This window comes from Pseudomonas sp. SWRI22, from assembly GCF_014268395.2.
Lineage (GTDB): Bacteria > Pseudomonadota > Gammaproteobacteria > Pseudomonadales > Pseudomonadaceae > Aquipseudomonas > Aquipseudomonas paracarnis.
This window is the reverse complement of record NZ_JABWQK020000001.1, coordinates 3,552,208-3,956,602: the sequence shown is the minus strand read 5'-3', so window position 1 is coordinate 3,956,602 and position 404,395 is coordinate 3,552,208. Positions and strand designations below refer to the sequence as shown.

Below are 404,395 nucleotides of genomic sequence, written 5' to 3'. Positions count from 1 at the left end.
CGCCACAGTTACCGATTCTGTATTAACTGACTGGCATTAGGGCAAGCCAGCTCCCACAGTTTTACAGGCTCAAGCCGACGTGCGCAGGCGCGCCATGCTGAAGGTGTCGACAAACACACCATCACGCAGGGCATAGTCGCGCAACCGCCCTTCCACTTCGAAGCCGAACTTGCGGTACAGGTTGTGCGCAGGCTCGTTGTCCGCGTAAACAGTCAGCTCCACACGGCGCAGGTTCATCCAGTTGTCGGCTACCTCCAACGCGGCCGCCAACAGCCGCGAACCGACACCCTTGCCCTGCCAGGCGGGCGCCACGCCCATCCCCAATGAGCCAACGTGGCTCTGGCGTACACGCAAGTACTGCTCAAGCCCCAATTGGCCAATCACCTCAGTGCCCTGCACCGCCACCAGTTGCAGGCGCCGCTCGTTATCCATCACCAGGCGCTTGCGCCACATCTCAACAGACTGAAAAGGCATTTGCAGCACCTGACGACAAACAGCCGGTTCGTTGTAGAGCGCGGCGACGCCCTCCAGGTGGGCCTCGGTAAAACGCTGGATCACGATAGACGGTTCAGGTGGGTGCATTGCATTTCATCCTTTGAAAGACAAGTGGCGGGCCAGTGTAGAGGCTAAGCGCCTGGCTGACGAGCCGGGAGTTTTCCCACTGGCCGACCAGCACCATCCTGCATCTGAACGATGGCGATCCATATGCGCAGCGCCGATACTCTGCCCAGGCCCTGCCCCGTCAACCCGACGCTTCGGCCTTCACCCTGTGACGAGAACAACAAAAAAAGTCCCACAGAGGAACACCCATGAACCGTTTTGATCACTCGGGCCTGTTACAGGCCTTCAGCACCCTGACCCTGGACCTGCAACGGCTGGCCCAACATCAGGACATCGAACACTTCCAGCGCCATGCCCTGGCACGCGTCAGCCAATTGCTGGCCTTCGACAGTGCCTGGTGGGGACGCTCGGCTGTCATCCACGGTCTGCCGCAAGAGCACAACAGCTATCTCTATCAGTTGCCACCCGACTACCTGGCGGACTGGCAGTCGATCCGCCATCTGGACGTTACCGTTGCACGGGTGCATGCCTCGCCTGGCGAGGCAGTAATTATCGATATGCGCGACCCCGCCAACGGCAGCGCCTTGAATTGGCTGGGGCAACGCCACGGCCTGGGTGAATTGCTGTGTGTGATCCATATCGACCCGCAAACCCACCTCAGCCACCACCTGACGCTCTACCGCCAGCCCACTGCGCCCACGTTCAACGCGCAGGATTGCCAGTTACTCAATAACCTGATGCTGCATCTGGTGGCGGCGGTCTCGGCAAACCAGATCCGCACCTTGGTGGCCATGCGTGAAACCCTGGCCAGCCCGCGCAATCTGGCCCTGGCGGTGTGCGACCCACGGGGTGTGTTGCAATGCGCCGAGCGCGGTTTTGTCGACCTGCTGCTCAGCGAATGGCCGCAATGGCGTGGCCCCACCCTGCCGGTGTTGCTGGATGAGCGCGGGCATGACGGCAAGCGCATCCATATCCAGGCGTCACCGGTGGGCGACCAATAGCTGTTGGCCGCGCGCCTCAACCGCGCCCTGCCCCAGCTCAGCCCACGGGAAAACGACGTAGCCCAAGGGTTTGGCGAGGGCAAGACCTACAAGGAAGTGGCCCGCGACCTTGGCCTCTCACCCAACACCGTGCGTCACCATATCCGCGCCATCTACGCCAAGCTCGGCGTCAAGGACAAGGCGCGCATAGCGCACCTGGTGCACGCCCCGCCCGACTGACCCTGCCCGTTTCTCCCACGGTTTTGCCACGGTCGTTTTTTACGGTCTCGGGCTGCTGTTGCCCATTTTCCGGCCTTCTCTGACACGAGACGCTTCGCCATGACTTCCACACGCTTACGTAACCTGGCAGTGCTGTGCGCCAGCCTGTTCAGCCTCGACAGCCAGGCTGCCGACCTCAACGCCCGCGACTTTTTCGCCGCTCCACCAGGCACCCGCCTGGGTGTGCTGTACCTGCCCGCCACCCGTGCCGGCGATTTCCATGGCCCCGCCGACAGCACCGGCAAGGCCGACCTCAGGGTCAACGCCGTGGCTTACCGTCAGGTGTATTTCACCGACGCCTGCGGCACGTTGTGCACGCCGCAATTCATCCTGCCCTTTGCCGACATCAGCGCACGCCTGCCCGGCGCCAACCAGCGCAGCCGCGAGCGCGGCATGGGCGATCCACAGGTGGGCGGCACGCTGTTTTTCGTCAACGACCCGGCTTCGCGCACTTATAGCGGTTTGTTGAGCCTGATCACCGTGCCGGTGGGTGAGTATCACAGTCAAAACCCGGACGTCTCTCCCGGTGCCAATCGCTGGGGCGCCACCTTTGTCTACAACTACACCCACGGCATCGGCGAAAACTGGGTACTGGAAGCCAACCTGGAAGCCCAGCTCTATGGCCGCAATGACGATTACTTTGGCAGCGAACTCAAGCAAGCCCCGCTGTATCGCCTGCAGGCTTTTGCCTCGTATGACTTCAGCGCCGCCACTTACGGTGCACTGCGCCTGATCCAGGCCGACGGTGGCGCCCTGCGCCTCGACAACCGCCGCCTCGACGACACCCACAAGCGCTACACCCAAGTCGGCTTCGAACTCGGGCATTGGCTCGACCGGCAGAACCAACTGATGGTCAGCCTTTCGCAAAGCGTTGCGGCTTCCAATGGCTATGCCGGCACCGAAGCGCTGTTGCGCCTGGTGCATGTGTTCTGACCCCTTTCCCTGGAGCTTGAAAATGCCCATTTCCAACCCTGCGATAACGGCACGGCTGGCAGCGATCGTGCTGTTTGCCGCCATCACCCCGACCATCCTGATGACAGCTCCCGCCGTGGCCGCGCAGTTGGCCAGCCAGTGGCAACTGAGCCCAGCGCGTATCGGCGACTTGTTTTCCGTGGAGCTGGGCGCCATGAGCCTGGCGACCTTGCCCGCCTGGTGGTGGCTCAAGCGGGTTGACTGGCGCACCGCCGCCCGGGTCGCCGCGCTGCTGTTCATGGCCGCCAACCTGCTGTCGATGCTGGCCGACACCTACGCCGGACTGCTGGTGTTGCGCGCTGCCAGCGCCCCGGTATTGCCCGGTTCACGCTGGAAAGCCGCCCTGGGGGTTGGCGCGGTGCTGGCCTTTTACATCAGCCTGGGGGGCGTATGGACCTTTATCGGTGCCTTGGGCGCCAGTGCCGGGATTTCGGCGCAGCACGGCGGCGAAATCCTCGCCATCGCCACCGTGATGGGCATTGCCGGGGCAGCGAGCGCTTCACTGATCGGGGCCCGCTTGCCGCGTGGAGTGCTGTTGCTGCTGGGCTACCTGTTGATGGCGGCAGCGGTGCTCTTGTTGCTTGGCCAGCCCGCATTGCTGCGATTTGCCTTGGCGGCGCTGCTGTTCAAATTCACCTGGACCTTCATTCTGCCGCCGATCCTGGCCTGCCTGGCCGACCTCGATCACAGCGGCAAGCTGATGAACGCCTCCAACCTGGTCATCGGCGGCGGCCTGGCCATCGGCCCAGCGCTCGCCGGCCGCCTGATCGAGGCCAGCGGCGGGTTCAGCCTGTTGCTGCTTGGTGCAGCCGCTATGACCTTGCTGTCTCTGGTGATGATCGTCGCCAGCCGTCCCCACTCCCCCACTGAACTGGAACCGGTATGAACCCAACCACCGCATTTTTCTTCGACGAAATTAGCCTGTGGCACAGCGCCGGCGCCCATGCGCTGACCCTGCCCGTGGGCGGCTGGGTGCAGCCGCCGGCCGGCAGCGGGCATGCCGAGTCACCGGAGACCAAGCGCCGCTTGAAAAGCCTGTTGGATGTCTCCGGATTGAGCCGCCAACTACAACTGTGTAGCGCGCCGCCCGCCAGTGAAGAGGATCTGCTGCGGGTCCACAGCCGCGCTTACCTGCAGCGTTTCAAGGCCTTGAGCGATGCGGGTGGCGGTGAGCTTGGCCCCCAGGCACCGATCGGGCCGGGCAGCTACGAGATTGCGCAACTGTCCGCCGGACTGACCCTGGCCGCCGTGGACGCGGTGCTCAAGGGCCAGGCGCACAACGCCTATTCGCTGTCGCGGCCACCGGGGCATCACTGCCTGGCAGACAGCGCCATGGGCTTTTGCTTTCTCGCCAACATTGCCATTGCCATCGAGGCCGCCAAGGCCCGCAACGGATTGGGCAAAGTTGCCGTGATCGACTGGGATGTGCACCACGGCAACGGCACGCAGTCGATCTTCGAAGAACGGGCCGATGTGTTGACGATTTCGCTGCATCAGGACGGCTGCTACCCGCCTGGCTACAGCGGCGACCAGGATCGAGGCCGCGGGGCCGGCGTGGGGGCCAACATCAATATTCCGTTGCCCCCAGGCAGTGGGCACGCCACCTATCTACACGCCATGGAACGCATCGTAGTGCCCGCGCTGGAGCGCTTCGAGCCGGAGTTGATCATCGTTGCTTGCGGTTATGACGCCAACGCCGTCGACCCGCTAGCGCGCATGTTGTTGCACAGCGAATCGTTCCGTCTGCTGACCCGCGCCCTGCGCCTGGCAGCCGATCGTTTATGTCAGGGCCGCCTGGTGCTGGTGCACGAAGGCGGCTACAGCGAAGCCTATGTACCGTTCTGCGGCCTGGCGACCCTGGAGGAATTGAGCGGCGTGCGCACAGCGGTGCTAGACCCGATGCTTGAGTTTGTGCAGTTGCAGCAACCCGGTGCGGCGCTGCAGGGGTTTCAAGCGCAGTGGGTGGAGCGGTTGGCGCGCGGGGTCAGCGAGTAGCTGCCAAACGCCACACCCGCGCAATGTCCGAGGCCCGCTCACGCAACAGGCGCGGCGCCTCGTGACAAGCCTGTTCCAGTGACATCGGACCCGATGGCAAAGCAAATGCTGCGTCCACACCCTGGGCATACATCTGCTCGTAGCCCTCGCCCAATGTCCCCGCAATGACGACCACCGGCACGCCCTGTCGCTGGGCAATGCGAGCCACGCCAAACGGGGTTTTGCCACGCAGGGTCTGGGCGTCGAAGCGGCCCTCGCCGGTAATCACCAGGTCGGCACCCCGCACCGCTTCATCCAGGCCAACCAGTTCAGCAACCACCTCGACCCCTGGACGAAACTGGGCGGCGAGGAACGCCTTGGCAGCAAAGCCCAGTCCACCGGCGGCACCACTGCCGGGTTCGTCGCGCACATCCTTGGGCAGCACCTGGGCGCAATGGTCAGCGAAGTGCCCAAGGGCCGCGTCCAGTTGTGCCACCTGCTCGGGGCTCGCGCCTTTTTGCGGGCCGAAAATCGACGAGGCACCGTGGGGGCCGCACAGGGGATTGTTGACGTCGGCGGCGATTTCAAAACGCACCTGCGCCAGGCGCGGGTCGAGTTGTTCAAGGCTGATATGGGCCAGGCGCGCCAACGCCAACCCACCCGCCGACAGTGGCTGGCGTTCGCTATCCAATAGCTGCACGCCAAGGGCCTGCATCGCCCCCGCGCCGCCATCGTTGGTAGCACTGCCGCCAATCGCCAGGATGATGCGCTGCGCCCCTGCATCCAGCGCGGCGCGGATCAACTCGCCGGTGCCATAGGTGGTACTGGAACAGGCGTCGCGCTGCCCCGGCGCGACGAGTTGCAGGCCGCTGGCCTCGGCCATCTCGATCATCGCGGTATGGCTGTCGGCCAACCAGCCCCAACGCGCTTCGACGCTGTCGCCCAGCGGGCCTCGGACCGTTTGCCGGCGCAATTGCCCCTTACATGCTGCGAGCACCGCATCCACCGTGCCTTCACCGCCATCGGCCATCGGGCATTGAAGCACGTGGGCATCAGGCCAGACCTCGGCCCACCCCTCGGCAATCGCCTGGGCGACACCTGCGGCACTCAGGCTGTCTTTGAACGAGTCGGGGGCGATCACGATTTTCATGGGCTTTCTCCGGTTTTTATAACGCCCATGCTGCCAGTTGGCTGGGGCAATGACGCGGGGCCGATGCACAAGTGTGGGGCGGGTTTGTTGTTCATTTCTACAATGCCCGTTGTAGGCGCGAGCTTGCTCGCGAAAGACCGGAACGCGCCGCGTTGAATAAGGCAACCTGCGTTATCGTTGACGTTTTTCGCGAGCAAGCTCGCTCCTACAGGGGGTGGGGCAGCAGTTGTACGCCCAGGTACAAGGCAAGCATCCCATCTAGCGTCAGCGGGTCTACGCCGCTGAGTTCGGCTATGCGCTCCATGCGGTAGCGCAGGCTGTTGCGGTGAATGCCCAAGGCGTCGGCACACGCCTGGCTTTGCCCATCGTGCTCGCACCAACTGCGCAACGTGGCAAGCAGTTGCCCGTTGCTGTCCTTGGCCAACACTTTGCGCAACGGGTTGAGCAATTCGTCCAGGGCGTCGTCGTTGCGATGACGCCACAGCATCACCGGCAGGCGATAACGGTTGAGGGTCAACAGGCGTGATTGCGGCAGGATATCGCGGCCATAAGCAAGCAGATCACCCACCCGCCGATAGCAGCGGCGCAGTCCCGCCAAGCCCTCCGCTTGCCCGCCGATGGCCACGCGCAGGACGTTCCAACCCAGGCCGTCGAGCTTTTCCAGCAAGCGGGGGTTATCGACCTGCACCCCAGCAGGTCGGCACCACAGCAAGGAAAACTGCGCAGAACTGACGCACCAACTGTCGGGGTAGCGGCTGGCGAGCCAGGCGCTCAGGGCCTCCGCCGTTTGGCCCGGGCCCAGTTCAAACAGATACGGCGTGCGCGCCAGTTGTGGCTTGAGCCCCAGTTGCTGGGCTTCGTCCACCAGGCGCGGGGAGTCGCCGCTATCGGCCAACAGCAGGGCCAGCAGATCATCGCAACGCTGGCGCCGCCATTGTTGTTCGGCCTGCTGGTGGCGTTGGCTGACCAGCATTTCAGCGGTCATGCGCACCAGTTCGGCATAGGTGCGTAACCCATCCGGCTCGCCGGTGATACCCAGCACGCCAATCAGGCGCTGATCATGCAGCAGCGGCAGATTGATACCTGGTTGCACACCCTTGAGATGCTTGGCGGTCTGCCCGTCGATTTCCACCACCCGCCCATTGGCCAACACTAGCTGGGCACCTTCATGGCGGGTATTGATACGCTCCGGCTCGCCACTGCCCAGGATCAAGCCCTGGCTGTCCATGACATTGACGTTATGGGGCAGGATTGCCATGGTGCGATCGACAATCTCCTGCGCCAGGGCATGATCCAGCTCGAACATGGGGCTAATTTCCTGAAAAAGGTTGTTCACCAGCACAGCGCAAAGATGGCTTGACTGTGCGCCGGCACAAAGACAGTTGCCCATCACGTCACCGAGACTGTCAGGGCGGTCAACGTTACCCTCGCACCGCGAAAAATCATAATAAAGAGAGAATCCCATGTCACAGAGCGCCACTGCCGCACTGGCCAGCGATGACGATAAAAACGCCATCTACAAGCGCATTACCCTGCGCCTGATCCCCTTCATTTTTATATGCTATCTGTTCAATTACCTCGACCGGGTAAACGTTGGCTTTGCCAAGCTGCAGATGCTCGACGCGTTGAAATTCAGTGAAACCGTATACGGCCTGGGAGCCGGGATTTTCTTTATCGGCTACGTGCTATGCGGCGTGCCGAGCAACCTGGCGCTGACCCGTTTTGGCCCGCGGCGCTGGATCGCATTGATGATGATCGTGTGGGGTACGCTCTCCACATGCCTGCTGTTTGTGACCACGCCCACGCATTTCTACACCCTGCGCCTGCTCACCGGTGCCGCTGAAGCGGGCTTCTTCCCCGGCGTGGTGTTGTACCTTTCGCAGTGGTTTCCGACCTTCCGCCGTGGGCGAATCATGGCACTGTTCATGTCGGCGATCCCGGTGTCCGGTTTGCTCGGCAGCCCGTTTTCCGGCTGGATTCTGAATCACTTTGCCGCAGGCCAAGGTGGCTTGGCGGGCTGGCAGTGGATGTTCCTGCTGCAAGGCATCCCGACCGTGGTCCTCGGCGCCCTCGCCTACTTCCTGCTCAGTGACAGCTTCGCCAACGCCAAGTGGCTCAAGCCCCATGAGCGTGCGGTACTGGAAGCGGACCAGGCCACAGACCTGGCTAACAAGCCGAAAACCACCAGCGACTCCCTGGCCGAAGTGTTCAAGAACCCGGCGATCTGGGCATTCGGTCTGATCTACTTCTGCATCCAGAGTGGCGTGTATGCGATCAACTTCTGGCTGCCGTCGATCATCAAGAACATGGGCTTCAGCGACAACCTGGTGATTGGCTGGCTCAGCGCGATCCCGTATCTGTTGGCGGCGGTGTTCATGTTGCTGGTGGGCCGCTCTGCCGATTTGCGCAAGGAGCGCCGCTGGCATTTGGTGGTGCCGATGTTGATGGGCGCCATTGGCCTGGTGATCGCCGTTAACTTTGCCACTACGCCCGCTATCGCCATTCTCGGCCTGACCATCGCCACCATGGGCGCCCTGACCGGCCTGCCGATGTTCTGGCCGGTGCCCACCGCCATGCTCAGCGCGGGTGCGGCGGCGGGTGGCTTGGCGTTGATCAACTCCATGGGGCAGATGGCGGGTTTTCTCAGCCCGTATATCGTGGGTTTTGTGAAGGATGCCACCGGGTCTACGGATGTGGCGTTGTACCTGCTGGCGGCGGTGATTGTGGGCGGCAGTGTTCTGGCATTGCGGATGACGCGCACGCTCAAGGCCTGACGCCTTCAACATGGGAGGGATCTGCTCCCTCCCACTTGGACCATGTATTTACAACAGGCCGCCACCGTCGATATCAACCACCGCACCGGTCATAAAGCCATTTTCCATGGCCAGTACATACCCCGCCGCCACTTCTTCAGCCTGCCCCACCCGCCCAACCGGCAACCCTTGGCCCGCCTTGGCAAACATTGCCAAGCGTTGCTCTTGGCCAAGCCCTGCATAGGCCGGTGTGTCTATCACCCCTGGGCTGATCACATTGACTCGACGCGGCGCCAGTTCTTTGGCCAGTTGCTTGCCCAAGGCCTCGGTCGCAGCGTTAATGCCCGTCTTGATGAACTGCCCTGTCGCCAACTTGCGCCCCAGCTGGCCCGAGGTCAGGGTGATGCTGCCCTGTTCGTGCAAAAAGGGCAGCGCGTGTTGAATGGCGCGTAGTGCGCCCCAGAGCTTCACATCGAAGTTGTCCTGGGCTTCATCCAGGTCTGTTTCAATCAAAGGCTTGGCCCGCACCGAAGGCCCCGAGGTGTAGACCAGATGGTCAAAGCGCCCCACGGTTTCGAACAGTTGCGTTAACGAGGCGCTGTCGGTGACGTCCACCGGCTCGCTGCGCAGCCCGCTGTCGGAACCTGGCGCCAAGCGGCGCCCGGCCACGATCACATGCGCGCCTCGCGCCAAGGCTGCCTGGGCCACTGCCGCGCCGATACCGCTGCTGCCGCCGATGACGATGATGGTTTTACCGCTCAAAGAAGAGGTCATGAGAAAACTACCTGGGTCAGAAAGTGAACGTTCATCTTCCCAGCTTGGTAATCGATGAAAAATCCGGGTAAAACGACAAGATCTTTAAAGGATTTTTATCAATGAGTTCGATTCTCGACCTTGAAGTCTTCGTGCGCAGCGCTGACACCGGTAGCCTGACGGCCGCCGCCCGTGGCCTTGGCCTCACGCCGGCGGCTGCCAGCATTGCCCTCAAGCGCCTTGAAACCCGCCTCGGCATCCGCCTGCTCGCCCGCTCCACCCGCAGCATGCGCCTGACCGAAGAAGGCCGGCGTTACCTGGACAGTGTGCGGGTGGCACTGGAGGCGCTGTCGGACGGCGAGCACGCCATCAAGCAACAGGGCCAGAGCCTCAGTGGTTTATTGCAGTTGGCCGCGCCCTCGGACTTTGGTCGCAATGTGCTGCTGGGCTGGCTGGATGAGTTCAAGCTGGAGCACCCCACCATCCGTCTGCAACTGTTGCTCAACGACAGCAATGCCGACTTGTTTCGCGACACGGTCGACATCGCCTTGCGCTTTGGCGTGCCTAGAGACTCCAGCCTGGTGGCCCTGCCGGTGGTACCCGATCACCATCGCATTGCCTGCGCCAGCCCCGACTACCTGGCGCGCCACGGTACTCCGCATACGCCCGAAGATTTGGCCCACCACAGCACGCTGCGCTATATGCGCCGGGGCCAGGCCAATAGCACCTGGTATTTCCGCCAGGGGGCGTTGCTTCAAGAAGTCGAGGTGAGCGGTGACTACCTCAGCGATGATGGCGAGATTGTCCGCCGCTGGGCGTTGGCGGGGCATGGCATTGCCTATAAGGCCAACCTGGATGTGGCCCGTGATATCCAGGCTGGGCGGTTGGTACCCTTGCTACCCGACTGGCAAGGCGAACCCGCGCCGTTCAACCTGATGTGCCCGCACCGCCTGCAAGTGTCGGAACGCGTGAAAGTGCTGCACCGTTTTTTACAGGCCCGCTGCCTGACTTTGCTACGCACATGAAGAAATGCCCCCAGGGCTTGTTCCAGAGCGCTCGGGTCTGGTATTGCATCACTTACATTTGCGTGAGGAGCTTTGCATGAATTACCGCACATTGGGCCAGTCCGGGTTAAAGGTCAGCGCTCTGACCCTCGGCACCATGATGTTTGGCGAACAGACCAGCACCGAAGATTCGCTGCGCATCATCGACAAGGCCTGGGACCAGGGCATCAATTTCATCGACACGGCGGACCTGTATACAGGCGGGCGCTCCGAGGAAATCGTCGGCGAGGCGATTGCACGCAACCGCCAGGACTGGGTGGTGGCCTCCAAGGTCGGCTTCGGCACTACCGACGGCGTGCCCAACCGCAGCGGTTTGAGCCGCAAGCGTCTGTTCAACGCGCTGGACGCCAGCCTGGCACGCCTGGATACCGACTACCTGGACATCTACTACCTGCACCGCGAAGACCACGACACGCCGTTGGAGGTCACCGTGTCCGCCATGGGTGACCTGATCCGCCAGGGCAAGGTCCGCTATTGGGGCCTGTCCAACTACCGGGGTTGGCGCATCGCTGAAGTGATTCGCGTGGCCGAACGCCTGGGCGTCGATAAACCCATCATCAGCCAGCCGCTGTATAACATCGTCAATCGCCAGGCCGAGGTCGAGCAGATCACCGCTGCAGCGGCCTACGGCCTGGGAGTGGTGCCGTACAGTCCACTGGCCCGAGGGGTCCTCAGCGGCAAGTACGCACCGGATGTCACGCCCGAGGCCGGCAGCCGTGCCGCGCGCCAGGATAAACGCATCCTGGAAACCGAGTGGCGAATTGAATCACTGCGCATTGCCCAGCAGATCCAGCAATACTCCCAAGGGCGTGGCGTGGGGATCGTCGAGTTCGCAATCGCCTGGGTGCTGAACAATGCGGCGGTAAGCTCGGCGATTGTCGGGCCACGGACCGAGGCGCAGTGGGACGCCTACACCGGGGCGCTGGCGGTGAAGATCAGCGCTGAAGACGAGGCGTTCATTGATTCGCTGGTCACGCCGGGGCATTCGTCCTCGCCCGGCTTCAACGATGTCGGGCATTTTGTATCCGGTCGATTGGCACGCCTGTAGACTACCCGCGCAATAATTGGCTTTCGCGAGGACAACGTGTCTAAAGGTGTGGTGTTATCGGTCTTGGCTTCGGTGTTGTTTGCCGTGATGTATTACTTCACATCACTGCTAACGCCCTTGAGTGGCCTGGAGATTTTCGGCTGGCGCATGTTGCTCACCGTGCCCTGCATGACGGTGTTCATGCTTGTCAGCGGCGAGTGGCGCCGGGTCTGGGAACTGCTGCGCATGCTCGCGGCCAAGCCACGGCTGATCGGCGGTGTGCTGGTGTCGTCGGCCTTGCTCGGCGTGCAGCTGTGGTTGTTCATGTGGGCGCCACTGAACGGGCGCAGCCTGGATGTGTCGGTCGGTTACTTCCTGCTGCCGCTGACCATGGTGCTCACCGGGCGCCTGGTGTGGGGCGAACAGCTTTCCTACCTGCAAAAGATCGCGGTGTTTTTTGCCGGGCTCGGGGTACTCAACGAGTTATACCAGGCCGGTGGGTTCTCCTGGGCGACGCTGGTGGTGATCATCGGTTACCCGCTGTACTTTATCGTGCGTAAATACCTCAAGACCGACCACCTGGGCGGCCTGTGGCTGGACATGGCGCTGATGCTGCCGGTGGCATGGTGGTTTGTGCAAAGCGGCGAACAGGGCTTTGCAGTGATGGATGCCCACCCCAATTTGTATGCGCTGATCCCGATACTGGGTCTGATCAGCGCTTCGGCGTTGGTGAGCTATATCATCGCCAGCCGGCTGCTTGCGTTCAGCCTGTTCGGGCTGCTCAGTTATGTCGAGCCAGTGCTGTTGCTGGTGGTGGCGCTGCTGCTGGGTGAAGGGATCAAGGCAGGCCAATGGCTGACCTACATCCCGATCTGGATCGCGGTCATGGTGCTGGTGTTCGAAGGGTTCAAGCATCTGGTGCGGCAGCGTAGGGTTTGACCGACGAACAGTCGACAAACTGCAACTGTGCTTGATGATGTTGAGTAGCCCCATCATCATCCAAGGTGGTGAACTGTAATTGCGGGCCGGATAGGTCGCCGCTAGGCAACTCAGGTATCGCAACCCGTGCAGTAGCATAAGGTGCAACCATCGGCGGATCTTCGCTGTGATGCTCCACACCACCGAGTGTCAAAACCACACCAGACAAGGTCACGTGATACGCCGTGGGGTTGAGCACCTCCAACCCCACGTCGTCCCCTCGGCTTAGGCACCATTGAAGCGCATGAACCACGTCCTGCACCTTTCCCGGCAATTGGGCGGGCCGGAGGAAAAGCTTGATCCGCGTACGAAAGGCAAATTGCAGGGCGTTGGTTTCATCGGATGCCTCAACGCTCGGTCTGATTGCCAGTACGTTCAGCCAGTACACCGACTCCCGGTCGGCCACCTGTTTTGGCGTTTGATCATGCATGATCCGCAAGGCGCGCCCGGTACCCGCGTTCATACGGGCGATGGGTGGCGTAATCGTGAACGGCACATCACTGTTCTCGGGTGCCGCCATCGCATCGCCATCATCGATCCACGCTTGCACTAGGCGCGGACCGTCAGCCTCATTGTGCAGATTGACCACCACCGTGCGTGCGGTAACCGGGTAGATGACACGCGTGCGGTCAATCACGATTTCGCCCTGCACGGCGATTGCCTGCAAGCTCATCAGCACGCCCAGGCCCCCGCGCCAAAGCGCGCTGCTCATCGGTAGCTCATTGTGAATGACGCCAACCCGTTCGCGCTGCCGGGACGGATCGAGGAGGCGGTCTGGATATAACGTGCGGTCAAAGGGATCTGGACAGTCGCATTGCCAGTACTGCCAACCAGCCACTGATTCGGGTTCCCAATCGTCGTGGAGTCAGCCCCATAGCGCACCAGCGTGTTCCCCCGTAGTAATTGCAGAGCAACGCCACTGGCCATAGAGGTACGGGTCAAGGACAGTACATCGCTTCGATTAGCCGGCACGGTCTGGTCTGTCACCGTCACAAATACGTCACGCGTTGCCCCGCCGATGCCACCCGCACATGACAGTGTGATATTGCGGGTCACGCTGCCGGCGAAGCTGCCCACGCCGCGAAAATCACGAGCAGCCACGGCCGGCATAGGCATGGCGACCGAAGGTGTTGAGACCCTGCAGGTGGGTTTTCGTGGCGCATTGATGGTGACGTTGGAGAAGTTCACTGCGTAATAGCCAGCGCCGGTGATGGGCGTGCCGGTGATCGTATACCTTGCAATGTTTCTGGCGGTGATCGTGCCACCCGTTATGGCGCCTGTAGCGACAAAATAAATTCGGGTATCAAGCCCAAGGACGATGGGCCTTGCTCTGGCATCTCCAACAATGAGTGTGACACCTGCCGTGTTGATGGCCATGAACGGCCGGTTCGGGTCCCTCGCCATCAGGGCAAACCCCACCCCAGGCACATTGGTGGCATACACTGGCATTGAAAGCCCGCTAGCGAAAAATGTCCGGCCCGTCGGCGTGCTATTGACCAGTGCCAGCCTGGCCTGTGCCCCTAAAGCAATTCGTGTGGTACACCGAAGCGCGGACGATGGAGGACTGTCGAAGCGATAGCCGTTGGCGGACCCGACCACCTGCCCGATTTGCTGCCCGGCCGCAACCGTGATCGGGGGAATGGAAATATTCACCGCCGGGCCGGGGGCACAGGTGATCGCTTGAGCTTCCAGCGCCACCATCCATCCTCCCAGCACCACGCTGGCAAGTGAAAACCTAGTCATGAAAACAACACCTCTGTCATATCGAATAAGTCATGCGCCGCAACAGTCATCCATCGGCACTCACTCATAGCTGCCCCGCAACCTGGCGCCCTTGGCTTGCCACGCACACCCCCTGAAGGTAATCGGTAGTGGCCTGTCGTTGGCCCTCGGTGATCGGCGGCATGTGGTAGTAGATATCGCACTGCTCGGCGATTTTGCTGCCCCACTTGACGGTCAGACGACCTTCCTGCGGGATGTCTCGGACGAAGGCTTTACTGGCCTGCCCCACCACGCCTACCTCACGCCCTTGCGCATCAAATACCTGTGCTGCAAATGGCAGCGGGCTGCCATTCTCGTGGACGCCCTTGACCAGTACCGCCCGACCACTGAGCGTGTCGAACTTGACCAGCGATACTGCGCCCGAGGTCGGTACGACGTTGCGCGTCGACTCCTGGAGCTCTACATCCATCGACATGCCTTCCGGATCGATTTCCACCGTATTATTCTGGAACGCCGTCAGATTGGGCACGACAGCGAACCCGCTGCTGTTGACCCGTGCACCGCTGCTCCCCCCGAGCCTGGCCCCTTCTGCACCTGGCACATGCACCAGCGCCGAGGCTTCGCCTAGGCTTTGCGAGAACGCGATACCTGCGGCATGAACGACCACCCCACCATCGGCGCCAAACGAAAGCTGCGAGCTATCGCGGCTCTGGCTATATCCGGCACGCAGTTGGGTGGCATCCGTGCGATAGCCGGCATAGGTGTTGAACTGGCCGGAGTGCGTGCTTTCACTGGTTGCGCGGCTGGCTGAAACACCGTAGTTGAGTGCGGTGTCCTCGCCCAGGAACCCGTTGATGCCCACCTGCTGCTGGCTGCCCCGTGTATCACCGGTGTCCCGGGAGAACGAAGTATTGATCGTCGGCGCTCGCGATTCGCCCCCCAGCGGCATCGACAGTGTGAGCATGTAGCGGTTATCGATACGCCCGGGTTGGCCGATACGCCCGAAAAACACATCGTCGCTGAGCTCGCTTTGGGTCAGTTGTCGCGTGTCCTGGACCCTGGAACGCTGTGCCGACAGGTTCCAGTTGACCTTGTTCCAGGTCGAGCCATAGCTGGCGGTGAATGAAACCTGGCGCCCTTCCTGTCCTCCCCAATAGTCGACGGAGCTGCCGTACAAGCTCAAGGTGCCGATACCCAACTGCTGGCTGACTGTCATGTCGAGCCGGCTTTTTTGCCGGGCATAGCTGTTGATGTCACCTGCCCGGCTCGCGATTTCGCGCACATTCAGTGCATCCTGCAGGTTCAGGTAACCCTCGGTGGAGAACCGATACGCACCCAGCGCAAAATGCGTACCCGAGGCAGGCAGGCTTTTGTTGTAACCCAGCCCCAGGCTTTGCCCGGACTGGCGCCCATGATCGGGCACCTCGGTATGGGAGGTGGCAGTGTCCAGAGAGAACGCACCGAAGGACGTATTCAACGCGATACCGAGCTTTCCCTGTTCATAGCCTTTGGAAACACTACCGCCACCGTAGACCGTCAGATCATCGGTCAAACCGTGCTGCAAAGTGCCTTGAAAGACGTTGGCGCCCTTCGCATCAACGCCCTTTTGCTGCACCTTACCCAAGGTGGCGCTGTACTTTGTCGCGTCGGCGCGCAATAACTGCGGGGCCACCGAGTACGGCACGACGAAGGTGTTCCGACGCCCGTCGACTTCGGTCACGCTGACGATCAAATCACCACCGTAGCCGGTGGCATGTAGGTCACTGATAACAAAGGGGCCGGGCGGCACCGTGGTCTCATAAATGGTGTAGCCGTTCTGGCTGACCGTGACCGTTGCATTACTGTCGGCCGTCCCGCGAACCTGCGGTGCGTAACCTTGCTGCGTCTGCGGGCGCATCCGGTCGTCGGTGGCCAGAGTGACGCCCCGCACGCGCACCCCGTCGACAATCTGTCCGTTGCTGAAGGTGTCTCCGAGGGTCAGTTGTGACTGCCAGGGGATGATGCTGCGCTGTACATAGGTGGACGTGTTCTGATAAGTCTCAAAGCCAGTGCGGTTGCTCCAGGCCTGGGCGCCCTGATGTCGCAAGCGCCATGCACCCAGGTTGATACCGGCATTGAGGCCCAGGTAAGTACGACCGTCACCTTCACCTGCGGTGACCGTATTGGTACTGAAGTTGTAATTGAGCAGCCCGGCGGCAATGCCCTCATCCAACAACTCGGGGTCAATGTAGCCGCGCATGGAACGCTTCATGTAGGCCTGCGGCACGCTGGCCGCCAACTCGAGTGCACCCGGATCGAACGTGCTGGATGCCATCGGAATCCACTGCCCCAGGTCGCCGCAGTACTGGCCGGCGGCGGCAGGGTTCGAGAGTTCGCGCCCATGGGCATCAGTATCGACTTTATCCATCGCGATACCGATTTTTTCCAATACTTCACGACTCAAGCACGGCTGCGCCCCGGTCTTTGCATGGGCCGCAACAAACTCCACCTCCCTGCGCCCCAGGGTCTGGCCGTTGACTACGATATCTACGCGGTATATGCCAGGGCTCATCTGGTTGCTGGTATTGAACCGTGACGTGTCAACCGACGACGCCAGGCCACTGGAGAATGCGTTCAGATCAAAGCTCAACTCAGACGCAAGCGCGACATCGCTGGCGATCACGGCCGCACTCATCAAACCGCCCAGCATTATCGTGCGATGCTGGAATGGCAAAATCGGGGCGCAGCGATGCACCCGCACTTGGATGTGACTAGGCATAGTTATGACTTCAGTGGACGCTGAGAAATGTACGTTTGCTTGCCATCAGCAACGTTTCGGGGCCGCGTTCAGCGGCGCAATACAGCAGGCTGCGCGGATGAAAAGCCGCCGAAATCGTTGATGTAAGTGAAATCCACCCGCGCATCGGCGGGTATTACCTTCGCGGCTTTCGGCACCGGCACCTTCAACGTGCCTCCTGGCTCCACCATGCCCTCCGTCAGGGACAGTTTTTCCGCTTCGGGACCAGAGCCCATGAGCAGGACAATGTCGTTGAAGGTGACGTGATACGCCGAGGGGTTATGCACCTGTATCACGCTGCCTTGGGCGCCCCGTTCCACGGACCAGCGCAACAGCCCAGGCGCCTCCTCGGGTGTTCCAGGTAACTGCGCCGGACGAAAAAACACTTTGGTGCGGATACGAAACGCGAACTTGAAGTGATTCCGCTGGCTGTCTTCAAGCGTGGGATCAAACTCACTGGTAGCGCCAGGCACTTCAAGTACGTTCAACCAGAACAGCGACTCTCTATCCGTCGGCAGCGGTGCCTTGGTGTAGGACAGGCGCATGGACTGACTTTTGCCGGCGTCCAGGCGAAATACCGGAGGAGACAGGACGAAAGGCACATCGCTCAGTGTCGGCGCTTCCTGCGCGTCACCCGCGTCCAGCCACGCCTGGACCAGGCGGGGCGCGTGTTTGTCATCATTGGTTACTCGCACGGTGACCTCACGTCGCGGCTCGGGGTAAATCTGTCGCGTACCGTCGATAACCACTCCCGCGTGCACCGTGTGCGATGCCATCCCCAAGGCCAGGCTCAGCGCGACCCGCACCACACGACGACTCAAGATCATCAGTAAATCCTGCATCAGGTAATCCTTGAAAACGGTTGTCCTGCGCCCGACCACTGGGTCGAGCGAGGATCTCAGGCAACAAACGCAGTGGTCATCAGCCTGGCTGCATCAAGGAAAGGTGACCGAGTACTGCACGCTGCTGGTGACATTGCCCGCGCCTGCCGCTCCGCCGTTGGCGATGTAGCGTGCGTAAAACGGCAAGGTCGCCAGACCACTGGTAACGGTGGCAACGGTCGAGTTATTACCTGTGCGCAAGTCCATTGGCGTGTTGGAAGCCCCATCGAGAATTTGTACCTCCACCCGGGAGGCGGGTGTCGCCGTTGCCGTGTTACGCAGGTTGCCGGTTGCCGGGTTGATGCCAGGGCTGGTCGGTTCATAACGTACGGCGACCTTGGTACCGTCCGGGCACCCGCCCGAGCCGCCCACATACACAAAGTAGCGCTTGGCGCCTGCCGTATCGCCTGCTGCCTTGAGAGCCGAGGTTTGTACGCGGTCAAGCACTACCGGAAAGTTGGCGCCTGAGCCTGGCGAGGCCCCGGTACCGCCGCTGATGGTGCAGGTGGTGCCACTGACCGAGCCGGTGATCGTGATGGTACCGTCTGCCGCATGCGCGGAGCTGGCAGCGAAGCCGCACAAAGCGAGCACTGCAGCCGCCAGAGTTTGTTTTGTCATAATCAGTCTTTCCTCACAATTGGGGTTCGCGAAACGCAAGGTTGCGACACAGGAGAAGATCAGCTCTTGCGTCACTCCTGAGTGGAAGCCATGACGACGCCGTTCCCCTGCCCCGAGGATTTGTCTGTTACAAGATCGGTCGGACCTGTTTGGCAGGCAAAAAAAAGGCTCCGTACCTTTCGATACGGAGCCTGTGCTTGAAGCGCCGGAACAGCCTGCCCGGCCTCACATGGATCAGTCGGCGGTCAATACGCCACGACGCACCTGGTCGCGCTCGATCGACTCGAACAGTGCCTTGAAGTTGCCCTCGCCAAACCCATCGTCGCCTTTGCGCTGGATGAACTCGAAGAACACCGGGCCCATCAGGGTTTCCGAGAAGATCTGCAACAGAAGACGCTTGTCACCGGCAATCGACGAGCCGTCCAGCAGGATGCCGCGCGATTGCAACTGGTCCACTGGTTCACCGTGGTTCGGCAGGCGGCCTTCGAGCATTTCGTAATACGTGTCTGGCGGCGCCGTCATGAAGCGCATGCCGATCTTCTTCAGCGCATCCCAGGTCTTGACCAGGTCGTCGGTGAGGAACGCGACATGCTGGATACCCTCACCGTTGAACTGCATCAGGAACTCTTCGATCTGCCCGGCACCCTTGGACGACTCCTCGTTCAACGGGATACGGATCTTGCCGTCCGGCGCGCTCATGGCCTTGGAGGTCAGGCCGGTGTACTCGCCCTTGATATCGAAATAACGCGCTTCGCGGAAGTTGAACAGCTTCTCGTAGAAGTTGGCCCAATAGATCATGCGCCCGCGATAGACGTTGTGGGTCAGGTGGTCGATGACCTTCAGGCCAGCGCCTACCGGGTTGCGATCAACCCCTTCGAGGTAGACGAAGTCGATGTCGTAGATCGAGTTGCCTTCGCCGAACCTATCGATCAGGTACAACGGCGAACCGCCAATGCCTTTGATCGCCGGCAGGTTCAGCTCCATCGGGCCGGTGTCGATGTGGATCGGCTGGGCGCCCAGCTCCAGGGCACGTTTGTAGGCCTGTTGCGAGTCCTTGACGCGGAACGCCATGCCGCACACCGACGGGCCATGCTCGGCCGCGAAGTAAGAAGCGAGGCTATCGGGTTCATTGTTGAGGATCAGGTTGATCTCGCCCTGGCGATACAGGTGCACGTTCTTGGAACGGTGGGTCGCCACTTTGGTGAAACCCATGATCTCGAAGATCGGCTCCAGGGTGCCTGGGGTGGGCGATGCAAATTCGATGAATTCAAAGCCCATCAGGCCCATTGGGTTGTCGAGTTGGTCGGTCATGTTCGGTGCCTCATCATTCTTGTGGGTAGCAATTGTTTAGTTGCAAGCAAGGATGAGGCTGGAGGGTGGCGCACAAGAAAGGCCTCGCACGCTGCGGGCGAGGAAGTCACCAAAGATGAGGGGGGAGCCAAGTAGCTTCATGGTGTCATCAGTCTCTGACGGCCGAGGCTTGCGTGAGCGCAAGTCCATATTCTTGTATGCGTAAACTGATTCTACACAGCGTAACCAAGTTTGTCCGTACTCTTATCAAATCCCCATTGCCCTGCCCCGCGCAAGGGGTTTATTGCACAGGTAGATGCCCAACAGGATGACCGCGCCACCCGCCAGCATCGGCGCCGTCAAGGCTTCGTCCAGCAGCAACGCGCCACATATCACCGCTGTCAGCGGGTTGAGGGCGATGAACACACCGGAGCGGGTCGCGCCGATTCGCCGGATGCCGTCGTAGTAACCAATATAGGCCAGGGCCGAACCCAGCACGCCCAGGTACAGCAGGCTGTACCACTGCGCCAGCTGCAGCGCGCTGAAACCTTGCAGGGTCAGCCGACCGGTGGCGAGGGTGGCAAGGGTCAACATCAGCGTACCCCACAGCACCGACCAAGTGACGGTTTGCACCGGCCCCAACGTCTGGTTGAGTTCCCGGGACAGCAGCGAATAGCCCCCCCAGGCCATTACGCAGCCCAGGATCAACAGGTCACCGATCCAAGCGTTGCGGGCCCCCTGCATGAGGTTGGGATTGCGGCTCACGATCACCACAGCCGCCCCCACCAGGCACAGCCCGATACCCAGCCACTTGGCCCGGCCCAGGCGCTCCTTGAACAACAACCAGGACGCCAGGCCGATCGCTGCCGGGTTCAATGCCACGATCAAGGACGCCCGCGACGCATTGATGTAGTGAAGGCCATAGAAAAAACACAGGTTGTAGAAAAAGATGCCGCATAGGCCCAGCAGTACCAGCCGCGCCATTTGCCCTGTAGTTGGGCGCGCCAGTGGGATGCGCGCGCAGGCCAGGAACAGCAGCAACGCGAGGCTGGCCAGGATAAACCGCAGGCAGGCCGCGAGCAGCGGGTCCACGTGATCGGCCAGAAAGCGCCCGGCGACGAAGGTCCCGCCCCAGATCATGGTGACAGCGGCCAGCTTCAGGTAAGTGAGGCCTTCGCGGGCATGCATAAGAATGTGCTCAACGTGAGAAAGGATGGGACTATTCTTTTACTAATGATCTGTCATCGTAAAACAAGGCTTTACTCATGACCCTGACTCAGCTGGAAATCTTCTCCCTGGTCGCCGAACTCCGAGGCTTCACCAGTGCGGCGCATCGCCTGGGCATCAGCCAATCGGCGGTGTCCCATGCGATCAAGGCCCTGGAACAGGAACTGGGGGTAGAGTTGTTTCGCCGGCACCAGACCCTGGTGGAACTGAGCGATATCGGCGCGCAGTTACTTGGGCGCGCACGGGGCATGCTGGGCCTGGCCAACACCTTGCAGCAGGAAGCCGCCGATGCCCGCGGGATGAAGCGCGGTACATTGCGTATAGGGTCGTTCGGCCCCACCGCTTCGAACCGTTTGCTACCAACCATTCTCAGCCACTTTCGAAGGGACTATCCGGGTATCGAGGTACATATAGACGAAGGGCCGGACCGGCAGGTCATTCAATGGTTGGATCAGCGCCGGGTGGATGTGGGCTTCGTGGTACTGGAGCAGGAACGCTTCGACACCGTGGCCCTGCTCGAAGACCAACTGGTGGCGCTGATACCGGTCGGCCATGCCTTGGCGGCAAGCATGGCGGTACCTTTGAAAGCGTTGTGCGATGACCCGTTCATCCTGACCGAGGCAGGCTCAGCAGAGCTGGTCACGCGTTTGTTTGGTGACGCGCAGTTGCAACCTAAAGTGCGTTATCGCTGCACTCAGCTACTCACTACCCTGGAAGCTGTCAGCCGCGGCGACGGCCTGAGTATCGTGGCCCAGGGCTCACTGCCGGCCGATGCCGACCAGCGCTACGTTGCCCGCCCGTTGTCGCCGGGCGTACCGCGCCGCATAGGCCTGGCGGTGCTGGATCGCCGCCAGGCCTCTCCCGCAACCCTGGCGTTTATCGCACTGGCGCAAACGCTGTACCCTGATCCCGGGGCTCACCGGTAACTCAGGGTAAACGAGGCCAGGCCGTTGGCGGTCCCAGGCTTGATGGTCGACGCGGTTTGAACGTAACGGGCGGTCAAGGGAATCGTCAGGGCGCCGTTGCCCGTGTTTGCGACCTGCCATTGGTTCGGGTTGCCCACGCCGGAGGAATCGGGCCCATAGCTTACCAACCGATCGCCACTGAGCAATTGCAGGGCGACGCCGCGGGCGTGCGAGTTGCGGGTCAAGGACAACTGGTTACTGCGGTTGCCGGGTTCCGTCTGGTCAGTCACGGTGATCCATACATCCAGGATGCCGCCGGTGCCGCCGGCACAGTCCAGGGTTATGTCGCGACTAACGCTGCCGGCGCTGCTGCCGACTCCCTTGAAATCACGGCTGGGCACCTGCCCCAGCGGCATTGCAAGCGACGGCGTGGTCACCCGGCAAGTTGGCTTTTGCGGCGGCAATATCACCGTATCGGCAAAGTTGACCGAGGCAGCGCCGGGGCTTTCGATATTGACATTGGTCAGCATATACCTGGCGACTGTGTTCCCAGGGATGGTGCCCGAGGTGATCGGGCCCGTCGCCACCAGATACACGCGCCCTTGCAGGCCCCAGCCATTAGGTTTGTTGTGCTTGGTGTCCAACAGCGTGACGCCGGTGTGGGTGATGACCTTCAAATGCTGGGACGGATCCCCGGCCATCATGACGAACCCGACGCCAGGGTAGCTGGTCGCATAGACCGGCAACGTCAGCCCATTTGCGTTGAACGTCATGCCGGTCGCCGGCGAATTGACCACGCTGATGTTGGCCGACACCGGCTGCGACAATGGCCAGTCGGTGTAGCGGCACCGCATGACAAAGCCATTGCCGGCGAAGTCATAGCCACTTGGGTAGCCAATCGCCTCGCCCACCTGCAGGTTGTTAGGCAGGGTGATGGGCGGGACGAACAGCGTCACCGGGGCTTGGGGGGTACAGACGCCTGCATTGAAATGCGCCTGTGCGTCCATCGCGACTGCGCAAATACTCAAGCACACGCCAATCTGTAAAAACCTGAACATAAATTGCCGGACACCGTTCATATCGCCAAATCCTTCGTGTGCCCCAAAGACACTGTGTGCGTACGCGTCATGCCATGGTCATCCAGGGTGGTAAATCGCAGCGCGACCGTACCCTGCCCCCACGGCGCCCTGCCCTCCAGCACGATGCGGGCAACCGAGCGCGGCAACAGCATCGGCGGGGCCTCACTGTGGTACTCGACGCCATCGACGGTCAGCAACACGCTGGAAAGCGTCACATGAAAGGCACTGGGATTGCGCACCTGCAGGACCGGGCCGTCGCCTGCCAGGCGCCACTGCAACGTATCCACCGCCTGCTGCGCTTGGCCTGGCAACGCGTCCGGGCGCAGGAAGAGCTTGATCCGTGTGCGAAAGGCAAATTGCAGCTGGTTGCCGGTGTCGACAGACGGGCGGATCCCCAGCACATTCAGCCAGTACACCAACTCCTGAGGCACGGCCATGGCCTTGTCTTGGGTCGCGTGGTACATCACCCGCAATGCGCGGTGCTTGCCGGCATCCAGGCGCAGGATCGGCGGGGTCACCGTAAAGGGCACATCACTGGACTCAGGCGCGACCTGCGGGTCGCCCGCATCGATCCACACCTGGGCCAATCGCGGGCCGTCGGCCTCATTGTGCAGGTTGACCGTTACCCCAGCGGCGCTGGCCGGGTAAATGATGCGCGTGCGGTCAATGACGATTTCCCCATGGGCCAATACTGTCTGCACCGCCAGGGCCAGGCCAAGCAGCGCGCGGAGCAATCGATGAGTCATCAACTGCGCTCCTCGTCCGCATCACCATGGTCGGCACATTGACTGACCAACTGGTCCGCGTTTTCCTGGCGTTGCTCGGGCCTGCGCGGCGGCAAACGGTAATGGATGAAGCACTGGTCAGCCGCCCCTGCATTCCAGCGCACCGTCAACCGCCCCTGGTCGGCAACCCCGCGCACAAAAGCCTTGCCAGCCTGGCCGATCACGCCGATTTCGACGCCGCGCTCGTCAAACACTTGCGCGGCAAATGGCAACGGCTTGCCACCCATATGAGTGGCCTTGATCACCACGGCACGGCCACTGACGGTCTCGAACCTGACCAGTGAGACGGCTCCCAGCGTCGGCACCACGGCGTGACTCGATTCCTTGAGTTCGACATCCATGGGCATGCCCTCGGGATCGATATCTACTTCATTGCGCTGATAAGCCCTGAGGGCTGGCAGCACCGCATAACCCTGCTTATCGATACGCGCCCCGCTGCTGCCGAGCCGGGCACCTTGTGCATCCGGCGCATACACCAGTGCCGAGGCTTCACCGAGGTTTTGCGCGAAGGTCACGCCACCCTCGTGGGCTATCAGCCCGCCATCGGCACTCATGGATAGTTGCGAACTGTCGCGGGCCTGGGCGTAGCCGGCCCGCAGGCTCGCAGCTCGGCTGCGATAGCCCGCGTAGGCATTGAAGCTGGAGCCTTGCTGGTGGCCCGTGCCACGGCTGCCAGTCAGCCCGTAGCTGGCTTCACCGGTGTCACCCAGCAAACCATTGATTCCCACCTGATGCTGGCTGCCGCGTGAATCGCCAGCATCGTGCGACAGGCTGCTGCTCAGGGTTGGCGCACGCGTTCCTGCGCCCAATGGCATGGACAGTGTCAGAACCAGGTGATTATCCACGCGCCCGGCTTGCGCCGACCGGCCAAAAAAGATTTCGTCGCTGCGCTCGTGATCGTTCAATTGATGGGTTTCACTGACACGCGAGCGCTGCGCCGAAAGGTTCCAGTTGAGTGACTTCCAATTAGCCGCATAACTGAGAGTGAAGGATGTCTGGCGCCCTTGGCGGCCCGCCCAGTAGTCGATGGAGCTGCCATACAGGCTCAGCGAGCCTGCGCCCAACTGCTGGCTGATTGTCAGGTCGAGGCGGCTTTTCTGCCTGGCGTAACTGTTGATACTCCCCCCTTGGCGGGCCAGTTCCCGCACATTGAGCGCATCAGGCAGGTTCAGGTACCCAGCCGTGGAGAAACGATAGGCGCCCAGCGCAAAGTGCGTTCCCGAGAACGGCAGGTTCTTGTTATAGGCCAGGCCCCAGCTTTGCCCGCCGACGACGCCCAGCCCTCGAACCTGAGTGCGCGAGTAGGTGCTGTCGAGGGAGAACGCGCCAATCGGAGTGCTCATCGCCAGGCCGGCCTTGGCCTGGCCGTAGCCTTGGGAAAGCGTACTGCCACCATAGGCGCTAATACGATCGCCCAGGCCATGCTGCAGCGTACCCTGCAAGATCAGCGGGCTGGCATCGCTGACGCCGTATTGCTACAACTGCCCCAAGGTCACGCTGTAGTGGCTGGCACCGTCACGCAGCAGGTAAGGCACCACGGAGTAAGGCACCACGAAGCTGCTGCGCCGGCCGTCGACCTCGGTGACACTGACGTGCAGGTCGCCGCCATACCCGGTGGGGTACAGGTCATCGATGACAAACGGCCCCGGGGCCACTGTGGTTTCGTAAAGGGTGTAGCCGTTCTGGCGCACTGTCACCGTTGCATTGCTGTCGGCAATGCCTCGCACCTGAGGCGCATAGCCTTGTTGCGACTGGGCAAGCATGCGGTCATCGGTGGCCAGGGTGATGCCGCGTATACGCACACCGTCGAGGATCTGGCCACTGCTGAAGCTGTCGCCGACGGTCAGTTGTGAACGCCAGGCGGCAAGGGACCGTTGCAAGTAGGTGGCGGTGTGTTGATAACGCGCCAGGCCGCTACCGGATGCCCATGCCTGCCCACCCTGATGGCGCAGCCGCCAGTCGCCCAGGTTGAGGCCGCCGTTGAGGCCCAGGTAGCCACGATCCTCACCGGCGCCCGCTGTCGCCGTCGCGGCACTGAAGTTGTAGTTGAGCAGCGCGGCGTCAATGCCATTGTCCCATTCAGACGGGTCAATGTAGCCGCGCGCGGAACGGTTGATATAGATCTGCGGGATGCTGACATCCAGGGTCAGGGTCTCGATATCGACGCGGCTGCTGGCCATGGGTATCCACTCGGCAAAATCCCGGCAGGCATGCTCGGTGTTATCCGTCGGCGCCTGCACAGAAACCCCCAGTTGGCCAAGCTCGGCAGCGTTCAGGCAAGGCTGGGCGTCGTCCTGTCCGGCAAGGGGGGCGAAGGTGATCTCGCGGCGCCCCATCGATTGCCCGTTGAGCATCACATCTACGCGGTAAACACCTGGCGCCAACACGTTGCTGGTATTGAAGCGTGAGATATCTGCCGAAGAGGACAGGCCGCTGGCGAACGCCTCGATGTCAAACACCAGTGGCGCGGCTTCTGCCGACATCAATAAGGTACTGAGCAGGCCCAGCCACAGCAGTAAGTTGGGGTTGGCAAACAGCCAGGCCGTAAAGCGGTGAACGGGTATTTGCAATAAGGCATACATGATCAGAACTTCAGGGGAGCACGCTGCGGCACGGAGAATGCGCCGTAATCATTGATGTATTTGAAATGCACCTGGGCGTCGGCGGGTATTGCTTGTGCGACATCCTTGACGGGCAGCTTCAGGCTGCCGCCGGGGGGCACCATGCCCTCTCCCGCCGGTAACAGGCGAGCACCCGGGCCCGAGCCCATGGCCAAGGCAACCTCATTGAAGGTCACGTGATAAGCCGATGGGTTGTGCACTTCCAGTAGCGGCCCCTGGGCACTCCGGTGCAGGGTCCAGCGTAAGTGGGTGGGCGCCTCGTCCGCGGAGCCCGGCAATTGGGCCGGGCGGAAAAACACTTTGGTGCGGATACGAAAAGCGAACTGCAGGTGGTTCGAAGGGGCCTCTTGCGGGCTGCCCGGTGCCACGTTGACCTTGGGCGGTATCTCCAAGGCGTTGAGCCAGAACAACGATTCGCGGTCATCCGGCAGTGGGTCCTGGGTATACACCAGTCGCACTACCTGGCTTTTGCCCGCGTCCATGCGAAACACAGGTGGCGACAGGCTGAACGGCACGTCGCTGCCGGTGGGGTCTTGCGCCGGGTCGCCTTGGTCCAGCCACACTTGGACCAGGCGCGGCGCTCGCTGATCGTCATTGGTCAGGCGCAGCGTGATTTCTCGACGCTGCTGCGGATAGATGTGCCGCGTGCCGTCGATCACTACGCCGGCGTGAGCGGCGGACAGCAACCCGACACTGGTCAGCAGTGCGCTCAGCAGGGGGGGCACTAGCAATGTCCGGGCAAGCATTTCGTCTGTCCTTGCCTGGCGCACGGCCAGGCAACGGGGCCTCGATCAGGGGAACGTCACCGAATACAGCACTTGCGTACTGACCGGGCCTGGCGTAGCAGTGCCCGTGGCAATGTATTGGGCAGCAAAGGGCAGCGACACCTCGCCGCTTGCCGGGACTTTCGCGGGGCTGGAGTTCTGGCCCAGGCGCAAATCCATGGGCTGGTGGGTGACGCCATCCACAAGTTGCACCTCAACGAGGGTGGCAGGCGTCGGCTTGGCGGGTGCCTGGTTGACCAGGTTACCGGTCGCCGGATTGATCGCGGGGCTGCTGCTCTCATACATCACGGCGACGGTCGTATCCTTCGGGCAGGAACCGACATGGATGTAATAGGGTTTCGCCCCGGCAGTCTGGCCGGGCGCCTTGAGCGCGCTGGCCTGGACCTTGTTGAGTGGCACCGAAAAGTCCGGGCTGGTGCCGGGCGCAGAGCCCGTGCCACCGCTGATGCTGCAAGTGGTGCCGGTGATTTCACCGGTCAAGGTGATCTTGCCGTCTGCGGCGACAACAGGCAAAGCGGCAACGCCGGTGACCGCCAGAAATACAACGGCCAATGCGATAGTTTTCATTACAGATACTTCCTCGTGAATGTCAGTGAAAGAGTTGCAAGCCATGACTCATCAATCGAAGGGCGAGACGCGGCCCTCCCGCCAAAATTGGGCTGAGCGGCTATGAAAGAGGCTGTAGGGATTAAGGGCTACCGAGTCTCTTACGTTTTGCAATGAAGTTTATGTTGCCAAGTTGAAGTGCCCGCCACAACTGACCGAACGGCTAGGTCAGTAGGCGTTAAACAAGTGAGCAGCCCCGTGCAATGCCATCTATCATCGGCAGAGCCCACTCTCTTTTTCACGATTGACTGCTCCCATGCCCCTGACCGTCAAAGGCCCAAGAAGCCGAGCCGCACGCTATTTCATCAGCACCCTGTGCGGGCTGCTGCCCATGCTGTTGGGGGTGGTAATTCTTTACTGGCAAGCCGAACGCACGCTTGAGCAAAGCACAGCGCAAACCGCTCAAGAAGCGGTGCGCCAGTTCGACCTGATGCTGGACAATACCGCCATCGCTGCCCAGGCTTTGCTGCCGCTGGCCGGTAAACCTTGTGACAGCGTCGCCAAGTTGGCGCTACGTGAACAAGTCACGCGCCGGCCGTTTGTGCGGGCCACGACGCTGTCCTGGCAGAAAAACATCTATTGCAGTTCGTTGTTTGGCGGTCGCTACCAATCGCCCGTCAACCCGGACGACTATGTCGATGGGCGCCTGTGGTTGATGAATGGCAACCCCGTTACACCCGATACCGCGCTATTGGTGTATCGCCTGGTGGAAGGCGATCAAGGCGCGTTTGCCTCGGTTGACGGTTACCACCTCACCAACGCCTTGCGCCTGATCAGCCGTTACGCGCACCTGGTATTGCACGTCGGCCCGAACTGGCTGGGTGCCGACGGCAAGGTGCATCAAGGCGCGCTGCCGGTATTTGCCGTGGCGCCACAACGCCTGGCTTCCGAACGCTATCAATACAGTGTCGAGGCCGGGATGCCCGAGGGTGAAGTCTGGCGCTACATGCAGGCGCGGTATCCGGCGCTGTTCAGCCTGGTGGTGTTCTTCGGGATATTGGCGGGGCTGCTCGCTCACTGGCTGCAAAAACGCTCGTCCGCGCCGACCCACGAGTTACAACGCGCCTTGGGAGCCAATGAGTTCATCCCGTATTTCCAACCGGTGGTACGGGGTGACACACGCCAATGGGCCGGCTGTGAGGTCCTGATGCGCTGGAAGCATCCCAAAGAAGGCCTGGTACGCCCGGACTTGTTTATTCCCCTGGCCGAAGACTCTGGCCTGATCGTGCCGATGACCCGTGCCCTGCTGCGCCAGACCGCCGTGCAATTGGCGCCCCATGCCGGACGCTTCAGCCCTGGCTTTCATATCGGCGTGAACATCACAGCGCGCCATTGCCAGGACATGGCGCTGGTGCAGGACTGTCGGGAATTCCTCGCCGCGTTCCCACCCGGCCAGGTCACCCTGGTGCTGGAGTTGACCGAGCGGGAACTGATCGAACCCACCGAGACCACCCGCCGCCTGTTCGAGGCGCTGCATCAAATGGGGGTCATGATCGCCATTGATGACTTCGGCACCGGCCACTCCAGCTTGGGATATTTGCGCAATTTCAATGTCGACTACTTGAAGATCGATCAAAGCTTTGTCGCCATGATCGGTGCGGATGCGCTGTCGCGGCATATTCTAGACAGCATCATAGAGTTGTCGGTCAAGCTGGATCTAGGCATTGTTGCCGAAGGCGTGGAAACAGCCCAACAGTGTGAATACCTCGTTGCCCAGGGCGTGGATTTCCTACAGGGTTACCTGTTTGGTCGACCATTACCCTGCGATGAATTCATTAAATCGTTGGGTATCGTTGAATAGCCGCGTACCACCTACCATGAAAGATTGGTCTTTCTTTAAAAGACATGATTTACTCGAGATGAATTAACTACTACAATTTTTTCTGCCTGTGCAGAACTCGCAGAAGGGTCTTTTTCGTTGACGTGGCTTAACGTTCTTGGCTTATAGCTTTGTCTGCAGTTGATATCAGCAACTACATTATTGGAGTATATATTTTGTCCAGACTCGCCGAATTTCGCGCAGCAGAAAAAGCCCTTCAAGAGCAGCTTGCCCAGCTGGAATCCTTGAAGAACGACGCTGGCCTGAAGAAAGAAATCGAATTCGAAGAAAAGCTCAAGACGCTGATGGGCAAATACGACAAAAGCCTGCGCGATGTGATCGCCATCCTCGATCCAGCGCCACGCAAAGGCGGCGCACCGGCCGCCGCGGCGCCAAAACAGCGCCGCGCACGGGTGGTCAAGGTTTACCACAACCCGCACACCGGCGAGCTGATCGAGACCAAAGGTGGCAACCACCGCGGCCTCAAAGCCTGGAAAGAGCAGTACGGCGCCGCCACTGTAGACTCCTGGCTTCGTGGCTGAAACATGTACTAAAAAATAGCCCCGCATACGCGGGGCTTTTTTTGCTCTAACGGTTCGGAATCGAACTTAACTCAGGGTTCGTATTGTTCAAATTCGCTCAGCTTGAACCTGTCAAAGTTTCAGACTGTTGCGCACCAGACTGACTTCCTCCTTGCTCGCCTCGTACGCTAGCGCCTGGCCTGCGCATGAAAAAACATAGGCTTTGTCGACATCCAGCGCACCGACTAATGTTTGCGACAATACGTGTCGACCGTTCTCGGTAATCACGCAGGTAGTTTCCAGCGCATCAAGACGACTCAATGTCGTGGGGTGCATTTTGCTGCACACGCTTTGATAACCGCCACGGGCAAAGTCTTTCTGGATCGACTTGCGCATCTCTAGCAACACGCCGGGAAGATTAACTTTATGGCCGGCCTCAATCGGCGTTCCGGTCAACTCCATCACCATCAACGTGGCGCCATTTTCATCATTCTTGATCGCTCGCTGCCGGGACACTGCTTGGGGTTTGACAGGGAGTTCGCCGTCAGGCACGACTTCTTCGACCTGCCAACCGCTGGGCCAATGGACTTCCGGCTCGGCTGCCAACACAAACGAGCTGCCCAACAACACGCACACAGCACTCAACAGTGGCCTACGAAACTCGATCATTGCAAAAACACCCAAGGTTCCAGCTGCAAAGTGTGCGGCCCGGCACGCGCTGACTGCAAGGGTTGGGCGCGCTTTTTCATTTGGCGCAGCCGGTGCGGCTTGCGTATCATGGCCCGCCTGCATGGACGCAGGCCGCAAGCCAATGGACCGCTCATCTCACATTTTTTCTGGAGGGCCCATGAGCCTGCACGAATTGAACACCTTCCCGGGCGTCACTGCCCAACCCGACAACGCCACGGCGAACTTTGTGTTCAACCACACCATGTTGCGGGTCAAGGACATCACCAAGTCGCTGGACTTCTACACGCGCATCCTGGGTTTCTCCCTAGTCGAGAAACGTGACTTCCCGGAAGCCGAATTCAGCCTGTACTTCCTGGCCCTGGTGGACAAGGCCCAGATCCCGGCCGACGCGGCCGAGCGCACTCAGTGGATGAAGTCGATTCCGGGCATTCTCGAACTGACCCACAACCACGGCACCGAAAACGATGCCGACTTTGCCTACCACAACGGCAACACCGACCCGCGTGGTTTTGGTCATATCTGCATCTCGGTGCCGGACATTGTCGCGGCGTGCGAACGTTTCGAAGCCTTGGGTTGCGACTTCCAGAAACGCCTGACGGATGGCCGCATGAAGAGCCTCGCGTTCATCAAAGACCCGGATGCTTATTGGGTGGAGATCATCCAGCCGGCGCCGATGTAATACGCACTGCGTGACGCGAAGCGTCACCGGATGCATTCCCATGCGGAGCGTGGGAACGAGAATCCCGCGCCGAGCGTGGGAACGAGAAAAACCCCATGATCGCTCATGGGGTTTTTTATTTGCAGCCCAAGATTACGCCGGAGCAGAGGTGCGGATCAAGTGATCGAACGCGCTCAACGAAGCCTTGGCGCCCTCGCCTACTGCAATCACGATCTGCTTATACGGCACAGTCGTTACGTCTCCGGCGGCGAACACGCCAGGCAGTGAAGTCTCGCCACGGGCATCGACAATGATCTCGCCACGCGGCGACAGCTCTACGCTGCCTTTGAGCCAGTCGGTGTTGGGCAGCAAGCCAATCTGCACAAAGATGCCTTCCAGGTCGATGGTCTTGAACTCACCAGTGTCGCGGTCCTTGTAGGCAAGGCCGGTGACTTTCTGACCATCGCCTTTGACCTCACTGGTCAGCGCGCTGGTGATCACATCCACGTTCGGCAGGCTGTAGAGCTTGCGTTGCAACACGGCATCGGCGCGCAGCTTGCTGTCGAATTCAAGCAAGGTGACATGGCTGACGATACCGGCAAGGTCAATGGCCGCTTCTACGCCGGAGTTACCGCCGCCGATCACCGCCACACGCTTGCCCTTGAACAGCGGGCCATCGCAATGCGGACAGAAGCATACGCCCTTGGCCTTGTATTCCTGCTCGCCGGGCACACCCATCTCTCTCCAGCGGGCGCCTGTGGCCAGGATCACGGTCTTGGACTTGAGGGTCGCACCGCTTTCGAAGCGAACTTCGTGCAGCTCACCGGCATTTTTTGCCGGAATCAAGCTACTGGCGCGTTGCAGGTTCATGATGTCCACGTCGTACTGACGCACATGGGCTTCCAGTGCGCTGGCCAGTTTCGGCCCTTCGGTTTCCTGTACCGAGATAAAGTTCTCGATGGACATGGTGTCCAGCACCTGGCCACCAAAGCGTTCAGCCGCCACACCGGTACGAATACCTTTACGTGCCGCATAGATGGCAGCCGAAGACCCGGCCGGGCCACCGCCAACTACCAGGACGTCGAAGGCATCCTTGGCGCTGATTTTCTCCGCGGCTTTCTCGATACCGCTGGTGTCGAGCTTGGCGAGGATTTCTTCCAGGCCCATACGGCCCTGGCCAAAGTTGACCCCGTTCAAGTAGACACTCGGGACCGCCATGATCTGGCGCTCATCGACTTCAGCCTGGAACAGCGCGCCATCAATCGCAACGTGGCGGATGTTCGGGTTCAGCACGGCCATCAGGTTCAGCGCCTGGACCACGTCCGGGCAGTTCTGGCACGACAGCGAGAAGTAAGTCTCGAAGCTGAACTCGCCTTTGAGGGCGCGGATCTGTTCAATCACTTCGACACTGGCCTTCGACGGGTGGCCACCGACTTGCAGCAGGGCCAGCACCAGCGAAGTGAATTCATGGCCCATGGGGATACCGGCGAAACGCAGGCTGATCTCGGCACCCGGGCGGTTGATGGAGAACGATGGCTTGCGCGCATCATTGCCATCGGTGTTCAGAGTAATCAGCGTGGAGAGGCTGGTTACGTCCTGCAAAAGAGCAAGCATTTCCTGGGATTTCGCACCGTCGTCGAGGGAGGCGACGATCTCGATCGGCTGGGTGACCCGTTCCAGGTATGACTTCAACTGAGCTTTAAGATTGGCGTCCAACATACGGGCGATTTCCTGTTCATTCGGTTTATTGCAGACAAAAAAACGCCCGAGCGAATCTCGCCCGGGCGTTTTGAGGGCGGATGCAGCTTACTTAAGTGCGGATACCCGCCCTTGATACGCGTTCACAGACTTAGATCTTGCCGACCAGGTCCAGAGACGGCGCCAGAGTGGCCTCGCCTTCTTTCCACTTGGCTGGGCACACTTCACCCGGGTGGGCGGCAACGTACTGAGCAGCCTTGATCTTGCGCAGCAACTCGGAAGCGTCACGGCCTACACCACCGTCGTTCAGTTCAACGATCTTGATCTGACCTTCTGGGTTGATCACGAAAGTGCCGCGGTCTGCCAGGCCAGCTTCTTCGATCAGTACGTCGAAGTTGCGGGAGATGGTCAGGGTTGGGTCGCCGATCATGGTGTACTGGATTTTGCCGATGGCTGGCGAAGTGTTGTGCCAGGCAGCGTGGGCGAAGTGGGTGTCGGTGGAAACGCTGTAGATTTCGACGCCCAGCTTCTGGAATTCGGCGTAGTTGTCAGCCAGGTCTTCCAGTTCGGTCGGGCAGACGAAGGTGAAATCGGCTGGGTAGAAGAAGACAACCGACCACTTGCCTTTCAGGTCAGCGTCGGTCACATCGACGAAGCTGCCGTTTTTGAAAGCGGTGGCTTTAAACGGTTTTACTTGGCTGTTGATGATAGGCATCGTTGACTCTCCGTCAGGGGTTAAGAAGTTGATGAGGTGAATCCTACCGGCTCTTTCGGTCGATGGCTCATTGGCAAACCTGATGCTGACGATTGGGTTTCTCTATCAGGTGACGCTATTAATAGAAAAAATCTCAAATCAGCGCTTGGGTTGCCAGGGTCATGCCTAGAAACGGCGTCGCTTCAACATAGCGCATCGCAGATTTCATGTCGTTCCAGCCGACGTAACTCATCAGCGACTTCAAATCCCAACCACTTCGATGCGCCCAAGTGGCGAAACCCCGACGCAGGGAGTGGCTGGTGTATTGATCGGCGGGGATGCCTGCGCGCTCAAGGGCCTGGCGCAATAACGGGATCACACTGTTGGGGTGCAAGCCCTCCTCACCCAGGTTGCCCCAGCGGTCAATGCCGCGAAACACCGGGCCGCGCACCAGCGCCGAGGCGCTGAGCCACTCGCTATAAGCCTGCACCGGGCACAGCCGCAGCAACGCTGGGGTCTGGTAGGTTTTGCCGAGGTTGTCACGGTCACTTTTACTGCGTGGCAAGTACAGGCTGATGCCTGCGCCTGGCACGGCTTGCACGTGCTCAATGCTTAATCGGCACAGCTCATCACTGCGAAAGCCGCGCCAGAAGCCCAGCAGAATCAGCGCAGCGTCGCGCTTGGCCCGCAGCAAGCGCGGCTGGTCGTGACGCTCGCTGGCCTGTTTGGCTTCAATGTCCAGGGCAGCGATTACTTGCTCCAACTGCGTGAGCTGCAAAGGCTCGGCCTGCCGCTCCCGCGCCGGGTGCACAGCGCGGATGCCCTTGAGCACCTTGCGTACCACCGGCGCCTTCGTCGGGTCGGCAAACCCTTGGCTGGTATGCCATTGCGCCAAGGCCGAGAGCCGCAATTTCAAGGTGTTGACTGCCAATACCCCGGCATGCGCCACGAGGTAGCGCGCCACACTCTCGCTGGTGGCTGGCAGGAACCCTCCCCAACTGACTTCGAAATGCTCGATGGCCGCGCGGTAGCTGCGGCGCGTGTTGTCGCGAGTGGCGGCGTTGAGATATCGGTCGAGGTCGCTCATTGGCGTGTTTTCGTACTGCTGAAGGGGTGGATGGCTGATGAAAATGCTTATGACACGGGATAATACGCCAATATCCCATCTGTTAAATCATGAATTTCAACCAGTTTTCAATCATGATATAGTATGTATATACATACTATGTACCACAGTACTAAATCGACGGAGACCCCATGGCTCGCGGCGGCATAAACAAAGCAGTAGTGCAAACGGCACGCCAGGCGATCCTCGCCCGTGGCGAAAACCCCAGCATCGATGCGGTGCGTATCGAAATGGGCAATACCGGCTCGAAAACCACCATTCATCGCTATTTGAAAGAGCTGGACGAAAGCGAGACGCGCCAGACCATCACCCAAGCGCCAATTGATGATGAGCTGGGCGAGCTAGTCGCCCGCCTGTCCCAGCGCCTGAAAGAGAAGGCCCAAGAGCCGATCGACCTGGCCCTGGCGCAATTCGAGCAACAAAAAGCCGCCCTGCTCGCCCAGGTAGAAACCCTGGAAGAAGCGCACACCCAACTCAAACAGCAATTTGATATCCAGGCCGCTGCCCTCGCTGAAGAAAGCGCGGCGCTGCAAACCGCCAGCACCAGCCTGCAGACCGAGCAAACCCGTAACGCCGGGTTGAGCCAGGCGTGTAGCGACTACGAGCTAAGGCTCAACGACAAAGACGAGCAGATTCGCTCACTGGAAGAAAAACACCTGCACGCCCGCGATGCGCTTGAGCATTACCGCACTGCCATCAAGGAGCAGCGTGAACAGGAACAGCGTCGCCATGAGGGCCAGTTGCAACAGGTACAGGCCGAATTGCGTCAGGCCCAGCAAAGCGCTCTGGTGCGCCAGGACGAAATCACGCAACTGCATCGCGATAACGAGCGCCTGCTGAGTGAGCAGCGAGTGACAACCAAGGAATTGAATACGCTGCAGGAGCAAGCTCGCCAGGACCAGGCGCTACAGCTGAAACTCAAGGAGCAGCTCAGCCAGATCGACAGCGAGCGCACCCTGCTCCAGGAACGCCTGCGGGTTGCCGTGCTGGACAGCCAATCGCGCCAAGCCTCACTGCTGGAGTATCAGCAGCACAACAAGGCGCTTGAGCTGGACCTGGTCAAGGCCCAGGCAAGCATCGAAGCCCTGCGCCTGGCGACCGTCGTTGCAACGGCGCCAGAGGCAGCAGAGCCAACCTGATCAGTCCGCTACAGGCGTGCGCATGGTGACGAATTCTTCCGCCGCCGTAGGATGCACGCCGATAGTTTCATCGAAATGCTGCTTGGTCGCGCCCGCCTTGAGCGCGATCGCCAGCCCTTGCACGATCTCACCCGCATCCGGGCCGACCATGTGGCAACCCAGTACTTTGTCGGTGTCGGCGTCGACCACCAGCTTCATCAAGGTCTTTTCCTGGCAATCGGTCAGGGTCAGCTTCATCGGCCGGAACCGGCTTTCAAAGATCTGCACGTTGTGGCCATTTTTGCGTGCATCCTCTTCTGTCAGGCCGACTGTGCCGATATTCGGCAGGCTGAATACCGCCGTCGCGATATTGGCGTAATCCACCGGGCGGTATTGCTCGGGCTTGAACAACCGCCGCGCCACGGCCATGCCTTCAGCCAGGGCCACCGGCGTCAGCTGCACACGACCAATCACATCGCCAATCGCCAGGATCGACGGCTCGGCGGTCTGATAGAGATCATCCACCGCGACGAAACCGCGCTCGTCCAGTTTGACCCCGGTATTTTCCAGGCCCAGGTTATCCAGCATTGGACGGCGGCCAGTGGCGTAGAACACGCAATCGGCTTCCAGCACGCGGCCATCCTTCAAAGTGGCCTTGAGGCTGCCGTCGGCCTGTTTGTCGATGCGCTCAATGTCGGCATTGAACTGCAAGTCCAGGCCGCGCTTGGTCAGCTCTTCTTGCAGGTGTTTGCGCACCGCACCGTCAAAGCCGCGCAAGAACAAGTCACCGCGATACAGCAATGAGGTTTGCGCGCCCAAGCCGTGGAAGATGCCCGCGAACTCAACGGCGATATAACCACCACCCACTACCAGCACGCGCTTGGGCAGCTCTTTAAGGAAGAACGCCTCGTTCGAGCCAATGGCGTGCTCGCGCCCTGGAATCTCAGGGATCTGCGGCCAGCCGCCGGTGGCGATCAGGATGTGCCTGGCAGTGAAGCGCTCACCGTTGATCTCCACCTGATGGGCATCGACCAGTTGTGCATGCCCTTCATGCAGGGTCACGCCGCTGTTGACCAACAGGTTGCGATAGATACCGTTGAGGCGGTTGATCTCACGATCCTTGTTGGCGATCAGGGTCGCCCAATCAAAGTTCGCCTCGCCCAGGGACCAGCCAAAGCCGCTGGCCTGTTCAAAATCTTCGGCAAAATGCGCGCCGTACACCAACAGCTTCTTTGGCACGCAGCCGACGTTCACACAGGTGCCGCCCAGGTAGCGGCTCTCGGCCACAGCCACCTTGGCGCCAAAGCCCGCGGCAAAGCGCGCCGCGCGAACACCGCCGGAACCGGCGCCAATTACATACAGGTCAAAATCGTAGGCCATTTCACTCTCCTCGGCAGTACACCAGCATACCGACTTACATGGGGCTGAAAAACGAAAAAGCCACCCGAAGGTGGCTTTCGCTTAAAACGTGCCGGCAAGCGTGGATCAGTAAGCCTTGCCCGTCTTGTAGAAATGCTCGTAGCAGAAGTTGGTCGCTTCGATGTAGCCCTCAGCGCCGCCGCAGTCGAAACGCTGGCCCTTGAACTTGTAGGCAATCACGCAGCCGTCTTTGGCTTGCTTGAGCAGAGCGTCGGTGATCTGGATCTCGCCACCCTTGCCTGGCTCGGTTTCTTCGATCAGCTTGAAGATGTCCGGCGTGAGGATGTAACGACCGATGATCGCCAGGTTCGATGGCGCGTCTTCCGGCGCTGGTTTCTCGACCATGTCGCGTACGCGGATCAGGCCATCGCCAATATCGTCACCGGCGATAACACCGTACTTATTGGTTTCGGTTGGGTTGACTTCCATCACCGCAACGATGGTGCAACGGTATTTCTGGTAGAGCTTGACCATCTGGGTCAGCACACCGTCGCCTTCCAGGTTGACGCACAAGTCATCCGCCAGGACCACGGCGAAGGGTTCGTCACCAATCAGCGGGCGACCGGTAAGGATGGCGTGGCCGAGACCTTTCATCTGAGTCTGACGGGTGTAGGAGAACGAGCACTCGTCGAGCAACTTGCGGATACCGACCAGGTATTTTTCCTTGTCGGTGCCCTTGATCTGGTTTTCCAGCTCATAGCTGATGTCGAAGTGGTCTTCCAGCGCGCGCTTGCCACGACCCGTGACGATGGAGATCTCGTTCAAACCGGCATCCAGAGCCTCTTCCACACCGTACTGAATCAGTGGCTTGTTCACCACTGGCAGCATTTCTTTGGGCATGGCTTTGGTCGCTGGCAAGAAGCGAGTGCCGTAACCGGCTGCTGGGAACAAGCATTTCTTGATCATATGAGTCCTTACAAAGGGCTGTGCGTACGGAATTCGGCGCAGTCTAATCAGGCCGCAGTCACCTTACAATGGGGTCCTGCTGGCGTTGCGATGTCATCATAGAGAAAAAATGTCGGCGTAAGTTCCGCTGATCCTGCAATGGGTGTCACCAACGGTTGGTCAGAACTCGCGTCGCCCCCTTGTTTGAAAGGGCTGCAATGGTTTTAGCACGCTTTTGCCCCCCTGGCACTGACCCGCAACAACTTGCGCCCTGCCCCGGCATTTGGCGCTATCATGGGCGCCTTGAACCAAGACCACGAGATTGCCAACAGATGTCAGAACCAAAAGGTGTAAACGGCTACCTGATCACTAAGCGAGCAGACGGCTGGCACTTGATCAATTTTCACGGTGACAGCGTTGCCGGCGTATTCGAGTCCGAAAGCATGGCGATCGCCGTCGCCGAAGTGTTTGTGGATGAGGCAGGCCATGCATCGAGCAAGCGGCCGAAAACCAAGTAAGCCTCTTTGCACTGCTTTGAAAGCCCCGTTAAACGGGGCTTTTTTGTTTGTCTGTACCTAGATGGCAGTTCGCTATAATCTTCAACAACGCCACGACAGTGTCAGCGTGCCCTTCCAATACCCTCGATGACGACCCCTCTATGAAAAAAATCCTGGCACTGACCGCGGTACTGGCAATCGCCGGCTGCACCACCGCCTCCGACACCCTGCTGAAAAATGGCGAGCAAGGCCTGACCATCGACTGCTCGGGCGAGGCCAATTCATGGGCCAGTTGCTACGAGAAGGCGGACGCCTCCTGCGCGGGCACCGGTTACCGCATCGTCGGCACCAATGGCACGCCGGCACTCAAGGAAAGCGACAAGACCCTGGGCCAGGACGTGGGCAACTTCAAAGGCCGCAGCGTGGTGGTGGTCTGCAAGTAACGTTGCTACAGGTGCACTTCAGCGAACTTGATCCCCAGGCCCCGCAGGATTTCGATCAGGTCATCCAGGCGAGCAAATGATTCGACCTCATCCTGCTCGTCCACCAAGAAGTAGCTGCGCCCGCCGCTCTTCTTGAAAAATACGATCCACTCGCCCAGATCGGCGGGGTTCTGGATGACATGGGTGGCCGAGATCTGCCCTTCGGCATGGCGGGCTTTGACGTGTTCTCGTTTCATAACCGGCTTTCCAGAAAAACAAATGCCGCTCAAACCCCGGGTTTGAGCGGCATCTTTATAGTGAATGCCCGACAGTTTAACGGATGCATACCGTCCCTGCAGGGTAAGGGCTTTTTTTATCGGGTGTGAGGGATGAGTCTGGAGCTCAACCGGAAATGCATTCTTCCCCAGCCTTCTTCACGTCGCCCGGGCGGATCGGCACATTGGACATGCTTTCATAAAGCTTGATGCTGCTACCGCTGGAGCGGTCTTCGATTTCAAAGATCGCCGACGGGTCTGCCGAGAACTTCTGCGGCACGATCACCTGAATGCCGTCTTTATGGGGCTCGATCTGCGGCGGCCGACGGGTCGCCTCCAATTTGCGCACTACACACGCCGCATATTCCTGCGGCTTCTTCCCTGAGATGACCACCAATGTTGGCGGGGTCTGCTTGATATCTGCAACCGAAGCACACCCACCTATTGCCAAGGCCAGCACCAACACACTCCACTTCATACAAAAACCTCCGATAAAGACCCTACGACAGCGGGGATGGTAATTTTCTCCCGCCAACGTAGGATTTATCTGTGATAACTCGGTAAATAACTGTTTTAAATTGTCGAAGTCGTCGACGACGGCCCGATAATAAACTCGCTGGGGCTGATAAACTCCATCTTAACCTACGTATCGTTCTGATTTTTCAGATAAAGCCCTTCTGGAGACACCCCATGAAATTCATCCACCAGCGTGAGCACCTCAACGAGGGAGACATTGTCGTCATCGAATGCTCGCAGACCTGCAATATTCGCCTGATGAGCGATGCGAACTTTCGCAGCTTCAAAAATGGCGGCCGCCATACCTACCACGGCGGCGCATTTGATAAATTCCCGGCCAAGATCACCGCGCCCAGCACCGGGTTCTGGAACATCACCCTGGATGTGGTGACCCGTCGCGCCATCAGCGTGACCCGTAAACCTGCGTTGTCCCACAAGATCCGTATCGTTCGTCGTACCAGCAGCAAGCTGAGCTGACCTGAACACCTGACAGGAAAAAAGCTGTGACCACCACAACCAAATACGTCATCAAGTACAAGCTCAACGGCGAACGCCGCTTTGAATTTGCCCAGTTGCACAACAACAGCATCGAAGAAGCCAAGCAAGCCTTGGCAAAAATTCATGATCCCAGCGACGAAATCACCGACATCAACGTGAGCAAGGCGCTGTAAGCCATGCCTGGCCCTACCGCCGATTTGTTTGCCGACGAGGCCCTGCAACAGCCTGCCGGGCGCGAGCAAATTGGCGAAGAGTCCTATGTACTAAGGGGCTATGCCCTGCCCTGGATCGAGCGGTTATTGCCTGAACTGCGGCGTGTCCTGGCTCAATCACCGTTTCGGCAGATGGTCACTCCCGGCGGCTTTACCATGTCTGCGGCGCTGAGCAGTTGCGGCGAGCTGGGCTGGACCACCGACGCCCATGGCTATCGCTACAGCCCACTCGACCCGCGCAGCCAGCAACCTTGGCCCGTCATGCCCGACACATTGCGCCAACTGGCGGTGGCTGCGGCTATCGAGGCCGGCTTTGGCGGTTTTCAACCCGATGCCTGCTTGATCAACCGTTACGTACCGGGGGCGAAGATGTCCCTGCATCAGGATAAGAACGAGCGCAGCTACAGCGCGCCCGTGGTGTCGGTGTCCCTTGGGCTGCCGGCGATTTTCCTGTTCGGTGGCCATGCGCGCAGCGACAAAACCCAAAAGGTCTCGCTGTTTCATGGTGATGTGGTGGTGTGGGGCGGCGTTGATCGCCTGCGCTTTCATGGCGTGATGCCGATCAAGGACGGCGTGCATCCGGTCATGGGCCCGCAGCGCATCAACCTGACCTTTCGCACCGCCGGTTAATTTGACCGCAAGCTTCGGAGTGTCGATTGCGAGCGGCAGGCTTAATCTGCTCCTGAACCGTCAAGAGTGCAGGCCATGAACAACGAACACGATCCGCGCTGGGCTGCCATTATTGCCCGTGATGCCAAGGCCGACGCCTTGTTTGTCTACGGCGTGAAAACCACCGGCGTGTATTGCCGCCCCAGCAGCGCTTCGCGTTTGCCGCGCCCGGAGAATGTCGAGTTTTTCGACACGCCGGCGCAGGCCGAAGCCGCCGGTTATCGTCCCAGTAAACGCGCTGCCGGCGACCAGACCCAGTTGGCCGCTCACCATGGGCAACTGGTGGCCGAGGCCTGCCGGCAAATCGAGCAGGCCGAAACTCCGCCTAGCCTGGATGTGCTGGCCCGATGCGCCGGGCTGAGTCCCTTTCACTTCCACCGCGTATTCAAAGCCAATACCGGGTTGACCCCCAAGGGTTACGCCAGCGCCCTGCGTTCGCGCAGAGTGCGCGACGGCCTCAAGGGCCAGCATTCGGTGACGGACACCCTGTATGACGCGGGCTTTAATTCCAATAGCCGCTTTTATGAAGCCGCCGACCAAGTGCTCGGCATGAGACCTGGAGACTACAAAGGCGGCGGCGCCAATAACACCATCCGCTTTGCCGTTGGCCAGTGCTCGCTGGGGGCGATTCTGGTGGCGCAAAGCCAACGTGGCGTGTGTGCGATTTTATTGGGTGATGATCCGGACAAACTGGTGCGCGACCTGCAAGACCAGTTTCCCAAAGCTGAGTTGATCGGCGCGGATCAGGGTTTCGAACAACTGGTGGCCCACGTCGTCGGCTTTGTCGAGGCCCCTGCCTTGGGCCTGGATTTGCCCTTGGACCTGCGCGGCACAGCCTTTCAGGAGCGGGTGTGGCAGGCGTTGCGCGAAATCCCTGCGGGCAGCACCGCCAGCTATGCGCAGATTGCCGAGCGTATCGGTGCACCTTCCTCCTTTCGCGCCGTGGCCCAGGCTTGCGGTGCCAACCACCTCGCGGTGGCGATTCCCTGTCATCGCGTGGTGCGCAGCAATGGCGAGCTGTCGGGCTACCGCTGGGGCGTGGAGCGCAAGCGCCAGTTACTTGAGCGCGAAACCCAGCCCCACAAAACGCCGCTTCCGTCCAGTGAATAAAACAGACTGGCCGGGTGCTGATTGCCCTGCTAAAACAGCGAAAAGCCCTACTAACGCTGGAGAAGCACCCCATGAGCACCTGGCCAGACACCCGCATTCTTGACCTGTTGGGCATTGAGGTGCCGATTATCCAGGCGCCGATGGCTGGCGCGACGACCACCGCCATGGTCATCGCCGCCCAGCAGGCCGGCGCCCTGGGCTCGATGCCTGCGGCGGCGCTGAGCCTGGAGCAACTGCGCGATGCCTTGGCTCTCATTCGCCAGGCCAGTCATGCGCCGCTGAACATCAACTTCTTCTGCCATCAACCCCCCGATGCCGATGACGCACGGGACCAGGCTTGGAAGGCCTTGCTGCAACCTTACTACCATGAGCTGGGCGCCGACTTCGATGCGCCAACCCCGGTGTCCAACCGCGCGCCGTTCAATGACGCAGCCTGCCAGGTAGTGGAAGCGTTTCGGCCAGAAGTGGTGAGCTTTCATTTTGGCCTGCCAGAGAAGTCTTTGCTGGACCGGGTAAAAGCCACCGGTGCCAAGGTGCTGTCATCGGCCACCACTGTCGAGGAAGCCGTGTGGCTGGAGCAGCACGGCTGCGACGCGATTATCGCCATGGGCATCGAAGCTGGTGGGCATCGTGGCCTGTTTCTCAGCGATGACCTCAACAGCCAGATCGGCTTGATGGCGCTGCTGCCGCAGATTGTCGACGCGGTCAGCGTGCCGGTGATTGCTGCGGGCGGAATCGGCGATGCGCGCGGCATCGTCGCCGCCTTTGCGCTGGGCGCTTCGGCAGTGCAGGTCGGCACGGCCTACCTGTTCACTCCCGAAGCCACTGTAAGCGCTTCCCATCACCACGCGCTGCGCCATGCCCAGGCTAGCGAAACCGCGCTGACTAACCTGTTTACCGGCCGCCCGGCGCGGGGCATCGTCAACCGCGTGATGCGTGAACTCGGCGCAATCAACCCGGCGGCGCCGGCATTCCCCAAAGCCGGAGGCGCATTAATGCCGCTCAAGGCCAAGGATGAAGCCGGTTTCAGTAACCTGTGGGCAGGCCAGGCCCTGAGGCTGGGCAAAGACCTGCCCACCTATGACCTGACCCGCGAATTGGCCGAGCACGCGCTAGCCAGATTCACCCGCGACTGACCTGCGCAGCAACTTGGTGCTGTACCGGCAATAGCCTACCGCTATATATTCCCATACATAGCGGTAAGCCTCTTTACCTACAACCTGCCGTACACCTTCAAGGAGTTGCTTCATGATGACCCGCGTTTCGCACCTGGCCCCCCTGCTTACCGCCTTTGCCTTGGGTACGGCCCATGCCGATGAAGTGCAGGTGGCCGTGGCCGCCAACTTCACCGCCCCGATCCAGGCGATTGCCGCCGACTTCGAGAAAGACACCGGCCATAAACTGGTCGCGGCTTACGGTGCCACCGGGCAGTTCTACACCCAGATCAAGAACGGCGCGCCATTTGAGGTGTTCCTCAGCGCCGATGACACCACCCCGCAAAAACTCGAAAGCGAAGGCGCTACGGTCAAGGGTTCACGCTTCACCTACGCGGTCGGCACCCTGGCGCTGTGGTCGGCCAAAGAAGGCTATGTGGATGCCAAGGGTGATGTGCTGAAGAAAAACCAATTCAAGCACTTGTCCATCGCCAACCCCAAAACAGCGCCCTACGGCCTGGCCGCCACCCAATTGCTGGCCAGAGAAGGCTTGAGCGACAAGGTCAAGGACAAGCTCGTCGAGGGCCAGAACATCACCCAGGCTTATCAGTTTGTGTCCACCGGCAACGCCGAGCTGGGTTTTGTGGCCTTGTCGCAGATCTACAAAGACGGCAAAGTCACCGGCGGTTCGGCGTGGATTGTTCCGGCCTCCCTGCATGACCCGATCAAACAGGACGCCGTAATCCTCAATAAGGGTAAGGACAGCGCCGCCGCCAAGGCCCTGGTTGACTACCTCAAAGGCCCGAAAGCGGCTGCCGTTATCAAATCCTACGGTTACGAGCTGTAAATGCCCCTGACGAGTGCTGATTTTTCTGCGATCTGGTTGACCCTCAAACTGGCCTCACTGACCACCCTGATCCTGTTGATCATCGGCACACCGATCGCCCTGTGGCTGTCGCGCACCCGTTCCAAGTGGCGTGGCCCCATCGGCGCAGTGGTCGCACTGCCGTTGGTGTTGCCGCCAACGGTCATCGGCTTTTACTTGCTGTTGGCCATGGGGCCCAACGGGTACGTCGGCCAGTTCACCCAGTGGCTGGGCCTGGGCACCCTCACCTTCAGTTTCGCCGGGCTGGTGATTGGCTCGGTGATGTACTCCATGCCCTTCGTGGTGCAGCCGTTGCAGAATGCGTTTTCTAGCATCGGCACGCGCCCGCTGGAAGTGGCCGCGACCTTGCGCGCCAACCCGTGGGACACGTTTTTCACGGTGATCCTGCCGCTGGCACGCCCTGGGTTTATCACCGCCTCGATCCTGGGCTTTGCCCATACCGTCGGTGAGTTCGGCGTGGTGCTGATGATCGGCGGCAATATCCCGGACAAGACCCGTGTCGTCTCAGTGCAGATCTACGACCACGTCGAAGCCATGGAATATGCTCAGGCCCATTGGCTGGCCGGCGCCATGGTGGTGTTCGCCTTCCTCGTGTTGCTGGCGCTCTATTCCAGCCGTAAAACCAAAATGGGCTGGAGCTGATCGCGATGATGGATATACGCCTGCACCTGAAGTATTGCGCCTTCACACTGGATGTTGACCTGCAATTGCCCGGCCGTGGCGTGAGCGCGCTGTACGGGCATTCTGGCTCCGGCAAGACCACGTGCCTGCGCTGCATCGCCGGATTGGAACGCGCCGAACACGGTTTTGTACAGATCAACGACGAGGTCTGGCAAGACAGCCGCAAAGGGCTGTTTGTACCGCCGCATAAACGCGCCCTGGGCTATGTGTTCCAGGAAGCGAGCCTGTTTGCGCACCTGTCGGTGCGCGCCAATCTGGAGTTCGGCCTCAAACGTATTCCGCGCCCGCAACGGCGCGTGGACTTGGCCCAGGCCACCGAACTGTTGGGCATCGGACACTTGCTTGAGCGTCACCCGCAACACTTGTCCGGCGGCGAGCGCCAGCGCATCGGCATCGCCCGCGCCTTGCTCACCAGCCCCAAGTTGTTGTTGATGGATGAACCGCTGGCGGCCCTGGACAGCCAGCGCAAAAACGAGATATTGCCTTACCTGGAACGCCTGCACGACGAGCTGGATATCCCGGTGCTGTACGTCAGCCATGCCCAGGACGAAGTGGCGCGACTGGCCGACCATATTGTCTTGCTCAGCGACGGCAAGGCCCTGGCCAGCGGCCCGATCGGCGAGACCCTGGCGCGCCTCGATCTGCCCCTGGCGCTGGGCGACGATGCCGGCGTGGTGATCGCCGGCAGCGTCGTTGCCTACGACGCGCACTATCAGTTGCTCACTCTGCAGTTGCCCGATTGCCCGTTGCAGATGCGCGTGGCCCATGTCCCGCTGGCGGTGGGCAACCCGCTGCGGGTCAAGGTCCAGGCACGAGATGTAAGCCTGAGCCTGCAGGCCCAGGAACACAGCAGCATCCTCAACCGCTTACCGGTGACCGTCACCCAGACTATTGGCGCGGACAACAGCGCCCACGTGCTGGTGCGCCTCGACGCCGGCGGCACGCCCTTGCTGGCACGCATCACGCGCTTCTCACACGACCAGTTGCAACTGCATCCGGGCCAGACACTGTGGGCGCAAATCAAGGCGGTGGCGGTGCTGGCTTAACCATTTGGCACGACCGCGGGGTGCTGCGGTCAATCAGACATACCGGCCTGATTTGTTGCCAAGGAACCCGCCCCATGCCTGACTCTTCGCTACCCGCCGACCTGCCCCGCGACCTGCATTATGTGGATGACACCCAGCCCGGCATCCGCCGTAAAAAAGTGCGAGGCAAGTTCCAGTATCTGAACGCCAAGGGCGAGCGCATTACCGACGCGGACGAAATAAAACGCCTGAACGCCTTGGCGGTGCCGCCCGCCTACACCGACGTGTGGATCTGTGCCGACCCTCGCGGCCACCTGCAAGCCACCGGCCGCGACGCCCGTGGCCGCAAGCAATACCGTTACCACCCACGCTGGCGCGAGGTGCGCGACAGCGACAAGTACTCGCGCTTGCAGGCTTTTGGCGCCGCGTTGCCCAAATTGCGCAAACAGCTCGAAGCGCAAATCGCCGAGCCGGGGTTTACCCGCGAAAAGGTGTTGGCCACGGTGGTGATGTTGCTGGACGCCACACTGATCCGCGTCGGCAATACCCAATATGCCCGTGAAAACAAATCCTACGGGCTGACCACCTTGCGCAACCGCCATGTGGACATCAAGGGCAGTGAGATCCAGTTCCAGTTTCGTGGCAAGAGTGGCGTGGAGCACCAAGTCAGCGTCAAGGATCGGCGCCTGGCCCGGGTGGTCAAGCGTTGCATGGAATTGCCGGGGCAAAACCTGTTCCAGTACCTCGACGAAGACGGTGAGCGGCATACCGTCAGCTCACAGGACGTCAACGACTACCTGCACAGCCTGACCGGCGAAGACTTTACCGCCAAGGACTACCGCACCTGGGCTGGTACAGCAATGGCGCTGGCAGTGTTGCGCGAGTTGGCGTGGCAGCCCGAATCCGACGCCAAGCGGCATGTGGTGGCGATGGTCAAGGATGTCTCCCGGCAGTTGGGCAACACGCCGGCGGTGTGCCGCAAGTGCTATATCCACCCGGCGGTGCTCGAGCATTTCAGCCTCGGCGAATTGTCGAAGTTGCCCAAGCCGCGGGTGCGCAAAGGCTTGAAAGCCGAAGAAGTCGCGCTGGCGATGTTCCTGGAAAAACTGGCCGAAGACTTGCCGCACAAAGTTAAGGTGGGTTAGGCTCTGCCTCCCTTCTGACTCACGGGATGACCGCCGACGTGAACATCTAAGCCTTCCAAAATGTATCTGCAACGAGCCGCCTGGCGCGCTTGTTGGCCTGTTCGACATTTTTTTGGAGGTGCTGATGACTGACGTCAAACGGCTGCCCGCTCTTGTTTCCCTGCAACACCTGTCTTTCCAGTTCGCCAATGGCGAAACCTTGCTGGCCGACGTGAACCTGTCCATTGATCAAACGCCTACCGGTATCGTCGGGCGCAATGGACGGGGCAAAAGTATCCTGGCCAAGTTGATGGCCGGCGTGCTGCTGCCCTCCTCCGGCACGTTGAAAAAACCGGCCCATGTTGCCTATGTGCCCCAGGCCATCACGGCTCAACCAGGGCAAACCATCGCCGATATCACCGCAACTGCCGCAGCCTTGGCTGCCCTTGCACGTATGGCCCAGGGCGATGCACGCCTCGGTGACCTGGAACTGATCGACGATCGCTGGGACCTCGCCGAGCGCCTGCGCCAGGCACTGGATGCAGCGGGTTTGCAGACCCTCAGTGCCAGTACCCCGGCCGATCAACTCAGCGGTGGTCAACTCGCGAGGGTCGCGCTGATCGGGGCGTTGTTGGCTGCGTCGCAGTTGCTGATTCTGGATGAGCCCAGTAACCACCTTGATGCTGCCGGGCGCGATTGGCTGTTGCGTGTGTTGCGCGATTGGCGAGGTGGCCTGGTGGTGGTCAGCCATGATCGACAGTTGCTCAACGTCATGGGTCGCATCATTGAGCTTTCGCCCCTTGGCATTCAGGTTTACGGCGGCAACTACGACGCCTATCGCCAGCAACGCGATACTCACCAGCAGGCCGCGATTGCTGCGTGGGAACAGGCGCGTCTGGCCCGCAGCCGTGAGCGTCGGCGTCTGCAAAAAGACCACGACGACCTGCAGCGCCATGCCGCACGCGCACGTAAACAGGCCGAGACCGCCAACGTCGACCGTTTTACCAAGGCGCGCTGGAAAAGCGCCGCAAAGGAGATCGTCAGCAGCGTGCGTAGCGCCCATCATGCGTGCAAAAACCAACTCGACGCCCAGGTGCGCCAGGCTTACGAGCGCGTGGCGGATGAGACGCCCACACTGCTCGCATTATCAGGCTCGACCGTCGCCAATGGCCGCCAGGTACTGGTGCTGGAGCAGGCGCAATTGCCCTGGCTCGATCCCCTGGCGCCCGTCAGCTACCTGACGCTCAACCTGACGGGCCCGGCTCGCGTTGCCGTGCGTGGGCCGAACGGTTGCGGCAAATCGACCTTGCTCAAACTGCTGGCCGGCCACTGGCAGGCGGTCAGTGGCAAGTGCAGCGTAGCGGTGCCCAGTGCGTACATTGATCAGCACCTGGCGCTGCTGGACGACCGGCGCAGCCTTGTCGAGCAACTCAACCTGCTCGACACGCCGCTGGCCGAAGCCGAACTGCGCACACGCCTGGCGTTTTTGCAGCTGGACGCGCTGCGGGTTACGCAGCCGGCAGGGCAACTCAGCGGCGGCGAGCGCTTGAAAGCCGCGATGGCCCTGGCCTTGTGGCGTGATACACCGGCGCAATTACTGTTGTTGGATGAACCCACCAATCACCTGGACCTGGAGTCAGTGCTAGCGTTTGAGCAGGCTTTGAAGGGGTTTACCGGCGCGCTGCTGGCCGTATCACACGACGGGGCATTCTTGCAGGCGATCGAGCCGACTCACCATCTGACGTGGCACGCCACCGGCTGGCAACTGGAGCGTGTCTGAGGTCATTGCGCGGACAGGCAAAGCGCCCTACGGTAGTGGCCGGATAATCTCACCGAGGAAACCAGCCCCATGCTGCCTTCGTCCCGCAAGCCTTACACCAATGCCACGCTCGCCCGTCGTCAGCGCTGGCGCGGGCGCGTGGGCTTGATGCTGGTGGCCTGCCTGTCGGTGCTGGCGGGCATGACCGATGCGATCGGTTTTATGGCCAGCGGCGATTTCGTCTCGTTCATGAGTGGTAACACCACGCGCCTGGCGGTGGCCATCAGTGCGGGCGACCTGGGGCTCACCGGGCGCCTGGTATTGCTGGTCACCACCTTCGTGGTCGGCAATGCCTTGGGCGTGCTGGTCAGCCGTTTCAGCAAGCGCCATGCGTTGCCCTTATTACTGTGCATCGGCGCCTTGCTCTGCGCTGCGGCGTTGTGGCCATCGACCGACACCTTGCCCGCGTTGCTCGCAGCTATCATTGCCATGGGCATGCTCAACGCGGCCGTCGAGGAAGTGAACGGGCTGCCGGTGGGGCTGACCTACGTCACCGGAGCGCTGTCACGCTTTGGTCGCGGGCTCGGCCGTTGGTTATTGGGGGAGCGCCGCAATGGCTGGCGCGTGCAATTGATTCCGTGGGGCGGGATGTTCATTGGCGCTGTGATCGGTGCACTGCTGGAACAGCAGATGGGCCTGCGTGCATTGTGGGTCAGTGGTGCGTTGGCTGCGGCCCTGGGGGTGGCGACACTGTTGATTCCGCGACGCTGGCACTTGGGTTTCATGCCCCGGTGAGGTTGGGGTGGAGGAGCTCGTTCGACGTTTAAGCCTCGACATCCGTGTACCGGTAAAGAGCCATCACGTCGAACGAGCACGTGAATCATAAGCCAATGCCCGGCGGCTGTCCCGCCAGGCATTTCGGAATATGGCTAAGGCAACCGACTTACAGACAAGTGGCCAGTGCTGCCAGGCGACGTTTGGCCGGCATATTGTCCTGTGCTGCATAGTAGTTGACCGTAGAACCCGCGCCGGTGCTGAGTACATCGACAAAGTAATCGCCACCGGTGGTATACACCGTAAAACCACCCGCCTCGGTCGCTTCCTTGAAGCCGCCAGCATCGACGCCGAACACGCTTTCATCCTGCCAGCCGAACTGGATGCACTGGGCAACGACCAGAGTGGCCTTGTCTGATGCCAGGGTCTTGTAGGGGCTGCCTGCGCGCGCTTCCTTCATCTTCGAACCGGCGCAACCGGTCAGTGCCGCCAGTATCAATGCGCCCATTACCACTTTGTGCATGCCATTGCTTCCTTGGAAAAACCGTGACTCTACCACTGTGCGTCTGCCAACTGACGCGCCCATGAACTTTGTTTCACTGTGAAGGGCAAACACGCCGCCTATAGTGGCCAGGCTCATTTTTTAGAAGTCTCCCTTCTGCCCGCCACCCCGCGGGCTTTTTTTTGCCTGGGTATCAAAACCACCAACGGAACAGATAGAACAGCGCCATGCTCAATAGCACGGTGGTCAACACGCTGCGCGTCCAGTACATCAACGCCACGGCGCAGATGCCGGCCAGCAGGTAAGGGTTGCTCGGGCTCAGGTTAAGCCGATGGTCAGCCAGGAAAATAATCGGCCCGCAGATCGCGGTGAGCATGCCCGGCACGGCGAAGCCCAGAAATTCACGCGCACCGCGATTGAGCCGTACCGGCAAGCGTGGCTCGATAAACAGGTAACGGTTGAAGAACACCACCAGGCCCATGGCCACAATCATCAGGTAAATCATCGTTGCCCCACTCCCAGCCGTTTACAGGCAAACCCCGCGCTCATCCCCAGCACGCCCGAGACCACCACCGCAGATTCCCAGTGCAGATAACTCAACCAGACCGAGCTCAGCAGTGCCACGGCAACGCATACCACCGTGGGCACGTCGCGCACCACGGGGGTGATCAAGGCAATAAAGGTCGCGGCAATCGAGAACTCCAGCCCCAATTGATCAAGGCCGGGAATGCTTTTGCCCAGCACAATGCCGGCGAGGGTGAAGAGGTTCCAGATCAGGTAAAACGTCAGGCCGACGCCCAAGGCGTACCAGCGATTGAAGGTCTCGCGGTCGTAGTGGTTGACCAGGGCAAAGAATTCATCGGTCAACAAGAACCCCAGGCTCATGCGCCAACGGGTGTTGAGCGAAGACAGCGTAGGACGCATGTGCATGCCATAGAGCAGATGCTGGGATGTGAGCAGCAAGGTGGTCAGCACGATGGAAATCAGGCTGGCACCGCTCTTGACCATGCCGATGGCCACCAGTTGTGCGGCACCGGCAAACACAATGGCAGACAAGCCTTGGGCTTGCAGCGGGGTAAATTGCGCGTCGATGGCCATGGAGCCGGCCAGCAACCCCCAGGGCGCACAGGCCAGGGATAAGGGAATGACGGCGATGGCGCCGCGGGTGAAGGCGTAATGAGGTAATGCAGTGGGCATGGAAGCGGCTCATCGACAGACAGTCGACAATCATGCCAGCACGAACGAAAGCTTGTCTTGAACGATCTTGCTCAGGCGAGCTTTACCGAAACCTGCTCCACCGAATCCCGGGCTTCGCGCAATTCATACGCATCCTGGTTCAGCCGGTGGATGGTATTGAGCAGGCGCTGGCGCAGCACTTCATCGCCGAGTTTTTCCACGGCGCGCATCAGGTCAAAGGCCGCGGTTTCGTTATTTTCCGCGACGGAATCCAGGGTCTTGCGCAGGTTGCGGGTGGCTCGGGTCACGCGGGGTCTTCCTTCATCAGCAATGGGCAGGCACGTTAGGACATTTGTGTTTCATTTTAATTTCAAACAGTTGTGGCGCTTTCAAAGGGATTTGATCCATATCAATTGAAACAAGATTTGACCTGTATATATGGAAATACGTATATTCGAATATATCCACTTGAAAAGTCCTTGACCATGTCAGACCTCTTCTCTCCTCCCACCCTGTTCAAGTGCCTGGCCGATGCCACCCGTGCACGGGTGACCTTATTGATCCTGCGCGAGGGCGAACTTTGCGTGTGTGAGTTGATCCATGCCTTGGACGACAGCCAGCCAAAAATCTCCCGCCATCTCGCGCAATTGCGCAGTTGCGGGCTACTGGTGGACCGACGTCAAGGGCAATGGATCTATTACCGCATCAATCCGGCACTGCCCGCCTGGGTCACCCAGGTGCTCGACACTACCCTACAAGCCAACCAGCCATGGTTGCAGGATGACGCACTGCGTCTGAATGCAATGGGCGACAGACCACAACGGGCCAGCACCTGCTGCTGAGCCATCGGAGCGTTTATTCATGCTTGTCGCAATTGCGATTTTCCTCGTCACCATCGTGCTGGTCATCTGGCAACCCAAGGGGCTGGGCGTCGGCTGGAGTGCCACACTGGGCGCGATCCTGGCGCTGGCCTGCGGAGTGATCAGCCTGGCGGACATCCCGGCGGTGTGGCACATCATCTGGAACGCCACCGGCACCTTCGTCGCGCTGATCATCATCAGCCTGTTGCTGGACGAAGCCGGTTTCTTCGCCTGGACGGCGCTGCATGTGGCGCGCTGGGGCCGTGGCCGCGGCCGGCGGTTGTTTGCCTATATAGTGTTGCTGGGTGCGCTGGTATCGGCGCTGTTTGCCAACGACGGTGCGGCGTTGATCCTGACGCCTATCGTGATGTCGATGCTGCTGGCCTTGCGCTTTTCCCCGGCGGCGACCCTGGCCTTCGTCATGGGCGCAGGGTTTATCGCCGACACGGCGAGCCTGCCGCTGGTGGTGTCGAACCTGGTGAATATCGTCTCGGCGGACTATTTCAAGATTGGCTTCAACGAATACGCCGCGGTGATGGTGCCGGTGAACCTGGTCAGTGTCGCCGCCACGCTCGCGGTGCTGCTGTGGTTTTTCCGCCGGGATATTCCGCAGACCTACAACCCGTCCGACCTGGAAGATCCCGCCAGTGCCATCCATGACCGTGCGACCTTTCGTGCCGGCTGGTGGGTACTCGGTATTCTGCTGGTCGGCTGTTTCGCTCTGGAACCATTGGGCATTCCCATCAGTGCGATCTCCGCGTTCTGTGCGGTACTGCTGCTGGTGATTGCAGCCAAAGGTCATCAGATTTCCACGCGTAAAGTCCTCAAAGAAGCCCCGTGGCAAATCGTGATTTTTTCCCTGGGCATGTACCTGGTGGTCTATGGCCTGCGTAACGCCGGCCTGACCGACTACCTGGCCACCTGGCTTGACACCTTCGCCACCTATGGTGTGTGGGGCGCGGCCATGGGCACCGGGGTGCTGACAGCGCTGCTCTCATCAGCCATGAATAACCTGCCGACCGTGCTGATTGGCGCGTTGTCCATCGAGTCCAGCCATGCCGTGGGCGTGGTCAAGGACGCGATGATCTACGCCAATGTGATCGGCAGCGACCTGGGCCCGAAAATCACCCCCATCGGCAGCCTGGCCACCTTGTTGTGGTTGCATATCCTGGCACGCAAAGGCATCACCATCACCTGGGGTTACTACTTCAAGGTCGGGATCGTGCTGACCCTGCCCGTCCTGCTGGTCACCCTCGCCGCCCTCGCCTTGCGCCTGAGCATCTAAAGGAGACTGCAATGAAAGTGCTGTTCATGTGTACCGCCAACAGTTGCCGCAGCATCTTGTCCGAAGCGATGTTCAACCACCTGGCGCCGCCGGGCTTTGAAGCGATCAGCGCCGGCAGTTTTCCCAAGGGCCAGGTCTTGCCCCGTAGCCTGAGCACGCTGCAGGCGGCGGGCATCAGCATCGAAGGTTTGTACAGCAAGGGCAATGAGGCCTTTCAAGACAGCCCGCCTGATGTGGTCATCACCGTGTGCGATAAAGCAGCCGGTGAAGCGTGCCCCGTATATTTCGGCCCAGCGGTGAAGACGCATTGGGGCCTGGAGGACCCTTCCGAAATGCAGGGTGACGAGGCGCAAGTAGAGGCTGCATTCAAGGCCACCCTCGACATTATCACCGCACGCTGCGAGGCGTTTTTTGCGCTGCCCTTTGCACGTCTATCGCCGGATGAATTGAAGGCTGAACTCCACCGCATTGCCTCAACGCCGCAGACTTTGTAGGAGCAAGCTTGCTCGCGAAAAACTCATAGGCACCGCGGTCATTCAGGAAACGCGCGTTATCGTTGACGCTTTTCGCGAGCAAGCTCGCTCCTACAGGGGGCGCTGATCCTGTGGGCAATACACGGCCAGTGTGGGAGCTGGCTTGCCTGCGATAGCGGTGGTTGAGTTGAAGATTCAGTCGCTGACGCGCCGCCATCGCGGGCGTTCCTACAGAGGGCGTGGTATCCCTCTCCCGGACTGACGTATGCTCTGGCACTTTCTCGAAAGGAACTGAGCATGCTGTCGATCTTTGTCTATGCGCTGGTATTCGGTTTTGTATTTTGCCTTTCCCCCGGCGCCGTGCTGGCAGAGACTCTGCGCCGCGGCTTGCTCCATGGCTTCACGCCGGCGTTGCTGGTGCAGTTCGGCTCACTGGTGGGCGACGCCGTCTGGGCCGTGATTGGCCTCACCGGTATCGCACTGCTGATCCAGCATGATGCAGTGCGGGTTCCACTTACAATCGTCTGCGCGCTGTACCTGGCCTGGCTGGGCATTCGCAGCCTGATTGATGCCTGGCAGTTACCGGCAATGGACAATGCCCCTGCCACCTCAGGCAAAAATGCGTTGGCGGTGGGCGCGGCGATTTCCTTGGCTAATCCGAAAAACATCGTCTACTGGGGCGCCTTGGGCAGCGCACTGTCGGGGATTGTCGGCACCACCCCCAGTCACGGGCAGACCCTGATGTTTTTTGCCGGCTTCATGCTGGCGTCGGTACTCTCGTGTTTTCTTACCGCCGCCTTGGTGAACCTGCTACGCAAGAACGCATCACCGACTTGGCAGCGTGCGAGTTATGCGGCCTGCGGTTTAGTATTGATCTATCTGGCACTCCTCGCCGCGCAAGGTGTATGAAGTTATTCAACCCACAACTTACGCGCGCCTCTTGTCTGAACAAACTCTGAACACTGGTTAATTTAATTAATCATACGTTGACATTCACTGACGCCCTGAGTAGATTGCCCGTGCCCGCAACTGGGGCCTTTTTTAAACCTCACAAAAGAAGCCAATGGACACAGTATCTAGTCGCTGTCCGAGCACCGCCTTTGCGGGCATCGGGCGCCAAACCCAGAATATGACAGGACTCGCGTTCCAGGTCCGGTAAGCTGCGCTAGAGCTTGATGCTCCACCGTAACTGCCTCACCGGTCGCCCGTCCGGTCCCGAGGTGTGTTATGACCTTCCAACTCCTTGTTTTGCCTGATACGCGCACACTGGTCGCAGCCCTGCGCGCCAAGCTGTGCCGAGCGCCGGCGGGCTTTTCGCCAAGCCGCTCGACCTTTGTCACACCCTCCCCTCAAGTGCGCCCAGCCCCGCCGCTGGCGCACTGGCGTATCTGCCCTGAAAGCGGCCACCTGGTGCAGCACTGGGATCATGCCGACCCTCAAGACCCGCAGAGACCCCAGGTTTCCTGCCTGGCGCAAGCGCGCTTGATGCTCGGTTTCTACCTGAGTACTCACGCCGCCTGACCTCGCTGGAAACAGCAACTTTCTTATTGATGACCCTGGAGTTCTTTATGAACACGTCCAGTAGTAGCCTGCTGCACGCTAGTTAACTAACTTGCTGTTAGCGGGCCCTTCAGAAGTTATGTGAATACTTTATTTGAACCGATCGCGAAGTCCGCGGCTCGGCATGCTTTCGCTCGCCTGTCTGCAGGTAAGTAGAGGGTATGTTTTGTCGAGAATTGGCGACAGGAGTACAGACAATGAGCGCCGTAAAAAACACGCCTCTGCACAAAAAAAATGGCACCGCTGCCGACACCAGGCTGTCGATGCGTGCCGCCCGTGAAGCCCACAATGGCCTGGCGGCCACCCTCGCCAATGTACGGGCCACCCAGGACGGCCTGACCGAACTGGACGCTTCGGCGCGTCTGCAACGAGAAGGCTATAACGAAGTCGCCCACGACAAGCCGCCACACGCTATCGTCCAGTTCCTGCAGGCTCTGAACAACCCGTTCATCTACGTGCTGCTGACCCTGGGTGGCATCAGCTTTGTGACTGACTGCTGGCTGCCGATGCAGGAAGGCGAAGAAGCCGACCCGACCAAGGTCGTCATCATCATGACCATGGTGTTGCTCAGCAGCCTGCTGCGTTTCTGGCAGGAGCACCGTTCGGCCAAATCCGCCGAGGCCCTCAAGGCCATGGTACGCACCACCGCCACCGTGCTGCGCCGCGAGCAGGTTGGTGCTCAGCCCACCTTGCGCGAAGTGCCGATGCGTGACCTGGTGGCCGGCGATATCGTGCAATTGTCCGCTGGCGACATGATCCCCGCCGATATCCGCCTGATCGAGTCCCGCGACCTGTTTATCAGCCAGGCCGTGCTGACCGGCGAAGCCTTGCCGGTGGAGAAGTACGACACCCTGGGCGATGTCACGCAAAAATCCGCCTCTACCCTGGCCGCCGACCAGGGCAACTTGCTGGACTTGCCGAACATCTGCTTCATGGGCACCAACGTGGTCAGCGGCCGCGCTAAAGCAGTGGTGGTGGCAACGGGGCCGCGCACCTACTTTGGCTCCCTGGCCAAGGCGATTGTCGGCTCGCGGGTGCAAACCGCCTTCGACCGGGGCGTGAACAGTGTCAGCTGGCTGCTGATCCGCTTCATGCTGGTGATGGTACCCATCGTGTTTTTCCTCAATGGCTTCTCCAAGGGCGATTGGGGCGATGCCTTCCTGTTTGCCCTGGCGGTAGCCGTCGGCCTTACCCCGGAAATGCTGCCGATGATCGTCAGCGCCAACCTGGCCAAGGGGGCTACGGCCATGGCCAAGCGCAAAGTGGTGGTCAAGCGCCTCAATGCGATCCAGAACTTCGGCTCGATGGATGTGCTGTGCACTGACAAGACCGGCACCCTCACCCAGGACAAGATCATCCTCGAGCATCACGTCAATGCCTTTGGTCAGCGCGATGACGCCGTGCTGTCCCTGGCGTGGCTCAACAGCTTTCACCAGAGCGGCATGAAAAACCTGATGGACCAGGCGGTCGTGCAGTTCTCGGAACAAAACCCCAAGTTCCAGGTGCCGTTTGCCTACAGCAAGGTCGATGAATTGCCGTTCGACTTTGTCCGTCGTCGCCTGTCGATCGTGGTCAAGGATGCCGCCGGTGACCAGTTGCTGGTATGCAAGGGCGCGGTGGAAGAGATGCTGAGCATTTCTACCCATGTCATGGAGGCTGGCGAAGCCTTGCCCCTGGATGACCGCCGTCGTGAGGCGCTACTGGCGCTCGCCAATGATTACAACGAAGACGGTTTCCGCGTGCTGGTGGTAGCGACCCGCAATATCCCTAAAGCGCTGGCACGCCAGCAGTACACCACCAGCGACGAACGCAACATGGTGATCCAGGGTTTCCTGACGTTCCTGGACCCACCGAAGGAAACCGCAGGCCCGGCCATTGCGGCGCTGCAACAGATTGGCGTGGCGATCAAGGTGTTGACCGGCGACAACGCCGTGGTCACCAGCAAGATCTGCCGCCAGGTTGGCCTGGAACCCGGCCAGCCGCTGCTGGGCGTGGAAATCGAAGCCATGGACGACGCCACCCTGCTGCGCCGCGTAGAAGAGCGCACCGTATTCGCCAAGCTCACGCCGCTGCAAAAATCCCGCGTGCTCAAGGCGCTGCAAGCTAACGGGCACACCGTCGGCTTCCTCGGTGACGGTATCAACGATGCACCGGCGCTGCGGGATGCCGATGTGGGTATTTCGGTGGACAGCGGCACCGACATCGCCAAGGAATCGGCCGACATCATCCTGCTGGAGAAGAGCCTGATGGTGCTCGAAGAAGGCGTGCTCAAGGGCCGCGAAACCTTCGGCAATATCATGAAGTACCTGAACATGACTGCCAGCTCCAACTTCGGCAATGTGTTCTCGGTGCTGGTGGCCAGTGCGTTCATCCCGTTCATGCCGATGCTGGCGATCCATCTGCTGCTGCAGAACCTGATGTACGACATCTCCCAACTGGCCCTGCCGTGGGACAAGATGGACAAGGAATACCTGGCCAAGCCACGCAAGTGGGATGCGAAAAACATCGGCCGCTTCATGATTTGGATCGGACCGACCTCGTCGATCTTCGACATCACCACCTTTGCGCTGATGTGGTACGTGTTCTCGGCCAACAGTGTGGAAATGCAGACGCTGTTCCAGTCCGGCTGGTTTATCGAAGGGCTGCTCTCGCAAACCCTGGTGGTGCATATGCTGCGCACCCGCAAGATCCCGTTCTTCCAGAGCACGGCCGCCTGGCCGGTGTTGATGATGACCTGCATCGTGATCGCCCTGGGCATCTACGTGCCGTTCTCACCGCTGGGCACCCTGGTGGGCCTGCAACCGCTGCCGCTGGCGTACTTCCCATGGCTGGTGGGCACCTTGCTGGCTTACTGCTGCGTCGCCCAACTGATGAAGACGATCTACATCCGCCGCTTCAAACAGTGGTACTGACCCTCCCCGCCGTTCAAACGCAGGCGGCCGCCCGGTCGCCTGCGTGCAATACAAGGATTTGCTCATGCGCGTGTTGATCTGTGCAGGTCGTCATTACGCCGACACCAAAAAGTCCCGCCATGTGCTGGACGCTTACCACCGCCTGCGCCCGGTGCAGGTACTGATCCACGGCGGCAACCAGTTCCTGGGCAGTGAGATCGAGGAATGGGCCCGGGAAATCGGTATCGACGTAGTGCGTTATCCACCCAATTGGCAGCGCCATGGCAAACAGGCGGAACGCCAGCGCAATCACTTCATGCTGGCCGACAGCCGCCCCGATCTGATCATTGCCCTGCCGGGCGGTGACGATACCTCGGAGCTGGTTTGCCAGGCCAAAGCCAGCGGCATTTCGGTGCTGACCGTAGAAAGCTGAACTCAAGCGAGGTGCATCATGCACAAAAAACACACGCCGGCACGCCGCGACGGGTTTGCCAAATATCGCGCACGCCACTCTCGCCACACCCTGCTGTTACTGCCGCCAGCAAAGCGCCGCGCATTGCAGCGCAACCTGATCTTTATCGGCGTGATCCTGGGCCTTGTCCTGGTGGCCGCGTTGATTTCAAAAGCGCAAGCCGCAGGCGGCGCTTATGTGGTTGACGACGGCGCGATCAACACGCCGGGTGAATGCAATGTCGACGCCTGGTACAGCGCCCAGCGGCACGCGGGCAGTACCCATAACGGCACCTTGTCGCCCGCCTGCACGTTCAGCGCCATGCCCGCCGTGCAATGGGGCGCCGCGTTGTCACGGGCCGTGGATGCAGGCAAAGGCGAGACGCAGATCAGCCCGCAAGCCAAGGTGCAGGTGCTGTCACGGCAAGACTTGGGCTTGGAACTGGCGATTGCTGTCGGGGCGCATGTCGCGCTGGACCGCCATCACGGGCTTGACGGCGCAGACCTGAACATCCCCCTGACATGGCAACCCCTGGATGCCTTGCGCCTGAACCTGAACGCCGGCTGGAGCCACGCCTACAACGACGGTGATCAACAACATCGCCTGACCTGGGGCACGGGGTTCGAATATCAGTTGGCAGAGAAGCTCACGTTGATTGGCGAGCGTTATGGCCAGGAAGGCGGCGAACAGGCCTGGCAGGCTGGGCCGCGTTTGCACATTGGTGAATGTGTCGACGTGGACCTGCTGGTCGGGCGCAGCCTGATTGGCGATCGCGCCCAGTGGCTGACCACTGGGGCGACGCTGAGGTTCTAGGCTTTGGCCTGCTGCTCCAGATGCAGCTGCAATTGCGGATCGATTTGCAACTGACCGGCCAGGTCGTCGAGGTAATTGCGCTCGGCGTCCTGCTGATCATTGACCAGCATCACGCTCGCCAGGTAAATCTCCGCAGCGAGTGCGGGGTCATTGGCATACTCGGCAAAATCGGCGGCATCCAAGGGCTTGGCGACTTCGGCGTCGAGCCACTGCTGCAGTTGTGGGTCGTCGGTATGACGGCCGATCTCGGCAGAAATCATCTGCTGCTCTTGCGCATCGATTTTGCCATCGGCCTTGGCCGCCGCGATCAACGCACGCAGTACGCCGTGGCTATGGGCTTCGGCTTCAGGCCCTTCAAGCTGGTCAACGGTCTGGATAGCTTGCTGCGGTGCCGAAGCCTGTTGGCGTTGCCAGGCTTGATACGCCTGGAAGGCCGCCATCCCCAGGGACGCCAGCGCCGCGTAGTTCATCCCACCGCCGCTGCGCGTCTGGGTAGTACCACCTGCCGGAGCGCCGCCCAACAAGCCGCCCAGGCCACCTAATAAACCACCCAAACCGCCACCCGCCGCAGACGCATTGCCGGTGCCGGCGCCCTTCAACAACCCTCCAAGCAACCCGCCCAGGCCGCCGCCCGAAGCCCCGCCGCCTTGCTGCCCTGCACGCAACAGTTGTTCCAGTAGATCGCTGGTATTCATGGTGTCGCCCTCCGGGGCGCAATAGTGGCATTGATCAAACATAGTCCTCCCCTGATGGAACACCATGACCGTCGGGCGGGCAAGCTTTATGATGACGCCATCACGCCGACAAGGGAGAACCGCGGTGAATCGCATCGAGCACATTGCGTTGATGGCCACCTACAACCAATGGATGAACCGCAAGGTCTACGACGCCGCCGCCGCCCTGACGCACGCGCAGCTGACCCTGGACCGCCAAGCGTTTTTCGGTTCGATCTTCGGCACCTTGAACCACCTGATGCTGGGTGACACCGTCTGGCTCAAGCGCTTCGCCGAACACCCGGCCAACTTTGCGGCCTTGGCGCCGCTGAACGGGGTTGCCACGCCCGGCGACCTCAAGCAACTGGCCTTCGCCAGTCTTGCCGAACTAGCGGCCCATCGCGCCTGGCTGGATCAACTCATCATCGATTGGGCCCACAGCCTGCAAGAGCCCCACCTCGACCAACGCCTGCGTTATCACAACATGCGCGGCGTGGCCGCCGAGAAACCCTTCTTCGGTTTGCTGGTGCACTTTTTCAACCACCAGACTCACCACCGCGGCCAGGTGACGACACTGCTGAGCCAGGCGGGTGTGGACGTAGGGGTCACCGACTTGCTGGCACTGATTGACTGAAGGCCGACACTGTCAATGTGGGAGCTGGCTTGCCTGCGATGGCGGTGTAACAGATTCAAATCTGTGACTGACACATCGCTATCGCAGGCAAGCCAGCTCCCACAGTTGCCCTATATTGCCCACAGCATCAGTGCTGTCACTTCACCTTGCTGCTCAAGGTCTCCACGCTGCGCTTCAAATCATCCAGGCTGCGCTTGAGACCGTCGAGCTCGCTTTTCTGACGCTCTATCGTGCTCTTCTGCTCATCCACCGTACGCTTGAGACTCGACAGCTGACTGTCACTGCTACTGGCACTCGAACCGTCCTTGCGCTTGAACTCATCAAACGCACGCTCCTGCCCCTCTACTTTGCTTTTCAAGCTTTGCAGTTCGCTTTGACTCTGTTTTTGCCCAGCTTGCAGCGCCTCGACATCCCCCACGGAAACACCCGACGGCTTCAACACATAGGCACCGCCCACGTCCATCGAGCCGGCCGTCAACTTGTCTGAAGACGACGCACTAAATTCGCCCCACTGCACCGCACTCCCCGCCTGCGCCGAGCTGAACGCGCCAGTGCCCAACAACCCCGCTACACCTGCGGCCATGATCCAAGCCTGCTTACGGATACTGAGCATCAAACGACTCCCTGCGAAATGCCGAAATGGCATATCGCTATGACTGTCATTTATGGGGCTTGTTCCTGGGTTGTGAGCGTTCATCAGGACTTGGCACAAAGGCCATGTAGATCACTGATCTGCCACGTTTTTTTCTGCGCATCTTTATGCGGGAAAACCGGCTGGGAGGTTGCGCTGAAGCGGCTGGATCTATATATTCCCAACCCTGTTACACCGCGCTACCGCCCGAATGGCGAAACTGGTAGACGCATGGGACTTAAAATCCCCCGCTCGTAAGGGCGTCCCGGTTCGATTCCGGGTTCGGGCACCATAGATATCAAGGGCTTGCCAGGGAAACCTGGGCAGGCCCTTATCTTTTCTGTTCCGCAACTCTCATCAGCAGCGTCCTGCCGACCGAACACAATCCGTTCGGCGCATGAAGCGCCACCCCACTACTGCCGCAATGTGGGGCGGCTGCACGGTCTCCCTAGTTGATTTCAGTGACGAAGTTTTCGCGAGACCGCCGTACTTTTTTCAGGTTTACCAGCCAGTCAGACTCTGCTGCCCGATACCCCAACGGCAGGAGCACCACACTGCGCAGATGCCTGGCCCCCAGTCCCAGAATCTCATCGACAGCCGAGGGATCGAAGCCTTCCATGGGCGTTGCGTCGACTTGCTCGGACGCCGCGGCGATTAAAGCCGAGCCCAGTCCAATATAGGCTTGGCGCGCAGCCGCTTGATAATTGGCCTCCTGCCCACGCTCGGCGACTATGCCGAGGAGCATTTGACGGTAATCTTCCCACCCCTGGTTGACAGTGGCTCTTACAGTATTGGTCAGGTCGAACATCATGTTGACGCGCTCAGGCGTTATGTCATCCCAGGCGGCGAACACCAGTAAATGAGAGCAGTCGGTCACCTGGGACTGATTCCAGCTGACCGCCTTGATCTTTTCGCGAATGTGCGGATTAGTCACCACCAGCAATTCAAATGGCTGGAGGCCGCTCGAGGTCGCCGTCAGTCGTACCGCTTCCAGAATTCGCTCCAGCTTTTCAGCCGGCACGGTCTTGGACGGGTCATAACTTTTCGTCGCATAACGCCAATTCAGTAACTCGGTTATTTTGCTCATTCTTCATATTCCACGCAGGTCAACGGTCTTTATCCAGCCCAATCCGAATACCTTCAGGATTGCGCTCCGGCTTATACTGCGGATTAAAGTCAACTTGAAGGTCAAGCAAAAAATGAAGATCGGCGAGATTTCGCGACGCACAGGCCTTGCTGCTTCAGCAATACGCTACTACGAGGAGCAAGGCCTGCTGGACGCTCCCACGCGTGACGTGAACAACTATCGCTATTACAGCGAAACCACCATTAAACGCTTGGAAGTCGTGATCCACGCGCAAAGGCTGGGGTTTTCCCTCGACACCGTTCGTGGCCTCTTCCTTCATGACGGTAGCTGCTCCAAATCCCTCACTCTGGAACAGATCAATGTACGCCTGGAGGAGATACAGCACATCGAAGCCACGCTAAAAGTGCAGCGTGAGGAGTTGTTGATGCTGCAAGAAGTCCTCGAAGAAAGCCTTCGTACGGGCATCGCACCTGGATTGAATTGCCCAAGCAGCGTGGAGCGATTACGACCTGATCGAGCCGTAGTCATGCGAAGCAAACACATGATGGCTACCAGCAAGTAAAGAAAGCGCAATACTGCGAGATCTGGTTCTCAACCAAATACAAACCTGATGCTGCCTCTCGCACTGACAGATTGCTATAAAGCGATAAGCAAGAAAAAACCCCACAGCATCAACGATCCTGTGAGGTTTTATCACCAGCTTTACCGATCCGGCATCAAACCACGCTGATCATCTCTGCACTCAACTGCGCCGCATTGAACCCCACCAGGGTGACACTGCTGGCCCCCGCCAGAATCACGCTGTCACTGCCGTGCTGGGTAGTCGCACCGAGCACAGCATCGGCGCTGGCAAACAGCGACTTGGCGAACACCAGCAGGTCTTTCCCATTCTGATGAATGTTGAAGTCACTGATCACGTCGTGGCCGAACCCGCGCTGGTCGAAAACAAACAGGTCGCTGCCCACGCCACCGCTGAGTTGGTCATTACCCTGCCCGCCGATCAAGACGTCATTGCCGTTGGCGCCATACAGCGCGTCGTTACCGGTGCCGCCCAGCAGTGTGTCGTTGCCCTCACCGCCGTGCAGCAGGTCATTGCCGGCGCCACCGTCGAGCCGGTCATTGCCGTTCTGGCCGAATATCAGGTCGCGAGCGGCGGTGCCTTTGAGGGTGTCGGCCAGCTGGCTGCCTTCGATGGATTTGGCATACGCCTTATCGGCGCCGAACAGGCCTTCGAAGTCGAGTTTGCCACTGGTCACCGTATAGGCCGGCGTGAGGACCTCGCCAATACCACCGAAGAGCCCGCCGAGCACGGGCACATGGCCGAGGCTGTTGGCCAGGCCGGTTTCGAACTCTACATGCTCTACGCCGTGCAATTCCTTCAGGCCATATTGGCCGCTGCTATCGTTCAGAAACAACGTGCCATCGCTGAGTTTCACCGCCTCGTAGGAAGACGCGGTGCCTTTGAGGAAGACTTTATCGTTGCCTTCGCCGCCAGCGACGATATCGGTACCGGTACTCACCCGGAAACTGTCGTCACCCTTGAACCCGTCGAGGAAGTCATCGCTGCGGCCGTCCTGCAGCTTGTCCGAACTGTCGGTGCCCAGCAGGAAGGCCGGTGTGCCGTAGTGGTTGGAGGTGGCGGTCTGTTTGTCGCTGACCCAGGTAAAGCTGCGGCTGATGGCGTCAAGGTTACTGATGATGATGGTGCTGTCGCGCTCGATGTAATCGTAGAAGGTCGATTGGGCGATACGCTGGATAGGGTTGATGAAAATGCCTTCCAGGTGCGCGGCCCATCCTGACAGGTTGGCAATCGAGAACGGACCATTGGGCCAGGTTGGCAGCGCGTAGATTGTGTCGAACAGCACGATGTTGTCAGTCGTCGAGGTGTAACTGGCATCACTGCCTTGAAGCGCATCGATAATGGCGCTGCCCACGTTGGTCTCTTGACCCGTGAGACGGTGGACCACATCGTTTTCAAAACCGAAGTTGAAGATGCCGTCGCTGTTGCTGGACTTGGGCGACTCCATGCCAAAGTAGTCCGAATCCTTGAAAAAACCGTCGGCCAAAGTGTCCTTGCCGATATACATGCTGTTGGTAACGGAGCCACCCTGGCTATAGCCGGTGACCAGAACATCCTTGCCGCTCAGGTTATGGCCGGTGGCGTAATCCTTGATTGAGTTGAGCAGGTAGTCGTAGCCGTTGATATAAGAGTTATCGATCATCGCCGGCCAACCCAGCAGATCAATTGGCGAGTTAGTGCCGGCAATGGAAAAACCCATTTTGACTAATTGGCCGCTATCATCGTATTGACCAAACACCCTGGCTTGAGAACCAAAGACGCCGTCGCCGGTAAAACTTCCAGTGATGTCGGTGTGGCTGCTATCAACCTGCAGTTCGCTCGCGCCGATCTCACGCCAGCCCTTGGGCAGCGCGAAGGTGTTGCCCTCGCCCAGCACAAGCCCCGGAATGTTGTAGAGCGCGCCGACGGTCGCTACACCACTGGTGTAAGTGGCGAGGGTCCAGGCATCTGAAATCAGGACGCGGGCGTCTTGCCCCTTGTAATCGAATATAGCCATGTCAGTACTCCTTGAGCCCAGCGATCAACACCGAAAGTCAACGGTAATACCTGATGCGTCGGGCTAAACAATATGCATTGAAGTTGTTGTTGTGCATTCTGTTCAGGCTGCTTCGTTGCTTAATATCGAGGTTGACCATTAAGGAAGCTCGTCAACACTAGCCTAGAAGTGCCGCGTTAAAGTGACCGACTATCGGATGACAAAGGTATGTACTTGGGGAGATAGACGACAAAAGCGCCATAAGCGCTGTTTGTCGAACAAGAGGTGAAGTTCTGTGTTATTCGTGACTGGCGAGTCAAAGAAAATCAAACCCTTATAGCAAGTTGTGAACTGCAATAAGGGCTCAAGAAGTTCAGGTTTCTCTGGAACTCAGGAAGAATAAACCTCAGCACCTTGGCAGACAGGCTGCTTGAACCTGGGTAATTGCTGCCGGGCCAGTTGCGCCTGCACGCCCGCGACGGCTTCAAGCACTCGTTGCGCCCAGTGCTCATCCTGCGGATCGACCACCACCACGCGAAAGCCGTGGTCGTTACCTTCAAGGCGCACACCCTCGGAATCATCCACGTGCAAATCAATGTCGAAGGCCGGCGGAAATTTCGAGGGGGTGTTCGACAGCCCATGCACCGTGAGGGCGTGGTTATGCCGCACGCTGTTGACTACGCCATCGACACGAATGCCGTACAGCATCAGCCAACGCCTGATGTAGGAAGGCGCCCTGCCCGATGAGGTGTAGACCCAGATACTGCAACCCTGGCGCCGCAGCTCTCGCGTCAACGAACGGGTGCCAATACGCAGCGGTTCTCCCCACCAACGATGAGCGCAGGCCGGTAGCCAGCTGCTTTCGACATCAGCGTGGTGGAGCTGGCAAGCCAATGTGTCGTCGATATCAAAGGAGATGCGTACACGCGGTCGCTTGGCGGCACGCGTGAGAAGCGCCTGCTGGATAGCTTGCACGGCTCGGCTGGCGAGTGTTGGATACCGGCGCATTAATGGCCTCCCTGATAAATAGGCTGTGGTGCGTCGCTCAAGAAAAACGCCTTGGGATCCGGGGCCTGTTCCTCCAGAAAGGCGGCGTACTTTTTCTTGATTTTGGGCAATTCATACAACGCCTTGACCCCATGTTTGGCCGAGTTGCGGATTACCGAGGAAGGATTGAAATAGCCCTCGGCATTTTCCAGCGTTAGCACGAACGGTGGCAACCCGGCCCGCATCAGCAGATAACTGACGATCAGCGAACCACTGCGGTTGTTGCCTTCGATGAACAACTGCGGCTTGCTGAGGATGCGCACATACACACCGGCCGCACGCTTCCACACCGATTCACTGCGATACGCGCAATACCAATTGAACAAGTCCTTGATACCGCCTTCAACGTTGTTGAAGAAGTGCTCTTCGGTGGCGGCCAGGTGCTGCGCGTATTCCACGCGGCGCGCCGGGTCGCTACCGCAGAGCACCGTGGCGTTGATCTCCAGCATCAGGTCCAGATGATGAAGGTCAAACAGGTCAACGCCCCGTGCGACATAGTCGTCAACCAACGCATAGCCTTCAAGCACGTTGTGCAGCACTTCGTCGGTCAAGGGGTCGCGCGGCTCGGTAAATTGCGTGCTGAGCTCGGCAAAGCGGCTCTGCACTTTGCGGAGCGCGCGTTCAATCGCTGACAAATCAAGACGATGCGTTGCAGACATTGGCGTTCCTGGGCTGACGGTGGCGCACGTGTGGTTTCTATCGAACATGGAGTTACTCAGCTGAACTTGCCGCTGATGTAATCCTCGGTCATCTGTTCACGCGGGCTGCCAAAAATCTGCGCGGTCGGGCCCATTTCCACCAGGTAGCCGGTACGCGTGCCCTGGGAAATATCCACCGAGAAAAACGCCGTGGTGTCCGCCACGCGGATCGCCTGCTGCATGTTGTGGGTGACCAGGGCGATGGTGTAATCCTTCTTCAGTTCCACCATCAGTTCCTCTACCCGGCGAGTCGCAATCGGGTCGAGTGCCGAGCAAGGCTCATCGAGCAACAGCACTTCCGGCTCGGTGGCAATCGCACGGGCAATACACAGCCGTTGCTGCTGGCCACCGGAGAGCGACAGGCCACTGACCTTGAGCTTGTCCTTGACTTCATCCCACAGCGCAGCGCCTTGCAGGGCGTGCTTGACGCGGTCGCCCAGGTCGCCTTTGTAGCGGTTCAAGCGCAGGCCGAAGGCGACGTTGTCGAAGATGCTCATGGAAAACGGGTTCGGCTGCTGGAACACCATGCCGATGTAACGGCGCACCACCACCGGGTCTACACCCTTGCCATACACGTCCTGCCCCAGGAAATGCACGTGGCCTTCGAAACGAAAGCCCTTCACCAGGTCGTTCATGCGGTTGAGGCTGCGCAGTACCGTACTTTTGCCGCAGCCGGACGGGCCGATGAAACCGGTGATCTTGTTTTTCTCGATCGGCACATGGCTGTCACGTACTGCCATGAAGTTGCCGTAGAAAATCCTGTCCAGCTTGCAGTCCATGACCACAGGCGATTGGGTAACAAACGGAGCGGCTATTTGCGCAGTTGAGACGTTCAAGATTCAGATGCTCCCGTTCTTAATACTTAGGCTTGCCGAAGATACGGCTCACAATATTCACGACCAGCACGATCATCACCAACACCAACGAGGCCGCCCAGGCGAGCTCCAGCTGGTTGTCGAAGGGCATGCCGGAAAAGTTGTAGATCAGCACGGCAAGGGAGGCCGTGGGGTTCATCACCGCCAGGTCGCCGTCGTGGTAGATCCAGTAGTTGCTGAACAGCGCGGTGAACAACAACGGCGCGGTTTCGCCTGCGGCACGTGCCACTGCAAGCATTACGCCGGTGAGGATCGCTGGCAGGCCGGTCGGCAAGATGATCTTCCAGATCACTTGGGAGCGGGTGCAGCCCATGCCATAGGCGGCGTCCTTCATGATCTTGGGCACCATGCGCATCGACTCTTCAGCCGTCAGCACCACGATGGGCAGCATCAGTACCGCCAGGGCCACGCCGCCGGCCGGTGCCGAGTAGGTGCCGGTGGTCATGACCACCAAGGCATAGGCAAACACCCCGGCCAGGATCGAAGGCAAGCCGGTGAGCATCTTGGCGGCAAAGCGTGCAGCGTTGGCCAATTTGCTGTCCGGCCCCAGTTCAGCCAGGAAAATCGCGGCCATGATGCCGACCGGCACCGCAATCGCCGCAGCGATACCGACCATCACAAATGTGCCGGCCATGGCGTTGCCGAAACCGCCGCCTGTTTCGAAGCCGGTGGGCGGCAGTTCGGTGAACACCTCCAGGCTCAGGCGGGCGCCGCCACGGGTGATCAGCATGTAGAGCACGGAAATCAGCGGCACGCTGGCCAGCAGCGCACCCAGCCATACCAATGTGGTCAACACCAGACTGCGCAAGGCGCGGCCTTCGAACTTGCGCTGCAGGCTCGGCACAGCGGTGATAGGGGATGTGAGATTCGTCATCATCGGTTACCCCGTTGGGCGTAGAGCATGATCATGGAACCGATGACATTCACCAGCAGCGTGATGAACATCAAGACGAGAGCGGCGTACATCAATACCTCCACCTCGTTGGGCCCGGCTTCGGGGAAGTTCAGCGCCAACAAGGCTGCCAAGGTATTGGCCGGCGCGAACAGCGAGAGGGAAATGTTGTTGGCGTTGCCCACCAGCATCGCCAGCGCCATGGTTTCGCCCAGCGCACGGCCGAGGCCGAGTACCAGGGAGCCGAAAATACCGGTGGCGGCGGATGGCACCATCACCTTGAGAATCGCCTCCCAATGGGTGGTGCCCATGCCGTAGGCGGCCTGCTTGGTCTTCATCGGCACGCTGGTGAGCGCGTCCTGGGATACGGCGGCAATCGTCGGCAGAATCATGATGGCCAACACCAGCGCCGCAGGCAGCAACCCCGGCCCGCTCAGGGACGTGCCGAAAAACGGTATCCAACCCAGTTCGCTGTTCAACCAGGTGGTCAGTGGCCGAATGGCCGGGATCACCACGTAGATGCCCCACAGGCCGTACACCACGCTGGGGATAGCCGCGAGCAGCTCAACGATGGTGCGAAACACAGCGGCCAGCTTGGCCGGCAGAAAATCCTGAGTCAGGAAAATCGCCATGCTGACACCGAAAAAGCCTGCAATCAGCAGCGCGATGAAAGCGCTGTAGAGCGTGCCCCAAATGGCCGGCAAGATCCCGTACTTGCCCTGGTTAACGTCCCAGACACTGCCAAAAAGCACATCGAACCCGTGCTTTTCCATGCCCGGCAAGGCCTTGCGTCCCACCTCGAATACCAAGGCTGCGACCAACGCCAGAATCAGTACCACCCCGATTCGCGCGAGCCCACGGAAGGTGCGATCGACCAGGAAGTCTTTGGCCGAGGGAGGTTGGCAGGCAGAATCCCGGTTAACCGGTACGACGAAAGGTTTGTTCATTGGCTAATTCCGGAACAGGGGGGAAACGCCCCCGGCGCGGCAAACAGCCCACACCGAGAGCGGCCTCACGGGTGTTACTGAATGTTGGCGGAGGCTTTGCGAACCTGCTCCACCACCGATGGCGGCAGCGGGATGTAGCCCATGGAGTCGGCGATTTTCTGCCCCTCGGTCAGGCTGTACTCAACCATTTCGCGCATGGCCTTGGCCTTGGCAGGGTTGCCGTTGTCCTTGCGGAAAATCATCCAGGTGTAAGAGGTGATCGGGTAAGACTTGGCACCGTCCGGGTCAGGCAACCAGGCCACCAGGCTTTCCGGCATCTTAACTGCGGCCAGGGCCTCGGCGCCGCTTTCGGCGTTCGGCACCACGTACTGGCCGGCCTTGTTCTGCAACTGGGCGAAGTCAACCTTGGCCAGTTTGGCGAAACCGTACTCGATGTAGCCAATCGCGCCTGGGGTCTGGCGTACGGTGGCGGTCACACCATCGTTCTTGGGCGACTTGATGAATTTGTCGCTGGCCGGCCAGTTGACGGTGTTGCCCTCCCCCAGTGCCGTTTTGAATTCAGGGTTGATGGTCGCCAGGTGCTTGGTGAATACCGCCGTGGTGCCGCTGGAGTCTGCGCGCACCACCACGGTGATCGGCGTGTCGGTGAGTTTCAGGTCCGGGTTGGCGGCGACGATCTGTGGGTCGTTCCACTTGGTGATCTTGCCCAGGAAGATGTTGGAGTAAACATCGCGTGGCAGCTTGAGGCCCTTGGGATTGCCCGGCAGGTTATAGGCCAGCACGATTTCACCGGCAGTCATTGGCAGCAACTGCACGCCTTCGGCGACCTTGGCGATGTCTTCGTCTTTCATGGCCGAGTCACTGGCGGCGAAGTCGACGGTTTTATTCAGGAAGTCCTGCACACCTGCGCCGCTGCCCTTGGACTGGTAATCCACGGTGACGCCAGCGGTCTTCTTGCTGAAATCCTTGAACCAGGTGAGGTAGATCGGTGCAGGGAAGCTGGCGCCGGAGCCGGTGAGGCGCACGTTTTCGGCGGCGAAGGTCAAGGAGGAGGCACACAGGGATACCGTAACGGCGAGTGCTGCGGACTTCATCAAGCTTTTCATTAAAAGGAACTCGTTGTGGTGACGGGCTCCCGAACTGTGAAGCAGGGTTGTTACATTTTTATGAAAATTGAATGGCGAGAGGGTGTTTTGTCCCGCTTTGCCGCCACAGCGTTGTATTTTTAGGGCATTGGTTAGTAACAAATTACGACTAAAGTGCTGTCATCTCTCTAGCGGTACTGATCTTGCTTTCGCGACGGTCGACGCCGATCCAACTGTGGGAGCTGGCTTGCCTGCGATGACGGTCTGCCAGCCAACGCCTATTTACCTGACACCCACAGCTGGATCGCGCGGTGTCAGATAAATAGGTGCCAGGCGCAATGCCGCCATCGCAGGCAAGCCAGCTCCCACATGTGGACCTAGGGGTGTCAGTGAAATAGGCGCTGTACCGTCCCCCTCAAGGCTAGCGGCAGCCTCGCGTCAGGCTTACTTGCCTTCAGTCAACGCGTTGTAGCTGGTGAACAGGTTGCGGTAGTCCGGAATGTGGTTGGAGAACAACGTCCCCAAGCCCTCGATGTCGTTGCGCCAGTCGCGGTGCAGCTCACAGGCCAGGCCAAACCAGGTCATCAGTTGCGCGCCGTTGGCCGACATGCGGGCCCAGGCGGACTGTTGGGTCAGTTCGTTGAAAGTGCCGGAGGCGTCGGTGACCACAAACACTTCAAAGCCTTCGGCCAGGGCCGACAGCGCCGGGAACGCCACGCACACTTCGGTCACGACGCCGGCAATGATCAATTGCTTCTTGCCGGTGGCCTTGATGGCCTTGACGAAGTCTTCGTTGTCCCAGGCATTGATCTGGCCTGGGCGCGCAATGTACGGCGCATCCGGGAACAGTGCCTTGAGCTCGGGCACCAGCGGGCCATTGGGGCCGGTTTCGAAACTGGTGGTCAGGATCGTCGGCAACTTGAAGTACTTGGCCAGGTCAGCCAGGGCCAGCACGTTGTTCTTGAATTTGTCCGGGTCAATGTCGCGGACCAATGACAGTAAGCCGGCCTGATGGTCGACCAACAGCACAGCGGCGTTGTCTTTGTCCAAGCGAACGTAAGGTGTAGACATCTTCATACTCCTGATAAAAAGGCAGCGCCCAACATGGGCTCGCCGCAAAAGACCCCAGCGTATTTACTTGCGCTGTGAGTCTAGTACTTCGTGGTTGTTTGCCACTTCCTGAGCCTTGATGTAGCTCTCGATGAGAAGCTGATAGTGCGGCACGGCCTGGGTGTAGACGTTGGCCCATCCAAAAAACAGTGGAACCACCTTAATCATCGCGTTCAGGGTTAGGTAGTGGCTGAAACGGGCCGCTCCATCTCAAAAATGGAACAATGCAGCCGCACGGTGGCAAGGGCACTTGGACGTGCCGGTCGTTACAATGCGATCATCGGCTCCACCCCGTGGGTTTCAGGCACTTGCGCCAATCATGACCGTTCACTTATTTCCAGGCAGGTGCCTTCATGGACATCAAGCAGCTTAAATTCCTGATCGCGCTGGAGCAGACCCGCCACTTCGGCCAGGCCGCCGCGCGCTGCAACATCACCCAGCCCACCCTGTCGATGCGCCTGCGCAACCTGGAGGAGGAACTGGGCCTGGAGCTGGTAACCCGCGGCCAACGCTTCGAAGGTTTCACCCAGGCCGGCGAACGCGTATTGGCCTGGGCCAGGACCCTGCTCGCCGCCCACGACGGCCTGTTCGCCGAAGCCGCTGCGTGCCGCGGCCAGTTGGTCGGTAACCTGCGCCTGGGCCTGGTGCCCCTGAGCGGCTTCAACCCGATCAGCTTTATCCAGGGCTTGTCCCACAGCTTCCCGGAACTCAAGTTCAGCCTCACCTCCATGAGTTCGGACAAAATCATCGAAGCCTTGGGCACCAACCAACTGGACCTGGGCGTGTGCTACCTGGACCACGTCAGCCCCAATTACCTGGAGTTTTTCGAGCTGGGCGAAACCCGCGTCGGCCTGCTGTACGACACCCGCCACTTCCACTTCGAAGGCACACAGATGAGCTGGGAAGAAGCCGCCGAACTGCCCCTTGGGATGATCAGCAATGGCATGCACTACCGAAAATCCATCGACTTGAGTTTCCGCAGCCGCGGTCTCGATCCCCAGCCGATTCTGGAAAGCGACTCCACCTTTCAACTGTTCCAGGCCATCCACGAAGGCTTCTGTTGCGCGATCATGCCGTTGGACAGCGGCCTGGAAAGCCCCATCGAGAACCTGGCGTTTATCCACCTGCCGGATGCCAGCGTCCTTGCGCCCCTGGGCATGGTGATGCGCAAGACCGAACCGCGCTCGGTCATTGCAGAGAAGTGTTTTGCCGAGGCCAGGCAGTTGTTTGCACCCAATACCCAGGCTTAGCCGGCCTGCGTTTGCGGCGTGCACAAAAAAGGCGCTCCGTAGAGCGCCTTTTTACCGCCGATTGTTTTACTGCAAGCTGACCTGACGCAGCTCGGGTTTGGCCTCACCACCAATCATGATGCGTTTTGGCTTGGCCTCTTCAGGCACTTCACGCAGCAGGTCGATGTTGAGCAAACCGTTGGTCAGGGATGCGCCACGTACTTCGATATGGTCCGCCAAGCGGAACGACAACCGGAACGCACGTTGGGCAATGCCCTGGTGCAGGTAAGCGACCTTATCGTCGGTTTCGCGTTTTCCGCCGGAAACCGTCAATACACCCCTCTCGACCTGGATATCCAGATCCTCCTCGGTCAGGCCAGCGACGGCGATCACGATGCGGTACGCGTCGTCACCGTGCTTTTCCACGTTGTGAGGTGGATAGGAATTCGGAGCCTCGCTGCGCAGCGCCGACTCGAACAGGTCATTGAAGCGATCAAAGCCCACCGATTGACGGAACAGTGGGGCCAACGACAGGGTAGTAGCCATTTTAAAATCTCCTGAGTTTCTCCAAGTGATTTAGTACACGACCCGGATTCGGCATCGCGTGATCAAAAATTTATGGACGCGCAAAAGGAATTCAAGAGGGCTGGAAAAAATTTTTCTTGCGCAAGGGGCTATCACCCAAGCCCAAGTGTTATGGCGTGTGCTCTAATCAAAATGCCAGGCGTGCTTTACCCCGTGAGCGCCTGAGACAGCCCTTGAGGTACAAAAAAATGAAAATGACATTCCCGGCCCTGGCATTGGGCATTCTGATCTCCCAAGGGGCCCTGGCCGCTGGAGATGGTACGGCGGCGCTGGGAGGCGGTGTCGGCGGTGTATTGGGCAACGTGGTGGGCCAGCAGCTTGGTGGCTCGACAGGTGCGGCCATCGGCGCCGGCGTGGGGGGCGCAGCCGGGAGTGCAGTGGGTGCGCAGAAGGGCAACAAGACCGAAGCGGCGATTGGCGGCGGTTTGGGCTCGGCAGGCGGTTCGCTGATTGGCAATCGCCTGGGCGGTACCACCGGTTCAACCATCGGCGCCGGCGTGGGTGGCGCAGCCGGTGGCGCGCTGGGTAACAACCTGGCGGATGACGAGAGCGGTCATCGTTCCGGTGGTGGCAAGCACAAAGGCAACAAACATAAGCACAAGAACAAGCACCACTGATCGCGTGGCACGGCGCTGTTAGCCACCAAACACTGACCTGTGGCGAGGGAGCTTGCTCCCGTTGGGGCGCGAAGCCGCCCCGCTCTTTTGTTCAAAGAGGCTGGGACTGCTACGCAGTCCAACGGGAGCAAGCTCCCTCGCCACAGTTACCGTTTCGTCGCCTTTACATCGGCGTGCTGCTCACCACCCGCAACGCCAACCCTTCATACGCGTCCAACGTAATCGTGAACGCGCCCTCCTCGGTCAAATCGCCTTCCACCCGCTCATTGATGATATCCACCACCGGCCCCGGTGCGATGTTGGGCAGGTGCAGGGTTTCGGTGATCGGCGTGGCGCCAAAGTTCAGCGCGGTGATTTGCGTGCCCTTACCCGCCGGTAGTTCGTGCACCATGATCAGCAAGCCTGGGTGCTCGACGTCCGGCACCAGGATCTGGCGGCTGGCGGCGATGTCGTAGGCGCGGCGCACGGCGAGGATTTTTTGCAGTTGGGAGGCAAAGGACTCCGGGTCCTGCAGTTGGCTGTTCAGGCTGCCATACAGGCTTTTCGAGCGCGGCATTTGCCCGGCTGACAGTTCGGCGTCGGGGTTCAGGTCTACCAGATCATAGGCGCCACGGTGAATCCAGCGTGTGTCGCCATCGGCCATCAAATGCGCCACCTCTTCGGCCCCCAACGGCAGCGCGCCCACCAGGTCCCAGCCGGACAAGGCAAACACCCCAGGTTGCATGGCGTTGTACATCACCAGCAGCAAGTGGATCTGGCGTATCTGCTGGATATCCGCCGAGGTGATCGCCTCCAGGTCACGAATACCCAGGGCTGCGGTGATGATACTGGCGGTGGTGCAGGACACGCCGTTGGTGACGAACTTGAGGTTATACGGCGCATGTTCGCCGGTCAGGCGTTCGTACATCTGCTCGCGGATATGCTCGCGCAGGATGTTGCCGGGGAAGGTCTGGCCCTGGAACAGGAAGCTGTCATGGGCGTGCAACGTCCAGAAGTGCACCAGCTCCAAGGTCAGTTCATCGTGGTTCTGTAGTGCGTGAATCAGCGAGCCGGGGTCGATGCCGAGGCTGTGCATCTGGCGCAGCATCAGGCGCAGGAATTCCGTGTCGCCCATCAGCAAGGCATGCTGGTAGGCAGGCCGGGTGATGAAGTCATAAGACAGGTCGGCGCCGCCGTGGGACATCGACGCGATGTCGTCCACGGTGAGGTTGAGTTCCTGAAAACTGAACCCGCCCGCCTTGCGAATGGCGCCGCCGAGTAACTGATTGCCGGTGATCGACAGCGGATGGCTTTCGGACCAGGCCGTGCCATCGAGCTTGCGCTCCACGCCGAGAAAGCCGTTGGCATCCAGGCGCAGGATTTTCGCGCCCATCACATCAATGGCGTGCAGCGCATCACCGATGATCATCTGCTGCGCAGCAAACGAAGGGTCGAGCCAGTTGAGCGACGGCTGGCCTTCCTTGAAGTAATGCAGGTACACCCAGCGCCGCGGCTTGCCATCTACGCCGAGCACCACCGGGGTGGCGCTCCAGTCGGTTTCTTTGACGCCGGGCTCGAAGAAAATCACCCGCTGCAATTGGCCGACGATGTAGTGCTTGTCGCGCAGTGCGTCTACCTGGGAGGGGCTGAGGTTTTGTGCATCGCGTCCGGCAGCCACGTCGGGCAGCAACGGCCAGTCTTCCTCGCGGATTTCGACCATGTGGTACAGGCCGGGATAGTCCTCATAGGCCATTTCAGCCAGGCGAAAGTCCGCGCCCTTGCCGGTGTGCGACGGGATCACATCGTCGATGATCACCGCATTGTGCGCGGCAGCCATGCGCGTCAAGGCCTGCAATTGCGCCTCGGTGCCCAATTGCGGGTCGATGTCGAAGCTGATGCGGTCAAAATTGCCGTCGATGGTCGGGGTGTGCTCGGTGCCAGACAAACCACCGGACTTCTTCAGCGGGCCGTTGTGAATGCCCTGGATGCCGATCTTCGACAGGGTATGCCACAGGGTTTCGTCCCCCAGCGCCTCCAGCACGGTGCCGCCTTCGCGGGTGACAATCGACGCGGGGTAGGCAGTGAACCACACCGACGACAAGGCTGAAGCGTCACGCGGCCGTGTCTGTGCATAGGGCTGCTGCCACAAGCGGCCTTGCCCCGAATAGAGCTTGGCCCGCTGCCGCGCTGCGTGGAGCATGGAATGTTGCACCAGCCAGTTCACATGATCGTTGTTCGCCGCGGTCATAAGCTCGGTACCTGTCGTGGTGAAAAGGGTCGGTGTAAGCATATGAGGGGCGTGGGCGGCATTCGTTGCATCGACTTGGCTTCATCCAAATGTGGGAGGGGGCTTGCCCCCGATGGCGGTGGATCAGATAAAAATATCCTGACTGACACACTGCTATCGGGGGCAAGCCCCCTCCCACATTAGATTTTCATCTGGCCTGCCGCCTTGCGTCGCTTGCCGGTACTGCCTAGGGGTGAACCCGGTTGAAGATTTGAACTGCCGGGTAAACGCGCTGTGATCGGTGTACCCGCATTGCAGCGCCACCTCGGTAATCGGCAGCTCGGTATGCAACAACCGCCGGGCATGTTCCAGCCGGACTTTCTGGATCATTTGCCGAGGCGTGAGGTGAAACACGCGCTTGCAGTAGCGCTCCAGTTGCGCCACGGAAATCCCGGCGATGCGGGTCAATTCGCCCAGGGTGACACGTCGGTTGAAATGGCTGCGGATGTGTTCGTCCACCGCCGCCAGACGCTGATAGGCCGGGTGGGTTTCACTGGCTGATTGCAGGTCTACCGAGATCCCGGCCAGGCCGATGATCGCACCGAGCTGGTTGTACAGCGGCCACTTGTGGGTCAGGCACCAGCCCGGTTCGCGGGTGCCGTAGAGGTGCAGTTCGAGTTGATCCTCCAGTACCAGGCCTTGCTTCAGCACGCGCCGGTCCTGCTCGGTATAGCCGGGGCCCAATTGCGCGGGAAACACTTCGGCGCTGGTCTTGCCCAGCAGCGGTTGCAGTTGTTTGAGGCCGCAGCGTTGCACCAGGGTGCGGTTGGCGAGCACGTAGCGAGCGTCGATGTCCTTGATGAAAATCGCAGCATTGGGCAGTACATCAAGCATCGGCAGCAACTGCTCTACTCCGCTTAATAGCTGCTCGATGCTGTGGGGTCGGCTGCCTTGGAAAAGGCTCGCGAACGCGCTTTGCAACATGACTTTCTCAGCCCCTTTATTCGTCGACAGCCAGCAGATTGAGGCATGGGGCGAGCGCTGTCGAGCGCGGCAAATTGTGCTGAATTCGTCATCCATCCCTGCGCAAAACATCAATCGTCAGCCTGACTGATGGGTTCAGGATAGCGCCACTGCATGCCTACCCAATAACTCACAAGAAGGCGCCGCTATGTCAGGCCAAGGCAAGTTCAAGAAACAGCTGTCACTGATGGACCTCACCTTTATCGGGTTGGGAGCCATCTTCGGATCGGGTTGGTTGTTCGCCGCCAGTCACGTGTCTGCCATCGCAGGCCCGGCGGGGATTTTTTCCTGGCTGCTGGGCGGTTTCGCCGTGCTGTTGCTGGGCATTGTCTACTGCGAACTGGGCGCCGCCCTGCCCCGCGCTGGTGGCGTGGTGCGCTACCCGGTGTATTCCCATGGTCCGCTGCTCGGGTACCTGATGGGTTTTATCACGCTGATCGCGTTTTCCAGCCTGGTGGCGATTGAAGTGGTCGCCTCGCGCCAATATGCGGCAGCCTGGTTTCCCCAGTTGACCAAGGCCGGCTCCAGCGACCCCACCACCCTGGGCTGGCTGGTGCAATTTGCCTTGCTGTGCCTGTTCTTTGTGCTCAATTACCGCAGCGTGAAGACCTTTGCCATCGCCAATAACCTGGTGAGCGTGTTCAAGTTCATCGTGCCGTTGCTGGTGATCGGCGTGCTGTTCACCTTCTTCAAGCCTGAGAACTTCCAGGTGCATGGCTTTGCACCGTTCGGCTTGTCGGGCATCGAGATGGCCGTGTCGGCAGGCGGGGTGATCTTTGCCTACCTGGGCCTGACGCCGATCATTTCGGTGGCCAGCGAAGTGAAAAACCCACAGCGCACCATCCCCATCGCCCTGATCCTCTCGGTACTGTTGTCTACGGCCATCTATGTGCTGCTGCAAACCGCGTTCCTCGGCGGCGTGCCTACCGAAATGCTCGCCAATGGCTGGGCCGGCATCAGCAAGGAACTGGCCCTGCCCTATCGCGACATCGCCCTGGCGCTGGGCGTGGGCTGGCTTGCCTACCTGGTGGTGGCCGATGCGGTGATCTCTCCCAGCGGCTGCGGCAATATCTACATGAACGCCACCCCGCGCGTGGTGTATGGCTGGGCGCAGACTGGCACCTTCTTCAAGATATTCACGCGCATCGATGAAAAGTCCGGCATCCCGCGCCCGGCGCTGTGGCTGACCTTTGGCTTGTCGGTGTTCTGGACCTTGCCGTTCCCGTCCTGGGAAGCGCTGATCAACGTAGTGTCCGCCGCCCTGATCCTCAGTTATGCCGTGGCCCCGGTGACAGTCGCCGCCCTGCGCCGCAATGCACCCGACATGGCGCGCCCGTTTCGGGTCAAGGGCATGGCGGTGCTGGGCCCGCTGTCATTCATCATCGCTGCGTTGATCGTGTACTGGTCGGGCTGGAGCACGGTGTCATGGCTGCTGGGCCTGCAAATTCTGATGTTTGCGGTGTACCTGCTGTGCGCGCGCTGGGTGCCGACCGCGCACCTGAACCTCAAGCAACAAGTACGCTCCTCGGCCTGGCTGATCGGCTTCTACGCCGTGACCATCCTGCTCTCCAAACTCGGCAGCTTTGGCGGTATCGGGGTGATCAGCCACCCGTTTGACACCTTGGTGGTGGCGGCCTGCGCCCTGGGCATTTACTACTGGGGCGCCGCCACCGGCGTACCCGCCCACTGGGTACGCCTGGAGCAGGAAGAGGACGAAAGCGAAGCCGTCAGCGACGCGCACTACAGCGCCCCACTATCCCCGACTACCCACTGATGGAACGCCTTATGAAACGGCTGCATGTGATTGACTCACACACCGGCGGTGAACCTACACGCCTGGTCATGAGCGGCTTTCCCGAACTGGTCGGTGCCTCGATCGCCGAGCAACTGGAGCACCTGCGCACCCACCACGATCAATGGCGCCGCGCCTGCCTGCTGGAGCCACGGGGCAACGATGTACTGGTAGGCGCGCTGTACTGTGCGCCAGTCACGCCGGGGGCGACCTGCGGGGTGATCTTCTTCAACAACGCCGGCTACCTCGGCATGTGCGGCCACGGCACCATCGGCCTGGTTGCCTCGCTGCACCACCTGGGGCTGATCCAAGCGGGCGTGCACAGCCTTGACACGCCGGTCGGCCCGGTCGCGGCCACCTTGCACGAAGACGGCAGCGTGACCCTGCGCAATGTGCCCGCTTACCGCTACCGCAAGCAGGTGCCGGTTGAAGTCCCTGGGCATGGCGTGGTGCTGGGCGACATCGCCTGGGGCGGCAACTGGTTCTTCCTGGTGTCGGACCATGGCCATGAGTTGCAGATGGATAACGTGGAGGCCCTGACCGACTACACCTGGGCCATGCTCAAAGCCCTCGAAGCCCAAGGCATCCGTGGCGCAGACGGTGCGCTGATCGACCATATCGAACTGTTCGCCGACGACGCCCACGCCGACAGCCGCAACTTCGTAATGTGCCCCGGCAAAGCCTATGACCGCTCCCCCTGTGGCACCGGCACCAGCGCCAAGCTCGCCTGCCTGGCCGCCGACGCAAAACTGGCCGCCGGGGAACCCTGGGTACAAGCCAGCATCACCGGCAGCCAGTTCCTGGGCCGCTATGAATGGGACGGCGAACGCGTACGCCCATTCATCACCGGCCGCGCCTACATGACCGCCGACAGCACCTTGCTGATCGACGAACAAGACCCGTTTGCCTGGGGCATCTGAGCCCATTATTCATTCAACTGAAACCGGAGTTAGCACCATGAGCGACAACATCTTCACCGGCTGCATGCCCGCCCTGATGACCCCTTGCACCGCCGAGCGCCAACCGGACTTCGACGCACTGGTGGCCAAGGGCCGCGAGCTGATCGACATCGGCATGAGTGCCGTGGTGTATTGCGGTTCCATGGGCGACTGGCCGCTGCTCACCGAGGCCCAGCGCCAGGAAGGCGTGGCGCGCCTGGTGGCTGCGGGTGTGCCGACCATCGTCGGCACCGGTGCGGTGAACAGCCGTGAAGCCGTATCCCACGCAGCCCATGCCGCCACAGTCGGCGCCGATGGTTTGATGGTGATTCCCCGCGTGCTGTCCCGAGGGGCTTCGGTCACTGCGCAAAAGGCCCACTTTGCAGCAATCCTCAACGCCGCCCCCAACCTGCCGGCGGTGATCTACAACAGCCCCTACTATGGTTTCGCCACCCGCGCCGACCTGTTCTTCGAACTGCGCCGCGAACACCCGAACCTGATCGGCTTCAAGGAGTTCGGCGGCGCCGCCGACCTGCGCTACGCCGCCGAAAACATCACCTCCCAGGATGACGATGTGACCCTGATGGTCGGCGTCGACACCCAAGTGGTACACGGCTTCGTCAACTGCAACGCCACCGGCGCTATCACCGGCATCGGCAATGCACTGCCGCGCGAAGTGCTGCAACTGGTGGCCCTGAGCAAAAAGGCCGCCAAGGGCGATGCCAAGGCGCGTCGCCAGGCCCGCGAGCTGGAAGCTGCACTGGCGGTGTTGTCATCGTTCGACGAGGGCTGCGACCTGGTGCTGTATTACAAGCATTTGATGGTGCTCAACGGCGACCAGGGTTACGCCCTGCATTTCAACGAAACCGACGAGCTCAGCGCTACCCAGCGCCGGTATGCCGAGCAGCAGTACGCGCTGTTCCGCCAGTGGTATGCCAACTGGTCGGCCGAACAGAACATCGCTTGATTTTGTGTAGGAGCGAGCTTGCTGTGGCGAGGGAGCTTGCTCCCGCTGACTGCGCAGCAGTCTCCGGCTTTTATTGGGGGCGCTTCGCACCCCAGCGCAAGCAAGCTTGCTCGCCACATAAGCTCGCTCCTACAACACCTCTTTTGTTTTCCAGGATGTCCCCATGACTCTAACAGGCAAGATGCTGATCGGTCAGCAATCCGTTTGCGGCCATCGCGATGCGATCCGAGCGATCAACCCCGCCACCAACACCCCACTGGAACCCGCCTATGCCGGCGGCGATGAGCAACACGTCGAACAGGCCTGCGCACTGGCTTGGCTCGCGTTCGACGCTTACCGCGAAACCACCTTGGCAGATCGCGCCGCGTTGCTTGAAACCATCGCCAGCCACATCGAAGCCCTGGGCGATGAGTTGATCGAACGCGCCTGCGCCGAAACCGGGTTGCCTCGCGCACGCATTGAAGGTGAACGCGGCCGTACCTGCGGGCAACTGCGCGCTTTTGCCCGCACCGTGCGCCTGGGCGAATGGCTCGACGTGCGCGTCGATACCGCACAGCCCCAGCGCCAACCCCTGCCCCGTGCCGACCTGCGCCAGCGCCATATCGCCCTGGGCCCAGTAGCCGTGTTCGGTGCCAGCAACTTCCCCCTGGCCTTCTCCGTGGCGGGCGGCGATACCGCATCGGCCCTTGCCGCCGGTTGCCCGGTGATCGTCAAGGCGCACAACGCGCACCCCGGCACCAGCGAACTGGTGGGCCGCGCCATTGCCCAGGCGGTTAAGCACTGCGGCTTGCCGGAGGGTGTGTTTTCACTGCTCTACGGTGCGGGTAACGAGGTGGGTATCGCATTGGTGCGCGACCCGCGCATCAAGGCCGTGGGCTTCACGGGGTCGCGCAGTGGCGGTATTGCCCTGTGCCAAGCGGCGCAGGCACGCCCGGAGCCGATCCCGGTGTACGCAGAAATGAGCTCGATCAACCCGGTGTACCTGTTTCCTGCTGCGCTTGAAGCTCGGAGCGAAGCCTTGGCCGAAGGATTCGTCGCGTCGCTGACCCAAGGCGCCGGCCAGTTCTGTACCAACCCTGGCCTGATGATTGCCCTGCAAGGCGCCGCTCTGGACCGTTTTATTCAGTCTGCCAGTGAGCGGCTCTCGCGTTGCCCATCCCAGACCATGCTCACACCGGGCATCTTCAGCGCTTACGAAACCGGCCTGAAGACCCTGGCCCAGCACGCTCACATCGCCGCCAAGGGCTTGCCAGCGACCGGGCCGAACCAGGGCCAGGCCCATCTGTTCGTGACCCAGGCCGAGGCGTTCCTGAACAATCAACACCTGCAAGCCGAAGTATTCGGCGCCGCCTCGCTGGTGGTGCAGTGCCGTGATGTCGAGCAAATGCGCCAGGTGTCCGAGCACCTGGAAGGTCAACTCACCGCAACCCTGCACATGGATGACCACGACCTGCCACAGGCGCGGGCATTGCTGCCGGTGCTGGAGCGCAAGGCTGGGCGCCTGCTGGTGAACGGCTGGCCGACTGGCGTAGAAGTGTGCGACGCCATGGTGCATGGCGGGCCCTTTCCGGCGACTTCGGATGCGCGCAGTACGTCCGTGGGCACGGCGGCGATTCTGCGGTTCCTGCGCCCGGTGTGTTACCAGGACTTCTCGGACACCTTGCTTCCCACCGCGCTGCAGCACGACAACCCGCTGCGGTTGCGGCGCCTGCTCGACGGCCAGCGAGAAGCATAATCATGGCCGATCCCAAGCAAGCAGACATCGTAGTTGTCGGCGCCGGCATTATCGGCGTCGCCTGCGCCTTGCAGCTGGCACGCCAAGGCCGCCAAGTCGTCGTGCTCGACCCGCAGGCACCCGGCATGGGTGCCTCCTACGGCAACGCCGGCCACCTGGCGACGGAACAGGTGTTTCCCATCGCCGACCTGTCGATCCTCAAGCGCTTGCCCGCCATGCTGCTGGACCCCATGGGCCCGCTGCGCCTGGACTGGACCTACCTGCCCCGCGCCCTGCCCTGGTTTATCCGCCTGTTGCTCAACCTGCGGCCAGCGCGTTACCAGCGCACCGTGGCAGGCCTTCGCGCGCTGAACGAAGGCAGCCTGGGCGCGTGGCAACGCTTGCTGCAATCGATGGGTCAAACGCAATTGCTGCGTGAAGACGGTTCGCTATTGGTGTATGAGCGCGCCGAATCCCGCGCAGCGCTGGATGCATTGCAGCACCGCATGACCCAGCAAGGCGTCGCAGTGGACTTCTGGAGCGGCGATGCGGTGCGCAAGGCTGCGCCGCAACTGAGCGACGCTATACAAGGCGGTTTGTTCTTCCCCGCTACCGGACACTTTCTGGACCCGTACACGGTGGTTGGCGAACTGGTGAACGCGGCCAAGGCTGAGGGGGTGCAATTTCTTCAGCAGCGCGTTCTGGACGGACGCCTGGAGGGTAGTGGCGTTTCCCTGATGACCGACCAAGGCGTACTGACAGCGCAGCAAGTGCTGATTGCCTGCGGCGCCCACTCGGCCAAACTCACCGCAGCTCTCACCGGCAAACAAGTGCCGCTGGACACCGAACGCGGTTACCACCTGATGCTGCCCCAGGAACAACAGCGCCTGCCCTTCGCGGTCACTTCACTGGAGCGCAAATTCATCATGACGCCCATGACCGGCGGCCTGCGCCTGGCCGGCACGGTCGAATTCGCCGGCCTCGACCGCCCGGCCAATATGCAACGGGCCTGGCAGTTGCACCGGCTGAGCAAAGGGCTGTTCCAACACGACTTGAGCGACAGCGAAGCCACGCCCTGGATGGGGTTTCGCCCTTCCCTGCCCGACTCGCTGCCGATCATTGACCGGGTGTGCGAAGGCAAAGTGCTGCTTGCATTTGGTCACCAGCATTTGGGACTGACACAAGCGGCGGTGACGGCCGAGTGGGTTGGGCAACTTGCTGCGGGTGAGCGGGTGCCAGAACTACAGCCTTATCGGCTGGATCGTTTCTAAACCTTACCGTGGTAAGCGCGAAGTGCTGAATAACGCATCAGCCGTTTCTTGGATTTCATCGCGCATCCATAGCTTGTTCAACCAACCGACAGGGATAGCCTGGACGCCGTAATACGCCCCCGCCAGTTGCCCAACGATTGCGGCAGTAGTGTCTGCGTCATCCCCAAGGTTGGCGGCAGCGAGTATCGCTTCAGCAAAATTTGAGGTCTGATCGAAACACCAGAATGCGGCCTCCAGCGAAGCCACCGCATAACCTGAGCCAACGATTTGAGCAGAGGTTTTATCGCGATAATCGCCAGAGGCGATAGCCTTGACCTTAGGAGCCGACAGCGCGGTGTGGGAAAAACTCAGCACCTGTTTCTTTGGCACGCCGCTCAGGGCATTGCTGATAGCCTCGGCCAGCAGCAGGCAGCACTCGATAGCCTCATGCGCGGCATGCGTAGTTCGCGAGCTTTGCTCGGCAAACAGGTGGATGTCCGCCCTATCTGGAAAGTAAAACAACACGACAGGTGCGAGACGCATCATTGAACCATTGCCGGCCGAATACGGATGCGTTGAGCCCGCAAAAGCGTTGCCACTTTGCTGAAATTGCTCCAGCGCTTCGCGAACCGTCATGCCGATATCAAAGCACTCTCCGGTAGAACTCAAGTAACCCCACTTCCACCAATTCAGATAACGTCCCATCTGGTCCATCGCGTCAAAACCGCCTTTGCGCAACAGGCTTTCGGCCAGACACAGAGCCATGGAGGTATCGTCAGTCCATTGGCCAGGCTTGAGGCTAAACGGTCCGCCGCCTAGCATATCCGTCACGGGAGAAAAGCTGCCGCGGGGCATGAATTCAACCGTCGTCCCTACCGCATCGCCACACGCCAGCCCAAGTAGGCTGCCGCGATAACGATCCAAAAGCGTGATATCCATTGCCACTCCTTTTGAAAATCTTTCTAAGCCCGCCAGGCTACTTGACCAACCGCTTCTCCTTGGAGGGGCGATAGCCGAAATACGCGCTGTAGCATTTGCTGAAATGGCTCGGCGAGACAAACCCGCACGCCACCAGCACATCCACCTGTGACAACTCGGTGTGCTGCAACAGGCGTCGCGCTTCAGTGACGCGCAGTTCCATGTAGTAGCGTTGCGGCGTGGTGCCCAGCTGTTCTTTGAACAGACGCTCCAGCTGACGGCGGGAACGGCCGGCGTAGACGGCGAGTTGATCGAGTTCCAGGGGTTCTTCGAGGTTGGCGTCCATCAACTTCACCACCTCGCGCAGCGGCGCGCTGACACACATGTTTTCGGTGGGTTTGATGCGGCGGTAGCGCGATTCTTCGAACGCCAGAATATCTTCGATGCCTTCGACCAAGGCTTTGCCATGCAGGCTCTTGATCCAGTCCAGGGCCATATGGAAAGCCCCCGAGGGGCTGGACGCGGTGAGGCGGTCGCGGTCGATCACATAGGGTTCGCTGGTGACCTGCGCCGCCTTGGACACTTCGGCCAGTGCCGGCCGATGTTCGGGATGGATGGCGCAGCGGTAACCCTGCAACAGCCCCGCACGCCCGAGGAACCACGAGCCGTTCCACAAACCGGCGAGGCGCACGCCCGCTTCACCCGCACTGCGCAGCCATTGGATAAATGGCTCGCTGGCCTTGAGTTCGGTGCGAAAACCACCGCAGATCACCAACAGGTCCAAGTCCTGCAAGCTCGCCAGCATCAGGTTCGCATCCGGGCGAATGATCAGGCCCAAGTCGCTGATGACTTCGCCCTCGCCCCACCCGAAAGTGCGCGTAGCGAAAAGATCAGGGCGCAACAGGTTGGCGGTCACCAGCGTGTCGAGGGTCTGGGTGAAGGCCGGCAAGGAGAAGTGTTCGAGCAGCAAAAAACCGACACGGGTGACCGAGGTCGATTGCTGGGGATTATCACTGAGGTAGCGCAGGTTCTTGCCTTGCATGCCACCGCTGAACTGGCGTCTTTCCATCGAGGGTCGGCCCACGCTTATTGTTGTGCAGTGGGCGCTATCTTAGGGGCAAATGCAGTGCCTGTCTCAGGTGACGCTCGAGGCTGGCAGCGGCCATTGCACTGATCTTGATAAAAACTGTTCGCTTGAAAAGCCACGGCCCAGGCGCTGCGCGGTGATCTGATACGGTTTTTTCTTTTCGATCTGCGCCTGTATTGAAAACCGCTTGAGGCGGACAATAGCCCCATCCCGACACTCCTGTCGTCCCCTTCCCCTCGGAGGCCTTATGACCAAGATGGCAATTTTCCTGTTCGGCTTTTTGGTATTGACCATTGGCATCGGCATGTTGGCGACTATCTCGCCGGTCTAAGCCCGCATCGTGGCGAGGGAGCTTGCTCCCGTGACGGCCTGCCAACCGACGGTGATCCACCTGACGCCCCGAGACCTAAATGTGGGAGCTGGCTTGCCTGCGAAGACGGCCTGACGGTCAACTCAGTTGGACCGTGTACATATCCATTCCTGCGGTAGCGGCCACTTAGGGTTCCGCTTTTACAGCGGCTCACTTTTGAAAAGAGCCGGAATGCCGGCCCAGCCAAAAGTAAGCAAAAGGCTCTTGCCCCACCACTCGGCACCTCGCTTAGGCTCGGTGTGCCCGTAATCCGCCAGTGATTTGGGGGGCCGCCGCCACGCGCCATCCATGGCGCGGGGCGGCTAAACCGGCATCCCTGCCGGTTTACCCCCCAAATCCCTGTCGAATTCCGGCCAGCGTGGTTTGACGGGGCGCCTAAGATCAAAAGCAGATCAAGAGCGACTCGCTTCGCATCGTGGTTACCGTCGGCTGCTACGGGTGCTTTGCAAAGTTGTGTAGATACCTATGGTCATCGCAGGCAAGCCAGCTCCCACATTGGATCGCGGCGCATCAGTTATATCTGTGTCGGCTGCCAGGCCATCGCGGGAGCAAGCTCCCTCGCCACAGATTTAGCGTCGTGCCGAAGTTATGTAGATACCTATGCTGCGATGACGGCCTGACAGTCAACGCGTTACCTACGCCACCTCAGCCCACAAACAGCATCGGATACAGCGACAGCACCAACAGCCCGGCCATGGACCAGTTGAACATCCGCAACCAGCGCGGCTCACGCAGCAAGTTGCGCAAGCCGCTGCCACACCCCACCCATACACACACGCTCGGCAAATTGACCACCGCAAACACCAGGGCGATCACCAGCACATTGGTGACATAACCCTCGGCCGGCGTGTAGGTAGTGATCGCCCCCAGCGCCATGATCCACGCCTTGGGGTTGACCCACTGGAAGGCCGCCGCACCGAGGAAGGTCATCGGCTTGCCATGTTCATCCGGGTTATCAGACATGCCGCCCGCATTGGCAATCTTCCACGCCAGATACAACAAATACGCGGCGCCGACATAACGCAACAGCGTGTAGGCCCACGGAAACAGCTTGAACACCTCGCCCAAGCCAAGCCCCACACAGATCACCAACAGCATGAAGCCGATGCTTATCCCCAGTGCATGGGGCATCGAACGGCGAAAGCCGAAATTTACGCCTGAGGCCAGCAACATGGTGTTGTTGGGCCCTGGGGTGATCGAAGAGACAAAAGCGAACAGCACGAAGGCTGATAACAGGCTGGTAGACATGAACATGGCGCGGCATCCAAGCGGTGGTGATGTGCCTGCGACAGTAGTGGGTTATGGCGCGCTGCGCCCCGTACAGCTAGGGGTGGATCGAGGCGTACACTTGCAAAGCCTTCATCGAGAAGTAGCGCTTACCGAGGCGCATCGGGAACCGGTGTGGGAACCTGCCATGCCGGTTTTTTGCCCTCCTGACTGTCGAAAATACGCCGAGCCTTGCGAAAGTCCTCCACGTTTTCCACCACCCAGGTCCAGATAGGCGACATGCGAATCAAAAGCTCCCTGCCCAGCGGCGTCAGCTCGTACTCGACGCGGGGAGGAATTTCACCGAACTCGCGCCGAACCAACAAACCATCGCGCTCCATGGCACGAAGCGTCTTGGTCAACATGCGCTGAGTCACACCCGTCATCTGTCGTTTTAACTCGGCATGACGCATTGCACCGTACACACCCAGGGCATGCAGGATGCCCAATGCCCAGCGGCTACCGGCGTGAGCAAGGACTTCACGCCTGACGCCATCGTCCTCCTCCCTGAGCGACTGGCAGATAACTTCTGCCTGGCTGAGCGTTTCCTGATCGGTCATTTCTACCCCTGGTATCACACGTGTGCCTTCTTATGAGCGCTGCCGAATCGTGCCAGCATGGGCTCATCTTATCGCCAACAGGTCTGCGGAGAAATCATGCCTGAAATGACCCCACTTCCCCCTCAATCGATCCTCGTTCTAGGTGCCGGCGAACTCGGCCTGCCGGTTTTGCGCAACTTGGCGCGGGAGGCCAAACGCGCGCCCGGTTCCACCATCAGCGTATTACTCAGGGAATCGACCATCAACACTCAAGCGCCCGAGAAAAAGGCAGACATCGATGAGCTGCGCGGCCTGGGCATCCAGATGGTCGCCGCAGATCTGGTGAACGACTCAATCGATCAACTTGCCAAGGTCTTCGCACGCTTCGATACCGTGATCGGCTGCGCGGGCATGGTCGCGGGCCGAGAAACCCCGATGAAGCTGGCAACCGCCGCACTCAAATCCGGCGTGAAGCGCTACTTCCCCTGGCAGTTTGGCGTGGATTTCGAAGTGATTGGCCGGGGCAGCCCCCAGGATCTGTTCGATGCCCAACTGGATGTGCGTGAGTTGCTGCGCGCCCAGGACAACACTGAATGGGTCATCATCTCGACAGGCATGTTCACCAGCTTCCTGTTCGAGCCGGTGTTCGAGGTCGTCGACTTCGACAACAACGCCGTGAACGCCCTGGGCAGCCTCGAGAACAGCGTGACGCTCACGACACCGGACGACATCGGTACGCTGACAGCGCAAATCGTGTTCTTCGAACCGCGCATGCGCAATCAGATTGTCTATCTCGCCGGCGACACCGTCACGTATGGGCAGGTTGCGAGCATGCTGGAACGCGTTCTGGATCGCCCGTTCAAACGCAACGTGTGGACGGTTGACTATCTCATGCAGGCACTGGAAAAAGACCCCACGCACCACATCAAGAAGTACCGTGCTGTATTCGCACAAGGCAAAGGTGTGGCCTGGCCTAAGGCGGCCACGTTCAACAAGCAACAATCGATTCCTGTCATCACTGCTGAGCAGTGGGCTCGGGAAAACCTTGCAGTCCATTGAAAACCGGATGCTGAAGCCAGCCGTAAAGGCTGGCACGGGTGAAGGGACAGTCAGCGGCTCTGAGCTTCACGCTGCTGGCCAGAAACATGTTGTTTTTTTACATGCCTACGCGACTTTAGCTCGTATTGATGGTGAATAAACCAGGCGATCAACAATAACCCAGTGACGCCAAAAACCAAGACCAACAGCTCTAGTCCAGTACCTTCATGTGAAAACATTTTTCGTTCCTCGTCCTGAAGCCGTATGACCTAAAAAACAGTCACACCGAAATTGTTTGTAATAATTCAAACATTTTCAGGGTAGTCGGCAAATCCGCACGTGACAACCCCTGATCGACCCAGGACCCTTGATCTAGACGTGTCACTCGTCGAAAACACGCATAAATTACAGGCAATAAAAAACCCCGTAGACGCTGATCTACGGGGTTTGTGTTCGCTTACTTGCTGCCAGAAGCGTCCTGCTCGACCACCATATCCAACACGTAGACCGTCGAAGGCGCATCCGCTGGCGGATTCTTCCATTCGTACTGTTTGACCCGCAGCACAGTGCGCACGCCGTCATGATGCACAAAGCCTTCGATAGGCTGGTACAGCGGATGCCAGGTGTCTTGGGTCGCCAGTTGCAGGCCCGCGTCGTCATAGCGACGCTCGCGCACTTGCAGGCACTGATAATCTGGGATCAAAGGATGGCTGCACTTGACCGTCTTGGCCGCCACCTCCAGAAACTTGACCTCACCCTCGCTACCGTAGCGGGTCTGCGGGGTGGCCTCGCCTTGCAGCTTGAGCACCGAGCCATCCGCTGTCGTCAGTTGCAGCATCGGCGCCACGTTATCGCCGGTGATCACAGCGCGCAGCTCACCCTTGAACAGCCGCCCTACCTGGGCATCAAGGTCCATCAGGCTCTTGTCACAGGCCATCAGCGTAGAGGCCAGTGGCTGGACTTTCAGAACTCCGTCCTGATAGTGAAAGCCGCCGAACTGACGATTGCAGCCACCGCTGATGCTCAGGTTCTTGTCACCGAAGGCAACGCGCAACTTGCGCTCGATGCCTTTGTTCATCGCCACAAGAGGCTTGCCCGACGCGTCCGTTGCCGAGACCAGGTTCCAGTCGTAAGCGGATAAGGTTGGCTGGGCTACAGCTGCTGAGGTGGTAGGCATTGAAGGTGATTCTTCATGGCTTTTGGAAGGGGCGGCACAGCCTTGGATGAGTGCAGCACACACGGCTACAAGAAGAATTTTTTGTTTCATGGGTCACTCTGTCAGCTTTGATGAGTGCGGGCGTTATCCTGCGCAGGCAGGATAAGCGCGCGGCTAAACCGGTATGAGGAGGTCGCTTGAGGCTCTACTGAGCGTAGACCCAATGCGCGCTTGGCGGACCTCTTCCTTGGCCGATAGCAATCGGACATCATTTGCTTCGATCAGTTTCACGGAATCAGGGCGATGGCGGTATTGCTGCATTTTTGGCATAAAAAAACCCCGTAGACGCTAATCTACGGGGTTTTCAAGAGTGGAGGCCGAGGTCGGAATCGAACCGGCGTAGGCGGATTTGCAATCCGCTGCATAACCATTTTGCTACTCGGCCTCAAACGATCAATGCCCTGGTTGCTGACATTCACCGCATACAAACTTTAGTGGGCTACGTGAAGCCTGCCTCTACTCTAACTCATTGAATACATTGAAGTTTTTAATGCTTCGTTGCGTTCGATGGGCGCCATTATGTACTCATTTGCCTAGGCCTGCAACCCCTTGATTTCAAAAAATATTCTGCCTTGGCATCAAGGGGTTGCGCCTCTACCCTACTCCTTCACCCTGTGGATTTGGTAGTGCGGGTCGGCCTTGATCTGGGCCTCAGTGAAGGGCAATGGGCGCAGCTTTTTCTCGGAGAAGGCTTGGGTCTGGTCCTTTGAATAGGCAGACGCCGGGTTGCTGGACTCGGAGAATGCCAGGACGCCGACTGCGTTGGGGCCTTTGTCGTCGAAGCTGACGATTTGCAGGTAGCTGGTGCCGCTGACGACTTCGCGTTTGCCGTCGGCGCGGGGCACGGTTTGCATGGCGTTGTAGATACCCAGCTCTTGCGGGCCGCCGTGGATGGGGGTTTGGCCGGAGACTTGGATATCGCCCCAGCGGGTCTGCCCCAGTTTGCTGACCTCAGCGCTGGAGGCCAGCATGGCTGCGCGCAAGGCCTTGGCGACCGGGGCGCGGTCGATGGCGAGGCCGCTAGGGGTGGTCAGGGGATGGGCCGGGTCGAAGGCCACGCGCCAGGCGTCAGGGATTTGCTGCAGGTGCTGCACCAGGTTGATGAAGTGCACCAGGCCGACGCCGCTGTCGAGGTTGGCGCGCTGGTCCCAGTTTTTCAGGCTGGTGCACAGCGGCTGTAGCGCAGCGGCGTCAGCGCCCAGGTGTTTGGCGCAGAACGTCAGCAGGTCGGGCATGACTTGGCCCGCCAGGTACACCTCGTTGTCCATGACCATGTCTTGCAGATCAGTGACGGTGATCGGCTGCTGCTCGAGGGTTTGCAGGCGCTGAAGCGCGAAGCGCGCACGCGGGCCGAGGCCGATGTTGTCCTGGCTGATCAACGGCGAAAAGCCACTTAACGGCGCCTTGGGGTTGGCCATCCAGGCGGAATCGTTGGAGTGTTGCACGTAGTCGATGCGTTGCAACTGGGGCAACTGGTCGGCCGGGAAGATACCCGGCTGGGCCGCGCGCGGGTCGATGTCCCACGCGCAGGCGCTGTGGGCGCCGTCGAGCATGATAATTTGCAGGCCGGCCCCTGGGTCGCTGCATTTTGCCAGCTTGGCGGCGCTGACGTTGGGCACTACCGACAGGTTCATGTACAGGCTTTGGCCCTGGTCATCGGCGGCCAGGGTGTTGACCCAGGGGATGCCTTGCAGGGTATGCACTGAGGTTTGCAGCTCCTTGAGGCTACCGGCGCGGTTAATGGCATACCACTGTTGCAGCACCCGGTCGTTGCCCAGGTTGGCGTCGCGCAGGCTGAAGGCGTAGTGGTTGTCCCAGTCGAGCTTGCCCGGCCATTGCACCACGGGGCCGAACTGCGAACTGTAGACGGTGTGGGTCACGGCCTTGAGGCTGCCGTCGGCTTGCTTGACCTGTACCGTTACGGCGGTTTTATCCAGGGGGATGGACTTGCCGTCCAGCAGGTAACGGGTGGCGTCCTTGGGGTCGAGGGTCAGGCGGTACAGGGTGAAGTGTTTGGACGTGTCCACGGTGTGGGTCCACGCCACATGCTGGTTGAAACCGATGTTCACCACGGGCAGCCCTGGCAGTGCGGCGCCCATCACATCCAACTGGCCCGGGATGGTCAGGTGCATCTCGTAAAAACGCATGCCGCCCACCCACGGGAAATGCGGGTTGGCCAGCAGCATGCCACGGCCATTGAATGAGCGGTCACGGCCCACGGCAACGGCATTGCTGCCTCGATCCAGCGTGAAGCGTTGCTGGTTGGCGGCGGCCATGGCAAAGGCTTTGGCACCGGGCTGCACACTCGCGGTGGCCTGCGGCGGCGCTGCCCCGACCAAGGCTTCGGCAAATTGGCCGATGCCCCCTTCCACCAATAGCCTGCGGGTCAACTTCACCAGGTCTTGCACTACCAAGGGCCGTACCCACGCGGCCTGGCACTGTGCGGGTGCGCCCTTATCCTTGAGATAACGGTTGTAGCCGGCCACGTACCCTTCGATGCGCTGTTGCATTTCGGGCGTCTGGGCTTTCCAGAATGCCGCAACGGCCTCGGGTGTATTCAGCCAGTTGAAGAACACATCGCTGGCAAGGTTGTTGCGCTCTTCCAGGGTCGCCTGGTCCGGCCCGAAAAACCTGGCCCGCTCGCCATTGACCGTGACTATTTCATTGGCCAGCAGGCATAGGTTGTCCTGGGCATAGGCGTAACCCATACCCACCCCCAGGCCCCGCTCATCAGAGGCGCGAATATGCGGCACGCCATAACTGGTACGCCGTATATCCGCCGACGTCTGCGTCACTTGCTCGCGTGCCGATACGGCCAGGCTCATGGCGAGTAACAGCCCTGCCGTGCCCACTCTGGACAACCCCTTGGAAATAATCACGCCGACTCCACAGTCAAATTGAACAGCCTTACGAGGGATGGTTACCCCACCGTAAGAACGCACATCGCCCGGCAAAATTTAACCGCACAAGGTTGCCTATCGACGGCGCAGGGGATGTGACAAACCTGATACCGACAAATTTTCTACATCCATCGTTTCATGATTTGCGTCACTCGTTCGTCTTATTACCCAAGAGCACCATCTTTTTCCTGATCAGGCTCTGAAAAGGAGTTTTTGCATGTATAACCCGCAAGTGCCCACGGATGGACATTCAAAGGCCGCAGATACCCACTATGGCAACGACGCACGGGCGTTCGGTAACGCGCCCGAACAGCAGGGCAACCAGCGCATCCGCCATTTGCTCAAGTGTTTCGGTTTGCGCACCAGCCTGATCCGGCTGAAGGTCATCGACGCCCTCCTCACTGCCGCCGACAACCAGCGCACCCTCGGGGTACGCGGCGTGCACAGCCATTTGCTGGAGCTGGGCATACCGTTGTCGTTTCTCAGCGTGCGCGAGGTACTCAAGCGTCTATGCAGCGAGGGCGTGATCACCCTCAACGCTGACAAGAGCTACAGCCTCCATGAAGAGGCTGCCAAGGTACTCGAAGGTCGTGCCTGACTGACGCCCGTCAGAAGTTAGGCTTGACCTTGCGGCGCATGATGCCGTTGATCACGACGACGACCACGGCAATCGCGATGGCCAGGTACTGGAAGGTTTTTTCACTGATCACGCCTGTGTTCTGCAGATAAGACAGGCCGAACATCGCGCCCAGTACAGCCAGGGCAATAAGAAGCGAGTATTTCAAGCGTTGCTTTTGGGTCATGACGAGTTCCTGAACCTGAAGAATGTATCCACTGTGTATCGCCGTGCATGCCAAGCACATACCCAGTCACGGGGATGGCGCGGTTTCGGCAGGGTCTTATGTTACAGGCGATGAAAAGTTTTGGCTTGCCCTCCGCCTGACAGGCCTTGCGAATACCCCTTGGAGAACTGTGAAATGCTGCGACGACTCATCCTGCTGGTTCCACTGATGATCATGCTGAGCCTGGGCGGTTGTTTCTTCTTCCCGCGCGGCGGGGGCTGGCATGATCACCGCTATGAGGGTGGTGGCGGTTACCAGCGCCGCTGATCTGCATCCGGATAACGCTTCGTGCACAACGCGTGCAGCACGCTTGGGGGCTTCACGCGTTACTGCATCGACATTACCTACTCGTCAGGCGGGTTCGGAGCCTCGACGCCGGTTTCCACCACTTAGCCGCCATGCACCCACCGCCGATGCAACCAACGCGCAAACGCATCCAGCGCGAACCCCAGCACCCCGATCACCACTACCATCGCCATCAACTCCGAATACGCGAGCCGATCACGGGTGTCGAGGATGTAATACCCCAGCCCCGCACTGACCCCGAGCATTTCGCAGGGCACCAGCACGATCCACAGGATGCCGATGGCCAGGCGCACGCCGGTCAGCACATGCCCTACCACGCCAGGAATGACCACCCGGCGCAAGGTTTCCCAACGCGTGGCGCTCAAGCTCTTGCTCAACTGTAACCAGCGCGGGTCGAGCTGACGCACGCCCGCTGCGGTGTTGAGCATGATCGGCCAGACAGCGGCAAAGGCCAGCAGGAAATAGATTGGCTGGTCGCCCACGCCCATCAGCATCACCACGATCGGCATCCAGGACAGCGGCGAAATCATCCGCAGAAACTGGAACGCTGGCGTGGTCGCCGCCTCCAGGTTACGCGAACTGCCCACCAGCAGCCCGAGGGGTACGCCTACCAACAACGCGATAAACAGCCCGACGAAAATACGCTTCAGGCTCACGGCGATATGCAGGTACAACTCACCCCGCCCGAGCAATTCCCACAAGCTGCTGGCGGTGGCCGCCAGGGAAAAGCGCGCCGACAGGCCATCGGCCTCGCCGAACACTTTCACGCCCAACCACCACAGCACCAACAAACCCGCCAAGCCACTCAGCCCCAGCCACCAGCCGGGGATTCTGCTGTTGTTCAAACGCCGATCTCCTCGTGCCGCTCATAACCATCCGGCAAACCGAAGGTCTGCATGCCACCCACGGCTTCGATCGCGTTGCGCACGAAGCGGTCGTCCACCAGGTCCTTGGCCACGAAGGCTGGGTCCAGGTCCGTGAGAAACTTTTTGTCGCCTTCGATCAGGGTGTCCTTCAAGCGCCGCACCAGTTCTTCGGTGTAGCTGGGGAACGGGTACGGTTGGAAGTCGATGCGATGCTCGTCCCAGTTGGCGTGCTGGATCGCGCCGTCGGCCACGTAGGAGGCGCGGTCGCTGGCCGCCGGCGCCAGGACTTTGCTCAACACCGGTTCGGCATGGGGCGTGTAACGGTTCGGGCCATCCTTGGACAGCAGCTTCACCGCCTCTTCACGGTTGTTGCGGGTCCACACCTGGGCCTTGACGATGGCGTTCACCACCTTCTGCGACCACTCCGGACGGTTGGCCAGGTCGTGCTCGTGCATGAACACCACGCAGCACGCGTGGTTGCGCCACACGTCACCTGTGAAGCGCTGCACGCGACCGACCTTGAGGTTTTCTGCCAGGGCATTGAACGGTTCGGCGACGATGTAGCCGTCGATGCGTTTGCTGGCCAGGGCCGGAGGCATGTCCGAGGGCGGCAACACGATCAGGTTGACCTCATTGGCGGCAATCGAACTGCCGGTGGCACGAGTGACCGGCGTGAGGCCGTTATCGCGGAACAGTTGCTGCACCACCACGTTATGAATCGAGTACCAGAACGGAATCGCCACCGACTTGCCACCCAGTTGCTTCACGTCGGTAATACCTGGGGATACGGTCAAGCCCGAACCGCCCACATGGTTCCACGCCACGACTTTGGCCGGCACTTTACTGCCGTAGCGCGCCCATACGGTCATTGGCGACAGCAGGTGTATCACGTTGACCTGGCCGGAGATAAACGCCTCGATCACCTGGGCCCAACTGCGCAACAACACTGGCCGCTCGGCCTTGATGCCTTCGGCTTCGAACAGGCCGTTGTTGTGGGCCACCAGCAGTGGCGTGGCGTCAGTGATAGGTAGATAGCCAATACGCACCGGCGCGTCGGGCTCGTTGGCGGCACGCGCCTGCAGGCTGCTCAGCAGAGGCAAGGCGCCGGCGGCACTGAGCACGGCGGAGAGTTTGAGAAAGTCACGGCGCGAGTGGGCCAGGTCATCCAGACACATAAGTAAACTCCTGTTGTTCAAGGGGGTTGGGTTGAGGGCGGCTCGCCTGCCGTAAGGTTTTCAAAATTTCGATACGCAGCGCGCCGATGGCCTCGACCTGTTCTTCCCGAGGGTGCGGCAAATCGATAGCCCACTCGCCCAACGTCCGCGCCGGGCGGTTACCCAGTAGCAGGATGCGGTCCGACAGCAGCAGCGCTTCGTCGATGTCATGGGTGATCAATACCGCCGCCGAGCCCTGCTCACGATTGACCTTGAGCAACAGGTGCTGCATGTCGGCGCGGGTCACTTCGTCCAGGGCGCCGAAGGGTTCGTCGAGCAGCAACACTTGTGGCTGACGCGCCAGGCAGCGAGCCAATGCCGTGCGCTGGGCCATGCCACCGGACAATTGCGCCGGGAACTGCTGGCGCGCAGGTTCCAGCCCTACCGCTGCAATGGCGTGGTCAACACGCCGGCGGCGCTCTTCACCACTCAAGTGCGGTTGGCGGGCGAAATCCAGACCAAAGGCGACGTTCTTTTCCAGGGTCAACCAAGGCAGCAGGCTCGGGTCCTGAAAGGCCACCACCACGCGCGGATGCGGGCCGCTCAATGGCTCGCCCAATACCTGCACACGGCCAGATTGAGGTACCTGCAAGCCAGCCAGCACCCGCAGCAGGCTGGATTTGCCCACGCCGCTGGGGCCCAGTATCGACACCACTTCACCCGGTTGCAAGTGCAAGTCGAAGCCTTGCAACACCGGCCCGCTGCCGTACCCCAGGCAAATGCCCTGGGCCGTCAATACCGCCTGGCTCATAGACTGGCCTGGCGGTGCAGCTCGGTACGCAGTTGCACCAGGCTAGGCGTCACAATCGGCACAAAGGCCGACTCGCGCCAGCGCCGCGCAAAACCGCTGCCGTGGGCGGTAAGGTAGGCCTTTCCGCCACTGGCTTGCAGTTCAAGCTGTACAGCGCTGGCGGCGGTTTCGGCCAAGGCGATACGCAGTTTGAACAGCGGTATGGGCTCGGCGGTAAAGCGCCCGGCCAACAGCCCCTTTTTAAGCTCGCTGACCAGATGATCCAGCGTTGCGCGCAGGGCTTCCAGCTCGTCGCGCAACACGGTACGACTGGCGCCCAAATGGTGGGCTACTTCAGCCAGGGAACGCCGTGCCAAACCAATCGACATACCGCACTGCAAGCCTAGAAACGCCGGGCGTACCGCCGGTAAAAACTTGCGCGCATCCTCGTGCAACAACCACTCGCGACTCAGCTCCACGCCTTCCAGGCCCAGCGCTGCGGTGTTGCTCGATTGCAGCCCGAGCAGCTCCAGGTCACGGGAGCGCTGCAACCCGGCCACCGAATCCGGAATGGCCAGGATAAATGGCGCGCCGCCCCCGGCATGCTCGATGGCCGCCGCAGCGACAAAGCCATTCTTGCGCAAGTTGGTCACCCAGTGCAGGCGACCGTTGAGGATCCAACCGTGGTCGTTGGGCTCGGCGCTGATCTGCAACGTCTCGATACCCGACAGGAACTTCATCGCATTCGACAGCCCGGTGGCGCCGGCCAACTTGCCGCTGAGCAGGTCTGGCATCAGCTGCTCGCGCAAGCGCTGATTGGGGCTCTGCAGCAAGTACTCGATAAACGAGCGCTGGCCCCAGCACACAAACGCCGCAGCCAGGGAATGGCTGGCCACATTGGCGATGGCCTCGACCGCACCCGCCACATCGCCGCCCAGGCCGCCCAGGTGGGTGGGCACGCCGATTCTCAGAATATTGGCTTCTGCCAGCCGTGGCAGCACTTCCTGTGGATCGCAACTGCCCACGTCCAGGGCCTGCGCTTGAACATCGAGCCAACGGCTCAAGATTGGGTCAAGCATTCATGTCTCTCCTTTTACAGCAGGTGGGCCAACGCCGAATCAGTTGGCCGGTTTTTCCCAACGGTATTGCGCCAGCTCCGGGTTCAGCGGGGTGCGGGCAAACACGTTGGCGAAGTTGCACAGGGTTGCCAGGCTGACACCCAGGATGACTTCCAGCGCGTGGCCGTCGGTGTAGCCAGCGGCGCGGAACGCCTCAAAGCCCGCGTCACTCACATCCCCACGGGTGGCGATCACTTCACGGGTAAACGCGGCAAGTGTCTCATAGCGCGCGTCAGGCAACTCACCCCGGCGGCGCAAGGCCTCGATCACCTCCTCGGGCAACTTGGCTTTGTTGCGGGCAACCGCCGTGTGGCCAGCGACGCAGAAATCACAACCGTGGGTAGTAGCGGCAATCAGTTGCACCACTTCACGGTCGGCCAGGCTCAGCTCGGCCTTGGCATTCAAGCCGGAGACGGTGATGTAGGTTTCCAGCGCAGCCGGTGCGTTGGCCAGTACGCCCAGTAGGTTAGGGATAAAACCCGAGCCTTTCAGCGCGTTTTCCAGAAAGGGCTTGGCGGCTTCCGGTGCGGTTTCAGGCGTGAGCAACGGTACACGGGACATGAAGTGGACTCCTGTTGGGTTTGAATGCCCCAGTCTGTTGGTTCTAAAAAAAGCGCTCAATAGGCTAAAGTAGCGATTACTTGCTCTTGAGTCTTTCCATTAGATGAATTCGTCCGATGTACTTGTCGATTGGTTATTAGATAGCCTCGAACTCAACACCAGCCTGTTTCACGTCGGCCGTTATTGCGGTGACTGGCACGCGAGCACCCATGGCCTGGCGCAGGCGAGCTTCCACTTGATTGTGCAAGGCGAATGCTGGCTGCATATCGACGGTGATCCAACGCCCCAACACCTGAACAATGGTGACGCGGTGTTCCTGCTGCGTGACTTTGCCTTCAGGCTTTCCGGCCAAGCCTCGGCGGCCGGCGCCCAGCACTGCCCACGCCGCTCCATGCTGCCTCTCGATAGCACGGCCACGGACGGCGTAGGATTAGTCTGCGGTTTCTTTCACTTCCAATCCGGATTGTCGACGCTGATTGTCGACACCCTGCCCAGTTGGATCATCCTGCGCGCCGGCGACCCGTCGCTGATGGCTGCACGCAACCTGTTCGAATTGATCCTGCAAGAATGCGCACGCACCCCAGCGCCCTCTTCCGCGCTGCTTGAGCGCCTGTGCCACCTGCTGTTCCTGTATGTGCTGCGCCAGCAAGTGCTCGACAACACCGAGCTTGGCGGCTTGGCGGCCCTGGGCCGGGCACCGGCGTTTGCGCATTTGCTGGAACAATTGATCGCCCGCCCGGCCGAGCCCTGGAGCCTGGAAAACATGGCGGCCTGTACCGGGTTGTCGCGCTCGGCGTTTTTCAAGCGCTTCAGCGAACTGTGTGGGCAGTCGCCCGGGCAAGTGCTGCTGATGATCCGCATGCGCCACGCCTGTGGGTTGCTCAAGGCGGACCAGACCGTGGCCGAGGTTTCGCTGGCGGCCGGGTATCAATCGGTGGCGGCGTTTACCCGAGCCTTCCATAAAGTCACCGGGCAACAGCCTGGTGCCTATCGAAGGGCGCAAGCCTAGCCTTGTAAGCCGGTGCCGGGCCTAGCGCACAACTGCACCAGCCAATCGACGAACAACCTCACCCGCTGCGACAACTGCCGATGAGGCGGGTACAACGCAGTCAGCGCCATCTTCGGCACTGTCACATCAGGGAGCACTTGCACCAGCGTGCCCTCGGCCAGTTGGCGCAGGGCGTGATAACGAGGTGCCTGGATCAGCCCGTAGCCGGCTTCGCACGCAGCGAAGTAACCGGCAGAGCTGTTCACGGCAACCACTTTCGGCAGGTTGATCGGATGCAACTCGCTGCCCAGCAGAAATTCCAGGCCAAAACGTTTACCGCTGGCGCTGGACACGTACTCGACCATTTGGTGACCCGCCAACTGCTCCAGGCAAGTGGGCGTGCCCATGCGTTCAAGGTACGCGGGGCTGGCCAGGGTCAGTTGTTCCATCATCGCCAAGGGGCGCGCCACCAGCGATTCATCCAGGGCCGGACCACCGCGCAACACGCAATCGACGCCTTCGCGAATCAGATCCACTGGCCGGTCATTGAGGCCGATCTCCAACTCGATCTGTGGGTACAGCGCGGTGAACGTTGGCAAGGCCGGAATCACAATCAAGCTCCCAATGCCTGAGGGCATATCGATGCTCAATGTGCCCCGGGGGTTCTGGCGCCGCGTGGAGAACACCGCCTCGGTTTCCTCAAGATCAGTCAGCAATTGCACGCAACGTTGGTAGTACGCCGCGCCATCCAGGGTCGGGCTGACGTGGCGCGTGGTGCGCTGCAACAGTTGCACGCCGAGATGGGCCTCCAGTTGCTTGATCAGGATCGTCACGGAGGCGCGTGGCAATTGCAGGCTGTCGGCGGCCTTGGCAAACCCGCCCAATTCAACAATCCGAGTGAACACGCGCATGGCGTTAAAACGATCCAAGAAAATGCTCCCGCGGGGAATTGTTTAGATATTACGAACAGTGATAGCACTTTTAGCGGGTTTATCTGCATTTTTTCAAGGGTAACAATGGACCCCTCATCACAAGGAGCTTCCCTATGCACACTCGACAACTCGGTAAAAACGGCCCGCATGTGTCTGCCATCGGCCTTGGCTGCATGGGCATGACCGATTTCTACACGCCCGGCACCGATACCACCGAAGCCACCGCAACCTTGCACCGCGCCCTGGAGTTGGGCGTCAACTTTCTCGATACCGCGGACATGTACGGCCCGCACACCAATGAGCAACTGATCGGCAAGGCTATTGCCGGCAAGCGCGACCAAGTGTTCCTGGCCAGTAAATTCGGGATTGTGCGCGACCCTGCCAACCCCGTAGTGCGCGGGGTGAATGGCCGGCCCGAGTATATCCGCAACGCCATCGACGGCACCTTGCAACGCCTGGGGGTGGATACGCTGGACCTGTACTACCAGCACCGTATCGACCCCGACGTGGCCATCGAAGAAACGGTCGGCGCCATGGCCGACCTGGTGAAACAGGGCAAAGTGCGCTATCTGGGCCTGAGCGAGGCGTCCGCCGCTACTCTGGAACGGGCGCATAAGGTCCATCCCATTAGCGCCCTGCAAAGTGAATATTCGCTGTGGAGCCGCGACCAGCAAGACAATGGTTGCCTCGCTGCCTGCCAGCGCCTGGGCATCGCGTTTGTGCCGTACAGCCCGTTGGGCCGAGGTTTTCTCACCGGCGCCTTGAAGAGCCCGGATGATTTCGGCGCCGATGATTACCGACGCTTCAGCCCGCGCTTTCAGGGGGAGAACTTTGCGAAAAACCTGCTGCTGGTAGAACAGGTCAAGAGCCTGGCGGCAGACAAAGGTGTCACGGCCGGGCAACTGGCGCTGGCCTGGGTATTGGCCCAAGGCGATTACATCATCCCGATTCCCGGCACCAAGCGGCGCACCTATCTGCAAGAGAATGTGGAGGCGCTGTCGATTTCCCTCAGCGCGGACGAACTGGCTGCGCTGGATGCAATCTTCCCTGCCAATGCAACCGCAGGCCTGCGTTACCCCAAGGAAGTGCTGGCCATGCTGGATATCTAGCGTTTGCTGGAAACCCTTGTGGGGGCCGTTCTCAGCGGGATTGATCAACGGTCTGCCGACTCTCGTGCAAAGCATGGGAGTCAGACTATTCTCACAACTCCTAGTGTAAAAACCGCCACACAGGAGGTGTGTCATGCACGCGACTGAGCATTCGGTCCGCTTGGAGCAGATCAGTCAGGAACGCTTCATCCAGGCGCCGATCGAGGCGGTTTATGACTATGTGACCCAGCCCGACCGCTGGCACGAGTGGCACCCCACCTCCCTCAGCGCCGACACCGGCACCACCGGCTCATTACCGGTCGGCACGCGTTTTACCGAAATCATCGACCTGCTGGGCATACGCGTCCCCATGAGTTACCGCGTACAAATCGCCCGCCGCCCCAGCGAGTTCAAGACCGTGTTCACCTCCCTGGCGGTTGACGGTTGCATCCATTACTGCTTGCGCGCTCATCAGGGCGGCACCCTGTTCAAACGGGTGCTGACTTACGAGACTGAACTGCAACTGGCGTTTTTGCATGAGCGCATGGTCGCGTTGTCGTCAGTTGCGTTGGACCGGCTCAAGCAGCGGCTGGACAATCCGGGGTTCGTATAATTTAGAAACATTACAACGACGTCACATTGCAAACATGCCGGCAAAAGCAGGGAGAATGCCCGGCTTATTGCCGCGCCTTCAGTGAGACCCACGATGAAAACCCCATTGCGACTGGCCCTGCTCAGTGCCCTGTTTACCACCACTCTGGCCCAGGCCGCCGAACTGATCCCCATCGATGTACACCGCGACGCCAACTGCGGCTGCTGCAAGAAGTGGATCAGCCACCTGGAGAGCAACGGTTTCAAGGTCAACGACCACGTTGAAGCCGACATGAGCGCGGTGAAACAACGCTTGGGCGTGGCGCCACGCCTTGGCTCCTGCCACACCGCGGTGATCGACGGCAAGTTCGTCGAAGGCCACGTACCCGCCGAGCAGGTCCTGGCTCTGCGCAAGCGCAACGACCTGCTGGGCCTTGCCGCACCGGGCATGCCATTGGGCTCGCCAGGCATGGAAGTAGACGGACGCAGCGAGGCGTATCAAATCATTGGCCTGACCCGCGACGGCGAAGACGTGGTGGTAGCGGACTACCCGGCTCACTGACCGGTGTTGATGGGGTACCTGGGGCTGTTCGGCGCGGCATTTGGCGCCGCGACGTTATTGCCCCTGCAGTCGGAAGCTGTGCTGGTCGGCCTGCTGCTCAGCGGGCATTACAACCTTTGGCTGCTGCTGGGCATCGCCACCCTGGGTAATGTGCTGGGCTCGCTGGTCAATTGGCTGCTGGGGCGCTCGGTCGAGCGCTTCAAAGAGCGACGCTGGTTCCCGGTGAGCGCCATTCAGCTGGACAAGGCTCGCAGCCATTACGCACGCTGGGGGCACTGGACGTTGTTGCTCAGTTGGGTGCCAATCATTGGTGATCCGCTGACGTTGGTGGCTGGGGTGATGCGTGAGCCGTTGTGGCGTTTTCTACTGCTGGTAACCCTGGCGAAAAGCCTGCGCTATGGCGTAATCGCAGCGCTGACGTTGCAGTGGGCGTTAATCCCCCGTTAATCGCGGGCAAAGAGCATCCGGGCATCTGTCTCGGAGCCAAAACCCATGCCTTTTATCCGTACATTATGCGTAGCCGGTTTGTTTTCGGTCAGCGCGGCGCCCGTGTTAGCTGACACCTACGGCCCTGAGTTGCAGGGCTTTGCATACCCCTACCCTTTGAATCATTTTGCCTTCCAATCCCAGGGCAAATCCCTGCAAATGGGCTACATGGACGTCCCCGCCACCGGCACTCCAAACGGCCGCAGCGTGGTGCTGATGCACGGCAAGAATTTTTGCGGCGCTACCTGGGAGGGTTCGATCAAGGCGCTCAGTGACGCCGGTTACCGCGTCATCGCCCCGGACCAGATTGGTTTTTGCACCTCCAGCAAGCCCGACCACTACCAGTACAGCTTCCAGCAACTGGCGACCAATACCCATCAACTGTTGGAAAAGCTCGGCATTCAAAAGGCCACGGTGATCGGCCATTCCACCGGCGGCATGCTCGCCACACGCTATGCGCTGATGTACCCCCAGCAAACCGAACAGTTGGGGCTTGTGAACCCCATTGGCCTGGAAGACTGGAAAGCCCTCGGCGTGCCCTACCAGAGCGTCGACCAGTGGTACCAGCGCGAGCTGAAACTGAGCGCCGACGGTGTACGCAACTACGAGCGAAACACCTATTACGTGGGGCGCTGGAAACCCGAGTACGAGCGCTGGGTAGACATGCTCGCCGGCCTGAACCAAGGCCCGGGGCATCTTCAGGTTGCCTGGAACTCGGCGCTGATTTACGACATGATCTTCACCCAACCGGTGTACTACGAGTTCAAAGACTTGCAGGTGCCCACCCTGCTGCTGATCGGCACCAGCGACACTACCGCCATCGGCAAAGATGTGGCGCCGGCGGCGGTCAAGGCCAAAATTGGTCATTACGAGGTACTGGGCAAGCAGGTGGCCAAGCTGATTCCCCGCGCCACGTTGGTGGAGTTCCCCGGCCTGGGCCATGCGCCCCAGATGGAAGAGCCGGAACAGTTTCATAAAGCCCTGTTGCACGGGTTGAACGCCCTTTAATTGCCACTTTTCGAGGCCCGCGTGCATGTCGATACAGATCGCAGTGTTGGATGACTGGCAAAACGTGGCCAGTGACGTGGTGGATTGGTCGGCGCTGGACAGCGTGGGCAAGGTGCATTTTCTCCACGACTACCCCGCCGATACCGCCACCATGATCGAGCGCTTGAAAGGGTTCGAGGTGATTTGCCTGATGCGCGAACGCTCAACCTTTGACAAAGCCCTGCTGCAAGGGCTGCCCCAGCTCAAATTGCTGGTGACCGGCGGCATGCGCAATGCCGCCATCGACCTTCCCGCAGCCAAGGCCCTGGGCATCCAGGTGTGCGGCACCGACAGCTATAAACACGCCGCACCGGAACTGACCTGGGCCTTGATCATGGCCTCTACACGTAACCTGCTCGCCGAAGCCAACTCACTGCGGGCGGGCGGATGGCAGGTCGGCCTGGGCGGCGACCTGCACGGCAAGACATTGGGCGTCCTGGGGCTGGGCAGCATTGGCCAGAAAGTCGCAAGGTTCGCCCAGGTGTTTGGCATGCGGGTGATTGCCTGGAGTGAAAACCTCACACCGGAGCGCGCGGCTGAATCGGGGGTGACCTGGGTCAGCAAGCGCGAGCTGTTTGAGCAGGCGGATATTCTGACCATCCATCTGGTGCTCAGCGAGCGCAGCCGTGGTCTGGTGGATGCGCAAGCGTTGGGCTGGATGAAGCCCACAGCGCGCCTGGTAAATACCGCACGCGGGCCGATTGTGGATGAGCAGGCACTGCTGCAAGCATTGCGCAGCGGACGCCTGGCCGGGGCGGCGCTGGATGTGTTTGCCGAGGAACCGCTGCCGGCTGACCACCCGTTTCGCCGCTTGCCCAATGTGCTCGCAACGCCACACGTGGGGTATGTGAGCGAGCAGAATTACCAGCAGTTCTATCAGCAGATGATCGAAGATATACACGCCTGGGCCAAGGGTGTGCCCATTCGCGGGCTCGGCTAACGCACCATTAAAGTGCACCCCCCCCCCTGTGGCGAGGGAGCTTGCTCCCGCTGAAGTGCGCAGCGCTCCCAAAATTTTGGGGCCGCTACGCGTCCCAGCGGGAGCAAGCTCCCTCGCCACAGGGGCATATCGTTAAAAGTTTTTTGTCCTACAAAATCTGCATGAAAACCCAGCAGGCGCTGGGATCTGTCCTAGACTCATGACCGATGGGTCCGTTCCAAAACAAAAACCCCGCAAAAAATCTAAACTTTCGAAACCTGCCGCTGGTCAAGTTTTAGGTAAGGGCGAGCACGCGCGCTTCAGGCCGAATGCCCGCTCATCCAATCTTTTTAAGCCGACGTTGCAACTGGCATACGCCTTGCCAGTTTGTATAGCGCTTGTGTGCATGGCCGCAGGATGCGGTCACTCGGAGCCGATGGCAGCGGGCCATTAGCCAACCAACAGATGGGAGTGCATTATGATCAGTGCCGCAGTAGATACTCAGGGAGAGCGTTTTAGTCAGCCGGCAGGAGGGCCAAAGTCTTTGGCCGACCTGCCCAACACTGTGCGGCCGGTCGTGAGTCAGAATCCGAATCGAAAGAAAGTCTTGTTTGTCACTTCCGAGTTCGCGGACCTGGTGAAAACCGGCGGCCTGGGCGACGTCTCCGCGGCCCTGCCCCGCGCCATGGCGCACCTGCATGACGTGAGGGTGCTGATTCCGGGTTACCCGCAAGTGATGGAAAGCGATAACCCGATTCATATCGTCGGTGAACTGGGTGGCCATGCCGCGTTGCCACCGTGCAAGATCGGGCGCATGGACCTCAAGGACGGCCTGGTCATCTATGTGCTGATCTGCCCCGAACTGTATGAGCGCGAAGGCACGCCCTACGGCGCCAACAACGGTCGCGACTGGCCGGACAACCATATTCGCTTCGCCCGCCTGGGCTTGGCTGCCGCGGACATTGCCGCCAACCTTGCACAAATCCACTGGTGCCCAGACCTGGTGCACGCCCACGACTGGCCTGCGGGCCTGGCCCCCGCGTATATGCACTGGCGTGGGTCACGTACGCCAACTCTGTTCACCATTCATAACCTGGCCTACCAGGGTGTGGTCAGCCTGGCCTCGACGCCTGAGTTGGGCATTCCGCCCCACGCCCTGCAACAGGAAGGCATGGAGTTCTACGGCAAGATGTCGTTTCTCAAGGCGGGCATGGCGTATTCCAGCCATATCACCACCGTGAGCGCCACTTACGCCCAGGAGATCACCACCCCGGAATTCGGTTGTGGCCTGGATGGCTTCCTCGCCAGCAAGACCCAGCAAGGCCTGCTCAGCGGCATTCCCAACGGCATCGACGAAAGCTGGGAAACCTCCACCGACACGCACCTCACCCACAACTTCAATATCGGCGATTGGGAAGGCAAAGCCATCAACGCCGCCCACGTGCGCGAGCTGTTTGAGCTGCAGCCATCCAGTGGTCCGCTGTTTGCTGTGGTCTCGCGCCTGGTCTACCAGAAAGGCCTGGACCTCACCGAAGCTGTCGCCGGTTTCATCGTCGAAAACGGCGGCCAGATTGCGATCATCGGCCGTGGCGAGCCGGAAGAAGAGCAGGCCATGCGCGAATTGGCACTGCGCTTCCCGGGCCAGGTGGGCGTACGCATTGGCTTCAACGAGACCGATGCGCGCCGCATGTTCGCCGGCAGCGATTTCCTGCTGATGCCGTCACGCTATGAGCCCTGCGGGCTGAGCCAGATGTACGCGCAACGCTTCGGCTCGTTGCCGGTGGCGCGTAACACCGGCGGGCTGGCGGACACCATTGAGGATGGCGTCACCGGGTTCCTGTTCAATGAATCCACGGTGCAAAGCTACGAAGAGGCGCTGCGCCGCGCCTTCAAGGTGTTCGCCTTCCCCGGTCTGCTCAATGCCATGCGCAGCCGTGCCATGACCCAGCCGTTCAACTGGTGCCAGGCCGTGGAACCCTACGCCGAACTCTACGAACAACTGGTGGCCAAGGCCCTGGGGAAATCGAACAAGTAGCGACTGGAACAACTAAGGGAGGTCTTCATAGATGCCGTCAAGGACTCTGGAAACCTGGCCCCACGGCGCAATCATGCTGGACGCGCACCGCACGCGCTTTGCGTTATGGGCGCCAGACGCATTTTATGTCAGCGTTGAATTGGAACAGGGTAAAACCATCGTCATGCTGCCCCAGGCCGGTGGTTGGTTTGAAGTCGAAATCGCGTGCCCTGCCGGCACGCTTTACCGTTTTAACATCGATGGCGAAAACACAGTGCCCGACCCCGCTTCCAGGGCCCAGGCGCTGGACGTGCATGGGTGGAGCCGAGTAGTCGACCCCCTCGCCTATGAATGGCGCCACAGCCAGTGGCAGGGTCGCCCGTGGCACACGGCGGTGATCTACGAGCTCCACGTCGGCGCCATGGGCGGCTACGCTGCCGTCGAGAAACACCTGCCCCGCCTGGCCGAACTAGGCGTCACCGCGATTGAATTGATGCCTTTGGCGCAATTTCCCGGCGAACGCAATTGGGGCTATGACGGCGTGCTGCCCTATGCGCCCCACGCTACCTACGGCACTCCCGAGCAACTCAAGCATCTGATCGACAGTGCCCACGGCCACGGTTTGGCCGTGATCCTCGATGTGGTCTACAACCACTTCGGCCCCGACGGCAATTACCTGGGCCAGTACGCCCAAGGTTTCTTCCAGGAGGACGTGCACACACCCTGGGGCGCCGGCATTGATTTCGAGCGTCGTGAAGTGCGGGATTTCTTCCTCGATAACGCCTTGATGTGGCTGCTCGAATACCGCTTCGACGGCCTGCGCCTGGATGCCGTGCACGCCATCGACAACCCTGGGTTTCTGCAGGAACTGGCACAACGGGTACGCCAGCAGGTGGACGGCGGGCGCCACGTGTGGCTGATGCTGGAAAACGAACTGAACCAGGCCAGCCTGTTGCAGCACGATTTCGACGCCCAATGGAATGACGACTTTCATAACGTGCTGCACGTGCTGCTCACCGGTGAAACCGACGCCTACTACAGCGACTTTGCCGAGCAGCCTACCGCCAAGCTGGCGCGCTGCCTGGCCGAGGGGTTCATCTACCAGGGCGAGACGACACGCCATGGCCATGCGCGCGGCGAACCCAGTGCGGATCTACCCCCCAGTGCCTTCGTCGCGTTCCTGCAGAACCACGACCAGGTCGGCAACCGCGCCCTCGGCGAACGCCTGCACCAGCTGTGTTCGCCCCAGGCACTGAGCGCCGCGACCGCCCTACTGTTGCTGTGCCCCATGATCCCGATGTTGTTCATGGGCGACGAGGTGAATGCCGCCGAGCCGTTCCTGTTTTTCACCGACCATCATGGCGAACTGGCCGAGGCGGTGCGTGAGGGGCGGCGCAATGAATTTGCCGACTTCGCGGCGTTTCACGACCCCGAGCAACGCCAGCGCATCCCCGACCCCAACGCGCTGCAAACCTTTTTACAGTCGGTGCCCTCTTTCGTCGAGAACGAACACACCCAGCTCTACCGCCACCTGCTGAGCCTGCGTCACGTGCATGTGGTGCCGCACTTGCCCGGCACCGTCGCCCTGGGCGCGCACGTGCTGGCTGACCATGCTGTCACCGCGCGCTGGCGCCTGGGCAACGGCCGTGTGCTGCAGATCGACCTGAACCTGAGTGAACAGCCCCTGGATCATCCGGCACCCCACCCGATTATTTTCCAAACGCCTGCCCCGCAAGGTGCGCACTTACCGCCCTTGAGCGCACGCGTTTGCTTATCCCCTGTTGGAGACATTCTTTGAGCGAAGCGAACCTGGAAATTCTCGCCAGCCGCGCGGGCCTGGCCGTCGATTGGATCGATGCCAACGGTCGCCCGCAACATGTAAAGCCTGATGCCCTGCGCGCCGTCCTCAAAGGGCTGGGGCACCCGGCCGACAGCGATGCCGAGATCGACGCGAGCCTGCTGCAACTTGAGCAGGCGCAGCAGGACCGGCACCTGCCGCCCTTGATGACCACCGACAGCGGTGCGGGCCTGGACCTGGCACGCTATTTCACCCCGGACACCCCGTGTCGCGTCAACTTGGAAGGCGGCGAAACCCTGGAGCTGCGCCTGGACGGCGAGGCCGTATTGCCCGGCGTGATTTCCCTCGGCTACCACCAGGTGCATATCGACGGGCAAACCTTCACCCTGGCCGTCGCGCCCAGCCACTGCTATAGCGTGGCGGACGCGGTCGACAGCCAACCCGCTCGCGCCTGGGGCCTGAGCGCCCAACTCTATGCCTTGCGCCGCCTGGGTGATGGCGGTTTTGGCGACACCCTGGCCCTGGAGCACCTGGTGCGTTCCGCCGCCGAGCGCGGCGCCGACGCCGTGGCAATCAGCCCGATGCACGCGATGTTCAGCGCCGACACTGAGCGATTCAGCCCCTATTCACCCTCCAGCCGCCTGTTTCTCAACAGCCTGTATGCTTCGCCGGCGTGCATCCTTGGTGAACGTGAAGTGCGCAACGCCATCGAAGCGGCCGGGTTGGCTGAGGAGTTGCATGCCCTGGAACAGCTCCCGCTGATCGACTGGCCGGCCGCCGCCAAGGCCAAGCAACGCCTGCTGCGCACACTGTATGAAGACTTCCGCCACGGCGCGCATCCCCAGCATGCCGACTTTCAAAGCTTCCGCCAGGCCGGCGGCGAAGCCCTGGAAAACCACTGCCGCTTCGAAGCCATACAGGCCCAGCGTGCGGCCGCGGGTGAGGACCTGGACTGGCGCCAATGGCCCGAAGCCTGGCGTACGCCACAGAGCCCGGCCCTGGCGCAGTTCGCTGAGGACAACCGCGACGAAATCGGCTATTTCGCCTTCACCCAATGGCTGATTGCCCGCAGCCTTGAGCGCGCACAACAGGCCGCCCGTGGCAGCGGCATGGGCATCGGCCTGATCGCCGACCTGGCGGTGGGCGCCGACGGCGGCGGCAGCCAGGCCTGGAGTCGCCAGGATGAACTGCTGGCCGACCTCACTGTGGGCGCGCCACCGGACATTCTCAACCGCGCAGGGCAAGGCTGGGGCATCTCTGCCTTTTCCCCTGAGGGCCTCAAGCGCAATGGCTATCGCGCCTTTATCGAAATGCTGCGGGCCAACTTCGCCCATGCCGGCGGCTTGCGCATCGACCATGTGATGGGCCTGCAACGCCTGTGGGTGATCCCTCTGGGCGCGTCCCCCCGTGAAGGTGCCTACTTGTATTACCCGGTGGACGACCTGCTGCGTTTGCTCGCCCTGGAATCGCACCGCCACCAGGCCATCGTCCTCGGTGAAGACCTGGGCACCGTGCCCGAAGGCCTGCGCGAAAAGCTCAGCGCCCGTTCGATCCTGGGCATGCGTGTGCTGCTGTTCGAACAGAACCATGACGGCCAGTTCAAGCCCATCCTCGATTGGCCCGACAACGCCTTGGCCACCACCAGTACCCACGACTTGCCGACCCTCAATGGCTGGTGGCACAGCCGCGATATCGAATGGAATATCCAGCTGGGCCTGATCGATGCGCCCACCGTAGACCAATGGAGCGAACACCGCCTGCGCGAACGCCAGGCACTGCGCCAAGCCTTGAGTCAGGACCCGCAGAACTTCATCGACGAGATCCGCAACGACACCGACCATATGGTCGACGCCAGCGTGCGCTACCTGGGCCATACCCGTGCGCCACTGGTGTTGTTGCCCTTGGAAGATGCATTGGGCATCGAGGAGCAAGCCAACCTGCCGGGCACCCTCGACACCCACCCCAATTGGCGCCGACGCTTGCCCGGCGAAGCCGCCAGCCTGCTCGACAATGACAGCGCCGCGCGTCGCCTCGAACTGCTGGCCGTGGCGCGCAACCAAGCCTATGAGCGTGACCGATGAACGCACTGCCCCTGCGCGCCACCCAGCGCCTGCAATTTCATAAAGATTTTACCCTTGATGACGCGGTGCCACTGGTGCCGTACTTTGCCCAACTGGGCATCAGCCACCTGTATGCTTCACCACTGTTAAGCGCCCGCGCCGGCTCCATGCACGGCTACGATGTGGTCGACCCGACCCGCGTCAACCCGGAACTGGGGGGCGAAGCGGCGTTGCGTCGCCTGGTCGCCGCGCTGCGTGAGCACGACATGGGTTTGATCCTCGATATCGTCTCCAACCATATGGCCGTGGGCGGCGCGGATAACCCTTGGTGGCTGGACCTGCTGGAATGGGGCCGCCTGAGCCCCTATAGCGAGTTCTTCGACATCCAGTGGCACTCCCCCGACCCGCTGCTCAAGGGCCAGTTGCTGATGCCCTTCCTCGGCAGCGATTACGGCGAAGCCTTGCAGAACGGCACGCTGGCGCTCAAGTTCGATGCCGCCCAGGGGAGTTTCTACGTCGAGCATTACGAACACCGTTTTCCGATTTGCCCCAGGGACTACGGCTTGATTCTGGGTAGCGACGAGTTACTCAAATCGCTGGCCGAACGTTTCGCCGCCCTCGCCTATCAGCACGACGCCTACGCCGAGGCCACCGAGCTCAAACAAGCCCTGGCCGAACGCGCCAGCGAGCTGCTACCCGCTATTGAACAACGCCTGACCGCATTCGACAGTCGCCAGCCCGAGGGTTTCGAGCGCCTGCATCACCTGCTCGAACAACAGACCTATCGCCTGGCCAGTTGGCGCACAGCCGCAGACGACATCAACTGGCGGCGTTTTTTCGACGTCAATGAGCTCGGCGGCCTGCGGGTCGAACGCGCGGCGGTGTTCGAAGCCACCCATGGCAAGATTTTCGAGCTGATCAGCGCGGGGCTGGTCGACGGGCTGCGCATCGACCATATCGATGGCCTGGCCGACCCGCGTGGCTATTGCCGCAAATTGCGCCGCCGCGTAGACGCGCTGTCACCCCAACGCCACTTGCCCATCTTTGTTGAAAAGATCCTTGGCGAAGGTGAAACCCTGCGTGAAGACTGGCAGGTGGATGGCACCACCGGCTACGAGTTCATGAACCAGTTGTCATTGCTGCAACACCATCCCGAAGGTTTTGCACCGCTGGCCGAGATGTGGACGCGTCACAGCGAGCGGCCCTCAGCCTTCGGCGAAGAAGCGCGGCTGGCGCGCCAGCAGATCCTCAATGGTTCGTTGGGCGGCGACTTCGAAAGCGTAGCCCAGGCGCTGCTGCAAGTGGCCCGCGATGACGTGATGACCCGCGATCTGACCCTGGGTGCCATCCGCCGGGCCTTGCAGGAACTGATCGTGCATTTCCCGGTGTACCGCACCTATATCAGCGCCAAGGGCCGCAGTGCGGCCGACGACAAGGTGTTCCAGCACGCCATGGAGGGTGCACGCAGTACCCTCAACGAAGGCGACTGGCCGGTGCTCGACCACCTGGAGCAATGGTTGGGTGGCCAGCCCTGGCGCAATCGCCCGGTGGGCCGCGCGCGCAAGATGCTCAAGCATGCCTGCGTGCGCTTCCAGCAACTGACCTCGCCCGCCGCCGCCAAGGCTGTGGAAGACACCGCGTTCTACCGTTCGGCGGTGTTGTTGTCGCGCAACGATGTGGGCTTCAGTACCGAGCAATTCAGTGCGCCGTTGGCAGATTTCCATGCGGCCAATCAACAGCGCCTGAAGGCCTTTCCCGGCAACCTGCTGGCCACCGCCACCCACGACCACAAACGCGGCGAAGATACCCGTGCGCGCCTGGCGGTGCTCAGCGAGTGCGCACCCTGGTATGCCGAACAGGTCGAGCAATGGCGCCGTCTGGCCGATCCCCTGCGCCAGAGCGCCGACAGCCCCTCGGCGGGCGATGAGTTGATTCTCTATCAGGTGCTGCTGGGCAGTTGGCCGCTGGAGCCCAACCCCGATCTGGAGGCGTACCAGCAACGCCTGTGGCAGTGGCAGCAAAAAGCCCTGCGCGAGGCCAAGTTGCAGAGCAGTTGGAGCGCGCCCAACGAGGCTTACGAACAGGCGGTAGAAGCGTTCCTCAAGCGCCTGCTGCTCAGTGAGGCCGGTGCGCCACTGCGCAGTGCGTTGGACAGCGCTGCACAGGCCATCGCCCCCGCCGGCGCCCTGAATGGGCTGGCGCAAACCTTGCTTCATCTGACCGTGCCTGGTGTGCCGGATATTTACCAGGGCGATGAGTTCTGGGACTTCAGCCTGGTCGACCCGGACAACCGGCGCCCGGTGGACTTCGCTGCGCGGCAACGTGCATTGCAGGCACCACCGGACATCGGCGAACTGTTGTTCAACTGGCGCGACGGGCGTATCAAACAGGCAGTGATCGCCCAGGTACTGGGCCTGCGTAAAGCCTGCCCCGAGCTGCTGCGCCATGGCAGCTATACGCCTTTGGAAGTGGTGGGCCAGCACGCTGAGCGCGTGGTTGCGTTCTACCGTGAACATCAAGGCAAGCAGTTACTGGTGGTGGTGCCGCGTTGGTCTTATCCGTTGCTTGAAAACGGGATGTTTCCCCAGATCAATGCGCAGGTTTGGGGCGATACGCGGGTGAAATTACCGTTCGCCGCCCCTGCACAAAACTGGAAGGGACTTTTTCAAACGGGCGTAGTCACACCCAACAAGGAGCTGTTGATCAGCGCTGCCCTGGGGGATCTCCCGGTCAATGTCTTTATCAATCCTGATAATCAAGAAAGCTGAAAATTTTCTGTGAGGAGTTTGTGATGAGTAAAGAAGACAAACGCATTCGCGAACTGGCGCATCAGATCTGGGAGTCTGAAGGCAAGCCCGATGGCGCCCACGATCGCCACTGGGAGATGGCGCGCAAGCTGGCGGAAGCCGAGGCGCTGACGCCGAGCAAGCCTAAACCGGCCGCCAAGCCGAAAACCGCGCCCAAGGCTGCGGCAAAGCCCAAACCTGCTGCGCCTGCCGCCGCCAAACCTGCGGCGAAGAAACCCGCCGCCCCGAAGAAGCCCAAACCGCCCGCCCCATGATTTCTCGGGCCTGCAGCACGCATTGCGCGCTGCAGGCCCTTTTCCGTCCAAGCCATGCGCTGAAGCACCGTCAGTACGGCGGCGTTCGGCCCGAAAAAAGACCTTTTGCAGGAGCAACTCGATGAGCAAACCCGACAACACCACAGCGACGCCGGTTCATGAGCCGTCGCGGATCCGTGAAGGTTTGCCCTTCCCCCTCGGCGCCACCTGGGATGGCCTGGGTGTTAATTTTGCGCTGTTCTCCGCCAACGCCACCAAGGTGGAGCTGTGCCTGTTTGACGATACCGGCGAGGTCGAGCTGGAACGCATCGAACTGCCCGAATACACCGACGAGATCTTCCACGGCTACCTGCCCGATGCTCACCCCGGGCTGATTTACGGCTACCGCGTATACGGTGCCTATGACCCGGCCAACGGTCATCGTTTCAACCACAACAAGCTGCTGATCGACCCCTACGCCAAGCAACTGGTGGGCGAACTCAAATGGTCCGAAGCGCTGTTTGGCTACACCATCGGCCACCCGGACGACGACCTCAGTTTCGATGAACGCGACAGTGCGCCCTTCGTGCCCAAGTGCAAGGTCATCGACCCGGCGCACACCTGGGGCAACGACCAACCGGTACGGGTGCCGTGGGACCGCACGATCATCTACGAAACCCACCTGCGCGGCATCAGCATGCGTCATCCTTCGGTCGGCGAGTCGGTGCGGGGCACCTGCGCCGGTCTGATGGAAGATGACGTGCTCAAGCATATTCGCCAACTGGGCATTTCCTCGGTCGAGCTGTTGCCCGTGCACGCCTTCGTCAACGACCAGCATCTGCTGGAAAAAGGCATGACCAACTACTGGGGCTACAACAGCATTGCGTTCTTTGCCCCCGACCCACGCTACCTGGCCAGCGGCAAGATCGCCGAATTCAAGGAGATGGTCGCGCACCTGCACGAGCAAAAGCTGGAAGTGATTCTGGACGTGGTCTACAACCACACCGCCGAAGGCAACGAGCGCGGCCCGACCCTGTCCATGCGTGGCATCGACAACGCCTCCTACTACCGGCTGATGCCCGACGACAAGCGTTTCTACATCAACGATTCCGGCACCGGCAACACCCTGGATCTGAGCCACCCGTGCGTGCTGCAAATGGTCACCGACTCCCTGCGCTACTGGGCCACCGAGATGCATGTGGACGGCTTCCGCTTCGACCTGGCGACCATCCTCGGGCGCTACCGCGACGGGTTCGATGAGCGCCACAGTTTCCTCGTGGCGTGCCGCCAGGACCCGGTGCTGCGCCAGTTGAAACTCATCGCCGAACCCTGGGACTGCGGCCCCGGTGGCTACCAGGTGGGCAACTTCCCACCAGGCTGGGTGGAATGGAACGACCGCTTCCGCGACACCGTGCGTGCGTTCTGGAAAGGCGACGACGGCCAACTCGCAGACTTCGCCGGGCGCATGACCGCCTCGGGCGAGATGTTCAATCACCGCGGGCGCAGACCGTACAGCTCGGTGAACTTCATCACCGCCCACGACGGCTTCACCCTGCACGACCTGGTGTCGTACAACGACAAACACAACGAAGCCAACGACGAGAACAACCAGGACGGCAGCAATAACAACCTGTCCTGGAACCACGGCGTCGAAGGCCCTACCGACGACCCGGAGATCAACGCGCTGCGCCTGCGCCAGATGCGCAACTTCTTCGCCACTTTGCTGCTGGCCCAGGGCACTCCAATGATCGTCGCCGGGGACGAGTTCGCTCGCACTCAGCACGGCAACAACAACGCCTATTGCCAGGACAGCGAGATCGGCTGGGTCAACTGGGATCTGGACGATGACGGCAAGGCGCTGCTCAAGTTCGTCAAGCGCCTGATCAAGCTGCGTCTGGCGTACCCGATCCTGCGGCGTGGGCGCTTCCTGGTGGGCGACTACAACGAAGACATCGGCGTGAAGGACGTCACCTGGCTCGCGCCGGATGGCAACGAAATGACTACCGAGCAATGGGAAGACAGCCAGGGCCGCTGCCTGGGCATGTTGATGGATGGCCGCGCCCAGGAAACCGGGATTCGTCGTGCCGGGGCCGACGCCACGTTGCTGCTGGTGGTCAACGCCCATCACGACCTGGTCAATTTCCGCCTGCCGCCGGTGCCGGAGGGCGAGTTCTGGACGTGCCTGCTCGACACCAACGACCCGGCTGTGCGTGGCCAGGAACGCTTTGATTTCGAGCATGAGTACGCGGTCACCGCTCGCTCGCTGCTGCTGTTTGAACTGCAGCACGAAGGCGAGGTGTGAAATGGCGTTGCACGGTTTCCTTCAGGGCTACCGGGGCTATGCCGACACGCAAGCCCTGGGTAATGCCCTGAGGGCCCTTCAGGAAGAAGGCCTTGATCAACTGCCGTTGCCGGGCAGCGGCCAGACTCTGTCCCGCTTGAGCCAATTGGCCCAGGTGGCCGGGCATGACCTGCGCCTGTGCAAGTTGTTCGAAGGCCATACCGATGCCCTGGCGATCATTGCCGAACTCGACAGCCCCTTGCCGCCGCTGGGCAGCACCTGGGGCATGTGGGCGGCCGAGCCGCCGACGGCCAAGTTGCGCGTGCGTCGCGACGGCCAGCGGCTGCTCGTCGAGGGGCGCAAGGCCTGGTGTTCCGGGGCGGCGGTGGTCAGCCATGGTTTGCTGACGGCCTGGGACGAAGAGGACCGCCAGCAATTGGTGGCCGTGGCGATGGATCAACCGGGCATCAGGGTGACGGATGAGGGGTGGAAGGCGGTGGGCATGGCGGCGACCGGTAGCGTCGACATCCTGTTCAGCGCCGCCAGGGGAATTGCCGTTGGCGGCCCAGGCGACTATCTGTCCCGTCCGGGCTTCTGGCACGGTGGGATCGGCATTGCCGCGTGCTGGTACGGCGCGGCGCAACGCCTGGGTGAAGTGCTGCGCGCCCAATGTGCCAAGCGTGCGGAGCCCCATGCACTGGCCCACCTCGGCGCGGTCGACAGCGCCTTGAACAGCGCCGCCTGCGTGTTACGCGCCAGCGCCGCGCAGATCGACCGCCAGCCTCGCGCCGATGCGCGACAACTGGCGCAACAGACGCGCGCCTGTATCGAGGACACCGTCGAGCAAGTGATCCAGCATGTGGGCCGTGCGGTCGGCGCCGGGCCGTATTGCAAGGATCCGCACTTTGCCCAGTTGATGGCTGATTTACCGGTGTATGTGCGGCAAAGTCATGCCGAACGCGACTTGGCCGCCCTCGGTGAACAGGTCGCCGGCGAGCCCACAGGGAGATGGGCGCTATGAGGCCCAATCCGATTGTTGGCCAGGGCACGCCGTTGAGCCACTGGCAAAACAGCGCACGATTGGCCGAGTTGCCGCACATCAGTGTGGCGCAGTTGGTGCCGCCTGGGCATCGAGCGGTGATCATCGCCCCGCATCCGGATGACGAGGTGCTGGGCAGTGGTGGTCTGCTGCAAGGGCTGGCTGCGCTGGATCGCCCTATCCAGTTGATCTCCGTCACCGATGGCAGCGCCAGCCACCCCGGCTCCCGGCGCTGGCCAGTGGAGCGTCTGAGTGTGGTACGTCCGCAGGAATCGGCCCAGGCTTTGCACCGCCTTGGCTTGCCGCTGCACAGTTTGAAATGGCTGCGCGGCGGGTTTGCCGACAGCCATGTGGCCGAGCGCGAAGCCCAGCTCTGCGAATTTATCCAGCGCCACCTCAAGCCTAACGATGTGGTGTTCGCCACGTGGTGCGAGGATGGGCATTGCGACCATGAAGCTGTGGGCCGCGCCAGCGCCAAGGCAGCCAAGGCCGTCGGTGCAGTGCTGTGTGAACTACCGGTGTGGACCTGGCACTGGGCCACCGCCGAAGACCACAAGGTGCCCTGGCATCGGGCGCGCAAGATTCCGCTGACCGCCGAGCAAGTAGCACGCAAACGCCATGCGATCCACGCCTTCGCCAGCCAGTTGGAGGGCGACCCGCAAATCGGTTTGCCTGCGGTGCTGGCGCCCTATGTGGTGGAGCGCTTGCTGCAACCTTTTGAGATGGTGTTCGTATGAGTGTGGCAACCCCCTACTTCGACCAGTTGTTTGCCGGCAATGACGACCCTTGGGCTTTTCGTCAGCGCTGGTACGAACAACGCAAGCGCGCCCTGACCTTGGCCATGCTGACGCGGCCGCGCTATGCGTCGATATTCGAGCCGGGTTGTGCCAACGGTGAACTGAGTGCCGAGCTGGCCCCGCGTTGTGAACGCCTGCTGTGTTGCGACACTGCGACTGCGGCGGTACGGCTGGCACAAGCGCGGCTGGAGTGCTTTCCTCATGCCGGGGTGGAGCAGCGTCGCCTGCCGGAACAATGGCCCGGCGGGCAATTCGAGCTGATCGTATTGAGTGAGCTTTGTTATTACCTCGATGTAGGTGATTTTAATCGTCTGATCGATTGCGCACTCGCCGCCTTGACCGCTGACGGGCAAATCCTGGCCTGCCATTGGCGAGTGCCCATTGACGGTTGCCCGCAAACCGCCGAACAGGTGCACGCCGTGCTGCAACAGCGTCTGGGTGTTGCACCGTTGGTGCAGTACCAGGACCCGGATTTCCTGCTCGACCTGTGGAGCCTGGATGGCACCTCGGTCGCTCGCCATGAGGGTTTACGATGATCGGTATTCTGATCCCGGCACATAACGAAGAAGCCCTGTTGGATGATTGCCTGCGGGCTGCGCGGATCGCCGCCGACCACCCGGGCTTGCTGGGTGAAGCGGTACAGATTCTGGTAGTACTCGACAGTTGCAGCGATGCCAGCGCGGCGATTGCCCAGGCCCACCAGGTGCATTGCCTGCACGTGCAGGCGCGCAATGTCGGCCACGCCCGCGGCGTGGGTGCACGGTACTTGCTGGAGCAAGGCGCGCGGTGGATTTCCTGCACCGACGCCGACAGCCGTGTCGCCCCTGACTGGTTGGTGGCCCAACTGGCCCAAGGCTGCGACGCAGTGTGCGGCACAGTCACCGTGGACGCCTGGAGCGACGGCTTCGACCCGGCCGCGCAGATTCGTTATCAGCAGGCCTACCAGGCCCGCGATGGGCATCGGCATATTCATGGGGCCAACCTGGGCGTGAGTGCCCGCGCCTACGTAGAGGCCGGTGGGTTTGAACCACTGGAATGCCACGAGGATGTACAACTGGTACGTGAATTGGAGCGTTGCGGTGCCTCCATTGCCTGGAGCCATGCGCCGCAAGTGGTGACCAGTGCGCGACTGGATTGCCGGGCTGAGGGTGGGTTTGGTGATTACTTGAAGAGTTTGATGCGGGCTGGGTGAAAACAAAATCGCAGGCAAGCCAGCTCCCACAGGGATCCGTGCCAGGCGCAGATATTGTGGGCAACATAGACCCCTGTGGGAGCTGGCTTGCCTGCGATGACATCAGCCCAGCAAACATCGCATCAAAGTTGTGCAGATACCCATGCCTGTCTATGCTCTTAACGCCTTGCATGGCATTCCTTGATTGGCATGCTGCGCACTCACCCAGCGGAGCCTGCGGTGAAGACAAGAGCGTCGTCTCGTCAACGGAGCACGACCCGGTATCAACCGACAAGGATGTGACACCCCATGAAGCCTGCCTCCTTAAGCGAAGGCCGTCGCGGCCCCGTGCAAATCTGGAACAGTGCGCCGCAGTTGGCGCAAACACCCATCATCTCCCTGAACAGCCTGGTACCACCCAGTGCTCGCGTCGTGGTAATCGCACCTCATCCTGGCGATGAAGTGCTGGCGTGCGGCGGTTTGCTGCAACTGCTCAGCACCCGCGAGCATCCGCTGCAATTGATCTCCATCACCGATGGCAGCGCCAGCCATCCCGGCTCTCAAGTATGGCCGGCCAGCCGCTTGAGCGTGGTGCGCCCCCAGGAAAGTGCCGAGGCCCTGCGCCGATTGGGTATGCCCTTGCACAGCCTGAAATGGATTCGTGGCGGGTTTTGTGATGACGCACTGGCCGCCCGTGAATCGCCGATGAGCCAATTCATCGCGCGCTACCTGCAACCTGGCGACGTGGTGTTTACCACCTGGCGCAACGACGGCAATGACGACCACGACGCCGTCGGCCGCGCGAGTGCCAAGGCGTGCAGCCTGGTAGGTGCGCAACTGTATGAACTGCCGATCTGGGCTTGGCATTGGCCGGCCCGGGAAAGCGCGGTAATGCCCTGGCAGCGTGCACGCAAGGTCCGCCTGGATACCTGGACCGTCGCGCGCAAGTTGCACGCCGCCCATGCCTACGCCAGCCAGTTGGTGGGTGACCCACAAATTGGCTTACCGCCGATGCTCGCGCAGATATTGCTGGAGCGCATGCGCGAGCCCTACGAAATCCTGTTCACCTGAACACCACCCTGTAGGAGCGAGCTTGCTAGCGAAAAACCTCAACGATAACGCTGGTTTCCGGAATCAACGCGGCGCCTGTGAGTCTTTCGCGAGCAAGCTCGCTCCTACAGAGTTTGGACTTTTCCCTACAGACTCAATCTGTCAGACTGATGCGAATAATTATCAACAGATTTACTATTCGCCACGGAAGGCACTTGGGGAGCCCTACTTTCATGTCTGTGCAACAACGCGGCGGCAACGTTTTTACACCCAGTCTGATGGCAATCACTATCGCGCTAGCAACCTCCAATGCGGCCATTGCCGCCGACGCCGAAGCACCGGCCACCATCGAGCTGGGCGCTACCCAGGTCTCGGGCCAACAGCTTGGCGCAACCACCGAAGGCAGCGAGTCGTACACCACCGGCTCGATGAAGACCGCGACCAAACTGCCGCTGACCCTGCGCGAAACCCCGCAGGCCGTCACCGTAATCACGCGCCAGCGCATGGATGACCAGGCCATGACCAGCATCAACGACGTGGTCAACGCCACGCCGGGGCTGTTCCTCAATTATTCCAACGGCCCTGGGCGACAAGCCTTCACCGCACGCGGTTTCGATATCGACAACCTCATGTATGACGGTATCCCCAGCGGCTACAACGGTGCCACCGTAGGCGCCCAGCCGAACCTGGCAATGTTCGACCGCGTCGAAGTGGTGCGCGGCGCTACCGGCCTGGTAACAGGCGCAGGCAACCCTTCGGCCGCCATCAACCTGATCCGCAAGCGGCCACTGGATGAGCAGAAAGTTACCCTCACCGGCGCCGTCGGCAGCTGGGACGACTACCGCGGCGAGCTCGACGCCTCCAGCCCGCTCAATGACAGTGGCACTTGGCGCGGCCGTGTCGTCACCTCTTACCGCGATGCCAACAGTTTTATCGACAAGGCCGAGCAGGATCATGGCCTGTTCTATGCCGTCACCGAAGCCGACCTGAGCGAAGACACCACCCTGACCCTCGGTTACTCGAACCAGAAGGACAAGACCAACTACTTCTGGGGCGCTTCGATGGTCGGCCTGGATGGGCGCCACCTGGGCCTGTCGCGCTCCTATAACCCAGGCACCGATTGGGAGAACAAGGACCAGGAAATCAACACCGTGTTCGCTGAGCTGCGCCAGCGCCTGGCCAACGACTGGAGCCTGCAGGTCAACGCCAACTATGCCGAACAGAACGCCTTGTTCTCCGGCTCCTACCAATCGCGCTGGACCAACGACACCCTCGCCCGCACGGTGTACCAGGCCAGCTACGATGAAAACCAGGCCGGGCTCGACGCCTTTGCCAGCGGCCCGTTCGAGGCGTTCGGCCGTACCCATGAACTGGTGGTGGGCGCCAGCAAGCGCATCTACGACATGACCACCCACAACTACAGCCCGTACGACCTCAACTGGCCGATCAATGCAGGCAAGCCGAACTTCACCCGCACCAACAACGTTCGCGAAGTCACCACCCAGGACGGTTTCTACCTGACCAGCCGCCTGAGCCTGGCCGACCCGCTGAAGCTGATCCTCGGCGCTCGCCTGGACTGGTACGACTACGACAACCGTGACGCCGCCGGCGACTACAAGGTCACCCGCAACCTCACCCGCTACGCCGGCCTGATCTACGACCTGGACGACCAGCATTCGGTATACGTGAGCTACAGCGACATCTTCACGCCGCAAAAAGAAAAGAGCACAGCCGGCACCCCACTCAAGCCCATCGTCGGTAAAAATTATGAGGTTGGCGTCAAAGGCGAATATTTTGGTGGCGCGCTGAATGCCAGCGTGGCGCTGTTCCGCGTCGACCAGGAAAACCGCGCCGTGGCCGTGGTGGTGCCCAACTGCCCGCAGGCGTCCTGTGCAGAAGCCTCGGGCGAAATCCGCAGCCAGGGTATCGACTTCGAACTGCAAGGCGCCTTGACCGAAAACTGGCAGGTCGGCGGCGGCTATACCTATGCGCGCACCCACACCATCAAGGACGACGCCAACCCGCAGAAGGTCAACAAGCAGTTCGATACCGACATCCCGGAGCACCTGTTCAAAGTGACCACACGCTACAACTTCCAGGGCCCGCTGGAAAAACTCCGCGTCGGCGGCAATATCTCCTGGCAGAGCCGCATGTACAACGACATCAAGCTAGCGGATGGCAGCAACTACCGGCTCCAGCAAGGCGGCTACGCCGTCACCGACTTGATGGCGGGCTACCGGGTCAATCAGCACCTGGACTTGCAGCTCAATGCCAACAACATTTTCGACCGCCACTACTACCAGTCCATCTCCAACGATGTGGACTATGGTGGCGACTCCTATGGCAGCCCCCGCAATATGATGCTGACCGCCAAGTACAGTTTCTGAGCCCCATGCCCACCTCGGCTGCCCGCTCGGGCAGCCGCTCTTAAAGTCCCACGCCCACATGCCGATAACGCGTGGGTAACCGGCAACAATCCTGAATATCTGCTTGACTCCACAGCGGCGCGCCTGTGTGGCACACCGCGTGCTTGCTTGACCTCGACGCCCCCCTCTCATGGAGTAAGAGTGAATGCCCGTTCGTTTTCAAGAGCACTATCGCAAGGCCGACCGCATCATGCTGGCATTGATCTGGCTGATGTTCCTGTTCTCCCTCGGCCTGGCGTTCTGGCACGACACCCTCATGCAGGCCGTGATCGTCGGTGGGGGCACCGGCGTGGTGCTCACGGCGCTGTATCGCGTCATCGGCGGCACCCGCGTGATGCGCTGTGCACTGGGCGCCGGCTTGATGGTGATGGCGGCGTTGCACATCAACCAGGCGCACGGGGTGATCGAATCCCACTTCGGCATTTTCGCGCTGTTGGCGGTGCTGACCTTCTACCGTGACTGGCTGCCGATTTTGGTGGCGGCACTGACCATCGCGGTGCATCACGTGGTGTTTCATGCCTTGCAACACCAGGGTTTCCCGGTGTTTGTGATGGAGCATCACGGCGGCTGGACGATGGTGTTCGTCCACGCCTTCTATGTGGTGATGGAGACCGTCGCCCTGCTCTACCTGGCCGTCCATAGCCAGGCCGAAGCGGTGGAGAGCCAGGAAATGCTGGAGAAGATGCTCGCCGTTACCTCGCAGTTCACGGCGGAAACCGCCCAAGGTGAAGGCAAGGCCCACGTGTCCCTCGCCAAGCGGTTCGACCACTTCCTGCAGCAACTCACCCACCTGATCGACGGCGTCGCCCGCGACTCCCATGGCCTGGGCCAGCTTGGCCAGGAACTGGCCAGCGCGAGCGGCACCCTGGAAAAAGGCGCACGGCATCAACTGGCGCAGATCGGCGAAATGACCGGTTCGATGCAGCGCATGGAAGACGCCATGGGCCACATTACGGTGCAGGTCGAACAGGCAGTGGAACATGCAGGCCAGGCCAGCCAGCAGATTGTGCGCGGCCAGGAAAGCGTCGGCCGCGCCCAACATGAAATCAGCCAATTGGCCTCGCGCATCAACGGCACGGAGTCGACCGTGGAATCCCTGGCGGTGCAGGCAGAGCAAATCGGCTCGGTGCTGGAAGTGATCAGCAGCATCGCCAACCAGACCAACCTGCTGGCCCTCAACGCCGCCATCGAGGCCGCCCGCGCCGGCGAGCAAGGCCGTGGCTTTGCCGTGGTGGCCGATGAAGTGCGCAGCCTGGCCCAGCGCACCGCCCTCTCCACCCAGGAAATCAAGAGCATCATCGAGGGCCTGCAACACGGCAGCCGCCAAGCCGTCGAAGCCATGCACGCCAGCCGCGAAGGCGTAGAGCGCTGCGTGGCAGACAGCCAAGTGGCCGTGGAGATGCTACGGGCTGTGGGCGAGGACATCGCGCACATCGACCAACTCAACGGCCACATCGTCACCACCACCCGCGAGCAGACCTCGGCCAACCTGGAGATCGTCGAGCGCTTGCAGTCGGTACAAAGCATCGCCCAGAACACCGCCGACGACGTCGAGACACTCGCCCGCAGCAGCGAACGCCTGCCACCGATCGCGGTGCGGCTGGATGCGTTGGGGCGCAGGTTTCATCCTTGAGCCCAACCCGGAACATGGCGAGTCAGAGAGAACAGGTGGGCAGAGCGCTGGAGTGCATCAAGGTTCCAGATGCGGAGCCATCAAGGCGGCAAACCAATCGATGAACGCGCCAAGGCGACGAGAGCGTTGGCGGCGAGTCGGGTACAGGACTGAAACGCACATGGGGGCCGGCCGATAGGCCGCCATCACCTCCACCAATTCGCCGCTGTCCAATAAATGCTGAACATCGAACAACGGCACCTGAATCAAGCCAAGCCCTGCACAGCATCCTGCGATATAGCTTTCGGCATTATTGACCACCACACGGCTCGGCATCATGACAGCCTGCGCGGTGCCATCGACGCAATATTCCCAGGCCGTTTCCTGCCCGCCTGCGCTCGTGCTGTAGCCGATACAGACATGCCGGTTTTGCAGATCGCAAGGCTGTGTGGGCACCCCGAATTCCGCCAAGTATGCGGGGCTCGCGCAATTGACCAGCAACACCTTGCCCAACGGTTTCACCACCAGGCTGCTGTTCTGCGGGGTGCCAAAACGAATGACACAGTCAACGCCTTCCTGTACCAAATCAATGGCGCGATCGGTGGAGCCCAGGCCGAGTTGGAGCCCAGGGTAGCGGCGGAGAAACTCGGCCAACGCAGGCATCACCAGGCGCCGCGCTATGCGGCTGGGCACGTCCACTTCCAGACGGCCCATGACCTGTTCCTGATGGCTGTTAAACAGTTGGTCGATATCATCGATGTCCAGCAAGACCTGGCGCGCCTTCAGCAGTAACTGGGTGCCATCGGCGGTCAGGGAGACCTTGCGGGTTGTCCGGTGCAGCAGTCGAGTGCCGGCATTGGCCTCCAGCTGTTGAATGGCGGCCGACACGCTTGCGCGTGGCAGCCTCATCAGCCGTGCCGCTTGTATGAAACTGCCAAGCTCTGCGACCTGAACGAAGACGCGGTACTGTTCGATTCTATCCATGGGCTCTCAATGCTCGGGGGGCACGGATCGATCGGCGCTCACCACGTCTGCGCCTGCGCGTTGACCGTTTACTTGGTGGTGTAGCCGCCATTGATCAAAATTGTCTGGCCAGTCACCCACCAGCCGTCACTCACCAGGTTACGGATGAACGGGACCACATCCTCGATATCTGTCAGGCCCGTGCGCGAGAACGGCGACAGCGCGGCAGCCGTCTTGTGGTAACTGACCGCATCCTCACCTTCGGCCGGGTAGAAGAACGGCGTGTCCATCGGCCCCGGCCCTACTGCCGTGACCGAAATACCTCGAACGCCCAGCTCCTTCGCCGCCGCTCGCGTAAATTGCTCTACCGGCGCCTTGCTGCCGGCATATGCAGCGTAAAAGGGCGTGAAAGCGCCCAGCAGTGAAGTGACAATAGTGCAGATCTTGCCATTGTCATTGAGGTGCTTGCCGGCTTCCTTGATAAAAAAGAACGCAGTCTTGGAGTTGACGGCCATCATCTCGTCATACTCCGCCTCCGTGATTTCAGCCATTGGCTTTTTAAGCACCTTGCCCACGGTATTGATCGCGATGTCCGGCCTGCCGACTGCGGCGACGGCATCCTTGAAGAGTTTTTCCATCGCTCCCGCCGTGGTCAAGTCTGCTTGCAAGGCCACAGCCTTCGCGCCTAACGCCTCGATTGCGGCGACGGTTGCGTTCGCGTCAGCCTGGCTGGAAGCGCTGTTGTAGTGCACGACCACAGCCTTGGCGCCCTGCTTGGCCAGATCGCGGGCGATCAACCCGCCGAGGTTCTTCGCACCACCCGCGATCAGTGCAACCTTGCCGTTGATTGAATGATTAGGCATGACAACATTCCTTTAATTGGGAGAAGTACGCCGCCATTCTAGAGTGGCCCTCGACAAAGATAAGCACACCTTGGCTGGATGCAGTGTTCAGAGATACTGGCTAATCACAAACGCCCTATCGGTGAATTAAAAGGATGTGAGGTACGCTACACTCCGGCCTTGCACGCCGGCCAAGGAAGCCCCCATGAGTACTCGTGGCAGAGACCGACAGATCGACAATATCGAATTCAACGTAAGCGACATTGCCCGCAGCAAAGCCTTCTACGGCGCTGCATTCGGCTGGACTTTCGTCGATTACGGCCCCACCTACAGCGAGTTCAGCGATGGCCGGCTCACGGGTGGTTTCACCACCGGCGAGCCTGTGCGGCCGGGCGGCCCCTTGGTTATCGTGTACGCAGATGACTTGGACAGTGTGCAGCAGAGGCTTCAACAGCTGGGAGCGGTGATAACCCGCCAGACATTTTCGTTTCCCGGTGGCAGCCGGTTCCACTTTACCGACCTGGATGGGTATGAACTGGCGGTGTGGAGCGTTGCGCCGTGATCCAGCGCTTTCGCTGTATCGCTGAAGCTCGACATCTCCAACCGAGAACAGGTTGCGTTGTGTGAGCCTGTTCTGGGTTCAAAGCTGTTGCAGCTTGCGCTGCAAGCGCGTCATGTACCGATTGACGATCAGTTTGTGCGCCGGCCCCACCGGTAGCATGTAAAGGCGCCCGAAGGTGTTGTGGGTGATCACCGATGAAGTGATCGTCAGCACACGATCAGCAATTGAAAGGCAAATCATCACATCCAGGTGCCGGTCACGCTCAGTCAGCACCAGACTATCCGGCGCGCAGTCCTCTACCAAGAAAAAATCAAGCCGCTCACCCGCTTGCACCGTCACGCGCCGATTGCCGGAGAACCCGCCGATGCGCTTTACGCCAAACCTTGAAGAAATCCCATCCCTGATCCGAAAGGCCAATCGCAACAGCGGCCCTGATTCGGCGGTCATGATGTTCCAGGCATCCAGCGCGCTGATCTCAGCCGACAATGGCACCGACCTGTAATCGTAATAATCGAGTTCGGACGGTGCACCCAATGTGTGACTTCCAGAGCGAGTCGCCAAGATTTTTCCGTCCATGACCAAAACAGGAATTGGCATCATAACGCCTCAAGCGAATGCTGCGCTAAGCTCGGCAGGGTCTGTGTAACTCAAGCGGAGTACCCATTATGGAATACGACGAAAAACTGATTGAGGAAGCCGTACTTGCCCTGCTGACCACCTTCAGCTTTGATAACGGCAACTCATGGAAAGGCCACGACTTTCAAATAATGAACCGACTCCACGAGCAAGGTTTTATCAGTAATCCGGTGAACAAAAACAAATCCATTTGGTTGACGCAGGAAGGCTTGGAACGGGGCAGGCAAATTGCTGATCGGTTGTTAGGCGCGGCACCTGAAGCGCTCGCGGGGCCATAAGCCCAGCCACGGAGTGTTAAACCGCGCTTCATGCGTTTATCCTCAAGACTCCCCGACCTGCCAACCCGGAGCCGTCATGGACCTCGCCACCCTAGCCCTCTTCCTCCCCGCCTGCTTCGCCCTGAACATGGCCCCCGGCCCCAATAACCTGCTATCCGTGAGCAACGCTACCCGCTATGGCTACCGCACCTCCTGCCTCGCCGGTCTCGGCCGTCTGCTGGCCTTCGCCGGCATGATCGCCCTCGCGTCCGCTGGCTTGGCGGTGGTACTGCAAACCTCGGAGTTGTTGTTCTACGGGATCAAGATTCTCGGCGCGGCGTATCTGTTTTATCTGGCATATCAGCTATGGCGCGCAGACCCGCAGCAGCAGGTAGAAACCGCGACGAGCAAGGTAGGCCTGTGGGCCTTGGCGCGGCAGGAATTTCTGGTGGCCGCGGGCAACCCCAAAGCGATCCTGATTTTCACCGCCTTCCTCCCGCAATTCGTGGTGCCCGGCCACCCCATCACCGCGCAATTTGCCCTGCTGGGTGTGATGTTCCTGGCCTTGGAATGGGTGGCTATCAGCGCCTACGCCTATATGGGCCTGCATATGCGCCGCTGGTTTGCCGAGCCGAAGGGCAAGCGCCTGTTCAATCGCTGCTGCGCGGGTTTGTTGTCAGCGGCCGCGGCGGTGTTGTTGACTGCGCGTAAGGCATGAGTGAGGTGTGAATGCGCCTGTGAAGATAGCCGTCATCGGTATCCACCTACCTTCAGTAAGACGCTGCACCTGTGGCGAGGGAGCTTGCTCCCGTGACGACCTGGCAGCCGACGCCAATATAATTGATGCCCCGTGATCCAAATGTGGGAGCTGGCTTGCCTGCGATGACGGCCTGGCAGCCGACAACGATCCCACTGATGCCCAAGTTGCGTAAATACCTAGGCTATCTCAACGGCAAACCATATCTCACCTCCACCAGCGCCACACCGCCCCTCTCAAGATAGCGCTCTGTCCCGGCCTCCTCGACGCATCCCGACCGGCGATAAAATCGAATCGCCCTTTCATTACCGGTCAAGACCCACAGCGTTAAACGCTCATAGCCTTGCGCCAACAGGTCCTGCAAGCCGGCATTCCACAAGCCCCGCCCGACGCCGTTGTGCCAATGCTCAGCGAGTACGTAGATGGCCATGACCTCACCTGCAGTGGCCTGCACGGCGTCTTCGTCACGGCTGGCGCCGACGGCTATCCAGCCAACCACCTGCTGGCCCACCTCGGCGACCCATACCGTTGACTCACCCGAGGCAATCGAGCGTACCCAATGGGCTTCGCGCCGAGCAAGCGTTGCTTGCAATCCGCTCAAGAACTGGGCGGGCATCAGGTCACGGTAGGCGTCTTGCCAACTGCTGATATGCACTTGGGCAATGGCCTTTGCATCGGCGGGTAATGCTCTGCGAATCACGGATAGGCTCCTGAAATACGGTTATTTCAGTATGCATGCCCATCGATGACAGTTGCAGGGCGCGGGTTCCGGCGTCGATGAAGAACGTCGGGGCCCGCGTGAAGGCTCCAGCCAATGTCACTCCTTGGTCAGATCCACCAAAGGCGTCTGCCGCACCTCAGTCTCCCGCCCACCCTGAATCTCGCTGACCTGCTTCAAGGCCTTTTCAACAGCCGCCTTATCCGCCAACAAGCTGTAGCTGATACGGAACTGCTTATGTTCCTTCGCCCCGATCGTAGGCACCAGGTTCAATGGCCGCTGATAACGACGGTTATAGGAAAAACTCGTCCCCGGCTCCAACCCCGTGACATAGCCCTGCCCTTGGGTATCAGTGTTCTTCCACAGGGAAAACACCGGCAGTGTCTGCGTATTGAAGCCAACCGAAACCCCCAGGCTGCCGGCCTTGTTATGCAGCACGGTCAAGGTATCGCCCTTGGCATCGGCATACGGCACCACGTTGTAAACCGTTTCGTCATAGTCCTTGGTCGGTGCGCGATAGGTTTGCCAGTCGGCCAGTTCGCCCTTGGCCTTGTCGTTGAACGGCGACACCTGCTTCACCGGCGCAACGAACCGCGCGCCCTGCTCCAGGAACGGCGTGCTGAAATTACTGTGATACAGCGCCTGGTATTCCTTCGGATAATCGCCATTGTTGGTCAGCGTGTCGTTGAGCGAGAACACCACACTGCCAGGCTCGGTGACCAGTTCGGTCGCAACAGAAAAATCGACCTTCTTGAACGCCTGCTCTTTCAGCTCGCCGCGCAGGGCGATGGCGTACGGCGGTTTTTCATCGATATGCAGGGTGACTTTATTCGCGGGAATATTAGCGGCCCGCCCGTGCAGGGTCAGCAGCTCGCCGTTGTCGATACCAGGGTGCCCGACCCATTCGTAGCCGCAGCGAGTAACCAGCTCATTGAAACCTTCCAACCATCCCAGACCACCGCGGCCATTGAGCTCGATGAAGGACGGATTCACCACTTCCTTGACCGGCGAATCCCACCCCATGCGCACATCGCCGACCGACGCCTGCAACACGTTCATGCCGCGAGTCGGCACTACCGAGAGCTTCATCGTGCCGTTATCGATATCGACGATGCTCACGCCCTCCTGCCGACCACCGTGCAAGGTACGCAGGGTAACGCTGAAGGGTTTGTCGGTTTGGATGCCGAGTTGCTGGCTGGTGACCTGCCAGTTCTGGGCGGCTTTGTCGGTGTCCAGCAGCACGTAATCCCAGGCCAGGGCGTGGGAGGCGGCAGAGAATGCGCTGAGGGCAACGAGGAGTTTGAGCGGGATCATGGCGGTGGCCTTTATTGGAGTTGTTTGCGCTTTATAAACTCGATGAAACGTTTCAGCAAGCTTAAAAGACGCGACAGTGCGGGGAAAGGCCATGAAAAGGCGATGCGCTTGCGGGCAGGCTGGAACGAAAACGCGAGTGGGCGGTGTATGAGCTTTGGTCCATCCGTGCCGGTTACAACCTTGCGTTGACTCATTGGCTGCAAACGGCCAATTGCAGACCATAGATAACCTGCTAGGCTTCGGGATGTGGCCAAAAGCCATATCGCTTTTCCTATTTCTGGCGCGACACATGAGACAGAGCAGGGAGTGATGCACAGGCAAGGAGCACAATCAGACACAGCAGCGGAAAGCATTACACCACTTTTGCCGTCTATTTATAGTTAGAAACTCACATCTGAACACGAAAGGAGCGCTGCGAACAAAATTCAAAAACAAGCCAAAGACGAACCAATCAACTGAAATCCAGCCAAAGGATCTCAAAATGAAATCGACGACCGTCTCAGCTACACCCAAAATCAGACTCACTGGAGACACAGGCACAGCGATTGAAGTGGATATTTCAAATCTAAATGCTACCCCTGATCAAAAGATAGCGCTTGAAAAGCTTCTGTCCTCTGGAGATTTAAACTCACTTGACCAATCTGAGCGAGATCTAATAAAGGATCTAAAGACCTACGTTGGACTTGGAACAATAACGCCTCAATTCTTGGATAGATTCGATACAACATGGGTAAAAATCGACGAAATTTAACGTAAGCGTGGTGAAATTGAACTATAAGATATTGTTATCAGGCATCGGGAGCATTCAAGCCTTTTTAAGAGCTGAATCAATTTCAGCCAAGGAAGCATTGAATGTTTCCCTTTTCTCCCTTGATATTCTTGCAGCATACAAACTCGAAGAGATAGTCGCCCCGAAGGAGATACTGTCATGTCTAGCCGATTATAGTGAAGTATTTTTAACAAATACACCGAGCGCAGATTTTATTAAGTCCGTCATAAAAAATTACCCACAAAAGCCCCCATCAATACATAGAGATATAAGTGAATCCAATTGCACTGAAGAGCTATTCAAGTATGGAATAATTTTCAACGAAAACACCACGGATTCATTTGCAATCAAGCCGTGCGAAGAGTTGGTGCTCTCACTTTCTTCACGAGATTTATTCAAATCAATATTTTGGGTTCATGCTGCCTTATCCGCGAAACGCGAACTGAGTGAGACGGAAGCTCTCTCGATAAAGCAAGCAGTTAATTACATAAACATAACGGCCGAGTCAATGGCTGATGCAAAATTGAAGTGGTGGCTAAAAATGGCCAATCTAGTGCCGCATAGGGAGCGCATATGAACATTGAAAAAAATGTGGAGGCGGTGCTAAAGCTAATTAACTGGGTAGTAGCCAATCGAGATAATTTTTCCCACAAGTTAGGCAAAACAACTGATGAGCAGCTTATTCTGCTTAAGCCAATTGGTGAGCTCGCTCTTTGCTGCGACCTAATGATCCGAGGAAATTTGCATTCCGTAGCAGCGAGAGAGTTGCTAGAGTGGGCTTGGCTAGAGCTCGACTCTGGCGACTTCCTCAAGTTGGCGCTAATCAGTCGCCCAGGACTAATGATGATTAGCTCTCTTTACGCAACATTTTATCGAAACAACATAAAAAACGAATCCCTAGGGCGATTGATAAAAAACTTCTCAGAGTCAGAGTTCTCAAAATCCATTCAATACCCTTACTGGCGCCGCCTGGATCTAAATAGGGCATTGTGCGACCTGGAAGTGTTTGAAAGCTTAAACTACTCGCCTGATCTTACGTGGTCATATCATCGCCCAGAGCCATGGATCATCGAAAATGATTCAGCCTATGCGCTAACTCACGAAGTTTTCTACATAACAAACTTTGGCGCATCACCTGACTCTCTAACACCAGCAACCACCAGCTACATAAGAACCTGGCTGCCTGCCTGGAAGAGAATTTTTCTTGGTGACAACAACCTTGATATATTTACCGAACTGTTAATGGTTTCCCTATGCATAGGAAAGCCTTACAACGAGCTAGTTAGCTTCAAAATAATTGCTGAATCAATAAGCCCATCAGGGTTCTTGCCTGGCCCGGAAAATGGAGGCAAGAGCCTACTTTCCGGTATCAGGGATGAAGGTAGGTCAATTTTTCTTCAAAACTATCACACTACATTAGTTGGCATAATGGCGTTTAGTCTACTTGAGTCAGCATGCCCCACCAGAGAACTTCTAACCACCGGCTCAACGTGGTCGGATAACATGGGCGTTAGTAACCAAGAAGGTTAGCGGGTTCGAACGATCAATCACCCCAATCTAATGGTCCCTTTTGGCCGAAATCCGCCGGTCAGCCCCCTCCTCCCCAAAAATCCCTCCCCTCACCCCCCACACCTCTCCACCAAAAAATCCACAAACGCCCTAACCCTTGCCGGCATCGCCCCTCCCCCCACAAACACCGCATGAATCGGCTCCACATCCCCCGGATTAAATTCCTCCAACAACACCACCAACTCCCCCCGTCTCACTTCCTCCACCACACTAAACGCCCCAATCCTCGCCACCCCCGCCCCCAGCTTTGCCAACTGCGCCAATGCCTCACCGCTATTCCCTTCAATCGTCCCCGCCACTTTCAGCGAAAACTCCCGCCCCTCCACCCGAAACGGCCAATCCGGCGCCGCTCGGCGGAAGTTGAAGCGCAGGCAGTTGTGCTCAAGCAGATCCTGCGGCGTCACGGGAGTGCCATGCCGTGCCAGGTATTCCGGTGAGGCGACGATAACCTGCCCGGTAGAGCCGATAAGGCGAGCAGTCAGGGGGCTGTCAGCGAGGGGGCCGAAGCGGATGGCGACGTCGGCCTGGCCGCCGAGAATATCCACCACTTCATCGCCGAGCATCAGATCGACGACGATGGCGGGATAGCGAGCGCTGAAGGCGGCAATCAGGGGAACGATGGTCATGCGGCCGTGGGCCAGTGCGGCGCTGACGCGCAGGCGTCCGCGTGGGGCGCCCTGGTCGGTGATGGCATCTTCGACTTCGGCCATGTCGGCGAGGATGCGTCGGGCGCCGCGCAGGTAGGCTTCGCCTTCGGCGGTGAAGGTGATGGCGCGGGTGGTGCGCAGTAGCAGACGGGTGCCGATGCGCTGTTCGGTGCGGGTAATGATACGGCTGATGGCCGATGGGGTCAGCCCCAAGGCCCTGGCCGCGCCCGACAGGCTGCCGTGCTCGGCGACCATGGTGAACACTTCCATCTCTCCCGAACGCCCGCCGATGTCCATTTGTGCCTCCTGCGCAAAGCTGTAGTTCCCAACCAAGGGCTACTGCTGCAAAAGGCAGGATTGTAGCATTTGGCTCACAGATGAGGAGTCACCCATGCGTATCAATCCCCCCCTTGTAGCATTGTCCGTCGGTGCCTTTGGCATCGGGGTCACAGAGTTTGCACCTATGGGCATGTTGCCCGGTATCGCCGCTGATCTTGATGTCTCCATTCCCGCTGCGGGGCTGTTGGTGAGCGCCTACGCCATGGGCGTGTTGATTGGCGCGCCGATCATGACCCTGGCGACGGCCAGGGTGCCCCGCCGTTATCTGCTGATAGGGCTGATGGCGATTTTTACCCTGGGTAATTTGCTGTCGGCGCTGGCCAGCAACTACCAGACGCTGATGATCGCCAGGCTGGTGACGTCGCTCAATCACGGAGCGTTCTTTGGGATTGGCTCGATTGTGGCCGCAAGCCTGGTGGCGCCCGAGAAGCGCGCGGGGGCTGTGGCGGCGATGTTCATGGGGCTGACCCTCGCAACCATTGGCGGCGTACCCCTGGCGACCTGGTTTGGTGAGCACTTTGGTTGGCGTACCGCGTTCTGGGGCATCAGCGGGCTTGGCGCGGTGGTCATGGCGGCGCTGTGGTGGGCCTTGCCCAATGCTCCGGCGCCCAAAGGTGGCGGGCTGATGGCGGAAATCCGTGTGCTGGGTCGCGGGCCGGTGCTGGCCGCGTTGGCACTGACAGTAGTGGGCTCGAGTGCGATGTTTACGGTATTCACCTACATCGCGCCGATTCTGCGAGATGTCACCCACGCTTCGACCAACTTCGTCACCGGGATGCTGGTGCTGTTCGGAATCGGGCTCACCCTGGGCAATGTATGGGGTGGCAAGTCAGCGGACCGGTCGGTGGACCGCACCTTGATCATCTCGCTGGTGGTGTTGATTGCTGTGCTGTTGGCCTTTTCGGTGCTTATGCAATGGCCGTTGCCCGCTGCACTGTCGATCCTACTGTGGGGCGCAGCCAGCTTTGCTCTGGTGCCGCCGCTGCAGATGCGGGTGATGGAGGCCGCCAAAGACGCGCCTAACCTGGCTTCGGCGATGAACATCGGTGCGTTCAATTTTGGGAATGCGATTGGTGCGGCATTGGGTGGCGCGGTGATCAATGCCAGGCTGGGCTACCCGGCCATATCCCTGGCAGGCGCACTGATGGCGGGCCTGGGCTTGCTGATGGTATTGGGGCTGAGTTGGCGTTCGCGGCGGGCCGACTCACGCGCTGGCCGGGAGGCGGTGCAAGCCTGAGTAGCGTGCAGGTTGTTCGTCTAGACTTCATGCACCTTTCAACCCGAGGAGCCTTGCGATGAACAACAAGAATACGATCTGCCTCTGGTACAACGGCGATGCCCTGGAGGCAGCGACCTTCTACGCGCAGACCTTCCCCAACAGCGAAGTAAAAGCCGTACACCGTGCGCCTGGCGACTACCCATCCGGCAAGCAGGGTGATGAGTTGACCGTGGAATTCACCGTACTGGGTATCCCCTGCGTGGGCCTCAATGGCGGCCCCCTGTTCAAGCACAGTGAAGCGTTTTCCTTTCAGGTGTCTACCGAGGATCAGGAGGAAACCGACCGTTTGTGGCATGCCATCATCGACAACGATGGGCAGGCGAGCGCTTGCGGTTGGTGCAAGGACAAGTGGGGGCTGTCGTGGCAGATCTCGCCGCGGGTGTTGGTCGATGCAGTTACCAGTAAAGATCCTGCCGTCGCCAAGCGTGCATTTGAAGCGATGATGACCATGACCAAAATCGACATCGCTGCCATCGAAGCCGCCGTTGCCGGAAACTGAACGGTGGGAGCGCTCGAGCCTTAACGAGGCCGCGATGGCGGTGGGTCAGGCAGCGTAACAGCAGACAGCAACCACGATGCGAAGCGAGTCGCTCTTGATCTTAGGCGCCCCGTTAAACCGCGCTGGCGGATTACGGGCACACCGAGCCTAGGCGAGGTGCCGAGTGGTGGGGCAAGAGCGTTTTGCTTACTTTGGCCTGGGCCGGCATCCCGGCTTTTGCAAAGTGAGCCGCCGTCAGGGCGGAACCATCGGTGGCCGTTACCTTAATAATGGATATGTACTCGGTCAAATCCAATATTCCGGTCGGCTGGCAGACCGCCTTCGCTGGCAAGCCAGCTCCCACATTTGAATCGCGGCGCGTTAGTTAGATCGACGCCGGCTGTCAGGCCGTCACGGGAGCAAGCTCCCTCGCCACAGGTTCAGCGTCGCACCAAATTTGTGTAGATACCTATGACCATCGCAGGCAAGCCAGCTCCCACATCTGGATCGCGCGCCCTCCCCCATGCGGCAAAAAAAGTCATACAACGGACGCCCGGTTGCGACACCGTCAATACCGGCCTATGTTCCAAGCCATGCTGTTTTTTTGCTGTCCCCCGCCCTGCGCCCATCCCGTAACCAGGAGACGACATGCCCACCTCTTCACGCCCTGCTGTACTTGAGCTGATCGGCAACACCCCGCTGGTCAAGGTCAGCCGCTTCGATACCGGCCCCTGCACGCTGTTTCTCAAGCTTGAATCGCAAAACCCCGGCGGTTCCATCAAGGACCGCATCGGCCTGGCGATGATCGACGCCGCTGAACGCGACGGTCGTTTGCGCCCTGGCGGTACCATCATTGAAGCCACCGCCGGCAATACCGGCCTGGGCCTGGCGCTGGTGGGCCGGGCCAAGGGTTACCGGGTGGTGTTGGTGGTACCCGACAAGATGTCCACGGAAAAAGTGCTGCACCTCAAGGCCATGGGCGCCGAGGTGCATATCACCCGTTCCGATGTGGGCAAGGGCCATCCCGAGTATTACCAGGACGTGGCGGCACGCTTGGCCAAGGATATTCCAGGCTCGTTCTTCGCCGACCAGTTCAATAACCCGGCCAACCCCTTGGCCCACGAGACCAGCACCGCGCCGGAGATCTGGGCGCAGACCCAGCACGACGTGGACGCCATTGTGGTGGGCGTCGGCTCGGCCGGCACCCTCACCGGTTTGACGCGGTTCTTCAAGCGCGTGCAACCCGAACTGGCCATGGTGCTGGCCGACCCGGTCGGTTCGGTGATGGCCGAATACAGCCGCAGCGGCAAGCTGGAAACCCCTGGTTCCTGGGCCGTGGAAGGTATTGGCGAAGACTTCATCCCTTCGATTGCCGACCTGTCCAGCGTGCGCCACGCCTACTACATCAGTGATGCAGACAGCTTCGACCACGCCCGCCAATTGCTCAAGGCCGAAGGCATCCTCGGCGGCTCATCCACCGGCACACTGCTCGCCGCGGCCTTGCGCTACTGCCGCGAGCAAACCGAGCCCAAGCGCGTGGTCACCTTCGTCTGCGACACCGGTACGCGCTACCTGTCCAAGGTTTATAACGACCAGTGGATGAACGACGCGGGGCTGTTGCAGTACAAGCACTACGGTGACCTGCGCGACCTGATCGCGCGCCGCTTCGAAGACGGCCGCGTGATCAGCGTAAGCCCAGACGACACCCTGCTCACCGCCTTCCAGCGCATGCGCCTGGCGGACGTGTCGCAACTGCCAGTGCTGGTCGATGGCCAGACTCTGGTGGGCGTGATCGACGAGTCCGACATCCTGCTGGGCCTGCACCACGACGCTGCAGATTTTTCTACGACCGTCGCCAGCGCCATGACCAATACGCTACACACCTTGGCCCCCAGCGCCAGCCTGGCCGAACTGCAGGCCGAGTTGGATCGCGGCCTGGTCGCCATCATTGCCGACGCCGCAGGCTTTCATGGCCTGATCACCCGCGTCGACCTGCTTAACCACCTACGGAGATCCCTTGCATGAGCCAGCCCGATAAAAGCGCGTTTGCCACCCGTGTGATCCACGCCGGGCAGTCACCCGACCCGACCACAGGCGCGCTGATGCCGCCGATCTACGCCAACTCCACCTACCTGCAAGACAGCCCCGGCGTACACAAGGGGTTTGACTATGGCCGCTCCCATAACCCCACGCGTTTCGCCCTGGAACGCTGCGTGGCCGACCTTGAAGGCGGCAGCCAGGCATTTGCGTTTGCCTCGGGGCTGGCGGCGATCTCCACCGTGCTGGAGCTGATGGATGCCGGCGCGCATATCGTCTCGGGCAACGACCTGTACGGCGGCACTTTCCGCCTGTTCGACAAGGTGCGCCAGCGCAGTGCCGGGCACCGTTTCAGCTATGTCGACCTCAGCGACTTGTCGGCGTTTGAAGCGTCATTGCAGGACGACACGCGCATGGTCTGGGTCGAAACCCCAAGCAACCCGCTGCTGAGCCTGACCGACCTGCGCGCCGTCGCCCGCATCTGCCGTGCCCGCGGGATTATCTGCGTGGCCGACAACACCTTTGCCAGCCCCTGGATCCAGCGCCCGCTGGAGTTGGGCTTCGACATCGTGGTGCACTCCACCACCAAATACCTCAATGGGCATTCTGATGTGATCGGTGGTATCGCTGTTGTCGGTGATAACGCTGAATTGGCCGAACGCCTGGGCTTCCTGCAAAACTCCATCGGCGCCATCGCCGGGCCGTTCGATGCCTTCCTGACCCTGCGCGGGGTAAAAACCCTGGCGCTGCGCATGGAGCGCCATTGCAGCAATGCCCTGGACCTGGCCACCTGGCTGGAACAACAACCGCAAGTGTCACGGGTTCACTACCCGGGCCTCAAATCCCACCCACAGCACGACCTGGCGAAACAGCAGATGCGCGGCTTTGGCGGGATGATTTCAGTGGACTTGAACAGCGACTTGGCCGGCGCGACGCGCTTTCTGGAAAACGTGAAGATCTTCGCCCTGGCCGAGAGCTTGGGGGGCGTGGAAAGCCTGATCGAGCACCCGGCGATCATGACCCATGCCAGCATCCCGGCGGCGACGCGAGCGCAATTGGGGATTGGCGATGGGCTGGTGCGCTTGTCGGTGGGGGTTGAAGATGTGGAGGATTTGCGCGCCGATCTGGCTCAAGCCTTGGCCCACATCTAACTCAATTTGATCGTTCCCACGCTCCGCGTGGGAACGCAACCGGTGACGCTCTGCGTCACGGTTGGGGACGCAGAGCGTCCCTGACTGCATTCCCACGCAAAGCGTCGGAACGATCAGTGTGTATCAGCCTTGGGTGATGTTGGCCCGTGCCGCATGCAGCTTCTTGTAGCTGTCGATCAAGCGCAAATGCCGGTCCAGGCCTTCCAGCTTCATGCTGGTCGGCGTCAGCCCATAAAAGCGCACACTGCCGTCAACCGAACCGATCACCGCGTCCATGCGCTCATTACCAAACATGCGCCGGAAGTTGGCCTCGTAGTCAGCCAATTCCAGGTCGTCATCCAGTTCCATCTCCAGCACCGCGTTCATCGCCTGGTAAAACAGGCCGCGCTCAACGGTGTTGTCGTTGTACTGTAGGAACATCTCTACGCATTCCTTGGCCTCTTCATACTGCTTCAAGGCCAGGAAGATGAGCAGCTTGAGCTCCAGGATGGTCAGTTGGCCCCACGCGGTGTTGTCATCGAACTCAATGCCAATCAACGTAGTGATATCGGTGTAGTCGTCCAGCTCACTTTCTATCAGGCGCTCGACCAACGCCTGCAGCTCCTCCTCGCTGAGGCGGTGCAGGTTGAGGATGTCTTCGCGGAAAAACAGCGCCTTGTTGGTGTTGTCCCAGATCAGGTCATCCACCGGGTAGATTTCCGAGTAATCCGGCACCAGGATGCGGCAGGCAGTAGCGCCCAGGTGCTCATACACCGCCATGTACGACTCTTTGCCCATGCCTTCGAGGATGCCGAACAGCGTGGCGGCTTCCTGGGCGTTGGAGTCTTCGCCCTGGCCGGAGAAGTCCCACTCGACAAATTCATAATCCGACTGGGCACTGAAGAAGCGCCACGACACTACGCCGCTGGAATCGATAAAGTGCTCGACGAAGTTGTTCGGCTCGGTGACCGCCTGGCCTTCGAAGGTCGGCTGCGGCAGGTCGTTCAAGCCTTCGAAGCTACGGCCTTGCAGCAGCTCGGTGAGGCTGCGTTCCAGTGCCACTTCCAGGCTGGGGTGCGCGCCGAACGAAGCGAACACGCCGCCGGTGCGCGGGTTCATCAAGGTCACGCACATCACCGGGAATTCACCGCCCAGGGAGGCATCCTTGACCAGCACCGGAAAGCCCTGGGCTTCCAGGCCTTCGATACCCGCCAGGATGCCCGGGTACTTGGCCAGCACTTCGGCGGGTACGTCCGGCAGCGCAAATTCGCCTTCGATGATTTCGCGCTTCACCGCTCGCTCGAAAATCTCCGACAGGCACTGCACCTGGGCTTCGGCCAAGGTGTTGCCAGCGCTCATGCCGTTGCTCAGGTAGAGGTTTTCGATCAGGTTGGACGGGAAATACACCACCTCGCCATCGGACTGACGCACGAACGGCAGCGAGACAATGCCACGGGCTTCGTTGCCGGAGTTGGTGTCGAACAGGTGTGAACCACGCAGCTCGCCCTCGCGGTTGTAGATTTTCAGGCAGTAGGCATCGAGGATTTCACTCGGCAGCTCATCGTTGGGGCCCGGCTGGAACCAACGTTCGTCCGGGTAATGCACGAACGGCGCGTTGGCCAGGTCCTCGCCCCAGAACTGGTCGTTGTAGAAGAAGTTGCAGTTCAGACGCTCGATGAACTCACCCAGCGCCGACGCCAGCGCGCCCTCTTTGGTCGCGCCTTTGCCGTTGGTAAAGCACATCGGCGAATGGGCGTCGCGGATATGCAGCGACCACACGTTGGGCACGATATTGCGCCACGAGGCAATCTCGATCTTCATGCCCAGGCCCGCGAGAATCGCCGACATGTTGGCGATGGTCTGCTCCAGCGGCAGGTCCTTGCCGGCAATGTAGGTGCCTGCTGCGGACGTGGAGTTGGGCATCAACAGCGCCTGGGCATCGGCGTCGAGGTTCTCGACTTCCTCAATCACGAATTCCGGCCCGGCCTGCACCACTTTCTTCACGGTGCAGCGGTCGATGGAACGCAGGATGCCTTGGCGGTCCTTGTCGGAGATATCTGCGGGCAATTCGACCTGGATCTTGAAAATCTGGTTGTAGCGGTTTTCCGGGTCGACGATGTTGTTCTGCGACAGGCGAATATTCTCGGTGGGAATATTGCGCGTCTGGCAGTACAACTTCACAAAGTACGCCGCACACAACGCCGACGAAGCCAGGAAGTAGTCGAATGGCCCCGGTGCCGAACCATCGCCCTTGTAGCGGATGGGCTGGTCGGCAATGACCGTGAAGTCATCGAACTTGGCTTCAAGCCGAAGGTTGTCGAGAAAGTTGACCTTAATTTCCATGCGGGCACACCAGAATAACGAGCTAAACAAATTGGCCGCCATTATGAAGCGTTTCGCCGGGAAGTCTCAGGGTTTTGCGTATGGGCTGCTGATCGGTGCTAACGTCCACCCTGTGGGAGCGCGTTGCTCCAGTTAGATAATGTTCACCACCGCCAGGACAGGCCATGGAACCGATAGCGACGAACGCCGCACTGTTGATCATCGATATGCAAAAAGGCATGGCCGATCCCACACTAGGCCGCCGCAACAACCCAGACGCTGAGCAGCACATACAGCAATTGCTCAATGCCTGGCGCCAGGCGCAACGCCCGATCATTCATGTGCGGCATATCTCCCGCTCTGGCGCTTCGGTGTTCCGGCCAGGCCAGCCCGGCTGTGAGTTCCAGGATGCGCTGCACCCTCTGGCCCATGAGCATGTGGTGGAAAAAAACGTACCGGATGCATTCAGCGCCACGGGCCTGGAGCGCTGGCTGCACCTGCGCTCGATCCAGCAGTTGGTAATCGTCGGGGTCATCACCAACAATTCAGTGGAATCCACCGCACGCTCGGGCGGCAACCTGGGGTTCGACGTGATCGTGGCGGCGGATGCGTGTTTTACCTTCGATCAAACCGACTTGTCGGGGCGCCTGTGGGTCGCAGAGGATGTGCATGCGTTGTCGCTCAGTAACCTGGCGATGGACTATGCAAGGGTGTTCAATACCGGGGAAATATTAGATCCATGTAACCCGCGATGCGCTTTTTGATGCAATGCTGCACCTGTGGCGAGGGAGCTTGCTCCCGTGACAGCCCTAAAGCCGCCGCTTACCTAAATGTCGCCCCGATTCGCCTGCCCCCATCGTTCATGGAAAACGGCTAAAACACCCCGGCATCCTCCAGCATTTGCGGCAACGCCTGCGGCCATACCGTATCGCTCGTCGCGAGCAGCGCCTCTGCCGACCACCAATGATGATCCGCCATCACCTGGGTCTCCTCTACTGTCCATTCGGCCCTGGAAAACGCGTCGCTGGATGCATGCACAACGAAGTACCGCTCTACTGCCAACACGGTTTCACCGCTGGGTAACATCAACGGGAAACTACGCTCTGCCACGGATTCCCCAACGCTGCTGACGGTGATACCCGTCTCTTCGCGCAACTCACGAATCGCAGCGCTGTGGAAGCTCTCCCCTGCCTCCACGCCACCGCCGGGCGTGGCCCAGTAATCCTGGCCGGCCAGGGCGCCGTCTTTATGCACGAAGCGAAACAGCAACACTTGCTGTGCAGGGTTGATGACCAGTAATCGTGCGGCTTTGCGTTCACGCATCTGATTGATTCCTTTCTATGAGGGCCGAAACCATCCAGCTCAGAAACGCCCGTAGGCGTGTCGTAAATGCCTCGCCCTCGGCACTCGGGTTGCGTGCCTCAAACAGGAAGTAGGCGATTTGCACGCGCATGGTCGGGTAATGCTGAACGAACAGCCCGACGTAGTCTTCCAGGGTTTGCGGCCAGGTTTGCGCATCCTCGGCTCGCAGGGTGTGGGTAGCGCGGATCAAGGCCCGCGATGCTTCCCGCTGCAGGCCAAGCCGTGTGTGTTCAGTACTGGCCTGTTCGATGCGCAACAGGTACGCCGTAAGCGCCTGTTCAAAATCGCCGTTGACCGCCAGGGCGATGGCGCGGGACGGGCGAAACGGTTCGACGTGCAGTGACAGGTCTTCGCCCCAGAGACAGCGGCAATGATGTTTGAGCCAGAAGCCCCAACTGTTTAGGTTTTCAGGCGCCAACACCTGGGCGCGGTGACCGATATCAAAGTCGATCTTGGTGACATGGGGATGCCGTTGCTCCAAAGCGAGTCGGGCCGACTCCAATTGTTCAAGCACAGGCGCATCCGGTGGCTCGACCAGTATCAGGGAAAGGTCAAGATCAGAAATGCCGGTCTCACCTTCGCCCCGTGCGATGCTGCCATACAGGTAGATCCCGTGCAGCCCCAGCTCAGGCCGGGACAAGGTAGCGCAAACGTCCGCCAGCAGGGGCTGGAACTCCGGTTGTATAGGTCCATCAGCGACGGTGAGGATATAGCCGTCGCCATCGATGCCAGCAGGTTTTTGGGTAGTCACGGGCGATGCACCTCAATCACCAACCCTTCCTCTTCACTCGGCACACTGAAATGGCGAGTGATCAGGTCAAACTCGGCATCGGTGGCGGCAAAATCATGTTCACCTCGGGCATTGCGCGCATGCAGGCGCGCACGACAGGTGGCATCGTCCAGCTCCAGGTAATGCAGGCAGTGCGGCACCTTGGCTGCCTGGGCCAGGCCGAGTAACCATTGACGATTGGCGAGGGTATTGGCCGGAAAATCCAGCACCACATTGACGCCGCACGCCAACAGATCGATCACCAGCGGCTCAAGTACTCCACGAACCTGCTGGGCACAGCGCAGGTAGTCGGCAATGCTCTGGATCTGACCAGGGTAGAGACTGGCCAGCCACTGGTCTTCGCTGAGCACAATGGATGCGTGCTCGGTGGCGAGGGTCTTGGCGAGTGTGGACTTGCCGGAGGCGATTTTGCCGCATAACAGGTGCAGGGTTGGCATAAAACGATTCCTTGGAGGAGCCCAACAGGATGAGTCATGCAGGCATTATCGTAAACACATCCAGTTGAATCCTCGTTCCCGAGCGAGGTCACTTATCAGGAGACGACAACGCAATTGGAGGTGGTGATGAACCTTGCAATGACACTCTTCAGTCTGTTTGCCGGTTGGATGGCGATTGTGATTTCGATGCTATGGGGTGTGCTGCGAGTGCTGCGCTGGCACCATGCTTAGCACCCCGGACGGTCGCTACTTTGTGGTCAAGGGGCAGTTGTGGCGCTGTACCAATCCGGCGCTGGATGAAGCGACGCGCCAATACTGGGTCAATGAATTGATGGATGCACGCCGGGCGGTCAAGTCAGCCAAGGGCAGCGCCGACCCCGATGCCTTGAACGCCGCCCGGCAACGGGTGCAGCGCGGCAAGGTCGCGTTGGGCGAGCGTGGCCCTGTGTGGTGGGGCGATGGCAGCCCGGATTACAACCGCCGCCAGGTCAAAAATACGCCCTATTGGGCATGGTTCGAGAAACACCTCGACACGCCATCCCAGTGAACTTTCTTACAAGTGCCATGCTCCTTTCCTATGCGAAGTCAGCGCGCCCTGAGCCCAGGGTGCAGAACGATAAGGAGCCGCCACCAACATGACTACCCTCTCCACTTACCCCGTCGTCAGGCCTGGGCCGTTGCATGGCACATTGCTTGCCGGCACCGTGCCGTTGTTTCTCGGGGCCTTGCTCAGTGATATCGCCTACGGCCAGACCTACCAGATCCAATGGGCCAATTTTGCCTCCTGGCTGATCGCCGGGGCGTTGGTGTTCTGTGGTTTTGCCCTGCTGTTTGCACTGGTCAACCTGGTGCGCGCCGAACACAAGGGCGGGCGCCCGGTGGCGTACTTCCTGCTGTTGCTGGGCACATGGGTGCTGGGGCTGGTGAACGCCTTTCAACATGCCAAGGATGCCTACGCCATGATGCCTGCTGGCTTGGTGCTGTCGGCGATCGTCACCGTGCTGGCGATTGTCGCCACCTGGATCGGCTTGACTAACCTGCGCTCAGGAGCTGCCCGATGAAACCACTCAACACACTGACCCTGCTCAGCGCCGCCCTGTTGCTGAGTGCCTGTGGCGGCGAAGGTGACAAGACCCAGGCGCGCGGCCCTGACCCCAAGCTGCCCGAACAACAAAGCAGCCTGTTGCCGAGCATGAAGATTGCCGAGCCCACGCCGTGGGGCGATCAAAAGCCCAAGGTACCCGAAGGCTACAGCGTCACCGCCATCGCCACCGACCTTGCGATCCCGCGCCAGACCCTGGTGCTGCCCAACGGCGATATCCTGGTGGCCGAAGGCCGTGGCGGCAGTGCGGCCAAGCTCAAGCCCAAGGACGTGATCGCCAGTGTGATCAAGGCCCAGGGCAACACCAAGGTCAAGGGCGGCAACCGCATTACGCTGCTGCGTGACGCCGACGGTGACGGCACCTATGAACTCAAGACGGTATTCGCCGACAACCTCAACGCTCCCTACGGGCTGGCATTCGCCGACGGCAAACTGTATGTGGCCAACCAGGACGCACTGGTGCGCTTTGACTACGCCGACGGCCAAACCAAGGCCAGCGCCCCGCCCGTCAAAGTCACCGACCTGCCGGCGCAGATCAACCATCACTGGACCAAGTCATTGGCCGTCAGTGACGACGGGCGTCAGCTGTATGTGGGCATCGGTTCCAACAGCAACATCACCGAACGCGGCATGGAAGTGGAGATCGACCGCGCAATGGTCTGGCAGATCGATGCCGCCACCGGTGCGCATAAGCCCTACGCTACGGGCCTGCGCAATCCGACGGCGCTGACCATCCAACCGGGCTCAGGGCAACTGTGGACCGTGGTCAACGAGCGCGATGAACTCGGCCCCGACCTGGTGCCAGACTACCTGACGTCGGTGCGTGAAGGTGCCTTCTACGGCTGGCCCTACAGCTACTGGGGCCAGAACGTCGACCCCCGCGCACAACCGCAGAACCCGGCCAAGGTGGCTGCGGCGATCAAACCCGATTACAGTCTGGGCTCCCATGTGGCCGCGCTGGGCGTGGATTTTTCCATCCCCGCCATGGGTGAAAAATTCGCTGACGGCGCGTTTGTCGGCGAGCACGGCAGTTGGAACCGTGACAACCCAGTGGGCTACAAGGTGATCTTCGTGCCGTTCAGCAACGGCAAACCGGCGGGCGAGCCCATCGACTTTGCCACCGGCTTTCGCGGCGACGACGGCAAGACCCGTGGGCGTCCAGTGGGGGTGACGGTAGACCCCAAAGGCGCGCTGATCATTGCAGACGACCTGGCCAATACGATTTGGCGCGTCACGCGTAACCAATAACCGCAGATGACAGGGGCAGCGACGCCCCTGTCAGCCGTCACTTTGCAATTGTGCGTCAAGCCAGGCCAACAACGCCGTGACCTCCTCCCGACTGCCCGCCCCTTGCTGCCTGTAGACCGAAATAGCCTCGGGCAAAAACACGCTTTCTGCGCAGGGCCGCACCAGCGCCCCACTCTCAATCAGCCGGCTTGCGGTACGACGCCAACCCATGGCGATACCGTGCCCTTCCACGGCGGCTTGCAACATCAGCGGGTAACTGTCGAAGGTGGCACTGCGTGCATCCCTGGCCAGCGTGTGGCCGAACATCTGCAGCCACTCATCCCACTCCATCAAATGCGGAGGCTCGGAGCTGTGGTGCAGAAATGTGCAGGGCTTTAATTCAGCCAGTGATAACGGTTGTTCCGGGCAGAGGTAGCTGGGGCTGCACACCGGGAACACCTCGTCGGAGGCGGTGAACATCAGCGTATGGCTGCCACTGGCGCGCCGGGTACTTTGCAGGGCCACATCGAAATGCCCGTCGAACTGGGTGATCGGCCGCGTGCAGGTCACCACCTGGATCTCGATCTGCGGGTATTGCTGGTGGAAGGTCGCCAGGCGCGGCATCAACCAATAGAACGCCTCGCATAGCTGGCATAGCAGTACCACGCGATTTCGCTGGGGCGATGTTCTCAGGCTGACCGCGCCCTCACTGATGCTGTGCAAGGCCAGGCTGACCACCCGCCCCAGCTCACGCCCTTCTTGCGTCAGGAACACCCCACGGTTGCGCCGACAAAACAGCTTGACCCCCAGGTTGTCCTCCAGCCCGCGGATCTGCCGACTGACCGCTGCCTGGGTGATGTGCAATTCATCGGCCGCCTTGGAGAAACTCTCCAGGCGCGCCGCCGCTTCAAACGGCAGGAGGCTGGCCAGAGGCGGTAAGGTTTTGCCAAGTGCATTCATAATCTGTGGTTATGCATCCAAGGCTGAAAACTCGTTTGTAGCACAGCCGCAGCGCTGGGCACCATGAATCCCTCACTTCATGGATCAGCCTGATGACCAGCGCCCGCACCTCACTCTTTACCGGTGTGATATTTGCCGTTGTCGCCACCCTTGGCTGGGCGCTGAACTTCATTGCGCCCTACGTCACCGGCGTCTACAGCCTCTACGACTTGATGGCCGTACGGTTTCTGATGGCCGGTGGGCTGGGTCTCGTCTGGATCATGGTGTGCAGGGCGCAATTGAGTGTACTCAGCACCGGCCAGTGCGTACTGGCGGCAGCACTGGGCGCACTGGGTTGCCTCGGTTATGGCGTGTGCATTGCTGCCGGCGCGATGTTCGGCGGCCCGGTGCTGACGCCAGCGTTTGTCGGCATGGTCCCGGTGCTACTGGCGTTGATAGGCAACGCCAGTCACAAGACCCTGCAATGGCGCCAGTTGGTGATGCCGTTGTCCTGCCTCACCATGGGGCTGTTGCTGGCCACGGTCAGCAGCCTCCAACTGCCCGCCTCCGGCACCGGTTCCTGGCTGGCGGCTTTGTGCTTCTCCCTGGGCGCAGTGGCCTTGTGGCTGGGGTTCAGCGTCATCAATCAACAGCAACTGGCGCGCCTGCCAGCCAGCGCAACCGGTCTGTGGACTGCCCTGATGCTGGTAGGCGCAGGCGGCGCGGCGCTGTGCCTGCTGCCATGGCTATACGCGCTGGGCTTGTTCCGGTTGCCGACCCTTGGCGCGGCTTGGAGCCAGGCATGGCCGCTGTATGCCTGGAGCCTGGGCATCGCGGTGATGTCCACGGTGGTCGGCGCCTGGGCCTGGAATGCGGCAACGCGGCGCCTGCCCATGGTACTGAGCGGTCAGTTGATTGCCCTGGAATCACTCTTCGCCAGCCTGCTCGGTCTAGGCTTTCACCGGCGCTGGCCGACGCCAATGGAAGCCGTGGGCCTGGCTGCCGTGCTCGTCGGCGTGGTCATGGCGGTTCGTATCCTCCTGGCGCTGGCAAAACCCGCCACAACCCATCAGACCTTAGGGGAGACTCAACCATGACCCATTCAAACGACGCACTGGCACTGCCCCACACCTTTGACTTCCACAATCAAACCGTGCGCTGGGGCCAGCTGGGTACCCAGGGGCCGGCGCTGGTGATGGTTCATGGCACGCCGTTCTCTTCCCATGTGTGGCGGCGTATCGCACCCTTGTTCGCCCGGCAATACCGCGTGTTCTATTACGACCTGCTTGGCTATGGCCAGTCTGAACAGGCGCCGGGCCAGGACGTGTCCCTGGGCGTGCAAAACCTGTTGCTCGCCGCCCTGCTGCACCATTGGGGCCTGGAACGCCCCCATGTGCTGGCCCATGATTTTGGCGGTGCCACGGCACTGCGCTCGCATCTGCTCGATGGCTGCGACTATGCCAGCCTGACCTTGATCGACCCCGTCGCCATGGCGCCCTGGGGTTCGCCGCTGGTGCAGCATGTGCGCCGCCATGAACAGGCCTTCAGCGACGCGCCGGCCTATATCCATGAGGCGATTGTGCGTGCCTATCTACAGGGCGCCGCCTTCACGCCGCTACCTGCCCAGGTGCTGCTCGCCTACGTCACACCCTGGACAGGCGAGATTGGCCAGCCCGCCTTCTATCGCCAGATTGCGCAAATGGACCAGCGCTATACCGACCAGATTGAAGACCGGCTCACCGGGCTGCGTTGCCCGGTGCAATTGCTCTGGGGAGAGGAGGACCAATGGATCAACGTGGCACAGGGCGACGCGCTCGCAGATAGATTAGGTGCACGCTACCTGCGCGTCCCGCGTGCGGGGCATCTGGTGCAAGAGGACGCGCCCGAGGTCATCGTCGCTGCCTTGATGACCTTTCTAGCTAGCGTCACAGATCAGTGATTTCCTTGTGGCGCGGCACCAGCGTCTTCATCACGCTCCAGGCCACCAGGTAAGCCAGGGCGCAGATGGCAAACATGATCATGTAGCCGGTATGGATGTCGTTGATGGACTTGTAATAGTCGAACACCCAGCCACCGATCTTGGTCATGAGCACGCCACCCAGGCCACCGGCCATGCCGCCAATGCCGACCACCGAAGCCACGGTTTTCTGCGGGAACATATCGGACACGGTGGTGAAAATGTTACATGACCACGCCTGGTGTGCCGAAGCGCCCACACCGATCAGCAGCACCGGCACCCAGAAGCTGAGGTAACCTAACGGCTGCGCCAGCAACACCACCAGCGGGAACAGCGCAATCACCAGCATGGCTTTCATGCGCCCGTCATAGGGGGCATCGCCGCGCGCCATGAAGTAGCTGGGGAACCAGCCGCCGCCTATACTGCCGACCATGGTCATGCTGTACAGCACCGCCAGCGGCATCACGATATCGGCGCCTTTCATGCCGTATTGGGCAGACAGGTAGGTGGGCAACCAGAACAGGAAAAACCACCACACGCCGTCTGTCATGAACTTGCCGAAGGCAAACGCCCAGGTCTGGCGGTAGGTCAATAGTTTGAACCAGGAGACTTTCTTCCCTGCGGTGCCCGTCGGTGCCGGGGTAAATGGTTGAACGGTCTGGTCGCTACGGATGTAGGCCAGTTCCTCAGGTGACAGGCGTTTTTGCTGTTCCGGTTTTTCATACACAGCGGCCCACACGGCTACCCAGACAAAACCCAGCATGCCAATGACCATAAACGCTGCCTCCCAGCCCCACATACCAGCAATCAGTGGCACACAGATTGGCGCCAGGATCGCACCGACGTTGGCCCCGGAATTGAAGATGCCGGTGGCCAGGGAGCGTTCTTTCTTGGGGAAATATTCGGCAGTGGCCTTGATCGCGATCGGGAAGTTACCCGCTTCGCCAATCGCCAATACCGCTCGTGAGAGCATGAAACCGGCAATGGACACCGGGATTACGGCCAGGCCAATGGCACCACTGACCGCCGCGATGCCCTCGCCCATCGGCACCGAAGACGCATGCATGATCGCGCCAGTGGACCAGATGCCAATGGCTACCATATAGGCGGCCTTGGTGCCGATCCTGTCGACGAAGCGCCCGGCAAACAGCATGGAAATGGCGTAGACAAACTGGAACACCGCCGCGATGTTGGCGTAATCGGTGTTGCTCCAGCCAAACTGCGTTGACAGTTGCGGTGCCAAGAGGCTGAGCACCTGGCGGTCGAGGTAATTGACCGTGGTCGCGAAAAACAACATCGCGCAGATCGTCCAGCGATAGCTGCCGACCGCCTGGCCGACACGAAGGGCACTGATGGGCTCGTTCAGATTCATGGCATCACTTTTTATTTTTGTTAGGTAGGACATATGTAACGTCATATGTCGTCGTACAACTGCAAGTTTTATAGCGAGACGCCCGCGCAGTGTCAATCGCAAAGATTGCCGCTTATCCAGTATTTACGTGAATTCGAAAAATGTCAGTGCTGTGCAGTTGTAGGACGACAAACCCTGAGCACTAGGCTGGGCGCTTGACCGGGGACATCATCCAGCAGGCCAAAGCGTTGCATGCCGAGCTTCTCCAATACGCGGATCGACGCAGCATGATCGGGCCGCACTAACCCGAAGACTTCCGGTAGCGATAGCGTGTCGAACGCGAGCGCCAGGGCGTCACGACCCAGCTCAGTGGCATACCCCTGCCCCCAGGCCTCCACGGCCAGACGATAGCCAAGGTTGATGCGCCGCTGCGTCAGGTAATTAAGGGGCGCGATGCCGCCAAACCCGATGATGTGGTCGGGGGTCTCTTTGCGGGCAATCGCCCACCAGCCGTAGCTCTGGGAAGCCCATTGTTCCAGCCAGTGATCCAATAGCCGCTGTGCCGCCCCCAGGTTGGGCAGCGGGCCGGCAGGATTGAACAGGTTGGTCTGTGGATCGCCGAAGATCGCGAACAATCGCTGAACGTCTGCGGGTCGTGGTTGGCGGTAGGTAAGGCGTGAATGACTGCTTGGCATTTAAATGACTTCCCTGTTTTGCCTGACTGACAATGCCTCCCCTTGTGGGAGCGGGCTTGCCCGCGAAAGCGGAGTGCCAGTCACTGAATCTTTAACTGAACCACCGCTTTCGCAGGCAAGCCAGCTCCCACATTTGATCTGTTTTGCCGGTAGCTATGCATCGGCCCTCAGAACCAGGCATTTTTACCCATGCGATAAAAAATACACAAAGCGGTGAATTATTTCGTGTCCACTTGTATCTGAACTGACAGAGCGGTGCCATCGTAGCGATGGCACCTCCCCTGTTCAGCTTTTGAGTGGCCCGCATGAAACTACGTAAAAAACGCGTCAAACCCATCGGATTGAAAGACATCACCATTGTCGACGACAACAAGATGCGCAAGGCGATCACCGCCGCCGCACTTGGCAATGCCATGGAATGGTTCGACTTTGGCGTCTATGGCTTTGTCGCCTATGTGCTGGGCAAGGTGTTCTTCCCCGACGCTTCCCCCAGCGTGCAGATGATCGCAGCACTGGCCACCTTCTCCGTACCTTTCCTGATTCGCCCGCTGGGCGGCCTGTTCTTCGGCGCACTGGGCGATAAGTACGGGCGGCAAAAAGTCCTGGCCGCCACCATCGTGATCATGTCCTTGAGCACCTTTGCCATCGGCTTGATCCCCGGCTATGCCTCCATTGGCATCTGGGCCCCGATCCTGTTGCTGCTGTGCAAAATGGCCCAGGGTTTCTCGGTGGGCGGCGAGTACACCGGCGCGTCGATTTTCGTGGCTGAGTACGCCCCGGACCGCAAGCGCGGATTCCTTGGCAGCTGGCTGGACTTCGGCTCCATCGCCGGTTTCGTGCTCGGCGCGGGTGTGGTGGTGTTGATCTCCACCGTGCTCGGTGAAGCCGAATTCGAGGCCTGGGGCTGGCGCCTGCCGTTCTTCCTCGCCCTGCCCCTGGGCATCATCGGCCTGTACCTGCGCCACGCGCTGGAAGAAACCCCGGCGTTTCAACAGCATGTCGACAAACTCGAACAGGGTGACCGCGAAGGCCTGAGCCACGGCCCTAAAGTCTCGTTCAAGGAAATCGCCACCAAGCACTGGCGCAGCCTGCTGACCTGCATCGGTATCGTCGCGGCCACCAACGTGACCTACTACATGCTGCTCACCTACATGCCGAGCTACCTGTCCCACAACCTGCACTATGCCGAAAACAGCGGCGTGCTGATCATCATCGCGATTATGGTCGGTATGTTGTTCGTGCAGCCGTTCATTGGTTTTGTCAGCGACAAGATCGGCCGCAAGCCCTTCATCATCGCCGGCAGCATTGGCCTGCTGTTCCTGTCGATCCCGGCCTTCATGCTGATCACCAGTGGCAAGACCGGCCTGATTTTCGGCGGCCTGTTGATTCTGGCGGTGGTGCTGAACTTCTTTATCGGCGTGATGGCGTCGACCTTGCCAGCAATGTTCCCCACCCATCTGCGCTACAGCGCCCTGGCCAGTGCGTTCAACGTCTCGGTACTGATCGCCGGTGTTACGCCGACCGCCGTGGCCTGGCTGGTGGAGAGCACCAACGACCTGTACATGCCCGCCTATTACCTGATGGTGTTTGCAGTGGTTGGACTGATCACGGGCCTGACCATGAAGGAAACCGCCAACAAGCCCCTGCGTGGCGCGGCCCCGGCGGCTTCCGACATGGAAGAAGCCAAGGAGCTGCTGCAGGAGCATCACGACAATATCGAGCAGAAAATCGAAGACATCGATGCCGAGATTGCCGCGCTGCAAACCAAGCGGGAAAACCTGGTACAGCAACACCCGCGCATCAACTAATAACCTGACTGTGCGTGGTCGCGGCCTGCGACCACGCCATTGGAGCGTTCAGCATGGTTTCAAGCGTCACCGCCGCACACAGGTTACTCAGCGCAGACGAGCGCGCCGCCATTGCCGAAATTGAAGCAACCACCAACATCCTCAAGCTGGTCACTCGTCTGACCGGGATGAGATTCGCCGGCATCGCCAAGTTCACCGACCAGGAATGGGTGGTGTGTTCGGCCTACGACCCGCTGCAAATGGGCATCAACGTCGACGACGTACTCGACCTTGAAACCACCCTGTGCAGTGAGTTCTGCATCAACCCACACACCCTGTTCATCCCCCAGATCAGCCAGAACGGCCGTTTCGCGTCACGCCCGGTGGTCAAGCAATACGCCATCGAAAGCTACGCCGGCGCGCCGATCTTCCTGCCCGATGGCCGCCTGTTCGGGGCGCTGTGTGCGCTGGACTCACGGGCCATGCTGTTCGACGACCCGAACCTGCCGGAAACCCTGAGCCTGTTCGCACGGCTGATTGGCTGCATCTTCTACGCTAATCTGACCCCGGCGGATCACTGACACCCGCCCGGCCCCGCAGTGTTGCCATATCACGCTTGGGCGGCACCCCGAACAGCCGGCTGTACTCACGGCTGAATTGCGACGGGCTCTCATACCCGACTTTGAACGCGGCACTGGAGACATCCTGGTGCTCGTTCAACATCAATCGTCGTGCTTCATTCAGACGCAGCCATTTCTGGTATTGCAGCGGGCTCATCGCGGTCAGTTGCCGGAAGTGATGGTGAAAGGTCGCCGCGCTCATTTGCACCCGCGCTGCCAGCTCTTCCACACGCAGGGCCCCGTCGAAATTCAACTTCAGCCAGTCGATGGCCTTGGCAATCCGATAGCCCTGCCCGTCCACCGAGCAGATCTGGCGCAGTCGGCCAGCCTGGTCGCTTTTCAATAGCCGGTAATGAATCTCACGCTGGATCAATGGCGCAAGTACCGGAATAGCCTCGGGTTCATCCAGCAACGCCACCAGGCGCGCGAATGCGGCCAGCATGCCGTCGGTGACCGTGCCGATCCCCACGCCCTTCATGACCGCACGCTCACGCACCGGTGGCAAGCCACCCTGGGCGATCAGCTCGGCGAGCATGCGCAGGTCCAGCTTGAACGTCAGCCCCAGGCACGGCTGCTCGGGGCTGGCCGCCAGCACCTCGGAATTGGCCGGGATGTCCAGCGACGTCACCAGGAACCGGGAAGTGTCGTAGGGGTAGCCCTCGCCGCCGACCCACAACTGCTTCTCGCCCTGGGCCACCAGCACGATGCACGGCTCAACCATGCACACCACCGGCGCAGCGGGTTGCTCACGCCGATAAAAGCCCAGGCCGGAGATCGGCATGGCGTAGTCGCCGGGCGACGGGGTGCGCGAACCAATCGACTGGATCAGCGCGTTCAGGGGGGTGGGAGTGGACGTCATGACAGACCCTTTCGATGCTTCATTGCACTTTACTCGCGCAAGCCACGGGCGTCGTCACCTGGCACTGAAACTCAGAGGATCAGGCAAGTAATCCACTCAAATGCACTACAGAAGCCCTGCCGTCACCCGGAAAATGTGCTGACACTTCACGAGGAACACCCCTATGAAACGCCTCTTGCTCGCCCTGGGTTTGCTGGTGACTTCTCTTTCTTCATTTGGAGCCGATATGTCTAACGGTGCGGATAACTTCTACAGCAGCGACACAGTGACGGCCGAGCCTGTCACCTTCAACAATCAATACGGCATGCAGGTCGCAGGCACGCTGTTCATGCCCAGGCACCTTGCCCCAGGCTCAAAGCACGCAGCCCTGGTCGTCGGCCACCCGATGGGCGCCGTCAAAGAGCAAAGCGCCAACCTCTACGCCACCAAAATGGCTGAACAGGGCTTCGTGACCCTGTCCCTGGACCTGTCGTTCTGGGGCCAAAGCGCTGGCACACCACGCAACGCGGTGTTGCCCGACCTCTACGTGGAAGACTTCAGCGCCGCCGTGGACTTTCTCGGCACTCGCCCACAGGTCGACCGGGAACGCATCGGTGCCATCGGCATTTGTGGCAGCGGCAGTTTTGTGATCAGTGCTGCGAAGATCGATCCGCGTCTCAAGGCAATCGCCACCGTCAGCATGTACGACATGGGCGCGGCCAACCGCAATGGCCTCAAGCACGGCATGACCTTGCAACAGCGCCAGCAGATCCTGCGCCAGGCCGCCAACCAGCGCTATGTAGAGTTCCAGGGCGGCGAGACCCTCTACACCGGTGGCACGCCGCAGAGCCTCACGGGCGATCCGGTCGGCGACGAGTTCTACGACTTCTACCGCACCCCCCGCGGCGAAGTCACCCCGGCAGGCGCCTCATCGCAGACCACCACCCGGCCGACGCTGACCAGTAACGTCAAGTTCATGAACTTCTACCCCTTCAACGATATCGAGACGATCTCGCCGCGCCCACTGCTGCTGATTACCGGGGCCAACGCGCACTCCCGTGAATTCAGTGAAGACGCCTATCAACGCGCCGCCGAGCCCAAGCAATTGCTGATCATCCCCAACGCCGGCCATGTAGACCTGTACGACCGCGTCGAACTGATCCCGTTTGACACGCTCACCACCTTCTTCCAGAGCCACTTGCAGTGAGTTCCGTTACCCCTCAACCGCAACGCTGGGGCGCGGTGCTGGCGATGTCGCTCGCGGCGTTTGCCTTGGTCGCCTCCGAGTTCATGCCGGTCAGCCTGCTGACACCGCTGGCCGCTGACTTGCACATCACTGAAGGCCAGGCCGGCCAGGGCATTTCCGTGTCCGGGGTGTTCGCCTTGCTCACCAGCCTGGTGATCGCGGCGGTTGCCGCGCGGATGGATCGCAAGCGCCTGCTGATGGCCCTGACCCTGCTGATGATCGTCTCTGGCAGCGTGGTGGCGTTCGCACCGAATTACGCGGTGTTCATGCTCGGGCGCGCGTTGATTGGAGTGGCGATTGGCGGCTTCTGGTCACTGTCGGCGGCCACGGCAATGCGCCTGGTCGAGCCCGCCCAAGTGCCACGGGCCTTGGCCATCGTCAACGGTGGCAACGCCCTGGCGACGGTGATCGCGGCGCCGCTGGGCAGCTTTCTTGGCGGCCTGATTGGCTGGCGCGGCGCATTCTTTTGCGTGGTGCCAGTGGCCGTGATTGCGCTGGCCTGGCTGTGGCTGAGCTTGCCGGCGCTCAAGCACAGCGGCACGGCGGCCACCGGCAATGCGCTGCGCCTGCTGAAAAACTCCAAGGTGGCCTTGGGCATGTGCGCCGTCAGCCTGTTCTTCATGGGCCAGTTCATGCTGTTCACTTACTTGCGGCCATTCCTGGAAGGCGTGACCCGGGTGGAGGTGTCCACCCTGTCGCTGATGCTGCTGGTGCTCGGCCTGGCCGGCCTGGCGGGTACGGTGTTGATTGAGCATTTGCTCAAGCGTCACCTGTACCCGACGCTGATTGCCATTCCGTTGATCATGGCCGGCATTGCCCTTGCGCTGGTGGGGTTCGGCGGTTCAGCGATTGTCACCACCCTGCTGTTGGGCTGCTGGGGCCTGGTAGCGACAGCTGCTCCGGTTGGCTGGTGGACATGGCTGGCACGCACCTTGCCCGACGACGCTGAGGCCGGCGGGGGGTTGATGGTCGCCATCATCCAGTTGGCGATTGCCGCCGGTGCCACCGTCGGTGGCGTGGCATTCGACTTGAGCGGCTACCGGGCCACCTTCGAGTTGAGCGCCGCCTTGCTGGTAGTCGCCACGCTGCTGGCTTACCTGGCATCCCGGCGCCCTGCTCACGCATCCATGGCAAGCGGCACTACTTGAAAAAATGACTCGGCGTTTTACCAAACTGTTTCTTGAACATGCTGGTAAAAGCGCTGGGGCTTTCGTAGCCCAATTCAAACGCCACATCGATGATCTTCTCCCCCACCGCAATGCGCTCCAGCGCCAGCAGCAACCGCGCCTGCTGGCGCCATTGGCCGAAGGTCATGCCGGTTTCCTTGCGGAACAGGCGCTGGATGGTGGTCTGGTCCAATCCCAACCGCGCACTCCAGTCGGCCACGGTGGAGGCATCACTCGGTTCATCCTGCAACGCCAGGCAGATCGGGCTCAGGCGCGGGTCGGCAGGCTGGGGCAGCGACAGCGGCAAGGCCGGGAGAATGGCCAGTTCGTCAAGAATCAGGTGCATGATCCGCGCGTCGCGTGAATCCTCGGCATACGGCGGTTTCAAGCTCACCGAGGCCTTGATCAGTTCACTCAGCAGCGGCGAAACGGTCACCGTCTTGGGCTCGGCCGGCAGGTTGGGGAAGCTGTCCGGGCGCACGAACACGCTGCGCATCTTCAGCGTACCCACGCAACGCAGTGAGTGAACTTGACCGCAAGGCATCCAGAAGCCACGATTGGGCGGCACCGTCCATTGCCTCAGGGCCGAGTACACCACCATCACACCGCCAATGGCGTACAGCAGTTGGTGCTTGTTGTGGCTGTGTTCGGGGATCACCCAGTTTTCGGGGTAATCGGTGGCCGAACTGATGACGGCCCAGTCGCCCTCATCGATCTCTCGCAGAAATTTATCCAGTGATTTGATCATTTCGCCCTTTTTGCGATGGTTTCTGCCCGAATTGCGCGAGACAGGCATTGGCGCCGAATCTAGCATAAACGCCGAGTCCAGATGGAGTGGCGGTTCACATCACCGCCGCCCGCCTCCACGCCTGTCAGCTGCCTTGTACGGAATGCCCGCATGTCCACAGTCACAGCGTCACCCGCCGCACCTTCGACCAGCCCGCAAGTAAGCCCCTTAGTCATGCGCGTCCTGGGCGCCTGTGCCCTGGCGCACCTGATCAATGACTTGATCCAGGCTGTGCTGCCATCGATCTACCCGATGCTCAAGGCCAACTACGGCCTGAGCTTCACCCAGGTCGGCCTGATCACCCTGACCTTCCAGTTGACCGCCTCGCTGCTGCAACCGTGGATCGGCTACCACACCGACCGCCACCCCAAACCCTGGTTATTACCAGCGGGCATGGTGTGCACCTTGATCGGCATCCTGATGCTGGCCTTTGTCGGCAACTTCCCGGCGATATTGCTCGCGGCGGCGCTGGTGGGTGTGGGCTCATCGACCTTCCACCCGGAAACCTCCCGCGTCGCACGCCTGGCTTCCGGTGGGCGCTACGGCTTGGCGCAATCGACCTTCCAGGTCGGCGGCAACACCGGCAGCGCTTTCGGCCCGTTGCTGGCGGCGGCGATCATCATTCCCTACGGCCAAAGCCACATTGCCTGGTTCGGCCTGTTTGCGGTGTTCGCCATCCTGGTGCTGTACGGTTTGAGCCGCTGGTACCGCCACCACCTCAACCTGTTCAAGCTCAAGCAAGGCAGCCAGGCGACCCACGGTTTGTCCAAAGGCCGCGTGACATTCGCCCTGGTGGTACTGGCTGTGCTGGTGTTCTCCAAATACTGGTACATGACCAGCCTCACCAGTTACTTCACGTTCTACCTGATCGAGAAATTCCAGCTGTCGGTAGCCAGCTCGCAGATGTACCTGTTCCTGTTCCTCGGCGCAGTGGCCGTGGGCACCTTCGCCGGCGGCCCGATCGGCGACAAGATCGGCCGCAAGAAAGTCATCTGGTTCTCGATCCTCGGCGCCGCACCGTTCACCCTGGCCCTGCCCTACGTCGACCTGTTCTGGACCGCCGTACTCAGCGTGGTCATCGGCTTTATCATCGCCTCGGCGTTCTCGGCCATCGTGGTGTTTGCCCAGGAATTGGTGCCGGGCAATGTGGGCATGATCGCCGGGATATTCTTCGGCCTGATGTTCGGCTTCAGCGGGATCGGCGCGGCGCTGCTCGGGATGCTCGCTGACCATCACGGCATCGAATACGTGTACAAGCTGTGCTCGTTCCTGCCGCTGGTGGGCATCCTCACGGTACTGTTGCCGTCGACCAAAGGCGTTTGATCGGTTGCGTCGCCCCATAGCCGTAGTTATCTACAACTTTGGGGCGACGCGGGACCTGTGGCGAGGGAGCTTGCTCCCGTGACGGCCTGCCAGCCGATGCATATTTATCTGACACCACTAGATCCAAATGGGGGAGCTGGCTTGCCTGCGATGGCGGCCTGCTAGCCGAAGCCTATCTACCTGACACCCCCACGATCCAGATGTGGGTGGCTTGCCTGCGATGACCATAGGTATCGACACAATTCCGTAGCGCTCAACGGTAACCACGATGCGAAGCGAGCCGCTCTTGATCTGCTATGGATATGTCCACAATCCAACTGTGTTGACTGCCAGGCCGCCTTCGCGAGCAAGCCAGCTCCCACAGTGGGATCGCGGTGCTTCAGGTATAGAAGCGTCAACTGTCAGGCCGCCATCGCAGTCAAGCCAGCTCCCACTTTGGATCGTCGTGTGTCAGTCAGATCAGCGTCGCTGGCAGGTCGTCACGGGAGCAACAAGCCTCACTTCATGGCCCGGCGAGAAAATCCATTAACCACGATATAGAGCAAAGGCCCTACCGACACAAACACTGCCGTCAGTAAAATACGGCAGCACTGAGACCATCGACCGCCCTCGCCTACGCGCATCCCGGTACATCCACACACACGCCAGCACCGCCATCAGATACAGGTCAATCACCACCTGCGCCGTATCGGGCCGGGACATCAGTTCCCATCCAAATGCCAGCAGTGACTGCTCGGCCGTGAGCATGGTCGCCACCGTATAGAGGGTAAACCCGAGCAAGGCAGCCAGGGCGATATAAGGTCTGTGCATGGTCTCTTCCTTGAAGTGCAACGTTAATCAACGCGGCCACCTTAGCGATAAAGGGCGGCCACTCGCAATGTTGCTGACGCCTTGCGCGGGGATGTCGTTCCCGCCGCCTACACGAAGTATGCCGCGCTGGTTTTGTGAAATATCTGTACGTAGACTGCCGCCATACCCCCACTTGAAGGCGGCGAAAAAAACGTGATGCAAGTTACTGAAGTCTCCATTGCCCAATTGCGCGCTGCGCTTGAAGCCGGCCAGACCACGGCGGTTGAACTGGTGCAGGCGTACCTGGCGCGGATCGATGCCTACGATGGCCCGCAGACGGCCACTGCATTGAGCGCCGTGGTGGTACGCAACCCCGATGCGCTCAAAGAAGCCCAGGCGTCTGATGAACGCCGCGCCAAGGGGCAAACCCTGGGGCCGCTGGATGGCATTCCTTACACCGCCAAGGATAGTTACCTGGTCAAGGGCTTGACGGCTGCATCCGGCAGCCCGGCGTTTGCCAAGCTGGTGGCCCAGCGCGATGCCTTCACCATTGAACGTCTGCGTGCCGGTGGCGCTATCTGCCTGGGCAAGACCAACATGCCGCCGATGGCCAATGGCGGTATGCAGCGTGGCGTGTACGGTCGCGCCGAAAGCCCCTACAACGCCGACTACCTCACCGCGCCGTTTGCGTCGGGCTCCTCCAACGGCGCCGGTACCGCCACCGCAGCCAGCTTTGCCGCGTTCGGGCTGGCTGAAGAAACCTGGTCCAGCGGTCGCGGCCCGGCCTCCAATAATGGCTTGTGTGCCTACACGCCGTCCCGTGGCGTGATTTCGGTGCGCGGCAACTGGCCGCTGACCCCGACCATGGACGTGGTGGTGCCCTATGCGCGCACCATGGCAGACCTGCTGGAAGTGCTCGACGTCGTGGTGGCCGAAGACCCGGACACACGTGGTGACCTGTGGCGCCTGCAACCCTGGGTGCCGATCCCCAGCGTCACCTCGGTGCGCCCGGTGTCCTACGCGGCGCTGGCAGTCGACAGCGAAAACCTGGCTGGCAAGCGCTTTGGCGTGCCGCGCATGTACATCAACGCCGACCCGGATGCTGGCACCAGCGAAAAACCGGGTATCGGCGGCCCGACCGGACAAAAGATCCACACCCGCGCCACGGTGATCGAACTGTGGCAAGCCGCGCGCCAGGCATTGGAAGCGGCGGGTGCCGAAGTGATCGAAGTGGATTTCCCGCTGGTGTCCAACTGCGAAGGCGACCGCCCCGGCGCGCCGACGGTGTTTACCCGTGGCCTGGTCTCTAAAGAGTTCCTCCACGACGAACTGTGGGAACTGTCTGCATGGGCCTTCGATGACTTCCTGCGCGCCAACGGCGACCCGCACCTGAACCGCCTGGCCGATGTGGACGGGCCGAGCATCTTCCCCCACGACCCCGGCACCCTGCCCAACCGTGAAGACGACCTGGCCGCCGGCATGGACGAATACGTGCGCATGGCCCAACGCGGCATCACGCCATGGGACCAGATCAGCACCGTGCCCGACGGCCTGCGCGGCTTGGAGCAAACCCGGCGCCTGGACCTGGAAGACTGGATGGATACCCTCGGGCTGGACGCCGTGCTGTTCCCCACCGTGGCCGACGTAGGCCCGGCGGATGCCGATGTGAACGAAGCGTCTGCCGACATTGCCTGGAGCAACGGCGTGTGGGTGGCCAACGGCAACCTCGCCATCCGCCACCTGGGCGTGCCCACCGTCACCGTGCCGATGGGCGTGATGGCGGACATTGGCATGCCGGTGGGGCTCACCTTCGCCGGGCGTGCCTATGACGATTCGGCGCTGTTGCGCTTTGCCTCGGCGTTCGAAGCCACCGGCAGCAAACGGATAATCCCGCCGCGTACGCCACCGCTGGCGGCTATCTAGCTGGGCTCCTCATTCAAATGCGGGCTTGCTGTGGCGAGCAAGCTTGCTTGCGCTGGGGTGCGTAGCGCCCCAAAAAAGCCGGCTCCAGCTGCGCTGTCGAGCGGGAGCAAGCTCCCTCGCCACAGCAAGCCCGCTCCCACACTTTTTGTTCATATTTCAGTTCAAACACCGTGGTGCGAGGACCGAAGCACCTCGTTGCGACGCTGCCACTCCTCCACCACATCCCCCAAAGTCTTGGGTGTGCCGTTACGAATCCACGCCATGAATGGACGGTTGAACTTGAACGCCGGGCCACACTGCTCAAGCATAAAGCGGCGCACGTTCTGGGTGTTTTTATAGCTAGGGGTGAGGGGTGTAGCGCGGGTGATGACGTCGCTGTGCCAGTCAAAATCCATGATGTACCTCGGCTGCGCGGATGGTGATGAACACTCTAGCGCCTACTCACCTCAAGCTTCTGCAAAATTTCACTTTCCTTCCCCCTTGAGAATATTGCATGGTTGTACGACGACATACCTCGTCGTATTTCTTAACAACAATAAGGAAACACCCATGTCCAACTTCAAAGTGCTGATCGGATTTCTTTGCCTCTTCTCCGGCTACGTCGCCGCCGCGCCCGGCGCCGCCGAGAAGGATGTAGCCCAGGCAGTCGATCAATTGACCCAAGCCATGCTGCATCTGGACCTCAAGCAGCTTCATGCACTGACGTCCGACAAGCTCACCTACGGCCATTCCAGCGGCAAGGTGCAAAACAAGGCGCAATTCATTGCCGACCTGGAAACCCATACCAGCGCATTCAAAACCCTGGAGATGCAAAACCAGACCATCACCCTCAACGGCGATACCGCTCTGGTGCGCAACCACTTCCACGCCTTGGCAGTGAACAGCGGTGTGGACACACCAACCGATATCGACAACTTCCAGGTCTGGCAAAAACAGCATGGCAAATGGCTGCTGATTGGTCGCCAGGCTTACAAGTACTGAAGATCGCTCACCACGCCACCACCTTGCGCACCTTCACCAGCGCCTCACGCAACGCCGCCATGGGCACCGAACCCAGGGCCAGGCGCAGCGCGTGGGGCACCTGGGCCGAGACCGCGAACGGTTCGGCGGTTGAAACCGAGATGCCCGCGCGCTGCAAGGTCATGGCGACCTGATCGGCGCGGGCGTCTTCCGCCAACGGTAGCCACAGAAAGTAGGAGGACGGGTGACTGATGGTCTTCACGCCCCTCAGCACCTGTGCTGCCAACGCTTGACGAGCCTGGGCATCCGCACGCTTTTGCGCCTCCAGTTGCGCCACCGTGCCGTCCTCGAGCCAGCCCACCGCAATCGCGCTCATCACCCCCGGCACGTTCCAGGTAGTGGCCATGATCGTGCGTTCCAAGCCGCTCACCCAAGCCATAGGCGCAGCGATAAAGCCCACGCGTAAACCGGTGGCGACACTCTTGGACAGCCCGCCGATGTACACCGTGCGCTCGGGTGCGAGGGTCGCCAAGGGCGGCGGCGCTTCTTCGGCGAGAAACGCATAGGCGCCATCCTCGATGATCATCAGGTTGTGCTGCCGGGCGATTGCCACCAAGCGCTCGCGCTGCGCCAGGCTCATCACCCAGCCCAGCGGGTTATGCAGGGTCGGCATGCTGTACACCGCTCGCACCGGGCGCTGGCGACACAGGCTGTGCAGGTGGTCAAGATCAGGGCCGTTGGCTGTGACTGGGATGGCGACCAGTTCCAGGTGCAGGGTTTCGGCCAGTACCTTGAACCCCGAATAGGTCAGCGCATCCACCGCGATCACATCCCCAGGCTTGAGCAAGGTCATCATGCTCACCGCCAGGCCATGCTGGGCGCCGCTGACCACCAGCACCTGCTCGGCTTGCACCGTCAACCCTCGGTTCAACAAGTGCCGGGCCACGGCGGCGCGTTCGTGCACACGTCCGGCATGGGGCTGGTAACGCAGCAACGCCTCCAGGTCGCCAGACAGGGCGAGTTGGCGCAACGCCGTGCGCAGCAGCTCGGCCTGACCCGGCAATGACGGATAGTTGAAATTCAGGTCAAGCAAACCCGCCGCAACCGTCATCTGCCCACTGCCCTGCCCTGGTGGCAAGGCAATCTCACGCACAAAGGTGCCGCGCCCGGTCTCGCCACTGACCAGGCCCATGGCTTCCAGCTCGCTGTACACCCGGCTGGCAGTGACCAGCGCCAGGCCATGCTCGGCGGCCAATTGCCGATGGGTAGGCAACCGCGTGCCGGGCTGCAATTGGCCGCTGCGGATGGCCTCGGCGAAGGTATCGACCAGCGTCTTGTAGCGAGCACGGGGCATAGGGCTGTATCCATGACAATTTTTTGATTGTCTTAATCTTCAATCCTAGGATGCCCAGCACGCAACTGCCATTTTCGGACAGGTCCCCCATGGAACGCACTTCTCCTCTCGGCACTCTGGACAGCAGCACCCAGGGTTGGATCAACGGTTTTATCGGTGTGGTGATTTTCAGCGGCTCGCTGCCAGCCACGCGCCTGGCGGTCATGGAATTCGATCCGGTGTTCCTGACCATGATCCGCGCCACTCTCGCGGCGCTACTGGGGTTGTGCCTATTGAGGGTATTCAAGGAAAAACGCCCGACGCGCCAGCAATGGGCACCGCTGGTTATCGTCGCGCTTGGCGTGGTGATCGGCTTTCCACTGCTGACGGCCCTGGCCCTGCAGTACGTGACCTCGGCCCACTCCATCGTCTTTATCGGCCTGCTGCCACTGGCTACGGCGGTGTTCGGTGTGCTGCGCGGCGGTGAACGGCCGAGGCCGGTGTTCTGGTTGTTTTCGATCCTGGGCAGCCTGTTGGTGATGGGATATGCCGTTGCCCAAGGCTTGAGCGCCGCACCCGCGGGCGATGTGTTGATGCTGTTGGCCGTGCTGGCATGCGGCCTGGGGTATGCCGAAGGCGCCAAGCTGTCGCGCAGCCTGGGCGGCTGGCAGGTGATCTGCTGGGCGCTGGTGGTGTCGCTGCCGGTGGTGGCGCCCTTGAGCCTGTTGTTGGCGCCGTCTACCCTCAGCGGTATCAGCTTGCCGGCCTGGTTGAGCCTGGGCTACGTGGCGGTGTTCAGCATGTTGATCGGCTTTGTATTCTGGTACCGCGGCCTGGCCCAGGGCGGGATTGCCGCGGTCGGCCAGTTGCAGTTGCTGCAACCGTTCTTCGGCCTGGCGCTGGCAGCGGGTTTGCTGCATGAACAGGTCAGCCTGGGCATGGTGCTGGTGACGGTGGCGGTGATCGGCTGCGTGGCCGGGGCGAAGAAGTTTGCTCGCTAACCCCTGGCCTGCTAAATAGAAGCGTCGCCCAAACAACAACAAGGACTCTGCATGCACAGCGCTTCTCTCCAGGACACCACGGCGCCGGAAGGCATCTGCTACGGCTGCGGCAGCAGCAACCCTCATGGCCTGCACATCAAGAGCCGCTGGGATGACGATGGCGTACACGTCATTGCCGAGCATCAACCCGAGGCCAAATACAGCGGCTGGCCAGACCTGGTCTACGGTGGCCTGATCGCCATGCTGGTGGACTGCCATTCCAACTGGACCGCCATGGCCTACCACTACCGCGCCGAACAGCGTGAACCCGGCAGCCTGCCGCGCATCGACTGCGTCACCGGTAACCTGGGGATCAAATTCATCAAGCCCACGCCCATGGGTGTGCCCCTGGTCCTGCGGGCGCGGGTCGAAGGCGAAATCGGTCGCAAAAGCCGGGTGGTCTGCGAAGTGTATGCAGGCAGCGTGCTCACCGCCGTCGGCGACTCGGTGTTCGTGCGCGTCGACACCGGGCAACTGGCCGCCGCCGCCCATGGCCGCGAGGTTTGATCCTGGTCTACAGTGACGGCAACCGCTAATCGAGGACTGCACCGATGACTCGTCTGACCGCGAAAGACTTTGCTCCCGAACTGCTGGAACTCTACGACGGCTATGCCCACGGCAAGATCAACCGCCGCGAATTTCTCGACCGCGCCGCGCTGTTCACCCTCGGTGGCCTCACCGCTTCGGCATTGCTCGCGGCCCTGAGCCCCAATTACGCCCTGGCCGAGCAGGTGAAATTCACCGACCCGGATATCGTCGCCGACTACATCACCTACCCCTCGCCCAAAGGCAACGGCACCGTGCGCGGCTATCTGGTGCGCCCAGCCAAGGCGGCAGGCAAGCTGCCCGCCGTGGTGGTGGTGCATGAAAACCGGGGCCTGAACCCCTATATCGAAGACGTCGCCCGACGCCTGGCCAAGGCCGGCTTTATCGCCTTGGCCCCGGACGGCCTGACCTCGGTGGGCGGCTACCCCGGCAATGATGAAAAAGGCGTGGCCCTGCAGCAGACCGTCGACCCGACCAAACTGATGAACGACTTCTTCGCCGCCATCGAGTGGCTGATGCAGCACGACAGCAGCACGGGCAAAGTCGGCATCACCGGGTTCTGTTACGGCGGTGGCGTGACCAATGCAGCGGCGGTGGCCTACCCGGAACTGGGCGCGGCAGTGTCGTTCTACGGGCGCCAACCCGACGCCAAGGACGTGCCGCGCATCAAGGCGCCGGTCATGTTGCATTTCGGTGAGCTGGATACACGCATCAATGAAGGCTGGCCGGCGTATGAGCAGGCATTGAAGGCCGCGGGGACGAGGTATGAGGCGTTTATCTACAAGGGCGCCAATCATGGTTTTCATAATGATTCGACACCGCGCTATGACGAAGCAGCGGCGAACCTTGCCTGGGAACGCACCCTGGGATGGTTCCGCCAATACCTGGTGTAGGAGCGAGCTTGCTCGCGAAAAACGACAACGATAACGCGGGCGTCCTGGATAGACGCGGCGCCTGGGAGTTTTTCGCGAGCAAGCTCGCTCCTACATAAATGAGGACCTGCCTCCCCAAAGGTTATCCAACACTTGCCTGCAACCACCCTTTGAACGCCAACATCGCGGGTGTCTCAGCCCGCGACTGTAAGCGCGTCAACCAATAGCTGCCGGTGGTGATCCCCACCTCGAACGGCTGGCGGATCACATCGTTCTCCAATTGCCGTGAAAACATCAGGGCTGGCGCCAGTGCTACGCCAGTCCCTTGCAGCGCGGCCTCCATCATCGCCAGCGAAGAGTCGAACACCACGCTGCGCGGCATCCGTGTATCGCTGGGCAAACCGGCGGCCTGGAACCACAGGTTCCACTCATCGGCACGGTAGGAACGCAGCAAGGTGTGTTTCAGTACGTCAGCCGGGCTGTGCAGTTGTTCGGCAATCTGCGGCACGCACAACACCGTCAGCGGTGCCTCAAGCAAGGGGCAGGCGTCGGTGCCGTGCCACGCGCCGGCGCCAAAGCGGATGGCATAATCCAGGCCCTCGGCAGCGACATCCACGCGGTTGTTGTGGGTGGACAAGCGCAAGTCGATCAACGGGTAGCGGCTGTGAAAATCCGCCAGGCGTGGCAACAACCAGCCCACCGCAAAGGTACCGACCGCCCCCACCGTCAGGACTTCACGGTAATGCCCGCCTTCAAACTGATCCAAGGTCAGGGCAATACGGTCGAAGGCGTCACGCAACACGGGCAGCAGGGATTCGCCTTCGCTGGTGAGCATCAAGCCCCGTGGCAGGCGCTTGAACAGCGTGACGTTGAGTTGCGCTTCGAGACTTTTGACCTGATGACTGACCGCCGCCTGGGTCACGCACAGCTCAATGGCCGCACGGGTAAAGCTCAAATGGCGCGCCGACGCTTCGAAAGCGCGCAACGCATTGAGCGGCAGGTGGGAACGCAACATGGCTTGACCCAAATTTTTCTAATGGCAGGTGCGAGATATCATCGTTTGCCGGCGCCCGGAAATCCACCTACATTTGCCACGCCTGCGCAGGTTCCGATCGTCATTGCCTTATTTACATGGAAGCGAACCATGAAACACACCCTGAAAAAATATGCGGTTTCAGCCTTGTTGTTCGGCGCCGGCAGCTGCATGGCAGCCACCGATATGCGCCAGGTCGTGGACAGCCACGTCACCCCTCTGATGAAACAGCAAGGCATCCCGGGCCTGACGGTCGCGGTCGTCCAACACGGCAAGGTGCAATACTTTAACTACGGCGTCGCCGCCAAAGACACCCAGGCACCCGTCACCGAAAACACCCTGTTCGAAATCGGCTCAGTGAGCAAAACCTTCAACGCCACCCTCGGCGGGTATGCCCAGGCCATCGGCAAGCTCAAGCTGTCGGACATGACCAGCCAACATCTGCCCGTCCTGGCTGGCAGCGCGTTCGATCGCATCAGCCTGCTGCAACTGGCCACTTATACCGCCGGCGGCCTGACGCTGCAGTTTCCGGATGCCGCCGACAGTGCAACCACCATGATGGATTACTTCCAGCATTGGAAACCCACTTATGCGCCGGGGGAACAACGCCTTTACTCCAACCCTAGCATTGGCCTGTTCGGTTACGTGACCGCAAAAAGCCTGGGCCAGCCTTTCACCGTCGCCATGGAAAAAACCCTGCTGCCCAAGCTGGGCTTGACCAATACCTATACCCGCGTCCCCGCCGACAAGGCTGGCCAATACGCCCAGGGCTATGACAGCCAGCAGAAACCGGTACGCGTCAACCCTGGCGCCCTGGACTTCGAAGCCTACGGCCTCAAGAGCAGCAGCCAGGACCTGGCCCGCTACGTGATCGCGAACATGCACCCGCAACCCCTGGAACAACCGGTGCAACAGGCCATTGCCACCACTCACGCCGGCTACTACACCGTCAACGGCATGACCCAGGGGCTGGGCTGGGAACGCTACCCCTACCCCATCGGCCTGCAAGCGTTACTGGACGGCAACTCCACACCGATGGCGATGGAGCCGCACAAGGTCAACTGGCTGACACCCGCCCAGGCCGAGCCGGCCAACGTGCTGTACAACAAAACCGGGTCCACTGGCGGCTTTGGTGCTTACGTGGCGTACGTGCCAAGCAAGGACATGGGGGTGGTGATCCTGGCGAACCGGAACTACCCGAATGCCGAAAGGGTGAAAGTAGCGCACGCGATCTTGAGTGCGATGGACCAATAAGGCCGCCATCGCAGGCAAGCCAGCTCCCACATTTGGATCGCGGCGCGTCAGTTAGATCAGCGTCCGCCGTTGGGTAGTCACGGGAGCAAGCTCCCTCGCCACAGGGCCTGCGTCGTCCCTGAGTTGTGTAGATACCTATGCCCCGATGAGGGAGTGTCTGACTCATCGCCATCGGGGCAAGCCCCCTCCCCCCCTACATTCCGAGCCACTGCGGCAGCGCCAGGGAAATGAACGGCAAGTAAGTCACCATGATCAGGAACACCAGCAAAATCATCAGCCACGGCATCGCCGCGCGAATAGTCTGCCCCAATGTCAGCCCGGTCACCGCCGAAGTCACGAACAGGTTCAGCCCCACCGGCGGGTGCACCAGGCCGATTTCCATGTTCACCACCATCACAATCCCCAGGTGAATCGGGTCAATGCCCAGCTTCATCGCAATCGGAAAAAAGATCGGGGCCAGGATCAGCACAATGGCCGAAGGCTCCATAAAGCTGCCGGCAATCAGCAGCACCACGTTGACCATGATCAAAAAGCCAATCGGCGTCAGCCCTTCCGAGATTACCCACGCGGTGATTTGCTGGGGGATCTGTTCGGTGGTCAGCACGTGGGCAAACAGCATGGCGTTGGCGATGATGAACATCAGCATGATCGACAAGCGCCCCGACTCCAGCAGCACCTTGGGGCAGTCGCGCAGCTTCATGTCCTTGTAGACGAACAGCGCGACGAATGCTGAATACACGGCCGCCACTGCCGCCGCTTCGGTCGGGGTGAACATGCCGCTGTAAATGCCGCCGAGGATGATCACCAGTAGCAACAGGCCCCAGAACGCTCGGCGTGCACAGCTCAGCCATTCACAGAATGTCGCCCGGGGTTGCGCCGGCAGCTTCTTGATGCGGGCGACGATGTAGATCGCGACCATCAACATCAGGCCCAGCAGCAAGCCCGGAATCACCCCGGCCATGAACAACTTGCCCACCGAGGTTTCGGTCGCCGCCGAATACACCACCATCACAATCGACGGCGGGATCAGAATGCCCAAGGTCCCGGCATTGCAGATGATGCCAGCACCAAATTCCTTCGGATAACCGGAGCGCACCATGCCCGCCACGGCAATCGAACCCACTGCTGCCACCGTGGCCGGTGACGACCCGGACAGCGCTGCAAACAGCATGCACGCCAGCACCGCCGCAATCGCCAGGCCACCGCGGATATGCCCGACACAGGCGTTGGCAAAGTCGATCAGCCGCTGGGCCACGCCGCCGGTGGTCATGAAGGCACCGGACAACAGGAAAAACGGAATCGCCAGGAAGGTGTAGGCATCGCTGGTTTCAAACAGCTTGATCGCCAGGGAACTCACCGAGTCCTGGCTGAACATCAAAATCGACACCGCACCGGACAGCCCCAGGGCAATCGCAATCGGCACGCCCAGGAACATGAACACGAACAACAGCAAAAACAGACAGAGCACGGCCATCAGTGACGCTCCTCATGGCTGCCGGCCAACTTGCTGGCCTCACCGGCCTCGTCAGCCAACCCCAACCCGACCTGGCGGTGGGTAAAGATGCGGTAGAAAATTTCCAGGTAGCGGATCAATACCAACGCAAAGCCAATGGGCACGATCACCACGATGTCGCCGACATCGATGCCGAACTGGTCGAGGTCTTCGGCGCCGATATGCGCGGTCATCACCGCACTTACCCACTTGTAGCTGGCGACCATGAACAGCCCGGCATAGGCCAGGCAGCACAGGCAGGCGAGCATGCCGAGCAGACGCTGCACCGGGCGCCGGGTCAGCCGCACCAGCGCGTCCACACCCAGGTGGCCAGCAGTGCGCACGCCGTAGGAAATGCCGAAGAAAATCAACCAGCCGAACATGGCCTTGGTCAGCGCCACACTCCAGGTCATCTCTTGGGCCCACGTCATGCTGCCGTCGCCCAGGGCATTGAAGAAGGGGCTGCTCCAGGCCCATTTGTCGGCCAGGGTAAAGAACAGGGTGTAGACGTTGTTGAGCATGACGTAGACGAACGTCACCAGGGTCATGGCGGCCAGCAGGAAAGCAATAAAGCCTTCCTCCAGGTGCTCCCAGACGCGCCTTAGCGTTTGCATGGCAAAACCTCGCGAGGCAGAGATAGGTAAAAAGCCAGGTCAACCTGCTAGATCGTTCCCACACTCCGCGTGGTAATGCCGCCCCGGACGTTCCACGTCCTGTATCACGCCGTGCGTAAGGCGACGCGGAGCGTCACGGGATGCATTACCACGCGGAGCGTGGGAACGATCAGTCGCGGGCAAGCCCGCTCCCGCAGGGGATTACTGGTTGGACTGGTCCGCCGCCTTGATCAGGCCGGCCCCAATCTCGCTTTCGAACTTCTGCCACACCGGGCGCATGGCTTCGCGCCACAGCGCACGTTGCTCGGGGGTCAGTTCGATGATTTCGCTGGTCTTGGCGTCGATGATCTTCTGCTTGGCCGACTGGTTCAGCGCTTCGGCCTGCTTGTTCACCTCCACGGTGACCTCGGCCATGATCTGCTCCAGGGTGCTGCGCACATCCGGCGCCAGGCCGTTCCAGAATGTCGCGTTAGTGATCACCATGTAGTCGATCAGGCCATGGTTGGACTCGGTGAAGTACTTCTGCACTTCGTTGACCTTCTGGCTTTCATAGTTCGACCAAGTGTTCTCGGTGCCATTCACGGTACCGGTCTGCAGGCCCTGGTAAACCTCGGCAAAGCTCATCTTGCGCGGGTTGGCGCGGATCGCCTTGAACTGTTCTTCGAGCACACTGGAAGCTTGCACGCGGAACTTCAGGCCACGGGCGTCCTTGGGTTCATGCAGGGCCTTATTGGCAGAGAGTTGTTTGAGGCCGTTGTGCCAATAGGCCAGGCCGAGGATGTTTTTATCCTGCATCGAGGTCAGCAGTTGCTTGCCCTGGGCCGCCTGGAAACGGTCGACGGCGGCCAGATCGTTGAACAGGAACGGCAAGTCGTAGATCTGCACTTGCTTGGTGTAGTGCTCGAATTTGGCCAGGGACGGCGCCAGCATCTGCACATCACCCAGCAGCAATGCTTCCATTTCCTTGCCATCGCCAAACAGCGACGAGTTCGGGTACACCTCGACCTTGACCTTGCCGGGCAGGCGCTCTTCAGCAAGTTTTTTGAACAGCAGCGCGCCTTGGCCTTTAGGGGTGTTTTCAGCAACCACGTGGGCGAACTTGATCACAATCGGGTCTGCCGCCTGGGCCAGGCCAGCGGTAAACAAGGTGGCGGCGCACAGCAGCGCCCGGGAAAGCTTGAGCATGGGAATCACCTTCTTATTGTTGTGTTTAAGGCAAGGTGCCTGATGTTACGCGTGTCGTGAATTTCGAATTTTAGATACCTGCGTTCGGCCTGGCCGAATGCGTCCAGTGTGTGAGCTGGCTTGCCTGCGATAGCGGTGTGTCAGGCAACACAGACATTGACTGTTCTGCCGCTATCGCAGGCAAGCCAGCTCCCACATTTGGCTCCAGGTTCCGTCAGTCAGAGCTGGCAGTGAGCAGCCGTTGCGCGCGCAGCAACACCGGCGCATCCACCATCTGCCCATCAATCTGATAAGCCCCTGCCCCATGGACGCCCGCCTCCACCACCCGCCTGGCCCAGGCCAGCTCTTGGGCGCTCGGCGCTAGCGCGGCATGGATCACCGCCACTTGCTTGGGATGAATGCACAACGCCCCGGCAAAACCCATCTCATAGGCGTGCCGGATCGAACGGTGCAGGCCTTCGGGGTCGTCGATGGCCGGGTGCACGCCGTCCAGCGGCGCCGCCAGGCCCGCGGCGCGCGAATGCACGATCAACGCCAGGCGCGCCTGGTCGAGGGCCAATTCGGCGGCACGGGAGTGACTGCTCAGGTTCAGGTCCAGCGCCAGGTCCAAGCCACCGAACGACAGGCGCTCCACCTGGGGCGCCTGGGCAATCTGCGTCAGTGCCAGCAAACCGCGTGCGCTTTCGATAATCGGCCAGATAGCCTTGCCGGTCGCGGCCACCACAGCCACCTGGGCCGCGCTTTCGACCTTGGGCAGCAATACCCCGGCGACATTTGCATGGGCCTTGCAGAACGCCACGTCCTCAAAATGCTCGGCATGTTGCGGCGCGTTGATGCGCACCCACACCTGGGCCTCAGGATGGGCGTGCAGGAACGCGCCCAGATTATCCCGGGCCTGACGTTTGAGCGGCTCTTCCACCGCGTCTTCAAAATCCACAATCACTGCGTCGGCGCCGCTGGCCAGGGCCTTGGCAAACCGCTCCGGGCGGCTGCCCGGCACAAACAGCGCAGAACGTACTAAAGGCTTTGGCATCACGTGATTCCTGATTAGATAACGCCGCGCTCACGCAGACTGTTAATGGCCTCAACGGAGTAACCCAACTGGTCGAGTATGCCTTGGCTGTGTTGCCCCAGCGCTGGAACGCCGTCCATGCGCGGGGTAAACGCGGCGTTACGGGCCGGTGGCAGCAGCGAGGGCAACGGCCCCGCCGGGCTGTCGACGTCACGCCAGCTGTCGCGGGCCTTGAGTTGCGGGTGGTCCCACACGCCTTGCATGTCGTTGACCCGGGCACTGGCAATTTGCGCATGCTCCAGGCGCTGGATCACCGCCTCGACGTCCAGTTGGGCAAAGCGCTCCACAATGATCTGGCGCAGCACCTCGCGGTTGGCCGAGCGCTTGAAATTGGCGCTGAAGCGCTCGTCCGTAGCCAATGCCGGGGTGAGCAGCACTTTGTCGCAGAACGCCGCCCATTCGCGCTCGTTCTGCAAGCCGAGCATCACCGTGCCGCCGCCCCCGGTGGGAAACGGCCCGTAGGGGTAAATCGTCGAATGCGCGGCACCCGCACGCGGTGGCGGCGGCGCGCCGTCGAAGGCGTAATACATCGGGTAGCCCATCCACTCCACCAGGCTTTCGAGCATGCTCACATCGATGCGACTGCCCTGGCCGGTTTTGCCGCGCAGCAGCAGCGCCGACAGTATGCCGCTGTAGGCGTACATCCCGGCGGAGATATCCGCGATGGAGCAACCGGCCTTGGCCATCTGCTCTTCACCTGGGCCACCGGTCACCGAGAGAAAGCCGCCCTCGCTCTGGATCAGCAGGTCGTAGGCTTTCTTTTTCTCGTAGGGCCCGCCTTCGCCGTAGCCGGAAATATCGCAGACGATCAGGCGTGGAAAGCGCACGTGCAGCGCCTCGAACGATAAGCCCATGCGCGCTGCCGCGCCGGGGGCAAGGTTCTGCACCAACACATCGGCATCGGCCAAAAGCGCATCCAGAATAGCGCCCGCCTCGTCCTGCTTGAGGTCGAGGGTCAGGCTTTCCTTGGAGCGGTTGGTCCAGACGAAATGCGACGCCAGGCCACGCACCCGCTCGTCATAGCCACGGGCGAAGTCGCCGGTGCCGGGGCGCTCTACCTTGATGACCCGGGCACCGAGGTCGGCCAGCTGGCGCGTGCAAAATGGCGCGGCAATCGCGTGTTCCAGGCTGACGACGGTGATGCCGTCCAGCGGTCGTTGTTCAGTCATGACAAATCCCTCAAAGCCAATGGGCCATGGACGCGGTAGTGCGCAGGTTCCACACCTGCTCGATCAGGCCTCTGGCCTGGGTCGGGGTGCGGGCGCCGCTGAAGTGGGCCAGGCGCTGGAACTTATCCGCCAGTTCGGCCCGACTCAGGGTGTTGCCCGGGTCGCCCTTGGGTTCATCAATGGCACCGCGCAGCGTGCGGCCATCGGTGGTGGTGACCGTGACGCGGCCCAGCCAGCGTTGCGGGTAGGCGCTGTCGACTTCCGGGTCCAGGGTCATGCTGACCTTGTCGCGAAACGCCGCGACCGCAGGATCGGTCAACGCCAGCTCATGGAATTCAGGCAACCCGGCTTTGCCATGCACAGCGATCAGCCCAAGCACGGTGCCCATGGAAAATTTGGCCTGGTGCACGGTGGCCGGTACCGTCACTCGGCCGAGTACGTCAATGGCGCCTTGGTGCACGTGGGTTCGCACCTGGGAGATCTGCGCAGCGCTCAAGCCTTCACGCTGCATCACGGCCAGCAGCGCGTCGGCAGCAGGATGGGTGTGGCGACAGGAGGCGTGGAATTTGAATGAGGTTTCCACCAGCGCCCAACGGCTGCCCAGCTCGGCAGACAATTTTCCCGGCTGGGCATCACTGGACATACCTGCCGCCAAACCTTGCTCACCTTCAAGGATATTGCGCGCGCCGGTCAGCCCATCGGCCGTAAGGTAAGCCGCCAGCAAGCCGTCCGCCGCCGCCTTGGCCGTGTGCAGTTGTTTGGAGTCGGCGGCATCGCGCAGAAACTCCCACAGCCCGGCAGCCTGGGTGCCGGCGCTGCCGAGCAGGCTGATGAATTGTTCTTCGTTGAAATCGAGCAACTTGCCCACCGCGACTGCCGCCGCCAGGGTGCCGACCGTGGCCGTGGTGTGGAAGATGCGGTAGTGCGAGCGGCCCATGAACTCACCGATGCGAATTCCCGCCTCGTAGCCGGCCACCGAGGCCAGCAAGAGTTCACGGCCAGACTTGCCGAGGTCCTGGGCAGCCGCCAACGCGGCGGGAAACACTACGGTGGCCGGGTGCAGCACGGAACAGTTGTGCAGGTCATCCTGCTCCACCAGGTGTGAGGAGGCGGCGTTGACCAGTGCGGCGAAATACGCGCTGGTGCCGGTGCCGTTGACGATCACCTGGGCCGGGCCGCTGCTCGGGCCCATCTTCTGCGCGTAGCGTTCAAACAAGGGAATCGGGTGCGCGCCTTGGCTGGCCAAGGCGGACGCGAGCCAATCCAGGTACAGCTCTTCGGTACGCGCCAGCACGGGCTCGGGCAATTGTGAGTACGTCAGCTCGGCCAGGAACCGGCACAGGGCTTGGGTATGATGCATGCTCAAGGCCCTCAGAAGCTGCGTGGCAATTCGAGCAAATGCTCGGCCACGTAGGACAGGATCAGGTTGGTGGAGATCGGCGCCACCTGGTACAGGCGGGTCTCGCGGAATTTGCGCTCCACGTCGTACTCGCAGGCAAAGCCGAAGCCGCCGTGGGTTTGCAGGCAGGCGTTGGCCGCTTCCCAGGACGCCTTGGCCGCCAGGTACTTGGCCATGTTGGCACTGGCCCCGGCGTTCTTGCCGCTGTCGTATTCCTCGCAGGCACGCCAGCGCATCAGGTCGGCCGCTTCGATCTCGATATGCGCCTCGGCAATCGGGAACTGCACGCCCTGGTTCTGCCCGATTGGCCGGCCAAACACCACACGGTCGCGGGCATAGGCGCTGGCCTTTTCGATGAACCAGCGGCCGTCACCGATGCACTCGGCGGCAATCAGCGTGCGCTCGGCATTCAGGCCATCGAGGATGTATTTGAAGCCCTTGCCTTCCTCGCCAATCAGGCTGTCCAGGGGCAGCTCCAGGTTGTCGAAGAACAGCTCGTTGGTCTCGTGGTTGACCATATTGGCGATGGGCTGCACGGTCAGGCCGTTGCCGATGGCCTGGCGCAGGTCTACCAGGAAGATTGACATGCCTTCGGATTTTTTCTTTACGTCGGCCAAGGGCGTGGTGCGTGCCAGCAGGATCATCAGGTCGGAATGCTGTACCCGAGAGATCCAGACTTTCTGGCCGTTGATCACGTACTTGTCGCCGCGCTTGATCGCCGTGGTCTTGATCTTGGTGGTGTCGGTGCCGGTAGTGGGTTCGGTGACGGCCATCGACTGCAGGCGCAATTCACCGCTGGCCAGCTTGGGCAAGTAGAAGCGTTTTTGCGCTTCGCTGCCGTGACGCAGCAGGGTGAACATGTTGTACATCTGGCCGTGTACGGTGCCCGAGTTGCCGCCGCAGCGGTTGACTTCCTCAAGGATCACCGAGGCTTCGGCCAGGCCCAGGCCGGAACCGCCGTATTCCTCGGGGATCATGGCCGACAGCCAACCGGCGTCGGTCAGGGCCTTGACGAAGGCTTCAGGGAAGCCTTTTTCTTCATCGATCTTGCGCCAGTAAGCGGCATCGAACTCGGCGCACAAGGCGCGCACGCCTTCGCGGATGGCCTTGAGTTCTTCGTTGTCATGGGCATTCATTAACGGCTCTCCGCCTGTTGTTATCGGGTTATTCGAAATGCACTTGGGCGGTCTGTGCCAGGCCTTCAGTATTGCCCGCCCAGAGTTCTGCGACGCCGGTTGCGGTGATACGCCCGCCCACCTCAAAAGGCTGTGGCGCAATCAGTGGGCGCACGCCGCGATAGGCAAAGCGGCGCAGGGTCGCCTCAGGGTGCGCCCGGCAGAACGCACGCAGGTTCAAAGTGGCGATCAGCGGGCCATGCACCACCAGGCCGGCATAGCCTTCGGTGCCGGTGACATAGGGATAGTCGTAGTGGATGCGGTGGCCGTTGAACGTGACGGCGCTGTAACGGAACAACAGGGTCGGCGTCGGCTCGACGGCCTCTGTCCATTCGCCCCGGGCCAGCGCGTCGCCGCTGCCAAGCTTGGGTGGCGTGGTTTCGCGGTAGACGATGTCCTGTTCCTCGCGGATGGCCAGGCGCCCTTCCTGGGAGTAGTCATGGCGCACGGTGACAAATAGCAGTGAGCCGGTGCGCCCGGTCTTTTCTTCGACCTGGGTGATGGTCGACACGCGCGTAGCCGCCTCGCCAGCCCGCAGTGGGTGCAGAAATTCAACACGCCCACCGGCCCACATGCGATTGCGGTTATCGGCCGGCGGCAGGAACCCGCCGCGTGCCGGATGGCCGTCGCTGCCCAACGCCACCTCCGGCAGCGGGTCCTGGAAAAAGCACCATTGCCACAACGCAGGCACAGCGTCGCCGTCGGCAGGCACCTCTTCACCTAACGTCGCGGCGATGCGCTTGAGCAGGTTATGGCTCAGGTGGTCGTGGGCGGTCTCACTTCGGCCGATCCAATCAGTGGCGCTCATCGGGTGCAGGTCCTCAGGCAGTGGGTGTCTGCCGTGGATCATGCAAGGGCCTGCCCGTTCTGAGAATTTGCATTTCAATAAACCAGCGTTCGGTTAAGCTGAACGCACCATTCCTATGCGTACCTCTTGTGGCGAGGGAGCTTGCTCCCGTTGGGGCGCGAAGCGGCCCCAAAAAACAGGTCTGCTTCGCAGTCCAGCGGGAGCAAGCTCCCTCGCCACGAGTGATCACAAGCCTGGAGTTTTGCATGCACTTCGATCTCGCCGACCTGCGCCTGTTTATCCATATCGCCGAATCCCCCAGCCTCACCCAGGGTGCCAAGCGCGCCTTCCTGTCGCCGGCTGCCGCCAGTGCGCGGATCAAAGCCCTGGAAGGTCAGCTCGACACGCGCCTGTTGTACCGCGATAGCCGGGGCGTGGAGATCACCCCGGCAGGCGAGCGCCTGTTACACCATGCGCGGTTGATCATGCGCCAGGTGGATTACCTCAAAAGCGAGTTCACCCAATACGGCGTGGATTCGGCCGGGCATATCCGTATCTTCGCCAACACCACGGCGGTCACCGAGTTTTTGCCGGAGGTCTTGGCAGGCTTTCTGTCACAGCGCCCGGGCGTCACCGTCGACCTGCAGGAGCGCCTGTCGCGGGACATCGTGCGTGGGGTGCTCGATGGCACCAGTGACATGGGCATCATCGCCGGCCCCGTGGAAGCCTCCGGCCTGCAAGTGTTGCATTTCAGCACCGACGAACTGGTGCTGATGGTACCCGTCGGGCATCCGTTGGCCGACCAGCCTTCGGTGACCCTTGAGCAGACCCTCGCGTATCAGCATATCGGCCTGCATGAAGGCAGCACGCTGTTGAGTTTCCTGCGCGAACACGTCGAGCGTCTGGGCAAGCAATTGTCGCTGCGTATCCAGGTCTCGAGCTTCGAGGCGATCTGCCGGATGGTCGAGGCCGGCGTGGGCATCGGTATCATTCCCGAGTCCGCCGCCCTGCGTCACAGCCGCACCATGCAGCTGGTGACGGTAAAACTGGACGAGCCCTGGGCGATTCGCGAGCGCAGCATCCTGGTACGCGAGCTGGAAGCGCTGCCGGGGACCATTCGCGCCCTGATCGCCACGTTGATGCCCGCACCCCTGGGCAAATCCTGATGTTTTTATAAGCGGCCGTTAACAGTCTTTGACAGTTTCCCGACAAAGCACTCAAAGATTCTCGGCCCCCGCCGCCCTAGCATTCCAGCATCCAAATCATCATTCGGGTGCTCTTGATGTTTCGCAGATTGCGCGGTATTCCGCTCTTGGGTTGCCTGTTGGGCAGTATCGGTTGCCACTCGCAACCGCCTGTCCCGCCGCCGATTCAAAAAGGCGATTACGGCGCAATCATCCGCTACCTGCAAACCCGCATTCCCCGGGAGATGGCGCGGGACAATGTGGCGGGATTGTCGATTGCCCTGGTCAATGGCCAGGAGCTGATCTGGGCCCGCGGCTTTGGCCTGGCTGACAAAGACCTGGGGGTGCCGGTCACGCCCAATACCGCGTTTCGCGCAGGTGGCATCTCCAAGCTGCTGAGCGCCACGGCAGCGCTGCAACTGGTGGAGCAGCAACACCTGGCGCTGGATGCGCCGATCCAGAAGACCCTGCGTGAGTTCTACGTACGCTCCCGCTTTCACAGCGACCAGGCCGAGGCGGATCGAGCGATCACCTTGCGGCGCTTGCTCAGCCATCAATCCGGCTTGCCCAGCGAGCACCTGCGCGACCTGCGCAGCACCTATGCCATGGGGCAAATGCCGATGCGTGTGTCGGGTGTGTGGCTGAGCAGCCTGCCGGGCTCCCAGGTGGCGTATTCCAACCTTGGCTATGCCTTGGTGGGCGCCGCCATTGAGCGCAGCAGCGGCAAAAGCTTCGAAGCCCAGTTACAAAGCAGCCTGCTCACACCCTTGCGAATGAACCAGTCCAGTTTCCTGGGCACCGGTGCGCAAATGAGCTATCGCGCCCACGGCTACGAGGATGGCAAGGCCAGCACCGACCCACAGGTGCGTGACCTCGCCGCCGGCGGCCTGTGGACCAGCCCCAAAGACCTCAGCCGCTACGTACGCATGCTGTTTGCCAAGGGCACCTACAAGGGCAGCCAGATCCTCGGCAGCACGTCTATCGACGCCATGTTTACCCAGCAAAACACCGGCAATGCCTTGGATTTCGACTGCCAGATGGGCTTGGGCTGGTTCTTGGCGCCCTGTGGTGACGAGCCCATCGGCCCCGGTGTGCGCACCTACCAGCACAGCGGTGGCGGCGACGACTTCGTGGCCCAGTTGACCCTGCTGCCGGATCAGCAACTGGCCGTGGTCATCATGGCCAACGACAGCAACGCCGAAGACATGGTGGTGTCGCTGACCACCGACAGCCTGCGCCTGATGCTCCAGGCTCAGACCGGCAAGCCCGTATGCGCCGATGACTGCCAGGCCCCCAGCCACGGCCTCAAGCTGCGCCATGTACCGGCGGCGGTGGATCGCAAGCGCCTGGCAGGCTTCTACGCCACCGCCTGGGGCGTGTTCCGCATCAGGGATGAGCATGCGCGCTTGAGCGGTGAACTGGCCGGCTACGATTTCCAGCTATTGCGTGATGAGCAAGGCTGGCTGCGGGCGCAGAAAAAGATACTGGGTTTCTGGCGCAAGGACCTCGGCGAGTTGGGCCGCGTGCAGTTGGATGTGCTCACGGTACAAGGCCGCCAAATGCTCACCGCCCGCAGCCACGGCCAACGCATTGCCATCGGCGAGCGCATCGAGCCGCCGCCCTTGTCCGCCGCGTGGGCCAACACGGTCGGCACCTACCAGGTGCTCAGCAGCCATGAACCCGACGCGCCATTGAGTGGCATCAGCGTGCGCCAGGAGGACGGTTTCCTGGTGATTCGCGGCCAATTGCACGGCGAGCCGTTGACCGACTACATCCTGCTGCCCATCGACAACGCCCATGCGGTGCTGGCCGGCAACGGCTACGGCCTGGGCGATACCGTCAGCCGCCAGGTCAACGGCCTGAGTGCTTCGGGCTACTCGTTCAAACGCACCCATTCACCCCACACACCCTTGAACCTCTAACCAGGAAAACACCCTGATGCACTCAAAAAACCTGTGCCTGTCATTGACCTCACTGTGCCTGCTCGCCGCCGCCGATACGGCGCTTGCCGAAGACTGGCAATACAGCCTCGAGGCCGGCATGGCCAACGCCCCCCCGCTACAGTGGCAGCCACGAACGTATGACGGCGCCTGTGCTCGGTGGCAAAATCATCAGCCCCTGGGGCGTCTTCCTCGACACTGATACGGGCTTGGGCTGGGGTTACGAAGGTAATGCCCTGAGCTTCAGCGCATACGTTGGCGCAAGCGATTCGCGCAAGGATAAAAATGAAAGCATGCATGCCGGCTCCAAACGCCTCAAAGGCATGGGCGAGATCAAGTCACGTCCGCAATTGGGGGTGAGTGCCGCCTACAACCTCGGCGGTGTGATCATCGGCGCCACCCTGGAACATGCGCTTGAAGAAGATAAACACAAGGAAACCGGCAAGGCTTTTACCCACCTGGAGTTGAGCCTGGGTACCAATCTCTATGAAGGCCGCTACGGCTCCGTCGATGCCGCCATCAACAGCCACTTCGGTGACCGCAACTACCTGCAAACCTGGTACGGCGTGACTGCCGACCAGGCCACCCGCAGCCGCTTCAAGGAATACAAGGCAAGGGCCGGCAATATCAGCAATGGCATGAACCTTTCATGGAGCGTGCCGATCAACGAACACACGCAGTTCTCGACCTTGCTGGATGTGCAATACCTGGCGGATGAAGCAGGCAAGAGCCCGATCGTGGAGCAGCGGCTGCAGGCATCGGTGTTGGGGGAGCTGCAGTACACCTTCTGATCTGACTTGCCCTCTGTAGGAGCGAGCTTGCTCGCGAAAAACTCGCAGGCGCCGCGTTTATCCAGAAAACACGCGTTATCGTTGAGGTTTTTCGCGAGCAAGCTCGCTCCACGATGGCATTGGGGCAAGCCCCCTTACTCGGCATAGGCCCACGTCATTCGAAACGACGCCCCGCCCCACTCCGAATCCTGCACTTCCACCTGTCCGCCATGCCACTGGCTGACACGCTTGACCAGCGCCAGGCCCAGACCAAATCCGCCTGTGCGGCGGTCGCGGCTGGCGTCAAGGCGCAGGAAGGGTTCGAATATCTTGGTGCGACCCTCCAGCGGTACTCCCGGCCCATCGTCGTTGACCCGCACTTCGTAACCGCTGCCAAACTTGACCAGCGACACTTCCACGCGACGATCGGCATAACGAATCGCGTTGCGCAGCAGGTTGATCACGGCCCGCGCCATAAAGCGTGGCTCGATCTGGATAACGTCCACCTCGCAGGTGCGCAACGACAACTGCACCCCTTCCGCTTCGGCCTCCAGGGCCACGCTGCCGATCACACTGTCGAGCCAACTGTGGGCCTCGATTTGCTCGCGAGTGACCTGGGTCGCGCCTGGCTCAAGGCTGGCATAGGTCAACAGCTCGGAGACCATTTCTTCCAGCTCACCGAGGTCGGCGTACATGTCGTTGATCAATGCTCGGCTTTGCCGTGGGTCGCTCTGCTGCCTGAGCTGGTCCAGCTCGAATGACAGCCGCGCAATCGGCGTACGCAATTCGTGGGAGACCGCGTTGGTGAGTTCGCGCTGGTTGGCGATCAAACCTTCGATGCGCTCGGCCATCTGGTTGAAGTGCCCGGCCAGTGAACGCACGGTGGAGCGAGTCGGCAACAAGATGCGCGAGCCCAGGTCATTGTCACCGAAACGTTGCGCTGCCAGGCGGATGTGCTCCAGGTCGCGCCAGTGTGGACGCACCCAGAAATACAGGACGATGGCCAGGCTCACGCCCAGGAAAGCGTAGGCCCAGAGGTACAACCACTTGGGTTCCTCCGGCAATCTGATTTCGAGCAGTTGCGGGCCGTCGTCGATAGGCGCAAGAAATTTCATGAAGTCCTCGCGCACCACCACCTGGCCAGCCGCCAGGAGTTTCTGTTCCCGTTCGCTCAAATCCTGGGTGTCGCGCTGCACCAGTTCGAGCCGCAAGCCGTAATGCGGTTGCAGTTCGTCCAGGCGTGCCTGGCGCGCCTCTGCCTGCACGGGGCGCAACTGTTCCACCAAGGCCCAGGCCGGGCCGCGCAGGGCTTCACGGTTATAGGTTTCGTTGGATTCGGGCATGTAAGCGTCCAGGCCGAAGTTGACCAACCAGATCGACCCGGCCAGACCGAGCGCGAGAATCAAATAGAGGCGCAGGTACAAGCGCAGCATCTACACCTCCCACGCGAACGGATTGAACAGGTAGCCCTTGCCCCAGATGGTCTTGATGCACACCGGTTCGCGGGGGTTGTCATTGAGCTTGCCGCGCAGTTTGCTGATGTACACGTCTACGCTGCGGTTCAGCCCGTCAAAGGCAATGCCGCGCATGCGGTTCAGGATGTCGTCGCGAGAGAGGATCTTGCCCGCGCTGCTGGCCAGCAACCACAGCAACTCGAACTCCATGGTGGTGAGGTCAATGGTCTCGCCGCCCAGGCGGACCACCCGGCAACTGCGATCAATCGACAAACGGCCAAATTCCAGGGCACCGCGCACGGTGGGCTCGGGCACCTGGCGGCGCTGCAGCGCACGCAGGCGCGCCAACAACACCGGCGGTTTGATCGGCTTGATCACGTAGTCGTCAGCACCGGACTCAAGGCCAAGGATATGGTCCAGGTCATCTTCCTTGGCGGTGAGGATCACGATGGGCGTGTCCGACACGTTGCGAATCTCGCGGCAGACATGCAGCCCGCTCTGACCCGGCAGCATCAGATCGAGCACGACGATCTTCGGCTTGAAATCCAGGAACGCCGCCAGCGCTTCATCGCCCCGGTACACCACCCGTACCTCGAAACCATGCTGCGACAGAAAATGCGAGACCAGCCCTGCCAGCTTTTCATCGTCCTCAACGAGCAGGACCTTGCCCAGACCCAGGTTTTCCATAAGTTCTCAGTGTGGATGCGCGGATTGAAATGGGGCCATTATAGGTGGCAAGCTGGCCGACAGAGGTGGCTGACCAGTCCACAGCGAAGAAGCTTCATGCTTTTAAGAGTTTTTAACAAATAGCCTGCAGTTTTTAACGCCATTGACAGGGAGTTCCATGCGCAAGGATTACCTGGCGTTCTTCATTTCGCTGTTCCTTTCACGGCTGGCCGACCAGGTTCTGCTGTTTATCGTGCCACTGATCGTGTTCCAGACCACGCAAAGCGTGTCGTGGGCGGGGTTGGCGTTTTTTATCGAGTCACTGCCGCGCTACCTGGCGTTTCCGGTGTGCGGCGCGTTGTGCGACAGGTTTTCACCGGTGCGTATCCTGCATATCAGCCAGGTGTATCGGGCCCTGGCCTGCGTGGTGGCGATGGCGCTGTATGGGCTGTTCGACGGTATCCATTGGCTGGTGATGCTGTCCGCGTTGTGCGGCGTGCTGACCACCCAGGGCATCATGGCGCGGGAAGTGGTGATGCCGCATATCTTCGGGCAGTACACCTACGCCAAGACCTTGTCCTATTCGCAGATCGCCGACCAGGGCGGACTGGTGCTCGGGCCATTGGTGGCGGCGCTGATGCTGGAAGTCTGGGCGTGGCCATGGGTAGTGCTGGGCGTCGCCGCGCTGTTTGTGCTGGCAGACCTGGCGATGCTGATCTGGCAGCGCAACACCACGGTGGACCTGCACATCCATGAACAACAGCCGGGTAACTGGCTGCAACCCCTGCGCACCGCTTTTGGCCACATCCTCAACCGGGTGGAGTTGAAACGCATCATCGTCCTGGCGGTCGGTGTGAACCTGATGGTCGGCGTGACGCTGGCTACCTCGGCTGCCATGGTCACCGGCCACTACGCAGCGGGCAAAGACGCCTATGCCCTGCTGCAAGCCGCCGGGGCGCTGGTGACAATCGCGATTCTGTTCTACCTGGCGCATTCATCACTGAAGCTGAAGGTACTGGGCGGGTTGTCGTACTCGATGATCACCGTCGGCGCGCTGATCACCGCGCTCAGCCCCGGCGTGTGGGCCTACACGGTGGGGTTCCTGCTGCTGACCGGCTTCGACAAGATGTTCAACGTGTACCTGCGCAGCACCCGCCAACGGGTGATTCCGGTGCAGGACTTCGGCAAGACCGTTGGCGTGATGACCTTGCTCAACAACCTGGCCCAGCCCTTGGCGGGCTTGATGATTGCCGTGTTGGCAGCGCCTTTGGGCACGCCAACGGTGATCCTGCTGCTGACCGGGATCACCGCCTTGATCGGTGTGGCCGTAGCCTCAGGCTGGCACGCCACTGTGAAAGCGGAACTCGACGTCGGGTGATTCGATCAGGTCCTGCTCGGTGGCCCGTACCCGCTCGATCACCTGGGCGATATCCTTGGCGTCGCCGTACTGGTATGCCAGCTTCAAGTAGCCCTGGAAGTGCCGCGCCTCGCTTTTGAGCAAGCCGAAATAGAACTTGCCGAGTTCTTCGTCCAAATGCGGCACCAGCGCTTCGAACCGCTCGCAACTGCGCGCTTCGATAAAGGCCCCCACCACCAGGGTATCCACCAGCTTGACCGGCTCATGGCTGCGCACCACCTTGCGCAAACCCGAGGCGTAACGGCCGGCGTGCAGTTGACGCAGTTCGACCTTGCGCTTTTTCATCAGGCGCATGACCTGCTCGTGGTGCACCAACTCTTCGCGGGCCAGGCGCGACATCATGTTGATCAGGTCAACGTGGCCGTAGTACTTGGCCATCAGGCTCAAGGCGGTGCTGGCGGCTTTGAATTCGCAGTTCTTGTGGTCGATCAGCAGGGTTTCCTGATCGGCCAACGCGGCCTGGACCCAGGCATCGGGGGTGCGGCAGCCGAGGAATTCATGGATTTCGGGCAGGTTCATCGGGCTCACGGGCAAAGGATCACAAAAGGGCGCCGATTATACCGACCCCGTCGCAGACCACCAGCCACCGGCCTTGATGTGTATCAACATGACGGCTGCGTAGCAGCAACTATAGTTATCCAACGCCCGCCCTTTTGGAGATCCCGACCATGCAAGCCATCCGCAGCATCCTGGTGGTCATCGAGCCCGAGCATTCGGAAAGCCTGGCCCTCAAGCGTGCCAAGCTGATTGCCAAAGTCACCGACGCGCACCTGCACTTGCTGGTCTGTGACAAGAAGCACGAGCATTCGGCGCTGCTGAGCCTGCTCAAGGAAGGCTTGAAAGAAGACGGCTACAGCGTCACCACCGAGCAGGCCTGGAACGACAGCCTGCATGAAACCATCATCGATGTGCAGCAAGCCGAAGGCTGTGGCCTGGTGATCAAACAGCACTTCCCCGACAACCCTCTGAAAAAAGCCCTGCTGACCCCGGCGGACTGGAAGTTGCTGCGCTACTGCCCAACGCCGGTGTTGCTGGTCAAGACCGCCACCCCCTGGGCGGGCGGCGTGATCCTGGCGGCCATCGACGTGGGCAACGCCGACGGCGAACACCGCTCGCTGCACAATTCGATCATCGACCATGGCTTTGATATCGCCAGCCTCGCCAAAGCGCAGTTGCATGTGATCAGCGCTCACCCCTCGCCCATGCTGTCGGCGGCAGACCCGACCTTTCAGCTCAAGGAAACCATCGAGGCGCGTTACCGCGAGCAATGCAAGGCCTTCCAGGCCGAGTTCGACGTGGACGACAGGCACCTGCATATCGAAGAAGGCCCGGCCGATGTGCTGATCCCACATATCGCCCATCGGTTGCAGGCGGCGGTGACCATTATCGGCACGGTGGCGCGCACGGGGATTTCCGGCGCGTTGATCGGCAATACCGCAGAAGTGGTGCTGGATGCGGTGCAAAGCGATGTGCTGGTGCTCAAACCGCAGACGCTCATGGACCATCTGGAAGAGCTGGCGACCAAGCCCTGACACCGACCTTCAGGCAATGTGGATCAAATGTGGAAGCTGGCTTGCCTGCGATTGCGGTGGGTAAGCGGGCGCATTTGCTCCTGATACACCGCTATCGCAGGCAAGCCAGCTCCCACATTGACCTCGCCAGTCAGTTACCCAGCGCATCTTTCAAGAACCCCGGCGCGATATAGCGCTGGTAATGCGCCTCGGACAAGATAAAGAACTCGCGATCAATGGCATCGCGCAGTTCAGGCAGCGCCCAGTCGCGAAACTCCGGCAACAGCACCATCCCATAGGCTTCCAGGTTATTGATCACCCGGGCCCCACGGGCGATCAACTGGTAGGCCCAGCAATACTCGGACTGGTGTGGCACAAAGCGAATCTTGCGTTGCTCCAACTGCCCGCGCAGGGTCTTGGGGTCGAAAACCTCCACTTTACCGGCCATGACCTGCACCAACAGCTGCTCAAGCCTGAGCCAGACCGCACGTTTTTCTTCTTCGTTATAGCCATTCCACTGGATCACTTCATGGTGGAAGCGCTTGCATCCACGGCACACGAGATCGCCGTAGACCGTGGAGCACAGGCCGACGCAGGGGGTCTTGATGGTTTGGTTGGGCATAAGCAGCAACACGCAAATCAGCGAAACAGTGTGCCATGTTAGCCCTTTGTCTAAGGTTGATCACCCAGCAAACTTGAGCAGGCAACTTACCTTTAGATTTTTTTTGCCGTAGAATCACCCGGCCTTGTAAGGCGCCAATAATCCGCTGGAAGCTGTTTTCAAAGCGTCACGAGCACAGTCGTTCCTTCAGAACGGTGTTGGCGCAGGTTCGACCCGGTAGGTCAGAGCCCGCGCCAACCCTCATCAGCTCCGTTCTGCAGGCGTAAAACTTTGAAAGCAGCTTCTGTAAGGAATGCCGGCAGCGCTGGCTTTGCGGCCCAAAAAGCCCCCGAGCGCATGCGTGCCGTTCATTTCTGGATGAGCGTCCCGTGGGACCACTGATGAGGGTAATAACTGTGCTTGAAGCCTACCGCAAACATATCGAAGAGCGTGCAGCACTGGGTATCGTTCCCCAGCCGCTTAACGCCGAACAAACCGCAGGCCTGGTCGAGCTGCTGAAAAATCCTCCGGCTGGCGAAGAAGAATTCCTCGTTGACCTGATCACCAACCGTATTCCACCAGGCGTTGACGAAGCCGCTTACGTCAAGGCCGGTTTCCTGTCTGCCCTGGCCAAGGGCGAAGCCACTTCCCCCCTGATCGACAAGAAACGCGCTGTTGAACTGCTCGGCACCATGCAGGGCGGCTACAACATCGTGACGTTGGTCGAGCTGCTGGACGACGCCGAACTGGCGCCCGTCGCGGCCGCCCAACTCAAGCACACCCTGCTGATGTTCGATGCGTTCCACGACGTCGCCGAAAAAGCCCGCAACGGCAACGAGCACGCCAAAGGCGTGATCCAGTCCTGGGCTGACGGCGAGTGGTTCCGCAACCGCCCTACCCTGGCCGACAAGATCAGCCTGCGCGTCTTCAAGGTCACCGGCGAAACCAACACCGACGACCTGTCGCCTGCGCCTGACGCCTGGTCCCGCCCTGACATCCCGCTGCACGCCCTGGCCATGCTGAAAATGGCTCGCGAAGGCATCGTGCCGGACGAGCAAGGCAAGACCGGCCCGATGAAGCAGATCGAAGAAATGCGCGGCCAAGGCTTCCCGATCGCCTACGTGGGTGACGTGGTCGGTACCGGCTCGTCGCGTAAGTCAGCGACCAACTCGGTACTGTGGTTCTTCGGTGACGACGTACCTTACGTGCCGAACAAGCGTGCCGGCGGTTTCTGCTTCGGCAGCAAGATCGCTCCGATCTTCTACAACACCATGGAAGATGCTGGCGCACTGCCAATCGAATTCGACGTCACCAACATGAACATGGGCGACGTGATCGACCTGTACCCGCATGCTGGCAAAGTCTGCAAGCACGGCACCGACGAAGTCCTGACCACCTTCGAAATGAAGACCCCAGTGCTGTTGGACGAAGTCCGTGCTGGCGGCCGTATCCCGCTGATCATCGGCCGTGGCCTGACCGACAAGGCACGCGCTGAGCTGGGCCTGGGCCCGACTGACCTGTTCAAGCTGCCTGAAGCGCCTGTCGACACCGGCAAAGGCTTCACCCTGGCGCAGAAAATGGTCGGCAAGGCCTGTGGCCTGCCAGAAGGCAAAGGCGTTCGTCCAGGCACCTACTGCGAGCCGAAGATGACCACCGTGGGGTCCCAGGACACCACCGGCCCAATGACCCGTGATGAACTCAAGGACCTGGCGTGCCTGGGCTTCTCGACCGACCTGGTGATGCAGTCCTTCTGCCACACCGCGGCTTACCCCAAGCCGATCGACGTGACCACCCACCACACCCTGCCTGACTTCATCATGACCCGTGGCGGTGTATCGCTGCGTCCAGGCGACGGCATCATCCACAGCTGGCTGAACCGCATGCTGCTGCCGGACACCGTCGGTACCGGTGGCGACTCCCACACCCGTTTCCCGATGGGCATCTCGTTCCCGGCCGGTTCTGGCCTGGTCGCGTTCGCCGCAGCCACTGGCGTAATGCCACTGGACATGCCGGAATCGATTCTGGTGCGCTTCAAAGGCAAGATGAAGCCTGGCATCACCCTGCGTGACCTGGTTCATGCCATTCCTTACTACGCGATCCAGGCTGGCCTACTGACCGTAGAAAAGAAAGGCAAGAAGAACGCCTTCTCTGGCCGCATCCTGGAAATCGAAGGCCTGAACGATCTGACGCTAGAACAGGCTTTCGAGCTGTCCGACGCCTCGGCTGAACGTTCGGCTGCCGGTTGCACCATCAAGCTGTCCAAAGAGTCCGTCACCGAGTACCTGAACTCCAACATCACCCTGCTGCGCTGGATGATCGGCGAAGGCTACGGCGATGCACGCACCCTGGAACGTCGCGCCCAAGCGATGGAAGCCTGGGTTGCCAACCCGGAGCTGATGGAGGCCGATGCCGACGCCGAATACGCCGAAATCATCGAGATCGACCTGTCGGAAATCAACGAGCCGATCCTCTGCGCGCCAAACGACCCGGACGACGCCCGTCTGCTGTCCAGCGTCGCTGGCGAGAAGATCGACGAAGTGTTCATCGGTTCGTGCATGACCAACATCGGTCACTTCCGCGCTGCCGGTAAGCTGCTGGAGCAGGTCAAGGGCCAGCTGCCTACCCGTCTGTGGCTGTCGCCGCCGACCAAGATGGACGCTCACCAACTGACCGAAGAAGGCTACTACGGCATCTACGGCAAGGCTGGCGCACGTATGGAAATGCCAGGCTGCTCGCTGTGCATGGGTAACCAGGCACGCGTTGAGCCGAACTCCACCGTCGTGTCTACCTCGACCCGTAACTTCCCGAACCGCCTGGGTGATGGTGCAAACGTCTACCTGGCATCGGCTGAGCTGGCGGCAGTCGCCTCCACTCTGGGTCGCCTGCCGACAGTCGAAGAGTACATGGGCTACGCAGCGAAACTGGACACCATGGCCAGTGACGTCTACCGCTACCTGAACTTCGACCAGATCGCCGAGTTCCGCAAGATCGCAGCAAGCGCCAACATCCCGGTGATTCAAGCTTAACGGTGTGTTGATGTGAAGAACGCCGCGTATCGCAAGGTACGCGGCGTTTTTTTATGCCTGGAATTAACCTTTACTGCCAACACAAAACAAATGTGGGAGCTGGCTGCCCTAATCCAGTGTAGGAGCGAGCTTGCTCGCGAAAAACTCACCGGCGCCGCGTTCATCCAGGAAGCACGCGTTATCGTTGACGTTCTTCGCGAGCAAGCTCGCTCCTACGCAACCAGCGAATACACCAACGCCGTAATGGCAACCAAGCCAACTGCAGTCACAAACACATTCGACGCCTGCCCACGGTACTTGGCCATGGCCGGCACCTTGCGGATGGCGTACATCGGCATCAGGAACAGAATCGACGCAATCACCGGCCCACCCAGGGTCTCGATCATGCCAAGGATGCTCGGGTTAAGCGTGGCGACGATCCAGCACACCACCAACATGAAAGCGGCGGTCATGCGGTCCAGGGCCTTGGGTGCCGGACGGCGGCCAGTCTTGACCACCAGGCCCTTGAGGCCCTCGCTGGCGCCGATGTAGTGGCCCAGGAACGACTTGGCAATCGCCACGAACGCGATCAACGGTGCGGCAAAGGCAATCGTCGGGTTATCGAAGTGGTTGGCCAGGTACGACAGGATCGACAGGTTTTGCGCTTTCGCTTCCGCCAACTGCGCGGGCGACAGGGTCAGCACGCAACTGAACACGAAGAACAGCACCATCGCCACCATCAGCAAGTGCGCGCGGGACAGGATCTGCGAACTGCGCTCCTCGGCGTGAGCGCCATACTGGCGCTTCTGGTCCACCGCAAAGGCCGAGATGATCGGCGAATGGTTGAACGAGAACACCATCACCGGAATCGCCAGCCACAGCGTATTGAGCAACGCCGACGGTGCCGGCACTTCGCTGGCGGTACTGAGAATGCCGCCGGTCCAGTGCGGCACCAGGTACACCGCCAGGAACAGCAAGGCCACAATAAACGGGTACACCATCAGGCTCATGGCCTTGACGATCACCTGTTCACCGCAGCGCACAACGGCGAGCAGGCCGAGGATCAATACAAACGCCAGGATCGCCCGGGGCGGCGGCAGGATGTGCAGTTGGTGCTCCATGAAGCTGCTGACGGTATTGGTCAGCGCCACGCTGTAGATCAGCAGGATCGGGAAGATCGCGAAGAAGTACAGCAAGGTGATCAGTGCACCGGCCTTGATACCGAAATGCTCTTCCACCACGTCGGTGATGTCGGAACCTTCGCGGCCGGACAGCACGAAACGGGTCAGCCCACGGTGGGCAAAGAACGTCATCGGGAAGGCCAGCAACGCCAGGATCACCAGCGGCCAGAAGCCCCCCAGGCCCGCGTTGATCGGCAAGAACAAAGTACCGGCGCCAATGGCGGTACCGAACAGCCCGAGCATCCAGGTGGTGTCCTGGCGGCTCCAGCTTGTGAGCGTTGCAGGTGTCGTTGCATAGCGTTCGTCGACGCTATTGGCCTGATCATTCATCCGGTCGGATCTCCGCATTCACACGGCCAGGACGAGTCAGAAAAACCTGACAGGCAGCGCCCTGACCTTAACAGGGGCGCGATTGTCCGGGATTCTTGTGAATAAGCAAAGACTTAGCTGAGGAACGGCAATGCAGTGCAAAGCCTGGAAGGCGGTCCATGGGCAGCTCAGTTGAGTCAACGCCAGATGCGCATCGCCTTTACCCACCTCACGAGCCCCCCTGCCGGCGTGGCATTGGGAGGGTCGATCAGGCAAGGCCGGCGAAGCTGTGTTTAAACAAATCCAGTCATTCAAAGTTCTCCAGTGGCAAGCCGCTGACAGAAACCCAACATCAATTAAAGTTACGCACCCTCACATATAAGAAAGTTCTTACAGACAGTTAATCAGCGCATCTGGACTGAAACTCTAATTATTGCGGGTTTTGTTGCAAGGGTTTTCCCAAGCATTGAGAGCCCCTCCTATCACGTCTATATTCCAGCTCAGCTCAAAAAAACAAAGTCCTCTAAACCCACGACAGCAGAATTAAAAACCTCACTCGCCAGGAGCGACTTGATGAAAAAACACAACCTTATTTTCTCGCTGATACTTGCCACCGGAATGCTCAGCCCATTGGCCAGCCAAGCACAACCGGCAGTAGAAAACTCCGACGCAAGTGCCCTGGGCACATCCCCCCGCTGGCTGACGACAAAAGTTTATATAGAGGGCGCCCCAGAGATCGATGTAAAGGACAAGTACCCAGGTGTCGTTGGAATATCAGCGTGGGACCCTGAGCGTAATCGCTACGAATTTTTCTACACCGATACCGGGCTATCAAAATATGACAACGGCGGCGGCGGTTACTTCATGGTAACAGGGGACAGGAAAAACCATATCCTGATACCCGATAAAGGTGCAACGAGAACCATCGTCAGAAAACTTGAGACGTTGAACAATCAGGAATTCACTTACTCTCGTGAAGTGCCGCGCGACATGATCGACGCCAACCCTCTTGTTCGAATACATGTGGTTCATGCGCCCTATACCGGATCAGTAAAAACCACCCCCACCCACTAACCCTCAACACTCACCCCACGAGTAGCGACAATACTCATAAAAGGCCTCACTCAATGAAAACGCTATTAAAGCCTTTATTGGCGTCTGTTTTATTGTTCTCTACCCTTGTTTCAGGCGGCCTTCATGCGCAGGCTTCCACATCAGGAAAACCTGTCGCCATCAGCGCTGACAATGCGGTGCTGCTGACCGTTTTCCTCAAACATGACCAATCTCGCAACTTGAACGAAATAAGAACAAAACTCACCGAACAGGAACTCTTTAAAGTATTCCCTCCTGAAGGGGTAGAGATCGTCAGTTGGACCATCGCCATGGGGATCGGCCACGTCATCGTTCTACGCTTCCCCGCCTCGCGCCTGCGGGAGGTCAATCTCGCCATCGAACGCTCTGCATGGGGCCCCTTCAGGACAGAGTTCTTTCCTACCTACGATTACATGGACATCGTAGCGGCCGAACAGAGCAAGGTGCGCAAGCCTGCACCCGCTAAATAATTCGCCCGCGTGCAAACAGCGTCTCCCGCTCGCCGAGACGCTGGCACCTTTCGCAAAATCAGTCGCGCTTTCTCGGGCCCTCGGCATTTCGCGCAACAAAAATGCAGCATACTCAGAGCATCGAACTCACCGGAGAGCTGCCCCATGCCCACCACCGTTCTGGTCCTGGTTGAAACCATCAACGAGTACCTGCAAATCATCGAGAGCAATGACTTTCATGTGATTCTGGCGCCGACGCCCGCCGAACGCGCTCAGGCGATCAAGTTGCACGGTGGGCAGATCAAGGCCGTGCTGACCCGTGGCCCGCTGGGGTTGTACGCCGATGAAATCGCGGCACTGCCGTTGTTGGAAATCATCTGCGTGATCGGTGCCGGCTACGAACACGTGGACCTGCAGGCCGCGAGCAATCGTGGGATCGTGGTGACCAACGGTGCAGGGGTAAATGCGCCGTCAGTGGCCGACCATGCCATGGCGCTGCTGCTGTCGCTGGTGCGTGGCGTTCCCCAGACGGATGCAGCGGTGCGGCGTGGCGAATGGCCGAAAGTGATGCGCCCTTCCCTGAGCGGTAAACACCTGGGGATTCTCGGGCTGGGTGCGGTGGGGATGGAGATTGCCCGGCGCGCCGCCCTGGGGTTCGGCATGGAGGTGAGTTATCACAACCGCCAACCCCGCGATGACGTGGATTACACCTACTGTGCGACGGCTGTCGAGCTGGCGCGTACCTCGGATTTCCTGGTGCTGGCTACGCCCGGCGGTGCCAGCACCCGTCACCTGATCGACCGTCACGCCCTGGACGCCCTGGGGCCGCACGGCTTTCTGGTCAACATCGGGCGCGGCAGCGTAGTGGTGACCGCCGACCTGGTCGCCGCGCTGGAGCAGCGCCGCATCGGCGGCGCCGCGCTGGACGTGTTTGACGATGAGCCTGCAGTGCCCGATGCCCTCAAGCGCCTGAGCAATACCGTGCTGACGTCCCACGTGGCCGGCCTGTCCCCGGAAGCGGCCCATGACACGGTGCAGCGCGTCGCTGATAATCTGGTGGAATACTTTGCCGGCCGCCCCGTGCTTACACCGGTGGCCTTGCCAGCGCCCGCAAAATGACCAATCAGGCACGCTGATCACCCTTCAACACGCTAACCTATTAAACCGCCCCGACCTTGTCGCTGGGCGGCTATGCGCATTAGATTAGGAAATAGTCCAAGGCCTTTAGAATAAGCAGAAGGGATAAGCATGGCGCTGAACGACCAATCGACCCAGATTCGCCCAGGCGAAGAACTTGATGCCAGCCTGATCGATCCCTATCTCAAAGCTCATATTCCGGGCCTGAGCGGTACCGTCAAAATCAGCCAGTTCCCTGGTGGCGCGTCGAACCTGACTTACCTGCTGGAATACCCCGACCAGGAATTCGTGCTGCGTCGCCCGCCGTTTGGTCACAAGGCCAAGTCTGCCCACGACATGGGCCGCGAATACCGCATTCTCAACCAGCTCAAAGATGGCTTCCCGTACTGCCCCAAGGCTTATGTGCACTGCACCGATGAATCGGTGATCGGCGCCGAGTTCTATGTGATGGAGCGCGTCAACGGCATCATCCTGCGTTCCGACCTGCCGGCTGAGCTGGGCCTGGACGCCACCCGCACCGAAGCCTTGTGCAAGAGCTTTATCGACAAGTTCGTCGAACTGCACCAGGTCGACTACCACGCCTGCGGCCTGGCCGACTTGGGCAAGCCTGAAGGCTACGTGGCGCGGCAGATTCGCGGCTGGGGCGAGCGCTATGAAAAAGCCCTGACGCCCGACGCGCCAAAATGGGAGGCGGTACGCGCCTGGCTCAACGACAAGATGCCTGCCGACCACCCCACCTCCAGCATCGTGCACAACGACTACCGCTTCGACAACGTGATCCTCGACCCGCACAACCCGATGCAGATCATCGGCGTGCTGGACTGGGAGCTGACCACCCTGGGCGACCCGCTGATGGACCTGGGCAACACCCTCGCCTACTGGATCGAGGCCGCAGACCCGGCGCCGGTGCAATTGATGCGCCGCCAGCCGAGCAACGCCCCCGGCATGCTCACCCGCCGCCAGTTTGTCGACTACTACGCCGAGCGTTCCGGCATCCAGATCGACAATTTCGATTTCTATTACACCTACGGCCTGTTCCGTCTGGCCGGGATTGTGCAGCAGATCTACTACCGCTTCTTCCATGGCCAGACCCAGGACAAACGCTTCGCGCAGTTCATCCACATGAACAAACTGCTGGAGCAGATGAGCCTGAATGTCATCGGCAAATCAGCGCTCTGAGTGCAACTACAAGGAACCCTCATGTCCAAGACCAACCTGTTCGACCTCGATGGCAAGATTGCGTTTGTTTCCGGCGCCAGCCGTGGCATCGGTGAAGCCATCGCCAAGTTGCTGGCCCAGCAAGGCGCCCATGTGATCGTCTCCAGCCGCAAGCTGGAGGGTTGCCAGCACGTGGCCGATGCGATCATCGCCGAGGGCGGCAAAGCCACGGCCATTGCCTGCCATATTGGTGAAATGGAGCAGATCACCCAGGTGTTCGCCGGCATTCGTGAACAGTTCGGCCGCCTGGATATCCTGGTCAACAACGCCGCTACCAACCCGCAGTTCTGCAACGTACTGGACACCGACCTGGGCGCATTCCAGAAGACCGTTGACGTCAATATCCGTGGTTACTTCTTCATGTCGGTGGAAGCCGGCAAGCTGATGCGCGAGAACGGCGGCGGCAGCATCATCAACGTAGCCTCGATCAACGGCATCTCGCCGGGCGTATTCCAGGGCATCTACTCGGTGACCAAGGCCGCCGTGATCAACATGACCAAGGTATTCGCCAAGGAGTGCGCGGCGTTCGGTATCCGTTGCAACGCGTTGCTGCCGGGCCTGACCGATACCAAGTTCGCCTCGGCACTGGTCAAGAACGATTCGATCCTGAAAGTTGCCCTGGCGCAGATCCCGCTCAAGCGCGTGGCCGACCCCAGCGAAATGGCTGGCGCGGTGTTGTACCTGGCCAGTGACGCATCGAGCTACACCACGGGCGTTTCTCTCAACGTGGACGGTGGCTTCTTGTCCTGAAGCCGCCTGCACTGTCGGTGGCGAACGGGCTCGCCTGTTTGTCACCGCGCACGTACAGCGCTCATGTCGATCTTAAATAGCACCAGTTTGCCATCTGGCAGGGTCGCACCAATGACCTTGAAAAGCCGTTGACGTGCCAGTGCATCCGCAACCTGCTGCCCGGCACCTGGATCGTGACTGTCCAGTTTGCTCAGGACCCGTGTGACCCAGCCATCCTCCATCTGGAAGTGCTGATTGACCCTAGCCATGCTGACGTGGCCGGATTTGGCATGTTTGACTTCAAGCACATAGACATCGCCCGCCGGCCCCATGAATACCAGGTCGAAGCCATTCTGGCTGCCGCCGTAGGTCCCACCGGGAATGATTCGATAGCCATCATTTTTAAGTAACTCACGGTACATTTGCTCATTGGCCGCCCCACGCTGCCTGGTCTGCTTAATGTCCAACGCCCTCCATTGATTAAAAAAATCCTGTTCATCCCCGCGCCTGCCGCGATAGGGATAATGAAGCTGATCATTGACGGCAACGGCCTCTAGATTGAACGTTCCCTCACGACGGGCCGCCACGGTGGCCATGCCTTGAAACGCATCAAACTGCACAACACCCGGTGGTAGTGCGACGCCCTCAGCCCTGGCGTGCATCCCGAGCAACAGGCGGTCATACGGGTAGCCATGGGTCCAGATGTGTGCATCAATCATGCGATCTCGCTGCTGCACGGGCGCGTTGCGGATACGCGGGTTATCGAATGCAATCATCTGCCGCGCATATTGGCGCATATAGCAGTACGTCTGCTTGTCCACCGTCGACATCAAGCCCTGGCTCATATCACTGGTAACACCGGTGTAGCCCAGCGATTTGCGGGCGGCGTTAATGATTGCGCCGATGCTGTCCAAGCGCATTTCGGGCACCCACGATGCCCGGCTGCCGCCAGTATCCAGGTAAATACCCGGCGCGCTGTTGGAACCATTCGGGATCAGTTGGTATTTATTTCTCGTGCTATCAAGCTCGACGCGAACCAGCACGCTCCCCACCTCCAAATAGGCGACGGCCGGGTCACCAGAGAGCTGAATCATCCCGTCTTCGCTGATGGAGCCGCGAGGCTGCAACACACCATTCGCATTCTGCATGTAGAGCCTGTTATCGCCTGCCTTGTAGTGGTCCAACGAAAACAGTTCATCACCGTAGTAGTTTTGCCCGCCAATGACGTACTGTTTTTTCCCCGGGATAGGAGTCCCCGTCGCTGCACCAGCACCTCGCGCATCGTAGAGCTGCAGATCCCACTGCGGATCTCGCGGCCCGGGTGCTGGCATCGTCACTGGCGTGGCTATCGGAACACTGGAATGCGCTGCGGTCGTCACGTTTGTCCAGGTTGAAGTATTCCCAACCCTCTGTACCACAGCGGAGCCGGCAGCCAGTTGATGCGCCAAGCGCGGGTGATAAGTACCACTGGCCGGCTGATGGACCACTTGCACCGTTTGCCCGGTATCCAGATTGACGTAACTGCGGCCGTTCACATCATGCATACCCTCGGCATTGACGGCTCCAAGCGTATCGCCTGTCACCCATACAGCCGTTGGCGGTGGCGGCCCAGGCAGATCCAAAGCACTTATTTGCGGGACCCCAAGCAAACCACCATTGCGGTATCGCGTGCGCTGCGCGCCTTGATACGCCGGTTGAGTGGTACTGGTCGGGCGGCCATAGTCCCTGACCATGACACTGTCGGCACCGTCACCGGCACGCCCAGAGGGTCGGCCGGCAGTTCTGGGCGATTGCGGTTTTTGCTGCATAAATAAAAAATCCCTTTTAATGATCAATCAGACTGAGTCAACACCGCTGAACCGCAAGTCCGCAGACGTTACGGTACGCAGCGGATCAACATCCGCCCCCCAGCAATCGCGGCCTGAATCGTAATGAACGCCTGACACCGTGCCGTCGCTCAGCTCCAAGCCGATAACGCGCAGCTGACGCGCCATCAAGGTTGACCACTGGCGAGAACGCCGCAACGCTTCCCAGACCTCGGCTACAGTCTGATAAGGGGAGGCATCCAGTTGCGCGAGATAGATGCCCCCCAGGTCCTGGCGGATGTCGTATTGCTCGCCCTGCTTGGTGAGTACGCTGACTTGTTCCAGCGGCACCGAAGGGTCTGTCACGGGTGGCAGCAGCACCTTCACGCTGCCGAGGGTCAGCGTGTTTTCGTTCAAGACGATGTGCGCCCGCTCAATCAGCTCACCAAGCTTGGCCGTGTTGATCCGCCAGAACGATGCGTCCGACTTTTTGGCCAGCGCGTCCGGCGTGGACAGGTAGATCGTTGAGCCGGTACTGGGCACCACTTCATAGGTCGACGCCCGCCCCATCAACGAGTAAGACTTTTGATAATGCGGTGGGGCAGGAATAACGACTTTCTGCGGCGACGATTGCAACCAGACCCCCTTGGCGCTATGCGGTCGAAAAAAACCGTGTATCCCGGGCCTTTTTACCAATGCCGAGCTGCCATCGAAGGTATTGAAACCTGGTGAGGCGCGGTCCTGGCTATAGGTTTGCTGGGCCGCCTGTATCCGGTATGAGACGCCATCATTCATGACCAGTACAAACTGGCAGTCCAGTTTGAGGCTGACCGCGATGATGTTTGACGTCACGTTGGTGCGTATCGAGGATCGATCACTGGCATATTCGCAGAGGACCAACTGACTGCCGTCGGTGAAACTGATGGTTAATTTCACGTCGCTATAGGTCAGCGAATCGAAGTGAACCAACCTGCGTAGGGTCACACGGTAACCGGCCAATACCTGGAGAATCTCCTGCGACGAATAATCCACGTACAACACGCAAGCAGTCGCGTCGCTTTTAAGACGAACTTCGACCACCTTTCTGTGTGGCCCACGTTCGATGAAACAGCGGGTCGAACGCCCATGGGGCACCACGAACGTTCCGGCGTTCAACACCCTGTCCAGGCTGACGTCCTGGCCACCTGCTCTCACGGCGACGGTCACGTCGGCGTCCTCGTTGCCAACCAATGTCGGTTCGAGAATCGGCTCAAGCATGTAGCCGTCCTCCGTGAGAAACAGCAGGCTGTGCTTGTTCAACCAGCGCCGGTCATCACCTTGCGTATAGAGCTGCTCAAGCTTGATCACGTGCTGCGGCAGTTCGCCATTAACGCCCCGCCAGACCACAATGACCAACGCACACCCCTGGACGCCCCAATGGGCGATAGCCGAGAGAGGCCAGCGCATCTCGATCACGGCACCCTCGGCCCAGTCCTGCTCGTATAGCGAGACCGTGCCGCGGTTGGTGGCCAGAACATAACGGTCCTTGCCCGCTCCGCCGTCCACCCAGGCGTTGGAACCCAGCACGATCACCGTATCATTGCCCTGCGCGGCCTCGATCCGATCGCCATCGCCGTTTGCGATTATCGTATTGGCCTGTTCCGAACCCTTGACTTGGCTGGCAACCCCGGCTGGCGTGGCGATATTTTCTATCGAGTCGAGGCTGATCGAGTGATGAGGCAACGGTTTGTCGATATCTTTGCGCCGCACGACGGTGCCCGCCTGCAGGTCGATGGCATAGCCCTGCGTGTTGTGCTCATAGATTGCCGAGTTGGACAGGTAGAGCGTATCGCTGCCTGCCTCGCCACGCAGCTGACTGGCCGGGCGATGTGCGTCGGCCTCGTCCAGTGTGCCCGTCGGCATGTCATAGCTGAATACGTCGTCCCTGGCGCCACCGGTCAGCTGCTTCTGGCCTTCACCGAACTGAAAAATATTGGGGATCTCAGCGAAGCCTTTGACATCGTCATTGCCGCCCCCCAGCCGCCAAAGCACCGCGGAATTCGCATCACCCTGACCAAGCACCACACCAGGCAGACGGCCAACCGAGGCGCTGGAAGCATCTATTTGATCATTCTGGTCGACGAGCATCGGCTCGGTGGTGTCGATGTAGGGATCCTCACCCTCGGCTTCGTTCCATCGATGCTTCCAATGCCGGACCGGGCTCAGCCGCACCTCAAACCCACCATTGACTACCGCCTGTACGGTGCCTCTGAGCGCCCCCCTGAGCCAGGTCTGGGCCTGATTGGTCAGGTGCTGCGCATACCAATTTTCCATCCTGGCCAGGGCGAACCGCTCACGTATTTCTTTCTCCGGTTCCTTGCCCTGAAATGCCAACCAGCCCGTGTGCAGCCGCTCGAAAACACTCAGCTCGATATAGTCATCAATTTCATCCACCTGACGAACCGCCGCATAGAGTTGCGCGCCAAACATCAATACGGCGGCGGCGGCAATACCCAGCGGGCCGGCCACGCCGAATCCAGCCAACGCTGCAACCCCCAGGGCCACACTGACGCTGGCGCTCACGATACTGAAGCCGGCGTTGACGTAATGATCAAGCGCTTCCTTGCCAGTGCTGTTCGCCGCCTTATGCAGCGATTGCTTGGCATTGTGATAGTCAAACGGCAACGTCAGCACCAGAGCGAACAGGCCGGCGCCCCGTCGCAGGGTCTGGCCAAGAGAACTGGCGCTGAAACCTGCTAACACCTTATGCCCGTTTTCCAGCAGTCGTCTGCCCAAGTGCTCCAGCGCCAACTCCAGTGCCGTGCCCGTGAGGTTGGCAAACAACTCTGCGCCTGTGACTACCGCCTCATTGATATCGCCGGTCTTGATCGCTTCGGCCAACGCGTTGATCGCACTGTAGTACCCGTAAACCTCCAGCCCCGCGCCCATTACCGCCAAGCTTCGGCTTTTCTTCGGCTCGACCCAACCAGGCATTCCCTCCAACTGCGCCGCTTGGTTGAGATTGGTTTTCTGCACTGAACGTAACAGCCTATCGAGCTTGCCCACTGCACCGGGATTTTCGTCTCCCGGCTTGACCACCAGTAAAGGCGCAGCTTGTGTAGAGCGCAACGCCGCGAACTCAAATAGCACAGCGGCGCTGCTGTCGCTGACAGAACTACTCCCACGAAGATAACGCTGCAGTCTGGATGCCGAGAACCGGATTGAATCCAGCAGCGTCTGATCTGCCTCGCGTACCGCCAGACGATGGGTCTTGACCGGTTTTCCCGCCACCTGGGCACCCATGGCGGCCAGGTCTATACGCGAGACAGTCAACTCGCCAACCACCAGCGGTCCCAGGCTCTGGTCCAGGGCGAGCAAGGTCTCAAGCCTCTTTTTAGTATGTGTTTTCGATGTCGTCATGAGTCCGGCTCCCTATGCCATCACGTTGAATAACGCGGGCGGCAGGCAATCGGTGCCTGCGATAGGGGAAATCATGGCGGTCGGTAATAGCCAGGCGACGGTAGATGCTTATACGCAGGGGCGACTGACTCATAGATATTTTGAGCCCGCACCGCAAGCGAGTAGTCTTGGCGCGGAGTGAAGCCTTGGGATGAAACATGGAACTGCACGTGGTAATCAATGGCCGCAAGGACCTGGCCGAACAGCTCTACCAGCAGTTGCGCGAAGCCATCGCCACAGGGCGGCTGTCGGCAGGCGCACAACTGCCCCCCAGCCGACTGCTCGCCGAACAACTGGGCATCTCGCGCAAGACGGTGTCGGACACCTACGCCACCTTGACCTACGAGGGCCTGCTGGTTGGCAAGATCGGCCGCGGCACTTTCGTCAATGCGTGGGCGCCACAGCCCGACCGCGTGCAAACCGCCACCGACCTGGCGTGTGCCGCCAACCTGGGCAAATGGGCCGCACTGCCCTCACCCATGGGCCACCCCGCCCGCGAGGAGATCCTGCGCTACGAATTTATCGGCGGCGCGACGACACGCCACCAATTCCCCCAGGATGAATGGCGGCGTTGCACCCAGGATGCGTTGCGTCGCATCGCCCAGAACAGTGGCTTTTACAGCCAGCCAGAAGGCGTGCCCGCCCTGCGCGAAGCCATCGCCGGGCATATCGCATTTTCCCGTGGGGTCAAATGCGGCGCCCGCGATATCGTAGCCACCAACGGGGCACAGCAGGCGCTGGACCTGCTTGCCCGCGTGGTGCTTGAACCCGGCAGCCTGGTCGCGATGGAAGACCCCGGCTACAGCCCCGCACGCCAATTGTTCGTCGCGATGGGCGCCCGCGTCGCCAGTGTTGCCGTCGACGAACAGGGCCTGCAGGTCGACCAGATCCCGGATGGCACGCGCCTGATCTATGTGACGCCGTCCCACCAATTCCCCCTCGGCATGCCCATGAGCCAGGCGCGGCGCGAAGCCCTGCTGGACCGCGCCATTGCGCTCGGCGCGATCATCATCGAAGACGATTACGACAGCGAATTCCGCTACGAAGGCCGCCCCACCGACTCCCTGCAAAGCATGGATACCCGAGGCGTGGTCACCTACGTCGGCACCTTTTCCAAAACCCTGTCGCCGGAGTTACGCCTGGGCTACGCGGTGCTGCCGCCGGCCATTTATGGTGCGGTGCTCAAGGCCAAGCAATTGACCGACCAGCACAGCGCTACCTTGCCGCAGTGGGCACTGGCCAAGTTCATCAGCGAAGGCTACCTGCTCAAACATATTCGCCGCTGTCACGGCGTCTACGCGGGGCGTCGCGAACGCATCCTGCAGCGTCTGGCGGGCGATCTGTCGCCGTGGTTCGAGGCAGTACCGACGGTGGCGGGCTTTCACCTGGCGGCCCTGTGCAAGGTGCCGGTGAATATTCCATTGCTGATGGAACGGGCGCGTCAGGTCGAGGTGGGTTTATATCCCTTGGACGTGTTTTTTCACGACCTCCCGGTGCGCTCGGGGCTGATTCTGGGTTTCGGCGCCATCGAGACCCTGGATATCGACCCGGCGCTGGACAAGGTGCGGGATATTCTCCTGCAGATTGGCTAGGCGGTTTTCCGGCGCATTGGTCATTGGTGGCAAGCCCTCGGCGGCGTAGGGTGAAGCGGTCTTTCACCCGATGGAACCCTCATCATGAAACGCTTGTTCGCTGCTACCCTGATGCTCGCCTCCCTCAGTGCATTTGCCCACGACCCGGTCTACAACAAGGAAACGCTCAAGGTGCTGCAAGAACACGCCTTGACCAACGTGCCGGGCAAGAAAACCATCATGCTCACCGTGGACTACGCCCCCGGCCAGGCCACCGTGCCCCACAGCCACACCGGCACCGCCGTGGCTTATGTGCTCGAAGGCGAGATCACCTCGCGGGTCAATGATGAAAAGGCGATCACCTACAAAGCCGGGCAATCGTTCTACGAACCGGCCGGCTCGCGGCATTTTGAGTCAAGCAATGCCAGCCAGACCCAACCGGCCAAGCTGCTGGTGGTGATGGTGCTGGATGACAAGGCTGAGGTACTCACCCCACTTCCCAAGTAATCAGCAACACCACAAAACCCATGTGGGAGCTGGGTTGCCTGCAATAGCGGTGGACCAGCCAGCTCATCTTTTACTGGCCCACCGTTATCGCAGGCAAGCCAGCTCCCACAGTTTTAACCGTATCTGGTCAGGGACGTTTGAACAGGTTGCGCTGGTGTTCAATGCGCGGGCGGCACTCACAACCCTCCAGATGATCATTGACCATTCCCATCGCCTGCATCAACGCATACATCGTGGTCGGGCCGACAAAGGTCCAGCCGCGTTTCTTCAGGGCTTTGGACAAGCGCACCGAAGCCGCTGAGGTCGGATTGGCCGTCCAGTAAGCCATGTCCACCACTGCCGGCCGCTCTTGCGCGTCGGGTTCGAACGCCCACAGCCAGCGCGCCAGCGAGCCGGTTTCCTCCACCAGTTCACAGGCCCGGCGCGCGTTGTTGATGGCCGAGACGATCTTCGCGCGATTGCGCACGATGCCCGGGTCGCTCATCAACCGCTCGATGTCCGCCTCGCCGTAGTGCGCCACCCGGCGAAAATCAAAACCCTCGAACGCCTGCCGAAAGTTTTCGCGCTTGCGCAGGATGGTGATCCACGCCATCCCCGCCTGAAACCCCTCCAGGCAGATCTTCTCGTACAACGCGATGTCATCCCCCACCGGCACGCCCCATTCGTGGTCGTGGTAATGCAGGTAAGCAGGCGCTGCAGTGCGCCAGGCGCAGTACATGCGCCCTGCTTCGTCGGTTGTCAGCCCTGATTGGTCCATCCATCACCTCGTATGCCGAGGAAGATGATACGCAAAAAAAATTAATCTCCGCCAACCGCTCAAGCATCGTACTTACCGACCAACTGGTCAGACCGGGACCTGCCAACCGCCAAATATTTACTTGTGATTTGAAAAAAACCGAGCGTAGACTGGCCCCGCACTGGACTTACCGGTAAGACCACAACAATTAAGCCCTGGAACCACCAGGGCACCGAATAGAGATCCCTCCCATGCTCAGATGGTGCTCGCGTTCGATTTTCCTGCAAGTCGTGATTGGCCTGATGCTCGGCATCGCCTGCGGCCTGGCCCTTCCCGAATTCTCCTCGCAACTCAAACCCTTGGGTGACGGCTTTATCAAGCTGATCAAAATGCTGATCGGCCTGATCGTGTTCTGCGTGGTGGTCAGCGGTATTTCCGGCGCGGGCGACTTGAAGAAGGTCGGACGCATCGGCCTCAAGTCGGTGATCTATTTTGAGATGCTGACCACCGTCGCCCTGGTGCTCGGCCTGATCATGGCCTTCAGCACCGGCATCGGCAGCGGCGCCAATATTCACCTGGAGCAACTCTCTTCCGCCGGTTTGAATGAACTGGCCGACAAGGGCCAGCACATCCGCGGCACCAGCCAGTTTCTGATGGAGTTGATCCCCAACTCGGTAGTCGGCGCCTTTGCCGATAATAACGTGCTGCAAGTGCTGTTGTTTTCGGTACTGTTCGGCAGCGCGCTGAACCTGGTGGGCGAAGCGGCCAGCGGGATTTCGCGACTGATCAACGAATTGAGCCATGTGATCTTCCGCATCATGGGCATGATCGTGCGCCTGGCGCCGATTGGCGTATTCGGTGCCATCGCCTTCACCACCAGCACCTATGGCCTGGACTCACTGCAACACCTGGGCAGCCTGGTGGGGCTTTTCTACCTGACCTGCTTTGCCTTCGTGGCGGTGATCCTCGGGCTGGTGATGCGCCTGTCGGGCCTGCGCATGTTGCCGCTGCTCAAGTACCTGCGCGAAGAACTGCTGATCGTGATGGGCACCGCTTCGTCCGACGCTGTGCTGCCGCAGATCATGCGCAAGCTGGAACATTTGGGCATTGGCAGCTCCACCGTGGGTTTGGTAATCCCCACCGGATACTCGTTCAACCTCGACGGTTTCTCGATCTACCTGACCCTGGCTATCGTGTTTATCGCCAACGCCACCGGCACACCGCTGTCGATGACCGACTTGCTGACCATCCTCCTGGTATCGTTGATCACCTCCAAGGGCGCCCATGGCATTCCAGGCTCGGCGCTGGTGATCCTGGCGGCAACGCTCACGGCAATCCCGGCGATTCCGGTGGTCGGCCTGGTGTTGGTGCTGGCGGTGGACTGGTTCATGGGCATCGGCCGTGCGCTGACCAACCTGATCGGCAACTGCGTCGCGACTGTGGCGATTGCCCGTTGGGAAAAAGACATTGATATCCAGCGCGCCAACAAAGTGCTCGACGGCCAGCAAGGCTATGCCTTCCAGGCCAAGAAGCCGGTGCTGCCGGCGCATCAGGAGTTCTAACAACGTTACCGTTGCCCCCTGTAGGAGCGAGCTTGCTCGCGAAAAACTTCAAGACACCGCGAGCATCCAGGCTGCCCGCGCTATCGTTGACGATCTTCGCGAGCAAGCTCGCTCCTACAGATGGCGGGATTATTCATTATCAAGGAGCGCACGACGTGATCAGCACCTCAACCGTCGTCAATTCAGTGGTAGAAAAACTGCGCGCCGCCTTGGCGCGAGGCCAGTGGCGCCGCGGTGAAATGCTGCCCGGTCAACGCGAACTGGCCGAACAGCTGGGCATCAGCCGCCCGAGCCTGCGTGAGGCTGTGATCGTGCTGGAGACCCTCGGCCTGGTGCGCTCCATGCCGGGCAAAGGCGTGGTCGTGCTGGAAACCAGCGTCAGCGAGCCGCAGTCGAGTGACGCCGTGGCCGATGCCAGCCTCGAAGACATCCTGCAACTGCGCTACACCCTCGAACCTTTCATCGTCGGCCTGGTGGCCCAATCGATCAGCAGCAAGGAAATCGGCCAACTGCGCCTGACCCTGATGGACATGCGCGAAGCCCTGGATGCCGGCGATGCCGAAGCCGGCATGAACGCCTATATCGACTTCCATGAAGAACTCTTCGCCCTGACCTCCAACCCGATCTTCCAAAACGTGGTGCAACAAACCAGCACCGCGCTCAAACAAAGCGCCCAGGTGTTGCGTAATTCCCCGGAGCACCTGGCCGAACGCCTGCAGGAGAACGAAGCCGTGGTACGCGCCATCCGCAACAAGAACAGCGCCCTGGCCAGTGCCGAAATGCGTCGGCACATCCTGCAGGAAGGCCTGCGCATGGGCATTCGCTTGAATATCCCGGACGACCATCTGGGCAGTTGATTTTCGGAGACCGGCCATGAACGCTCACGCCCTGCAACGCGATTCCACCCTCACCTCCCTACGCTGGACGCCCGAAAAAAAGCCCTCGGTGGACGATATCTACCCACGCTTGTTCGACGCCATTCTTGAGCAACGCATTGCGCCCGCCAGCCGCTTCACCGAAGAAGGCCTGGGCGAACTCTTTGGCGTGAGCCGCAGCGTGATTCGCCGGGTGCTCGCCAAGCTGTCCCATCAGCAAGTGGTCATCTTGCGCCCCAACCAGCGCGCCCAGGTCGCCGCGCCGGATGCCCAGCACACACGGCAGATTCTGGAAGCACGGCGCCTGACCGAAATGACCGTGGTACAACTGGCCTGCGCCCAGGCCACAGCGATGCAAGTTCGCCAACTGCGCGATCTGATTGCACAGGAGCGCAACGCCATTGAGCGTGACCAGCGGGGGCCGGCGATCCGGTTTTCGGGAGATTTTCATCTGCAACTGGCGCACATGGCAGGCAATGCGCCGCTGGCACAGTTTCTCAACAGCCTGGTGCCGTTGACGTCGTTGATCATTGCGCAATTTGAAACAAAGGCCTGCACCTATTGCGCATGGCAGGAGCATGTGGCGATTGTGGATGCTGTGGAACAGCGCGACGCCCACACGGCTGTCGCCCTGATGACCCAGCACCTGGATCACCTGGAAACCCGACTACTCAAACACCACTGATCCCCAGTGAATGAAGATCAACCTGTGGGAGCTGGCTTGCCTTAATGCCATTGTAGGAGCGAGCTTGCTCGCGAAAAACTCACAGGCGCCGCATTCATTCAGCAAGCACGCGTTATCGTTGACGTTTTTCGCGAGCAAGCTCGCTCCTACAGTAAGGTGGCAAGCCAGCTCCCACATTGATCGCATTCCAGATCAAACAAAAAGCCCCCGCATCTCACGATGCGGGGGCTTTTTGTTTAGCGAGGCATCAAGCCGGTTGCAACACCGACTGGCCACTCAGCGCCAGGTCCAGCAACTCACGGTTGGCCACCGCGTACATGGCGTAGTCCGTGCCCACTGCGGCACGAATTTCCACCATCATGGCGCGCCAGCGATCCGCCATGTCCTGATGCTGCTCAAGCCACAGGGCCACGCGGGCTTCCATGTCTTGTGGCGCATCGGCCATTTGCAGGACCGAGATGGTGATCGCCCGTTGCTGCCAGTCCACGTCATCGCGGAAGGCTTCGCGGGCCTGGGCCTGCCAGTTGTTGGCCACTGGCAGATCACTGATCTGCTGCAGGTACCACGGCAGGTCCAGGGCGCTGCCCACGGCGAAGTAAGCCTTGGCCACTTCGGCGGCGTCATGCCCGGTCACGTCGGCGGCTTCGATGATCGGCAGCAAGGTGTACAGGTGGGTAGTACCCGCAACCATGCGCGCCAACAACTCCGGTACGCCGGCCTGGGTGTAGGCCTGGTAGCGGTTCTGCCAGCCTTCGCGGGTCGGACCTTCCAGCAGTTCGTCAAGCTTGAGACCCAGCGCCGCCAGGTGCGGACCGAAGTGCGCGGTGTCGCGCCCGGCGTCTTGCTCGTTGCGACGGCTGCGCAGGAACCAGCGCGTAGCGCGACGGCCCAGGCGCATCAACTCGTCCATCAGCTCCAGTTGCACGTCAGCGGAAACCTGGTGGTCCAGGGCTTCGATCTGACGGAACCAGTGCGGGAGATGGAAGATGTCCCGCACGATCACATAGGCACCGGCGACGTTCGCCGGGCTCATGCCGGTCGACTCTTTGAGTCGCTGAACGAAGGTGATGCCCATGTGGTTGACCAGATCGTTGGCGATCTGGGTGCTGACGATCTCGCGCTTCAGACGATGGCGACGCATGGCTTCGCCGAACTTGGCCACCAGGCTCGGTGGGAACGCGGTCTCCATGTCACGGGTCAGGTACTCGTCATCCGGTACCAGCGACTTGAGCAATGCTTCCTTGAGGTCGATCTTGCTGTACGAGATCAGCACCGACAGCTCCGGACGGGTCAGCCCCTTGCCGCCGGAGGCGCGCTCGGTGAGCTGCTCCTCGGTCGGCAGGTACTCGATGGCGCGGTCCAGCTTGCCACGGCCTTCCAGGTCGCTCATCAGGCGCTTGTACTCGGCAGCACGCTCGTAAGCCTTGCGCGCGGCCAGGGACAGGGCCTGGGTCTGCTTGTAGTTGTTGCCCAACACCAGGTTGCCGACTTCGTCGGTCATGCTCGCCAGCAGTTGGTTGCGCTGCTTGTCGGTCATGTCACCGGCCTGCACCACTTCGTTGAGCAGGATCTTGATGTTCACTTCGTGGTCGGAGCAATCCACGCCACCGGCGTTGTCGATGAAGTCGGTGTTGGAACCGCCGCCATTGAGGCCGAATTCCACACGCCCCAGCTGGGTCATGCCGAGGTTACCGCCCTCGCCCACTACCTTGCAGCGCAGCTCGTTGCCGTTGACGCGCAGTGCGTCGTTGGCCTTGTCGCCCACATCGGCATGGCTCTCGGTGCTGGCCTTGACGTAGGTACCGATACCGCCGTTCCACAACAGGTCCACCGGCGCCTTGAGCAAGGCGTTGAGCAGTTCGGTCGGGGTCAGCTTGTCGGCCTGGATGTCGAAGCGCTCTTTCATCTGTGGCGAGATGGCAATGCTTTTCGCGCTGCGCGAGAAGATACCGCCACCTTCGGACATGATGCTGGTGTCGTAGTCGGTCCAGGCCGAACGCGGCAGTTCGAACAAACGCTTGCGCTCGACGAAGCTGGTGGCCGGGTTCGGGTTCGGGTCGACGAAGATATGCAGGTGGTTGAAGGCTGCGACCAGTTGCAGTTTGTCCGACATCAACAAGCCGTTACCGAACACGTCACCGGCCATATCGCCGACGCCTACCACTGTGATGCTGTCTTCCTGCACGTTGATGCCGCGCTCACGGAAGTGACGCTGTACACCTACCCACGCGCCCTTGGCGGTGATGCCCATTTTCTTGTGGTCGTAACCAGCCGAACCACCGGAGGCGAACGCATCGCCCAGCCAGAAGCCGTAGTCGATGGCAATGCCATTGGCGATGTCGGAGAAGGTCGCAGTGCCCTTGTCCGCCGCCACCACCAGGTACGGGTCATCGTCGTCATGACGCACGACGTTGGCCGGCGGCACCAGCGCGCCGTCTTTCAGGTTGTCGGTGATGTCTAGCAGGCCGGAAATGAAGATGCGGTAGCAGGCGATGCCTTCGGCCGCGATCTCGTCCCGGCTGCCGCCCAATGGCAGGCGACGCGGCAGGAAGCCGCCCTTGGCGCCCACCGGCACGATTACCGAGTTCTTCACTTGCTGGGCTTTTACCAGACCAAGCACTTCGGTGCGGAAGTCTTCTTCACGGTCGGACCAGCGCAGGCCGCCACGAGCCACGTTGCCAAAGCGCAGGTGCACGCCTTCGACCCGTGGCGAGTACACGAAGATTTCAAACTTCGGCACTGGCTTGGGCAGCTCGGGGATGGCACGCGGGTCGAACTTGAAGCTGAAGTACGACTTGTTCTGGCCGTTGGCATCGGTCTGGTAGAAGTTGGTACGCAGGGTGGCCTTGATCAGGTCCAGGTAGCGACGCAGAATGCGGTCTTCGTTGAGCACCTGAACGTCGTCCAGGGCGCTGAGGATCGCTTGCTCCAGGCGTTGCTGCTTGTCTTCCAGGTCGTCGGCAGTGAGCTTGCGCGCCAGGTAGAAGCGGGTCTTGAACAACCGGGTCAACTCGCGGGCGATGTCGGTGTGGTTGTTCAGGGTGCTGGCGATGTAACCCAGGTCGAAGCCCAGGCGAATCTGCTTCAGGTAACGGGCATAGGCACGCAGCAGCGCCACGTCGCGCCATGGCAGGCCGGCAGTGAGGACCAGGCGGTTGAACGCATCGTTCTCGGCATCGCCATGCACGATGTGCACAAATGCATCCTGCAGGGTGTCGTTGAGTTGCTGGATATCCAGGTTCACGCCTTCGGCGGCGATGAACGCAAAGTCATGGATCCAGAACTCGCGGCCATTGGCATGGCGCAGGCGATAAGGGAACTCGCCCAGCACACGCAGGCCGAGGTTTTCCAGAATCGGCAGCACGTCGGACAGCGCCAGCGGTGTATCAGCGTGGTAGAGCTTGCAATGCAGCTCGCGCTGGCCGGAGACCTGGCCCAGCGGCTGATAGAAGCTCATTACCAGCGGGTTGGCTTCGGTCAGGCTGTTGAGGTGTTGCATGTCGACCACAGCCGAATGCGCGGCGAAACGCTCGCGATAGCCGGCCGGGAAGCCTTTGGGGAAATCCGCCAGCACGTTGGTGCCCTGGGCTTCGCCGAAGCTTTCCACTACCAGGCTGGCGTAGTCGTCCTGCCAGCTGCGGCAGGCCTGCACCACTTCTTTTTCCAGTTGCAGCGGGTCGATGTCCAGGCGGTTCTTCGGGTCTACCCGCAGAATCAGTTGTACACGGGCAAGCACGGACTCGGAGAAGAAGGTCCAGAACTCGCAGTCCGAGGCCTTCAGACGGTCCATCAGCACTTGCTGGATCTTCTGGCGTACTTCGGTGGAGTAGATGTCGCGTGGCACGTACGCCAGGCAGTAGCAGAAACGACCGTAGGGGTCTTTGCGCAGGAACACGCGGATCTTGTTGCGTTCCTGGATCTGCACAATCGACATCACGGTGCTGAACAGCTCGTCAACCGGAGTCTGGAACAGGTCGTCACGGGGCAGTACTTCCACCACCTGGGCAAGCTCTTTACCCAGGTGCGCCTTGGCCTGGAAGCCCGAACGACGTTCGATTTCCGCGACCTTGCGACGGATGTAAGGGATCACCCGCACGCTTTCGCCGTACACCGAGGAGGTGTACAGGCCCATGAAACGGTGTTCCTTGATAACCTTGCCGTCGGCGCTGATCTCGCGGATCGACACGTAGTCCGGGTAGGCCGGGCGGTGCACGCGGCTTGGGTGGGCGGCCTTGGCGAACGACAGTACGGTCGGCTCGCGCAGGTAGGCCACGGCGTAGTCTTCGATGCGCAGGTCTTCGGCGGTAAGGCCGGCGCGCAGCAGCTTGGTCAGACCGAGGAAAGAGCTGGCGTCATATTCGATATGACCGCCGTCCGCCTCGTCACGTACCACGAACTCTTCGTAGCCCAGGAAGGTGAAATGGTTGCCCACCAGCCATTCGAGGAAGTTCTTGATTTCGGCTTTTTCTTCGCCGTCGATGGCGAACGCGCTGGCGTCGATACCGGCCAGCAGGTCCTGGACCTTGGCTTTCATCGGTTCGAAATCGGCCACAGCCACGCGTACTTCACCCAGCACCTGCTCAAGCTCTTTGCTCAGCACGTTCAGTTCGGCGGCGTTGGCGCAGCGGTCGATCTCCAGGTACATCAGCGATTCTTGCAGGATGCCTTCGCCCTGGGTGCCCTTGGGCAGGATTTCCAGCAGCTCGCCCTTGCTGCCACGACGCACGCTGAGCACGGTGGTTTGCAGGGTATGGATGCTGTAGCCCCGGCGATTCAGCTCGGTGCGTACCGAGTCGACCAGAAACGGCAGGTCATGGTGCAGCACTTCGACCGCGGTGTGGGTCGATTGCCAGCCATGACGTTCGTAATCGGGGTTGTAGACCCGCACTTGCGGTTGGGTGTGATCAAAGCGCTCAAGCAGGCGCCAGGCAGACAGGGTGCAACCGGCCAGGTCGGAAAGGCGACGCTGAGTCAGTTCGTCCAGGGAAATGATGCCGAAGAATTGTTCAGCGAACAGCGCCACTTGTGGCAGTGCCTGTTCACTGAGGTGCTGCGCCAGTGCCGCTTGCAGTTGATGCTGGAAGTCGGCCTTGCTGGCTGCGGTGAAGAACGCCATCTGTGGTACTCCGCTTGGGCTTGTTATTGATGAAAGCGTCGCGTGTTATCCCCTTGCGGGGAGACCGTCAGCTCTGTTCGCTGGTGTGCTGACAAGCACCATAAACGAATCAGGGTGACAGGTGGGTGAAGCTGGACAGGACAGTCAGGTCACATACAACTTCCATACGGCATGCCGTTGGCCAGATGACGATACGACGGGCAGGTCAGGCGCCTGGCACAGGGCACATCCGTTGCGCAGCTTAACGAGTGTAGGAAGAACGCTGCTTGCGACGCTGCGACATATTCGGTCATCGGTAAGCAGGGTGTCGGTTGCAACTTGGGCAACCCAGGATTTTCGGTAGAAAATCTTGCTACTTTGCACACCATCAGTACCAGAAATGACCGATCCGGCCCGTCAGGTCATGCCTGACTTCCGACACAGGATGAAGCACAAAATTCGCCGCAGTGGCACAATTGCCCTCCCCTACACAGGATTGCCCCATGCTGCAGCTGAAAACCGACGCCCTGATGGCCACCCCGTGCGACGACGAAGAAGACAACATGGCCATGCTTTGCTGTCACGGCAAGAACGGCGAAATGTTCATGCTCACCCGTTACCCGGATGAAGACGAAGTGGAGCTGACTTGGGACTACGAACCTTCGACCCTGGATGGGCTGAAAGTGACGTTGGGCGAGACCACCTTATTGATCGAACTGGCGGCCGGCGATGCCGATGCCCTGGGCGGCAAGGACCAGCTGGAGATCACCCACGGCACCGCCGCGTCAGACATGGCCGAAGTGCAGGAAACCCTGCAGAACATCCTCACAGGCACCGGCACGTTCATTCGGACTTGAAACCGGTCACTTGAAACTTCGTCACGACGCTAAATCTGTGGCGAGGGAGCCTGCTCCCGTGACGGCCTGACAGCCGACGCTGATCTGGCTGAGGCACGGCGATCCAAATGTGGGAGCTGGCTTGCCTGCGAAGGCATCGACTCGGTGTGCCTGAATCACCGAGTTGACTGGATCGCAGGCAAGCCAGCTCCCACAGTGACCGTGCTCTACCTACCCAGCTGTTATACCGCTCACACCGCAATCCTGTAAGTTTCGCCAAAAATACCCATCAAGCCGTTAGTCGCCGCACCCCGCGATGCATTAAAGTAAACGCCCCAGGCCCGGTGTTCTGTCACGACACCCAGGCTCATCTTTCCAGGAACCGTCATCGATGGAACATCGTGAAGCGCTGCTTGCGCTGCGAACCTTTCTTTCTACGCAGATTCTCGGCCAGGAAAAACTCATCGATCGCCTGCTGATCGCGCTGCTCGCTGACGGCCATATGCTGGTCGAAGGCGCACCGGGGCTGGCCAAGACCAAGGCGATCAAGGAGTTGGCCGAAGGGATCGAAGCGCAGTTCCATCGTATCCAGTTCACCCCCGACCTGTTGCCCGCCGATATCACCGGCACCGAGATCTATCGTCCGGAAACCGGCAGCTTCGTATTCCAGCAGGGGCCGATCTTCCATAACCTGGTGCTCGCAGACGAAATCAACCGTGCCCCGGCCAAGGTGCAGTCGGCCTTGCTCGAAGCCATGGCCGAGCGCCAGGTCAGCGTGGGCCGCAGCACTTACGAGTTGTCGCCGCTGTTCCTGGTGATGGCCACGCAAAACCCCATCGAGCAGGAAGGCACCTACCCGCTGCCCGAAGCGCAGCTCGACCGGTTCCTGATGCACGTCAAGATCGGCTTCCCGGACGCCGCCGTCGAGCGCCGCATCTTGCAGCAAGCTCGTGGCGAAGCATTGAATGGCGAAACCAAGCCCGAGCGGCGCGTCAGCCAACAGGCGATCTTTGCCGCCCGCAAGGAAATCCTCGGCCTGTACATGGCCGATGCCGTGGAGGAATACCTGGTGCAACTGGTGATGGCCACGCGCACCCCTGCGAAGTTCGACCCGGAAATGGCCGAGTGGATCGCCTATGGCGCCAGCCCCCGTGGTTCCATCGCCCTGGACCGCTGCGCCCGCGCCCATGCCTGGCTGGCCGGTCGCGATTTTGTCAGCCCGGAAGATATCCAGGCGGTCTTGTTCGACGTGCTGCGTCACCGCATCATCCTGTCGTTCGAGGCCGAGGCCGCCGGTGTCGACCAGGACCGCGTGGTGCAACGCATTCTCGACGTCGTTGCCGTCGCTTGAAGTCGATGAACGCAAGCGATGGCATCCGCGTAACCCTCAGTGAATTGATTGAGATGCGCCACCGCGTGCGTGAGGTGCAGTTGTTCTCCACGCCTGGCCAGCGTAGCCCGCTGGTGGGCCTTCATCACTCCAAGCTGCGCGGGCGTGGCGTCGATTTCGACCAGGTGCGCGTGTACCAGGCCGGCGACGATGTGCGCACCATCGACTGGCGCGTGACGGCGCGTACCCAGGAGCCGCACACCAAGCTGTTCCACGAAGAGCGCGAGCGACCGATTTTCATCATGGTCGAGCAAAGTTGCCGGCTGTTTTTCGGCTCGGGGCAAATGTTCAAGTCGGTGCTCGCCGCCCAGGCCGCCAGCCTGATCGGCTGGGCCGCCCTGGGCCATAACGACCGGGTGGGCGGGCTGGTGTTCGGCGACAATGAGCACTACGAGATCAAGCCACGGCGCAGCAAGCAAAGCCTATTGCAACTGCTTAACCGGCTGGTGCGGGTCAACCAGAGCCTGGATACCGAGCGTCAGCCGGAAGCGGATGCCCTGGGCATGGCCTTGCGCCGTGGCCGCGAGGTACTGCGCCCGGGCAGCCTGGTGGTGGTGATCTGTGATGAACGCGCCCTCACCGAAGGCGCCGAGCAACAGCTGAGCCTGCTGGCGCGCCATTGCGACCTGCTGTTGTTGCCAATCTCCGACCCGTTGGACCACGCCCTGCCCGCCGCCGGGCTGCTGCGTTTCGCACAAAGAGGTGCGCAACTGGAACTGGACACACTGAACATCGACCTGCGCCAGGCCTACAAGGCCCAAGCCGAAGCGCGTATCGCCCGCTGGGAACTGCTCGCGCAGAAACTGCGGCTGTTGTTGATGCCCTTGAGCACCCAGAGTGAAATGGTCGAGCAACTGCGCGAATACCTCAACCCGCAACGCCCGGTAAAAAAACCATGAGCAGCCTGGACCAACTGCAACCGCTGATTGCCCCGCCCGCCATTGGCTTCTGGCCACCTGCGCCGGGCTGGTGGCTGTTGCTGCTGGTGATCCCACTGCTCGGTTGGGGCTTGTGGTGGCTGCGCCGTTTCCTGCCGGCCCGCCGCCCTGTGGCCCGCGCCGAACAACCGCTGGACCCGTTGCGTATCGCCGCCCTGGCCGAGTTGGCTTTGATGCCCAAGCCCTACGACGGAGCGCCTGCGGGTGCCTGGCTGCAGCAACTCAACGGCCTGCTCAAGCGCCTGTGCCGTAACGACTACCCTTATAGCCAGAGCCATACCCTCAACGGGCGCAAATGGCTGGCCTTCCTGGACAACCGCTGCCCTGCCGCCGGCCTGACGCGCTGGATGGTGTTGGTGGAAGGCGCCTACAAACCCGAATGCAAGCTCGACGACAAAGCCATCGCCGGCCTCACCCAAGCCGTCGACACCTGGATTCGCAAACATGTTTGAGTTCGCCTGGCCGTGGATCTTCGCCCTGTTGCCACTGCCCTGGGTCATGCGCTTGGTGCTGCCTGTGGCCGACAGCGGCGAACCGGCGCTCAAAGTCAGCTACCTCAGTGACCTCGAAGGCCTGGCCCGCCGCCGTGCCCGCGTCAACCTGCCCGGCTGGCGCCAGCAAGCCCCATTCGTGGTGCTGTGGTTGCTGCTGTTGACCGCCGCCGCCCGCCCGCAATGGCTGGGCGAACCCTTGCCGATTGCTGCCAGCGGTCGGGATTTGCTGGTGGCGGTGGATGTGTCCGGCTCCATGGATTTTCCCGATATGCATTGGCAGGACGAGGACGTCAGCCGCCTGGCCCTGGTCAAGCACCTGCTGGGAGACTTTCTGGAGGAGCGTGAAGGTGACCGCGTGGGCCTGATCCTGTTCGGCAGCCAAGCCTACCTGCAAGCGCCCCTGACCTTTGACCGCCGCACCGTGCGCACCTGGCTGGATGAGGCGCGCATCGGCATTGCTGGCAAGAACACCGCCATCGGCGACGCCATCGGCCTGGCCATAAAACGCCTGCGCCAGCGCCCGGCGCAAAGCCGTGTGCTGATCCTGGTCACCGACGGCGCCAACAACGCCGGGCAGATCGACCCGTTGACCGCCGCGCGCCTGGCGGCCGAGGAAGGCGTGAAAATCTACCCCATCGGCATCGGCGCCGACCCCGAGCAAACCGGCTCCCTGGGCATCCTAGGCGTAAACCCGAGCCTGGACCTCGACGAACCGGCGCTCAAGGCACTGGCCGAGACCACCGGCGGCCAGTATTTCCGCGCCCGAGACGGCGAGGAACTGCTGAAGATCAAGGACACCCTCGACACCCTCGAGCCCGTGGAACAACAACCCACCCAGGCCCGCCCGGCCCAGGCGCTGTACAGCGGCCCATTGGCCTTGGCGTTGGTGTTGAGCCTGTTGCTGGTGATCCAGGAACGCTGGCCGAACAACGCTTTGCAACGCGGCTTCAATAGGCTATCGAGCAGGGGCATTTTTTTGCAGCAACACCCTGAATGGCGCCAGCGTCTGCAGCGCCTGCGTTTGCGGAGGCGTCGATGATCGCGCTGTGGCCGCACTGGTTGCACCCCTGGTGGCTGTTGTTGCTGCCCCTGCTTGGCTGGTTGCTGTGGCAGTTGTGGCACCGGCAAAAGCGCGCCGGGCGCTGGCAGATGATCCTGCCGCCGGCGTTCCATGCCGAGTTGCTCAGTGGTGGCAATGGCCGCGAGAGTAAATCGCCGTGGGTGGTGCTCGGCATCGCCTGGCTGTTGGCCGTGCTCGCGCTATTGGGCCCCAGTTGGCAACGGGTTGAACAAGCCAGCCAGAAACCTTCCGACCCCTTGGTGGTGGTGCTGGAACTGACCCCGGAAATGCTCGCCACCGACAGCCCGCCCAACCGCCTGGAACAGGCACGGCGCAAGCTGTATGACTTACTGCAAGCGCGCACCGATGCGCAAACAGCCATCATCGTGTATGCCGGCAGCGCCCATACCCTGGTGCCGCTGTCCGATGACCTGGCCACCAGCCGCAACCTGTTGGAAGCCCTGCGCCCGTCGATCATGCCCGAGCCCGGCCATCGTGCCGATCTTGCCGTGGAAAAAGCCCTGGGCCTGCTCAAGCAAGGCGGTCTCGGCCAGGGGCGCCTGCTGCTGATCGGTTCCTCATTGTCCAAACAAGAGCGCCAAGGCATCCGCCTGCAACTGCAAAGTGCCCAGGCTCCAACGTTGTCGATCCTCGGCATCGGCAGTCGCGAAGGTACGCCGGTGACTCAGGAAAGTGGCGAGTTCCTCAAGGACGACCAGGGCGCGATCCTGGTGCCGCGTCTCGACAGCCCGACCCTCAAGGCGTTCGCCAGCGAAATGGGTGGCCGCTACCGTGCGGCGCGCCTGGATGACAAGGACCTGCGCCAACTCGGCATGCTCGACAGCGCCCAAGCCCTGCGCGACGACGGCCAACGGCTGCGCCTGGACAGCTGGGCCGACCAGGGTTACTGGCTGCTCTTGCCGTTGTTGCTGCTGGCCGCGTGCGCCGGGCGTCGCGGCTGGCTGTTCTGCCTGCCCTTGCTGTTGATGGGCGCGCCGCAACCCAGCTATGCCTTTGGGCTGCAGGACCTGTGGCTGCGCCCCGACCAACAAGGCCAGTACCTGCTCAAGCACAAACGCCCGGCCGAAGCCGCCGAACACTTCCAGGACCCGCAATGGCAAGGCGTGGCGCTGTACGAAGCCGGCAATTACGCCGAGGCCATCAAGCGGTTTGCCCAAGGTAGCGACGCCTACTCCCACTACAACCGCGGCAATGCCCTGGCCAAGGCCGGTGAGCTTGAAGCGGCCATTGATGCGTATGAACAAGCCCTGGAAGCCCAGCCCGATTTGCAGCCGGCGCTGAAAAACAAAGCCTTGGTTGAAGCGCTGATGCAGGAGCAAACGCAGCCCGAGCCGGACCCGTCTGCAAAAAACGCAGATGACGAAACCGCCCAACCCGGCCAAACTGCGCAACCGGGCACCAACGCACAAACGGCCCAGGGCGGCGAGCAATCGTCCCACGGCCAGGGCGAAGCCGGTACCGCTGAGACTCAGACAGGCGCCGCGCCACAGCCAGGCGGTAATGAAGTGCCTGGCAGCGAACTGGGCGACGAGCAGACCACCACGCCGCCACTGCGCCCCGCCGACACACGCCTGGAAGGCGAGCGCCGCCAAGCACTGGAGCAATGGTTGCAGGAGATCCCGGACAACCCCGGCGAGCTGTTGCGCCGCAAATTCTGGTACGAACAGCAACAACATCAGGACACCACTCGATGAGCCGCCGCACCACCCTTTTGCTCCTGCTCGCGTTGTCGGCAGGCCACGCCCAGGCGGCGGACCTGGTCGCCAGCGTAGACCGCAGCCGCCTCAACTCCGGGGAAACGGTGGAGCTGACGGTGCAATCCAGTGATGTGACCCAGTTTGGCAAACCGGACCTGTCGCCCCTGGACGCGCAGTTCGAAGTCAGCGGCACCCGCCAGATCAACCAACTCACCACGCTGGACGGCGACAACCACGCCACCACCCGTTGGATCATCACCCTGCTGCCCAAGGTGAACGGCAACGTGGTGATCCCGCCGCTGCAGGTGGGCGCGCTCAAGACCCAGCCGATCACCCTGCAAGTGGTGGAAAGCGCCAGCCAGAACACCAGCGCCGAACTGGCCCCGGTGTTCATCGAAGCCAGCCTCGACCAGACCAGCGTGTACGTCCAGGCCCAGGCCCTGTTGACCGTACGCGTGTACCACTCGGTGTCGCTGTATGACGACAGCAGCCTCACGCCCTTGCAGATACCGGATGCACGTGTCGAACAACTGGGCGAATCACGCACCTATGAAAAGGTCATCAACAGCATCCGCCATGGCGTGATCGAAACCCGCTACGCCCTCTACCCGCAACACAGTGGCGCCGTGGTGATTCCGGCGCAGACCTTCAGCGCTACCCTGGTGGAATCGCGACCGCCCCAGGAAAACACCCTGCAGGGCACCAAGCCGGGCAAGATGATTCATGTCAGCTCTGCGCCCCTGCCCTTGACGGTCAAACCCCAACCGGACGCCTACCCCGCCGACACTCCCTGGCTGCCCGCGCGCAGCCTGACCTTGAGCGAAGGCTGGAACCCCACGCCGGACCACGTGCAAGTCGGCGATTCCCTGACCCGCAGCCTTACCGTGGAGGCCGAAGGCCTGTCCAGCGCACAGCTGCCGGCGCTGCCCGTCACCGAGGTCAACGGCCTGCGCCGCTACCCCGACCAACCAGTGATGGCTAACCGTACCAGCGACCGCGGCCTGACCGGCAGCCGTGAAGACCGCGAAGCCCTGGTGCCGACCCGCGCCGGCGAGCTGGAACTGCCCGCCGTGGAAGTGGTGTGGTGGAACACCCACGAAGATCATCTGGAACGCACCAGCCTGCCGGCGCGCACCGTGCACGTGGCGGTGAACCCCAGCCTGGTGGTGGACACTCCGGCGACACCGACCATCATCACCGCCCCCGACGATGACCGCCTGTGGCTGTGGCAACTGAGCACACTGATACTGGCCTGCACCACCCTGCTGGGCTTTGGCCTGTGGTGGCGCGCACGCCGGCAACCGGCGGTACAACGCGCCGCGCAAACCGGCCCCAGCCCACGCACGCTGCTCGACGACCTCAAGCGCGCCACCCAGGCCAACGACCCTCATGCTACCCGCCAGGCCCTCGACGCCTGGGCACGGCAACAGCCGGAAACGCTGGCCGACATGGCCGCGCGGTTTGTGCCGCTGTCCGATGCCCTGGATGGGTTGAATGGCGCGCTGTACAGCGAAAGCGGCCAGTACTGGTTGGGTGATGACCTGTGGCGAGCGATCAAGGCGATCCCCGTGGCCGAACGCGAGCAAGACCCGGCCACCGACACCACCAGCTTGCCGCCGCTCTACCCCAAGTAACCCAGCCTCGACCAACACCACAAAACCCTGTGGGAGCGGGCTTGCCCGCGATGGCGGTGTAACAGTCGGCAGATGTGCTGGCTGATACTCATCCATCGCAGGCAAGCCAGCTCCCACAGTGGATCTGCGTCGCCTGATCGACATGGCCCGCACCCTCGCCGACCGTGCGCTCGATTGCCACGCCATAACCCCCTAGGAGCGAGCTTGCTCGCGAAGAACTCATAGGCGCCGCGTTTATCCAGGAAACACGCGTTATCGTTGACGTTTTTCGCGAGCAAGCTCGCTCCTACAATCAGCCATCAGGGCTGGCCCACACTCCGTTGATCGCGTCAGCCATGAGTCCACGCGCACTTTTACAGGTAAACTCCCCTCCTTTTCATCTTCTCCACGGAGTTCGCCTTGCGTCTGTTTCATACCTCCGACTGGCACTTGGGCCAAAACCTCCACGGCCAGGAACGCGACTTCGAACATGCCTGTTTCCTTGAATGGCTGCTGGGCCAACTCAAGGCCCAGCGCCCGGACGTGCTGTTGATCGCCGGCGATATCTTCGACACGGTCAACCCGCCGCTCAAGGCCCAGGAGCGCTTGTATGACTTCATCATCAGCGCCCACGAACAACAGCCGACACTGACCATTGTGATGATTGCCGGCAACCATGACTCCGGTTCGCGCATTGAGCTGCCTGCGCCTCTGATGCGCCGCCTGCGCACCCACGCCCTGGGCCGGGTGCTGTGGCTGGATGACGGGCAACTGGATGCCGACCGGCTGCTGATCCCGCTGCCCAATGCCAAAGGCAAGATCGCCGCCTGGTGCCTGGCGCTGCCCTTCCTGCGCCCGGCGGAAGTCACCGGCGCACAGCTGGGCGATGATTACCTGCGCGGCATCGGCCAAGTGCATGAATGGCTGATCGCGGCCGCCAATGCCAAGCGCAACAAAGGCCAGGCGCTGATAGCCATCAGCCATGCGCATATGGCCGGTGGATCGGTATCCGAAGACTCCGAACGCAGCCTGATCATCGGCAATGCCGAGGCGCTGCCTGCCACACTGTTCGACCGAAGCGTGGCGTATGTGGCCCTCGGCCATTTGCACAAACCGCAAAAGGTCAATGGTGAGGAGCGCATTCGCTACAGCGGCTCGCCAATCCCCCTGTCGTTCTCCGAAATCGGCTACAAGCACCAGATTCTCGACGTGACGTTCCAGGGCGAAAGGCTGGTGGGCTGCGAACCGATCCTGATTCCCCGCTCCGTCAACTTGCAACGCCTGGATGCCGCGCCCTTGGCCGATATCCTCAAGCAACTCGGTGAGCTGCCCGACATCGACCTGCTCGCCGAAACCCAGCGCCACCCCTGGCTGGAAGTGCGCGTGCGCCTCGACGAGCCGCAACCGGACCTGCGCCAACAGATCGAAACCGCCCTGCAAGGCAAGGCCGTGCGCCTGGTGCGTATCGCCGCCGAGTATGCCGGCACACGCGGCAGCGCAGAGGTAGACGATGCGCAACTGATCGAACTCGACCAGCTCACGCCCCAGGAACTGTTCAGCCGCGCCTGGCAGGACAGCTACGGCAGTGAAGTGGATGAACAGACCTTGAAGGACTTCGCCGTGCTGCTCCAGGAAGTGCAACAGGAGGGCGAACAGCCATGAAGATCCTCGCCATCCGCCTGAAAAACCTCGCCTCCCTGGCGGGCCCGTTCGAAATCGACTTTACCGCCGAGCCCCTGGCCAGTGCGGGTCTGTTCGCCATCACCGGGCCGACCGGCGCGGGTAAAAGTACCCTGCTCGATGCGCTGTGCCTGGCGCTGTTTGGCGCGGTGCCGCGCCTGGGTGACACCGGCCAGGCCAAGATGCCGGACGCCGACACGGATATTTCCATCGGCGACCCGCGCACCCTGATTCGACGCGGCACCGGTGGTGGCTATGCCGAGGTGGATTTTGTCGGTGTCAGTGGCCGTCGCTACCGTGCGCGCTGGGAAGCCAACCGCGCCCGTGACAAAGCCAGCGGCAAGTTGCAGAACAGCCGGCAAAGCCTGATCGACCTGGACAGCGACCAACTGTTGGCCAGCCAGAAAACCGAATACAAGACCCAGCTCGAATTGGCCCTGGGCCTGAACTTCGAACAGTTCACCCGTGCAGTGCTGCTGGCGCAAAGCGAGTTCAGCGCCTTCCTCAAGGCCAATGACAATGAGCGCAGCGAACTGCTGGAAAAGCTCACCGATACCGCGCTCTACACCCAGCTCGGCCGCCGTGCGTTCGATAAGGCCAAAGAGGCCAAGGACGCCCACAAACAGCTGCAGGACCAAGCCACCGGCGTGGTACCCCTGGCCCCCGAAGCCCGCGCCGAGCTGGATCAACAGTTGGCCCACGCCCAGCAGCAGCTCAAGACCCAACAAGCCCAGCTCAAGCAGCTGGAGTTGCAGCACACCTGGCTCAAGGAACTGCGTGAATGGCAGGAGCGCCATCAACACGCAGTGGAGCAACTGCAACGCGACGAAGCAACCTGGGCCAGCCAAGGCCAGCAACGCCAAGACCTCAGCCTGCTGGAGCAGTTGGCACCGCAACGCCATCACTTCCTGCGCCAGGCAGAACTCGGCACCTTGCTGACGCCGCTGGCGGCACAGATTGCCCAGCACCTCGCGCAACAAACCGCCCTGCACGCCCGCCAGGAACAGGCGCAACACCAGCAAGTGACCGCCCAGGCAGCACTGGCCGAGGCCCTGAAACACCAGGCCGACGCCGCGCCCTTGCTGCGCCAGGCCATTGAAGAGCAAAACACCCTCGCCCATGTGAGCCGCGAACTGGCCAAGCGCAACGAGGAAAAACACCAGCACGAAAGCGCCTGCACCGAAGGCCAGGCCCTGCTCGACGGCTTGCAACACACCCAGGCCCAAGGCACCGAGCGCCTGCAGCGCCTGGCCACCGAACTTGAGCATAGCGCCGCCCTCGCGCCGCTGAGCGATGCCTGGAACGCCTACCGTGACCGCCTGCAACAACTGGTGCTGATCGGCAATCGCCTCAACCAAGGCCAGGCCGAGCTGGGGCAACTCGAACAGCGCGCCAGCGCCGCCGCCGAACAGTTCACCCAACAGCGCGAAGCCCTGGACCTGCTCTACCACGAGGCCGGTGCCGAACCGCACGCGGTGGCCGAACAAATCCAATTGCTGGCCAGCCTGCTGCAAGACAATCGCAAGCAACAGCGCGCCTTCGAAGACCTGGCCCGCTTGTGGGACAGCCAGCAACAGTTGGATCAACAGGCCGCTGCGCTCACGCAAAGGCTTGCCGAGGCCGCGCAAAAACGCGAACAACTGAACCAGACCGGCCTGCAAACCAAGGCCGAACTCACCGTTGCCGAACAAACCCTGGCGGTGACCAAGCAACTGCTTGAGCGCCAACGCCTGGCCCGCAGTGCCAGCGTCGAGGAATTACGCGAGCAGTTGCAGGATGACCAACCCTGCCCGGTGTGCGGTAGCCACGAACACCCCTATCACCAGCCTGAAGCCCTGCTGCAAAGCCTGGGTCGCCATGATGAAAGTGAAGAGGCGGCGGCGCAGAAAGCCGTCGATAGCCTCAAGGAAAAACTTACCGAACTGCGCGGTGAAGTCGGCGGCCTGATCGCTCAGCAAAAAGAGTTCCTGCAACAGCAGGAACAGTTGGCCACCCAGCAGCAGGGTTTGGCGCCGAGCCTGCAAGCCCACCCACTGTCTGCCTCGCTGTTCAATCAGGACGCCGCCAAGCGCAGCCCTTGGCTGGCCCAGCAACTGGCCCAATTGACCCAAAGCATCAGCCAGGACGAACAACGCCAAGGCGCCCTGCTCAACCTGCAACAGAACGCGGGGCGCTTGCAGCAACAATTACAAGCCGCCCAGGATGCCAGCCAGCAAGCCCGGCAATTGCTGGTGGACCAACAGCGGCAACTGGCCGGCGACCGCGAACGCCTGGAGGCGGAACTCAGCGCCTTCGCCAACCTGCTGCCCGCCCAGACGCTGGAAGGTTTGCGCAGCGCACCTGCGGCGACCTTCATGCAGCTCGACCAGCAGGTCAGCCAGCGCCTTGAGCAGTTGGGCCATCAACGCGACGAGCAGGCCGAGCAGCAAGAGCGCCAACAGGCCATCGAGAAACAGCACACCCACCAACAGCATCGTCAGCAGCAACTTGACGCTGTGAATCTGCAAGTCGCCGAGCTGGCCGACCAGCAACACGCCGTCCAGGAAAAACTCCGCGCCTTGCTAGGGGATTACCCCAGCGCCGAACACTGGCAACAGCAGCTGGAGCAAGCCGTCACGCAGTCGCGCCAAAGCGAGACCGACGCCAACCAGGAACTGCACGCCGTGCACACGGCGCAAGTACAGCTGGCCGCCGACCTCAAGGCCCAGCAGCAACGCCAGCAGGCATTGGAGGCGGAGCAGCACGCCCTTGCGACACGCATCGGCGAATGGCGCGCCCAGCACCCAGACCTGGATGATCAGGGCCTCGCACGCCTGTTGGCCCTTGATGAAGCCCAGGTCGCGCAGTTGCGCCAGCACCTGCACAGCAGCGAAAAGGCCGTCGAGCAAGCCAAGGTTCTGCTGCACGAGCGCGAACAGCGCCTGGCCGAACACCAGGCCCTGCACAATGGCAACCTGGAGGCCGAGCAGTTGGACGCCACCCTGGCAACGCTTGAGCAGCAATTGCTCGAGGGTGAGAAACACTGCGCCGAACTGCGCGCACGCCAGTCCGAAGACCAGCGCCGCCAGAATGCCAACCAGGCCCTGGCCGAACAGATCGCCAAGGCTTACGAGCAGTGGCAGCGCTGGGCACGCCTGAATGCGCTGATCGGCTCGGCCACCGGCGACACCTTCCGCAAGATCGCCCAGGCCTACAACCTCGACTTGCTGGTGCACCATGCCAACGTGCAACTGCGCCAACTGGTGCGCCGCTACCGGCTCAAACGCGGCGGCAGCATGCTCGGGCTGCTGGTGATGGACACAGAGATGGGCGATGAACTGCGTTCGGTGCATTCGCTGTCCGGTGGCGAAACCTTCCTGGTGTCGTTGGCGTTGGCCTTGGGCCTGGCGTCCATGGCCTCGAGCACATTGAAGATCGAATCGCTGTTTATCGACGAAGGCTTCGGCAGCCTCGACCCCGAATCCCTGCAATTGGCCATGGACGCCCTGGACGGCCTGCAAGCCCAGGGCCGCAAAGTGGCGGTGATCTCCCACGTACAGGAAATGCACGAGCGCATCCCGGTACAGATCCAGGTCAAGCGCCAGGGCAATGGCTTGAGTACCCTGGAGGTCAAGTGAACGAAGCGCTACTTTATTCGTTCCGGCGCTGCCCGTATGCGATGCGGGCGCGGCTGGCCTTGCGCTACTCAGGCGTTCCTGTGCGAATCGTCGAGGTGAGCCTCAAGGCCAAGCCAGCCGAGATGCTGGCGCTGTCGCCCAAGGGTACGGTGCCGGTGTTGAGTGTCGAAGGTCGAGTGATCGAGCAGAGCCTGGAGATCATGCAATGGGCGCTGGCGCAGCACGACCCGGATGATTGGCTGCTGCAAGGTGACCCTGCGGTGCTGGCGTTGATTGCCGAGAATGATCAGGTGTTCAAGCATCATTTGAATCGATACAAGTATGCCGAGCGCTATCTGGAACAACCAATGGAGCATTATCGGGCCGAGGGTGAGGTGTTCTTGCAGAAGTTGGAAGGCTTGCTGGCGGAGCGTGAGTACTTGCTCGCCGAACACCTGAGCCTGGCGGATGCGGCACTGGCGCCGTTTGTGCGGCAGTTTGCTCATGTGGATCGGGAGTGGTTTGCGGGGACGCCGTATCAGCGTTTGCAGATTTGGTTACAGCGGTTCCTTGAGTCCCCACTGTTTACCGCCGTGATGGCAAAGCCCTAAGGCCGATACACTCAAGTGTGGGAGCTGGCTTGCCTGCGATACTGACGACTCGGTGCAACTGAAACACCGAGTTGATGCCATCGCAGGCAAGCCAGCTCCCACATTTGACCGTCGCTCAATTCCAGTACAGTGCCGGGTCTTGTTATCTAGCATCAAGTATGGGGCAGACCCGCTTTTGAATCAGTCCGTGTTCCACGAATTGTCGTCATTTGAGGCATACACCGAGCTGTATCCCAATGCATTGAATGCCCGCTCGGTGTCGGAACTGTTGCTGTTGCGCAGCGACGTGCCGCGCTCGCTGCATGCGTGTATCGGGGAGTTGAGCCATATCCTCGCGGACCTGCCTGGCAGCTATGGACGCACGGCGCAGCGCTTGGCGGCGGAATTTGAAGCGCGGCTGAGGTATACGGGGATTGATGAGATTCTGGAGGATGGGTTGCATAGTCGGTTGACGGAGTTTATTGAAGCTATCCGGGAGTTGGCGCGGGCGGTGCAGAGCTCTTACCTGGAGGCTGTGTGAGGGCATTGCAGTCACTTGACGGTCAGTCCTTGTGGAGGCGTGGAAACCCTGCCCCCAAAGGACGATGTCGAGCTGCCTGAGTTTTTTGCCCGTGCGCACGTTAGCCGGGAGTGGCGCACGGGGCAGTCTTCCTTGAAGTAAATATGCCCCAGATTAGCCCTATGTTGATTTAACTAATCCCCCATGTAGGAACAGAATTCCAACCTCCGCTATCAGAATCAATGATTAATTCATATGGATCACTAGTTCCCGCGTACCTAAAAAACCTAAGTATTGTTTGATTTCCCAGCCAAAGCGATCCAATGTGGATGATAGGAAGTCCACCCACTCTGTATAGGTCAGCAAGTACCCTACACTCAGCCTGCGTTGGAAAACGTGTACCTGAACTGGCGATAGCATTGACAGCTCTGGGCCATGCATTTTGAATTGTCGGATTGCCGTTATGAACTTGCCGCCACATCGTTAAACCACTTATCGTCAAGGTATAAGAGGCGGTAGTTCCAACATTATCTGTCACTGTGATTTTCGTTGTTCCTTTGCCCGCCGCTACCACTCGCCCTGTCAACTCATCAACCGTTGCTACATTTTTATCAGCTGAACTGTAGCGATAAGGACGAACGCCACCTGTTGCACTTTGAGTATAGACAGCAGCCGCAGGTGGATTTGCGGGCGGGGCTCCTTGAATAACATGGTAGCCAGGGACTGCAAGAGTTTTATTCCCACCCGCACTTAAAGCGGGTTTGTAAATGGTGTATTCCACCACCGGAAAGCTGATGGCCTCGGCCTCAACCTTGCTCACACTGAACGCCGCTTTTAACTCCACCTGCAGCTTGGTGCCATGTCCCACCCCCTCCAGATAACTACGAGCGATCCCTGGTTCGATTTTTCCGTTAGCGATCCAGGTCGGGTTCACAGCTGCGCTGCCCGCCCCGTTGTATACCGTCAGCGAATGATCAACACCCTTGTCCGTTTTCCCCAGCAGCTTCAACCAGACGGGGTAAGGCGCAGTGATAAACGGCCAGACACCAATTTGCCCTGTGGCATTGCCGGTAAACGTAGTCAAGTCCAGTACTTGAGTCGCCGCGTTAGCCTGGTTGATCTTGAGCACCGTTTTGGCCAACTCCGCCTGGGGTATCGGCGTTACCGTCACCGTCAATACCTGGGACGATACAACCTTGCCGTTGCGGGTCACTTCGTAATAAAGGGTGACCGTCTTGTTGGTATTACCGACGTTGGCGGCAATCGCGGCCTTGGTAATATCGAACGTGGCTTTGCCCGTCGCTACCCCATTCTTGGCCGGGATCACCGGAGAACCCGCTCCGGCTGTCCCCACCATCGTCACCTTGATGCTGTCTGTGGTGTACATCGGTGTGTACTCCACCGACACCGTGCCACCGTTTTGTGCGTTCAACGGCGCCAGGGTAACGGAGGTACCCGTCCCCGTGGCCTGGGTCAACTTGGGAACAGGGAATTCTGCCGGCAGTGTATTGACGGTGTACTCCACTATCGGAAAGCTGATGGCCAGGGTTTCATCCTTGCTTGTGCTGACCGCGGCCTTGAGCTCCATCTGCAGCTTGGTGCCATCACCCAATCCATTCAAATAACTACGAGCGATCCCTGGTTCGATTTTTCCGTTAGCGATCCAGGTCGGGTTCACAGCTGCGCTGCCCGCCCCGTTGTATACCGTCAGCGAATGATCAACGCCCTTGTCCGTTTTCCCCAGCAGCTTCAACCAGACGGGGTAAGGCGCAGTGATAAACGGCCAGACACCAATTTGCCCTGTGGCATTGCCGGTAAACGTAGTCAAGTCCAGTACTTGAGTGGCCGCGTTAGCCTGATTGATCTTGAGCACCGTTTTGGCCAACTCAGCCTGGGGTATCGGCGTCACCGTCACCGTCAAAACCTTGGACGATACAACCTTGCCGTTACGGGTTACATCGTACTTAAGCGTGAGCGTCTTGTTGGCATTACCGACGTTGGCGACAATCGCGGCCTTGGTAATATCGAACGTGACCTTGCCCGCCGTTACCCCATTCTTGGCCGGGATCACCGGAGAACCCGCACCGGCTGTCCCCACCATCGTCACCTTGATGCTGTCTGTGGTGTACATCGGTGTGTACTCCACGGACACGGTGCCACCGTTTTGTGCATTCAACGGCGCCAGGGTAACTGAGGTACCCGTCCCCGTGGCCTGGGTCAACTTGGGAACAGGGAATTCTGCCGGCAGTGTATTGACGGTGTACTCCACTATCGGAAAGCTGATGGCCAGGGTTTCATCCTTGCTTGTGCTGACCGCGGCCTTGAGCTCCATCTGCAGCTTGGTGCCATCACCCAATCCATTCAAATAACTACGAGCGATCCCTGGTTCGATTTTTCCGTTAGCGATCCAGGTCGGGTTCACAGCTGCGCTGTCCGCCCCGTTGTATACCGTCAGCGAATGATCAACGCCCTTGTCCGTTTTCCCCAGCAGCTTCAACCAGACGGGGTAAGGCGCAGTGATAAACGGCCAGACACCAATTTGCCCTGTGGCATTGCCGGTAAACGTAGTCAAGTCCAGTACTTGAGTGGCCGCGTTAGCCTGATTGATCTTGAGCACCGTTTTGGCCAACTCAGCCTGGGGTATCGGCGTCACCGTCACCGTCAAAACCTTGGACGATACAACCTTGCCGTTACGGGTTACATCGTACTTAAGCGTGAGCGTCTTGTTGGCATTACCGACGTTGGCGACAATCGCGGCCTTGGTAATATCGAACGTGACCTTGCCCGCCGTTACCCCATTCTTGGCCGGGATCACCGGAGAACCCGCACCGGCTGTCCCCACCATCGTCACCTTGATGCTGTCTGTGGTGTACATCGGTGTGTACTCCACGGACACGGTGCCACCGTTTTGTGCATTCAACGGCGCCAGGGTAACGGAGGTACCCGTCCCCGTGGCCTGGGTCAACTTGGGAACAGGGAATTCTGCCGGCAGTGTATTGACGGTGTACTCCACCACCGGAAAGCTGATCGCCTCGGCTTCAACCTTGCTAAGACTGACGGCGGCTTTGAATTCCATCCTCAATTTTGTGCCATGGCCCAACCCATCGAGGTAAGTGCGCAACAGGCGATATTCATAGCGGCCTTGGGCAACCCAGTTCGGATTGACATACGAGCTGTTGAAACTGAACAGCGTCAGGTCATGAGCAACATTAGCGGCTGTTCTACCAAAAAACTTCAACGAGACCGGATAAGGGGCGGTGATAAACGGCCAGGTGCCGACATGCGCCATCGCGTTGCCGACGAAGCTATCCAGGTCCAGCACCTTTGTCGCGCTATTGGCCTCGTTGAGCCTGATGACCGTCTTGGCCAGCTCCGATTGCGGTATCGGCCTCACGGTCACCGTCAAGGTTGCCGACGTGACCGAGACACCCGCACGGGTTACCACGTATTGGTATTTCACCGTGGTGGCGTGGTCACGAATGTTCGCCGCAATCGCCGCCCTGGAAATATCGAACGCCACCTCCTGCAAGGCTTCATTCCCAGGTTTGGCCGGGATATCTGGCGAACCGCCATTGCCGGCACCGTTCATGGTGACTTTGATCGAGTCGCTGTTGCGCATCCCCACATAGCTCACCACCAGTTGGGTACCCTGTTGCACCCTGAGCGGCTCCAGTTCGGCGGTGTCGGGGCCGGTCGTCTGGGCTTCGCGCAAGGTCGGCGACGGCAACTCGCCCACGCCACGGCTGATCAGCACCTCGGTGATCTCAGAATACCGCGGCATCGCCTCATCACTACGTGTCAACGTGTAGAACACCGTCACCGACTCATCCAGGTTGTTCTCCACGTAGTATTTTTCGATGTCGTGGGTGGTGGTGGCGCCATTCACGGCCACTTGCACTGGCACTTCGGTGCGGGCGCCCCGGCCAAGCCAGTACATGCGGATCCAGTCGCCGCGCAGTGTTTCGCCAAACGGTGCAAACACGGTGGCGAAGGCACCTACATCATCCGGATTCAACTGGCCGCTGACCGCCTTGTCGACAATCGGCTTGGGCATCGTACGCTTGATCTGACCCACCACGATCTGCAACCGCAGGGACTCCTGCGGGCGGCCGCCGGGCCGGGTGTGGGCGTAAAACACGTCAGTCAGGTGGCCGTCGAAACGCCGCAGTTCGTCGGGGTATACCGTAAACAACAAATCCCCACCGGCCGTGGGCGGAATATCGTCGACCTCGCGGCCGATGCGATGTTCGATGGTGTTATCGGCGCTGCTGACCCGGAAGATGACTTCGATATAACCGTCCTTCGGCCAGCTCCCTTGAAGGGGGAAGCGTACGGTCGCGTCGACATCCGGCTCGATATGGCCACCCTGGTCCTCGTCTATCGTCGGTGCCGGCCACCTGACGACTTGCCCAATGACGTCCAGATAGAGCTTTTCGGAAGGCTGTTGCACCGCGCCATTCTGATACAGGGCATGCACACTCGCGCTGCCTTCGGCAATCGCGCTCACCAGCGCGTTGGGAACCTCAAAGGTATAAAGGCCTGCTCTACTGAGTTCTTCGGTGTGCGTATAAGGGATCGAATTGCCTTCACTGTCCAAACCGGCCCAGATCAGCGTCACGTGGGAATACGCGCTAGCCTCCTGGGAGAGGACCCAAAGGGCCACTTCCACATCCCAACTGCCCAGTTCCGCGAGGTCGATTTTCGTACCGGTGTCTGGAAACTGCAGCCACGGCGCTTCGGGGCGCACCTCATTGAGGTGCACATCAATCAACGACACCGCCGACCAGCGTGCCCGCTCCTCCGGCAGATTGCCGCCCGCGTCCCGCACCTGGTAAGCCACGCGCGTAAGCCGGTTATTGCCCGCGGCGCTGATAGTGGCGTAGTCGACGGTCAAGGTGATGTCACGGCCCACTTCGCCGGGCTGGACCCGGTGCTGAACCACTTGCGAGCCCCAGGCCAGAGTGATCAGGTCATAAGCGCGCATGTTTAGCCAGTAGCGAATGATGATCTTGACACCCGCCAGTGCCTGCTCCTGATTGACGCCACGCAGCACAACATCCGGTGGGACCTGATACGCCAGCCCCTGGTGGCCGGGCAGACTGTCTTTGTCTTCGCCACCGGGGCGAGTCAGGCTGACCCGTAACTTGATTTCTTCGGTGAATGACTCATTGCCGCTTCTGCGCCTTAGCATGGCACATACCGGGTAGACCAAGAACGGGACGATATGGTGCGCGGGAACAGTCAGCGGGATCAGGTCAAGGTTTTCCTCGCCTTCGCGAATCGGCGTAGAGGCCACGGGAATATTACGGTTGCCCCAGAACAGTGAGGCAACACTGCCCGGAGTGACGCCATCTTTGGGGTTGATCAGGTAGACCACCAACGGCACCTCGGTATGCCGCAGGCCGATACCGCCATGCGCCCCTTCGATATCACCATCAATGGCCGGTTCCATCAGCGGAACAACGATGGGCGGCAGGAGGGGGTTAAGTGTTTTGTCCTTGGGCATGGCGAGAGTCCTCACGGTCGTGCGCTGTTGGCTTACCGTTATCAAACGCCTTAAATCGCGGCGTGCCTACTGTCAGAATTAACAGGTCGTGCGGGATGCCCCTGGATCGGTACCTGTTAATTCTGACAGTAGGCAATGCCCGGTTTCAGGTGTTTGATAGCGCCAACAGCACACTTCGCAGGAACAGGAGAACAGCCATGCCAGCCAAAAAAAACCAGACATCCGCGCCTGCGACCAAGCCAGCAGCGACAGAGGGAAAGACCAAAACCAAAGCCTCTGCCAAACAGAAGGTTCCGGCCCCATCACACACCATCATGACGCTGGAGGAAAAGAAGGCGCCCAAGTACCTCGACCGGCTTTACATTCCCGGCATGAGTGAGAACGTCAAAGGCTACGACGCTGGCGTCCCGAAGTGGTTGTTTGAGTCGGGCATGACGATTCAGGTAGACAAAGGCTGGGCCGCGGCCCCCGGCGATGTCATTACGGTCGGTAAACTACTCGACGACGGCACCGTGTCGGTACTCGCCACCAAGCAGCTCAAACCTGGCGAGGAGCTGAACAACGCCTACTTTTTCGCCGCCGAACAGAAGGACCTTCCCGACGGCCCGTATGCCCTGGTGTATGTGGTCCACTATGCCGGCGGCACGGACTACGACAGGTCTTACCCGCTGCTGACGCTGGTCAAGACCGACCTTCCCGCCGGTGACGACAACGATGGCCCTACAGTACCCGGGCATTCAGGACTGAAATTCAGCGTATCCGAGACGGTCATCGTCCCAGGCAACGCCAGCAAAGGCGTCACTATCACGCTCCAGCCGCCCCCAAACACCAACCCAACCGATGAAGTCGATCTTCACTGGGGATCGGTGATCAAGACGCAAAACATTGCGGGGGCTCTCAAGCCCACAGTGATCCTGGTGACCTATGCGGATTTGCTTGAAGCCGGCGACAGTGATCTTCGGTACGTCTGGCTGGAGGTGCGGGACCTGGTGGGGAATGTCTCGACGCCCGGCTCGGCCAGCGTGGAGGTCTCGGTGAACCTGGGCCAGCACCTGACGGATGGCCCCGTCATTGTCAATGGCGGGCCACCTGGCTATATCGACCTTGAAGTCGTGGGGGAAAACCCCCTGGAGATGCAGGTTCGCACGCCGTCTAGCGTGGGCGGTGTGGGTGATATTTATGATGTGATGTTCCGCATCTACCCGCCTAAAGGTGGCGTCAAAATCATTCACAAATTTGTCGAGATCAGGCGAGGTGGTCAGGTCTATTCAGTGTTCATCGATTACCTGGATGTACGGATGGCCGCTGAAGGCCGGGTGGAGACCAGCTTCGTATTGAGAAAGTCCGGCCCGCCCTACGAGGTGTACTCCAAGAAAACCGCGGCCGAGGTCAGAGGCTCAGTGGTTCGCCTGGAGCCACCGGACCTTGAGGGCTACCCAGACGATCACATCAGTAACGACCCGGCGCATGTCATCGCACGCTGCCCCTACTATGCCTGGCGGCAACCCACCGACGAGATTCTGTGGATCTTTCGACTTGTAAAAGGGTTGAACGAGGTGATCCTCCACACCGAGACACAAATCGTCGGCCAATCCTGGCCCGTCGGTGCGCCGGTCAAGCAGGTGTTTTACTGGGAACAATTGCGCCAGTTCAAAGGCTACAGCTTCGAGTTCTATTACGTGATCTCAAGCAGCTTCACCCGCGCGCGCGCAATAGACCTGAATGAATCCTTGCGTCGGATGTTGACCATCAGCTAGATACGTCAAACCCCAAGGCACTCCCGCGAGTGGCTTGGGGTTTGAGTCGCTCGACAATCAGTTTTGAATCTTGTGATCCAGCGCCGCATAAAAGTTGGCACTCTGTTGCAGGTACTTCTGAGTATAAGCCGTGACATTGGATTTTTTGCCGGTGACTTCCACGCTGGCGGCGGCAGGCAAGGCCACGGTGGCGGAAACAGCAGAAGCAGCGATGATCGAGAAGAGATTGAAATTCATGGCGGTAACCCTTGTGTTCGTTTGGTTGGGTGGCCTGGGAAGGCCTTGGAACCCAACTTACGCCCGAGGGTTGAACCTTAGAAATGCTTTGAAACAGTAGCCGTTATCACTGCGATTAATACAACGGCTCAGGCCCCGCATGGCGGGGCCTGTGGCTTATTGACGCACCAGGAACTTAAGGTCACTGGGGGCATCAATCGGCAATTTCTGCACGGTTTTACCCAGCAGGCCGGTCTTGGAGTCGCGTTCGACGACGACAATTTCATTGCTTTTCTGGTTGGCGATCAGCAGGAATTTTCCGCTAGGGTCGAGGCTGAACTCACGCGGATGGTCGCCTTCGACAGAACGGCGCTGGATTTCCTTGAGGTGCGCGGTGGCTGGATCGATGCTGAACACCAGCATCTGATTGGCCGTGCCACGGTTGCTCACGTACAGGAATTTGCCGTCGTTTGAGGCATGCAACGCCGCACCGGCCTTGTCGGACACCGGTTGGCCGGCGGCATAGTCGAGCAACTGGGTTTGCGTCAGCTTGCCCTCGTTGTAATCGAACACGGCTACCTGGGCGCTCATCTCAGTGGTCAGCCAGGCGTGTTTGCCGTCCGCGCTGAACAGCAAGTGACGCGGCCCGCTGCCGGGTGGCAACTGCACCGACGCCGGGTCGGCCGCCGTCAGTGGCAGCTCATGATTGGCCTTGGGGTCATAGCGGTAGGCAAACACCTTGTCCGCCCCCAGGTCCTGCACAAATACATACTTGCCGTCCGGCGAAGACACCACCGAATGCACATGATTGGACGCCTGGCGCTCCGGGTTCACACGGCTGGCCGGGTGCCCGCTCAACTGCACCGGTGCCGACAGCTTGCCGCTGGCATCCACCGGCAGGATCGCGAGGCTGCCACCCGGGTCTTCCACCACCGAGTAGTTGGCGACGAACAGGTAGCGCCCATCGGCGGCCACACTGGAATGGGTCGGCTCATTGCCCAGGCTCTGCACCTGGTTGATCAGGGTCAACTGGTGGTTCTGGGGGTCGATGCTATAGCTGCTGACACGCCCCACCGGGTCTGCCTGGCCGGGGCCGTTTTCATTGACCACAAACAACTGCTTCTGGTCTTTGGAGATCGTCAGCCAGGAAGGGTTGGCGGTTTTCGCCGCCAGCACTGGCTTGCCGCTGAACTGCCCGGTGCTACTGTCGAATCGCAGGCGGTAGATCCCTTCACTGGTGCCGGCCGTATAGCTGCCGACCAACAGTTCATGGATATCGGCCGGTGCGGCCTGCACCGACATCGCACCGACACTGCCTGCCATCAGCAGGGGCCAGAATTTACGCATCATCTGCTTCGTCCTCGTCGTTATTGTTGTCGCCCTGGATGGCGCTCAAGCAGACCAGACGGTGTTCACCGTCGTCGTTGATCAGCAACCAGCTTTGCAAGCTCTCGTCAAAGGTAGCCGCCTCCAACTGTTCTGGACTGAAGGTCCAGCGCTTGAGTTCCCGGCCATCCATGCTTTGGATCTGCAGTTGCTGATCAAGCTCGAAGTCAAAGGCGTGCAGCCCATTGATGATCAGCATATCGCTGGTAGCAAGGACGCGAGTCAGGGTGTCGGCAGTCATGGCAGTCAATCATTTTGGGGAAAGCCGCAATGATAGCCCAGGCTGTTGCCTAGAGGTTGAACACCGCACCCATGTGGGAGCGATGTGTGGGAGCCTGGCTTGCCCGCGATGCAGATGCCGAGGTGTATCAGTGACACCGCGGCGATGCTATCGCAGGCAAGCCAGCTCCCACACAAGCCCGATCTCGCCATTTGGGAGCAGGATCAGTGCGCGAACAACGAGTTGCCCTTCTGCCCTGCCAGCTTCTCAGGCTTGATCAGGAATCGCGCCAGCGCCGGCAACAGCCACAGCGCGCCGAACATGTTCCACAGCAACATGAAGGTCAACATCAAACCCATGTCGGCCTGGAACTTGATGGCCGAGAAGATCCAGGTGCACACGCCGATGGCCAGGCACAGGCCGGTAAACAGCACGGCCTTGCCGGTGGATTTCAGCGTCTGGTAGTACGCCTCTTGTAGCGGCAGGCCGGCGCGCAGGAAGCTTTCCAGGCGGCTGTAGATGTAGATGCCGTAGTCCACGCCAATCCCCACACCCAGGGCCACCACCGGCAAGGTCGCGACCTTGACGCCAATGCCCATGAACGCCATCAGTGCGTTACCCAGTACCGAGGTCAGCACCAGCGGCAGCACGATGCACAGAGTCGCCGCCCAAGAGCGGAAGGTGATCATGCACATGGTCGCTACACACAGGTACACCAGGATCAGGATGATCAGTTCCGACTCCTTGATCACCTCGTTGGTGGCCGCTTCGATCCCGGCATTACCCGCTGCGAGAATGAATTCCAGGCCGTCCTTGTTGTTTTCCTTGGCGAAGTCCTGCACCGCATGCACCGCGCGGTCGAGGGTTTCGGCCTTGTGGTCATTGAGGAACACCAGCACCGGCGCCAGGGAGCAATTGTTGTTGTACAAGCCGTCGGCACGGGCGATGGAGTTGTTCAGCACATCCGGGTTGCGCGACAGGGTTTCCCATTTCAGGTTGCCCTCGTTCATGCCCTTGATCATTTGCTTGGACACGGTCACCAACGAGATCGCCGACTGCACGCCCTCGGTGTTCTGCATCTTCCACATCAACTGGTCGATGGGCGCCATGGCTTCATAGCGCGAGCAGCCTTCGGCCTTGGTCTTGACCATCACCACCAGCACGTCGGAGCTGGTGGAGTAATTGCTGATGATGAAGTTGTTGTCCTTGTTGTAGCGCGAATCCGGGCGCAGTTCCGGTGCGCCTTGGTCCAGGTCGCCAATCTTCAGGTTCTGGCTGTACCAGAGGCCGCCACCAAAGGCGATCAACGCCAGGAACACCGAAACCGGCGCGACTTTCGGGCTGGCAAATTTGGACAGCAGGCGCCAGAAGCTATGTTCGCGGTTCGCGTCTTTCTTGCTCTTGGCGATGGCGCGCTTGCTGATGCCCACGTAGGAAATCGCGACCGGCAGCAGGATCAGGTTAGTGAACACGATCACCGCCACGCCGATGGACGCGCCGATAGCCAGTTCGCGGATCACGCCGATGTCGATGATCAGCAGCGTGATGAAGCCCACCGCATCCGCCAGAATGGCGATCATCCCCGGCAGGAACAGTTGCCGGAAGGTGCGCCGCGCGGCGGTGAGGGCGTTGTCTGCCTCGCTGGATTGCAGGGCAATGCCGTTGATCTTCTGCACGCCATGGGAAATGCCGATGGCGAAGATCAGGAACGGCACCAGCATCGAATACGGGTCCAGTCCGAAACCGAAGAAGTGCATCAACCCCAGTTGCCAGACCACCGCCACCAATGTCGTGCTCAACACCGCAATGGTGCTGCGCAGGCAGTTGGTGAACCACAGCAGCAGAATCAGGGTGATGACGAACGCAACGCCGAAGAACAGCACCACCATCACTAGGCCATCGATCAGGTCGCCGACCTTTTTGGCAAAGCCGACAATATGAATCTTGACGTTGGGGTTCTGGGTTTCGAACTTGTCGCGGATCTTGTCTTCGAGTTCATGGGAGAACTTGCGGTAGTCCAGGGCCAGCAACTTGCCCTGGTCTTGCGGGTCCGGGTAGGACTCCAACAGCGGGATATCAACGATGCTCGACTTGAAGTCATTGGCGACCAGCCGCCCGACCTGGCCGGACTTGAGCACGTTATTGCGCAACTGGTCGAGGCTCTGCGGCGAACCGTTGTAGCTCTGCGGGATCACCTCCCCGCCGGCAAAACCTTCTTCGGTCACCTCGGTCCAGCGCACGCTGGGGCTCCACAGCGACTTGAGGCCCGAGCGGTCCACACCGGAGATGTAGAACACCTCGTCGTGGATCTGGCGCAGGGTCTCCATGTACTCCTTGGTGAAGATGTCCCCGTCCTTGGCTTCCACCGAAATACGCACGGTATTGCCCAGGTTGGCCAAATCGTTACGGTGCTCCATCATTTTTTCGATGAAGGGGTGCTTGAGCGGGATCATTTTTTCAAAGCTGGTGGACGGGCGAATCAAGGTCGCCTGCCAGAACAGGAAGAGGCTCACCAGCAGGCAGATGACGATCACCGCCGGGCGATTGTTGAAGATCAGACGTTCAAGAAAGGTCGCTTTATCGTTGTGATGACTGCTCATTGAATCCCCGCCTTCTTATTATTGTGAGAGCTCTGCGCCGGCCGATGTGGCAACCCGCACGCCACCCTGCCCCGCGAGGATCAAATTGCCATTGCCGGCCGCCGTGACCGCCGAGAGTGAAATACGGTCCGGGCGATTGAACACACTGAAGGTCTGGCCGTCGTCGTGGCTGACCACCACGCTGCCGCCGTTGCCGACCACAACAATGGAACCGTCCTCCAGCAAGGTCGCCCCCGACAGGCCAAACTCCAACGCGCCACGCGCTGCGTTCAATTGGACCTGTTCCCAAGTGCTGCCGAAATCGGTGGAGCGGTAGAGGTTGCCGCGCAACCCATACGCCAGCAGGGTTTGCGGCTGTGCGGTGCTGATCACGCCAAACAGCGAACCCTCGTAGGGGCCTTCGAGTTTTTCCCAGGTCTGGCCGTCGTCGCTGGAGCGAAACATGCTGCCTTGCTCACCGACGATAAACAGGCCGGCGCCCTTGACCTGGGCGATGGCGTTGAGGTGGTACTGGTCTTCGTTGTCGAGACGCTCGCTCACATCGTTCCAGGTTTTGCCGGCGTCGGTGGTCTCGATCAACGCACCGTAGGCGCCCACGGCAAGGCCGTGGTTGGCGTCGTTGAACCACACATCGAGCAACGGCGCTTCGCGTTTGAGGTCTTGATATTGCTGGGTCCACGTGGCGCCGCCATCGGTACTGGCAAGAATCTGCGCATCGTGGCCGACGGCCCAACCGTGCTGATCATCAACGAAAAACACCGCCGTGAGCAGTTGCCGGGTGGGTACTTTGGCTTGGGCCCAGGTGTTGCCCTGGTCATCGGAATAAAGGATATGCCCCCGATCACCGACCGCCACCAGGCGCTTGCCCGCGTGAACCACGTCGATCATCAAGCCTTTGGCGGCCTTGGGGGATTCAATTGCAAAGACTGCGGCGGCGGAGGTATCGCTGGCGGCCAGAACCGGCAGCGACAATGCGCTGCCAGCAAGCAGCGAGAGCGCTGTGGCCAGCAACGCAACCCTGCGTGCGGCGCGTGGGCGGCAAACAACCCAACCCATGACAGGCTCACTCATAGACCTTTCTCCCATTTATTATTGTTAGGTCGTCTTCTCTGCCAGGACCTTGAAACCTGCAATCTAGAGCGCCTGGAGGAAGCAGGAGCCATCCTATCGGGCTTTGGAATCGTCTGACAATCGGCGCTACGTTATCTTTTGTTAACTGGCGGCGTTTGGCCATGTGCTGAATATAGCTATATCAGCTGAAATGATGGCCCCACGTGATCGTTCCCACGCTCCGCGTGGGAATGCATCCCCTGACGCTCTGCGTCCTCACCGCGCAAACAGCGGGGCGCAGAGCGCCCCGGGCGGCATTCCCACGCGGAGCGTGGGAACGATCAGGAAAAATGAATTTTTATTCTATCTATTGAATTTAGTGAATTTTTATTCCATTAATAGCTTTCCTGAAAACAATAATCCAAAGGACCACGACGATGCGTGAACTCGGAATCGGCTTGATCGGCACAGGCTTCATGGGCCGCGCCCACGCGCTGGCGTTCAACAACGCCCGGGCGGTATTTGAACTGCCCGTGCAGCTCAAGCTGGCCGCCCTGGCCGATGCCGACACCGAACGCGCCCAGCGTTGCGCCAGCGCCTGGGGGTTTGCCCAGGCCCATGGCGACTGGCAAGCGTTGATCAATGACCCCAAGGTCGACGTCGTGGCTATCACCACCCCCAACCATATGCATTACCCCATGGCCATGGCCGCGATTGCGGCCGGCAAAGCCGTGTATTGCGAGAAACCCCTGGCCGTCAGCCTCGAACAAGCCGACGCCATGCGCCGCGCAGCCCATAGCGCCGGGGTGGTGACGCGGGTCGGCTATAACTACCAGCACAACCCCATGATCGTGCTGGCCCGGCAGATGATTGCCCAGGGCGAACTGGGCCAGATCATCAGTTTCCAAGGTGAGTTCAGCGAAGACTTCATGGCGGACCCGGCCTCCCCTTGGTCATGGCGCTGTGAGGTGGAGCATGCTGGCGGCGCCCTGGCTGACCTGGGCAGCCATTTGCTGTCAATGGCCCGCTATCTGGTGGGCGACGTGACCCATGTCTGTGCCGATACCCAGACCGTGCACAACCAACGCCCCGCCACCGCCGGCAGCCCAACCTCAAAAGCCATTGCCGTGGATGACCAGGTGCATGCCCTGTTGCGCTTCGCCAACGGCGCCCGTGGCACGGTGAGCAGCAGTTGGCTCAAGCACGGCTATAAGAACCATCTGAGTTTCGAGATCAGCGGCACCCAAGGCACGCTGGCGTTTGACCAGGAACGCTTGAATGAACTGCGCCTGTACCGCATCGGCCAGGACGGCTTCCAGCGCGTGCTGGCTGGCCCTGCCCTGCCCGGCTATGCGGCATTCAGCCCGGCGGCGGGGCACCAGTTGGGTTACAACGAATTGAAGACGTTGGAAGTGCACGAGTTGATCATGGCCCTGGCCGGCCAAGGGGCCCAGGGGACGGACTTTGAGGCTGCTTGGGAGGTGGAGCGGTTGGCGACGGCGATTCGAGTGGCCGCCCTTGAGGAACGCTGGGTGAAAGTGGGCACGGTTTAAACAGTGGGAGCGGGCTTGCTCGCGAATACGCTGTGTCAGTCGGCACATTCAGTGCCTGAACCGCCGCTTTCGCGAGTAAGCCCGCTCCTACATTTGGTCATCTGAACCATTCAATCAGCGCAAGGCCCGACGCAGCACTTTGCCCACCGTGGTCTTGGGCAGTTCCGTGGTGCGAAACTCCACATACTTTGGCAGCTTGTACCCCGTCAGGTACTCTCGGCAGTGAGCAAGAATCTGCTCCTGTGTCAGGCTCGGGTCCTTGCGCACGACGATGATCTTGACTTTCTCCCCGGTCACCGCATCTTCCACACCAATGGCGGCCACTTCGGCGACCCCAGGGTGCATGGCCACCACGTCCTCGATTTCATTGGGGTACACGTTGAAGCCCGAGACCAGGATCATGTCCTTCTTGCGGTCCACCAGGCGGATATACCCGCGTGCGTCCATCACACCGATATCCCCGGTAGACAGCCAGCCCTCGGCATCCAGCACCTCGGCGGTTTCCTTCGGCCGTTGCCAGTAGCCCTGCATCACTTGCGGCCCACGTACTTGCAACTCGCCCTGCTCGCCGATATCCGCCAGTTCGCCGTCTTCGCGTACGAAGCGCACCCAGGTAGAGGGCAATGGCACGCCAATGCTGCCGGTGAATTCCATCTCGCGCATGCGGGAAATATCAATAGGGCTGATGCTCACCACGGGCGAGCATTCGGTCAGCCCATAGCCTTCGATGATCGGCAGCCCGGTCACCTCCTTCCAGCGCTTGGCCACCGCGGTGTGGGTGGCCATGCCGCCAGCAATCACCAGGCGCAAATCGGAAAAGTCCCGCGCACAGAACTCCTTGTTCTCCAGCAACCCATTGAACAGCGTGTTCACCCCGGCAATGCCATTGAAGCGTTCCTTGCGCAGGATCATTTGCACGCGCTTCACGTCCCGAGGGTTGGCGATGAGGATATTGCGCCCGCCCAGGCACATGAACATCAGGCAGTTCACCGTCAGTGAGAAGATGTGGTACAGCGGCAGCAAGGTCACGTTGGTTTCCTGCTTGTGCAGGTTTAACTGGTCACCGACCCAGGCCTTGGCTTGCAGCAGGTTGGCAATGATATTGCGATGGCTGAGCATCACGCCCTTGGCATCGCCGGTGGTGCCGCCGGTGTATTGCAGGAAGGCCAGTTCATCGCGGTGCAGGCTGACCGGCAAATGGTGCATGGCCCTGCCCTGTTTGAGCACCTGGTTGAAACGCAGCGAACCGGGCAACCTGAAGGCCGGTACCTGCTTCTGCACGCTGCGCAGGATGAAGTTCATTGCCGCGCCCTTGAAGGTGCCCAGCAAGTCGCCAATGGCCGCGACCACCACTCGCTTGACGCTGCTGCCCACCATGGCTTTTTCCAGGGTATGCGCGAAATTTTCGAAGATCACCACGGTTTCGGCGCCACTGTCCTTGAGCAGGTGCTTGAATTCGTGGGCGGTGTACAACGGGTTGACGTTGACCACCACCGCCCCGGCCAGGATCGTGCCCAGCAGGCAGATCGGGTACTGCAAGCAGTTGGGCATCATCAGGGCCACGCGGTCGCCCTTCTTCACGCCCTGGTCCTGCAGCCAGGCGGCAAAGGCAATGCCCTGGGTGCGCCAGTCGGCATAGGTCATTTCGGTGCCGATGCTGACGTAGGCCACCCGTTCACGGAATTTTTCCAGGTGCTCCAGGAACACTTCGCGCAGCGACGGGTAGTCCTCGATCCCGGCGTCAATGTCCGCTGGCACGCCGGGCAGGTAAGTGTTCAACCAAATGCGTTCGGTGTGTTCCAGGCTGATAGCGTTCATCGCAGTGTCCTTATTGTTGTTTTTGATAGCGCTACTTTTCGACGATGGCGGTGATGCCCAACCCACCCGCCGCGCAGATCGAAATCAGGCCGCGACCGCCACCGCGTTCATGGATGGCCTTGGCCAGCGCCGCCAGTTGCCGGCCACCGGTGGCCGCAAAGGGATGGCCGCAGCCCAGTGAGCCGCCGTTGACGTTCATCTTGGCCCGGTCGATGGCGCCCAGGGGGGCGTCAAGGCCGAGTCGCTCGCGGCAATACTGCGGGTCTTCCCACGCCTTGAGCGTGCACAACACCTGGGCGGCGAACGCTTCGTGGACCTCGAAGAAATCGAAGTCGGCAAACCTCAAGCCTTCACGCGCAAGCATGCGTGGCACGGCGTAAGCCGGCGCCATCAGCAGGCCCTCGGTGCCGTCGACAAAATTCACCGCAGCCGTTTCGCCGGTGCGCAAGTAGGCCAACACCGGCCAGCCATTGGCGGCGGCCCATTCTTCACTGGCCAGCAGCACCACCGAGGCGCCATCGGTCAGGGGCGTGGAGTTGCCGGCGGTGAGCGTGCCGTTCTGGCGGTCGAAGGCCGGCGACAAGCCGGCGAGCTTTTCCAGGCTGATATCGGCACGCAGGTTGTTGTCACGGGCCAAGCCGCGATGGGGGCTGATCAGGTCGTCGAAGAAGCCGCGCTTATAAGCTGCATCCAGGCGCTGGTGGCTGGTGAGGGTCAGCTCGTCCTGGGCCAGGCGCTTGATCTGCCAGCGCTTGGCCATTTCTTCGCAGTGTTCGCCCATGGACAGGCCGGTGCGCGGCTCGCCATTGCGCGGCAGCAACGGTTTGAACAGCATCGATGGGCGTACTTTCATCAAGGCCTTGAGCTTGTCGCCCAGGCTTTTGGCGCGATTGGCCGCAAGCAAGGTATGGCGCAAGGATTCGTTGATGCCAATGGGCGCGTCGGAGGTGGTGTCGGCACCACCGGCAACGCCCACTTCGATCTGGCCGAGGGCGATTTTATTCGCCACCAGCAGCGCAGCTTCAAGCCCTGTGCCACAGGCTTGTTGCACATCATAGGCAGGGGTTTGCGCAGACAACGTGGTGGACAACAGCGCCTCGCGGGCCAGGTTGAAATCCCGTGAGTGCTTGATCACCGCTCCGGCGGCAAACTCACCCAGGCGTTGGCCGTGCAGGTTGTAGCGCTCCACCAATCCTTGCAGGGCGGCGACCAGCAGGTCCTGGTTACTGTCGTGGGCATACACCGTGTTGGAGCGCGCAAATGGAATACGGTTGCCGCCGATAATCGCCACGCGGCGGGTCGGGGCTGGGGTAAAACTGTGGTCACTCATTGCTGGCTCTCTTTCCAAATGAATAGCCCGCGCATATGGGGCTTGTCCCCGGCGAAATTGCGCACTTCGAACTCGCGTCGTGGCCCGCTCACGGGGTGGCCCCACAGGGCTACCTGGCCGGGCAGGAAGATCGGCAATTTGAAGTCGCAATGGGCCTCGGCCTGGTCCAGGCCACCGGGCGGCTGTTGCGCTGCCAATGCGCGACCCAGGGTCCACATGCCATGGGCGATGGCGCGACGAAAGCCGAAGAGCCTGGCACCGATGACCGACGTGTGAATGGGATTGAAATCCCCCGAGACCTTGGCAAAGCGTCGCCCCAGGTCGGCGGGCAGTACCCAACGCTGGGTGCGTAACAGGCCGTCTTCCTGCAGCGGCAGAGGGTCATTCCAGGGTTCACCCACCGGATTGCTGACGTCACGGCGCAAATACAGACTGTCGCTTTCCCACACCAGGGTTTCCTGGCTGTAGGCACGGGTAGCAATGCTCAAGGCCTGCCCTTTTGGATGGGCCACCCAGCGTTCGCAATACACCTCCAGGCGCACCGCCTGGCCCTCGTGCAAGCGCTGGTGCTGACGAATACGATTGGCCAGGTGCACCATGCCACTGGCCGGGTACGGGAAACTTGGCCGAGTCAGCAGCATGAGGTGCAGTGGGAACGCCAGCACATGGGGATAGGACAATGGCACGCCCTGCTCGCGACGAAAACCGCACGCCCGTGCGTAAGCGGCGATACCGGCCGACGAAAGCTCCACCGCGCTGCGCACCAGGCGTGCTGCAGGCAATGGCGGCGCACCGTCGAGTTTGGGTTTGCGCAAGGCGCGCAGGCCGTCGAGCAACAACTGCGTGCGCGACGGCGGTGGGTCGATAATCTGCGTCACGTAGTCCATCGGTCAGGCTCCCAACAGGCTTTGGCCGCACACCCGCACCACCTGGCCATTGACGCCGCCCGACGCCGGATGCGCCAGCCAGGCAATGGTCTCGGCCACGTCGATGGGTTGCCCGCCCTGGGACAACGAATTCATGCGCCGCCCCGCTTCGCGGATCATCAGCGGGATCTTCGCGGTCATCTGGGTCTCGATAAAGCCGGGCGCCACCGCGTTCACCGTGACCTGCCGGGCTGCCGCACGCGGTGCCAGGCCCTGTACCAGGCCTATCACACCGGCCTTGGACGTGGCGTAGTTGCTCTGCCCCAGGTTGCCGGCGATACCGGAAATCGACGACACGCACACAATGCGCCCACCAGGGTTCAAACCCTGACTGTCGAGCAAGGCCTCACTGAGCTGCCACGGCGCTTCGAGATTGACCGCCAGCACACTGCGCCAGGCGCCCTCGGTCATTTTGGCGATGGTCTTGTCGCGGGTGATCCCGGCGTTGTGCACCACCACATCAAAGGCGCCGTATTGGCTGACGTGGGTTTGCAACAGTGAGGCGGTGTCGGCGGCGGTAATATCCAGAGGCAACGCCGAACCGCCCACGCTGGTCGCCGCCTGCTGCAAGGCTTCCTGGGCCTGGGGCACGTCCACACACACCACATGGGCACCGTCCCGCGCCAGCACCTGGGCAATCGCCAGGCCGATGCCACGGGAGGCGCCGGTGACCAGGGCGCGTTTGCCGGCAAAGGGTTTGTCCCAGTTGATGGCGGCATGGCCATCGACCGGTTTTTCCAGGCGCACCACCTGCCCCGAGACATAGGCGGAACGGCGCGACAGGAAAAACCCCAGGCTGCTGTCCAGCGCGTCTTCCGCGCCCGGCGCCACGTACAGCAGTTGCACGGTGATCGCGCGGCGCAGTTCCTTGGCCAGCGAACGCACCAAGCCTTCAAGGGCGCGTTGGGCGATGGCCTGGGGCAAGTCGTCGCAATGCTCGGGTGCCGTGCCGAGCACCACTACTCGGCCATGCTGGCTGAGGCGCTTGGCATTGCTGTGAAAGAACAGGTAAAGCTCATCCAACTGTTGCAGGTCGGTCACGCCGCTGGCGTCGAACACCGCGCCTTGCACCTTGACCGTGGACGGTGCCTTGAGCGTCGCCGGGCTCGCGGCGACGGTGTCGGTGGCGCTGAACACGCGCTGCACCGAGGCCACCAGGCGCCCTGCCCCGGCGATGATCACAGGATTAGCCAGGCCGGCCTGGCCGCTGCGATGCCGTTGCAGGGGCAAGGGTTGCGGCAAGCCGACCGCCTGGGCCAGACGCCGGCCCCAGGGGGAATTGACGAACGAAAGGTAGCTGTCACTCATAAGGAGTCCACTCACAACACAGTTCTTGCCTGATAAACCGGTCAAATGTGGGGAACTGGATCGCCCTCTGTAGGAGCGAGCTTGCTCGCGAAAAACGTCAACGATAACGCTGGCTTCCTGAATCAACGCGGCGCCTGTGAGTTCTTCGCGAGCAAGCTCGCTCCTACAAAAAGCCTTCTGCCTGGTATTCAAGGCAAGCAGTTCCCACCTGTGGACCGGGTTTTCTCTTAATTGACCGGGACGCTGCGCCGTTTGGCCACCGGTTCGAGCGCCTGCTTACGCTGCTGCAGAGCCTCCAGCAAACCAAAGTCCTGGGGAAAGTCGTCCACCTGGATACCGTGGTCGGCGTATTCCACATAGCGCGCCAGCAAGGCGTCTTCGTCGTCGCTGATCAAATCCAGCGCCCGCGCCTTCACGCGCCAATCGGTGAAGGCCGTGGCAGAAATCGGCAGCGGGCCGAGCAGACCTTGCTTGATGGCGGGCTTGAGCCGCGCCTCGATCAGCTCCACTTGGGGCAGCAAACGGAAACCCAATTCGCCGTAGGCCAGCTTGTCGACTTCCGCACGTGGGATGTAGGAGTTGGCCAGCAAACGGTCGCGGGTCTCGCCAGGGGTCTGCACCACCTCCGCCACCTGCGCCAACAGGCGGTCCGACGGTTTGCGCAGCGGGATGCCAAACGGAAAGCTCAAGGTGCGCACTACTGCTGCTGCGGGTTTTGAAGGGTAGTTGTCGAGCACTTCGGCCAAGGCTTCGTGGGCGCGCAACAAGGCGTCCTGGGCCGCCCAGTGCACCAGCGGCAAGTCCGCCTGGGGCCTACCGTCATCCTCGAAGCGCTTGAGCACGCAAGACAGGATGTACAGCTGCGACAAAATATCCCCCAGGCGCCCGGTAATACTTTCCTTGCGCTTGAGGGCACCGCCCAGCACGCCCATGGAGATATCCGAGATCAGCGCCAGCACCACCGACAGCCGATTGGCCTGGCGGTAGTAGGCAGCCAGCGCCGGGTCGGTCTTGGCCGGGGCCGCAATCAGGCGCCCGCCGGTCACGGCATGCACCGCTGCGCGTACGGTGTTGGCTACTACAAAACTCACATGGCCAAACATTGCGCTGTCGAAGTCTTCCAGTGCCTTGCGCCGGTCGGGGTTGTGCGCCGCCTCCATCTCGCGGAACACGTAGGGATGGCAACGAATCAAGCCCTGGCCAAAGATGATCAGGCATCGGGTCATGATGTTCGCGCCCTCCACCGTAATGGCGATGGGACTTTGCTGGTAGGCACGGGCGAGGAAGTTATTGGGGCCCATGCAGATGCCTTTGCCGGCGACGATGTCCATGCCGTCGTTGACGATGATGCGCGCCCGCTCTGTGACGTGGTACTTGGCAATGGCCGAGATCACCGACGGTTTCTCGCCGGCGTCCAGGGACGCCACCGACACCTTGCGCACCGCATCGCAGGCATACAGATGCCCGGCCATGCGCGCCAGCGGCGCCTGTACACCTTCGAACTTGCCGATGGGCAGGCCGAATTGCTTGCGCATCGCCGCATAGGCTGTGGTACCGCGCACCGCCACTTTACCCAGGCCGACGTTGGCCGAAGGCAGGGAAATCGCCCGACCTGCCGCCAGGCACTCCATCAACATGCGCCAACCGTTGCCGATTTGTTCGCGGCCGCCGATCACCCACTCCAAGGGAATGAACACATCCTTGCCGGTGGTTGGGCCATTCTGGAAAACCGCATTCAACGGCCAGTGACGCCGGCCGCTGTTTACCCCTGGATGGGAGGTGGGGATCAACGCACAGGTAATGCCCAGGGAACCTGGCGCGCCAAGCAAGCCCTGCGGGTCTTCGGCGCGGAACGCCAGGCCCAGCACCGTGGCAATCGGGCCAAGGGTGATGTAGCGCTTGTCCCAGGTCACTTTGAAACCCAGTACTTCCTCGCCCTCATGCATGCCTTTGCAGACAATGCCCAGGTCGGGGATCGCGCCTGCATCCGAGCCGGCATAAGGGCTGGTCAGGGCGAAACACGGAATGTCGTCACCGCGTGCCAGGCGCGGCAGGTAGTAGTTGCGCTGGGCGTCGGTGCCGTAACGCAGCAGCAGCTCGGCCGGGCCCAGGGAATTGGGGACCATCACCGAAATCGCTGCCGCCGAGCAGCGTGTCGACAGCTTCATCACCACTTGGGAATGGGCGTAGTGGGAGAAGCCTTTGCCGCCGTACTGCTTGGGAATGATCATGCCGAGGAACCCGGCATCCTTGGTGTACTGCCAGCCTTCGGGGGACATGTCCTGCCAGACCTGCGTGGTTTCCCAGTCGTTGGCGATGTCGCACAGGGTTTCGACTTCGTTGTCGAGGAAGGCTTGCTCCTCCGCGCTCAGGCTGGCCGGCGCGGCTTGCAGCAGACGCTGCCAGTCGGGCTTGCCGCTGAACAGCTCGGCATCCCACCACACGGTGCCGGACTCGATAGCCGCACGCTCGGTATCGGACATCGCCGGCATGATTGTACGAAACAGGCCCAAGGCCTTGGTGGTCAGCAGCTTGCGGCGCAGGGGTTTGATTGCCAGCACCAAGGCGGGCAGCACCACCAACACTGCCGCCAGGGCAATGCCTGGCACGGCCACTGCGTTGAACAGGTAACCAACCGCCAGCCAGAGGATGCCGGCGCTTAGCCACAGGGCGGCAGCGGCTTGTCGGTAAGCCAGGGCAATCGCTGCTGCGATACCCACCAATAACCAGATAAGCATGGGGGAGACCTCTACTTGATTCAGGACGTGAAACCACACTACAAACTTCAAATCATTAATTCAAATTTTGTTTTGAAATTTTTATTTAATCTCTTGCCGAAAAAATAGGCTGACCGGGTCAGCCTGACGAAAGAAGGAATCAACGCACGTCGCCGAAAACAACAGCCATGGCAAGGCCTCCAGATGCGCTGAGTGCCCTGCCTTGCACGCGCCTCAGAACTTATAAGTCGCCGACAGGCTGACCACGTCACCTGAGGATTCAGCTTTGCCGTCCAGCTGCGCGCCTCCAAGGCGGTCAACGTTCTTGGTCTTCAGATTGACCTTTTCGACAAACTGGTGCGAGTAGGCGGCATCCACCGACAGGCCTGGTACCGCCTTGATGTCATAACCTGCACCGAACGCAAGGAAGTAGCGATCCCCGTCGGGGATCCGAGGGTCACGGGTGGAGTTTCGGGTCGGTGTCTGGTCGTAAGCCACGCCGGCACGCAGGGTGAGTTCGTCGGTCGCTTTGTAGTCGCCGCCGATAGAAGTCATCCACGCGTTCTTGTAGTTGTAGGGTATGGCAACGATGGTCGAGCCTTGTGACTTGAGCGTGAGGTCCTTGAACGAGGACCACTCTGTCCACTGCGCACTCACGCCCAGCGTCCAGCGATCATTGAACTGGTGGACCCAGTCAATCGCCGCCGTCGCTGGGATATCCAATTGAGCACTGGCATGCGCGCCATCCGGGAACAGTTTGAGACCAGGGTAGGCCATTTCAACCAGCGTTTCGCCGTTCGGACCAATCGGGTTGGTCATCGCGTTACGGCCAATCGCGTCTGTATAAACGTCGTACTTGCCCGTCATCTTGTTTTTGATCTTGGCGTGATAATTCACGCCCAGCGTGTCTTGCGCTGTCGGCTTCCAAACCACGCCGCCAAACCAGCCCACTGAGATATTGTCGACTTTCACGCGTATCAAGGAATGCCCGACGCCGGTCGGAAAACCGGTGCCTCCCAGACCGGGAGAGACATCCGCAGCAGCCAACAGGTCAACGTTCTGGCTGACGTTCCCTTGGCTACGTTGAACGATGGCACCGGCACCGACGGAAAACTCATCATTGACCTTGAATGACAAGGAGCCTGTCAGGCCAATGGTCTCGATCTTGGTGTCAACGGCGAAATCTCGCAGCTTAGAGTTTTCGTTCCACGTACTTTTCATGCCTTGCGGTACGACTTGGCTCAGGCCAAAAGCAAAACGGTCGCCGATGGGCATGACCATAAAGCCAGTAGGTAGCCATGCGGTGAAACCACCCTGGCCGCCGTTATTCGTATTCAGCGTCGGATCGCCCAGGTTGCCCTGATCATCCAGCACCGGCGTATTGGTCACCGGGTTACCGTTATGGTCATACGCCTGGCCAGAATATTTGATCTTGATCCGGGCGTAATCGACGGTCTGCTGCACGATGGTTGAATCGATGAACGCCATGGCCGCCGGGTTGTTGTACGCGGCACTGGGGTCGTTCTTGAACAATGAACCGCCACCAAACGCGCGCCCCCAGCCAGGCGCACCGTAGGTTGGCGTGGAGAAGCCGCCCGCCTGCACATTTCCTGTGGTCATCAAGCCTCCCAACAGCGCCAACCCCAGTAACGTGTGAGCGTGTTGTTTCTTATTGTTCATGCGCTGCTCCTTATTATTATTTCGCCCGGCCCCTGCCGGTGGGTCGTGTGGCCGTAGGCAGACCGTAAGTACCCTGCCCAACCGATGCCTCGCATGAGGCATCGGCCTTTCAACGGGTGATCAGCCCTCTGGAGTCACATGCTTACGGGTTAACCGTCAGCGTCGGGGCAACAACATTCAGCGATACGACAGTGCAGTTGCCGGTCAGCGACTGATTGGTAGCCGAAAGTGTTTTGGTACCAGGAGTCCAAGCCACGGCAATGGTGGTAGGGCCGCAGTTAGTGGCCGGAATCGAGGAGATTTTGTAGCCTACGTTGGTCACGGTGCCGGTGGTGCCCGTCGCAGCGGTAAGAACCCAAGGCAGGTTAGTCAGCGTGGGCAGTGCGCACAGGCCGCCGCCGGTCAAGGAAGCACCGTTGATAGAAGCCACGCCACCGCTAACGTTGCCGGTAAAGGTAATGCCGCAAGTCACTGCCGCACCAAAGGATGAGGGCGACTTCACCACGATGGTACCGGCATTAGTCGAGAACGGACCGTCTGGAGAAACGGAAGCCGCGCTCGCCATGGAGGCGGCACCAAAGCACAGAGCAAACGAAGTTGCACAAACGAGGGTTTTCAAGCTTTTCATTGTTTTTCCTCACATGTTAAGGCGATTCATTTCGCCAGGGGTAATGGCCATGATCGAGAGGTCACGGTGAAACTGCAGAACTTCCCTTTCCAGCCAAATTTCAATGCATTTACCGCTACAACTGTCGGAACGTGTTATTCGACAACTTTGAAGTTGGGCGGCATCTTGATCGACACCGTCTTGATCTTGCAGTCTTCGCCAATCGCAACATCAGCGGCTTCCAACTTGCCGGTGGCGTTATCCCAAGTTCCGTCGGCCGTCGACGGCCCACACTTGCCGCCCAGGCCAAAGGCATGCACGTCCACGCTGATCTTCGACATGGAGCCGCTTTTTGTATCTTTGGCGATTAACACCCAAGGCAAGTTGATGGCTTCGACACGGCTGCACTTGAGGCCACCGTCGAACTCGACTTTGTCGACATTCACCGATGAACCATCGGCTGCAACCTTGCCGGCTACCTTGATGGTGCAGTCGGCACTGATGAGCTTGCCTTTGGAAAAGCTGATAGGTCCTTGGGCGGTGAAGGCACTGCCAGCGGGTTCGATACGCGCAGCCTGGGCCTGGTGGTAAGCAATCAAACCCATGGCCGCCAACAGGATGTGGGCGGTGAACTTGGCAGAACTTTGCATGGTGTACGTCCTTCCCTTGAAATTATTGTTGTAGGGTCAAACCAGGTTCTTGCACTCAAAACGCCGGGCGACAAGGACCTGCGCGATACACAGATCCCGAGTACGCCCTGAAGGCTTACTTCATCTCAAAACGGCTTGGCACTGCCGCTGTACTTCTCCAGGTACTTCAAGCGTTTTGACGGTTGAAGATTGGTCAAGTTGATATCACCGGCATAGTGATTCAGTACGCGATGGTCCATGCGCCGCCGCCACAAGTACGGCACATACGCCCAGACAATCATGCTGGCGTAGCCATACGGAAGTTGCGGTGATTCATCAAAGTGACGCAGCGACTGATAACTACGGGTGGGGTTGGCATGGTGATCGGAGTGCCGCTGCAACTGGAACAGAAAGATATTGGTGACAATTCGATTACTGTTCCACGAGTGACGCGGCGAGCAGCGTTCATAACGGCCATTGGGCAACTTCTGACGCTTGAGGCCGTAATGCTCGACGTAGTTCACCACTTCCAGCAACGAGAACCCGTAGATGCCCTGGATAATCAGGAACGGAATTACCGCCGCCCCCAGCCAGGCAATCATCGCGCCCCACAACACCACGCTGTACATCCAGGCGCTGAGCACGGCGTTCTTCCAGTGCAGGGCCGGCAGGCCGAGTTTGCGCAGGCGTTCGCGCTCCAGGTTCCAGGCCGACACAGCGCTGAACCACACCGAACGCGGCAGGAATGCCCAGAAACTTTCACCGAGGCGCGAGCTGGCTGGGTCTTCCGGAGTGGCGACCCGTACGTGATGGCCACGATTATGTTCGGTGTAGAAGTGACCGTAGAAGGTCGGCGCCAGGGTGACCTTGGCCAGGAACACTTCCAGGGGTTTGGGTTTGTGCCCCAGTTCATGGGCGGTATTGATGGCAATGCCGGTGGCGGCACCGGTGGACATGGCCATGCCCACATAAGTCGACCAGCTGACTGCACCGTGAAGTTCAGTGCGTGCGGTGATGAACGCGGCGGTCCTGGCCAGCCAGTTAGAAGGTTCCAGGGTGGCCGTGGCGTGCAACAGGCCGCCGTTGATGATCCAGTCGATACCGCCCGCAGCGAGCCAACCGGTGATGACCACCGAGGCAATCACAAACAGCACGCCGGTGTAGACGATCCAGCGGTAGTAGCGTTGGGATTCAAGGTGGCTGACCGCAGATTCGGGCGGGTTGCTGACGTCTTCGCCGAGCAGGCCGTCAATCAGCGGGATCAGGCCGAAGATCACGAGTACGCCGACCCACCACAATTGTTGCACGCCTGTGGTGATGGCAAGGGCACCGGAGAGCAAGGGCGTCGCCAGCGGCATGATGCCGAGCCACCACAGGTGGCGTTTGCCGTCGGCCCAGACATGTGGGGCTGCCAGAGTCTGGTTCATGGCAGCCTCCGAACGCATTCGGTGGGCAACGAGGCAGACGACAGGTATACGGAGCGTTGACTGCTCCGGGAAATCAACCATGCGATAAAAGGCGTTTTTTTCATTATTTTATTCGCTCTTAGGCATTTCAAAAATAATTTCAAATTACACATTGAAATAATTTTTTTAAATAAATAGCGCGGAATCGTTAGGTCGTCAACTAGTTTCTCCAGCCCTTTTTTCCGTGACCGAGCAGTCTCTTTTCAGCCGTTTGGTCAGGTGCTCAGGGGCAGGCGTCAACGCCAGGCGCCGCAGTCAGATGGCACTGTTACTGGCTCGCCAGGGCGACAGGTGGGTTTAACGGCCGTACGCTCTCGCCGGGTCGAGCCCGCTTGGCCACCTGCTCCACCAGCGCCGCCACGCGCTCGGTGGCGGTGATCGGCAACATATGCCCACGGCCTTCAATCACCTGCATTTTCAGCCCTGGCACCTTGCTGGCCAGGGCCTGGCCGTGTTTCTGGAAGTCGAGCACCTTGTCCTGCGCCCCGTAGATCAGGCCGATGGGCAGGGTCAATCGGGAGTAGCGCTTGACCATCTCCGGCAGGTGGTCGTTGACCCGGTTGATCTCGGTGGACGCGGCGTAGAAATTGTCGGGACGCATGCCCAGCAAACCGCCGCCACGGGTGGCGAAGTCTGGTGGCGCAGGATCGGGGGCAAATACGCCCTTCACCACCGAGTCTTTGGTCAGCAAGCCTATGGGCAGGGTCAAGGTGTGCGCCACCCAGCGCCGCAGCCAGGCAGGGCGCACGGCCAGAGACAGGAACACCAGCGGCAGCATGCGTTGGGGGTGAGTCAAGGGCGCAACCAGCACCAGCCCGGATACGGCATGGGGATGGTCAAGGGCCAGCGCCAGGGCAATCGCGCCGCCCAGGGAGTGCCCCAGTACCAGCGGTTTGCCCAGATCCAGCGTATTGATGAAGGCCGCGATTTGTCGCGCCTGGGCCGGCAAGTCTGCCGGCGTACCGCTGTGCCGGGTGGAATAGCCTGAGCCCGGCCGGTCGAGGCTGATGACCCGAAAATGCTCACGCAACTGACCGGACAAGGCATAGGTCAGGTTGCGACTACTGCCCATCAGCCCGTGAATCATCACCAGCGGCGGGCCCTTGCCCTCTTCGACATAATGAAAGCGCTCGCCATCCACCTCGACGAAGCGCCCGTTGATCGGCACAGTCGCTTCAATGCGCCGCGTCATCCAGGCACTCAAGCCCCACAACGCAGCACTGGCGCCTGCCAGCACTCCCGCAGCGACAACCCATTCGACAGCCATAGCTCGGTCCTCTGCTTCCCTGCTGCTGGCGACCCGACCGGAATTGATCTGACCCCAGCCATCGTCCACGCCCTGGACCTAGACTTCATGCATACCACGTTCGTCCGTCGGACAAATCGCTCATGCGTAACAAGGCCCTAGCGTAGGCGAATTTTTCAGGTAGATTATTTAAAATCTTTTTTAAAATAAATAATTCAATTTTCCTTTGCAATGGTGTTCTATCTAAAAGACAAAACAAAAACAGGAGCACATCCGATGCCCAAGCGCTTTATTGACGAGGCAGCCCTATGAATGCCCCCAGTGACTCAATCGACATCGCCATCATTGGCTCCGGGTTCGCGGGCCTGTGCATGGCGATCAAACTCAAGGAAGCCGGGCTCACCGACTTCTTTATCGCCGAACAGGCCCAGACCCTCGGCGGCACGTGGCGCGACAACCACTACCCAGGTTGCGCCTGCGACGTGCAGTCCCATGTGTATTCGTTTTCCTTTGCGCCCAACCCGAACTGGACGCGACAGTTCGCGGCGCAACCCGAGATTCGCGCCTATCTGGAAGACTGCGCCAGGCGCTTCGAGCTGGCGCCCTACCTGCGCTTTGGCATGGGCCTGCAACGTGCGGTGTTTGATGAACAACAACAGCGCTGGCAACTGACCTTCAGCGACGGCCGCCAGGTCAGCGCACGGGTGCTGGTGTCGGGCATGGGGGGCTTGTCGCGCCCGGCAATGCCGGACATCCCAGGGTTGGACAGCTTCAGGGGCAAGCGCTTTCACTCCCAGCAGTGGGATCACGAGTATTCCTTGAAGGGCAAGCGCGTGGCGGTGATCGGCACCGGTGCCAGCGCCATCCAGTTCGTGCCGCAGATCGCACCGCAGGTAGCGCATCTGGACCTGTTCCAGCGCACACCGCCGTGGATCATGCCCAAGCCTGATCGGCCGATTTCCGCTGCCGAGCGCTGGTTGTTCAAGCATGTACCACTCACCCAAAAGCTGGTGCGCGCTACGCTTTACTGGGCGCTGGAAGGCCGTGTGGTGGGCTTTGCCCTGCATCCACGCCTGATGAAAATGGTGCAGAAAATCGCCCTGCGTCATCTGCGCAAACAAGTGGCCCGCCCTTCCCTGCGCAAAACCCTGACGCCGGACTACACCATCGGCTGCAAGCGGGTGTTGATCTCCAACGATTACTACCCGGCACTCTCGCGCAGCAATGTCGAGGTGGTCACCGACAGCGTACTGCGCATCGAAGCCGACGGCGTGGTTACCGCCGACGGTATCAAGCACCCCGCCGATTGCCTGATCTTCGGCACGGGTTTCCAGGCCAGCGACCCGTTGCCCCGTGGCTGCATCATCGGCCGTGACGGCATCGACCTGATGGATGCCTGGCGCGATGGCGCCCATGCCTACAAAGGCACCACCGTGCCGGGCTACCCGAACCTGTTTCTGATCGTGGGCCCCAATACTGGCCTGGGGCATAACTCGATGATCCTGATGATCGAGGCCCAGGTCGCGTACATCCTCGACGCCCTGAAACACATGCAGCGCCAGCGCCTTACCACGGTAGAGGTCAAGCCCGCCGTGGAGCACGCCTACAACCAGCAGTTGCAGGACAAGCTCAAGCGCACCATCTGGAACACCGGCGGCTGCCAGAGCTGGTACCTCGACCCGCGCACCGGCAAGAACACCACGCTGTGGCCCGGCTCGACCTGGCGCTTCAAGCAGATCACCCGGCATTTTGCCCTCAAAGACTACAGCGTCAGCCAGGCGCCGGCGCCCGCCCTGCCGCGAGCGGTTGCAACGCCCCACTCCACCACAGAAGGCAGCCTGTCATGAAGTCATTCAACGGCCGCGTTGCGGCGATCACCGGCGCGGCGTCCGGCATGGGCCGCTCATTGGCCCTGGCCCTGGCGCGGGAAGGGTGTCACTTGGCGCTGGCAGACAAAAACAGCCAGGGCCTGGAACAGACCCTGGCGCTGATCCGCACCTCGACCTTGTCGCCCGTCACTGTCACCACCCAAGTGCTGGACGTGTCCGACCGCCAGGCCATGCACGATTGGGCAGCACGCTGCGTGGCCGAGCACGGCAAGGTCAACCTGGTCTTCAATAATGCCGGGGTGGCGCTGTCGAGCACCGTCGAAGGCGTGGATTACACCGACCTGGAATGGATCGTCGGCATCAACTTCTGGGGAGTGGTGCATGGCACCAAGGCATTCCTGCCGTACCTCAAGGCCTGCGGCGACGGGCATATCATCAATACGTCCAGCGTGTTCGGTCTGTTCGCCCAGCCCGGCATGAGCGGCTACAACGCCACCAAGTTCGCCGTGCGCGGTTTCACCGAAGCCTTGCGCCAGGAACTCGACCTGCAACGCTGCGGCGTCTCGGCCACCTGTGTACACCCCGGCGGCATTCGTACCGATATCTGCCGCAGCAGCCGCATCGACGCGAACATGGCCGGCTTTCTCATCCACAGCGAGCAACAAGCCCGCGCCGATTTCGAAAAACTCTTCATCACCGACGCCGACCAGGCCGCCAAAGTGATCTTGCAAGGCGTACGCAAAAACAAGCGCCGCGTGCTGATTGGCCGCGATGCCTATTTCCTCGATCTGCTCGCCCGTTGCCTGCCGGCGGCCTATCAGGCCCTGGTGGTGTTTGCCAGCAAGCGCATGGCGCCCAAGCCGCGCACGCCAGTGTTTGAAACCAACGACGAGCCCCGACTCTGAACAGGAGCACGCACCATGTTGCCGATCCGTCGCGATATCCGTTTTGCCTTGCCTGCCGAGCGCATCAAGAACTGGCACGAACAAGGGCCTGTAGTCAGCCATTTCTTCAATGCCCTGTCATTGCTGTTTCCCCAGGGCGAACTGTTCTTCATGGACAGCGTGCGCCACTACCGTGGGCAGATCGACGATGCCGAACTGAAAAAAGAGATCCAGGGGTTTATCGGCCAGGAGGCCATGCACAGCCGTGAACACGTGGCGTATAACGACTTGCTGCAAGCGGCCGGCCTGCCGGCACACACCCTTGACCGACGCTTGAAGTTCTTCCTCGACCTGCAGAAAAAACACCTGCCGCCATCGTTCAACCTGGCGGTGACCATCGCCCTGGAGCACTACACCGCAATGCTCGCCGAAATCCTGCTGAGCGACCCGTCGCGCTTTGGCGACTCACTCAAGGGGTACCAGCAGATGTGGTATTGGCACGCCCTGGAAGAAACCGAACATAAAGCCGTGGCGTTCGATGTGTGGAACAGGGTGATCAAACCAGGGCCTGCACGTTACCTGCTGCGCACGGGGACCATGCTGACCACCAGCGTGCTGTTCTGGGTGGTGGTGCTGGATTTTCACGTGCGCCTGTTGATTGCCGACCGCACTTCGGGCGGCACGCTGAAGGGCTTGTGGCGCATGGTGAAGTTCTTGTATGGGCCCAAGGGAGTGTTTCCACGGATGTTCCGGCCGTGGCTGCATTATTTCAAGCCGGGCTTTCATCCTTGGGATCATGACAACCGAGCACGGTTGGCGGGCATTGACCGGTTGGTCGAAGAGATAGAGCGCACGCGCCGCAGCTATGAATCGGCCTAGTGCCAGGGATCAAGCCTGCCGCCTGTAGGAGCGAGCTTGCTCGCGAAAAACGTCAACGATGACGCGTGCTTCCTGAATGAACGCGGCGCCTGTGAGTTCCTCGCGAGCAAGCTCGCTCCTACATAAAGCAATAAGGTTTACGCCAGGCTCTTGCTGACCACCTCAAACACATCGCTGGACAGCTCACCCGCGCCCAGGATGCGCTCCAGCTCCGCTTTCATCAGCGCCTGCCGTGCGCTGTCGTATTTACGCCAGCGTGTCAGCGGCGCCAGTTGGCGCGAGGCGATCTGCGGGTTCAAGGTATTGAGCTGGATCACCAGGTCCGCCAGGAAGCGATAGCCCGAGCCATTCGCCGCATGGAAGTTGATCAGGTTCTGCCCGGCAAATGCGCCCACCAGTGCGCGCACCTTGTTGGGGTTCTTGATGGTGAACGCCGGGTGCTCCATCAACGCCTTGACCCGCGCCAGCCCGCCCGGCAAGGTGCTGCCGGCCTGTACGCTGAACCATTGGTCCATGACCAGCGGGTTGTCCTTGAAGTTTTCGGCAAACACCGCCAAGGCCTGGGCTTTCTCTGCTTCGAACGGCGAGTTCACCAGCACCGCCAACGCCGTCAGGCGTTCGGTCATGTTATCGCTGGTGTCGAACTGATCCAGGGTGGCCGCCACCACCTCTGGCTTGCCGCTGAGCATCAAGTAAGACAGCGCGATGTTCTGCAGCGCACGGCGGGCGAAGTGCTCGGCCTCTGCCACGTAAGGCGTTTGCTTGGACAGCTCGCGGTTGGCCTGGTAGCGCAGCCACAAGCCTTCGAACAGGTTGTCGGCCAGTTGCTTGCGGGCAAACTCGCGGGCAGCGTGGATAGCGTCCACGTCCGCCACCTCGCTGATTTCCGTGAGGTAGGCTTCGCTCGGCAGCGAGAGCATTTCGGCGACCATGGCCTGGTCCAGGCTTTCATCGCTCAACACCGTGCGCAGCGCGTCGATCAAGCGCTGATCAAGCTTCAGCAGCTGGCCCGCCTGGTGCTGGCCGATCAGTTCCTGCAATACCTGCACCGCCAACTGCTGGCCAGCATCCCAGCGGTTGAAACCGTCGCTGTCGTGCTGCATCAGGAACATCAGTTGATCGCGGCTGTACGGGAAGCTGAGCTTCACCGGCGCCGAGAAACCACGCAGCAACGAAGGCAAGGGTTTTTCAGCGATGTCGACGAAGGTAAACGTCTGCTCCGCTTCGGTCACCGAGATTACCCGCGAAGTGTCGCCCGCCGTCGCTTCACCGGCCAGGCGCAAGGCAATGCCGGCGCCCTGCCCGTCCAGCAAGCCCAGCTCCACCGGGATCACAAAGGGCAATTTCTCGACCTTGTCCGGAGTGGGCGGGCAGCTCTGGCGGAAGGTCAGGCTGTAGGTCTTGGCCGCCGCATCGTAGGCCTCGCTTACCGCCAGGCGCGGGGTACCGGCCTGACTGTACCAGCGCTTGAACTGGCTGAGGTCGGCGCCATTGGCGTCTTCCATGGCCTTGATGAAGTCATCGCAGGTCACGGCCTGGCCGTCATGGCGTTCGAAATACAGGTCGCTGCCTTTGCGAAAGCCTTCGGCACCGAGCAAGGTGTGGATCATGCCGACCACTTCCGAGCCCTTTTCATACACGGTCAGGGTGTAGAAGTTGGATATCTCGATAAAGCTGTCCGGGCGCACGGCGTGGGCCATGGGGCCGGCATCTTCAGCGAACTGGTGGGTACGCAGGTACGCCACGTCCTGGATGCGCTTGACCGTGGCCGAGTTCATGTCGGCAGAGAAGCCCGAGTCACGGAACACGGTGAAGCCTTCCTTTAGCGACAGTTGGAACCAGTCGCGGCAGGTCACGCGGTTGCCCGACCAGTTATGGAAGTATTCGTGGGCGACGATGGCTTCGACGCGCTGGTGGGCGGCATCGGTGGCGGTTTCAGCGCGGGCCAGCACGGCGCTGGAGTTGAAAATATTGAGGCCCTTGTTCTCCATGGCGCCCATGTTGAAGTCGTTGACCGCGACGATCATGAAGATGTCGAGGTCGTACTCGCGGCCGTAGGTCTCTTCGTCCCAGCGCATGGATTTTTTCAGGCTGGTCATGGCGTGCTGGCACTTGTCGATATTTTCCGGCTCGACGTAGATGCGCAACGCGACTTCGCGGTTGGTCATGGTGGTGAAGCTGTCTTCGACGCACCACAGGTCTCCGGCCACCAGCGCAAACAGGTACGCCGGCTTCTTGAACGGGTCTTCCCAGGTCGCCCAGTGCCGGCCGTCTTCGCCAGGGCCGCTGGCAATCGGATTGCCGTTGGACAACAGCACCGGGTAGCTGTGTTGCTCGGCGATCACCGTGGTGGTGAACACACTCATCACGTCCGGGCGGTCGAGGTAATAGGTGATCTTGCGGAAACCTTCGGCCTCGCACTGGGTGCAGAACATGCCGCTGGATTTGTACAAACCTTCCAGGGCAGTGTTGGTTTCCGGATGAATCTTGACGGTGGTGTCGAGGGTGAAGGTCTCACTCTTTGGCTGCACGGTCAGGTGGCTGTCGGTCAGCTGATAGTCAGCGTCCGTGAGCAACTGGTCGGCCAGGTTGACACTCAACAGCTCAAGTTGCTGGCCATCGAGTACCAATGGAGGCAAACCGGCGCCGCGCTCGGGGTTGCGGCGCATCACCAACTGCGCGTGGACCAGGCTGTGGTCCTCGAACAACTCGAAGGTCAGGTGCGTCTCGTCGATCAGGTAGTCCGGCGCCTGATAGTCCTTCAGGTAAATCATCTTCGGTTGTTCGGTGCGCATGCTTGGGATCCTTCTACTGATGCACGGCGAGCTGGTAGGCCGTGTATTTACGAATGTTGATAACGCCGGTGTCGAAGATCAGGTATTGGCCCTTGATCCCCAGCAGCGTGCCTTCGGCAATCGGGTTCTTGTCCAGGTTGAAGCTGACGATCTTGGTCGGATACTGCTCGACCGGGTAGCGGATTTCAATCGGCTCGATGTCGGCAATGGTTTGGATGGCTTGCAGGCCAAAGCGTTCCTGCAAACCCAGCAAGCCCTCGGCGCAAGAGGCGAACAGCTCATCACGCACCTGCTTGAGGTCCACCGATTGCGCGTCGCCCTTGAGCAAGGCACGCCAGTTGGTCTTGTCGGCCACCTGGCTGCGAAACAGATCTTCGACGAAGCCCGATTGCTGGCGCGTCGCCACGCGCATGATCGGCAGCGCCTGGCTGGCGCCCTGGTCCAGCCAACGGGTGGGCAACTGTGTAGCGCGCGTAATGCCGACCTTGATCCCCGACGAGTTAGCCAGGTACACCACGTGGTCGGTCATGCAGAATGTCTCGCCCCAGCCCGGATCGCGGCAGGTACCGGCGTCGTAATGGCAACGCTCGGGGCTCATGATGCACAGGTCACACTGGGCCAGCTTGGTCATGCAGGGGTAGCAGTAGCCCTGGCTGAAGCTGGTCTTGGTCTTGCGCCCGCAATGGCTGCAATGAATCGCGCCCAGGTATTCCAGGCGTACATGGGTGCCGATCAACGGATTGACCGGCACCTCGGTGTCGCCCAGGCGAAAGGCGTATTGAACGGTCGGCTCACCGAGTTGCGCCGACATTTTGCTGACTGCACCGCGACCAATTTCAATCAATGGATCGCATCCGACTTGAACAGGATGTTCGCCACCGGTTCTGACTTGGACGCGCACTCCTGCGGGCCCATATAGCCGGTGCGCTGCTCTTCGGGCAGGTTCTGGATCTCCCAGGCGATCATCGCTTGCAACGACAATTCGCGCTGCTCGGCGGTGAGCTTGCGGCCATCGGACCATTTGCCGATCTCTACCGCGAGCTTGAGGCTCTCGTAGATGTCCGGGGTGATGTTTTCGATCATTTCAGCAAAAGAGGACATAAGGCTCTTCCTTATCAAAGAGACGCTTTGCGACGGTTGTACAAACCACCGAGCAAACCCGTCAAGCAACCGATGACCAACCCGCCCACATGGGCCGCGTTGGCGATTTCGCCGAAACCGATCATCGAGACCAGCCCCGACAGGCAGAGCAGCAACCACACCAGCATCATCACCAGCACCCCACGGGGCAGGCGATAGGCCGGGTTGGGCGACAATAATTGAAAGATCCAGCAGTGCCCGAGCAGGCCGTACAACACGCCGGACAAGCCGCCAAACAAGCCGGGGCCACCGTAGGCGTATTGCGCGTAGTTGGAGACCAGGCTGAACAACAGGGTCAGGCCCAGCAGGTTGATGCTGCCCTGGCGCGCTTCAATGCGCCGACCCAGCTCCCAGTACCACATGCCGTTCATGGCCAGATGCAGGATGCCGAAGTGGATGAGCATCGGCGTGACAAGGCGCCACCACTGCCCCGAGGCCAGCGTGTCGGCCAACGGCGTGAACTGGATGTACTCGCCCAGCACCCGGAACGGCAGGAAGGTCAGCCAGGCCATGGTTTGCAGGTTTTCGCCGAGCAACGTCACGGCCGCGACGATGAGGCTGGCCAGCAAAACCAGCGCGGTGACCGGGCTATGGCGCACTTGCTGGACAAAACCTGGCCGCGTAACCGGCGCCTGCTCGGGAATATCCAGTTGCTGGTCGGGGTCGCCAGCGGGGAAGCGTTGATACAACACGCGCACATCGTCGCTGATGGCCTCGGGCACCCACAGCACCTGTTCACCGGCCTCCTCGCTGACGCGGTGCGGCACCTGCATGCGGTGCAGCAACTTGACGAAACCACCCAGGTCAACGCTCAGGGGCAAGCGCAATACAGCTACGGTACTCATGGAATGGCCTCTGGTCGCTCAACGTCGACCCATACGAATTTACGCGGATCCAGCTGGGTTTCCTGGTCCAGCCGATACGCCACCAGCTTGCCGTAGAGCACGGCGCTATAGTCCAGGCAGGCCAGGTTCGGGCGGATCGGCGCCGGTTTGCCGCTGCGCCAGTAGTGGCCGACGAACAACAGCGGTTCATCGACGCCATAGCGCAGCAGGGAATTCTTTTGCGTGGACGACAACGGCGTGCGTGCCACCGGCTCTGGCAAGGCGTCGGGCTGGAACACGATGTCGCCGTAGGTCTTGGGGTCGTCTTCCCAGAACTTGGTGCGAAAGAACGACCGCGTCAGGCCATCGCCACCGGTCAGGGTGAGCCCATCGGGCAGGCGCATATCGGTGCCGCGCAACAGGCGATCGAATGCATTGCAGGCGAAACTGCCCGGTACGGCGGCGGCTTGCAGGAAGTGTTGGTCGATGCAGCCGTCCGGGAAGGTGGCGCGCAGCGGCTGGATAAAACTGTCGTCCCAGCACGCGTGCACTACGCGAAAACGCCCGGCGTCGACAAACAGCGGCATGTCGTAGAACCAGCCGAGGAAGTCGTGCCAGTCGGCCGGGTGGTGTTCGAACTGGGTCAGGGTCTCTTGGATCAAGCGGGCGTGGCGCGGGTTGTGCTCACGCACGAACTGCTTGCCACTGCCCGGCGGTGCCGGCGTGGTCCAGCCCAACGCATTGAACTCGTGGTTACCCATGATGCACAGCGCCTGGCCGGCCTCGGTCATATCGTGGACGATATGCAGCGCCTCACGGATGCGTGGGCCACGGTCGATGATATCGCCCAGGAACACAGCCATGCGTGACGGATGGCGCCAAGTGCCGCCCTGCTTGTGGTAACCCAATTGGTCGAGCAAGTGCTCAAGGGTATGAGCGCAACCGTGCACGTCACCAATCAGGTCGTAGCTACGCGCGGGATCGAGCATCAGTCGCCTCCACCTCCCAAGCGGCTGCCCCAGCCCAACTTGGTGCGGCACACTTCGTAGTAGTTGTGATCCAGCGGGTGGATCAAGCGCAACTTCTGTGCCTTCTTGCTCACGGTGATGGTGTCACCGGGGGCGCAGGTGAAATGGTTCTGCCCGTCGCAGGAGACTTGCGGGTAGATTTGCATGTCTTTGGACACCACGATTTTCAGCTCACTGTTGCCATCGACCACAATTGGCCGACTGGACAACATATGGGGGTACATCGGCACGATCACAATGGCATCGAGCTTGGGGTGCATGATCGGGCCGCCGGCCGACAGCGCGTAGGCGGTAGAGCCGGTGGGCGTGGCGACGATCAGGCCGTCGGCCTTCTGGCTGCAGACGAACTGGCCATCAATGTACAGCTCGAACTCGATCATGCGCGTGGACTTGCCGGGGTGCAGCACCACGTCGTTAAGGGCATCGCCCTGGCCGATCGCCTCGCCATGGCGGCGCACTTCGGCCTGCAGCAGGAAGCGGTTCTCCACCAGGTAATGGCCGTCGAGCACCTTGGCCACTTCGACTTCCAGCTCATCGGGGCGGATATCGGTCAGAAAGCCCAGGCTGCCACGGTTGATGCCCAGCACCGGCACGTTATGCCGCGCCAGCGCCCGGGCAGCGCCGAGCAGGCTGCCATCGCCACCGACCACGATGACCATGTCGCACACCTCGCCGAGCATCTTGCGCGACGAGGTTTGCAGGCCGTGGCCAGGGAGGATTTCAGCGATGGTGTCTTCGAGGATCACATGCAGGTGGCGCTCGAGCAGAAACTTCTTCAGCCGGCGGACGGTGTCCAACACCTGGGTACTGCCCAGGCGACCGATAATGCCGATATTGCGAAATTGCTCCATGGGGCTCCTGCGGGATCTGGGGTGAGGCAAAAAGAGCGATTATGGGCGAAAGGCCGTCTCAGGCAAAATCCTTTGTCGCCGCCAAGCCTTGATGACAATGGTTCTCAGGCACCTTCTGCGCGCTGAAAAGGCTATGCTCGGACCATGACCCCATTCCCCGACTTGCACACCCTGCCCCGCCAACTGCGCCACCCCGAGGTGCGCGACCTGGCGTGGGTGATGCTCGCGCCGCCGATGCTGGCGCAGACGCCTTGGCCGCAGCGCCATCCGCTGGCGGGCAGTGACTGGGTACAGGCTCCTCACCAGCTCGAAGCCTGGCTGCGTCAGCTGGACCAGGACAGCAGCACGCTGCAGCAGTGGCTGAGCCTGTCACGTACCCGGCGCCTGGGCCTGTACTACGAGCGCTTGTGGCAATTTGCGGTGCAGCAGGCGCCGGGTGTGGAGTTGCTGGCCGCCAACCTGCCGATCCGCCGTGCCGGGCACACGCTGGGCGAACTGGACATGCTGCTGCGCGACCGCGATGGGGTGCACCACCTGGAACTGGCGATCAAACTCTACCTCGGCCCGCAGGACGGCAACGGCCAGGACGCTACGCAATGGCTGGGGCCTGGCTGCCATGATCGGCTGGACCGCAAACTCGCGCATCTGGCCGAGCATCAATTGCCAATCTCCGCGCGGGCAGAAAGCCGCGAGGCATTGGCGGCGCTGGATATCCAAGCGTTCGATGCGCACTTGTGGCTCGGTGGCTATCTGCTCTACCCCTGGCCCGGCGCGGCGCTCTGCCCCCTAGGCGCACACCCGCAGCATCTGCGTGGGCGCTGGTTGCATCAGCGCGACTGGACAGACTTTGTCAGCACCCGCCCAGAGGGTCGCTGGCAACCCCTGCCCCGCCATGCCTGGCTGGCGCCCGCGCATTACCTGGCCGATGAAGTGTGGAGTGAGGTGCAGATGCAAGACTGGCTGGCAGAGCTAGACCCAATGGCCCCGGCGCAGTTGCTGGTGCGCATGGTGCCGAACGGTGAGGAGTGGGAGGAAGCCGAGCGGTTGTTTCTGGTGGCCGATCTTTGGCCGAATGTGCCGGGGACAGGCTGATAGGTGTGTGGTGTTTGAGGGCCTCATCGCAGGCAAGCCAGCTCCCACAGTTTGACCGCGCCGCTGGCTTGCCTTTTGTAGGAGCGAGCTTGCTCGCGAAAAACTCACTGACTCCGCGTTCATTCAGCAAACACGGGTTATCGTTGACGTTTTTCGCGAGCAAGCTCGCTCCTACAGAATTGACCGCAGCGCCGATTCCATGTGGGAGCTGGCTTGCCTGCGATGGCGATAGCCCAGGCGCTACAGCTTATCGATGTGCTGATACTCCAACTGCAAACCCACCGCCAATTCCTCAGCCCGCCCCAACCTGATCGGCCCACGCTCGATGTCAATCAACATGCCTGGACACTCCAATCGCGGCAGCGCGCCCATCGCCTTTAGCCGCCCATCGGTCACCACCAGCAACTTCTGTTGCTCGGCAGGATAGCGCTTGCGTCGCGCCGCCAACCAATGCCCCGCCTCGGTCAGCGCAGCCAGCAACGGCGTCCCGCCGCCCGCTCCCAACTGCTCCAACCAATCGGACAAGCCTTTCGCCGCCTTCAAACCTTGCACCTGCCACTTCGGCGATTGCCCGCTGGCCGTCAATAACGCCATACGCGCCCGTTGGCGATAAGCATCATCAAACAGCTGGGCCAGCAGCCCCTTGGCATCGGTCAGTGCCCGATGGCGCCGCGTGGACGCCGAGGCATCGACAATCACCAGCCACAGTTCAGGAGCCGACCGGCTGCGCAGGTGGAACAGCAGGTCCTCACGGCATTGCGGCCGCCCACCCAGCAACGTGCCCGGCCAATTGATCGCCCCGCGCTGTGCGCTGCGGGCCTTGCCCTGCCGGCCGGTGTTCAATCGCCCCGCCTGGGGCCGGGCATCCGCCCCCGCGTCAGGTCGGGGGCGGATGCCTAGGGCTTTTTTGGCCAGGTGGGTACATCGCGGCGTGCGCCCGTGGGCAAGGCGGGGGCGGGCATATCGCCCCACTGGCCTTGGCCGGGCGAGGTTTCAGAAGGTGACGACGACGGCCCGTCATTCGGCTGGGGCGGCGCGCCTGCCGGCGCTTGCTGCTGACGTCGATGGCGCAAGGCAAACTCCGCCACCGCGTCGATATCTTCCTGCTCGATAGCAGCGGCGCCACGCCAAGCCGCATGGGCACGGGCGCCACGCAACCAGACCAGGTCGGCACGCAGGCCGTCGACCCCAGCGGCAAAGCAGCGCTCGGTGATGCGGGCCAACGCCTGGTCATCCAGGGCGATCCTGTCTAGCCGTGCCCGTGCCAGGGTGCAGCGTTCGCGCAAGGCAGCTTGCGCTGGCGCCCACTGCGCGCAGAACGCCGCCGGGTCAGTGTCGAAATCCAGGCGACGCCGGATGATCTGCCCGCGCTCGGCGGGCAGAGTCTGCCCGCTCAAGGCCACGTTGAAGCCGAAGCGGTCGAGCAACTGCGGGCGCAACTCGCCCTCCTCCGGGTTCATGGTGCCGATCAGTACAAAGCGCGCCGCATGGCGATGGGAAATCCCGTCGCGTTCGATCAAGTTGGTGCCGCTGGCGGCTACGTCCAGCAGCAGGTCCACCAAGTGGTCGGCCAGCAGGTTGACTTCATCCACGTACAACACCCCGCCGTCAGCCTTGGCCAACACACCGGGGGAGAATTGCGCACGGCCGTCGCCCAGCGCGGCATCCAGGTCCAGGGTGCCGACCAGGCGCTCTTCGGTCGCCCCCAGGGGCAAGGTTACAAACTGACCGCTGGCCAGCAGGTCTGCCAGCCCACGGGCCAGAGTCGACTTGGCCATGCCGCGTGGCCCTTCGATCAGCACGCCGCCGATCTTCGGGTCGATGGCGGCCAGGCACAGCGCGAGCTTCAAGTCATCAGCGCCGACCACGGCGGCCAGCGGAAAATGGGGAATATCAGTCATAGTCAACTCTTAATAACGCGTTCAAACGCTCCCGCGTGGGAACGCTTCGCTGGACGCTCGGCGTCCGTTCTTGTGACGCAGAGCGTCACGGGCTGCATTCCCACGCGGAGCGTGGGAACGATCAGCGGAGCGAGGGAAGGATCAGCGGAGCGCGGGAATGATCACTCAGCTGTCTTCTTCTATGTCCAGCAACAGGTTTTCCAAGGCTTCGCGGTACGCCCCCGGTGCCTGCCACAAGCCACGTTGCTGGGCTTCGAGCATGCGCTCGGTCATGTCGCGCAGGGCATCGGGGTTGTGCTGTTGCACAAAGGCACGGGTGTCAGGGTCCAACAGGTAGGCATCGGCGAGCAAGGCGTATTGGTGATCGTCAATCAGCGCGGTGGTAGCGTCGAAGGCGAACAGGTTGTCCACAGTCGCGGCCATTTCAAACGCGCCTTTATAGCCATGGCGCTTCACGCCTTCGATCCACTTGGGGTTGGCCGCACGGGAACGGATCACCCGGTTGAGCTCTTCCTTCAAGGTGCGGATTTTCGGCACGTCCGGCTGGCTGTGGTCGCCATGGTAGCTGGCGGCGTTTTCGCCGCTCAGGGTTTCCACGGCGGCCAGCATGCCGCCCTGGAATTGGTAGTAGTCGTTGGAGTCGAGCAAGTCGTGCTCGCGATTGTCCTGGTTCTGCAACACCGCCTTCACCTGGCTCAAACGCTGGGCAAATTGCTCGCGGGCCGCAGTGCCTTCGTCAGCGCCACCATAGGCGTAACCACCCCAGTTCAGGTAGACCTCGGCCAAGTCCTCGCGGCTCTGCCACAAGCGCCCGTCAATCGCGCCCTGCACGCCCGCGCCATAGGCACCCGGTTTGGCGCCGAAAATGCGCCAGCCGGCCTGCTTGGCCGCGGCACCTTCATCCAGGCCCGCCTCAAGCAATGCTTGGCGTTCACTGCGTACTTTGGCGGCCAGCGGGTTCATGTCGTCGGGTTCATCCAGGGCGGCCACCGCCTGCACCGCCGCATCGAACAGGCGGATCAGGTTGGCAAACGCATCGCGGAAGAACCCGGATACGCGCAGGGTCACGTCCACCCGCGGGCGGTCCAATAAGCTGATCGGCAGGATCTCGAAATCGTCCACCCGCTGACTGCCAGTGGCCCATACCGGGCGCACGCCCATCAGTGCCATGGCCTGGGCGATATCGTCACCGCCGGTGCGCATGGTCGCGGTGCCCCATACCGACAGGCCGAGCTGGCGCAGGTGGTCGCCATGGTCTTGCAGGTGCCGCTCAAGAATCAGGTTGGCCGACTGGAAACCGAGACGCCACGCCGTGGTGGTTGGCAGGTTGCGTACGTCCACGGTAAAGAAGTTACGCCCCGTAGGCAGCACATCCAGCCGACCGCGACTCGGCGCACCGCTGGGCCCGGCCGGGACGAAACGCCCATTCAAGGCATCGAGCAAGCCGCGCATCTCTGCGGGGCCGCAAGCATCCAGGCGTGGCGCGACGACAATGCGCAGGCTTTCGATCACCGACTTCACCTCCTGCCAGCCGGGCTCTTCCAACTGTTCGATGGGGCCTTCCAATGCCTGCTCGATCAAGCGCGCCGCGTACAACTCCAGACGTTCACGGGTATCCCCGGCCGTACGCCACAGCTGATCGTCAATCTTCTGCAACACCAACGGGCGCCGCCCCGTCCAGGGCTCGGCCAGTGCACAATCGAGCGGATCAAACCCCAGGTCGAATGCCTTGGCCAACACACGCAGCAGACTCGACTGCGGGCCCCGGCCATCGCCACGGGGAATGCGCAACAGCGCCAGCAAGGTGTCGATACGCAAACGGCCCTCGGGCGACTCGCCAAAGATATGCAGGCCATCGCGGATCTGCGATTCCTTCAAGTCGCACAGGTAGGTATCCAGGCGCGGCAGCCACACCGCCGCGTCCGCCTCACTGCCCAGTTCAAGCTCCTGGTCGATACGGGTTTCGCGCACCAGCTTGAGGATGTCTTTTTGCAGCTCCAGCGCACGGCGCGGGTCGAGCAATTGCGCCTCGTAATATTCGTCGGCCAATAACTCAAGGTCACGCAGCGGGCCGTAGGTTTCGGCGCGGGTCAGCGGTGGCATCAGGTGGTCGATGATCACCGCCTGGGTGCGCCGCTTGGCCTGGGCGCCCTCACCCGGGTCGTTGACGATAAACGGGTAGACATTCGGCAGCGGCCCCAGCAATGCATCCGGCCAGCAGTGCTCCGACAGGCCCACGCCTTTGCCGGGCAGCCACTCCAGGTTGCCGTGCTTGCCCACATGGATCACGCCGTGGGCGCGGTAGGTATGGCGTAGCCAGAAATAGAACGCCAGGTAGCCATGGGGCGGCACCAGGTCCGGGTCGTGGTACACCGCGCTGGCATCTACCTGGTAACCCCGGGCCGGCTGGATGCCGACAAAGGTCAGGCCCAGGCGCAGGCCGGCGACCATCAAGCGGCCATCGCGGCACATCGGATCGTTTTGCGGCGCGCCCCAACGCTCCAGCACGGCCTGGCGATTGGAGGCCGGCAAACGATCAAACATCGCCTGGTATTCCACAAGGCTCAGGCTTTGATGGCAGGGGCGCAGGTCGAGGCTGTCGAGATCGTTGGTGACGCCGCCGAGCAGTTCATGGATCAGCGCGGTGCCGCTGTCGGGCAGCCGCTCCGCCACCGGGTAGCCCTCGGCTTGCAAGGCGCGCAGGATATTCAGCGCTGCCGCAGGGGTGTCCAAGCCTACGCCGTTGCCGATGCGACCGTCGCGGGTCGGGTAGTTGGCGAGGATCAACGCAATCCGTTTCTGGGCATTGGGCACCCGCGCCAACTCGACCCAACGGCGTGCCAGCTCAGCGACAAAATCCATGCGTTCGGGCGCTGCGCGGTAGCACACCACGTCCGACTGGCTGCGCTCGCTGCGCCAGGCCAGGTCCTTGAAACTGATCGGCCGGCTGATGATGCGCCCGTCAAGCTCCGGCAAGGCAATGTGCATCGCCAGGTCGCGGGGCCCCAGGCCTTGTTCGCTGGCCTGCCAGCCGGGTTGGTTGTCCTGGGCGCAGATCGCCTGGATCACCGGGATATTGCGGCGAAACGGGCGCAAATGCGGCGCTTCCGGGCTCGATTGGGCAAAGCCGGTGGTGTTCAGAATTACCGCGGCTTGCACGTCATCCAACAGGTCCTCGACCACCGAGAGGCAGCCGGGTTCTTTCAAACTGGCCACCGCGATAGGCAAGGGGTTGAGGCCCGCCGCCTGTAAGCGCTGGCAGAACACATCAATAAAACCGGTATTGGCAGCCTGTAAATGGGAGCGGTAGAACAGCACCGCAGCCACAGGCCAATCGGGCTGCCAATCGGCCTGCCAGTCATTGAGGCGGGCATTGGCGTTGTGCGGGTGATAGATCGCCGTGCGCGGCAGCGCTTGCGGCTCGGCCCAGGCATAGTCGCGGCCCAGGTGGGCACTGGCCAGGCAGTGATAAAAATCCAGGGCATTGCCCAGGCCACCTTGGCGCAGGAAGTGCCACAGGCGCTCGCGGTGTTCGGCAGCAACAGTGCTCAGGCCGCTGAGTTCCGGGTCCGGACGGTCGTCACCCGGCACCAGGATCAGGGTGACGCCGCGTTCGGCCAACTCCACCAGGCGCTCGATGCCGTAGCGCCAATACCCGATACCGCCGTGCAATGACAGCAGGATGACCTTGGCGTGGCGCAATACCTCGTCCACGTACAGGTCGACCGAGGCATGGTTCTGCACCTGCATCGGGTTGGCCAGGCGCAGGCTGGGGTAATCCTCGGGCAATTGCTGGGCGGCTTCGGCGAGCAGCGCCAGGCTGGAGTCGCCGCTGCACAGGATCACCAGTTCAGCGGGGGTCTGGCCAAGGTCGGCAATATTGTCGTCCGCGACGAAACCACCGGGTTGGGTCCTGAGCAGGTGCATGGTTAAACGCTGAGGGCAGCGCGCAATTGCGCTTCGAGGCCAGCGGCGTCCAGTTCCTGGCCGATCAGCACCAGGCGCGTGGTGCGTGCTTCGTCAGCGCCCCAGGCACGGTCGAAGTGTTTGTCAAAGCGCGTGCCCACACCCTGGATCAGCAGGCGCATCGGTTTGTTGGGGATCGCGGCGAAACCTTTCACCCGCAGGATGCCGTGCTGCACCACCAATTGGGTCAGGGCGTCGAGCAGCAGCGCCTCATCGGCTTGGGGCAAGTCGATGGAGATGGAGTCAAAGGCATCGTGATCGTGGTCGTCTTCACCCTCGTGGTGATGGTCGTGATGGCTGTGACGCCCGTCGATATGCTCTTCGGAACCGGCGCCCAGGCCGATCAGCACGTCCAGGGGCAGACGACCGCTGCTGGCTTCGATGATCTTCACCGCCGGCGGCAGTTCTTCGGCCACTTCCAGGCGCACGCGGGCCAGGTCTTCGGCGCTGATCAGGTCGGATTTGTTGAGGATCACCAGGTCAGCGCTGGCCAGTTGGTCGGCGAACAGTTCGTGCAAGGGTGATTCGTGGTCCAGGTTAGGGTCGAGTTTGCGCTGGGCGTCGACCTGGTCCGGGAAGGCGGCAAAGGTACCGGCGGCCACGGCTGGGCTGTCGACTACGGTGATCACCGCGTCAACGGTACAGGCGCTGCGGATTTCCGGCCACTGGAAGGCTTGCACCAACGGCTTGGGCAGGGCCAGGCCCGAGGTTTCGATGAGGATATGGTCCAGGTCACCGCGACGGGCGACCAGTTCGCGCATCACCGGAAAGAACTCTTCCTGCACGGTGCAGCACAGGCAACCGTTGGCCAGCTCGTAGACGCGGCCACTGGCCTCTTCTTCGGTGCAACCGATAGAACACTGCTTGAGGATTTCACCGTCGATGCCCAGCTCGCCGAACTCGTTGACGATCACCGCAATGCGACGGCCCTGGGCGTTGTCGAGCATATGGCGCAACAGCGTGGTTTTGCCCGAGCCAAGGAAGCCGGTAACGATGGTGACGGGGAGTTTGGCCAGTGTTTTCATCGGATGCCCTTTGGGGCGGGCATACGGGACGACAGGCCCTGCGGCAGCGCGCAGCAGCGGATTCGTCACCGGATCACCCCGCCCGGTTGAATTGGAAAATCGGTTGCGAGGCAGGTCTCCTGGCTTGGGGTGTGCAGGTCTTGCGACCAATGCTGACTGCGCCTTCCCGCCCTATCGGCAGTGGCGTGGCAGTCAACTGAACCCTTCACAGTTGCGGGGGCAGCCGCGGCTTGAACCGCGTTCCCTTCTTAGCTTCGGCCTGGGCCGAAGAACCTCGAAGGTGCAAGGCTACAGTGGCTTGCAGCATTTGACTACCGTCCCGGCCCATGCTCTCCTACACGCCTTGTTTCGGGTGCCCTTCACAGGGTGAAACGGGAAACCGGTGCGTCATAGACCTATGACCAGTCCGGTGCTGCCCCCGCAACGGTAAGCGAGCGAAGCGTCACGGCCACTGTGCTTTTGCATGGGAAGGCGATGCTTTCAGGAGGACTCTTTCAAGAGCCGCCCCTCGCAAGCCCGGAGACCGGCCCGAAAAATTCAGATAACAAACCCGCGGTGGGCGGGCGCTGTTCAGAACCCTGCGTGCCTGGCGCGTGGGGTTTTCATGCGCTCGTTTCACCCTGACACCTGAAAGGGACGCGCCATGTCGATCATCAGCAGCACTTCGCACACCGCTACTAGCACCGCCACCCTCAGCCAACGCCTGACCGCCGCCATCGGTGCGTCGATACTCGGCGCGTGTTTGGTGTATTTCGCCGGGTTCTCGCATATCGAGGCGGTGCACAACGCCGCCCACGATACCCGCCACAGCGCCGCGTTCCCGTGCCATTGAGAGCTGCCGACATGATCAAGCGTATTGCGCAAACCGCAGGGTTCACTGGGCTTTTGGCTGCCTTGCTGCTGACCCTGCTGCAAAGTTTCTGGGTGGCACCGCTGATCCTGCAGGCGGAAAGCTTTGAAAAAGCCCCGCCAGCCGCTGAAGTGGTGCACGAGCACGCCGCTGGCGCTGCTGCCCACAGCCACGATGCCCAAGCCTGGGAGCCGGAAGATGGCTGGCAGCGTGTGTTGTCCACCACTGGAGGCAACCTGGTGGTGGCCGTAGGCTTTGCACTGATGCTCGCCGGCCTCTACACGCTGCGTGCGCCGACCCGCACTGCCCAAGGCCTGCTCTGGGGCCTGGCCGGCTACGCGACCTTTGTACTGGCACCCACCCTGGGCCTGCCGCCGGAACTGCCGGGCACTGCGGCGGCTGACCTGACGCTACGCCAGACCTGGTGGATCGGCACCGCAGCCTCCACCGCTGTAGGCCTGGCGCTGATCGTGTTCGGCCGCAACTGGCTGTTGAAAGGCCTTGGACTGGCGATCCTTGCCGTACCCCACGTCATCGGCGCGCCGCAACCTGAGGTACATTCGATGCTGGCCCCGGAGGCGCTCGAAGCGCAGTTCAAGATCGCCGCGCAATTGACCAACGTCGCCTTCTGGCTGGCCCTGGGCCTGATCAGCGCCTGGTTGTTCCGCCGCAACCGCGACGACCAATACTCGGCATGATGCTGGTTGTCGGTTTGGGCTGCCAGCGTGGCTGTGAGGTTCACAGCCTGCTGGCGTTGCTGGACGGAGCCCTGGCCGCGACAGGCATTGATCGCTCACGCATAACTGCGCTGGCAAGCATTGATCGCAAGCGCGATGAACCTGGGCTGCTGGCGCTGGCCCAGCGGTTGAACCTGCCCTTGCAGTGCTTCAGCGCCGAGCAACTGGCGGGCTATGAGCATCGGCTAAGTCATCGCTCAACGCTGGCGTTTGCCCATACCGGCTGTTATGGGGTGGCCGAAAGCGCCGCCCTGGCCCTGGCGGAGCACCTGTCCAACGGCCCCGCGCGCCTGCTGATCACCCGCCAGAAAAGCGCACAGGCCACCATTGCATTAGCCTGCGCGGGCTAAAATCCCGATAATTGCCGCTTTTGAGCATGAGCCGTGTTCATGCTCACGCGTTTCTGAACAGGACTTCTCCATGACCGTCTACTTTATCGGCGCCGGCCCCGGCGACCCGGAATTGATCACCGTCAAAGGCCAGCGGCTGATCCGCAGTTGCCCGGTGATCATCTACGCCGGCTCGCTGGTGCCCGCCGCCGTACTGCAAGGTCATCAGGCGTTCCAGGTGGTCAACAGTGCCGAGCTGCACCTGGAACAGATCATGGAGTTGATCAAGACGGCCCATGCCAAAGGCCAGGATGTGGCGCGGGTGCACTCCGGCGATCCCAGCCTGTATGGGGCGATTGGTGAACAAATACGCCATTTGCGTGAGCTGGGCATCCCTTTCCAGATCATTCCAGGGGTCACGGCGGTCGCGGCGTGCGCGGCCTTGCTGGAGACCGAACTGACCCTGCCGGACATCGCCCAGAGCGTGATCCTGACCCGTTACGCCGATAAAACCAACATGCCGCCCGGTGAGAGCTTCGACAGCCTGGCCCGCCATGGTACGACCATGGCGATTCACTTGGGGGTCAATCACCTGGAAAAGATCGTCGCCGAACTGCTGCCCCACTATGGCGCTGATTGCCCAATTGCCGTGGTGCACCGAGCGACCTGGCCGGATCAGGATTGGGTTGTCGGCACCCTGACAGATATTGCCGCCAAGGTCACAGCCAAGGGGTTCCGGCGCACGGCGCTGATTGTGGTGGGCCGGGTGCTGGCCAGCGACAGTTTCGGCGAGTCGTCGCTGTATCGGGCCGGGCATGCCCACCTTTACAGACCCTGATTATGTGGGGTGGCTTGCCCTAATCCCCGTAGGAGCGAGCTTGCTCGCGAAAACCCCATAGGCGCCGCGCTTATTCAGCAAGCATGCATTATCGTTGACGCTTTTCGCGAGCAAGCTCGCTCCTACAAAGAGCGCATAAAAAAACGGCGCTCACGGGGCGCCGTTTTTTATGCTCGCAGTGAACACCTTACTCAGTAGTAGGCGTTTTCTTTCTGCGTGTGGTCGGTCACGTCACGTACGCCCTTGAGCTCCGGGATGCGTTCGAGCAGGGTGCGCTCGATACCTTCGCGCAGGGTTACGTCCGCCTGGCCGCAGCCTTGACAGCCGCCGCCGAACTTCAGTACGGCAATACCGTCATCCACCACGTCGATCAGGCTCACCTGGCCGCCATGACTGGCCAGCCCCGGGTTGATCTCGGTTTGCAGGTAATAGTTGATGCGCTCATTGACCGGGCTGTCGGCGTTGACGTTCGGCACCTTGGCGTTGGGGGCCTTGATGGTCAACTGGCCGCCCATACGGTCGGTGGCGTAGTCGACCACGGCGTCGTCCAGGAAGGCTTCGCTGAAGGCGTCGATATACGCGGTGAAGCTTTTGAGCCCCAGGGCAGTGTCTTCAGGCTTTTCTTCGCCGGGCTTGCAGTAGGCAATGCAAGTCTCGGCGTACTGGGTGCCGGGCTGGGTGATAAAGACGCGGATGCCGATACCTGGGGTGTTCTGCTTGGACAGCAGGTCAGCCAGGTAATCGTGGGCGGCGTCGGTAATGGTTATGGCAGTCATGGAAACTCCTCACAGGCTTGCCCGCAGTTTACGCCAAATTATTACGCAGGTACAAAGTCCTAGTATTTTTGTCGGGAAATAATTACCGAGTCATCAACGCCCAGCCAACGCTTTAGCACGCGATAGGTTGCCTTCTCCAGCCATCGATAGCTCGCATAAGCGCCCAAAGCTATCACCACGATGCACATCAGCAGCATCGTGTAAGGGTCTACACCCATTCGCTGGGCAACAAAATACCCAACGGCGAGCACCGGCACGTGGATCAAGTACACCGAATAGGAACAATCCCCGAGCAACTTCAAAAAGCGGGAGCCTTGAAACCAGGGCTCCAACGCTACACAACTGATGACTAGTACCGCACTGGGCACTCCCCATTCCAGCGCACGCGGTATATCGGCGCCATGATAAATCGCCGTTAACGCAACGACGATACCCAGCACCGGCAGCCACGGCTTGGCCTGGCACCTACCCCGTCGATACATGATGCCGATCATAATGCCCATCAGAAACTCCAGCACAATGCCATTGCTGTAGAACCCACTGGCCAACCCCAGGGCGGGGCCGATATAGCACATCAGATACAGCAACGTGGCCGCGACCCACAACCGACAGGATTCGCGAACCAACAGCGCGACTGCAAACAGCGCATAGAACACCATCTCGAAATTCAGGGTCCACCCAACACCCAGCAGTGGGTAGACCTCTACACCCGGCTCGCTTGGAGCTGCGATGAACAGCAGCGACATCAGCACATAACTCGGATCAAGATGCTCTTGGGGAAACACCGAGGGCACTGTGGCAACCAGAACAATCATCAACAGGGTATAGAACCAATAGGCCGGGACGATCCTTGCCACGCGCATAAGCATGAAACGCCAAGGGGTCAGGGCTTTGTCCGCAGTCGCAAGAAAGATCACAAAGCCACTGATGACAAAGAATATATCCACCCCGATACCGCCTTTATCGGCAAGCAGATACTCCAACGCGTTATGTGCCTCAAAGTCGAAGAACAACTGCATGAAATGAACACCCACCACCATCCACGCCGCCAGGGCGCGTAGCGCCTGCACTGAAATCAACATCGTCGGAGTACCTTTTCCCGGTTTATCGATAGATATCCGACTGCTTCAGCGCCCGCGTGGTGGGGTGACCGGATCAATACCAGCAGTTATAGGTTCTCATAGCGGTTCATGTCCAATACGCCCTCTTCCACCGGCGTGGTTTCGTGGATGTACCGCGACAAATCATGGAAGTACTGCCAGAACAGCGGGTGACTGCGGCGCACACCCCAGCGGTCGACGATTTTCTCGAAGCTCTTGGCGTCCTTGGCCTGCTCCATCAGCGCGACAAACTCAGGCACTTGCCGGGCCGGGATATTGAACATGAAGTTCGGGTAGCTGCTGAGCACACCCGGGTAAATGGTGACAGTGTCCAGGCCCGGCTGATAGCGATACGCCTCACCCAGCAGAAACGCCACGTTACTGTGGGCACGGTTGCGCAGCAGGCTGTAGACCTCGCGCTTGCCGCTGGCAGTTTCGATGCGCAGCATCGTGGCTTCGGGCAATTGCTCGATCACCTTGAGCCCCGCGGCCGGCCGCGAGGTCAGGCGGCTCAGCGCTTGTTCGGCATCCTGCAAGGCCGGGTCGATGCCGTCGCGGGAGCAGAACGCGCCGCTGCAGCGGTTGATCGGGTCGGGGCTGGCGTTCAAATGGCCGTAGCGGGTCAGCAACTGGTTGGCGAAGTCACGCTTGGGGTCTTTTTCGCTCAGGTGCAAACCACTGGCCTTGTCATCGTCAATCGCTTCGTAGTCCAGCCACAGCTTGAGCTTGCCGCTGTTCTGGTACCAGTCGTCCATGAAGTCTTCGCGGGTGTCGGCGGGCATCAGGCGCAGGAAGTTCTGCTCGGCACCGTTGCGGATCAGGTCGAAATACAGGCGGGTCTGGGCCTGGTGCGAGACGTTGCCAAACACATCGAAATTCACCGCCAACTGGTAATAGGTGCGTTCCAGCAGTGGGTAGTCGAACAGCCACATCGTCTGCGGAACCTCGCCAATCAGGCCCTTGGTCACCGAGGCGCTGTCGAAATGGCGGAAAATGCTCAACAAGGCATTGTCATTGCCCGCCCACAATGTCGACCAGCTCGGCGCCGGCAGGTCTGCATAGTTGTCACGGCGCAAGGCTTCGTACTGGTTGCGCTTGTCGCGATAGGCCAGCCACAGGCTCAGCACGCTGCCCACATCGTCATTCTGCCCGGGCATGGCCAGCAACGGCGTGGCCTGGCCGCGATAACGCGCATCGGTGACGTACAGATCGTGGTCGGGGTCCTGGAACAGCGTCCAGAAGTTATCGCGGATCACGTCCGTGGCGATCTGCCCACGGCACACCGGCCCGCGAATGAAGGTACGCACGAAGTACTCAGCGTTATCGAGCATGAATTGGTAGCGCGCTTTAGCCGGGATGGCTTCGAATGTCGCGAACGGGTTGGCGCGGCTGCCGGGGCCGTAGCCTGGCAAGGCCGTGACCTGCCAGTCGCCTGCGTAGAACAACGCCTTGATCCGCGCCATCCTCGCCGCGCTGAAGGGGTAAGTGATGTGGGTTTTATGCACGATCACGCCCTGCACCGGCCACAGGCGGTAGTACACCTGGGTGCCGGGGTCGTCGTTGGGGCGACGGGTGGCGATCAGGTCAATCGGCTGGCCACTGGGCGTACGCGAACGCACCCACTGGAAATAATGCCCCGGCTCGCCGTTCTCGAAATAGATATGCGCCAGGAACAAATGCTCGAACAGCCAGCGCGCCACCAGGCTTTCCCGGGCGCCCGGCTGGTTGAACAGGTTTTCCCACTGTTGCACTTGCAACGCTTCCCTGGCGCTCGGCGCCAGGCCCTGCTCGTCAATCGGCGCGCCGGAGGCCAGCCAGCGTTGCAAAGTCTGGTACTGCTGATCGGTCAGGCCGGTGACCGCCAGCGGCATGCCTTCCTTGGGGTGAGCGCCGGCATAGGCATTGAACTCGCCGGGCGTTGCGCACATATTTTCGCGGTTGAGCCCCAGCACAATGTTGTCGGGCAGCTTGGCATTGGGCGCCAGCGGCGCGTTGTGCCCCAGCTCCAGCATGCGCGCCATCAGCGCAGCCTGGCTGCCCTGGGCGTCCAGCACCGAATAGAAGCCCTTCTGCTGCCACGCCTGCTTACCGAATGCGTCATAAAACAAACGCGTCGTTGGCGTGGCCTGGCTGCGCTCGCCGTCATACACCGGCATTTTGCTTGCCCCGCGTGCGGCGCCCTCGGCGCTTCCCAGGTTGAGCTGGCAGGCGGAGTCGTAGCAGGCGTGGCAGGCCACGCATTTCTCGGTGAAGATCGGTTGGATATCGCGGGTATAGGAAATCGCCGAAGCGGGACCCTCTGCCTGCGCAGTACTGGCTATCAAGGCCAGGACGGCGCTGACGATCAAACGAAGTGACATGTATCGGGTCCCGATTCAAGGCGTGCGGTCTGTGAAATGGCGGTGATTCTACCGGGCCATGACCGCCAGCAACATGAGCGATATTCATGCACAACCCGGACATGCTCCAAATCGGCACAGGTTTGCTATGATTCACGCCCTCCGTAATGCCTGACCAGAGTAGTCCCATGCCCGATCGTAGCGCTCGCCTGCAAGCCCTTCACCAAGCCCTCAAGGAACGTATCCTGATCCTGGACGGTGGCATGGGCACGATGATCCAGAGCTATAAGCTCGAGGAGCAGGACTACCGTGGCAAACGCTTCGCCGATTGGCCAAGCGACGTCAAGGGCAACAACGACCTGCTGGTGCTGACCCGCCCGGACGTGATCGGCGGCATTGAAAAAGCCTACCTGGACGCCGGCGCCGACATCCTTGAAACCAACACCTTCAACGCCACGCGTATCTCCATGGCCGATTACGGCATGGAAGAACTGGCCTATGAACTGAACGTGGAAGGCGCACGCCTGGCGCGCAAGGTGGCCGACGCCAAAACCCACGAGAACCCGGCCAAACCGCGTTTTGTCGCCGGTGTACTGGGCCCGACCAGCCGCACTTGCTCGCTGTCGCCGGACGTGAACAACCCCGGCTACCGCAACGTGACCTTCGATGAGCTGGTGGAAAACTACACCGAAGCCACCAAGGGCCTGATCGAAGGCGGCGCCGACCTGATCCTGATCGAAACCATCTTCGACACCCTTAACGCCAAGGCCGCGATCTTCGCCGTGCAAGGGGTGTTCGAGGAACTGGGCGTGGAACTGCCGATCATGATCTCCGGCACCATCACCGACGCGTCCGGCCGTACCCTGTCGGGCCAGACCACCGAGGCGTTCTGGAACTCCGTGGCCCACGCCAAGCCGATCTCGGTCGGTTTGAACTGCGCCCTGGGGGCCAGTGAACTGCGCCCCTACCTGGAAGAGTTGTCGAACAAGGCCAACACCCATGTGTCGGCGCACCCGAACGCTGGCCTGCCCAATGAGTTCGGCGAGTACGATGAACTGCCGTCAGAAACCGCCAAGGTCATCGAAGAATTCGCCCAAAGCGGCTTCCTGAACATCGTCGGCGGTTGCTGCGGTACTACGCCGGGGCATATCGAAGCCATCGCCAAGGCCGTGGCCGGTTATGCGCCGCGCCCGATCCCGGACATTCCCAAGGCCTGCCGCCTGTCGGGCCTGGAGCCGTTCACCATCGACCGCAGTTCGTTGTTCGTCAACGTCGGCGAACGTACCAACATCACGGGTTCGGCCAAGTTCGCCCGCCTGATCCGCGAAGACAACTACACCGAAGCCCTCGAAGTCGCCCTGCAGCAGGTGGAAGCCGGCGCCCAGGTGATCGACATCAACATGGACGAAGGCATGCTGGATTCGAAGAAGGCCATGGTGACCTTCCTCAATCTGATCGCCGGCGAGCCGGACATCTCCCGCGTGCCGATCATGATCGACTCCTCCAAGTGGGAAGTGATCGAAGCCGGCCTCAAATGCATCCAGGGCAAGGGCATCGTCAACTCCATCAGCATGAAGGAAGGCGTGGAGCAGTTCATTCACCACGCCAAACTGTGCAAGCGCTACGGCGCGGCGGTGGTGGTGATGGCCTTTGACGAAGCCGGCCAGGCCGACACCGAAGCGCGCAAGAAAGAAATCTGCAAACGCTCCTACGACATCCTGGTCAACGAAGTCGGCTTCCCACCGGAAGACATCATCTTCGACCCGAACATCTTCGCGGTCGCCACCGGTATCGAAGAGCACAACAACTACGCCGTCGACTTCATCAACGCCTGTGCCTATATCCGCGACGAACTGCCGTATGCGCTGACCTCCGGTGGCGTGTCCAACGTGTCGTTCTCGTTCCGCGGCAACAACCCGGTGCGCGAAGCGATCCACTCGGTGTTCCTGCTGCATGCGATCCGTGCGGGCCTGACCATGGGTATCGTCAACGCCGGCCAGTTGGAGATCTACGACCAGATCCCCGCCGAGCTGCGTGACGCCGTCGAAGACGTGGTACTCAACCGCACACCCGAGGGCACCGACGCCCTGCTGGCGATTGCCGACAAGTACAAGGGCGACGGCAGCGTCAAGGAGGCCGAGACCGAGGAATGGCGCGGCTGGGAGGTCAACAAGCGCCTGGAACATGCGCTGGTCAAAGGCATCACCACGCACATCGTCGAAGACACCGAAGAGTCGCGCCTGTCGTTCGCACGCCCGATCGAAGTGATCGAAGGCCCGTTGATGTCGGGCATGAACATCGTTGGCGACCTGTTTGGCGCCGGCAAGATGTTCCTGCCCCAGGTAGTGAAATCCGCCCGGGTGATGAAGCAGGCGGTGGCGCACTTGATTCCGTTCATCGAGCTGGAAAAAGGCGACAAACCCGAAGCCAAGGGCAAGATCCTGATGGCCACGGTCAAGGGCGACGTGCATGACATCGGCAAGAACATTGTCGGCGTGGTGCTGGGTTGCAACGGCTATGACATTGTCGACCTGGGCGTGATGGTGCCCGCGGAGAAGATCCTGCAGGTGGCCAAGGAGCAGAAGTGCGACATCATCGGTCTATCCGGCCTGATCACGCCGTCCCTGGATGAAATGGTGCATGTGGCCCGCGAGATGCAGCGCCAGGATTTCCACCTGCCGCTGATGATCGGTGGCGCCACCACCTCCAAGGCGCATACGGCGGTGAAGATCGAGCCCAAGTACAGCAACGACGCGGTGATCTACGTCACCGACGCCTCCCGCGCCGTGGGCGTGGCCACCCAGTTGCTGTCCAAGGAATTGAAGGCCGGTTTCGTCGAGAAGACCCGCCTGGAATACATCGACGTACGTGAGCGCACCTCCAACCGCAGTGCGCGCACCGAGCGCCTGAGCTACCCGGCGGCAATCGCCAAGAAGCCGCAGTTCGACTGGAGCAGCTACACCCCGGTGGTGCCAACCTTTACCGGCGCCAGGGTACTGGACAATATCGACCTCAACGTCCTGGCCGAGTACATCGACTGGACGCCGTTCTTCATCTCCTGGGACCTGGCCGGCAAGTTCCCGCGCATCCTCACCGATGAGGTGGTAGGTGAAGCGGCTACCGCGCTGTATGCCGATGCCCGGGAAATGCTCAAGAAGTTGATCGACGAGAAACTCATCAGCGCCCGTGCGGTGTTCGGTTTCTGGCCGACCAACCAAGTGCAGGATGACGACCTGGAAGTCTACGGCGACGACGGCCAGCCTATTGCCAGGCTGCACCACCTGCGCCAGCAGATCATCAAGACCGACGGCAAACCGAACTTCTCCCTCGCCGACTTCGTCGCCCCCAAGGACAGCGGCGTGACCGATTACATCGGTGGGTTCATCACCACCGCCGGCATCGGTGCCGAGGAAGTGGCCAAGGCTTACCAGGACGCGGGCGATGACTACAACTCGATCATGGTCAAGGCCCTCGCCGACCGCCTGGCCGAAGCCTGCGCCGAATGGCTGCACCAGCAAGTGCGTAAAGAACACTGGGGCTACGCCAAGGACGAGCAACTGGACAACGAGGCGCTGATCAAGGAGCAATACAGCGGCATACGCCCTGCCCCCGGCTACCCGGCGTGCCCGGATCACACCGAAAAAGCCCAGCTGTTCCAACTGCTCGACCCCCAAGCCCGCGAAATGCACGCTGGTCGCAGCGGCGTGTTCCTCACCGAGCACTACGCAATGTTCCCGGCGGCAGCGGTCAGCGGCTGGTATTTTGCCCACCCACAGGCGCAGTACTTCGCCGTGGGCAAGGTCGACAAGGATCAGGTCACCAGCTACACGGCACGCAAAGGCCAGGACCTGAGCGTGACGGAGCGTTGGCTGGCGCCGAATCTGGGCTACGACAACTGAGGTAACGCTGCTACTGGCTGCGGTAACCGTTTACCGCACCTACGATGACTCAATGCGATTTCCTGTGTCGGACCGATTCTCGGTCCGCTGAACCGGCAGCTCAGCACAACCGGTTTTATACAGGAAACGCATGTCATCATGACCGAACCCAATACTCCCTCGTCAAACTCAGCCTTTCGCCAACTGCCCGCCCAGGCAGTGCATGAGCGCTTCGCTACGCGGCCGGCGCTGTATTCCGTCGTCTTCAAGGCATTGCGCAGCCGGATGCTGGAGCACTACCCGTCGCTGGACCTCGACTGGCTTGCGGTCAAACTGGCCAGCCCTCAGCCCAATGGCGAATACACCTACCCCGCACTCATGGAGGTGGCTGTCGCCCATGTACTGAACCCACAGTTACTTGACCTGCGCGCCGTACGCGAGCGTCCGTACTTCCTCACGACACAGCCCCCCGCCGCGCTCAAGACCGGGGATGGCCAGCCGCTCGACATGCAGGTGGTCGCCCAGATTCTTGACGAATTTCCCGCGTCCCTTTACTTGTACATGCAACACGATCTGGCCGACTACTGGAGCCAGGTCGACAATCATGGCAACAGCCGCTGGCAGTGGCTTGCAGAGTTTCTCAATGGTCAGATGATTGCCACTGCGGCCAGCCAGTCACCGCTGAGCGACGTGCAGCGCGATATGCTGGCGGTAGTCGCCGCCTGGCCAGCGCAACGTGAGCGCCTGCCCCGTTCCTTACCCGCCACCTATGTATATTTCATAGAGAGCACACTCACCCGCCTCGGCAAGACGGTGCGGGTATTGACCCCGGACCTGTTATTGGTACGCGATAAACAGGTGTTGCTCTACAGCGTAGCCGGCGCAATCCAGGCGTTTGATTCGCTGGAGGCGTTCAGCCAGGCGTGGGGGAGCAGGATGCAACGCGAGTTTCAGTTCGACAGCCTCACTTGGCAACGCAACGAAACTGCCGCCAACGTATTTGAACAACAGGCCGGGCTGATCCTTAACCAACAACTCGAAGACCTGGGAGCCCTATCGTTCCAGGGGCAAGACGAAAAAGAACTCGATCAACGCCTGGACATGATCACCAACCCGGCCAGGTATTTTACCGACATCAAGTTGCCCGACACCGGGCGCCTTGGCATCGTGAGCCAGCAACTGCCGCAATGGCTCAAGCAAGCCGAGCCCGCGGATCGTTTCGCCTATCACCGCCACTTGCAGGATATGGCGCATGTTCTGCAAACAAACCAGGGACGATCCTTCAACGAGGGTATTGAAAACATCCACACATTCAGCCGCAACGCATTGCGCAAGCAGATGCAAGCCGATCACGGCGATTTCGACCCTGATGCGGTGCTGTTGGACTTTGCGGTAGCGGCAGGTTATCCGGGCGGCGCGGGAATCATCGAACACGTGCGCATGTCGCTGACGGAGCTGGCCCTGAAGAATCTGGCCGGCAAGCCCAAAGGTACGTTGAAGCTGTCTTCCACAACAGCCACGCCACTGCCTGGCTGGTTGAATGAAGACTATCTGATGGGCAGCAACGGCCTGATCCAGCGCGTCGATATCGGCACCACCTACCCTAATGCCCTCAAAGATCTGTTGCTGTCCGATACCGTCGAGGCGCGTCGCCGCGAGTTGCTGTTTACTCGCGAACTGAAGGCTCATCTGCCGATGCAGGCGCTGGAATTCAAGGTCCGCCAGCAGCATGGCATGACCGTGACGGGTTATCAGTATGTCAAGGCGCTCATGGGAGAAACGCCTTCGCTCAGACTCGTCAACGATCAGGAAATCGTCCTGCGCCCCCTGGCGTTGTGCCGTAAAGCCGGGGCCACGCCGGACGAAGTGAATAATATGTTTATCATTGAGCCTCGCGACTCCCAGGTCGGCCCACACTTGCTGTACCGACCGCTGTACGCCGAGTCCCTCAACGAATACCCCACGCGCCAGGCGCTGCTGGAGGCCATCGCCGAACCGGGTGCGTTGCAGGACAGCGTGCTGACCTGGCTATCGGACAAGGCGCGCCCCATCTATGCACACGGCGGCATCAAAGAGCCGCACATCATCCGTTTCTTGCCCGGCGACGAGTTCAACCGACCCGAGAAACCAGCGCCCGCGACCCTGGCCGTCGATGACGGCGCCGGTGAATGGCTCCAGTCCCAGCTCAACGGCCAACTGCCCAACCATCTGTTTGGCAGCACCGCACGGGCACTGGTCGACCTGGCGGACCGCGAGTCGATCTCCAACACCGAAAGCCGATGGGCCATTGTGATGGAGGGTGCCTGGCTGTTGTTCAATACACTGCTGCTGCCCTTGGTACAGGGCCCAGCCATGTTGGCCGGCTGGTTCCTGGTGCTGGTTGCCAGCCTGGAGCAGGACTTGGCGGGCCTGGACAGCAACGATCCCACCACCCGCGAGTTGGCGCTGATTGATCTGCTGCTCAATACTGCGATGGTGTTGCTGCATGGCGCATCGCCTTCTGCCAAACCGTTGTCGCCACCGAGTGCAACCGACAGCGCGTTGCGCCTTGAAACCTGGCGCCGTGCACCAGGCCTGCTGCCACCTCAGGATGCGCCAGTGATACGTTCTGGCGCAGTGTCATTGCCGGGAGAACCCCCGGCATCAGGCCACACCGCCCTGGACTTCATTCGCTCGCTGGCAAGCCCACACGCAAGCGAACGACTGAGGGCGATGCTGGACATTAATGTGCCATGGCCTGAACCCTTGCCGACTGCGCAAGGCAGCGGCCCGCTCAAAGGCCTTTACCGCATAAATGGCACCTGGCACGCCAGCCTCGGCGGGTTGCTGTTCCAGGTCAATGTGGTGCCGGGATTCAACGAGGTCTATCTGGTACACCCGCAATATCCGCAACACCCCGGTTTCAAGCTGATAAGCGACCACCAGGGGCACTGGCGCCTGGACACTCACGCCAGGCTGGAGGGCGGAATGCCCCGGGAACGCTTGAGTAAATGGCAGAAGGAACGTGCCGAAAAACTGGGTGTATTAAAGGCCGAATTGCAAGCACTGAATGCCGAAATATTCTCGCTGATACCCACTTCGCTTTCGCTACAAAGCACTCTGAACGCAGCCCGTGCCCAACTTGTTGAACAAAGCAAAAGCCTGCGCAAGGATTGGTTATTGCTGGCCAGTTCCGCGAACATACCGAAGTTGCACGCAGAAGTTCTTATCCGTCATGAGAAACGGCGCGTCGCGGCGGCCCAAGCCAGGACGCAGTGGAATATCGCCCTCGATAACTTCCAGCAGTACGGCCGCGAGGTAATGACGCTGATGAAAAAAGTCGAATCCAAGACCAGCGAACTGATGGCTGTCGACAGGACTGACCCCACTTATGTAAGGGAGCGAAACAGGGCAAGCAAAAGCAATTTTGACTTCTGGGCAGGCATCTACGAATCGGTGTCGCAAAAAATGGCAGACGCCCTGGAAACCGATCGTGGCGAAACCGACGCTGAACTCAGCGCCCGCGCATCACGGGAGCTGCCGCAAAACATCAGCGACGCCTACGACGACTACATCATCACCAAAAAACGCCAGCTTGCCGCGCTTACGGAAATGGTCGAGCCCGCTGAAAAGATCGAGACGTTACTCAAAGAGGCAGACCCGGCCCTGCGCCAGATACTCTTGCAAGGCAAGCCCTCTGATCAAAACATCCGCTCGGTCGCGATCAAACAGCACGCCCTGCTGGTGTTCATGGACTTGGTGTTCAATCGCATGAATGACTCGCGCAACCCAACGGAATTTCCATTCGTACGCGAGCTGACCGACAAGAGAACCGCAACCAGCTTGATGGCGCATACGGAAATGCTCACCACTACCGGCTATTCGGCCCGAGAGCAGATCGACGTGCTCAAGGACGTTCTGGAGCGATATGAGCAATTGGAAAACGCTGTCACGTCGCTGGCTGAAATGAATTCCGGCTTCATTCGCGAGGAGCATCGCCAACCGTTTCTGGACTATCTGGCTTATGCCCGCACCAGCCTTGAGGCGCAGTTGGCCAATTTGATTCTGGTGGAAGAAGGCTTCGCGCCACTGCCAACGCCCGAGCGCATCACACGGCAGAAAGCACCGAACCGAAGAGTGATCAAGACCCGTGACCGCAGGACCCTGGTGGGTGAAGTGCGCCCTGCCCAGCGCGACACACCGGGTAATTTCGTCGATATCAAGGACCCGCTCACCGGAAAAACCCTCGCCACCTACCTTGAACACCCCGGCGAAGGTGTATGGAACGTGGTTGAAGAGGTCGGGCCCTCAGCGCCCGCGCCGACGGCAATCAAGCGTTCGCTGAAAACCATAGAAGCACAGGCGCAAACCGTCAGGGACGAGCGCACCGGCATTGACAGCAGCATCGCCTTCCAACAACGAAAGTTACGCGACCCGGGCCGACTGGAAAGCCTCGATCCCCTTGAGTGGGATGTGATACTGACCCAGCACGCAGCGAAATTCACAACCCTTGCCGAAGAACTCCAGCGCGATCACGCCAACGATCCCGGCGCTCGCACGTTGATCGATCAGTACCGCAGCCTGGCGGCCGAGGCAACGCAACAGGCACGTGAGCGTTGCAGCGAAGGGTACAAGTTGCAACGCCCCAAAGCCTCCCACGTCGATTACTTGTGGAAACACGGTTTTGTCGATATCAACCTGGTGAAGAGCCGCGTGCCGTTGAAGGCCGGTGACTTTCTCACCGAGTATGCAGTACGCGATAAAAGCAAAATCAGGGCGGGTATAAAGGGAAAGGACAATGTTTTGTGGTACGCGCATTTTCATTATTCCGCCGTCGATCAAGCGCCCTCCCAACCTGATTTCGGTCACCTTAAAACCCCGAGTGAACAGCGATATACGCGCCGGGAACTGATTGAACAGGCGCGTGCCGACAACCGCGCCGTGGTCAACCTGGAGAAAGCCGAGATCAAGTCACCGCTTGATCAGCGACTATTCCTGGGGTTGGAGGTACTGGCTTCCAAATGAGCCTCGACAGACTGTCTATACTCTGCATGAGAACCTTGTTGACGAGGGGTTTATGGACGATCCAATCGATGACAAACCACCGACCTTCCGGCAGATGCTGCACAGCGTGACGGCCGCCGCGTTCGGTGTGCAAAGCGGCAAGAATCGCGCCCGCGATTTCACCCATGGCAAACCCAGCCACTTTGTGATCCTGGGCGTTGCGTTCACGGTGGTGTTTGCCTTGACGCTGTTTGGCATCGTCAAGCTGGTGCTGTACCTGGCCGGTGTTTAACGCCGCCGCCGATGCAGACTGAACGCATAAACAGGACGCCGGTTTGCCAACGACCGCCAGCGCACGGAATCCACCGGCGCTGGCGGCGCTGACAAATGCAGGCGCTCAGATGAACCTTGAATATCGACAGCCATCATCTTGGCTACTCGACAACCAATCGCTGCTCAATCAACGGTTTTATTACTGGTGGCTGACCCAAAATACAGCGGTGCCGACCACGAGAATAATCAGAAACAAAATGGCCCAGGCATCAACGGTACTGTCAGGTTTACGGGCTTTGGTGGAATTACTCATCGCATCGCCTCTTGTCGGTTTTATAGGTGACTGCACTAAGACTCGTCCACAGTAAAGACCAGTCTTGCCCCCATGACAAATGTGGGTATCGCGATAACTGTTCTCATTAGTCAGTTTGGTTATGTGCATATACCCAAACATCACTTTTGCGCATATACGCAAACTGGTATCGTGCGCCGGCTCCGTTGGGAGTGCGCGGCCGTGCGCGCAGATTTGCCGAGAACAGGACCTATATGTACGTATACGACGAATACGATCAGCGCATCATCGAGGACCGCGTCAAGCAGTTCCGTGATCAGACCCGACGCTACTTAGCAGGTGAACTGAGCGAAGAAGAGTTCCGCCCTCTGCGCCTGCAAAATGGCCTTTACGTTCAGCGCTTTGCGCCGATGCTGAGGGTGGCCGTGCCCTATGGCCAACTGACGTCGCGCCAGACCCGAATGATGGCCAAGATCGCCCGCGACTTCGACAAAGGCTATGCCCATATCAGCACCCGCCAGAACGTGCAGTTCAACTGGCCGGCCCTGGAAGATGTGCCGGATATCCTGGCTGAACTGGCTACCGTGCAGATGCACGCCATTCAGACCAGCGGTAACTGCCTGCGCAACGTGACCACCGACCAATTTGCCGGCGTCGCTGCCGACGAGTTGATCGACCCACGGCCGTGGTGCGAAATCGTGCGCCAGTGGACTACCTTCCACCCTGAGTTCGCCTACCTGCCACGCAAGTTCAAGATCGCCATCAATGGCTCGACCTCGGACCGCGCCGCCATCGAAGTCCACGATATCGGCCTGGAGCCGGTGTACAACGCTGCAGGCGAGCTGGGCTTCCGTGTGCTGGTGGGTGGCGGCCTTGGTCGTACGCCGGTGGTCGGTGCGTTCATCAACGAGTTCCTGCCGTGGCAGGACCTGTTGAGCTACCTCGACGCCATCCTGCGGGTCTACAACCGCTATGGCCGTCGCGACAACAAGTACAAGGCCCGGATCAAGATCCTGGTCAAGGCGCTGACCCCTGAGGTGTTTGCCCAGAAAGTCGATGCCGAAATGGAACATCTGCGCGGCGGCCAGACCACCCTGACCGAAGCCGAAGTGCACCGCGTCGCCAAGCACTTCGTCGACCCTGAGTACAAGGCCCTGAGCAATCAGGACGCCGAGTTGGCCGCACTCGACCAGCAACACCCAGGCTTCGCCCGCTGGCGCACGCGCAATACCCTGGCGCACAAGAAGCCCGGCTATGTGGCAGTGACCCTGTCGCTCAAGCCCACCGGCGTTGCGCCTGGCGACATCACCGACAAGCAACTGGACGCGGTCGCCGACCTGGCCGAGCGCTACAGCTTCGGCCAACTGCGCACCTCCCACGAGCAGAACATCATTCTTGCGGACGTTGAACAGAGCCAACTGTTCACCCTGTGGGGCGAACTGCGCGAAGGCGGCTTTGCTACGCCGAACATCGGCCTGCTGACCGATATCATCTGCTGCCCGGGCGGCGACTTCTGCTCCCTGGCCAACGCCAAGTCGATCCCGATTGCGGAGTCGATCCAACGCCGTTTCGACGACCTGGATTACCTGTTCGATATCGGCGAGCTGGACCTGAACATCTCCGGTTGCATGAACGCCTGTGGTCACCACCACGTCGGCCACATCGGCATCCTGGGCGTGGACAAGAAAGGCGAAGAATTCTACCAAGTGTCCCTGGGTGGCAGCGCCAGCCGCGATGCGAGCCTGGGCAAGATCCTCGGCCCATCCTTCGCCCAGGAAGCCATGCCAGAGGTGATCGGCAAGCTGATCGACGTGTATATCGAACAGCGTACCGAAGATGAGCGCTTCATCGACACCTACCAGCGCATCGGCATCGACCTGTTCAAGGAGCGTGTCTATGCAGCGAATCATTAAGAACAACGCAGTCGTCGACGAAACCTGGCACCTGTTGCCCAAGGACGCGAGCTTCGACGGCATCTCCAACTGCGACGACCTGATCGTGCCGCTGGCCCTGTGGCGTGAGCACGGCCACGCCCTCAAGGCCCGCGACGGCGGTTTGGGTGTATGGCTGGACGCCGATGAAGAAGCCGAAGAAATCGGTGATGACGTGCAGCATTTTCAGGTCATCGCCCTGAACTTCCCGGCCTTCACCGACGGGCGCAACTACTCCAACGCCCGCCTGCTGCGTGACCGTTATGGCTACAAGGGTGAACTGCGGGCCATTGGCGACGTGCTGCGTGACCAGTTGTTCTACCTGCACCGCTGCGGGTTCGATGCCTTCGCCTTGCGCGCGGACAAAGACCCGTACGAAGCGCTGGAAAGTCTCAAGGATTTCTCGGTGACCTATCAAGCGGCCACCGATGAACCACTGCCGCTGTTCCGCCGCCGCTAAGCCCCTGTAGGAGCGAGCTTGCTCGCGAAAAACCTGAACGATAACGCAGGTCGCCTGGCTGTAGCGGCGCCCTCGCGTTCTTCGCGAGCAAGCTCGCTCCTACAGTTCCGTCGCCCGTCAATCCTTCGTGATCGACTCCCGCTTGACATTAAAGTTAACTTTAAGCTTAGCCTGAGACCTCCCCTGCTCAGGAGTTAACCCATGTCACCGTTCGAATCGCTGCAACTGCCCAACGGCCAAGTCATCGCCAACCGCATCGCCAAGGCCGCGATGGAAGAGAATATGGCGGACCTGCATCAGGCACCGTCCAAAGCATTGAAGCAGCTGTACAAGACCTGGGCCGACGGCGAGCCCGGCTTACTGTTGACCGGTAACGTGATGATCGACCGCCGCGCCATGACCGGCCCTGGCGGTGTCGCGCTGGAAAACGAGCAACACCTGGCCAGTTTTCGTGAATGGGCCGACGTAGCCCGGGCCAAAGGTGTGCACTTCTGGGTACAGCTCAGCCATCCGGGCCGCCAGACCATGGCCAACCTCGGTCAACAAGCGTTGGCACCCTCGGCTATTGCGCTGGATGTGGGCAGTTTTTCCAAGATGTTCGCCAAACCCAAGGCCATGACCGAAGACGACATCCAGGACGTCATCAAGCGCTTCGCCACCAGCGCCCGCCTGGCCGAGCAAGCCGGGTTCACCGGGGTGCAGATCCACGGCGCCCATGGCTATTTGTTGAGTCAGTTCCTCTCGCCCTTGAGCAACCATCGCACCGACCGTTGGGGCGGCTCCCTGGAAAACCGGGCACGCCTGCTGCTAGAAGTCATCCGTGCCGTGCGGGCCAATGTCAGCCCTTCATTTTGTGTGTCGGTAAAGCTCAATTCCGCAGACTTCCAGCGCGGCGGCTTCGATGAGACCGATGCACGCGCTGTAGTGGAAATGCTCAATACACTGCCGATCGATTTGCTTGAGTTGTCCGGCGGCAGCTATGAAGCGCCGGCCATGCAAGGTGAAGCGCGGGACGGCCGCACCTTGGCCCGTGAAGCCTACTTTTTGGATTTCGCCACGCAAATGGCGAGCATCGCCACCATGCCACTGATGGTGACCGGAGGTATTCGCCGCTTGCCGGTGGTCCAGCAAGTATTGGACAGCGGCATCGCCATGGCCGGCATCGCCACCGCCCTGACCCTGGAGCCGCAACTGATCAAACAGTGGCGTGAAGGTCGCGACCTCAACCCACAACTGCGGCCCATGGAATGGAAGCGCAAACCGCTGGCCGCCCTCGCCACCCTCGCCGTGGTGCGCGACCAGATGCGTCGCCTGAGCCGCGGCCGTCTGCCCAACCCCAACGTTGCGCCCTGGCTGGCATTGGCCTGTGACCAGTGGTTTATCGCGCGGCGTACGCGGCAGTATCGCGCGAACATGACGCAATCTTCACATTAATGGCGGAGCATTCGCCGTGATTGAAGTGTCCCCTACTGATCAGCAGTTTTTCAACCTCACTGACGATTGGAGTTCCTCATGGCGAAAATCAACCTGGCCCAGCAGTTGGCGACCACCCTGGAACAAGCGGGTATCAAGCGTATCTGGGGGCTCACCGGCGACAGCCTCAATGGCCTGACCGACGCCCTGCGCAGCATGGACAGCATCGAGTGGATGCATGTGCGCCACGAGGAGGTCGCCGCCTTCGCTGCCGGTGCCGAAGCGGCGGCCACCGGCGAGTTGACGGTGTGCGCCGGCAGTTGCGGGCCGGGTAACCTGCATTTGATCAATGGTTTGTTCGATTGCCATCGCAACCATGTGCCGGTGCTGGCGATTGCCGCGCAAATTCCGTCCTCGGAGGTTGGCCTGAATTACTTTCAGGAAACCCATCCCCAGGAACTGTTCAAGGAGTGCAGCCATTTTATCGAGCTGGTGAGCAACCCCGAGCAGATGCCTCAGGTGCTGCACCGTGCCATGCGTTCGGCGATTCTCAACCGAGGCGTGGCGGTGGTGGTGATTCCGGGAGATGTTTCGCTGCTGGAGGTGGAAGATAAGCTCAAGCCTTGGCCGGCCTTGCACGCACCGCGCACCCTGCCGGTTGAGCAGGACTTGCAGCGCCTCACCGACATGCTCCAGAGCAGCGAGAAAGTCACCCTGCTGTGTGGCAGCGGCTGTGCCGGTGCCCACGATCAAGTGGTGGCGCTGGCCGACGCCCTCGGCGCGCCGGTGGTTCACGCACTGCGGGGCAAGGAGCACGTGGAGTGGGATAACCCGTTCGACGTCGGCATGACCGGCCTGATCGGTTTCAGCTCCGGCTACCACGCCATGCTCGATTGCGACACCTTGGTCATGCTCGGCACCGACTTCCCTTATCGCCAGTTCTACCCGACCGACGCCAGGATCATCCAGGTGGACCGCAACCCTCAAGCCCTGGGGCGCCGTGCGACCTTGGACCTGGGCATCGCCGCCGATGTCAGTGAAACCATCGACGCGCTGTTGCCGCGCCTGACCCGCAAGACCGATCGCAGCTTCCTCGAAACCTCCCTCAAGCACTACGAAAAAGCCCGCCAAGGCCTGGATGACCTGGCGCAACCGTCCAAGGCCGGCCGGCCAATCCATCCCCAGTATGTGGCGCGCTTGCTCAGCGAACTGGCCGATGATGATGCGATCTTTACCGCCGATGTCGGCTCACCCACCGTGTGGGCGGCGCGTTATCTGAAGATGAACGGCAAGCGCCGGCTGATCGGCTCGTTCAACCATGGCTCGATGGCCAACGCCATGCCTCAGGCTATCGGCGCCCAGGCGGCGTTCCCTGGACGGCAGGTGATCTCGATGTCCGGGGACGGTGGTTTCACCATGTTGATGGGGGATTTCATTTCCCTGGCGCAGCTGCAATTGCCGGTCAAACTCGTGGTGTTCAACAATTCGTCCCTGGGCTTTGTCGCCATGGAGATGAAGGCTGCGGGTTACCTGGACACCGGCACCGAGCTGAAAAACCCGGACTTCGCGGCCATGTCCAATGCCATGGGCATTTTGGGCATACGTGTGGAGCAATCCGAAGACCTGGAACCGGCACTGCGCCGTGCCCTGGCCCACGATGGCCCGGTGTTGGTGGACGTGGTGACCGCGACTCAGGAACTGGTGATGCCGCCGAGCATCAAGCTGGAACAGGCCAAGGGGTTCAGCCTGTACATGCTCAAGGCGGTGATGAGCGGGCGTGGCGATGAGGTTATCGAACTGGCACGCACCAACTGGCTGCGATAACCCCCTACTGTAGGAGCGAGCTTGCTCGCGAAGATCGCTAACGGTAACGCTGACATCCTGAATGAACGCGTTGTCGTCGAGTTTTTCGCGAGCAAGCTCGCTCCTACAGGTGCGGGGCTAATTTCAGCCTTTCTGCTTTTCCACCCACTTACCGTAGGCATCGATGAATGCCTGCAGGAACGGCTTGGTCTTGTCCGACACCTTCCCCGCCTCATCGAACACATTGCCCGCCCCGCCCAGATAGGCTTCCGGCTGTTGCATGCACCACACATCCAGGAACACCAGGGACTGGCGCAAATGGTGGTTGGCGCCAAAGCCGCCAATGGCACCCGGCGACACGCTGATGATCGCCCCCGGCTTGCCACTCCAGGCGCTCTGCCCGTATGGGCGCGAGCCCACGTCAATGGCATTTTTCAAGGCCGCCGGCACGGAGCGGTTGTATTCGGGGGTGACGAACAGCACCGCGTCGGATGAACTCACTTGTTTGCGGAAAGTACTGTAGGCTGCGGGCGGTGTTGCACCGTCGATGTCCTCGTTGTAGAGCGGCAAGTCGCCGATTTCAACAATGTTCAACTTGAGATTGGCAGGGGCCAGTTCGGCCAGGGCCAGGGCGACCTTGCGGTTGATCGACTCTTTTCTCAAGCTGCCCACCAGGACGGCAATCGTGTAGACCTTGCTCATTGAGGTTTCCCGACTTCTGAATAAAGGAGCTTGTAGTTATAGAGGCTTCGCGGCGCGTTCACCAGAGGGTTGTGCGGATTCCCTCCACGTTTTCCTTGCAAGCACTTGCGTAGGAAGCGTCTGAAAATATCAGCGAATAGTATTTTTTTCTTATAGGTAAACTACCCCGCTCCCTGACGGTCTACAGAACCGCAAATCGAGTGTTTATCTCCAGAGGTTCTAAACAGATGGCTGCAGTACTTGTTGGACAGTTTCATGCCAGAGACGCGGAAGGCCGCGTTTATTCGGTGCATGAGTTTCAGGAATCCAACCCGGCGCAAGGCGACCTGGCCGGATCGACGCCCACCACGACCTACAAGCTGGCCATTGGCGACCGTGTAGAAAAGCTGGAAGGTGATGAATTCAAACTGATCCAGTCGGGCACCATTCTCGTGCGCGAGTCCGAAACCACTCTGGCATCGTAAGCGCTTGCCTTGTTCACCTGCTCAGTCCTGGCGGCTGGGCTGGGGACGTTCATGGGCGGCGGATCTGCGTCACCTCTATGCCCTGCTCGTCTTGCTTGAGCGTCACCAGCACCTGGCCGTGCTCCCCTTGCACGGTAAACATCGAGCGCTTGTAACCTGCCGCATTGTACGCGGGGTAAGCCTCCACCTCCCTGACTAGGGTGATCCCCACGACTGCGCCCACCTGCTCGCCCACCTGTTGCTGGGAGCGAATAAAGGCCTCCAGTGCGAGATTGTCCGGCGTCGGTTCATCCTGATGATTGAAGAAGTAAGCCGCCAGGCCTCCCACGGTCACTAGGACCACGAGTTGCTTGGCCGTTACCCCGAAGAACGTCGAGGGTAGAGGCATATGAGACCAGACCTGTTTTTTATTTTAAGTACCGGGAAACCGGCAGGGGTCGTTGCTGATCAGACCCGCCATTCTAATGGGGTCCTGGCTGAGCGCCATAGGCCGGGACGACCCCGGCAGTCTTTTTTGCGCACGAAGGCCTGCGCCATTGAATCCCCTGCGCACTGCACATAGACTCCGGCCATGCGTTTACGTCATATCGAAGTGATTCAGGCCATCTTGCAGACCGGCCACCTCGGCACCGCCGCCGAGTGGTTGCAACTCCCCGTGGGCGAAGTAGACGCCACTCTCAAGGACGCTGAGCAGCAATTGGGCTTCATGCTGTTCGCCAGCGTGCGCGGGCGTTTGCAGCCCACCCGGGAAACCCTGGAATTGCAGGCACAAATCACTGCTCTGTATGAAGCCCTGGAGCCGTTGCAACGCCTTGCCAGCCGCTTGAAACACCATCATGCGCCGCCCCTGCGCGCGCTCTGCACGCCGCCGTTGGCCAACCAACTGTTGCCCCAGAGCATTGCTGCACTGCGTCGACGCTTCCAGGACATGCCGTGCAACCTGTCGAGCCAGCCAGTTGGCGAGATCATCAACAGCCTGCTGTTGCATGAAGCCGATGTGGGCCTGAGCCTGCATGACCCAGAACATCCACAGATCCAGAGCACGGTGCTGGCCCAAGGCAAATTGCAGTTGCTGGCCCCCCATGGCTGGCTCAAGCCCAAGCAAAAATACATTGCGCTGCAGGAGTTGGCCGGCCAGTCGTTGATCGGCCTTGAAGGCCATGACCCGCTCAGCCGCTTGCTGGATGCCAAGCTGCACGCCCTGCGGCCGCTGCCCGTGGTGCAGACGCGGGTGCAAACCTACCCGATGATGCGCGGCTTGGTGGAGGCCGGAGAAGGCCTGGCGATTGTCGACCCGTTCACTGCCTTGGGTGCACGAGAGTCCGGGCTTGATGCGTGCCCGGTGTCACCACCGATAGTGGTCAGCCTGTATGCGTTGACCTTGAAAGACGCTGCGCCCTCCCCGGCATTGAATGCGCTGCTGGAAATCGTCATCCAGAAAGCCGAAAGCCTGCTTGGCAACGACACCAAGTCCCCGTAGGAGCGAGCTTGCTCGCGAAGAACGTGAACGATCACACGCTCATCCTGATGCAACGCGGCGCCTTGGCGTATTTCGCGAGCAAGCTCGCGCCTACAGGGGTCAGACAGCCTCCACTTGCGCCTTGAACAACCGATACCAGAAAATCGCGACCTCGCGAGTTTGCGGGTCAATCCCGCGATAACGCAGTTGATCGATGCCACCCATTACATAGCCACAACGCTCATACAGGCGACAGGCGCCGAGGTTGTTGTTCTGGGTCTCAAGCATCATGCCCGGCAGGTTCTTCTTGCGAGCCCAGAACTGCGCCACGTCCAACAACGACTTGGCCACGCCATGTCGGCGCGCCGGTAACGCCACCGCCAACTCGTCAACATGGGCGAAACCGTTCCAGTTGGTGCTGACCACGATATGCCCCACTGCGCGGTCATCCAGGTACGCCATGAAGATCGAGCTGTCGGCGGCATCACGAAAACTGGCGAATTCTTCCGGGTCGATGCCATAGCACTTGCGGTACGGCAGCACTTTTTCCACCGGCCATTGTTCGACGCGCTGGCCCATTTGCGGCACCCCATAGGCACTGACTTCAAAGCTGAAATCATTGCCCCACACATAGGCGTCAAAACCTTCGTCGGCGACTCGCACACTGAGCCCTGGATACTTCGGGTTCATTACAGCTTGCATAGACTTCCTTAACCCTTGATGCAGTCGACGGTATAACGACGGCCACTGCCGTCATCTTCGTGTTGCAGCCCATGCACATCCGCGACAAAACCGGGGAAACTGCTATCGAACGTGCGGGCAAATGCCAGGTAATCGATGATTGAACGGGTTGACTCGGTGAAGCGTTCGCCGGGCATGATCAGTGGTATGCCCGGCGGGTAAGGCACCAGCATTACAGCGGCGATGCGTCCTGCCAAGGCATCGATGCAGACCGCCTCCACCTCGCCCCTGACCAACTGGTCGTAGGCATCGGCGGGTTTCATCGCGATTTGCGGCAATACCGTGTACATACGCTTGAGGTGCCTGGCCGTGGCATTGCTACGGTAACAGCTGTGCAACTGGTCGCAAAGGTCGCGCAGCCCCAGGCCTTGATAACGTGCCGGGCCTTGGGCATACACCGACGGCAAGCAAGTGGCCAGGCTGACATTGGCATCGTAGCTACGCTTGAACTCCAGCAGCTCGGTGAGCAAGGTGCTCCATTTACCTTTGGTAATGCCCATGGAAAACAGCACGAGAAACGAATACAGCCCAGTCTTCTCCACCACCAGCCCGCGCTCCCAGAGGAACTTGCTGACCACTGCAGCGGGAATCCCACACTCGCTCAAGGCCCCACCGGCGTTGAGGCCAGGCATCACCAGCGTGACTTTGATCGGGTCCAGCAGCACGTAGTCCTCTACCACGTCGCCAAAGCCATGCCACTCATCCCCAGGGTGCAACAACCAATCCGCCGTGGCGACCCGGTCGATGCCCGCGACCGAGGGTGGCTGCCAGATGGAAAACCACCAGTCTTCGGCCGCGATATGCTGGCGCAAGTTGGCCAGGGCGCGACGAAAACTCAAGGCCTCGTCGAACATTTCCTGAAGCAGCGAGCGCCCGGCCGGGCCTTCCATCATTGCCGAGGCCACATCCAGCGACGCGATGATGCTGTATTGCGGCGAGGTGGAGATATGCATCATGAAGGCTTCATTGAAGCGGTCACGGTCCAGTTGCCGTGCGCCGCCGTCCTGTACGTGGATCATCGACGCCTGGCTGAATGCCGCCAGCAACTTATGCGTACTGTGGGTGGTGAACACCAAGGGGCTGTCCGGCGTGCGCGAGGTACCCATGCCATAACGCCCGGCGAAGAACTCGTGAAAGGCGGCGTAGGCATACCAGGCCTCATCAAAATGCAACACCTCGACACTGTTGCCCAGTTGCTGCTTGATCAGTTCGGCGTTGTAACACAGGCCGTCATAGGTGGAGTTGGTCACCACCGCCAATTTCACTTTCGGTGGTCGCCCACGGGTCAAGGGGCTGGCGTCGATCTTGGCGCGGATCGACTCAGGGCTGAATTCGCTCAGGGGGATCGGGCCGATGATCCCCAGCTCGTTGCGCTCCGGGCACAGGTACAGCGGGATCGCGCCGGTCATGATGATCGAATGCAACACCGACTTGTGGCAATTGCGGTCTACCAGCACCAGGTCATCGCGCCCCACCATGGAATGCCAGACGATCTTGTTGGCGGTGGACGTGCCGTTGATCACGAAGAACGTATGGTCGGCGCCAAAGTTGCGCGCGGCGCGTGCCTCTGCTTCGGCCAAAGGCCCGGTGTGATCGAGCAGCGAGCCCAGTTCGGGCACCGATACCGACAAGTCAGAGCGCAGGGTGTTTTCCCCGAAGAACTGATGAAACGCCTGCCCCACCGGGCTTTTGCGATAGGCCACGCCACCGCCATGACCGGGGGTGTGCCAGGAATAATTGGAATCGGCGGTGTGTTGCACCAGCGCCTTGAAGAACGGCGGCAACAGGCCATCCAGGTACGTGCGTGCGGCGCGGGCGACCTGGCGCGCCAGAAACGGCACGGTGTCTTCGAACAGATAAAGAATGCCGCGCAGCTGGTTGAGCTCGCTCATGGCATCGGCGGGCGCGTTTTCCAGGGTGACTTGCTCGCCCAGCGCAAAGATCGGCAGGTTGGGTGCGCGCAGGCGCGCCAAGCGAATCAACTCCACCATGTTCTGCAACAGATGGGTGTTTTCCCCGGCGCCTTCGGCGGCAATCAGCATGCAGGCCAGACCGTGATGGGTAGCGGCCACCAGCCGCCCCTCGGCGTAGTCCACCGCAGAAAAAATACTGAAGCCCTCCTGTTCCAACTCCCTGGCGATGCCTCGAACCCGGTCACCGGCAACGGTGTCGGCCTTGATGTCACGGTGCACGATCAGAACGGGGAACTTCAGGTCTTTGTACATGAGCACTCTTACTCCGGAGGCTTTGCACAAGGGTAGAAGCTGGAAGCAAAAGTGGCGAATGAAGATTTCACAGGTGGTCGAGAGGTATTTATATAACTTCGGTACGGGGCTGAACCTGTCGCGAGGGAGCTTACTCCCGTGACGGCCCGCCTGCCGGGCCATACCTACCTGACACCCCGCGATCAAACTGTGGGTGGGCTGGGCCGGCACTCCGGTTTTTCCAAAGTGACCCGCTGTCAGAGCGGAACGCTAAATGGCCGTTACCGCAGCAATGGAGATGTACCCAATCCAACCGTGTTGACTGTCAGGCCGCATTCGCGAGCAAGCCCGCTCCCACAATTTGATCGCGGGGCGTCAGGTCGATAGGCGCTGGCTGGCAGGCCGCTATCGCAGGCAAGCCAGCTCCCACAGTTTGATCGCGCAGCGTCAGGTAGATAGGTGTTGGCTGGCAGGCCGTCACGGGAGCAAGCTCCCTCGCCACAGATGCAACTGTGTAAGTACCCATGGCTGCAAGCCTGCTCCTACATGAGCAGTTATTGCTGGGTGAGTTGAGTCCACAACGCCGGCGCACCGGCTGCCTTGGCAATCGCCTCCAGCCTTGCCGCATGCTCGGCCAGGTCCTGCTCGCTGGCACGGATGATCGGCGTCGGCTTGCGATCAGCTGGCAAGCGGCGGATTTCCGAAGGGCGGTTGCCAGACCCTTCCGCCGAACCGCTGCCATCGGATGCATTACCGGCCAGGGACAGGCTGGTCTGCCCGCCGGTCATGGTCAGGTAAACGTCGGCCAGGATCTCGGAGTCAAGCAAGGCGCCGTGGAGTTCACGGCCGGAGTTGTCGACGCCATAGCGCTTGCACAAGGCATCGAGGCTGTTGCGCTGGCCCGGGTGACGCTCGCGGGCCATCATCAAGGTATCGAGGATCGTACAGTGCTGGGAGATGTCCGCACGGTCGGTCTGCCCCATCAGGGCAAATTCATTGTTGATGAAACCGATGTCGAACGCCGCGTTATGGATGATCAACTGGGCGCCATTGATGAATTCGAAGAACTCATCGGCCACTTCGGCGAAGCGCGGCTTGCCCTTGAGGAATTCGTCAGTGATGCCGTGGACGCCAATCGCGCCCTCGTCACTGTCGCGGTCCGGTTGCAGGTAGACGTGGAAGTGGCGGCCGGTCAGGCGGCGCCCCATTAGTTCGACACAGCCGATTTCGATGATCCGGTGACCATCGGTCACCGGCATGCCGGTGGTTTCGGTATCGAGTACAACAGATCGGATGGCCATCAGGGTTCAGCTCTCAACGGTTCGGTACAGTTCAAGGGGCGGGATATTAGCACGCTCTGTAAACGAAGCGCCCATGGCACCCAACCCCCGGTGGCCACCCAACAGTTATTTACAACGTTTCGCAAACTTGCTGCGGTTTTCTACGTCCCTCGTCGCTAACCTGCGCGCCTCCTCCAGATACGGAATTCACTGACTCATGTTCAACCTGAAATGGCTGTTCATCCCCTGCCTGTTCAGCGCTGCCGGTGCGCAAGCCACCAGTTTCGTGATGACCACTGACGCCTTGGTGAGCCTGTCGATGAGTGCCACGGGCGGCACCAGCAGCAGCTTCAAGGACGACAAGATTGTGCTGGCGGCCAAGGCCGATGCCGCATCGTTTGTCGCAAGCGAAGGTGCAATACACGGTGTCCAGTTGGAGTCAGCCTTGCGGCATATTCGCCAGACAAGAGTGGACCTGCGATGCACGGACGAACAACTCGCCCGTGCAATCCTGGCTCTGTAAGCGACAACACTCACGGCATCTTTGTGATCAGGCCAAAGTATGCCTGCCTGAAGCTCAATGCCGTGCTGGTAGATTCGCCACACGCAATGGCGGCGGTGAAGCAGCGGCTCGAACGGCCGCTGCGGTGTCGCTGATTCAGCTCTGCTTGTAGCCGCGCACTTCATCCACGCCACGGTTGGCCAACTGGTCGGCGCGCTCGTTGCCAGGATGGCCGATGTGCCCGCGTACCCATTTCCAGGTGATGTCGTGACGGTTGCACTGTTCATCGAGCAATTGCCACAGGTCGGCGTTCTTGACCGGCTCCTTGGCCGCCGTTTTCCAGCCGCGTTTTTTCCAGTTGACCATCCACTCGTTGATGCCCTTCATCACATATTGCGAGTCGGTCACCAGCAGTACGTTGCAACGCCGCTTGAGTTCTTCGAGGCCGCGAATCGCGCCCATCAATTCCATACGGTTATTGGTGGTATTGGCTTCGCCGCCCCACAGTTCCTTCTCCACGCCCTTGCACACCAGCAAGGCGCCCCAGCCGCCTGGGCCCGGGTTGCCTTTGCAGGCGCCATCGGTGAAGAGTTCTACGCTATCGGTCATCGGTTATTCGGCCTGAAATCAAAAAGAGGTTTTACGGTTCGCCTTGTTCGCGGTTGACCTTGGCCAACGGCATCGGCACGAGCTTGCCGATCGGCTCGCGGCGCACTTGCTGCAACGGTCGCAGCCCGACCACGATCTTGCGTGCGACCAATAAATAGAAGCCGCCACCCGACAGCTGCCAGGCTCCTGCCCGGCGTTCCCAACCGGCCAGACGGCCCTGCCACTTGGCAGTCGCAAGCGGCGGACGATAGCACCCGAAGCGGCGTTTCTCCAGCGCGAAGCCCAGCAGGTTGAGCCAGTCGCCCACCCGTGATGGCGCGATGCAACGCGCCTGGCGCAGTCCGTCATGGGCGAACACACGGCGCAGGCCCCAACTGCTCCAGGGGTTGATGCCGACAATCAGCAAATGGCCACCAGGGCGCACGCTGCTCGCCGCTTCGCGCAACAAACCGTGGGGCGACAGGCAGAAATCCAGGCCGTGCTGCAACACCACCACATCGGCGGCGTGTTCGCTCAAGGGCCAGGCCTGTTCCTCGCAGACGATCTCCACGCCCGGCAACGGTGCACCCAGGCGCACATTGCGTTGCACCTGCGGCGCCGATGGAGGCGTGTCGGCCGACGGTCCGTAATGCACCAGGTAGCCACCAAAGAACCGGCCCAGCTCGTCTTCGAGCATGCGCCGCTCTTCTTCCAGCAAAAACTGCCCAATCGGCCCGGACAACCATTCGCGGGCCGCGCTGATCAGGGCCAGCCACTCAGGATCGGCCTGGGCGAACGCTTTATCAGTCATTGCATTCTCCAACTCGCCTAGACGTTCTAAGATGCACCAATGTGTTCAGCTTGGCGAATCGAAGAATGATACAGATCAGTGCCCTACCCGCCTTTACCGACAACTACATCTGGTTGTTACAAGACCCTACGACCCAGCGCTGCGCCGTGGTCGACCCCGGCGATGCCACGCCAGTGCTGGCCTGGCTCAAGCAGAATGCCGAGTGGCGCCTCAGCGACATACTGGTTACCCACCATCACCATGATCATGTAGGCGGTGTCGAGCAACTGAAAAATGCCACCGGCGCCAAGGTTTATGGCCCTGCCAACGAAAAGATCCCGGCGCGGGATGTGGCCTTGCACGATAACGACCATATCCGCGTGCTGGGCTGGGACTTCGACGTGTACGCCGTGCCAGGCCACACCCTCGGCCACATCGCCTTTTATCACCAAGGCGTATTGCTGTGTGGCGATACCTTGTTCGCCGCCGGTTGCGGTCGCCTGTTCGAAGGTACACCCGAACAGATGTACAACTCTCTGGAACGCCTGGCCGCCCTGCCCGCCGATACGCAGGTGTACTGCACCCATGAATACACGCAAAGTAACTTGAAATTTGCCCAAGCCGTGGAACCGCACAATGCCGACATCGCCGAACGTGTGGAAAATGTCGCCCAACTTCGCGCCCGTGGCGAGATGACGCTGCCCTCCAACCTGGCCCTGGAAAAACGTACTAACCCTTTTCTGCGCACCGCTGAAACATCCGTTAAACAAAAAGCGGACGAACGGAACGGCCGCGACAACCGCTCTGGGGCCGAGGTGTTTGCTAGCTTGAGGGCTTGGAAAGATAAGTTCTAACCAGATGCAATCTGATACGTAATTTCTGAATGGTTGACCGGAACCAAAGCGCTTTCTAGAATCGCCCGACATTTTTGCCCGGAACTTACTTCCAGCCAATGTCGTCATCTATTCGTAAATCCATTTCTTCAGACGCATTGACCCGCCTGGCTCAAGCCGTGGCGGTGGCCGTTTCCGCAACTCTGGCGGGCTGCCAATCGACTCATTACGCTGCACAATCCACCGTGCAACCCAAACCGAATCTTGCTGCCAAGATCAAGCAAAAACCTATTTGGCTATCAGAGAAGCCCAGCCCCGAAGTACCCCAGGACGTCTGGGAACGCATGCGTCGGGGCTTTCAATTGCAGGACGGTGTCGGCGTCAACCCGCGCATCGAGCAACAGCGCCTGTGGTTCGCCAGCAACCCCTCCTTTCTGGAGAATGCCGGCGAACGCGGCAGCCTCTACATTCATTACATCGTCGAACGCCTTGAAGAACGCAACATGCCCCTGGAACTGGCGCTGCTGCCAGTGATTGAAAGTGCCTACAACCCGATGGCCTATTCGCGCAGCGATGCGGTGGGCTTGTGGCAGTTCATTCCCTCCACCGGGCGCTACTTCAACCTGCGCCAGACCCGCGCCTACGATGGCCGCCGCGACATCACCGCCTCCACCACCGCCGCCCTGGACTATCTGACGCGTCTGCATGACATGTTCAACGGCGACTGGCTGCTGGCCCTGGCGGCCTATAACGCCGGCGAAGGCACCGTCAGCCGGGCGATCGAGCGCAACGAAAAGCTCGGCCTGCCCACCGACTACTGGAACCTGCCCCTGCCCCAGGAAACCAAGGACTATGTGCCCAAGTTCCTGGCCTTGTCCCAGGTGGTACTGGCGCCCGAAGCCTACGGCGTCAACCTGAACCCGATTGCCAACACGCCGTACTTCGAGGTCGTTGAAGTCAAGCAAAGCATGGACTTGTCACGGGTTGCCGCGCTGGCCGAGATCGACGAAGACGAACTGTTTCAGCTCAACCCGGCCTTGAAACAACGCACCACCCTGGACGGCCCCCAGCATCTGCTGGTGCCGACCTCCAAGGCCCAACTGCTGACCAGCACCCTTTCGACGATGAAGCCGGAAGAGTTGCTGAGCATGCGCCCCAAGAAGCCGGTATTCGACGAAGTCGAGACCAAGGCGGTCGCAGGGCGTACCCGCAGCTACAAGGTACGCAGTGGCGACAACCTCACGCTGATCGCCAAGGCCAACAAGGTCGATGTGCATGACCTGCAGCGCTGGAACAAGCTCAACGGCCAGGCCCTCAAGGTCGGCCAGACCCTGGTGATGCAAGACACGCGTAAAGTCGCGGCGAAAAAACCGGTGCAGTACAAGGTCAAGAAAGGTGACTCGCTGTACATGGTGGCCAAACGCTTCAACGTCGAGATGCAACATCTCAAGCGTTGGAACCCGCGCACCGGCCAGGCATTGAAACCAGGGCAGATGCTGGTGGTTTCCGGGCCGCGCTAATACCTCGGGGAGAGCTGGCTTGTGTGGGAGCTGGCTTGCCTGCGATGCAGGCACCTCGGTCTATCAGTCAGACCGCAGTGATGCTATCGCAGGCAAGCCAGCTCCCACATTTGACCTTCACACCGTCCAATAGCTTGCAGTCCGCAAAATGGCCTTCCCGACAGCCTTTTTCCAACCGGAACAAGCTGTTACTGTACCGATCATAAAGCCCAAGCCGCCTGGATCGGATCTCTGACTTGAAGCGTCCCCTCCTTCTACTAATAAGTCTGGCCTTGAGCTTTGCGGCGAACGCGACGATCACCGAAAGCCACGGTTATGCGCAGTTCGGCACACTCAAGTACCCGGCCAAATTCACCCATTACGATTGGGTAAACCCTGCAGCGCCCAAAGGCGGGACATTGCGGGTGATGGCATTTGGCACCTTCGATACGCTCAACCCCTACACCTTCAAAGGTTCAAGCCCGGTTTCCACCGCCAATTTCCTGCAGTACGGCGTCAACGAGCTCAATGAACCCTTGATGGTGGGCACCGGGCAATACGCGCCGTCGGGCGATGAACCCACCTCAAGCTACGGCCTGATTGCCCAATCGGTGGAATACAGCGAAGACCGCAGTTGGGTGGTGTTCAACCTGCGCCCCGAAGCACGCTTTCACGACGGCAAGCCGATCACCGCCGCTGACGTGGCGTTTTCCTATCGCACCCTGCTGACCGAAGGCCACCCGCAGTACCGCACCAACCTGCAGGAAGTGGCCCGGGTCGATATCCTCAACCCTCACCGTATCCGCTTTGTGTTCAAGCGCGCCGGCAACCCCTTGCTGATCCTGCGCCTGGGCGAGTTGCCGGTGCTGCCCCAGCACTATTGGAAAAACCGTGACTTCAAGGCAACCACCTTCGAGCCGCCCCTGGGCAGTGGACCTTACCGCATCACCAAGGTTGCGCCTGGGCGGCAACTGGTGTTTGAACGGGTCAAGGATTACTGGGGCAAAGACCTGCCGGTCAACCAGGGTTTCTATAACTACGACAAGGTCGAAGTGGAGTTCTATCGCGACAGCGACGTGGCCTTTGAAGCCTTCAAGGCCGGTGAATTCGACATTTATATCGAGCATCAGGCCAAGAACTGGGCCACCGGCTACAACTTCCCGGCGGTCAACCGCGGCGATGTGATCAAGGCGCAGATCGCCCATCAGATCCCCACCCAGAGCCAGGGCCTGTTCATGAATACCCGGCGACCGGCATTCAGCCAGGCCAAAGTGCGTGAAGCCCTGGGGTTGATGTTCGATTTTGAATGGACCAACCGCACGCTGTTCAGCAGCGCCTACAAGCGTTCGGTGAGCTATTACCCCAACAGTGAATTCTCGGCCACCGGCCTGCCCGTGGGCCATGAGTGGTTGATGCTCTCGCCCTACCGCGACCAACTGCCGGCCGCGCTGTTTACCCAACCGTTCAGCCTGCCGCACACCGATGGTCGCGGCATCCCTCGCGAAACCCTGCGCCAGGCCCTGGCCCTGCTCAGCGAGGCCGGCTGGAAACTGTCGGGGCAGCGCCTGCTCGATAAGGACGGGCAACCGCTGCGCCTGGAAATCCTGCTGGTCAACCCGAACCTTGAGCGCATCCTGCAACCCTATGTCGAAAATCTGACCCGCATCGGCATCGACGCCCGCTTGCGCACCGTTGACCGCGCACAGTACAAACAGCGCCTCGATCAATTCGACTTCGACATGATTCTGATGACTCTCAACCAGACCTTGAGCCCCGGCCTTGAGCAGTGGCAGTACTTCCACTCCAGCCAGGCCGCAATCAAAGGCAGCAAGAATTACGCCGGTATCGCCAACCCGGTGGTCGACCACCTGCTGGACCAACTGCTGGCGGCGCAGACCCGCGAAGAACAACTGGCTGCCGGCCGCGCCCTGGACCGGGTGCTGCTGTGGCAGCACTACAGCATCCCCAACTGGTACCTCAACTATCATCGCCTGGCGTACCGCAACCGGTTCGCCTTCGTCACCACGCCGCCCTACAGCCTGGGCCTGAGCGCATGGTGGCTGAAAGCTTCGGAGAAAGCCCAATGATGTCCTTGCGTACTACCCTGCTCGCCAGCCTGTTGCTGTGCACCGCGGCGCACGCCGCGCCTCAGCATGCGCTGACTCTCTACAACGAGCCCCCCAAGTACCCCGCCGACTTCAAGCATTTTGACTATGTAAACCCCGACGCCCCCAAGGGCGGAACCTTCCGCGAATCGGCCATGGGCGGCTTCGACAGCCTCAACCCCTATATCAGCAAGGGCGTACCGGCAGACAACCTGCCACTGATCTACGACACCCTGGCCATGCAAAGCCTGGACGAACCCATCACCGAATACGGCCTGGTGGCCGGCAAGATCGAAAAAGCCCCGGACAACAGCTGGGTGCGCTTCTATCTGCGCCCCGAAGCGCGCTTCCATGACGGCCACCCGATACGCGCCGAAGACGTGGTGTTTACCTTCCAGACCCTGATCAAGGAAGGCAACCCGCTGTACCGCAACTACTACGCCGACGTCGATGAGGTGGTGGCCGAAGACCCGTTGCGCGTGCTGTTCAAGTTCAAGCGCACCAACAACCGCGAGTTGCCGTTGATCCTTGGGCAGCTGCCAGTACTGCCCAAACACTGGTGGGCCAGCCGGGATTTTTCCAAGGGCAACCTGGAAATCCCCCTGGGCAGCGGGCCTTACCAGGTGGCCGAGGTCAAGCCGGGCCGCATGATTCGCTACGAGCGGGTCAAGGATTATTGGGCCAAGGACCTGCCGGTCAATAAGGGCTTCTACAACTTCGATACCCGCATCACCGATTACTACCGCGACAGCACTGTCTCCCTGGAAGCCTTGAAGGCCGGGCAGTTCGACTACTGGCTGGAGTTCAGCGCCAAGAACTGGGCCAATGCCTACAACATTCCAGCGGTGAAAGAAGGCCGATTGATCAAGGAAGAAATTCCCAACGGCAACCCCACCGGCATGCAGGGTTTTGTGTTCAACATGCGCAAGCCGATGTTCCAGGACGTGCGGGTGCGCAAGGCCATCAGCCTGCTGCTGGATTTCGAGTGGAGCAACAAGCAACTGTTCAACGGTGCCTACACCCGTACCCGCAGCTATTTCGAAAACTCGGAAATGGCCGCCACCGGCCTACCCGGTCCGGACGAGCTGGCGATTCTCGAGCCGCTGCGCGACAAGATCCCTGGCGAAGTCTTCACCCAGGCATTCGAACCGTCCCACACCGACGGCAGCGGCATGATCCGCACCCAGCAACGCGAGGCCTACCAACTGCTGCAGGAAGCGGGCTGGAAGATTGTTGACGACAAAATGGTCGACAGCACCGGCAAGCCAGTGACCATAGAGTTTTTGCTGGCCCAGACCGAGTTCGAGCGCATCCTGCTGCCGTTCAAGCGCAACCTGGCAGACCTGGGCATCGACCTGGTGATTCGTCGCGTGGACGTCTCACAGTTCGTCAACCGCCTGCGCTCGCGCGACTTCGACATGCTGGTGGGCAGCTTCCCGCAATCCACCTCGCCGGGTAACGAGCAGCGCGAGTTCTGGAAATCCTCCAGCGCCGACAAGCCCGGCAGCCGCAACTACATGGGCCTCAAGGACCCCGCGGTCGACCAGTTGGTGGAAGAGCTGATCGACGCCGGTTCGCGCCAAAGCCTGATCGCCCACGCCAGGGCGCTGGATCGTGTGCTGCAGTTTGGTTACTACGTGATTCCCAACTGGCACATCAAGACCTTTCGCGTCGCGTACTGGGACCACCTGGGCCACCCCAAGGTCTCGCCACGCTACGACGTCGGCACCGCGACCTGGTGGAGCAAACCCGACGTCACACCTGCCGTCCCCCTGGACACACGCGCCGATGCGGCGAGCGGAGGCGATTAAATGCTGGCCTATATTGTTCGCCGCCTGTTGCTGATCATTCCCACGCTGTTCGGGATCTTGTTGATCAACTTTGTCATCATCCAGGCCGCTCCCGGCGGCCCGGTGGAGCAGATGATCGCCAAGCTCGAAGGCTTCGACGGCGCCACCAGCCGCATTGCTGGCGGCGGCGCCGAAGTCGCGGTGGCCGGTTCCAGCTACCGTGGCGCTCAGGGACTGGACCCGGCGCTGATCAAGGAAATCGAAAAGATGTACGGCTTCGACAAGTCGGCGCCGGAACGCTTGTGGATCATGGTCAAGAACTACGCCCAGCTGGACTTCGGTGACAGCTTTTTCCGGGACGCCAAGGTCATCGACCTGATCAAGGAAAAGATGCCGGTGTCCATTTCCCTCGGGTTGTGGAGCACCCTGATCATGTACCTGGTGTCCATCCCCCTGGGGATCGCCAAGGCCACGCGCCACGGCAGCCATTTCGATGTGTGGACCAGCTCGGCGATCATCGTCGGCTACGCGATACCGGCGTTCCTGTTTGCGATTTTGCTGATCGTGGTGTTTGCCGGTGGCAGTTATTTCGACTGGTTCCCCTTGCGCGGGCTCACCTCCAACAACTTCGAGGAGTTGAGCTGGGGCGGCAAGATCCTCGATTACTTCTGGCACCTGGCGCTGCCCGTCACCGCCCTGGTGATCGGCAACTTTGCGACCATGACCCTGCTGACCAAGAACAGCTTTCTAGACGAGATCAACAAGCAGTACGTGGTCACCGCCAAGGCCAAGGGCCTGACCAACCGCCGCGTGCTGTATGGCCACGTGTTCCGCAACGCCATGCTGCTGGTGATCGCCGGTTTCCCTTCGGCCTTCATTGGCATCTTCTTTACCGGCTCGTTGCTGGTGGAGGTGATCTTCTCCCTCGACGGCCTGGGCCTGATGAGCTTTGAAGCGGCGATCAACCGTGACTACCCGGTGGTGTTCGGCACGCTGTTTATCTTCACCCTGCTGGGGCTGATCGTGAAACTGATCGGCGACCTCACCTACACCCTGGTCGATCCACGTATCGACTTTGCCAGCCGGGAGCATTGAGATGAACCTGTCCCCCCTCAATCGCCGCCGGTTCGAGCGGTTCAAAGCCAACAAGCGTGGCTGGTGGTCGCTGTGGCTGTTCCTGGTGCTGTTCGTGCTGAGCCTGGGCGCCGAGTTGATCGCCAACGACAAGCCCCTGGCGGTACACTTCGACGGCGGCTGGTACTTCCCGGCGCTCAAGCGCTACCCGGAGACTACCTTCGGCGGTGAATTCCCGCTGGAAGCCAACTACAAGAGCCCGTACATCCAGGAACTGCTCAAGGCCAAGGACGCCTGGACCTTGTGGGCACCGATTCCGTTCAGCTACCAGAGCATCAATTACGACCTGAAAGTCCCGGCCCCGGCGCCGCCGTCCTCGGTCAACCTGCTGGGCACCGATGACCAAGGGCGTGATGTGCTCGCGCGGGTGATCTACGGCTTTCGCGTGTCGGTGCTCTTCGCCCTGACCCTGACCATACTCAGCTCGATCATCGGCGTGATTGCCGGCGCCTTGCAGGGCTTTTATGGCGGCTGGGTCGACCTGGCCGGGCAACGTTTCCTGGAGATCTGGTCCGGCTTGCCGGTGCTCTACCTGCTGATCATCCTGGCCAGCTTCGTGCAACCCAACTTCTGGTGGCTGCTGGGGATCATGCTGCTGTTTTCCTGGATGAGCCTGGTGGATGTGGTGCGCGCCGAGTTCCTGCGCGGTCGTAACCTGGAATACGTACGCGCGGCGCGGGCGCTGGGCATGCAGAACGGCGCGATCATGTTTCGCCACATCCTGCCTAACGCGATGGTTTCGACCATGACCTTCCTGCCCTTCATTCTCACCGGCGCCATTGGCACCCTCACCGCCCTGGACTTTCTCGGCTTCGGGCTGCCGGCAGGTTCGCCGTCGCTGGGTGAGCTGGTGGCGCAGGGCAAATCCAACTTGCAAGCGCCGTGGCTGGGCATGAGTGCCTTTGCGGTGCTGGCGATCATGTTGAGCTTGTTGGTGTTTATCGGCGAGTCCGCTCGCGATGCGTTCGACCCGAGGAAATGAGATGAATCCGGACAATCTGATCGAAATCCGCGACCTCAGTGTCGAGTTCGTCACCGGCGAGCATCATCACCGCGTGGTCAACCACGTCAGTTTCGACATCAAGCGCGGCGAAACCCTGGCGCTGGTGGGCGAAAGCGGTTCAGGCAAATCGGTCACCGCCCATTCGATCCTGCGCCTGCTGCCCTACCCGTTGGCCAGGCATCCGTCTGGCACTATCGAGTATTCAGGGCAAGACCTGCTGACGCTCAAAGAGAAAACCCTGCGGCATATACGCGGCAACCGCATTGCGATGATCTTCCAGGAGCCGATGACCTCGTTGAACCCGCTGCATTCCATCGAAAAGCAGATCAACGAAGTGCTCGGCCTGCACAAGGGCCTGACCGGCAAGGTCGCCACCCAGCGCACGTTGGAATTGCTGGAGCTGGTGGGTATCCCCGAGCCACACAAACGCCTCAAGGCGTTGCCTCACGAGCTGTCCGGCGGCCAGCGCCAGCGAGTGATGATCGCCATGGCTCTGGCCAACGAGCCGGAGTTGTTGATTGCCGACGAGCCGACCACGGCGCTGGATGTCACCGTGCAGTTGAAGATCCTGGAATTGCTCAAGGAGCTGCAGGCGCGGCTGGGCATGGCGCTGCTGCTGATCAGCCATGACCTCAACCTGGTACGGCGCATCGCCCACCGTGTGTGTGTGATGCAGCAAGGTTGCATCGTTGAACAGGCCGATTGCGAGACACTGTTCCAGTCGCCCCAGCATCCCTATACCCAGGAGTTGCTCGCGGCGGAGCCCAGTGGTGGGCCAGCCAACAATGATGTCGGCCCTCCGCTGCTGGAAGTGGACGACCTGAAAGTCTGGTTTCCGATCAAGAAAGGCTTTTTGCGCAATACCGTGGATTACGTCAAGGCTGTGGACGGCATCAACTTCAGCCTGCCTCAGGGCCAAACCCTGGGCATCGTTGGTGAAAGTGGCTCGGGCAAGTCCACCCTGGGCCTGGCAATTTTGCGTCTGATCGGCAGCCAGGGCGGGATTCGCTTCGAAGGTCAGCAACTGGATCGCCTGAGCCAACAACAGGTACGCCCGTTGCGCCGGGAAATGCAGGTGGTGTTCCAGGACCCGTTCGGCAGCCTGAGCCCGCGCATGTGCGTCAGCGAGATCGTTGGCGAAGGCCTGCGTATCCACAAGATGGGCACGCCCGCCGAACAGGAAGCGGCGATTATCGCGGCGCTCAAGGAAGTGGGCCTGGACCCCGAATCCCGGCATCGCTACCCCCATGAATTCTCCGGCGGCCAGCGCCAACGCATCGCTATCGCCCGAGCGCTGGTGCTCAAGCCGCGCCTGATCCTGCTGGACGAACCCACCTCGGCCCTGGACCGCACGGTACAACGCCAGGTGGTAGAGTTGCTGCGCGGCTTGCAGGCCAAGTACAACCTGACCTACCTGTTTATCAGCCATGACCTGGCGGTGGTGAAGGCGCTGAGTCACCAATTGATGGTGGTCAAGCAAGGCCAGGTGGTGGAGCAAGGCGATGCCCAGGCTATTTTTGCCGACCCGCAACATGCCTATACCCGGCAGTTGCTCAAGGCCGCTTTTCTGGTACCGGCCTGAGGTAACGCGGGTGAGAATGCAGGAGAAATAACGCCATGTCGCTCAGCCCGATCACCCGTCCCGCAGACACGCCGCGCTTCTGGCGCGACGAACGCCTGCCGTTCATCGAGGCCCGCAGCATCGCCGACGGGCGCAAGGTCACCTATACCCGACACGCCCATGAGCATTTTTCCATCGGCGCGATCACCACGGGCTGCAGCTATTACCACTACGGCGCGCACACCTTCGAAATCAGCGCCGGCACCGTGGTGCTGATGAACCCCGGCGATGTGCATGCGTGCAACCCCATCCATGACCAGCCCTGGTCCTACCACATGCTGTACCTCGACACGCCCTGGCTGACCGACCTGCAATACCAGCTGGGGTTCAGTACCGACCAGGGCTACCGGCCATTCGACACGCCCCATACTCGCGACACCGGGCTGTACCACGGCTTGCTCGACCTGTACCGCACGCTAGTGGATGAACAGGCCGAACTGCTGCAAAAACAGAGCGCGCTAGTGAGTTACTTCACCGAGGTGCAACAGCGCCTGAACCCTTCGCTGACGCCGGTACGCGAGGTCAACCACAAACTGGAACGCGCCGCCGACTACATCCGCGCCCACTGCACACAGGCCTTGAAACTCGAAGACATCTGCCAGGCCGCCGAACTGTCGCCGTCTTATCTGATCCGCGCATTCAAGCACTATTACGGCTTGACGCCCCACGCCTTCATGGTCAACCGACGCATCCAGTTCGCCCGCAGCCAACTGCGCAATGGCGCACTGATTGCCGACGTCGCCCTGGCCGCGGGCTTTGCCGACCAGGCACACTTCCAGCGCACCTTCAAACAACACTTCGCGGCCACGCCGGGGCAATACCGCGAGAACCTCAAGCCATCAGCAAATAACCCACACTGGCCACCAGCAACGCGGCCATTGAGCGGTTGAACAGGCGCACACCTTTGGGGTTGTTCAAGTAGCGGCGCAAAAACGTCCCCGCATACGCCCAGCACGCCACCGACAGGTAGCAGATCACCAGGTAAAGCGCGGCAAACAACCACACCTGTGCCGCATCGCCATCGGCAACAAACAACCCCATGCCTGCCACACACGCCAGCCAGGCTTTCGGGTTGAGCCACTGCATGATCGCGCCATACAGCATCGACGGCGCTGTGTGCGCACCGTCAGCGTCCAGCCGGCCATCATTCACCGCCAGCTTCCAAGCCATATACAACAAGAACGCCACGCCGCCCCAGCGGATCAATTGAATCAGGATCGGCCAGCGCACCAATACTTCATGCAAACCCAGGCCGATCAACACCAACAACAAGGTAAAACCCACGGCGGCGCCAAAGACATGTTTCTGACTGGCGACGAAACCAAAACGTGCGCCAGAACTTAAAGCGACCACATTCACCGGTCCCGGCGTGATGGACGTGGCCAGGGCAAAGGCGGCCATGGAGAGAATCAAGCTCATTGCAGTTCCTTTTGTGATCCCAAACGATCTTTAGATCACGGTACCGCGCAGGGACACGAGGGTATTGAAGAAAATGCCCCTGGGTACTTCAGAAACGGACGCTGATCTGATTAGTGCCCCGCGATCAACTGTGGGAGCTGGCTTGCCTGCGATGGCGGCCGTTCAATCGACAGAGATGTCGAATGTACCGCCCACAGGTAACCACGATGCGAAGCGAGCCAGCCGCTCTTGATCTTGATCTGCTTGTGATCTTGATCTCAGGCGCCCCGTTAAACCACGCTGGCCGAACGCAGGCTTGAATTCGTGGGTAACGTGGTGGGGCAAGAGCGTTTTGCTTACTGTTGTCTGGGCAGGCATTCCGGCTTTTCAAAAGTGAGACGCCGTCAGGGCGGAACCCTAAGTAGCCGTTACCGCAGGAATGGATAGGTACTCGGTATTACGGTGTCGACTGTGAGGCCGTCTTCGCAGGCAAGCCAGCTCCCACAGTTGGATCGCGGGGGCGTCAGGTAGATAGCCATCGGCTGGCACGCCGCCATCGCAGCGATACGGCGACCCAACAAGCCAGCTTTCATAGTGGGATCCAGGGCACCTCTCAGCGCTGGGTGGGAATACGAATATCGCCCCCCCTACACTGGCTCTTCACACTGCGCGGGCAACCGGCAAACGCGAGATCCTTGGTCAGGCACACCCGCACTTCCGACAGCACCTTGCCCTTGCAGATCACCGCCATACCGTGGTTGCCCATGCGTGGGTTGCTCTCGCGAAACAGCGCCTCGATCTCGTTGGCCTGCAATGACGGCGGCGTATTGAACGGCTGCAGTTGCTGCGGAATGGCAACCGCACCGAGCGCCACATCGGTCTTCTCCAGATACTCCAACGGCTCCAGCCCACTGCAGGTGCCATGCTTGGCCCACTCATGCTTGAGCAGCGTGCGGGTGGGAAACAGCGCCGCGCCCTTGTCCATTTCTGCCTCGCTCAAGCGCGTCTGCGGTGTACAAGACGCCGGCCACCCTCCCCGCGCGTATTGCGGCCACAAACCATGCAGCACAAAGCCGTAACCTTTACCTGAGCATTGCTCGTTGCCTGGGTGCGTGAGGCAAAACGTGGGTGACCACGAGAGCGATAGCACGTAAAAATCAAACTCACCCGCCTGCCCTTGGCTGCGTGGCGCCGCCGTTGCCGCAGTGGCCATCAGCAGCCACACCACCATCCAGTATTTCATCCCGGTATTCCTTTAAAAGAGTAAAGCCTTACGCTATCGCCACGCCTAGGGATGCTGGGAGTAACGGTGTAACACCTTGTCCAGGATGATATCGGTCTTCAGCGCTTCGATGCCCAGCGACGGATGCTCGGCCTCGCCACGAATATGCGCGTTCATGTTCAGGACGTGGTGCCATTGAATATGGGTGTGACACGGCACGTCCAACGCCTCGGTGGTCTCGCCTTCAAGACGCAGCGGCTGGTCCTCGAACACCGAAAACTGAATACGACCGCGACTGCCGATCAGTTCGACCCGGTCTTCGCGTCGGTCCGCCACAAAATTCCAGCAGCCCATGCCCAATGCACCGCTGGCAAATGTCCAGCAGGCCGTCACGGCATCTTCTGCCGCGTAGCGCCCAGCCTGTCGCGCCGAAAAGCCTGAGACCTCGACGATGTCCCCGGCCAGGTACTGGAACAGGTCGAACCCATGGCTCGCCAGGTCGGCAAAGTAACCGCCACCGGCAATGGCCGGATCGGTGCGCCAATTGGTGGCGTCGGAGTCTGTTACGGCAGCGGGTTTGCACAAGGTCCAGGTCAGGTGGCGCAACTCACCGATACGGCCTTCCTGCAGCCAGGTGCGCACTTGCTGGAAGCGCGGCAAAGAACGCCGGTAGTAGGAGACAAACAGGTGCAGCCCGGCGCGCTCGAATGTGCGCTGCATCAACGCGCTCTGTTCAGCATTCAGCGACATCGGCTTTTCGACGCAACAATGTTTGCCCGCCGCGGCCACTCTCAGGGCGTACTCAAGGTGACTGTCGGGCGGAGTGGCGATGTAGACCGCATCCACCTCGGGGTCATCGATCAAGGCCTGGGCATCGGTATACCAACGGGCAATGCCATGGCGCGCCGCATAATCGCACACCGCCTCGGCACGCCGCCCCATCACGGCGACCAATGCCGAACCTGGCGCTTTATAGAAAGCCGGTCCACTCTTCAATTCAGTGACACTGCCACAGCCGATCATGCCCCAGCGTATGGTCTTCATCTAATGTCCTCGGTCGTATTCGTCAATCGGGCAGTATCCACATACAGGCCCTGGCGCGCCATAACCACTTAGCATGACAATTGCATTACACTTTTATGACATTCATCCGGCGCGGGGGCACATTCGATGAAAATTAGGGCGACCGTCATTTGCGAACGTGAGGGGCACATCCTCTTCGTACGCAAGGCCAGATCAAAATGGGCATTGCCCGGCGGGAAAGTAGAAGCGCACGAGCGCCCGGTAGGCGCGGCGGAACGCGAGCTGGAAGAAGAAACCGGTTTAAACGTGGACGGCTTGCTGTACCTGCAGGAGCTCAAGGCCCGCGACACCGTCCACCATGTGTTCGAGGCCTCGGTGGTCAATATCGACGAGGCACGGCCGTGCAATGAGATTGTCGATTGCCAGTGGTACGCCTACAGCGCCGTGGACGAGCTGGATACCACAGACGCTACCCGCCACATCGTCAAATCCTTCCTGCGGCGCCTCTGACGCGCTGGACGGCCCTTAACCTACCGCAGCAAACCCACGGCGCCCGGCCTTTATCTCGGTACGCAACTCACCAATCAGGTTAGAGATGGCACGGATGCTGTCCAGGCCTTCGGGTGATACGCGGGTCAGCAGCAAGTCGACACGACCGGACGCAGGCTCGAACACGCTGATGCGCAGCGAGCCGTCACTATTGAGGCAGCACTCACACGCAAGCGGCAGGAAGCCTGAGGCCATGATGCGGTTGAATTCGGTGATGGAAATCATGATCAGCCCCCCGTCCCTGGGTTCTACCCGATTGAGGTGATGCAAGCAGCATAGATAAGGTTTTGCCGGCCGCCGGACAATTAATGCAAAAGTGTTAGCCAGCCCTCACTTTAGTAAGGCGTCACCGGCCATGAACGACAGGCCGAGATTAAATCGCGGGCAAAAAAAATCCCAAGTAGCTGATGGAAACTTGGGATTTAAAAATGCATAAACCGTGGGAGGTGAACGCCCGGCTATAGTAGCGATTGTAAAAACATGTAACAAGATTATTTTAATCCTTTCGTCGGATTGAAAGCGTCGTAAGTCATTCAATAACCACATATTTTTTAAGGTAGAAGGCAGTAGTCGTGCTACTTTTTGGTGCAAGTAACGACAGTAAGTCCCTGTATAAAAAATGGTTATTAATCGGGCGTAGCGCTTTCAAGTAACTGTTCACTTAACTGCTTGCATGTTTCTTGAAGGGCCTCACGACTGGAAGCAGTGGCGCCCACCACGGCCTCCAGATGACGACACAGCGTCAGGCGTTCAGCCGCCTCTTCGCGCTGGCGGTCGACCTTGGCGTTGAGTTGAATGAAATAGAACCCCAGCAGCACGGCGATGCCCAGCACACCCACCGCGAGGTAGCGCAAGCCGTTGGACGATGGAGGCTCTGGGGCATTCATGGCCTTATGGCGCCCTGCTCTTTTCATAACGAACGTCATCACCATCGACCGGCCCCACGACGGACCAGCCCAGGCGCTGATAGAACCCATTGGCGCGGATTTCATCACGCCCATCAGTCACCAGGTAGAGCGTGTCGTGGTGCTCAAACAGAGCCGCCTCGGCCACCGCCATCAGTTGACGGCCCAGCCCAAGCTTCTCGTGCGAGGGCAGCACGAACATTGCGAACACTTCACCTTCATCCAGGTCGACCATGGAAAACCCCGCCGCCTGGCCGTCCACTTCCGCGATCCAGCCGCAAGGTGCTGCGCGCAACGTATCGCTCAATACCTGCGGGGTAATCCCCAGGCCAGCCATCTGTTCAAGGCTCAGGTGGTTTTGCACCACCGAGGTGCGAATCGCGCACAGCGTGTCGACGTCATCAGGTGTCGCCGTTCGAATCAGCACTTGCATACCCGCCTCCATCAAGAAGTGCGCAATTGTATGCAAATACTCACACGGGGTTTGTCGTGGATTTGTAAAGGCCCCACGGCTGGTGCGGGCTACGGATTACTTGCGCGCGACCTTGTAGCGCAGGCAATCCTGGTAAAAGCTTTGACGGATCGCCTCGGGCTTGAGCCTTGAGCGGCTGTCATAGGTCTGCTCGGTGATGCCCATGGCCATCATGCGCATCCACGATTTGCTGAACTTGAGGGTCTGGATCTTCTGCCGGGCCGCGTATAGCGAAACGCCGGATAACTTGAGCTCCTGGGCCCTGGCGGCCGTGCCTGCGCCCCAACTGCACATGTACTTGTCACCCTCGCGCAATTCCCTGGCCTGCGCGACAGTCGCGCCGCCGGCCAGGGAGCAGGCAATCAGCATCATTCCCACAGAGCGCATTTGCATCCTCACCTAACCACCTGAAAATAAAAGTGATTTTGGCGAGGATTTTGTTACAAAGGGGCCATTAAATTGCCTTACTGCGCAAAGCGACTCGTGGATGCTTCCTATCAAGGCTTGAGTTCGAACAGCGCCGGCATCGGTGGCCACTGCGAAGGCACTTTACGAAAGCGGCTGAACCCGGCTGCCTCAGCCATCTGGCGGGCACGCTTCTCGCCCATGAACGCCCCCAGCCCTGCCCCACCGTGGGACAGCGAACAGGTCATGCAATAGAGGGTGCTCTGCGGGTACATGACGCGCCCGAACAGGTTCATGTTCTCGTGCAGTTCCTCGGACAGGTTGAGCTCTACCATCAGGTAGGTACCGTCTTCGGCCGTGGCGGCGCGCAAATCCTTGAGCATCTGCTGAGGGTCGGTGGCATCGTGGATCACCACAAAGGTGGTCACGAAGTCGAATTGCTGGCCGCGCAACGCATCGGAGTCGTTCACCTCGAATTGCACCCGGTCACCCACACCAGCCGCCTCGGCGTTGGCCCGCGCCAACTCGATGGAAGGCAGGTGGAAATCGCAGCCGACAATGCGCGCCTCGGGGTAGGCCTTGGCCATGGTGATCGCTGCAAGGCCCGCACCGCAGCCGAAATCCAGCACACTGCCGCCGGTCTTGAGCTTCTCTTCGACGCCGTCCAGGGATGGAATCCAGTGCTGGACCAGGTAGTGCTTGTACCAGGGCATGGTCATGCGCTCCATGCCTTTCCAGGTTTCCAGCGGGAACGCCTCTTCAGCGCAACCACCACCATGGCGGAAGGCCTCGATGACCTTGGGCGCCATGCTCACGAACGGCACGCTCAGCTGGATAATGCCACCGGCAAAATACGGCGAATCTTCATCGGCCAGCACCGGCACAAACTCGGCGGGCATTTGGTAACGGCGGGTTTGCGCGTCGTAGGTCACATAATTGCCGGTGGCCATGCTGCCCAGCCATTCGCGCAAGTAACGTGCGTTGTAGCCGGTCTTGTGCGCCAACTCTTCCAGGGTCACCGCCTGGCCGTCGGCCAAAGCCTTGAACAAACCGAGCTGGTCGCCGATGTAGAGCATGGCGCCGCGCAGCGTGTTGCCGTAATCCTCCATGATGCGCGCCGAAAATTGCTGGACCTTGGCTTTATCAACTTCCATAACGTTGGACATCTGTCGCTCCTTGATGAATATGCAAATCTGTTAAGGGATCAGTGGCCGGCGAGTTTGGCCAGCACGTTGTCAACGATGCGTTCGGACATGCCCAGGTGAGTCCGAGGTTCGAACAGTCGGGCCAGGGCGCCGTCATTCATGACCGCAAGCACCCGCGCATCGGCCTCGATCGCCTCGCGGATCGACACGTGGTTGCGCTGGCTGGCCTGGGATACCTCGAAGATGATCTGGTAGGCGCTGCTCTTGCCCAGCTTGCGCGCCATTTCGAACACCACCGCTTCGGTGCAGATGGCATCGCCATAGGCCTGGGCGGTGCATTCCATTTTCTGCACATTCACGGTGAGCCCATCGATGGTATCGGTCAGAATCGAGAGCGCCATCAGTGCATAGTGGGAAACGTCCGCGACCGCGCACCACTCCAACCGCGTACCGCGGTAATCGCGCTCATGCTCAAGAATCATCGCGTCCAGCGCGAGCATGACCTGGGCCTTGGCCAGCCGTGCCAACACCACCACCTGCTCGCAGCCTTCGGGGTTGCGTTTGTGCGGCATGGTGCTGCTGCCGATCTGCTGGTCGCTCCAGCCCACTTCCACTTCAGCGATTTCCCAACGATTGAGCGTACGGATTTCATCGGCTACGCGGGCCAACGAGGCGGTGACCATGGCCAGGGTGCTGACGAACTCCGCAACGCGGTCACGGGACACATGCCAGCCCGTCAGGGGCACTTGCAGCGACAAGCGCTGGGCAAAACGCTCCAGCATCGGCATGGCGTCCGGGCCGAACGCCGCCATGGTGCCGACCCCGCCGAACAGTTGCACCACCAGTACACGCTGGCGGGCTTCGGCCAAGCGCTGCCGGTGGCGCAACAGCTCATCGATCCAGCCGGCGACCTTCAGCCCGAAGGTGGTCGGCAAAGCGGGAATCGAGTGGGTCCTGGCGACCATCAGCGAGTCACGGTGCGCATCGGCCAGGGTCGACAACTTGCCCAGCAAAGTCTCCAGGGCCTTATCCATCGCATCAAGAACATCGCGCATCTCCAGGGATTGGGCGGTGTCCTGGATGTCTTGGGTGGTAGCGCCGTAATGCACGTATTCACGGGCACTGGGGCTACAATTTTTTTGCAGGGCGCTCAGCAATGGCATCAGCGAATGCCCAGTGGCAGCCACGCCCTCGGCCAGTTGGCGCACATTGATGCCCGATAGCAACGCGGCCTTTTCGATCTCCAGGGCCGCCTCGCGCGGGATGATGTTGACATCGGCCTGGGCCATGGCCAGCGCAGCTTCCACATCCAGCCAACGTTGCAGGCGACAATGACTGCAGAAGATCTTGCGGCTCTGCGGGCCGGCATAACCCGAACCGTGGGTTTTCGAATCGAGGATGTGGCTGTGTTCGTGGCGGCATTGCTCGCCGTCATGATCAAAGCCCGGGTGGTCCGAACGTGCGGTGCAAGACGCACGGGCTGTCACTTCCAATATTTGCGCATCCATCACATACCCTCCGTAGCGTACAGGGACTGACTGGTATTGCCTTGGGTTGCCATCACCGCCTCAGCGCCATCGCCTGAAGCGCGAGGTCTTGCTTTAGTTGCCACCAGATCGACCATCTCGGCCGCCAGCCCTGTGTAGGCTGTCGGGTCAAGCAAGTCATCGAGCGTTTGCGCGCTGAAACAACCGCGCAGCCGAGGGTCGCCAAGCAGCGCATCGCGAAAGCAAACGCCCGCGTCCTGGGCCTGCAGGGCGATGTCGTGCACCAGATGATGGGCCGTCTGCTTGCCACACCGAGGCGCCAGCGCAAGCATCACGCGCTCCGACAGGATCAGCCCGCCCAGCAAGTCCAGGTTGCTGCGCATGCGCGCTTCACGCACCTGCAGCCCAGCCTGCAGCAAGCCTTCCATACGAGCGAGCAACGCACCGGCGTAAATGAACAGCTCGGGTAAGGCCGCCCATTCGATGCGCCAGGTGGTGCCGTCACGCTCGTGCATCTGGAAAGCGGCGTCGGTCAGCGCAACCATCTGCGCGCGCACCAGCCGCGACAGCGCGCTGATCAGGTCCACCGTCGATGGGTTTTGCTTGTGGGGCATGGTGCTACTCCCCACTTGCCCTGCTCGCCGCCCCTCGCGCACTTCGTCGATCTCGGTGCGCTGCAGGTGGTAGATCTCATTGGCGACACGGCCCAACGTCGCCGACGCCTGCACCAGCAACCACGCGGCTTCCAGGATGCGGTCGCGGGCGCTGTGCCAACTGCTCAACGGTGCCGACAGGCCGAGGCTTTCCAGGGTGCGGCGCTGCACTTCCAAACCGTGCGGGCCAAGCCCGGCCAGGGTGCCCACGGCGCCGGTCAGGTTGCCGACCATCACCCGGGCGTAGGCTTCGTCAAAGCGTTCAAGGTGTCGATCAATCTCATCGACCCACACCGCCACCTTGTAGCCGAACGTGGTGGGCAGTGCGTGTTGACCATGGGTCCTGGCGACCATCGGCGTGTGCTTATGGCGCAGGGCGAGCGTGAGCAGATGCCCACGGATCCCGCGCAAGCGCTGCACCGCCAGGCCCCAGGCATCGCGGATTTGCAGGATCAGCCCGGTGTCGAGGATGTCCTGGGTGGTCACGCCGTAATGCACGTATTCGCCCAGCCCATCGGCGCATAACCCCTGCAATGCGCGCAGGGTCGGCACCAGGATATGCCCGGTTTCCAGGCCTTCGCGCCCCAACGCGTCGAGGTCCAGCAGTTCCACGCTGGCTACCCGGGCAATCTCCCGGGCGGCCTCGTGGGGGATGAGGCCCATCTGCGCCTGGGTCGCCGCCAGCGCTGTTTCAACATCGAGCCACTTCTGCACCTGATTGGCATCAGAGAAGATCGCAGCAAATTCCGGGGACGAGTAAGCGCCCCCGTGGATACGGGATTCAGTGATATGACTTGGCATGTCGGGTTACTCGGGTTGTCCAGGGAGGGCTACTTCACGCGTTGTACTTCTTCCCAGACTGCATCGTAATAAGCCCGCTCCAGCCGGAAGTGCTCGGCCAAAGACGTCAGGAACGCATTCTGAAACCCGAGGTCCGGAATACGCCGTGAGATCAGCGCCCATTCACGCTTGGCCCGCGGCGGCACCAGGCTGATATGCACTTCGTAGTACTCCGCGTCATCCTGGCTCAAGCCCGCGTTGCGCAGGGCGTTGTACAGCTTGCCGTGGTTGCCCGGCACCACCAGTTCGGTGATGTAGAACACCGCCAGGCCCCAGCCGACATCGGGGTTGCGGAAACAGCGTGCGCGGTTGTTGAGGTAGGCGATTTCCTCGGGCATCGTCGAGAGCGCCTCGAAATCGGCATTCAGGCCCACGGCGGCAAGCAGCTTGGCTAACAGGCGGGGGTGGGAGCGCCGCTCGTCTTCTTCGCCCAACTCGCCGTAGAGATAACGCGCCAGGGCGGCCGCCTCGTCCACATCAGTCAGGTTGACCAGCAGGTCGGCGGCATCCCGGTACAGGCGGTACGTGCGGAACCATTGATGGCGCAAAAACACCTGCAGTTGCTCGCGAGAGGCTTTGCCTTCAAACACATACTGCGACATCGGATGGTTTTCCCGCGACTGCGCGGCAATCTGCTCTTCCAGGCGTTGCTGGAAACCGGCCTCGGACAAGGGTGATGCCAGGTCGGCTGACGGCATGAAACGCTCTTGTACGCTATAGACGGCATTGGCCAGCCAGCGCCGGGTCGAGGCGGTGGCCACGTCATCGCTCAGCGACAGGATGTACAGCAATTGCTGGCACTGCGCTGCATTCGCGGCGTCGCCACGTTGGCCGGTCTCGCACAGGGCGCGCAGCATATTGGCAGCAATTTCGATGCGATTGAACGTCGCGTCCGGCTTCAAGGCTTCCGCCAACAGACGGGCTTCGGCCGTGTGAATATTCTGCAATTGCGGCAGGGAAAAATTACGTGGGCTCATCATGTGCTCCATTATTTTTGTTTTCGGATCGCAGGTCGTTCAGGCAGACAGGCGTTGGGCCTGCATCTGCTGCCACAGGCTGTCGAAGTAGGCCTTGTTGATTTCGAAGTGGCGCTTGAGTGCGCGCATGAACGTGCGCTGAAAGCCCTCCTCGCTGGCAAACTTGGCAATCAGTGCCCACATTTCCTCGGTGTCGATTTCATCCTGGGTGCCATGCAAGCGGTGGAATTCGCTGGGCTGCTCTGGAACGTCGAGGCGCTGCAACAGCTCGTAGATGCGCCGATGGTTGACGCAACTGACAGACTCCACCGCATACAGCAGCGCAAGGCCCCAGGCGACATCCGTGTGGCGCACACAGCGAATGCGATTATTCAGGTAGGCCTTTTCCAGCGGATGCAACGCGGGGAAGTCGATGGCCAGCGGAATATCGAAATACTCCATCAGATGGGCGAGCATCGCCGGGTGCGAACGCTCCGGTGTCTCAGCCCCTGCTTCGCCGTACAGGTTGCGGTAAAACACCGAGGCGTCCTCGATGGCTTCGAAGCGAAAGGCCAGTTCGGCCAGCAGGCTGTAGAAGTTGTAGGAACGGGTCCAGTGATGCTCCAGGAAGAAGCGCACATCCTGCACCGGCGGCGTACCTTGGAACAGGTGCACCGACATCGGGTGGTTGACCCGGCTGCGTGCGGCGATTTCAGCGTCGACCTGTTGACGGAACTCGTCCACCGGCAACGCGGTGAAGCCCGGCACGTCGGCGGCGAACTCATCTTCGACGCGGTAGACCTCGCTGGCCATCCAGCGCCGGGTCGGCTCGGTGCGCGGGTCAGCTGGAATATGCAGTTGCAGCAGGGCTGACTGGTAGTGCGCGTAGGCGCCAGCGTCTCCCGCCAGGCCTTGCCGAGTCAGTGCGAGCAGCGCTTCCAGCGCGCGGGTGACCTGGGTGTAGTTGGCGCCAGGTTCCAAGGCATTCGTCATCAGCCGCGAGGCGGTGGTGAACAGATCGGAATCCGAGCGTTGTTGCAGGGCAGCAGTATCCATTGATAACCCCTGAATCTTGTTTTTGTGGTTGGACATACTCGGAAAAAAGCCTAAAGGTTCCCGTAGTGGCAAGGTCAACACCTGTAGGAAAATTCTTTCAAGACTTGGCGATGGGAGGTGATGGCGTCAGGGCGGAACCCCAATTAGCCGTTACCGCAGGAATGGATATGTACACGATCCAACTGTATCGGCTGTCAGGCCGTCTTCGCAGGCAAGCCAGCTCCCACATTTAGATCGCGGTGCGTCAGTTAGATCAGCGTCGGCTGTCAGTCCGTCACGGGAGCAAGCTCCCTCGCCACAGGTCCAGCGTCGCACCAAAGTTGTGTAGGTACCTATGGTCATCGCCGACGAGCCAGCGCCCACAGTTGGATCGGGGTGCCAAGTAGATAAGGGTCGGCCATCAGACCAACGCCCTGCGCTCAAGCACAAAGCGCGGCAACTGATCCCCAGGCAGTGCCTTGCTGAAATACCAGCCCTGGATAAACAACTCAGGCCCGTTACTCAAAAAGGCCAATTGCTCAGCCGTCTCGACCCCTTCCACTACCACGCCCAGGTCCAGGGCCTCGCAGAAGCGCAACATACCGGTGAGCACCTGGGCGCCTTTAGGGTCGTGCTGGGCAACCACAAAACTGCGGTCGATCTTGATGAAATCCACAGGAAACTGGTGCAGATAGCTCAACGCAGAAAACCCAGTGCCAAAATCATCCAGATAGACCTTGGCCCCCATGGCTTGCAACTTCTGGATGGTTTGGCGGGTGGCCGGGATGTCGCTGACCAGCGCGTCTTCGGTAATTTCCACTGAAACTTGCCCACGGGCCTGGCCAAGAATTTCCACCAGGCGGTCGCCATAGGCGGCGTCCTTTAGTGTGGTACTGGAAATATTGATGGTCATCGGCAGTTCAAAACCCATCTTCTGCCATTTCTGATACTGGCGCACGGCCTGGGATGCCACCCACACATCCACGTCCGGCATCAGCCTGGCGTGCGCCAGCCATTGCAGGAACTCCCACGGCGAATGCACCGTGCCCTGGCTGTCCCGGGCGCGCATCAGCGCCTCGCACCCGGTGCACAAACCGGTGCGGGTGGAGACCTGGGGTTGAAACTCAAGATAGAACTCGTAATCGCTGATCTGCTGGATGCGGTTCAACTCAGCGGCCTGGCGGGCCAATGTCTGGTGGGTGGCCAGCACCGGGTCGAACTCTAGCAGACGGCCTTTTTCCTCAAGGCCGCGAAAGGTCATGTCCAAAGATTTGAGATACACCGTGCCGCCATCGCTGGACTGGCGATGAATCGCTCTCACGTAGGGCGCATACACCAGCGTGCCGGCCCCCAGCAGAACGATCTGCAACACCACCGCCGCCACGTCGCCGTGGGTGCTGAGGTATGCATTGAGCAGCACCGGGGCGGTAAACGGCACGCTGGCCACCGCCGGCGACACCCAGCCCAGTTGTACCACCATCAACGCCACCATCGCGTTGAACGCCGGTACCAGTAGAAACGGTATAAACAGGCGCGGGTTGAGGATGATCGGCAAACCGAACAACAGCACCTCGCTGACATTGAATAACGACAACGGCAAACTCGCTACCGCCAGCAAGCGCATGGACTGGCTTTTGGAAAACAGCAGGATCGCCAGCAGTAGGCATAAGGTTGCGCCCGAACCACCGATAAACGCAAAACTGCCCAGCAAGCCGTTATTGAGCAAGTACAGCACCGGCTCCCCCGCCGCCAACGCTGCGCCATTGAGCGCCACGGCCTGGTCCAGGGCATCGAATAGCGGCTGCATGGCATACACGCCGTGAATGCCGAAGAACCACAGCAGCGAATTCATCAGTGTCACAAACAACCCGCTGCCGTAAGGCGTCTGCAACGCATCAAGCACCTGCGGACCCTGGATTTGCGCCACATGGGGGATCAACAGCAGCAACGACAACACCGTCACCAACGACAAGGCCGTGAGTGCGCCGGGTATCACCATGTTGATGGTGCCCTTGAGGTTATGGCCGACCAGGTCCTGGTTGACCAGGCGTGTCCAGCGAAAGCGGTGCAGCCAGGCAATGGCAGGCACATTGATCAAGGGCGAAGCAATGGCAATAAACAGCAGGAACGTGGCCGAAGCACGCGGGTAATCACGCAGCACGAAGGTGGCGACCACCACATGGGCCAGGCACAGGAAGGCAACCGGCAGCTGTGGCAGACGGTGTTGAATCGCCAACATATAACCGATGGAGGCCGCGACCAGCAGTGGGATCACCGAACTGATCTGTTTATGCAACCCCGCCAGGAAACTCACCACTTGGGGATCGAAACCCAGCGCCAGGGCGCATTCGGACAGAATCAGGAAGCCGGCGGACACCAACAGGCACGGCAGAATCCACAGCAGCCCCTCACGAATCGCACGCAACGACTCCGTGCTGGCCAGGACCGCCAGGCGCTGGGTCAGGAAAAGTTTGAACAGGGTGTGCGCCATGGGCCGTCCTCTGCCTGTCACCGACTGCCGCTGAAGATCAGCGGCCGGAAACACCGCTAACGCTACACGCCCTGATAGCCGAAGCGAAAGCCTTTATCCCCGTCCCAGCCCGGCTTTTTACCAGTGAATGCCTGGCTGCTAGACTAAATCCCTACAGATTTATCGAACTTTCTGACTTGAATCATCCCCTAAGGCTGTCTGAGTCGGTATCATCCGCACGGTTTGTGCGTGTTAAACGATGTTACAACCTGTCTGATAATGGGTACGCACTCAGGGAATCTTGCCTGGAACGACAACAGGCCAAAGGAGAGAACCTCACTATGCAAGACAAGCGCTCAAGTAACATGCGTCCTCTATTCGTCACCATTGTGCTGTGGTTGTGCAGCGTGGTGTTGCTGTTTGTGATCAAGAACGTCATTGAATTGTTTACCGGGCCTGTGGCTGAAACCTGGGTAGACCTGACGCTGGTGCTGATCGCCTATCTGATGTTTTTCTTGCTGGCGCCGTTGCAGAACTGGATGCGACGCAGGTCGCGCAAGCGTGCCCGCCATCACCTCAACGCACGCACGTCCGATAGCAGCTCTCATCCTTCTCGTTAAGGTGTCTACCTGTGTCGACGCTTAACGATACTTATCAGCTTGCACTGGACAGGTTTCTGCGCGAACAACCGCAGGTCGCTGCCGAGCTGGACAGTCTTAACCCGCTGGTAGCCCAGGCCAGGGGCGAAACCCTGGCGCAGTATCGCGCCGAACGCCTGCATGAGGCTTTCGAGGCACACGCTGAACAGCAACAGCTGTTCGCCTGGGAATTGACCCTCAAGCTGACGGCCGATTCCACCGAAGCCTTCGAGGCCCAGCGCCGTGAAGTGCATAAAGAAGTCGCACAGATGGCGGGCATGGACTGGCTGGAGTACTGCCAGTTGCACGGATTGGCCGTTTGACCTCTACCCTACAAGCGCCAGCGTGGCCGGTTGCGCCCCATGACTTGGCGCAACTCGGCGACCGTTATGCTTCGGTGCTGCGGGTCCACCGCGAGCCCAGCCTGTAACGCCGCCCAGCAATGCCTGGGCAACTGCGCAGGCCGGGACAGTCGGTCCATTGCGCAACGTTCGCCAACACGCTTGCCATGGGCCAGTTCGTATAGGATGCAGGCCACGCCGTACAAGTCGGCGGCCGCGGTCAACGCCCCGCCGGCCAACAGTTCCGGGGCTGCGTAGGCAGGTGTCCAGGCATTGAAACGACTGCGGCTGACACTCGGCAAACCCACCCCAGCCTGCCCGGCGGCATGGCCTAGCCCGAAGTCGAACAAGCGCACGCCCTCCTCGCCCACCATGACATTGGCTGGTTTGACGTCACCGTGCAGCACGTTTTGCTGGTGGGTGTAGACCAAGGCATCCAGCAACTGCACGGCGATGGGTTGCAGTTCGCGCCAGGGCAACCCATAAGGGCATTCCAGCAGCAGACGGTCCAGGGTCAGCCCCTGCAACAACTCCATGGTGAAGAACGCGACCTGGCTGTGTGTGTCGACTTCGAACGAGAACGTCCGTACCACGCGGTCGTGCCGAAGGCTGCGGGTCAACGCAAACTCGTTGTACAACAACACATGCGCATCGGGACATTGGGAAATGGATTCGTCCACCAGCTTGAGCGCCACGTTCGAACAGCGCTCGCCTAATTGCTCGTGCAGCAGGTCGCGCGCACGGTACACAACGCCCATACCCCCTCTGCCCAAGACATGCTCAAGGTGATAACGCCCAACCAGCAGACGCAAGGCTTGTGGCGACGCGCTCAAGGCTGCACGACAACCGCGGTCAGGTCATCATGTACCGGCCTGCGCAACGCCCCTGCAAATAGCCGTTCCACTGCCTGCTGGGGCGTTTGCATACTCAACGCTCGTCCCAGGTCCACATGGCTGAGGGCCTGATACAAACCATCACTGCATAATAAAAATACATCCCCTGGGCGGGTACTGAGTTCCAATGCCTCAAGGTGCAACCGCGAACCCGCGCCCACGGCTCGGGTCAAGGCCCTGGCATCGGGGTAGGCCTGGGCTTGCGCGGCACTGAGGTGACGCTCGTCCATGAGCCGCTGCAGCAACGAATGGTCCTTCGACAATTGGTAGAGACTCTGCCCGCGCCATAGATAGCAGCGACTGTCTCCCGCCCAGAGACAAGCCGCCCGGCCTTTCTCCAGCAGCAGTGCAACTACGGTACTGCCCATCGTCGCATCAGCAGGTGCACCAGGTTCTATCCATGCACGCCTCAACCCTTGGTTGACGCCCTGCAAACAACTGCGAACGGCCTGGATACGCTGATCGAGGTTGCCCTGAGCCGACACGGCTGCCAACTGCCTGATTACCCATTGGCTGGCGACATCCCCGTTGCGATACCCGCCCATGCCGTCCGCAACCGCCCAGCAGCTGCGGCGCGGGTCGTCCAGGAATGCATCCTCGTTGCGCAGCCGCGCCTGCCCCTGCTGTGTACGACCAGCGCTGCGCCAGGGGGCTGCCATCTTCACAGTTGCTCCGGCAAGCGAAAGGTGCGCCACGTATCCACATCAAACGGGACAGGCGTGCGTTGGCTGGTCAGCAGGTAATTGACGCGCAGGCCGGCGAGGTCTGCCTTGAAAACCTGAGCATTTTGCCCACTGGCGGGTTCTCTCTGCAGCTGGTCCAGAAACCGGAACAGTGACCAAGCCCCTGTGTTCTTCTCGATTCCCAAGGGTCGCTGCTCGGTGCCTTTCTCCAGGACGAGACTGCTGCGCCCATTGTCTGCATCGGTGGGCCAACGGAACGCCACGGGCACGATGGGACCGTGGCGATATTCCAATTGCTGGTCACCCACGCGCAGAATCGCACGACTGATCGATGGGTCCAGGCTGTAGGGCGCCACGGTAAACCGCACAGATAACTCCTCCGTGTCCTCGGTAAAAAAACCGCGGCGTATGGCCTGGGTTTTTGTCAATTGCTCCAACAGCGAACGCGAAACCGGCAAGCTCTGGCCATCCAGCCCACGCAATCGGTAGCGAGTGCCGTCGACACTGATGAAAGGCCGCAGGTAGTTCTCATAAAAGCGCGCCATCACCCCTCGTGGCTTGAAGAACTCCTGAAAATCATGAAGGGCTACGTCATTGCTCGCGTTGGCATGGAACGGGTAACGTCGTCCAATTGCCTTGGCGTAAGGGCTACGCACATCGCTCTGATAGCGTTGGTTGACGTGCACATAGGCCTGCTCCAGCAAATGCCGCCAACTCTCGTCGGCCAGGCCCTCAAGCCAGCCGGCAACGGGTAGCGGCAGACGCGCAGCGGCATCACGCAGGCTACCCAGCACATCCTGCTGCCCCTCCATACGCTGCCGGGCACGCAGGAAGGCTGCCTGCTCGGGTGCGCTGTCACGGTTCAATGCCGTCAGTTGCAAGTGCAGTTCATCCAACTGACGCAAAGCCTGGGTCAACTCTGCTCCGGGGGTTGTTCTGCTCATCCAGCAATTGATGCAAAGGCTCGAATTTTTGTTGCAGCGCCCGCCGCGCAGCATCAGTCCCAGCCACCAGCGCCGCCTTGGCAACGTCTGCGGGATGTTGCACTGCTTTATCGAGCAGCTCATGACCTGGCAGCAAACGCGTGTTTTCACGCAACTGTTGCAACAACCGAATCAAAGGAGACTGGGCCGAAGTCAGGGTCATGAGCTGCTCGGCGTCCTGGCGTAGGCTGTCGGTCTCTTGCAGCGTGATACGGCCGAGAACATCGCTCCAGGCATCGGCATATTCACTGAAATAGCGCTGCTGCAATTGCGCCATCAGCCGACTCAGATCTTGATGGCCCAGGTCGGTACCCTCACCGAGCACCCAGTTATCCCGGGCAATGGTGTCAACCAACCGCGGGCCCTGCGTCTCAAAGTACTGCAGATACCTTTTGGTATAGAAACCCGGTACGGAGGGGGCGATACCAGCGAATACATTGCCCTCGGCCAAGCGCAAGGGTTCCAGGTCGCGGGCTTGTTCGCGCAGTACCCGATACACCACGTCGGCCAATGACTCGCCCCTCAGTGCTTCGCGAGCCTGAGCCACCCGTTCCTCGTTGAGCGGCCCGACAAACGGGCGCTCAAGCAGCCGCGCAAAGTGATCATTCAGGCGCTTCTGTGTCGACATGTCCCCGGCAAAACGCTCCGACCAGAGTCTCGCCATATGTTGTGCCAGCCAAGCAGTCTCACGGCGCTCGCGCAAGTTGAGCATCAAATACGCGCGCAGATTGTCCAATAGCCGGTCCCGATCTCCCAGGCTGGCATATACCTGCTCGTCCAGTCGGGCGGTTATCCAACGCAGCAATTGCTGGTGCAGTGCCTGCTCATAGGCGTGTTCGACACTGGGCCGACTCAGCTCGCCCTGATACAGCCCAACATGCTCGACCAGGCGCACATCTGCCGACCTGGGAAAAACCCGGGTCGCCGCCAGCCGCGCATCCAACAGCGCCAACAGCGCCGTGCTGTCATCGCTGGCTTGCGAGCCAAGTGGCGGGAGAGCTACCAGTGCCGCCAACTGCGCCAGTCGTTGATGGTTGACGGCATAACTGTGCCACCACAGCCCGCCGACACCGCCAATAACCAAGGCTACGGCCATCGCTTGCAACCCCTGGCGCCAACGGATTCGCTGTCGTTCCTCGGCCTGCAAGCCAGCGAGGTCGGCTTCGGCAAAGATTGCCTGGCTGAACAGGCCCTGCACAAATCGCGGGTGCCGGCCATCGGCGCAGGTCAGGAAAATCCCTCGCAGACCATTGATGGGTTGGTAGCGATGAGAGGAAAACGCCATTTCAGCGAACAGATTCACGCGTTCACCTATTCGTGCCACCTGCTGGGGGAATCCCAGCATCAGCCCCCGGCGCTCGACATTACGCTCCTGGTGCAATCGCCCGATCAGCTCACTATTCAAGCGCTGTAACAATCGCTCGACCGCCCGGCGAACCTGCGTAGTGTCAGTATCCTCGACATGGGCGTCCAAGTGCTGCCCGAGCAAGCTGTCAGCACTCTCTGCGTGAGGCAGGTCGAAGAACTCAGCGAATCCCGACAACCGATCGGCCTGGGTCAAAACCAGGTAGATCGGCACATCCACATGCAACGTCTGCTGAATCTCCTGCAAACGTGAGTGCACACGGCGTGCGTGATGATCCAGGTCGTACTCGTTGATGCTCAACAACGTGTCGACCGACAGCGTCACCACTACACCATTCAGCGGACGCACTCGGCGCCGCCATCTGAGCAGATTGAGCAAGGTTGCCCAACCTGCGGCATCCACTGAGCTGTCAGGCTGGGTAAGGTAGCGCCCCGGCGTGTCGACGAGTATGCCTGCGGCGGCAAAGTACCATTCACAATGAGTGCTACTGCCCATTGGTCGCCCTTGGGCAGGGTCGAGCGCCAACGGCAAGCCGGCGGCAGCCAGTAACTGCGTTTTGCCACTGCCCGGCTCGCCGATCAACAGGTACCACGGCAGATCATGGCGCCACCGTGCGTTATGCACGCCATAATGGCTGGATGTTTTCAGCAGATGCACAGCGTTTTTGAATCGAACGCTTACCTGACGGCGCTCATCCTCGACCCACTTCAACGGCTGCTCACGCGGGGGCCTTTGGCGCCTGGTAGCACTACCAGTATCCGTAAGCGCTATCACCAGCCCCCACAGTAAAAACACGATGCTGATGGTAAGCAGGCGAGCAGTCGTCCCCTGCCAGATACGATAGTCATCCACTGCCAACAGCGGCCCTAAAAACCACACGAGTGCCGCACAGGAAAGCGCCAGCAGAAGGCTCCAAACCCAAACCCTGCCCAGCACGGCGCCCATCCTCTTGAAGAATGCGCTCATTCATTGCTCCAGCGTTTACAAGGGCGTACGAATCAGGTCCGACGCCGAGAATTGAAGGGGTTGCAGTGCATTCGATCGTTCCTTGCTCAGTACCCAGGCAAATCCTGTATACAGAGCCAACAAACAGCTCAGGGTGAATGCCACACACCAGGTGACGGGAATGACACGGATCCGCTTGTGCGGGTCCTTCCCCTGTATGGCAGGCAGTAGCGGCGCCTTCAGCGGTTCCCCACGTACATGCCTGATCTGGCGATACACGGCATCACGAACAGCCTCAAGTTGTGACGCCCCCCGCTCCATGACCCGGTATTTGCCCTCGAACCCCAAAGATAGACACAGGTACAAAAGCTCCAGCATCGCCAGGTGCTTGAGGGGGTCGCGCGACAGCCGCTCCAGCAGTTGGAAAACTTTTTCGCCCCCGAAGGTTTCGTTATGAAAGCGGCTCAACAGGCTCTTCTTCGACCACTCGCTCTGCGCCCCCCACGGAGTTATCAAGACCGCCTCGTCAATCACACTGCACAACACATAACGCGCCGATATTATCTGGCTGCTTTCCACGCCGCCCTGCAAAGCGTGGTTTTCAAATTGATTGACAGCCAACGACAACCGCTCGTTGAGCGTGTCCCAACTTTCACGGCCAGAGCAGCGCCTGAGCCCTACGACCTCGGACAATACCGCCCAGGCTGCGTCGACTATAGGGTTGAGCCCAACCTGGAAGCTTTGCGTATCGAGCCTGAGGCCGGCGTAGATCATCCGATCTTCCAACTGCTCATAACGCGGCGGCGACGGGAAGTCCGTTAATGGTCCTTGGGCAGGCCCATGACTTTCCCGGTCAAGCAAGACGGTTTTTTCATCTTGAGTGCATTCACTTTCCATGGCGTTCAATTCCTGATGGCCCAGAAGTCAAGTTCAAGCCCGGTGAACTCACCTCCTACGTGGAAAGCGAAACCACCTGACTGCTCCAGTTGTGCGATATCACGAGCGCTCATATCGAGCATGAAGTAGGTCTTGCCGGCGTGAAATGGAATCTGTCGCGGCGCCACTGGCAACGACGTGACCTTGATACCGGCCAAGTGCAGGTTGACCAATTCACGTATGCGCTCAACCGGCGCGACTTTCAGGTGTGCCGGCAGACGCTGGCGCAGTTCCTGCGCCTCACACTGCGCAGTGGCCGCCAAAATGAAGGTGGCCGTACCAAGCAATTTCAACTCGCTGACTGGGCATACCAGGACGCCATATTGGCGCGGCTGCAAAGCCAACTTGATCGCCTGTTGCTCCAACACCACAGACAGCACCAAGCGCACCTGCTCCATCAGCCCACGAAAACTGGCGCCCTGATTACCGTGTTGGTAGTGAACGCTCAACTGCGCACGCTTACTGTCACTGGCGAACGTTGATAGCTCACCGAGCAGCGACACCAGCGCACGGAACACTGCTTCGGGCCGCACCCGAGCCTGGCTCAGGCAGTGGCGCAGCTCCAGCTCGGTACGATTGATTACTTGCAGCATCAGGAAGTCAGCGATTTGTGTGCCTGCGGTCGTGCTCTCGCCACGAATACGTGCAGCGATGGCATCGCCCCTGCTGACAAGCAGGCCGATCACCTCCTTGAGACACGACGCCACGTACCCATGCTCCTGCACGAAAATGAACGTAGGGATGAACGTTGTATCCAGGTTCACTCCCCCCTCGTCGGTGGCGTCCAGTACCTGGGCGATCTTGAGTTTGACGAAGTGCTCGTCATGCGGGTGTTCGCCCAACAGAAGACGTAAGTCGGGACGTGCGCAGTTGATCCGGCAACGCGTATCCACACCCGCATTGGCATCTCCCACTTCCACTTCGCAGCTGACGTAGCGTGCCAGCACATCACTCTGTCCTGGCTGGCGAACTTCAAGGTGACTGCCACTGGCCAACGGGAGCGCGAGGAAAACGCCTTGTCTGCCCGTGTCGGTGGGTACCTGCAACACCAGAGGTTCCATGCCGGGGCTCAACTCAAACAGGCTACCGTCCGGCAAAACGCCGCTGGCCTGGTTGACCACCAGCTTGCCCAGCTTGAGGTACTGCAAATTGAGTTCCAGCGTGAGCAAGCCCCAGGTATCGCTGCCCAACAAGCGCGTCTGGGTGAGTTGTTGATGATAATAACGGTCGTTGTGCTGCAAGTGCTGTGGCCGCAACAGCATGCCTTCTTGCCAGATAACTTTCTGAGCCTGCATGTCACTGCGCCTCCAGGCCGGCGAGTGAGCCAGCAACGCGTATACCGGTCTGATCCAATACCAGATCAGCACGGTTACGTTGTTGCACGGTCAGCGGGATCAGCAGCCGCCACTGGACATTGGGCAGGTCTCGATAAGCCGCCAGCACCCCCACGAAACGACTGTCAGGTCCGATACGAAGCTTGAGCCCCAGGCGGTCCCCAGGGCGCAATTCAAGTTCGTCGCTGTTTACCCAGTCCTTGGACAGCGTCTGCTGCGCATTGCCATACAGACCGAAGAAGTCGGCATGTTCAAAAGCGACGCCCTGGCGCAGTTCAATCAACTGCACCACAACTGGCGAGGGGCGGCCATGCAGATCCGGGTTGACGAGTTCACTGGCGGTCAGCGCCATGTCTAGCTTGGTCAGCTTAGAAAAAGGCGAGGCGGCGCTGCAACCTGTCAATAGCCCGAACATGAGCAACAGCAAAGCAAGGGTGACTCGGTACATGAGCATTATCCTGGAAAATCAATATGCAGGCTGGAGATCAGGCGCACCTGCTCCTCATAGGCCTTGGCGAAGTCGCCCCCCAAAGGACGATCATTCAATCGCTCTTGCGCCACCAGACGCTGGTAATGACGCTGGTACGCACGCCAATGCCCACCATCCGAGAAAAACCCGACCGACTTGCCCGAGGACTCGAAGCATCCCAACAGATAGCTGGGCTCAAAGGCCGCACGGGCGTTGCGCAAGGTGCTTCGACAGGCGGCCAACAGTGCGACCTGATGCGCTTGCAGTTCCCGGTGAGCCTGGGTGATAGCCCGTACAGCGGGCATCTGGCCTAACGCACTTATATCCAACATCGCAGCTACCGCAGCATCGATGTCGCTACACGCTTTCAAGGGATTAAGGCCCACACCATGGCTGCCGAACGGCGCTGTATCCAACTCGTTATTCAATTCGTCGCGGGTGCGCAAACTTTGTTGCAACCCTTCGATAGTCAGGCGAAATAAGCGCGCCACCTTGATCGCCAGTGCTTGCCGACCCGGTTGATCGAGCGTATTCAGGTCCAGGCCCAAGGCTGCTGCAAATTGTGGCCAGAACTCGTCATCAGTCGGCACAGTCATCGCTGCCTGTACCGTAGCAACCTCTACCGCGGGTTCTTCCCGACGTGGGAAGACCACGTGCTCCCGGTCAGCCCCGTAGCGATCCGTCCACACTTGCTGCTCATCGGCGGACTCGTTCAATGCCTCCAGATCCTGCGAAAAGGCATGCATACGGCAATCAAGGTCCAACTGATGCGAAGGGCCCAGCGAGAGAAAGGCGTCTTCAGGAATCGTTACTGCCGAGGCGGCCTGCAGGCCGCCAGCAGGTTGCGGTGGCTCCAGCAAGCGCGCACGTATCGTCAACGCTCCCAGCTCGAACACTTCGCCATCACTGATCAATCGCGCGTGCCCCTTGCGCAGGCGCTCATGACTCCCTGCCACCCTGATTCCGTTGCGGCTGATATCCGTGAGGAAATAGCGGCCCTCGCGGTAGGCGACCAGTCCATGGTGGCTGGAGAGCACGCGGCTGGCGTCAGGTATTACCCAATCACATTCCGAGCCGCGGCCGATCACGCCACCACTCACGTCAAACACTTTGCGGTCCAGGGGCACGTTCTTTTCGCTCTCGGGCGCGCAGATCTCAAACACAAGCTGCATCTTCATGACCCTCCATTCAGCGGCCACGAGTGATCGCCTGTGGGTCACCCACAGGATGGTACTCAGCGTCATCGAATACATAGTTGGCGTTACAGCCACCCAGCAAAAACAGTACAAGCACGACGATGTGCCATGGACGATCAGGCATCGGCTTTCTCCCATAGTGAAAATAAGGTGCGTCATTCAGCGTTCTTCCCTGGCATCGCCAAAGGGAATGTTCAAGCGGGCAAGACGGTAGAGCAGCGTACGCCGGGCAAGCCCTAGCTCCCGTGCCGTACGGGTGCGATTACCGCGATTCTTGTGCAGGCAATCGAGCAAAAACGTGCGCTCCACTCGTTCCATGCGCTGGCGCAGGGTCGCTTCATCGGTAGCGGCTGGCGTCAGTGTCATTGGCAGCGCCAGATGCTCCGGTCGGATCACGCTGTCGTCACACAACAGCACGGCGCGCTCCACCAAGCATTTGAGCTCGCGTATGTTGCCGGGGAAGCTGTGGCTGGAAAGTTGATCAAGGGCGGTATTCGACCAATCGACAGGTGACCTTTTCAGCGCTTCGCAAACCTTGTCCGTGAAATAGCGCGCCAGTTGCTGTACATCGCCGTCTCGCTCGCGCAGGGCCGGTAGAGTGATGGGAAACTGAGCAAGCCGATAATAGAGATCCTCGCGAAAGCGCCCCTCGGCAACCATCGCCGCGAGGTCGCGATGGGTGGCAGCAATGATGCGGACATCAACCTTATGGGCTGCACTGGCGCCCAGTGGGCGAACCTCGCCCTCCTGCAGTACCCGCAGCAACTTGGCTTGCAGTGACAGCGGCATATCGCCGATCTCATCCAGCAGCAACGTACCGCCATGCGCAGCGTCGAACAGCCCCGCGTGATTGCGCTCGGCGCCAGTGAACGCGCCTTTTCGGTAGCCGAACAGTTCGCTTTCAAGCAACCCTTCCGGGAACGCTGCGCAGTTCTGCACGACAAAGGCCTTGGCCTTGCGCGGCCCGGCGGCATGGATGGCACGGGCCACCACTTCCTTGCCAGTGCCGGTCTCACCGTGCAGCAGCACGGTATAAGACGTGTGCAGCACTTTACTGATCAGCCGGCACGCCTGCTCCATTGCCGCACTGGTGCCAATCAAGCCATATGTTCCAGCCAACGGTTTGTCGCATCTGCGCTTTGTGCCAACGATGGGCTGGATATCGCGCAGTGCGAGTAACTGATTCAAGGCGAAGCTGCCCAAATGCCCCAAGGATGAGGCGTAGCCTCGCAACTGGACCGACTGCTGGTGGGCGAAGACCAGCACACCGGTCATACGTTTGCATCGGCTGAGCAGCGGCACGATCAATAGCGCACGCCAGGGTATCGCCATTGCCGGGAGGAAGCGGGTGTCATACCCACTGTCATGCACATCCTCCAGACTCAGGACAGAGCCCTGGTTCAAGGTGTCGTGCAGCAGCCCTTGGTGGGACTGATCGGGACACGCAGGCGCAACGGAGAGCGATGGTATCTGGGCCATATGCTGAGCGGTCAGTTCAAGCCGGCCGGTCACTTCGTCCAGCAGATACAATTGGCTGAGCTCACACTGGCTCAGCCGTGCCGCCCCGGTAACGCATCCTTCAAGTAACGAATGTTCATCGCGCTCGAACCCCAAGCGTGTGAAACAGGCAGACAGCGCGTCGACATAAACCAGCGGGTCGGCCTCTTTACCAAGCAGGTTATCGGTCATGGGCTGCACTCGTCGAAACACGCCAGGGCCAGCACTGTGTCGGTCTTGCCGACAGCGCGCCGATCAGTTGTTGCAGGTCCGCATTAGTCATGGTCATTAATCCCTGATGAATTGTGGGTCAGCGTGACCACGCCATCGGCCTGTTCATGCGCCAGCCAAGTGGTCCAGCCCAGGCGGCAAACTGTGTTCTCACCAATATGCAAGGCCTTGATCTGGCCCTGCGCCAACATCAGGCTCAGGTCGTAGTCCAAGGGGTCCCGCAGGGTCAGGCGCACCAGCGAACGCAGTGGTTGGTAGGCACTTCCGGTGGGCAGAAAATCGTGGAAACGCTCCCAGCACAGCGCCCGGACATGCACCCTGAACTTGCCACTGCGGTCAGCGATGCGGTGCCCCAGAACCAGGTCATCGCCAAGAGCACTATTGGCCCGCCCCAGATGATTGCGCTGCGTCTGGCAGACCTCGACCGTACGTGCAACCCATTGCTCTAGAAACAACGCCTCGTGCATGAAGTAGTAACGCAGGACCGACTCGATCAACGCCGCCGAATGCACCCGTAAGCTCAGCAAGCCAAGGTAAGGCAGCAGGCGCTTGCAATCGACTTGGCAAACGCCCCGTATCGCAGCTGCGCCTAGCCCCATCAAGGCAAACATCTGCTCGGAAAACCTATCGTTGGCACCTGCCCGGAAACACGCCCGATAGCGGTACTTGCGCCAGATCGGCAGCATCAGCCGGTGCAGCCGATGGTGGAACAGGTCGAGGAAATCCCGAGTCGGGTTGCCACCCGAGCGCTCGGCGAATGCCTGCTCACCATAAAACGCGGGCAGTGGTGACCCCGCACCGAATAACCCCAACACATTCAGACGCAGGCGTGCGCGCAATTGGCCCTGTTCCATAAAGAACTCCACCCGGTCAATATCGTGCGCGGCAAACCCGAGACCAGGGTTGGCCTGGAATTCCAACTGGTCGTACAGCGCGTCGTCATCTAAAAGCGGATGGGCCTCGCGCAAATGCTCGATAACCTGCAGAACCGCCTGAAACAACGTGAACTCACGGATAACGCGACAAAGATGAGTCAGAGCTGGGGTTGCTGTCCCATCTGGGATGGCCATAGATACACGTCTCCTTGTGTGCTGATGACCCGCAACTCGTGATACGAATTGAGGCTGGCATAAAGCGCAAAAAACTCATTTAGAACGCAAGCGAATACAAACAGGTCGCCCTGGCCAACAAAGCCCTGGGAATCGACCGTCAGATCGATCCGCACGCCTCGGATGGGCAGCCCGCGGTGCAGGCGATCCACTGGCTCTTGGCGGATGGAGAGCAAGGCGCCCAGTCTTTTCTGGCTGACCTTCAGCGCCTGGCGATCGTAATAACGCGACAAATCGTAGGACTCCAGAATCACTTTCAAGGCATTGATATCGGTCAACGACAAATAGTTGAGCGACATGTTGCTGATGAGCTTCCACAGATAGTCTTGGTCCAGTGGTGGTGCGAAGCTCGCCGTTGGCGCGGTGATGTTGCGGAACGTCAACGACTCCGGCGTCTGCTCACCGGGCAGATTGATATCACCCGCACGCAGTTGGCGCGGCAGGTTGCAATTAGTACAGGTCAGTTCGACCGACAAGGTTTCATGGCCCCGTTCGCGGCGGTTGCCAAACCCCATCCAGGTATCGAGCCCGGCATGTTGAACCGACGAGCGTTGGCGAATGCTGTAGCTGGGCGGTGCCGCCAGGGGCTCAGTGTCGCAGTCATGCTCAAACGACTCGAACGGCACGTAGGTTTGATAGCCCAAGCCACCGGGGCGCCACCCAGTGACCTGATCCACGGAAAAGACGCTGGCATTACCCGGCGTATATTCCCCGGGCACCAAGAGGTACTCATCCTGCTTTCCATCCAGGCGAATAGGAATCGCATCCTGCTTGAACAGGTTGACGATGGGCGTGCAATACAACTTTATGTTGTCCAGGGTGGGACGCTGAGGTTCACGGCCGTAAGTGCGATGTTCAAAGCGCATTACCATGCCATGCGCCTGCCGGAGCAGCTCGTGAGACAGCGTGTGCAGCACACTCAGACCTTCAACGTCGACAAACAGGTACTTCTCGGGAAAAGCAAAGTACTCCTGCAGGTGTCGATAACCCCCCAGGGCATTCTGCGGATAAGGAATCAACGCCTGCTCCTTGGAGAATCCCACCGGCCGAACCTGGTCAGCAGCAAGCCGTAGCATCACGGGCATGCCATCGCTGGCGATGATCGGCATACCGTCGTGATCCAGTAACAGCAGGCAGATCCCATCGAGATGACGCAACAGGTTCAGATACAGGCCCTGACTGACATAAGGATCTCCGGCCAGGTGCAAGCGCAGTGAATCAAATGCCAACTCGCTGAAGTTACCTGCGACACTCATGCTCAGGTGCAAATCCAGACTGGCCCCTTCGCCCTGGCTCCGGTATTCCAGGCCACTGAGTTGCAGGGGCATGACATCGGTGGCGTAACATGTACGGAACCGGCAACGCTCGCCGTGGATGGTGGCGCTTTCCACGGCGGTGTCCCGACCCACTCGAACACCGGGACCAGCGCGTTTCAACGGATCGAATTGCAGGATGCTGAAGGCCGGTATCGGCCGCATGTAATGAGGCCAGAGCAAGTGCATCAACGAATGCGTCAACTCCGGCAGTTCGTCATCCAGCTTCTGGCGCAGGCGCGCGGTCAAAAAGGCAAAACCCTCCAGCAAGCGTTCGACATCCGGGTCCTGACCAGCCTCGGCGAGAAACGGCGCCAGGGCGGGATTGCGCTCTGAAAAACGCCTGCCCAGTTGGCGCAGGGCACTGAGTTCGCTTTGAAAATATCGGTCAAGCGTCATCGGTAAAAACCTCAACCCGCCCGGCATCCGTGAGGCGGGCGTGGAACACCACGGGCTGCAGGATGCCGTCAATGGCCCGCTCAGCCTCGATGGCAAACGCCAACTCCAGGGATTCACGCGCCCCCGGCAACAGCCTGACACGTGCATTCGTCAACCGCGGTTCATAGGCCTGGATAAAGCGCTCGATATGTAGACGCGACTGGCTCAAGGACTCATGCAAGCTAAGCCGCATGTCATTGAGGTCCGGCAGCCCATAATCAGGCAATGTCTTGACACTGCCCGCGCGAGTGCTGAGCATTTTCCCCAGATGGGCAGCAATGGACGCCGCCCCGCCCTCCGGGGGCGACGCACCGCATTCGAGGCGTTCGAAAAGGCTGCCGTGCTCTGGCATGCCGTAGCCTCTGCTCATTCTTTATCCAGCTTACCGACCAGGGACAAAGTGAAATCTGCCCCCATGTACTTGAAATGCGGGCGCACAGTCAGGTTGACCCGGTACCAGCCAGGTTCGCTATCGACATCACTGACGACAATGCGTGCAGCTCGCAACGGGCGCCGCCCACGTACCTCGGCACTAGGATTTTCCTGGTCCGCCACGTACTGGCGAATCCACTTGTTGAGTTCCAGCTCCAGGTCTGTGCGCTCTTTCCATGCGCCCAACTGCTCGCGCTGCAGCACTTTGAGGTAGTGCGCCAAGCGGTTGACTACCATCATGTAAGGCAATTGGGTGCCCAGCCGGTAATTCAGCTCTGCGGCCCTGCCCTCCTCACTGATACCAAAGGATTTTGGCTTCTGCACGGAGCTGGCGGAAAAGAACGCCGCGTTATCGCTGCCTTTGCGCATGGTCAAGGCGATGAAACCTTCTTGTGCCAACTCGTATTCGCGTCGGTCCGATACCAGCACCTCGGTAGGGATTTTGGTTTCGATCTCGCCCATGCTCTGGAAGTGATGCAGCGGGAGGTCCTCGACCGCTCCGCCGCTTTGCGGGCCGATAATGTTCGGGCACCAGCGAAATCGCGCAAAGCTGTCGGTCAGGCGGGTGGCAAAGGCATACGCGGTATTGCCCCACAAGTAATGCTCGTGGCTATTAACCACATTCTCCTGGTAGGCAAAGGTCTTGACTGGATACTCAAGGGGGTCATACGGGGTACGCAACAGAAAGCGCGGTACGGTAAGGCCGATATAACGGGCGTCTTCGCTCTGCCGGAAACTTTGCCACTTGGCAAATTGCGGACCTTCGAAATGATCTCGCAGATCCTTCAGGTCCGGCAGCCCGGTGAAACTTTCCAAACCGAAGAACCCGGGCCCGGCAGCGGCGATAAAAGGCGCATGGGCCATGCTGGCGACGCTGGAGGCGTACTGCATCAGCTTCACGTCGGGTGCGTTGGGCGAGAGAAAGTAGTTGGCAATGATTGCGCCCACCGGCTGTCCGCCGAACTGGCCGTATTCAGCACTGTAGACATGTTTGTAAAGCCCGGACTGGGTGATCTCCGATGAGTCTTCGAAGTCGTCCAGGAGGTCCTGGCGCGAGACATTCAAGAGCTCGATCTTGATGTTCTCGCGAAAATTGGTGCGCTCGACCAGCAACTGCAAGCCTCGCCAGGAAGCCTCCAGTGCCTGGAAGTCCGGATGGTGCAGGATTTCATCCATTTGCTGGCTGAGCTTGGTATCGATCTCGGCAATCATGCGGTCGACCAGGTGTTTCTTTACCGGCTCATCACAGTTATGTGGCTTCACCAGCTCTGCAATGAACGCCGACACGCCGCGCTTGGCGATGCCGTAAGCCTCGTCGTCGGCACTGAGCAAGGTCTGGGCAATGATGTTATCGAGGATGCTGCAGGTTTCGGTGGTTTGTACGAGTTTCGAGCTGTGTTCAATCGTGTTCATGGTGTCAGTGTCCCTTTACTGAAACGGTAATGCTTGAGGGCTGTCCAGCCCCAGTTCGGCCAGGACTCGAGCGCGGGAGTCGTCATTGGCCAATGCCTGCTCGATAGCCTTGCGAAAGTTCGGCGTGTTCCCCAGCGGCCCCTTGAGCGCCACCAGGGCTTCACGCAATGCCATCAGCTTTTGCAACGCCGGGATCTGCTCGACCAGGTTTGCGGGGTTGAAGTCCCTCATGACGTTGATCTGCACCTGGATCGGCAACTCCTCCACATCAGCGGTATCCTGCAGGCGATTGGGTACGCTCAGCGTCAGGCTCAAGGCTTGCTTGGCCAACACCTCGTCAAAGGTGTGCTTGTCGATACCGATGGGCTTGCGATCCTCGAGTTTGCGTGGGTCCGCACGCTGGGAAAAATCTCCCAGCACCAGCAGCTTCAACGGCAGCTCGACTTCTTCCTGGGCCCCACCGACAGCGGGTTTGAAAGTAATATTGATACGTTCCTTGGGGGCTACCGAACCGTCTTTGGCCATGGTGCTTTTCCTTTTTGATGAGGCGCTATTCAAGTACTGCTTCAAGATCGAAATGGCACAACCTGCGATGCAGTGCGTCTTTGCAGTCGCATATGGGCTGGGTTTGTGGCAACAGCTCATAGCAGCGATACAGAAGCTTGCCGACTTGCAAGGTCAGCGCCGGCTCCCAACTTTCCAGGCCTGTGCGCTGTAATTGAAGGTCGAGTTCTTCCAGCTGAAGCCTGGCCAGCTCATGCTTGCCAGCCGCCACGCACAACCTGGCCAGCGCCAGGCGCCAATGAAAGCGCGCTCGATCACCGCACGCCGCCTGCAGCCCTTGCTTGAGTACGGCCACTGCTGCCTTGAGGCCGTCCTTTCGCAGGCAAGGCATCACCGCTTGCAATGTGGTCTCCCAGGGCTGCGTGTCACTGTCGGCGACAACATGGGAGGGCTCGGGCTTGTGCACGTGACGCATCACATGCAGCGCGATCCACTCACCTGTCGCAGGGTCGGCAAAGGGGGTGCCGTCGTTGAACCGATATTCAGGCAGGTGCGGCAGGCGCTGCAGCAGCAGAGCCAAATGCATCTCCAGTTCAGTCATGGCCAGGTTTGCATGCAAGGCGTCCAGGCACTCCCAGACCATGCGCAAACCATCCAACCAGAACAACGCACCCGCCAGGCTTACCTCAAGCTCAGGCAACAGATCGGCGTGATGGCCTTGGCTGAGACGTTCTTGATAGCGCTTGCGCTTGTCCGCGACCAACGGGCGCAACGCCGTTACTCGCTCACTGTTGGCGTCGGGATAATTGACGAGCATCAACCACGCCAAGGTTCGACCCAGGCGCAAGGCACGCAGGTCGGTTGCGTCCTGGCGCAACCACCAGGCACATAACGGGCGGGCCTGCTCCTGTAAAGTGCGCAGCAGTCTGTGCGCGTCTTTTTCGTTATTGATCGGTTGCCCGGGACTCAGCAACTGAGTCGTCTGCTTGACCTGGGCAATGACGGTCGCTACACCGCCAGGTTCGGACACACCCTGCGCCAAGCGCTCCGACAATTGCCGGCGAATCGGCAGCAGCAAAGGTGCATCGCTTCCAAGTTGTTCGCCCCATAGCTGGTCGAGACATGCCAGGTGTTCCAACAGGGCCTGGAATAAAGGCCGTTGATCGCTGAGCGACGGGTTGAGTGCAAACGCTTGCTCAAGGCGCGACACCAGCCAGCCAAACGCCGCAGCACGGGTTCGTAGCTTGCCAGGGTAAACCTGCTCCCAATGGAGTTCACACAGGTCACGCAGCAAACCGAGACCGGCCAGCAATCCAGCAAATGAATCACGTTGATACAGGGCCCAGACCAACCAGACGGCGACGCGTAGATCCTTGGAGTGATCACGCAGCAAATGCTCGCTGATTTCGCTGACCTTCTGCCAATCCGGCTGGCCCGCAACATGGATAGACTGGGCTTTGCCAAGCTCGGCCTCCAGCGCTTCAAACTCGCTCGAAAAACGCACGTCACTACCAACAAAACTGCTTGAGCAACATGCTGTCCGTGCAAGCTTGCGGTAATGAACATAAAGTTCTTCTGAATAAGCCATTTTGAGTTGCACACATCCGTCCGAGGTAAATAGGAGGACTTAACGCCATTGTCGAAACGCCCTTGAACTTCCATTAAAAACTCATCGAAGTGAGTGAACCTTAGCCACGACAAAAACAATCAGCAAGTAACGGAACGGAACTTAAGAAACGTCCTACACACCCAACAAATAAAGGAATGCGCAACTATTTGCGCACCTCTTCATCGAAAAATCCACGCTTTATCTCCGACAGCCGCGCATTTACAACTTATAGGGCATGAGCAACTAAGTGCGCGCAGGCGTGAAACTAATAGCGCTGAAATCCACCTACCGCTCGACAATAAGCTCTCAACAAACGAACACAGAGCCGCCTTCGTCTTTATTTCATTGGCTTTCATACTTTCAGGCACGCTTCTTGTTATAGGCCTCTGCCCCTTCAGCGCTTTTGCTGTTCGGCAATCCTACTCAATCAGGCAAGGAAACCCGTCATGCCAACACCCGCGTATCTCTCCATCACCGGTGTCAAACAAGGTTTGATTACGGCAGGCACATTTACTCAGGACTCGGTAGGCAGCATTTATCAGGAAGGTCATGAGGACCAGATACTGGTACAAGCATTTGCTCACCAGGTGATCATTCCTCGCGACCCGCAATCTGGCCAGCCAACCGGTCAGCGCGTGCACAAACCGCTGATGATCAGCAAGGTTTTCGATAAATCCTCACCCTTGCTGTTCAGCGCCCTGACTACCGGCGAAGAAGTGTCCTGCCGGTTGGAATGGCTGCGCAACTCTTCCTCCGGGACCCTGGAGCACTATTTCACCATTGAACTGGAAGGCGCGACCATCGTGGACATCCAATCGCGCATGCCCAACTGCCAGGACCCCGACAACGCCCACTTCACCCATCTGGAGGACGTGCACTTCAGCTATCGCAAGATCATCTGGACTCACGAGGTCGCCGGGACGTCCGGTTCGGACGACTGGCGCAGTCCAGTGGCCGGCGGCTAAGCAGGGCGATAGGGCCCCGCTAACGAGGTGCCGAGTAATGGGGCAAGAGCGTTTTGCTTGATTTGCCGCTTTTGCAAAGTGAGCCGCCGTCATTGCGGAACCCTAGGTGGCCGTTACCTGAATAACGGATATGTACGCGGTCTGATCTGACATCTGGTCGGCTATCAGGCCGCTTTCGCGAGCAAGCACGCAGTTTTGTTATCCTGGCGCTCCCGCCCACACGGACGCGCGCGTATGCACATCGACCCGGCCTTCATCCTTCACCAGACCGAGCACTGGCAGCTCAACCACCACCTGGCGTCGAAGCTGCCGGGCTACCTGATGCTTGGCGCCAAGGTACCGGTTGACTCCCTCGCTGACATGCCAGAAGCCGCACTGGCCGAAATGGGCGGTTTGCTCGCCAACATCCAACGAGTGATGCAAGCCCAGCTCCAGCCGAAGTGGCTATATATCAGCCGCTACGGACATATGCCGGGTTTCCCGCTGCACTTTCACTTCATTCCTGTCTATGACTGGGTGGAGCGAGCGTTCTGGCAGGACGAACGCTACCGCTCGCTGTACGCTTTCGGTACGCCGCCCCTCGAACCCCTGACCGATGGCGCTGAACTGACCCTGTTTGTATGGCGAGAGTTTGGCGAGAGCCTAACCCCGCCGCAGGTTCAAGGGCCAGGGGTGGCGCAGGTGATCGAGCAATTGCGCGCTGCATTCAAGCGGGACTCATAACGCGCAGCCGCTTCACCATCGGCACACACGCCAGCACCAACCCGGACGGAGAGCGATACACCGCCTGCTCATCGCCTACATACCCGCACGCTCTATAAAAACTTACCGCATTCAAGGTCGCATCCAGCACAACCTGTTCAATCGCTTGCTGGCGTGCCACGCATTCCAGATGAGCAAGCATTGCCTTGCCAAGGCCTTGCCCCATGTAAGCGGGCAATACAAACAAGGCCCCTATTTCACCGTCGGCAAGATCGAGCATACCGGTGACGACGGGCTCGTCATTCAGCCAGCCCATGTAGAACTGTTTTTCCATCAACACGCTGTAGCCATCGCTGGCGTGACCTCGGGTCCAGAGCGCCATTTGCTCAGCGCTGTAGGCGCCAATGCATTGGCCGCGAATGGCCTCGCGTCGAATCTCGAACGCACGCTCGGCGTCATCCGGCGTGGCACGTTTTATCTCCAGCATCGTGAACTCCTTCCATGACCTCAAACTGCCACTAGCCCATTTGTGCTAATCGACCCCACCCCACGGCGGCGCTATATTCCGCGGCACTTCCAACGTTCTCACCCACACCGCGCACTCAATGCGCGCGGGTTCTTTGCGCGTTGGAAAAACCAAAACAACCCCAAGGAAGAAGCACCATGAAACTCCACTCCCCTGTCACTCGCCTTGCCCTGCTGGGCGCCTTGATCATCGGCGTCGCCGGTTGCAGCAATATCAAGCCCACCGAAGATCATCTCAAGAAGCTCTCGGAAACCAATCTGGGCGAGCCGGTAAAACGTATTTCCAATGTGCGCAGCGACTCCATGACCACCTACTACGTCGCTAACACAGCCTCCGGCGAGTACAACTGCTCCGTGCCCAGCGGTGCGAGCGGCGGCGCGTTCGCGATTGCCAGCTTCGGCCTGATGAAGCCCGCGGCCTACTGCATGCCCAAGGGCGCCAAAGGCAATGGGTTGACGCCGTTCATGCAGTAATTTTTTCCTGACTGAGCTCACGCAGGGTGCCGCGCAGCTCCGCAGGGCGTACCGGTTTGGAGAGGATAGCGATCTGCCGATCATGCAACGCGGCCTGGATTTTCTCCACATCGTGCCCGGTGAGGATCAGCGCTGGCACCGCCCAGCCGCGTTGTTCGCGTAGCTGGTCGATGCATTCAATGCCGGTGGCATGGTTGCCCAGATCGTAGTCGGCAACGATGATGTCGCAGTCGCTGACCAAGCCCTGCCCCGTGGACTCGGCCTGCACCTCGCACCCCCAGCGCTCGAGCAAAGCTTGGGTGGCGAGCAGCACGTTGTAGTCATCCTCCACCAGGCACACTTTCAGACCGCTGAGCAGACCGGCCTGGCGAGCATCGTCACGCACTGCCGGTTGACGCGGCGCGGTGGCCAGGGCCAGGCCATGCAGACTCACTGAGGTGCCATGGCCCACCCGCGAACGCAGACTCACCTGCAACCCCATCAACTGCCCCAGGCGCTTGACGATGGACAGCCCAAGGCCCACGCCTTCAACGTCCTTGTCACGCAGTTGGCGCACGCGATAAAACTCTTCGAAGACCTTTGACAGATGCTCCCTGGCAATGCCCCGCCCCTGGTCGTGCACCTCCACCACCAAGCCGTTATCGCGAACACGCACACCGATCAGCACTGGTCGTTGCGCGCCGTATTTGAAGCAATTGGAGAGCAGGTTCTGCACCATCGTTGCCAACATGGCCGGGTCGACCAGCACCCAGTGAGCGCAGGCGCGCAAGCGCAACTGCACTCCAGCCCAACGCGCAGCCTCGGCGTTCTGGCGCACCAGGTCGGCGAGAAAGTCACCCAGGTGAATCACTTGGTATTTGGGCAACAGGCGTCCGTTGTCGAGGGTGTAAAGGTCGAGAATCGAACGAAACAATTGCGACACGTTAAGCAAAGAGCGGTCGATATTGTCCACCAGGCGCTGTTCGTCCTCCCCCAAGCGGGCTTCGCGCAAGCAGGCGGTGAACAGGCCGATGGAGTGGATCGGCTGGCGCAGGTCATGGCTGGCCTGGGCAAGAAAGCGCGACTTTTCCAGGTTGGCGGCGATGGCTTGCTCGGAAGCCTTGCGTGTGCGCTCCAACAGGATATGGGCGTACACCGGGATCACTGTGCTGGTGATCATCAGCATCAGCATCATGAAGGGTTGCGCCTGCCACAGCGGCGTGAGTTGGTACACGATCAACAGCGCCAGCAACGCCAGCCCCGTCGCGATTGCCAGGTAGCGCGAACCGTAGCGCATGCCGTTGCCCAGGTTCACCCAGACCATCACCGCATACAGCGGCAATGCCGCCTCACCGCCCATCACCAGGCCGAACGAAGTGCCCGTGTAGTCGTGGATCATGCCGAAGATCCGCCGCGCCGGATAATGCCCAGGCCAGCGTGCGATCACCTGGCGCAACACGATGGATGCCAGCAGGAACAGCAAGATATACAGGATCACCGGCAGATAGGTGTCCAACGACTGCCCAGGCAAAAAGCCCAGCACGCCGATGTAAACGATAGCGATGCTGGCCACCACGATGCGCAGATTAGCCTGATCGAGTTCGGAGTTGGTCTCGGGGCTCATCGTCATATCCTTGACCTATCATCTGTAGGAGCGAGCTTGCTCGCGAAAAAACATCAGCGACAACGCGTTTGACCTGGAAGTACGTGGTGCCTGGGCGTGTTTCGCGAGCAAGCTCGCTCCTGCGCCGACAGTAAATAAAGTAGCATGCCTCGACACAACCTGGCCCCAGGAAGGAGCTCACCATGACCGGCCGGATCATCATCGCCGACGACCACCCCATGTTTCGCGAAGGCATGGCGCGCACCGTGCAACGCTTGCTGCCCGACGCCCAGGTGCAAGAGGCCGGCGACCTGGCCACGGTGAATACGTTGCTGCGCGAGGCGGGCGAGGTCGATACCCTGATCCTCGATTTGCGCTTTCCCGGCCTGACCTGCATCAGCCAACTGGCCGAACTGCGCCAGCAACTGCGACGCACCACCTTGGTGGTGGTGTCGATGGTCGACGACCCTGCGCTGATCGAACAAGTCATGGCTTTGGGCGTCGACGGTTTTATCGGCAAGAACATCGCCCCGGATGAGATCGGCCAGGCGCTGCTGGCGATACGCGCCGGCGAAGTGCTGGTCAAGTTCGCGCCGTCGGGCCTGCTGCCGCTGGACACTCATACCCTCACCACCCGCCAGCAGGAAGTGTTGCGCCTGATTGCCCAGGGCAAGACCAACAAGGAAATCGCCAAGGCCCTGGATATCTCGCCGTTTACCGTGCGCATTCATGTGTCCTCCCTGCTGCGCAGTCTGAAGGTACCGTCGCGGGCGGCGGCGGCGGTGAAGTACTCCGGAGAGCTCTAAGCTGTTTGTAGGAGCGAGCTTACTCGCAAGAAACCCACAGGCGCCGCGTTGACTCAGAAAATACGCGTTAGCGTTGACGTTTTTCGCGAGCAAGCTAGCTCCTACAGCCCCCTCTGCATCCGATATTTATGCTCAATTCCCAACTTAATAATATTTTATTAATCACCGCCCGCCCCCTAACTTGACGTCATGCCCAAGCTGAATCCAACTGCATTACGCAAGGACAGACACATGACTCAAGCAATAACAAAAATAGACACGCTGGTGGTGGGCGCAGGTCAGGCTGGCGTGGCCATGAGCGAGCATTTGAGCAAGCAAGGCGTGCCGCACCTGGTGCTGGAGCGCAGCCGTATCGCCGAGCGCTGGCGCACCGGGCGCTGGGACTCGTTGGTCGCCAACGGCCCGGCCTGGCATGACCGCTTCCCCGGTCTGAAATTCGACGACGTCCCTGCCGATGGCTTCGCGCCAAAAGAGCGGGTCGCCGATTACTTTGAAGCCTATGCACGCAAATTCAATGCGCCGATCCGCACTGGCGTGGACGTGACGTCAGTGGTACGTAACATCGGCCGCCCCGGCTTCACCGTGCACACCAGTGAAGGTGTGATCGAAGCCAACCGCGTGGTCGCCGCCACCGGTCCATTCCAGAAGCCCGTGATTCCAGGCATAGCACCTACAGGCACGGCACTGCACCAGATCCATTCCGCCGACTATCGCAACCCTGGGCAACTGCCGGCGGGCGCCGTATTAGTGGTGGGCGCCGGTTCTTCCGGCGTACAAATCGCCGATGAACTGCAGCGCGCCGGTCGCCAGGTTTACCTGTCGGTTGGCGCCCATGACCGCCCGCCTCGCGCCTATCGCAACCGGGATTTCTGCTGGTGGCTCGGGGTGTTGGGCGAGTGGGACCAGGCGGCGATGAAACCTGGCCGTGAACACGTGACCATTGCTGTGAGCGGCGCCCATGGCGGCAAGACCATCGACTTCCGTGAACTGGCCCAGCAAGGCATGACCCTGGTTGGCCTGACCCAAGCCTTCGACGGTACGGTGGCGACGTTCCAACCCAACCTGGTGGAAAACCTGGCACGCGGGGATGAGAACTACCTGGCCCTGCTGGACGCGGCCGACGCGTATGTCGAACGCAATGGTCTCGACCTGCCCCAGGAGCCCGAAGCACGTCGCGTGTTTCCCGACGCTGAATGCATCAAGCAGCCAATCCTGACGCTGGACCTGGCCGAAGCGGGTATCACCTCGATCATCTGGGCCACCGGGTTTGCCGTGGACTACAGCTGGCTACAGGTGGACGCTTTCGACACCGCCGGCAAGCCGCAACACCAACGCGGTGTATCCAGCGAAGCCGGCATCTACTTCCTCGGTTTGCCATGGCAATCGCGGCGTGGCTCGTCGTTTATCTGGGGAGTGTGGCACGACGCCAAATACGTAGCCGACCATATCGCTATCCAGCGTCAGTACCTCGAGTACCGCGAAGCTGCGCCGGTTGCCCGCCAGACCCCTGTCAGCGCCTGATCACTTTTTCCTGGAGTTTTTTGATGCCTACTCACACTCGCATCCGCATGTTCAACACCAAAGAAACCTATCCCAACCAGAGCCTGGATAACGACCTGTGCCAGGCCGTGCGCGCCGGCAACACCGTGTATGTACGCGGCCAGGTGGGCACTGATTTCGATGGCAACCTGGTGGGCCTCGGCGACCCTCGGGCCCAGGCCGAACAGGCGATGAAAAACGTCAAGCAACTGCTCGAAGAAGCCGGCAGCGACCTCAGCCACATCGTCAAAACCACCACCTACTTGATCGACCCGCGCTACCGCGAACCGGTGTATCAGGAAGTGGGCAAGTGGCTCAAGGGGGTATTCCCGATTTCCACCGGGCTGGTGGTCTCGGCCCTGGGCCAGCCGCAGTGGCTGATGGAAATCGATGTGATCGCGGTTATCCCAGAGTAAGGAGGCTAACCATGACCTTTTCAATCGTTGGCCGCTGCGCGGAAACCGGCCAGTTGGGCGTCGCCATCAGCTCATCAAGTATCGCCGTAGGCGCTCGCTGCCCATGGCTGCGGCCCGGCGTGGGCGCGGTATCGACCCAGAACATCACCTTGCCGGCCCTCGGCCCAGACGTGCTCGACGGGCTGGAACAGGGCCTGGCCCCAGACGATGCCGTGGACAAAGCACTCACCCGCAACGGCTACAGCCAGTATCGGCAACTGACGGCGATTGACCACCTGGGCCGCAGCGTGCATTTCAGCGGCAGCCAGACCCTGGGTACCCATCACGCGGTATCGGGCGAGCAATGCGTGGCGGCGGGCAATATGCTCGCCGACCGTGAAGTCATCACCGCGATGGTCTCGGCCTTTGAACAGGGCGAAGGCCAGCTCGCAGACCGGTTGCTGGCAGCGATGCATGCCGCCATCGCCGCCGGTGGCGAAGCCGGCCCGGTGCACTCCGCCGCGCTGGTGGTGGTGGGCGAGTTGACTTGGCCGATCATCAACTTGCGCGTGGATTGGGCCGACGAAGCGCCGATTGGCGAATTGCAAAAACTCTGGGACGCCTACCGCCCACAGGTACAGGACTATATCGATCGCGCCCTCGCCCCCGACCGCTCCCCCGGCTACGGCGTGGCCGGAGACGAGCGATGAGCCGCAGCCGCGACCTGCTGGAAACGCTGGTGGGCTTCGACACCACCAGCCGCGAGTCCAACCTTCAGTTGATCGAGTTTGTGCGCGATTACCTCGCCGGGTTTGGCATCGCCAGCGAGTTGGTCTACAACGCGCAACGCACCAAGGCCAACCTGTTTGCCAGCGTCGGCCCGGTTGAGCTGCCAGGTATCGTGCTGTCGGGGCATACCGACGTGGTGCCAGTGGATGGGCAACCCTGGACCCTGCCGCCGTTCACGTTGACCGAGCGTGACGGCATGCTGTTCGGGCGCGGCACCGCCGACATGAAGGGGTATATCGCGTGCGTACTGGCGTTGGTACCCGAACTGGTCAAAACGCCGTTGCGCCTGCCGGTGCATATCGCCCTGTCCTACGATGAAGAAGTCGGATGCCTGGGCGTACGCTCATTGCTCGCTGTTCTGGAACAGCGCCCGGTGAAACCCATGCTGTGCATCATCGGCGAACCGACCGAACTCAAACCGGTGTTGGGTCATAAGGGCAAGTTGGCGATGCGCTGCGACATACAGGGTCAAGCATGTCATTCGGCGTATGCGCCCTCGGGGGTGAATGCGATCGAACATGCCGCCGATCTGATCTGCGAACTCGGGCGCATCGGCCAGCGCTTGCGTTCGCACCAGGACCCACGTTTCAACCCACCTTTCAGCACGGTACAGACCGGCCTGATCAGTGGTGGCAAGGCATTGAACATCGTCCCGGCCGATTGTCGCTTTGACTTTGAAGTACGCGCCCTGCCCGCCTCGGACCCCGCTGAAGTCGCTCAAGAACTGCAAGCGTACGCCATGCAGCAGGTACTGCCGCGTATGCAGGCGGTCAGCAAGCAGAGCTCCATTCGGTTCACAGAGCTGTCGGCCTACCCGGGGCTGGTCACGGATGAGCACAGCCAGGCGGCGCAGCTGATTGCGGCGTTTTGCGGCTCGCAAGCGTTCGGCACCGTAGCGTTTGGCACCGAAGGCGGGCTGTTTGATGCGGCAGGCATTCCCACCGTGGTATGCGGGCCCGGGAGCATGGAGCAGGGGCATAAGCCGGATGAGTTTGTGAGCGTAGCGCAGTTGGCGGGATGTGATGCCATGTTGGGGCGCATGCTGGACTCGATCCGCTGAGCCAAACACTGCTTCCACAGACAATGCAAATGGATCGTGTTGGATCAGGCAGATAGGGGTCGGCTGGGGGCCATCATCGCAGGCAAGCCAGCTCCCACAAAAGGCCAGCCTCCAGTCAGACCAGCTCCCGAGCAAGAAACGGCGCAGTCCGGCTGGTCTTGCTCTTGGCCACTTTCTGCGGCGCCCCACACGCCACGACTCTCCCGCCCAAGTCCCCTGCTCCCGGCCCGATATCAATCACCCAGTCACTTTGGGCCACCACGCGCATTTCATGCTCCACCACAACCACCGTATGCCCCGCATCCACCAGCTGGTTCAGTTGGCTGAGCAAACGATCGACATCCCTGGGGTGCAACCCGGTGGTCGGCTCATCCAGCACATACAAGGTGGCGCCCCGGGCATTGCGTTGCAACTCGGTAGCGAGCTTGATGCGCTGTGCCTCACCGCCCGACAACTCGGTGGCCGGCTGCCCGAGGCGCAGATAACCCAGGCCGATATCGCGCAGCACGACTAACGAACGCAGGATGCCCGGCTGCTCGGCAAACACCTGCACCGCTTGCTCCACCGTCAACCCCAGCACCTGGGCGATGTTCAAGCCCTGCCATTTGATCGCCAGGGTGTCGGGGTTATAGCGCGCGCCATGACAGGTCGGGCATGGCGCGTACACGCTGGGCATGAACAGCAATTCAACGCTGACAAAACCTTCACCCTCACAGTTCGGGCAACGGCCCTTGGCGACGTTGAAGGAGAACTGCCCGGCATCGTAATTGCGTTTCTTGGCCGCTGGCGTGGCGGCAAACAGTTTGCGCACGTTGTCGAACAGCCCGGTGTAGGTCGCCAGGTTGGAACGCGGCGTGCGGCCGATGGGCTTCTGGTCCACCTGCACCAGGCGCTGAATGTGCTCGAGCCCGGCGCTGATGCGCCCGCCACTGGCTTGCGGTGCAGCATCTTCCAGGCTCGGTTCGTCGTCGCTTTCCAGCACACGCCCCAGGCCCGTGCCCACCAATTCCAGCAGCGCCTGGCTGACCAGGCTGGATTTGCCCGAGCCGGAAATCCCCGTCACCGCGGTGAAACAGCCCAGCGGGAAATCCACGTTCAAATCTTTCAGGTTATTTCGCGTCACGCCTTTGAGCTTCAGCCAACCGGCCGGCTCGCGGCTTGGCACATTGGCCGGGCGAGGTGAGGCAAACAGGTATTCGCGGGTCTGCGAGGCCTCGACATCCGCCAACCCTGCGGGCGGCCCGCTGTACAGCACTTGCCCGCCATGTTCGCCGGCAGCCGGGCCCACGTCGATCAGCCAGTCGGCGCGGCGCATGGTTTCCAGGTCATGTTCCACCACAAACAGCGAATTGCCCGCGGCCTTCAAACGATCAAGCGCGGTGAACAATGCTTCGCCATCCGCCGGGTGCAGGCCCGCCGAAGGCTCATCGAGCACATAAATAACACCGAACAACTGCGAGCCCAATTGGGTAGCCAGGCGCAGACGCTGCAGTTCCCCGGACGACAGGGTCGGCGTGCTGCGCTCCAGGGACAGATAGCCCAGGCCCAGTTCGATCAAGGTGTTGACCCGTTCGAGCAGGTCCTGGGCGATGCGCTGGGCCGCCAGGCGTTTTTCCACCGACAGCTTCATCGTGTCCTGCCCCGCGGCCACCGGCTGCAGCAACTCGGCCAATTGCGCCAGGGACAATTGCGACAGCTCACCGATATCCACCCCGGCAAACTTCACCGACAACGCCGCCTGGTTCAGGCGTTTGCCCTCGCACAATGGGCAGGCACTGCCTTGCATGAACTGCGATACACGCTTTTTCATCAGCGCGCTCTGGGTGTGGGCGAAGGTATGCAGGATATAGCGCCGAGCGCCGCTGAAGGTGCCTTGGTAGCTGGGTTCGAGCTTGCGTTTCAACGCCTCGCGGGTCTGCTGCGGGGTGAAGCCGGCGTACACCGGTACGGTGGGGGTTTCTTCGGTGAACAGGATCCAGTCGCGGTGCTTTTTCGGCAGCTCGCGCCACGGGATGTCCACGTCATAACCCAGGGTCACGAGGATGTCGCGCAGGTTCTGGCCCTGCCACGCCAACGGCCAGGACGCCACTGCACGCTGGCGGATGGTCAAGGACGGATCGGGCACCATCAGCGCTTCGGTCACTTCATACACGCGGCCCAGGCCGTGGCATTGCGGGCACGCGCCCTGGGGCAGGTTCGGCGAGAAGTCCTCGGCATACAACATGGCCTGCCCTTTCGGATAGCGGCCGGCGCGGGAATAGAGCATGCGGATCAAGCTCGACAAGGTGGTGACACTGCCCACCGACGAGCGCGCACTGGGTGTACCCCGTTGCTGTTGCAGGGCCACGGCAGGCGGCAAGCCTTCGATGCTGTCTACGTCCGGCACGCCGACCTGGTCGATCAAGCGCCGCGCATAGGGCGCCACCGATTCGAAATAGCGGCGCTGGGCCTCCGCGTACACCGTGGAAAACGCCAGGGACGATTTGCCGGAGCCAGACACGCCGGTAAACACCACTAGGGCGTCCCGGGGAATATCCACATCGACATTGCGCAAATTATGTTCACGGGCGCCACGCACCCTGACAAAGCCCGTTTGCCGGGCGGTGAGCGGTGGGATGTTGCGCTGTGAAGTCATGGGCAACCTTGTCTTGCGCTTAGCACCCTGCGCACGCGTTGGGTCAGGGCATCGGGGCTGTAGGGTTTGCTCAGCAGGTGGATATCGGCGCTGAGCAGATGATTGGAAGACAGAATGTCGCGGGTGTGGCCCGAGGTAAACAGCACCGGCACCGGCGGGTTCTGCGCGCGGGCCCAGGTGGCCAGATCGGTGCTCTTGACCCGACCCGGCATCACCACATCGGTGAAGATCAGGTCCGGCGACACGCCGCGCTGCAACACTTGCATCGCGCGGTCGCCATCCTCGGCGGTCAGTACGGTATAGCCCGATTGCTGCAGCAACTCGACCACCGTCAGGCGCACGCCTTCGTTGTCCTCGACCACCAGGATGGTTTCCTGGCCGCCGCCTTGCAGGTCCGCATCACTGTAGTCGTCGAAGCATTCAGGCTCCAGGCAGTGGGGGAAATACATCTGCACCACCGAGCCCTTGCCCTCCTCGCTCCACATGTCCACGTGCCCGCCACTTTGGCGCACAAAACCGAACACCATGCTCAGGCCCAGGCCGGTGCCGTGGCCTTCGCGCTTGGTGGTAAAGAAGGGTTCGAATGCGCGCTTGAGGGTCGCCTCGGACATGCCCACGCCGGTGTCGGCCACTGCCAGGCGCACGTACTCGCCGGGCTTGATGCTTTTACCGATGCAATCGTCCGGGTTGAGGATGACGTTTTCTCCGGTGATACGAATCACACCCTCGCCCTGCATGGCATCCCGGGCGTTGATCGCCAGGTTGAGCAGCGCGTTTTCCAGCTGGTTGCGGTCGACATTGATGCACCAGGAGTCCTGGGGCAGTTGCACGTCGATATGAATGGTTTCCCCCAACGCCCGTTGCAACAGCTCGCCCAGGCCAGCGTAGATGCGCTGCGGGTTGTACACCGCCGGAGACAAGGGCTGGCGACGGGCAAAGGCCAAAAGTTGCGACGACAGCTTGGCCCCTCGCTCCACGGCGGCGATGGCCGCGGTGACGCGACGTTGCACCTGACAATTGTCCGGCTCATGCCGGGCGAGCAAATGCAGGTTGCCGGCGATCACTTGCAGCAGGTTATTGAAGTCATGGGCCACGCCACCGGTCAGGCCGCCAATCGCTTCCAGCTTCTGTGACTGGCGCAACTGGTCTTCTGCGGCAGACCGCGCCTGCACTTCAGCGGCTACGCGTTGCTCCAGATTATGGGTGAGCTCCTGGCGCACCCGCTCGGACTTCACCAGTTCGGTGGTTTCCACCACAATCGCCAGCACCCCGGCTGGCTGTTGGTTGTCCCCGGCCACGGGGCTGTAATAGAGGTCCAGCCATACGCTTTCCGGTTGGCCGTGACGCGATAACACCAGCTCCTTGTTATTGAACGACAAGGTACCGCCCGCCAGGCACGTATCCACCACATGCCGATTGAACTCGGCCACCTCCGGCCAGCCCAGTTCTACCGGAGTGCCCAAGAGGTAGGGATGGCGCCCGCCGGCAAATACCGAATAGCTGTCGTTGTAGATCATGTACCCCGCCCGCCCCCACAGCATCACCATCGGCACGGGTGAGGCGAGCATCATTTGCACGGTGCAAGCCAGGCTCGTGGACCACTGATCCAAGGGGCCAAGGTCGGTACTTGACCAGTCAAACGTGCGAATTCGCTGGGCCATTTCGCCGGCCCAGCCTTCACAGCCATGGGGGTTGGATAAAAATTGCATGATTGGGCTCTGTGCAGGGACAAGACAGTCGCAAGTTTTGGAGCGCGCCAGCGGTGGATGGTTTCATCCTGAGCACAGAGGAATGCACAAACCCCTGGAACTAATGAAAATCCCGGCTGCGCACCACCATTCCATCCAGCAACGGCGTCAAATCGGTGAGGCGTCCCGCGATCAAATGCCGCACCTCACCTACCGCCTCCCAACGACCGTCCACCTTGAGCAAACGCGAGCCCACCAGCGCCTGGCGCTGACGCTCGGCCAGGTCGCGCCAGACCACCACATTGAGGTTGCCGAACTCATCTTCCAGGGTGACAAAGGTCACGCCGCTCGCCGTGCCAGGGCGCTGGCGGCCAGTGACCAGCCCGGCGATGCTCACGTTGCGCCCATGTTCCACCGTCAGCAATTCCTGGGAACTGCGGCAGCGGCGCCGGCGTAACTCGGCGCGCAATAGTGCCAGGGGATGGGGCCCCAGGGTCGTACCGAGGGTGGCGTAATCGGCGTGCAAATCTTCGCCTACCGTGGGCTCGGGTAATGCCACCCGCGTTTCATCGGGGCTCGGCAGGCCGGCAAACAAGCCCAGTTGCTGATGCACACCGGCCACGTCCCAGCGCGCCTGATGGCGGTTGCCGGCCAGGGCGCGCAAGGCCCCGGCATCCGCCAGCAGCGCCTGGGCACGCGTATCCAGCCCGGCGCGCGCGTCCAGGTCAGCGATGTCATTGAACAGCCGCTGCTGCCTCGCCGCTTCGATACGCCGCCCGTCGTCCTCGCGAAACCCCGAGATCATGCGCAAGCCCAGGCGAATCGCCGGTTGCTGGCCGTCGATGGGCTCCAGGCTGCATTCCCAGTCGCTGGCCTGCACATCTACCGGGCGGATCTGCAAGCGATGGCGCCGGGCGTCCTGCAGGATCTGGTCCGGGCTGTAGAAGCCCATGGGCCAGCTGTTGATCAGGGCGCAGGCAAAGGCCGCCGGCTCATGGCATTTGAGCCAGCAACTGGCATAGGTCAGCAAGGCGAAACTGGCGGCGTGGGACTCCGGGAAACCATAGCTGCCAAAGCCCTTGATCTGCTCGAAAATCTGCGCGGCAAAGGCTTCGGTGTAGCCATTCTTCAGCATGCCGGTGCGCAGGCGCTGCTGATGGGGCTCTAGGCCGCCGTGGCGTTTCCAGGCGGCCATGGAGCGGCGCAACTGGTCGGCCTCGCCGGGGCTGTAGTCGGCGGCGACCATGGCGATTTGCATCACCTGTTCCTGGAACAGCGGGATGCCCAGGGTGCGTTTCAATACGGCCTCCAGTGCGGGCGAGGGATAGGTTGTGGGCTCTTCATTGTTCCGCCGACGCAAGTACGGATGCACCATGCCGCCCTGGATCGGCCCAGGCCGCACAATGGCAACCTCGATCACCAGGTCATAAAACGTCTGCGGCTTGAGCCGGGGCAACATCGACATCTGCGCCCGCGACTCGATCTGGAACACACCGATGGTGTCGGCCTTGCTGATCATGGCGTAGGTGGCCGGGTCTTCCTTGGGAATCGTGGCCAGGCTCAAGTCCCGGTGGCGATGTCGGCGCAGCAAATCGAAGCAGCGGCGGATCGCGCTGAGCATGCCCAGGGCAAGGATGTCCACCTTGAGCAAACCGACGGCGTCGAGGTCGTCTTTGTCCCACTGGATAATGGTGCGCTCGGCCATGGCCGCATTTTCCACCGGCACCAGGGTGTCCAGCGGGTATTCGCTGATCACAAAGCCGCCAGGGTGCTGGGACAGGTGCCGCGGAAAACCGATCAGTTGCTGGGTCAACGTCAAGACACGCCGCAGCAGTGGGCTGTCCGGGTCGAAGCCGCTTTCACGCAGGCGCTCCAACGGCGGCGCCTCATCGCTCCAGCGCCCGCAGCAATCGGCCAAGGCGTTGATCTGGTCCGCCGGCAGCCCGAGGGCCTTGGCCACATCACGTACCGCGCCCGTGGCGTGGTAACTGCTGACCACCGCCGTCAAGGCTGCACGGGTGCGGCCATAGCGCTGGAACACGTATTGCAGCACCTCTTCGCGGCGCTCGTGCTCAAAGTCCACGTCGATGTCCGGCGGCTCGTTGCGCTCTTTGGACAGGAAGCGCTCGAACAGCAGGTTGGTCAGGCTCGGGTTGATTTCGGTGATGCCCAGGGCAAAACACACCGCCGAGTTAGCCGCCGAACCACGGCCCTGGCACAGGATCGAACGGCTGCGGGCGAAACGCACGATGTCATGCACCGTAAGGAAATAGCTTTCGTAACCCAGCTCGCTGATCAGCTGCAGTTCACGATGGATTTGCTGCAAGGTCTTGTCGTCGATGCCTTCGGGCCAGCGCTGGGCGATGCCTTCTTCGGTGAGGGTGCGCAGCCAGGATTGGGCGTCATGCCCCGCGGGTACCAGCTCGCGTGGATAGTGATAACGCAACTGGCCGAGGTCGAAGGTGCAGCGCCGCGCGAGGGCGAGGGTTTCATCCAGCAAGGCCTGGGGGTACAGCGCCGCCAGCGCGTCGAGGCTGCGCAGGTGGCGTTCGCCATTGGGGTGCAGGCGCGTGCCAGCTTCGGCCACCGGCACGTGGTGACGGATGGCGGTCATGGTGTCTTGCAGGGCACGGCGGCCTCGCGCATGCATATGCACATCGCCGCAGGCCACGGCAGGGATTTGCAGGCTGTGGGCCAGTTGCAAGCGCTGTTGCAGATGGCGCGCATCGTCCTGCCCACAGTGCAGGTGCACCGCCAGCCACAGGCGCTGGTCGAAGGTGCGGCGCAGCCAGTCGAGGCTGGCCTGGGTGTCGCTGTCTTGCGCCACCCACAACGCCAACAGGCCGGGCAACGGTTGCTCGAAATCTTCCTGTAGCAGGCGATAACTGCCCTTTTCAGCCCGACGCCGGGCCAGGGTGATCAGCCGGCACAGGTGCTGATAACCGCTCAGGTTCTCCACCAGCAGCACCAGTTTCGGACCATTTTCGATGTGCATTTCGCTGCCGATAATCAACGGCAAGTCCACGGCTTTGGCGGCTTGCCAGGCACGCACGATGCCTGACAGCGTGCATTCATCGGTGATCGCCAGGGCGCTGTAGCCTTGGCGCTTGGCGCGCTCGAAAAGCTCCAGCGCACTGGAGGCACCACGCTGGAAGCTGAAATTGGACAGGCAGTGCAGCTCGGCATAACTCATGCGCCCCCACCCCCTGTTGTAGGAGCGAGCTTGCTGTGGCGAGGGAGCTTGCTCCCGCTGACTGCGCAGCAGTCTCCGGCTTTTATTGGGGGCGCTACGCACCCCAGCGCAAGCAAGCTTGCTCGCCACAGTAAGTGCGCTCCAGCTGAGGGGATGCTCATGCAAACCACCCTTGCAACCACAGCCCATCGCCTTGCCCCACCGTGCGATAGGCCCAACCCTGCTGGCCGGCGCGGGTCTGGACCAGGTAATAGTCACGGCGGACATCGGCGCCATCCCACCAGCCCGATTCAATGCGCTCCGGACCCATCAGGATCTGTACGCCGTGTTCGGCCAGCAAGGTCGGTTGCGGCAATAACCAGCCTGGGCGGCGGACCTTGTTCAAGCTCGGGCACGCCTGGTGGTCGGTCGCAGCCTGCCAGGCGCATTCGGGGCGATGGTCGGCCTGAAAACGCAGGCCCTGCACCGCCTCATCCCCCAGGCGTGCACGCAGGCGTTCGCGCAACTGTTCCCACGGCAGGGTTTGTTGCGGGCGGTCGTCGAACAGGTCCTGGCGTTGCGGCACGAACACCGGCAAGTCCTCGGCCACCAGGCGCACACCCCGCACCGGCGCGGTGACCTGTACCTGCTCCAGGCGCCCACGGGCCAGTTCGAACAACATTGAAGGCTCGCGCTCGGCGCTGAGCAGGCCCACCTTGATCACGCTGTCTTGTACCTGGGCGTGTTCCAGGTGCAGGTCAAAGCGCTGCACGCCACTGTCGCGGCCGCACAGGAAAGCGGACAGGTCGCCGGTCAAACGCCGCAAGGGGAACAACAGCGCCTGGTGGGATTGCACATCGAAATTCAACTCGATGCGTGCATCGAACTGGTCGGGCGGTTGATAAAAATCCAGGGCCAATGGCCGCTGCCCGCTCAGGGCGTCGAGGTGCTTGAGCAGGCTGGCGTCAAAACGTCGCGCCAGGGTATGCCGGGGCAAGGCCTGCACCTGGGCCAGGCTGCGCAGGCCCATGCGCGACAAGGCGGTGGCGGCTTGGGGTTCAAGGCCTGCACGGTCGACAGGCAGCGACGCCAGGGCCTGCATCAGGGCGCTGTCATCGGCCACGGCCAGGCCGTCGTAGCCGTTTGCCAATATCCGCGCCGCCGCCGGGTTGGGCGCAGCGACGATGCGATGACGAAAGCCAAGTTCGGTCAGCTCTTTGCGCAAACGCGCCTCAAGTTGCGGCCAGGGGCCGAACAGGCCCAGGCTCGATTCGATCTCGAACAACAAGGCCCGTGGGTAATACAGGCTGACTTGGGAGCTGAATCGGTAGGCCCAGGCGGCCAGAAACTGCTGCAGGCGCTCGATCTCCAGCGGGTCGTATTCGACACAGGCAAACTGCTTGACCAGGGCATGGGCTGCCGTCAACGATTGCCCGGGGCGCAGGCCCAAGGCGCGTGCGGCGGCGTTGACGGTTTGCAACACGCGCCGCTGCGGCGTGCCGGCCAGCAGCGCCAGCGGCTGCTCGGGTTCGGGGTGCACACGCTGTGCCCCGTCCAGCGCCAATTGCGGGAAGACAATACACACCCAACGCATGGCAACCTCAATGCCCCGCCAGGGCAATTGGCGCCGGATGGGCCAGCCCGCCACGGCACTTGAGCACCCGCACTTGCGCGGGCCTGGCCTCGACCGCCAGGCGCAGGGCGGCAGGCGAGGCATTGATCGCCTCGCTCAGGGAGCGCCAGGCAAACGCCAGGGTCTGCCCGGTTTCGGCCGCCACCTGCAAACGCCGCAAGGCTCGATCATCGGCCTTGCGCGGCCAACACAACACCGCCCCGCAACTGCCTGAACGCAGGCATTGCTCCACCGCCCACAGCGCGTCACGCTCCTCGGCCCGGATGATGGACAGCTGGCGCACATCCACCCCGGCGTTCTGCCACGCATGGGGATAGGGGGTATAGGGCGGCGCCACCAGCACAATGCGCTCGCCCAGGGCCGACAGGCGCGCCAGGGTAGGCAGCACCAGCTGCAACTCGCCCACCCCGTCCTGGGCCATCAGGATTTCACTCAAGGCCGATTCCGGCCAGCCGCCACTGGGCAGCACCGCATCCAGCGCCGCCAGCCCCGTGGGGTGCACGCTGGCCGGGGGCGCGGCGGGCCGGCCCTTCCAGACTCGCCCGCCATTGAACAGCGAGTCCAGGGCAACCACGGCGCCCATCAGCCTTGCCTCACCAGGCCGCAGAACACGCCTTCGATGGCCAGGTCCTGCTCGGGCCCGACCACGATGGGTTGATAGGCCGGGTTGCGCGGCAACAGGCGAACCCTGTCGCCACTGCGCTCGAAACGCTTGATGGTGACGTCGCCGTCCAGGCGCGCCACCACAATCTGCCCGTTCAAGGCTTCGGCACTGCGGCGCACGCCCACCAGGTCGCCATCGAGAATGCCATCTTCAATCATCGAATCGCCCTGCACCCGCAGCAGGTAATCGGGGGTTTTGGCGAAAGTGGCGGGGTCCAGTTGCAAGCGGCTGTGCACCTCGGCATCGGCGCCAATCGGCCGACCGGCCGCCACACGACCGAGCACCGGTACATCCAGCCACTCGGGACGCGCAGGTTGATTGAGCAAGCGAATGCCACGGGCCTGGTTGGGGTTGACCTCGATAAACCCAGCTTCGGTCAGCGCCACCACATGCTTGCGGGCGACGCTGCGCGAGGCGAAGCCGAACGCCTCGGCGATCTCGGCGAGGCTGGGAGGCTGGCCTTGTTGCGCGATGCGCTCGCGAATGAAGGTCAGGATGGCGATGCGGCGGGGAGTCAGGTTTGTCATGGAGTACATTTGTACTCCTGTGGGAAATTTCTGACAATAACCGTCAGTCTGCTAATTGCCACCTACTTGTGAGCGGGCTTGCTCGCGAAGGCGATGTATCCGCTAGCACATGTGAAAACTGACCCACCGCTTTCGCGAGCAAGCCCGCTCCCACATGAAGGCATAGGTATCTACATAACTCTGTAGGTTGTAGCCGACGACGGTAACTACGATGCGAAGCGAGCCGCTCTTGATCTTGATCTTAGGCGCCCCGTTAAACCACGCTGGCCGGAATTCGACAGGGATTTGGGGGGTAAACCGGCAGGGATGCCGGTTTAGCCGCCCCGCGCCATGGATGGCGCGTGGCGGCGGCCCCCCAAATCACTGGCGGATTACGGGCACACCGAGCCTAAGCGAGGTGCCGAGTGGTGGGGCAAGAGCGTTTTGCTTACTTTTGCGCTTTTCAAAAGTGAGCCGCTGTAAAAGCGGAACCCTAAGTGGCCGCTACCGCAGGAATGGATATGTACACGGTCCAACTGTGTTGACTGTCAGGCCGTCTTCGCAGGCAAGCCAGCTCCCACATTGGATCGCGGGGCATCAGTTATATCTGTGTCGGCTGCCAGGCCGTCGCGGGAGCAAGCTCCCTCGCCACAGATTCAGCGTCGTGCCAAAGTTGTGTAGATACCTATGCACATGAAGGCATACCTCACCACCCCTCTTTCAACATCCGCAGCTCCAGATGCTGCAACAACATAATCGTCTTGCCATCCACAATCTCCCCGCTCTGCACCATCGCCAGTGCCTGCTCAAAGCCCAGCTCCAGTACCTCGATATCCTCGCCCTCTTCTTCCAGGCCTCCGCCCGCTCCCACTCGGTCGCCTGGCTGGTATTCACCGATAAAAAAGTGAATCCGCTCCGTCACCGATCCCGGGCTCATGAACGCCGCGTAGATTTTCTCAACATGCCCGACGCGATAGCCGGTCTCTTCCTCGGCCTCCAGGCGGATGCGTTCTTCGGCGCTGGCGTTATCGAGCAAACCGGCCGCCGCTTCAATCAGGTAGCCGGGGTAATCGTTGACGAAAGTGGGCATGCGGAACTGGCGAATCAGCAAGACTGTGCGTTGCTCACGGTTGTACAACAGGATGGTCGCACCGTTGCCCCGGTCATACACCTCGCGGGTCTGGGCTTGCCAACTGCCGTCGCGACGGCGCAGGTCGAAGCTGTATTTCTTCAGCAGGTACCAGTTGTCCGAGAGGGTTTCTTCGGCGGTGATGCGCACGGGGCTGTTGTTCATGTGTAGGCCTTTGCAGGTAGGGCAGGTTCGAGCCGTCCACCCTATCAACCCGCGCGAGGATTGTTCAATGCTGTAACACTTTCATCCGTCACGGCCGTCGCATTAATGCCTACCCGCCCAGGCCATCTGGTAAAACCCGTGCTTCATCTTTGTTCTGGAACCTTCATGTCTTCTGTTTCTATGCCCCGCCGGGGCCTGCGCTGGCTTGTCTGGCTGTGCATGGCCGTGTTGATTGTCGGCCTGCCGGTCGGCTGCGCCGTGTTGCAACACAAGGAGCGCGAACTTGTGTTTCGCATCGAGCCGGGAACCGCCGGCTGGTACACCGGCCTGCCCAAGGCGGTGCAGGAATTCGAACTCACGCCCGCCAGTTTCAAAGCAGGGCAGAACATTCATGGCTGGTGGTACCCGGCAGCCAACAAAGACGCGCCCGCCATCCTCTACCTGCACGGGGTACGCTGGAACCTCACGGGCCAATTGTTTCGCATCGAGCAATTGCATGCCCTGGGCTTTTCGGTCCTGGCCATCGACTATCGCGGCTTTGGCCAAAGCCAGGGCGACCTGCCCTCGGAAGCCACGGTGTACGAGGACGCACGCATTGCCTGGGAGCGTTTCCAGACCCTGCAACCAGACCCCGGCAAACGCCTGATCTACGGGCACTCCCTGGGTGGCGCGGTCGCCATCGACCTCGCTGCCGAGTTGGGCAAGCAGGTGCCATTGCCGGTGCGTGGGCTGGTGATCGAGTCCACGTTCACCTCCCTGGCGGATGTCGCCACGGCCGTTGCCAACACCTCATTGCCGGTACGCTGGTTGCTGTCGCAGAAGTTCGATTCCATCGACAAGATTGCCGACATCCACATGCCGCTGCTGGTGGTCCACGGCCTTGACGACCGCTACGTGCCGCCGCGCTTCAGCCAGCAGTTATTCGAAGCCGCGCAGCAACCCAAACACCTGTTGCTGGTGCCAGGTGCCAGCCATAACAACAGCATGAACCTCGCCGGACGCAGCTATGGCCAGGCGCTGGAAAACCTGATGCGCACGAAGATGCCGGCTCAGGTGGTAACACACTCCACAGGCCGCGATAACGCCTCATAAATACGCTTTTCGGCACTGGGTTCGCGCTTGGCTGTCAAGCGCAAACCCTGGCCATGTTGGCCCGAAATACAAGTTGATCAAATAATGACCTTCGCTGAAATCGCCAACGCTGCCGGGCCTTCGCAAAGTTATCCACAGAGATACCCACGGTTTTCGTGGACAACTCTTTTTATATTTTTACGTTTTTTTTGCTCAAGCCGTGCTTCCAGGAAAGGTACCGGGCAACAGGATTTCGCGATTCACTTCGCGTATATCCTTATAGCCACAGAGCGCCATCGACACATCCAGTTCGCGGGCGATGATATCGAGGGCCTTGGTCACGCCCGCCTCGCCCATAGCCCCTAGCCCATACAAGTGCGGGCGGCCAATCATGGTGCCCTTGGCGCCCAGCGCCATGGCCTTGAGCACGTCCTGGCCGGAACGAATACCGCCGTCGAGCCACACTTCAATGCGGTTGCCCACGGCCTCGACAATCGCCGGCAATTGGCTGATGCTCGACGGCGCGCCATCAAGCTGGCGGCCACCGTGGTTACTCACCACCAACGCATCGGCACCGCAATCGGCCGCCAAGCGCGCATCCTCCACATCGAGAATGCCCTTGATGATCAGCTTGCCGCCCCAGCACCGCTTGATCCACGCCACATCGTCCCAGCTCAGGCGCGGGTCAAATTGCTGGGCGGTCCACGACGACAGCGAACTCATGTCGGCCACGCCCTTCACATGCCCGACGATATTGCCGAAACCACGCCGCTGGGTACCCAGCATGCCCATCACCCAGCGCGGCTTGGTGATCATGTTGAGAATGTTTGGCAGAGTCAGCTTGGGCGGCGCGGACAAACCATTGATCAAGTCCTTGTGGCGCTGCCCCAGAATCTGCAAATCCAGGGTCAGCACCAAGGCATCCACCCCGGCCGCCTTGGCGCGCTCGATCAACTGCTCAATAAAACTGCGGTCGCGCATCACATACAACTGGAACCAGAACGGCTGGCCGACATGCTCGGCGATGTCTTCCAGCGAACAGATACTCATGGTCGACAAGGTGTAGCGCAGCCCGAACGCAGCAGCGGCACGGGCAGTGAGGATTTCGCCATCGGCGTGCTGCATGCCCGCCAGGCCAGTCGGCGCCAACGCCACAGGCATGGCCATGTCCTGGCCGATCATGCTGGCGCGGATCGAACGCTCGTCGATATTGCGCGCCACCCGTTGGCGGAACTTTATACGCGCAAAATCAGTTTCGTTGGCGCGGTAGGTGCTCTCAGTCCAGGAGCCGGAATCGGCGTAGTCGTAGAACATGCGGGGGACACGTTTTTGCGCCAGCTTGCGTAAGTCTTCGATGGTTGTGATCAACGGCATCGGGTGACCTCTCCCTGAACTGAACACAGAGAGTAACCGGCAGGAGCGTGGGCAACCAGCCGTTGCGTTTAGATGGGCCGGCGATTAATCTCGCACAAACCCGCAATAAAGCGCACAAACATGCATAGCACTCATCAAGCCATCGACTTGCCTTCCCTGCGCAAACAGAAAATCTTGTTGTTGCTGGAACGCGACGGCAAGGTCACCGCATCTGAGTTGGTCGAGCATTTTGCCGTGTCCCAGGACACCATCCGCCGCGACCTCGGCGAGCTCGCCGCGGCCGGCCTGTTGCAACGCGTACACGGCGGCGCCCTGCCCCGACCCAAGGACACCGGCAAGGATTTCTTTACCCGTGTCGGGGAAACCAACGAGGTCAAGCGCCACCTCGCTCGCGTGGCGGCGGAGCGGGTTGAAGACGGCCAGATCGTGCTGTTCGATTCTGGCTCCACCACCTTGCAGATTGCACAGTGCTTACCCCATGCACTGCACCTGACCGTGGTCACGCCATCCCCCATGATCGCCATCGCCCTGGCCGACCATCCGCATATAAAAGTGATCCTGGCCGGTGGCCAACTCAACCCCGCCACGCTCTCCACCGGCGGCCATGACGCGGTGCGGCTGATCCAGAGCGTCAAGGCCGACCTGTTGTTCACCGGGGTTTGCGCACTGCATCCGCAAGTGGGCATCACCTCGCTGCATTTTGGTGAAGTCGCCGTCAAGCAAGCCTTGCTCGACAGCGCGTCCCACGTCATCGCCGTGACCACCTCAGACAAGCTCGGCGCGGTGGAACCCTTTGTGGTGGCGCCTTGCAGCCGTATTCATACGCTGATTACCGAGTGGGATGCGCCGGATGTGCAGGCATATGAACAGTTGGGGTTGCAGGTGCAGCGGGTGGACGTGCAGTGATGCAAACCCTGTGTAGGAGCGAGCTTGCTCGCGAAAACGTCAACAATAACGCGGGTTTCCTGAATGAACGCGGCGCCTGAGTGTTTTTCGCGAGCAAGCTCGCTCCTACAAAAAGGGCAAGCCGGCCATCTGGAGACGGTAACCACGATGCGAAGCGAGCCGCTCTTGCTCTTGCTCTTGCTCTTGCTCTTGCTCTTGCTCTTGCTCTTGCTCTTGATCTGCTTTTGATCTTGATCTTAGGCGCCCCGTTAAACCACGCTGGCCGGAATTCGACAGGGATTTGGGGGGTAAACCGGCAGGGATGCCGGTTTAGCCGCCCCGCGCCATGGATGGCGCGTGGCGGCGGCCCCCCAAATCACTGGCGGATTACGGGCACACCGAGCCTGGGCGAGGTGCCGAGTGGTGGGGCAAGAGCCTTTTGCTTACTTTTGGCTGGGCCGGCATTCCGGCTCTTTTCAAAAGTGAGCCGCTGTAAAAGCGGAACCCTAAGTAGCCGTTACCGCAGGAATGGATATGTACTCGGTCTGACACCCTGTATCGGCTGTCAGGCCGCTATCGCAGGCAAGCCAGCTCCCACAGTTGGATTGCGGGGTGTCAGGTAGGTAAATGTCGGCTGGCAGAGCGTCAGGCAGCGCTGCGAATCTTGTGCAAAGCATCCGCCACCCATTGACCAAACGCATCCACCGGCCCTTGCAGGTTGCCGAGAAAATGCGGATAGATCAGCCACAAATCCATCACCGGCTTGAAGTCCTTGAGGGGCATCGCCGTCAGGTGCTCGCGATGAGCACTGCGTTCCAGCAACGGACGTGGCACCAGGCCAAGGCCGAGGCCGTCGGCCACCAGGCCCAGTTGCAGTTCGGTGCCGAAGGTTTCCAGGTTCACCCGCAGCGCCAGGCCCTGGTCAGACAAGGTGCGCTGCAACCCCGCACGGAACCCGCAACCGTCCGGGTTGAGGATCCAACCGCTCTGGTACACGTCCGCCAGCTTGCAAGGCTTCTTCGGCAACTGCGCCTTGGCACAGACCACCACCAACTCCATCTTGCCGATGGACTCACCGACCAGGTTGTCCGGGAAGATCTTGCCTGCGGGGAACAACGCCACCGCCGCATCCAGTTCGCCGCGTTCAATCTTGCCGACCAATTGGCTGCCCCAGCCGGTGGCAACCTGGGCGCGCAAGTCGGCGTATTCGCTGCGCAGGTGCTTGAGTGCGTCCAGCAGCACCACATCGCCGATGGTCTGCGGTACGCCCAGGCGCAGCACGCCGGTGGGCGGCGCATCGGTAGCCACCAGTTCGCGCAGGGCATCCATCTCGCGCAGGATCAACCGGCATTGCTCATAGACACGGGTACCGATCAGCGTTGGCTTGAGGGGCTTGGTGTTGCGGTCGAACAACTCCACTCCCAGGGCCTGCTCGAAGTTCTGCACGCGGCGGGTGATGGCTGGCTGGGTCAGCTGCAACGACGCGGCGGCATGGCTGATGGACTGGCAACGAATCACTTCGACAAAGGCATCGATATCGTCAATTTTCATTTGGGCCGCACATACAGATCAGTCATTAAGATGTGCGTGAAGCATAGTGGCCGCACACAGGTCTGGATAGCCCAGCCAGTGATCAATAACGTCTAACACTATTCAAACCGGTTCTAAATTACCTCCGGCTATAAGCTAATCATTAAAAAATAGCATATTAAAAATAAACATTATGCTTAGATAAAAGCATACCAACAGCCCGATGGAATGGTCATGACCCAGGCCCGACACCCCGAGAGACTCAGAGCCTTCATAGGCGCCCTGGCGGAATTGATCGACGGCAACCCGCGTGAAGGCGACCTGCTGCACCGTGGCGGCAAGCTGCTGGCGCAACTGGTCAGCCACGATGATTGGCTGCCCGACGAGTTCGCCCAGCCCGACCCCGAGCGCTACCAGCAATTTTTGCTGCATGCCGATTCGCGCCAGCGGTTCAGCGTGGTCAGCTTTGTATGGGGGCCAGGGCAACGCACGCCGATTCATGACCACAGGGTGTGGGGGCTGATCGGCATGTTGCGCGGGGCGGAGGTTTCCCAGGGGTTTGCCCGGGCGCCGGGCGCCAGCCTGATAGCGCGAGGCGAACCCGTGCAATTGCTGCCGGGCCAGGTCGAGGCAGTGTCGCCCAAGGTCGGCGATATCCACCAAGTCAGCAATGCCCACGGCGATCAGGTGTCCATCAGCATCCATGTATACGGCGCCAATATCGGTGCGGTGCGCCGGGCGGTGTATCAACCCGACGGCAGCGAGAAACTGTTTATCTCCGGTTATTCCAACGCCTATCTCCCGAACATCTGGGACCTGTCCAAAGAAAAGAGCCCTGCCCTATGACCACCCTATCGACCCGCAGCTTTGCGCAGATTCGCCAGGCCCTGTTGGCACGCGAAGAAGTCGCGCTGATCGACGTGCGCGAAGAAGCCCCCTTTGCCGAGGCCCATCCTCTGTTCGCCGCGAATATCCCCTTGTCCAAGCTGGAACTGGAGGTGTACGCGCGCATTCCACGCCGCGATACCCAGGTCACCCTGTACGACAACGGCGAAGGGCTGGCCCACCGCGCCGCCAAACGCCTGGTTGCACTGGGCTACACCCAGGTCAGCCTGCTGGAGGATGGGCTGGACGGTTGGCGTCGGGCCGGTGGCGAGCTGTTTATCGACGTCAATGTACCCAGCAAGGCGTTTGGCGAACTGGTAGAGAACCAGCGTCACACGCCGTCCCTGGCCGCCGAAGAGGTCCAGGCCCTGCTCGACAGCCAGGCCGATGTGGTGGTGCTCGATGCGCGCCGTTTCGACGAATACCAGACCATGAGCATCCCCAGCAGCATCAGCGTGCCGGGGGCCGAGTTGGTGTTGCGCGCCCGTGAGCTGGCGCCCGATCCGTCTACGCGCATTATCGTCAATTGCGCCGGGCGCACCCGCAGCATTATCGGCACTCAGTCGTTGATCAACGCCGGCCTCCCCAACCCGGTGGCAGCCCTGCGCAACGGCACCATCGGCTGGACCTTGGCCGGGCAGACCCTCGACCATGGCCAGGCGCGCCGCTTTGCGCCGACCTCGGAAAACCATCGCCAACTCGCCGCCCAAAAGGCACATGGTGTTGCCGATAAAGCCGAGGTCAAGCGTGCGACGCTCAATGATCTGCACCGCTGGCAACAGGACGCGACCCGCACCACCTACCTGTTCGATGTGCGCACCGTAGAAGAATTCGAAGCCGGCCACCTGCCGGGCGCCCGCGCCACCCCGGGCGGGCAACTGGTGCAGGAAACCGACCACGTTGCCAGTGTGCGCGGTGCGCGCCTGGTCCTGGTGGACGACGACGGTGTGCGCGCCAATATGTCCGCGTCGTGGCTGGCCCAGTTGGGCTGGCAGGTGTACGTATTGGATGACCTGCAAGCGGAGCACTTCAGCGAGCGCGGCGCATGGGTCGCGCCAGTACCGCCGCCGCCCCAGGCCGAACTGATCAGCCCCCACACCCTTGCCGACTGGCTCGGCCATGGCGACACGCAGGTGCTGGACTTCACGGCCAGCGCCAACTACGTGAAACGTCATATCCCCGGCGCCTGGTGGGTGCTGCGCGCGCAACTGCCCGAGGCCCTGAGCAAGGTACCGAGCGCCCAGCGCTATGTGTTGACCTGCGGCAGCAGCCAACTGGCGCGCCTGGCCGTGCCGGAAGTCGAGGCCCTCACCGGCAAGCCGGTCTTTTTGCTGCAGGACGGCACGGCTGGCTGGATCCATGCGCAACTGCCCCTTGAGTCAGGCGAAAGCCACCTGGCTTCCCCGCGTATCGACCGCTACCGCCGCCCGTACGAAGGCACCGACAACCCACGGGAAGCCATGCAGGCTTACCTGGATTGGGAGTTCGGCCTCGTGGAGCAACTGGCCCGCGACGGCACCCATGGCTTCTACGTGATCTGATTCACCGCTGCATCGTTTCGCCCAACCGACCCCTTCTCCAGGCGGAGGTATCTCCCTTTACCCAACGCCTGGAGTTTTTCTCATGCTGTATGCCCTCCCATTCAAACGCCTGCTGTGGGGCGCCGCCCTGGCCTTCGGCGTGCTTTCCACCGTCCAGGCTGGCGACCTGCAACCGCTGCGCGTGGCCAACCAGAAATCCACGATCAAGGCACTGCTGGAAGCCTCGGGCGAAAGCCAGAACGTGCCTTACGAGATCAAATGGTCGGAATTCCCCTCGGCCTCGCCCCTGGGCGAAGCGCTGAACGCCGGCGCTGTGGATGTCGGCGCCCTGGGCGATGCCCCTTATGTGTTCGCCCTCGGCGCCGGTGCCTCGATCAAGGTGATCAGCATCATCCATGCCGAAGGCCGTAACACCACGGCGCTGCTGGTGCCCAAGGATTCGCCGATCAAGAACGCGGCCGACCTCAAGGGCAAGAAAATCGTCACCGGGCGCGGCTCCATCGGGCACTACCTGGCGATCAAGGCCCTGAACGATGCCGGGCTGACCACCCAGGATGTGCAGTTCATCTTCCTGCTGCCCGCCGAATCCCGGCTGGTACTCGACAACGGCACCGCCGATGCCTGGGCGACGTGGGACCCTTACACCACCGTGGTCACCTCACAGAGCAATGCTCGCGTGCTGGTGAGCGGCAAGCACCTGCTGAGCAATCATCTGTACTTCGCCGCCACCGGCCAAGCCATTGCCGACAAGCGCGTGCAACTGGACGACTTTGTCGCCCGCATTGATCGCGCCTACGCCTGGGCCAATACCCATCCCGAGCAATACGCCGCTGCCCAGGCCAAGATCACTGGCCTGCCACTGGCCGTGCATATAGAAGTGGCCCAGGACACCCATCTTTCCCCGGTCACGATTGACGATACGGTGATCCATGGCCTGCAAGCCACCGCCGACACCTATGTAAAAGAAGGCCTGCTGAGCCAACACATCGACGTCTCCCAGGGCTTCGATTCCAGCTTCAACGCCAAGCGTATCCCCCTCGAACAAGCCTCGCGCTAAGGAGCAGAACATGAGCAAGCCACGTCAATTGAAACTCGGTGCCATGGTGCACGGTGTCGGCCACGGTTGGGGCGAATGGCGCCACCCGCAGGCACAACCCGACGCCAGCACGAATTTCGGCTTCTACAAGCAGCAGACCGAACTGGCCGAAGCCGCCCGGTTCGACTTCGTGTTCATCGCCGACAGCCTGCATATCCACCCCAAGTCCAGCCCCCATTACCTCAACCGTTTCGAGCCGCTGACGATCCTCTCGGCCCTGGCCGCGCTGACCACTCACATCGGCCTGGTCGCCACAGTGACCGTCAGCTACACCGAGCCTTACCAGGTAGCACGCCAGTTCGCCTCCCTGGACCACATCAGCGGCGGCCGCGCCGGCTGGAACGTCGTCACCTCGTGGCTGAGTGGCACCGCCGATAACTTCGGCAAGGCCGAGCATCCGCCCCACGCCGTGCGCTACCGCATCGCCAAGGAACACCTGAATGTGGTCAAGGGTCTGTGGGATTCCTGGGAGGACGACGCCTTTGCCTATAACAAACACAGCGGCGAATTCTTCACCCCAGGCAAGTTGCATGCGCTTAACCACAAGGGCGAATTCTTCTCGGTCAAAGGCCCGCTGAACATCGCGCGTTCGCGCCAGGGCCAACCGGCGATTTTCCAGGCAGGCACTTCGGAGGATGGGCGTAACTTTGCCGCTGAAAACGCCGATGCGATTTTCGTGCATGTGGAAACTATCGATGAGGCCAAGGCCTACAGCGCCGATTTGAAACGCCGCGCCAAGGGCTTTGGCCGCGACCCGGACAGCCTGTCGATCCTGCCGGGCATCCGCCCGATTGTCGGGCGCGATGCCGCCGAAGTGGAAAGCCGCTACCAGCAAGCCGTGGCGCTGGTCACCGTGGAAGACGCCATTGTCGCCCTCGGCCGGCCGTTCAACGACCATGATTTCAGCCAGTACCCGCTGGATGCGCCCTTCCCTGAACTGGGCGACCTGGGCGCCAACAGCCAGAAAGGTGGCTCCGAACGTATCAAGCAACTGGCCCGTGACGAAGGCCTGACCCTGCGCGAAGTGGCCCTGCGTTTCTCACGGCCCCAGCGCGACTTTGTCGGCACCCCGGAACAGGTCGCGGATGCTATTCAGACCTGGTTCGAGAGCGGCGCCAGCGATGGTTTCATCATCAACTCGGTACTGCCGGATGGCCTGCAGTATTTCACTGAGTTGGTGGTGCCTGTGCTTCAACAGCGAGGGTTGTTCCGTACCGAGTACAGCGGCCACACCCTACGGGACAACCTCGGCCTGGAAGTGCCAGCGAACCGCTACAGCGTGATCGAAGCCACCGAACAAGCCCTGGCCTGAATGCTACCCCCTGTAGGAGCGAGCTTGCTCGCGAAGAACGCCCACGATAACGCGTACTTCCTGAATAAACGCGGTGCCTGTGAGTTTTTCGCGAGCAAGCTCGCTCCTACAAGGGGGTCAGGGCTTGCCACCCTCCCACATTTTTGACCGAGTACAGACTTATGACTCAACCGTCTCTCAAGGCTGTGGAAGCCGTCGATTTCGACGCCCTGCTTGATCATCTCAGCGCCGAGCTGGCCAGTACCGCGCCCCTCTATGACGAAAGCGGCACCTTCCCCCACGCTAATTTCAAGCTCCTGCACCAACACCAACTCATCGCCCTGACCGTGCCGAAAAAACTCGGCGGCGGTGGCGCCAGCCTGTCCCAGGCGCGCAAGGTCATCAGCGCCATCGCCAAGGGCGAACCGTCCACGGCATTGATCCTGGTGATGCAATACCTGCAACACGCCCGCCTGCAAGACAACCAGAGCTGGCCCGCACACCTGCGCGTGCAGGTCGCGCAGGAGGCAGCGCAGAACGGCGCGCTGATCAATGCCCTGCGTGTCGAACCTGACCTTGGCACCCCAGCCCGTGGCGGTTTGCCGGCCACCACCGCCGTGCGCACCGCCGACGGCTGGCGTATCAGTGGGCGCAAGCTCTACTCCACCGGCAGCCATGGCCTGAGCTGGTTCAGCGTGTGGGCGCGCAGCGATGACGCCGACCCGCTGGTGGGCGCCTGGCTGGTGCCCAAGGCCAGCCCCGGCGTCAGCATCATCGACACCTGGGACCACTTGGGCATGCGCGCCACCTGCAGCCATGAGGTGGTGTTGGACAACGTATGGGTGCCCCTGGACCATGCGGTCAGCGTCAGCCCCTGGAGCGCCCCGCAAGCGGAGCTGGATGGCGAAGGATTCCTCTGGATGTCGGTGTTGTTGTCCTCGGTGTACGACGCCGTGGCCCAGGCGGCACGAGACTGGCTGGTGGACTGGCTGGAGGAGCGCACGCCGTCGAATCTCGGCGCGGCACTGTCCACCCTGCCGCGTTTTCAGGAGACCGTCGGCCATATCGACACTTTGCTGTTTGCCAACCGTAGCCTGCTCGATGCTGCTGCCGCAGGGCACACGCCGACGGCCAATGCCGCACAAGTGAAGTACCTGGTGACCGGCAATGCGATCCGTGCGGTCGAGCTGGCCATCGAAGCCTCGGGCAACCCTGGCCTGTCACGGCACAGCCCACTGCAACGGCATTACCGCGATGTGCTGTGCAGCCGCGTCCACACTCCGCAAAATGACGCCGTGCTGCAAGGCGTCGGCAAAGCTGTGTTCAACCAGCGCCAAAAGGAACGCACATGAGCCAGGTGATTATTGCCAGCCAACTGGACGAAGATTACAACCAGGTGATCCGGGAGCGCCTTGCCCCACTTCACCCCGAAGCCCAGGTAATCGGCGTGCCGGTCGGTGTGCCCAGTGACTTGCCGCCCCACGCCAATATCCTGCTGCTGCGCCCGATCAATGTGCGGGGCTACACCGCCCCCGACACCCCGCCACCGGGCTGGCCCTACGGCGCACAGTGGGTGCACCTGGTGTCGTCGGGTATCGACTTCTACCCTCAGTGGCTATTCAACGGCCCACCCGTGACCACTTCCCGTGGCAGCGCCGCCGAGAACCTGGCCGAGTTCGCCCTGGCGGCGATCTTTGCCGCGGCCAAGCATTTGCCGGACATCTGGGTAAAGGATGCCCAGTGGCAGTTCACCGCGCTGCGGCCGCTCAAGGGCACCACGCTGGGCCTTTTGGGCTTTGGCGCGATTGGCACAAGCCTGGCGCAAAAGGCTCTGGCACTGGGGTTCAAGGTCGTGGCGCTGCGTCAAAGCACAACCCCGTTCGGCCTCGATGGCGTGGAAGCGGCCAAGGACATCCACGACCTGTTTGCCCGCGCCGATCACCTGGTGGTGGCGGCCCCCCTGACGGAAGCAACGCGGCATATCATCAATCGTAATGTACTGGCCAGCGCCAAGCCGGGGCTGCACCTGATCAATATCGCCCGCGGTGGCCTGCTCGATCAGCAAGCGCTGTTGCACGCGTTGGATAACGGCCAGATCGGCCTGGCTTCCCTCGACGTCACCGAGCCAGAGCCACTGCCCGATGGGCATCCGCTGTACAGCCATCCAATGGTACGGCTGTCGCCGCATACTTCGGCTATTTCGACCCGCAGCAAGGAGGAAATTGCGGATACGTTCCTGGCTAATCTGGAACGGTATGTGGCGGGCCTCGAGTTAAGTAACCTCGCGAATGTCTGACGGCTTGCCCGCAAAGGGGGGGCCAGCCACTGAATATTCAACTGAGCCACCGCTATCGCAGGCAAGCCAGCTCCCACACTGGTCATGCATTGCCCAAAAAAAATCAGCGCCTGGCACAGATCCCTGTGGGAGCGCGGTGTGTCAGTCACTGAATATTCAACTGAGCCACCGCTATCGCCGGCAAACCAGCTCTCACAGGTTTTGGGAAGGTGGCGGGGAAGCTCATTTGATGCGGTAGTGGAAGGTGTTGCGCACTGCCGGTACGGCAACAGCTTTGCCATCGACGATTCTCGGCTGGTAGCGAAAAGTATTGGCCGCCGCCAATGAGGGCCTGATGAACAACGGGTGACAGCCTTCCAATACCTTGGGGGTTTCAACGTGCCCCTGGATGTTGACGGTGTACTCCACCGAGCAGTCGCCTTCGATGTTCTTGTCCAGGGCGCGTTCGGGGTAGTCGGGGGCGGCCTTGCTCAAGGGTTGGTACTGGCGGATGTCGAATGCAGGGGTAGGCGCAGGCACGGCGGCTCGGGCTTTTTCCGAAGCGGCACGCTCCTGACTCAGACGTTGCTGTTCCAACTCCCGATTGCGCTGCTCGGTCGCCATGCGCTGCTGTTGTTGCTCGAGTTTCTTTTCTTCAACCCGCTTGCGCGCCAGCGCGGCTTTCTCGAGCTTTTGCGCCTGCACCTGCGGATCAACCGTCGGCCTGGTCGGTACCGGGATGACAACAGGTTCTGCCAGCGCGGCAGCTACGGGCTCGGGTGTCGGCACAGGCGCCGGCGCCGGAGCGGGTAAAACCACCAACTGCGTGTGCATCACCCGCGGCGCATCCACCCCTGGTCGCTCCGTCGACCAGCCCAGCATCAACGCCACTGCCACCGCACCATGTAGCGCCACGGCCAGACTCGCTGCCAGGCCTTTACGCCATAAACCATCGCCGTTGGGCGCCAAGGCCAGTGCCGGACTGTGCAGGATCATCGTTGTCATTGTGGGGCCTCTGTCACCAGCCCAAGATTGCTGACGCCGCCCTTCTGCAGCACCGCCATGGCCGCCACTACACGGCCATAACCTGCATTGTCGTCAGCGCGGATATACACCTGGGTATCGCTGCGCGCCGCCACCACCTGCATGACCTTGGCGCTCATTTCTTCCAGGGTCACCGCGCTATCGGTCTGCTGGCGCGTATCCAGCTCGCCACCCAGGTTCCAGTAGTAGCCACCGTCCGCCTTCACCGACAACGTCAGGATCTGCTGGCGCGTATCGGTGGCCAGCGCCTCGGCGGCGACCTTGGGCAGTTCGATCTTTACGCCCTGGGTGAGCATGGGCGCAGTGACCATGAAGATCACCAGCAGCACCAGCATCACGTCGATGTAGGGCACCACATTCATCTCGGCCTTGGGCCCGTGCTTGCGTTGCGGCCTGATCAACATCGCTTTGCTCCTTGTTCAGGCGGCCACGGCCAGGTTGATCGAGGTACCGCGCAGCATGCGGTGCAGGTGCACTTGCAGTTCATTGCCGAAAGCGTAGTAGCGCGTGAGCAAGGTCTGGCTGCGGGCCGCGAAACGGTTATAGGCGATCACTGCCGGAATCGCCGCAAACAGGCCAATGGCCGTGGCAATCAAGGCTTCTGCAATACCCGGTGCCACGGTCGATAGCGTGGCCTGTTGCACCTGCGACAAGCCGAGGAACGAATTCATGATGCCCCATACAGTCCCGAACAGGCCGATATAGGGGCTGACCGACCCCACCGTCGCCAGAAATTGCAGGCCCTTTTCCAGCTCAAGTTCCTGCTCGGTGATCGCTACCTGCAAGGCGCGCTCCACACCCTCGAGCACTGCCGGATCGTGGTGGTGCAGATGCTGGTATTCCTGCATGCCGGCAATAAAGATCGGCGCCACACCGCCCTCGCCCGCCTGCACGGTGTCGCGATACAAGGGTTGCAGGTCCGACGCCACGCGAAAGCGCGCCAGGAAGCCGTTGAGCTGCCGTTCCAGACCACGCAGCACACTGCTGCGCTGAATGATCAGATACCAGCTGAACAAGGAAGCCAGCAACAAAGTGACCATCACAGCCTTGACCAACAGGCTAGCGTCGCTGATCAAACTCCAGATCGTCATATGTTCCATCGTCGCGTGCATGGTAAAGCTCCTATTCGATTAAAAACGGATGACTGCGTGATGACAGCTCAGGGTAATTTCAACGCGCGGCTCACCTCGGCCCAGGGCACAAACTTGAAGTTCTGGGCTTGCTCGGGCATGCGCTTGCGCCCGTCCTGTACCACCAGCATGCCCTGGCTCCATGGCCCACCGAGGTTGACGGCAGTGACCTCCAGGCCATCGGTTTCCGAGGCGCCATCAATGCCTGCGGCCGCATTGAGGCCAACGCGCAAGGCGCCGTGCACAGCGAATGGCGGCTCGGCGTCCAGCACCAGGTAGCTGTCATTGCCTTGGCTGGAGATCACCAGGTAATCCCGCGCGGGGCTTTGATACAGCGCCAGGCCTTCGACATCTGCGTGCAGTTGCGGGCCGACTTTGATCACCGGAGTGAGCGTGGCCGGTTGGTCGGCACGGGCATCCATCGCCCACACACCGACATCTTCCTCACCGATAAACAAGCGTTGGCGCTGGTCATCGGCCACGCAGCCCTCGGGCTGGCTGTCGACCTTGAACTGACGCACCAACTCGCCCTGCACACGGCCAGCCGGTGCACTCAGGCGGTATTGCAGGAAGGTGCCATCCTTGTCATTGGCGAACGCGTAGAGCTCACCGCTGGCGGGCTGGTACAGGCAGATGCCGTAGATGTCCTTGAGTGGCGTGGGGACCTCACCGGCTTCAAGCAACTCGCCGCTCTGGCGGTCGATGCTGAACAGGCTCAGGCTATTGCGGTCGCGATTACTCGCCACGGCCAGGTCGACGGTGTGCGTACCGAGTTTGAAGCCAGGGCGTATGTCGACATTGTTCAGGCGCCCCACTGCCAGCTCCTGCAACAGCTTGCCGTCAAGATCGTAGGCCAGCAGGCCCTGTTTCTTGTTGGTCCCCAGCACACGACTTTTGGCCGGCGTTTCAGGGTGAACCCAGATGGCCGGGTCATCCGCCGCGTCGCCTTGGCGACCCACGGGTTCGGTCTGGCGCAGTGCGGCGACTTGCGCAAGTATCGGCGCAACCGGCACCGGCGTGGCTTGCCAGTCAAGGCGGCCCTGATAGAGCTGCTCGCTGTCGTCGTCCCGCACCAGCACCTGCCGGCCCTGTATTACCAACTGCTCCGGTTCCTTGAGGCCCGGCAAGGCCAGGCTGGGTTGCTCAACCCAACGTTCCCCGACTTGCTGGAACAGGTGCAATTGCGCGGTTTTCGGGTCCAACGCGAGCATCCCGCCCGGCACCAGTGCCATGGCGCCTGCTTCGCGCTGGGGATCGTCGAACAGCGCCACGGGCATGCGCTTCACCTCGGCTTCCGGGTGCGCCGGGTAGGCCCACCAGCCGACGTTTTGCTCATTCACCACCAATCGTTCGGCCGCATCGTCCACTTGGCAGAATTGCGCCGATGGAGGCAGTGGCAGGTTGCGAACACGCTGCGCCTGGGCCAACAGCGTCGAACCATTGCCCACCAGCCACTGCTCGCCCTTGCCCTCTTCACCGACCAGAAACACAAACAGGTTGGCCGCCGAATCGCGATAGAGGCACAGGCTATTTACCGCGAAGTCGCGGGTCGGCAGGTACAGCGGCGTACCCCAGGTTTTGCCGGCGCCATCGAGACCGATCAGCAAGGCCTGCTGGCGGTCGTTATCGAGGCTGGCGATCAGCGAGTGAGTACCGGCAGCGCGTGTGTCGAGGCTGCTGAAACGGCCTTTGAAGCGGGCCAGTTCGACGCCTTTATCGTCGAGCAGCAGCAGGCCGTCGCGGGCACTGGCGGCCACGCGCTGGGTGCCGCCGGGCAGGAAGGCAACGGCCTGGGCGTTCAGGCTGGGTGCCCAAGGGGTCAGCGGTAGGTCAGTGGCGAACGCATTGGCGCTGCTAACCAGTACGACCAGCAGGCACAGCTTGGAAATTCTCATGAACAGACAATCCTTCGAAAACAATGGAGATCCCGTTTGGGAGGGCTTGCCCTGATGCCCTGTAGGAGCGAGCTTGCTCGCGAAAAACTCCCAGGCGCCGCATTCATTCAGGCGCCCCGCGTCATCGTTGAAGTTTTTCGCGAGCGAGCTCGCTCCTACAGGGGCCAGGGTTAGAAATGGGTAAAGGTCAGGCCCAACTTGTAGGTGGGACCGTACTCTTCGTACTGGCCGTTGTAGCTACGGTGGCCGGTATAGACGAAGTACGACTCGTCGGTGAGGTTCTGTGCCTCGAAACTGACCTGCAGGTTCTTGGTCAGTGAGTAGCGCGCACTGAAATCAACGAAGGTTTGCGCGTCGACGTGCAGGTCATGGGCCTTGTCATTGATCGACGCCAACTCGTACAAATAGGCCGATTTGTAATTGGCCGACAGGCGCAGGCTGAGGGTGTCGTCTTCCCAACCGAGCATCAGGTTGCCGACCGTGTCCGACTGGTTGGGCAGGCTGATGTTGCGCTTGCGATTGCGCCCACTGGCACTGTCGAAGCCCTCGATGTCCGCGCTGGAACGGCTGAAGGTGCTGTTGGCACCGATCATCAGGCCGTTCCATGGCGCAGGCAGCCAGTCGAACTTCTGTGAGTAGGCCAGTTCCAGGCCATACAGTTTGGCGCTGTCGCCGTTGGCAAAGGTGTGCGCCTCGGCGAAGTTGGCCCAGGCACCGGTACCAGCCACGTCGGTGTTGTAGACGAAGTTCTGGATGTCTTTGTAGAACACGAAGGCCGACACGGTACCGGCACGGCCCATGAAATGCTCGATGCCCAGGTCCAGGTTGCTTGATTCCAGAGGCTTGAGGTCCGGGTTGCCGAACGTGGCCTCGTCATCGTCAATCACAAAACCCGGGGCCAGTTGGCCAAAGGTCGGACGCACCACCGATTTGGTCCAGGCGGCGCGCACTTGGGTGTTCTTGTCAATCTGGTAGCGCGCATGCAGGCCCGGCAGCCAGTGGTGATAACGGCGCTTGGTCTCGGTGGCGCTGAACTGGCCGTCCGTGGCACCGGTGCCCTTGGCTTCGAACTCGGTACCCTCGTAACGCATACCGGCGATGAAGCGCCAGTCGTCAATATCGACGGTGTTCATCAGGTAGCCGGCATTGATGTCTTCGCGGATGGTGAAGTCGTTGACCGTGGATTCCGTCGGGTCATAGAAGTCATCGCGATTGAGGCCGCCGATCAACTGACGGATATTGCCCGCGCTGATACCTGGGCCAAAGCGGCCGAGGCGGTAGTCGACGTTGCCCTTCTGGAACTGCGTGAGGTTGAGTTGTTCATCGCTCAAGCCCTGTTCATCCAGGTCCTTGTAGACCCAGGCCTCCAGGTCATTGTCCTTGTGGCGCCGGCTGACCTTGCCGCCGAACTTGAACTGGGATGCGTAACCGCTGAGGTCATAGTCGCGGGCCAGGTCCAGGCGCAGGTTCTTCTCGGTGTCCTGGGTGTGCTGTTTTTCCCAGTCGACTTTGTCGAGGCTGAAATTGGCGGGGTCGTAGAAACCACTGCCGATGATCGGGCGCGGCTTGGCCGTGTCGTAAAAGCCGCTGTCGGCAAAGTCACCGCCGTCGAAGGTCGCACCGGCAATATGCCCCGGGCTGTCTTCGCTGGAACGGCTGTAACCGGCCTGGCCGCTCAAGGTCCACAGGCCGAGCATGCGTTCACCGCCCACTACGTAGGACTGGATTTGCTGGGTTTCCTCGCGGTTCTTGAGCTCGCGTTTGCCCTCGGCGTCGCCCAATTCGGCGGGCGCTTGCGGGTCAGCAAACTCGAGGCTGGCAGCGTTGCGGGTTTCGGTGTCCTTGTAGCGACTGTAGAGGGTGCGCAGGTAGTAGCTGCTCAGGTCATCGGGCTTGTAATCGAAGTTAAGGCCACCACCGGCGCGTTCACGGCTGATGTCGTAGTCGCGCTGCTCGAATTCGTTGAGCCGGGCGCCGTTGCTGAAGTCCCAGGCGCCGCCGGTTTCGACGTTGTCCGAGCCGAAATCACGCTTCTGCCAACTGAGGGCCGCGGCCACGCCAAAGTTGTCGATACCGTCGCCGAGGCTGAACCGGTTACTGGCGGCGCCGGAGAATTTGGGGCTGGTCTGGTGCGTGTTCTTGTCGTAACTGGCCTCGGTGCTGCCGGTATAGAACAGGCCCTTGTGGTCGAACGCCGAAAGGCTTTTCACATCGACGGTGCCGCCGAGGGAGTTGGCGTCCATGTCCGGTGTGAGCGTCTTGATCACCGACAGCGACTGCACCAATTCCGAAGGCAGAACATCGAGGGCCACGGCGCGGCGCTCGCTCTCGGGGGATGGCACCAGGGTGCCGTTGATGGTCACGCTGTTGAGGTCCGGGCCCAGGCCGCGCACGCTGACAAAGCGGCCTTCGCCCTGGTCACGTTCAACGCTGATGCCCGGCAAGCGCTGCACCGCCTCGGCAACGTTCTCATCCGGCAACTGGGCGACGCCGTCGGCATGCACCACGCTCTTGATACTGTCGGAAGAGCGCTGCTCCTTGAGGGCGCTGTCGATCGCAGCGGCTTGGCCGACCACATCGACATGCTCGGTGGCCGCTTCCGCGGCGTTGAGCCGCTCGCAGGCTATCGCCAGAGCCAAGGCGGTAAGCGTAAAGCTGACGAGCCCGGTGCGCTTGTACATGAAACCCTCCCCAAGAATCCGTTGGCGCCAGGCAAGGGGCCCGGCAACTGGGAGGGCACGCTAGGGGGCAGGCGTGACGGTTCTGTGACAAGGTTGCGGGCAGAGCCTGTCAAAGCGGGGTTTACAGGCTTCTGGAGGGTACAAATGAGCTGAAATGACCTCGGCCAGATGCGGGAGCAAGCGGGCTTGCCTGCGAAGACGGCAGTTCAATCGACAGAGAAGTCGAATGTGCCGCCCAGGTAACCACGATGCGAAGCGAGCCGCTCTTGATCTTGATCTTGCTCTTGCTCTTGATCTTGATCTTGATCTGCTTTTGATCTTAGGCGCCCCGTTAAACCACGCTGGCCGAAATTCGACAGGGATTTGGGGGGTAAACCGGCAGGGATGCCGGTTTAGCCGCCCCGCGCCATGGATGGCGCGTGGCGGCGGCCCCCCAAATCACTGGCGGATTACGGGCACACCGAGCCTAAGCGAGGTGCCGAGTGGTGGGGCAAGAGCCTTTTGCTTACTTTTGGGCTCTTTTCAAAAGTGAGCCGCTGTAAAAGCGGAACCTTAAGTGGCCGCTACCGCAGGAATGGATATGTACACGGTCCAACAGTGTTGACTGTCAGGCCGCCTTCGCGAGCAAGCCCGCTCCCACAGTTTGATCGCAGGGTGTCAGGTAGATAGGTGTTGGCTGGCAGGCCGTCTTCGCAGGCAAGCCAGCTCCCACATTTGGAACGCTGACCGTCAGATAGATAGAGGCCGGCTGTCAGGCCGTCTTCGCAGGCAAGCCAGCTCCCACATGGGCTCTATGTCCAGCTAAAAAATAGGCCGAGGGCATGAGCTGATTCGACCCTCCCCGCCCGTCATCCAACCGTCACATCCATCTGCTGTGCTGGCGCCCATTACTCATTTGCCCAAGGACCCGTGGCCATGTTTTCCGTGCTCAAACCCCACCGCTGGAAACTCGCATTGCTCCTGATCGCCGCCAACCTCGGACTGATCCTGCACCTGGCCTGCGGCGAGCTCAAGAGCGTCAGCGAATGGGTGTGGCTGGATATCATCGGCGAAGGCGGTTCGGCGCTGCTCGCGCTGATCTGGCTGGGTCTGGTATTGAAAAGCCGCCCCGCCGGACGGGTCACCCAATACCTGGCGCTGGGGCTGTCGTGCATCTTTTTTTCCTGGTGGATCGACAGCCTCGACGAATTCATCCGCCTGCCTGACAGCATCTCCTGGGATCACTGGCTGGAGTCAGGGCCAATGCCGTTGGGCATGATCCTGCTGACGATTGGCATTTATCACTGGCACCACGAACAACTGGCGATCAGCGCACAGATGGAAAAACGCGAGCGGTTGTTTCGCGAGCATCGGCTGTTCGACAAACTCACGCCCCTGGCCGGTGCCGACTACCTCAAGCGCCAACTCGCCGACAGCCTGCGCGACAGCCAAGCGCAGCAACAACCACTGTCGTTGTTGGCCCTGGACCTGGACAACTTCGCCACCATCAACCAGGCCTACGGGCATGCCGAGGGTGATGCGGTGCTACAGGCGGTCAGCCATGTGCTGTTGCTCAACCTGCGCCGCCAGGACCTGTTGTGCCGCCTGGCGGGCGATCGTTTTGTGGTGCTGCTGCCCAACACCGGCGAGCGCCAGGCCCAGGGCCTGGCGCTGGAGTTGCAACACGCGGTGCAGAGCCTCGCCCACAAGACCCGGCAACAGGGCGAACGCCTGCAACTGACGGCGACCACGGCGGTGGTGATGGCCTTGCAAGAGTCACCCCACGAGCTGCTCAAACGGCTGAATATGGGCCTGGCCCGGGCCAAGCAACCCCTTGCGAAAAGTGCCTGAAATGGCCGTGAAAACCAGCTGGTATGAAAACGACAGCCGCTTCATCCCCGGTCACTATCAACCCGCCACGTTGATCGACCTGGGCTTGTCCCGGGACATCGACAGCCATCGCCTACTGCGCGGCACCGGCCTGTTCCACGAAGACATCCTGGCCGGCAATGCGCGGTTGAGCCCGCAGCAGTTCCTGGGTTTGATCGGCAACAGCCGCAAACTGCTGGATGCCGATGACAGCAGTTTCCTGTTTGGCCAACGCCTGCTGCCCGGCTATTACGGCGCCGCCAGTCATGCGCTGGGGCATGCACAGAACCTTCATCAGGCCCTGGATATCCTGATCCAGCAACAAGTGCTGCTCAGCCCGCTGGCCACGCTGCAACTGGAGCTGGATGAGCACCACGCTTACCTGTATTGGTTGGACAGTTGCGGCGCCGGCGAACACTGGCGCTTTCTGCTCGAAGCCAGCATGACTTCACTGGTTGCCATGAGCCAATGGCTCAGCGGCCAGCGCTTGCCGTGGGTGTGCAGCTTCAGCCACGCCGAACCTCGGTATGTCGAGCAATACTGGGTCCATCTGGGCGAACACACGCGCTTCGAACGCCCTCTGAACATGATGTGCCTCCCCCGTGAATACCTCACCCACACCTGGCCGGGTGCTTCGGCCACGGCGGGCCAGGTCGCGCGCCAGCAAGCCCTTGAACAAATCGAGCAACTGGGCTTTGCCACAAGTTTTCTTGACTGCCTCGATGCCTACCTGCGCGAACACGTGCGCCAGCCACCAAGCCTGGAACAGGCCGCCCACACCTTCGCCATGAGCCCGGCCACGCTAAAGCGCAAGTTGCAACGGCACGACACCGGTTTTCAGCAACAGGTCGACCGGGTGCGCAAGCATGTGGCGTTGCACCTGTACCAGGCCAAGGGGTGGAGTAACGAGCAAGTAGCGGCGTACCTGAATTTCAACGATGCGGCGAATTTTCGGCGCTCGTTCAAGCGGTGGACGGGCAGCACGCCCAACCTGATCCGTCAACTGTTCAGCAGCCGCTAGCCAGGCGTTCGCGCAGGAACTCCACCAGCGCTTGCACCGGGCGTGAACTCTGGCGGTGCTGCGGGTACACCGCCGACAGGGTCAAGGCCTCAGGAGCGAAGTCCTCCAGTACCTTGACCAGACGCCCATCCTTCAAGGCCTCGCTGACAATGAACGTCGGTAGGTAGGTAACGCCCAAACCGGCTATCGCGGTATCGCGCAGCAGGTCACCGTTGTTGACGCGCATGCGCCCACTGACGCTCAACGCTTGCACCTTGCCTTTGAAGCGCCATTGCACCTGGCGGCCGTGGCCGTAGGGCAGGCAGTCGTGCGTGGTTAAATCCTCGGGTTTCAAAGGCGTACCCCGCAGCGCCAGGTAGTCGGGGCTGGCGCAATACACCCGCTCGATAGCGGCGATCCGTCGGGCGATCAGGGTGGAATCTTCCAGGGTGCCGATGCGTAGCACCAGGTCGTAGCCTTCGCCGATCAAGTCCACCGGACGGTCGCTCAGGTCAACTTCAACGCAGACCTGCGGATGCTGGCGCAGGAACAACGGCAACAGGCAACCCAGGTGCGCCATGGCGAACGACAAGGGTGCACTGAGGCGAATGGTGCCGCGGGGTTCGCTGTTCTGGCCGGCGATGCCCTGCTCCACTTGCTCCACCTCACCGAGCAGGCGCAAGGCCGACTCATAGTAACTCTGGCCCAGCGGCGTGACGTCCAGGCGCCGTGTGGAGCGGTTGAGCAGGCGTACGCCCAGGCGGTCTTCCAGTTGGATCAGGCGGCGGCTGACGAATTGCTTGGACAAGCCCAATTGCTCGGCGGCGGCAGTGAAACTGCCGGATTCCATGACCTGGCAGAACAGGCGCATGTCTTCGAAGGGGTTCATTGTCGCTTCTCAGGGGACGATGGGCTGTTTTATAGCCTGTCAGTGGTCACACCACAAACCAAAATGTGAACACCATCAAATGTTGGAGAGAACTTGCCCTAATGCCCTCTGTAGGAGCGAGCTTGCTCGCGAAAACCCCGTAGACGCCGCGTTTATTCAGGAAGCACGCGGTTATCGTTGACGTTTTTCGCGAGCAAGCTCGCTCCTACAAAACAGGTTACTTGGCAGCGAACGCCGAGTAGCTGTTCATCAGGTTGCGGTAGTTGGGAATGCGCGGCGAAAGCAGGTTGGCCAGGCCTTCCATATCGTTGCGCCAGTCCACTTGCAGCTCGCAGGCCACGGAGAACCAGTTGACCAGTTGCGCACCGGCGGCGGTCATACGCGCCCAGGCGGCTTGTTGCACGGTTTCGTTGAAGGTGCCGGAAGCGTCGGTGACCACGAAAACCTCGAAGCCTTCGTCAAGGGCACACAGGGTCGGGAATGCCACGCACACGTCGGTCACCACACCGGCAATGATGATCTGCTTGCGGCCGGTCGCCTTGACGGCCTTGACGAAATCTTCGTTGTCCCATGCGTTGATCTGGCCAGGGCGCGGAATGTACGGCGCGTCGGGGAACAGTTCTTTGAGCTCAGGCACCAGCGGCCCGTTAGGGCCGCTTTCAAAGCTGGTGGTCAGGATGGTCGGCAGGTTGAAGAACTTCGCCACGTCGGCCAGGGCCAGCACGTTGTTCTTGAACTCGTTGGGGGAGAAATCCTGCACCAGGGAGATCAGGCCGGTCTGGTGATCAACCAACAGCACAACAGCATCGTCTTTGTTCAAGCGCTTGTAAGTCATGGGTAACTCCTTTGGGGATGGGGTGTTTTTCAAAAAGCAAAGCAGGAGCAGCCGAACGCCCCCCAGAAACCCTGGAAGTCGCTGACCGGCACGCTGGAAAGGCGCGCTTTTTCATGGCTGTGGGCATGCACGCCACAAGGGCCGCTGCACTGGTGAACCTGGGCCTGCATCGGCGACGTCGGGCGCCAGTGCCCTGGCACCTTGACCACCGGCGACCAGTCGGGCAGCACCGGTACTCGTGGCGGTGCGAAATCTTCGAAGTCGCCAGCGCCGTACACGACCTTGCCGCCGACCACGGTCAGCACCGACTCGATCCACTTGATAGCTTCTTCCTCGACACTGAAAAAGTCCGCCGACAACGCGGCGACATCCGCCAATTGACCGACCTTGATCTGGCCTTTCTTGCCCTGCTCGGACGAGAACCAGGCGCTGCCGTGGGTGAACAGCTCCAATGCGGTAAGGCGCGGCAAGCCCTCGGCGTGCAGCTCCAGGCCACCGACGGTACGGCCGCTGACCATCCAGTACAGCGAGGTCCAGGGGTTGTAGCTCGACACGCGGGTGGCATCGGTGCCCGCCCCAACCGGCACGCCTTCGGCCAGCATGCGCTTGATCGGCGGTGTGGCTTCGGCGGCCTTGGCGCCGTAGCGCTCGACAAAGTATTCGCCCTGGAACGCCATGCGATCCTGAATCGCAATACCGCCACCGAGGGCACGCACACGTTCGATGTTTTTCGGGGTGATGGTTTCGGCGTGGTCGAAGAACCACGGCAAGCCATTGAACGGAATATCGCGGTTGACCTTCTCGAACACGTCAAGCATGCGCGAGATGGACTCGTCGTAAGTGGCGTGCAGACGGAACGGCCAGCGCTGTTCCACCAAGTGGCGCACCACCGGTTCCAGCTCCTGTTCCATGGTCAGCGGCAGGTCCGGGCGGGGCTCGAGGAAGTCTTCAAAGTCCGCCGCCGAGAACACCAGCATCTCGCCGGCCCCGTTATGGCGCAGGTAGTCATCGCCCTGATGCAGGGTGACGCTGCCGGTCCAGTTCTTGAAGTCGCTGAGCTCTTCCTTGGGCTTCTGGGTGAACAGGTTGTAGGCGATGCGCACCGTCAACTGTTGATCCTTGGCCAGTTGCTCGATCACCGCGTAGTCATCGGGGTAGTTCTGGAAGCCGCCGCCGGCATCGATGGCGCTGGTCAGGCCCAGGCGATTGAGTTCCCGCATGAACTGGCGGGTGGAGTTGACCTGGTATTCCAAAGGCAGTTTCGGGCCCTTGGCCAAGGTCGCATACAGGATCATCGCGTTAGGCCGCGCCACCAGCATGCCGGTGGGGTTGCCGTTGCTGTCGCGCACGATCTCACCGCCCGGCGGGTTCGGCGTGTCCTTGGTGTAGCCCGCCACCCGCAGGGCTGCGCGGTTGAGCAAGGCGCGGTCGTACAAGTGCAGCACGAACACCGGGGTGTCCGGGGCGGCCTGGTTGAGTTCTTCCAGGGTGGGCATGCACTTTTCGGCGAACTGGAATTCGTTCCAACCGCCCACCACGCGTACCCATTGCGGCGTGGGCGTGCGGTCGGCCTGGTCCTTGAGCATGCGCAAGGCATCGGCCAGGGACGGCACGCCTTCCCAGCGCAGTTCAAGGTTGTAGTTCAACCCGCCACGAATCAGGTGCAAGTGCGAGTCGTTGAGGCCGGGAATTACGGTGCGGCCCTTGAGGTCGATGACCTGGGTGCCGCTGCCGCGCAGGGCCATGGCTTCGCCGTCGGTACCCACGGCGACAAAGCGCCCTTGGTGGATGGCCACGGCGGTGGCGCGTGGGGTTTCCCGGTCCACGGTGTGGAACTGGCCATTGAACAGAATCAGATCGGCGTTCATAGGGTTTCCTTTACAGAGGCTTCAAGCCAGGGAGCGAACAGGCGGGTGGCCGCCGGCATCAGCAGGTACACCACCAGCAACACGATGGTCAGCGTGACCAGGAAGGTGGAGACCACGTAATTGGACAGAAACGGGTGCAACCGCAGGATCGGCCCCCAGATAAACGGCAGCAGCAGGGTTTGCGGCAGGATCACAAACAGGCTGACCACCGCCTGCTTCCAGCGCGGCGGCTTGGCACCACCCTCGGCCTGGGGCGTGAACCAGAATTCATTGGCCGCGCCGATTTCCGTCTGGTCGCCGTCCGCCAGCATCGGCGCGGCTTCGTCGATCAGAGCCTGGCGTTGCGGGGAGCCGAGCCATAGCTCAAGGGCGCTGGTGGAGGTATAGCGCAGCACACAAGTGAACAACGCCATGCCGTTTTGCTGGCTGCGCACCACGTCAACACCAAGGTGCCCAGGGCGTTCGCCCGCGATGCGCACGATGCGGCGCAACCAGGCTTCGTACTCGACTTCAAAACCGGGTTTGACCCGGTGCTTGACGACCAGGGTGACGACTTCGTCGGGGCTGGTGTTGGTGGTTGAATCCATGGCTGAGTGCTTCCCCGGAGTATTGAGCGATGGGGAGAGTCTGGCGGCTTGGCGGCTGGGGAGAATTGGATGTATGTGCTGTTTGGCTTGTTGCAGGAGCGGGCTTGCGCGCAAAAAACGTCAACGATAAGCCCTACTTTCTGAATAAACGTGGCGCCTGGGAGTTTTTCGCGAGCAAGCTCGCTCCTGCAATTGCCGGCAAATCTATGTGGCCCGCGCCATATGCTCCGCAATCCTGCCCCTCAACCACCGCTCCGCCGGGTCGTTGTCATGCACCCCGCTCCACACCATCGACAGCTCCGCCGCATCAATCGCAAACGGCGGGTCCTCGGCGCGCAGACGTGTGCCTTCAGTCAGCGCGCACGCGGCGTAATCCGGCACGGTCGCGATAATCTGCGTCCCCGCCAGCAACGCCCGTAACCCGCTGAACTGCGGCACCGCCAGTACCACGCGGCGCGAGCGGCCGATACGGGCCAGGTCCAGGTCGATATTGCCGCTCAGGTCACCGGAGAACGACACCATTGCATGGGGCCTGGCGCAGTAATCATCCAGGGTCAGCGGCGCCTCGCCGTCATCGCCGCGCAGGACCTTGCAGGGGATATCGCGCAGTTTCTTGCGCTTGGCATTGGCCGGCAGATCGGTGGTGTAGCTGACCCCCACGGAGATTTCACCGCTGGCCAGCAGCGAAGGCATCAACAGGTAATTGGCGCGGCGCACCACCACGATGATGCCTGGCGCTTCTTCGCGCAGGCGGCTGAGTAACGACGGAAACAGCCCGAACTCCGCATCATCGGACAGGCCGATACGAAACACCGCGCAGCTGGTGGAGGGGTCGAAATCCTTGGCGCGGCTGACGGCGCCCGAGATGGTGTCCATGGCAGGTTGCAGCTCCTTGAGTATCGCCAGTGCGCGCGCCGTGGGTTCCATGGCACGGCCGTTACGCAGCAGCAACGGGTCGTCGAACAAATCGCGCAAACGGCCCAGCGCGGCGCTCACTGCCGGTTGGCCGATAAACAGTTTTTCGGCGACTCGGGTCAGGTTTTTCTCGAACATCAGGGCTTCGAAAATCACCAGCAGGTTCATATCGACGCGGCGCAGATCGTTGCGGTTCATGGGCACTATCCAAACGTTTTCCAGGGGGCCAGGGAAGCATGCACTGCACGCCTGGGATTGCATAGCTGTGCTGTCTTTTCCGGCACCGCACCTGGCGAAATTAACAACGATTAACTCGTCAGCCAGGCGCTCCGGCAACAAGATGAAGCGCGTCTACACTGCACCCATCCACCGGGAACGTTCCCATCGACTGCGGATATTTGTCATGGCCCGACTCGAGCAATATTCCCCCCGGTTGCCCGCCACCGGGGGCCTGTGCCCCCGGCGCGAGCGCATCGCCAAGCAACTGATCCTCGCCAACCTCGGCGAAAGCCTGGCGATCGCCGACCTGGCCCAGGCCTGCGCCTTGTCGCGCAGCCATTTTTCCCGCGCCTTCAAGTGCACCACCGGGCTGTCGCCCCAGGAATGGATTCGCCAGCAACGCATCCAGCGCGCCAAGGAACTGATTACCGGCTCGTCCCTGAGCCTCACACAGATCAGCCTCGAATGTGGCTTTTGCGACCAGGCGCACTTCTGCCATATGTTCACCCGCAGCGAAGGCGTCAACCCGATGACCTGGCGAAATCACCACTCGCGCAGCAAACCTGATGTGATCGCTGCCTAGTGGTCTGCACGTACCTGGAATATGCTGGTCGCTCCCTTCCTCCAGAACCTGGGCAGCCATGAATGACTTGAGCGACCAGGCCGTGCATTTCGGCCCCTACCGCATCCACCCGCGCCAGCGCCTGGTGCTGGAGGCCGGCCGCCCGCTGCGCCTGGGGCGGCGGGCGGTGGACATTCTGCTGATCCTGCTGGAGCACGCCGGCAATGTGGTGAGCAAACAGGAGTTGATCGCAAGGGTCTGGCCCAAAAGCGTGGTGGAAGACGGCAACCTGCGGGTGCACATGGCTGCGTTGCGCAAGGCACTGGGCGACGGCCAGGCCGGGCAGCGCTATATCGTCACGGTCGCCCAGCGCGGCTACAGTTTTGTTGCGCCACTGAGCATCGAACCCATGACGCTGCCCACCGACGGTGCGCCCCAACGCCCCAGCCATAACCTGCCCCTGCGGCGCACGCGCATGATCGGCCGCCAAGCGCTGATCGACGCCCTGGTACAACAACTGCCGCAGCAGCGCTTTATCACCCTGACCGGCGCCGGTGGCATCGGCAAGACCACCGTCGCCCTGCGCGTCGCGGAATTGCTGATCGGGCATTACCGCGACGGTATTCACCTGCTGGACCTGGCGCCGCTCAGTGCCGCGTCCATGATCCTGCCCAACCTGGCCGCCCTGCTCGGCCTGACACCGGGCGAGAATGCCTCCCTGGCCAGCCTCGCCCGCAGCCTGCAGGCACGCCAGATGCTGCTGGTGATCGACAACTGCGAGCACCTGCTCGACGACATCGCCCTGATCAGTGAAACCCTGTTGCGCCATGCACCGCACCTGCACATCCTCACCACCAGCCGCGAAGCCCTGCGCGCCGAAGGTGAATATGTGCAGCGCCTTGAACCGCTGGCCTGCCCGCCCGCCACCGGCAACCGCGCCCAGGCCCTGGGTTACCCGGCCATGCAATTGCTGATCGAGCGCGCCATGTCCCACCAGGAGAGCTTTGCCCTCAGCGACGCTGAACTGCCCCTGGCGATTGATATCTGCCAGCGCCTGGACGGCATTCCCCTGGCGATCGAACTGGTGGCCGCGCAAATCGAACGGTTTGGTTTGCCGGGCCTGCTGGTGCAGATGGAAGACAACTTTCGGCTGCTGACCCGCGGCCGACGCAGTGCCCTGCCCCGCCAGCAGACCCTGCGCGCCACGCTCGACTGGAGCTTTGACCTGCTCACCGCGTGCGAACAAATCTGCCTGCGCCGCCTGGCGGTCTTCCGTGGCGGCTTCAGCCTGGTCAGCGCAGCGGCGGTGATCGCCGGGGAGCAAGTGGCCCCCGCCGAAGTGCTGGGCTCCATTACGCAACTGGTGGCCAAGTCGTTGTTGAACGTGGAAGCAAGCGATGACGAGATGGTCTATCGCCTGCTGGACATCACCCGCACCTACGCCCTGGAAAAGCTCAGCCAGGCCTGCGAACTGCATGCCACACGAGAGCGCCACGCTGCACGCTGCCTGGCGCTGATGGAACAGGCCCAGGGCGACTGGGACCTGATCGCCACACAGCCGTGGATCGACCGTTACGCACCGCTGCGCGAAGACGTGCGTGCCGCCCTCGACTGGGGCTTTGCTGACGACGGTGCGCAGCTGCTGGCTATCCGCCTGACGGTCAGCGCGATGCCACTGTGGCAAGAGTTGTCGTTGCTGCGTGAGCACGGCGGCTATGTGGACCAGGCGCTGGCGCTGATTGGCCAGGTTACCGCGCCCTGCACGCAATTGACCCTGCAGCTGCAATTGGCCCTGGGCAGCCTCTCCTACCACGCCATGGGCGCCGCACCTCGGACCATTGCGGCATTCGAGGGTGCCGCACGCCTGGCCGAGACAACCCAGGACCTTGGCGGCCAGTTGCGGGCGGTCTCCGGGCTCATGGCGGTGAACCTGTGCGCCGGGCGCTACGGCCCAGCGCAGGCGCTGAGTGTGCAGTTCGAACGCCTCGACCCACGCACCGAGCCGTTGCTGGGCCTTAGCGCGCAGCGGCTGCGTGCGCTGGGCCAGCATTACACCGGCAACCAGCCGCTCGCCCGGCACCACGCCGAGCAGGTGCTGCAGCGCATGTCCCAAAGCGGTCACGTCAACCGCTTTGCCCTCGGCGTTGGCGTGCAGTACGACCAGGGCGTCGCCTCCTTGACCGTGCTGGCGCGAATCCTGTGGTTGCAGGGCTTTCCCGAGCGCGCCTGGCGCACCGCCAGTCAGGCGCTGGAGTTGGCGCTACAGATCAACCACGGCACCTCGATCTGCTACACCCTGGCCCTGGCTGGGGTGGTGATCGCCCGCTACAACGGCGCCGAAGACGACGCCCAAGCCCTGCAAAGGCTGCTGCTGGAGCAGTCGCACAAGCATTCTGTGCAGTTGTTCCAGACCTGGGCCGGGCATTACGCCGGTATTCTTGGCCAACCGGATTGGCAGGGCATGGGCCTGATCCAAGACACCTTGATCACCTTTGGCACCCATGCCGTGGATGTGCCAACCCTGGAACGCGCGCGCAGTGGCGCGGCGGGCTGGTGCGCCCCGGAGATTCTGCGGGTGTACGCCTTGCAGCTAGAGGATGAGCACACCACTGAAACCCTGCTGCTGGAGGCGCTGGGCCTGGCGCACCAGCAAGGAGCCCTGGCCTGGGAGCTGCGCTGCGGCGCAGCCCTGGCGCAACTGTGGCAACAGCAGGGGCGCATTCAGCTCGCCAGGGACTTGCTCAGTTCAATCCACGCACGTTTCAGCGAAGGCTTCGCCACTCAGGATCTACTGCGCGTGCGCTGCCTGCTCGACGAGTTGCAGGACAAACGGCCGGCCTGAGAACGCCCCCAGGCAAGGCGCGTAGCCCTGCTGCAAACGCGCGACCTGACGCGGGTCGCGCAGTTGCCCCAGGGCGTAGCTGCGCACACAGTTGAGCAGCCGATAGCGCGCCGGGCCCAGGCCGGGCTCGACGCTCAGCAGCGAGACGTTGACCAGGCGCGCCAGCAGGTAAGACAGGTCGGCATGTTCGAGCTCGGTACCGGTCACCAGGTCACTCAGGGTGGGTAAGGTGACTGCCATCTTGAACAGACTCAATTGCAGAAACAGCCAGCACTCCGGCAGGCTCAAGCGCTCGTAGCTCCAATCCAGGGCCGCTGTCAGTGAGCGATGGCGCTCCACTGCCGTGCGGCGCCCACGGGCCAGCACTTGCAAGCCTGTGCGTACTTGCATCTGCACACCGCCGATGCCCAACGCATCCACCTGGGCGGCCGCCAATTCCAGGGCCAACGGCAGGCCGTCCAGACGCCGACACAGGTCGCCCAGCGGCGCCAGGTCCTGAGGCCGCAAATCAAACCCCTGCTGATTGGCACGCGCGCGCGCCACGAACAGTTGCACCGCAGGACAGACCATCGCCTGCTCGACATTGGCCAACGCCTTTGGCGACGGCACTGCCAGCCGAGGCACACGTACTATCCACTCGCCAGGGGCCAGCAAGGCTTCGCGACTGGTGATCAGCACGCTGATTCCCGGCGTCGCCTCGCGTAGCGCACGCATCAGTTGTCGACACGCGCCCAGCAGCAGGTCAGCGCCGTCGAGTACCAGCAACACGTGGCGCGAGGCCAGGCGCCGGCCCAGTTCGTTGAGGCTCGCGGGCGTCGAATGCAACTGCAACACCCTGGCCAGGCTACCGAGCAGTTCGCTCGGGGTTTGCACAACGGCCATGTCGACCCACCATACGCCGTCGCGATAACGCGGCAATACCCGCTCGGCCAGGGCCAGGGCCAGCGTGCTCTTGCCAATACCGGCCACGCCTGTGAGGGTCAATAACCGCTGCACAGGCAACCGTCGCGCCAGCACGCCCACCAGTTCATCTCGCCCCCACACCGGGCTGAGCCGTGCAGCCAGGTTGTGCTGAGGCAGCAGCGTCGGCAGCGCGTCCTGCGCAGGCGCAGCGAAGCAGTAACCGCGCTGGGGGTGATTGAGGATCCAGCGTTGGCCGTCAAGGGCACGACGCAGCGCGGCGATATGCACACGCAGGTTGCTGTCTTCAACGACGCTGTTGGGCCACACCCGTTCGATCAAGGTCGCCTTGCTGACGAAGTGCCCGGGCGCTTCGAGCAGTACTGCGAGAATATCCAAGGCTCGCCCGCCCAGTGGCACCGGCCAGCCCGCCTTGCTGACCAACCGCTGCTGCCGATGAAAGGTGTAGGGGCCAAAGCTCACCGCCGTACCATTTTGCATGTCCGTCAAAGCGCTGAAACACCCGTGCTTGAGTGCCTGCGCATCCTTTTTCCATGGGCTCGACGCTATCTTGCCAGTTGGCGATGACAGGACAATGCTGGCACGGGGAGCGATACGGACAATCGGGTGCCTGAGACGGACATGGTGTCGTTAACTGAACTGTTGTCGGTATTGGGTAGGGTTCAGCCCGAGCTTTTCGCTGAACAGAAAACGCATATGCCGCACGCTGCCAAAGCCTGCGTGGAAGGCCACGGTCTTGAGCGGCAGGTCGGTGGTTTCCAGCAGGTGCCGGGCCCGGTCGATGCGCGCGCCCTGCAGGAACGCCATGGGCGTCATCTGCACGTCCTTGGCGAACAGCCGCGCGAAGTGGCGCGCGCTCATTCCGGCCAACTCAGCCATGGACTCGATGGTAAAGGGTTGATCCAGATGCGCCAGGACGTGGTTCTGCACGCGGGTGATCGGAGTTTCCTGAGGCGCCACGGCGGCAGTCATCGGGCTGAACTGGGCCTGGCCGCCCTGGCGCTTCATCACCACCAGCAGCACTTTGGCCACATCCACCGCCACTTGCTTGCCATGGTCTTGGGCCACGACCGACAGGGCCAGGTCGATACCCGCAGTGACGCCGCCAGAGGTAATCAGGCGCCCGTCCTGCAAATAGATGCGATCGGTCTCGACGATGGCGCCGGGAAACGCCTTGATCAACCGCTCGGTGTAGTGCCAATGGGTGGTCACGCGGTGCCCGTCGAGCAAACCTGCGTGGCCGAGCACAAAAGCGCCGGTGCAGATCGAGCCAAAACGCCGAGCCCGTGGCGCCGCAGCTTTGAGCCAGGGCAACAACGCGGGGTGGCATTCGTTATAGGCGCCGGGGCCGCCCGGCACCAACAGCAGGTCATAAGCCGCCTGGGCCTGTTCCAACAGCAGGTCGGTCTGCACGCTCACGCCATTGGAGGCCTGCAACGGACCGGGCTCAGTGCCGATGGTCAGGATCTGGTAGTGGTCGGCCGCCGGCAGGTAGCGGTTGGCAATCGAAAACACTTCCAGCGGCCCGGCCATATCGAGCAGCAGGAAGTCCGGGAACAGCGCCATGGCCACGGTTTTCATAAGCGGGAAATGTCCATCGAGAAGGAGTGCGACGGGCATTATGGCACGACTTTGACTGTCAACCTGAAAGAGACAGTTATTCTATTTTCATCTTCTTAATCAATCATTCGTTAACCATTAACCTTCTTCTCAACGCAAGCGCTCTGCATCTCGCAGCCCGCGCTCACTTGAGGACTGGACCCATGCTGACCCTTCGCAAAGCTTCCGAACGCGGCGCCGCCAATCACGGTTGGTTGAAGTCGTTCCACACCTTCTCTTTCGCCAACTACTGGAACCCCAAGGAACAGGGTTTTTCCGACCTGCTGGTGATCAACGACGACCGCGTCGCCGCAGGCAAAGGCTTCGGCCAGCACCCGCACCGTGACATGGAGATCTTCTCCTACGTGCTCGAAGGCGCGCTGGAACACAAGGACACCCTGGGCACCGGCTCGGTGATCCGCCCCGGCGATGTGCAACTGATGAGCGCGGGCAGCGGCGTAGCCCACAGTGAGTTCAACCACAGCCAGCGTCATGGCGTGCACTTCCTGCAAATCTGGATCGTGCCCAACGAAGCAGGCGCCAAGCCGCGCTATCAGCAGGAGCACTTCACAGAAGCGCAAAAACGCGGGCGTTTGCAGTTGATCATCTCACCGGAGGGCACCAACGGTTCGCTGAAAGTGCGCCAGGACGCACGGGTATATGCCGGGCTGTTCGACGCTGACGAAAGTGCCCGCCTGGAGCTGGCACCGGATCGCTACGCCTACATCCATGTGGCGCGCGGCAGCGTTGAACTCAACGGCCAGCGCTTGCAGGAAGGCGACGGTGTACGCGTACGGGACGAACGCCAGATCCGCCTGAGCCACGGCGAAGACGCTGAAGTACTGGTGTTTGACCTGCGCCCCAACGAACTGCCGCAAATGCCATGACGGCCGCAGTGATGGTCCCGCCAGCGGGACCATCGTTGGCATCGATAGTCACCATCAGCGCAATGAAGTTCTCTAAAAAAATGCAACGCGTAACATCAAACCCATGCCAAACGGCACCCAACTAAAACACTCGGAGCACATCATCATGAAACGCCAACTCTTGCTTAGCCTCGCTTTCTCGGTACTCGCTGCAAACGCTTTTGCCCACCCGGTTGTCGCTGAGGGCGGCGCGGATCGCCTGATAGAAACCCGTGTTGCCGAAGGTGGCGCGGATCGTCTGCAAGAACGTGGTTTGGCTGAAGGCGGTGCTGATCGCTTGCAGGAACGTGGCCTGGCTGAAGGCGGTGCTGATCGCTTGCAGGAACGTGGTCTGGCTGAAGGCGGTGCTGATCGTCTGCAGGAACGTGGCCTGGCTGAAGGTGGTGCCGATCGTCTGCAGGAACGTGGCCTGGCTGAAGGCGGTGCTGATCGTCTGCAGGAACGTGGCCTGGCTGAAGGCGGTGCCGAGCGTCTGCTGAGCACCCACGTATAACCCCGCACTGTTGGCGGGACACCCCAAACCGGCCTGATCAGCCGGTTTTTTTTCGTCTTCGATTTGCCTGGGCATCCACACGATGTCGACTGAAGCGCTAAGCCGTGCCTCAACCCGGCAGCGGAATTACCCGCAGCGGCCTTACCGACTTGTAGGAAAAACTCGAATAGATCTCCTTGACGCAAGGCAAGGTCTGCAAGACCTCTCGGGCAAATTCACCGAACGATTCCAGGTCCTTGGCCACCACTTCCAGCAAAAAATCATAGCGCCCAGAGACGTTATGGCACGCCACAATTTCTGGGATGGCCAACAGACGTTGCTCGAACGCCCGGGCAATTTCCTGGGTGTGGCTTTCCATCATGATGCTGACGAACGCGGTCACCCCGTAGCCCAGTGCCTTGGGCGAGAGAATCGCCTGGTAGCCACTGATCACCCCACTTTCTTCCAGGGTGCGCACCCGACGCCAGCACGGTGAAGTGGTGAGCGCCACCCGTTCGGCCAACTCGGCCACGGTCAGGCGGGCATTGCCCTGCAACGCGTTCAAAAGGGCTTTATCGGTGCGGTCCAGCTTGATGGGCATAACGTGCCTCTAATCATTATTTTTATCGGTGTTTGATCCACAAACGCAGGTTTTTCCGGGCTTTTTTGCAAGGTTCATGCGTGGTTATGAGCATAGCATTGTAGGAAATAAGGAGCGCCCGACATGCACAATAAACACACCACATTCGGCTTTTCCACCCGTGCCATACACCACGGCTATGACGCCCAGGACCACCACGGCGCACTCGTCCCGCCGATCTATCTGTCTGCGACCTTCGCCTTTCCCACCGTCGAATACGGCGCCGCCTGCTTTGCCGGCGAAGCCAGCGGCCACTTCTACACGCGCATTTCCAACCCGACCCTGGCCCTGCTGGAGTCACGCATGGCCAGCCTGGAAAACGGCGAGGCCGCCGTGGCGTTCAGCTCCGGCATGGGCGCGATTGCCGCGACGTTCTGGACTCTGTTGCGCCCGGGCGACGAGATCATCGTCAGCCAGACGCTCTATGGTTGTACGTTCGCCCTGCTGCACCACGGCCTGAGCGAATTCGGCATCAAGGTGCGGCATGTCGACCTGACCGACCTCACCGCCCTGCAAGCAGCGTTCTCCCCGGCCACCCGCATGCTCTACTGCGAGACCCCGGCCAACCCCAACCTGCGCCTGATCGACATCGCCGCCGTGGCCGAACTGGCCCATCAGCAGCCGAATGTCACCGTGGTGGTCGATAACACCTATTGCACTCCCTATCTGCAACGTCCCCTGGAACTGGGCGCCGATGTGGTGGTGCACTCGGCCACCAAATACCTCAGTGGCCACGGCGACATCACCGCAGGCATCGCGGTGAGCAACCAGGCCCTGGCGCAGCGCATTCGCCTGCAAGGGCTCAAGGACCTGACCGGCGCGGTGATGTCGCCCCAGGACGCCGCATTGCTGATGCGCGGCCTCAAGACCCTGGGCCTGCGCATGGACCGCCATTGCAGCAACGCCCAAGCGGTGGCCGAGGCGCTGCAGGCGCACCCTGCGGTGCAGTGGGTAACCTACCCCGGTCTGCGTTCTTTCCCACAATACGAACTGGCAAACCGGCAAATGAAACTGCCCGGCGGCATGATCGCCTTTGAACTCAAGGGCGGCCTCGAAACCGGCCAGCGCTTCATGAACGCACTGCAACTGTTCACCCGCGCAGTCAGCCTGGGAGATGCCGAATCACTGGCCCAACACCCGGCAAGCATGACCCACTCCACCTACACCCCCGAACAACGGGCGCAGCACGGTATCAGCGAGGGTCTGGTGCGTTTGTCGGTGGGGCTTGAAGACGTTGCCGACCTGCTGGCCGATATCCATCAGGCCCTGGCCAAGTGCAGCGCTGCCAACCTGCGGCCCATTGCGACAGCGGCGTATGCAATGAAATAGCGTCCAACCCCATGGGTCATGCGGTGCCTGGGCGGCGGTCGGAAGGATCCGACTGCCGCTCTGCCTGTTTAATGTTTTTTTTTCGCAGATTGGATCCCCCTCCTTTAGCCAGGCTGTACTAGCATGTCAGCGGCGGGACGCACTATCACTGCAGGTTATTCACATTAGTTACCTTCTTAACCCCCGTCGCTATAAGGCCCGATACCTGCACGAAACTCATGGACG

General features: G+C 60.8%; 350 protein-coding genes, 2 tRNA genes, 7 pseudogenes and 2 riboswitches. Of the genes and pseudogenes, 176 read left to right on the top strand and 183 right to left on the bottom strand.

Annotation, left to right across the window (positions count from 1 at the left end):
* Positions 1-69 precede the first annotated feature (69 nt).
* Complete coding sequence (locus tag HU730_RS17355; RefSeq protein WP_060764749.1) at positions 70-582, bottom strand: GNAT family N-acetyltransferase; 513 nt, start codon at positions 580-582, stop codon at positions 70-72.
* 227 nt (positions 583-809) lie between these two features.
* Between HU730_RS17355 and HU730_RS17350 the strand changes: the two are divergent.
* The 4 genes and pseudogenes from HU730_RS17350 (at position 810) to HU730_RS17335 (ending at position 4,787) form a co-directional block, all read left to right on the top strand.
* Positions 810-1,781: pseudogene (locus HU730_RS17350) on the top strand (helix-turn-helix transcriptional regulator).
* A gap of 99 nt (positions 1,782-1,880) precedes the next feature.
* Positions 1,881-2,753, top strand: a complete 873-nt coding sequence (locus tag HU730_RS17345; RefSeq protein WP_072446606.1) for a transporter — start codon at positions 1,881-1,883, stop codon at positions 2,751-2,753.
* A 22-nt stretch (positions 2,754-2,775) separates the two neighbouring features.
* Complete coding sequence (locus HU730_RS17340) at positions 2,776-3,678, top strand: MFS transporter (protein WP_186527343.1); 903 nt, start codon at positions 2,776-2,778, stop codon at positions 3,676-3,678.
* The gene (locus HU730_RS17335; protein WP_186527344.1) at positions 3,675-4,787 is read left to right on the top strand and encodes a class II histone deacetylase; all 1,113 of its coding nucleotides are present in this window, start codon (positions 3,675-3,677) and stop codon (positions 4,785-4,787) included. The genes HU730_RS17340 and HU730_RS17335 overlap by 4 nt, the downstream gene beginning before the upstream one ends.
* On the opposite strand, the gene HU730_RS17330 is transcribed toward HU730_RS17335, so the two are convergent.
* Complete coding sequence (locus HU730_RS17330; protein WP_186527345.1) at positions 4,777-5,916, bottom strand: glycerate kinase; 1,140 nt, start codon at positions 5,914-5,916, stop codon at positions 4,777-4,779. The two genes, HU730_RS17335 and HU730_RS17330, sit on opposite strands and share 11 nt — an antisense overlap.
* Positions 5,917-6,121: 205 nt before the next feature.
* A complete protein-coding gene (locus tag HU730_RS17325; protein ID WP_034127476.1) occupies positions 6,122-7,222 on the bottom strand; it encodes a sugar diacid recognition domain-containing protein in 1,101 nt (366 codons plus the stop codon).
* A 157-nt stretch (positions 7,223-7,379) separates the two neighbouring features.
* On the opposite strand from HU730_RS17325, the gene HU730_RS17320 reads away from it, so the two are divergent.
* Complete coding sequence (locus tag HU730_RS17320; RefSeq protein ID WP_034127477.1) at positions 7,380-8,690, top strand: MFS transporter; 1,311 nt, start codon at positions 7,380-7,382, stop codon at positions 8,688-8,690.
* A gap of 48 nt (positions 8,691-8,738) precedes the next feature.
* Here HU730_RS17320 and HU730_RS17315 read toward each other — a convergent pair whose 3' ends face one another.
* Positions 8,739-9,443, bottom strand: coding sequence for an SDR family oxidoreductase (locus HU730_RS17315; RefSeq protein WP_034127478.1), 705 nt, complete (start codon positions 9,441-9,443; stop codon positions 8,739-8,741).
* 101 nt (positions 9,444-9,544) lie between these two features.
* Between HU730_RS17315 and HU730_RS17310 the strand changes: the two genes are divergently transcribed.
* From HU730_RS17310 to rarD, 3 genes are all read left to right on the top strand, one after another.
* A complete protein-coding gene (locus HU730_RS17310; protein ID WP_054898442.1) occupies positions 9,545-10,447 on the top strand; it encodes a LysR family transcriptional regulator in 903 nt (300 codons plus the stop codon).
* A 76-nt stretch (positions 10,448-10,523) separates the two neighbouring features.
* Positions 10,524-11,534: an aldo/keto reductase gene (locus HU730_RS17305; RefSeq protein WP_186527346.1), complete on the top strand. Its 1,011-nt coding sequence runs from the start codon at positions 10,524-10,526 to the stop codon at positions 11,532-11,534.
* A gap of 36 nt (positions 11,535-11,570) precedes the next feature.
* Positions 11,571-12,452 carry an EamA family transporter RarD gene (gene rarD, locus HU730_RS17300; RefSeq protein ID WP_034127481.1) on the top strand — a complete coding sequence of 294 codons (882 nt, stop codon included), beginning with the start codon at positions 11,571-11,573 and terminating at the stop codon, positions 12,450-12,452.
* On the opposite strand, the gene HU730_RS17295 is transcribed toward rarD, so the two are convergent.
* From HU730_RS17295 to HU730_RS17265, 7 genes are all read right to left on the bottom strand, one after another.
* Positions 12,421-13,203: a molecular chaperone gene (locus HU730_RS17295; protein WP_052199965.1), complete on the bottom strand. Its 783-nt coding sequence runs from the start codon at positions 13,201-13,203 to the stop codon at positions 12,421-12,423. The genes rarD and HU730_RS17295 overlap by 32 nt on opposite strands.
* Complete coding sequence (locus tag HU730_RS17290; RefSeq protein WP_080757688.1) at positions 13,200-14,234, bottom strand: fimbrial protein; 1,035 nt, start codon at positions 14,232-14,234, stop codon at positions 13,200-13,202. Before HU730_RS17290 ends, HU730_RS17295 begins: the two co-directional genes overlap by 4 nt.
* Before the next feature lie 64 nt (positions 14,235-14,298).
* The gene (locus HU730_RS17285) at positions 14,299-16,971 is read right to left on the bottom strand and encodes a fimbria/pilus outer membrane usher protein (protein WP_096144624.1); all 2,673 of its coding nucleotides are present in this window, start codon (positions 16,969-16,971) and stop codon (positions 14,299-14,301) included.
* Between the two features lie 68 nt (positions 16,972-17,039).
* Positions 17,040-17,831, bottom strand: coding sequence for a molecular chaperone (locus tag HU730_RS17280; protein WP_254914094.1), 792 nt, complete (start codon positions 17,829-17,831; stop codon positions 17,040-17,042).
* Between the two features lie 93 nt (positions 17,832-17,924).
* Positions 17,925-18,488 carry a fimbrial protein gene (locus HU730_RS17275; RefSeq protein ID WP_034127482.1) on the bottom strand — a complete coding sequence of 188 codons (564 nt, stop codon included), beginning with the start codon at positions 18,486-18,488 and terminating at the stop codon, positions 17,925-17,927.
* A 234-nt stretch (positions 18,489-18,722) separates the two neighbouring features.
* The gene (gene hppD, locus HU730_RS17270; RefSeq protein ID WP_034127483.1) at positions 18,723-19,799 is read right to left on the bottom strand and encodes a 4-hydroxyphenylpyruvate dioxygenase; all 1,077 of its coding nucleotides are present in this window, start codon (positions 19,797-19,799) and stop codon (positions 18,723-18,725) included.
* Positions 19,800-20,045: 246 nt separating this feature from the next.
* Complete coding sequence (locus HU730_RS17265) at positions 20,046-20,966, bottom strand: EamA family transporter (protein ID WP_186527347.1); 921 nt, start codon at positions 20,964-20,966, stop codon at positions 20,046-20,048.
* A 77-nt stretch (positions 20,967-21,043) separates the two neighbouring features.
* On the opposite strand from HU730_RS17265, the gene HU730_RS17260 reads away from it, so the two are divergent.
* Positions 21,044-21,931: a LysR substrate-binding domain-containing protein gene (locus HU730_RS17260; protein WP_186527348.1), complete on the top strand. Its 888-nt coding sequence runs from the start codon at positions 21,044-21,046 to the stop codon at positions 21,929-21,931.
* Here HU730_RS17260 and HU730_RS17255 read toward each other — a convergent pair.
* From HU730_RS17255 to HU730_RS17235, 6 genes and pseudogenes are all read right to left on the bottom strand, one after another.
* Positions 21,922-22,938, bottom strand: coding sequence for a fimbrial protein (locus HU730_RS17255; RefSeq protein ID WP_152612722.1), 1,017 nt, complete (start codon positions 22,936-22,938; stop codon positions 21,922-21,924). The two genes, HU730_RS17260 and HU730_RS17255, sit on opposite strands and share 10 nt — an antisense overlap.
* Positions 22,939-22,985: 47 nt before the next feature.
* Positions 22,986-23,735 (bottom strand): fimbria/pilus periplasmic chaperone, encoded by a 750-nt coding sequence (locus HU730_RS17250; protein ID WP_096144623.1) that lies wholly within the window; start codon positions 23,733-23,735, stop codon positions 22,986-22,988.
* Positions 23,735-24,019: a FimD/PapC C-terminal domain-containing protein gene (locus tag HU730_RS26750; RefSeq protein WP_346345350.1), complete on the bottom strand. Its 285-nt coding sequence runs from the start codon at positions 24,017-24,019 to the stop codon at positions 23,735-23,737. Before HU730_RS26750 ends, HU730_RS17250 begins: the two co-directional genes overlap by 1 nt.
* Before the next feature lie 36 nt (positions 24,020-24,055).
* Positions 24,056-26,257: pseudogene (locus HU730_RS17245) on the bottom strand (fimbria/pilus outer membrane usher protein); the annotation flags it as partial.
* Positions 26,258-26,358: 101 nt separating this feature from the next.
* Entirely contained in the window at positions 26,359-27,141 is a 783-nt protein-coding gene (locus HU730_RS17240; RefSeq protein WP_186527349.1) for a molecular chaperone, read from the bottom strand.
* 45 nt (positions 27,142-27,186) lie between these two features.
* Positions 27,187-27,747, bottom strand: coding sequence for a fimbrial protein (locus HU730_RS17235; RefSeq protein WP_054898434.1), 561 nt, complete (start codon positions 27,745-27,747; stop codon positions 27,187-27,189).
* Positions 27,748-28,042: 295 nt separating this feature from the next.
* Between HU730_RS17235 and HU730_RS17230 the strand changes: the two genes are divergently transcribed.
* Both HU730_RS17230 and HU730_RS17225 read left to right on the top strand, forming a co-directional pair.
* Positions 28,043-29,587, top strand: a complete 1,545-nt coding sequence (locus tag HU730_RS17230; protein WP_096144620.1) for an EAL domain-containing protein — start codon at positions 28,043-28,045, stop codon at positions 29,585-29,587.
* 194 nt (positions 29,588-29,781) lie between these two features.
* On the top strand, positions 29,782-30,147 hold the full coding sequence (locus HU730_RS17225; RefSeq protein WP_014718508.1) for a histone-like nucleoid-structuring protein, MvaT/MvaU family: 366 nt from the start codon (positions 29,782-29,784) through the stop codon (positions 30,145-30,147).
* Between the two features lie 111 nt (positions 30,148-30,258).
* On the opposite strand, the gene HU730_RS17220 is transcribed toward HU730_RS17225, so the two are convergent.
* On the bottom strand, positions 30,259-30,795 hold the full coding sequence (locus tag HU730_RS17220; RefSeq protein ID WP_186527371.1) for a DUF4946 domain-containing protein: 537 nt from the start codon (positions 30,793-30,795) through the stop codon (positions 30,259-30,261).
* A gap of 178 nt (positions 30,796-30,973) precedes the next feature.
* Here HU730_RS17220 and gloA point away from each other — a divergent pair, with 178 nt between their 5' ends.
* The gene (gene gloA, locus HU730_RS17215; protein WP_003191301.1) at positions 30,974-31,495 is read left to right on the top strand and encodes a lactoylglutathione lyase; all 522 of its coding nucleotides are present in this window, start codon (positions 30,974-30,976) and stop codon (positions 31,493-31,495) included.
* Between the two features lie 132 nt (positions 31,496-31,627).
* Here gloA and ahpF read toward each other — a convergent pair whose 3' ends face one another.
* From ahpF to HU730_RS17200, 3 genes are all read right to left on the bottom strand, one after another.
* Entirely contained in the window at positions 31,628-33,193 is a 1,566-nt protein-coding gene (gene ahpF / locus HU730_RS17210) for an alkyl hydroperoxide reductase subunit F (protein WP_096144619.1), read from the bottom strand.
* Between the two features lie 130 nt (positions 33,194-33,323).
* Entirely contained in the window at positions 33,324-33,887 is a 564-nt protein-coding gene (gene ahpC / locus HU730_RS17205; RefSeq protein ID WP_003191303.1) for an alkyl hydroperoxide reductase subunit C, read from the bottom strand.
* A gap of 133 nt (positions 33,888-34,020) precedes the next feature.
* Positions 34,021-34,953, bottom strand: a complete 933-nt coding sequence (locus tag HU730_RS17200; RefSeq protein WP_096144618.1) for a site-specific integrase — start codon at positions 34,951-34,953, stop codon at positions 34,021-34,023.
* A 170-nt stretch (positions 34,954-35,123) separates the two neighbouring features.
* Between HU730_RS17200 and HU730_RS17195 the strand changes: the two genes are divergently transcribed.
* Positions 35,124-36,131, top strand: a complete 1,008-nt coding sequence (locus HU730_RS17195) for a DNA-binding protein (RefSeq protein WP_186527350.1) — start codon at positions 35,124-35,126, stop codon at positions 36,129-36,131.
* On the opposite strand, the gene gorA is transcribed toward HU730_RS17195, so the two are convergent.
* Together gorA and galU are read right to left on the bottom strand one after the other, a co-directional pair.
* The gene (gene gorA / locus HU730_RS17190) at positions 36,132-37,490 is read right to left on the bottom strand and encodes a glutathione-disulfide reductase (protein WP_034127494.1); all 1,359 of its coding nucleotides are present in this window, start codon (positions 37,488-37,490) and stop codon (positions 36,132-36,134) included. It lies immediately after the preceding gene.
* Between the two features lie 105 nt (positions 37,491-37,595).
* A complete protein-coding gene (gene galU, locus HU730_RS17185; RefSeq protein ID WP_003173830.1) occupies positions 37,596-38,435 on the bottom strand; it encodes a UTP--glucose-1-phosphate uridylyltransferase GalU in 840 nt (279 codons plus the stop codon).
* A gap of 311 nt (positions 38,436-38,746) precedes the next feature.
* Between galU and HU730_RS17180 the strand changes: the two genes are divergently transcribed.
* Both HU730_RS17180 and HU730_RS17175 read left to right on the top strand, forming a co-directional pair.
* Positions 38,747-38,932, top strand: a complete 186-nt coding sequence (locus HU730_RS17180; protein WP_034127495.1) for a hypothetical protein — start codon at positions 38,747-38,749, stop codon at positions 38,930-38,932.
* A gap of 140 nt (positions 38,933-39,072) precedes the next feature.
* Positions 39,073-39,354 carry a hypothetical protein gene (locus HU730_RS17175; protein WP_054898427.1) on the top strand — a complete coding sequence of 94 codons (282 nt, stop codon included), beginning with the start codon at positions 39,073-39,075 and terminating at the stop codon, positions 39,352-39,354.
* 5 nt (positions 39,355-39,359) lie between these two features.
* Here HU730_RS17175 and HU730_RS17170 read toward each other — a convergent pair whose 3' ends face one another.
* Positions 39,360-39,590 (bottom strand): hypothetical protein, encoded by a 231-nt coding sequence (locus tag HU730_RS17170; protein WP_034127497.1) that lies wholly within the window; start codon positions 39,588-39,590, stop codon positions 39,360-39,362.
* Positions 39,591-39,735: 145 nt separating this feature from the next.
* Positions 39,736-40,086: a hypothetical protein gene (locus tag HU730_RS17165; RefSeq protein ID WP_003191317.1), complete on the bottom strand. Its 351-nt coding sequence runs from the start codon at positions 40,084-40,086 to the stop codon at positions 39,736-39,738.
* Positions 40,087-40,298: 212 nt separating this feature from the next.
* Between HU730_RS17165 and HU730_RS17160 the strand changes: the two genes are divergently transcribed.
* The 11 genes from HU730_RS17160 (at position 40,299) to HU730_RS17110 (ending at position 50,037) form a co-directional block, all read left to right on the top strand.
* Positions 40,299-40,601, top strand: a complete 303-nt coding sequence (locus HU730_RS17160; protein WP_003191319.1) for a DUF1883 domain-containing protein — start codon at positions 40,299-40,301, stop codon at positions 40,599-40,601.
* Between the two features lie 26 nt (positions 40,602-40,627).
* A complete protein-coding gene (locus HU730_RS17155; protein ID WP_096144616.1) occupies positions 40,628-40,795 on the top strand; it encodes a hypothetical protein in 168 nt (55 codons plus the stop codon).
* Between the two features lie 3 nt (positions 40,796-40,798).
* Complete coding sequence (alkB, locus tag HU730_RS17150) at positions 40,799-41,464, top strand: DNA oxidative demethylase AlkB (RefSeq protein ID WP_034127498.1); 666 nt, start codon at positions 40,799-40,801, stop codon at positions 41,462-41,464.
* 75 nt (positions 41,465-41,539) lie between these two features.
* Positions 41,540-42,613 (top strand): bifunctional DNA-binding transcriptional regulator/O6-methylguanine-DNA methyltransferase Ada, encoded by a 1,074-nt coding sequence (gene ada / locus HU730_RS17145; protein WP_186527351.1) that lies wholly within the window; start codon positions 41,540-41,542, stop codon positions 42,611-42,613.
* Between the two features lie 71 nt (positions 42,614-42,684).
* The gene (locus HU730_RS17140; protein WP_186527352.1) at positions 42,685-43,749 is read left to right on the top strand and encodes a nitronate monooxygenase; all 1,065 of its coding nucleotides are present in this window, start codon (positions 42,685-42,687) and stop codon (positions 43,747-43,749) included.
* A gap of 115 nt (positions 43,750-43,864) precedes the next feature.
* Positions 43,865-44,614, top strand: a complete 750-nt coding sequence (gene modA, locus HU730_RS17135; RefSeq protein WP_254914122.1) for a molybdate ABC transporter substrate-binding protein — start codon at positions 43,865-43,867, stop codon at positions 44,612-44,614.
* A complete protein-coding gene (gene modB, locus HU730_RS17130; protein ID WP_186527354.1) occupies positions 44,615-45,295 on the top strand; it encodes a molybdate ABC transporter permease subunit in 681 nt (226 codons plus the stop codon).
* Between the two features lie 5 nt (positions 45,296-45,300).
* Positions 45,301-46,380 (top strand): molybdenum ABC transporter ATP-binding protein, encoded by a 1,080-nt coding sequence (gene modC / locus HU730_RS17125; RefSeq protein ID WP_186527355.1) that lies wholly within the window; start codon positions 45,301-45,303, stop codon positions 46,378-46,380.
* Positions 46,381-46,454: 74 nt separating this feature from the next.
* Positions 46,455-47,504: a DNA topoisomerase IB gene (locus HU730_RS17120; RefSeq protein WP_034127504.1), complete on the top strand. Its 1,050-nt coding sequence runs from the start codon at positions 46,455-46,457 to the stop codon at positions 47,502-47,504.
* Between the two features lie 124 nt (positions 47,505-47,628).
* A complete protein-coding gene (locus HU730_RS17115) occupies positions 47,629-49,263 on the top strand; it encodes an ABC-F family ATP-binding cassette domain-containing protein (protein ID WP_186527356.1) in 1,635 nt (544 codons plus the stop codon).
* Between the two features lie 69 nt (positions 49,264-49,332).
* Positions 49,333-50,037 carry a YoaK family protein gene (locus HU730_RS17110; protein WP_057975835.1) on the top strand — a complete coding sequence of 235 codons (705 nt, stop codon included), beginning with the start codon at positions 49,333-49,335 and terminating at the stop codon, positions 50,035-50,037.
* A gap of 148 nt (positions 50,038-50,185) precedes the next feature.
* Here HU730_RS17110 and HU730_RS17105 read toward each other — a convergent pair whose 3' ends face one another.
* The 4 genes from HU730_RS17105 to HU730_RS17090 form a co-directional block, all read right to left on the bottom strand.
* Positions 50,186-50,539, bottom strand: coding sequence for a hypothetical protein (locus HU730_RS17105; RefSeq protein ID WP_054897292.1), 354 nt, complete (start codon positions 50,537-50,539; stop codon positions 50,186-50,188).
* A 172-nt stretch (positions 50,540-50,711) separates the two neighbouring features.
* On the bottom strand, positions 50,712-51,023 hold the full coding sequence (locus HU730_RS17100; RefSeq protein WP_014718527.1) for an AzlD domain-containing protein: 312 nt from the start codon (positions 51,021-51,023) through the stop codon (positions 50,712-50,714).
* Positions 51,020-51,715: an AzlC family ABC transporter permease gene (locus HU730_RS17095; protein WP_047710922.1), complete on the bottom strand. Its 696-nt coding sequence runs from the start codon at positions 51,713-51,715 to the stop codon at positions 51,020-51,022. Before HU730_RS17095 ends, HU730_RS17100 begins: the two co-directional genes overlap by 4 nt.
* A 71-nt stretch (positions 51,716-51,786) precedes the next feature.
* The gene (locus HU730_RS17090; protein WP_003191339.1) at positions 51,787-52,002 is read right to left on the bottom strand and encodes a hypothetical protein; all 216 of its coding nucleotides are present in this window, start codon (positions 52,000-52,002) and stop codon (positions 51,787-51,789) included.
* A 177-nt stretch (positions 52,003-52,179) separates the two neighbouring features.
* Here HU730_RS17090 and HU730_RS17085 point away from each other — a divergent pair, with 177 nt between their 5' ends.
* The 8 genes from HU730_RS17085 (at position 52,180) to HU730_RS17050 (ending at position 60,027) form a co-directional block, all read left to right on the top strand.
* On the top strand, positions 52,180-52,536 hold the full coding sequence (locus HU730_RS17085) for a metalloregulator ArsR/SmtB family transcription factor (protein WP_034127507.1): 357 nt from the start codon (positions 52,180-52,182) through the stop codon (positions 52,534-52,536).
* Between the two features lie 19 nt (positions 52,537-52,555).
* A complete protein-coding gene (locus tag HU730_RS17080) occupies positions 52,556-53,839 on the top strand; it encodes an arsenic transporter (RefSeq protein WP_186527357.1) in 1,284 nt (427 codons plus the stop codon).
* A gap of 11 nt (positions 53,840-53,850) precedes the next feature.
* Positions 53,851-54,333: an arsenate reductase ArsC gene (locus HU730_RS17075; RefSeq protein ID WP_186527358.1), complete on the top strand. Its 483-nt coding sequence runs from the start codon at positions 53,851-53,853 to the stop codon at positions 54,331-54,333.
* 276 nt (positions 54,334-54,609) lie between these two features.
* A complete protein-coding gene (locus tag HU730_RS17070; protein ID WP_186527359.1) occupies positions 54,610-55,221 on the top strand; it encodes a LysE family transporter in 612 nt (203 codons plus the stop codon).
* A 318-nt stretch (positions 55,222-55,539) separates the two neighbouring features.
* Positions 55,540-55,833, top strand: a complete 294-nt coding sequence (locus tag HU730_RS17065; RefSeq protein ID WP_034127511.1) for a hypothetical protein — start codon at positions 55,540-55,542, stop codon at positions 55,831-55,833.
* A 236-nt stretch (positions 55,834-56,069) separates the two neighbouring features.
* A complete protein-coding gene (gene mgtA, locus HU730_RS17060; RefSeq protein ID WP_186527360.1) occupies positions 56,070-58,784 on the top strand; it encodes a magnesium-translocating P-type ATPase in 2,715 nt (904 codons plus the stop codon).
* Between the two features lie 64 nt (positions 58,785-58,848).
* Positions 58,849-59,196: a DUF2493 domain-containing protein gene (locus tag HU730_RS17055; protein WP_003191350.1), complete on the top strand. Its 348-nt coding sequence runs from the start codon at positions 58,849-58,851 to the stop codon at positions 59,194-59,196.
* A gap of 18 nt (positions 59,197-59,214) precedes the next feature.
* Positions 59,215-60,027, top strand: coding sequence for a hypothetical protein (locus HU730_RS17050; protein WP_186527361.1), 813 nt, complete (start codon positions 59,215-59,217; stop codon positions 60,025-60,027).
* Here the strand turns inward: HU730_RS17050 and HU730_RS17045 are convergent.
* Positions 60,024-60,722 (bottom strand): tellurite resistance TerB family protein, encoded by a 699-nt coding sequence (locus HU730_RS17045; protein ID WP_034127613.1) that lies wholly within the window; start codon positions 60,720-60,722, stop codon positions 60,024-60,026. The genes HU730_RS17050 and HU730_RS17045 overlap by 4 nt on opposite strands.
* Positions 60,723-60,846: 124 nt before the next feature.
* Here HU730_RS17045 and HU730_RS17040 point away from each other — a divergent pair, with 124 nt between their 5' ends.
* Complete coding sequence (locus tag HU730_RS17040) at positions 60,847-61,374, top strand: DinB family protein (RefSeq protein WP_054897299.1); 528 nt, start codon at positions 60,847-60,849, stop codon at positions 61,372-61,374.
* 136 nt (positions 61,375-61,510) lie between these two features.
* Here the strand turns inward: HU730_RS17040 and HU730_RS17035 are convergent, their stop codons facing one another.
* Complete coding sequence (locus HU730_RS17035) at positions 61,511-61,987, bottom strand: hypothetical protein (RefSeq protein ID WP_060764279.1); 477 nt, start codon at positions 61,985-61,987, stop codon at positions 61,511-61,513.
* Between the two features lie 223 nt (positions 61,988-62,210).
* Here HU730_RS17035 and HU730_RS17030 point away from each other — a divergent pair.
* Positions 62,211-62,297 (top strand) — tRNA-Leu (locus HU730_RS17030).
* Positions 62,298-62,453: 156 nt separating this feature from the next.
* Here the strand turns inward: HU730_RS17030 and HU730_RS17025 are convergent.
* Positions 62,454-63,092 (bottom strand): NAD(P)H-dependent oxidoreductase, encoded by a 639-nt coding sequence (locus HU730_RS17025; RefSeq protein ID WP_034127517.1) that lies wholly within the window; start codon positions 63,090-63,092, stop codon positions 62,454-62,456.
* A gap of 94 nt (positions 63,093-63,186) precedes the next feature.
* Between HU730_RS17025 and HU730_RS17020 the strand changes: the two genes are divergently transcribed.
* The gene (locus tag HU730_RS17020; RefSeq protein ID WP_254914092.1) at positions 63,187-63,654 is read left to right on the top strand and encodes a MerR family transcriptional regulator; all 468 of its coding nucleotides are present in this window, start codon (positions 63,187-63,189) and stop codon (positions 63,652-63,654) included.
* Positions 63,655-63,808: 154 nt separating this feature from the next.
* On the opposite strand, the gene HU730_RS17015 is transcribed toward HU730_RS17020, so the two are convergent.
* From HU730_RS17015 to HU730_RS16975, 9 genes and pseudogenes are all read right to left on the bottom strand, one after another.
* The gene (locus HU730_RS17015; protein ID WP_186527362.1) at positions 63,809-65,668 is read right to left on the bottom strand and encodes a calcium-binding protein; all 1,860 of its coding nucleotides are present in this window, start codon (positions 65,666-65,668) and stop codon (positions 63,809-63,811) included.
* 369 nt (positions 65,669-66,037) lie between these two features.
* Positions 66,038-66,655, bottom strand: coding sequence for a hypothetical protein (locus HU730_RS17010; protein WP_034127519.1), 618 nt, complete (start codon positions 66,653-66,655; stop codon positions 66,038-66,040).
* On the bottom strand, positions 66,655-67,353 hold the full coding sequence (locus HU730_RS17005) for a hypothetical protein (RefSeq protein WP_073521544.1): 699 nt from the start codon (positions 67,351-67,353) through the stop codon (positions 66,655-66,657). The genes HU730_RS17010 and HU730_RS17005 overlap by 1 nt, the downstream gene beginning before the upstream one ends.
* Positions 67,354-67,409: 56 nt before the next feature.
* Entirely contained in the window at positions 67,410-68,171 is a 762-nt protein-coding gene (gene pstB / locus HU730_RS17000) for a phosphate ABC transporter ATP-binding protein PstB (RefSeq protein WP_019817112.1), read from the bottom strand.
* Between the two features lie 76 nt (positions 68,172-68,247).
* The gene (pstA, locus tag HU730_RS16995; RefSeq protein WP_003191515.1) at positions 68,248-69,141 is read right to left on the bottom strand and encodes a phosphate ABC transporter permease PstA; all 894 of its coding nucleotides are present in this window, start codon (positions 69,139-69,141) and stop codon (positions 68,248-68,250) included.
* The gene (gene pstC / locus HU730_RS16990) at positions 69,141-70,106 is read right to left on the bottom strand and encodes a phosphate ABC transporter permease subunit PstC (protein ID WP_003191517.1); all 966 of its coding nucleotides are present in this window, start codon (positions 70,104-70,106) and stop codon (positions 69,141-69,143) included. Before pstC ends, pstA begins: the two co-directional genes overlap by 1 nt.
* A gap of 74 nt (positions 70,107-70,180) precedes the next feature.
* Positions 70,181-71,212, bottom strand: coding sequence for a phosphate ABC transporter substrate-binding protein PstS (gene pstS, locus HU730_RS16985; RefSeq protein ID WP_054919120.1), 1,032 nt, complete (start codon positions 71,210-71,212; stop codon positions 70,181-70,183).
* 423 nt (positions 71,213-71,635) lie between these two features.
* On the bottom strand, positions 71,636-72,262 hold the full coding sequence (gene ycaC, locus HU730_RS16980) for an isochorismate family cysteine hydrolase YcaC (RefSeq protein WP_003191542.1): 627 nt from the start codon (positions 72,260-72,262) through the stop codon (positions 71,636-71,638).
* 63 nt (positions 72,263-72,325) lie between these two features.
* Positions 72,326-72,412 (bottom strand): annotated as a pseudogene (locus tag HU730_RS16975) (hydrolase); the annotation flags it as partial.
* Between the two features lie 242 nt (positions 72,413-72,654).
* On the opposite strand from HU730_RS16975, the gene HU730_RS16970 reads away from it, so the two are divergent.
* A complete protein-coding gene (locus HU730_RS16970) occupies positions 72,655-73,551 on the top strand; it encodes a LysR family transcriptional regulator (protein ID WP_096144607.1) in 897 nt (298 codons plus the stop codon).
* Positions 73,552-73,617: 66 nt separating this feature from the next.
* On the opposite strand, the gene HU730_RS16965 is transcribed toward HU730_RS16970, so the two are convergent.
* A complete protein-coding gene (locus tag HU730_RS16965) occupies positions 73,618-74,076 on the bottom strand; it encodes an Hsp20 family protein (RefSeq protein WP_003191546.1) in 459 nt (152 codons plus the stop codon).
* Between the two features lie 227 nt (positions 74,077-74,303).
* Between HU730_RS16965 and HU730_RS16960 the strand changes: the two genes are divergently transcribed.
* Positions 74,304-74,732 (top strand): glycine zipper domain-containing protein, encoded by a 429-nt coding sequence (locus HU730_RS16960; protein WP_034127523.1) that lies wholly within the window; start codon positions 74,304-74,306, stop codon positions 74,730-74,732.
* A gap of 163 nt (positions 74,733-74,895) precedes the next feature.
* Here the strand turns inward: HU730_RS16960 and treS are convergent, their stop codons facing one another.
* Both treS and HU730_RS16950 read right to left on the bottom strand, forming a co-directional pair.
* Positions 74,896-76,959 carry a maltose alpha-D-glucosyltransferase gene (treS, locus tag HU730_RS16955; RefSeq protein ID WP_186527363.1) on the bottom strand — a complete coding sequence of 688 codons (2,064 nt, stop codon included), beginning with the start codon at positions 76,957-76,959 and terminating at the stop codon, positions 74,896-74,898.
* Positions 76,960-77,112: 153 nt separating this feature from the next.
* A complete protein-coding gene (locus HU730_RS16950) occupies positions 77,113-77,922 on the bottom strand; it encodes an AraC family transcriptional regulator (protein WP_034127525.1) in 810 nt (269 codons plus the stop codon).
* A gap of 187 nt (positions 77,923-78,109) precedes the next feature.
* On the opposite strand from HU730_RS16950, the gene HU730_RS16945 reads away from it, so the two are divergent.
* From HU730_RS16945 to HU730_RS16925, 5 genes are all read left to right on the top strand, one after another.
* Positions 78,110-79,735, top strand: coding sequence for an APC family permease (locus tag HU730_RS16945; RefSeq protein WP_186527364.1), 1,626 nt, complete (start codon positions 78,110-78,112; stop codon positions 79,733-79,735).
* Between the two features lie 11 nt (positions 79,736-79,746).
* Positions 79,747-80,673: a 4-hydroxyproline epimerase gene (locus HU730_RS16940; protein ID WP_127881573.1), complete on the top strand. Its 927-nt coding sequence runs from the start codon at positions 79,747-79,749 to the stop codon at positions 80,671-80,673.
* Between the two features lie 37 nt (positions 80,674-80,710).
* Complete coding sequence (locus HU730_RS16935) at positions 80,711-81,658, top strand: dihydrodipicolinate synthase family protein (RefSeq protein ID WP_186527365.1); 948 nt, start codon at positions 80,711-80,713, stop codon at positions 81,656-81,658.
* Between the two features lie 163 nt (positions 81,659-81,821).
* Positions 81,822-83,393 carry an aldehyde dehydrogenase (NADP(+)) gene (locus HU730_RS16930; protein WP_186527366.1) on the top strand — a complete coding sequence of 524 codons (1,572 nt, stop codon included), beginning with the start codon at positions 81,822-81,824 and terminating at the stop codon, positions 83,391-83,393.
* 2 nt (positions 83,394-83,395) lie between these two features.
* Positions 83,396-84,643, top strand: a complete 1,248-nt coding sequence (locus HU730_RS16925; protein ID WP_186527367.1) for an FAD-dependent oxidoreductase — start codon at positions 83,396-83,398, stop codon at positions 84,641-84,643.
* A 3-nt stretch (positions 84,644-84,646) separates the two neighbouring features.
* Here the strand turns inward: HU730_RS16925 and HU730_RS16920 are convergent, their stop codons facing one another.
* The 4 genes from HU730_RS16920 to HU730_RS16905 all read right to left on the bottom strand — a co-directional run bounded on the left by HU730_RS16920 (position 84,647) and on the right by HU730_RS16905 (position 88,823).
* A complete protein-coding gene (locus HU730_RS16920; RefSeq protein WP_186527368.1) occupies positions 84,647-85,561 on the bottom strand; it encodes an ADP-ribosylglycohydrolase family protein in 915 nt (304 codons plus the stop codon).
* A gap of 37 nt (positions 85,562-85,598) precedes the next feature.
* Positions 85,599-86,582 (bottom strand): GlxA family transcriptional regulator, encoded by a 984-nt coding sequence (locus HU730_RS16915; RefSeq protein ID WP_072446538.1) that lies wholly within the window; start codon positions 86,580-86,582, stop codon positions 85,599-85,601.
* 1,060 nt (positions 86,583-87,642) lie between these two features.
* Positions 87,643-88,251: a LysE family translocator gene (locus HU730_RS16910; RefSeq protein ID WP_014718583.1), complete on the bottom strand. Its 609-nt coding sequence runs from the start codon at positions 88,249-88,251 to the stop codon at positions 87,643-87,645.
* A gap of 122 nt (positions 88,252-88,373) precedes the next feature.
* Positions 88,374-88,823 (bottom strand): helix-turn-helix domain-containing protein, encoded by a 450-nt coding sequence (locus HU730_RS16905; RefSeq protein ID WP_072446536.1) that lies wholly within the window; start codon positions 88,821-88,823, stop codon positions 88,374-88,376.
* 96 nt (positions 88,824-88,919) lie between these two features.
* Between HU730_RS16905 and HU730_RS16900 the strand changes: the two genes are divergently transcribed.
* On the top strand, positions 88,920-89,861 hold the full coding sequence (locus HU730_RS16900; RefSeq protein WP_186527522.1) for an aromatic alcohol reductase: 942 nt from the start codon (positions 88,920-88,922) through the stop codon (positions 89,859-89,861).
* 436 nt (positions 89,862-90,297) lie between these two features.
* On the opposite strand, the gene HU730_RS16895 is transcribed toward HU730_RS16900, so the two are convergent.
* From HU730_RS16895 to HU730_RS16885, 3 genes are all read right to left on the bottom strand, one after another.
* Positions 90,298-91,017 (bottom strand): META and DUF4377 domain-containing protein, encoded by a 720-nt coding sequence (locus tag HU730_RS16895; RefSeq protein ID WP_233085901.1) that lies wholly within the window; start codon positions 91,015-91,017, stop codon positions 90,298-90,300.
* 350 nt (positions 91,018-91,367) lie between these two features.
* Positions 91,368-91,441 (bottom strand) — tRNA-Cys (locus tag HU730_RS16890).
* A 214-nt stretch (positions 91,442-91,655) separates the two neighbouring features.
* Positions 91,656-93,935 carry an acylase gene (locus HU730_RS16885; RefSeq protein WP_186527523.1) on the bottom strand — a complete coding sequence of 760 codons (2,280 nt, stop codon included), beginning with the start codon at positions 93,933-93,935 and terminating at the stop codon, positions 91,656-91,658.
* Between the two features lie 238 nt (positions 93,936-94,173).
* Between HU730_RS16885 and HU730_RS16880 the strand changes: the two genes are divergently transcribed.
* Positions 94,174-94,554: a hypothetical protein gene (locus HU730_RS16880; protein ID WP_034127544.1), complete on the top strand. Its 381-nt coding sequence runs from the start codon at positions 94,174-94,176 to the stop codon at positions 94,552-94,554.
* A 10-nt stretch (positions 94,555-94,564) separates the two neighbouring features.
* On the opposite strand, the gene HU730_RS16875 is transcribed toward HU730_RS16880, so the two are convergent.
* Positions 94,565-94,759, bottom strand: coding sequence for a hypothetical protein (locus HU730_RS16875; RefSeq protein WP_014718591.1), 195 nt, complete (start codon positions 94,757-94,759; stop codon positions 94,565-94,567).
* A 174-nt stretch (positions 94,760-94,933) separates the two neighbouring features.
* On the opposite strand from HU730_RS16875, the gene HU730_RS26745 reads away from it, so the two are divergent.
* Positions 94,934-95,065 (top strand): hypothetical protein, encoded by a 132-nt coding sequence (locus HU730_RS26745; RefSeq protein WP_254914091.1) that lies wholly within the window; start codon positions 94,934-94,936, stop codon positions 95,063-95,065.
* A 122-nt stretch (positions 95,066-95,187) separates the two neighbouring features.
* Here HU730_RS26745 and HU730_RS16870 read toward each other — a convergent pair whose 3' ends face one another.
* The 5 genes from HU730_RS16870 to HU730_RS16850 are packed head-to-tail and all read right to left on the bottom strand — an operon-like array spanning position 95,188 to position 99,593.
* Complete coding sequence (locus HU730_RS16870) at positions 95,188-95,949, bottom strand: ABC transporter permease (protein ID WP_054897391.1); 762 nt, start codon at positions 95,947-95,949, stop codon at positions 95,188-95,190.
* Positions 95,946-97,145: an ABC transporter substrate-binding protein gene (locus HU730_RS16865; RefSeq protein WP_034127545.1), complete on the bottom strand. Its 1,200-nt coding sequence runs from the start codon at positions 97,143-97,145 to the stop codon at positions 95,946-95,948. Before HU730_RS16865 ends, HU730_RS16870 begins: the two co-directional genes overlap by 4 nt.
* The gene (locus HU730_RS16860) at positions 97,132-97,935 is read right to left on the bottom strand and encodes an ABC transporter ATP-binding protein (RefSeq protein WP_034127546.1); all 804 of its coding nucleotides are present in this window, start codon (positions 97,933-97,935) and stop codon (positions 97,132-97,134) included. Before HU730_RS16860 ends, HU730_RS16865 begins: the two co-directional genes overlap by 14 nt.
* Entirely contained in the window at positions 97,932-98,993 is a 1,062-nt protein-coding gene (locus HU730_RS16855; RefSeq protein ID WP_034127547.1) for an acyl-CoA dehydrogenase family protein, read from the bottom strand. The genes HU730_RS16860 and HU730_RS16855 overlap by 4 nt, the downstream gene beginning before the upstream one ends.
* Positions 98,994-99,032: 39 nt before the next feature.
* Positions 99,033-99,593 carry a carboxymuconolactone decarboxylase family protein gene (locus tag HU730_RS16850; protein ID WP_054897387.1) on the bottom strand — a complete coding sequence of 187 codons (561 nt, stop codon included), beginning with the start codon at positions 99,591-99,593 and terminating at the stop codon, positions 99,033-99,035.
* A gap of 103 nt (positions 99,594-99,696) precedes the next feature.
* Here HU730_RS16850 and HU730_RS16845 point away from each other — a divergent pair, with 103 nt between their 5' ends.
* Positions 99,697-100,602 carry an AraC family transcriptional regulator gene (locus HU730_RS16845; protein ID WP_186527524.1) on the top strand — a complete coding sequence of 302 codons (906 nt, stop codon included), beginning with the start codon at positions 99,697-99,699 and terminating at the stop codon, positions 100,600-100,602.
* Here HU730_RS16845 and HU730_RS16840 read toward each other — a convergent pair.
* Positions 100,599-101,510 (bottom strand): LysR family transcriptional regulator, encoded by a 912-nt coding sequence (locus tag HU730_RS16840; RefSeq protein WP_186527525.1) that lies wholly within the window; start codon positions 101,508-101,510, stop codon positions 100,599-100,601. The genes HU730_RS16845 and HU730_RS16840 overlap by 4 nt on opposite strands.
* Before the next feature lie 116 nt (positions 101,511-101,626).
* Here HU730_RS16840 and HU730_RS16835 point away from each other — a divergent pair, with 116 nt between their 5' ends.
* The 19 genes from HU730_RS16835 to HU730_RS26915 all read left to right on the top strand — a co-directional run bounded on the left by HU730_RS16835 (position 101,627) and on the right by HU730_RS26915 (position 125,515).
* The gene (locus HU730_RS16835; RefSeq protein WP_054919182.1) at positions 101,627-102,622 is read left to right on the top strand and encodes an aldo/keto reductase; all 996 of its coding nucleotides are present in this window, start codon (positions 101,627-101,629) and stop codon (positions 102,620-102,622) included.
* A 133-nt stretch (positions 102,623-102,755) separates the two neighbouring features.
* Positions 102,756-103,214, top strand: a complete 459-nt coding sequence (locus HU730_RS16830) for an SRPBCC family protein (RefSeq protein WP_186527526.1) — start codon at positions 102,756-102,758, stop codon at positions 103,212-103,214.
* 93 nt (positions 103,215-103,307) lie between these two features.
* Positions 103,308-103,754 carry a DUF411 domain-containing protein gene (locus tag HU730_RS16825; protein WP_034127552.1) on the top strand — a complete coding sequence of 149 codons (447 nt, stop codon included), beginning with the start codon at positions 103,308-103,310 and terminating at the stop codon, positions 103,752-103,754.
* A 3-nt stretch (positions 103,755-103,757) separates the two neighbouring features.
* Positions 103,758-104,201, top strand: a complete 444-nt coding sequence (locus tag HU730_RS16820) for a YqaA family protein (RefSeq protein WP_186527527.1) — start codon at positions 103,758-103,760, stop codon at positions 104,199-104,201.
* A gap of 45 nt (positions 104,202-104,246) precedes the next feature.
* On the top strand, positions 104,247-105,248 hold the full coding sequence (locus HU730_RS16815; RefSeq protein WP_054897381.1) for an alpha/beta hydrolase: 1,002 nt from the start codon (positions 104,247-104,249) through the stop codon (positions 105,246-105,248).
* 25 nt (positions 105,249-105,273) lie between these two features.
* Positions 105,274-106,227 (top strand): D-2-hydroxyacid dehydrogenase family protein, encoded by a 954-nt coding sequence (locus HU730_RS16810; protein WP_186527528.1) that lies wholly within the window; start codon positions 105,274-105,276, stop codon positions 106,225-106,227.
* A gap of 457 nt (positions 106,228-106,684) precedes the next feature.
* Complete coding sequence (gene glgA, locus HU730_RS16805) at positions 106,685-108,241, top strand: glycogen synthase GlgA (protein WP_073521523.1); 1,557 nt, start codon at positions 106,685-106,687, stop codon at positions 108,239-108,241.
* 31 nt (positions 108,242-108,272) lie between these two features.
* Entirely contained in the window at positions 108,273-110,018 is a 1,746-nt protein-coding gene (gene treZ / locus HU730_RS16800) for a malto-oligosyltrehalose trehalohydrolase (protein WP_186527529.1), read from the top strand.
* Positions 110,015-112,099 (top strand): 4-alpha-glucanotransferase, encoded by a 2,085-nt coding sequence (malQ, locus tag HU730_RS16795; protein ID WP_186527530.1) that lies wholly within the window; start codon positions 110,015-110,017, stop codon positions 112,097-112,099. The genes treZ and malQ overlap by 4 nt, the downstream gene beginning before the upstream one ends.
* Positions 112,096-114,846, top strand: a complete 2,751-nt coding sequence (locus HU730_RS16790) for a malto-oligosyltrehalose synthase (RefSeq protein WP_186527531.1) — start codon at positions 112,096-112,098, stop codon at positions 114,844-114,846. The genes malQ and HU730_RS16790 overlap by 4 nt, the downstream gene beginning before the upstream one ends.
* A gap of 23 nt (positions 114,847-114,869) precedes the next feature.
* Positions 114,870-115,139, top strand: a complete 270-nt coding sequence (locus HU730_RS16785) for a DUF2934 domain-containing protein (RefSeq protein WP_003191595.1) — start codon at positions 114,870-114,872, stop codon at positions 115,137-115,139.
* A 121-nt stretch (positions 115,140-115,260) separates the two neighbouring features.
* A complete protein-coding gene (gene glgX / locus HU730_RS16780) occupies positions 115,261-117,420 on the top strand; it encodes a glycogen debranching protein GlgX (protein ID WP_054897376.1) in 2,160 nt (719 codons plus the stop codon).
* A gap of 1 nt (position 117,421) precedes the next feature.
* A complete protein-coding gene (locus tag HU730_RS16775) occupies positions 117,422-118,420 on the top strand; it encodes an acyl-CoA dehydrogenase family protein (RefSeq protein ID WP_034127561.1) in 999 nt (332 codons plus the stop codon).
* Positions 118,417-119,175, top strand: a complete 759-nt coding sequence (locus tag HU730_RS16770; protein ID WP_186527532.1) for a PIG-L family deacetylase — start codon at positions 118,417-118,419, stop codon at positions 119,173-119,175. Before HU730_RS16775 ends, HU730_RS16770 begins: the two co-directional genes overlap by 4 nt.
* On the top strand, positions 119,172-119,771 hold the full coding sequence (locus HU730_RS16765; RefSeq protein WP_186527533.1) for an SAM-dependent methyltransferase: 600 nt from the start codon (positions 119,172-119,174) through the stop codon (positions 119,769-119,771). Before HU730_RS16770 ends, HU730_RS16765 begins: the two co-directional genes overlap by 4 nt.
* A complete protein-coding gene (locus HU730_RS16760; RefSeq protein ID WP_054897372.1) occupies positions 119,768-120,427 on the top strand; it encodes a glycosyltransferase in 660 nt (219 codons plus the stop codon). Before HU730_RS16765 ends, HU730_RS16760 begins: the two co-directional genes overlap by 4 nt.
* Before the next feature lie 288 nt (positions 120,428-120,715).
* Complete coding sequence (locus HU730_RS16755; RefSeq protein ID WP_186527534.1) at positions 120,716-121,477, top strand: PIG-L family deacetylase; 762 nt, start codon at positions 120,716-120,718, stop codon at positions 121,475-121,477.
* 212 nt (positions 121,478-121,689) lie between these two features.
* Positions 121,690-123,843, top strand: coding sequence for a TonB-dependent siderophore receptor (locus tag HU730_RS16750; protein ID WP_186527535.1), 2,154 nt, complete (start codon positions 121,690-121,692; stop codon positions 123,841-123,843).
* A gap of 184 nt (positions 123,844-124,027) precedes the next feature.
* Entirely contained in the window at positions 124,028-125,515 is a 1,488-nt protein-coding gene (locus tag HU730_RS26915; RefSeq protein WP_186527536.1) for a methyl-accepting chemotaxis protein, read from the top strand.
* A gap of 57 nt (positions 125,516-125,572) precedes the next feature.
* Here the strand turns inward: HU730_RS26915 and HU730_RS16740 are convergent, their stop codons facing one another.
* Both HU730_RS16740 and HU730_RS16735 read right to left on the bottom strand, forming a co-directional pair.
* The gene (locus HU730_RS16740) at positions 125,573-126,478 is read right to left on the bottom strand and encodes a LysR family transcriptional regulator (RefSeq protein WP_054919234.1); all 906 of its coding nucleotides are present in this window, start codon (positions 126,476-126,478) and stop codon (positions 125,573-125,575) included.
* A 68-nt stretch (positions 126,479-126,546) separates the two neighbouring features.
* The gene (locus HU730_RS16735) at positions 126,547-127,320 is read right to left on the bottom strand and encodes an SDR family oxidoreductase (RefSeq protein ID WP_060764262.1); all 774 of its coding nucleotides are present in this window, start codon (positions 127,318-127,320) and stop codon (positions 126,547-126,549) included.
* A gap of 184 nt (positions 127,321-127,504) precedes the next feature.
* On the opposite strand from HU730_RS16735, the gene HU730_RS16730 reads away from it, so the two are divergent.
* Complete coding sequence (locus tag HU730_RS16730) at positions 127,505-127,861, top strand: VOC family protein (RefSeq protein ID WP_034127570.1); 357 nt, start codon at positions 127,505-127,507, stop codon at positions 127,859-127,861.
* Between the two features lie 78 nt (positions 127,862-127,939).
* On the opposite strand, the gene HU730_RS16725 is transcribed toward HU730_RS16730, so the two are convergent.
* The gene (locus HU730_RS16725) at positions 127,940-128,461 is read right to left on the bottom strand and encodes a DUF2867 domain-containing protein (protein ID WP_186527537.1); all 522 of its coding nucleotides are present in this window, start codon (positions 128,459-128,461) and stop codon (positions 127,940-127,942) included.
* A 65-nt stretch (positions 128,462-128,526) separates the two neighbouring features.
* Here HU730_RS16725 and HU730_RS16720 point away from each other — a divergent pair, with 65 nt between their 5' ends.
* Entirely contained in the window at positions 128,527-128,775 is a 249-nt protein-coding gene (locus HU730_RS16720; protein ID WP_186527538.1) for a DUF6429 family protein, read from the top strand.
* Positions 128,776-128,851: 76 nt separating this feature from the next.
* Positions 128,852-129,472 carry a LysE family translocator gene (locus HU730_RS16715; protein WP_186527539.1) on the top strand — a complete coding sequence of 207 codons (621 nt, stop codon included), beginning with the start codon at positions 128,852-128,854 and terminating at the stop codon, positions 129,470-129,472.
* Between the two features lie 223 nt (positions 129,473-129,695).
* On the opposite strand, the gene HU730_RS16710 is transcribed toward HU730_RS16715, so the two are convergent.
* Both HU730_RS16710 and HU730_RS16705 read right to left on the bottom strand, forming a co-directional pair.
* A complete protein-coding gene (locus HU730_RS16710) occupies positions 129,696-130,211 on the bottom strand; it encodes a GNAT family N-acetyltransferase (protein WP_096142904.1) in 516 nt (171 codons plus the stop codon).
* Positions 130,212-130,328: 117 nt separating this feature from the next.
* Complete coding sequence (locus tag HU730_RS16705) at positions 130,329-131,543, bottom strand: aldose 1-epimerase family protein (protein WP_186527540.1); 1,215 nt, start codon at positions 131,541-131,543, stop codon at positions 130,329-130,331.
* Positions 131,544-132,024: 481 nt separating this feature from the next.
* Here HU730_RS16705 and HU730_RS16700 point away from each other — a divergent pair, with 481 nt between their 5' ends.
* The 3 genes from HU730_RS16700 to HU730_RS16690 are packed head-to-tail and all read left to right on the top strand — an operon-like array spanning position 132,025 to position 133,842.
* The gene (locus HU730_RS16700; RefSeq protein WP_186527541.1) at positions 132,025-132,294 is read left to right on the top strand and encodes a hypothetical protein; all 270 of its coding nucleotides are present in this window, start codon (positions 132,025-132,027) and stop codon (positions 132,292-132,294) included.
* Positions 132,295-132,304: 10 nt separating this feature from the next.
* Positions 132,305-132,889 (top strand): hypothetical protein, encoded by a 585-nt coding sequence (locus HU730_RS16695; RefSeq protein ID WP_186527542.1) that lies wholly within the window; start codon positions 132,305-132,307, stop codon positions 132,887-132,889.
* Positions 132,886-133,842 carry a hypothetical protein gene (locus tag HU730_RS16690; protein WP_072446384.1) on the top strand — a complete coding sequence of 319 codons (957 nt, stop codon included), beginning with the start codon at positions 132,886-132,888 and terminating at the stop codon, positions 133,840-133,842. Before HU730_RS16695 ends, HU730_RS16690 begins: the two co-directional genes overlap by 4 nt.
* Positions 133,843-133,931: 89 nt before the next feature.
* On the opposite strand, the gene HU730_RS16685 is transcribed toward HU730_RS16690, so the two are convergent.
* Positions 133,932-134,825 carry a LysR family transcriptional regulator gene (locus tag HU730_RS16685; RefSeq protein WP_127881925.1) on the bottom strand — a complete coding sequence of 298 codons (894 nt, stop codon included), beginning with the start codon at positions 134,823-134,825 and terminating at the stop codon, positions 133,932-133,934.
* A 94-nt stretch (positions 134,826-134,919) separates the two neighbouring features.
* Between HU730_RS16685 and HU730_RS16680 the strand changes: the two genes are divergently transcribed.
* From HU730_RS16680 to HU730_RS16665, 4 genes are all read left to right on the top strand, one after another.
* Positions 134,920-136,104 carry an MFS transporter gene (locus HU730_RS16680; RefSeq protein WP_186527543.1) on the top strand — a complete coding sequence of 395 codons (1,185 nt, stop codon included), beginning with the start codon at positions 134,920-134,922 and terminating at the stop codon, positions 136,102-136,104.
* A gap of 58 nt (positions 136,105-136,162) precedes the next feature.
* Positions 136,163-136,645, top strand: a complete 483-nt coding sequence (locus HU730_RS16675; protein WP_186527544.1) for a VOC family protein — start codon at positions 136,163-136,165, stop codon at positions 136,643-136,645.
* Positions 136,646-137,272: 627 nt separating this feature from the next.
* A complete protein-coding gene (locus tag HU730_RS16670) occupies positions 137,273-138,649 on the top strand; it encodes a cystathionine beta-synthase (RefSeq protein WP_186527545.1) in 1,377 nt (458 codons plus the stop codon).
* Positions 138,646-139,812: a cystathionine gamma-synthase gene (locus HU730_RS16665; protein WP_186527546.1), complete on the top strand. Its 1,167-nt coding sequence runs from the start codon at positions 138,646-138,648 to the stop codon at positions 139,810-139,812. Before HU730_RS16670 ends, HU730_RS16665 begins: the two co-directional genes overlap by 4 nt.
* A 123-nt stretch (positions 139,813-139,935) precedes the next feature.
* On the opposite strand, the gene HU730_RS16660 is transcribed toward HU730_RS16665, so the two are convergent.
* Entirely contained in the window at positions 139,936-142,134 is a 2,199-nt protein-coding gene (locus tag HU730_RS16660) for an OsmC domain/YcaO domain-containing protein (RefSeq protein WP_186527547.1), read from the bottom strand.
* Between the two features lie 164 nt (positions 142,135-142,298).
* Between HU730_RS16660 and HU730_RS16655 the strand changes: the two genes are divergently transcribed.
* On the top strand, positions 142,299-142,877 hold the full coding sequence (locus HU730_RS16655) for a cysteine hydrolase family protein (protein ID WP_186527548.1): 579 nt from the start codon (positions 142,299-142,301) through the stop codon (positions 142,875-142,877).
* A 109-nt stretch (positions 142,878-142,986) separates the two neighbouring features.
* Here HU730_RS16655 and HU730_RS16650 read toward each other — a convergent pair whose 3' ends face one another.
* From HU730_RS16650 to HU730_RS16640, 3 genes are read right to left on the bottom strand one after another with little or no spacing between them, the layout of a single operon-like run.
* Positions 142,987-143,436, bottom strand: a complete 450-nt coding sequence (locus tag HU730_RS16650; RefSeq protein ID WP_186527549.1) for an NUDIX domain-containing protein — start codon at positions 143,434-143,436, stop codon at positions 142,987-142,989.
* Entirely contained in the window at positions 143,429-144,226 is a 798-nt protein-coding gene (locus HU730_RS16645) for a nucleotidyltransferase domain-containing protein (protein ID WP_034127587.1), read from the bottom strand. Before HU730_RS16645 ends, HU730_RS16650 begins: the two co-directional genes overlap by 8 nt.
* On the bottom strand, positions 144,223-144,702 hold the full coding sequence (locus HU730_RS16640; RefSeq protein ID WP_186527550.1) for an ATP-binding protein: 480 nt from the start codon (positions 144,700-144,702) through the stop codon (positions 144,223-144,225). Before HU730_RS16640 ends, HU730_RS16645 begins: the two co-directional genes overlap by 4 nt.
* Positions 144,703-144,925: 223 nt before the next feature.
* Here HU730_RS16640 and HU730_RS16635 point away from each other — a divergent pair, with 223 nt between their 5' ends.
* From HU730_RS16635 to HU730_RS16625, 3 genes are all read left to right on the top strand, one after another.
* Positions 144,926-145,249 carry a hypothetical protein gene (locus tag HU730_RS16635; protein WP_034127589.1) on the top strand — a complete coding sequence of 108 codons (324 nt, stop codon included), beginning with the start codon at positions 144,926-144,928 and terminating at the stop codon, positions 145,247-145,249.
* Positions 145,250-145,337: 88 nt separating this feature from the next.
* Positions 145,338-145,763 carry a DUF2231 domain-containing protein gene (locus tag HU730_RS16630; protein WP_054921373.1) on the top strand — a complete coding sequence of 142 codons (426 nt, stop codon included), beginning with the start codon at positions 145,338-145,340 and terminating at the stop codon, positions 145,761-145,763.
* The gene (locus HU730_RS16625; RefSeq protein ID WP_014718638.1) at positions 145,760-147,052 is read left to right on the top strand and encodes a sorbosone dehydrogenase family protein; all 1,293 of its coding nucleotides are present in this window, start codon (positions 145,760-145,762) and stop codon (positions 147,050-147,052) included. The genes HU730_RS16630 and HU730_RS16625 overlap by 4 nt, the downstream gene beginning before the upstream one ends.
* 30 nt (positions 147,053-147,082) lie before the next feature.
* On the opposite strand, the gene HU730_RS16620 is transcribed toward HU730_RS16625, so the two are convergent.
* On the bottom strand, positions 147,083-147,991 hold the full coding sequence (locus HU730_RS16620) for a LysR substrate-binding domain-containing protein (protein ID WP_054921370.1): 909 nt from the start codon (positions 147,989-147,991) through the stop codon (positions 147,083-147,085).
* Between the two features lie 92 nt (positions 147,992-148,083).
* Here HU730_RS16620 and HU730_RS16615 point away from each other — a divergent pair, with 92 nt between their 5' ends.
* Together HU730_RS16615 and HU730_RS16610 are read left to right on the top strand one after the other, a co-directional pair.
* Positions 148,084-149,067: a DMT family transporter gene (locus tag HU730_RS16615; protein ID WP_096142891.1), complete on the top strand. Its 984-nt coding sequence runs from the start codon at positions 148,084-148,086 to the stop codon at positions 149,065-149,067.
* On the top strand, positions 149,064-149,909 hold the full coding sequence (locus HU730_RS16610) for an alpha/beta hydrolase (protein WP_096142890.1): 846 nt from the start codon (positions 149,064-149,066) through the stop codon (positions 149,907-149,909). The genes HU730_RS16615 and HU730_RS16610 overlap by 4 nt, the downstream gene beginning before the upstream one ends.
* On the opposite strand, the gene HU730_RS16605 is transcribed toward HU730_RS16610, so the two are convergent.
* Both HU730_RS16605 and HU730_RS16600 read right to left on the bottom strand, forming a co-directional pair.
* Positions 149,896-151,299: an MFS transporter gene (locus tag HU730_RS16605; RefSeq protein WP_186527551.1), complete on the bottom strand. Its 1,404-nt coding sequence runs from the start codon at positions 151,297-151,299 to the stop codon at positions 149,896-149,898. The genes HU730_RS16610 and HU730_RS16605 overlap by 14 nt on opposite strands.
* Positions 151,300-151,442: 143 nt before the next feature.
* Positions 151,443-151,973, bottom strand: a complete 531-nt coding sequence (locus HU730_RS16600; protein ID WP_034127595.1) for a GNAT family N-acetyltransferase — start codon at positions 151,971-151,973, stop codon at positions 151,443-151,445.
* Between the two features lie 305 nt (positions 151,974-152,278).
* Here HU730_RS16600 and proP point away from each other — a divergent pair, with 305 nt between their 5' ends.
* Together proP and HU730_RS16590 are read left to right on the top strand one after the other, a co-directional pair.
* Positions 152,279-153,781, top strand: coding sequence for a glycine betaine/L-proline transporter ProP (gene proP / locus HU730_RS16595; protein WP_014718644.1), 1,503 nt, complete (start codon positions 152,279-152,281; stop codon positions 153,779-153,781).
* Between the two features lie 53 nt (positions 153,782-153,834).
* Positions 153,835-154,341 carry a GAF domain-containing protein gene (locus tag HU730_RS16590; RefSeq protein ID WP_020302594.1) on the top strand — a complete coding sequence of 169 codons (507 nt, stop codon included), beginning with the start codon at positions 153,835-153,837 and terminating at the stop codon, positions 154,339-154,341.
* Here HU730_RS16590 and HU730_RS16585 read toward each other — a convergent pair.
* A complete protein-coding gene (locus tag HU730_RS16585) occupies positions 154,316-155,239 on the bottom strand; it encodes an AraC family transcriptional regulator (protein WP_096142889.1) in 924 nt (307 codons plus the stop codon). The genes HU730_RS16590 and HU730_RS16585 overlap by 26 nt on opposite strands.
* 163 nt (positions 155,240-155,402) lie before the next feature.
* Between HU730_RS16585 and HU730_RS16580 the strand changes: the two genes are divergently transcribed.
* Together HU730_RS16580 and HU730_RS16575 are read left to right on the top strand one after the other, a co-directional pair.
* Positions 155,403-156,425: an alpha/beta hydrolase gene (locus HU730_RS16580; protein WP_034127597.1), complete on the top strand. Its 1,023-nt coding sequence runs from the start codon at positions 155,403-155,405 to the stop codon at positions 156,423-156,425.
* Complete coding sequence (locus HU730_RS16575) at positions 156,422-157,612, top strand: MFS transporter (protein ID WP_096142888.1); 1,191 nt, start codon at positions 156,422-156,424, stop codon at positions 157,610-157,612. The genes HU730_RS16580 and HU730_RS16575 overlap by 4 nt, the downstream gene beginning before the upstream one ends.
* Here the strand turns inward: HU730_RS16575 and HU730_RS16570 are convergent.
* Positions 157,605-158,426, bottom strand: a complete 822-nt coding sequence (locus HU730_RS16570) for a helix-turn-helix transcriptional regulator (RefSeq protein WP_014718649.1) — start codon at positions 158,424-158,426, stop codon at positions 157,605-157,607. The two genes, HU730_RS16575 and HU730_RS16570, sit on opposite strands and share 8 nt — an antisense overlap.
* Before the next feature lie 102 nt (positions 158,427-158,528).
* Between HU730_RS16570 and HU730_RS16565 the strand changes: the two genes are divergently transcribed.
* Positions 158,529-159,740, top strand: coding sequence for an MFS transporter (locus tag HU730_RS16565; RefSeq protein WP_003190861.1), 1,212 nt, complete (start codon positions 158,529-158,531; stop codon positions 159,738-159,740).
* 497 nt (positions 159,741-160,237) lie between these two features.
* On the opposite strand, the pseudogene HU730_RS16560 reads toward HU730_RS16565, so the two are convergent.
* Positions 160,238-160,550, bottom strand: a pseudogene (locus HU730_RS16560) (DUF2834 domain-containing protein).
* Positions 160,551-160,742: 192 nt separating this feature from the next.
* Between HU730_RS16560 and HU730_RS16555 the strand changes: the two are divergent.
* Entirely contained in the window at positions 160,743-162,452 is a 1,710-nt protein-coding gene (locus HU730_RS16555; protein ID WP_186527552.1) for an amidase, read from the top strand.
* A 161-nt stretch (positions 162,453-162,613) separates the two neighbouring features.
* Here the strand turns inward: HU730_RS16555 and HU730_RS16550 are convergent, their stop codons facing one another.
* Entirely contained in the window at positions 162,614-162,847 is a 234-nt protein-coding gene (locus HU730_RS16550) for a DUF6434 domain-containing protein (RefSeq protein ID WP_060764241.1), read from the bottom strand.
* 154 nt (positions 162,848-163,001) lie between these two features.
* On the opposite strand from HU730_RS16550, the gene HU730_RS16545 reads away from it, so the two are divergent.
* A complete protein-coding gene (locus tag HU730_RS16545) occupies positions 163,002-163,433 on the top strand; it encodes a nuclear transport factor 2 family protein (RefSeq protein ID WP_186527553.1) in 432 nt (143 codons plus the stop codon).
* A gap of 7 nt (positions 163,434-163,440) precedes the next feature.
* Here HU730_RS16545 and HU730_RS16540 read toward each other — a convergent pair whose 3' ends face one another.
* Entirely contained in the window at positions 163,441-164,766 is a 1,326-nt protein-coding gene (locus HU730_RS16540) for a PLP-dependent aminotransferase family protein (RefSeq protein WP_186527554.1), read from the bottom strand.
* A gap of 89 nt (positions 164,767-164,855) precedes the next feature.
* Between HU730_RS16540 and HU730_RS16535 the strand changes: the two genes are divergently transcribed.
* From HU730_RS16535 to yghX, 3 genes are read left to right on the top strand one after another with little or no spacing between them, the layout of a single operon-like run.
* Complete coding sequence (locus tag HU730_RS16535; RefSeq protein ID WP_186527555.1) at positions 164,856-165,746, top strand: DMT family transporter; 891 nt, start codon at positions 164,856-164,858, stop codon at positions 165,744-165,746.
* Between the two features lie 51 nt (positions 165,747-165,797).
* A complete protein-coding gene (locus HU730_RS16530; RefSeq protein WP_054897340.1) occupies positions 165,798-166,292 on the top strand; it encodes a hypothetical protein in 495 nt (164 codons plus the stop codon).
* A 44-nt stretch (positions 166,293-166,336) separates the two neighbouring features.
* Entirely contained in the window at positions 166,337-167,224 is an 888-nt protein-coding gene (gene yghX / locus HU730_RS16525) for a YghX family hydrolase (protein WP_186527556.1), read from the top strand.
* Positions 167,225-167,345: 121 nt separating this feature from the next.
* On the opposite strand, the gene HU730_RS16520 is transcribed toward yghX, so the two are convergent.
* Positions 167,346-168,218, bottom strand: coding sequence for a LysR family transcriptional regulator (locus HU730_RS16520; protein ID WP_089041808.1), 873 nt, complete (start codon positions 168,216-168,218; stop codon positions 167,346-167,348).
* Positions 168,219-168,347: 129 nt separating this feature from the next.
* Between HU730_RS16520 and ampC the strand changes: the two genes are divergently transcribed.
* Complete coding sequence (gene ampC, locus HU730_RS16515) at positions 168,348-169,490, top strand: class C beta-lactamase (protein ID WP_186527557.1); 1,143 nt, start codon at positions 168,348-168,350, stop codon at positions 169,488-169,490.
* 193 nt (positions 169,491-169,683) lie between these two features.
* On the opposite strand, the gene dctM is transcribed toward ampC, so the two are convergent.
* From dctM to HU730_RS16475, 8 genes are all read right to left on the bottom strand, one after another.
* Positions 169,684-170,964, bottom strand: a complete 1,281-nt coding sequence (gene dctM / locus HU730_RS16510) for a C4-dicarboxylate TRAP transporter large permease protein DctM (RefSeq protein WP_186527558.1) — start codon at positions 170,962-170,964, stop codon at positions 169,684-169,686.
* Positions 170,964-171,596, bottom strand: a complete 633-nt coding sequence (locus tag HU730_RS16505; RefSeq protein ID WP_034125996.1) for a TRAP transporter small permease — start codon at positions 171,594-171,596, stop codon at positions 170,964-170,966. The genes dctM and HU730_RS16505 overlap by 1 nt, the downstream gene beginning before the upstream one ends.
* A 201-nt stretch (positions 171,597-171,797) precedes the next feature.
* Positions 171,798-172,781: a TRAP transporter substrate-binding protein gene (locus tag HU730_RS16500; RefSeq protein ID WP_089041811.1), complete on the bottom strand. Its 984-nt coding sequence runs from the start codon at positions 172,779-172,781 to the stop codon at positions 171,798-171,800.
* A gap of 214 nt (positions 172,782-172,995) precedes the next feature.
* Entirely contained in the window at positions 172,996-173,814 is an 819-nt protein-coding gene (locus HU730_RS16495; protein WP_186527559.1) for a CoA ester lyase, read from the bottom strand.
* 14 nt (positions 173,815-173,828) lie between these two features.
* Positions 173,829-175,022, bottom strand: a complete 1,194-nt coding sequence (locus HU730_RS16490; RefSeq protein WP_034125999.1) for a CaiB/BaiF CoA-transferase family protein — start codon at positions 175,020-175,022, stop codon at positions 173,829-173,831.
* Between the two features lie 10 nt (positions 175,023-175,032).
* Positions 175,033-176,382, bottom strand: coding sequence for an MmgE/PrpD family protein (locus HU730_RS16485; RefSeq protein WP_034126000.1), 1,350 nt, complete (start codon positions 176,380-176,382; stop codon positions 175,033-175,035).
* An 11-nt stretch (positions 176,383-176,393) separates the two neighbouring features.
* Complete coding sequence (locus tag HU730_RS16480; protein WP_034126001.1) at positions 176,394-177,557, bottom strand: acyl-CoA dehydrogenase family protein; 1,164 nt, start codon at positions 177,555-177,557, stop codon at positions 176,394-176,396.
* A gap of 28 nt (positions 177,558-177,585) precedes the next feature.
* On the bottom strand, positions 177,586-178,404 hold the full coding sequence (locus HU730_RS16475) for a MaoC family dehydratase N-terminal domain-containing protein (protein WP_034126370.1): 819 nt from the start codon (positions 178,402-178,404) through the stop codon (positions 177,586-177,588).
* A 245-nt stretch (positions 178,405-178,649) separates the two neighbouring features.
* On the opposite strand from HU730_RS16475, the gene HU730_RS16470 reads away from it, so the two are divergent.
* The 3 genes and pseudogenes from HU730_RS16470 to HU730_RS16460 all read left to right on the top strand — a co-directional run bounded on the left by HU730_RS16470 (position 178,650) and on the right by HU730_RS16460 (position 182,298).
* Entirely contained in the window at positions 178,650-179,549 is a 900-nt protein-coding gene (locus HU730_RS16470) for a LysR family transcriptional regulator (protein ID WP_034126002.1), read from the top strand.
* A 116-nt stretch (positions 179,550-179,665) separates the two neighbouring features.
* Positions 179,666-181,489, top strand: a complete 1,824-nt coding sequence (locus tag HU730_RS16465; protein ID WP_034126003.1) for a serine hydrolase domain-containing protein — start codon at positions 179,666-179,668, stop codon at positions 181,487-181,489.
* 16 nt (positions 181,490-181,505) lie between these two features.
* Positions 181,506-182,298, top strand: a pseudogene (locus HU730_RS16460) (MipA/OmpV family protein).
* 134 nt (positions 182,299-182,432) lie between these two features.
* On the opposite strand, the gene HU730_RS16455 reads toward HU730_RS16460, so the two are convergent.
* Both HU730_RS16455 and HU730_RS16450 read right to left on the bottom strand, forming a co-directional pair.
* Positions 182,433-183,710: an ATP-binding protein gene (locus HU730_RS16455; protein WP_034126004.1), complete on the bottom strand. Its 1,278-nt coding sequence runs from the start codon at positions 183,708-183,710 to the stop codon at positions 182,433-182,435.
* Positions 183,711-184,418, bottom strand: coding sequence for a response regulator (locus tag HU730_RS16450; RefSeq protein WP_014718339.1), 708 nt, complete (start codon positions 184,416-184,418; stop codon positions 183,711-183,713).
* A gap of 157 nt (positions 184,419-184,575) precedes the next feature.
* Here HU730_RS16450 and HU730_RS16445 point away from each other — a divergent pair, with 157 nt between their 5' ends.
* On the top strand, positions 184,576-185,775 hold the full coding sequence (locus HU730_RS16445) for an MFS transporter (RefSeq protein WP_034126006.1): 1,200 nt from the start codon (positions 184,576-184,578) through the stop codon (positions 185,773-185,775).
* Here HU730_RS16445 and miaE read toward each other — a convergent pair.
* Positions 185,731-186,333, bottom strand: coding sequence for a tRNA isopentenyl-2-thiomethyl-A-37 hydroxylase MiaE (gene miaE / locus HU730_RS16440; RefSeq protein WP_032892116.1), 603 nt, complete (start codon positions 186,331-186,333; stop codon positions 185,731-185,733). The genes HU730_RS16445 and miaE overlap by 45 nt on opposite strands.
* A 149-nt stretch (positions 186,334-186,482) precedes the next feature.
* Here miaE and HU730_RS16435 point away from each other — a divergent pair, with 149 nt between their 5' ends.
* Positions 186,483-187,346, top strand: a complete 864-nt coding sequence (locus tag HU730_RS16435; RefSeq protein ID WP_034126007.1) for a universal stress protein — start codon at positions 186,483-186,485, stop codon at positions 187,344-187,346.
* 130 nt (positions 187,347-187,476) lie between these two features.
* Here the strand turns inward: HU730_RS16435 and HU730_RS16430 are convergent, their stop codons facing one another.
* Entirely contained in the window at positions 187,477-187,947 is a 471-nt protein-coding gene (locus HU730_RS16430; RefSeq protein ID WP_032892118.1) for a DUF1289 domain-containing protein, read from the bottom strand.
* A 395-nt stretch (positions 187,948-188,342) separates the two neighbouring features.
* On the opposite strand from HU730_RS16430, the gene acnB reads away from it, so the two are divergent.
* The gene (gene acnB, locus HU730_RS16425; protein WP_003190828.1) at positions 188,343-190,952 is read left to right on the top strand and encodes a bifunctional aconitate hydratase 2/2-methylisocitrate dehydratase; all 2,610 of its coding nucleotides are present in this window, start codon (positions 188,343-188,345) and stop codon (positions 190,950-190,952) included.
* Positions 190,953-191,164: 212 nt separating this feature from the next.
* On the opposite strand, the gene HU730_RS16420 is transcribed toward acnB, so the two are convergent.
* Positions 191,165-192,442: a serine/threonine transporter gene (locus HU730_RS16420; protein WP_186527560.1), complete on the bottom strand. Its 1,278-nt coding sequence runs from the start codon at positions 192,440-192,442 to the stop codon at positions 191,165-191,167.
* Between the two features lie 552 nt (positions 192,443-192,994).
* Between HU730_RS16420 and HU730_RS16415 the strand changes: the two genes are divergently transcribed.
* The 5 genes from HU730_RS16415 (at position 192,995) to HU730_RS16395 (ending at position 197,067) form a co-directional block, all read left to right on the top strand.
* Positions 192,995-193,495 (top strand): DUF4822 domain-containing protein, encoded by a 501-nt coding sequence (locus HU730_RS16415; RefSeq protein WP_034126009.1) that lies wholly within the window; start codon positions 192,995-192,997, stop codon positions 193,493-193,495.
* Between the two features lie 53 nt (positions 193,496-193,548).
* Positions 193,549-193,983, top strand: coding sequence for a hypothetical protein (locus HU730_RS16410; RefSeq protein ID WP_054921314.1), 435 nt, complete (start codon positions 193,549-193,551; stop codon positions 193,981-193,983).
* Between the two features lie 144 nt (positions 193,984-194,127).
* On the top strand, positions 194,128-195,081 hold the full coding sequence (locus tag HU730_RS16405) for a 2-hydroxyacid dehydrogenase (protein ID WP_057975747.1): 954 nt from the start codon (positions 194,128-194,130) through the stop codon (positions 195,079-195,081).
* Positions 195,082-195,210: 129 nt separating this feature from the next.
* Complete coding sequence (locus HU730_RS16400; RefSeq protein ID WP_034126012.1) at positions 195,211-196,278, top strand: phosphotransferase family protein; 1,068 nt, start codon at positions 195,211-195,213, stop codon at positions 196,276-196,278.
* 21 nt (positions 196,279-196,299) lie between these two features.
* The gene (locus HU730_RS16395) at positions 196,300-197,067 is read left to right on the top strand and encodes an SDR family oxidoreductase (RefSeq protein ID WP_034126013.1); all 768 of its coding nucleotides are present in this window, start codon (positions 196,300-196,302) and stop codon (positions 197,065-197,067) included.
* A gap of 41 nt (positions 197,068-197,108) precedes the next feature.
* On the opposite strand, the gene HU730_RS16390 is transcribed toward HU730_RS16395, so the two are convergent.
* Both HU730_RS16390 and HU730_RS16385 read right to left on the bottom strand, forming a co-directional pair.
* Complete coding sequence (locus HU730_RS16390; RefSeq protein WP_254914090.1) at positions 197,109-198,590, bottom strand: hypothetical protein; 1,482 nt, start codon at positions 198,588-198,590, stop codon at positions 197,109-197,111.
* 291 nt (positions 198,591-198,881) lie between these two features.
* Entirely contained in the window at positions 198,882-202,250 is a 3,369-nt protein-coding gene (locus HU730_RS16385) for a type I secretion protein (RefSeq protein WP_103299347.1), read from the bottom strand.
* 197 nt (positions 202,251-202,447) lie between these two features.
* On the opposite strand from HU730_RS16385, the gene HU730_RS16380 reads away from it, so the two are divergent.
* Complete coding sequence (locus HU730_RS16380) at positions 202,448-203,881, top strand: PLP-dependent aminotransferase family protein (RefSeq protein ID WP_186527562.1); 1,434 nt, start codon at positions 202,448-202,450, stop codon at positions 203,879-203,881.
* Positions 203,882-203,965: 84 nt separating this feature from the next.
* Positions 203,966-204,367 carry a cupin domain-containing protein gene (locus tag HU730_RS16375; RefSeq protein WP_019820196.1) on the top strand — a complete coding sequence of 134 codons (402 nt, stop codon included), beginning with the start codon at positions 203,966-203,968 and terminating at the stop codon, positions 204,365-204,367.
* 127 nt (positions 204,368-204,494) lie between these two features.
* On the opposite strand, the gene HU730_RS16370 is transcribed toward HU730_RS16375, so the two are convergent.
* Positions 204,495-205,124, bottom strand: a complete 630-nt coding sequence (locus HU730_RS16370; RefSeq protein ID WP_186527563.1) for a DNA-3-methyladenine glycosylase I — start codon at positions 205,122-205,124, stop codon at positions 204,495-204,497.
* Between the two features lie 215 nt (positions 205,125-205,339).
* Between HU730_RS16370 and HU730_RS16365 the strand changes: the two genes are divergently transcribed.
* Positions 205,340-206,665: a C4-dicarboxylate transporter DctA gene (locus HU730_RS16365; RefSeq protein ID WP_169855370.1), complete on the top strand. Its 1,326-nt coding sequence runs from the start codon at positions 205,340-205,342 to the stop codon at positions 206,663-206,665.
* 19 nt (positions 206,666-206,684) lie between these two features.
* Here HU730_RS16365 and HU730_RS26735 read toward each other — a convergent pair.
* Positions 206,685-206,795: pseudogene (locus tag HU730_RS26735) on the bottom strand (outer membrane lipoprotein carrier protein LolA); the annotation flags it as partial.
* 25 nt (positions 206,796-206,820) lie between these two features.
* Between HU730_RS26735 and HU730_RS16360 the strand changes: the two are divergent.
* Entirely contained in the window at positions 206,821-207,522 is a 702-nt protein-coding gene (locus HU730_RS16360) for a FadR/GntR family transcriptional regulator (RefSeq protein WP_014718317.1), read from the top strand.
* 16 nt (positions 207,523-207,538) lie between these two features.
* Positions 207,539-208,225 carry a GntR family transcriptional regulator gene (locus tag HU730_RS16355; RefSeq protein ID WP_186527564.1) on the top strand — a complete coding sequence of 229 codons (687 nt, stop codon included), beginning with the start codon at positions 207,539-207,541 and terminating at the stop codon, positions 208,223-208,225.
* Positions 208,226-208,472: 247 nt separating this feature from the next.
* On the opposite strand, the gene HU730_RS16350 is transcribed toward HU730_RS16355, so the two are convergent.
* Positions 208,473-213,341 (bottom strand): NAD-glutamate dehydrogenase, encoded by a 4,869-nt coding sequence (locus tag HU730_RS16350; RefSeq protein ID WP_186527565.1) that lies wholly within the window; start codon positions 213,339-213,341, stop codon positions 208,473-208,475.
* A 482-nt stretch (positions 213,342-213,823) separates the two neighbouring features.
* On the opposite strand from HU730_RS16350, the gene HU730_RS16345 reads away from it, so the two are divergent.
* The 11 genes from HU730_RS16345 (at position 213,824) to HU730_RS16295 (ending at position 227,776) form a co-directional block, all read left to right on the top strand.
* On the top strand, positions 213,824-214,177 hold the full coding sequence (locus HU730_RS16345; RefSeq protein WP_054897966.1) for a hypothetical protein: 354 nt from the start codon (positions 213,824-213,826) through the stop codon (positions 214,175-214,177).
* A gap of 370 nt (positions 214,178-214,547) precedes the next feature.
* Entirely contained in the window at positions 214,548-215,507 is a 960-nt protein-coding gene (locus HU730_RS16340) for a MoxR family ATPase (RefSeq protein ID WP_020301524.1), read from the top strand.
* 5 nt (positions 215,508-215,512) lie between these two features.
* Positions 215,513-216,445, top strand: a complete 933-nt coding sequence (locus tag HU730_RS16335) for a DUF58 domain-containing protein (protein WP_014718313.1) — start codon at positions 215,513-215,515, stop codon at positions 216,443-216,445.
* The gene (locus HU730_RS16330) at positions 216,442-216,936 is read left to right on the top strand and encodes a DUF4381 domain-containing protein (protein WP_003190798.1); all 495 of its coding nucleotides are present in this window, start codon (positions 216,442-216,444) and stop codon (positions 216,934-216,936) included. The genes HU730_RS16335 and HU730_RS16330 overlap by 4 nt, the downstream gene beginning before the upstream one ends.
* Positions 216,929-218,017 carry a VWA domain-containing protein gene (locus HU730_RS16325; protein WP_072446312.1) on the top strand — a complete coding sequence of 363 codons (1,089 nt, stop codon included), beginning with the start codon at positions 216,929-216,931 and terminating at the stop codon, positions 218,015-218,017. Before HU730_RS16330 ends, HU730_RS16325 begins: the two co-directional genes overlap by 8 nt.
* On the top strand, positions 218,014-219,753 hold the full coding sequence (locus HU730_RS16320) for a tetratricopeptide repeat protein (RefSeq protein WP_186527566.1): 1,740 nt from the start codon (positions 218,014-218,016) through the stop codon (positions 219,751-219,753). Before HU730_RS16325 ends, HU730_RS16320 begins: the two co-directional genes overlap by 4 nt.
* Complete coding sequence (locus tag HU730_RS16315; RefSeq protein ID WP_186527567.1) at positions 219,750-221,390, top strand: BatD family protein; 1,641 nt, start codon at positions 219,750-219,752, stop codon at positions 221,388-221,390. The genes HU730_RS16320 and HU730_RS16315 overlap by 4 nt, the downstream gene beginning before the upstream one ends.
* Before the next feature lie 399 nt (positions 221,391-221,789).
* Positions 221,790-223,031, top strand: coding sequence for an exonuclease SbcCD subunit D C-terminal domain-containing protein (locus HU730_RS16310; RefSeq protein ID WP_054897971.1), 1,242 nt, complete (start codon positions 221,790-221,792; stop codon positions 223,029-223,031).
* Complete coding sequence (locus tag HU730_RS16305; RefSeq protein WP_186527568.1) at positions 223,028-226,666, top strand: AAA family ATPase; 3,639 nt, start codon at positions 223,028-223,030, stop codon at positions 226,664-226,666. Before HU730_RS16310 ends, HU730_RS16305 begins: the two co-directional genes overlap by 4 nt.
* Positions 226,663-227,256 carry a glutathione S-transferase gene (locus HU730_RS16300; RefSeq protein ID WP_106117689.1) on the top strand — a complete coding sequence of 198 codons (594 nt, stop codon included), beginning with the start codon at positions 226,663-226,665 and terminating at the stop codon, positions 227,254-227,256. The genes HU730_RS16305 and HU730_RS16300 overlap by 4 nt, the downstream gene beginning before the upstream one ends.
* A gap of 139 nt (positions 227,257-227,395) precedes the next feature.
* Positions 227,396-227,776, top strand: coding sequence for an alpha-E domain-containing protein (locus HU730_RS16295; RefSeq protein ID WP_254914119.1), 381 nt, complete (start codon positions 227,396-227,398; stop codon positions 227,774-227,776).
* A gap of 169 nt (positions 227,777-227,945) precedes the next feature.
* Here HU730_RS16295 and HU730_RS16290 read toward each other — a convergent pair whose 3' ends face one another.
* A complete protein-coding gene (locus tag HU730_RS16290) occupies positions 227,946-233,261 on the bottom strand; it encodes an Ig-like domain-containing protein (RefSeq protein WP_217862463.1) in 5,316 nt (1,771 codons plus the stop codon).
* Between the two features lie 197 nt (positions 233,262-233,458).
* On the opposite strand from HU730_RS16290, the gene HU730_RS16285 reads away from it, so the two are divergent.
* Complete coding sequence (locus HU730_RS16285; protein WP_186527374.1) at positions 233,459-235,018, top strand: hypothetical protein; 1,560 nt, start codon at positions 233,459-233,461, stop codon at positions 235,016-235,018.
* Positions 235,019-235,075: 57 nt separating this feature from the next.
* On the opposite strand, the gene HU730_RS16280 is transcribed toward HU730_RS16285, so the two are convergent.
* The 5 genes from HU730_RS16280 to HU730_RS16260 all read right to left on the bottom strand — a co-directional run bounded on the left by HU730_RS16280 (position 235,076) and on the right by HU730_RS16260 (position 240,496).
* Positions 235,076-235,255 carry a hypothetical protein gene (locus HU730_RS16280; protein ID WP_034126032.1) on the bottom strand — a complete coding sequence of 60 codons (180 nt, stop codon included), beginning with the start codon at positions 235,253-235,255 and terminating at the stop codon, positions 235,076-235,078.
* Between the two features lie 156 nt (positions 235,256-235,411).
* Positions 235,412-236,584, bottom strand: coding sequence for a lactonase family protein (locus tag HU730_RS16275; RefSeq protein WP_186527375.1), 1,173 nt, complete (start codon positions 236,582-236,584; stop codon positions 235,412-235,414).
* Positions 236,574-236,861 (bottom strand): DUF5629 family protein, encoded by a 288-nt coding sequence (locus tag HU730_RS16270; protein WP_014718303.1) that lies wholly within the window; start codon positions 236,859-236,861, stop codon positions 236,574-236,576. Before HU730_RS16270 ends, HU730_RS16275 begins: the two co-directional genes overlap by 11 nt.
* Positions 236,862-237,064: 203 nt before the next feature.
* Complete coding sequence (locus HU730_RS16265) at positions 237,065-239,440, bottom strand: RND family transporter (RefSeq protein WP_057974813.1); 2,376 nt, start codon at positions 239,438-239,440, stop codon at positions 237,065-237,067.
* An 18-nt stretch (positions 239,441-239,458) separates the two neighbouring features.
* Entirely contained in the window at positions 239,459-240,496 is a 1,038-nt protein-coding gene (locus tag HU730_RS16260) for a YCF48-related protein (protein WP_081095744.1), read from the bottom strand.
* 431 nt (positions 240,497-240,927) lie between these two features.
* Between HU730_RS16260 and HU730_RS16255 the strand changes: the two genes are divergently transcribed.
* A complete protein-coding gene (locus tag HU730_RS16255; protein WP_186527376.1) occupies positions 240,928-242,043 on the top strand; it encodes a Gfo/Idh/MocA family oxidoreductase in 1,116 nt (371 codons plus the stop codon).
* Between the two features lie 114 nt (positions 242,044-242,157).
* Here the strand turns inward: HU730_RS16255 and HU730_RS16250 are convergent, their stop codons facing one another.
* From HU730_RS16250 to HU730_RS16205, 10 genes are all read right to left on the bottom strand, one after another.
* A complete protein-coding gene (locus HU730_RS16250; protein WP_186527377.1) occupies positions 242,158-243,861 on the bottom strand; it encodes an AMP-binding protein in 1,704 nt (567 codons plus the stop codon).
* Between the two features lie 31 nt (positions 243,862-243,892).
* Complete coding sequence (locus HU730_RS16245; RefSeq protein ID WP_186527378.1) at positions 243,893-245,191, bottom strand: acetyl-CoA C-acetyltransferase; 1,299 nt, start codon at positions 245,189-245,191, stop codon at positions 243,893-243,895.
* Positions 245,188-246,078: a MaoC/PaaZ C-terminal domain-containing protein gene (locus tag HU730_RS16240; protein WP_186527379.1), complete on the bottom strand. Its 891-nt coding sequence runs from the start codon at positions 246,076-246,078 to the stop codon at positions 245,188-245,190. Before HU730_RS16240 ends, HU730_RS16245 begins: the two co-directional genes overlap by 4 nt.
* A 3-nt stretch (positions 246,079-246,081) precedes the next feature.
* The gene (locus tag HU730_RS16235) at positions 246,082-247,425 is read right to left on the bottom strand and encodes a 3-oxoacyl-ACP reductase (RefSeq protein WP_034126041.1); all 1,344 of its coding nucleotides are present in this window, start codon (positions 247,423-247,425) and stop codon (positions 246,082-246,084) included.
* 227 nt (positions 247,426-247,652) lie between these two features.
* The gene (locus tag HU730_RS16230; RefSeq protein ID WP_186527380.1) at positions 247,653-250,163 is read right to left on the bottom strand and encodes an acyl-CoA dehydrogenase; all 2,511 of its coding nucleotides are present in this window, start codon (positions 250,161-250,163) and stop codon (positions 247,653-247,655) included.
* 213 nt (positions 250,164-250,376) lie between these two features.
* Positions 250,377-251,822 (bottom strand): outer membrane protein transport protein, encoded by a 1,446-nt coding sequence (locus tag HU730_RS16225; RefSeq protein WP_072448441.1) that lies wholly within the window; start codon positions 251,820-251,822, stop codon positions 250,377-250,379.
* Positions 251,823-251,964: 142 nt separating this feature from the next.
* Positions 251,965-252,450: an alkane oxidation protein activator PraB gene (gene praB / locus HU730_RS16220; RefSeq protein WP_014718293.1), complete on the bottom strand. Its 486-nt coding sequence runs from the start codon at positions 252,448-252,450 to the stop codon at positions 251,965-251,967.
* A 134-nt stretch (positions 252,451-252,584) separates the two neighbouring features.
* Positions 252,585-253,079: an alkane oxidation protein activator PraA gene (gene praA, locus HU730_RS16215; protein WP_014718292.1), complete on the bottom strand. Its 495-nt coding sequence runs from the start codon at positions 253,077-253,079 to the stop codon at positions 252,585-252,587.
* 125 nt (positions 253,080-253,204) lie between these two features.
* Positions 253,205-254,485, bottom strand: coding sequence for an alkane 1-monooxygenase (locus tag HU730_RS16210; protein WP_186527381.1), 1,281 nt, complete (start codon positions 254,483-254,485; stop codon positions 253,205-253,207).
* Positions 254,486-254,792: 307 nt separating this feature from the next.
* Positions 254,793-255,791: an alpha/beta hydrolase gene (locus tag HU730_RS16205; RefSeq protein ID WP_186527382.1), complete on the bottom strand. Its 999-nt coding sequence runs from the start codon at positions 255,789-255,791 to the stop codon at positions 254,793-254,795.
* 287 nt (positions 255,792-256,078) lie between these two features.
* Between HU730_RS16205 and HU730_RS16200 the strand changes: the two genes are divergently transcribed.
* The 3 genes from HU730_RS16200 to HU730_RS16190 are packed head-to-tail and all read left to right on the top strand — an operon-like array spanning position 256,079 to position 259,362.
* Complete coding sequence (locus tag HU730_RS16200) at positions 256,079-257,617, top strand: NAD(P)/FAD-dependent oxidoreductase (protein WP_186527383.1); 1,539 nt, start codon at positions 256,079-256,081, stop codon at positions 257,615-257,617.
* Entirely contained in the window at positions 257,614-258,504 is an 891-nt protein-coding gene (locus HU730_RS16195) for an SDR family NAD(P)-dependent oxidoreductase (RefSeq protein WP_186527384.1), read from the top strand. Before HU730_RS16200 ends, HU730_RS16195 begins: the two co-directional genes overlap by 4 nt.
* A 15-nt stretch (positions 258,505-258,519) precedes the next feature.
* Complete coding sequence (locus tag HU730_RS16190; protein WP_034126050.1) at positions 258,520-259,362, top strand: metal-dependent hydrolase; 843 nt, start codon at positions 258,520-258,522, stop codon at positions 259,360-259,362.
* Positions 259,363-259,499: 137 nt separating this feature from the next.
* On the opposite strand, the gene pepN is transcribed toward HU730_RS16190, so the two are convergent.
* From pepN to HU730_RS16160, 6 genes are read right to left on the bottom strand one after another with little or no spacing between them, the layout of a single operon-like run.
* Complete coding sequence (pepN, locus tag HU730_RS16185; protein WP_186527385.1) at positions 259,500-262,157, bottom strand: aminopeptidase N; 2,658 nt, start codon at positions 262,155-262,157, stop codon at positions 259,500-259,502.
* Between the two features lie 13 nt (positions 262,158-262,170).
* Positions 262,171-263,001, bottom strand: coding sequence for a DUF2797 domain-containing protein (locus HU730_RS16180; protein WP_003190752.1), 831 nt, complete (start codon positions 262,999-263,001; stop codon positions 262,171-262,173).
* A complete protein-coding gene (locus HU730_RS16175; protein ID WP_005788688.1) occupies positions 262,998-263,258 on the bottom strand; it encodes a DUF1315 family protein in 261 nt (86 codons plus the stop codon). The genes HU730_RS16180 and HU730_RS16175 overlap by 4 nt, the downstream gene beginning before the upstream one ends.
* A gap of 14 nt (positions 263,259-263,272) precedes the next feature.
* Positions 263,273-264,142: a rhomboid family intramembrane serine protease gene (locus tag HU730_RS16170; RefSeq protein WP_186527386.1), complete on the bottom strand. Its 870-nt coding sequence runs from the start codon at positions 264,140-264,142 to the stop codon at positions 263,273-263,275.
* Complete coding sequence (locus HU730_RS16165; protein WP_161793215.1) at positions 264,139-265,113, bottom strand: metallophosphoesterase; 975 nt, start codon at positions 265,111-265,113, stop codon at positions 264,139-264,141. Before HU730_RS16165 ends, HU730_RS16170 begins: the two co-directional genes overlap by 4 nt.
* Positions 265,110-266,000 carry an NAD(+) kinase gene (locus HU730_RS16160; RefSeq protein WP_003217892.1) on the bottom strand — a complete coding sequence of 297 codons (891 nt, stop codon included), beginning with the start codon at positions 265,998-266,000 and terminating at the stop codon, positions 265,110-265,112. The genes HU730_RS16165 and HU730_RS16160 overlap by 4 nt, the downstream gene beginning before the upstream one ends.
* A gap of 144 nt (positions 266,001-266,144) precedes the next feature.
* On the opposite strand from HU730_RS16160, the gene HU730_RS16155 reads away from it, so the two are divergent.
* Positions 266,145-267,092: a DUF1853 family protein gene (locus HU730_RS16155; protein ID WP_096144261.1), complete on the top strand. Its 948-nt coding sequence runs from the start codon at positions 266,145-266,147 to the stop codon at positions 267,090-267,092.
* Between the two features lie 240 nt (positions 267,093-267,332).
* On the opposite strand, the gene HU730_RS16150 is transcribed toward HU730_RS16155, so the two are convergent.
* From HU730_RS16150 to cobW, 4 genes are all read right to left on the bottom strand, one after another.
* Positions 267,333-267,935 (bottom strand): VWA domain-containing protein, encoded by a 603-nt coding sequence (locus HU730_RS16150; RefSeq protein WP_034126054.1) that lies wholly within the window; start codon positions 267,933-267,935, stop codon positions 267,333-267,335.
* 53 nt (positions 267,936-267,988) lie between these two features.
* Entirely contained in the window at positions 267,989-268,993 is a 1,005-nt protein-coding gene (locus tag HU730_RS16145) for an AAA family ATPase (RefSeq protein ID WP_096144262.1), read from the bottom strand.
* A 165-nt stretch (positions 268,994-269,158) separates the two neighbouring features.
* Positions 269,159-272,920 (bottom strand): cobaltochelatase subunit CobN, encoded by a 3,762-nt coding sequence (gene cobN, locus HU730_RS16140; protein WP_186527387.1) that lies wholly within the window; start codon positions 272,918-272,920, stop codon positions 269,159-269,161.
* Positions 272,921-272,922: 2 nt separating this feature from the next.
* A complete protein-coding gene (cobW, locus tag HU730_RS16135; RefSeq protein WP_254914089.1) occupies positions 272,923-273,984 on the bottom strand; it encodes a cobalamin biosynthesis protein CobW in 1,062 nt (353 codons plus the stop codon).
* A gap of 91 nt (positions 273,985-274,075) precedes the next feature.
* Positions 274,076-274,276, bottom strand: a riboswitch (cobalamin riboswitch).
* A gap of 41 nt (positions 274,277-274,317) precedes the next feature.
* Positions 274,318-274,531: riboswitch (cobalamin riboswitch) on the top strand.
* A 96-nt stretch (positions 274,532-274,627) separates the two neighbouring features.
* Between cobW and HU730_RS16130 the strand changes: the two genes are divergently transcribed.
* The 4 genes from HU730_RS16130 (at position 274,628) to cobM (ending at position 276,738) form a co-directional block, all read left to right on the top strand.
* On the top strand, positions 274,628-274,816 hold the full coding sequence (locus HU730_RS16130) for a CbtB-domain containing protein (protein WP_003190735.1): 189 nt from the start codon (positions 274,628-274,630) through the stop codon (positions 274,814-274,816).
* Between the two features lie 11 nt (positions 274,817-274,827).
* Positions 274,828-275,532: a CbtA family protein gene (locus HU730_RS16125; protein WP_072448423.1), complete on the top strand. Its 705-nt coding sequence runs from the start codon at positions 274,828-274,830 to the stop codon at positions 275,530-275,532.
* Complete coding sequence (locus HU730_RS16120; protein ID WP_186527389.1) at positions 275,529-275,921, top strand: cobalamin biosynthesis protein; 393 nt, start codon at positions 275,529-275,531, stop codon at positions 275,919-275,921. The genes HU730_RS16125 and HU730_RS16120 overlap by 4 nt, the downstream gene beginning before the upstream one ends.
* Before the next feature lie 70 nt (positions 275,922-275,991).
* Complete coding sequence (gene cobM / locus HU730_RS16115; RefSeq protein WP_127880614.1) at positions 275,992-276,738, top strand: precorrin-4 C(11)-methyltransferase; 747 nt, start codon at positions 275,992-275,994, stop codon at positions 276,736-276,738.
* Positions 276,739-276,929: 191 nt separating this feature from the next.
* Here the strand turns inward: cobM and nfuA are convergent, their stop codons facing one another.
* The 3 genes from nfuA to HU730_RS16100 form a co-directional block, all read right to left on the bottom strand.
* The gene (gene nfuA / locus HU730_RS16110) at positions 276,930-277,514 is read right to left on the bottom strand and encodes a Fe-S biogenesis protein NfuA (RefSeq protein ID WP_003190728.1); all 585 of its coding nucleotides are present in this window, start codon (positions 277,512-277,514) and stop codon (positions 276,930-276,932) included.
* Between the two features lie 59 nt (positions 277,515-277,573).
* A complete protein-coding gene (locus HU730_RS16105; RefSeq protein WP_186527390.1) occupies positions 277,574-278,596 on the bottom strand; it encodes an acyltransferase in 1,023 nt (340 codons plus the stop codon).
* 86 nt (positions 278,597-278,682) lie between these two features.
* The gene (locus tag HU730_RS16100; RefSeq protein ID WP_186527391.1) at positions 278,683-280,974 is read right to left on the bottom strand and encodes a fatty acid cis/trans isomerase; all 2,292 of its coding nucleotides are present in this window, start codon (positions 280,972-280,974) and stop codon (positions 278,683-278,685) included.
* 167 nt (positions 280,975-281,141) lie between these two features.
* Here HU730_RS16100 and metH point away from each other — a divergent pair, with 167 nt between their 5' ends.
* From metH to poxB, 8 genes are all read left to right on the top strand, one after another.
* Positions 281,142-284,852, top strand: coding sequence for a methionine synthase (metH, locus tag HU730_RS16095; protein ID WP_054897509.1), 3,711 nt, complete (start codon positions 281,142-281,144; stop codon positions 284,850-284,852).
* Between the two features lie 138 nt (positions 284,853-284,990).
* On the top strand, positions 284,991-289,835 hold the full coding sequence (locus HU730_RS16090; protein WP_186527392.1) for a DUF6543 domain-containing protein: 4,845 nt from the start codon (positions 284,991-284,993) through the stop codon (positions 289,833-289,835).
* 52 nt (positions 289,836-289,887) lie between these two features.
* Positions 289,888-290,106: a DUF2970 domain-containing protein gene (locus tag HU730_RS16085; protein WP_034126066.1), complete on the top strand. Its 219-nt coding sequence runs from the start codon at positions 289,888-289,890 to the stop codon at positions 290,104-290,106.
* A 43-nt stretch (positions 290,107-290,149) separates the two neighbouring features.
* Complete coding sequence (locus HU730_RS16080) at positions 290,150-290,455, top strand: hypothetical protein (protein ID WP_186527413.1); 306 nt, start codon at positions 290,150-290,152, stop codon at positions 290,453-290,455.
* A 178-nt stretch (positions 290,456-290,633) separates the two neighbouring features.
* On the top strand, positions 290,634-292,292 hold the full coding sequence (locus tag HU730_RS16075) for a nitrite/sulfite reductase (protein WP_003190712.1): 1,659 nt from the start codon (positions 290,634-290,636) through the stop codon (positions 292,290-292,292).
* Positions 292,276-292,770, top strand: a complete 495-nt coding sequence (locus HU730_RS16070) for a DUF934 domain-containing protein (RefSeq protein WP_003190711.1) — start codon at positions 292,276-292,278, stop codon at positions 292,768-292,770. Before HU730_RS16075 ends, HU730_RS16070 begins: the two co-directional genes overlap by 17 nt.
* A 201-nt stretch (positions 292,771-292,971) precedes the next feature.
* Positions 292,972-294,204 carry an NADH:flavin oxidoreductase/NADH oxidase family protein gene (locus tag HU730_RS16065; RefSeq protein ID WP_186527393.1) on the top strand — a complete coding sequence of 411 codons (1,233 nt, stop codon included), beginning with the start codon at positions 292,972-292,974 and terminating at the stop codon, positions 294,202-294,204.
* Positions 294,205-294,282: 78 nt separating this feature from the next.
* Positions 294,283-296,007: a ubiquinone-dependent pyruvate dehydrogenase gene (gene poxB, locus HU730_RS16060; RefSeq protein ID WP_034126070.1), complete on the top strand. Its 1,725-nt coding sequence runs from the start codon at positions 294,283-294,285 to the stop codon at positions 296,005-296,007.
* Positions 296,008-296,130: 123 nt separating this feature from the next.
* Here the strand turns inward: poxB and HU730_RS16055 are convergent, their stop codons facing one another.
* A complete protein-coding gene (locus HU730_RS16055; RefSeq protein WP_186527394.1) occupies positions 296,131-296,688 on the bottom strand; it encodes an NADPH-dependent FMN reductase in 558 nt (185 codons plus the stop codon).
* Positions 296,689-296,915: 227 nt separating this feature from the next.
* Between HU730_RS16055 and HU730_RS16050 the strand changes: the two genes are divergently transcribed.
* Complete coding sequence (locus HU730_RS16050) at positions 296,916-297,152, top strand: hypothetical protein (RefSeq protein WP_032874044.1); 237 nt, start codon at positions 296,916-296,918, stop codon at positions 297,150-297,152.
* A 49-nt stretch (positions 297,153-297,201) separates the two neighbouring features.
* On the opposite strand, the gene HU730_RS16045 is transcribed toward HU730_RS16050, so the two are convergent.
* Positions 297,202-297,540 carry a hypothetical protein gene (locus HU730_RS16045; protein ID WP_014718262.1) on the bottom strand — a complete coding sequence of 113 codons (339 nt, stop codon included), beginning with the start codon at positions 297,538-297,540 and terminating at the stop codon, positions 297,202-297,204.
* Between the two features lie 183 nt (positions 297,541-297,723).
* On the opposite strand from HU730_RS16045, the gene HU730_RS16040 reads away from it, so the two are divergent.
* The gene (locus HU730_RS16040; RefSeq protein WP_096144271.1) at positions 297,724-298,632 is read left to right on the top strand and encodes a LysR substrate-binding domain-containing protein; all 909 of its coding nucleotides are present in this window, start codon (positions 297,724-297,726) and stop codon (positions 298,630-298,632) included.
* A 99-nt stretch (positions 298,633-298,731) separates the two neighbouring features.
* On the opposite strand, the gene HU730_RS16035 is transcribed toward HU730_RS16040, so the two are convergent.
* The 3 genes from HU730_RS16035 to dnaQ all read right to left on the bottom strand — a co-directional run bounded on the left by HU730_RS16035 (position 298,732) and on the right by dnaQ (position 302,851).
* A complete protein-coding gene (locus tag HU730_RS16035; RefSeq protein ID WP_019820276.1) occupies positions 298,732-299,301 on the bottom strand; it encodes a GNAT family N-acetyltransferase in 570 nt (189 codons plus the stop codon).
* A 20-nt stretch (positions 299,302-299,321) separates the two neighbouring features.
* Positions 299,322-301,577, bottom strand: coding sequence for an Orn/Lys/Arg decarboxylase N-terminal domain-containing protein (locus HU730_RS16030; RefSeq protein ID WP_054897499.1), 2,256 nt, complete (start codon positions 301,575-301,577; stop codon positions 299,322-299,324).
* Positions 301,578-302,110: 533 nt separating this feature from the next.
* Positions 302,111-302,851: a DNA polymerase III subunit epsilon gene (gene dnaQ, locus HU730_RS16025; RefSeq protein WP_164692278.1), complete on the bottom strand. Its 741-nt coding sequence runs from the start codon at positions 302,849-302,851 to the stop codon at positions 302,111-302,113.
* A gap of 202 nt (positions 302,852-303,053) precedes the next feature.
* Between dnaQ and HU730_RS16020 the strand changes: the two genes are divergently transcribed.
* Positions 303,054-303,359, top strand: coding sequence for a DUF2388 domain-containing protein (locus HU730_RS16020; protein WP_060764695.1), 306 nt, complete (start codon positions 303,054-303,056; stop codon positions 303,357-303,359).
* Positions 303,360-303,494: 135 nt separating this feature from the next.
* On the opposite strand, the gene rnhA is transcribed toward HU730_RS16020, so the two are convergent.
* On the bottom strand, positions 303,495-303,947 hold the full coding sequence (gene rnhA / locus HU730_RS16015) for a ribonuclease HI (RefSeq protein WP_003173571.1): 453 nt from the start codon (positions 303,945-303,947) through the stop codon (positions 303,495-303,497).
* A gap of 31 nt (positions 303,948-303,978) precedes the next feature.
* Positions 303,979-304,737 carry a methyltransferase domain-containing protein gene (locus tag HU730_RS16010; RefSeq protein WP_034126074.1) on the bottom strand — a complete coding sequence of 253 codons (759 nt, stop codon included), beginning with the start codon at positions 304,735-304,737 and terminating at the stop codon, positions 303,979-303,981.
* Positions 304,738-304,802: 65 nt separating this feature from the next.
* On the opposite strand from HU730_RS16010, the gene gloB reads away from it, so the two are divergent.
* The 8 genes from gloB to HU730_RS15970 all read left to right on the top strand — a co-directional run bounded on the left by gloB (position 304,803) and on the right by HU730_RS15970 (position 315,591).
* Positions 304,803-305,570, top strand: coding sequence for a hydroxyacylglutathione hydrolase (gene gloB, locus HU730_RS16005; protein WP_034126075.1), 768 nt, complete (start codon positions 304,803-304,805; stop codon positions 305,568-305,570).
* A 98-nt stretch (positions 305,571-305,668) separates the two neighbouring features.
* The gene (locus tag HU730_RS16000) at positions 305,669-307,069 is read left to right on the top strand and encodes a transglycosylase SLT domain-containing protein (RefSeq protein WP_003190692.1); all 1,401 of its coding nucleotides are present in this window, start codon (positions 305,669-305,671) and stop codon (positions 307,067-307,069) included.
* Between the two features lie 236 nt (positions 307,070-307,305).
* Complete coding sequence (locus tag HU730_RS15995) at positions 307,306-309,135, top strand: extracellular solute-binding protein (protein WP_186527395.1); 1,830 nt, start codon at positions 307,306-307,308, stop codon at positions 309,133-309,135.
* Complete coding sequence (locus HU730_RS15990; RefSeq protein WP_054920846.1) at positions 309,132-310,964, top strand: extracellular solute-binding protein; 1,833 nt, start codon at positions 309,132-309,134, stop codon at positions 310,962-310,964. The genes HU730_RS15995 and HU730_RS15990 overlap by 4 nt, the downstream gene beginning before the upstream one ends.
* Positions 310,965-312,038: a microcin C ABC transporter permease YejB gene (locus HU730_RS15985; RefSeq protein WP_034126078.1), complete on the top strand. Its 1,074-nt coding sequence runs from the start codon at positions 310,965-310,967 to the stop codon at positions 312,036-312,038.
* Between the two features lies 1 nt (position 312,039).
* Positions 312,040-313,059: an ABC transporter permease gene (locus HU730_RS15980; RefSeq protein ID WP_003190688.1), complete on the top strand. Its 1,020-nt coding sequence runs from the start codon at positions 312,040-312,042 to the stop codon at positions 313,057-313,059.
* 1 nt (position 313,060) lies between these two features.
* Positions 313,061-314,662 (top strand): ABC transporter ATP-binding protein, encoded by a 1,602-nt coding sequence (locus HU730_RS15975; RefSeq protein ID WP_014718252.1) that lies wholly within the window; start codon positions 313,061-313,063, stop codon positions 314,660-314,662.
* 35 nt (positions 314,663-314,697) lie between these two features.
* Positions 314,698-315,591 carry an AraC family transcriptional regulator gene (locus HU730_RS15970; protein ID WP_034126080.1) on the top strand — a complete coding sequence of 298 codons (894 nt, stop codon included), beginning with the start codon at positions 314,698-314,700 and terminating at the stop codon, positions 315,589-315,591.
* Here HU730_RS15970 and HU730_RS15965 read toward each other — a convergent pair.
* The 3 genes from HU730_RS15965 to HU730_RS15955 form a co-directional block, all read right to left on the bottom strand.
* Positions 315,533-316,120, bottom strand: a complete 588-nt coding sequence (locus HU730_RS15965; RefSeq protein ID WP_186527396.1) for a LysE family translocator — start codon at positions 316,118-316,120, stop codon at positions 315,533-315,535. The two genes, HU730_RS15970 and HU730_RS15965, sit on opposite strands and share 59 nt — an antisense overlap.
* Before the next feature lie 592 nt (positions 316,121-316,712).
* Entirely contained in the window at positions 316,713-317,342 is a 630-nt protein-coding gene (locus HU730_RS15960) for a ribonuclease T2 (RefSeq protein ID WP_034126082.1), read from the bottom strand.
* Positions 317,343-317,387: 45 nt separating this feature from the next.
* Positions 317,388-318,365 carry a Gfo/Idh/MocA family oxidoreductase gene (locus HU730_RS15955; protein ID WP_186527397.1) on the bottom strand — a complete coding sequence of 326 codons (978 nt, stop codon included), beginning with the start codon at positions 318,363-318,365 and terminating at the stop codon, positions 317,388-317,390.
* A gap of 126 nt (positions 318,366-318,491) precedes the next feature.
* On the opposite strand from HU730_RS15955, the gene HU730_RS15950 reads away from it, so the two are divergent.
* Positions 318,492-318,854: an NUDIX domain-containing protein gene (locus HU730_RS15950; RefSeq protein ID WP_060764832.1), complete on the top strand. Its 363-nt coding sequence runs from the start codon at positions 318,492-318,494 to the stop codon at positions 318,852-318,854.
* A 15-nt stretch (positions 318,855-318,869) separates the two neighbouring features.
* Here the strand turns inward: HU730_RS15950 and HU730_RS15945 are convergent, their stop codons facing one another.
* From HU730_RS15945 to HU730_RS15900, 10 genes are all read right to left on the bottom strand, one after another.
* A complete protein-coding gene (locus tag HU730_RS15945) occupies positions 318,870-319,118 on the bottom strand; it encodes a DUF1652 domain-containing protein (protein WP_003191753.1) in 249 nt (82 codons plus the stop codon).
* 401 nt (positions 319,119-319,519) lie between these two features.
* On the bottom strand, positions 319,520-319,780 hold the full coding sequence (locus HU730_RS15940) for a hypothetical protein (RefSeq protein ID WP_032900704.1): 261 nt from the start codon (positions 319,778-319,780) through the stop codon (positions 319,520-319,522).
* 4 nt (positions 319,781-319,784) lie between these two features.
* Positions 319,785-320,231, bottom strand: coding sequence for a GNAT family N-acetyltransferase (locus HU730_RS15935; protein WP_034126087.1), 447 nt, complete (start codon positions 320,229-320,231; stop codon positions 319,785-319,787).
* Positions 320,232-320,327: 96 nt separating this feature from the next.
* Positions 320,328-320,657, bottom strand: a complete 330-nt coding sequence (locus tag HU730_RS15930; RefSeq protein ID WP_003191756.1) for a hypothetical protein — start codon at positions 320,655-320,657, stop codon at positions 320,328-320,330.
* A gap of 110 nt (positions 320,658-320,767) precedes the next feature.
* Positions 320,768-321,841 carry a class I SAM-dependent methyltransferase gene (locus tag HU730_RS15925; RefSeq protein WP_014718237.1) on the bottom strand — a complete coding sequence of 358 codons (1,074 nt, stop codon included), beginning with the start codon at positions 321,839-321,841 and terminating at the stop codon, positions 320,768-320,770.
* A gap of 38 nt (positions 321,842-321,879) precedes the next feature.
* A complete protein-coding gene (locus tag HU730_RS15920) occupies positions 321,880-323,328 on the bottom strand; it encodes an adenylosuccinate lyase family protein (RefSeq protein ID WP_186527398.1) in 1,449 nt (482 codons plus the stop codon).
* Positions 323,328-324,761 carry an adenylosuccinate lyase gene (gene purB, locus HU730_RS15915; RefSeq protein WP_186527399.1) on the bottom strand — a complete coding sequence of 478 codons (1,434 nt, stop codon included), beginning with the start codon at positions 324,759-324,761 and terminating at the stop codon, positions 323,328-323,330. The genes HU730_RS15920 and purB overlap by 1 nt, the downstream gene beginning before the upstream one ends.
* Before the next feature lie 29 nt (positions 324,762-324,790).
* Positions 324,791-325,777: an HOASN domain-containing protein gene (locus HU730_RS15910; protein ID WP_060764836.1), complete on the bottom strand. Its 987-nt coding sequence runs from the start codon at positions 325,775-325,777 to the stop codon at positions 324,791-324,793.
* A 39-nt stretch (positions 325,778-325,816) separates the two neighbouring features.
* Positions 325,817-326,848, bottom strand: a complete 1,032-nt coding sequence (locus HU730_RS15905) for an HOASN domain-containing protein (RefSeq protein ID WP_186527400.1) — start codon at positions 326,846-326,848, stop codon at positions 325,817-325,819.
* Between the two features lie 364 nt (positions 326,849-327,212).
* The gene (locus HU730_RS15900; protein WP_034126092.1) at positions 327,213-329,282 is read right to left on the bottom strand and encodes an EAL domain-containing protein; all 2,070 of its coding nucleotides are present in this window, start codon (positions 329,280-329,282) and stop codon (positions 327,213-327,215) included.
* A gap of 344 nt (positions 329,283-329,626) precedes the next feature.
* On the opposite strand from HU730_RS15900, the gene HU730_RS15895 reads away from it, so the two are divergent.
* Both HU730_RS15895 and HU730_RS15890 read left to right on the top strand, forming a co-directional pair.
* The gene (locus tag HU730_RS15895; protein WP_230032401.1) at positions 329,627-329,881 is read left to right on the top strand and encodes a hypothetical protein; all 255 of its coding nucleotides are present in this window, start codon (positions 329,627-329,629) and stop codon (positions 329,879-329,881) included.
* Positions 329,882-329,892: 11 nt separating this feature from the next.
* A complete protein-coding gene (locus HU730_RS15890) occupies positions 329,893-330,222 on the top strand; it encodes a DUF6388 family protein (RefSeq protein WP_034126094.1) in 330 nt (109 codons plus the stop codon).
* A gap of 8 nt (positions 330,223-330,230) precedes the next feature.
* Here HU730_RS15890 and HU730_RS15885 read toward each other — a convergent pair whose 3' ends face one another.
* The 15 genes and pseudogenes from HU730_RS15885 to tssA form a co-directional block, all read right to left on the bottom strand.
* Positions 330,231-331,073, bottom strand: a complete 843-nt coding sequence (locus HU730_RS15885; protein ID WP_186527401.1) for a serine/threonine-protein kinase — start codon at positions 331,071-331,073, stop codon at positions 330,231-330,233.
* A complete protein-coding gene (locus HU730_RS15880) occupies positions 331,070-331,792 on the bottom strand; it encodes a PP2C family serine/threonine-protein phosphatase (protein WP_060764839.1) in 723 nt (240 codons plus the stop codon). Before HU730_RS15880 ends, HU730_RS15885 begins: the two co-directional genes overlap by 4 nt.
* A gap of 2 nt (positions 331,793-331,794) precedes the next feature.
* A pseudogene (tssM, locus tag HU730_RS15875) lies at positions 331,795-335,131 on the bottom strand (type VI secretion system membrane subunit TssM).
* A 15-nt stretch (positions 335,132-335,146) separates the two neighbouring features.
* Positions 335,147-336,007 (bottom strand): type IVB secretion system protein IcmH/DotU, encoded by an 861-nt coding sequence (gene icmH, locus HU730_RS15870; RefSeq protein ID WP_034126098.1) that lies wholly within the window; start codon positions 336,005-336,007, stop codon positions 335,147-335,149.
* A 5-nt stretch (positions 336,008-336,012) separates the two neighbouring features.
* Complete coding sequence (gene tssK / locus HU730_RS15865) at positions 336,013-337,341, bottom strand: type VI secretion system baseplate subunit TssK (RefSeq protein ID WP_034126099.1); 1,329 nt, start codon at positions 337,339-337,341, stop codon at positions 336,013-336,015.
* Between the two features lies 1 nt (position 337,342).
* The gene (gene tssJ / locus HU730_RS15860; RefSeq protein WP_034126100.1) at positions 337,343-337,828 is read right to left on the bottom strand and encodes a type VI secretion system lipoprotein TssJ; all 486 of its coding nucleotides are present in this window, start codon (positions 337,826-337,828) and stop codon (positions 337,343-337,345) included.
* A 5-nt stretch (positions 337,829-337,833) separates the two neighbouring features.
* Complete coding sequence (tagH, locus tag HU730_RS15855) at positions 337,834-339,027, bottom strand: type VI secretion system-associated FHA domain protein TagH (RefSeq protein WP_186527402.1); 1,194 nt, start codon at positions 339,025-339,027, stop codon at positions 337,834-337,836.
* Positions 339,028-339,037: 10 nt separating this feature from the next.
* Positions 339,038-339,169, bottom strand: coding sequence for a hypothetical protein (locus tag HU730_RS15850; RefSeq protein ID WP_034126102.1), 132 nt, complete (start codon positions 339,167-339,169; stop codon positions 339,038-339,040).
* Positions 339,170-339,204: 35 nt separating this feature from the next.
* Positions 339,205-340,734, bottom strand: coding sequence for a sigma 54-interacting transcriptional regulator (locus tag HU730_RS15845; protein WP_186527403.1), 1,530 nt, complete (start codon positions 340,732-340,734; stop codon positions 339,205-339,207).
* 83 nt (positions 340,735-340,817) lie between these two features.
* A complete protein-coding gene (gene tssG, locus HU730_RS15840; RefSeq protein WP_034126104.1) occupies positions 340,818-341,843 on the bottom strand; it encodes a type VI secretion system baseplate subunit TssG in 1,026 nt (341 codons plus the stop codon).
* Positions 341,807-343,594: a type VI secretion system baseplate subunit TssF gene (gene tssF, locus HU730_RS15835; protein WP_186527404.1), complete on the bottom strand. Its 1,788-nt coding sequence runs from the start codon at positions 343,592-343,594 to the stop codon at positions 341,807-341,809. Before tssF ends, tssG begins: the two co-directional genes overlap by 37 nt.
* Positions 343,584-343,985, bottom strand: coding sequence for a type VI secretion system baseplate subunit TssE (tssE, locus tag HU730_RS15830; protein ID WP_054898539.1), 402 nt, complete (start codon positions 343,983-343,985; stop codon positions 343,584-343,586). The genes tssF and tssE overlap by 11 nt, the downstream gene beginning before the upstream one ends.
* 14 nt (positions 343,986-343,999) lie before the next feature.
* Positions 344,000-345,478, bottom strand: coding sequence for a type VI secretion system contractile sheath large subunit (tssC, locus tag HU730_RS15825; RefSeq protein ID WP_186527405.1), 1,479 nt, complete (start codon positions 345,476-345,478; stop codon positions 344,000-344,002).
* A 15-nt stretch (positions 345,479-345,493) separates the two neighbouring features.
* The gene (tssB, locus tag HU730_RS15820) at positions 345,494-346,003 is read right to left on the bottom strand and encodes a type VI secretion system contractile sheath small subunit (protein ID WP_034126107.1); all 510 of its coding nucleotides are present in this window, start codon (positions 346,001-346,003) and stop codon (positions 345,494-345,496) included.
* Between the two features lie 25 nt (positions 346,004-346,028).
* Entirely contained in the window at positions 346,029-347,570 is a 1,542-nt protein-coding gene (tssA, locus tag HU730_RS15815; protein WP_034126108.1) for a type VI secretion system protein TssA, read from the bottom strand.
* Positions 347,571-348,037: 467 nt separating this feature from the next.
* Here tssA and HU730_RS15810 point away from each other — a divergent pair, with 467 nt between their 5' ends.
* Positions 348,038-348,556: an Hcp family type VI secretion system effector gene (locus HU730_RS15810; protein WP_034126109.1), complete on the top strand. Its 519-nt coding sequence runs from the start codon at positions 348,038-348,040 to the stop codon at positions 348,554-348,556.
* A 234-nt stretch (positions 348,557-348,790) separates the two neighbouring features.
* Positions 348,791-349,279, top strand: coding sequence for a hypothetical protein (locus tag HU730_RS15805; RefSeq protein WP_060764841.1), 489 nt, complete (start codon positions 348,791-348,793; stop codon positions 349,277-349,279).
* On the opposite strand, the gene HU730_RS15800 is transcribed toward HU730_RS15805, so the two are convergent.
* Positions 349,263-349,745 carry a GNAT family N-acetyltransferase gene (locus HU730_RS15800; RefSeq protein ID WP_034126111.1) on the bottom strand — a complete coding sequence of 161 codons (483 nt, stop codon included), beginning with the start codon at positions 349,743-349,745 and terminating at the stop codon, positions 349,263-349,265. The genes HU730_RS15805 and HU730_RS15800 overlap by 17 nt on opposite strands.
* A 176-nt stretch (positions 349,746-349,921) precedes the next feature.
* Here HU730_RS15800 and HU730_RS15795 point away from each other — a divergent pair, with 176 nt between their 5' ends.
* The gene (locus tag HU730_RS15795; protein ID WP_044273082.1) at positions 349,922-350,257 is read left to right on the top strand and encodes a hypothetical protein; all 336 of its coding nucleotides are present in this window, start codon (positions 349,922-349,924) and stop codon (positions 350,255-350,257) included.
* Here the strand turns inward: HU730_RS15795 and HU730_RS15790 are convergent.
* Positions 350,247-351,860, bottom strand: a complete 1,614-nt coding sequence (locus HU730_RS15790; RefSeq protein ID WP_034126112.1) for a hybrid sensor histidine kinase/response regulator — start codon at positions 351,858-351,860, stop codon at positions 350,247-350,249. The genes HU730_RS15795 and HU730_RS15790 overlap by 11 nt on opposite strands.
* A gap of 182 nt (positions 351,861-352,042) precedes the next feature.
* Between HU730_RS15790 and HU730_RS15785 the strand changes: the two genes are divergently transcribed.
* From HU730_RS15785 to argE, 5 genes are all read left to right on the top strand, one after another.
* Complete coding sequence (locus HU730_RS15785) at positions 352,043-352,645, top strand: response regulator transcription factor (protein WP_034126113.1); 603 nt, start codon at positions 352,043-352,045, stop codon at positions 352,643-352,645.
* A gap of 231 nt (positions 352,646-352,876) precedes the next feature.
* Complete coding sequence (locus HU730_RS15780; protein ID WP_096144290.1) at positions 352,877-354,166, top strand: NAD(P)/FAD-dependent oxidoreductase; 1,290 nt, start codon at positions 352,877-352,879, stop codon at positions 354,164-354,166.
* Positions 354,167-354,189: 23 nt separating this feature from the next.
* Positions 354,190-354,600, top strand: coding sequence for a RidA family protein (locus HU730_RS15775; protein ID WP_014718154.1), 411 nt, complete (start codon positions 354,190-354,192; stop codon positions 354,598-354,600).
* A gap of 11 nt (positions 354,601-354,611) precedes the next feature.
* Positions 354,612-355,289 carry a DUF1028 domain-containing protein gene (locus HU730_RS15770; protein WP_054898520.1) on the top strand — a complete coding sequence of 226 codons (678 nt, stop codon included), beginning with the start codon at positions 354,612-354,614 and terminating at the stop codon, positions 355,287-355,289.
* Positions 355,286-356,428 (top strand): acetylornithine deacetylase, encoded by a 1,143-nt coding sequence (gene argE, locus HU730_RS15765; protein WP_096144291.1) that lies wholly within the window; start codon positions 355,286-355,288, stop codon positions 356,426-356,428. The genes HU730_RS15770 and argE overlap by 4 nt, the downstream gene beginning before the upstream one ends.
* A 115-nt stretch (positions 356,429-356,543) precedes the next feature.
* Here argE and uvrA read toward each other — a convergent pair whose 3' ends face one another.
* From uvrA to HU730_RS15730, 7 genes are all read right to left on the bottom strand, one after another.
* The gene (uvrA, locus tag HU730_RS15760) at positions 356,544-359,063 is read right to left on the bottom strand and encodes an excinuclease ABC subunit UvrA (RefSeq protein WP_096144292.1); all 2,520 of its coding nucleotides are present in this window, start codon (positions 359,061-359,063) and stop codon (positions 356,544-356,546) included.
* Positions 359,060-360,772: an ATP-binding protein gene (locus HU730_RS15755; RefSeq protein WP_034126118.1), complete on the bottom strand. Its 1,713-nt coding sequence runs from the start codon at positions 360,770-360,772 to the stop codon at positions 359,060-359,062. Before HU730_RS15755 ends, uvrA begins: the two co-directional genes overlap by 4 nt.
* 100 nt (positions 360,773-360,872) lie before the next feature.
* Complete coding sequence (locus tag HU730_RS15750; protein ID WP_096144293.1) at positions 360,873-363,944, bottom strand: error-prone DNA polymerase; 3,072 nt, start codon at positions 363,942-363,944, stop codon at positions 360,873-360,875.
* Positions 363,945-364,101: 157 nt separating this feature from the next.
* Entirely contained in the window at positions 364,102-365,517 is a 1,416-nt protein-coding gene (locus tag HU730_RS15745; protein WP_096144294.1) for a DNA polymerase Y family protein, read from the bottom strand.
* 7 nt (positions 365,518-365,524) lie between these two features.
* Positions 365,525-366,139 (bottom strand): translesion DNA synthesis-associated protein ImuA, encoded by a 615-nt coding sequence (gene imuA / locus HU730_RS15740; RefSeq protein ID WP_003191873.1) that lies wholly within the window; start codon positions 366,137-366,139, stop codon positions 365,525-365,527.
* Positions 366,139-366,756 carry a transcriptional repressor LexA gene (gene lexA, locus HU730_RS15735; RefSeq protein ID WP_096144295.1) on the bottom strand — a complete coding sequence of 206 codons (618 nt, stop codon included), beginning with the start codon at positions 366,754-366,756 and terminating at the stop codon, positions 366,139-366,141. The genes imuA and lexA overlap by 1 nt, the downstream gene beginning before the upstream one ends.
* A 676-nt stretch (positions 366,757-367,432) precedes the next feature.
* A complete protein-coding gene (locus tag HU730_RS15730; RefSeq protein WP_034125680.1) occupies positions 367,433-368,020 on the bottom strand; it encodes an NUDIX domain-containing protein in 588 nt (195 codons plus the stop codon).
* Between the two features lie 165 nt (positions 368,021-368,185).
* Between HU730_RS15730 and HU730_RS15725 the strand changes: the two genes are divergently transcribed.
* Complete coding sequence (locus HU730_RS15725) at positions 368,186-369,112, top strand: alpha/beta hydrolase (RefSeq protein ID WP_054898677.1); 927 nt, start codon at positions 368,186-368,188, stop codon at positions 369,110-369,112.
* Positions 369,113-369,304: 192 nt separating this feature from the next.
* On the opposite strand, the gene HU730_RS15720 is transcribed toward HU730_RS15725, so the two are convergent.
* Positions 369,305-370,465: an alpha-hydroxy acid oxidase gene (locus HU730_RS15720; protein ID WP_057974864.1), complete on the bottom strand. Its 1,161-nt coding sequence runs from the start codon at positions 370,463-370,465 to the stop codon at positions 369,305-369,307.
* 120 nt (positions 370,466-370,585) lie between these two features.
* On the opposite strand from HU730_RS15720, the gene HU730_RS15715 reads away from it, so the two are divergent.
* A complete protein-coding gene (locus HU730_RS15715; protein ID WP_186527406.1) occupies positions 370,586-371,371 on the top strand; it encodes a DeoR/GlpR family DNA-binding transcription regulator in 786 nt (261 codons plus the stop codon).
* A 624-nt stretch (positions 371,372-371,995) separates the two neighbouring features.
* Here the strand turns inward: HU730_RS15715 and HU730_RS15710 are convergent.
* Entirely contained in the window at positions 371,996-372,901 is a 906-nt protein-coding gene (locus HU730_RS15710; protein ID WP_186527407.1) for a LysR family transcriptional regulator, read from the bottom strand.
* A 213-nt stretch (positions 372,902-373,114) separates the two neighbouring features.
* Between HU730_RS15710 and HU730_RS15705 the strand changes: the two genes are divergently transcribed.
* From HU730_RS15705 to HU730_RS15680, 6 genes are all read left to right on the top strand, one after another.
* A complete protein-coding gene (locus tag HU730_RS15705; RefSeq protein WP_054898673.1) occupies positions 373,115-373,726 on the top strand; it encodes a cysteine dioxygenase in 612 nt (203 codons plus the stop codon).
* Positions 373,723-375,306 (top strand): rhodanese-related sulfurtransferase, encoded by a 1,584-nt coding sequence (locus HU730_RS15700; protein WP_186527408.1) that lies wholly within the window; start codon positions 373,723-373,725, stop codon positions 375,304-375,306. Before HU730_RS15705 ends, HU730_RS15700 begins: the two co-directional genes overlap by 4 nt.
* Before the next feature lie 82 nt (positions 375,307-375,388).
* Positions 375,389-376,363 carry an ABC transporter substrate-binding protein gene (locus HU730_RS15695; protein WP_034127404.1) on the top strand — a complete coding sequence of 325 codons (975 nt, stop codon included), beginning with the start codon at positions 375,389-375,391 and terminating at the stop codon, positions 376,361-376,363.
* 10 nt (positions 376,364-376,373) lie between these two features.
* Positions 376,374-377,714 (top strand): LLM class flavin-dependent oxidoreductase, encoded by a 1,341-nt coding sequence (locus tag HU730_RS15690; RefSeq protein WP_034127403.1) that lies wholly within the window; start codon positions 376,374-376,376, stop codon positions 377,712-377,714.
* Between the two features lie 161 nt (positions 377,715-377,875).
* Positions 377,876-379,045, top strand: a complete 1,170-nt coding sequence (locus HU730_RS15685; protein ID WP_034127402.1) for an acyl-CoA dehydrogenase family protein — start codon at positions 377,876-377,878, stop codon at positions 379,043-379,045.
* Positions 379,042-379,989 carry a D-isomer specific 2-hydroxyacid dehydrogenase family protein gene (locus HU730_RS15680; RefSeq protein ID WP_034127401.1) on the top strand — a complete coding sequence of 316 codons (948 nt, stop codon included), beginning with the start codon at positions 379,042-379,044 and terminating at the stop codon, positions 379,987-379,989. The genes HU730_RS15685 and HU730_RS15680 overlap by 4 nt, the downstream gene beginning before the upstream one ends.
* A 222-nt stretch (positions 379,990-380,211) precedes the next feature.
* Here HU730_RS15680 and HU730_RS15675 read toward each other — a convergent pair whose 3' ends face one another.
* The 5 genes from HU730_RS15675 to HU730_RS15655 form a co-directional block, all read right to left on the bottom strand.
* Positions 380,212-380,973: an energy transducer TonB gene (locus tag HU730_RS15675; RefSeq protein ID WP_034127400.1), complete on the bottom strand. Its 762-nt coding sequence runs from the start codon at positions 380,971-380,973 to the stop codon at positions 380,212-380,214.
* Positions 380,970-381,416, bottom strand: a complete 447-nt coding sequence (gene tolR, locus HU730_RS15670; protein ID WP_034127399.1) for a protein TolR — start codon at positions 381,414-381,416, stop codon at positions 380,970-380,972. Before tolR ends, HU730_RS15675 begins: the two co-directional genes overlap by 4 nt.
* A 15-nt stretch (positions 381,417-381,431) precedes the next feature.
* On the bottom strand, positions 381,432-382,124 hold the full coding sequence (gene tolQ / locus HU730_RS15665) for a protein TolQ (protein WP_034127398.1): 693 nt from the start codon (positions 382,122-382,124) through the stop codon (positions 381,432-381,434).
* 47 nt (positions 382,125-382,171) lie between these two features.
* Positions 382,172-384,037: a phytase gene (locus HU730_RS15660; RefSeq protein ID WP_169922154.1), complete on the bottom strand. Its 1,866-nt coding sequence runs from the start codon at positions 384,035-384,037 to the stop codon at positions 382,172-382,174.
* Between the two features lie 170 nt (positions 384,038-384,207).
* Entirely contained in the window at positions 384,208-386,718 is a 2,511-nt protein-coding gene (locus tag HU730_RS15655; protein WP_186527409.1) for a TonB-dependent receptor, read from the bottom strand.
* Between the two features lie 915 nt (positions 386,719-387,633).
* Here HU730_RS15655 and HU730_RS15650 point away from each other — a divergent pair.
* A complete protein-coding gene (locus HU730_RS15650) occupies positions 387,634-388,548 on the top strand; it encodes a GGDEF domain-containing protein (protein WP_034127396.1) in 915 nt (304 codons plus the stop codon).
* Between the two features lies 1 nt (position 388,549).
* Positions 388,550-389,587, top strand: coding sequence for an AraC family transcriptional regulator (locus HU730_RS15645; protein WP_034127395.1), 1,038 nt, complete (start codon positions 388,550-388,552; stop codon positions 389,585-389,587).
* On the opposite strand, the gene HU730_RS15640 is transcribed toward HU730_RS15645, so the two are convergent.
* The 5 genes from HU730_RS15640 to HU730_RS15620 all read right to left on the bottom strand — a co-directional run bounded on the left by HU730_RS15640 (position 389,574) and on the right by HU730_RS15620 (position 394,858).
* Positions 389,574-390,455 (bottom strand): LysR family transcriptional regulator, encoded by an 882-nt coding sequence (locus tag HU730_RS15640; RefSeq protein ID WP_032903519.1) that lies wholly within the window; start codon positions 390,453-390,455, stop codon positions 389,574-389,576. The two genes, HU730_RS15645 and HU730_RS15640, sit on opposite strands and share 14 nt — an antisense overlap.
* Positions 390,456-390,672: 217 nt before the next feature.
* Positions 390,673-391,290: an isochorismate family cysteine hydrolase YcaC gene (gene ycaC / locus HU730_RS15635; RefSeq protein ID WP_003191905.1), complete on the bottom strand. Its 618-nt coding sequence runs from the start codon at positions 391,288-391,290 to the stop codon at positions 390,673-390,675.
* A 29-nt stretch (positions 391,291-391,319) separates the two neighbouring features.
* Positions 391,320-393,158, bottom strand: a complete 1,839-nt coding sequence (locus HU730_RS15630; RefSeq protein WP_186527410.1) for an amidohydrolase — start codon at positions 393,156-393,158, stop codon at positions 391,320-391,322.
* Positions 393,155-393,745, bottom strand: coding sequence for an antibiotic biosynthesis monooxygenase (locus HU730_RS15625; protein WP_186527411.1), 591 nt, complete (start codon positions 393,743-393,745; stop codon positions 393,155-393,157). Before HU730_RS15625 ends, HU730_RS15630 begins: the two co-directional genes overlap by 4 nt.
* Positions 393,746-393,949: 204 nt before the next feature.
* Positions 393,950-394,858: a LysR family transcriptional regulator gene (locus tag HU730_RS15620; RefSeq protein ID WP_003191909.1), complete on the bottom strand. Its 909-nt coding sequence runs from the start codon at positions 394,856-394,858 to the stop codon at positions 393,950-393,952.
* A 205-nt stretch (positions 394,859-395,063) separates the two neighbouring features.
* Between HU730_RS15620 and HU730_RS15615 the strand changes: the two genes are divergently transcribed.
* A complete protein-coding gene (locus HU730_RS15615) occupies positions 395,064-395,462 on the top strand; it encodes an AraC family transcriptional regulator (RefSeq protein WP_034127392.1) in 399 nt (132 codons plus the stop codon).
* Positions 395,463-395,520: 58 nt separating this feature from the next.
* Positions 395,521-398,283, top strand: a complete 2,763-nt coding sequence (locus HU730_RS15610; RefSeq protein ID WP_186527412.1) for a winged helix-turn-helix domain-containing protein — start codon at positions 395,521-395,523, stop codon at positions 398,281-398,283.
* Here the strand turns inward: HU730_RS15610 and HU730_RS15605 are convergent.
* A complete protein-coding gene (locus tag HU730_RS15605; protein WP_089041875.1) occupies positions 398,230-399,684 on the bottom strand; it encodes a winged helix-turn-helix domain-containing protein in 1,455 nt (484 codons plus the stop codon). The two genes, HU730_RS15610 and HU730_RS15605, sit on opposite strands and share 54 nt — an antisense overlap.
* Before the next feature lie 150 nt (positions 399,685-399,834).
* Positions 399,835-400,785: a GlxA family transcriptional regulator gene (locus HU730_RS15600; RefSeq protein WP_054898656.1), complete on the bottom strand. Its 951-nt coding sequence runs from the start codon at positions 400,783-400,785 to the stop codon at positions 399,835-399,837.
* Positions 400,786-400,967: 182 nt separating this feature from the next.
* Here HU730_RS15600 and HU730_RS15595 point away from each other — a divergent pair, with 182 nt between their 5' ends.
* Both HU730_RS15595 and HU730_RS26910 read left to right on the top strand, forming a co-directional pair.
* On the top strand, positions 400,968-401,690 hold the full coding sequence (locus HU730_RS15595; RefSeq protein ID WP_057974881.1) for a pirin family protein: 723 nt from the start codon (positions 400,968-400,970) through the stop codon (positions 401,688-401,690).
* Positions 401,691-401,835: 145 nt separating this feature from the next.
* Entirely contained in the window at positions 401,836-402,222 is a 387-nt protein-coding gene (locus tag HU730_RS26910; protein WP_078467263.1) for a hypothetical protein, read from the top strand.
* Between the two features lie 109 nt (positions 402,223-402,331).
* Here the strand turns inward: HU730_RS26910 and HU730_RS15585 are convergent, their stop codons facing one another.
* Entirely contained in the window at positions 402,332-402,802 is a 471-nt protein-coding gene (locus HU730_RS15585; RefSeq protein WP_014718112.1) for an Lrp/AsnC family transcriptional regulator, read from the bottom strand.
* Between the two features lie 123 nt (positions 402,803-402,925).
* Here HU730_RS15585 and HU730_RS15580 point away from each other — a divergent pair, with 123 nt between their 5' ends.
* Positions 402,926-404,170: a methionine gamma-lyase gene (locus HU730_RS15580; protein ID WP_103299654.1), complete on the top strand. Its 1,245-nt coding sequence runs from the start codon at positions 402,926-402,928 to the stop codon at positions 404,168-404,170.
* Positions 404,171-404,395 lie beyond the last annotated feature (225 nt).

What these genes read in the sequence shown, in the direction of transcription:
- HU730_RS16045 (WP_014718262.1), bottom strand. Translation starts at nt 297,540, where the DNA reads ATGCCTCTACCCTCGACGTTCTTCGGGGTAACGGCCAAGCAACTCGTG.
- HU730_RS17055 (WP_003191350.1), top strand. Translation starts at nt 58,849, where the DNA reads ATGCGCGTGTTGATCTGTGCAGGTCGTCATTACGCCGACACCAAAAAG.
- HU730_RS16350 (WP_186527565.1), bottom strand. Translation starts at nt 213,341, where the DNA reads ATGGCGTTCTTCACCGCAGCCAGCAAGGCCGACTTCCAGCATCAACTG.
- HU730_RS16835 (WP_054919182.1), top strand. Translation starts at nt 101,627, where the DNA reads ATGCACACTCGACAACTCGGTAAAAACGGCCCGCATGTGTCTGCCATC.
- HU730_RS26915 (WP_186527536.1), top strand. Translation starts at nt 124,028, where the DNA reads ATGCCCGTTCGTTTTCAAGAGCACTATCGCAAGGCCGACCGCATCATG.
- HU730_RS17065 (WP_034127511.1), top strand. Translation starts at nt 55,540, where the DNA reads ATGACCTTCCAACTCCTTGTTTTGCCTGATACGCGCACACTGGTCGCA.
- HU730_RS15845 (WP_186527403.1), bottom strand. Translation starts at nt 340,734, where the DNA reads ATGACCGATAACCTGCTTGGTAAAGAGGCCGACCCGCTGGTTTATGTC.
- HU730_RS17045 (WP_034127613.1), bottom strand. Translation starts at nt 60,722, where the DNA reads ATGAATACCAGCGATCTACTGGAACAACTGTTGCGTGCAGGGCAGCAA.
- HU730_RS17220 (WP_186527371.1), bottom strand. Translation starts at nt 30,795, where the DNA reads ATGATCGAGTTTCGTAGGCCACTGTTGAGTGCTGTGTGCGTGTTGTTG.
- tssE (WP_054898539.1), bottom strand. Translation starts at nt 343,985, where the DNA reads ATGCCAGAGCACGGCAGCCTTTTCGAACGCCTCGAATGCGGTGCGTCG.
- HU730_RS16245 (WP_186527378.1), bottom strand. Translation starts at nt 245,191, where the DNA reads ATGAGTGACCACAGTTTTACCCCAGCCCCGACCCGCCGCGTGGCGATT.
- HU730_RS16335 (WP_014718313.1), top strand. Translation starts at nt 215,513, where the DNA reads ATGAACGCAAGCGATGGCATCCGCGTAACCCTCAGTGAATTGATTGAG.
- HU730_RS16175 (WP_005788688.1), bottom strand. Translation starts at nt 263,258, where the DNA reads ATGTCCTCTTTTGCTGAAATGATCGAAAACATCACCCCGGACATCTAC.
- HU730_RS17120 (WP_034127504.1), top strand. Translation starts at nt 46,455, where the DNA reads ATGCCTGACTCTTCGCTACCCGCCGACCTGCCCCGCGACCTGCATTAT.
- HU730_RS15695 (WP_034127404.1), top strand. Translation starts at nt 375,389, where the DNA reads ATGCTGTATGCCCTCCCATTCAAACGCCTGCTGTGGGGCGCCGCCCTG.
- HU730_RS15645 (WP_034127395.1), top strand. Translation starts at nt 388,550, where the DNA reads ATGGCCGTGAAAACCAGCTGGTATGAAAACGACAGCCGCTTCATCCCC.
- HU730_RS17105 (WP_054897292.1), bottom strand. Translation starts at nt 50,539, where the DNA reads ATGCACAAAGTGGTAATGGGCGCATTGATACTGGCGGCACTGACCGGT.
- HU730_RS16100 (WP_186527391.1), bottom strand. Translation starts at nt 280,974, where the DNA reads ATGTCACTTCGTTTGATCGTCAGCGCCGTCCTGGCCTTGATAGCCAGT.
- cobN (WP_186527387.1), bottom strand. Translation starts at nt 272,920, where the DNA reads ATGCACCTGCTCAGGACCCAACCCGGTGGTTTCGTCGCGGACGACAAT.
- HU730_RS16030 (WP_054897499.1), bottom strand. Translation starts at nt 301,577, where the DNA reads ATGTACAAAGACCTGAAGTTCCCCGTTCTGATCGTGCACCGTGACATC.
- metH (WP_054897509.1), top strand. Translation starts at nt 281,142, where the DNA reads ATGCCCGATCGTAGCGCTCGCCTGCAAGCCCTTCACCAAGCCCTCAAG.
- HU730_RS16265 (WP_057974813.1), bottom strand. Translation starts at nt 239,440, where the DNA reads ATGAGCAGTCATCACAACGATAAAGCGACCTTTCTTGAACGTCTGATC.
- icmH (WP_034126098.1), bottom strand. Translation starts at nt 336,007, where the DNA reads ATGGAAAGTGAATGCACTCAAGATGAAAAAACCGTCTTGCTTGACCGG.
- HU730_RS15625 (WP_186527411.1), bottom strand. Translation starts at nt 393,745, where the DNA reads ATGGATTCAACCACCAACACCAGCCCCGACGAAGTCGTCACCCTGGTC.
- HU730_RS16500 (WP_089041811.1), bottom strand. Translation starts at nt 172,781, where the DNA reads ATGCTCAAGCTTTCCCGGGCGCTGCTGTGCGCCGCCACCTTGTTTACC.
- pepN (WP_186527385.1), bottom strand. Translation starts at nt 262,157, where the DNA reads ATGCGCACCGAACAACCGAAGATGATTTACCTGAAGGACTATCAGGCG.
- HU730_RS15900 (WP_034126092.1), bottom strand. Translation starts at nt 329,282, where the DNA reads ATGGCGCACACCCTGTTCAAACTTTTCCTGACCCAGCGCCTGGCGGTC.
- gloA (WP_003191301.1), top strand. Translation starts at nt 30,974, where the DNA reads ATGAGCCTGCACGAATTGAACACCTTCCCGGGCGTCACTGCCCAACCC.
- HU730_RS16325 (WP_072446312.1), top strand. Translation starts at nt 216,929, where the DNA reads ATGTTTGAGTTCGCCTGGCCGTGGATCTTCGCCCTGTTGCCACTGCCC.
- treS (WP_186527363.1), bottom strand. Translation starts at nt 76,959, where the DNA reads ATGACCGCGGCGAACAACGATCATGTGAACTGGCTGGTGCAACATTCC.
- HU730_RS16485 (WP_034126000.1), bottom strand. Translation starts at nt 176,382, where the DNA reads ATGCATCATACCCAAGCCCTGTGCCGGTTCCTGGCCGAGCTGACGTAC.
- HU730_RS16540 (WP_186527554.1), bottom strand. Translation starts at nt 164,766, where the DNA reads ATGCCCCGTGCTCGCTACAAGACGCTGGTCGATACCTTCGCCGAGGCC.
- tagH (WP_186527402.1), bottom strand. Translation starts at nt 339,027, where the DNA reads ATGAAGATGCAGCTTGTGTTTGAGATCTGCGCGCCCGAGAGCGAAAAG.
- HU730_RS16345 (WP_054897966.1), top strand. Translation starts at nt 213,824, where the DNA reads ATGCTGCAGCTGAAAACCGACGCCCTGATGGCCACCCCGTGCGACGAC.
- yghX (WP_186527556.1), top strand. Translation starts at nt 166,337, where the DNA reads ATGACTCGTCTGACCGCGAAAGACTTTGCTCCCGAACTGCTGGAACTC.
- gorA (WP_034127494.1), bottom strand. Translation starts at nt 37,490, where the DNA reads ATGGCCTACGATTTTGACCTGTATGTAATTGGCGCCGGTTCCGGCGGT.
- HU730_RS15755 (WP_034126118.1), bottom strand. Translation starts at nt 360,772, where the DNA reads ATGCAATTTTTATCCAACCCCCATGGCTGTGAAGGCTGGGCCGGCGAA.
- argE (WP_096144291.1), top strand. Translation starts at nt 355,286, where the DNA reads ATGAGCCGCAGCCGCGACCTGCTGGAAACGCTGGTGGGCTTCGACACC.
- HU730_RS16535 (WP_186527555.1), top strand. Translation starts at nt 164,856, where the DNA reads ATGGAACGCACTTCTCCTCTCGGCACTCTGGACAGCAGCACCCAGGGT.
- HU730_RS16505 (WP_034125996.1), bottom strand. Translation starts at nt 171,596, where the DNA reads ATGCAAACGCTAAGGCGCGTCTGGGAGCACCTGGAGGAAGGCTTTATT.
- HU730_RS17160 (WP_003191319.1), top strand. Translation starts at nt 40,299, where the DNA reads ATGAAATTCATCCACCAGCGTGAGCACCTCAACGAGGGAGACATTGTC.
- purB (WP_186527399.1), bottom strand. Translation starts at nt 324,761, where the DNA reads ATGCCAAGTCATATCACTGAATCCCGTATCCACGGGGGCGCTTACTCG.
- HU730_RS16055 (WP_186527394.1), bottom strand. Translation starts at nt 296,688, where the DNA reads ATGAGCAAGGTCTACACGATTGCCGTCCTGGTGGGCAGCTTGAGAAAA.
- HU730_RS16565 (WP_003190861.1), top strand. Translation starts at nt 158,529, where the DNA reads ATGTCCACAGTCACAGCGTCACCCGCCGCACCTTCGACCAGCCCGCAA.
- HU730_RS16635 (WP_034127589.1), top strand. Translation starts at nt 144,926, where the DNA reads ATGCTTAGCACCCCGGACGGTCGCTACTTTGTGGTCAAGGGGCAGTTG.
- HU730_RS16190 (WP_034126050.1), top strand. Translation starts at nt 258,520, where the DNA reads ATGTTGCCGATCCGTCGCGATATCCGTTTTGCCTTGCCTGCCGAGCGC.
- HU730_RS17140 (WP_186527352.1), top strand. Translation starts at nt 42,685, where the DNA reads ATGAGCACCTGGCCAGACACCCGCATTCTTGACCTGTTGGGCATTGAG.
- HU730_RS16370 (WP_186527563.1), bottom strand. Translation starts at nt 205,124, where the DNA reads ATGGACCAATCAGGGCTGACAACCGACGAAGCAGGGCGCATGTACTGC.
- HU730_RS16930 (WP_186527366.1), top strand. Translation starts at nt 81,822, where the DNA reads ATGACTCTAACAGGCAAGATGCTGATCGGTCAGCAATCCGTTTGCGGC.
- HU730_RS16615 (WP_096142891.1), top strand. Translation starts at nt 148,084, where the DNA reads ATGACCAGCGCCCGCACCTCACTCTTTACCGGTGTGATATTTGCCGTT.
- HU730_RS16395 (WP_034126013.1), top strand. Translation starts at nt 196,300, where the DNA reads ATGTCCAAGACCAACCTGTTCGACCTCGATGGCAAGATTGCGTTTGTT.
- HU730_RS16705 (WP_186527540.1), bottom strand. Translation starts at nt 131,543, where the DNA reads ATGATCCCGCTCAAACTCCTCGTTGCCCTCAGCGCATTCTCTGCCGCC.
- HU730_RS16280 (WP_034126032.1), bottom strand. Translation starts at nt 235,255, where the DNA reads ATGAATTTCAATCTCTTCTCGATCATCGCTGCTTCTGCTGTTTCCGCC.
- HU730_RS16900 (WP_186527522.1), top strand. Translation starts at nt 88,920, where the DNA reads ATGCCTGAAATGACCCCACTTCCCCCTCAATCGATCCTCGTTCTAGGT.
- HU730_RS16625 (WP_014718638.1), top strand. Translation starts at nt 145,760, where the DNA reads ATGAAACCACTCAACACACTGACCCTGCTCAGCGCCGCCCTGTTGCTG.
- tssJ (WP_034126100.1), bottom strand. Translation starts at nt 337,828, where the DNA reads ATGTACCGAGTCACCCTTGCTTTGCTGTTGCTCATGTTCGGGCTATTG.
- tolR (WP_034127399.1), bottom strand. Translation starts at nt 381,416, where the DNA reads ATGTTGATCAGGCCGCAACGCAAGCACGGGCCCAAGGCCGAGATGAAT.
- poxB (WP_034126070.1), top strand. Translation starts at nt 294,283, where the DNA reads ATGGCGAAAATCAACCTGGCCCAGCAGTTGGCGACCACCCTGGAACAA.
- miaE (WP_032892116.1), bottom strand. Translation starts at nt 186,333, where the DNA reads ATGAACCTGCCCGAAATCCATGAATTCCTCGGCTGCCGCACCCCCGAT.
- glgX (WP_054897376.1), top strand. Translation starts at nt 115,261, where the DNA reads ATGAGCAAACCCGACAACACCACAGCGACGCCGGTTCATGAGCCGTCG.
- HU730_RS17355 (WP_060764749.1), bottom strand. Translation starts at nt 582, where the DNA reads ATGCACCCACCTGAACCGTCTATCGTGATCCAGCGTTTTACCGAGGCC.
- HU730_RS15850 (WP_034126102.1), bottom strand. Translation starts at nt 339,169, where the DNA reads ATGCCTGATCGTCCATGGCACATCGTCGTGCTTGTACTGTTTTTGCTG.
- ahpC (WP_003191303.1), bottom strand. Translation starts at nt 33,887, where the DNA reads ATGCCTATCATCAACAGCCAAGTAAAACCGTTTAAAGCCACCGCTTTC.
- HU730_RS16255 (WP_186527376.1), top strand. Translation starts at nt 240,928, where the DNA reads ATGCGTGAACTCGGAATCGGCTTGATCGGCACAGGCTTCATGGGCCGC.
- HU730_RS15980 (WP_003190688.1), top strand. Translation starts at nt 312,040, where the DNA reads ATGAACCTGTCCCCCCTCAATCGCCGCCGGTTCGAGCGGTTCAAAGCC.
- HU730_RS16340 (WP_020301524.1), top strand. Translation starts at nt 214,548, where the DNA reads ATGGAACATCGTGAAGCGCTGCTTGCGCTGCGAACCTTTCTTTCTACG.
- HU730_RS17075 (WP_186527358.1), top strand. Translation starts at nt 53,851, where the DNA reads ATGAAAGTGCTGTTCATGTGTACCGCCAACAGTTGCCGCAGCATCTTG.
- HU730_RS17110 (WP_057975835.1), top strand. Translation starts at nt 49,333, where the DNA reads ATGCTGCCTTCGTCCCGCAAGCCTTACACCAATGCCACGCTCGCCCGT.
- HU730_RS16915 (WP_072446538.1), bottom strand. Translation starts at nt 86,582, where the DNA reads ATGCAAGGCAAGAACCTGCGCTACCTCAGTGATAATCCCCAGCAATCG.
- HU730_RS16925 (WP_186527367.1), top strand. Translation starts at nt 83,396, where the DNA reads ATGGCCGATCCCAAGCAAGCAGACATCGTAGTTGTCGGCGCCGGCATT.
- treZ (WP_186527529.1), top strand. Translation starts at nt 108,273, where the DNA reads ATGCCGTCAAGGACTCTGGAAACCTGGCCCCACGGCGCAATCATGCTG.
- tssC (WP_186527405.1), bottom strand. Translation starts at nt 345,478, where the DNA reads ATGAACACGATTGAACACAGCTCGAAACTCGTACAAACCACCGAAACC.
- HU730_RS16235 (WP_034126041.1), bottom strand. Translation starts at nt 247,425, where the DNA reads ATGAGTGACAGCTACCTTTCGTTCGTCAATTCCCCCTGGGGCCGGCGT.
- HU730_RS16865 (WP_034127545.1), bottom strand. Translation starts at nt 97,145, where the DNA reads ATGTGTCTGGATGACCTGGCCCACTCGCGCCGTGACTTTCTCAAACTC.
- HU730_RS16455 (WP_034126004.1), bottom strand. Translation starts at nt 183,710, where the DNA reads ATGCTGCGCTTGTACCTGCGCCTCTATTTGATTCTCGCGCTCGGTCTG.
- praA (WP_014718292.1), bottom strand. Translation starts at nt 253,079, where the DNA reads ATGCAAAGTTCTGCCAAGTTCACCGCCCACATCCTGTTGGCGGCCATG.
- HU730_RS17265 (WP_186527347.1), bottom strand. Translation starts at nt 20,966, where the DNA reads ATGCATGCCCGCGAAGGCCTCACTTACCTGAAGCTGGCCGCTGTCACC.
- HU730_RS15630 (WP_186527410.1), bottom strand. Translation starts at nt 393,158, where the DNA reads ATGAACGCCGATCTGATTCTGTTCAATGGCCAGTTCCACACCGTGGAC.
- HU730_RS16465 (WP_034126003.1), top strand. Translation starts at nt 179,666, where the DNA reads ATGTTTCGCAGATTGCGCGGTATTCCGCTCTTGGGTTGCCTGTTGGGC.
- HU730_RS16385 (WP_103299347.1), bottom strand. Translation starts at nt 202,250, where the DNA reads ATGACGACATCGAAAACACATACTAAAAAGAGGCTTGAGACCTTGCTC.
- HU730_RS17095 (WP_047710922.1), bottom strand. Translation starts at nt 51,715, where the DNA reads ATGCCCACTGCATTACCTCATTACGCCTTCACCCGCGGCGCCATCGCC.
- HU730_RS16845 (WP_186527524.1), top strand. Translation starts at nt 99,697, where the DNA reads ATGAATTCGTCCGATGTACTTGTCGATTGGTTATTAGATAGCCTCGAA.
- HU730_RS15650 (WP_034127396.1), top strand. Translation starts at nt 387,634, where the DNA reads ATGTTTTCCGTGCTCAAACCCCACCGCTGGAAACTCGCATTGCTCCTG.
- HU730_RS16405 (WP_057975747.1), top strand. Translation starts at nt 194,128, where the DNA reads ATGCCCACCACCGTTCTGGTCCTGGTTGAAACCATCAACGAGTACCTG.
- HU730_RS16775 (WP_034127561.1), top strand. Translation starts at nt 117,422, where the DNA reads ATGGCGTTGCACGGTTTCCTTCAGGGCTACCGGGGCTATGCCGACACG.
- HU730_RS16305 (WP_186527568.1), top strand. Translation starts at nt 223,028, where the DNA reads ATGAAGATCCTCGCCATCCGCCTGAAAAACCTCGCCTCCCTGGCGGGC.
- ycaC (WP_003191905.1), bottom strand. Translation starts at nt 391,290, where the DNA reads ATGACTTACAAGCGCTTGAACAAAGACGATGCTGTTGTGCTGTTGGTT.
- HU730_RS16965 (WP_003191546.1), bottom strand. Translation starts at nt 74,076, where the DNA reads ATGGCTACTACCCTGTCGTTGGCCCCACTGTTCCGTCAATCGGTGGGC.
- HU730_RS16070 (WP_003190711.1), top strand. Translation starts at nt 292,276, where the DNA reads ATGCAGCGAATCATTAAGAACAACGCAGTCGTCGACGAAACCTGGCAC.
- HU730_RS16105 (WP_186527390.1), bottom strand. Translation starts at nt 278,596, where the DNA reads ATGTTGATTTCAGTGCAGGCGCTACGCGCCCTGGCGGCGTGGATGGTG.
- tssK (WP_034126099.1), bottom strand. Translation starts at nt 337,341, where the DNA reads ATGCAGGCTCAGAAAGTTATCTGGCAAGAAGGCATGCTGTTGCGGCCA.
- HU730_RS16630 (WP_054921373.1), top strand. Translation starts at nt 145,338, where the DNA reads ATGACTACCCTCTCCACTTACCCCGTCGTCAGGCCTGGGCCGTTGCAT.
- HU730_RS16905 (WP_072446536.1), bottom strand. Translation starts at nt 88,823, where the DNA reads ATGACCGATCAGGAAACGCTCAGCCAGGCAGAAGTTATCTGCCAGTCG.
- HU730_RS16415 (WP_034126009.1), top strand. Translation starts at nt 192,995, where the DNA reads ATGAAAAAACACAACCTTATTTTCTCGCTGATACTTGCCACCGGAATG.
- HU730_RS17295 (WP_052199965.1), bottom strand. Translation starts at nt 13,203, where the DNA reads ATGAGCAGCGCGCTTTGGCGCGGGGGCCTGGGCGTGCTGATGAGCTTG.
- HU730_RS15910 (WP_060764836.1), bottom strand. Translation starts at nt 325,777, where the DNA reads ATGAGCCCACGTAATTTTTCCCTGCCGCAATTGCAGAATATTCACACG.
- HU730_RS15985 (WP_034126078.1), top strand. Translation starts at nt 310,965, where the DNA reads ATGCTGGCCTATATTGTTCGCCGCCTGTTGCTGATCATTCCCACGCTG.
- HU730_RS16260 (WP_081095744.1), bottom strand. Translation starts at nt 240,496, where the DNA reads ATGGGTTGGGTTGTTTGCCGCCCACGCGCCGCACGCAGGGTTGCGTTG.
- proP (WP_014718644.1), top strand. Translation starts at nt 152,279, where the DNA reads ATGAAACTACGTAAAAAACGCGTCAAACCCATCGGATTGAAAGACATC.
- HU730_RS16715 (WP_186527539.1), top strand. Translation starts at nt 128,852, where the DNA reads ATGGACCTCGCCACCCTAGCCCTCTTCCTCCCCGCCTGCTTCGCCCTG.
- ycaC (WP_003191542.1), bottom strand. Translation starts at nt 72,262, where the DNA reads ATGTCTACACCTTACGTTCGCTTGGACAAAGACAACGCCGCTGTGCTG.
- modA (WP_254914122.1), top strand. Translation starts at nt 43,865, where the DNA reads ATGACCCGCGTTTCGCACCTGGCCCCCCTGCTTACCGCCTTTGCCTTG.
- HU730_RS16935 (WP_186527365.1), top strand. Translation starts at nt 80,711, where the DNA reads ATGAGCGACAACATCTTCACCGGCTGCATGCCCGCCCTGATGACCCCT.
- HU730_RS15960 (WP_034126082.1), bottom strand. Translation starts at nt 317,342, where the DNA reads ATGAAATACTGGATGGTGGTGTGGCTGCTGATGGCCACTGCGGCAACG.
- ampC (WP_186527557.1), top strand. Translation starts at nt 168,348, where the DNA reads ATGAAACACACCCTGAAAAAATATGCGGTTTCAGCCTTGTTGTTCGGC.
- HU730_RS16880 (WP_034127544.1), top strand. Translation starts at nt 94,174, where the DNA reads ATGTATAACCCGCAAGTGCCCACGGATGGACATTCAAAGGCCGCAGAT.
- pstB (WP_019817112.1), bottom strand. Translation starts at nt 68,171, where the DNA reads ATGGACTGCAAGCTGGACAGGATTTTCTACGGCAACTTCATGGCAGTA.
- HU730_RS15715 (WP_186527406.1), top strand. Translation starts at nt 370,586, where the DNA reads ATGCATAGCACTCATCAAGCCATCGACTTGCCTTCCCTGCGCAAACAG.
- HU730_RS15785 (WP_034126113.1), top strand. Translation starts at nt 352,043, where the DNA reads ATGACCGGCCGGATCATCATCGCCGACGACCACCCCATGTTTCGCGAA.
- HU730_RS16400 (WP_034126012.1), top strand. Translation starts at nt 195,211, where the DNA reads ATGGCGCTGAACGACCAATCGACCCAGATTCGCCCAGGCGAAGAACTT.
- HU730_RS15585 (WP_014718112.1), bottom strand. Translation starts at nt 402,802, where the DNA reads ATGCCCATCAAGCTGGACCGCACCGATAAAGCCCTTTTGAACGCGTTG.
- HU730_RS16785 (WP_003191595.1), top strand. Translation starts at nt 114,870, where the DNA reads ATGAGTAAAGAAGACAAACGCATTCGCGAACTGGCGCATCAGATCTGG.
- HU730_RS15955 (WP_186527397.1), bottom strand. Translation starts at nt 318,365, where the DNA reads ATGAAGACCATACGCTGGGGCATGATCGGCTGTGGCAGTGTCACTGAA.
- HU730_RS17200 (WP_096144618.1), bottom strand. Translation starts at nt 34,953, where the DNA reads ATGAGCGACCTCGACCGATATCTCAACGCCGCCACTCGCGACAACACG.
- HU730_RS16725 (WP_186527537.1), bottom strand. Translation starts at nt 128,461, where the DNA reads ATGATGCCAATTCCTGTTTTGGTCATGGACGGAAAAATCTTGGCGACT.
- galU (WP_003173830.1), bottom strand. Translation starts at nt 38,435, where the DNA reads ATGATCAAGAAATGCTTGTTCCCAGCAGCCGGTTACGGCACTCGCTTC.
- HU730_RS16945 (WP_186527364.1), top strand. Translation starts at nt 78,110, where the DNA reads ATGTCAGGCCAAGGCAAGTTCAAGAAACAGCTGTCACTGATGGACCTC.
- HU730_RS16605 (WP_186527551.1), bottom strand. Translation starts at nt 151,299, where the DNA reads ATGAATCTGAACGAGCCCATCAGTGCCCTTCGTGTCGGCCAGGCGGTC.
- HU730_RS17345 (WP_072446606.1), top strand. Translation starts at nt 1,881, where the DNA reads ATGACTTCCACACGCTTACGTAACCTGGCAGTGCTGTGCGCCAGCCTG.
- HU730_RS16610 (WP_096142890.1), top strand. Translation starts at nt 149,064, where the DNA reads ATGACCCATTCAAACGACGCACTGGCACTGCCCCACACCTTTGACTTC.
- HU730_RS16205 (WP_186527382.1), bottom strand. Translation starts at nt 255,791, where the DNA reads ATGGCTGTCGAATGGGTTGTCGCTGCGGGAGTGCTGGCAGGCGCCAGT.
- HU730_RS16250 (WP_186527377.1), bottom strand. Translation starts at nt 243,861, where the DNA reads ATGAACGCTATCAGCCTGGAACACACCGAACGCATTTGGTTGAACACT.
- HU730_RS16790 (WP_186527531.1), top strand. Translation starts at nt 112,096, where the DNA reads ATGAACGCACTGCCCCTGCGCGCCACCCAGCGCCTGCAATTTCATAAA.
- tssG (WP_034126104.1), bottom strand. Translation starts at nt 341,843, where the DNA reads ATGGCCATCCCAGATGGGACAGCAACCCCAGCTCTGACTCATCTTTGT.
- HU730_RS15640 (WP_032903519.1), bottom strand. Translation starts at nt 390,455, where the DNA reads ATGAACCCCTTCGAAGACATGCGCCTGTTCTGCCAGGTCATGGAATCC.
- HU730_RS15800 (WP_034126111.1), bottom strand. Translation starts at nt 349,745, where the DNA reads ATGCTGGAGATAAAACGTGCCACGCCGGATGACGCCGAGCGTGCGTTC.
- HU730_RS16035 (WP_019820276.1), bottom strand. Translation starts at nt 299,301, where the DNA reads ATGAACCCGAAGTATCCAGGGCTCAGTGTGCGAGTCGCCGACGAAGGT.
- HU730_RS16275 (WP_186527375.1), bottom strand. Translation starts at nt 236,584, where the DNA reads ATGATGCGTAAATTCTGGCCCCTGCTGATGGCAGGCAGTGTCGGTGCG.
- HU730_RS16860 (WP_034127546.1), bottom strand. Translation starts at nt 97,935, where the DNA reads ATGAGCCAGGCGGTATTGACGGCCCAGGGCATTTGCCTGGGGTACGGC.
- HU730_RS17085 (WP_034127507.1), top strand. Translation starts at nt 52,180, where the DNA reads ATGTCAGACCTCTTCTCTCCTCCCACCCTGTTCAAGTGCCTGGCCGAT.
- HU730_RS15810 (WP_034126109.1), top strand. Translation starts at nt 348,038, where the DNA reads ATGCCAACACCCGCGTATCTCTCCATCACCGGTGTCAAACAAGGTTTG.
- HU730_RS16320 (WP_186527566.1), top strand. Translation starts at nt 218,014, where the DNA reads ATGATCGCGCTGTGGCCGCACTGGTTGCACCCCTGGTGGCTGTTGTTG.
- HU730_RS26745 (WP_254914091.1), top strand. Translation starts at nt 94,934, where the DNA reads ATGCTGCGACGACTCATCCTGCTGGTTCCACTGATGATCATGCTGAGC.
- HU730_RS15895 (WP_230032401.1), top strand. Translation starts at nt 329,627, where the DNA reads ATGCGTCCTCTATTCGTCACCATTGTGCTGTGGTTGTGCAGCGTGGTG.
- HU730_RS15725 (WP_054898677.1), top strand. Translation starts at nt 368,186, where the DNA reads ATGTCTTCTGTTTCTATGCCCCGCCGGGGCCTGCGCTGGCTTGTCTGG.
- HU730_RS16390 (WP_254914090.1), bottom strand. Translation starts at nt 198,590, where the DNA reads ATGCATGATGTGAACGGCCGCAGTTACGTCAATCTGGATACCGGGCAA.
- HU730_RS16720 (WP_186527538.1), top strand. Translation starts at nt 128,527, where the DNA reads ATGGAATACGACGAAAAACTGATTGAGGAAGCCGTACTTGCCCTGCTG.
- rnhA (WP_003173571.1), bottom strand. Translation starts at nt 303,947, where the DNA reads ATGACCGATAGCGTAGAACTCTTCACCGATGGCGCCTGCAAAGGCAAC.
- HU730_RS15710 (WP_186527407.1), bottom strand. Translation starts at nt 372,901, where the DNA reads ATGAAAATTGACGATATCGATGCCTTTGTCGAAGTGATTCGTTGCCAG.
- HU730_RS17305 (WP_186527346.1), top strand. Translation starts at nt 10,524, where the DNA reads ATGAATTACCGCACATTGGGCCAGTCCGGGTTAAAGGTCAGCGCTCTG.
- HU730_RS17010 (WP_034127519.1), bottom strand. Translation starts at nt 66,655, where the DNA reads ATGCGCCGGTATCCAACACTCGCCAGCCGAGCCGTGCAAGCTATCCAG.
- modB (WP_186527354.1), top strand. Translation starts at nt 44,615, where the DNA reads ATGCCCCTGACGAGTGCTGATTTTTCTGCGATCTGGTTGACCCTCAAA.
- HU730_RS16355 (WP_186527564.1), top strand. Translation starts at nt 207,539, where the DNA reads ATGAACGCTCACGCCCTGCAACGCGATTCCACCCTCACCTCCCTACGC.
- HU730_RS16830 (WP_186527526.1), top strand. Translation starts at nt 102,756, where the DNA reads ATGCACGCGACTGAGCATTCGGTCCGCTTGGAGCAGATCAGTCAGGAA.
- HU730_RS17280 (WP_254914094.1), bottom strand. Translation starts at nt 17,831, where the DNA reads ATGCAGGATTTACTGATGATCTTGAGTCGTCGTGTGGTGCGGGTCGCG.
- HU730_RS16590 (WP_020302594.1), top strand. Translation starts at nt 153,835, where the DNA reads ATGGTTTCAAGCGTCACCGCCGCACACAGGTTACTCAGCGCAGACGAG.
- HU730_RS16130 (WP_003190735.1), top strand. Translation starts at nt 274,628, where the DNA reads ATGTCGATCATCAGCAGCACTTCGCACACCGCTACTAGCACCGCCACC.
- HU730_RS15950 (WP_060764832.1), top strand. Translation starts at nt 318,492, where the DNA reads ATGAAAATTAGGGCGACCGTCATTTGCGAACGTGAGGGGCACATCCTC.
- HU730_RS16960 (WP_034127523.1), top strand. Translation starts at nt 74,304, where the DNA reads ATGAAAATGACATTCCCGGCCCTGGCATTGGGCATTCTGATCTCCCAA.
- HU730_RS16470 (WP_034126002.1), top strand. Translation starts at nt 178,650, where the DNA reads ATGCACTTCGATCTCGCCGACCTGCGCCTGTTTATCCATATCGCCGAA.
- HU730_RS16445 (WP_034126006.1), top strand. Translation starts at nt 184,576, where the DNA reads ATGCGCAAGGATTACCTGGCGTTCTTCATTTCGCTGTTCCTTTCACGG.
- HU730_RS15660 (WP_169922154.1), bottom strand. Translation starts at nt 384,037, where the DNA reads ATGAGAATTTCCAAGCTGTGCCTGCTGGTCGTACTGGTTAGCAGCGCC.
- HU730_RS15620 (WP_003191909.1), bottom strand. Translation starts at nt 394,858, where the DNA reads ATGAACCGCAACGATCTGCGCCGCGTCGATATGAACCTGCTGGTGATT.
- HU730_RS17025 (WP_034127517.1), bottom strand. Translation starts at nt 63,092, where the DNA reads ATGAGCAAAATAACCGAGTTACTGAATTGGCGTTATGCGACGAAAAGT.
- HU730_RS17250 (WP_096144623.1), bottom strand. Translation starts at nt 23,735, where the DNA reads ATGACTCATCGATTGCTCCGCGCGCTGCTTGGCCTGGCCCTGGCGGTG.
- HU730_RS16375 (WP_019820196.1), top strand. Translation starts at nt 203,966, where the DNA reads ATGAAACGCTTGTTCGCTGCTACCCTGATGCTCGCCTCCCTCAGTGCA.
- HU730_RS15685 (WP_034127402.1), top strand. Translation starts at nt 377,876, where the DNA reads ATGACTCAACCGTCTCTCAAGGCTGTGGAAGCCGTCGATTTCGACGCC.
- HU730_RS17050 (WP_186527361.1), top strand. Translation starts at nt 59,215, where the DNA reads ATGCACAAAAAACACACGCCGGCACGCCGCGACGGGTTTGCCAAATAT.
- HU730_RS15580 (WP_103299654.1), top strand. Translation starts at nt 402,926, where the DNA reads ATGCACAATAAACACACCACATTCGGCTTTTCCACCCGTGCCATACAC.
- HU730_RS16585 (WP_096142889.1), bottom strand. Translation starts at nt 155,239, where the DNA reads ATGACGTCCACTCCCACCCCCCTGAACGCGCTGATCCAGTCGATTGGT.
- HU730_RS16730 (WP_034127570.1), top strand. Translation starts at nt 127,505, where the DNA reads ATGAGTACTCGTGGCAGAGACCGACAGATCGACAATATCGAATTCAAC.
- HU730_RS15600 (WP_054898656.1), bottom strand. Translation starts at nt 400,785, where the DNA reads ATGAAAACCGTGGCCATGGCGCTGTTCCCGGACTTCCTGCTGCTCGAT.
- HU730_RS15770 (WP_054898520.1), top strand. Translation starts at nt 354,612, where the DNA reads ATGACCTTTTCAATCGTTGGCCGCTGCGCGGAAACCGGCCAGTTGGGC.
- HU730_RS17165 (WP_003191317.1), bottom strand. Translation starts at nt 40,086, where the DNA reads ATGAAGTGGAGTGTGTTGGTGCTGGCCTTGGCAATAGGTGGGTGTGCT.
- HU730_RS17015 (WP_186527362.1), bottom strand. Translation starts at nt 65,668, where the DNA reads ATGGCTATATTCGATTACAAGGGGCAAGACGCCCGCGTCCTGATTTCA.
- HU730_RS17170 (WP_034127497.1), bottom strand. Translation starts at nt 39,590, where the DNA reads ATGAAACGAGAACACGTCAAAGCCCGCCATGCCGAAGGGCAGATCTCG.
- HU730_RS16680 (WP_186527543.1), top strand. Translation starts at nt 134,920, where the DNA reads ATGCGTATCAATCCCCCCCTTGTAGCATTGTCCGTCGGTGCCTTTGGC.
- HU730_RS15730 (WP_034125680.1), bottom strand. Translation starts at nt 368,020, where the DNA reads ATGAACAACAGCCCCGTGCGCATCACCGCCGAAGAAACCCTCTCGGAC.
- HU730_RS17175 (WP_054898427.1), top strand. Translation starts at nt 39,073, where the DNA reads ATGAAAAAAATCCTGGCACTGACCGCGGTACTGGCAATCGCCGGCTGC.
- HU730_RS16125 (WP_072448423.1), top strand. Translation starts at nt 274,828, where the DNA reads ATGATCAAGCGTATTGCGCAAACCGCAGGGTTCACTGGGCTTTTGGCT.
- HU730_RS16270 (WP_014718303.1), bottom strand. Translation starts at nt 236,861, where the DNA reads ATGACTGCCGACACCCTGACTCGCGTCCTTGCTACCAGCGATATGCTG.
- gloB (WP_034126075.1), top strand. Translation starts at nt 304,803, where the DNA reads ATGATACAGATCAGTGCCCTACCCGCCTTTACCGACAACTACATCTGG.
- HU730_RS16155 (WP_096144261.1), top strand. Translation starts at nt 266,145, where the DNA reads ATGACCCCATTCCCCGACTTGCACACCCTGCCCCGCCAACTGCGCCAC.
- HU730_RS17275 (WP_034127482.1), bottom strand. Translation starts at nt 18,488, where the DNA reads ATGACAAAACAAACTCTGGCGGCTGCAGTGCTCGCTTTGTGCGGCTTC.
- HU730_RS15680 (WP_034127401.1), top strand. Translation starts at nt 379,042, where the DNA reads ATGAGCCAGGTGATTATTGCCAGCCAACTGGACGAAGATTACAACCAG.
- HU730_RS16075 (WP_003190712.1), top strand. Translation starts at nt 290,634, where the DNA reads ATGTACGTATACGACGAATACGATCAGCGCATCATCGAGGACCGCGTC.
- HU730_RS16225 (WP_072448441.1), bottom strand. Translation starts at nt 251,822, where the DNA reads ATGAACAATAAGAAACAACACGCTCACACGTTACTGGGGTTGGCGCTG.
- HU730_RS16240 (WP_186527379.1), bottom strand. Translation starts at nt 246,078, where the DNA reads ATGGACTACGTGACGCAGATTATCGACCCACCGCCGTCGCGCACGCAG.
- pstS (WP_054919120.1), bottom strand. Translation starts at nt 71,212, where the DNA reads ATGAAAAGCTTGATGAAGTCCGCAGCACTCGCCGTTACGGTATCCCTG.
- glgA (WP_073521523.1), top strand. Translation starts at nt 106,685, where the DNA reads ATGATCAGTGCCGCAGTAGATACTCAGGGAGAGCGTTTTAGTCAGCCG.
- HU730_RS16010 (WP_034126074.1), bottom strand. Translation starts at nt 304,737, where the DNA reads ATGACTGATAAAGCGTTCGCCCAGGCCGATCCTGAGTGGCTGGCCCTG.
- HU730_RS17285 (WP_096144624.1), bottom strand. Translation starts at nt 16,971, where the DNA reads ATGCCTAGTCACATCCAAGTGCGGGTGCATCGCTGCGCCCCGATTTTG.
- HU730_RS17080 (WP_186527357.1), top strand. Translation starts at nt 52,556, where the DNA reads ATGCTTGTCGCAATTGCGATTTTCCTCGTCACCATCGTGCTGGTCATC.
- HU730_RS17070 (WP_186527359.1), top strand. Translation starts at nt 54,610, where the DNA reads ATGCTGTCGATCTTTGTCTATGCGCTGGTATTCGGTTTTGTATTTTGC.
- HU730_RS26910 (WP_078467263.1), top strand. Translation starts at nt 401,836, where the DNA reads ATGAAACGCCAACTCTTGCTTAGCCTCGCTTTCTCGGTACTCGCTGCA.
- HU730_RS16570 (WP_014718649.1), bottom strand. Translation starts at nt 158,426, where the DNA reads ATGCCTGTCTCGCGCAATTCGGGCAGAAACCATCGCAAAAAGGGCGAA.
- HU730_RS16230 (WP_186527380.1), bottom strand. Translation starts at nt 250,163, where the DNA reads ATGCTTATCTGGTTATTGGTGGGTATCGCAGCAGCGATTGCCCTGGCT.
- HU730_RS15805 (WP_060764841.1), top strand. Translation starts at nt 348,791, where the DNA reads ATGCACATCGACCCGGCCTTCATCCTTCACCAGACCGAGCACTGGCAG.
- HU730_RS16665 (WP_186527546.1), top strand. Translation starts at nt 138,646, where the DNA reads ATGAGCCAGCCCGATAAAAGCGCGTTTGCCACCCGTGTGATCCACGCC.
- mgtA (WP_186527360.1), top strand. Translation starts at nt 56,070, where the DNA reads ATGAGCGCCGTAAAAAACACGCCTCTGCACAAAAAAAATGGCACCGCT.
- HU730_RS17100 (WP_014718527.1), bottom strand. Translation starts at nt 51,023, where the DNA reads ATGATTTACCTGATGATTGTGGCCATGGGCCTGGTGGTGTTCTTCAAC.
- HU730_RS16660 (WP_186527547.1), bottom strand. Translation starts at nt 142,134, where the DNA reads ATGGAAATTAAGGTCAACTTTCTCGACAACCTTCGGCTTGAAGCCAAG.
- HU730_RS16210 (WP_186527381.1), bottom strand. Translation starts at nt 254,485, where the DNA reads ATGAACCAGACTCTGGCAGCCCCACATGTCTGGGCCGACGGCAAACGC.
- HU730_RS16380 (WP_186527562.1), top strand. Translation starts at nt 202,448, where the DNA reads ATGGAACTGCACGTGGTAATCAATGGCCGCAAGGACCTGGCCGAACAG.
- tolQ (WP_034127398.1), bottom strand. Translation starts at nt 382,124, where the DNA reads ATGCACGCGACGATGGAACATATGACGATCTGGAGTTTGATCAGCGAC.
- tssB (WP_034126107.1), bottom strand. Translation starts at nt 346,003, where the DNA reads ATGGCCAAAGACGGTTCGGTAGCCCCCAAGGAACGTATCAATATTACT.
- HU730_RS17115 (WP_186527356.1), top strand. Translation starts at nt 47,629, where the DNA reads ATGACTGACGTCAAACGGCTGCCCGCTCTTGTTTCCCTGCAACACCTG.
- HU730_RS16825 (WP_034127552.1), top strand. Translation starts at nt 103,308, where the DNA reads ATGAAAACCCCATTGCGACTGGCCCTGCTCAGTGCCCTGTTTACCACC.
- HU730_RS16475 (WP_034126370.1), bottom strand. Translation starts at nt 178,404, where the DNA reads ATGAGCGCCACTGATTGGATCGGCCGAAGTGAGACCGCCCACGACCAC.
- ada (WP_186527351.1), top strand. Translation starts at nt 41,540, where the DNA reads ATGAACAACGAACACGATCCGCGCTGGGCTGCCATTATTGCCCGTGAT.
- HU730_RS15705 (WP_054898673.1), top strand. Translation starts at nt 373,115, where the DNA reads ATGACCCAGGCCCGACACCCCGAGAGACTCAGAGCCTTCATAGGCGCC.
- HU730_RS16850 (WP_054897387.1), bottom strand. Translation starts at nt 99,593, where the DNA reads ATGTCCCGTGTACCGTTGCTCACGCCTGAAACCGCACCGGAAGCCGCC.
- HU730_RS16450 (WP_014718339.1), bottom strand. Translation starts at nt 184,418, where the DNA reads ATGGAAAACCTGGGTCTGGGCAAGGTCCTGCTCGTTGAGGACGATGAA.
- HU730_RS16685 (WP_127881925.1), bottom strand. Translation starts at nt 134,825, where the DNA reads ATGGACATCGGCGGGCGTTCGGGAGAGATGGAAGTGTTCACCATGGTC.
- HU730_RS16020 (WP_060764695.1), top strand. Translation starts at nt 303,054, where the DNA reads ATGTTCAACCTGAAATGGCTGTTCATCCCCTGCCTGTTCAGCGCTGCC.
- HU730_RS16000 (WP_003190692.1), top strand. Translation starts at nt 305,669, where the DNA reads ATGTCGTCATCTATTCGTAAATCCATTTCTTCAGACGCATTGACCCGC.
- HU730_RS15615 (WP_034127392.1), top strand. Translation starts at nt 395,064, where the DNA reads ATGGCCCGACTCGAGCAATATTCCCCCCGGTTGCCCGCCACCGGGGGC.
- HU730_RS15700 (WP_186527408.1), top strand. Translation starts at nt 373,723, where the DNA reads ATGACCACCCTATCGACCCGCAGCTTTGCGCAGATTCGCCAGGCCCTG.
- HU730_RS16940 (WP_127881573.1), top strand. Translation starts at nt 79,747, where the DNA reads ATGAAACGGCTGCATGTGATTGACTCACACACCGGCGGTGAACCTACA.
- HU730_RS15965 (WP_186527396.1), bottom strand. Translation starts at nt 316,120, where the DNA reads ATGAGCTTGATTCTCTCCATGGCCGCCTTTGCCCTGGCCACGTCCATC.
- HU730_RS16050 (WP_032874044.1), top strand. Translation starts at nt 296,916, where the DNA reads ATGGCTGCAGTACTTGTTGGACAGTTTCATGCCAGAGACGCGGAAGGC.
- HU730_RS16655 (WP_186527548.1), top strand. Translation starts at nt 142,299, where the DNA reads ATGGAACCGATAGCGACGAACGCCGCACTGTTGATCATCGATATGCAA.
- HU730_RS15745 (WP_096144294.1), bottom strand. Translation starts at nt 365,517, where the DNA reads ATGCGTTGGGTGTGTATTGTCTTCCCGCAATTGGCGCTGGACGGGGCA.
- HU730_RS16200 (WP_186527383.1), top strand. Translation starts at nt 256,079, where the DNA reads ATGAATGCCCCCAGTGACTCAATCGACATCGCCATCATTGGCTCCGGG.
- imuA (WP_003191873.1), bottom strand. Translation starts at nt 366,139, where the DNA reads ATGGGCGCCGTGGTTGCCCTGGACTCGCTGTTCAATGGCGGGCGAGTC.
- HU730_RS16650 (WP_186527549.1), bottom strand. Translation starts at nt 143,436, where the DNA reads ATGCGTGAACGCAAAGCCGCACGATTACTGGTCATCAACCCTGCACAG.
- HU730_RS16640 (WP_186527550.1), bottom strand. Translation starts at nt 144,702, where the DNA reads ATGCCAACCCTGCACCTGTTATGCGGCAAAATCGCCTCCGGCAAGTCC.
- HU730_RS17340 (WP_186527343.1), top strand. Translation starts at nt 2,776, where the DNA reads ATGCCCATTTCCAACCCTGCGATAACGGCACGGCTGGCAGCGATCGTG.
- HU730_RS16430 (WP_032892118.1), bottom strand. Translation starts at nt 187,947, where the DNA reads ATGCCCAACCAAACCATCAAGACCCCCTGCGTCGGCCTGTGCTCCACG.
- HU730_RS16490 (WP_034125999.1), bottom strand. Translation starts at nt 175,022, where the DNA reads ATGACTGAACAACGACCGCTGGACGGCATCACCGTCGTCAGCCTGGAA.
- HU730_RS17035 (WP_060764279.1), bottom strand. Translation starts at nt 61,987, where the DNA reads ATGCTCAGTATCCGTAAGCAGGCTTGGATCATGGCCGCAGGTGTAGCG.
- HU730_RS15655 (WP_186527409.1), bottom strand. Translation starts at nt 386,718, where the DNA reads ATGTACAAGCGCACCGGGCTCGTCAGCTTTACGCTTACCGCCTTGGCT.
- HU730_RS16760 (WP_054897372.1), top strand. Translation starts at nt 119,768, where the DNA reads ATGATCGGTATTCTGATCCCGGCACATAACGAAGAAGCCCTGTTGGAT.
- pstA (WP_003191515.1), bottom strand. Translation starts at nt 69,141, where the DNA reads ATGACGAATCTCACATCCCCTATCACCGCTGTGCCGAGCCTGCAGCGC.
- HU730_RS17235 (WP_054898434.1), bottom strand. Translation starts at nt 27,747, where the DNA reads ATGAAAACTATCGCATTGGCCGTTGTATTTCTGGCGGTCACCGGCGTT.
- HU730_RS15880 (WP_060764839.1), bottom strand. Translation starts at nt 331,792, where the DNA reads ATGGCAGCCCCCTGGCGCAGCGCTGGTCGTACACAGCAGGGGCAGGCG.
- HU730_RS15925 (WP_014718237.1), bottom strand. Translation starts at nt 321,841, where the DNA reads ATGTCCAACGTTATGGAAGTTGATAAAGCCAAGGTCCAGCAATTTTCG.
- HU730_RS16170 (WP_186527386.1), bottom strand. Translation starts at nt 264,142, where the DNA reads ATGAGTACCGTAGCTGTATTGCGCTTGCCCCTGAGCGTTGACCTGGGT.
- HU730_RS16750 (WP_186527535.1), top strand. Translation starts at nt 121,690, where the DNA reads ATGTCTGTGCAACAACGCGGCGGCAACGTTTTTACACCCAGTCTGATG.
- HU730_RS17330 (WP_186527345.1), bottom strand. Translation starts at nt 5,916, where the DNA reads ATGAAAATCGTGATCGCCCCCGACTCGTTCAAAGACAGCCTGAGTGCC.
- nfuA (WP_003190728.1), bottom strand. Translation starts at nt 277,514, where the DNA reads ATGACTGCCATAACCATTACCGACGCCGCCCACGATTACCTGGCTGAC.
- HU730_RS15970 (WP_034126080.1), top strand. Translation starts at nt 314,698, where the DNA reads ATGTCGCTCAGCCCGATCACCCGTCCCGCAGACACGCCGCGCTTCTGG.
- HU730_RS16330 (WP_003190798.1), top strand. Translation starts at nt 216,442, where the DNA reads ATGAGCAGCCTGGACCAACTGCAACCGCTGATTGCCCCGCCCGCCATT.
- HU730_RS16160 (WP_003217892.1), bottom strand. Translation starts at nt 266,000, where the DNA reads ATGGAGCAATTTCGCAATATCGGCATTATCGGTCGCCTGGGCAGTACC.
- HU730_RS17320 (WP_034127477.1), top strand. Translation starts at nt 7,380, where the DNA reads ATGTCACAGAGCGCCACTGCCGCACTGGCCAGCGATGACGATAAAAAC.
- HU730_RS16950 (WP_034127525.1), bottom strand. Translation starts at nt 77,922, where the DNA reads ATGTTGCAAAGCGCGTTCGCGAGCCTTTTCCAAGGCAGCCGACCCCAC.
- pstC (WP_003191517.1), bottom strand. Translation starts at nt 70,106, where the DNA reads ATGAACAAACCTTTCGTCGTACCGGTTAACCGGGATTCTGCCTGCCAA.
- HU730_RS15935 (WP_034126087.1), bottom strand. Translation starts at nt 320,231, where the DNA reads ATGCAAGTGCTGATTCGAACGGCGACACCTGATGACGTCGACACGCTG.
- HU730_RS17325 (WP_034127476.1), bottom strand. Translation starts at nt 7,222, where the DNA reads ATGTTCGAGCTGGATCATGCCCTGGCGCAGGAGATTGTCGATCGCACC.
- HU730_RS17005 (WP_073521544.1), bottom strand. Translation starts at nt 67,353, where the DNA reads ATGTCTGCAACGCATCGTCTTGATTTGTCAGCGATTGAACGCGCGCTC.
- ahpF (WP_096144619.1), bottom strand. Translation starts at nt 33,193, where the DNA reads ATGTTGGACGCCAATCTTAAAGCTCAGTTGAAGTCATACCTGGAACGG.
- HU730_RS15595 (WP_057974881.1), top strand. Translation starts at nt 400,968, where the DNA reads ATGCTGACCCTTCGCAAAGCTTCCGAACGCGGCGCCGCCAATCACGGT.
- HU730_RS16435 (WP_034126007.1), top strand. Translation starts at nt 186,483, where the DNA reads ATGCAAGCCATCCGCAGCATCCTGGTGGTCATCGAGCCCGAGCATTCG.
- HU730_RS15780 (WP_096144290.1), top strand. Translation starts at nt 352,877, where the DNA reads ATGACTCAAGCAATAACAAAAATAGACACGCTGGTGGTGGGCGCAGGT.
- HU730_RS15795 (WP_044273082.1), top strand. Translation starts at nt 349,922, where the DNA reads ATGAAACTCCACTCCCCTGTCACTCGCCTTGCCCTGCTGGGCGCCTTG.
- HU730_RS16550 (WP_060764241.1), bottom strand. Translation starts at nt 162,847, where the DNA reads ATGGATTTTGACTGGCACAGCGACGTCATCACCCGCGCTACACCCCTC.
- HU730_RS16765 (WP_186527533.1), top strand. Translation starts at nt 119,172, where the DNA reads ATGAGTGTGGCAACCCCCTACTTCGACCAGTTGTTTGCCGGCAATGAC.
- HU730_RS16740 (WP_054919234.1), bottom strand. Translation starts at nt 126,478, where the DNA reads ATGGATAGAATCGAACAGTACCGCGTCTTCGTTCAGGTCGCAGAGCTT.
- HU730_RS15690 (WP_034127403.1), top strand. Translation starts at nt 376,374, where the DNA reads ATGAGCAAGCCACGTCAATTGAAACTCGGTGCCATGGTGCACGGTGTC.
- HU730_RS15990 (WP_054920846.1), top strand. Translation starts at nt 309,132, where the DNA reads ATGATGTCCTTGCGTACTACCCTGCTCGCCAGCCTGTTGCTGTGCACC.
- tssF (WP_186527404.1), bottom strand. Translation starts at nt 343,594, where the DNA reads ATGACGCTTGACCGATATTTTCAAAGCGAACTCAGTGCCCTGCGCCAA.
- HU730_RS16875 (WP_014718591.1), bottom strand. Translation starts at nt 94,759, where the DNA reads ATGACCCAAAAGCAACGCTTGAAATACTCGCTTCTTATTGCCCTGGCT.
- HU730_RS16580 (WP_034127597.1), top strand. Translation starts at nt 155,403, where the DNA reads ATGAAACGCCTCTTGCTCGCCCTGGGTTTGCTGGTGACTTCTCTTTCT.
- HU730_RS16530 (WP_054897340.1), top strand. Translation starts at nt 165,798, where the DNA reads ATGCACAGCGCTTCTCTCCAGGACACCACGGCGCCGGAAGGCATCTGC.
- HU730_RS16755 (WP_186527534.1), top strand. Translation starts at nt 120,716, where the DNA reads ATGAAGCCTGCCTCCTTAAGCGAAGGCCGTCGCGGCCCCGTGCAAATC.
- HU730_RS16040 (WP_096144271.1), top strand. Translation starts at nt 297,724, where the DNA reads ATGCGTTTACGTCATATCGAAGTGATTCAGGCCATCTTGCAGACCGGC.
- HU730_RS17180 (WP_034127495.1), top strand. Translation starts at nt 38,747, where the DNA reads ATGTCAGAACCAAAAGGTGTAAACGGCTACCTGATCACTAAGCGAGCA.
- cobM (WP_127880614.1), top strand. Translation starts at nt 275,992, where the DNA reads ATGACCGTCTACTTTATCGGCGCCGGCCCCGGCGACCCGGAATTGATC.
- HU730_RS16120 (WP_186527389.1), top strand. Translation starts at nt 275,529, where the DNA reads ATGATGCTGGTTGTCGGTTTGGGCTGCCAGCGTGGCTGTGAGGTTCAC.
- HU730_RS16420 (WP_186527560.1), bottom strand. Translation starts at nt 192,442, where the DNA reads ATGAATGATCAGGCCAATAGCGTCGACGAACGCTATGCAACGACACCT.
- HU730_RS16410 (WP_054921314.1), top strand. Translation starts at nt 193,549, where the DNA reads ATGAAAACGCTATTAAAGCCTTTATTGGCGTCTGTTTTATTGTTCTCT.
- HU730_RS16970 (WP_096144607.1), top strand. Translation starts at nt 72,655, where the DNA reads ATGGACATCAAGCAGCTTAAATTCCTGATCGCGCTGGAGCAGACCCGC.
- HU730_RS16545 (WP_186527553.1), top strand. Translation starts at nt 163,002, where the DNA reads ATGTCCAACTTCAAAGTGCTGATCGGATTTCTTTGCCTCTTCTCCGGC.
- HU730_RS15905 (WP_186527400.1), bottom strand. Translation starts at nt 326,848, where the DNA reads ATGTCCAACCACAAAAACAAGATTCAGGGGTTATCAATGGATACTGCT.
- HU730_RS16670 (WP_186527545.1), top strand. Translation starts at nt 137,273, where the DNA reads ATGCCCACCTCTTCACGCCCTGCTGTACTTGAGCTGATCGGCAACACC.
- HU730_RS15610 (WP_186527412.1), top strand. Translation starts at nt 395,521, where the DNA reads ATGAATGACTTGAGCGACCAGGCCGTGCATTTCGGCCCCTACCGCATC.
- HU730_RS15605 (WP_089041875.1), bottom strand. Translation starts at nt 399,684, where the DNA reads ATGCAAAATGGTACGGCGGTGAGCTTTGGCCCCTACACCTTTCATCGG.
- modC (WP_186527355.1), top strand. Translation starts at nt 45,301, where the DNA reads ATGATGGATATACGCCTGCACCTGAAGTATTGCGCCTTCACACTGGAT.
- HU730_RS16620 (WP_054921370.1), bottom strand. Translation starts at nt 147,991, where the DNA reads ATGAATGCACTTGGCAAAACCTTACCGCCTCTGGCCAGCCTCCTGCCG.
- HU730_RS15920 (WP_186527398.1), bottom strand. Translation starts at nt 323,328, where the DNA reads ATGGATGCGCAAATATTGGAAGTGACAGCCCGTGCGTCTTGCACCGCA.
- HU730_RS16810 (WP_186527528.1), top strand. Translation starts at nt 105,274, where the DNA reads ATGTCGATACAGATCGCAGTGTTGGATGACTGGCAAAACGTGGCCAGT.
- HU730_RS16315 (WP_186527567.1), top strand. Translation starts at nt 219,750, where the DNA reads ATGAGCCGCCGCACCACCCTTTTGCTCCTGCTCGCGTTGTCGGCAGGC.
- HU730_RS16195 (WP_186527384.1), top strand. Translation starts at nt 257,614, where the DNA reads ATGAAGTCATTCAACGGCCGCGTTGCGGCGATCACCGGCGCGGCGTCC.
- HU730_RS16690 (WP_072446384.1), top strand. Translation starts at nt 132,886, where the DNA reads ATGAACATTGAAAAAAATGTGGAGGCGGTGCTAAAGCTAATTAACTGG.
- HU730_RS17335 (WP_186527344.1), top strand. Translation starts at nt 3,675, where the DNA reads ATGAACCCAACCACCGCATTTTTCTTCGACGAAATTAGCCTGTGGCAC.
- HU730_RS16675 (WP_186527544.1), top strand. Translation starts at nt 136,163, where the DNA reads ATGAACAACAAGAATACGATCTGCCTCTGGTACAACGGCGATGCCCTG.
- HU730_RS17195 (WP_186527350.1), top strand. Translation starts at nt 35,124, where the DNA reads ATGGCTCGCGGCGGCATAAACAAAGCAGTAGTGCAAACGGCACGCCAG.
- uvrA (WP_096144292.1), bottom strand. Translation starts at nt 359,063, where the DNA reads ATGACTTCACAGCGCAACATCCCACCGCTCACCGCCCGGCAAACGGGC.
- HU730_RS15750 (WP_096144293.1), bottom strand. Translation starts at nt 363,944, where the DNA reads ATGAGTTATGCCGAGCTGCACTGCCTGTCCAATTTCAGCTTCCAGCGT.
- HU730_RS15790 (WP_034126112.1), bottom strand. Translation starts at nt 351,860, where the DNA reads ATGAGCCCCGAGACCAACTCCGAACTCGATCAGGCTAATCTGCGCATC.
- HU730_RS17260 (WP_186527348.1), top strand. Translation starts at nt 21,044, where the DNA reads ATGACCCTGACTCAGCTGGAAATCTTCTCCCTGGTCGCCGAACTCCGA.
- HU730_RS15940 (WP_032900704.1), bottom strand. Translation starts at nt 319,780, where the DNA reads ATGAATGCCCCAGAGCCTCCATCGTCCAACGGCTTGCGCTACCTCGCG.
- HU730_RS16085 (WP_034126066.1), top strand. Translation starts at nt 289,888, where the DNA reads ATGGACGATCCAATCGATGACAAACCACCGACCTTCCGGCAGATGCTG.
- HU730_RS17230 (WP_096144620.1), top strand. Translation starts at nt 28,043, where the DNA reads ATGCCCCTGACCGTCAAAGGCCCAAGAAGCCGAGCCGCACGCTATTTC.
- HU730_RS16920 (WP_186527368.1), bottom strand. Translation starts at nt 85,561, where the DNA reads ATGGATATCACGCTTTTGGATCGTTATCGCGGCAGCCTACTTGGGCTG.
- HU730_RS15720 (WP_057974864.1), bottom strand. Translation starts at nt 370,465, where the DNA reads ATGCCGTTGATCACAACCATCGAAGACTTACGCAAGCTGGCGCAAAAA.
- HU730_RS16855 (WP_034127547.1), bottom strand. Translation starts at nt 98,993, where the DNA reads ATGCTTGACCCAATCTTGAGCCGTTGGCTCGATGTTCAAGCGCAGGCC.
- HU730_RS16145 (WP_096144262.1), bottom strand. Translation starts at nt 268,993, where the DNA reads ATGACTGATATTCCCCATTTTCCGCTGGCCGCCGTGGTCGGCGCTGAT.
- HU730_RS16065 (WP_186527393.1), top strand. Translation starts at nt 292,972, where the DNA reads ATGTCACCGTTCGAATCGCTGCAACTGCCCAACGGCCAAGTCATCGCC.
- lexA (WP_096144295.1), bottom strand. Translation starts at nt 366,756, where the DNA reads ATGTACTCCATGACAAACCTGACTCCCCGCCGCATCGCCATCCTGACC.
- HU730_RS16290 (WP_217862463.1), bottom strand. Translation starts at nt 233,261, where the DNA reads ATGCCCAAGGACAAAACACTTAACCCCCTCCTGCCGCCCATCGTTGTT.
- HU730_RS16735 (WP_060764262.1), bottom strand. Translation starts at nt 127,320, where the DNA reads ATGCCTAATCATTCAATCAACGGCAAGGTTGCACTGATCGCGGGTGGT.
- hppD (WP_034127483.1), bottom strand. Translation starts at nt 19,799, where the DNA reads ATGACCGACCAACTCGACAACCCAATGGGCCTGATGGGCTTTGAATTC.
- HU730_RS16090 (WP_186527392.1), top strand. Translation starts at nt 284,991, where the DNA reads ATGACCGAACCCAATACTCCCTCGTCAAACTCAGCCTTTCGCCAACTG.
- HU730_RS15775 (WP_014718154.1), top strand. Translation starts at nt 354,190, where the DNA reads ATGCCTACTCACACTCGCATCCGCATGTTCAACACCAAAGAAACCTAT.
- HU730_RS16910 (WP_014718583.1), bottom strand. Translation starts at nt 88,251, where the DNA reads ATGTTCATGTCTACCAGCCTGTTATCAGCCTTCGTGCTGTTCGCTTTT.
- HU730_RS16600 (WP_034127595.1), bottom strand. Translation starts at nt 151,973, where the DNA reads ATGCCAAGCAGTCATTCACGCCTTACCTACCGCCAACCACGACCCGCA.
- dctM (WP_186527558.1), bottom strand. Translation starts at nt 170,964, where the DNA reads ATGGCCGTGCTCTGTCTGTTTTTGCTGTTGTTCGTGTTCATGTTCCTG.
- HU730_RS15675 (WP_034127400.1), bottom strand. Translation starts at nt 380,973, where the DNA reads ATGACAACGATGATCCTGCACAGTCCGGCACTGGCCTTGGCGCCCAAC.
- HU730_RS17315 (WP_034127478.1), bottom strand. Translation starts at nt 9,443, where the DNA reads ATGACCTCTTCTTTGAGCGGTAAAACCATCATCGTCATCGGCGGCAGC.
- tssA (WP_034126108.1), bottom strand. Translation starts at nt 347,570, where the DNA reads ATGGCTTATTCAGAAGAACTTTATGTTCATTACCGCAAGCTTGCACGG.
- HU730_RS16480 (WP_034126001.1), bottom strand. Translation starts at nt 177,557, where the DNA reads ATGAATGCCCATGACAACGAAGAACTCAAGGCCATCCGCGAAGGCGTG.
- HU730_RS16495 (WP_186527559.1), bottom strand. Translation starts at nt 173,814, where the DNA reads ATGCCAAAGCCTTTAGTACGTTCTGCGCTGTTTGTGCCGGGCAGCCGC.
- HU730_RS16520 (WP_089041808.1), bottom strand. Translation starts at nt 168,218, where the DNA reads ATGTTGCGTTCCCACCTGCCGCTCAATGCGTTGCGCGCTTTCGAAGCG.
- HU730_RS16700 (WP_186527541.1), top strand. Translation starts at nt 132,025, where the DNA reads ATGAAATCGACGACCGTCTCAGCTACACCCAAAATCAGACTCACTGGA.
- cobW (WP_254914089.1), bottom strand. Translation starts at nt 273,984, where the DNA reads ATGAAAACACTGGCCAAACTCCCCGTCACCATCGTTACCGGCTTCCTT.
- HU730_RS16285 (WP_186527374.1), top strand. Translation starts at nt 233,459, where the DNA reads ATGCCAGCCAAAAAAAACCAGACATCCGCGCCTGCGACCAAGCCAGCA.
- alkB (WP_034127498.1), top strand. Translation starts at nt 40,799, where the DNA reads ATGCCTGGCCCTACCGCCGATTTGTTTGCCGACGAGGCCCTGCAACAG.
- HU730_RS15945 (WP_003191753.1), bottom strand. Translation starts at nt 319,118, where the DNA reads ATGATTTCCATCACCGAATTCAACCGCATCATGGCCTCAGGCTTCCTG.
- HU730_RS17240 (WP_186527349.1), bottom strand. Translation starts at nt 27,141, where the DNA reads ATGCTTGCCCGGACATTGCTAGTGCCCCCCCTGCTGAGCGCACTGCTG.
- HU730_RS17310 (WP_054898442.1), top strand. Translation starts at nt 9,545, where the DNA reads ATGAGTTCGATTCTCGACCTTGAAGTCTTCGTGCGCAGCGCTGACACC.
- HU730_RS16895 (WP_233085901.1), bottom strand. Translation starts at nt 91,017, where the DNA reads ATGCCTACCACCTCAGCAGCTGTAGCCCAGCCAACCTTATCCGCTTAC.
- HU730_RS15930 (WP_003191756.1), bottom strand. Translation starts at nt 320,657, where the DNA reads ATGCGCTCTGTGGGAATGATGCTGATTGCCTGCTCCCTGGCCGGCGGC.
- HU730_RS15975 (WP_014718252.1), top strand. Translation starts at nt 313,061, where the DNA reads ATGAATCCGGACAATCTGATCGAAATCCGCGACCTCAGTGTCGAGTTC.
- HU730_RS16770 (WP_186527532.1), top strand. Translation starts at nt 118,417, where the DNA reads ATGAGGCCCAATCCGATTGTTGGCCAGGGCACGCCGTTGAGCCACTGG.
- praB (WP_014718293.1), bottom strand. Translation starts at nt 252,450, where the DNA reads ATGAAAAGCTTGAAAACCCTCGTTTGTGCAACTTCGTTTGCTCTGTGC.
- HU730_RS17290 (WP_080757688.1), bottom strand. Translation starts at nt 14,234, where the DNA reads ATGACTAGGTTTTCACTTGCCAGCGTGGTGCTGGGAGGATGGATGGTG.
- HU730_RS16815 (WP_054897381.1), top strand. Translation starts at nt 104,247, where the DNA reads ATGCCTTTTATCCGTACATTATGCGTAGCCGGTTTGTTTTCGGTCAGC.